The 358576-nt window shown below is 34.6% G+C and carries 322 protein-coding genes, 6 tRNA genes, 1 rRNA gene and 2 riboswitches (2 of these 331 cut by a window edge); of the genes, 207 read left to right on the top strand and 122 right to left on the bottom strand.

Annotation, left to right across the window (positions count from 1 at the left end; all coding sequences use genetic code 11):
* Together ACRASX_RS06545 and ACRASX_RS06550 are read left to right on the top strand one after the other, a co-directional pair.
* On the top strand, positions 1-1792 hold the 3' portion of the coding sequence (locus ACRASX_RS06545) for a carboxy terminal-processing peptidase (protein ID WP_432222829.1). Its footprint begins 398 nt before the window's first position; only the last 1792 of its 2190 coding nucleotides appear in the window; its start codon lies off the left edge, out of view; the stop codon is at positions 1790-1792.
* Between the two features lie 75 nt (positions 1793-1867).
* Positions 1868-2689: a DNA/RNA non-specific endonuclease gene (locus ACRASX_RS06550; RefSeq protein ID WP_432222830.1), complete on the top strand. Its 822-nt coding sequence runs from the start codon at positions 1868-1870 to the stop codon at positions 2687-2689.
* A 1-nt stretch (position 2690) separates the two neighbouring features.
* Here the strand turns inward: ACRASX_RS06550 and rodA are convergent, their stop codons facing one another.
* The 6 genes from rodA to purH form a co-directional block, all read right to left on the bottom strand.
* Positions 2691-3926, bottom strand: a complete 1236-nt coding sequence (gene rodA / locus ACRASX_RS06555) for a rod shape-determining protein RodA (protein WP_432222831.1) — start codon at positions 3924-3926, stop codon at positions 2691-2693.
* A 17-nt stretch (positions 3927-3943) separates the two neighbouring features.
* Entirely contained in the window at positions 3944-5896 is a 1953-nt protein-coding gene (mrdA, locus tag ACRASX_RS06560) for a penicillin-binding protein 2 (protein WP_432222832.1), read from the bottom strand.
* Positions 5893-6399, bottom strand: a complete 507-nt coding sequence (locus ACRASX_RS06565) for a rod shape-determining protein MreD (RefSeq protein WP_066312898.1) — start codon at positions 6397-6399, stop codon at positions 5893-5895. The genes mrdA and ACRASX_RS06565 overlap by 4 nt, the downstream gene beginning before the upstream one ends.
* On the bottom strand, positions 6392-7216 hold the full coding sequence (gene mreC, locus ACRASX_RS06570; protein WP_066312901.1) for a rod shape-determining protein MreC: 825 nt from the start codon (positions 7214-7216) through the stop codon (positions 6392-6394). Before mreC ends, ACRASX_RS06565 begins: the two co-directional genes overlap by 8 nt.
* An 84-nt stretch (positions 7217-7300) precedes the next feature.
* Positions 7301-8329, bottom strand: coding sequence for a rod shape-determining protein (locus ACRASX_RS06575; RefSeq protein WP_066312904.1), 1029 nt, complete (start codon positions 8327-8329; stop codon positions 7301-7303).
* Positions 8330-8384: 55 nt separating this feature from the next.
* Positions 8385-9911 (bottom strand): bifunctional phosphoribosylaminoimidazolecarboxamide formyltransferase/IMP cyclohydrolase, encoded by a 1527-nt coding sequence (gene purH / locus ACRASX_RS06580; RefSeq protein WP_432222833.1) that lies wholly within the window; start codon positions 9909-9911, stop codon positions 8385-8387.
* Between the two features lie 165 nt (positions 9912-10076).
* On the opposite strand from purH, the gene ACRASX_RS06585 reads away from it, so the two are divergent.
* Complete coding sequence (locus tag ACRASX_RS06585; RefSeq protein WP_066312910.1) at positions 10077-11327, top strand: ABC transporter permease; 1251 nt, start codon at positions 10077-10079, stop codon at positions 11325-11327.
* Between the two features lie 83 nt (positions 11328-11410).
* Here the strand turns inward: ACRASX_RS06585 and accD are convergent, their stop codons facing one another.
* The 3 genes from accD to ACRASX_RS06600 form a co-directional block, all read right to left on the bottom strand.
* Complete coding sequence (gene accD / locus ACRASX_RS06590) at positions 11411-12265, bottom strand: acetyl-CoA carboxylase, carboxyltransferase subunit beta (protein WP_066312913.1); 855 nt, start codon at positions 12263-12265, stop codon at positions 11411-11413.
* A 109-nt stretch (positions 12266-12374) separates the two neighbouring features.
* Positions 12375-13442 (bottom strand): class II fructose-bisphosphate aldolase, encoded by a 1068-nt coding sequence (gene fbaA / locus ACRASX_RS06595; RefSeq protein WP_066312915.1) that lies wholly within the window; start codon positions 13440-13442, stop codon positions 12375-12377.
* Positions 13443-13506: 64 nt separating this feature from the next.
* A complete protein-coding gene (locus ACRASX_RS06600; protein WP_432222834.1) occupies positions 13507-16062 on the bottom strand; it encodes a BamA/TamA family outer membrane protein in 2556 nt (851 codons plus the stop codon).
* A 37-nt stretch (positions 16063-16099) separates the two neighbouring features.
* Here ACRASX_RS06600 and ACRASX_RS06605 point away from each other — a divergent pair, with 37 nt between their 5' ends.
* Positions 16100-16828 (top strand): TrmH family RNA methyltransferase, encoded by a 729-nt coding sequence (locus ACRASX_RS06605; RefSeq protein WP_432222835.1) that lies wholly within the window; start codon positions 16100-16102, stop codon positions 16826-16828.
* 29 nt (positions 16829-16857) lie between these two features.
* On the opposite strand, the gene ACRASX_RS06610 is transcribed toward ACRASX_RS06605, so the two are convergent.
* From ACRASX_RS06610 to ACRASX_RS06655, 10 genes are all read right to left on the bottom strand, one after another.
* Complete coding sequence (locus tag ACRASX_RS06610) at positions 16858-17571, bottom strand: porin family protein (RefSeq protein ID WP_432222836.1); 714 nt, start codon at positions 17569-17571, stop codon at positions 16858-16860.
* Position 17572: 1 nt separating this feature from the next.
* Complete coding sequence (ubiE, locus tag ACRASX_RS06615) at positions 17573-18304, bottom strand: bifunctional demethylmenaquinone methyltransferase/2-methoxy-6-polyprenyl-1,4-benzoquinol methylase UbiE (RefSeq protein ID WP_432222837.1); 732 nt, start codon at positions 18302-18304, stop codon at positions 17573-17575.
* Positions 18305-18904: 600 nt separating this feature from the next.
* On the bottom strand, positions 18905-19387 hold the full coding sequence (locus tag ACRASX_RS06620; RefSeq protein ID WP_066312929.1) for a dihydrofolate reductase: 483 nt from the start codon (positions 19385-19387) through the stop codon (positions 18905-18907).
* Between the two features lie 2 nt (positions 19388-19389).
* A complete protein-coding gene (locus tag ACRASX_RS06625) occupies positions 19390-19740 on the bottom strand; it encodes a 2TM domain-containing protein (RefSeq protein WP_066312937.1) in 351 nt (116 codons plus the stop codon).
* A 317-nt stretch (positions 19741-20057) separates the two neighbouring features.
* On the bottom strand, positions 20058-20909 hold the full coding sequence (locus ACRASX_RS06630; RefSeq protein WP_066312940.1) for a thymidylate synthase: 852 nt from the start codon (positions 20907-20909) through the stop codon (positions 20058-20060).
* Between the two features lie 31 nt (positions 20910-20940).
* Entirely contained in the window at positions 20941-21570 is a 630-nt protein-coding gene (locus ACRASX_RS06635; protein ID WP_066312943.1) for a bifunctional nuclease family protein, read from the bottom strand.
* 176 nt (positions 21571-21746) lie between these two features.
* Entirely contained in the window at positions 21747-22715 is a 969-nt protein-coding gene (locus tag ACRASX_RS06640; RefSeq protein ID WP_432222838.1) for an electron transfer flavoprotein subunit alpha/FixB family protein, read from the bottom strand.
* 74 nt (positions 22716-22789) lie between these two features.
* Entirely contained in the window at positions 22790-23536 is a 747-nt protein-coding gene (locus ACRASX_RS06645; protein ID WP_066312952.1) for an electron transfer flavoprotein subunit beta/FixA family protein, read from the bottom strand.
* Between the two features lie 108 nt (positions 23537-23644).
* Positions 23645-26290, bottom strand: coding sequence for a carboxypeptidase-like regulatory domain-containing protein (locus ACRASX_RS06650; protein WP_432222839.1), 2646 nt, complete (start codon positions 26288-26290; stop codon positions 23645-23647).
* On the bottom strand, positions 26290-26976 hold the full coding sequence (locus ACRASX_RS06655) for a GLPGLI family protein (RefSeq protein WP_432222840.1): 687 nt from the start codon (positions 26974-26976) through the stop codon (positions 26290-26292). The genes ACRASX_RS06650 and ACRASX_RS06655 overlap by 1 nt, the downstream gene beginning before the upstream one ends.
* A gap of 468 nt (positions 26977-27444) precedes the next feature.
* Here ACRASX_RS06655 and ACRASX_RS06660 point away from each other — a divergent pair, with 468 nt between their 5' ends.
* The 4 genes from ACRASX_RS06660 (at position 27445) to ACRASX_RS06675 (ending at position 34332) form a co-directional block, all read left to right on the top strand.
* Positions 27445-28422: a pyruvate dehydrogenase complex E1 component subunit beta gene (locus tag ACRASX_RS06660; protein WP_432222841.1), complete on the top strand. Its 978-nt coding sequence runs from the start codon at positions 27445-27447 to the stop codon at positions 28420-28422.
* A 65-nt stretch (positions 28423-28487) separates the two neighbouring features.
* Complete coding sequence (locus tag ACRASX_RS06665; RefSeq protein ID WP_432222842.1) at positions 28488-30992, top strand: DUF5686 family protein; 2505 nt, start codon at positions 28488-28490, stop codon at positions 30990-30992.
* 142 nt (positions 30993-31134) lie between these two features.
* Positions 31135-31665, top strand: a complete 531-nt coding sequence (locus tag ACRASX_RS06670) for an inorganic diphosphatase (protein ID WP_066312968.1) — start codon at positions 31135-31137, stop codon at positions 31663-31665.
* 105 nt (positions 31666-31770) lie between these two features.
* A complete protein-coding gene (locus ACRASX_RS06675) occupies positions 31771-34332 on the top strand; it encodes a sodium-translocating pyrophosphatase (protein ID WP_432222843.1) in 2562 nt (853 codons plus the stop codon).
* 72 nt (positions 34333-34404) lie between these two features.
* Here the strand turns inward: ACRASX_RS06675 and ACRASX_RS06680 are convergent, their stop codons facing one another.
* The 4 genes from ACRASX_RS06680 to metK all read right to left on the bottom strand — a co-directional run bounded on the left by ACRASX_RS06680 (position 34405) and on the right by metK (position 39076).
* A complete protein-coding gene (locus ACRASX_RS06680; RefSeq protein WP_066312974.1) occupies positions 34405-35019 on the bottom strand; it encodes a deoxynucleoside kinase in 615 nt (204 codons plus the stop codon).
* Positions 35019-35819, bottom strand: coding sequence for a hypothetical protein (locus ACRASX_RS06685; RefSeq protein ID WP_432222844.1), 801 nt, complete (start codon positions 35817-35819; stop codon positions 35019-35021). Before ACRASX_RS06685 ends, ACRASX_RS06680 begins: the two co-directional genes overlap by 1 nt.
* Positions 35820-35905: 86 nt before the next feature.
* On the bottom strand, positions 35906-37684 hold the full coding sequence (locus ACRASX_RS06690; RefSeq protein WP_432222845.1) for a DUF4153 domain-containing protein: 1779 nt from the start codon (positions 37682-37684) through the stop codon (positions 35906-35908).
* 141 nt (positions 37685-37825) lie between these two features.
* Positions 37826-39076 (bottom strand): methionine adenosyltransferase, encoded by a 1251-nt coding sequence (gene metK / locus ACRASX_RS06695; protein ID WP_432222846.1) that lies wholly within the window; start codon positions 39074-39076, stop codon positions 37826-37828.
* Between the two features lie 852 nt (positions 39077-39928).
* Here metK and ACRASX_RS06700 point away from each other — a divergent pair.
* The 9 genes from ACRASX_RS06700 to ACRASX_RS06740 all read left to right on the top strand — a co-directional run bounded on the left by ACRASX_RS06700 (position 39929) and on the right by ACRASX_RS06740 (position 50092).
* Positions 39929-41203, top strand: a complete 1275-nt coding sequence (locus ACRASX_RS06700) for an O-acetylhomoserine aminocarboxypropyltransferase/cysteine synthase family protein (RefSeq protein WP_432222847.1) — start codon at positions 39929-39931, stop codon at positions 41201-41203.
* Between the two features lie 594 nt (positions 41204-41797).
* Entirely contained in the window at positions 41798-42001 is a 204-nt protein-coding gene (locus tag ACRASX_RS06705) for a hypothetical protein (RefSeq protein WP_432222848.1), read from the top strand.
* Positions 42002-42179: 178 nt separating this feature from the next.
* Positions 42180-42287: riboswitch (SAM riboswitch) on the top strand.
* An 80-nt stretch (positions 42288-42367) separates the two neighbouring features.
* Complete coding sequence (locus tag ACRASX_RS06710) at positions 42368-43330, top strand: alpha/beta fold hydrolase (RefSeq protein ID WP_432222849.1); 963 nt, start codon at positions 42368-42370, stop codon at positions 43328-43330.
* A 21-nt stretch (positions 43331-43351) separates the two neighbouring features.
* Positions 43352-45766 carry a bifunctional aspartate kinase/homoserine dehydrogenase I gene (thrA, locus tag ACRASX_RS06715; RefSeq protein WP_432222850.1) on the top strand — a complete coding sequence of 805 codons (2415 nt, stop codon included), beginning with the start codon at positions 43352-43354 and terminating at the stop codon, positions 45764-45766.
* Positions 45767-45893: 127 nt separating this feature from the next.
* Positions 45894-46454, top strand: a complete 561-nt coding sequence (locus ACRASX_RS06720; RefSeq protein ID WP_432222851.1) for a hypothetical protein — start codon at positions 45894-45896, stop codon at positions 46452-46454.
* A 4-nt stretch (positions 46455-46458) separates the two neighbouring features.
* On the top strand, positions 46459-47832 hold the full coding sequence (locus tag ACRASX_RS06725) for an ankyrin repeat domain-containing protein (protein WP_432222852.1): 1374 nt from the start codon (positions 46459-46461) through the stop codon (positions 47830-47832).
* 84 nt (positions 47833-47916) lie between these two features.
* Entirely contained in the window at positions 47917-48348 is a 432-nt protein-coding gene (locus ACRASX_RS06730; protein WP_066313002.1) for an OsmC family protein, read from the top strand.
* A 7-nt stretch (positions 48349-48355) separates the two neighbouring features.
* Positions 48356-49528, top strand: coding sequence for a trans-sulfuration enzyme family protein (locus tag ACRASX_RS06735; RefSeq protein WP_066313005.1), 1173 nt, complete (start codon positions 48356-48358; stop codon positions 49526-49528).
* A 153-nt stretch (positions 49529-49681) separates the two neighbouring features.
* Positions 49682-50092, top strand: coding sequence for an RrF2 family transcriptional regulator (locus ACRASX_RS06740; RefSeq protein ID WP_066313007.1), 411 nt, complete (start codon positions 49682-49684; stop codon positions 50090-50092).
* 42 nt (positions 50093-50134) lie between these two features.
* On the opposite strand, the gene ACRASX_RS06745 is transcribed toward ACRASX_RS06740, so the two are convergent.
* Positions 50135-50917, bottom strand: coding sequence for a sulfite exporter TauE/SafE family protein (locus tag ACRASX_RS06745; RefSeq protein ID WP_432222853.1), 783 nt, complete (start codon positions 50915-50917; stop codon positions 50135-50137).
* Between the two features lie 304 nt (positions 50918-51221).
* Between ACRASX_RS06745 and ACRASX_RS06750 the strand changes: the two genes are divergently transcribed.
* The 11 genes from ACRASX_RS06750 to ACRASX_RS06800 all read left to right on the top strand — a co-directional run bounded on the left by ACRASX_RS06750 (position 51222) and on the right by ACRASX_RS06800 (position 66057).
* A complete protein-coding gene (locus ACRASX_RS06750; RefSeq protein ID WP_432222854.1) occupies positions 51222-51923 on the top strand; it encodes a phosphoadenylyl-sulfate reductase in 702 nt (233 codons plus the stop codon).
* A 96-nt stretch (positions 51924-52019) separates the two neighbouring features.
* Positions 52020-52919 carry a sulfate adenylyltransferase subunit CysD gene (cysD, locus tag ACRASX_RS06755; protein ID WP_066313017.1) on the top strand — a complete coding sequence of 300 codons (900 nt, stop codon included), beginning with the start codon at positions 52020-52022 and terminating at the stop codon, positions 52917-52919.
* A gap of 87 nt (positions 52920-53006) precedes the next feature.
* Positions 53007-54251 carry a sulfate adenylyltransferase subunit 1 gene (locus ACRASX_RS06760; RefSeq protein WP_432222855.1) on the top strand — a complete coding sequence of 415 codons (1245 nt, stop codon included), beginning with the start codon at positions 53007-53009 and terminating at the stop codon, positions 54249-54251.
* Positions 54252-54347: 96 nt separating this feature from the next.
* Positions 54348-56438 (top strand): HEPN domain-containing protein, encoded by a 2091-nt coding sequence (locus tag ACRASX_RS06765; RefSeq protein WP_432222856.1) that lies wholly within the window; start codon positions 54348-54350, stop codon positions 56436-56438.
* Positions 56431-57213 (top strand): uroporphyrinogen-III C-methyltransferase, encoded by a 783-nt coding sequence (cobA, locus tag ACRASX_RS06770; RefSeq protein ID WP_432222857.1) that lies wholly within the window; start codon positions 56431-56433, stop codon positions 57211-57213. Before ACRASX_RS06765 ends, cobA begins: the two co-directional genes overlap by 8 nt.
* Positions 57210-57815, top strand: coding sequence for a precorrin-2 dehydrogenase/sirohydrochlorin ferrochelatase family protein (locus tag ACRASX_RS06775; protein WP_432222858.1), 606 nt, complete (start codon positions 57210-57212; stop codon positions 57813-57815). Before cobA ends, ACRASX_RS06775 begins: the two co-directional genes overlap by 4 nt.
* Before the next feature lie 98 nt (positions 57816-57913).
* Positions 57914-58966 (top strand): NAD(P)/FAD-dependent oxidoreductase, encoded by a 1053-nt coding sequence (locus tag ACRASX_RS06780; RefSeq protein WP_066313036.1) that lies wholly within the window; start codon positions 57914-57916, stop codon positions 58964-58966.
* 166 nt (positions 58967-59132) lie between these two features.
* Positions 59133-59247, top strand: a riboswitch (SAM riboswitch).
* Positions 59248-59548: 301 nt separating this feature from the next.
* Positions 59549-60550, top strand: a complete 1002-nt coding sequence (locus ACRASX_RS06785) for a homocysteine S-methyltransferase family protein (protein WP_066313039.1) — start codon at positions 59549-59551, stop codon at positions 60548-60550.
* A gap of 366 nt (positions 60551-60916) precedes the next feature.
* Positions 60917-63598, top strand: a complete 2682-nt coding sequence (gene metH / locus ACRASX_RS06790; RefSeq protein WP_082706676.1) for a methionine synthase — start codon at positions 60917-60919, stop codon at positions 63596-63598.
* Between the two features lie 104 nt (positions 63599-63702).
* The gene (gene metF, locus ACRASX_RS06795; RefSeq protein WP_066313041.1) at positions 63703-64659 is read left to right on the top strand and encodes a methylenetetrahydrofolate reductase [NAD(P)H]; all 957 of its coding nucleotides are present in this window, start codon (positions 63703-63705) and stop codon (positions 64657-64659) included.
* 738 nt (positions 64660-65397) lie between these two features.
* Entirely contained in the window at positions 65398-66057 is a 660-nt protein-coding gene (locus ACRASX_RS06800) for a hypothetical protein (RefSeq protein WP_432222859.1), read from the top strand.
* A 15-nt stretch (positions 66058-66072) separates the two neighbouring features.
* Here the strand turns inward: ACRASX_RS06800 and gldA are convergent, their stop codons facing one another.
* Positions 66073-66969, bottom strand: coding sequence for a gliding motility-associated ABC transporter ATP-binding subunit GldA (gldA, locus tag ACRASX_RS06805; RefSeq protein WP_432222860.1), 897 nt, complete (start codon positions 66967-66969; stop codon positions 66073-66075).
* Between the two features lie 193 nt (positions 66970-67162).
* Entirely contained in the window at positions 67163-67681 is a 519-nt protein-coding gene (locus ACRASX_RS06810; protein ID WP_432222861.1) for a hypothetical protein, read from the bottom strand.
* Between the two features lie 325 nt (positions 67682-68006).
* On the opposite strand from ACRASX_RS06810, the gene ACRASX_RS06815 reads away from it, so the two are divergent.
* A complete protein-coding gene (locus ACRASX_RS06815; RefSeq protein ID WP_432222862.1) occupies positions 68007-69353 on the top strand; it encodes a deoxyguanosinetriphosphate triphosphohydrolase in 1347 nt (448 codons plus the stop codon).
* On the opposite strand, the gene ACRASX_RS06820 is transcribed toward ACRASX_RS06815, so the two are convergent.
* Positions 69354-70388 carry a DUF3078 domain-containing protein gene (locus tag ACRASX_RS06820; RefSeq protein ID WP_231739706.1) on the bottom strand — a complete coding sequence of 345 codons (1035 nt, stop codon included), beginning with the start codon at positions 70386-70388 and terminating at the stop codon, positions 69354-69356.
* A 40-nt stretch (positions 70389-70428) separates the two neighbouring features.
* Complete coding sequence (locus tag ACRASX_RS06825) at positions 70429-72207, bottom strand: 1-deoxy-D-xylulose-5-phosphate synthase (RefSeq protein WP_432222863.1); 1779 nt, start codon at positions 72205-72207, stop codon at positions 70429-70431.
* A 38-nt stretch (positions 72208-72245) separates the two neighbouring features.
* On the opposite strand from ACRASX_RS06825, the gene ACRASX_RS06830 reads away from it, so the two are divergent.
* From ACRASX_RS06830 to pbpC, 3 genes are all read left to right on the top strand, one after another.
* Positions 72246-72689 (top strand): nucleoside deaminase, encoded by a 444-nt coding sequence (locus ACRASX_RS06830; RefSeq protein WP_066313055.1) that lies wholly within the window; start codon positions 72246-72248, stop codon positions 72687-72689.
* A 270-nt stretch (positions 72690-72959) separates the two neighbouring features.
* On the top strand, positions 72960-78647 hold the full coding sequence (locus tag ACRASX_RS06835) for an alpha-2-macroglobulin family protein (RefSeq protein WP_432222864.1): 5688 nt from the start codon (positions 72960-72962) through the stop codon (positions 78645-78647).
* A 19-nt stretch (positions 78648-78666) separates the two neighbouring features.
* Positions 78667-81042, top strand: coding sequence for a penicillin-binding protein 1C (pbpC, locus tag ACRASX_RS06840; RefSeq protein ID WP_432222865.1), 2376 nt, complete (start codon positions 78667-78669; stop codon positions 81040-81042).
* Positions 81043-81199: 157 nt separating this feature from the next.
* Here the strand turns inward: pbpC and ACRASX_RS06845 are convergent, their stop codons facing one another.
* Together ACRASX_RS06845 and ACRASX_RS06850 are read right to left on the bottom strand one after the other, a co-directional pair.
* Positions 81200-82744 carry an Rne/Rng family ribonuclease gene (locus ACRASX_RS06845; RefSeq protein WP_432222866.1) on the bottom strand — a complete coding sequence of 515 codons (1545 nt, stop codon included), beginning with the start codon at positions 82742-82744 and terminating at the stop codon, positions 81200-81202.
* Positions 82745-83128: 384 nt separating this feature from the next.
* Entirely contained in the window at positions 83129-83419 is a 291-nt protein-coding gene (locus ACRASX_RS06850; RefSeq protein WP_066313067.1) for an HU family DNA-binding protein, read from the bottom strand.
* A gap of 134 nt (positions 83420-83553) precedes the next feature.
* Between ACRASX_RS06850 and mutY the strand changes: the two genes are divergently transcribed.
* The 7 genes from mutY (at position 83554) to gldD (ending at position 91030) form a co-directional block, all read left to right on the top strand.
* The gene (mutY, locus tag ACRASX_RS06855; protein WP_432222867.1) at positions 83554-84594 is read left to right on the top strand and encodes an A/G-specific adenine glycosylase; all 1041 of its coding nucleotides are present in this window, start codon (positions 83554-83556) and stop codon (positions 84592-84594) included.
* Positions 84595-85068: 474 nt separating this feature from the next.
* Positions 85069-85854: a GLPGLI family protein gene (locus tag ACRASX_RS06860; RefSeq protein WP_432222868.1), complete on the top strand. Its 786-nt coding sequence runs from the start codon at positions 85069-85071 to the stop codon at positions 85852-85854.
* A 12-nt stretch (positions 85855-85866) separates the two neighbouring features.
* Positions 85867-87876 (top strand): hypothetical protein, encoded by a 2010-nt coding sequence (locus tag ACRASX_RS06865; RefSeq protein WP_432222869.1) that lies wholly within the window; start codon positions 85867-85869, stop codon positions 87874-87876.
* The gene (locus tag ACRASX_RS06870) at positions 87860-88516 is read left to right on the top strand and encodes a hypothetical protein (protein WP_432222870.1); all 657 of its coding nucleotides are present in this window, start codon (positions 87860-87862) and stop codon (positions 88514-88516) included. Before ACRASX_RS06865 ends, ACRASX_RS06870 begins: the two co-directional genes overlap by 17 nt.
* 185 nt (positions 88517-88701) lie before the next feature.
* Complete coding sequence (locus ACRASX_RS06875) at positions 88702-89142, top strand: single-stranded DNA-binding protein (protein WP_066313079.1); 441 nt, start codon at positions 88702-88704, stop codon at positions 89140-89142.
* Between the two features lie 23 nt (positions 89143-89165).
* The gene (locus ACRASX_RS06880) at positions 89166-90461 is read left to right on the top strand and encodes a gliding motility-associated protein GldE (protein WP_432222871.1); all 1296 of its coding nucleotides are present in this window, start codon (positions 89166-89168) and stop codon (positions 90459-90461) included.
* Positions 90461-91030 (top strand): gliding motility lipoprotein GldD, encoded by a 570-nt coding sequence (gene gldD / locus ACRASX_RS06885; protein ID WP_157492748.1) that lies wholly within the window; start codon positions 90461-90463, stop codon positions 91028-91030. Before ACRASX_RS06880 ends, gldD begins: the two co-directional genes overlap by 1 nt.
* Before the next feature lie 51 nt (positions 91031-91081).
* Here the strand turns inward: gldD and ACRASX_RS06890 are convergent, their stop codons facing one another.
* Positions 91082-91459: a heavy-metal-associated domain-containing protein gene (locus ACRASX_RS06890; RefSeq protein ID WP_432222872.1), complete on the bottom strand. Its 378-nt coding sequence runs from the start codon at positions 91457-91459 to the stop codon at positions 91082-91084.
* Positions 91460-91562: 103 nt separating this feature from the next.
* Between ACRASX_RS06890 and ACRASX_RS06895 the strand changes: the two genes are divergently transcribed.
* Positions 91563-92429: a DMT family transporter gene (locus tag ACRASX_RS06895; RefSeq protein ID WP_432222873.1), complete on the top strand. Its 867-nt coding sequence runs from the start codon at positions 91563-91565 to the stop codon at positions 92427-92429.
* Between the two features lie 92 nt (positions 92430-92521).
* On the opposite strand, the gene ACRASX_RS06900 is transcribed toward ACRASX_RS06895, so the two are convergent.
* Together ACRASX_RS06900 and ACRASX_RS06905 are read right to left on the bottom strand one after the other, a co-directional pair.
* Entirely contained in the window at positions 92522-94570 is a 2049-nt protein-coding gene (locus ACRASX_RS06900) for a M16 family metallopeptidase (RefSeq protein ID WP_432222874.1), read from the bottom strand.
* A 10-nt stretch (positions 94571-94580) separates the two neighbouring features.
* Positions 94581-95906 (bottom strand): M16 family metallopeptidase, encoded by a 1326-nt coding sequence (locus ACRASX_RS06905; RefSeq protein WP_066313090.1) that lies wholly within the window; start codon positions 95904-95906, stop codon positions 94581-94583.
* A 262-nt stretch (positions 95907-96168) separates the two neighbouring features.
* On the opposite strand from ACRASX_RS06905, the gene rplU reads away from it, so the two are divergent.
* Together rplU and rpmA are read left to right on the top strand one after the other, a co-directional pair.
* On the top strand, positions 96169-96603 hold the full coding sequence (gene rplU / locus ACRASX_RS06910; RefSeq protein ID WP_066313093.1) for a 50S ribosomal protein L21: 435 nt from the start codon (positions 96169-96171) through the stop codon (positions 96601-96603).
* Between the two features lie 24 nt (positions 96604-96627).
* Positions 96628-96888: a 50S ribosomal protein L27 gene (gene rpmA, locus ACRASX_RS06915; protein WP_066313094.1), complete on the top strand. Its 261-nt coding sequence runs from the start codon at positions 96628-96630 to the stop codon at positions 96886-96888.
* A gap of 514 nt (positions 96889-97402) precedes the next feature.
* Here the strand turns inward: rpmA and ACRASX_RS06920 are convergent.
* The 9 genes from ACRASX_RS06920 to ACRASX_RS06960 form a co-directional block, all read right to left on the bottom strand.
* On the bottom strand, positions 97403-99538 hold the full coding sequence (locus ACRASX_RS06920) for a cation:proton antiporter (RefSeq protein ID WP_432223074.1): 2136 nt from the start codon (positions 99536-99538) through the stop codon (positions 97403-97405).
* A gap of 580 nt (positions 99539-100118) precedes the next feature.
* Positions 100119-100193 (bottom strand) — tRNA-Val (locus ACRASX_RS06925).
* 234 nt (positions 100194-100427) lie between these two features.
* A complete protein-coding gene (locus ACRASX_RS06930) occupies positions 100428-101654 on the bottom strand; it encodes a bifunctional folylpolyglutamate synthase/dihydrofolate synthase (RefSeq protein WP_432222875.1) in 1227 nt (408 codons plus the stop codon).
* Between the two features lie 58 nt (positions 101655-101712).
* Complete coding sequence (locus ACRASX_RS06935) at positions 101713-102510, bottom strand: energy transducer TonB (RefSeq protein ID WP_066313097.1); 798 nt, start codon at positions 102508-102510, stop codon at positions 101713-101715.
* A 30-nt stretch (positions 102511-102540) separates the two neighbouring features.
* Positions 102541-102933, bottom strand: coding sequence for an ExbD/TolR family protein (locus tag ACRASX_RS06940; RefSeq protein ID WP_066313098.1), 393 nt, complete (start codon positions 102931-102933; stop codon positions 102541-102543).
* A 2-nt stretch (positions 102934-102935) separates the two neighbouring features.
* A complete protein-coding gene (locus ACRASX_RS06945; RefSeq protein WP_066313104.1) occupies positions 102936-103640 on the bottom strand; it encodes a MotA/TolQ/ExbB proton channel family protein in 705 nt (234 codons plus the stop codon).
* 119 nt (positions 103641-103759) lie between these two features.
* Positions 103760-104986 carry a Glu/Leu/Phe/Val dehydrogenase dimerization domain-containing protein gene (locus tag ACRASX_RS06950; protein WP_432222876.1) on the bottom strand — a complete coding sequence of 409 codons (1227 nt, stop codon included), beginning with the start codon at positions 104984-104986 and terminating at the stop codon, positions 103760-103762.
* Between the two features lie 143 nt (positions 104987-105129).
* Positions 105130-105717 (bottom strand): chalcone isomerase family protein, encoded by a 588-nt coding sequence (locus tag ACRASX_RS06955; protein ID WP_066313112.1) that lies wholly within the window; start codon positions 105715-105717, stop codon positions 105130-105132.
* Between the two features lie 152 nt (positions 105718-105869).
* A complete protein-coding gene (locus tag ACRASX_RS06960; protein WP_432222877.1) occupies positions 105870-106943 on the bottom strand; it encodes an anhydro-N-acetylmuramic acid kinase in 1074 nt (357 codons plus the stop codon).
* Positions 106944-107120: 177 nt separating this feature from the next.
* Here ACRASX_RS06960 and ACRASX_RS06965 point away from each other — a divergent pair, with 177 nt between their 5' ends.
* The 4 genes from ACRASX_RS06965 to ACRASX_RS06980 all read left to right on the top strand — a co-directional run bounded on the left by ACRASX_RS06965 (position 107121) and on the right by ACRASX_RS06980 (position 110862).
* Entirely contained in the window at positions 107121-108263 is a 1143-nt protein-coding gene (locus ACRASX_RS06965) for an acyl-CoA dehydrogenase family protein (protein ID WP_066313114.1), read from the top strand.
* 192 nt (positions 108264-108455) lie between these two features.
* A complete protein-coding gene (locus tag ACRASX_RS06970) occupies positions 108456-109454 on the top strand; it encodes a M20/M25/M40 family metallo-hydrolase (protein WP_432222878.1) in 999 nt (332 codons plus the stop codon).
* Positions 109455-109487: 33 nt separating this feature from the next.
* Complete coding sequence (locus ACRASX_RS06975) at positions 109488-110165, top strand: SDR family NAD(P)-dependent oxidoreductase (protein WP_432222879.1); 678 nt, start codon at positions 109488-109490, stop codon at positions 110163-110165.
* Between the two features lie 94 nt (positions 110166-110259).
* Entirely contained in the window at positions 110260-110862 is a 603-nt protein-coding gene (locus ACRASX_RS06980) for a SprT-like domain-containing protein (RefSeq protein ID WP_432222880.1), read from the top strand.
* Between the two features lie 288 nt (positions 110863-111150).
* Here ACRASX_RS06980 and ACRASX_RS06985 read toward each other — a convergent pair whose 3' ends face one another.
* From ACRASX_RS06985 to gcvP, 6 genes are all read right to left on the bottom strand, one after another.
* A complete protein-coding gene (locus ACRASX_RS06985; RefSeq protein WP_066313129.1) occupies positions 111151-111912 on the bottom strand; it encodes an ABC transporter ATP-binding protein in 762 nt (253 codons plus the stop codon).
* Positions 111909-112658, bottom strand: coding sequence for an MlaE family ABC transporter permease (locus ACRASX_RS06990; protein WP_432222881.1), 750 nt, complete (start codon positions 112656-112658; stop codon positions 111909-111911). The genes ACRASX_RS06985 and ACRASX_RS06990 overlap by 4 nt, the downstream gene beginning before the upstream one ends.
* 80 nt (positions 112659-112738) lie before the next feature.
* Positions 112739-113587 (bottom strand): glycosyltransferase, encoded by an 849-nt coding sequence (locus ACRASX_RS06995; protein WP_432222882.1) that lies wholly within the window; start codon positions 113585-113587, stop codon positions 112739-112741.
* A 74-nt stretch (positions 113588-113661) separates the two neighbouring features.
* Positions 113662-114183 (bottom strand): methyltransferase, encoded by a 522-nt coding sequence (locus ACRASX_RS07000; RefSeq protein WP_432222883.1) that lies wholly within the window; start codon positions 114181-114183, stop codon positions 113662-113664.
* 213 nt (positions 114184-114396) lie between these two features.
* Positions 114397-115455 carry a 3-oxoacyl-ACP synthase III family protein gene (locus ACRASX_RS07005; protein ID WP_066313144.1) on the bottom strand — a complete coding sequence of 353 codons (1059 nt, stop codon included), beginning with the start codon at positions 115453-115455 and terminating at the stop codon, positions 114397-114399.
* 265 nt (positions 115456-115720) lie between these two features.
* Entirely contained in the window at positions 115721-118570 is a 2850-nt protein-coding gene (gene gcvP / locus ACRASX_RS07010) for an aminomethyl-transferring glycine dehydrogenase (RefSeq protein ID WP_432222884.1), read from the bottom strand.
* 135 nt (positions 118571-118705) lie between these two features.
* Here gcvP and ACRASX_RS07015 point away from each other — a divergent pair, with 135 nt between their 5' ends.
* Entirely contained in the window at positions 118706-119539 is an 834-nt protein-coding gene (locus ACRASX_RS07015; RefSeq protein ID WP_432222885.1) for a hypothetical protein, read from the top strand.
* A gap of 54 nt (positions 119540-119593) precedes the next feature.
* Here the strand turns inward: ACRASX_RS07015 and ACRASX_RS07020 are convergent, their stop codons facing one another.
* A complete protein-coding gene (locus ACRASX_RS07020; RefSeq protein ID WP_432222886.1) occupies positions 119594-121621 on the bottom strand; it encodes a M3 family metallopeptidase in 2028 nt (675 codons plus the stop codon).
* Positions 121622-121819: 198 nt separating this feature from the next.
* Here ACRASX_RS07020 and ACRASX_RS07025 point away from each other — a divergent pair, with 198 nt between their 5' ends.
* Positions 121820-122491, top strand: coding sequence for a hypothetical protein (locus ACRASX_RS07025; protein WP_432222887.1), 672 nt, complete (start codon positions 121820-121822; stop codon positions 122489-122491).
* 139 nt (positions 122492-122630) lie between these two features.
* On the opposite strand, the gene purE is transcribed toward ACRASX_RS07025, so the two are convergent.
* The 5 genes from purE to ACRASX_RS07050 all read right to left on the bottom strand — a co-directional run bounded on the left by purE (position 122631) and on the right by ACRASX_RS07050 (position 128526).
* On the bottom strand, positions 122631-123116 hold the full coding sequence (purE, locus tag ACRASX_RS07030; protein ID WP_432222888.1) for a 5-(carboxyamino)imidazole ribonucleotide mutase: 486 nt from the start codon (positions 123114-123116) through the stop codon (positions 122631-122633).
* Between the two features lie 83 nt (positions 123117-123199).
* The gene (locus tag ACRASX_RS07035) at positions 123200-124360 is read right to left on the bottom strand and encodes a 5-(carboxyamino)imidazole ribonucleotide synthase (RefSeq protein WP_432222889.1); all 1161 of its coding nucleotides are present in this window, start codon (positions 124358-124360) and stop codon (positions 123200-123202) included.
* Between the two features lie 54 nt (positions 124361-124414).
* Complete coding sequence (locus ACRASX_RS07040; protein ID WP_432222890.1) at positions 124415-124861, bottom strand: hypothetical protein; 447 nt, start codon at positions 124859-124861, stop codon at positions 124415-124417.
* 126 nt (positions 124862-124987) lie between these two features.
* A complete protein-coding gene (locus tag ACRASX_RS07045) occupies positions 124988-127078 on the bottom strand; it encodes a TonB-dependent receptor (RefSeq protein ID WP_432222891.1) in 2091 nt (696 codons plus the stop codon).
* A gap of 173 nt (positions 127079-127251) precedes the next feature.
* Positions 127252-128526 carry a PQQ-dependent sugar dehydrogenase gene (locus tag ACRASX_RS07050; RefSeq protein ID WP_432222892.1) on the bottom strand — a complete coding sequence of 425 codons (1275 nt, stop codon included), beginning with the start codon at positions 128524-128526 and terminating at the stop codon, positions 127252-127254.
* 182 nt (positions 128527-128708) lie between these two features.
* On the opposite strand from ACRASX_RS07050, the gene hpt reads away from it, so the two are divergent.
* From hpt to ACRASX_RS07100, 10 genes are all read left to right on the top strand, one after another.
* Entirely contained in the window at positions 128709-129239 is a 531-nt protein-coding gene (gene hpt / locus ACRASX_RS07055; protein ID WP_066313172.1) for a hypoxanthine phosphoribosyltransferase, read from the top strand.
* Between the two features lie 105 nt (positions 129240-129344).
* A complete protein-coding gene (locus ACRASX_RS07060) occupies positions 129345-129917 on the top strand; it encodes an adenylate kinase (protein ID WP_432222893.1) in 573 nt (190 codons plus the stop codon).
* Positions 129918-130114: 197 nt separating this feature from the next.
* Entirely contained in the window at positions 130115-131395 is a 1281-nt protein-coding gene (locus ACRASX_RS07065; RefSeq protein ID WP_432222894.1) for a hemolysin family protein, read from the top strand.
* Positions 131396-131548: 153 nt separating this feature from the next.
* Positions 131549-132550, top strand: coding sequence for a GTPase ObgE (gene obgE / locus ACRASX_RS07070; protein WP_066313175.1), 1002 nt, complete (start codon positions 131549-131551; stop codon positions 132548-132550).
* Positions 132551-132726: 176 nt separating this feature from the next.
* On the top strand, positions 132727-134871 hold the full coding sequence (locus tag ACRASX_RS07075; protein ID WP_432222895.1) for a S46 family peptidase: 2145 nt from the start codon (positions 132727-132729) through the stop codon (positions 134869-134871).
* Between the two features lie 131 nt (positions 134872-135002).
* A complete protein-coding gene (locus ACRASX_RS07080; protein ID WP_432222896.1) occupies positions 135003-135701 on the top strand; it encodes a tetratricopeptide repeat protein in 699 nt (232 codons plus the stop codon).
* 23 nt (positions 135702-135724) lie between these two features.
* The gene (locus ACRASX_RS07085; protein WP_432222897.1) at positions 135725-137080 is read left to right on the top strand and encodes a UDP-N-acetylmuramate--L-alanine ligase; all 1356 of its coding nucleotides are present in this window, start codon (positions 135725-135727) and stop codon (positions 137078-137080) included.
* 128 nt (positions 137081-137208) lie between these two features.
* The gene (radC, locus tag ACRASX_RS07090; RefSeq protein WP_432222898.1) at positions 137209-137901 is read left to right on the top strand and encodes a RadC family protein; all 693 of its coding nucleotides are present in this window, start codon (positions 137209-137211) and stop codon (positions 137899-137901) included.
* Positions 137902-137903: 2 nt separating this feature from the next.
* Positions 137904-138590: a YjjG family noncanonical pyrimidine nucleotidase gene (locus ACRASX_RS07095; protein ID WP_432222899.1), complete on the top strand. Its 687-nt coding sequence runs from the start codon at positions 137904-137906 to the stop codon at positions 138588-138590.
* A gap of 2 nt (positions 138591-138592) precedes the next feature.
* A complete protein-coding gene (locus tag ACRASX_RS07100) occupies positions 138593-139372 on the top strand; it encodes a hypothetical protein (RefSeq protein WP_432222900.1) in 780 nt (259 codons plus the stop codon).
* Positions 139373-139380: 8 nt separating this feature from the next.
* On the opposite strand, the gene ACRASX_RS07105 is transcribed toward ACRASX_RS07100, so the two are convergent.
* Positions 139381-140658 carry a replication-associated recombination protein A gene (locus ACRASX_RS07105; protein WP_432223075.1) on the bottom strand — a complete coding sequence of 426 codons (1278 nt, stop codon included), beginning with the start codon at positions 140656-140658 and terminating at the stop codon, positions 139381-139383.
* A gap of 198 nt (positions 140659-140856) precedes the next feature.
* Here ACRASX_RS07105 and ACRASX_RS07110 point away from each other — a divergent pair, with 198 nt between their 5' ends.
* Positions 140857-141618, top strand: a complete 762-nt coding sequence (locus tag ACRASX_RS07110; protein ID WP_432222901.1) for a rhomboid family intramembrane serine protease — start codon at positions 140857-140859, stop codon at positions 141616-141618.
* A gap of 152 nt (positions 141619-141770) precedes the next feature.
* Here ACRASX_RS07110 and rlmB read toward each other — a convergent pair whose 3' ends face one another.
* The 6 genes from rlmB to ACRASX_RS07140 form a co-directional block, all read right to left on the bottom strand.
* Positions 141771-142505 (bottom strand): 23S rRNA (guanosine(2251)-2'-O)-methyltransferase RlmB, encoded by a 735-nt coding sequence (gene rlmB / locus ACRASX_RS07115; protein WP_066313202.1) that lies wholly within the window; start codon positions 142503-142505, stop codon positions 141771-141773.
* Positions 142506-142571: 66 nt separating this feature from the next.
* On the bottom strand, positions 142572-143945 hold the full coding sequence (locus tag ACRASX_RS07120; protein WP_432222902.1) for a SusD/RagB family nutrient-binding outer membrane lipoprotein: 1374 nt from the start codon (positions 143943-143945) through the stop codon (positions 142572-142574).
* 16 nt (positions 143946-143961) lie between these two features.
* Positions 143962-147012 (bottom strand): SusC/RagA family TonB-linked outer membrane protein, encoded by a 3051-nt coding sequence (locus ACRASX_RS07125; protein ID WP_432222903.1) that lies wholly within the window; start codon positions 147010-147012, stop codon positions 143962-143964.
* A gap of 479 nt (positions 147013-147491) precedes the next feature.
* Positions 147492-149075, bottom strand: coding sequence for a SusD/RagB family nutrient-binding outer membrane lipoprotein (locus tag ACRASX_RS07130; protein WP_432222904.1), 1584 nt, complete (start codon positions 149073-149075; stop codon positions 147492-147494).
* A 12-nt stretch (positions 149076-149087) separates the two neighbouring features.
* Entirely contained in the window at positions 149088-152219 is a 3132-nt protein-coding gene (locus ACRASX_RS07135) for a SusC/RagA family TonB-linked outer membrane protein (RefSeq protein ID WP_432222905.1), read from the bottom strand.
* Positions 152220-152303: 84 nt separating this feature from the next.
* Positions 152304-153998 (bottom strand): hypothetical protein, encoded by a 1695-nt coding sequence (locus ACRASX_RS07140; protein ID WP_432222906.1) that lies wholly within the window; start codon positions 153996-153998, stop codon positions 152304-152306.
* A 179-nt stretch (positions 153999-154177) separates the two neighbouring features.
* Between ACRASX_RS07140 and rpsL the strand changes: the two genes are divergently transcribed.
* The 37 genes from rpsL to ctlX all read left to right on the top strand — a co-directional run bounded on the left by rpsL (position 154178) and on the right by ctlX (position 177497).
* The gene (gene rpsL / locus ACRASX_RS07145) at positions 154178-154561 is read left to right on the top strand and encodes a 30S ribosomal protein S12 (RefSeq protein ID WP_066313210.1); all 384 of its coding nucleotides are present in this window, start codon (positions 154178-154180) and stop codon (positions 154559-154561) included.
* 71 nt (positions 154562-154632) lie between these two features.
* Entirely contained in the window at positions 154633-155109 is a 477-nt protein-coding gene (rpsG, locus tag ACRASX_RS07150; protein ID WP_007803600.1) for a 30S ribosomal protein S7, read from the top strand.
* Positions 155110-155114: 5 nt separating this feature from the next.
* Positions 155115-157271, top strand: a complete 2157-nt coding sequence (fusA, locus tag ACRASX_RS07155; RefSeq protein ID WP_066313217.1) for an elongation factor G — start codon at positions 155115-155117, stop codon at positions 157269-157271.
* A gap of 10 nt (positions 157272-157281) precedes the next feature.
* Positions 157282-157587: a 30S ribosomal protein S10 gene (gene rpsJ, locus ACRASX_RS07160; protein WP_007803605.1), complete on the top strand. Its 306-nt coding sequence runs from the start codon at positions 157282-157284 to the stop codon at positions 157585-157587.
* 157 nt (positions 157588-157744) lie between these two features.
* Positions 157745-158362 (top strand): 50S ribosomal protein L3, encoded by a 618-nt coding sequence (rplC, locus tag ACRASX_RS07165; protein ID WP_066313221.1) that lies wholly within the window; start codon positions 157745-157747, stop codon positions 158360-158362.
* On the top strand, positions 158362-158991 hold the full coding sequence (gene rplD, locus ACRASX_RS07170; protein WP_432222907.1) for a 50S ribosomal protein L4: 630 nt from the start codon (positions 158362-158364) through the stop codon (positions 158989-158991). The genes rplC and rplD overlap by 1 nt, the downstream gene beginning before the upstream one ends.
* Before the next feature lie 7 nt (positions 158992-158998).
* Positions 158999-159289: a 50S ribosomal protein L23 gene (gene rplW / locus ACRASX_RS07175; protein WP_066313225.1), complete on the top strand. Its 291-nt coding sequence runs from the start codon at positions 158999-159001 to the stop codon at positions 159287-159289.
* A gap of 9 nt (positions 159290-159298) precedes the next feature.
* A complete protein-coding gene (gene rplB, locus ACRASX_RS07180) occupies positions 159299-160123 on the top strand; it encodes a 50S ribosomal protein L2 (protein WP_066313226.1) in 825 nt (274 codons plus the stop codon).
* Positions 160124-160129: 6 nt separating this feature from the next.
* Positions 160130-160408 (top strand): 30S ribosomal protein S19, encoded by a 279-nt coding sequence (rpsS, locus tag ACRASX_RS07185; RefSeq protein ID WP_007136562.1) that lies wholly within the window; start codon positions 160130-160132, stop codon positions 160406-160408.
* 6 nt (positions 160409-160414) lie between these two features.
* Complete coding sequence (gene rplV, locus ACRASX_RS07190; RefSeq protein WP_432222908.1) at positions 160415-160828, top strand: 50S ribosomal protein L22; 414 nt, start codon at positions 160415-160417, stop codon at positions 160826-160828.
* A 5-nt stretch (positions 160829-160833) separates the two neighbouring features.
* Positions 160834-161583, top strand: a complete 750-nt coding sequence (gene rpsC, locus ACRASX_RS07195) for a 30S ribosomal protein S3 (RefSeq protein WP_066313231.1) — start codon at positions 160834-160836, stop codon at positions 161581-161583.
* Between the two features lie 18 nt (positions 161584-161601).
* Positions 161602-162027, top strand: coding sequence for a 50S ribosomal protein L16 (gene rplP, locus ACRASX_RS07200; protein WP_066313233.1), 426 nt, complete (start codon positions 161602-161604; stop codon positions 162025-162027).
* 13 nt (positions 162028-162040) lie between these two features.
* Entirely contained in the window at positions 162041-162232 is a 192-nt protein-coding gene (gene rpmC / locus ACRASX_RS07205; RefSeq protein WP_007803639.1) for a 50S ribosomal protein L29, read from the top strand.
* A 17-nt stretch (positions 162233-162249) separates the two neighbouring features.
* Positions 162250-162510, top strand: coding sequence for a 30S ribosomal protein S17 (rpsQ, locus tag ACRASX_RS07210; RefSeq protein WP_026706247.1), 261 nt, complete (start codon positions 162250-162252; stop codon positions 162508-162510).
* 2 nt (positions 162511-162512) lie between these two features.
* On the top strand, positions 162513-162881 hold the full coding sequence (rplN, locus tag ACRASX_RS07215) for a 50S ribosomal protein L14 (protein ID WP_066313234.1): 369 nt from the start codon (positions 162513-162515) through the stop codon (positions 162879-162881).
* A gap of 11 nt (positions 162882-162892) precedes the next feature.
* A complete protein-coding gene (gene rplX / locus ACRASX_RS07220) occupies positions 162893-163207 on the top strand; it encodes a 50S ribosomal protein L24 (protein WP_066313237.1) in 315 nt (104 codons plus the stop codon).
* Positions 163208-163209: 2 nt separating this feature from the next.
* Complete coding sequence (gene rplE / locus ACRASX_RS07225) at positions 163210-163761, top strand: 50S ribosomal protein L5 (protein WP_066313239.1); 552 nt, start codon at positions 163210-163212, stop codon at positions 163759-163761.
* 3 nt (positions 163762-163764) lie between these two features.
* Positions 163765-164034 (top strand): 30S ribosomal protein S14, encoded by a 270-nt coding sequence (gene rpsN, locus ACRASX_RS07230; RefSeq protein ID WP_066313241.1) that lies wholly within the window; start codon positions 163765-163767, stop codon positions 164032-164034.
* 75 nt (positions 164035-164109) lie between these two features.
* Positions 164110-164508 carry a 30S ribosomal protein S8 gene (gene rpsH, locus ACRASX_RS07235; RefSeq protein ID WP_066313243.1) on the top strand — a complete coding sequence of 133 codons (399 nt, stop codon included), beginning with the start codon at positions 164110-164112 and terminating at the stop codon, positions 164506-164508.
* Positions 164509-164526: 18 nt separating this feature from the next.
* Positions 164527-165069, top strand: a complete 543-nt coding sequence (gene rplF / locus ACRASX_RS07240; protein WP_066313244.1) for a 50S ribosomal protein L6 — start codon at positions 164527-164529, stop codon at positions 165067-165069.
* A gap of 11 nt (positions 165070-165080) precedes the next feature.
* Complete coding sequence (gene rplR / locus ACRASX_RS07245) at positions 165081-165431, top strand: 50S ribosomal protein L18 (RefSeq protein ID WP_066313247.1); 351 nt, start codon at positions 165081-165083, stop codon at positions 165429-165431.
* A gap of 3 nt (positions 165432-165434) precedes the next feature.
* The gene (rpsE, locus tag ACRASX_RS07250; RefSeq protein ID WP_157492750.1) at positions 165435-165959 is read left to right on the top strand and encodes a 30S ribosomal protein S5; all 525 of its coding nucleotides are present in this window, start codon (positions 165435-165437) and stop codon (positions 165957-165959) included.
* A gap of 12 nt (positions 165960-165971) precedes the next feature.
* The gene (rpmD, locus tag ACRASX_RS07255; protein ID WP_026707002.1) at positions 165972-166154 is read left to right on the top strand and encodes a 50S ribosomal protein L30; all 183 of its coding nucleotides are present in this window, start codon (positions 165972-165974) and stop codon (positions 166152-166154) included.
* Between the two features lie 11 nt (positions 166155-166165).
* The gene (rplO, locus tag ACRASX_RS07260; protein WP_066313251.1) at positions 166166-166618 is read left to right on the top strand and encodes a 50S ribosomal protein L15; all 453 of its coding nucleotides are present in this window, start codon (positions 166166-166168) and stop codon (positions 166616-166618) included.
* Positions 166619-166631: 13 nt separating this feature from the next.
* Positions 166632-167978, top strand: a complete 1347-nt coding sequence (gene secY, locus ACRASX_RS07265) for a preprotein translocase subunit SecY (RefSeq protein ID WP_066313254.1) — start codon at positions 166632-166634, stop codon at positions 167976-167978.
* A 4-nt stretch (positions 167979-167982) separates the two neighbouring features.
* Positions 167983-168198, top strand: coding sequence for a translation initiation factor IF-1 (gene infA / locus ACRASX_RS07270; protein WP_007136545.1), 216 nt, complete (start codon positions 167983-167985; stop codon positions 168196-168198).
* Positions 168199-168210: 12 nt separating this feature from the next.
* The gene (rpmJ, locus tag ACRASX_RS07275) at positions 168211-168327 is read left to right on the top strand and encodes a 50S ribosomal protein L36 (protein ID WP_082706679.1); all 117 of its coding nucleotides are present in this window, start codon (positions 168211-168213) and stop codon (positions 168325-168327) included.
* Positions 168328-168329: 2 nt separating this feature from the next.
* Positions 168330-168704: a 30S ribosomal protein S13 gene (rpsM, locus tag ACRASX_RS07280; protein WP_066313256.1), complete on the top strand. Its 375-nt coding sequence runs from the start codon at positions 168330-168332 to the stop codon at positions 168702-168704.
* Between the two features lie 8 nt (positions 168705-168712).
* Positions 168713-169096, top strand: coding sequence for a 30S ribosomal protein S11 (rpsK, locus tag ACRASX_RS07285; protein WP_024981527.1), 384 nt, complete (start codon positions 168713-168715; stop codon positions 169094-169096).
* Between the two features lie 91 nt (positions 169097-169187).
* A complete protein-coding gene (gene rpsD, locus ACRASX_RS07290; RefSeq protein WP_066313259.1) occupies positions 169188-169793 on the top strand; it encodes a 30S ribosomal protein S4 in 606 nt (201 codons plus the stop codon).
* A 21-nt stretch (positions 169794-169814) separates the two neighbouring features.
* Positions 169815-170807, top strand: a complete 993-nt coding sequence (locus tag ACRASX_RS07295) for a DNA-directed RNA polymerase subunit alpha (protein ID WP_026706997.1) — start codon at positions 169815-169817, stop codon at positions 170805-170807.
* A 63-nt stretch (positions 170808-170870) separates the two neighbouring features.
* Positions 170871-171365 (top strand): 50S ribosomal protein L17, encoded by a 495-nt coding sequence (gene rplQ / locus ACRASX_RS07300; protein ID WP_432222909.1) that lies wholly within the window; start codon positions 170871-170873, stop codon positions 171363-171365.
* 251 nt (positions 171366-171616) lie between these two features.
* On the top strand, positions 171617-172720 hold the full coding sequence (gene carA / locus ACRASX_RS07305; RefSeq protein ID WP_432222910.1) for a glutamine-hydrolyzing carbamoyl-phosphate synthase small subunit: 1104 nt from the start codon (positions 171617-171619) through the stop codon (positions 172718-172720).
* A 116-nt stretch (positions 172721-172836) separates the two neighbouring features.
* Positions 172837-174129, top strand: coding sequence for a phosphopyruvate hydratase (gene eno / locus ACRASX_RS07310; protein ID WP_432222911.1), 1293 nt, complete (start codon positions 172837-172839; stop codon positions 174127-174129).
* A gap of 157 nt (positions 174130-174286) precedes the next feature.
* Entirely contained in the window at positions 174287-175564 is a 1278-nt protein-coding gene (locus ACRASX_RS07315) for a citrate synthase (RefSeq protein ID WP_066313269.1), read from the top strand.
* Between the two features lie 70 nt (positions 175565-175634).
* A complete protein-coding gene (locus ACRASX_RS07320) occupies positions 175635-176549 on the top strand; it encodes a dimethylarginine dimethylaminohydrolase family protein (protein WP_066313277.1) in 915 nt (304 codons plus the stop codon).
* Positions 176550-176561: 12 nt separating this feature from the next.
* The gene (ctlX, locus tag ACRASX_RS07325) at positions 176562-177497 is read left to right on the top strand and encodes a citrulline utilization hydrolase CtlX (RefSeq protein WP_432222912.1); all 936 of its coding nucleotides are present in this window, start codon (positions 176562-176564) and stop codon (positions 177495-177497) included.
* Positions 177498-177556: 59 nt separating this feature from the next.
* On the opposite strand, the gene ACRASX_RS07330 is transcribed toward ctlX, so the two are convergent.
* The gene (locus ACRASX_RS07330; protein WP_066313286.1) at positions 177557-178186 is read right to left on the bottom strand and encodes a MarC family NAAT transporter; all 630 of its coding nucleotides are present in this window, start codon (positions 178184-178186) and stop codon (positions 177557-177559) included.
* 153 nt (positions 178187-178339) lie between these two features.
* Between ACRASX_RS07330 and ACRASX_RS07335 the strand changes: the two genes are divergently transcribed.
* The 40 genes from ACRASX_RS07335 (at position 178340) to ACRASX_RS07530 (ending at position 222506) form a co-directional block, all read left to right on the top strand.
* Positions 178340-178705, top strand: a complete 366-nt coding sequence (locus ACRASX_RS07335) for a CoA-binding protein (protein ID WP_432222913.1) — start codon at positions 178340-178342, stop codon at positions 178703-178705.
* A 174-nt stretch (positions 178706-178879) separates the two neighbouring features.
* Complete coding sequence (gene recR / locus ACRASX_RS07340) at positions 178880-179500, top strand: recombination mediator RecR (RefSeq protein WP_432222914.1); 621 nt, start codon at positions 178880-178882, stop codon at positions 179498-179500.
* 72 nt (positions 179501-179572) lie between these two features.
* Positions 179573-180370, top strand: a complete 798-nt coding sequence (locus tag ACRASX_RS07345; RefSeq protein ID WP_432222915.1) for a polysaccharide biosynthesis/export family protein — start codon at positions 179573-179575, stop codon at positions 180368-180370.
* Positions 180371-180380: 10 nt separating this feature from the next.
* The gene (locus tag ACRASX_RS07350; protein WP_432222916.1) at positions 180381-182834 is read left to right on the top strand and encodes a GumC family protein; all 2454 of its coding nucleotides are present in this window, start codon (positions 180381-180383) and stop codon (positions 182832-182834) included.
* A gap of 4 nt (positions 182835-182838) precedes the next feature.
* The gene (locus tag ACRASX_RS07355) at positions 182839-183822 is read left to right on the top strand and encodes an SDR family oxidoreductase (protein ID WP_432222917.1); all 984 of its coding nucleotides are present in this window, start codon (positions 182839-182841) and stop codon (positions 183820-183822) included.
* 48 nt (positions 183823-183870) lie between these two features.
* Positions 183871-185265: a UDP-glucose 6-dehydrogenase gene (locus tag ACRASX_RS07360; protein WP_432222918.1), complete on the top strand. Its 1395-nt coding sequence runs from the start codon at positions 183871-183873 to the stop codon at positions 185263-185265.
* Positions 185266-185449: 184 nt separating this feature from the next.
* On the top strand, positions 185450-185914 hold the full coding sequence (locus tag ACRASX_RS07365) for a UpxY family transcription antiterminator (protein ID WP_066313300.1): 465 nt from the start codon (positions 185450-185452) through the stop codon (positions 185912-185914).
* 272 nt (positions 185915-186186) lie between these two features.
* The gene (locus tag ACRASX_RS07370) at positions 186187-187470 is read left to right on the top strand and encodes a nucleotide sugar dehydrogenase (protein WP_432222919.1); all 1284 of its coding nucleotides are present in this window, start codon (positions 186187-186189) and stop codon (positions 187468-187470) included.
* A 16-nt stretch (positions 187471-187486) separates the two neighbouring features.
* On the top strand, positions 187487-188485 hold the full coding sequence (locus ACRASX_RS07375; RefSeq protein ID WP_432222920.1) for a mannose-1-phosphate guanylyltransferase: 999 nt from the start codon (positions 187487-187489) through the stop codon (positions 188483-188485).
* Positions 188486-189535, top strand: a complete 1050-nt coding sequence (rfbB, locus tag ACRASX_RS07380; RefSeq protein ID WP_432222921.1) for a dTDP-glucose 4,6-dehydratase — start codon at positions 188486-188488, stop codon at positions 189533-189535.
* Positions 189536-189604: 69 nt separating this feature from the next.
* Positions 189605-192022 (top strand): SLBB domain-containing protein, encoded by a 2418-nt coding sequence (locus ACRASX_RS07385; RefSeq protein ID WP_432222922.1) that lies wholly within the window; start codon positions 189605-189607, stop codon positions 192020-192022.
* A 147-nt stretch (positions 192023-192169) separates the two neighbouring features.
* Complete coding sequence (locus tag ACRASX_RS07390) at positions 192170-193228, top strand: Wzz/FepE/Etk N-terminal domain-containing protein (protein ID WP_432222923.1); 1059 nt, start codon at positions 192170-192172, stop codon at positions 193226-193228.
* Between the two features lie 239 nt (positions 193229-193467).
* Positions 193468-194418, top strand: coding sequence for a GDP-L-fucose synthase family protein (locus tag ACRASX_RS07395; RefSeq protein ID WP_432222924.1), 951 nt, complete (start codon positions 193468-193470; stop codon positions 194416-194418).
* 70 nt (positions 194419-194488) lie between these two features.
* Positions 194489-195562: a GDP-mannose 4,6-dehydratase gene (gene gmd / locus ACRASX_RS07400; protein WP_432222925.1), complete on the top strand. Its 1074-nt coding sequence runs from the start codon at positions 194489-194491 to the stop codon at positions 195560-195562.
* Positions 195563-195814: 252 nt separating this feature from the next.
* Positions 195815-196825, top strand: a complete 1011-nt coding sequence (gene pseB / locus ACRASX_RS07405) for a UDP-N-acetylglucosamine 4,6-dehydratase (inverting) (RefSeq protein WP_432222926.1) — start codon at positions 195815-195817, stop codon at positions 196823-196825.
* A complete protein-coding gene (pseC, locus tag ACRASX_RS07410) occupies positions 196825-197982 on the top strand; it encodes a UDP-4-amino-4,6-dideoxy-N-acetyl-beta-L-altrosamine transaminase (protein ID WP_432222927.1) in 1158 nt (385 codons plus the stop codon). Before pseB ends, pseC begins: the two co-directional genes overlap by 1 nt.
* Positions 197966-198808 carry an aldo/keto reductase gene (locus ACRASX_RS07415; protein WP_432222928.1) on the top strand — a complete coding sequence of 281 codons (843 nt, stop codon included), beginning with the start codon at positions 197966-197968 and terminating at the stop codon, positions 198806-198808. The genes pseC and ACRASX_RS07415 overlap by 17 nt, the downstream gene beginning before the upstream one ends.
* A 2-nt stretch (positions 198809-198810) precedes the next feature.
* Positions 198811-199593, top strand: coding sequence for an SDR family oxidoreductase (locus ACRASX_RS07420; protein ID WP_432222929.1), 783 nt, complete (start codon positions 198811-198813; stop codon positions 199591-199593).
* Positions 199571-200425 (top strand): cytidylyltransferase domain-containing protein, encoded by an 855-nt coding sequence (locus tag ACRASX_RS07425; RefSeq protein WP_432222930.1) that lies wholly within the window; start codon positions 199571-199573, stop codon positions 200423-200425. Before ACRASX_RS07420 ends, ACRASX_RS07425 begins: the two co-directional genes overlap by 23 nt.
* On the top strand, positions 200412-201404 hold the full coding sequence (locus ACRASX_RS07430; protein ID WP_432222931.1) for a GNAT family N-acetyltransferase: 993 nt from the start codon (positions 200412-200414) through the stop codon (positions 201402-201404). Before ACRASX_RS07425 ends, ACRASX_RS07430 begins: the two co-directional genes overlap by 14 nt.
* Positions 201405-202088: a formyltransferase family protein gene (locus ACRASX_RS07435; RefSeq protein ID WP_432222932.1), complete on the top strand. Its 684-nt coding sequence runs from the start codon at positions 201405-201407 to the stop codon at positions 202086-202088.
* Positions 202066-202776, top strand: coding sequence for a PIG-L deacetylase family protein (locus tag ACRASX_RS07440; protein WP_432222933.1), 711 nt, complete (start codon positions 202066-202068; stop codon positions 202774-202776). Before ACRASX_RS07435 ends, ACRASX_RS07440 begins: the two co-directional genes overlap by 23 nt.
* Positions 202777-202781: 5 nt before the next feature.
* A complete protein-coding gene (gene pseI, locus ACRASX_RS07445) occupies positions 202782-203819 on the top strand; it encodes a pseudaminic acid synthase (protein ID WP_432222934.1) in 1038 nt (345 codons plus the stop codon).
* 4 nt (positions 203820-203823) lie between these two features.
* Positions 203824-204849 (top strand): sialidase family protein, encoded by a 1026-nt coding sequence (locus ACRASX_RS07450; protein ID WP_432222935.1) that lies wholly within the window; start codon positions 203824-203826, stop codon positions 204847-204849.
* 26 nt (positions 204850-204875) lie between these two features.
* Positions 204876-206258 carry a hypothetical protein gene (locus tag ACRASX_RS07455; protein WP_432222936.1) on the top strand — a complete coding sequence of 461 codons (1383 nt, stop codon included), beginning with the start codon at positions 204876-204878 and terminating at the stop codon, positions 206256-206258.
* Between the two features lie 13 nt (positions 206259-206271).
* On the top strand, positions 206272-207696 hold the full coding sequence (locus ACRASX_RS07460; protein ID WP_432222937.1) for an oligosaccharide flippase family protein: 1425 nt from the start codon (positions 206272-206274) through the stop codon (positions 207694-207696).
* A 5-nt stretch (positions 207697-207701) separates the two neighbouring features.
* Positions 207702-208787, top strand: a complete 1086-nt coding sequence (locus tag ACRASX_RS07465) for a glycosyltransferase WbsX family protein (protein ID WP_432222938.1) — start codon at positions 207702-207704, stop codon at positions 208785-208787.
* Between the two features lies 1 nt (position 208788).
* Complete coding sequence (locus ACRASX_RS07470; RefSeq protein WP_432222939.1) at positions 208789-209640, top strand: glycosyltransferase family 2 protein; 852 nt, start codon at positions 208789-208791, stop codon at positions 209638-209640.
* A 25-nt stretch (positions 209641-209665) separates the two neighbouring features.
* Positions 209666-210514 (top strand): hypothetical protein, encoded by an 849-nt coding sequence (locus ACRASX_RS07475; RefSeq protein ID WP_432222940.1) that lies wholly within the window; start codon positions 209666-209668, stop codon positions 210512-210514.
* A gap of 122 nt (positions 210515-210636) precedes the next feature.
* Positions 210637-211869 carry an O-antigen polymerase gene (locus ACRASX_RS07480; RefSeq protein ID WP_432223076.1) on the top strand — a complete coding sequence of 411 codons (1233 nt, stop codon included), beginning with the start codon at positions 210637-210639 and terminating at the stop codon, positions 211867-211869.
* On the top strand, positions 211866-212582 hold the full coding sequence (locus tag ACRASX_RS07485; RefSeq protein WP_432222941.1) for a glycosyltransferase family 2 protein: 717 nt from the start codon (positions 211866-211868) through the stop codon (positions 212580-212582). The genes ACRASX_RS07480 and ACRASX_RS07485 overlap by 4 nt, the downstream gene beginning before the upstream one ends.
* Positions 212583-212611: 29 nt before the next feature.
* On the top strand, positions 212612-213355 hold the full coding sequence (locus ACRASX_RS07490) for a glycosyltransferase family 2 protein (RefSeq protein WP_432222942.1): 744 nt from the start codon (positions 212612-212614) through the stop codon (positions 213353-213355).
* The gene (locus tag ACRASX_RS07495) at positions 213325-214248 is read left to right on the top strand and encodes an NAD-dependent epimerase/dehydratase family protein (protein ID WP_432222943.1); all 924 of its coding nucleotides are present in this window, start codon (positions 213325-213327) and stop codon (positions 214246-214248) included. Before ACRASX_RS07490 ends, ACRASX_RS07495 begins: the two co-directional genes overlap by 31 nt.
* A 362-nt stretch (positions 214249-214610) precedes the next feature.
* Positions 214611-215513 (top strand): hypothetical protein, encoded by a 903-nt coding sequence (locus tag ACRASX_RS07500; RefSeq protein WP_432222944.1) that lies wholly within the window; start codon positions 214611-214613, stop codon positions 215511-215513.
* A 97-nt stretch (positions 215514-215610) separates the two neighbouring features.
* Positions 215611-216159, top strand: coding sequence for a dTDP-4-dehydrorhamnose 3,5-epimerase (gene rfbC, locus ACRASX_RS07505; RefSeq protein ID WP_432222945.1), 549 nt, complete (start codon positions 215611-215613; stop codon positions 216157-216159).
* Positions 216160-216260: 101 nt separating this feature from the next.
* Entirely contained in the window at positions 216261-217124 is an 864-nt protein-coding gene (gene rfbD, locus ACRASX_RS07510; protein ID WP_432222946.1) for a dTDP-4-dehydrorhamnose reductase, read from the top strand.
* A gap of 37 nt (positions 217125-217161) precedes the next feature.
* Positions 217162-218031, top strand: a complete 870-nt coding sequence (gene rfbA, locus ACRASX_RS07515) for a glucose-1-phosphate thymidylyltransferase RfbA (RefSeq protein ID WP_432222947.1) — start codon at positions 217162-217164, stop codon at positions 218029-218031.
* 330 nt (positions 218032-218361) lie between these two features.
* Positions 218362-219306 carry an MraY family glycosyltransferase gene (locus ACRASX_RS07520; RefSeq protein WP_432222948.1) on the top strand — a complete coding sequence of 315 codons (945 nt, stop codon included), beginning with the start codon at positions 218362-218364 and terminating at the stop codon, positions 219304-219306.
* Between the two features lie 16 nt (positions 219307-219322).
* Positions 219323-220450: a DegT/DnrJ/EryC1/StrS family aminotransferase gene (locus tag ACRASX_RS07525; protein WP_432222949.1), complete on the top strand. Its 1128-nt coding sequence runs from the start codon at positions 219323-219325 to the stop codon at positions 220448-220450.
* Between the two features lie 208 nt (positions 220451-220658).
* Positions 220659-222506 carry a polysaccharide biosynthesis protein gene (locus ACRASX_RS07530; protein ID WP_231739715.1) on the top strand — a complete coding sequence of 616 codons (1848 nt, stop codon included), beginning with the start codon at positions 220659-220661 and terminating at the stop codon, positions 222504-222506.
* A 204-nt stretch (positions 222507-222710) separates the two neighbouring features.
* On the opposite strand, the gene ACRASX_RS07535 is transcribed toward ACRASX_RS07530, so the two are convergent.
* Both ACRASX_RS07535 and ACRASX_RS07540 read right to left on the bottom strand, forming a co-directional pair.
* On the bottom strand, positions 222711-223022 hold the full coding sequence (locus tag ACRASX_RS07535; protein WP_432222950.1) for a hypothetical protein: 312 nt from the start codon (positions 223020-223022) through the stop codon (positions 222711-222713).
* 381 nt (positions 223023-223403) lie between these two features.
* A complete protein-coding gene (locus tag ACRASX_RS07540; RefSeq protein WP_432222951.1) occupies positions 223404-223586 on the bottom strand; it encodes a hypothetical protein in 183 nt (60 codons plus the stop codon).
* A gap of 223 nt (positions 223587-223809) precedes the next feature.
* Between ACRASX_RS07540 and ACRASX_RS07545 the strand changes: the two genes are divergently transcribed.
* The 4 genes from ACRASX_RS07545 to ACRASX_RS07560 all read left to right on the top strand — a co-directional run bounded on the left by ACRASX_RS07545 (position 223810) and on the right by ACRASX_RS07560 (position 227680).
* Positions 223810-224193: a hypothetical protein gene (locus tag ACRASX_RS07545; RefSeq protein ID WP_432222952.1), complete on the top strand. Its 384-nt coding sequence runs from the start codon at positions 223810-223812 to the stop codon at positions 224191-224193.
* A gap of 89 nt (positions 224194-224282) precedes the next feature.
* Entirely contained in the window at positions 224283-225170 is an 888-nt protein-coding gene (locus tag ACRASX_RS07550) for a helix-turn-helix domain-containing protein (RefSeq protein ID WP_432222953.1), read from the top strand.
* Positions 225171-225783: 613 nt separating this feature from the next.
* Entirely contained in the window at positions 225784-227310 is a 1527-nt protein-coding gene (locus tag ACRASX_RS07555; RefSeq protein WP_432222954.1) for a MauE/DoxX family redox-associated membrane protein, read from the top strand.
* Between the two features lie 88 nt (positions 227311-227398).
* Positions 227399-227680, top strand: a complete 282-nt coding sequence (locus ACRASX_RS07560; RefSeq protein WP_066313376.1) for a hypothetical protein — start codon at positions 227399-227401, stop codon at positions 227678-227680.
* 68 nt (positions 227681-227748) lie between these two features.
* On the opposite strand, the gene ACRASX_RS07565 is transcribed toward ACRASX_RS07560, so the two are convergent.
* The 3 genes from ACRASX_RS07565 to ACRASX_RS07575 form a co-directional block, all read right to left on the bottom strand.
* Positions 227749-230403, bottom strand: coding sequence for a prolyl oligopeptidase family serine peptidase (locus ACRASX_RS07565; protein WP_432222955.1), 2655 nt, complete (start codon positions 230401-230403; stop codon positions 227749-227751).
* Entirely contained in the window at positions 230390-231709 is a 1320-nt protein-coding gene (locus ACRASX_RS07570; RefSeq protein WP_432222956.1) for a RagB/SusD family nutrient uptake outer membrane protein, read from the bottom strand. Before ACRASX_RS07570 ends, ACRASX_RS07565 begins: the two co-directional genes overlap by 14 nt.
* Positions 231710-231820: 111 nt before the next feature.
* A complete protein-coding gene (locus ACRASX_RS07575; RefSeq protein ID WP_432222957.1) occupies positions 231821-234853 on the bottom strand; it encodes a SusC/RagA family TonB-linked outer membrane protein in 3033 nt (1010 codons plus the stop codon).
* Positions 234854-235615: 762 nt separating this feature from the next.
* On the opposite strand from ACRASX_RS07575, the gene ACRASX_RS07580 reads away from it, so the two are divergent.
* Positions 235616-235927, top strand: a complete 312-nt coding sequence (locus tag ACRASX_RS07580; protein ID WP_432222958.1) for a hypothetical protein — start codon at positions 235616-235618, stop codon at positions 235925-235927.
* A gap of 430 nt (positions 235928-236357) precedes the next feature.
* On the opposite strand, the gene ACRASX_RS07585 is transcribed toward ACRASX_RS07580, so the two are convergent.
* Positions 236358-236618, bottom strand: coding sequence for a hypothetical protein (locus tag ACRASX_RS07585; protein ID WP_432222959.1), 261 nt, complete (start codon positions 236616-236618; stop codon positions 236358-236360).
* A gap of 167 nt (positions 236619-236785) precedes the next feature.
* Positions 236786-237340, bottom strand: a complete 555-nt coding sequence (locus ACRASX_RS07590) for an REP-associated tyrosine transposase (RefSeq protein WP_432222960.1) — start codon at positions 237338-237340, stop codon at positions 236786-236788.
* A 401-nt stretch (positions 237341-237741) separates the two neighbouring features.
* On the opposite strand from ACRASX_RS07590, the gene ACRASX_RS07595 reads away from it, so the two are divergent.
* Entirely contained in the window at positions 237742-237864 is a 123-nt protein-coding gene (locus ACRASX_RS07595) for a hypothetical protein (protein ID WP_432222961.1), read from the top strand.
* 708 nt (positions 237865-238572) lie between these two features.
* Here ACRASX_RS07595 and ACRASX_RS07600 read toward each other — a convergent pair.
* Genes ACRASX_RS07600 through ACRASX_RS07610 form a run of 3 tightly spaced genes read right to left on the bottom strand, consistent with a single transcriptional unit; the run spans position 238573 to position 239982 of the window.
* The gene (locus ACRASX_RS07600) at positions 238573-238800 is read right to left on the bottom strand and encodes a hypothetical protein (RefSeq protein ID WP_432222962.1); all 228 of its coding nucleotides are present in this window, start codon (positions 238798-238800) and stop codon (positions 238573-238575) included.
* Between the two features lie 12 nt (positions 238801-238812).
* Complete coding sequence (locus tag ACRASX_RS07605; RefSeq protein ID WP_066306529.1) at positions 238813-239226, bottom strand: DUF5675 family protein; 414 nt, start codon at positions 239224-239226, stop codon at positions 238813-238815.
* A complete protein-coding gene (locus tag ACRASX_RS07610) occupies positions 239227-239982 on the bottom strand; it encodes a hypothetical protein (protein ID WP_066306531.1) in 756 nt (251 codons plus the stop codon).
* A 1531-nt stretch (positions 239983-241513) separates the two neighbouring features.
* Between ACRASX_RS07610 and ACRASX_RS07615 the strand changes: the two genes are divergently transcribed.
* The 28 genes from ACRASX_RS07615 to ACRASX_RS07750 all read left to right on the top strand — a co-directional run bounded on the left by ACRASX_RS07615 (position 241514) and on the right by ACRASX_RS07750 (position 271487).
* Positions 241514-242281, top strand: coding sequence for a hypothetical protein (locus ACRASX_RS07615; protein WP_432222963.1), 768 nt, complete (start codon positions 241514-241516; stop codon positions 242279-242281).
* Between the two features lie 155 nt (positions 242282-242436).
* The gene (locus ACRASX_RS07620; protein ID WP_432222964.1) at positions 242437-243306 is read left to right on the top strand and encodes an ABC transporter permease; all 870 of its coding nucleotides are present in this window, start codon (positions 242437-242439) and stop codon (positions 243304-243306) included.
* Between the two features lie 159 nt (positions 243307-243465).
* A complete protein-coding gene (locus ACRASX_RS07625) occupies positions 243466-244758 on the top strand; it encodes an ABC transporter ATP-binding protein (protein WP_432222965.1) in 1293 nt (430 codons plus the stop codon).
* A 7-nt stretch (positions 244759-244765) separates the two neighbouring features.
* Positions 244766-245638, top strand: a complete 873-nt coding sequence (locus ACRASX_RS07630; protein ID WP_432222966.1) for an FkbM family methyltransferase — start codon at positions 244766-244768, stop codon at positions 245636-245638.
* A 35-nt stretch (positions 245639-245673) separates the two neighbouring features.
* Complete coding sequence (locus ACRASX_RS07635; protein ID WP_432222967.1) at positions 245674-246459, top strand: glycosyltransferase family 2 protein; 786 nt, start codon at positions 245674-245676, stop codon at positions 246457-246459.
* Between the two features lie 96 nt (positions 246460-246555).
* Positions 246556-247371 (top strand): glycosyltransferase, encoded by an 816-nt coding sequence (locus ACRASX_RS07640; RefSeq protein WP_432222968.1) that lies wholly within the window; start codon positions 246556-246558, stop codon positions 247369-247371.
* A 3-nt stretch (positions 247372-247374) separates the two neighbouring features.
* Complete coding sequence (locus tag ACRASX_RS07645; protein WP_432222969.1) at positions 247375-247704, top strand: glycosyltransferase family A protein; 330 nt, start codon at positions 247375-247377, stop codon at positions 247702-247704.
* Between the two features lie 230 nt (positions 247705-247934).
* The gene (locus ACRASX_RS07650; protein WP_432222970.1) at positions 247935-248879 is read left to right on the top strand and encodes a glycosyltransferase family 2 protein; all 945 of its coding nucleotides are present in this window, start codon (positions 247935-247937) and stop codon (positions 248877-248879) included.
* Positions 248858-249724 (top strand): glycosyltransferase family 2 protein, encoded by an 867-nt coding sequence (locus tag ACRASX_RS07655; protein ID WP_432222971.1) that lies wholly within the window; start codon positions 248858-248860, stop codon positions 249722-249724. The genes ACRASX_RS07650 and ACRASX_RS07655 overlap by 22 nt, the downstream gene beginning before the upstream one ends.
* 26 nt (positions 249725-249750) lie before the next feature.
* Entirely contained in the window at positions 249751-250539 is a 789-nt protein-coding gene (locus ACRASX_RS07660) for a glycosyltransferase family 2 protein (protein WP_432222972.1), read from the top strand.
* A gap of 6 nt (positions 250540-250545) precedes the next feature.
* Positions 250546-251577, top strand: a complete 1032-nt coding sequence (locus ACRASX_RS07665; protein WP_432222973.1) for a glycosyltransferase family A protein — start codon at positions 250546-250548, stop codon at positions 251575-251577.
* Positions 251578-251681: 104 nt separating this feature from the next.
* Positions 251682-252803, top strand: a complete 1122-nt coding sequence (wecB, locus tag ACRASX_RS07670; protein WP_432222974.1) for a non-hydrolyzing UDP-N-acetylglucosamine 2-epimerase — start codon at positions 251682-251684, stop codon at positions 252801-252803.
* A gap of 28 nt (positions 252804-252831) precedes the next feature.
* Positions 252832-254052 carry a glycosyltransferase gene (locus ACRASX_RS07675; protein WP_432222975.1) on the top strand — a complete coding sequence of 407 codons (1221 nt, stop codon included), beginning with the start codon at positions 252832-252834 and terminating at the stop codon, positions 254050-254052.
* 3 nt (positions 254053-254055) lie between these two features.
* A complete protein-coding gene (locus tag ACRASX_RS07680) occupies positions 254056-255147 on the top strand; it encodes a glycosyltransferase family 4 protein (RefSeq protein WP_432222976.1) in 1092 nt (363 codons plus the stop codon).
* Between the two features lies 1 nt (position 255148).
* Positions 255149-255805: a cytidylyltransferase domain-containing protein gene (locus ACRASX_RS07685; protein WP_432222977.1), complete on the top strand. Its 657-nt coding sequence runs from the start codon at positions 255149-255151 to the stop codon at positions 255803-255805.
* Between the two features lie 6 nt (positions 255806-255811).
* The gene (locus ACRASX_RS07690) at positions 255812-256744 is read left to right on the top strand and encodes an acyltransferase family protein (protein WP_432222978.1); all 933 of its coding nucleotides are present in this window, start codon (positions 255812-255814) and stop codon (positions 256742-256744) included.
* A gap of 177 nt (positions 256745-256921) precedes the next feature.
* Positions 256922-257989: an N-acetylneuraminate synthase family protein gene (locus ACRASX_RS07695; RefSeq protein WP_432222979.1), complete on the top strand. Its 1068-nt coding sequence runs from the start codon at positions 256922-256924 to the stop codon at positions 257987-257989.
* A gap of 259 nt (positions 257990-258248) precedes the next feature.
* Entirely contained in the window at positions 258249-259373 is a 1125-nt protein-coding gene (gene neuC, locus ACRASX_RS07700) for a UDP-N-acetylglucosamine 2-epimerase (RefSeq protein ID WP_432222980.1), read from the top strand.
* Positions 259370-260785 carry a UDP-glycosyltransferase gene (locus ACRASX_RS07705; protein ID WP_432222981.1) on the top strand — a complete coding sequence of 472 codons (1416 nt, stop codon included), beginning with the start codon at positions 259370-259372 and terminating at the stop codon, positions 260783-260785. The genes neuC and ACRASX_RS07705 overlap by 4 nt, the downstream gene beginning before the upstream one ends.
* Before the next feature lie 30 nt (positions 260786-260815).
* Positions 260816-261976, top strand: coding sequence for a glycosyltransferase family 4 protein (locus ACRASX_RS07710; protein ID WP_432222982.1), 1161 nt, complete (start codon positions 260816-260818; stop codon positions 261974-261976).
* Positions 261977-262353: 377 nt separating this feature from the next.
* A complete protein-coding gene (locus tag ACRASX_RS07715) occupies positions 262354-262692 on the top strand; it encodes a GIY-YIG nuclease family protein (RefSeq protein WP_432222983.1) in 339 nt (112 codons plus the stop codon).
* Positions 262693-262932: 240 nt separating this feature from the next.
* Complete coding sequence (locus ACRASX_RS07720) at positions 262933-264471, top strand: glycosyltransferase family 2 protein (protein WP_432222984.1); 1539 nt, start codon at positions 262933-262935, stop codon at positions 264469-264471.
* Entirely contained in the window at positions 264471-265472 is a 1002-nt protein-coding gene (locus tag ACRASX_RS07725) for a glycosyltransferase family 2 protein (protein WP_432222985.1), read from the top strand. The genes ACRASX_RS07720 and ACRASX_RS07725 overlap by 1 nt, the downstream gene beginning before the upstream one ends.
* Complete coding sequence (locus ACRASX_RS07730) at positions 265465-266472, top strand: glycosyltransferase (protein WP_432222986.1); 1008 nt, start codon at positions 265465-265467, stop codon at positions 266470-266472. Before ACRASX_RS07725 ends, ACRASX_RS07730 begins: the two co-directional genes overlap by 8 nt.
* The gene (locus ACRASX_RS07735; RefSeq protein ID WP_432222987.1) at positions 266469-267587 is read left to right on the top strand and encodes a glycosyltransferase; all 1119 of its coding nucleotides are present in this window, start codon (positions 266469-266471) and stop codon (positions 267585-267587) included. Before ACRASX_RS07730 ends, ACRASX_RS07735 begins: the two co-directional genes overlap by 4 nt.
* Positions 267584-268669 (top strand): glycosyltransferase, encoded by a 1086-nt coding sequence (locus ACRASX_RS07740; RefSeq protein WP_432222988.1) that lies wholly within the window; start codon positions 267584-267586, stop codon positions 268667-268669. Before ACRASX_RS07735 ends, ACRASX_RS07740 begins: the two co-directional genes overlap by 4 nt.
* Complete coding sequence (locus ACRASX_RS07745; RefSeq protein WP_432222989.1) at positions 268662-270032, top strand: O-antigen ligase family protein; 1371 nt, start codon at positions 268662-268664, stop codon at positions 270030-270032. The genes ACRASX_RS07740 and ACRASX_RS07745 overlap by 8 nt, the downstream gene beginning before the upstream one ends.
* 84 nt (positions 270033-270116) lie before the next feature.
* A complete protein-coding gene (locus ACRASX_RS07750; RefSeq protein WP_432222990.1) occupies positions 270117-271487 on the top strand; it encodes an exopolysaccharide biosynthesis polyprenyl glycosylphosphotransferase in 1371 nt (456 codons plus the stop codon).
* 100 nt (positions 271488-271587) lie between these two features.
* Here ACRASX_RS07750 and ACRASX_RS07755 read toward each other — a convergent pair whose 3' ends face one another.
* Positions 271588-272679 (bottom strand): DUF4105 domain-containing protein, encoded by a 1092-nt coding sequence (locus ACRASX_RS07755; protein WP_432222991.1) that lies wholly within the window; start codon positions 272677-272679, stop codon positions 271588-271590.
* Between the two features lie 69 nt (positions 272680-272748).
* The gene (locus ACRASX_RS07760) at positions 272749-273735 is read right to left on the bottom strand and encodes a PorV/PorQ family protein (RefSeq protein ID WP_432223077.1); all 987 of its coding nucleotides are present in this window, start codon (positions 273733-273735) and stop codon (positions 272749-272751) included.
* Between the two features lie 268 nt (positions 273736-274003).
* Between ACRASX_RS07760 and ACRASX_RS07765 the strand changes: the two genes are divergently transcribed.
* Complete coding sequence (locus ACRASX_RS07765; RefSeq protein WP_066306610.1) at positions 274004-274720, top strand: CDP-alcohol phosphatidyltransferase family protein; 717 nt, start codon at positions 274004-274006, stop codon at positions 274718-274720.
* Between the two features lie 7 nt (positions 274721-274727).
* Positions 274728-275579, top strand: a complete 852-nt coding sequence (locus ACRASX_RS07770) for a glycoside hydrolase family 25 protein (RefSeq protein ID WP_432222992.1) — start codon at positions 274728-274730, stop codon at positions 275577-275579.
* 254 nt (positions 275580-275833) lie between these two features.
* On the opposite strand, the gene ACRASX_RS07775 is transcribed toward ACRASX_RS07770, so the two are convergent.
* From ACRASX_RS07775 to ACRASX_RS07795, 5 genes are all read right to left on the bottom strand, one after another.
* Positions 275834-276055, bottom strand: a complete 222-nt coding sequence (locus ACRASX_RS07775) for a DUF5808 domain-containing protein (protein WP_432222993.1) — start codon at positions 276053-276055, stop codon at positions 275834-275836.
* A gap of 74 nt (positions 276056-276129) precedes the next feature.
* On the bottom strand, positions 276130-276870 hold the full coding sequence (gene lptB, locus ACRASX_RS07780; protein WP_432222994.1) for an LPS export ABC transporter ATP-binding protein: 741 nt from the start codon (positions 276868-276870) through the stop codon (positions 276130-276132).
* Between the two features lie 143 nt (positions 276871-277013).
* On the bottom strand, positions 277014-277364 hold the full coding sequence (locus ACRASX_RS07785) for a carboxymuconolactone decarboxylase family protein (RefSeq protein WP_432222995.1): 351 nt from the start codon (positions 277362-277364) through the stop codon (positions 277014-277016).
* A gap of 1 nt (position 277365) precedes the next feature.
* Positions 277366-278169 (bottom strand): twin-arginine translocase subunit TatC, encoded by an 804-nt coding sequence (gene tatC, locus ACRASX_RS07790; RefSeq protein ID WP_066306622.1) that lies wholly within the window; start codon positions 278167-278169, stop codon positions 277366-277368.
* The gene (locus ACRASX_RS07795; protein WP_432222996.1) at positions 278169-279134 is read right to left on the bottom strand and encodes a KpsF/GutQ family sugar-phosphate isomerase; all 966 of its coding nucleotides are present in this window, start codon (positions 279132-279134) and stop codon (positions 278169-278171) included. Before ACRASX_RS07795 ends, tatC begins: the two co-directional genes overlap by 1 nt.
* A gap of 85 nt (positions 279135-279219) precedes the next feature.
* On the opposite strand from ACRASX_RS07795, the gene recQ reads away from it, so the two are divergent.
* Positions 279220-281415 (top strand): DNA helicase RecQ, encoded by a 2196-nt coding sequence (gene recQ / locus ACRASX_RS07800; protein ID WP_432222997.1) that lies wholly within the window; start codon positions 279220-279222, stop codon positions 281413-281415.
* Positions 281416-281492: 77 nt separating this feature from the next.
* On the opposite strand, the gene ACRASX_RS07805 is transcribed toward recQ, so the two are convergent.
* A complete protein-coding gene (locus ACRASX_RS07805) occupies positions 281493-281732 on the bottom strand; it encodes a hypothetical protein (protein ID WP_066306625.1) in 240 nt (79 codons plus the stop codon).
* A gap of 80 nt (positions 281733-281812) precedes the next feature.
* Between ACRASX_RS07805 and ACRASX_RS07810 the strand changes: the two genes are divergently transcribed.
* A complete protein-coding gene (locus ACRASX_RS07810) occupies positions 281813-282877 on the top strand; it encodes a DUF2891 domain-containing protein (RefSeq protein WP_432222998.1) in 1065 nt (354 codons plus the stop codon).
* Between the two features lie 9 nt (positions 282878-282886).
* Here the strand turns inward: ACRASX_RS07810 and ACRASX_RS07815 are convergent, their stop codons facing one another.
* A complete protein-coding gene (locus ACRASX_RS07815) occupies positions 282887-283822 on the bottom strand; it encodes an alpha/beta hydrolase (protein WP_432222999.1) in 936 nt (311 codons plus the stop codon).
* A 316-nt stretch (positions 283823-284138) separates the two neighbouring features.
* Here ACRASX_RS07815 and ACRASX_RS07820 point away from each other — a divergent pair, with 316 nt between their 5' ends.
* Entirely contained in the window at positions 284139-285707 is a 1569-nt protein-coding gene (locus ACRASX_RS07820; protein WP_432223000.1) for an NAD(P)/FAD-dependent oxidoreductase, read from the top strand.
* Between the two features lie 54 nt (positions 285708-285761).
* Here the strand turns inward: ACRASX_RS07820 and msrA are convergent, their stop codons facing one another.
* Complete coding sequence (msrA, locus tag ACRASX_RS07825) at positions 285762-286391, bottom strand: peptide-methionine (S)-S-oxide reductase MsrA (RefSeq protein WP_432223001.1); 630 nt, start codon at positions 286389-286391, stop codon at positions 285762-285764.
* A 7-nt stretch (positions 286392-286398) separates the two neighbouring features.
* Positions 286399-286947 (bottom strand): peptide-methionine (R)-S-oxide reductase MsrB, encoded by a 549-nt coding sequence (gene msrB, locus ACRASX_RS07830; RefSeq protein ID WP_432223002.1) that lies wholly within the window; start codon positions 286945-286947, stop codon positions 286399-286401.
* Positions 286948-287237: 290 nt separating this feature from the next.
* Between msrB and idi the strand changes: the two genes are divergently transcribed.
* From idi to ACRASX_RS07860, 6 genes are all read left to right on the top strand, one after another.
* Complete coding sequence (idi, locus tag ACRASX_RS07835) at positions 287238-287765, top strand: isopentenyl-diphosphate Delta-isomerase (RefSeq protein WP_066306639.1); 528 nt, start codon at positions 287238-287240, stop codon at positions 287763-287765.
* A gap of 9 nt (positions 287766-287774) precedes the next feature.
* Positions 287775-288185 carry a 6-carboxytetrahydropterin synthase gene (locus tag ACRASX_RS07840; RefSeq protein WP_432223003.1) on the top strand — a complete coding sequence of 137 codons (411 nt, stop codon included), beginning with the start codon at positions 287775-287777 and terminating at the stop codon, positions 288183-288185.
* Positions 288186-288644 (top strand): peroxiredoxin, encoded by a 459-nt coding sequence (locus ACRASX_RS07845; RefSeq protein ID WP_066306644.1) that lies wholly within the window; start codon positions 288186-288188, stop codon positions 288642-288644. It abuts the gene before it with no gap.
* 62 nt (positions 288645-288706) lie between these two features.
* Complete coding sequence (locus tag ACRASX_RS07850; protein WP_432223004.1) at positions 288707-289675, top strand: type I phosphomannose isomerase catalytic subunit; 969 nt, start codon at positions 288707-288709, stop codon at positions 289673-289675.
* Positions 289676-289730: 55 nt separating this feature from the next.
* Entirely contained in the window at positions 289731-289997 is a 267-nt protein-coding gene (locus ACRASX_RS07855) for a hypothetical protein (protein WP_066306648.1), read from the top strand.
* Positions 289998-290075: 78 nt separating this feature from the next.
* Positions 290076-290149: transfer RNA gene (locus tag ACRASX_RS07860), tRNA-Thr, on the top strand.
* Positions 290150-290276: 127 nt separating this feature from the next.
* Here ACRASX_RS07860 and ACRASX_RS07865 read toward each other — a convergent pair.
* The 7 genes from ACRASX_RS07865 to htpG form a co-directional block, all read right to left on the bottom strand.
* Positions 290277-290987, bottom strand: a complete 711-nt coding sequence (locus ACRASX_RS07865) for a DUF4369 domain-containing protein (protein ID WP_066306651.1) — start codon at positions 290985-290987, stop codon at positions 290277-290279.
* 122 nt (positions 290988-291109) lie between these two features.
* The gene (locus ACRASX_RS07870) at positions 291110-292972 is read right to left on the bottom strand and encodes a peptidase M61 (protein ID WP_066306654.1); all 1863 of its coding nucleotides are present in this window, start codon (positions 292970-292972) and stop codon (positions 291110-291112) included.
* A gap of 102 nt (positions 292973-293074) precedes the next feature.
* Positions 293075-293353 carry a DUF2805 domain-containing protein gene (locus ACRASX_RS07875; protein ID WP_066306656.1) on the bottom strand — a complete coding sequence of 93 codons (279 nt, stop codon included), beginning with the start codon at positions 293351-293353 and terminating at the stop codon, positions 293075-293077.
* Between the two features lie 110 nt (positions 293354-293463).
* Positions 293464-294300: a sterol desaturase family protein gene (locus tag ACRASX_RS07880; RefSeq protein ID WP_432223005.1), complete on the bottom strand. Its 837-nt coding sequence runs from the start codon at positions 294298-294300 to the stop codon at positions 293464-293466.
* 68 nt (positions 294301-294368) lie between these two features.
* Positions 294369-294722 carry a DoxX family protein gene (locus tag ACRASX_RS07885; protein ID WP_066306660.1) on the bottom strand — a complete coding sequence of 118 codons (354 nt, stop codon included), beginning with the start codon at positions 294720-294722 and terminating at the stop codon, positions 294369-294371.
* 86 nt (positions 294723-294808) lie between these two features.
* Positions 294809-295702, bottom strand: a complete 894-nt coding sequence (locus ACRASX_RS07890) for an EamA family transporter (protein WP_432223006.1) — start codon at positions 295700-295702, stop codon at positions 294809-294811.
* Positions 295703-295871: 169 nt separating this feature from the next.
* A complete protein-coding gene (htpG, locus tag ACRASX_RS07895; RefSeq protein ID WP_432223007.1) occupies positions 295872-297755 on the bottom strand; it encodes a molecular chaperone HtpG in 1884 nt (627 codons plus the stop codon).
* Positions 297756-297936: 181 nt separating this feature from the next.
* Between htpG and ACRASX_RS07900 the strand changes: the two genes are divergently transcribed.
* The 3 genes from ACRASX_RS07900 (at position 297937) to ACRASX_RS07910 (ending at position 300191) form a co-directional block, all read left to right on the top strand.
* Entirely contained in the window at positions 297937-298416 is a 480-nt protein-coding gene (locus ACRASX_RS07900) for a hypothetical protein (protein ID WP_432223008.1), read from the top strand.
* Between the two features lie 17 nt (positions 298417-298433).
* Positions 298434-299129, top strand: coding sequence for an OmpA family protein (locus tag ACRASX_RS07905; RefSeq protein WP_066306669.1), 696 nt, complete (start codon positions 298434-298436; stop codon positions 299127-299129).
* A 111-nt stretch (positions 299130-299240) separates the two neighbouring features.
* Positions 299241-300191, top strand: a complete 951-nt coding sequence (locus tag ACRASX_RS07910; RefSeq protein ID WP_432223009.1) for an ABC transporter ATP-binding protein — start codon at positions 299241-299243, stop codon at positions 300189-300191.
* Between the two features lie 61 nt (positions 300192-300252).
* Here the strand turns inward: ACRASX_RS07910 and ACRASX_RS07915 are convergent, their stop codons facing one another.
* Positions 300253-302664 carry a prolyl oligopeptidase family serine peptidase gene (locus ACRASX_RS07915; protein WP_432223010.1) on the bottom strand — a complete coding sequence of 804 codons (2412 nt, stop codon included), beginning with the start codon at positions 302662-302664 and terminating at the stop codon, positions 300253-300255.
* 264 nt (positions 302665-302928) lie between these two features.
* On the opposite strand from ACRASX_RS07915, the gene ACRASX_RS07920 reads away from it, so the two are divergent.
* Both ACRASX_RS07920 and ACRASX_RS07925 read left to right on the top strand, forming a co-directional pair.
* The gene (locus tag ACRASX_RS07920) at positions 302929-303936 is read left to right on the top strand and encodes a 3-oxoacyl-ACP synthase III family protein (RefSeq protein WP_432223011.1); all 1008 of its coding nucleotides are present in this window, start codon (positions 302929-302931) and stop codon (positions 303934-303936) included.
* 89 nt (positions 303937-304025) lie between these two features.
* The gene (locus ACRASX_RS07925) at positions 304026-304700 is read left to right on the top strand and encodes a copper homeostasis protein CutC (protein ID WP_432223012.1); all 675 of its coding nucleotides are present in this window, start codon (positions 304026-304028) and stop codon (positions 304698-304700) included.
* A gap of 100 nt (positions 304701-304800) precedes the next feature.
* Here ACRASX_RS07925 and ACRASX_RS07930 read toward each other — a convergent pair whose 3' ends face one another.
* Positions 304801-307215: a TonB-dependent receptor domain-containing protein gene (locus tag ACRASX_RS07930; protein WP_432223013.1), complete on the bottom strand. Its 2415-nt coding sequence runs from the start codon at positions 307213-307215 to the stop codon at positions 304801-304803.
* A gap of 183 nt (positions 307216-307398) precedes the next feature.
* On the opposite strand from ACRASX_RS07930, the gene argS reads away from it, so the two are divergent.
* From argS to ACRASX_RS07945, 3 genes are all read left to right on the top strand, one after another.
* Positions 307399-309180, top strand: coding sequence for an arginine--tRNA ligase (gene argS, locus ACRASX_RS07935; protein WP_432223014.1), 1782 nt, complete (start codon positions 307399-307401; stop codon positions 309178-309180).
* A 280-nt stretch (positions 309181-309460) separates the two neighbouring features.
* A complete protein-coding gene (gene ffh / locus ACRASX_RS07940; RefSeq protein WP_432223015.1) occupies positions 309461-310831 on the top strand; it encodes a signal recognition particle protein in 1371 nt (456 codons plus the stop codon).
* Positions 310832-310962: 131 nt separating this feature from the next.
* Positions 310963-311844, top strand: a complete 882-nt coding sequence (locus ACRASX_RS07945) for a bifunctional 5,10-methylenetetrahydrofolate dehydrogenase/5,10-methenyltetrahydrofolate cyclohydrolase (protein WP_432223016.1) — start codon at positions 310963-310965, stop codon at positions 311842-311844.
* Positions 311845-311991: 147 nt separating this feature from the next.
* Here the strand turns inward: ACRASX_RS07945 and ACRASX_RS07950 are convergent, their stop codons facing one another.
* Both ACRASX_RS07950 and ACRASX_RS07955 read right to left on the bottom strand, forming a co-directional pair.
* Entirely contained in the window at positions 311992-313293 is a 1302-nt protein-coding gene (locus ACRASX_RS07950) for a hypothetical protein (protein ID WP_432223017.1), read from the bottom strand.
* A 32-nt stretch (positions 313294-313325) separates the two neighbouring features.
* Entirely contained in the window at positions 313326-315773 is a 2448-nt protein-coding gene (locus ACRASX_RS07955) for a TonB-dependent receptor (RefSeq protein WP_432223018.1), read from the bottom strand.
* 152 nt (positions 315774-315925) lie between these two features.
* Here ACRASX_RS07955 and ACRASX_RS07960 point away from each other — a divergent pair, with 152 nt between their 5' ends.
* On the top strand, positions 315926-316957 hold the full coding sequence (locus ACRASX_RS07960; protein ID WP_432223019.1) for a helix-turn-helix transcriptional regulator: 1032 nt from the start codon (positions 315926-315928) through the stop codon (positions 316955-316957).
* A gap of 45 nt (positions 316958-317002) precedes the next feature.
* Here the strand turns inward: ACRASX_RS07960 and rluF are convergent, their stop codons facing one another.
* The 4 genes from rluF to ACRASX_RS07980 all read right to left on the bottom strand — a co-directional run bounded on the left by rluF (position 317003) and on the right by ACRASX_RS07980 (position 320771).
* Entirely contained in the window at positions 317003-317818 is an 816-nt protein-coding gene (rluF, locus tag ACRASX_RS07965; RefSeq protein ID WP_066306707.1) for a 23S rRNA pseudouridine(2604) synthase RluF, read from the bottom strand.
* Between the two features lie 170 nt (positions 317819-317988).
* Positions 317989-318837, bottom strand: a complete 849-nt coding sequence (locus ACRASX_RS07970) for an alpha/beta fold hydrolase (RefSeq protein ID WP_432223020.1) — start codon at positions 318835-318837, stop codon at positions 317989-317991.
* A 56-nt stretch (positions 318838-318893) separates the two neighbouring features.
* Positions 318894-319673, bottom strand: a complete 780-nt coding sequence (locus tag ACRASX_RS07975) for a zinc ribbon domain-containing protein (RefSeq protein ID WP_066306709.1) — start codon at positions 319671-319673, stop codon at positions 318894-318896.
* 3 nt (positions 319674-319676) lie between these two features.
* Positions 319677-320771, bottom strand: coding sequence for a Nif3-like dinuclear metal center hexameric protein (locus ACRASX_RS07980; RefSeq protein ID WP_432223021.1), 1095 nt, complete (start codon positions 320769-320771; stop codon positions 319677-319679).
* 92 nt (positions 320772-320863) lie between these two features.
* On the opposite strand from ACRASX_RS07980, the gene lpxK reads away from it, so the two are divergent.
* The 5 genes from lpxK (at position 320864) to ACRASX_RS08005 (ending at position 326168) form a co-directional block, all read left to right on the top strand.
* Positions 320864-321904, top strand: coding sequence for a tetraacyldisaccharide 4'-kinase (lpxK, locus tag ACRASX_RS07985; RefSeq protein WP_432223022.1), 1041 nt, complete (start codon positions 320864-320866; stop codon positions 321902-321904).
* A complete protein-coding gene (locus tag ACRASX_RS07990; RefSeq protein WP_432223023.1) occupies positions 321861-322673 on the top strand; it encodes a purine-nucleoside phosphorylase in 813 nt (270 codons plus the stop codon). The genes lpxK and ACRASX_RS07990 overlap by 44 nt, the downstream gene beginning before the upstream one ends.
* Positions 322674-322802: 129 nt before the next feature.
* Complete coding sequence (locus ACRASX_RS07995) at positions 322803-323171, top strand: hypothetical protein (protein WP_432223024.1); 369 nt, start codon at positions 322803-322805, stop codon at positions 323169-323171.
* A 103-nt stretch (positions 323172-323274) separates the two neighbouring features.
* Complete coding sequence (locus ACRASX_RS08000) at positions 323275-324120, top strand: hypothetical protein (protein ID WP_432223025.1); 846 nt, start codon at positions 323275-323277, stop codon at positions 324118-324120.
* Between the two features lie 59 nt (positions 324121-324179).
* Positions 324180-326168, top strand: coding sequence for a TonB-dependent receptor plug domain-containing protein (locus ACRASX_RS08005; RefSeq protein ID WP_432223026.1), 1989 nt, complete (start codon positions 324180-324182; stop codon positions 326166-326168).
* A 3-nt stretch (positions 326169-326171) separates the two neighbouring features.
* Here ACRASX_RS08005 and ACRASX_RS08010 read toward each other — a convergent pair whose 3' ends face one another.
* The 12 genes from ACRASX_RS08010 to recF all read right to left on the bottom strand — a co-directional run bounded on the left by ACRASX_RS08010 (position 326172) and on the right by recF (position 338515).
* The gene (locus ACRASX_RS08010) at positions 326172-328349 is read right to left on the bottom strand and encodes an ATP-binding protein (RefSeq protein ID WP_432223027.1); all 2178 of its coding nucleotides are present in this window, start codon (positions 328347-328349) and stop codon (positions 326172-326174) included.
* Between the two features lie 19 nt (positions 328350-328368).
* Positions 328369-329373, bottom strand: coding sequence for a type I glyceraldehyde-3-phosphate dehydrogenase (gene gap, locus ACRASX_RS08015; RefSeq protein WP_432223028.1), 1005 nt, complete (start codon positions 329371-329373; stop codon positions 328369-328371).
* 59 nt (positions 329374-329432) lie between these two features.
* Positions 329433-330302 (bottom strand): lipoyl synthase, encoded by an 870-nt coding sequence (gene lipA, locus ACRASX_RS08020; RefSeq protein WP_066306729.1) that lies wholly within the window; start codon positions 330300-330302, stop codon positions 329433-329435.
* Between the two features lie 148 nt (positions 330303-330450).
* The gene (locus ACRASX_RS08025) at positions 330451-331281 is read right to left on the bottom strand and encodes an energy transducer TonB (RefSeq protein ID WP_432223029.1); all 831 of its coding nucleotides are present in this window, start codon (positions 331279-331281) and stop codon (positions 330451-330453) included.
* Positions 331282-331432: 151 nt separating this feature from the next.
* Entirely contained in the window at positions 331433-331984 is a 552-nt protein-coding gene (locus tag ACRASX_RS08030; protein WP_066306736.1) for an RNA polymerase sigma factor, read from the bottom strand.
* Complete coding sequence (locus ACRASX_RS08035) at positions 331975-333081, bottom strand: glycosyltransferase (protein ID WP_432223030.1); 1107 nt, start codon at positions 333079-333081, stop codon at positions 331975-331977. The genes ACRASX_RS08030 and ACRASX_RS08035 overlap by 10 nt, the downstream gene beginning before the upstream one ends.
* Before the next feature lie 82 nt (positions 333082-333163).
* Entirely contained in the window at positions 333164-333778 is a 615-nt protein-coding gene (locus tag ACRASX_RS08040; protein ID WP_066306739.1) for an FMN-binding negative transcriptional regulator, read from the bottom strand.
* 10 nt (positions 333779-333788) lie between these two features.
* Positions 333789-334802, bottom strand: coding sequence for a UDP-N-acetylmuramate dehydrogenase (murB, locus tag ACRASX_RS08045; RefSeq protein ID WP_432223031.1), 1014 nt, complete (start codon positions 334800-334802; stop codon positions 333789-333791).
* Between the two features lie 104 nt (positions 334803-334906).
* Positions 334907-335962, bottom strand: a complete 1056-nt coding sequence (locus ACRASX_RS08050) for a glycosyltransferase (RefSeq protein WP_432223032.1) — start codon at positions 335960-335962, stop codon at positions 334907-334909.
* A 4-nt stretch (positions 335963-335966) separates the two neighbouring features.
* Positions 335967-336644 carry a DUF2461 domain-containing protein gene (locus ACRASX_RS08055; RefSeq protein ID WP_066306742.1) on the bottom strand — a complete coding sequence of 226 codons (678 nt, stop codon included), beginning with the start codon at positions 336642-336644 and terminating at the stop codon, positions 335967-335969.
* Positions 336610-337353 carry a thioredoxin domain-containing protein gene (locus ACRASX_RS08060; protein WP_432223033.1) on the bottom strand — a complete coding sequence of 248 codons (744 nt, stop codon included), beginning with the start codon at positions 337351-337353 and terminating at the stop codon, positions 336610-336612. The genes ACRASX_RS08055 and ACRASX_RS08060 overlap by 35 nt, the downstream gene beginning before the upstream one ends.
* A gap of 82 nt (positions 337354-337435) precedes the next feature.
* Positions 337436-338515, bottom strand: coding sequence for a DNA replication/repair protein RecF (gene recF / locus ACRASX_RS08065; RefSeq protein ID WP_066306744.1), 1080 nt, complete (start codon positions 338513-338515; stop codon positions 337436-337438).
* Between the two features lie 247 nt (positions 338516-338762).
* Here recF and ACRASX_RS08070 point away from each other — a divergent pair, with 247 nt between their 5' ends.
* From ACRASX_RS08070 to ACRASX_RS08095, 6 genes are all read left to right on the top strand, one after another.
* Entirely contained in the window at positions 338763-339536 is a 774-nt protein-coding gene (locus ACRASX_RS08070) for a tetratricopeptide repeat protein (protein ID WP_066306746.1), read from the top strand.
* 110 nt (positions 339537-339646) lie between these two features.
* A complete protein-coding gene (gene ribH / locus ACRASX_RS08075) occupies positions 339647-340219 on the top strand; it encodes a 6,7-dimethyl-8-ribityllumazine synthase (protein ID WP_432223034.1) in 573 nt (190 codons plus the stop codon).
* A 160-nt stretch (positions 340220-340379) separates the two neighbouring features.
* The gene (gene mutL / locus ACRASX_RS08080; protein ID WP_432223035.1) at positions 340380-342248 is read left to right on the top strand and encodes a DNA mismatch repair endonuclease MutL; all 1869 of its coding nucleotides are present in this window, start codon (positions 340380-340382) and stop codon (positions 342246-342248) included.
* Positions 342245-342994, top strand: a complete 750-nt coding sequence (locus tag ACRASX_RS08085; RefSeq protein WP_432223036.1) for a rhomboid family intramembrane serine protease — start codon at positions 342245-342247, stop codon at positions 342992-342994. The genes mutL and ACRASX_RS08085 overlap by 4 nt, the downstream gene beginning before the upstream one ends.
* Before the next feature lie 43 nt (positions 342995-343037).
* Positions 343038-343907 (top strand): rhomboid family intramembrane serine protease, encoded by an 870-nt coding sequence (locus ACRASX_RS08090; protein ID WP_432223037.1) that lies wholly within the window; start codon positions 343038-343040, stop codon positions 343905-343907.
* Positions 343908-343923: 16 nt separating this feature from the next.
* Complete coding sequence (locus tag ACRASX_RS08095; RefSeq protein WP_432223038.1) at positions 343924-344970, top strand: endonuclease/exonuclease/phosphatase family protein; 1047 nt, start codon at positions 343924-343926, stop codon at positions 344968-344970.
* Here the strand turns inward: ACRASX_RS08095 and ACRASX_RS08100 are convergent, their stop codons facing one another.
* The 6 genes from ACRASX_RS08100 to ACRASX_RS08125 all read right to left on the bottom strand — a co-directional run bounded on the left by ACRASX_RS08100 (position 344971) and on the right by ACRASX_RS08125 (position 350277).
* Positions 344971-345588, bottom strand: coding sequence for a WbqC family protein (locus ACRASX_RS08100; RefSeq protein WP_432223039.1), 618 nt, complete (start codon positions 345586-345588; stop codon positions 344971-344973).
* A 104-nt stretch (positions 345589-345692) separates the two neighbouring features.
* A complete protein-coding gene (gene lepB, locus ACRASX_RS08105) occupies positions 345693-347246 on the bottom strand; it encodes a signal peptidase I (protein ID WP_432223040.1) in 1554 nt (517 codons plus the stop codon).
* A 52-nt stretch (positions 347247-347298) separates the two neighbouring features.
* A complete protein-coding gene (gene dapB / locus ACRASX_RS08110) occupies positions 347299-348000 on the bottom strand; it encodes a 4-hydroxy-tetrahydrodipicolinate reductase (RefSeq protein WP_432223041.1) in 702 nt (233 codons plus the stop codon).
* A 38-nt stretch (positions 348001-348038) separates the two neighbouring features.
* The gene (locus ACRASX_RS08115) at positions 348039-348602 is read right to left on the bottom strand and encodes a DUF5683 domain-containing protein (RefSeq protein WP_432223042.1); all 564 of its coding nucleotides are present in this window, start codon (positions 348600-348602) and stop codon (positions 348039-348041) included.
* A complete protein-coding gene (locus ACRASX_RS08120; RefSeq protein WP_066306761.1) occupies positions 348602-349504 on the bottom strand; it encodes a ParB/RepB/Spo0J family partition protein in 903 nt (300 codons plus the stop codon). The genes ACRASX_RS08115 and ACRASX_RS08120 overlap by 1 nt, the downstream gene beginning before the upstream one ends.
* A gap of 5 nt (positions 349505-349509) precedes the next feature.
* Positions 349510-350277, bottom strand: a complete 768-nt coding sequence (locus tag ACRASX_RS08125) for a ParA family protein (RefSeq protein ID WP_066306762.1) — start codon at positions 350275-350277, stop codon at positions 349510-349512.
* A gap of 364 nt (positions 350278-350641) precedes the next feature.
* On the opposite strand from ACRASX_RS08125, the gene ACRASX_RS08130 reads away from it, so the two are divergent.
* Positions 350642-351316 (top strand): TIGR02117 family protein, encoded by a 675-nt coding sequence (locus ACRASX_RS08130; protein WP_066306763.1) that lies wholly within the window; start codon positions 350642-350644, stop codon positions 351314-351316.
* Between the two features lie 13 nt (positions 351317-351329).
* Positions 351330-351722, top strand: coding sequence for an inner membrane protein YiaA (gene yiaA, locus ACRASX_RS08135; RefSeq protein ID WP_066306764.1), 393 nt, complete (start codon positions 351330-351332; stop codon positions 351720-351722).
* A 532-nt stretch (positions 351723-352254) separates the two neighbouring features.
* Here yiaA and ACRASX_RS08140 read toward each other — a convergent pair.
* The 3 genes from ACRASX_RS08140 to ACRASX_RS08150 form a co-directional block, all read right to left on the bottom strand.
* Positions 352255-352337: transfer RNA gene (locus ACRASX_RS08140), tRNA-Leu, on the bottom strand.
* Between the two features lie 42 nt (positions 352338-352379).
* A tRNA-Lys gene (locus ACRASX_RS08145) sits at positions 352380-352452 on the bottom strand.
* 39 nt (positions 352453-352491) lie between these two features.
* Positions 352492-352564: transfer RNA gene (locus tag ACRASX_RS08150), tRNA-Lys, on the bottom strand.
* A 128-nt stretch (positions 352565-352692) separates the two neighbouring features.
* Here ACRASX_RS08150 and ACRASX_RS08155 point away from each other — a divergent pair.
* Positions 352693-353211: a shikimate kinase gene (locus tag ACRASX_RS08155; protein ID WP_432223043.1), complete on the top strand. Its 519-nt coding sequence runs from the start codon at positions 352693-352695 to the stop codon at positions 353209-353211.
* Here the strand turns inward: ACRASX_RS08155 and ACRASX_RS08160 are convergent.
* From ACRASX_RS08160 to ACRASX_RS08170, 3 genes are read right to left on the bottom strand one after another with little or no spacing between them, the layout of a single operon-like run.
* Positions 353203-353700 carry a phosphoribosyltransferase family protein gene (locus tag ACRASX_RS08160; RefSeq protein ID WP_432223044.1) on the bottom strand — a complete coding sequence of 166 codons (498 nt, stop codon included), beginning with the start codon at positions 353698-353700 and terminating at the stop codon, positions 353203-353205. The genes ACRASX_RS08155 and ACRASX_RS08160 overlap by 9 nt on opposite strands.
* Before the next feature lie 5 nt (positions 353701-353705).
* Positions 353706-354287, bottom strand: a complete 582-nt coding sequence (locus ACRASX_RS08165) for a methyltransferase domain-containing protein (RefSeq protein WP_432223045.1) — start codon at positions 354285-354287, stop codon at positions 353706-353708.
* Positions 354274-354666: an RNA-binding S4 domain-containing protein gene (locus ACRASX_RS08170; RefSeq protein ID WP_066306783.1), complete on the bottom strand. Its 393-nt coding sequence runs from the start codon at positions 354664-354666 to the stop codon at positions 354274-354276. Before ACRASX_RS08170 ends, ACRASX_RS08165 begins: the two co-directional genes overlap by 14 nt.
* A gap of 80 nt (positions 354667-354746) precedes the next feature.
* Between ACRASX_RS08170 and ACRASX_RS08175 the strand changes: the two genes are divergently transcribed.
* The 3 genes from ACRASX_RS08175 to ACRASX_RS08185 all read left to right on the top strand — a co-directional run.
* Positions 354747-355745, top strand: a complete 999-nt coding sequence (locus tag ACRASX_RS08175; protein ID WP_432223046.1) for an FKBP-type peptidyl-prolyl cis-trans isomerase — start codon at positions 354747-354749, stop codon at positions 355743-355745.
* Between the two features lie 1060 nt (positions 355746-356805).
* Positions 356806-358321 (top strand): 16S ribosomal RNA (locus tag ACRASX_RS08180).
* 216 nt (positions 358322-358537) lie between these two features.
* Positions 358538-358576, top strand: a tRNA-Ile gene (locus ACRASX_RS08185) (it continues 35 nt past the right edge of the window).

Raw genomic sequence — 358576 nt, forward strand, 5'->3', positions numbered from 1 at the left:
CAAAGCAGTATTAGCGACCCCTTTCGATTATAAAACAAGTGAAAGTTTTAATACTGATTATGAGCATACTCCCTATGCGAAAACGAGCGCCGAACTGAATGAAAAATGGAGAAAGCAAGTTAAATTATCGACACTTTCTTCGTTAGTTACTAAAGAGAAAATTGAAGAAGATAAAAAAGCAAAAGACGCCACGTATCAAGTAAAATCATTTGCAGTCTTAGAGAAAGAAACTAGAGATAACTCTTTAAAATCTTTAGATGAATATTTTGACTTTATTGACGATTTGAATCGCAAAGATTGGTTTTCAGTGTATGTAAATTCAATTATGTCTCGTTTTGATCCACATACTAGTTATTTAGCTCCAGAAGATAAAGAGCGTTTTGATGTAAATATTAGCGGTAAATTAGAAGGAATTGGTGCACGTTTGCAAAAGAAAAACGATTATACCGAAATTTCAGAATTGATTTCTGGCGGACCAGCGTGGAGAGGAAAACAATTGCAAGCCGGAGATTTAATATTAAAAGTAGCTCAAGGCAACGCCGAAGCTGTTGATGTAGTTGGTATGCGCTTGGACGATGTGGTAAAGAAGATCAAAGGTCATAAAGGAACTGAAGTTAAACTAACTGTTAAAAAGGTAGATGGAACGATTGAGGTAATTTCAATAATTCGTGATATTGTGGAAATTGAAGAGACCTATGCGAAATCAAGTATCGTGACTAAGGATGGTTTGAAATACGGTGTTATTTACTTGCCTAAATTTTATATAGATTTTGAAAATAAAGACAGCCGTGATGCTGGAAAAGACATTGCGTTGGAAGTGGAGCGCTTGAAAGCAGAAAACGTAAGTGGAATAATTTTGGACGTTCGTGATGATGGTGGAGGCTCGCTATCGACGGTAGTTGATATTGCTGGATTATTTATCGAACAAGGTCCTATCGTGCAAATTAAATCGGCTGGCCGTAAAAAAGAAGTGCTATACGACAAGGACAAAAGAATTGAATGGGCTGGGCCTTTAGTAATTATGGTCAATGGTTTTTCTGCGTCTGCATCGGAAATTTTAGCCGCTGCAATTCAAGATTATCGTCGAGGTATTATTTTAGGAAGTAAGCAAACGTACGGAAAAGGAACAGTTCAAAACGTAATCGATTTGAATCAGTTTGTGCGTAGTAATGATATTGGAGATTTGGGTGCTTTAAAAACGACTACTCAAAAGTTTTATAGAATTAATGGTGGTTCAACACAACTAGAAGGAGTGCACAGTGATATTGTTGTTCCAGATCGTTATGCCTATTTAAAGATGGGTGAACGTGATATTGACAATGCAATGCCGTGGGATAAAATTGATCCTGCCGAATATACATTATGGGGAAAAGCGAATAACTTTAATCAAGCCATTGCAAATAGTAGATTGAGAATTGCCGCTAATCCGCAGTTTAGATTAGTGGAAGAAAATGCACGTTGGATTGACACTAGGAGCAAAGAGAATTCTTATAGCTTAAATATAGATGATTTTAAACGCACACAAAGTGAGTTAGAAACAGAAGCTAAAAAGTACAAACCAATTTCTGAGTATAAGAATAATCTTGTTTTTGCTTCGTTACCTTATGAAATTGCAGAAATTAAAAAGGACAGTTCATTAAGAGAAAAACGGGAAGCTTGGCATGAAGCATTGTCTAAGGATATTTACGTAGAGGAAGCGTTGAATGTTTTAGATGACTTGCAAGCAAAAGGATTGACTGGAAAGACATTATCTATTAAGTCAAAAAAAGATAAATTAGTAAATAAGTCATAACTTAAATTTTGATTTTTTTAAAGCTCCAAAAGTTTAGTACTTTTGGAGCTTTTTATTTTTAATAAATGATGTAGTATGAAATCGATGTCTATTTTATTTGGGTTTGCGTTTAGTCTATTACTTTTTATGGCTTGCAAGGAGAGTTGTGAAGTGCAACAGAATGTTTGGAAAGAATCTGTTTTTCAGGAGAAAGGGCAGTCAAATACTGCTTCTAAAAAGGATTTAGACTTTATGCCGACTTCTACAACGAATCAAATTGTAAAACATACCTATTACACGTTGTCTTACAATGAAAAGCATGAGCAGGCAGAGTGGGTCTTTTATAATTTAAAGAAAGAGTATTTGAAGAGTAATAATTTTAAACGACCGTATTTTATTCAAGATTCCAAAGTCACTACTGGGTCTGCAGATTGGCGTAATTATAAAAATTCGGGCTATGACAAAGGACATCTGTGTCCTGCTGGTGATATGGATTTTGATCAGCAGGCGTATGAAGATACTTTTTTCACGTCAAATATTTCGCCGCAAAATCATGAATTCAATAGTGGAATTTGGAATAGATTAGAACAAAAAACTAGGTATTGGGCCGCGCAATTTGAGGGTTTGTATGTGGTCACTGGAGGTGTGCTAAAGGATTATAGTAAAACTATAGGTTCAGAAAAAGTGGTTGTTCCAAATTCTTTTTACAAGATTTTGTTTCATCATTCTAGAGGAAATTATAAAATGATTGCTTTCTTAATTCCAAATAAAAAGTCAGATAGACCACTTTACGATTATGTGATCGCTGTTGATGAATTAGAAACAATAACAGGTATCGATTTCTTTCACAATTTGGAAGATGCTATCGAAAATAAATTAGAGAAAAGAGCTGATTATGAATCGTGGATTAAAAATTAATCTACCACTCATTTACTTTGTTGGCATCCATTTTTAAGAAGATAAACAGCAAGATAGTAAAGCCCCATAATCCAGATCCACCATAAGAAAAGAAGGGAAGTGGTACTCCAATTGTTGGAAAGACGCCTATAACCATCGCAATATTAACAAAGAAGTGCGTAAATAATATTCCTGCAACACAATAACCGTAAACGCGGCTAAATTTGGTTTTCTGACGCTCTGCTAAATAGATAACGCGCAAAAATAATCCAACAAATAAAGCTATCACAACAAAAGAGCCGAGAAATCCCCATTCTTCTCCAACCGTTGTAAAAATGTAGTCGGTATGTTGTTCGGGTACAAATCCGCCTTTAGTTTGTGTTCCTTCAAGAAATCCCTTTCCCATCCAGCCGCCAGAACCAATTGCAATTTCAGATTGATTGGTATTGTAACCGACACCTTTTAGATCGACAGTTTTTCCGAGTAAAATATTAAAACGGTCGCGGTGGTGTTGTTTAAAAATATTGTCAAAAACATAATCTACTGAAAGTATAAATCCGGTAATTAACGTAAAAATTATACCACTGGCCAAAATATTACGATCGACCAATCTGCTTTTAAAATAAACAGCTACTATCACCAATAAGGCTATTAGTATAACGTATTCAGGCTCTAATACTAATGTTAAAACAAATAGTAAAACGGCAATAAATCCAGTCCATACGTACCAGGAAGGGAGTCCTTCTCTAAAAAGGACAATTATAAAAATACTGTAAATAAGTGCACTTCCAGGATCGGGCTGTGGTAATATTAAAAGCACCGGTAGAAATACAATAGCTAATGCTTGAATTTGCCTGTTGACGTCTTTTAAATTGATTTGCGAGTCACTAAGATACTTTGCTAGCGCCAAAGCTGTTGCTGCCTTTGCGAACTCAGAAGGCTGTAAGGTAAAGCTTCCTATGGCATACCAACAACGCTGTCCAGCAATTGTTTTTCCGAAGGCGAATAAACCGAGTAAAGAGAGTAAAGAAATAGAGTAAATAATACTTGCATATTTTTCGTAAAATTTTCCATCAACAAACAGAACGATAAAAATCAACGGAATGGTTAATACAATAAATATAAGTTGCTTTTCGTAAGTGCCATCAGTAGACGATAGGGAAGAAGAATAAATATTCAACCAGCCCAAGCTCACTAAAAAAATGTAGATGATTACACTTATCCAATCAATATTATTTTTTACGCTTTGATTTTTCATTTAAAATGAATGCAATTTTAGTTTTGTTTCGTTGTGTCAACCTTTACTGGCTTCTGTACAGGTGGCGTGGTTGCTATTATTTTTGCTTGTAATCTTGGGTCTTTTGGTGTGCTTTCTACTGCACTTCCTGCTTCCATTCCACCCAAAATGGCATATCTTGGCTTTAAATTGCTATTTAATATGCGCGTTTCTAAGTCTGTTCTCGTAATTCTCTTACGCAAATACTGTTCAATCATTAAGCTCGCAATTGGTCCCGCGATTGCTGCTCCGTATCCCCCATTTTCTACCATAACTGCAATTGCTATTTTAGGATTGTCTTTTGGTGCAAACGCAACAAATATAGAGTGGTCTTCTAACTGAGTTCTCTTGCCATTAATTTTTGCGAAATTTTCTGCTGTTCCTGTTTTTCCACAAATTTCAATACCAGAAACTTTTAAAGACCTTCCTGTTCCAAAATTGAACACATCATACAAACCTTGAATTACCGGTGGGAAATATTTTTTATCAATGGACGTTTCGTGTCTTGTTGTATATTTCTTGTCTATTTTTTCACCTTCAATTTTTTTGATGATATGAGGTGTATAATAATGCCCTTGGTTAGCAATTGTTGCCATCATATTAGCTAATTGAATCGGGGTCATTAGTACTTCACCTTGTCCAATTGAATTGGAAACGATGGTCGTACTTCTCCAGCCTCCGCTAGGGTAGATTTTATCATATGTTTTTGAAGTCGGAATATTTCCTCTTTTACCGGTTGGTAAGTCGTAGCCCATAAAAGTGCCAAGTCCAAAACTCTTCAAGTGATTGGACCAAACATCCACTGCTTTTCCTGGATTTTTGTACTTGTTAATTGTCAGCATATACGTCTGTGCAAAGTACGTATTGCAAGAATTATAGATACCATTATTTAGCTGCTGGCTTGCAGGATGACTGTGGCATTTCATAAAACGACCTCTACCATAACTGAAACCATGATGACACACAAAAGTCGTTTTCTCATCAATAACTCCTTCTTGCAAGCCAATCAGTCCCGTTAAAATTTTAAAGGGAGATCCTGGAGGATATTCTGCTAGCAGACCTCTGTCGTACAACGGTTTTGCAATTGAGTCGTGGTATAATAAGGTATAGTTTTTAGAACGTTGGCGTCCTACTAAAATACCCGGATCATACGAAGGCGCTGTTACCAAAGCAAGTATTTCTCCTGTTTTAGGTTCAATTGCGACAATTCCACCGCGTTTGTTAATCATTAATTGTTCGCCATAGCGTTGCAGTTCAGCATCTATAGACAAGTTAATGTCTTCTCCTTGTACGGCGATCGTATCATATTTGCCCTCTTTGTAGGAACCGATTTCTCGATTGTATTTATCTTTTTGAATGTATTTTACTCCTTTTACACCTCGTAGAACTTCTTCGTAACTTTCCTCAACACCTTGACGACCAATTAAATCACCGCTATTGTAATATGGATTTTTTTTGAGTTGGCTTTCGTTTACTTGGGTGATCGATCCAAAAATATTCGCGCCATAGTCTACTTCGTAATCACGTAACGAACGCTTTTGAACATAGAAACCTTCAAATTTTCGAATTTTCTCTTGAAAAGCAGCAAATTCTGATTTGTTTAATTGTGAAACAAAAACACTAGGTAATCGTGGACTGTAAATTTTAGCTTTGGCTACCTTTTTAATAAAATCTTCTTTGGTAACGTTGAGTAGTTGGCAAAACTCCAAAGTGTCTAGATTTTTAATTTCTCTAGGAACAACCATGATGTCATAAGAAGGTTGGTTGGCAACTAAAAGCTTACCAAAACGATCGTACATGTATCCTCTTTCCGGATAGTCATATTTGATTTTTATTGCGTTGTTTTCCGATTTTAATTTAAAAGAATCATCAATGACCTGTAAAAAGAATATGCGCGTTAGAAGCACGACAGCTGCTAAAATTATTAAGGCTGGCAGCAAAACTTTTCTCATCTTTTATTGGGCTTGATTAAATAAATTAAAATAATACAAATTAGTATTGTAAATACGGTACTTGCTAAGGTACGAAGTAAGACATCCAAAACGAAATTAAATTGAAAGGCTTCAATTATAAACAATGTAAAATGATGAATAATTACCGATACTAAAATAAACGAAAATCGCTCTGGTGTTAGGTTGTCATTGATTCTAATAGTCTGATATTCGTAGCTTAAGCCGAAGGCAAATTTAAAAATATAAGGTCTGAAATAAGCGAGCATTAAACACGCTGTTGCATGAATTCCACCTGAATTTGAGAATAAGTCCATTACTATTCCTAATAAAAAACTACTGATAAGTAAGCCAGATTTGTTTCCGTTCACGGGATACAACATAATGAACAAAATATACGGGTACGGTGTAATGTAACCTAAAAAGTTCATGTTGTTGAATATGACTACTTGTATTGCCAGTAGCAATAAGAATCGAAAAACATTCATTAACAAAGCACTATTCATCTTTTCCTTTGTTTTCTAAATTAATAAGTTCTTCGCGGTCTTTACTCTTAATTACGTACACGTGCCCTAGATTAGTCATGTCATTAAATAAGCGAATCTTCAACGTGTAATAGTTTGTTTTTTTATCGATGTATACCTTATCGATGGTTCCAATGTTGATGTTCTCTGGGAAAATCACCGATTGTCCACCCGTAACAATTGTGTCGCCTTTTCTTACTGAAGCCAGACGTGGGACATCAGTCAATTGAACAAAACCAGTACTCTTTCCGTCCCAACTTAGAGAGCCAAAATGATTGGATTTCTTAATTTTTGCGTTGATTCTCGATTTCATGTTCAAGATACTTATAACAGTAGAATATCGAGGTGAAGTATCGTCAATAATTCCAATAATACCTTGGCTATTGATAACACCCATGTCGGGTTTGATGCCTTGTTTAGTACCTGCATTTAACGTAATAAAGTTTTCATGCACATTGTACGAATTGTGAATTACCTTAGTCACAATAATATCAGATGGATTGACCCCTTTTATAGAATCAAGATTTGGAATTTTAAGAGTGTCTTCAATATTGAAAACTAAACTCTTCAATCGCGCATTTTCTAATGCTAATTGTTCGTTTTGGGTACGTAAGTTTAAATATTCATTAACGTCACTAATTTTTTCATAAACATTTCCTGTAAAAAAATTAGCAGAAGTAATTACTCTACTTTTATGGAAAGCATGTGATTGAATAGTTAGCGCTAGCGATAATCCCAAAAGCAGCAAAAACAGTATTCGGTAACTGTTTCTTATAAAGAAATTAAAAATTTGCTGCATTTTTTTTATTTAAAATTATATAATTCAATTACTAAATCCCAATTTTGAGATAGTTAAAATCGGGATATAGTTTTTCTGAATTTGTTATTTTATAAGAATACTTTTAAATTTTGCAATGTTTTTTAATGCCATTCCAGTTCCACGAACTACCGCTCTTAAAGGATCTTCTGCTATATAAACCGGAAGATCTGTTTTTTGAGAAATACGTTTGTCTAAACCTCTTAGCATTGATCCACCACCAGCAAGATAAATACCAGTGTTGTAAATATCAGCTGCTAATTCTGGAGGGGTTTGAGATAAAGTTTCCATTACGGCATCTTCTATACGTTGAATTGATTTGTCCAATGCTTTAGCGATTTCGCGGTAAGAAACTTCTACTTGTTTTGGTTTACCTGTAAGTAAGTCACGTCCTTGAACAGACATGTCTTCTGGAGCAGATTCTAAGTCTTCAATGGCAGCTCCAATTTGAATTTTTATTTTTTCTGCAGTACTTTCACCAACAAAAAGGTTGTGTTGCGTACGCATATAATATACAATATCATTAGTGAAAACGTCACCAGCAATTTTCACCGATTTATCGCATACAATTCCGCCTAACGCAATTACTGCAATTTCGGTTGTTCCACCACCAATATCTACAATCATGTTTCCTTTAGGTTGCATAATATCGATACCAATACCAATTGCCGCAGCCATTGGTTCGTGAATTAAATATACTTCTTTGCCGTTTACACGTTCACACGATTCTTTTACCGCGCGCATTTCAACCTCTGTAATTCCAGAAGGAATACAAACAATCATACGTAAGGCAGGTGTGAACATTTTTTTCTTTAATGCAGGAATACTTTTAATGAACATATTGATCATTTTTTCAGAAGCATCAAAGTCAGCAATTACACCGTCTTTTAAAGGCCTTATGGTCTTGATGTTTTCATGAGTTTTACCTTGCATCATGTTGGCTTCTTTACCAACGGCAATGATTTTACCTGAGATCCTGTCTCGGGCAACAATCGATGGGCTATCAATAACAACTTTATCATTGTGAATGATTAAAGTGTTTGCGGTACCAAGGTCTATCGCAATATCCTCGGTCATGAAATCAAAAAATCCCATAAGTTTTTTAGGGGTTTAAAAAGTTATAAATTAGTAACGAACAAAGTTAAACAAATTAATGTTTAAAATGACGCGTACCTGTAAATACCATTGCCAAATTATTTTCGTTGCAATAATCAATGCTTAACTGATCTTTAATCGATCCGCCAGGCTGAATTACTGCCGTTATTCCTGCGTTTTTTGCTAACTCAACACAGTCAGGAAAAGGGAAAAAAGCATCACTTGCCATAGAGGCTCCTGTTAAATCAAAATTGAAGGCTTTTGCCTTTTGAACTGCTTGCAGTAATGCATCAACTCTTGAGGTTTGACCTGTTCCCGATGAAATTAAAGTGCCGTTTTTAGCAAATACAATGGTATTGGATTTGGTGTTTTTACAGATTTTTGAAGCAAATATTAAATCTTCTACTTCTTGTTCGGTAGGCGCTTTAGTGGTAACGGTTTTTAAGTCGGCTTTATTGTCGGTTATATTATTTCTTTCCTGAATTAACAATCCGTTAAGACACGTACGAACTTGTTTATTTGGTAATTCAACATTGTTCTGAATCAGGATAATTCTATTTTTCTTTTCTTCTAATATAACAAGTGCTTCATCATCGTAAGAAGGAGCAATTACTACTTCGCAAAATAATTTATTAATTTCTTGTGCTGTAGCAACGTCAATTTGTGTGTTTGCAATTAAAACGCCGCCAAAAGCTGAAGTTGGATCGCAAGCTAGAGCGGCCACATATGCATCGCTAATCTTTTCTCTTGAAGCTAAACCGCAAGCATTATTGTGTTTTAAAATAGCGAAAGTGGGTCCGTCGTTTTTAAACTCATTAATTAAATTTACAGCTGCATCAACATCCAATAAGTTGTTGTATGATAATTCTTTTCCGTGTACTTTGTTAAACATTTTGTCAAATTCTCCAAAGAAAAATCCTTTTTGATGTGGGTTTTCTCCGTATCGAAGGGTTTGACCCTCAGCAATACTTTCTTTGTAAAATGTTTCGTCTGTATTAAAATAATTAAAAATAGCGCCATCATAATGTGATGAAACGTGAAATGCTTTAGTCGCTAATAATTTTCTGTTTTCTAAAGTAGTTGTTCCTTTTTGCTCGGTAATTAAATCCAACAGCAAACCGTACTCGTTCATCGAAGCAACAATTACAGTGTCTTTGAAATTTTTGGCAGCAGCACGAATCAATGAAATTCCACCAATGTCAATTTTTTCTATAATATCTTCTTCACTTGCACCTGAAGCAACTGTTTTTTCAAAAGGATACAAATCAACAATCACTAAATCTAGCTGAGGAATATCAAATTCCTTCATTTGTTGCACATCACTTTCGTTGTCTTGACGATTCAAAATTCCGCCAAAAACTTTTGGATGTAATGTTTTTACTCTTCCACCTAAAATAGAAGGATAAGAGGTTACATCTTCAACAGGAACTACGGGAATTCCTAAATTTTTGATAAAATCTTCAGTGCCTCCAGTCGAGTAAATGGTCACATTTTGTTCGTGTAATTTTTTAACGATTGGTTCAAGTCCATCTTTCGAAAAGACTGAAATTAAGGCAGATTGAATAGTTTTTGTTGTGCTCATGTGTAGTTAAAATTATAAAATGCAAAAGTAGTTTTTTTTTAATTATATCAGACAAGGAATTTATGTAACATTTTCACAAAAAAAGGTACTTATTAGTAGCCTTGTTTTTATTAGGTTTTTTATCAAAATTTGTTGAATTTTACTTCAACCTAAACACGAATACTTATGTTACTTTACCTTCGCTTGTTAAAAGAAAGTTTTGGGTTTGCCATAAATGCCTTACGAAATAATAAATTAAGGACTTTGCTTTCTTTGTTAGGAGTAACGATTGGTATATTTTCGATCATCGCCGTATTAGCTGCAGTAGATTCTTTAGATCGAAAAATTTCTAAAGATTTAAGTAATTTAGATAAAAACACGATTTATTTAATGAAGTTTTCATTTGGTCCCTCTGAAATTCCACAATGGAAAAGAGAACAATTCCCGAATGTAAAATACGATGAATACACCGCTTTAAAAAATTCTTTGACCAATACAGATGCTGTGTGCTACCAGCTTTTTGTAGCCAGAGAAAGCATTAAGTACGACTCTAAAACAGTTGCTGCCGTAAAGGTTATGCCCGCTTCTTATGAATTTATAAATGTGCAAGGACTGGAATTTGATGAAGGTCGTTTTTACAACGAGTCTGAATCTAACTCTGGAGCCGCGGTAGTTGTTTTAGGACACGATATAGCCGAAGGACTTTTTGGTACTGCAAACCCAATTGGCAAAAACGTTCGTTTGTATGGCCAACGTTTTACAGTAATTGGAACTATTAAAAAAGAAGGTGCAGGTTTATTTGGTGATAGTAATGATACGTCCATTTATATTCCGGTAAATTTTATGCGTCGTATGTACGGAGATAATAATGATGCCCTGACACCTGTAATTGTTTTGAAGCCGACTAAGAGTGTGGACATGGAAGCCTATAAGGCAGAAGTTGCCTATAAGTTGAGAGCGATTCGTGGGATGAAAGCAGGGGAGATGGATAATTTCTTCATCAATGTTTTTTCTGGATTTACCGATTTTATTGACGGCATTATCGGTCAGATGAATGTAGTAGGCTGGATTATTAGTGGATTTTCGCTATTGGTAGGTGGATTTGGAATCGCTAATATCATGTTCGTTTCGGTAAAAGAACGAACAAACTTAATTGGAATTCAGAAATCGTTAGGAGCTAAGAACAGGTTCATTTTGTTTCAATTTTTGTTCGAGGCGATTATCCTTTCTGTAATTGGTGGTTTAATTGGTTTATTGTTGGTTTGGATCATTGCATTTATCTTATCTAATGCATTTGATTTTGATTTTGTGCTTGGTATGGGTAATGTTTTATTAGGAACTGGTCTTGCTGCGCTGATAGGTTTAATATCGGGTATCTTACCTGCAATTTCAGCAGCAAAATTAGATCCAGTAGAAGCAATTAGAACAGGAATGTAATAATCGTAAGATTTTAAAATCTAAGCAATAAAAAAAGGCGCAAATTGTAAAATTTGCGCCTTTTTATTTTTGGATATTTTGAATTATCTAATTTCATTATTCTGAATCAAATCAATATATAGATTGATTTTGTCTTTTAACTCTTTTCGTGGTGTTATAAAGTCAAGGAAACCGTGTTCTAACAAAAATTCAGCAGTTTGAAAACCTTCTGGCAAATCTTTTCCAGTAGTATCACGAACCACGCGTGGACCAGCAAAACCAATTAATGCGCCTGGCTCAGAGATATTAATATCTCCTAACATCGCGTAAGAGGCAGTTGTTCCGCCCGTTGTTGGATCAGTACATAAAGAGATGTAAGGTAATTTTGCCTCAGCCAACTGTACTAGTTTTACAGATGTTTTAGCTAATTGCATCAGCGAGTAAGCAGCTTCCATCATGCGCGCGCCACCAGATTTAGAAATCATGATAAAAGGCGTTTTGTTTTTGATAGCGTGGTCAATTCCTCTTGCGATTTTTTCACCAACAACCGCTCCCATAGATCCACCAATAAAGGCGAAGTCCATACAGCAAATAACAACTTCTTTTCCTTTTGATTTTCCGACTCCAGTACGAACTGCGTCTTTAAGTTGTGTTTTCTCCATAACGTCTTTCAAACGCTCTGCATATTTTTTTGTATCAACAAATTGCAGAGGGTCTTTTGAAGTCATGTTTTTATCTAATTCAACAAATTCGTTGTTGTCAAATAAAATCTCAAAGTAGGTTGCGCTTCCAATTCTAACATGAAAATCATCTTCTGGACTTACAAATAAGTTGCGAGCCAATTCATCAGCATCGATAATTTTTCCTGTCGGAGATTTGTACCACAATCCTTTCGGCACGTCCATTTTGTCTTCTGTCGCGGTCGTAATCCCTTTTTGTTGTCTTTTAAACCAAGCCATTTGTCAAGTATTCAGTGTTCAGTAATCAAATATTCGGTTTAGCGTTCAGTTTTTTAAGATGTGATTGTTGGTAATCAAGCCTTAAAAAACTGAAAACAAAACACTTTTTTTATAATGTATTTACATTGTTCAAGTCAGCAAAAGCTTGCTCTAATCTTGTGTTGAATGTAACTTCGCTTTCACGAATCCATTTTCTTGGATCGTAATATTTTTTGTTAGGAATGTCTGATCCGTCTGGATTACCAATTTGTGTTTTTAAGTAATCGATATTTTTAACCATGTAGTCACGAATACCTTCTGTGTATGCAAATTGCAAGTCAGTGTCAATATTCATTTTGATTACTCCGTATCCAATCGCTTCTCTAATTTCTTCTAAAGTTGAACCTGAACCTCCGTGAAACACAAAATCAACTGGGTTAGCTTCGGTGTTGAATTTCTTTTGAACGAAATCTTGAGAATTTTTTAAGATTTTTGGAGTCAATTTTACATTACCTGGTTTGTAAACACCGTGAACGTTTCCAAAAGCAGCAGCAATTGTAAACTTCGGACTTACTTTAGATAATTCTTCGTAAGCGTATGCTACTTCTTCTGGTTGTGTGTATAATTTAGAGCTGTCAACATCAGAGTTGTCTACACCATCTTCTTCGCCACCAGTAATTCCTAATTCGATTTCTAATGTCATTCCCATTTTGCTCATACGAGCTAAATACTCTTTACAGATTTCGATGTTTTCTTCAATTGGCTCTTCAGATAAGTCAATCATATGAGAACTGAATAATGGCTTTCCTGTTTCAGCAAAATGTTTTTCAGATGCATCTAACAAACCATCAATCCAAGGCAATAATTTTTTTGCGCAGTGATCAGTATGTAAAATTACAGTCGCGCCGTAAGCTTCTGCCAATGCGTGAATGTGTTTTGCTCCAGCGATTCCACCAGCGATAGCTGATTTTTCTCCAGCATTAGAGAGACCTTTACCTGCATTAAATTGTGCTCCTCCGTTAGAAAATTGAATAATAACGGGTGCATTTAATTTAGCAGCAGTTTCTAAAACACCATTTATAGTACTTGAACCGGTAACATTTACTGCAGGAAGTGCAAAGCCTTTTTCTTTTGCATAGTTAAAAATCTCTTGTACTTGATCTCCTGTCGCTACTCCGGGTTTAATGTTGTGTGCCATTGTAATTCTTTTTTAGTTTTTAGTTTTTTAGTGTCAAGATTGCAAAAATAAGAATTAATTAGCATTAGAACGGATAATTTATTCCAAAATTTAAAACCGAGCTTCCTAAGTTGAAATCTTTTAGCCATCTTCTTCCCGTTTCATTTGCAGGATTATAGACTTTAAAGCCTAAGTCAAGGCGAATTACAAAGAAGTTTAAATCATATCGAAAACCGTATCCTGTGCCAAGTGCTAATTCTTTTAAATCTTTTAAACTATCAAATTTCGCATCTGGATCTGTAACTATATCAGCGATATTCCAAATGTTTCCAGCATCTACAAATAAAGCTCCTTTTAAATCCCCTAAAACTTTAAAACGATATTCGGCACTTAACGATATTTTCATGTTAGCTTCGTTAAAATCATTTAAGGCGTTCGTGCTTCCTGGCCCTAACGAGTACGGTTGCCAACCTCTATTATCGTTTGATCCGCCGGCGTAATAACTGCGAGAAAAGGGAATATAATTTGCGTTTCCAAACGGAATCGCGATTCCGAAGAAGCTCCTTACCGCTAATACATTTTCTCGTGAAAAATCCCAGTGTTTGATGTAGTCAAATTCGGTTTTTATGTATTCTGAATATTCAAGATTGAAAATTTGATAATTACCATTTTCGTTTCTCTTTAAATTTCCGACGTCAGAAATTAAAGAAAGTAATGTTCCCGCTGATTCTATTTTAGCTTTAAATACGTAGAAATTATTGTCTAGTAAGTTTCGCTTGGTCGTTGTTGTAAACGTGTAGCTTGTGGCAAAAATAAAATCATTTTCTGTTAAACGCATTCTACGCTCTTCAATGCTTTCGACAGTTTGATAGGCTTTATCGGTTGATCGCAACGCAGTTCTATCTGCCAAAACATCATCAATAAAGGCTTGTGTGCCAGTGTTTATTATTAAATTTTGATCTCCATCGATGTTCGAAATATCGGTGTTGTATAACTTTCCAATTTCATTTAAAGACTTATATGACGAATTGTAAACATTAAAATAATTGCTTGGATTTAGATTTCGAACGTATTGCGAGTTAAACAAGTCAAAGCGTGCTGTATTATTTCTTTTTGGAGTCCAATTGTAGGTAAAAGCAGTGCTGAAGTTTTCTTTGTCCAAACCGATATTGTTCTGTTTAGAAAAGCCTATCGATGCTGCAGTCGACGGAATCATACTTTTAGGTATGATTTTCTCCGTTCCAAAGGGGAGTAATATTCTTGGAAAATTTAAACTCATGTCCACTCCATACTCAGAGGCATTGAAAAATATATTTCTGGGGTTTGCAAAATCTTTTGAGGAACCAATATTTCCTCTAGCAGAGATTTGTAGTGTTTCTGCACCGTTAAATACATTTCGGATCGTTTGAGTGATCGTCATTCCTATTCCGAAATCCTGAATGTTAGAGTGTGTAAAATCCAAAGAACTTCCAAAACTGAATTTCTTTCGTGGCGTCAAATAAATTTTTGCTATGAGTGAACGTCGTGTCGAATCTCGTTTATCTACTTCATATTGCACCGACGGATAATTAAAAATCTTCAAATTATTAAAATACCGAGAGGTCAAAATGGTATTATTGTCTGCAAAGTAATCTCCTTTATTAATAAAAACGGCATCAGCAATAGCGCGCGGTTTGTATTTTAATTTTTCATAACTGTATAAATGTACATTGTTGTAGGTCGCACTATCTCTAATAACTCCTTTTGCTTTTGCAGCAGTATAATCAGTATAGACATGAACGTCACTTATTTTATATAATTTAAAAGGCTCTGTTCTAGTTGAATCTCCGTCTTGATACGAGTAATCATTAATGATCATATTTATGTCTAACTTTTTGCCTTTTTCGATCGTATCTATGTCAAAAGAAATGTAATTGGGCTGAAAGTTATAGGCGCCGTGATTTCTAAAATAGGTTGTGATTCTGTTTTTTTCTTCTTCAAAATCGGTAGTCTTGTACTGTTTTCCAGGAACTAATAAACTAGTTCTTCTGGTCGTTTTAAGTAATGAGTCTAATGCAGGTGTTGTTATGGTAGCGCGAACAGAATCTATAATGTAAGCGCTTCCTGTATTTATTTTATAATCTATTCTGGCTTTTTTTCGTCCAGTGCTATCAATGTCATAATCTGTTTTAACATCAAAAAAGCCTTCGTTAAAATAATAGTATCGCAAGCGAAGCATTGATTTCTGTATCTTGGTCGTGTCAATAATTACAGGAGCTTCTCCAGTGCTTTTTAAGAAATCGTTGATGCCAGAATATAAAAAAGATTTGCCTAAACGATCTACTTGTTTAGCTGAATATATTTTGGATAAACGCTCATACCGACCTGGATTTTGGTCAAATTTTGCCTGAAAAGTAGAGTCAGGATTTAGGTTTGCTAAATTGTACAGATTCAGCCTTAATCGAAAACCTAAGAGCTTTCCATTTGGCTTTTGATACAATTGATTGTACGCATTTTCATCCTTTACTGATTTATCATTTACAAAAATTGAGTTTTTGGTCAGTAAATTTTTGTTTTCAGGAACTCGTTTTACACTATCACAGGCAGATATAATAATCCCTATTAAGATAAATAAAGCTATTTTTGTGGTAATATTTTTCAAGTGATTTACTAAATTTAATTCAAAAGTACATTATTTTATGGTTAGTAAAAACCAAATAAAACTTATATCGAGTTTACATCAAAAAAAATACCGGTTTGCCAATCAATTATTTTTTGCTGAAGGCGTAAAAGTAATTCAAGAGCTTTTGGACTCTGATCTTGAGCTCGAACATCTGTTCACTACTCAAAACGATTTTGAAACGGTTTCATTGCATAAGAGGTCAGAAATATCAGAGAGTGATCTAAAAAAAATCAGCGCGCTAACGACACCTAATTCTTGCTTGGCCGTTTTTAAAATTCCTGTCGAAAAATCTTTGACGCAATCGGGACTAATTGTCGCGCTAGACGACGTTCGCGATCCGGGAAATTTAGGAACAATTTTGCGTTTGTGCGATTGGTTTGGTATCGAGCAACTAGTGTGCTCGGTTGGAACAGTAGATTTGTATAATCCGAAAGTGGTACAAGCTACAATGGGCTCTATTACTAGGGTTAATGTAGTGTATACTGATTTAGGAAAATTTATTTCAGAAAGTAATTTGCCTGTTTATGGTACATTTATGGATGGGGAATCAATCTATAATTCAAAATTACCTTCAGAAGGAATTATTGTTATGGGAAATGAAGCGAATGGAATCTCTGGTTCGATTGAAAATAAGGTGTCGAAGCGAATTGCAATTCCTCGTTTTGGAGACATTCAAAAGACAGAAAGTTTAAATGTTGCTACAGCGACAGCTATCATTTTAAGTGAATTTAAAAGGAATTCATAAATTTAGAATTCCTTTTAAAGTAAAATATTTTAATGAAAAGTGAAATTAACCAATAACGCTCTTGATTTCATAGAATCTATGTTCCCGGTCCAAGGACTATTTGGGTTGTTGTCGCGAATAAGCTCGTCTCCAATTCCGAATTGACCTCTAACCGAAGGAGAGAAGATGAAGTATTCCGTAAAAATATCAATTCCAAATCCGATCTCATAATTGAATGTCCACGGCTTAACTCTAAATTTTTGATCGTAATTATCGTCTATAGACTTGTTATTAGCCGATAAATTTAAAGTTGTTGATGCTCCTCCTAACAAATAGGGACGAACATTTCCAGCACGCAAAGCAGAAAATTTTAGTAAAAGCGGAAAATTAATATACGTACTACTTACTTCTCTTAAATAATCTAACTCTTGATCAAATCCTGGATAATATAAATCACGTTTGGTGTAGTACAATCCTGGTTCAAAACGAAGATTAAAGTATTCGTGTAAACGTAAATCGGCTACTACTCCAACATTAAATCCAATAGTTTTTTTTACCTGAATATCTGTGCCTTCTGGCACGAAATTCTTGTAATCAAATTTTAAATCGTAGCTGTTAAATCCTAAATAATAACCAAAATAGAGCCGTTGCTTTTGCCACGTTTCTAAATTGATAATAGGATCCTTGCTAAAAATGCTTTTAGTAAATTGAGAATTTGCATGAATGGCAAACAGAAGCAGGAAAACAACAATTAATTTTCTCATATTATTTTTTAGAAGCTGAATATATAGTAGCCACACCAAAAGTTTGCGGCATAGCTACAACATCTATAAACCCAATTTTTCTCAAAATATTGTTAAAGGCTTCTCCAAAAGGAAATGCAGCTGCAGATTCAGATAAATAACCATAAGCACTATTGTCTTTGGAAAACAATTTACCGATTAGTGGTAATATATTTTTAGAGTAAAAAGTATAGCCTTGTTTATAAGGTGCTTTGGTTGGCACTGAAGTTTCTAGTATCACAAAAACACCACCCGGTTTTAAGACACGAAGTATTTCAGAAAGTCCAGTTTCTAAATTCTCAAAGTTTCGCACACCAAAAGCAACCGTAATAGCATCAAAAGTATTGTCATCAAAAGGGATTTTTTCTGAATCGGCTAAAACCATTTCAATACGCTTAGAAAGATCTTTAGCATTAATTTTCATTTCGCCAACCTTTAACATTCCTGCCGAAATGTCCAATCCAATAATTTTTTCGGCTTTGGTCTCAGCCATCAATATCGCTAAGTCGCCAGTTCCTGTAGCAATGTCAAGTATTGTTTTGGGTGCTTTATCAGCGACAATTTTTAAGACTTTTTTACGCCATTTCACATCGATACCAAACGAGATAACACGATTTAAATTATCGTAATCACCCGAAATGTTATCAAACATTTGCGCTACTTGTTCTTTTTTGCCTAGAGCCGAATCTTTATATGGAGTTATTTTCTGAGTCATTTTTTTTGTTTGTACAAATATAACACAAACCCGATAAACAGTAGTGTTGTTTTTTAAATTCTGCGTTTCTTGTATTTTATGTTTTTTTGATTGTTTTTTAAATTATTTTGGTTTAAAAGATGCAGTATGTTTTGGTTTTTAATGATTTTATTAAATATCACTAAAAGTGGGTATTGTGCGATGCGTAGAAATTTATGAATTTAGCCAATGTAAAATAGTATTATTTTTCAATGACCAATAGAGAATCAATGACCGACATCAAATGGATAGTGCTTGCGCTTGTTATCTCGTTTGTTCTAGTAAGCTGTTTTGAGGGTGTTGTTTTTGAGGGCAACACTATGTTTAAAGCGCAAAATACGTTCTTAGGATTAAATTTGTTTTTGGAAATTTTAATTTTCTTTGTCTTTAGTACCTTCGTGGTATTTGGTATTAAAGGCTTTTTTGAGATGTACTCTCAGAAACTATCAAATATTATTATATTCATTTCTGGTGTACTTTTAATATTTGTAATTTTTATTTTATGTTATCAAATACTCTTTCTAGAGTAGGTTGTAACTTTAAAGGTCAAAAAAAACATCCCAATCGGGATGTTTTTTTATTTTATAGCTTATCGTAAGTTTCGTAAGTGTAATCGTAGGCATGTCGTTCATCTTTAGCATTGAACTCCGATTCAATTAATTTCCATTCTTCAGGTTGTATTGTCGGAAAAAAAGCATCTCCTTCAAATTCTCCGTGAACCCTTGTAATTTCGAGGCAGTTCGCAAATGGTAACGCAAGTTTATAAATTTCCCCTCCACCAATTATGTAACTATCTTGATCATTAGGGCAAAGTTGCAACGCTTTTTCGATACTGTCAACAATTAAACAACCCTCTGCTTGATAGTCTAATTGTCTGGTAATTATTATATGAGTTCGATTAGGCAATGGTTTTGGGAAACTCTCAAAGGTTTTTCTTCCCATTACAATATGATGACCTGTTGTTAGTTTTTTAAACCGCTGAAAGTCGTTAGGTAAATGCCAAACTAATTCATTGTTTTTCCCTAAAGTGTTATTTTCGGCTACAGCCGCAATCATAATAATCATAATTATAAGGTATGTGTGTCCGTTTCTTCGACAAGATCGTTTTGTAATTGCGTGATTCGCTTTTGCTGTAGCGATACTAAGCGCTCAATTTGAGCTTTTTCCCAATTTTTATTCATAAAGCGATCAGTGATGTATACTTTGATAAAGTGTAAGATGAAAATAAAGAACCAACATGTTATTGCCCAAACAGCCCAATTTGTAGTAGTGCTAATGTCTAGAAATCGGTTGGCGACGAACATAAATAAACTTCCAAGTAAAAAGAGGACGAAGTGAAAGTAAAGGTTTTTTTTCTGCTTAATTCTTTTTCTAGCGTATTCGTATTGTTCAAATTGTTCGTGCACTTCTTTTTCCATGTTATTTGAATTAGATTATAAAGTTAAAATTTATTTTGAATTCATCATACAGCGCTGCTAATAATTTATTTTGAAAACGATTTCGATTATTGGAATCGCAATATGTAGGTTGACTTTCAACAGGTAATTTAAAGTTTACAATTGTGTAAATCTCTTAGTAAGACGATGAATCAAGTGTTCGGGCGTTTGTCGAATCGGATAGGAATTACCTTCACTTTTGAAAATTATTAGAATTTCTTTACTAGAAGCTAGCAAAAATTTTGTTTAAGTAAAGTTTTATTTTAGACCTAAAAAAATCCGCAATTGCGGATTCTATTTTATACAGCTACGCTGCCTTTAATACCAGCATGCGGTTCATAATCTAGTAAAGTGAAATCATCGAAAGTGAAATCGAATATGTTTTTTATTTCTGAGTTCAAAATCATTTTTGGTAATGCTTTCGGTTCACGAGAAAGCTGCAACTCTAATTGTTCGACATGATTGTTATAAATGTGCGCATCTCCAAAAGTATGAATAAATTCTCCAAGTTCTAAATCGCAAACTTGAGCGATCATCATGGTAAAAAGAGCATAAGAAGCGATGTTAAAAGGAACTCCTAAAAAAATATCTGCCGAACGTTGGTACAATTGGCAAGATAATTTGCCTTTTGTTTCACCTTTAGTTTGATCGGGACTTGCAACATAAAATTGAAAAAAAGCATGACAAGGTGGAAGTGCTGCTTTATTATCGGCTACGTTTTCTTCAAATGATTTCTTTGTATCTGGCAGAACCGAAGGGTTCCACGCCGAAACTAACATTCGTCTGCTGTTTGGGTTCGACTTTAATTCTGTGATTAATTCTGCAATTTGGTCAATTTCTTCGCTGTTCCAATTGCGCCATTGGTGTCCGTAAACGGGTCCAAGATCGCCGTTAGAGTCTGCCCAAGCATCCCATATTTTTACCCCGTTTTCTTGAAGGTATTTAATATTGGTGTCGCCTTTTAAAAACCAAAGTAATTCGTAAATGATTGATTTTAAATGTAGTTTTTTGGTTGTAACCATCGGAAAACCCTCGTTTAGATCGAAACGCATTTGGTAACCAAAAACACTTTTTGTTCCTGTTCCTGTGCGGTCTCCTTTTTGGCAACCATTTTCTAATACATGTTGAACCAAATCTAAATACTGCTTCATTTTTTGGATTTTATATAATAAAAAATAGGTTTTATTCTCTTTTAGAAATTTCGTCTCTTATTTTGGCTGCTTTTTCGTAATCTTCATTTTCAACTGCTTGCTCTAATAATTCGTTAAGTTCTGAAGTCGTGTGCGAGCTGTACTGATCACCAGATTTATTGCTTTCTTCGTTGTTCCCAAAAGTGTCAGGATTTGAAAGTACATCGTCTAAGTCTTGCGAACCTTGATGTGGATCTGAAATCGGATTCGACTTTAAATAAATCCCAGCTTTGTCTAAAATATTTTTATAAGTAAAAATTGGAGCTGCAAAACGCAATGCTAAAGCGATAGCATCAGAGGTTCGAGCGTCTATAATTTCTTCAATTTTATCTCTTTCGCAAATTAAACTGGAGTAAAAAACGCCATCAACCAATTTGTGAATTATGACTTGTTTGACTACGATGTCAAATCGTTCAGCAAAATTTTTAAACAAGTCGTGCGTTAAGGGGCGAGGAGGTTTTATTTCTTTTTCTAACGCAATGGCAATCGATTGAGCTTCAAAAGCACCAATAACTATCGGTAATTTTCGTTCGCCATCAACCTCATTCAATATCAAGGCATAAGCGCCATTTTGAGTTTGACTGTATGAAATTCCTTTTATAGATAATTTGACTAAGCTCATAAGATGCAGAAGTAAAAGGTTTTATAACCTTATTTTAAATGTTGTTTTGTGTGTAATTTGAAGGTGCAATTTTAATCAAAAACTAAGAAATAAAAAAGCCGACTAAAAGCAAAGATACGATTATCTAGTTTTTAGTCGGCACATTTGTTGAGTTTCTATTTTTTAGATTTCTAAAGCTACGATTGTTGCGCTTTAAAAGCTTTTAATTTTTCGATTAATTGAGGTACAATTTCGAACGCATCACCTACAACTCCGTAGTCTGCCACTTTAAAGAATGGAGCTTCTGGATCATTATTGATAACAACTTTTACTTTAGATGAGTTGATTCCGGCAATGTGCTGAATTGCTCCTGAAATTCCGATGGCGATGTATAAATTGGTTGCAACTGGTTTTCCTGTTTGTCCAACGTGCTCTCCGTGAGGTCTCCAGCCTAAGTCAGAAACGGGTTTAGAACAAGCTGTCGCTGCTCCAAGTACAGAAGCCAACTCTTCGATCATTCCCCAGTTTTCTGGACCTTTTAGTCCACGACCACCAGACACAACGATGTCTGCATCAGCAATCGAAACTTTTCCAGACACTTTTTCTACCGATTCAACTTTAACGCTAAAATCGTTGTCTCCGATTGTTGGGTTAAAATCTTGCTCCGTTAAAGTAGAAGCGCTTTCGTGAATTCCGTAGGTGTTTTTTGCTAAAGCCAATACTTTTACATCCGTATTGATTTCTGTAATAGTAAAAGCTTTGTTTGAAAAAGCAGTTCTTTTAACCTGAAAAGGCGAAGTACTTACCGGAAGGCCTACAACGTTTGATGCGTATCCAGCCTCTAAAGCAACTGCTAAAAGAGAAGATAAATAAATACTATCTGTTGTTGATGATAATAAAATTAATTTAGATGATTCTTGTTGTGCCGCCTGTTTGATTACATCAGCGTAAGCTTTTGCAGTAAAGCCCGAAAGTTTATCGTTGGCTACTTTTAGCACTTTATCTACTCCGTATTTGGCCAATTCGCTAACATCCGAAGTGTTGATTGTTACTGCCGTTACTGTTGTACCTAATGATTCGGCTACCTTTTTTGCGTAGGATGCCAACTCAAAAGCTACTTTTTTAAATTTTCCTTCTGCAGATTCTGCATATATTAATATTGACATGAGATTTGTGATTTTAGATTAAAGAATTTTGGTTTCAAATTTTAAATCGAAACACTAAAAACTAAATGAGATTACTAGATTACCTTCGCTTCGTTATGTAATAAACTGACTAATTCATCCAAATTATCTGGAGAAACTAGTTTCACAGCCGATTTTGCAGCAGGCTTTTCAAATTTAACTGCTTTGGTATTTGTCGAAGCATCAATTGGTTCAACAATAGTCAACGCTTTAGAGCGAGCAGTCATAATTCCTCTCATATTCGGAATACGTAAATCTTTTTCTTCAACTAATCCTTTTTGACCACCGATAATTAACGGGAGTGAAGTGCTTACTGTCTCTTTTCCGCCATCAATTTCACGAACGGCCGTTACGTTTGTTCCTTCAACCGTTACACTTGTACACGAGTTTAAGAAGTTATAACTCAAAATTCCGGCAATCATTCCAGGAACCATTCCACCATTATAATCTAAAGATTCTTTTCCAGCAATTACTAAATCGTAATTTCCGTTTTTAATAACTTCTGCTAATTGTTTTGCAACAAAGAAACCATCAGTTGGTGTTGCGTTGACACGAATCGCTTCGTTTGCACCAATTGCCAATGCTTTTCTTAAGGTCGGCTCCGTATCTGGTCCGCCAACATTTACAACAGTAACCGTTGCTCCTTGTTTTTCTTGAAACCAAATTGCTCTTGTTAAACCAAACTCATCATTTGGGTTAATCACGTACTGTACTCCGTTGGTATCAAATTCAGAATCACCATTTGTAAAGTTAATTTTTGAAGTAGTATCAGGCACATGGCTGATGCAAACTAATATTTTCATAAGTATATTTTTTATAAATTTTGATATCGTTTTACAAATTTAAAGCTTTAATTTGAATATTTTACTATGCACGCATAATATTTTAGTAAAACTATTTCGATTTCGTTATCAGAGTTTAATTTTAGCAGAGACCATGTAATATCCTGCTAATGTTTGCGATGTTTTCTCTTGATTGTAGTTGGCGAATCTCAAAATTTTGATTTCTTCGTTGTTCTTAATGTTGAAAATATTACTGCCGAAAGCACTTAGTTCAATTTTTGATTTTGGAATTTTGTATCTGATCTTTGGACTAAAATTATAAATCGTATTTTGAGCAGTGGTAGATTTAAAATTTTCAACACTAAAGGAACTACTAAAGGACAGTTGTTGTGTTAGCTGTATGCTGGTGTTGAAATTTGGGCTTAGTACCGTAAGTAAGTTTTTAGAGAAATTGTCGGTATAGATTTCTTTAGAATATTGTATGCCGGTTTCAAACTGTATATTTTTATTCTTTAACCTTGATACCAATGCGATAAATCCAGTAGCTGTTTCCGAATGTAGAGAATTTTTTAAATTCTCGTAGAAAATGTGTTTTACATTGGCCGAATATGAAATGCTGCCTTTTACTGAAAAGGGAAAATTTGTAAATTGTTTTTCTGAAAACACAAACGAATCAAAGTAGTTTTCGTACGGTGTAATTTTATAAAGGATTAAATTCGAGTTTTGAGACGCAAACGAATTAGTAGTGATTGGATTTTTAGAACGTAAGGAAGAGACTCTTGATAAAATATTAAATTTTCTTTTAAAATTATTATAATAATATTCAGCAGTAGCTTGGCTGCTTTTATTAATAGTATTATATCTAACATCATCATTTCCGTATTGAGTTCTGTAATCAGTACTAATTTGATTTTGAATGGTGTTTTCTGATGCAACCAACTTGGTGTTTAATGCATAATTGAATTTGATGTAATGCTGTTTGCTAAAATTAGTCTTCATTGTAAAACTGGGTGTAAATAATGATTTATTCGTCTCGTTGTAACGTGTCTGAAGTTTAAGTGAAGTATGCGCTAGTGAAGTAGTAAATTTTGTTTTAGAAGTTAGATTAAATTGAGAGACAAGACCTATCGTGTGGATGCGGTTTTGTATATATTCACTATTGTTAAAAGAGCTAAAGTTGGTCTCGAAGCTGTCAAATTGATCTTTTTTTTGAGTCAGTTCTGTAAGTAAAGTTAATGGTAGTTTATGGATGTTAAAATCATAAGAGGCATTTAAACTTATAGTCTTTTTTATCGATTGGGTATTTTGATTGATTTGATAAGTGCCTGACGGAAAATTTAAGTTTAAAAAAGGTTGATTCGCTGTGATTTGTAAGTCATTTAATTTGTTGCTTATATCTTGAGCTGCTCTAATTTTTATGTTTTTATTGTTTTTCAAGGATGTTGTGTATTCTAAACTATGGCTGAAGTTAAAATCAACAGCGTGGTTTTCTGATTCATTTGAACTGTTAGTATTCGAAAGAAATAGTAGGTTGTTTTTCTTAAAGCTTGACACTGAAGAACTATAATTTACTATGGATTTTTCGTTGCTTTTATAAGTTGCATCAATCGCAGTTGTGTTAAAAAATGATTTCTCAGAGTCTTTTCTAGTTTCTCTATTTAAAAAACTGCTAGTGCTAGTATAGAATTCTTCTTTAATTAGTTGTTCTTCTATTTGTGTGCTAGTGTTGAAAAGAGAAAATGCATTGACTTGAACTTTTTGGGACGAAAAATATTTTAAATTTAAGCCAGTAAAGTAAGAGTCTCTGTTCTTGACATTATTTCCCAATGTTAAAAAACGAGGTAAATCTTCATTTCTCGAAAATGTAACTTCGCCAGCGTTGAGGTCATTTTTTTTATTAACGAAAGTTTGATAGTCATTTACAGTAATCGATAGTTCGCCAGTAGTATTAGAATCACTAATAAGACTGATAAATATTTTTTTTCCAAAATTAAACAGTGTTGCATGTAAATTAAATTTGTTTTCACCAACACCAGCTAACAAATTTCCTGTTACTCTGTTTTTATACTGTTCTTTAATTGAAACATTAATGGCTGTTAATCCTGATTCTTCATTCTTTTTAATTTTTTTAAAATCAGTATAATTTTTAATAATCGCAATATTTTTTACCATTTCAGCATTAATATTATCTGTCGCTATTTTATGTTGGTCTGTAAAAAATTCTTGACCATCTATTAATAATCGGTCCACTGTTTTTCCGTGCACTTTTATTTTTCCTTGATTGTCAACATTTAGTCCCGGTAATTTATTTAAAATATCTTTAAGGTTTTCTTCGGTACCATTCATGAATTTTTCGATGCGATAGTGTAAAGTATCTCCAACTTCAGTCATCCCAGAACTTTCTTTTTCAATAAGAATCTCTTTTAATTCTATAGAAGACTCTTCTAAAATAATGTTTTTTAAATCGAGTAACGAGCTGGTTATATTAATTTCTTTTATACTAGTTTTAAATCCTAAAGCGGTAATTCTAAGGTGATAATTTCCTTTCTTATTTATATTTAGGTTAAAAACACCTATGTTGTTTGATTGTCCAAAAGCAATAGTTTGTTCGTCTTTACTTAATTTTATTTGTACGCTGGCATTACTAACTGTCTTGTTTGTTTGAGATACAATTTTTCCTGTCACCATATTTTGCGAATAAATACCACTTGAAAGGAACAAAAAAAAGCAGATGAACTGCTTTTCTATATTTTTTCTAGTTTTTAAAATCTTCATTACCGATTTTTTTGAGCAGAAAACTCTTTATAGCTTAAATCTGCTGCATTGTTTTTAGGTTCCTCTATGGATGTATTCTCTTTAGATACTTGCAATTTTTCAAATGTTTCAATGACGCTGTCATCTAACTCTATTTGCATGATAAAACCAGGTAAACCTGAATAATGCGTCGGCCCTCCATCTATTGGAATATCTTCGCAATACCATGCAATAACTTTTTGGTTACTGTTAAAATAGGTGTTTGTAGTGGTTGCTTTTTTGCAGTTGTATCCGCTGATTATTTGGTTTTCAGATTCTAATTTCCAATTAAATTTTGGTAAAGGCTCTTTTATAGTAACGTCGTTGCTCTCTTTTGTATACAGTACTTTGTATATTTTACTTTCTTCGTTTTTAAAATAAGTGACAGAAGACGCTGTTTTGTAGGTTCTTGTTGTCTGAAAAGCATGGTCATCTTTGTTTATGGAGGCGGTATCTACAGTGGTTCTTTCATCAGAAATCAATTTTTGAATTGACTTCTTATTTGAATACAGATAACTATAGATTTTTGGCTTTTTAGCTCTTTCCGACAGTTCTGTATGGTCTCCAACTCCTTTTAATGATTTAGAAATTAGAATGGCTTTAAGCGTTTGAGAGTAGCAAAAAGAAGTTAGTAGAAATGCAATTAATAATAGTAGATTTTTTTTCATTGGATTTTAAAATCGTTGATTAAGTATAAGTGCTGTCAATTAGAATTCTAAGTGTTCAAGAATTAAAAATCGAACCTAGACAAAATTGTGTATTTCTGGAATTTGCTGTCCCTATTTTATAAACTATTTTCACTTTGCTGATTGTATTAATTAGAGGAATGATAGTCCCTACGATTACTTGTAATTTTTAGGGGTTAAATAAATAGAAATAAAATGAACTTTGCAAGAATTTACTGCAGAAGATTGCTGTGGCTTTTGAAAGATAATTGGGTTAGATATTTAAATAATTAATGTGCAATTGCATATTAATTATTTGCTTTGTTGCCAGCTAAGATGCATTTTTGTGAAATCTGTTGGAATTGCCACATCAAAGGCATCGAATATGTTTATTTTAAACTAACATTATGCTTTTTAATGAGATAAAATAATTAATTTTGCAGTTCGAAAATTACATCAACAATAATAAATATGAGAACAATACAATTTAGAGAGGCCATTTGCGAAGCGATGAGTGAAGAAATGCGTCGCGATGAATCCATATATTTAATGGGAGAAGAAGTTGCTGAGTATAATGGAGCTTACAAAGCATCAAAAGGAATGCTTGATGAGTTTGGTGCAAAAAGAGTAATCGACACACCAATCGCAGAGTTAGGTTTTACGGGTATTGCAGTAGGTTCTGCTATGAACGGTTGCCGTCCTATTGTAGAGTACATGACGTTCAACTTCTGTTTAGTAGGTATTGATCAAATTATTAATAATGCAGCAAAAATGCGTCAAATGACAGGTGGGCAATTTAATGTGCCAATCGTTTTTCGTGGACCAACTGCTTCGGCAGGACAATTGGGAGCAACGCATTCACAAGCTTTAGAAAACTGGTTTGCAAATACACCAGGTCTTAAAGTGATCGTTCCTTCTACTCCTTATGATGCAAAAGGATTATTAAAAGCAGCTATTCGCGATCACGACCCGGTTATTTTTATGGAATCGGAGCAGATGTATGGTGACAAAGGAGAAGTTCCTGACGGAGAATACGTATTGCCTATTGGCGTGGCTGATATTAAAAGAGAAGGTACGGATGTAACAATTGTTTCTTTCGGAAAAATTATAAAAGAAGCTTATGTTGCTGCTGATGAATTGGCTAAAGAAGGGATCTCTTGTGAGATTATTGACTTAAGAACCGTTCGTCCAATGGATAAAGATGCGATTATCAAATCGGTTAAAAAGACAAATCGATTGGTTATTCTAGAAGAAGCTTGGCCGTTTGCTAGTATTTCTTCTGAAATCACGTACTTAGTTCAAGAGCAAGCATTCGACTTTTTAGATGCGCCAATACAACGTATTACAACTGCAGATACACCAGCGCCTTATTCACCAGTTTTGTTAAAAGAATGGTTGCCAAATTCTGGTGACGTGATCAAAGCAGTGAAAAAAGTATTGTACAAATAATAAAAACAGCATACTACTTAAGCTTCATCATTTAGTTATATTTGATGAAGCTTTTTTTGTAAATTATGAAAAAATCAATTTTTATCTGCGTTAATTTTCTCGTTGCTTTTGCTAGTTGCGTTTTTGCACAAACTAAAGTGAGCGGAGTTGTTTTTGATGCGTCTAACTCGCTACCGATTCCGTATGCGAACGTTGTTTTTCAGGGTTCTAAAATTGGAACAGTCTCAAATGAAGACGGTCGTTTTTATTTAGAAACAGAGCAAGATTTTGACGCACTTATTGTCAGTTCGGTTGGATTTTCAGATAAAATACTGTCTTTAGATAAAGCGGTGAGCTACAACTTGAAAATTTTTCTAAAAGAACCGCAGGCGTTAAGCGAGGTAATGATTTTTACCGGAAAAACGTCCAAAAAAGACAATCCTGCGCTTGAAATCCTAAGAAAGATTTGGGCTCATAAACGTAAAAATGGGTTGTATCTTTTCAATCAATACCAAATGGAAAAGTACGAAAAAGTCGAATTTGACATGAACACTATTGATAGTGCATCCATGAAAAATAAGCTTTTTAAAGGAATGGAGTTTATCTTTAATCACGTAGACACTTCTAGCGTTACGGGTAAGACTTATTTACCAATTTTTATAAATGAATCATTGTACGATGTTTACGGCGATAATACGCTTAAAAAAACAAAAGAAAATTTAAAAGCAAGTAAAACGTCTGGTTTTGAAGGAAATCAGCAAATTTTAGCGTTTGTAAAAGACTTGTATTCTGATTATAATATATACGACAACCATCTTAAGTTTTTCGATAAAAGTTTTACTAGTCCATTATCGACTACAGGAATTGATGTGTACAATTATATTTTACGCGACAGTACTTTTATAGGTAACAAATGGTGCTACAATATTGTTTTTTATCCGAGAAGAAAAAATGAACTGACTTTTAAAGGTGATTTCTGGGTAAATGACACCACTTTTGCCATCAAAAAAATTAATATGGCCGTAACGAAAAGTGCTAATATTAACTGGGTAAAAGACATTTATATTGAACAAGAATTTGACGTAGAGAACGATTCAGTGTTTTTGCTAACGCGAGATTATATGATGTCTGATTTTGCTTTGAATAAAAAAGAAGAATCAAAAGGAATGTATGGTAAACGTACCACGCTTTTTAGAGATCATCAATTTAATGTAGAGAAACCATCTGAGTTTTATAAAGAAAAAGTAAACTATATCGACAACGAAGTTTACAATAAATCTGAAGAGTTTTGGACGGAGAATCGTTTTGAGAAATTAAACAAAGACGAGCAAGGTATTTATAAAATGTTGGATACGTTACAAACGGTCAAAAAGTTCAATCAATTGTATAGTCTCTTTACTATTTTAGGTAGTGGTTATGTAGCATTTCCTAATATTGATTTTGGACCTATTCTTTCGACAATTGGGTATAATGAAGTTGAAGGGTTTCGTTTGCGAGTTGGTGGTCGAACGTATTTTGGACGCAATGACTTATGGCGTCTTCAAGCGTACACCGCGTACGGATTTACAGATAACAAATTTAAATACGGCGTTTCTGGAAAATGGATGGTTGACACCAAAAACCGAATTATTCTATCGGCAGGAAATCGTCGCGATGTAGAACAAATTGGAGCTAGTTTAACGTCAACGAGTGATGTTTTAGGTCGAAGTGTCGCATCTTCTTCTTTGTTTACAGTTGGCGGAAATGGAAAATTAACCAACATCAATTTGTCCAGTGTCGCCGCAGAAATAGAGCCAGCTAAGAACTTAACTGTTGCCTTAGCATTTTCGTATAGAACTTTAGCATCGGCATCGAAAACATTTAGTTTAGATTATTATACCGCATTGCCAAACACTTTAAATCCCGCAGGTGTAGTAGAAAGTAATGTGAAACAATCGGAGGCGAGCATAGAAATCGAATTCACTCCAAAGAGAAAAACAATTGGTTACGGTGTAGAACGAAGTGATGTTGATAGTCCATACAGTCGCTTTTTTGTAAATTACAGCCACGGTTTTAAAGGTGTTTTAGACAGTGATTTTATGTACGATAAAATTCAGTTATTCTATAAACAACCGATAATTATTGGACCTTTAGGTCGATCTGATATCATTTTAGAAACTGGTAAGACGTTTGGAACTGTTCCTTTGGGTTTACTGAGTATTATTCCAGGAAATCAAAGCTATTTTACCATTAAAAACACGTTTAATAATTTAAGTTATTATGAGTTTGTATCCGATGAATATGCCACTTTAAAATGGGAACACAATTTTGGAGGCAGACTTTTTGGAAGAATCCCGATGATGCGTAAATTGAATTGGCGCGAAATTATTGGTGTTAAATCGGTTTACGGACACATATCAGAAAACAATAGAGCGATCAATGCTTCTGGTTTAGTGTACAAAGCACCAGAAGATGTATATTGGGAGTACAGCGCTGGAATAGGGAATATTTTTAAAGTATTCCGTTTGGATTTTTCTTGGAGAGGAAATTATCGAGATATGCCAGATGCAAATAAATTTGCATTAATAGGCTCTTTCGGTTTTTATTTTTAAGAAAAAGGCTCAAAATCAAATATTGTTGCCACTCAAGCGATCTCATTGAGCATTAATACAGATATAACTGTAAAAAGCTTTTGAGAAAGAGGATTCTTTGCCTATTTTTGCAACCGAAATTAAAAGACTAATAAAAAATAAAATGACCGCAGACAAAATAACTACTTTCGATGTTTTAATCGAAATACCAAGAGGAAGCAGAAATAAATACGAGTACGATTTTGAAATCAAAAGAATGCGTTTTGATAGAATGTTGTTTTCGTCGATGATGTATCCTGCAGATTACGGATTTATTCCTGAAACTCTAGCATTGGATGGAGATCCATTAGATGTACTCGTTTTGGTAACCGAACCAACTTTTCCTGGTTGTGTTATGGAAGTGAAGCCAATCGGTGTTTTTCATATGGCAGATGATAAAGGACCAGATGAAAAAATTATTTGTGTACCGATGTCAGATCCAATCTGGAATTCATTAAATGACTTGTCTGATATGAATCCGCATTTGGTTAAAGAAATCGAGCATTTCTTCCAAGTGTATAAAGATCTTGAGAACAAAAAAGTTGATGTTGGTGGCTGGGGAGACGTAAAAGAGGCATACTCTATTATTGCAGAATGTACCGAGCGTTTTAATGCAATTCCAAATAAACCAGAAGGATTATTTAGTATTAAATAAAGGCATATTAAAATTTTATAAAAAAAGCAACACTCCGTTAAGAGTGTTGCTTTTTTGTTTAAATTCGTTTAGTAACAGACTATTAACCAAAACCAAAAACCAATTATGAATGCATTTATGATTTATTTGCCAATAGTTATGGCCATTTTAGGATTACTTTTTATGGGAATAAAAAGGAGTTGGGTGTTAAAGCAAGATCCTGGAGATGGTAAAATGAAAACCATTTCTGATCATATTTACGAGGGAGCACTCGCTTTCTTAAAAGCAGAATATAAATTATTAGCCATATTTGTCGTTTTAGCTAGTATTGTTTTAGCTGGAATTACTTTCATTCCAGGAGTTCAAACCCATTTACTTATTGTCATCGCTTTTGTTTTTGGAGCTTTTTTCTCCGCCTTGGCAGGAAATATGGGAATGAAGATTGCAACCAAAACCAATGTTAGAACTACACAAGCGGCAAGAACAAGTTTGCCACAAGCTTTAAAAGTTTCGTTTGGCGGAGGAACCGTTATGGGACTAGGAGTTGCCGGTTTAGCTGTTTTAGGTTTAACCGGTTTTTTTATTCTTTTCTTTCAAATTTTTATGGATGGCGCTTGGACTTCTACTGATGACATGACCAAGGTTTTAGAAACATTAGCAGGATTTTCGTTAGGTGCGGAGTCTATTGCTCTTTTTGCCAGAGTAGGAGGCGGAATTTACACCAAAGCTGCTGATGTGGGAGCCGATTTAGTGGGAAAAATAGAAGCTGGTATTCCAGAAGATGATCCAAGAAATCCCGCTACAATTGCGGATAATGTAGGTGACAATGTAGGTGATGTAGCCGGAATGGGAGCCGACTTGTTTGGTTCGTATGTTGCAACCGTTTTGGCTGCAATGGTTTTAGGAAATTACGTCATCAAGGACATGGGCGGTAATTTACAAGATGCTTTTGGCGGAATTGGTCCTATTTTATTGCCAATGGCCATTGCTGGTTTCGGAATTCTATTTTCTATTATAGGAACCATGTTGGTAAAGATATCAGATGAAAATGCTAAAGAAGCACAAGTACAAAAAGCATTAAATGTAGGAAATTGGATTTCTATCGCCTTAACTGCCCTTTGTTGTTTCTTTTTGGTACAATATATGTTGCCCGAAACCATGCAAATGAACTTTTTTGGAGAAGGAATAAAAGATATATCTTCCATGCGTGTATTTTACGCAACAATTGTCGGACTTATTGTTGGTGGAGCTATCTCTTCAGTAACCGAATATTATACGGGTTTAGGAACAAGACCTGTTATGGCTATTGTTCAGAAGTCTGCTACAGGAGCAGGTACAAATGTAATTGCCGGTTTAGCCACCGGAATGATTTCTACGTTTCCAACGGTGCTTTTATTTGCCGCAGCTATTTGGTCTTCTTACGCCTTAGCGGGGTTTTACGGAGTAGCTTTGGCTGCTTCAGCAATGATGGCGACTACGGCGATGCAATTGGCAATTGATGCTTTCGGACCAATTTCTGATAATGCAGGAGGAATTGCAGAAATGAGCGAATTGCCAAAAGAGGTACGTATGCGGACTGATATTTTGGATTCAGTAGGAAACACCACAGCGGCAACAGGAAAAGGATTTGCAATTGCTTCGGCAGCGCTTACTTCATTGGCTTTGTTTGCTGCTTATGTCACTTTCACTGGCATTGACGGAATTAATATTTTTAAAGCGCCTGTTTTAGCCATGTTATTTATTGGAGGAATGGTTCCCGTAGTTTTTTCTGCTTTGGCAATGAATTCTGTAGGTAAAGCAGCCATGGATATGGTCTACGAAGTGCGCCGTCAATTTAGAGAAATTCCCGGTATAATGGAAGGTACAGGAAAACCAGAATATGGTAAATGCGTGGAGATTTCTACAAAGGCTGCTTTGCGCGAAATGATGTTGCCAGGAGTGTTAACCATTGGCTTTCCTATAGCAATTGTATTGTTAGGAAAGTTGGTTTACGGAAGCAACAATCAGTTGATAGCGGAAATGTTAGGAGGATATATGGCAGGTGTGACTGTTTCAGGCGTGCTTTGGGCCGTTTTTCAAAACAATGCTGGTGGTGCGTGGGATAATGCTAAAAAATCTTTTGAAGCTGGAGTTTTAATTAACGGAGAAATGACTTTTAAAGGTTCTGAGGCGCACAAAGCAGCAGTAACGGGAGATACAGTTGGGGATCCTTTTAAGGACACTTCTGGTCCTTCTATGAATATTTTAATCAAATTAACTTGTTTAATTGGTTTGGTGATTGCGCCGATTTTAGGAGATGGACACAGTTCTCAAACGAGTATGAGTTCTAATGCGTGCTGTTCTGAAATGGAAATGCAGATGGGAAACAACATGCACAATAGCTCGGCAAAAATGGTACAAATGAGTAAAGAAGAATGCATGCAAATGTGTAAAGAGGAAGGCCATACTGAGGAAGAAATGAAAAAATGTATGGCTAGTCATAATGCTGCAAATGAAAAGGGCAAATTCCAAAAAACTGATTGTTTTGATACCACTAAATATAGTAAAAACAGTGTTGAGGTTAATTTGTCTACTGAAAATGGAGTCACGGTGGGAACGTTAACTAAAACCGAAAATGGTAAAGCCACGACTAGAATTTTTGAAGGGACAGAGGCAGAAGTAAAAGCAAAAATTGACGCGGTACATTAAATGCTATAATTACTTTTAAATATAAAATGCCTCGTTTATAGCGAGGCATTTGGTTTATAATTTTTTGTAGATTTAAAAAAGACCGTTGATTTCGGCGTCAATTCTATTAATGATGTTTCCTAAATCTTCAGGATTGTCAACAAAATTGATGTTGTCTACATCGATAATCAAAAGTTTTCCTTTGTTGTAGGTTTGTACCCAAGCTTCATATCTTTCGTTCAATCGGCTTAAATATTCGATCGAGATTGAGTTTTCGTAGTCACGTCCTCGTTTATGAATTTGCCCTACCAAGTTTGGAATCGAACTTCTCAAATAAATCAACAAATCGGGTGGCTTTACTAACGATTCCATTAATTCAAATAATGAAGTGTAATTTTCAAAATCACGACTCGTCATTAAACCCATTGCGTACAAGTTGGGAGCAAAAATATAAGCATCTTCATAAATTGTTCGATCCTGAATTACTTTTTTACCTGTTTCTCTTATTTGTTGCACTTGGCGAAAACGGCTGTTTAAGAAATAAATCTGCAAATTAAACGACCAACGCTCCATTTGATGGTAAAAATCATCCAAATACGGATTGTCAACAACGTCTTCATAATGAGGTTCCCACTTAAAGTGCTTCGCTAATAACTTGGTTAAAGTAGTTTTTCCTGCGCCTATATTTCCTGCTATTGCTATATGCATTACGGTAGTATGAGTTTATAATTTGTCTTCTCAGCAGATGTAAAAATAGATAAAATTTGGTCTTTGTAGTAGAAATTTTCAAAGGTTTTTTCTGAAAGTAAAATGGGCATTTTTACGGAATTTTTCTGATCGATAATTTCAGTAAAAAACAAGAGATTATCCTTCATATAAATAAATTGGGAATCATTTAAAAGCTGAATTCGATCAAAAAGAGGAGCTTTTGCCAGTAGGATAATTTTTCCGAATGGATCGCAACTGTACCAATTTTGGTCTGTATCAATCCAATAGAAATTATTGAAATCTGTCTGATAATAGATAAAATTACTTTTTAAAGGAATTGATATGTTTTTATATTCATTATTCAAATAATTGTAAAGCCCAATTTGCTGCGTTAAACTATTGTAGACCCACAATTGATTTTGAGAAGCCATTCCGACAGCGGTCGCCATAATAGCATTAGATTTCTCCGAAAAATGGATCACAGTAGTTTCGTTGAGCTGATTGTCGATCAACGCGACACTATTAAAACCTTCGTAAAATACGGCAATTCGTAGCGGATTGATTAAATCGACTGTAGTGATTTTTCCTAAATAAATATTCTTATACGTAAACGTTTGATTTTTATCTGATTTAAAGAGTGTGTTATCTTTGATTTTATACAAATAATCAAAGGAATCTACTCCAACAAACAGAACTTTATCAATAGTTTGAGTCGAAAGATATGACGCTGATAAAGTTGGTACTTGAGCCACAACTGCGCTAAGTTGTAAAATCAAAAACAGCAGAACTATTTTTTTCATAATGGGTTAAAATGCTAAAATACAAAAATTAGCGGTACAACAGCTTTTGATTAATGAGGCTTAGTACCTGCTGTTCTCGCTCTAAATTACTTTTTAACCTTTACCAATATTCTCAAAGAATAAGTATTTATAGACTTTTTAGTACTATTTCTAGTTCCGTTTAAATTTATGTACTGAATTGAAATTTGATATTTTGAATGGTCAACCACCTGCGTTATTCTTTTCTTATCAGATCTCTCTTGATCAAACACGAGATTGTTATTTATAAACTCAAATATCTTTAAAGGAATTACATCATTATTTAAATGTAAATCAAGTCCATACTTGCTTTTCGTTGATTTGATTGAGTAGTTTATTTTGTTAATTGCTATACAATCTGTACAATTAAATTCAGAATAATTAGTAACAGTAAGAGCCATGTCGTAACCGCTTATGTTTTCTACAGTACTATCTGAATTTTCGTAAAAAGAGTAATAAAAATTATTTCTAACATCGTTTTCTGTCGCATATTCAGAATGGTATTCTAAACCTAAAGCCTCCATTATTTCAGTTGAACTGGGATTTTTATTCTTTTGAAATAAATTAGTTAGTTTGTCTTTTGTTTGCGGAATGATGAGGATGTTTGCATCATAATTTTTATCTAAAAAATTCACAATGCTACTTAAGTCTTTCTCTTGATTAAAATTTAATTTCTCTTTTTCTGTTTTTTTAATGTATGATTCATAGCGATTCAATTGACTGTTTTTAGAAACGCTGCTGGCACTTTGTGGGCCAATAATCGAAAGAAGTCCTGCAATACACATACTGATAGGTATGAATTTTATTTTAGGTTCTTTTTGAATTAAAAGATAAGCCACCACAAACGCTAGCCAGATGGAAAGTAATAAAACATAAAAGCGTTCAGGAGTAACTCCGTAAAGGCTGATGCGATAAATAATGGCCCAGAAAAGTAAGCCTAATAAAGGAATTAATAGAAAATAAAACCATCGGTTAAAAGTGCGCATCCAAAGATTTCCTACGTTTGAAGCTATAGGGTACACTAGTAGAAAAGATAGAATTCCGAAAATTGCAAATATCAAAACCAAATAGGAAACCCATCCAATTGGCAGAGAGAACGTCAGAATTATTTGTACTTCATAACCAATTAAAATAATTAGGTATAAACTAATCAATGGTAGCAAAATGAACTGCGTAAAATTTTTAAGTCCGTTCGGATACTTTAATTGCAGCGGTTCTGTGTCATTTTTTATGAGTGGAATGCCGTTTAAAAAGAAGATTGAATTGAAAATTCCTGCAATCACATAAAACAGATAAGCAAAAATTTCGTTTGGAAAAGGAACTTGGAATAATTCTTTAACAGCAAATAGGGCTAATGCTAGTCCAGAATAAAGAACAATACTATACAATGATGCCGTTAAAATTCTAAGGAAAAGTTGCTTATTAAATTCCCAAAACTCATTTTGATTGTATTTTTTCGGTAAAAAAGCGGCAAAAGAAACCAGTAAATGCAAGCAAATACTGAGGACCAAGAATTGTTGTGTTTGTAAAGTTGTTATTTGTTCATCAAAATTAAAAACAAAAGCTACTAAGAGTGCTCCTAAAAGTAAGCTAGTAGCAAAGCGAAGCAAACTATTTTTTTGAGAAGTTACAAAGTATAAACTAACAGATATAAATAATACAAAGCATAAAGAACTGCTTAGGATGGCTTTAATAAAAAGTTCTTTTAATGGGTTGTCGTATTCAGCATTATCAAGTAAAATAGCAAAAATTGTCCCTAAGATAGCTGCAGTAACTTCCAACGGAAATCTTAAAACTGTTTTGAAAGTGGCTTTTAAGACGTTTTTTATGGAGGGAAATTTCGACATTTTTTAATAGTTTGTTAAAAGCACAGAAAAATAGCACAAGTTACAAAAGTAGCTTTTTAAGGATATTTTCTTCTACAGATTTACAAAAAAAACCGCAATTAGTTACAATTGCGGTTTTTGATGTATTTATAATTTAAATTTTTACAATCCAAAAGCGGTTTTAATTTGGTCAACAAAATCAAGTTTTTCCCAAGTAAATAATTCAACGGTAACTGTTTTTTCATGACCACCAGGAGCCGAAAAAGTTTTTGTTACTGTTTCTGGTGTACGTCCCATGTGTCCGTAAGCAGCAGTTTCACTGTAAATAGGATTTCTTAATTTTAAACGTTGCTCAATAAAGTACGGACGCATGTCGAAAATTTCAGAAACTTTTTTAGCAATTTCGCCATTAGTTAATTTTAATTTTGAAGTTCCGTAAGTATCAATAAAAATTCCCATTGGTTCAGCAACTCCAATGGCATAGGATACTTGTACTAAAATTTCATCTGCAACACCAGCAGCTACCAGGTTTTTAGCAATGTGACGTGTAGCGTAAGCTGCACTTCTGTCTACTTTACTTGGGTCTTTACCAGAGAAAGCACCACCACCATGAGCACCTTTACCACCGTAAGTATCTACAATAATTTTTCTTCCCGTTAATCCAGTATCTCCGTGAGGACCTCCGATTACGAATTTACCTGTTGGATTAATGTGGTATTTAATGGTATCGTTAAATAAATGGGCACTTTGTGGATTTTTAGCAACAATTCTCGGAATTAAAATTTCGATGATGTCTTTCTTGATTTTAGCCAACATTTCTGGCTCACTATCAAAATCGTCATGCTGTGTCGAAATAACAATTGCCTCAATACGAGTAGGTTTGTTGTCGTCGCTATATTCTAAAGTTACTTGCGATTTTGCATCAGGTCGTAGATAAGTGATTTCCTTATTTTCTCTTCTCAAAATTGCTAATTCTTGTAATAACTTGTGTGACAAGTCCAAAGCCAAAGGCATAAAGTTCTCGGTTTCGTTGGTTGCGTAACCAAACATCATTCCTTGATCTCCTGCACCTTGCTCTTCTTTGCTAGAACGATCAACACCTTGATTAATATCAGCAGATTGTTCGTGAATTGCAGATAAAATTCCGCAAGAATTTGCTTCGAACATGTATTCGCTTTTTGTGTAACCAATTTTCTTGATTACATCACGAGCAATTTGTTGTACATCGAGGTAGGTATTCGATTTTACTTCACCAGCCAAAATTACTTGTCCGGTAGTAACAAGAGTTTCGCAGGCTACTTTAGAGTCGGCATCGAAAGCCAAAAAGTTATCAATTAATGCATCCGAAATTTGATCTGCAACTTTATCAGGATGTCCTTCGCTAACAGATTCTGACGTAAATAAATAAGCCATAATAATTGTAAATTAAAATTAATTAAGAGGAGAATTTAATTGCGGAAAATGCTAAAGGAGAGTTCCTGCTTTAGCATTTTTTACTATCGAAATATTTTTTCAATAGTCATAACGAATCGTTTCATTATGAAGAGGTTGCAATCAGTTCAAATTTTTCCTCTGTATTTGATTGCAAAGGTATGAAACGATTTTGATTTGCAAATTAAAGTTTATGTTTTTTTATTTAAAACAAAAGTTAAATATAGCATCGCACCATTGCCTGAAATTATTTGCACATAAACTTGCATATGTAAAAAACTCTTCGCAGTTTTGTCTTTCTAAAAATAGAAAAAATGAATTTAATGATGGTCAACATGTTTTGCATGAAGTCGAATATATCGGCAGAGCGCTTTATTGACTAAATTTTAATTTTTAAAATATACCGATAAAACCTCTGCCCACAGCAGAGGTTTTTTTGTTTACATAGAAATATACTAAAAGATGATTCAGATACTATTACATAAAATGATAAAGTGCAACACGAAGTTTATGTCCGTGCCCGTCTGTTATTGCCAAAAGCGAAAGAGTTAACTCTTTTTATAGTTCACTATAAGCCCTTTTGGTCACATTCCAAAAGGGCTTTTTTTATAATCTTAAAGTTAAAAAAATCATGAAAACACACTATATATTTAAAATAATTTATTTTTTATTCCATATCAAAAAAGAGGGCTACCTTTTGCACAAAAATAGATTCAAAGGTTTGCTACATAGTGATGAATCACAGTCGCTGCATTCGCAATTGTATTTGCAAGAAGAAGAATCTCTTTTTATTTGAACCATTAAACTATTAACCTTAAAATAAAATTTACAATTATGAACACGCAACAATTTGAAACTAATGCATTGCATGCTGGACACGATGTTACCAAAACCGAAGGAACAAGAGCGGTGCCTATTTATCAAACCTCTTCTTATGTTTTTAAAAATTCAGAACATGCTGCCAATCTATTTGGATTAACAGAGCCAGGCTATATTTATACACGTTTAAACAACCCTACCAATGATATTTTAGAACAACGTTTGGCTGCCTTAGAAGGTGGAATAGGAGCAGTAGTAACTGCTTCGGGAACTGCGGCAATTACAACAGCCTTATTAGTTTTATTAAAAGCAGGCGATCATATTGTAGCGTCTAGCAGTTTGTATGGCGGAACATTTAATTTATTTAATGTTACGTTGCCAAGATTAGGCATTACAACCACTTTTGTGGATCCTGCTGATCCTGAAAATTTCGCAAACGCAATTAAAGATAATACTAGAACTATTTTTGTGGAGTCTTTAGGGAATCCAAAACTAGATATTTTAGATCTAAAAGCAATTTCTGTTGTGGCCAAGAAATTCGAAATTCCTTTTATTGTAGATAATACGGTTGCCTCTTCTTATTTATTGCAGCCCATTGAGCATGGAGCAGATATTGTAATTCACTCATTGACTAAATATATTGCTGGAAACGGAACTTCTTTGGGAGGAGCTATAATTGATGCTGGAACCTTTGATTGGAGTAGCGGAAAATTCCCAGAATTTACGACTCCATCAGCTGGATATCACGGATTAATTTATCATGAAGCGCTAGGTAAAGCCGCGTTTATTGCTAAAGCGAGAATTGAAGGGCTGCGTGATTTCGGCGCTGCTTTGAGTCCGTTTAACGCTTTTCAAATTATACAAGGATTAGAAACGCTTCCGCTTCGTGTACAAAAACACAGTGAAAATGGTTTAGCATTGGCTCAATGGCTAGAAGAGCAAGAAGAAGTGGCTTGGGTAAATTATCCCGGACTTCCGTCGAGCAAATACTACGACTTAGCAAAGAAATATTTTCCTAAAGGACAAAACGGACTGTTGACTTTTGGTTTGAAAGGTGGTTTTGAAGCAGCTAAAAAAGTAGTAGATAATACTAAATTATTCTCCCTATTAGCAAATATTGGAGATACGAAATCGTTGATTATTCACCCAGCAAGTACAACGCATCAGCAATTATCGACTGATGACCAAGCGGCCTCTGGCGTTTTTGCTGATTTGATTCGCCTTTCAGTTGGAATTGAAGCTATTGAAGATCTGAAAACAGATCTAAAAAATGCTTTTGGTGCTATATAATTGTAGAGATGTTTCTGCTTTCTAGTATTTAGTTTTTGTAAGAATTTTGAATTTAGTACGCATGCATAGTGTTTAGAGCTGTTTTTTTGCTAACCTATTTGTTTGTAAATGATAAGCCTCAATGGTTATCGAAATTTTCTTTGTAAAATCACTAAGAAAACATTGTAAATTATTAGGAAAAATTAAATATATTTTGCACTTTTGTAAAACCCAAAGAAAACCAGAATGAAATTTAATATTTGTAACCTAAATATCGTCCGTTCGGAAAAAAATTCCGGGTTGTGATTGCTTTAAAGTAAAGACTTTTTATATAGCAAAAGCCTCCCGTTTATTCAGGAGGCTTTTTGTGTTTACAAATAGAATATTCAAAATTAAATACTATGAATAGTAATTTTTCAAATAAAAAAAACCTTTTCTCTCTTGTCACCATTCGGTTTCAAGTGCAGGTCAGTTGATATCATAAGATTTAAGTTATAGCGCTTAAACCCTTTTGGTATTACAAATTCCAAAAGGGTTTTTTTATTAAAAAAAAGTACGTAACAATAAGATAAAATTAAAATAAACATATACTAACACGCATCTAAAAATAAAAACATGGAAACTAAAAATTACTTCGCAAGAACCTTCGGTTACTTAAGAACTTTTAGAACAAGAAGAAACGCAACAGCAAAAGTTGTAAATGAATTAATTCATTTAAGATTAGGATTTAATACTACAGCCAAAAAAGACGGTGCAGACACGGCCGACTGTTTAACATTTTTAATGTATTCAAAAGACAATGAAAACCTTTTCATCTAGTAGTGAAAGGTGATCTGTCTTAATTAGCAATCGTTTAGTACTGGATATATGTTATATTCAGCGATTGCTTGCGTCTATATGTTATATTTTTGTGAGAGTTGTAAATGAAAAATTTTAAATTTGTTTGTTTAAAAAATTAGTAGTTAATTTGCGTTAATAAGTTCACATACGTATTGAAATGTTATAAAGAAAGGACGAGGGATTAGACCCGGCGAATCCTTAGCAACCCTTCGGTAAATCGAAGAAGGTGCTGCATTCTACCACGCTCAACGTGGAAAGATAACAACAAGAATATCTCTAGTTCAATTCTAGTTTTTTCTTTTTAATATTTCCAGATACAAATCAAAAATAACAAAAGATTTGAAATTGGAAAATATAATCAACCCAATCCTGTTACAAAATTTTACTACCGAAAGTGGTGCTGTTTATTCTGAGTTACCCTTAAGCTATGCGCTATTTGGCCAACCTTTGCATACTGCTCCGATAGTTTTGGTTAATCATGCCTTGACAGGAAATGCGCAAGTTATTGGCGAAAATGGCTGGTGGAACGATTTGATTGGTGCAGAGAAAACAATCGACATTAATAAATACACCATTTTAGCATTTAATGTTCCAGGAAACGGAGTAGATTCTTTTTTAATTGAAAATCATCAAGATTTTACAGCAAGAGATGTTGCTCGTTTGTTCTTAAAAGGAATTGAAGACTTAAATATTAGTAAGTTACATACTGTGATTGGCGGTTCGGTTGGTGGAGGAATTGCCTGGGAAATGTTGGCTTTGTCTCCAAAAATTACCGAAAATTTAATTCCGATTGCAACCGACTGGAAGTCAACTGATTGGTTGATTGCCAATTGCTATTTGCAGGAGCAAATTTTAAAAAACTCCTCTCAGCCCATCGAAGATGCGCGCATTCATGCGATGTTGTGCTACCGTTCGCCCGAATCGTTTAAAGAGAAATTCAATAGAACGATTAATGAAAATTTAGCAGTTTTTAATGTCGAAAGTTGGTTGCAACATCACGGCACAAAATTACAGGAACGCTATCAATTGGCTTCTTATAAAATGATGAATCAATTATTAAAGACAATTGATATTACGCGGAATTCAGATGATTTTGAAACATTACTTTCAAAAACGGATGCTAACATTCATATTGTGGCGATCAATTCGGATTTGTTTTTTACACCCAGAGAAAATTTAGAAACGTATACTGACTTAAAAAAGTTCAAAGAAAATGTTTTTTACAAAGAAATAGATTCTGTTCACGGACATGATGCTTTTTTGATCGAGTACAAACAATTAGATAATTTGCTTAAATCTATTTTTTAAGCCAAAAAACCATACAATACAATGAAAATATTAAAATTTGGAGGTAGGTCATTATCAAATGGAGAAGGCCTTCAGAAGGTAATTTCGATTATAACTGATAAAGTAAACAACGGAGAGCAAATTGCTGTAGTAGTTTCGGCAAGAGGAAAAGCAACCGATGAATTGGAAGAAATTCTAGAAGTTGCTGCAAAGAATGGCGATTACAAAATACTTTTAGAGCAATTTAAAAAATACCAATTAGCAGATTTTTTAAATATTGATTTTTCGGAGGAATTTCAAGTTTTAGATAAATTATTTGAAGGAGTTAGTTTGATCGGTGATTATAGCACTAAAATTAAAGATCAAATTTTATCAAAGGGAGAAATTCTTGCGGCTAAATTGTTGACTGCTGTTTTAAAAGAAAAAGGAATTAACGCTCGTTTTACTGATTCGAGAGAGTTGTTAAAAACGGACTCCAAGTTTGGTGACGCGCAACCTTTGGAACAATTGTCAAAGAAAAATGTGATTCATTATTTTAAAGAAAACAATGGATCGACAGTAAATATTGTTACCGGTTTTATTGGTTCGAACAACAATAATGACACGACTACTTTAGGAAGAAATGGCAGTAATTATACAGCGTCGTTATTGGCGAATTATTTAGATGCCGAAGAATTACAAAACTTTACGCACGTAGATGGAATCTATACGGCAAATCCTGATTTGGTAGGCGACGCCAAAAAAATTGATCATTTGTCTTTTAATGAAGCGAATGAGTTGGCTAATTTTGGTGCAACAATTTTGCACGCTAAAACGATTATTCCATTATTGGAAAAAAATATTCCACTTCGAATTTTAAATACCTTCAATCACGAAAACCAAGGCACTTTAATCACATCGGATTCGACTCAAGAAGGAATTAAAACCCTTTCTGTTTTAGAGAATGTGTCTTTGGTGAATTTGGAAGGTCGCGGATTATTGGGTAAAACGGGAGTCGATGCTCGAATTTTCAGAGTAATGGGCGATAATGATATTAGTGTGAGCATTATTTCGCAAGGTTCTTCAGAAAGAGGAATTGGTTTGGTAGTTGCAGCAGACAAAGCAACTACGGCGATGATTGAATTGGAAAAAGAGTTTGAAAATGACTTTTATTCTAAAGATGTCAATCGCATTTCGGTGACCGATGATGTGTCGGTAATTTCGATAATTGGTCAAGATTTAAGTACTTTTCACAAACCATACACGGCATTGATCAAGAATAAGATTATTCCAATTTTATTCAACAATACGGTAACGGGTAAAAACGTGAGTTTAGTTGTAAAAAAATCGGAATTAAACAAAGCGTTAAATGTTATTCACGGAGAGATTTTTGGAGTTTCAAAAAAGATAAATATTGCTGTTTTTGGCCACGGATTAGTAGGTGGAACATTAATTGATCAAATTTTAGCTTCGGCCAAAGCCATTGAAAAAAGAAAGGGAATTAAACTGAATGTTTTTGCAATTGCGAATTCTAGAAAAGTTCTTTTTAATAAAAATGGAGTAGGAACAGATTGGAAAAAAGATTTGGAAAACGAAGGGGTTGCTTATACAATTGATGAGGTAATTGCGTACGCGAATGCCAATCATCTTGAAAACTTAATTGCAGTGGACAACACGGCAAGTAAAGACTTTGTTCAAAATTATATCTCGCTAGCAGAAAGCAGTTTCGACTTAATTTCTTCGAATAAAGTAGCCAATACATTGAGTTATGGCTTTTACAAAGAATTGAGAAAGGTTTTAGAAGAAAATCAAAAAAACTATTTATACGAAACTAATGTAGGTGCTGGTTTACCACTTATTGATACCATAAAATTACTGCACCTTTCGGGTGAAAATATAACGAAGATAAAAGGTGTTTTTTCGGGGACGTTGAGTTATTTGTTTAATAAATTCTCTGCCAATAATGAGCCTTTCAGCGCTGTTTTGAAAGAAGCAATTGACAATGGATATACAGAACCAGACCCGCGTGAAGATTTATGCGGAAATGATGTAGGTCGCAAATTATTGATTTTGGCTAGAGAATTGGATTTGCAAAATGAATTTGAAGAGGTAAACATTCAGAACTTAATTCCAGAGCATTTACGTGAAGGAAATGTTGCTGATTTCTTGACTAAATTAAAAGAATTCGATCCTATTTATGATAAAATAAAAGCCGATCAAAAACCAAATCATGTGTTGCGATATATTGGTGAATTGTCGGGAGATTTGCAACATGACAAAGGAGTTCTGGAAGTTAAATTGGTTTCGGTGCCAAGCGATACGGCATTGGGGGGTCTTAAAGGATCTGATTCTTTCTTCGAAATTTACACCGAATCGTATGGCGATCGCCCAATTGTAATTCAAGGAGCAGGAGCAGGATCGGCAGTTACTGCAAGAGGTGTATTTGGCGATATTTTGAGATTGTCGGATAAAGGATAGTAATGGTCTTTCGAAAGAAAATAAAATTAGTTAAGATGAAAACAATACAGCAATTCTTAAGATATCGGGTACGCATTTTAAAATAGTAAAATCTTTATTTTCTTTAAAAATTAAAAAAACTCAAACCATGAAGCAAATTATAATTTTATTGTTGTTTTCGAATGTGATGTTGGCTCAGATTTCAAACGTGCACAGAAATAAAGAAAGCTACACGCAAGATGTGTTTCCTTATAAAGGGGTGAGAGCAATTCAAATTGATGAAGTCAACTTTGTAGATAAAGAAGATAATGTTTTTATTTTTTCGAAAATAGAGAAAAATGCTAATCCTGATAAAATGTATTTTCAGCGATTTACAAAGGATCAAAACGGTTGGATTTTAAAATCCTTTGTGGAAATTAGTTATGATGGCATAATTTCTTCATGGGGAAGCAGAAAGGCATTTGCAGATTATGATGGTGATCAAAGTGTCGATGCGCTTTTTATTTACGGTTTGTATGATGCAAACTTTATACAAAAATCAGTGCATTTAATTTATTCTTCAAATGAGCAATTCTATACTATCGAAGCTTCTGTTTCAGATGGCTTCAAAAAAGATAAATTTTCAGCTAATTTTAATAATTTGGATAGCCGCTCGAAAAAACAAATCTTGGAGTATTGGAATAATTTAGATAAAGTAGACCAATCATAATCTGATGAAAACAATAGTTAACTATCTCTTTTTAATAAGCGTCGCTTGTCTTTTATGGCAGTGTAAGTCAGAAAATAAAGAGGAAAATAAAGGTGAATCTAAAGCTAAAATTATTTTTGAAACTGCATCAGATCAAATGATCGACGCTATTGTAAAAGATGATGTTAAAAGAGTGACTTTATATCTTGATCAAGGCGAAAGCGTGGATGGCAGAGCTAAGGGGTATTGGAGAGGTGGCAGGCAAGAAGGTGAAAATGATAAATCTGATCAGGATTGGACCCTTTTAATGTTAGCGATTTATAACAATAACGCCAACATTGCCCAATTGCTTTTGGATCGAAAAGCTGCTGTTAATTTAGTAAATGCAGCGGGACACAGTGCATTGTTTATCGCGTGTGCCAACAGAAGCGAAGAAATGGCTTTATTGCTATTAAAAAACAATGCCGACGTAAAAAATTCGGGTTCTGATATAAGTGGAATGTCGGCATTGCAATGGGCGCTCGCTTATGAGTGGAATGAGGTAGCGCTAAAAATGATTCGATTGGATGCTAATGTAAATTCGAGTTCTTCAGAGACGGGACATACGGTTTTGTTAGAAGCGTTGTCTGGAGATAGTATACAGGCTGAAGTGGTTCATTTAATCATCGATTCAGGTGCAGCAGTTAATAAAGTCAACTCAAAATACAAAACGACACCGCTGATGTTGGCTTGCCAGCGCAATGATATTGTCAGTGTTAAAAAAATAATTGCTCAAAAAGTAGATGTCAATGTAGAAGATGAAAATGGCAGTACTGCTTTGTGTTATGCATCCAGAAATGATGCCGATGATTTGATTGTTTTAAAATTTTTAGTTGCCAATGGAGCAAACGTAAATATTAAAAATTCCTACGGAAGAAATGCATTGATAGAAGCGGTGAGTAGTAAGAGTATAAAAAAAGCCAAATATCTAATAGACAAAGGCGCAGAAATCAATAGAAAAAGTGACGGTTTTGGTGGTGTAAATGCAATTGGTGACGCGGTTTCAAATGGCGATTTGGAGATGGTTAAACTTTTAATAGAAAGTGGTGCAGACGTTACAAGTGAATCTAGTAATGACGAAACAGTATTGTTGAGAGCAATTGTGAGTGAGGGTAGTAGTGAACCCATTGTGAGGTTGCTGATTGCTAATAATGCTGATGTAAATAGTGCAAATAATGACAAACACACGCCTTTAATGAAGGCTGCACAATACAATATGTATAGCGTTTGTAAATTATTATTACAGGCAGGAGCTGTAAAAGAAGGCAAGGACTTTTTTGGTAAAACGGCCAAAGATTATGCTGAAGAAACTGCCAGTAGAACTGGAGACAATGCTATTTTGTCGCTTTTGAATAATTAGATGGAGCGTAAACTGAATGCTGGTTAAAATTGGCCTTCAAAGATTCTTATAAATTCAATTTTTAGTAATACAAAAAACATAAAAATGAAAATTACATTAAATAGAGTAAACGATGATTACCATTTTCGATTGAAAAATGAACGTGGACATGTGGTAGATGTTGATAACCGTTCTGAATTTGGAGGACACGATTTAGGTGCGAGTCCTATGGAGTTGGTTTTGATGGGCGTGGCAGGATGCAGTGCTATTGATATGATTTCTATTTTGAAGAAGCAGCGTCAAGAAATTACGTCTTTTAATGCAGAAGTGGAAGGACTTAGAGTACAGGTGGACGAAGCAAAACCTTTTAAGGAAATTGCAGTAGTCTTTGTATTAGAAGGAAATATTGCAGTAGACAAAGCAGCACGAGCAGCACAACTTTCTTTTGAGAAATACTGCTCAGTTTCTAAAACTTTGGAGCCCACTGCAACGGTAACGTATAAAGTAATTTTAAACGGAGAAGAATTAGCTAAATAATAATAAAATGGAAGAACAAGATTTTGGTTTTGAAACCCAAGCCATCCGCACACATTTAGAAAGATCACAATTTCAAGAACATTCGACACCTTTGTATTTATCGTCAAGCTTCGTATTTGAAGACGCGGAGGATATGAGAGCTTCGTTTTCTGAAGAAAAAGACAGGAATATATATTCGAGATTTAGCAATCCAAATACCACAGAATTTGTAGATAAGGTTTGCGCTATGGAAGGTGCTGAAGCCGGTTTTGCATTTGCGACCGGAATGGCAGCAATTTACTCCACATTCGCAGCCTTACTTGTTTCGGGTGATCATATTGTTTCTGCCGGAAGTATCTTCGGTTCGACTCATAGTTTGTTTATGAATTATTTTCCAAAATGGCACATTACTACTTCGTACTTTGATATTAATAAGCCAGAAACGATTGAAAGTTTAATAAAACCAGAGACAAAAATTTTATACGCCGAAACGCCTACCAATCCAGGAGTTGACGTAGTAGATATGGAGTTATTAGGTCAAATTGCTAAAAAGCATAATTTGATTTTAATTATCGACAACTGTTTTGCAACACCTTACATTCAACAGCCAATAAAATACGGAGCACATTTAGTAATCCATTCGGCGACTAAGTTAATGGACGGTCAAGGTCGTGTTTTGGGCGGAGTAACGGTTGGAGAATCAGAATTGATTCGTAAAATATTTCTGTTTTCAAGAAATACGGGACCGGCAATGTCACCTTTTAATGCTTGGGTTTTATCCAAAAGTTTAGAGACTTTAGCCGTACGCGTCGACAGGCATTGCGAAAATGCGATGATCGTTGCAGAGTTTTTAGAAGCACATCCGAATGTTAATACGGTTAAATATCCATTTCTGAAATCGCATCCAAAATATGAAATTGCCAAAAAACAAATGCTTTTAGGCGGAAATATAATTGCTTTCGAAATTAAAGGCGGAATTGAAGCAGGGCGTAAATTTTTAGATAAAATAAAAATGTGTTCGCTTTCTGCTAATATTGGAGATGTAAAAACAATAGTTACACATCCTGCATCAACGACACACAGTAAATTATCTGTAGAAGAAAAGTTAGCAGTCGGAATTTCTGAAGGTTTAGTGCGTGTTTCTGTTGGTTTAGAAACGGTAAAAGATGTAATTGCCGATTTAAATCAGGCGCTTTCGTAAAGATTAAACGATTTTGGGATAACGGTTTTTGTTTGTGGAGTTACTCGTAGTGTTTTTTAAAAGCTACGGTTGTTCTAAAAACAGAAATCGTTATTTTTTTGTTTTAAATCAATCTAAAAATAGTAGTTTTGATTCGTAAATCAAAGAGTAAAAATGCTTTCAAAAAAGACAAAATACGGAATAAAAGCGTTGACGTACTTGGCTCGCCGAGAAGATCAAACACCTGTAGCTATTGCAGATATTGCAAAGAGCGAGAATATTTCGATTAAATTTTTGGAAAGTATATTGTTGTTACTGCGCAATTCTGGTTTTTTAGGAGCTAAAAAGGGCAAAGGTGGTGGCTATTATTTAATTAAAGATCCTGCAGAAATAAGTATGGCAAAGGTATACCGCATACTTGAAGGTCCGATTGCTTTACTGCCGTGTGCTAGCCACAATTTTTACGAAAAATGTGATGATTGCAAAGATGAATCTAGTTGTGCTGCGCGCCGTTTAATGATGCAAGTTCGTGACAATACGCTTAAAATTCTAGAAAGTAATTCACTTGCCGATATCGCGTTTTAAGCAGTTTGTTTTTTTTATATTTGGGAAGCTAGTTCAATATGTTTAAAAAACCAGTTTATAACCGACCATAAATAACATTACAGCAATAGCGTTTCGTAAAAATGAATCAGGAACTTTTCCGCTTAACATACTTCCCACATAAATACCAGGTAGCGATCCAATTAATAGTTGACCTAGTAGACCTAAATCCAAATTTCCCATAGTGGCGTGCCCTAAACCAGCAACCAAAGTCAAAGGAACTGCGTGCGCAATTTCTGTTCCAACCAATTTTGGAGTTGGCAAGAGGGGATATAAAAAGAACAAAGTGACAGTTCCTAAAGCACCAGCACCAATCGAGGTAAGTGTTACTACGGCACCTAGCATCACTCCAATTGCTATAGTCAATAGATTTTGAGTATTACTTTCGTGAAGAAATTTATCACCGGCATGTTTCTGAGATAAAACCAATAATTTCTTTTTGAACAGAACTGCGATCGAAGTGAAGAGTAATGCCCAACCTAAACTGTATCGTATAATGGCATTCATTGCAGTGATGTCTGCTGTACAATTATCTAAGATCCACAAAGTAAGTAATGCGGCAGGAACACTTCCTAAAGAAAGCCAACCTGTAATTTTCCAGTTGATGTTTCGTTTTCGATGATGCACAACCACTCCACCCATTTTAGTGAAAGCCGCATATAATAAATCGGTTCCAACTGCCGTAGTTGGAGGAATTCCAAACCAAAGTAAAATAGGAGTCATTAATGAACCACCACCAACGCCAGTCATTCCTACTACAAATCCAACGAATAAACCAGCTACTACAAGTCCAATATGAAAGTCCATAATTAAAAATTTTTGACAAAAGTAAAACGTAATTAGTTATAATCCTATCGATTTAGTCGAGTTAAGATTTTTATTTTTGACGAGTTAATTTTAAGTAGTTGTAATAGAGCGGTTTGAAATTAATTATAATCAGTGCTTACTTCTGTTTTATCCGGTTTATAGCTTTTTATAACGAATTTTAATTCAATTGTTAGATGCTGCTAAAAACAATAGATATTGTTTTGAATTTTAGAATTTATTACTATTTTTGCAGAGTAATCTAGTAAACCGATAGGGTAATAGGTTTTAAAAAAATTAGAAATAAATGAATACATCGATAGTAGCTCCTTTATTAGAAAGAACAAAAAATTTTTCGTTAGAAGAGACGTTAACATTTCTAGCAACAGCCTATCCTGGTAAAGTTGTTTTTTCGACTTCATTTGGACAAGAAGATCAAGTAATTACAGATTATATTTTTAGAAATAATAATGCAATTACAGTTTTTACATTAGATACGGGGCGCTTGTTTCAAGAGACGTACGATGTATTTCATAAAACGATTAAAAAGTACAAAAAGCAAATTGCTGTTTGTTTTCCAGAAGCTGCAGCAGTCGAAAATTTATTGCAGACCAAAGGACCAAACAGTTTTTACGAATCGGTTGAAAACAGAAAAGAATGTTGCTTCATTCGTAAAGTTGCTCCTCTTAGAAAAGCTTTAGCGGGAAACGAGGTTTGGATTACGGGTTTACGAGCAGAGCAATCGGAAAACCGTCAAAATTTAGATTTATTTGAATACGATAATCACTTTAAAATAATCAAATTTAATCCATTGTTAAAATGGAGTTTGCAAGAAGTGGAAAATTATTTAATCGAAAACAATGTTCCGCAAAACACATTGCATAAAAAAGGCTTCGTAAGTATTGGTTGTGCGCCTTGTACCAGAGCAATAATGCCAGACGAAGACATAAGAGCTGGAAGATGGTGGTGGGAATCTAGTCATAAAGAATGTGGCTTGCATCAGAAATAAGTAATACTAAAGAAAAAAAATAAAGAGAAAAGAGCAAAAGATTGTCCAGTAATGCATCTTTTAATCATTCAATTATTTACTATTTAAATTAAAAAAATGAGTTCAATATTAAAAACAAATGCGTTAGAAGCAGAAGCGATATATATATTTAGAGAAGTAGTTTCTCAATTTGAAAAACCAGTACTACTTTTCTCAGGAGGAAAAGATTCGATAACGTTAGTTCGTTTGGCTCAAAAAGCATTTTTTCCTGCAAAGATTCCGTTTCCTTTATTGCATGTTGATACAGGACATAATTTCCCTGAAACCATTGTTTTTAGAGATAAATTAGTAGAAGAATTGGGGCTGGAGTTGATTGTAAGAAATGTACAAGATGCTATCGATACCGGTAAAGTAATTGAGGAGTCGGGTAAATATTCTAGTCGAAATAGCCTGCAAACCACTACACTTTTAGACGCGATTGAAGAATTTAAATTTGATGCTTGTATTGGTGGCGCGCGTCGTGACGAAGAAAAAGCCAGAGCTAAGGAACGAATTTTTTCAGTTCGCGATGATTTCGGTCAGTGGGATGAGAAAAACCAACGTCCAGAACTGTTTGATATTTTAAATGGTAAAATTGAAAATGGACAAAACGTTCGGGTGTTCCCAATTTCAAACTGGACTGAATTGGATGTTTGGAGTTATATCGAACAAGAACACATCGAAATTCCATCCATTTACTTTTCGCACAAGCGTAAAGTTTTCTTAAGAGACGGCTTAATCTGGTCACATTCTCCTTATGTATATCAAGAAGAAGACGAGCAAATTGTAGAAAAAATTGTTCGTTTTAGAACAGTTGGTGATATGAGTTGTACTGCTGCAGTAGAATCTTACGCCGAAACAATTGCTGAGGTAGTAGGGGAAATTAGAGAGTCTACTATTTCTGAAAGAGGTGCTCGTATCGACGACAAACGTTCGGAAGCTGCGATGGAGAAAAGAAAACAACAAGGATATTTTTAAGAAGTAAGTCATAAGGAGTAAGTCGTTGACTGATCCCCTTTAATACTTAAGCCTTAATACTTAAACCTTAATACTTATAAAATAAAAATGGAAGTTTTAAAAATAGCAACAGCAGGAAGTGTAGATGACGGAAAGAGTACTTTAATCGGACGTTTATTATACGATACCAAATCATTGACTACCGATAAATTGGAGGCAATTGAAAAAAGCAGCAAGCAAAAAGGATATGATTATTTAGATTTTTCGTTAGCAACCGATGGTTTAGTTGCCGAGAGAGAACAAGGAATTACTATTGATGTGGCGCATATTTATTTTTCGACTGCGAAAAAGAGTTACATAATTGCCGATACGCCAGGTCACGTAGAATATACCAGAAACATGGTTACTGGAGCATCGACTTCGCAAGTTTCAATTATTTTAATTGATGCTAGAAAAGGAGTAATCGAGCAAACCTACCGTCACTTTTTTATCAACAATTTATTGCGAGTTAAAGAGGTAATTGTAGCCATTAACAAAATGGACTTAGTTGATTACTCAGAAGAGATATACAATAAAATCAAAGCGGACTTTGAAACGCTAAATGCTAAAAGTTCATTTAAAGAACAAAACGTAAGTTATATTCCCATTTCTGCATTAACAGGTGGAAATGTAGCACAACGTGCTGCCGAAATGCCGTGGTATGATGGGCAAAGTGTATTAGAGCATTTAGAAGGTTTAGAGCCTGCTGATGTTTACGAAGCCGAACAAGCCCGTTTTCCGGTGCAAACCGTTATTCGGCCAAAAACCCAACAATACCATGATTTTAGAGGATATGCGGGTAAATTATATGGTAGCGCTTTAAAAGTTGGAGATGCTGTAACGGTTTTGCCATCTTTGACAGAGTCTAAAATTTCTAAAATTCACTTTTTTGATAAAGAGTTTAATGAAGCGCCTGCTGGATCTTCTATTACCATTGAGCTAGAAAATGACATTAATGTGACCCGTGGAGATATGATTGTAAAATCGGCAGAACTTCCCAAAATAGAAAAAGAAATCAACACTACTATTTGTTGGATGGATTCGAAGAAGTTGGTGGCTGGAACAAAGTATTTAATTCAGCACAACACCAATCGCATATTAGCTAAAGTCGACCGCGTTAAAAATGTAGTAGCGACCGATTATTCAGGTACAAAAGAGGCTGACCAATTAGCGATCAATGAGATAGGCGAAGTAAGTATTAAATTAAGTAAAGCTATTTATTTTGATGCTTACAACAGTAATAAATCAAACGGTGCATTTATTTTAATAGACACTAATACCAACACCACTGCAGGAGTTGGGTTTATAAATTAAATTTTAGCATTTGGCTTTTAGCCTTATAAGTAGTACGATAAAATATAACAGTAAGCGCTAATAGCTAAAAGCTAGAAGCCAAAAGCAAAATAAAAAATGAAAACTTTTAGATCAGAAATTGAAAATCCAGTAGTTCAAAAAGAAATCATTGAATTAGAGAAAAGAATTCATGCATTTCGTGGCGGAACAATGGATGGCGAGCGTTTTCGTAGCCTTCGTTTGGCACGTGGTATTTACGGACAACGTCAAGAGGGTGTACAAATGATTCGTATTAAGTTGCCTTACGGGAAAGTAACGAGTGAGCAATTAAGCAGAATTATTGCTGTGTCTAACGAATATTCTACCGGACGTTTGCACATTACAACCCGACAAGACATACAAATTCACTTTGTTAGTTTAGACCGAACGCCTGAACTATGGTCGCAATTGGCTAAAGACGATATTACATTAAGAGAAGCTTGTGGAAATACGGTACGAAATATTACTGCTAGTGAATTAGCGGGAGTTGATGTTAATGAACCTTTTGATGTCACGCCTTATGCACATGGAATGTTTCAGTATTTATTGAGAAATCCAATTTGTCAAGAAATGGGACGTAAATTTAAAATTTCGTTTTCTTCTTCTGATGAAGATACTGCATTGAGTTATTTGCACGATTTTGGACTAATTGCAAAAATTGTTGATGGAGTTCACGGATTTAAAGCGGTTATTGGTGGTGGTTTAGGATCTCAACCTGCGCATGCAGAATTGCTGAGCGAATTTATTCCAGCCAATCAAATTGTCCCAACTGTTGAGGGAATCATTCGAGTTTTTGATCGTCACGGCGAACGTACCAAAAGAATGAAAGCGCGTATGAAATTCTTAATTAAAGATTTAGGAAGAGATGCGTTTTTAGAATTGGTTGAAAAAGAGAAAAAAGCAATTGCTTTTGAAACCTATGAAATTGATTCTAGTGGCTACAATGGTGCGATTCCAGAAACACTATTGGAAGTGCCAAAAGTTACAGTCGAAGATACTACTGCTTATGAAGCTTGGAGAGAATCGAACGTTATTGCGCAGAAACAAAAAGGCTATTATGCTATTGGAATAAAAGTATTGTTAGGTGATTTTTATACGGATAAAGCACAAATTTTAGCAGACTTAATTAAAAATTATGGAGCTAATGAGTTGCGTTTTTCACTGCGTCAAAATATTGTTTTACGTAATATAAAAGAAGAAAACTTACCGTTCTTTTATCAAGAATTAGCCAAATTAGATATGGTGGCTTTGGGTTACAATTCAACTGCTGATATTACAGCTTGTCCAGGAACCGATACGTGTAATTTAGGAATTGCAAGTAGTACCGGAATCGCAGCGGAATTAGAGAAAGTAATTCATGCAGAATACCCACAATATCTTAAAAATAATGAGATAGAAATTAAAATTAGTGGTTGTATGAACGCTTGTGGACAACACAATATGTCTGCCATTGGTTTTCAAGGAATGTCTATTAACGCAGGTAAATTAGTAGCGCCGGCGTTGCAAGTTTTATTAGGAGGTGGACGCTTAGGTAACGGTCAAGGTCGTTTTGCAGATAAAGTAATTAAAATTCCGAGTAAAAGAGGACCAGAAGCGTTGCGTACTGTTTTAAATGATTTTAATGCCCACGCTAACGGACGATCATTTTTAAATTACTACGATGAAAAAGGGGAGAAATATTTCTACGAAATTTTAAAACCACTTGCTGATGTAACTAATCTTGCTGAAGCCGATTATATCGATTGGGGAAATGCAGACAACTATGTAAAAGCAGTTGGTGTAGGAGAATGTGCGGGTGTTGTAATTGATTTAGTGGCTACTTTATTGCTAGAAGCCAAAGACAAACTAACGAATGCAAAAGAATCTCTAGAAGAAAATAAATATGCAGATGCCATTTACCATGCTTATGCTGGTTTTGTAAATGGAGCAAAAGCATTATTAATTTCAGAGGATCAAAAAACAAACACACATTTTGGTATCATTGAATCTTTTGATAAAGTGTTTGTAGCAACAGGGAAAGTGGATTTTAAAACTTCTTTCAGTGCTACTGTTTACCAAATCAACTCAAGTGAGCCAACCCAAGAATTTGCCATACAATACCTTAACGAAGCCATAGCGTTTTTTAATACAATTGAAGCTTTTAGAGCTCAAGAACTAGCCAATGTTTAAAAGAAACCCCAAAGTAACTTTAGTAGGAGCAGGTCCGGGTGATCCCGAATTGTTAACTGTAAAAGGAGCAAAAGCACTAGCCGAAGCCAATGTAGTTTTGTACGATGCTTTAGCGTGTGAAGCTATTTTAGATTACGCTCCAAAAAATGCAATCAAAATTTTTGTTGGAAAAAGAATTGGTAATCATTCCTATACGCAAGACCAAATCAATCAATTAATTGTTGACAATGCTTTGACTTATGGTAATGTGGTTCGCTTAAAAGGTGGTGATCCATTTGTGTTTGGAAGAGGAAGTGAAGAAATTGACTTTATCGCAAGTTTCGGAATAGAAACGGCGGTTATACCAGGAATCTCTTCGGTTATTGCCGTACCAGCTTCACAAGGAATATCCATTACCAAAAGAGGAGTTTCTGAAAGTTTTTGGGCCATAACAGGTACAACTTCCGACAGAAAATTATCAAACGATGTCGCTTTAGCAGCAAAATCATCAGCTACCGTTGTCATTTTAATGGGAATGAGTAAATTGCCACAAATTATTTCTTTGTTTCAAAAAGAAGGAAAAGGCAATCAAGCCGTTGCTATTATTCAAAACGGTACCACACCTCAAGAAAAAGTTGGAACAGGTACGATAGATACGATTACTGAAATTGTAAAAGAACAAAAATTGGGTTCTCCAGCAATTATAATAATTGGAGAAGTAGTACGAGAAAGCACCAAATTAAAAGGAATTTATCAAGAATTCGCCGCTAATAAATACAGTTTACAAGCACGATGAACACAGTAACAACAAGCAATTTAGAACGAAACGAATTGTATCCCGTTTTTTTAAAACTTCATAATCTGAATGTTTTAATTGTAGGCGGAGGAAATGTGGGTTTAGAAAAATTGTTTTTCATGTTAAAGTCAAGTCCTAATGCTAATGTAGAGGTGGTGGCTCCTTTTTTCTTGCCAGAATTGGTAGAATTAGCCGCTAAACATCCAACAGTTTCTTTGACAAACTTGAAGTATAAAAAGCAAATGTTAAAAAAAAGGCATTTGGTTATTGCTTGTACCGACAAAATAAAAGTGAACGAGAAAATTTTTAAGCAAGCTAGAAAGAGATATTTAATGTGCAATATCGCAGATACACCTGATTTTTGCGATTATTATTTGGGAGGAATAGTGACCAAAGGGCATGTAAAAGTTGCTATTTCAACTAACGGTAAATCGCCTACAACTGCCAAAAGACTTCGCGAATTTTTTGAAGAAATTATTCCAGAAGATATCAATGAAATGGTTCAAAATTTAAATGAATACCGTAAAACGTTAAAGGGCGATTTTGAAGACAAAGTAAAGAAGATGAACGAAATAACGTTGGCATTAAAAAACAAAGAATAAAACAATCTTACAAAGAAGATATTGATAATTGTCATTGCACACTTTTGCTTTTATTTGTTTCTTTGTAGTTATTAAGAATTATTATAAATAATTACACAATGATTAAGACAGACATACTCATAATCGGAGCCGGACCCACTGGCTTATTTGCAGTGTTCGAAGCAGGTTTATTAAAATTAAAATGCCATATATTAGATGCTCTCCCACAAGCGGGTGGTCAACTATCAGAATTGTATCCTAAGAAGCCTATTTACGATATTCCGGGTTTTCCAGAAGTGTTAGCAGGTGATTTAGTAGACGGATTAATGGAGCAAATTAAGCAGTTCGAGCCCGGTTTTACATTAGGCGAACGTGCTGAAACCATTGCAAAACAAGAAGACGGTAGCTTTATTGTTACGACGAATAAAGGCAAGCAATTTAACGCTCCAGTTATTGCTATAGCAGGAGGTTTAGGAAGTTTTGAACCGCGCAAACCACTTATTGATGGAATTAATTTTTATGAAGATAAAGGAGTTAAATACTTTATTAAGAATCCAGAAAAATTTAGAGATAAAAAAGTTGTCATCGCTGGTGGAGGAGATTCTGCTTTAGACTGGAGCATCTTTTTGGCCGATATCGCTTCAGAAGTAACCTTGGTTCACCGAAGAAACGAATTTAGAGGCGCTTTAGATTCGGTTGATAAAGTACAAGAATTAAAAACAGCGGGTAAGATAAAATTAATCACTCCAGCTGAGGTTGTGGGTATTAATGGAGCGGAGCACATCGAATCTGTAGATTTAGATGAGAATGGCGCACACCGTAGTGTGGCATGCGATTACTTTATTCCACTTTTCGGGCTGACACCAAAATTAGGACCAATTGGAGATTGGGGATTAGAGATTGAAAAAAATGCCATCAAAGTAAACAATGCCTTGGATTACCAAACTAATATTCCGGGAATTTTTGCAATTGGAGATGTAAATACGTATCCAGGCAAATTGAAGTTGATTTTATGTGGTTTCCACGAAGCAACTTTAATGTGTCAAGCAGCGTATCAAATTATCAATCCTGGTAAAAAATACGTTTTAAAATATACAACCGTATCAGGCGTAGATGGTTTCGACGGAACGCGCAAAGAAGCACCAAAAGCAGTTGTAAAGGCAATTGTTTAAAAAAGAGAATAAGATAGTAAGGTTCTGAGTTGCTGAGTTTTTTACTTGCTAACTCAGGGCCTTTTCACTTAGTAGCTTGCTCCCTTAGATCCCTTGAAACTTTAAAGAAAAAATTTGCAAGTCGCAGGCCTATTGCTTACCTTTGCACTGTTCTTAATTTTATTGAAAGTTATCACGAAAGGCGGAGGGAAAGACCCGATGAAACCTTAGCAACCCTTTACTATAAAGAAGGTGCTACATTCTACTTTAAACTGGTACTCAGTACAAAAGATAGATAACATAAATACATCACGTATTCTTCAAAACTTTTCATGAAACTTTATCGATATAACAACAGTAAGCTGTAGTAGAAGCACTAACATTGGCGCTTTTTTAGCAACAAGGTTCCTGTTTTTCGCTGTATCTTTTTTGCTGAACCCCAGCAAAAAAGGATGCCGCTGCACCCAGGGCTAGAGGCTTACAATAGTGAATTTTTAGAAACAATCCATTTGGATGCAAATAGCTTTGCGCGGTAGCGTCTTAGCAAGAAATTGAATAAAAAAAAGGCAACGTGAGTTTACACTTTGCGAGAAATATAATAGTATGGCAACAATTCAAGAGGCGATAAAGGAAAGAATACTAGTGCTCGATGGAGCAATGGGAACGATGTTACAACGCTACAATTTTTCGGAAGAAGATTTTCGTGGCGAACAGTTCAAAGATTTTCCCTATTCTGTAAAAGGCAATAACGATTTACTATCGCTTACCCAACCGCAAGCGATAAAAGACGTGCACACTTTATATTTTGAAGCAGGCGCAGACATAATCGAAACAAATACATTTTCAAGTACAACAATTGGTATGGCCGATTACCATCTCGAAGATGCGGTTTACGAATTGAACTACCAATCGGCAAAAATCGCTAAAGAAGTAGCCCAAATTTTTACAGCAAAAGATCCATCAAAACCACGTTTTGTAGCAGGTTCAATTGGACCAACAAATCGTACGGCAAGTATGTCGCCCGATGTAAATGATCCCGGATACAGAGCCGTAACTTTTGATGATTTACGAATTGCCTACAAACAGCAAGTCGAAGCCCTGTTAGACGGTGGCTGTGACTTATTATTGGTAGAAACAATTTTTGATACTTTAAATGCCAAAGCAGCACTTTTTGCTATCGAACAAGTAAAAGAAGAACGCAATATCGATGTGCCAATCATGGTTTCAGGAACGATTACCGATGCATCCGGACGAACACTTTCGGGACAAACTGTAGAGGCATTTTTAACCTCTGTTTCGCATATTCCGCTATTGAGTGTTGGTTTCAATTGTGCTTTGGGAGCTGATTTGCTAAAACCGTATTTAAAAACACTATCGCAACGCACTTCTTTTAATGTTTCAGCGCATCCAAACGCAGGTTTGCCCAATGCTTTCGGTCAATACGACGAAACGCCAGAACAAACGCAAGCCTTTATTCGCGAATATTTAGAAGATGGTTTAGTAAATATTATTGGTGGTTGTTGCGGTACCACTCCAAATCACATCCGATTGATAGCAGAAGCTGCAGCAGAATATAAGCCGCGCGTTTCAACAGCGACGATGTAAATAAAAGATTAAAAGATTTTATAACCTTTTAAATAGTAAACATGTTGTCGTTTTTTTGTCAATCCGACAAATGAGAAATAGTCACAAGTGAATTGTCTATCGGAGATTCGTTCTTCGTCGGAAGCGCAAGATTATCGATTACTGTAATTTTAGAGAAATTACAATAATCGATTTAAATTACAAAACCGCGTGAGGGATAGTAGTGGAACTCTTTTTTGTTGGTTTTTTACCAAGAAAAAAAGTGGGAGCGAATAGCCCGACCCTTTAGGGACACGCCCAACTAATAAAATGAATTGCTTTGAAAAGAGCAAACAATATAAACTTAGAACCTAAGCAACTTAGTGTCTCAGTAATTCAAAAAAAGAAATGGCAGAAGTAGAAAAGAGAAGAAACCTTGTTTTATCGGGATTAGAACCGTTAATCATTACACCCGAAAGTGTTTTTGTTAATATTGGTGAACGGACCAATGTAACTGGTTCGCGAAAATTTCTTCGACTAATTAAAGAAGAGAAATTTGAAGAAGCATTGAGCATTGCCAAAGAGCAAGTGGAAGGTGGGGCGCAAATTATCGATATTAATATGGATGAAGGAATGCTCGATGGTGTTGAGGCAATGACCAAATTCTTAAATTTAATTGCTTCGGAGCCTGATATTTCGCGCGTGCCTATTATGATTGACAGTTCGAAATGGGAAATCATTGAAGCGGGATTGAAAGTGGTTCAAGGAAAAAGTGTCGTAAACTCTATTTCATTAAAGGAAGGAGAAGAAGCTTTTATTCATCATGCCAAATTGATAAAGCGCTACGGAGCTGCTGCGATTATTATGGCTTTTGATGAAGTAGGTCAAGCCGATAATTACGAACGACGCGTTGAAATTTGTCAGCGCTCGTATGATATTTTAGTCGATAAAGTAGGTTTTCCTCCGCAAGACATTATTTTCGATTTAAATATTTTTCCCGTAGCGACAGGAATGGACGAGCATCGCTTGAACGCTTTAGATTTCTTTAGAGGGACTAAGTGGGTTCGCGAAAATTTGCCACACGCACACATTAGTGGTGGAGTAAGTAACGTCTCATTTTCGTTTAGAGGAAATGATGCAGTTCGGGAAGCAATGCATTCGGTTTTTTTGTACCACGCCATTAAAAACGGAATGACAATGGGTATTGTTAACCCAGAGATGTTGACTATTTATGATGATATTCCGAAAGATTTATTAGAACATGTTGAAGATGTTATTTTAAACCGTCGCGACGATGCCACAGAACGTTTGTTGGATTTTGCTGAAAATGTAAAAGGAGATGTGAAAAGCAATGAGAAAGCAATTCAAGAATGGCGTTCTGGTTCTATTCAAGATCGAATTTCACATGCGTTGGTAAAAGGAATTGATCAATTTATTGTTGAAGATGTAGAGGAAGCGCGTTTAGCAGCAACCAAACCAATCGAAGTGATCGAAATTAATTTGATGACGGGAATGAACGTGGTGGGTGATTTATTTGGTAGCGGAAAAATGTTCCTGCCACAAGTAGTAAAATCAGCACGTGTAATGAAAAAGGCCGTAGCTTATTTGTTGCCATTTATCGAGGCAAGCAAGCAAGCAGGCGACAAGCAAGGAAACGGAAAAATATTAATGGCAACCGTAAAAGGTGATGTACATGATATTGGTAAAAATATAGTTGCGGTAGTTTTGGCGTGTAACAATTACGAGATTGTAGATCTTGGAGTAATGGTGCCTCCCGAAAAAATTATTGCAGCGGCTATTGAACACGAAGTCGATATTATTGGTCTGAGTGGTTTAATTACACCTTCGCTAGACGAAATGGTGTACGTAGCCAAAGAATTAGACAAACGCGGACTAAAAATCCCAGTAATGATTGGTGGAGCAACCACTTCGCGCGCGCACACTGCCGTGAAAATTGCACCTCAATACAGAGAAACGATCATTCACGTAAACGATGCGTCTAGAGCGGTAACGGTTGCTGGAAATTTATTGGATAAGAATAAAAAAGTCTATGCGAGCGATATTCGTGCGGAATACGATGCGTTTAGAGAAACGTTTTTAAGCCGTTCGAGAGATAAAAATTATCTAACAATCGAACAAGCGCGAAAAAACAAATTGCAATTGGATTGGGAGGCTTACGACTTTGTAAAGCCTAAAAAGATTGGTGCGCAAGTGGTCGACATTGAGTTGGATGTTTTGGTTCCCTATATCGACTGGACGCCGTTTTTTAGAACTTGGGAATTGCATGGCAAATATCCAGCAATTCTTACCGATGAGGTCGTTGGTGAGCAAGCGCAAGCGGTATTTAAAGATGCGCAGGAAATGTTAGACTTAATTTTGAAAGAAAAGAAATTTACCGCCAAAGGTATTTTTGGAATTTTCCCTGCCAATCAAGTTGATGACGATGACATTCAATTGTACGATGAAAACGGAAAAGCAATCGAAAAATTCTTAACGCTTCGCCAGCAATCACAAAAAACAAAAGGAGCACCAAACATTGCTTTGGCTGACTTTATTGCGCCAAAAGATTCTGGCAAAACCGATTATATGGGTGCATTCTGTGTAACCACCGGATTTGGAGTTGAGGAATGGGCTGATGAATTTCGTGCCAATTTAGACGACTACAACTCGATCATGGTTAAGTCACTAGCGGACCGTTTAGCAGAAGCTTTTGCCGAATACTTGCACGAAAAAGTACGTAAAGAATATTGGGGTTATGCGTCTGATGAAGTGTTAAGTACCGAAGCTTTAATTGAAGAAAACTATAAAGGTATTCGTCCTGCGCCTGGATATCCAGCTTGTCCAGACCATTTAGAAAAACCAACTATTTGGAAATTACTAAATGTAGAAGAGGCAATTGGAGTAACCTTGACCGAAAGTATGGCCATGTGGCCTTCTGCGGCAGTATCGGGTTATTATTTCGCAAACCCAGATAGTAAGTATTTCGGCTTAGGTAAAATGAAAGAAGATCAAATTGTAGACTATGCCAAGCGTCGCAGCACATCAACCGACAATGCGACCAAATGGTTGAGTCCTAATATAGCAGATTAATCCCCACCCCACCTCCCCAAAAGGGAGGAGTAGGAAATTAAGAATTTGTAATAATCCTGGTGCCCTCTCAGGAATGCCCCCTTAGGGGGTTAGAGGGATGACTTATGAAAGTAACCGAACACATAACCGAAGCCAAGGGGAAAACCTTATTCTCTTTTGAAATTATTCCGCCTCAAAAAGGTAAAAACATCCAAGAGTTGTACGACAACATCGATCCGTTGATGGAGTTTAAACCACCATTTATCGACGTGACTACTTCTCGCGAAGAGTATATTTATATCGATAAAGGCAACGGACTTTTAGATAAAAAGTTAACGCGGATGCGTCCGGGAACATTGGGAATTTGTGCTTCTATCAAGCATAAATACAATGTCGACACCGTTCCGCATTTACTTTGTGGTGGGTTTACCAAAGAAGAAACGGAATATATGTTGGTCGATTGCCATTATTTAGGGATCAATAACGTGATGGCGTTGCGTGGTGATGCCATGAAAGACGAGCAATCGTTTATTCCTAAAGCAGGTGGAAATTGTTTTGCCACTGATTTGGTGAAACAAATTGATGATTTGAACAAAGGAAGATATTTGCATGAAATGATGGATATCGATAATAAAGCAAACTTCTGTATTGGAGTAGCGGGTTATCCAGAGAAACATTTAGAGTCGCCTTCGTTGATTTCGGACTTAAAACGTCTGAAAGAAAAAGTAGATGCTGGTGCTGATTATGTAGTAACTCAGATGTTTTTTGACAATTCAAAATACTTTGAATTCGTAAATAAAGCGCGCGAAATTGGAATCACGATTCCAATTATTCCAGGAATTAAACCGATTGCCGTACACCGTCACTTGCAAGTTTTGCCACAAATTTTCCGTATTGATCTGCCTGAAGATTTAATCGATGCGGTGGAAAAATGCAAAAATAATGCAGACATCAGACAAGTCGGTATCGAATGGGCCATTCAACAATCGAAAGAATTAAAAGAAGCGGGAGTTCCTGTTTTACACTATTATTCAATGGGTAAATCAGAAAATATTCGTCAGATCGCCAGTACGATTTTTTAAACCAATTGCGGCATATCTACAAAAAAGGAACCTCTATTTGAAATAATTTTCGATGCAGGTTCCTTTTTTTATTATACTATCTTTCAGGAGCTAATCCGGCTGTCCACTGTATCTTTTTTGTCTTCAAAAAATACAAAAAAGGATGTCGCTCCCATCCGGGCTAGTAGAGTAGTAATTGTTCGCAATTTTATTTCACTAAGAAGTATAGTTTTACAAACATATTTCTTTACGGATACGATGCTAAAACAAAACCAATGCGATTTAGAAAACATTCTGTAAATGTTTAAAAATAAAGGACTTCTTTTTTTTCAAACCTTACCAACAACTATTAGTGGCTTATGTCAAAAATGGAATACAAGAATGATTAGAGCATAGTATCAGATGGCTCGTTTACTTACTGATTTTATACAGGAAAGTTCTTATTTTTGAATTATTAGTACCCACTATCTTGAATAATGTTTGCTTTACTTTAAAAGGGTAAAAAAATTAAACCAGAGTTTCGGAATAGCTAAAAAACTAAATCATATTGATCAATTTTTAATGCCACCAAAGCTGTATCAAGCGAAATACGCAATTTAACCTTCAATTTTGAACTGGAGAACTATCCAAAAAGACGTTCAAATTGTCAGTGAAGCGAAGACTTTTACCGCAAATAATAAAAGCAGCTATTAAAAAAGCCATTTGGGAGCGTCGCATTAAAATGTTATATTTGAATTTAATACCATAGATTTTCTCCAGATGAAACCCATTTATTATACTTTTTTAGCGGCGGCACTTGTACTTGTTTCTTGTAAAAACAATGCAGAAGAAACCTCAAAAGCAGATCCGAGATTAATTACTCCGTTTACCCAACAAACTACAGACGCGCTACAAACGCAAACTTCGCAAGAGCCCGCAGCACAACAACATAATTTATTTCACGAAACTTCAGCAACTGGAACGCCTTCGATGGCAGCAGGCATTAATCCTGCGCATGGACAACCCAATCACCGTTGCGACATTGCTGTTGGAGCACCATTAAATAGTCAAGCAAACGGAGCAACTACTGCAACGCAAGCGCAAACTACACAAGCGCAAACACAGCCGCAAATGCAAACAGTAATGCAAACAGCGAAAACTGCAAAAGGAATGAATCCGCCGCATGGCGAAAAAGGACATCGTTGCGACATTTCTGTTGGAGCACCTTTAAACTCCAAGGCCACTACAACAACTACAGCAGCTACACCCTCTACAGCTTCGGGAGAAGTTACCAATAGTTTTACCGTTCAGCCTCCTGTGCCAACATTATTATCGACTAGTTCTGCAAACACAGAAACTGCCGTTGGAATGAATCCGCCACACGGACAAGAGGGGCACCGTTGTGATGTTTCTGTTGGAGCACCATTGCCAAAAAGCTAGGTATACGAAAATTAATTATTTGGTCATTTCTCTAAAAACAGCTTCTAAGTTCTTGTTTTTAGTATTTAACTGTAATGTTTTTAATCCGTTTTCGGTTGCGAAATCAAAGATTGCAGAACGCATATCCTTATCTGATAAAAAAGTCAATTCCCAAGTCATATCATGGGTGTTTATGTAGGCGGTAATGTTTTCGATACGTGCAATTAATTGTTCTTCTATTTTATAATCAAATTCCACTTCAATCACTTGTTCTTTATCAGCAGATATTAAGTGTTCTAGTTTTTTATCAGCAACAATTTTTCCGTTATTGATAATAATGACACGATCGCAAATGGCTTCAACTTCTTGCATAATATGCGTAGAAAGAAAAACGGTTTTGTCTTTTCCCACGTTTTTAATCACATTTCTAATCTCAACCAGTTGGTTCGGATCTAAACCTGTTGTAGGCTCATCTAAAATTAAAACATCAGGATTGTGCAGCAACGCATTCGCTAAACCCACGCGCTGACGATATCCTTTAGACAATTGCCCAATTTTTTTGTGACTTTCTTTATTCAATCCCGTAAGAGTAAGTACTTCTTCAATACGCGATTTGGCAACTTTATAAACGTCGGCGTTAAACGATAAATACTCTCGTACATACAAATCTAAGTACAACGGATTGTGTTCGGGCAAATAGCCGATGGACAATTGTACATTTTTCGGATTGATTGTAACGTCAAATTCGTTAACAGTAGCCGTACCTGAATCTGCTTCTAAATACGTAGTTAAGATTTTCATCAAAGTTGACTTTCCCGCACCATTCGGACCTAGGAAACCTACAATTTCCCCTTTTTGTATGGAAAATGAAACAGAATCTAATGCTTTTTGTACGCCGTAACTTTTTGAAAGATTGTTTACTACTATTGACATAACGTAATTTATTTACAGGCAAAAGTACTCAGAAAAAACGATGTATTAAAAAGAATATTTTGTGCATTACCAAGATTTTGTAATGCACAAATTGTCGACTATTGAGAATATCGGTAACACGAATAGCATTTTTGTCATGGGAGAAATTAAACACAGCACCGCGTTGCCATTTGAAGTATAATTTTCTTTGGCGTTAGTTTCTCGATTTTTTAAAGAGATGTTGCGTTTTTGAACTTGATCCGCCTGCAAACATCATAATCATTCCGGTGTGTTCGCTGTAGTTGTTGATAACAAGTAAGTTGTCTTTAGAGATGCTTAATCGGATTCGTTCAATATGCGTAACCCAGTAAAAGGGTGGTAGAATGATTTGATTTCTTTCAAAGAAAATTTGGTAATAATGTTTTTTAAATTTCCCTTTAAGTACGATCGATTTTCGTTCTCCCTTATGATTGTCATAGTCAATTTGTAGTTCTCCATTGTTTTGAATCGCTAATTTTACTTCAGAAATTGTATCGGTAGCCTCTATTTTAAGTAGCTGAAGAAGTGAAGTTTGACTTTTAAATGAACCTTCTTTGATTGCCCTATTTTCATAAGATGCTGAAAAGTTAGGATCTAAAGAAGACAAGTTGTGATAGCTTATGTTTTTTGAGGTTTTGCAGGAGGTAAGTAATAATCCTAAAATTAGGATGTACAGTAAGTGTTTAGCATTCATTATTTATCTATTTAAAAATCTTTTCAATATCGAATCTCAAAGGAATTATTAGTCGACTAAAATATAAGATTAAATTTTAGATTATCGTAAGAAATGTGCCACGGTAAATTTTTTAAATTTAAATGAAAGTAGGAGTGACATCCAAGGATTTTAGCGAGATATTGATTTTTTTGTCAAAACTCAAATGGTATAGCACTTATTTTAGGTCTCAATCGGCTTAAACCAACAGTTCCTCTGAAAAAGTTTTAAAATAAAACGTATTTTTGATTTTTTAAAATTCGAAATAAGTCTTAATTATTATTTAGGACGATAATCTACAATCACAATGAACTGGGAACAACTTTTATCTCTAAAGCGTCAAGGCGACACCAACAAACGATTACGCTCCGAACAAGATGATACGCGTTTGGGTTTTGAAGTTGATTATGACCGAATTATTTTTTCGGCTGCTTTTAGAAGTTTGCAAGATAAAACACAAGTAATTCCGCTTTCAAAGACCGATTTTGTACATACGAGATTGACGCATAGTTTAGAGGTTTCGGTAGTAGGTCGTTCTTTGGGCCGTTTGGTTGGAAAGAAAATTATCGAAAAATATCCCTATTTAAAAGAAGTTCATGGCTATCACATGAATGATTTTGGAGCAATTGTAGCGGCAGCATCCTTAGCGCATGATATCGGGAATCCGCCTTTTGGACATTCGGGCGAAAAAGCGATTGGCGAGTATTTTTCTATTGGAAACGGACAACGATATAAAGAGCAACTTTCTGAAAAAGAATGGCAAGATTTAATTGATTTTGAAGGAAATGCGAATGGGTTTTCAGTATTAACAGCTAGTCGTCCCGGTATTGAAGGTGGATTGCGAATTTCGTATGCCACTTTGGGAGCTTTTATGAAATATCCAAAAGAAAGTTTGCCTAAAAAACCAACTAAAAATGTTTCAGATAAAAAGTACGGTTTTTTTCAAACGGATAAAAGATTCTTCGAAAAAGTTGCGGAAGACATGGGAATGTTGCCCAATAAATCTGCTAATGATATTGGTTTTGAAAGACATCCGTTAGCTTATTTAGTAGAAGCTGCCGATGATATTTGCTACACCATCATCGACTTTGAAGACGGTATAAATTTAGGTCTGGTTTCAGAAGACTATGCTTTAGAATATTTGATTAAATTGGTAAAAGACAGTATCGGAGTATCAAAATACAAAACCTTAACAACCAAAGAAGATCGTATAAGTTATTTGCGCGCCTTGGCAATTGGTAGCTTAATTAATGACGCCGTACAAGTCTTTATAGAAAATGAAGAAGCAATATTAAAGGGGAAATTTCCTTTTGCTTTAATGGATAAAAGTAAGTACAAACCACAAATGGATGATATAATCAGATTGAGTGTGGCTAATATTTATCAGAGTCGTGAAGTAATCGAAAAGGAAATCGTAGGATATCAAATTATTCAAACGCTGTTGGATAAATTCAGCACAGCTTATAATAATAAATTCAACGATAAGGCGTCAAATTATGACAACCTTATTTTAAAAATGTTACCCGAAAAACACCAGATCGAAAAAGACAGCTTATATGAGCGATTGCTTCATATTTGCCACTATGTTTCGTTATTAACTGATGGAAATGCATTGGAGCTTTTTGAAACCATAAATGGTCGAAAAAGAGAATAATTATTGAAAGGCGTAGACAACACCAACTCCTAAAACTTGTCTTAATTGTGCTTTTGGTCCTTCGGTGATTTGTTTGCCTTCTACTTCTATTTTATTTTTGATATCGTCATCATAAATTAAATGAAAGCCAATATTTGCTCGCACATATTCATTTACAACCAAGTCAAGTTTGGTCTCATAATCGACATCAATATTACCAAATTTGTTTAAGTAGTCTGTATATAAACTCAGACGGTTTTCAAAGACCATATTTTTAAAAATTTCTTTTTTCAAATAGGCAGTTCCTAAAATACCAAATTCTGCTTTTACTTTTTCTCCTGGAGAAATCAAGTTTCCATTAACATCATAGATGGCTTTCTTAACCCCAAATGATCCTTGATTGGCTAAATACTGGTCTAAAACTAAGGTAGTTTTAAGTGTAATTGGAGAGAAGTAGAATACGCGATTTCGATCTTTTGATGCATTTTCAGCTCCAGCTCCTAAAAATATATACGCTGGCGCAAAAGGGCTAGAGATTGGTGTATCCTTATTTGGGTATTTGTAACCGTTCGTAAATTGAGTATTAAAATTAAATTTCCCAGAGTAGAACCAGTTTGAAGTTGAATCAGATCGGAAGCCGTAGGTGGAGTTAAGCACTAGTGCATCATCTGTTTTACGCAATTCTGTACCATCTTGTTTGTTAAGTCCATATTTCACCAAAAGTTCGTTTGCCCATTTGTGATTTCCATTAATGTAAACGCGTGTAAATTCACTTTTAAAAAGTCCCGAAATAGAACTCGTTCCACCAGCACTCCAGTTGACAAAAGCAATTTCGGAAATATCAAAACCCAGTTTATTCTTTTTTGTCCAATTCGAAACGCTGTCATGCAATTGTGTCTGAATGATCAAACCTTGCGGACTGCTCATTTTGTTTTTAAAAGACCAAATAGAACTAGTACTTTCTGGTAATTTAGTACGGATGATGACTTCTTGCGACCAAATGATCGTGCAAAATAATAGAGAAAGAACTAAAAGGGAGTAACGTACTAGTTTCATTAAAAAGGTTTTAGTTTTTGGTTGTGCAAAATAATTATTTTTAGTCAGCTGCAAAACGTTTTACTAAACTTTTAACGTCAATTTTACAAATTTGTTGCAATTCTGATACCGTACCATGTGTGATAAATTCATCGGGAACTCCTAAAACATCTAGGTTTCCTACAAAATTTAACTGCGCTGCAATTTCTGCAATCGACGATCCAAAGCCACCAATAACCGTACCATCTTCTATGGTTAATATGGTTTTATATTTTAAAAATATTTCTTGTAGTAATTTTACATCTAAAGGCTTTACAAATGGAAAGTCATAATGCGAAATATTTTTATTTTGACTCTGGTGTAGTGCTTGCGTCACATTATTACCGATAGTTCCTGTAGATAAAATTGCAGTCTGAGTTCCTTGCTGTAAGCAATACGCTTTGCCAAGTTTTATTTGTTGGTACTTTGCAAAATAATCAGTTTTCCAATTGCTAAATTGACCTCTACCTCGTGGATAGCGGATGGCAATTGGTGCGTCTAATCCTAATTGTGCGGTGTACAATATATTTTGTAAATCGATTTCATTTCGAGGAGCGTAAATCATGAGATTAGGAATACATCGCAAATAAGCGATGTCAAAAACGCCGTGATGCGTGGCGCCATCTTCGCCAACCAATCCCGCTCTGTCCAAACAAAAAATAATCGGTAAATGCTGCAAAGCAACATCGTGAATAATTTGGTCGTAAGCACGTTGCAAAAAAGTGGAGTAAATGTTGCAATACACAACCATGCCTTGCGTTGCCATGCCTGCAGCCAAAGTTACGGCGTGCTGTTCTGCTATGCCTACATCAAAAGCGCGTTCTGGAATTTCGTCCATCATAAACTTCAAAGAACTTCCTGAGGGCATTGCAGGTGTAATACCGATAATTTTTTCGTTCTTTTTAGCTAAATCTAAAATGGTCAGTCCAAAAACATCTTGATATTTAGGAGGAAGGTTTTCTTCTGATTTTATAGTTAATTCACCAGTTGCTGCATCAAACTTTCCTGGTGCGTGGTATTTTACCTGATTTTCTTCTGCTTTTTGCAAGCCTTTCCCTTTGGTAGTAATTAAATGAAGAAATTTTGGACCTTTGATTTTCTTTAATCTTTGCAATTCTCTAATCACAGCAAAAATATCATGTCCATCAATTGGCCCCGAATAATCAAAATTCAAGGATTTGATCATGTTGTTTTGCTTCGGATTTTTACCATTTTTAACTGCTGTCAAATAATTTTTTAAAGCACCAACGCTTGGATCGATTCCGATGGCATTGTCGTTTAAAATTACTAATAAATTGGCATCTGTCACGCCTGCGTGGTTTAATCCTTCAAACGCCATTCCCGAGGCTATGGATGCGTCGCCAACAACTGCAATGTGGTGTTTTTCGACATCCTTTTTTAGGTTGGACGCTAAAGCCATTCCCAAAGCGGCAGATATCGCTGTAGACGAATGTCCAACCCCAAAAGTGTCGTAAATACTTTCGCTGCGTTTTGGAAAACCCGAAATGCCTCCAAGTTGTCGATTGGTATTAAAAATGTTCTTTCTTTCCGTTAAAATTTTATGCCCGTATGCTTGATGGCCTACATCCCAAACCAATAAATCTTCGGGAGTATTAAAAACGTAATGCAATGCAATAGTAAGTTCAATGACGCCAAGACTTGCTCCCAAATGTCCTTCCTTTACCGATACGATATCAATAATGAAATTGCGCAATTCTTGTGCTAATTGTGGAAGCTGTGCCTCATCAAGTTGACGTAAATCTGCAGGACTATTGATGTTAGAAAGTAATTGTGTTGACATCTCACAAATGTACAAATTGAATTCTTATTTTTGTAGCTATGATAAATCCTTTCACCGACGAATATTTTATGAAAAAAGCTTTGCAGGAAGCTGAGATAGCTTTTGATAGAGGCGAAATTCCTGTTGGAGCTGTCATCGTCATTGCAGATAAAGTTATTGCACGAGGTCATAATGCGACCGAAATGTTAAACGATGTGACAGCCCATGCCGAAATGCAGTCCATCACTGCAGCAGCAAATTTTTTGGGAGGCAAATATTTAAAAGATTGTACACTATATGTGACTTTAGAACCTTGCCAAATGTGTGCGGGCGCTTTGTATTGGAGTCAGATTTCTAAAATTGTTTATGGTGCCCGTGACGAACAACGAGGTTTTATCACAATGGGAACCAAATTGCATCCTAAGACAACGGTAGTTTCGGGTATTATGGCGACTGAAGCCGCCGATCTAATGAAGCGCTTTTTCGTAGAAAGAAGAAAATAAGTGAAATCCATTTGTCTGATTAATCATTTTGTTATTCTTACACGATAACCGTTGTGTCAAAATTAAAACTATTTAAAATCGATCGTTTACACTTTTTGTAGTGCTATCGACCTACTTTATTTGCCATCTCATTTTATAGGATTACTGATCTAAGCGAATTTTCTTCTTAAAAATAACAAAAATTACCTAGTTTTACATTTCTTTAATTTGAACAGCATTAAATAGAAGTGTATGCTGTTCTGTTATTTTTAATAATTAATCCTACTTAAATTGAAAGCAAAAAAATTAGTTTATATATTCGTCATTTTCTTCATTTTTCAGGCGTGCGGTAAAAAATCGGGTCTTGATTTTAATTCTGATTTCTCCTTATTCAGACCGTATATTTCTAGCTTTACAGGAGGCATTGTTCCTTCTCAGTCGGACATTCGCGTCGTTTTAGCTTTTGACAAAAAAGAGTGGAAAATAAACGAAGTTTTAGACAATAATTTATTTGATATTTCGCCAAGCGTTGACGGAAAAGTTGTAGCTCTGTCTAGTAATACCATCGCGTTTATTCCGGAAAAGAAACTAAAATCAGGGACAGAATATCAGGTTACTCTAAGGTTAGATAAATTAATTGTACTTCCGAAGGAAGAAGAAAAAACACTGTCTAAATTTAATTTTACGGTTAAAACAATCAAGCAAGATTTTGTAATTAATCCGGCAGACATTCAGTCGCACAGCAAAGAATTTCAGTATTTAAATTGCGTGTTGAAAACGGCAGATGATATTGATTTAGAGACTGCTCAAAAATTAGTTTTAGCGAGTCAGAAAGGAAACGATCTTAAAATTAAATTTGATACTTCTACGAAATCGGGTAAGGAGTTTAAATTTACAATTGATAATATCCAGCGTTTTGCAGAACCAAGTGAACTGGAAATCGCTTATGATGGTAGTAAGTTTGATATTGATCAGAAAGGGACGATTACTTTTCCGATTTCAGGAATCAATGAGTTCAAAGTTGTTAATGTTGTAGTACCAGATGAAGACACACAGTCGGTTTTAATTAATTTTTCGGAACCGCTTGAAAAAGGCCAAGATTTTAAAGGTTTGGTTGCGATTGAAAATACAAACAATTTAAAATTTTCGACTCAAGGAAATCTTTTAAAAGTTTATTTTTCTAATGAAAAAGCGACTTCAAGAATAGTGCATGAAGTGGTTGTTGCTGATCCAATAGAAACAGTAGAATCAGACTCGACTGCTGTCGTTGTTGACAGCGTTGCGATTGCTGTGGCAGAAGTAGCTGAAGAACCAGTTGCCGAAGAAGTAGTTGAAGAAAGTAGTGCAGAAGAAAATATTACAGGCGAATTGTTGCTCGAAGTCTTTCAAGGAATTGAAAGTCAATACGGCAAGAAAATGAACGAAAGTTACTCACAGAAAATATCTTTTGACCAGATAAAACCGAATGTGCGCTTTGTGAAAAATGGGACAATCTTGCCAAGTTCTAATAACTTGAAACTGAATTTTGAAACTGCAAATTTGGGTAAAGTTGATGTAAAAGTCTATAAGATTTATAAAAATAATATTTTGCAGTTTTTGCAAGACAATCAATTAAATGGTTCGCAAAACTTAAAGCGCGTATCACAACCCGTGGCAAAAACAACTATAAATCTCAAAGAAAATAGTTTAGTTAATTTGCATAAATGGAACACTTTTGCGCTCGATTTGTCTACCATTATTAAGCCAGAACCGGGTGCAATTTACCGAGTAGAGTTTTCGTATAAAAAGAAATATTCCATATATAAATGTGACTCTTCCGAAAAAGATTCAGAAGAAAACGAAGAGGAGGATGAAGTAGATGAAAACGATGTTAATTATAGTGATAATTCGTACGATGATTACTATTATTACGACGATTATAGCTGGAGAGAAAGTGAAGATGCTTGCAGTGGATCGTATTTTTACAATGCCCGAATTGCGACTAATATTTTGGCATCAGATTTAGGTGTTATCGCAAAAAGAGGCGAAAACAAATCGTATTTATTTGCGGTAAATAATATTCTTACAACGGAGCCTGTTTCAAAAGCGACAGTTGATTTGTATACGTATCAACAACAAAAAATAACTACAGCAACAACAGATAGTGATGGACTTGTTTCCTTTCAGCTTGATAAATTTGCCTATTTTGCCATTGTTACTTTAGGAGAACAATCTACTTACGTTAAATTGGATGATGGAAATTCATTATCTGTCAGTAATTTTGACGTGGCTGGTGAAACGCTTCAAAAGGGATTGAAAGGATTTATTTATGGAGAACGAGGCGTTTGGCGTCCCGGCGATAATCTCTATTTATCGTTTATTTTAAATGATGCTTCGAATAAACTACCCAATGCACATCCAATAAAATTTAGACTAACCGACCCCAATGGGAAAGTCGCTTACCAAACTGTACAAAGAACCAATGCACTAAATCACTATGCGTTTGTTGTGCCAACAGATCAAGATGCGCCAACAGGAAGTTGGGAGGCAATGGTAAGTGTTGGTGGCGCGAAGTATTATAAGAATATTAAAATTGAAACGATTAAACCCAATCGGTTAAAAATTAAAAATACGTTTCAAAGAGGCGTATTGTCCTCGTCGTATCCAAATTCAAGCAATTTAGAAGTGACCTGGTTGCATGGTGCTATTGCAAAGAATTTGAATGTAGAAATGCAAGCTAAATTCTCGCAACAACAAACTACTTTTAAAGGATATGAAAAGTACAATTTTGATGATTTAGTGCGTAAGTTTAGCACTGAAGAAGTAAATGTTTTTTCTGGAAAATTAGATCACGAAGGAAAAGCTTCGGTGCCTATTAATCCGAAATTGCAAGGGCAAGCACCTGGAATGCTGCGCGCTTCGTTTATTACAAAAGTGTATGAAGAAGGTGGGGATTTTAGTATGGATGCCATGGCCAACACCTATTCTCCTTATAAAACCTATGTTGGTGTAAAATCTCCTGAATTAAATAAATACGGAATGTTAGAAACTCGAACCAACAATCGATTTGATGTTGTGACAGTCGATGAAAACGGGCGACCAAAAGCAGTACGTAATCTTGAAGTTAAAGTATATAAAGTTGAATGGCGTTGGTGGTGGGATGCTGCCAATGATAATTTATCAAATTATAATTCATCGGAAGCAACAACTTCTTATAAAACATTTACCATAAGTACTAATGCCAGCGGAAAAGGAAGTGTGCAATTTGCATTGAGTGATGAAGAATGGGGTCGCTACTTAATTCGAGTTTCAGATAAAACCAATGGTCATGCGACGGCGCTGACCGTAAATATTGACTGGCCAATTTGGTCAGGAAAGACTAGAAATAACGATGTTTCATCTGCTAATATGCTTGTTTTTTCTACGGATAAAAAAGACTATGCGGTGGGAGAAAATGCATTGATTTCTTTCCCTTCTAGTGAAGGTGGTAGAGCTTTAGTCTCTATTGAAAACGGATCAAAAGTGGTGCAAACGCTTTGGGTACAAACGCAAAAAGGGGAAACAAAAGTCGAAGTGCCAATAACGGCTGCAATGGCTCCCAATGTTTATTTTAATATTACCTTATTACAACCACACGCCACTACAAAAAATGATTCCCCAATTCGTATGTATGGAATTGTGCCAATTGGTGTGGTGGATAAAAACACTAAACTTGAACCACAAGTTATAATGGCAGATGTCTTGAGACCAGAACAATCATTCCCAATAAAAGTGAGTGAAAAATCGGGTAAAGAAATGACCTATACTATTGCTGTTGTGGATGAAGGTTTGCTAGATTTAACGCGTTTTAAAACTCCAAATGCTTGGGATGCCTTTTATATTCGCGAAGCTTTGGGTGTAAAGACTTGGGACGTGTATGATGATGTTATTGGCGCTTATGGCGGAAAAGTAAATCAAATTTTTAGTATCGGTGGAGATCAGGACTTAGGCGGAGGAAAGGCGAAAAAAGCCAACCGATTTAAGCCTGTTGTTATTTATTTAGGTCCATTTAAATTAGAGAAAGGACAAGCTAGAACGCATCAAGTTACTTTGCCAAAATATATTGGTTCGGTACGAACAATGGTTGTGGCTGGTGATGCGACAACGAGTGCTTATGGAAGTATAGAAAAAGCGACCGCCGTTCGCAGTCCATTAATGGTTTTGGCTACTTTACCGCGAAAAATTTCACCGTCAGAGAAAGTAACGATTCCGGTAACGGTTTTTGCGACAGAAAAAAACATTAAAAATGTAAAAGTTCAGATTAAAACCAGTAATGGATTACGAGTGGTTGGAAGTGCAATTCAAAATGTTAGTTTCGAACAGCCTGATGAAAAAATGGCTTATTTTAATCTTGCCGTAGGAAGTTTGACAGGAATTGCGAAAGTGCAGATTATTGCGACTTCAGGAGCTGAGAAATCATCATATGACGTAGAGATTGATATGACGAATCCAAATCCGGTAACGAATACCTACACCGATGTGATTTTAGAACCGAATAGCACAAAAACAATTTCTTGGAAAACCTTTGGTGTAGCAGGAAGTAACAAAGCAAAATTAGAAGTGTCTTCTATGCCGACTATTAATTTAAATGGCAGATTACAATTTTTGATTCAGTATCCGCACGGCTGTGTAGAGCAAACCACTTCAGCTGTTTTTCCGCAATTGTTTTTAAATGACGTAGCCGATATCGATGCGAATCGCCAACAGTTGATTCAGAAAAATGTAACGGCTGGAATTACAAGATTAGGAAGTTTTCAATTAGCAAACGGCGGATTGCCGTACTGGCAAGGAAATGCGATTGCAGACGATTGGGGAACTTCTTACGCAGGACATTTTTTAATTGAAGCAGAAAAAAAAGGATATGTTTTGCCAATTAATTTCAAATCAAAATGGCTTTCCTATCAGAAGAAAGAAGCTAAAAAATGGCGTTTTGAGCCTCGATATGGAAATGATTTAGCGCAAGCCTACAGATTATACACGATGGCCTTAGCAGGTTCTTCTGATTTGTCTTCGATGAATAGATTGCGAGAAACAAAAGGAATATCAAACGAAACAAAATTACGATTGGCAGCGGCCTATGTTTTAGCAGGACAAAAAAGTGCGGCGACATCGTTACTTTTAAGTAGTAAAATTGATGATGATTCAAGTAGTTATCAACATTACTATTACGGCTCAAGTGATCGAAACAGAGCGATGGCGTTAGAAACTTTACTATTGTTAGATCTCAAACAAAAAGCGTTTGAAATGGCGACAAAACTAGCTAAGAGCATGGCAAGTGATCAGTGGATGAGTACGCAAACTACTGCGTATTCGCTATATGCAATGTCAAAATTTGCACTGAATAATGGACCTAAAGGAATCGATTTGCAATTTAGTAAAGAGGGTAAAGCGCAAACGATAAAAACAGGGAAATCAATGGCCGATCGTACCTTGGCGGTAAAATATGGTGCCAACAGTCTGACTTTAAAAAACAACAAAAAGAACACTATTTACATACGAGTGTTAAATACGGGTATTTTACCGATTGGTCAAGAAAATGTGATTCAGAGTAATCTTGCTGCAGCAATTGTTTTCAAAAACAGAAAGGGCAGCGTTATTGATGTTTCGAAAATTGCACAAGGAACCGAGTTTATTGCTGAAGTTAAAGTGAGAAATCAAAGTAATGAGCGTTTAGAAAATGTAGCTCTAACCCAAATCTTACCTTCTGGTTTTGAAATTGTAAACACTCGCTTTACCGACTATGGTGAAGCAACGAACAATACGGCAGATTATATCGATATTCGTGATGATCGAACTAATTTTTACTTCGGATTAAAAGCAGGCGAGGCTAAAACCTTTACGATATTGCTCAATGCTTCGTATTTAGGGAATTATTATATGCCTGGATTGCAATGTGAAGCAATGTACGATCATACGTTTTTGGCAAGAACAAAAGGATTTTGGGTTGAAGTAGTAAAGTAATAGTTTTGAATTATAGATTTTGAAAAACCACCTAAAAACGTTTTTACAGCGACTGATCAATTGGGTACAAAGAAATAAGATAAAATCACTAATAGTATTTGTGCTGTTAGTGATTTATTATTTCTCGCTACCATCAACCTTGTTTAAGGAGCCCTATTCTACAGTAATTGAAAGTAGAGAAGGAGAATTGCTTGGCGCTAAGATTGCTGGAGACGGTCAATGGCGTTTTCCGGCACACGATAGCGTTCCAGATAAGTTTAAACAATGTATCGTTTATTTTGAGGATGAGTATTTCTATACACATCCTGGGTTTAATCCCGTGGCAATGGTCAATGCGATGCAACAAAACAGCAAAGCAGGCAAAGTGGTTCGTGGGGGGAGTACATTAACGCAGCAGGTGATTCGATTGTCTAGAAAAGGCAAACGAAGATCTTATTTTGAAAAAGTTATAGAACTTATTCTGGCCACTCGATTGGAATTGGGTTATTCTAAAAATAACATTCTCGAACTGTACGCGGCTCATGCTCCTTTTGGAGGTAATGTGGTCGGCTTAGAAATGGCTGCTTGGCGTTATTTTGGTGTTCAATCGAACCAATTGTCTTGGGCTGAAAGCGCAACTTTAGCGGTTTTACCAAATGCACCAAGTTTAATTTATCCAGGTAAAAATCAAATTAAACTAGTAGCAAAACGCAATAGACTTTTACTGAAGTTAAAAAGCGAAAGTATTATTGATGAGCAAACGTATGAATTGGCTATAGAGGAACCTTTGCCGCAAAAACCTTTTGATTTGCCTCAGATCGCACCACACTTATTAGAACGTGTGGCAAAAAATGCAAAAGGAACACGAGTAGAAACTACAGTCAATTTTGAGTTACAAAACAGAGTCAATCAAATTGCTAAGTATTACTACAATCAATACCAGCAAAATGAGGTTCATAATTTGGCGATATTAGTGATTGATGTTCAAAATAGAGATATTATAAGTTATGTGGGCAATGCTCCAACAGATCGTGATCATCAAAAAGATGTAGATATTATTGAGGCAGCCAGAAGCACAGGAAGTATTTTAAAACCTTTTTTATATGCTGCGATGCTCGATGATGGCGAGATTTTGCCAAACACTTTAATTGCCGATGTTCCTACTCAAATAGCGGGTTATACACCACAGAATTACAATTTAACTTTCGATGGAGCGGTTCCTGCGCATCGGGCATTGTCTCGTTCATTAAATATTCCGTCTGTCTTAATGTTGCAAGATTTTGGCGTACATAAGTTTTATGAAGAGTTGCAGAAATTCAAGTTGCGTAATATCAATAAATCGGCGGATCATTATGGATTGTCACTTATTTTAGGTGGCGCCGAAAGTAATTTATGGGATTTATGCCGATCGTACGCAGGCTTGTCGTCCACGTTAAATTATTTTACTAAAAATGATGGAAAGTATCGTACGCATGAATTTGCGGAACTAAATTACAATACTGCTTTTAAGACCGATTTTGGAGAAGAATCGAGTCAAAAGAATATTGTGGGAGCCGGATCAATTTGGATGACTTATAATGCCATGGAGGAAGTAAATAGACCAGAAGGTGATGAGTCTTGGAAATTTTATGACAGCTCTTTAAAAATTGCTTGGAAAACAGGAACCAGTTTTGGAAACAGAGACGCATGGGCAATAGGAACCAATTCGAGATATGTAGTGGGTGTCTGGGTCGGAAATGCAACTGGCGAAGGACGACCAACTTTAACAGGAGTCACTAGTGCAGCGCCTATTTTGTTTGATGTATTTAATTTGCTGCCAAGACAAAGATGGTTTGAAACACCTTACAAAGATTTAGCTGAAGTAGAAGTTTGCAAATTAAGTGGTTATTTGGCGAAAGACGGATGTCCCAAAATCAAACAATGGGTTTCGAAAAAGGGAAAATCGACTGCAGTTTGTCCGTATCATAAAATGATCCATTTAGATAAAGCGCAGCAGTTTCAGGTTAATAGTAGTTGCGAAAGTGTCGAAAATATGATAGTGAAGAATTGGTTTATCTTGCCGCCCGTTATGGCTTGGTATTATAAAAGTAAACATATTGAATATGTGTCTTTGCCGCCTTTTAAAGACGATTGTATTGGAACACAAACCGGTGCTATGGACTTTATTTATCCAAAATCGGGTAGTAAAATATACCTAACAAAGAATTTTAATAGTGAGGTGCAACCAGTAATTTTTAAAGTTGCTTATTCTGATCGAGAGAAACAATTATTTTGGTATGTAGATCAAATATATAAAGGTGCAACTGCAGTTTTTCACGAAAAGCCAATTTTGATGGGTGCTGGGTTTCATTACATTACTGTAGTGGACGAACTGGGAAATGAAATTAGCCGAAAAGTTGAGGTAGTTAGTGATTAATAATTTGAGCACTAAATCCTAGCCCTGATAGAAGCGGCATCCTTTTTTGCCTTTCTTTAAGGCGAAAAAGATACAGCGAACAGCAGGAAATAGCTCCTTCAAATTTTCAAAAAAGACACAAAAAAACCGCCAATCTTTCGAGAGGCGGTTTTATTATTTATTCTTTGATAACATTTCCTTGTTTGTCGTAGAAATGATATTCTAAGTACGTGTAAGCGTCACGTGGTATGATTTTTACCCATTTTTTGTGTTCAAAAAACCATTTTGAACGCAATGATGGAAAACCTTGACTGAGGTATGCAGCCACAAACGGGTGTACATTAAGTACGACGTTTTTGTGGATTTTTAAAATTCGTTCTAGATCAAGAGCGATTTTATCAATGATTTGAATTGGTGCTTCAATTTCACCATTTTCATTGTTTGGATCTTCTTCTCTAGTTTTAATGTTTACTTCGGGTCTTACTCTCTGTCGAGTAATTTGAACAAGTCCAAATTTACTAGGAGGCAAGATTTTATGCTTGGCTTTATCGTCGCTCATTTCTTCTCGCAAGAAGTCGAACAGAACTTTCCTGTTTTCTGGATTAGACATATCGATAAAATCAATCACTATGATTCCGCCCATATCACGCAAACGCAATTGTCTGGCAATTTCGGCAGCTGCAATCATATTTACTTCAAGAGCTGTGTCTTCTTGGTTGGTGGCTTTGTTTGATCGGTTACCACTGTTGACGTCAATGACGTGCAAGGCTTCGGTATGTTCGATGATCAAATAAGCTCCTTTACTCATAGAAACCGTACGGCCAAATGAAGTTTTGATTTGTCTCTCAATGTTGTATTTCTCGAAAATTGGAGTGTCGTTTGATTGATAAAACTTTACAATCGATTGTTTGGAAGGTGCAATTTCTTGCAAATATTCCTTCGTTTGATGGTACAACTCTTCGTCATCTATCTGAATACCACTGAAGGTATCGTTGAAAACATCTCTTAATATTGAAGACGCTCTATTGAGTTCTCCTAATACTTTGGATGGATGATGAGCAGTAGGTAATTTTTTACACATTGCAGTCCATCTGCCTAGCAGGTTCTGCAAATCTTTTTCTAATTCTACTGTACTTTTGCCTTCGGCTACTGTGCGAACAATAACACCAAATCCTTTTGGTTTGACTGATAGAACAAGTTTTTTAAGACGGTCTTTTTCTTTTTTGTCTTCTATTTTTTGTGAAATAGAAACACGGTCAGAAAATGGAACTAACACAATAAAACGTCCGGCAAGAGAAAGCTCAGCGCTAATTCTTGGTCCTTTGGTTGATATTGGTTCTTTGACAACTTGAACTAAAACAGATTGATTGGCACTTAAGATATCAGTTATGATACCGTCTTTGTCAATTTCTTTTTCAAACTGAAAAGCTTTTAGGGAGAAATCTTTTAATTTACCTGCGCTTACAAGTTTTATGAATTTCAGTTGGGAAGCTAAGTTAGGACCTAGATCGTGATAATGTAAAAAGGCATCTTTTTCGAAGCCTACATTTACAAAAGCAGCATTAAGTCCGGCAACTGGTTTTCGTATTTTGGCGATAAAAATATCACCAACTTGAAAGTTGCTTTTCTCTTCTTCCTTGTGTAATTCAATTAGTTTTCCATCTTTTAATAAGGCAAAATCTACGGCTTCAGAACTAGATCTAATGATTAATTCTTTATTCACACTGTAAATTTTTATCCGAACTTTTTAGTTTTCAGTTTTAGGTTTTAGTTTTCAGTTTTACAACTCATAACTCCTAACTTATAACTCGTGACTGAATTGTAAGGATGGATTAAACAATATTTTAACAGGTATTGAACCCGGGGAAAATTAGCTTGCAACAAACAGTTTAAAGTGATCAGCGAACTGAAGACTTATTACTGACGGGCGAATACTAACTTTCGATTTCAATGAACGTTTAAAAAGAAAAAAGTAGTTTAAAACTACTTTTTCTTTTTGTGACGGTTAGCTCTCGCTCTTTTCTTTCTTTTGTGCGTAGCTACCTTATGTCTCTTTCTTTTTTTACCACTTGGCATATCGTATCGATTTTATGATTAATTAATAGTGTTATTTTGCTTCGTTATTTATTTTTACTCCTTCTACAAAAACTTTTGCAGGTTTAAACGCAGGAATGTTGTGAGCAGGGATTTTGATCGTGGTATTTTTAGAAATATTTCTTCCTGTTTTTTCAGCTCTTGTTTTTACGATGAAACTACCGAAGCCTCTTAAATAAACATTGTCTCCAGTTTCTAAAGAAGATTTAACCTCTTCCATAAATGTTTCAACTGTTGCTTGAACATCTCCTTTTTCAAGTCCTAATCTCTCTGAAATTTTCGCTACGATATCTGCTTTCGTCATTTTCTTTCGTATTTATAAATGGTGTACTATTTTTTTTGAGTGTGCAAATATAACAATTAAAAAAACAATAATTCAAGCTAAATCGTTAAATTTTAATAACATAAACTTTTACTTTTGTGGTCTAATAATTAATAATGAATTTTTCTAAATTGCTTATAAAGTGGTATTTACAAAACAAACGTGATTTGCCATGGCGAAATACCACCAATCCTTATCCTATTTGGCTCTCCGAAATTATGTTGCAGCAAACGCGTGTAGCGCAAGGAATGCCTTATTTCATGTCATTTACAACCGCTTTCCCAACCATTTTTGACTTGGCTGCTGCAGAGGAGCAGCAAGTACTTAAGTTGTGGCAAGGCTTAGGTTATTATTCTAGAGCGCGCAATTTGCATTACACCGCAAAATATATAGCAACCGAGTTAAATGGAGTTTTTCCGGCAACTTATAAAGAACTCTTGCAATTGAAGGGAGTAGGAGAGTACACGGCGGCAGCCGTTGCTTCTTTCGCCTATAATGAAGTTGTTCCTGTGGTTGACGGAAACGTGTTCCGGGTTTTATCGCGTTATTTTGATATAGAAACCGATATTGCCAATGCTGGTGCTAAAAAGGAATTTGCCGCATTGGCTTTTGAATTGATGCCCAAAGATAATCCCGCAATTTTTAATCAGGCGATAATGGAGTTTGGTGCGTTACAATGCGTACCTAAAAGTCCAAATTGTTCCATTTGTGTTTTTAACTCGAGCTGTTTGGCTTTGCAAAAAAATAAAGTGGGTGTGCTTCCTGTAAAATTAAAGAAGGTGAAAGTGACCAATCGGTTCTTTAATTATTTTATTTTAGAAGATACGCTTGGCAATACGATTTTGCAACAAAGAACAGCCAAAGGCATTTGGCACAATTTATACGAGTTTCCGCTTTTGGAAACTGAGGAGGAAAAGGAATTTGAGTTTGTTGCTACAGTGCTTACAAATGAATTCTTTAGTCATTATACTATTACAGGTATAGAAGAATTGAATACTAAAGCGATTATGCATAAATTATCACATCAGCATCTTAATATTAAATTCTGGAAAATTCGCGTTGGTCAATCAATTGAAAATGGTATTTCGATCGCAGAAGCTAAAAAATTTCCGTTCCCGATTGTGATTCATAATTTTTTAGAAACGCTTTTCGTATAGCTTAGGCGAACTGTTTTTAGGTGAAGAATTCTTTTTTGTATTTAATTTGTAAGATTTTTATCTTTATAATTATTATTGTCGTATTTTCGCCACGGTATACCAAAATAATTAACCTTTAATTTTTAAATCACGTAAAAAGAACCATTTTTTTATTTGCATTTTATCTGTTTCTTTATTTGCTAGTGCAAATGAGGTAGGAACAAAAACTTTAATTCCCAATCAAATTAAAGAAATTAACACGAAAGAAGTTAGCTTATCTGAAGAAGACGGAGATTCAGAACTTTTAGTTGATTTCTGTATTACTCGTACAAATTATTGGTTTGTTGAATCGGGTTATGATATGCAAGGTTATCATGAAATATATGATGTAGAAACTACAACAACTTGTTATTAAATCTGCTACTTAATTTTTTAAACTAAACCAAAAAGCAAATTGTTTTTTAGAAACAATTTGCTTTTAATAATAAAAATAAAATGAAAATAAAACATTTAGTATTTTTCTTCTTCCTGTCTTTAATAGGATATTCTCAAGCAGTTACAGTGAATTATTCGGAAAAAAGAATTATCAGTAAAGAAAAGCTGGAAGCTACACCGGAATTTGCTAGAAAGCATATTTTAGCATCGTATAATTATACTTTAAAATATCAGAATGGAATTTCGCTTTATGAAAATAGTTCCCAAACGAAAAATACCGAAAATTCAGTAAATGAAATTGCGAATGAAACAAATGATGGAGGGGGAGTTCATAAAAATACTGCTACTTATAGAATAACAGACAAAACAAAGGAGAAATACTACTATAAAGATATAGCTGGTAATGAACTACTCTTTAAGTTTTTTAATGGCAATAAAGATTTCTTTGGTAAAGATCATTTACTAAATTGGAATTGGCAAATCACCAATGAAACTAAAGAAATGAATGGTTTCACTTGTAAAAAAGCTACATCTGATGCGTTTGGTTATTTTTTTACAGCTTGGTTTACTGAAGATATTGCGATAAGTGCAGGTCCGGAAAAATTTGATGGACTTCCGGGGCTCATATTATATCTAAGCACAGGAGGAATTGAGTTTGTAGCCACTAGTGTGAAAATTGATGAAAATCCAATAATAATAGTAAAACCCGAAACACCAAAAGAAACCGTTACCATGGCGGAAGTAGAGAGTTTCGTAAAAGAGAAAGTAAGTAAATTGAAATCGAGTTCTACAACTACAGTAAATGGAAATACAACCACTACCAGATCTACGATTATTATAAAATAGGCTATACCATTTATGCGAATCATATTGTTTTTTTTTATTTTTTCATTTCTCCAAATTCAAAGTCAAACCACTATTAAAGGAACAATAAAAGATTCATTGCAAAATCCAGTGTCACTTGTAAATGTACGATTGTATAATAAACTGGATAATGTACTTATTGATTTCAAACAGTCCAATAATTTGGGACAATTTGAATTGGTTTGTCCTGATGCTGAAACTAAAATTTTTCTACTCAAGGCAAGTTTTTTGGGATATAAGCCAGTTGTTTTTGAATTTAGCACTGATGGCAATCGTTCAATTATTGAGAAAAACATTATTTTAAAAAATGAGGTTGTAGCCATGAAAGAGGTTGTGATCAAAGCTGATTTTCGTGATGTTAATGAAAAGAACGATACAATAACTTTTAATCTCAAAAGATTGCTCAATGGGTCCGAGCAGAAACTAAAAGATGTAATAAAGAAATTACCTGGACTCAGTATCGATAAAAATGGTAAGATAAGATATCAAGGAAAAAAAATTGATGATGTGTTGATTGATGGCCATGAGTTTTTTGGAACTCAACATCAACTAGCTACAGAAAATCTTAAATCGGAAATGATTGAAAAGATTGAAATCCTTAAGAATTTTAAAAATTTATCTTCTATTACAGGATTTGACAATAATAAGCGAACAGCACTAAACCTTTCTCTAAAGAATCAGTATAAAAACACTATTAAAGGTGATGTTAGCCAAGAATATGGTTATAAGAAAAGTTACAGACAGCACAACACTATCTATAATTTTGGTGGTAAAATAAAGGTGAATGTTATTACAGATGTCAATAACACAAACAATCCGGCTTTTACAGTAACTGACTACTTAGAGCTTAAAAAAGGGATTCAAAATGAGTTGTTTAGTGAGAACTCATCCAGTTCTATAACTGTTGACGAAGACGTGCCTTCTTTTTTGTTTGCTACTGATAATGTTAATGCTAAAGACATTCAGTTTTATTCTGTCAATTTTAGTGACAAAATTTCTAAAACGAGCAAGGTCAAGTATTCTTCAATGTTAAATTATATTAAGCAATCGGAGTTTCTGCAAGCCAAGCAAAACTTTTTTTCTACTACTGATATTATAATTGATAAAAATTCAAGTATTGCTGGTAAATCCCTCTTTAGTACAAATAAAATCAGTTATGAGTATAAGCCAAATGAAAATAATTATTTTAATTACGTCTTAGCTGTAAATTACAGCGCGAATAAGCGAATTAATCTTGTTCGTACGATATTAGCTACTAACCAGGCCAATTTTGATGATAGTAAAAATAACGTTGATACGGGTGTTGGTCAATTTTTTTCGCACAAAATTAAATTGAATGACAAATTTCTTTTCGAGTATAATTTGTTTGCCGACTTCACGAGTTTTACCAAACATTTAAATATTACTGCTAATCAGCCTTTTTTTAATTTAAAATTTAATGAAGATTTCTTAATCAATCAAAGAACTGATGGTTACAATAATTCTTTAGGAGTGAACTCTAAGTTGCGAATAAAGAATGAATTTGGAACTTTAATTTTAAATGCGGGTTCTTCACTTAAAAACGATTCTTTTAATAATTTTATAGATGACTTGAATCCGCAATTTAGTACTGAGCTAAATTTGGTAAGAACCAACAATTATTTGGGCGTTAATTTTAGTAAAAAGAAAATTTATAAATTTAATTATGCTCTAGGTGCTCGCTTAGAGTATGTTCAGTTTGAACACAATTCTAAAAGAGCCGATAACTTGGTATTTTTGCCATCTGCTAATTTTTCTTATGAAGTTTCAAATGAAATAAATATTAATTTAAACTATAAAAGAGATTTTTCAAACGTGACTATAGATAAAGTTATAACAGGTATGCTGATAGAAGACTATAGAACGGTTTTTAGAAGTAAGAATGTGTTTTATAATTCAATTTTACCTAAAAACACAATTACATTAAACGGTTCGTATTCTAGTTCACGTACTGGCATAAGGTCGTTTTTTGGTTTATACGGATAAAATAACAGATGTTGGTTTTAATACTTTTAATTCTGAAAACATAAGCATTAGAGAATATGATTATATCGATTTGGATAATTCAAAATATTTGTTTTTCACAATCGAAAAAAAATTAAAAAGTATTCCTTGGTCGGCTAAATTAGAAACACTACAATCTTTTTCGAAAAGAGAATCCTTTATTAATTCTAACGCGACAACTTTCGGTACGAATCAAACTAAACTGGATGTTACTCTTTTGTCTTATTTTAAGTCCAATGACTTTAATGTCAGTTTAGGTGTAGAATACCTTGTGAATTCTTCCGTAAATGATTCGAATAAAGAAAAAAGTCAACTAAACACAGTAGCTGCTTTATTCGCATTCAATGGTGTGGTTTTTAAAGATAAATTAAATTGGGATTTAGAAAGTAAAATTATTCATTTTGATTCCGCTAATTCAAAGCAGAAAGATGTTTTTGAATTGAATCCAAGCATTACTTATTCAATTAAAGATTGGAAATTTATGTTAAGAGGCGTGAACATATTAAATATTAGAGATAATAATACCCGCTTACGAGTAAATAATAGTGATTTTTATTTTGAAGCACAACAGTACAGTTCTCTTGCAGGATTTGTTACCACGGGTTTTTCGTATTCATTTTAATTTTCAAAAGAGAAGAAAACTACACCCGTGTACTCTACTAGCAATAAATTTTCACTTCAATATTTGCTCCTTTATTTTAAAAATTTTAAAAAAAATTCCGTTCCCGATTGTCATTCATAATTTTTTGGAAACGCTTTACTATTGTTTTTAAAAAAATGTATCTTTGGTAAAACACCTTAAATACCATGAGCGGAACGTTAAACAAAGTAATGTTGATAGGCCATTTAGGCGAGGATATAAAAATGCATTATTTTGAAGGAGGCAATTGCATTGGACGGTTTCAGTTGGCAACCAATGAAGTGTATATTAATAAATCAACTAGCGAAAAGATAACGTCGACCGAGTGGCACAATTTGGTGGTTCGCAATAAGGCTGCCGAAATTTGTGAAAAATATTTGTCTAAAGGAGATAAAATTTATGTAGAAGGTCGAATTAAATCGCGTCAGTGGCAAGGTGAAGATGGTGTGACTAGAAATACGGTTGAAATTCAGGTTACAGAATTTACTTTTTTGTCTACCAAAAAAGAGAATGAAAGCAATAAGCAAAATCAAGTTACAGAATTGCCAAAAAACACTAACTTTGACGCTTCAAATAATGGTTTGCCTATTAACGATTTGCCATTTTAATTGTTTAACTAATCTTTTTTAATTTGGACCCAGAGCCCAGTTTGTACCTTGCAACAATTGTAGATCCTAATATTGTCATTGGATTTGTCGGAATAGTTATTTTACTATTTTTTTCGGCTTTGGTTTCTGGTGCCGAAGTCGCGCTTTTTTCGCTTTCGCAGAAAGATATCGAGGAAGCAACACAAGAAAATCAATCTAAAGGAAAAATTATTGCCAATCTTTTAGAAAAACCCAAAAAATTACTCGCTACGCTTTTAGTTTCCAACAATTTTATCAATATTGCAATTGTGATTTTGTTCTCTTTTGTGGGAAAAAATATCTTTAGCGCCATCGAGTCGCCAATTCTTAAATTTATATTAGAAGTAATTTTAGTTACTTTTTTAATCTTGTTGTTTGGTGAGGTTTTACCAAAAGTATACGCAAGTCGTAATAATATTAAATTTGCTAAACAAGTCGCTTACCCAATGGCTTTTTTGGATAAAATTTTGTCGCCTTTAAGTATTCCAATGCGTTGGACGACCATTTATTTGCACAACAAACTGGGGAAACAGAAATCTAATTTTTCGATCGATCAATTGTCTCAAGCTTTAGAATTAACTGATTCTGATGAAACATCAACCGAAGAACAAAAGATTTTAGAAGGAATTGTCTCTTTTGGAAATACAGATACCAAACAAGTAATGAGTCCGCGAATTGATATTTTTGCGTTGGATATCGAAGAAACTTTTGGGGAGATTTATCATAAAATTATTGATAAAACCTATTCGCGTATTCCAGTTTATAAAGATAATATCGATCAAATTGAAGGCGTATTGTTTGTCAAAGATTTATTGCCACATATTGATAAAAAAGATTTTGAATGGCAAACTTTAATTCGACCTCCCTTTTTTGTTCCTGAAAATAAAAAATTAGACAATTTGCTTAAAGATTTTCAGAGCATGAAAAGTCACTTGGCAATTGTAGTTGATGAATACGGAGGAACCTCAGGCTTAGTTTCTTTAGAAGATGTTATAGAAGAAATTGTGGGTGATATTAGCGATGAATTTGACGATGAGAGCATTAACTTTTCACAGATTGATGAGAAAAACTTTTTATTTGAAGGAAAAATAAACCTAAAAGATTTTTATCGAATTATAGATGTAAACGAAGATATTTTTGAGGATAAAAAAGGCGAAGCCGAAACTTTGGCTGGTTTTATTTTAGAAATTATTGGAAATTTTCCGAAGAAAGGTCAAAAAATCGCCTACGAGAACTGTCTCTTTACGATAGAAACAGTAGATAAAAAAAGAGTAAAACAAATTAAAGTAACGATTGACTAATGAAATTGATTAAAAACAGCTTTTTGATTCTTGCTTTTTTGGGATTAGTAACCACTGTTTCTAGTTGCAAAGATGATGTTTTGCCAAAACCAGCAAGTTATTTGCGACTGGATTATCCTGTTGCCAAATACGTTTCGTTTGAAAATCAATGTCCTTTTAGTTTTGAAATGAATAACGATGCTATTATTAAGGGGGAAAAAGATTGTGGTTTTGCAATTACGTATCCAAAGATGAAGGCGACTATTTATCTAACGTATAAGCCCGTTTCTGGAAATATAGACAAACTACTTCGCGATGCTCAAAAGCTTACCTTTGAGCACGTGATAAAAGCAGATGATATTTTAGAGCAACCTTATCTTAATCCAAGTAAAAAAGTGTATGGTATGTTTTACCAAGTGGATGGAAATGCCGCTACCAATTCGCAATTTTACGTAACTGATAGTACCAAACATTTTATAACAGGTTCAGTTTATTTTTACGCAAAGCCCAATTTCGATTCAATCATGCCTGCAGCAAGTTACATTCAAAACGACATGAAGCGTTTAATGGAAACTTTAAAGTGGAAGTAAAAAAAGATATTCGCATTTAGCGGATATTTTTATATAATAGTGTAAGTCAAATTACGATTTTAAGTTTGAAACTTTATACGTTTTTCCATCTGCGCTTGCTTGAACTGCTTTAGTTAAGCTTTCTGGGTTTTGAAGATTTTTATCAAAACTTACGGTAGCGGTTTTGGTATCAAAATCAACTGTCGCTTCTTGAATTCCTTCCATTGCAACTAATTCTTTTTCTATAGTTCTGGCACAACCCACAGCGCAAGTCATTCCTTCGATTTCAAAACTAGCAGTTTGTAAGTTTTCGGGAGCTACTGCTTTTTTAATTATTGCTGCTTCTGTAACTTCTTTTTTAGGACTTATTTTTTCAGACTCGTTCTTTTTGCAATCGATAAAAAAAATACTCATTATAGCTAAAGCCGCAAGTGATTTAATGTTTTTCATGATTTATTTAGATTAATTTTTTGATGTTACTCACTAGCAAAAATATGCAAAAATTAGAGCTAAATCACAAAAATTATTACACTTTTGCAGCAAATTAAACAGGATGAATGCGAAACAATTAAAATGGGTCTATCTTTTTATACTTTCCTTAATTTGGGGAAGCTCCTTTATATTAATAAAAAAAGGGTTAGTTGGTTTGTCGGCGTTGCAAGTTGGTTCACTACGAATTATTTTTGCAGCTTTATTTTTGCTTTTAATTGGATTTAGAAGTTTAGCTAAAATTCAGCGCATACAGTGGAAATATATTGCTATTACTTCTGTGCTAGGTACTTTTTTGCCAGCTTATCTTTTTGCGATTGCCGAAACAGAGATCGATAGTTCGACTACAGGAATTTTAAATTCGCTTACGCCACTTATTACTTTAGTGCTTGGCGTATTAGTGTTTGGAATAATGGCGCAACGACGACAAATAATAGGCGTTTTTATTGGTTTAATTGGTAGTGGTTTATTAGTTTTTAGCGGAGCAATGAATCATCCTGACCAAAATTACTACTACACTTTATTGGTGTTAATTGCCTGTTTTTGCTATGCGTTAAATGTAAATTTAATTAAGAAATACTTATCTGATTTGAATTCATTGAGCATCACAACTGGAAATTTTACAATTTTGGTAGTGCCAGCTTCTATTGTTCTTTTAACCACAAATTTCAGCGAAGTTGTTGACGTAGCAGAAGTGCAACATTCGTTGTTTTTTATTTTAATACTTGGTATTGTGGGAACAGGAATTGCGAACATTATCTTTTTTAAATTGATACAAATGTCATCACCGGTTTTTGCTACTTCAGTAACCTATCTTATCCCAATTGTTGCTTGTTTTTGGGGATTTTTTGATGGAGAATTATTGTCGCCATATCAATTGCTTGGTGCTCTTGTCGTTTTACTTGGTGTGTTTTTGTCTGCACGAAAATAATCGTGCGTTCGGATTTTTTTAATCATTTTCAGAAACAATACGAAATAAAAAAAGCTGTCCGAAGACAGCTTTTTTTGTACCATTGCACATGCTTATTTAAAATCGGCATCCGCCACATCTTCATTTACTTTTACTTCTTTCATTTTAATGTCTAATTCAAAACCAACATTCTGAATCATATTAAAAGGTAATTTAACGCCTTTGACTTCTTTGTAATCACCAAAATTGGTGGTTACGGGAACTTCTTTTCCGCCTTGGTCAATCAATTTTGTTTCAGCAACTTTTAAACCAGTTGTAGTGCTGTAAAAATAAGTTGACTTTCCGTTCTGTATTACGTAAGCATCAGCATTGTTAACTGCTTCTATTCGGTCTACCTTTAAGTCTGTTCTTTTAGCAAGATTTAACTCCTCAAAAGGCTTAGCACTATTTTGCATGTCTTTTAAAACCGCACCTTCAAAATTCATGCGCTGTCCTTGTTGCATCACGTACGCTTCTTTTTCATTTACCACTTGCTTCATCACGTTCATTGTTCCCATATTCAATTCTACCATCGATTTTCCTTTTGCGTCAATTTTTGAGGTAAAATCTAATGGAGATGGCGCTTGCGGAATAGTAGTTGTTCCAAACATCGCAATCGTTTTTACTTTTACAATGTTTTTTTCGCCACCAATAGCATTAATGTATTTTTCAAAAATACTTTTAGCTGTTACTCCTTGGGGTACTTCTTTTGTAGCTACCTTCTTTTCGGTAGGATTTGCATATTTGTCGTAATATTTAATCGGGATGTTTAGTTTTTCTAAACCTGGTAAAACCTCACTTCCTTTTCCAGCAATAACAATACGCATATTGTCCATCAAAAAGTATTTGTTGGCAACGCGCAAAATATCATCGGCTGTAACGGCATTGATGGTCTGAATGTATTTCTCGTAGAAATCTGCTGGTAAATCTTCTGTTTCAATGTTCAATGCATAACGGGCAACTGTTTGTGGCTTTTCAACTTGCATTACAAATCGACCGATATAACCTGCTTTTACATTTTTAAGATTGGTTTCGTCAACTTTCTCTGTTCTAATTTTTTTAATTTCCTTCATGAATTCAACGACAGCGCTATCCGTTACTGCATTTCTAACAGCCGACTTTGCGATGAATTTTGAATCGTATTTGCTACTTCCAATAGAAGAACTTGCGCCATAAGTCCACGCGTTGGCTTCTCTCAAGTTCATATTTAAGTAACTATTAAAATCTCCTCCTAAAATTTGATTCGCAATTACAATTGCAAAAAAGTCAGGATCGTTCATTTTTAATTTAACCGTGTTCACTACAGCAATTTCAGATTGAACGGCGTTAGGAACATCGACAAAGTTAATTTCTAGTTTTGCAACATTTGCTGGACTTGCATAAGTTTGAGTTGGAATAGTTGATTTTTTCCAAGCGCCAAAAAGTTTTTCTACTTCAACCTTTACATCTTTATATTTTACATCTCCAATTATAATTAAATAAGCGTTTTCTGGAGCAAAATAAGTCGCGTAATTATTTTGAACGTCGGCAAGAGTAACATTGTTAATCGTTGCTGCAGAAATAAATTCGCCAAACGGATGATGTAAGCCGTAAGCCAATGCATCAGTTACTCTATTGGAGATTGCTGGAACACTTTTCTCGTCGGCTTTTAAGCTTTCGATAATTTTATTTTTTTCTTTATCAAATTCTTCTTGAGTGAATTTTGGTTGTAAAGTACCTTCAGCAAGTAGCTCTAAAACCCTTTTACTGTATTTTGATAAAGCATTGGCATTGGCTCCTTGCGAATTAAAGTTGATACTTGCTCCTAAAAAGTCGATCTCTTCGTTAAAAGTGTCTTTGTCAGTTTTTTGAGTTCCGTCGCCAATCATGGCGCTCGTTAATTCGGCAACTCCTTTTTTATTTCCTTCTACAAAAGGAGGATTGTCAATCGTTAAATTAAAAGTTACTCGCGGTAATTTATGATTTTCAACAACCATGACTTTCATGCCATTTGCCATCGTAAAACTTTCTGGTTTTTTGATATTTACTTTTGGCGAAGGTCCTGGTTTAGGTTGTGTTCTGTCTTGTGCTTGCATCATTCCTGTAATAGTCAGTGCTAATATTAATAGTGTTATTTTTTTCATGTTTCGAAGCTTAGTTTTGTGTTTTTGCTGTTGCTGGTACATAATCTAAAACCAATCGTTGATTTGGATTCAAGTATTTTTGGGCTACTTCTCTTATTTCCTCTCTCGTAATCGAATGAATCATATCAATTTCGGTATTGATCAAATTAACGTCACCGTACAAAAGGTAATAACTCGCTAAGTTTTCTGCAATTCCTTCTACACTAGAATTGGCGTTTACGTAATTGTTGTCGAATTTATTTTGTAATTTTTGAAAATCTTTTTCAGAAATTAAATCCGTTTGAATTTTTGCAATCTCGCCGTCAATTTCGCTCAAGAGTTCTTTTGAAGTCGTTTTTCCCATCGGAATTCCGTACAAAATATACATACTATAATCTTCTTGATTGTATCCGAAAGCTCCAATTTGTAACGCTTTTTTCTCTTGATCTACAATTTTTTTGTACAATTTAGAGCTTTTTCCATCACTTAAATACGAAGAGATAAGATCTAGAACTCGAGCATCTCTTGTTTTCATAGAAGGGGTACGATAAGCAGTCACTAACATCGGAAGCTGTATGTTTGGATCTTCGTATGTAGCTGTAATAGTTTCGGTAATTGGCTTTTCTTCATATGTTTTCTTAACTATGTTTTCGCCACGCGGAATTACGCCAAAGTATTTTTTGACCCATTCTTTAGTTTTTTTAGTGTCAAAATCTCCAGCGATTACTAAAACTGCATTATTAGGAGTATAGAATTTTTTATTAAAAGCTTTAAACTCTTCCAAGGTGGCAGCGTCTAAATGTTCCATCGAACCAATAGTGGTCCAGCGGTACGGGTGTACTTCGAACATTTTTTCTTTGACCACAGTAAAAATATTACCATACGGTCTATTGTCGTATCGAGATCTTTTTTCTTCTTTAACGACTTCATTTTGGGTATCGACACCAATTTGATTGATTACAGGGTGTAATAGACGTTCTGATTCCATCCATAATCCCAACTCTAGGTTGTTAGAAGGAAAAACTTCGTAATAGTAGGTTCTGTCGTCTGAAGTATTGGCATTGTTAACTCCGCCATTTGCAGTTACAATTTTAAACCATTCTCCTCTTTGAATGTTTTTGGTTCCTTCGAATAATAAATGTTCAAAAAAATGAGCCACTCCAGTGCGATCTGGATTTTCATCTTTAGATCCCACATGATACATAACTGATGTAATAACTACGGGAGCTGATGGATCGTTGTGCAAAATAACATGCATTCCGTTATCTAAATCGTATTCCTCAAAAGCAACCTTTTGAGCCGAAGCGATTCCGCCAAGTAGAAGTGATGCGCCTAAAACCATTATTGTTTTTTTCATAGAAGGTTAATAAAATTAGTTTTAACTTAATTAGTACTTAATAGTGCTTTAATGTTACCTCAAAAGTAGTTTTTTTTGTTTTGAAACTTAATTTTTCGGTGTTTTTTCCGATATTTTTAACATGTGTTTCGTAAAACAGTTTTAATGTAATGAGCTGTTTTTCATCGGTGTTGTAAGTTTTCTAATTATTTTGTAATTAGCGATTGTATCATAAATTTTTAATTGTATATTTGCAACCTTAAAATTATTAAAACAATTTGATATGTATGCAATCGTAGAGATAGCAGGGCAACAATTTAAAGTAAGCAAAGACTTAAAGGTTTATGTGAACCGTTTGATTGACAAAGAAGGAGATGCAATTTCATTTGCAAAAGTTCTTTTGTTAGATGATAACGGAACCATAACTTTAGGCGCCCCAGCTATAGAAGGTGCTTCTGTAGAAGCTAAAGTGTTACAACACTTAAAAGGTGATAAAGTAATTATTTTCAAAAAGAAAAGAAGAAAAGGTTACAAAAAGAAAAATGGACACCGTCAGTACTTGACGCAAATCCAAATTTCTGGTATTACCACTGGTGGAACTAAAAAAGCAGCTACAAAGAAAGAAGCAGCTGAACCAGTAGCTAAAGATGAAGCAGCTCCAGCTCCAAAGGCTAAAAAAGCAGCTCCAAAAGCTAAAAAAGAAGATACTAAAGAATAATAACAATATTAAAACTAAAACATCATGGCTCACAAGAAAGGTGTCGGTAGTTCGAAGAATGGTAGAGAATCAGAATCAAAACGCTTAGGTGTTAAGATTTTTGGTGGTCAAGCTGCTATTGCTGGGAACATCATCGTAAGACAAAGAGGTTCTAAACATAACCCAGGTGAAAACGTTTACATTAGTAAAGATCATACTTTACATGCAAGAGTTCCTGGTATTGTTAAGTTCCAAAAGAAAAGAGACAATAAATCATACGTTTCTATCCTTCCATTCGAAGCATAATAACTGCGATTATATTTTATAAAGCCCGTTCTGTAAAGTTCGGGCTTTTTTATTGTTAAATTTTTAACTACCCTGTGGTTCGATTTAAGGGGGAAAGTAGAAAGTTATTATCGTCGGAATAAATAATTTAATGCTGTTAGAGAAATCGATTTGTTTCTGCGTTGCTGTGTCAAATCTGCTTGGAGCGACATTGTGCTTCTTAGTTGTGAATTGGCTTTAAAGCGCTTGCCAAGACCTGGTGATCACTCGATTTGGTTACTAAAGTAATTTTTAAATTGTTTTTTGAAAGAGATAGTGTTTTTTTTTCAATTAAAACTGTATTGCTGCGTATTGCGCTTGTCTGACCGTTCAATATTAACGCTGATGCTAACGTCATTTCGTTTTCTGACTAAACATTAAGATATTATTTCAGGAAAAATTAGAATACAATTTTTAATTGCAACAACTGAAGCACTTTTATATGAATGAATGATTCAGTTATTCAGTTGATTTTACTGGTTTACTTTTTTTGAATTTACTTCTTAAAAATATTTCCAAATTCTTTTCCCAACTTTTGTATCGTCTCAATTCCTTTAGATAGCGGTTCTGAGGAAATATTTTCATATCGTTCTCGTATTAAATTACGATTGAATTGCTGGGGATACACTACAATTTTATTATTGAAAGGGAAGTGTTTTTCGAGTTTATTGGGTAAATTTTCTAATACTGATAGGTGAGAGGTCGCTCCTCTATGGGCCGAAATCAATACAAACAAATCGTCTTCTCGCACGTTTCTTGCTAGAATAAGAAAATCATCCCAGTCGCTAAACGGATTAAAAACGATTGATGCACTTAATTTTGCTGACTTTAGTACCTTGGCAATGGCTCTCTCAGTCGCTTCGTTGCAAAACAGTTGAATTGATATGCTTAATTCTTGCGCTAAAATGGCGATTTTAGTTAACCAATGCTCGAAGCCATTTTCATGTTCGGCTAAAGGCGGAACGGCTATAATAATTCTTTTATGAGTTACTAAAGGTTTTTCAAGATCGCATACAAAAGTTGTCTTGTCTGTATTGCTCAAAACGCCTTCTACTTTGTCGCCAATTAATTTGTCGATAAATCCAATTTTTCTAGGCCATCCGAGAATAATAATGTCGGCCATAATTTCTCTAGAAATACGTGAAATACCACTTGTCGGGTTGTGATCAATGGTTGTAATTATGTTGACATTTGTTTCGGATGCAGAAGCTTGCTTTACAAATTCTTCAAGTTTATTTCTGGCTTTTAAAATATTTATTTCTGCTTCATCATTATTAGAAACAACCGAAAGAATTGAAATTGGATTTGGTGATTTTTTATCTTTGATGAAAATAGAAAATTCCAATAATTTTTCAATACTATCCACATTTGCTATTGGTAATAATACGTGCTCGTTGTGGCTAACTATTAAATCAGTATTATCATGTTCACTTTCAATTAGGATTTTTTTAGCTGCTTTTTCGGTAACAAACGAAGCTACAATACAGGTCACCAAAATAAGTATAATGGTTCCGTTTAATATATTCTCATCTAGAATTCCAGCTTTATAGCCTACTAAAATTACCGCAAGTGTTGCCGCGGCATGTGCGCTGCTTAAACCAAATATAAGTTGACGTTGTGCGGTTGAGTATTTAAAAATTTGCTGCGTAAACAATGCGGCAAACCATTTTCCAAATAAAGCGACAACAGTTAGGGTTGCGGCTACAATAAGTGCTACTGGACCACTTAAAATAACGCTAATATCAACAAGCATTCCTACGCTTATTAAGAAAAACGGAATGAATAAAGAGTTGCCGATAAACTCTATTCGGTTCATTAATGCAGAAGAATGAGGAATTAGTTTGTTTAAAGCTAGTCCAGCAACGAATGCTCCAATGATTGGTTCTACGCCGGCTACTTCTGCTAAAAACGCTGCAAAGAAAACTACGGCCAATACAAATATATAATGTGAGTGCTTTTCACTTTCAAGTTTTCGGAAAAACCATTTTGCAATTCTCGGAATGATGAGAAACATAATAGCTGAGAAAATGGCAAGTGAAACGGTTAACTTAATCCAAAAGGCTTGATTTAGGTTTCCTTGACTATTGCTCATTATCACCGCTAAGATGATTAATACAGCGGTGTCGGTTAAAATGGTACCTCCAACAGTGACGGCGACTGCTTGGTTTTTTGAGACACCGAGTTTACTAACTATCGGATAGGCTACAAGTGTATGTGTGGCAAACATGCTCGCGGTTAGTAAGCTTGCGTTAAAATCATATTCTAGAAAGTAAAAGCAAACCGGAAAGCCTAATCCTAAAGGGACGATAAAGGTAAATAGTCCGAATAACAGGCTTTTATTTCGATTGGATTTAAATTCATTCATGTCAAGTTCAAGACCTGCAATAAACATGATGTACAATAATCCAATTGTTGAGAACAGATCAACTGCTGAGTTTTTTTCCAGAATGTTCAGTCCGTAAGGACCGATCACAACTCCGGAAATAATTAATCCTATAATGCCAGGAATATTTAGTCTTTTAAGTAGAATGGGAGATAAAAGAATAATGAAAAGTATTAATGAAAAAATTAGCACAGGATTATCAAGTGGTAATTTAAATTCGTGTAATAGGTGGCTAAAAAAGTCGGTCATATTATATGCTCTTTGTTCGTTTATTGTATTGTATTGTAAAAGATGTGCCACAAGCGGTGCTGAAATTAAAGTAAATTTGGTACTTATTTAAACGTTGCATGTTTGTAGAATAATAAATTTGAATTACTATTTCGATCAGATCTTTTTTGAAAACGTAAATTTTATAAATTTGTCCCGTTAGGAATTAGTTTAAGTGTTTGATTTTAAGGGGATCAATATGCTGAAAGCGCTTTATTATGGAGGTAATTTTATTTCTAGTTTTGTTAGTACTTGTTAAATTGCGCAAATAATTTACATATTGAAATTAGCAACTAAAGTAGTATTTTTTTTAGATCTATCAGCAGTTTTTTAAATTTTAAAAAGACTTAAAATCAAGGGTTGAAAGGGCTGTTCGTAGGGGGTCGTAGGGTTTTAAGCTTGCGAACTATAAGTGCTAAAATTTACTGAATTAGATAATAAAATTAAGCTTGCTGCCGTGGGGGTTTTTATCCTAAAAATAGTTGAAGTGCTACAGGAGTAATTGTATTTTGTTTCAAAAAAAAACCTCTAAAATCAAATGACTTTAGAGGTTGTAATTCTGTGGGCGATGAGGGGTTCGAACCCCCGACCCCCTCGGTGTAAACGAGGTGCTCTGAACCAGCTGAGCTAATCGCCCTATTTTACTAGGTTGCTATCATTTTGTGATTGCGAGTGCAAATATAAGGCAGTTTTATTGATATGCAAAACATTTTTAAATAAAAATTAAAATTATTTTTTAGTGCCTTGACAACTAGATTTTTACTCCTTTGTTTTTTGTGCTTTTTAATTGAATTTAATATTTAATCCTATTTTATGAAACAAAAACATAATAGTGTGGTTATGCTGTGTTGAGTTTTTTGGATAAGCAGCATTACAAATTCGGTATTTCGGCAATTACAAAATTACTTCCTCCAATAAAAATGAAATCAGCTGTCGAAGCCGCTTTAACGGCGCTTTGATAAGCAACTGCAACTGATTCGTATGTTACGCCCTTTAAACCATGAGAAAGAGCTTTGTTTTGAAGTGTTTCGGTGTCTAGCCCTCTAAAATTATTCGGTTTGCAAAAATAATACTGGGCTTCAGTTGGAAATAAAGGTAAAATGCTAGCCAAATCCTTATCGTTTACGACTCCTAAAACAATGTGAAGCTTTTTAAAATTTTGTTTCTGAACTTGATTCATTACAATTTGCAGTCCATTTTTATTGTGCGCAGTGTCACAAATAATTTTTGGCGAAGTGCCTAATTGCTGCCATCTTCCTAGAAGATGTGTGTTTTTTACGACTTTCAAAAGTCCGTTTCTTATTTGTTCTTCAGAAATAGTAAAACCGCTATATTGATTAAGTACCGCAATAGTTTGCTGAACCGTTTTTTTATTGTGTTGTTGATAATCGCCCAGCAAGTCTGAAGGAAATGCCTCTTCAACACGTTCTGAAGCAAAATAAATTTCGCTTTCTAATTCTTTCGCTCTAGCTAAAAAAACAGGTTTGGTTTCTGCAGTGTATTCGCCTATGACAACTGGAGTTTGGTATTTAATTATTCCTGCTTTTTCAGTAGCAACCGATTCTACTGTATTTCCTAAAAATTGAGTGTGATCTAAATCGATATTAGTAATTACTGAAATAAGTGGTTTAATGATATTAGTGGCGTCCAATCTGCCGCCCATTCCTACTTCAATAATGGCAATATCCACTTTCTCTGCAGCAAAATAATCAAAAGCCAAGCCTACTGACATTTCGAAAAAACTTAAGGATTCTTTCTCAAAAAACGACTGGTGTTTCTTTACAAATTCACAGACGAAATTTTCTGAAATATCATCGCCATTGATTTTAATGCGCTCTCTGAAGTCTTTTAAGTGGGGAGAAGTATAAAGTCCGACTTTGTAGCCGGCCTCTTGTAAAACAGAAGCAAGCATGTGCGAGGTAGATCCTTTTCCGTTGGTTCCTGCAACGTGAATGCATTTAAGCTTTTCTTGTGGATTGCCAAGATAATTGCACAATAGTACAATGTTGGTTAAATCTTCTTTGTAAGCACTTGCGCCTTGAGTTTGGTACATTGGAAGTTGATTGAACATCCAATGGGTAGTTTCTTGGTAATTCATGTAGTCTATAAATAATAAAAACCCAAAGATACTTGAGTTTTTATTATTTTAGTTATGATTATTCTCCCAATTTAAAATTGACAGTTATGAAGCCAACTTGCGTTTCGGGTGCATTAGAATCGGGTTGCCATTTGTATTTTTTAGCTGTGGCTATAGCCGGCTCAACCAAACATGGGTTGGTATTTGTGGTTCCCTTTGTGTATTTTGCTGCAATTACATTTCCGCTTCTATTTACTGTAATTTGAACGACCACAGTCCCGAATTCATTGCATTTTTGAACTTCTTTTCCTGTTGCGCTTAATTTTCTACCGTTTAATCCCCAGCCTCTTCCGCCTCCAGTTCCTCCACCAGAACCATAATAACTGTTAGCATATGGATCACCGTTTGGATTTCCTTTGTCTCCAGCTAAATTGTCGTTGCCTTCGCCACCGCTTGCTTTTCCGTCAGATTTTGGTCCGTTTAGTAAACTCGATAAAGCATCAGAGGTACTTTTGGATGGTTTCGGGCTTTCGACAGCCTTCGGTTTAACTTCTTCTTTTGCAGTGCTTTTAGTTGGTTTTTCTTTTTTGGTCTCTTTCATAACCACTGCCTCTTCAATGTCTTGCGACATAACTTCATCATCGCTTGCTGCTGCAGGTTGCGCGGTGGTAGGCTGTGGAGCAGATTGAATGGCTTCGGTTGGCTGAATGTCTCCCATGCCTACATCGGTGGTCCCAAAATTGATGGCTATTCCATTTTCCGGAGGTGGGTCCAAAGAGGTTAGTCCTAAAAAGAAAAACAGCAAAAACATAATTACAAACAAGACGCTTGTAATAGCAAATGATTTTCTTTCTTCTTCTGTTTCTAAATATTTCATAAGGAATACTTCTTGCGCTTCTGCACAGAATTATTTGGGTCTAACGGCTAAAACTACTTTAATCTGATTGCGGTTGGCGATATCTAAAACACTAACAGCTTTCTCTATCGGCACGCCTTCTTCGGCTCTTAGAATAATTGCTTTGGTTTTATCACTTCCAAAAATAGAAAGCAATTTTGGCTCTAAATCAGTTTCAGAGATTTTTTCTTTGTCAATATAAAATTGCAAATCTTTGTCGATACTTACCGCAATATTTTTATTGCTGTCGGTTTTTCCTTTTGCTTTTGGCAATACTAAATCTAAAGCATTAGTGGTAACCATTGTTGATGTAAGCATAAAAAATATCAATAGTAAGAATACAATATCAGTCATGGATGACATATTGAATTCGGGACTTACTTTATTTCTTCCTCTAAGGTTCATAATTAAGATGGGTCATTTAATAGGTCTAGAAAATCAACAGCATTAGCTTCCATCATGTGAACAACTTTATCTGTTTTTACCACTAAGTGATTGTAACCAACATAAGCAATAATTCCAACAACTAATCCAACTACAGTTGTTGTCATTGCCGTGTAAATTCCTTCAGAAAGTGCACCAACTTCAATTTGTCCGCCAGAACTTGCCATTTTGTGAAACGCAAGAATCATTCCGACAACCGTTCCAAGAAAACCAGTCATCGGTCCAGCTCCAGAAATAGTCGCTAGCATGCTTACGTTTTTTTCTAATTTGTAAATTTCAAGTTTTCCAGCATTTTCGATCGCAGTGTTAATGTCATCTAAAGGCTTACCAATACGAGAAATTCCTTTTTCAATTAAACGAGCAACTGGTGAAGTAGAGTGAGCACAAAGCATTTTAGCGTTATCGATGCGTCCGTTTCTAATATTTTCGCGAATTTGATTCATGAAATTACTGTCTATTTGTGTAGCTTTTTTGATAGCCATTAAGCGTTCAAAATACAAATATAGGGCAGCGAAAAACATTAAAAATAAAGCGAACATTATGATTTGACCTCCTATTCCTCCGCTAGTTAGGAGTTCGATAATAGATAGTGTTTTTTCAACAGGAACGGCGTCCGCCATAGTTTCTTGTGCAACAGATAAACTATCTGTTTGAAGCAGTATACTCATAAAAAATTTTCTTTGTTATTGAAACGCTAATATATTACAAAAATTGTTAGTTTTTCTTCAAATATGGGAAAGTCCAAAGATGTTAAGAAAAAATTAGCGTTTCAATACAAAGGTTCTTTTTATACTAATTGTTTGAGTGCAATCTCGAATGCAGTTGCACTTATATTAGTTTTTGATGGATTCAAAGCATGTGCTTTTTCAATAGCCTTTCTGATGGTTTCAGAGGTGTCTTCAAAAATAGCTTCATCGGTCATCTCGACTTTTTTCTCCATGAAATAAGCAAAAACACGCGCCATACCACAATTTGAAATAAAATCGGGAATTAAGCTCACTTTATGATCAACCTCTTCCATTATTGGACCAAAGAAAATAGCCGTGTCTGCAAAAGGCACATTAGCACCACAAGACACCACTTCTAATCCGTTGGCAATTAAGCGCTCCATTTGGTTTTGCGTAACTAATCTTGAAGCGGCGCAAGGAGTGAAGATTTCTGCACCGATGGTCCAGATTTGTTCGTTAATTTCGTCAAAAGGAATCATGTTTTTGGCAACTAATTTATTGCCATCTTTTGCCAAATAGAATGTTCTGATTTCTTCGAAAGTAAACCCTTCTTTATTAATTATACCACCGTCTCTATCGATGATTCCGATAATTTTAACGCCCATAGCAGCAAGGTAAAATGCGGCAGCAGAACCGACATTTCCAAAACCTTGCACAATGGCTTTCTTGCCCTTAACATTCCCGCCGTAAATAGCGTAATAATGACGAACGGCTTGAACGACACCATAACCAGTAATCATATCTGCAATGGTGAGTTTCTTATTGACGTCTGGAGAAAAAGCGGGGTTTTCGATTACTTTGATAACGCCCTGACGCAACTGGCCGATTCTATTAATTTTGTCTGCTTCGGTCGGTTTAAAGTGACCATTAAAAACACCTTCTTGCGGATGCCAAATTCCACACTCTTCGGTCATTGGTATAACTTCGTGAATTTCATCAACATTCATGTCGCCACCTGTTCCGTAATAACTTTTCAGTAAAGGGTAAACGGCTTTATACCAGCGTTGCAAAACTCCTTTTTTTCGTGGATCAGTAGGGTCAAAGTTAATTCCAGATTTAGCACCTCCAATCGCAGGGCCAGATACCGAAAACTTAACTTCCATGGTTTTGGCCAAAGACAGTACTTCGTTCATGTCTAGGCCTTTTCTCATTCGAGTTCCACCGCCAGCAGCGCCACCTCTAAGCGAGTTTATTACGGTCCAACCTTCAGCTTCTGTTTCTGAGTCTTTCCAATTAAAAACTATCTCGGGTTCTTTATTTTCAAATTTCTTTAATAAATCTTTCATTTAATTGCGATTAGTTTAATTTTTGCAAATATAACGAATGTAATAATGTGAAATATTTATTTTAAAGTTAAAACGAAAAAAACCCGATAGAAAAATTTATTTTAAATTTTTCTATCGGGTTAAGTATAGATAAAACGTTGTTTTTACTTGTATCTGCCTAGTAAATCTTCTTTTAAGATTTTATCAACCGGGTCTTCTGATAGCCAAATTCCGAAGAATGCTTTTTTAAATTCAAAACCATCAATTTTACCTTCGTAACGATCATTTTTATAAATTAATAGAGCACTGTCCATTGGACTGTATATTAAATTAAAAGCATCTCCTTTTTTGGTTTCCTCTTTTCCAATAAGTCTTTCCAATTGCAGCAACTTATCAGTAAGCTTTACGAAGCCTTTAGGTCCAACCGATCTTTCAACTCCTTTTTCTAAGGCTTTAGATAATTTTTTTGAAGAGACTAATCCAGAAGTAACTTGAATTCTAATAGCCATTTCTGTATCACTGTCGATAATAAATGCAGCATCTTGAGACAATTGCGATAGGTACAATGCTTGCACGTACAGCTCAGTAAACATTTTTGAACGCTGACCTACGCCATTTAAAGACAATTCTCTACTTTTAAATTCTAATGTTCTTGGTACAATTACACCATTTACATTAAATTCTTTTTGTGCCATTACATTCGATAATGGTAAAATTAAAAGTAAGCTTAAAAGAGGTAATAATTTTTTCATATTTTTGTGGCTATTTATTTTTTTTGCAAAAGTAGCTGAAAATTATAGCTTTACGCGTTTTTTATACGGTCTTTTTGCTTGAAAATGGCCGCAAATGCATAATTATGAAAATGATAGGGAATTAGTGAAAAAATATATTATCTCTAATATATTTAACCAATTTTATAAAAAATACTTCCAGAACTGTGGTCTTTTTTAGCTCCCGTAACACTTGATAAGCAATTATTCTCATTTAGCAGTCTTAAAATTCCTAATAAAGCAAAGATTAGCGCTTCTTTATATTCTAAAATTTTATTGTCAGGAATGACAATAGTCATCTTTGGTAGTGTTTCCTGTATTGCTTCTATTAAAAAATCGTTGTAAGCTCCACCACCAGTTATCAATATTTTTTGCTCAATTACTGGAAGCGCGTTTTTGGTTTGAATGGCAATGTGCTTCGTAAACGTGTGCATTTTATCTTCTATACTAATTGGATACGATTCTAATAGGGGTAAAACAATTTGATTTACAAACTCGACACCCAAAGATTTGGGGAAAGAAAGTTGGTAGTAATCCAACTGATTGAGGTCTTCTAACAAAGCAGTATTAAGTTGCCCTTTACGTGCAATCGCACCTTTGTCGTCGTAAGGTAAATTTAATTGATTGGCATAGAAATTTAATACTGTGTTAACCGGACTAATATCGAAAGCAATTCGCTTTTGATTCGCTTCGAAGGAAATATTCGAAAATCCACCTAAATTCATACAATAGTAGTACTCACTAAATAAAAGGCGGTCACCAATTGGTACTAGTGGAGCGCCTTGACCGCCCAATGCTACATCTTGTATTCTAAAATCGCAAACGACAGTTTCATTAATGAGTGTAGCAATTTTCGAAAGATTTCCAATTTGTAACGTAATTCCTTTTTCGGGTTGATGTAAAATTGTATGACCGTGTGAGCAAACGGCATCTAGATTTTTAATTTCGTTTTTTTGTATAAAAGTTAAAATACAATTTGCCAGTAAATCTGTGTAGTTTTCGTTCAGTTGCTCTAGTTCATCGTTCGAATAATTGACGGCAGTTTTTAACTGTTTCAGCCAGGCTGCGTTATAAGGAATTGTCTCCGCTTCTAAAATCGAAAATTCCCACTGTTCCTCTTTTTTAGACAAATGAATATGAGCCAAATCAATTCCGTCGAGCGATGTTCCAGACATAACTCCGATAACGTTATAGTAATTTTCTTTCATAGGTCAAAATTACAAATGATTATTGAAAAATTAATAATTAAAAAAGTATATTTGGAGACAAATTTTAGCTAATAGCCAAACAAATTTTAACAACGTATAATTATTTTTCATGTCAGTTGAAGCAGCTCAGTAAGTTGTTTTGGTGATTTTCGGATGAAGAATTTAATTTTTAATAGTATGGATTTTAATCTTACGGAAGAACATTTGATGATTCAAAAAGCAGCAAGAGATTTTGCTCAAAATGAATTGTTGCCAGGTGTTATAGAAAGAGACGATAAACAGATTTTCCCAACAGAACAAATAAAAAAAATGGGAGAATTAGGTTTTATGGGAATGATGGTGGACCCGAAATATGGCGGAAGTGGTTTAGATGCAATTTCGTATGTGATTGCAATGGAAGAAATTTCTAAGGTTGATGCTTCGGCGTCGGTAGTTATGTCTGTTAATAATTCGCTAGTTTGCTGGGGTCTTCAAGAATTTGGAACTGAGGAGCAAAAGGAAAAATATTTACCACAATTAGCATCAGGTCAAATTCACGGTGCTTTTTGTTTGAGTGAGCCAGAAGCCGGTAGTGATGCTACTTCGCAACAAACTTCAGCTATTGATATGGGCGATCATTATTTGGTAAACGGTACGAAAAACTGGATTACTAACGGAAACACGGCTTCGGTTTATTTGGTAATCGCACAAACGCATGCTGAGAAGAAACACAAAGGGATTAATGCTTTGATTATGACCAAAGACATGCCTGGTTTTTCAATTGGTCCAAAAGAACAAAAGATGGGAATTCGCGGTTCGGATACACACTCTTTAATGTTTACCGATGTAAAAGTACCTAAAGAGAATAGAATTGGTGAAGATGGTTTCGGATTTAAATTTGCGATGAAAACTTTGGCAGGTGGACGAATTGGAATCGCATCGCAAGCGTTAGGAATTGCATCTGGTGCTTACGAGTTGGCCTTGCAATATTCTAAAGTTCGTAAAGCTTTTGGAACCGAAATTTGCAACCACCAAGCTATTGCGTTTAAATTGGCAGACATGGCTGTTAACATTGAAGCTGCACGTCATTTATGTATGAAAGCTGCTTGGGACAAAGACCAACATAATAATTATGACGTAAGTGGTGCTATGGCAAAATTATTTGCTTCGCAAGTTGCTATGGATACAACTGTTGAAGCAGTTCAAATTCATGGTGGAAATGGTTACGTTAGAGAATATCATGTAGAACGTATGATGCGAGATGCAAAGATTACTCAAATTTATGAAGGAACTTCAGAGATTCAAAAAATCGTAATCTCGAGAGCTGTTATCGCAGGATAATTTTTTTTAGAACTATATTAATTGCCCTTTCGATTTAATGTTCGGAAGGGTTTTTTATTTGTTTTTTTGTTTTTTCCTTAGCTTGTTCCAATTGTGTGAGATCAAAATCTTGTCGAACTTGGTTTTTATATAAATTTGAAATAGTTGTATATTGCAGCTATTTACTTTCGATATAACTTTACAAATAATAGTATGAGATATCTTTACCTATTAATTCCGTTTTTATTTATTAGCTGTAAAACAACTTCTCCGCAACAAAAGGCAGAGACAGAGATGGCGAGCAAGCCTTCAAAATCATTAAAGCCAATTGAAGTTACCTATAAAGTAAATCCAGACGAAGTAAGTTTTTTTCTTAAAAAATTGGCATCGGATGAAATGGAAGGACGCGAAACTGGAGAAATCGGAATGGTAAAAGCAGCCGACTTTTTAATTGATTTTTTAAAGAAAAATAATGTAAAGCCTTATTTTAAGTATTACCAAGATACGCTAGTGCGATTTAAAGGACCTGCTTATAATGTGGTTGGATTTATAGAAGGCTCCGATCCAGAATTGAAAAATGAATTTATTCTTTTAAGCGCACACTATGATCATATTGGTGTAGAAAAAAATACGCCGAACGCCGATAAAATTAACAATGGTGCAAATGATGACGCTTCGGGAGTAACTGCTGTTGCTGAAATGGCAAAGTATTTTAGCGAAACTAAATCGAATAAACGCAGTGTTTTAATTGTGTTTTTTACTGGAGAAGAAAAAGGATTACTAGGCTCTAAGCATTTGGCTAAGAAATTATTTAATCAAAAATTTAATCTATACGCACAACTAAATGTTGAAATGATTGGAGTACCAATGAAAAGAGATTATTTAGCCTATATAACGGGTTTTGAATTATCGACTATGGCTAAAAAAATAAATGAATATACGGGAAAAAGCACGGTTGGTTTTTTACCAAAAGCAAATGAATATCAATTGTTTAAGCGATCGGATAATTATTCGTTTTACCAGCAATTTAAAGTGCCTTGCCAGTCGGTGAGTACTTTTGATTTTGAAAATTTTAAATATTACCATCATGTAAAAGATGAGTTTGAATTAATGGATACCGCACACTTGACTACTTTTATTCAAGACTTTTTACCAGCAGTCACTGCAATGACAACATCAGCGAAGAGAGAAATTAAAATGAATACAAAATAAATTGCTTTATAGCGATTTGCTTATTTTTACGAAATGAAAAATATTATTGTTACAGGAACAAGTAGAGGAATTGGTTACGAATTGGCTTTGCAATTTGCAAATGCAAACCATCAGGTTTTGGCTATTTCGCGTAAAGTTCCGAAACAGCTATTAGAACATCCTAATATTACTTGTTTGTCTGTTGATTTGGCTAATGAATCTGATTTAAATAAAGTAACAGATTTTTTGAAATCAACATGGAAAACGGTAGATGGATTAGTACACAATGCGGGCAGTATTGTTTGCAAACCATTTGAAGAATTGACACAGCTTGACTTTGAAAATGTTTTTAAAGTAAATGTTTTTGGTGTAGCCAATTTAACGCGTCTTGCTTTGCCCTTTATGCACAAAGGGAGTCATGTTGTTACCATCAGTTCTATTGGTGGTGTCCGCGGCAGTCTTAAATTTCCGGGTTTAGCAGCGTACAGTGCGAGCAAAGGCGCTGTGATTACGTTGTCTGAATTATTGGCAGAAGAATACAAAGAGCAGGGTATTTCGTTTAATGTCTTGGCATTAGGAGCCGTTCAGACCGAAATGTTAGAGGAAGCTTTTCCAGGTTATCAGGCGCCTATTTCAGCAAAGGGGATAGCTGATTATATTTATGATTTTACCTTGAATGGGAATAAATATTACAATGGTAAAGTGCTGGAAGTATCAACTACAAATCCTTAATGTGAATTGCTTTTGGACAATCATTGCACCTTTAATTATTTTCTCAGCGAAAGACATTTAACTCATACTTTATAATTCACAATTAACTCAAATTTTGAACGATACTTTATCCAAATATTTACCTGAACATGCTGTGAAGCCTGTGTTCGATTTAATTGTAACGCATCGTGTTCATCTTAAAATTGTTAACGAAAGGCAAACGCGTCACGGTGATTATAGAAAAGGATTGAGTGGTAAACATGAAATTACAGTCAATTCGAGTTTAAATAAGTATAAATTTCTTATTACGCTGGTGCACGAAATTGGTCATTTAGTTGCTTTTGAAAAGTACGGGAGAAATATAAAACCGCACGGAAAGGAGTGGAAGCATACTTTTCAGCAATTGATGATTCCATATATTCGACCAGAGATTTTTCCAGGGCATTTGTTACCATTACTAGCGCGTCATTTTAAGAATCCAAGTGCAAGTAGTGACACGGACACCACTTTGTCGTTAGCCTTAAAACAATTTGATGCAGCAAATGATAAAAATTATATTTTTGAAATTCCTTATGGAACCGTATTCCGGATTCAAAACGGGAAAATTTTTAAAAAAATAGCGGTACGTACGAAACGATTTGAGTGTTTAGAAATTAGTTCAGGCAAGACGTATCTTTTCAATCCGAATGCCGAGGTCGAGGTTTTGTCAAGTTACTAGATTCTAGTTGTTGAAAAATTTTTATTTGAACATTCGTCTGGTGTCGCAAGGATAATACTAGCATGAAGTGACCGGCAATTCAAATCGAGAATGTTTAGTAAATTTATAGCTGACAGTACTCTTGTTTTTTGACGAAGAAAGTATTGGCTAATTTTTACTCTTTGTACTTTGTGGCTTAAATAGTCATTTTTTATGTGAATATAAATGTATAGCAAAAGTAAAACCCCAATTTCCAGTGTAGTAAACAATTGGAATTTGGGGTTTTTTCTAGTAGAACTTCTATGAATTTTATCCTTTTAAATATGCTTCTCTAACTTTTCTAAATAAGTTAGAAGAATAAACGAAGTCAACTACGGCTTCATTATCGGTAATAAAAATTTCTTCTTTGGTCCCTTGCCAAGCTTTCAAGCCATTTTTTAGGAATACAATATTATCACCAATCTCCATAACCGAGTTCATATCGTGGGTATTAATAACCGTCGTGATATCGTATTCTTCGGTAATTTCCTTAATTAAATTATCGATCAAGGTAGACGTATTTGGATCTAAACCAGAATTTGGCTCGTCGCAAAATAAATATTTAGGACGGTTCACAATTGCGCGCGCAATGGCAACTCTTTTTTGCATTCCACCCGAAATTTCGGAGGGTAGTTTTTTATGTGCATCTACAAGATTTACTCTTTTAAGAACAAACTCTACTCGTTCTGCAATATCAGCACGATTCAGTTTTGTAAACATGCGTAACGGGAAAGCCACATTTTCTGCAACAGTCATCGAGTCGAATAATGCACTTCCTTGAAAAACCATTCCAATTTCAGTTCTCAAGTCTCGTTTTTCAGAGGCGTCTAAATTCGAGTAAATTCTGCCATCAAACTCTATCGTTCCAACTTCGGGATGATGAATTCCGAGTAGACTTTTTAATAAAACAGTTTTTCCAGAACCACTTTGTCCAATGATTAAGTTGGTTTTTCCTGTTTCAAAAACAGTCGAAATTCCTTTAAGAACCTTATTGTCTCCAAACGATTTTTCTATGTTTTTTACTTCTATCATGATCCTAGTAACAATTGAGTTAATATGTAATTGAAAAGAATAATCGAAACTGCTGTCCATACAAAGGCAACTGTACTTGCTTTACCAACTTCTAGCGCACCACCTTTCATATAATACCCGTGAAACGAAGGAATAGTTGCTAATAACATGGCAAATATCATGGTTTTAATAAATGCGTAGGCAATGTGAAACGGAATAAAATCCATTTGTGCTCCTTGAATAAAAGCTTCGCTGGTTGTAAATCCACCGTAGGCACTAGCTAACCATCCACCAAAAATTCCTAAAAACATTGCGATACCAATAACAAATGGATACAATAGCAATGCAATAATTTTTGGAAAAACTAAATAATTTACAGAATTTACTCCCATTACTTCCAACGCATCAATCTGCTCAGTAACTCTCATGGTCCCAATACTTGATGTAATATAAGATCCCATTTTACCGGCCATAATTACCGAAATAAATGTAGGTGCAAATTCTAATATAACCGATTGTCTCGTGGCAAAACCAATTAAATATTGAGGAATAAGTGGGTTAGTCAAGTTTAAAGCAGTTTGAATGGCAACAACTCCACCAATAAAGAAAGAGATGAAACATACAATTCCTAATGAATCAATAATTAAATCATCGATTTCCTTAAATATCAAACGGCGCATTACCGGCCATTTGGTTTGCTTGGTAAAGATTTCTTTGAGCATCAAAAAGTATCTTCCGACTTGTGATAAATAGCGAACGAGCATCATAATTTTACAAATATGGGCTAAGTTAAAAAGAACTTATGAGTTATGGCGTATGCGTACAGTTTTTTAGACTATTTTATGAATCAAATTAACTTTTGTTTCATTTTTTGTAATCTGTATTTTCGAACAAATTTCGCTTGCTCCTCGGTTACTAGCATCGTCTTGTTTTCGCGTTTTGCTTTCCAAAAACCTTTAATGTAATCGATAAATAACAAAGGTTTCCCTTTTCTTAGTGCTAATTTTAAAGAAGCAATAGAGGTAATTACAAAACCGTAACCTAAAGTGTAAAACGCTTCGCCTTGTTTGTACCGCGCTGCTTTATTGTAGCTCGCACCAGTCGGTTTGAGGTGTTTTACGTGCAAACTTTCATCGGTAACCACTTTCCAATGGTAGAATTTGCACAGCAATTCGTCTGCAGTGTCCCAACCCATTTGTGGTTTGAGACCGCCAATTTGCTTGAATGCTTCTTTTCGGTATGCTTTTAAGGCACCGCGTATGTGATCTTTATCGGTAAGGTTTTCTAGAACCCAATCGTTGTTCTTCTTGATGTAACAAAATCCGCCAACCATACCAATAGTAGTATCTGATTTAAAATGCTTGATAATGGTTTCAAAATAATTAGAAGGGAAAATTAGGTCAGCATCTACTTTGACAATAATATCGTAGTGGTTGTCAATGTTTTTTTCACCTTCTTGAAAAGCTTGAATGACTTTGCTTCCTGGTAAATGTATAGCAGCTGAAACCTTGTTCACTAAAGAAATAAATGGATATTTTTGACTGAATTGAGTTATAATTTGTGGGGTACTGTCGGTAGAACTGTCGTTGACGACAATTATTTTTGAAGGTAAAACGGTTTGCTCGACCAAGGATTGCAGTGTTTCAGCCATAAAGGCTTCTTCGTTGTATGCTGGAATTATTATATAATATTTCATTGGCAGAATTGTAAATTATAAATTATTAGTTATTAATGGAAATCAGTATATATAATTTTCAATTTTTTAATAATTTAAATCCGCTCGGCATACACTATATAATACCTGTTGGTGAAATAGCGCAATAAAGGTCTGATTCCGAATTTTTTTACTGGATTGGTCCATTGTTGGCGGTCGACAATTTTCCAGCCTGTTTTTTCTAAAAGCCAGTCGAGTTGCCAGTCTTCAAATTCGTGGTAATGTCTGTCCCACATATCGGTTTTGCTTCGGTATGCCGGAGAAAACCACAAACGAAGTGGAATAGATATAATTAATTTGTTTGCTTTAATCTGGTTTAGAACGACAAACGGGTTGAGTAAATGTTCGAAAATTTCTAAAGCAGTGACTACTGTTTCTTGAGATTGTTGTAATGAATTTTGATTGAAATCTAGATCTTCTCCCGTTGTGTTGGTAACAGCATATCCTGCTTCTTTCATGATTTTAGAAAAAGGATTTTCTACGCCAAGGTCTAAAATTGTTTCGGAAGGTTTGATGTGCTTTTGTAGAAATTCTAAGGTAAGTTTGAATCTTTTATTGGGAAATGTTTTTTCGTACATTGATTTTTTTGTTTGAAACAAGAGTGCAAATGTACAAAGATATCTGTTTATTTTTTTGATTTTTAGCCCAGATGGAAATGAAAAGCCCACGACAACAAAAAGATAGTTTTTTTTGGACTAAAAAAGCGACCAGCGGAAGCTCTTTTTGGGCTTTAAAAAAACATTTTTTTGTAACGTGGGCTTGCAATGAACAGCTGGATTAGCTGCAAATAGTTAATATCTGTACACAAATGCATTGATGTTCATGCCTGCACCAACAGATGCAAAAATTAGGACATCACCTTTGTTTATTTCGTGGTTTTCAATTTTTCCTTGAATTAATAAATCAAATAAGGTTGGAACGGTAGCTACACTACTATTTCCTAAATCATGAATGCTCATTGGCATTACGTCTTCGGGCACGGCTCTGTCGTATAGTTTGTAAAAACGATTGATGATCGCTTCGTCCATTTTTTCGTTGGCTTGGTGTATCAATATTTTTTTGACATCATCGATGCCTAAACCACTTTGATCCAGACAGCTCTTCATAGCCGTTGGAACGTTGTTTAATGCAAATTCGTAAATTTTACGACCGTGCATTTTGATGTATTTGGTGTCTGAAACTATTTCGGGATTGTATGATTTTCCGTAAAACAAATAATTAGCTTCATCCATGGCGTAGGTCGCATTTTCATAAGATAACATTCCGCTTTCGTCATCAGAAGCTTCGATAATTGAGGCACCAGCACCATCGGAATAGATCATAGAATCGCGATCGTGATCATCGACTACTCTAGATAACGTTTCGGCACCAATAACCAAACAGCGTTTTGCCATGCCTGATTTAATGAAAGCGTTGGCTTGTAATACACCTTCGATCCAGCCTGGACAGCCAAAAAGAATGTCAAAAGCGACACATTTTGGATTGTGTATTTGTAATTTGTTTTTAACACGCGTTGCTAAACTTGGTAAAATATCGGTTTGTGAAGTGCCGAATTTTACGTCGCCAAAATTGTGTGCAAATATAATGTAATCTATAGTTTCAGGATCGATTTGTGCATTCTCTATGGCTCTTTGAGAAGCAAAAAAAGCTAAGTCTGATGAAGTGAGATGATCTTCGGCATAGCGACGATTTTCAATTCCGGTTATGCTTTTAAATTTCTTAATAACAACTTCATTATTGTAACCAAAAGGAGAGCCGTCTTCGTTTAAAAATGTATGATTATTAAAATCGGTATTGCTTACGCTTTTCTCTGGAATATAGCTACCTATTCCTGTTATTTTTATGTTCATTGGTGTATATCTTTCTCAAAATTTAAGCTAAAGTAAATATTATAAATTAAATCACATCATAATTTTTAGTATGCATGCATATAATTATGGTAAAATTATATTTTAGATAAAATTCTGAATTATTGCTATAAATTTAGCTAATTTACTGAATCTAATTATATGATTTTTATCATATTCCGATTTACTTCTGTTGAAATTCGGTAAAATTGTTATAAAAAAATGCCTCGCAAAAACGAGGCATTTAAAGTATAGGATTTTGTTAATTTTAGCTTTCCATATAGGCCTCGATTGGAGCACAGCTGCAAATTAAATTACGATCTCCGTAAGCATCATCGGCTCTTCGAACAGAAGGCCAGAATTTGTTTTCGGCAATGTATTCTAAAGGAAAAGCGGCTTGTTCTCTCGTGTACGGAAATTCCCAATTCTCAACCGTTAGCATCGCTAAAGTATGTGGAGAATTTTTCAAAACATTATTTTTGTCATCGATGTTTGCGGCTTCGATTTCTTTTCTGATAGCAATCATAGCGTCACAAAAACGATCTAATTCTTCTAAATTTTCACTTTCTGTTGGTTCGATCATTAAAGTTCCAGCAACTGGAAATGAAACTGTTGGCGCATGAAAACCATAATCCATTAAACGTTTTGCAATATCGGTAACTTCGATTCCTTTTTGTTTAAAAGGACGGCATTCTAGAATCATTTCATGAGCAGCACGACCCATTTCTCCACTGTATAACGTTTCGTAATGTCCGCTCAATTTTTCTTTGATGTAATTCGCGTTCAAAATAGCATGTTCTGTAGAACTTTTTAATCCTTCTGCACCTAACATGCAGATGTATCCGTAAGAAATTAAACAAACCAATGCAGAACCCCAAGGCGCGGCCGAAATAGCGGTTATTGCTTTTTCGCCTCCTGTTGGAATCACCGGATTAGTTGGTAAAAAAGGAACTAGTTGTGGAGCTACACAAATTGGCCCTACTCCAGGACCTCCGCCACCGTGAGGAATAGCGAAAGTTTTGTGTAAATTTAAGTGACAAACGTCTGCGCCAATTGTAGCAGGATTGGTCAATCCAACTTGCGCATTCATATTGGCACCATCCATGTACACTTGACCACCGTTATCGTGAATCAATTGGGTGATTTCTTTAATAGCGCTTTCGTAAACACCGTGAGTTGAAGGATAGGTAACCATGATACAAGACAAATTGTCTTTGTGTAAAATAGCTTTTTCACGTAAATCATCTACATCAATATTTCCGTTTTCTAATGTTTTAGTAACGACTACTTTCATTCCAGCCATGGCGGCAGAAGCAGGATTCGTTCCGTGTGCTGATGATGGAATTAAAGCAATATTTCTGTGGTGATCGCCACGAGATTGGTGGTAGGCACGAATAACCATTAATCCAGCATATTCTCCTTGCGCTCCTGAATTAGGTTGTAATGTAGTACCTGCGAAACCAGTAATTACATTTAATTGCTGCTCTAGTTTACGCAACATTTCTTGGTATCCTTGTGCTTGTTCTAGTGGAGCAAATGGATGAATATTATTCCAATTGGCGTTACTTAAAGGTAACATCTCTGAAGCAGCATTCAATTTCATCGTACAAGAACCCAATGAAATCATCGAATGGTTCAATGCTAAATCTTTGCGCTCTAGCATTTTGATGTAACGCATTAAAGCCGTTTCCGAATGGTATTTATTGAAAACTTCGTGTGTCAAAAACGTTGAAGTTCTACTTAAATTTTCAGGATAATGAGTAGCAGTTGTAAAAGAGTCAATTTTTGCAGCGTCTTTTCCGAGAGCTGTAGCAAAAATAGAAATGATTTTATTTATTTCATTAATTCCAACAGTTTCATTTAAAGAGATCGCGATGTTTTTTGCATCGACATAGTAAAAGTTTACTTCGCGTTCTTCCGCAACTGCTTTTACTTTATCACTATCCGCTTGTACCACGATTGTATCAAAAAAGGCTGTATTGGTTTGTTGAACGCCCAATTTCGCCAACTCATTTGTTAGTGTTGCTGCTGCCGCGTGCACTTTGTCTGCAATGTATCCTAAACCTTTTGGTCCATGATAGACAGCGTACATTCCTGCCATAACAGAGAGTAAAACTTGAGCCGTACAGATATTTGAAGTTGCTTTATCGCGTTTAATATGTTGCTCGCGCGTTTGCAATGCCATACGCAAAGCACGGTTGCCATTGGTGTCAATTGATACACCAATAATACGACCTGGCATACTTCTTTTATATTCGTCTTTTGTCGCAAAATAAGCAGCGTGCGGACCACCATAACCTAACGGAATTCCAAAACGTTGCGTCGTACCAACAACAACAGCAGCTCCCATTTCTCCTGGAGGCGTTAATTTTGCTAAACTCAAAATGTCAGCAGCAACAGCTACTTTTATTTCTTGTGCGTTTGCTTTTGAAATAAAAGCACTATAATCGTTCACTTGACCGTATTTTCCTGGATACTGTAAAATAGCTCCAAAAAATTCAGTCGAGAAATCAAAGGTCTCATGGTTTCCAATTACTAATTCCACACCAATTGGAGTGGCACGAGTTTGTAAAACAGATAGAGTTTGAGGTAAAATTTCTTCTGAAACGAAGAATTTATTAGTGTTCTTCTTCTTTTGGTCTCTCGTTCTAACATCAAACAACAATGCCATAGCTTCAGCAGCAGCAGTTGCTTCATCTAATAAAGAAGCATTTGCAATTTCCATTCCTGTCAACTCAATAACAGTAGTTTGAAAGTTTAAAATTGCTTCTAAACGACCTTGAGCTATTTCTGCTTGATACGGTGTATAAGCAGTGTACCATCCTGGATTTTCGAAAATATTGCGTTGAATTACAGCCGGAACAATAGCTTGATTGTAACCCAAACCAATATATGACTGAAAAACCTTATTTTTGTTTCCTAACTGCTGAATATGATTTGCAAATTCGTATTCGGTCATTGCAGGTTCAAGATCCAGTGGAGCTTTTAGACGAATATCGTCTGGGAGAGTTTCATATACGAGTTGATCAATTGATTCTACTCCAATGGTTTTCAACATGTGTTGAAGGTCGGTGTCTCTTGGACCGATGTGTCTTAAAGCAAATGCATCTGTTTTCATATGGAACTAAAAGTGTTGTTTTTTTGTCGCGCAAAATTAAGTATTATTAATAATTTAATACCAAATAAGACTCTTAAATTTTGTGAATTTTACAATTAAAGGGTTGATTTGTTAGTAATTGATTAGATTTATCTTATGAAAATAGGCTCTGCGCTTTTAAATTTTTATATTAACGGCAGTATTCACGTGGCTTTGTCGTGTTACGCTTTAGTGCATTTAACGTTTCACATGTTTCAAATTCCGGGAGATGAAAGCAGCGCATTATTTGTCTTCTTTGGTACAATAGTCGGCTATAATTTTGTAAAATACGATGCCTTAGTACGAGTGCAACGTATTGCGATGCGTATTCAGTTAAAATTTATCGCTGCACTGAGTCTTTTTGCTTTTGTAATGGTGGGTTATTATTTTTTTCAACTGCAACGAATCACTCAAGTTCTTTCGATAATAATTTTAGCATTTACCCTGTTGTACACTTTGCCTTTTTTTCCGAATAAAAAAAATGCGCGCAATTGGGCAGGAGTGAAAATTTATATTGTTTCCTTATGCTGGGTCGGCGCTACTGTAGTGTTACCAGTAATAAATGCAGAAATCCCCATCACAACTGACTTTTTCTTGAAATGCTTACAGCGTTTTATATTGGTTTTTGTTTTGATTTTGATTTTCGAAATTATTGATGTCGAAAATGATGATCCTCATTTGCAAACCGTTCCACAGCAAATTGGTGTGAAACGCACAAAAATATTAGGATTATTGTTGTTGCTGCCTTTTTATTGCTTCGAATTTTTAAAGATTAATTTTGATAAAAACCAGCTCATTGTCAATTTGATTATGGTGAGCGTGCTATCGCTTTTTATAATTTACGCCAAAGCCAATCGTTCCAGATATTACAGTTCATTTTTTGTAGAAGCTGTGCCAATTTTTTGGTGGCTTTTAGTGGTTTTTTTTGATTTACGGATGATACAATTATAAAAAAAACCGAAGTAGAAATACTTCGGTTTTTAAAATATATAATGATTGATACTCCTATAAAAGTCCAGCTCTTTTCAACAATGCATCTGGACTTGGTTCTTGTCCTCTAAAACGTTTGTACAGTTCCATTGGTAATTCGGTTCCACCTTTTGACAGAATGTTGTCTTTGAATTTTGTTGCCACTTCTTTATTAAAAATTCCTTTCTCTTGAAAATAGGCAAAAGCATCTGCATCCAAGACCTCAGCCCATTTGTAACTATAATATCCAGAAGAATATCCGCCTTGAAAAATATGCGAAAATGAAACCGACATGCAATTTTCGGCTACATCAGGATATAAAGTAGTGCCTTCAAATGTTGCTTTTTCAAACGCTTTGATGTCATTTATTGCAGTGGGGTTGTTGCTGTGAAATGCCATATCCAAAAGTCCAAAACTAATTTGTCTCAAAGTTGCCATACCTTCTTGAAAACTCGCACTTTCTTTGATTTTTTCTACATATTCTTGCGGAATAATTTCGCCAGTTTCATAATGTTTGGCGAACAATGCCAAAGCTTCAGGTTCGTAACACCAGTTTTCCATTACTTGACTTGGCAATTCTACAAAGTCCCAATAAACGGAGGTTCCAGACAAACTTGGATAAGTGGTATTGGCCAACATTCCGTGCAATCCGTGACCAAATTCATGAAACAAAGTTGTTACTTCATTAAATGTCAAAAGCGAAGGTTTGGTTTCTGTGGGTTTGGTAAAATTACAAACGTTAGAAATATGGGGGCGCTCATTTACACCATCTTTAATGGATTGTGATTTGAAAGAAGTCATCCAAGCACCATTTCGCTTTCCTTTTCTTGGAAAGAAATCTGCGTAAAATATGGAAACCAGTTCGCCAAATTCATCTTTCACTTCATAAATCATCACTTCTTCGTGGTATTTATCAATGTCAAAAACCTCGGTAAAAGTCAATCCGAATAATTTTCCAGCGATGGTAAAAGCGCCGTTTAGAACATTTTCTAATTGAAAATAAGGTTTTAATTTTTCATCGTCTAAATTGAATAATTTCTGCTTCAATTTCTCCGAATAATAAGCGGCATCCCATTTCTCCAATTTGTCAATACCGTCTAACTCTTTCGCGAAAGCGGTTAATTCGGCAAACTCTCTTTGAGCAGCAGGTCTTGCTTTGGCTAATAAATCATTTAAGAACGATTTTACTTTATCTGGGTTTTGAGCCATTCTTTCTTCCAAAACAAAATGAGAATGCGTTTCATAGCCTAATAAATTGGCTCTTTCAAAACGAAGTTTGGCAATTTTTAAAGTGATTGCTTTGTTGTCGAATACGTTGTCTTGAAACGCTTTTTTACCAGCAGCAATGGCCATTTCTTTGCGCAGTTCGCGATTGTCGGCATACGTTACAAACGGAATATAACTAGGGTAATCCAACGTAAAAATCCAGCCTTCTAATTCCTTGCTTTTTGCTAAAGATTTTGCGGCTTCTATAGTTCCGTCTGGTAAACCTGCCAAATCGCTTTCGTTCGTAATGTGCAATTGATAACTGTTGGTTTCGGCCAATACATTTTCTCCAAAAGTCAATTTTAATTTGGCCAATTCGGTATCAATTTCACGCAATTTTGATTTTTTATCTTCCGAAAGTAAAGCGCCATTTCTAGAAAAGCTTTTGAATTTTTTATCCAATAAAGTGGCTTGTTCAGCAGATAAATTCAAACTATCTTTTTGCTCGTAAACTGTTTTTATTCTCTTAAATAAATCTTCGTTTAAAGTAATGTCGTTGCTGAACTCTGTTAGCAAAGGCGAAACTTCTTGGGCGATTTTTTGCATTTCGTCACTCGTTTCTGCCGAATTCATATTGAAGAATATAGACGACAATCGGTCCAAGGCATTTCCTGAAAAATCCAAAGCCTCAATTGTATTTTCAAAAGTTGGAGCTGCTGAATTGTTAATTATAGCATCTATTTCAGCTTTTGCGGCAGCGATATTTGCTATAAAAGCGGGTTTGTAATCGTCCATTTTAATTTGAGAAAATGGCGCTGTATCGTATTTGGTATTGAATTTCTGAGTAAGTAGTGTCATTATGGAGTTGTTAATTATGATTTTATGAAACCTAATTTTTCGAATGGTAAATATAACGATTTATAAAAACAAGAATGCCTTCGGCTGTTTTGATTACTGTTAAACTTGACAAAAGGCTGTGTGGCAGTGGGCAATAAAAAGGTATCTTGTAGGTTAGCTTCTGCTTCAAGAAGTTCATAAGCAAATAATATAGTAAAGATGAATTATAAAATAGAAATAAAGCGCGTTGATACGGTTGATGAATTGGAAGGATATTGGTCTAATGATGATTTGATTCAATTGTTAGAAAAGTTCAATTATCCAGATGGCGCAACCGCAGATAAAAGTAGTTTGTTTGAGTTATTACAAATGGCGATTTCTGACTACGAGCCAAGTGGGGCCGCAGAAATTGCACTTGCCCACAAATTGTCTGAAGAACTCAATGAAGGACAAATTCAGCAAATTGCACACAACATGTTGATCGATAAAGTGTGTGAAGAATATCCTGAAATCCCTTTGCAGGGGCGATTGTATCATGTCAATCAGTTGCTTTTTAAGGCCTATAATGGAACGTTTCCTAATGCTAAAGCTTCGGTTGTTTATTTTTCAATGACAGCAGAAGAAGCGGATGCAGCAAAGATATTAACAAGAGAGAATGTGTTGAAATTATTGAATACTGGTTTGTCGGATCGAAATTTAATCAAGCGATTATTTGACGACCAAATGACACAGAATATTCCGTTTCCAGAAGCAGAAGGAATTATTTGGGAATTAATTACAGAAGACAATGTTAATTATACTTTGGTAACTTCTGAAAACTGGATTAATAGAGAGGATTTTACCGATTTTCAATTTGAAAGTGAGCTGGAAGAAATAGCGGAAGAGGCATAAATACTTTGCTTGAATATTTTAGATGAAAAAGGCTTCCAGTTCATAGGAAGCCTTTTTATTTGTCTGTTTTTTTGAACACGGATTTCACGCATTAGCACAAATTAATTTTCTAAACTTTGTCTGGTTTATGGTGTGATTATTATTTTTTCAAACTTTCAGAAGCTTTGATTACGGCTTCTTTCAGTTCTAATTTATAAGCAATTATGCGGTCTAAAACGTCTTTATTGCTGCTTCCAATAATTTGCGCCGCTAAAATTCCAGCATTTTTAGCACCATTTAGTGCAACAGTTGCAACAGGAACGCCGCCTGGCATTTGCAAAATAGACAAAACAGAATCCCAACCGTCAATTGAATTGCTTGATTTTACAGGAACTCCAATTATAGGAAGAGGAGACATCGAAGCTACCATTCCTGGTAAGTGTGCCGCTCCGCCAGCTCCCGCAATAATTACTGAAATTCCGCGGGTGTGTGCGTTTTGACTGAAATCAAATAATTTCTCGGGCGTTCTGTGCGCTGAAACGATATCTACTTCAGTTTCGATATTAAATTGTTTCAAGATGTCTATGGCTTCTTGCATGACTGGCATGTCTGAGATGCTTCCCATTACTATGGCTACTTTGCTCATTTTTTTTATTTTGATTGTGGGATTGAAGAAATTAAAAAAATAGTTTGATAATTTTTTAATCTTTCATTCTTTAAATTTTTTAATTATTTCGAAATCACTCGAATCGTGTTCTTCACATCTTCAGCAATTCGCCTGGCTTCAGCCATATTTTCGTTCACGATGGTTACATGTCCCATTTTTCTAAAAGGGCGGGTTTGTTTTTTTCCGTAAATATGTGGTGTCACGCCATTCCAGCCTAAAATGGTTTCTATGTTTTCATAAACAACATCTCCAGAAAACCCTTCTTCACCTACCAAATTCACCATAATTCCAGCTACTTTACTTTCAGAATTTCCTAAAGGTAAATCTAAAATAGCACGCAAATGATTTTCGAATTGTGAAGTAAAACTTCCTTCAATACTATAATGACCAGAATTGTGTGGGCGAGGAGCAACCTCATTCACGATAATTTCGTCATCAACGGTTTGAAACATTTCTACTGCCAAAAGTCCAACATGATTGAATTTTTCGGAAACATTCAATGCAATTGCTCTTGCTTTCTCAGCCACCGTTGCATCAATACGGGCAGGGCAAATTACATACTCGACTTGATTTGCTTCTGGGTGAAATTCCATTTCAACCACAGGATACGTTTTTATTTCTCCTGATGGATTGCGACAAACAATCACAGCCAATTCGTTTTTAAACGGAATCATTTGTTCCACAATACATTCTACATTAGGAAGACTATCTAAATCAGCGATTTGGCGAATCACTTTTACACCATTTCCATCGTATCCAAATTCGGTACATTTCCATACAAAAGGCAATTCAATCGCTACTTGTTGCTTACTCATTTCTAACTTCAGATTTTCTAAATTAGAAAATCTTTGATATGCCGCAGTTGGAATATTATGTTGGGTATAAAAATCTTTTTGAGTGCCTTTATTCTGAATTTTTCGTAATGTTTTAGGAGAAGGATATACTTTTAAGCCTTCGCTTTCTAATTTTTCTAAAGCTTCCAAGTTGACCAATTCAATCTCAAAAGTCAAAACATCAACTTGTTTTCCGAAATTATAAACGGTGTCGAAATCCATCAAATCACCTTTGAAGAATTTATTGCAAGCAATTTTACTTGGAGCTTCATCGCTTGGGTCCAAAATGTAAGTTTGTATGTCGAACTTTCGAGTGTCAAACAAGAGCATTTTTCCTAATTGTCCGCCGCCTAAAATGCCTAATTTAAAATCAGAAGAAAAGTAATTCATCGTTGTGTGTTTGTGATTGGCAAAGATACTTTATAATGCGTAAATACTAAAACGCTATTTTATTTTCTTCAAAACTTCTCTTGCCACTGCTTGATAAGCATAAGAATGAGCCGCATAATCTTTAGTCAGTATGATTTGCAGTTCAGGATGAATCCAATCGTAATACTTTCCTAAAATATACAAAGTACGCATGCAATACGCTTTGGTGGCTACTTTAATGTCGTTTATAAGCCAGTCAAAAGAAGTTTCAATACAGTCTTGTAGATTTTTTTCAGAAATAAAAATGCCGTTCTCCGATTTTTTATAATGTGCTTGTATCAAAAGCTGTGTCACTTTTGCAATGGGCCGAATCGAACTTTCGTTTTTTAAAACTTTCAAATGAGAGCAAAAAAAATCCAGCTGCGGTTGCAACCAAATTAATTTTTCATAAGCGACAAACTCTAAAATATAGCAGGCTTTGTGGTTGTTTTTATCAGTCGGAGAAAAACAAATTTCAACCAATTCTTCAAATAATTGTTTGTTTTCAAGAACTTCCTGCGCATATTTTAAGCGACTTTCTCTGTACGCAGTAACAAGCTCTAATTTCCGTTGTAATTCAGACTGTATTATTTGGTTGATTTTGATCGTCTAAAATAAGTAATTTAAAGCAACGGAACCATAATAATTTACAGGCAAACCAGGATAGTAATATCGCGGCAACGCCTTCCCGAAAGCAACAGCATTAGGCAGAATTAAAGTTGCGTACTTTTCGTTGGTTGCGTTATTTACGCCCGCTGCAAGGTGCGCATTCCACTTTGGAAGGATTTCAAAACGATAACCTGTTTTTACGTTTAGTACACGATACGAATTTGCGTAAACTGAATTAGCGTCATTTAGCGGAATATCATCAATGTACTGAAAATCGCCACTCAGGTAAATGCCTAAAGTGGTATTAATGAGCACACCAACATTCGCTTTGCTTGCAGGAACTCCAGTTAATTTATTTCCAGAAAAATCAGTTCCATTGTCATCGAATTCTTTAAATTTATAATTGCCTACTGAAGCAGATACATGCGATTGAATGTCCAAAAAGGAATTTATTTTCCAATTGTAATTGGCTAATATTTCGACACCTTCGTGCAATGTTTTGCCCGCATTGGCACCAACATATTGATCATCGCCTACACGTTTGGCAACTAATAAATCTTTAATTTCCATGCGATACAAACTAACCTCTGTGTACAATTTTCTACTAAAAAAGTAGAATTTTCCGCCCATTTCAAAATTATAGCCATTCTCGGGTTTGATGCCTGTATTGATAGTCCCTGTACTGCTGAGCGTTTCCTCGGTTGCTGGTAATGAAAAACCGCGGCTTGCCGATAAATAAATGGTTCGTTCGGTACTTGGGTTGAATAACAATGACAATTGTGGCGAAAAAATACCGCCGTAACTGTATTTTTCAGTTGATTTTAAATTGTAATTTTCTATTTCAAATTGTGTCGCATTGTAATTTATTCCTGCTTGCACTTCAAATTGCTCAGCAAGTAAAGTTCTAATTTGCGAAAACACATTGTAAAACTGCCTTTTTTGACCTGTTTCGGTAAGTGAATTGCCTTGTAAACTGCCTTGATTGTTATTTTGCTTGTATAAGTTTTCGAAAGTATTGCCTTTGTAGGTATCTTGAAAATATTCGATGCCAGTTATAAAATGATTGGCAACATTTTTAATCTTAAACTTTCCTGAAAATTGTGTTCGTGCACCACTTGCAAACGTATATTGTTTTAAAATGTCAAAAGGTCTGGCTTCGTTGTTGTCTTTGTAATTGACGAAAATTGAAGTTGAATTTTGTAAATTATCGTTGAGTTGAAAATCATAAGCCAATCCTGCCAATGTCGATTTGTATTCTTTATATCCTTTGGAAGCAACCCAAGTAGCTGCTCCAGATTTTGGATTATTTTCGAACAAATCTTTGCTAATTGAACTCGGAATGAAAGCTTTTAAATACGTGTAATTTGAAAAATAAGTCAGTTTGCTATTTGCTTTTTTTAGCAACTCAACGGCTAAGGTTATTCCTTCTCTATTGTAGGCGCTATTTTCTCGCCAACCGTCTGTTTCTAGCTTATGGTAGCTTAAATTTACACTTGCTTTTTCTTTGTTTAAATTATAGTTGAACGTATTCTTCAATAAACTATTGGAACCAACAACGGTGCTGATGCTGGCGCTTTGACCAATGGTAGTTGACAACTTCGGAGAAATTAAAATTGCTCCGCCTAAACCAGCGCCGTAAACGCTAGACAATGGTCCTTTTATAATTTCAATTTGGTTTAAAGTTTCCAAATCAATATCATCGATAACTGTTTCACTATTGCCAGAAGTCAACGGAATACTTCCGTAAAAAGCCCTGATTTTATTGGTTCCATAAGGTGTTCTCGCACCAATACCTCGAATTGAAATTCGGCTTGTCGTAAAATTTGCTGATTGCATGAACACGCCAGGAATGATATTTAGCACTGTACTAATATCTGTGCTGTTGTTTTGTGCTAAATCGGCTTGAGATAAAATTCCGATAGATGCGGGTGCATTTTGTAATTTAGTATTAATGTGCAGCGGACTGATAATTACTTCTTGCAGCTTTTCTGTTGTAAGCGTGTCAATTTTTTTGCTGCTTTTATTTTGAGCACTTATATTTACAAAACACAAGAGCAAAAAATTAAGAAAGTAGTATTTTTTTGGAATCATAATCCGTTGAGTGAAATTATTAAACACATAGAAACATAGGAATTTGAATTGCGCTACAGAACTTTATTTCAAAATTTTGGAGCCACATTTCTTCGTGTTGCATTTAAAATTGAATTCACGTCTGCTTGCCTAAAAAAATATGTTTCTATGTGTTTAAAAAATTTATAGATAGTCTATTTGTTTGCTGTTACTTTCCAGATAACATTCCCGGTATCGTCATTTACCAATAGTGAACCGTCATTCATAACGGTAACCGCAACAGGACGACCGTAAACTTCTGCTTTAGATTGATCAGCTATAAAACCAGTCAAAAAATCTTCGGGCTTACCAGACGGATTTCCGTCAGCAAACGGAACAAATACCACCTTATATCCTGCAATATTCGCGCGATTCCAAGAGCCGTGTTGGCCTACAAAAATTCCGTTTTTGTATTTTGAAGGAAAAGCATCTTTGTTGTAGAAAGTCAAGCCTAGCGAAGCAGTATGTGCTCCAACAGAAACATCTGGAATAATCGCTTTTGCAGCTAAATCTTTGCCTTCGCCCTTCAATCTAGGATCCAAAATATTTCCGTAATACGAATATGGCCATCCATAAAACCCATCTCTTTTTACGCTAGTAATATAATCGGGTACCAAGTTGTCTCCCAATTCGTCTCTTTCATTAACTGCTGTCCAGAGTTCGCCATTAACTGGATTAAAATCCATTCCCACTGGGTTTCTTAAGCCAGCGGCATAAATTTTTTCACCCGTTCCATCAGGATTAATTTCTAAGATATTGGCACGACGAATTTCTTCTTTCATGCCATTTTCGCCAACATTACTGCCTGATCCAACCGATATGTAAATTTTTGTCCCTTCGGTATTGGCAATTATATTTCTTGTCCAGTGGTTGTTGTAACCTCCCGCAGGAAGATCAAGAATTTTTTCGCCTTTAGTTTCTAATTTTAGCGGATTATTTTTATACGGATAACGGTACAAGCCATCGGTGTCTGCAATGTAAAAAAAGTCTTTCAGCACTAACATACCAAATGGTTTGTTGAGGTTCGAAATAAAAACATTTCGCGTTTCAAATGTTCCATCTTTGTTGGCATCTCTAAAAACCGTGATCTGGTTTTTTGAAGTTCTCGTTCCGCTTTCCACTACAAAAATATCAGCATTGGGAGCAATGTAGGTCCAACGCGGGTTTTCTAATCCGTCAGCAAATTTAGAAACCGTAAAACCTTCGGGTGCTTGCGGCAGTTTGCCTTCAGGCCAATTGACCATTCGGCTGCCTTTTGCAACAGATTCTGTGGCATAGGGCGGCGGCAATACCAAGTCGCCAACCGCTGTTTTTACTGTAACTTCTGGCTGCTGTGCCAACTTTTCTTTGGTTGCTTCTTTTACTTGTCCGTTGCAGGCCGTCAAAAGAAGTATTAGGGATGTAGAAAATACTTTGGTTATGGTTTTCATTTCAATTTCAGATTAAATTTATAGCACAACAATTTACCTAATTTAAAAGAATTTTATAGGAAATATTTGTAAAAATTAAGTGATATTTAACTTTTTCAAAATAATAAATCAGCCTTATATTTTCACGTTTAGTTTTATTTGTAATTCTGTATCTTTGCAGCTTATTTAAAAAGTAAGAATTAATGATCCAACTTCACGATAAACAATTTGTTCCGTTTATTTCTGCTAAAGAAATTGAAATTGCAATTGCAAAAATGGTGGTAAAAGTAGAAGCAGATACAGCTAATGAAACTCCAATTTTCATCGGAGTACTTAATGGCTCTTTTATGGTGGTTGCTGATTTTGTGAAAAAATACAGTTATCCGTGCGAAGTTTCTTTTGTGAAATTAAACTCATACGAAGGGACGGAGACGACCAATGAAGTGAAAGAACTTATTGGGATTAACGAAGATTTAACTGGGCGAACAGTAGTGATTTTAGAAGATATCATTGACACTGGAAACACATTGGTAACATTAAAAGAAATGTTTGCCAATCAAAACTTGAAAAGCTTGAAAATTGCCACTCTTTTTTTTAAACCTGAAGCGTACAAAAAAGACATTACAATAGATTATGTTGGAATTAGAATTCCAAATAAATTTATTGTTGGCTACGGTTTAGACTACGATGGTTTGGGACGCAACTTGCCCGAAGTTTATCAGGTTCAAGAGTAAAAAGAATTAACTGAAACTATAAATACATAACTACACAACTAGAAATATTTTAGAAAGAAAAATACAACTTTTCATTTTTAAATGTTTCAACTTTTAAATTACATTATGATCAACATTGTTTTATTTGGAAAACCTGGAGCAGGAAAAGGAACTCAAGCTGAATTTTTAAAAGGAAAATACAATCTAACACATCTTTCAACCGGAGATATTTTTAGATATAATATTAAAAATGAAACCGAACTAGGGAAATTAGCCAAAACCTATATGGATAAAGGCGACTTAGTTCCAGATGAAGTAACGATCCAGATGTTGCAAAGTGAAGTAGAAAGTAATCAAGATTCAGCAGGATTTTTATTTGATGGTTTTCCAAGAACAATTGCGCAAGCAGAAGCACTAGATGCTTTTTTAGTTTCTAAAGGAGAAAAAATCACCGCAACCGTTGCATTAGAAGCTAATGATGAAATTTTAGTAGCGCGTTTGTTAGAAAGAGGAAAAACTAGCGGAAGACCAGACGATCAAGACGAGGAAAAAATTCGCAACAGATACCAAGAATACAACGAGAAAACTGCACCATTAATGGGTTATTATAAAGAGCAGGATAAGTTTTACGCTGTAAACGGAATTGGTTCTGTCGCAGAAATTACTGAGCGTTTAGGCGCTGTGATTGATAGTTTGTAATTCAAATAAATAGAAACAGTTTGAGGTTTAATCACCATACAATTCAAACTGCACAAAATAATTTTCCGCTAAGAAATTGAGGCGATTGACGTTCAATGAAACTTAATTTCTTAGTGGTTTTTTTTAAATTAAAAAGGGTTTGTTGGCTAACAAATCTTTTGTTGTTTAACGTAAAGTGTAACTCTTTTTCAAAATATATGGCACTATTTATTATTTTCTTATTGATTCTGCTCAATGGCTTTTTTTCGATGTCAGAAATTGCATTGATTTCTGCTCGTAAAAGTAGATTAGAGACTTCAGCAAAAAAAGGAAATAAAAGTGCTAAAATTGCATTAGAGCTGGCCAATTCGCCAAATAAATTTTTATCGACTGTTCAAATCGGAATTACGTTAATCGGAATTTTAACCGGGATTTACAGTGGAGATAAAATTACTGCCGATGTGCAGGTTTTTATTGGAGAATTTGCTGTATTGCGTCCGTATGCAGATTCTATTGGTGTGGGAATTGTCGTGGTTGTTTTAACTTTTTTCTCGTTGGTTTTGGGAGAGTTGCTACCGAAACGAATTGGATTAAATTTTCCGGAAACCATTGCAAAAACATCCGCGATGCCAATGAAATTTGTTTCGATAATTACAGCGCCATTTATTTGGTTATTGACCCATTCGACTGATTTTTTACTGAACGTTTTACAAATTAAACCTTCAGCAGACGGCAAGATAACCGAAGAAGAAATTAAGGCCATTATAAAAGAAGGAACAGAAGGTGGCGAAGTACAGGAAATTGAGCAAGACATTGTAGAACGCGTTTTTCATATCGGTGATCGAAAAGTGAATTCGTTAATGACACACCGCAAATCGGTAGACATGCTAGTTTTAGATTGGGATGCCGCCGCAGTAAAAAAAGCAGTTTTAGAAGATTTACATACTACTTATCCCGTTTACAAAGACAATTTTGACGATATCGTTGGTATTGTTACACTTAAAAATATTTTTGCAACTATTGAAAAAGAAGATTTTAGTTTGGCTAAAATTATGACCACGCCTTCTTTCATTATGGAACATACTACTGCATACAGAGCGTTAGAGAGTTTTAAATTAACTGGCGTACATCATGCTTTAGTAGCAGATGAGTATGGCATTTTTCAAGGAATAATTACGCTGAATGATATATTGGAAGCGTTAGTTGGTAATGTATCGGATTTTTATAAAGAAGAATTTCAGTTATTAGAAAGAGAAGATGGTACTTGGTTGGTTGATGGACATTATTCGTTGCATGATTTTTTAACCTATTTTGAGTTGGATGATTTAATAAACGATTATGATGTTACAACGGTCAGCGGAATGATAATGACAGAGTTATCAAGAATACCGAAACAAGGCGATAAGTTAAATTGGAATAATTTTCAATTGGAAATTATCGATATGGATGGTATTAAAATTGACAAAGTTTTGATTAAAAGAAGAAAAGAAAAAGAATAGAAATAGTTTTTATATTTAGAGGAGAATCTACAATTTCTCGGAATTCTAGATTTTAAAAGCTAAGGTTGACAACAAGAATAGAAGACTAAAAGTAAGAAGAAAAGCAGCTAAGGGCTGATTTGCTTTTTATTTCGGTCAAAATAAAAAAAAGTTATGACAGAAGGGAATTTTGTAGATTACGTAAAAATATTTGTTTCTTCGGGAAAAGGAGGAAAAGGTTCTACACATTTACATAGAGAGAAATTTATTGAGAAAGGTGGTCCAGATGGTGGAGATGGTGGACGTGGTGGGCACGTAACTTTAATTGGAAATAAAGGACTTTGGACATTATTTCACTTAAAATTTGCGCGCCATATTAAAGCAGGGAATGGTGGAGATGGAAGTGGTGACCGAAGTACAGGTGCCGATGGAGAGGATAAATTTATCGAAGTACCATTAGGAACCGTTGTTAAGGATAAAGAAACTGGAGAAATTCTTTTTGAAATTACGGAGGATGGCGAACGTCAAATTTTGTCAAGAGGAGGAAAAGGTGGATTAGGAAACTGGCATTTTAGAAGTTCAACAAACCAAACTCCAAGATATGCACAACCGGGTTTACCTGGAATAGAGATGGATATTATTTTGGAATTGAAAGTACTGGCCGATGTAGGTTTAGTAGGTTTTCCTAATGCTGGAAAATCAACTTTGCTTTCAGTATTAACATCTGCAAAACCAAAAATTGCTGATTATCCGTTTACGACTTTAAAACCTAATTTAGGAATTGTAGCCTACCGCGATTATCAATCGTTTGTAATTGCCGATATTCCAGGAATTATTGAAGGTGCTGCCGAAGGAAAAGGATTGGGTCATTATTTCTTACGTCACATTGAAAGAAATTCTACCTTACTGTTTTTAGTTCCTGCAGACGCCAAAGACATTAAAACAGAATATGATATTTTGGTGAATGAATTGACCAAGTACAATCCTGAAATGTTAGACAAAGAACGTTTGTTGGTAATCTCTAAATGCGACATGCTCGACGATGAGTTGCAAGTAGAGCTAAAAGCAGAACTAGATGAACAATTAAAAGGAGTTCCTTTTATGTTTATTTCATCTGTGGCTCAGCAAGGTCTGACCGAATTAAAAGATAGACTTTGGAAAATGCTTAACGACTAAGTTAGTTTCCAATCAAAATACAGGCGTTCTAGAGATAGAGCGCCTTTTTTTAAGGTTTAAATTGCTAGTATCGTAAAAAAACATGCTTTTTATAGCTGTTTTCTACACATTTATGATTTTCAAGTGGATGTAATTTCGAAAATGACTTATCTTCGCAAAACTAATTCAATTATTATATGAAAAAAATAATCTTATTTGTATCGATGTGCCTAATGGCATTTCCTGTAAGGGCCGATGAAGGAATGTGGTTCTTAATGTTTCTAGACAGACTCAACCATAGAGATATGGAAAAAATGGGTTTGCAACTGACTGCTGAAGAAATTTACAGCATTAACAATCACAGTTTAAAGGATGCAATTGTGCAGTTTAACGGTGGTTGTACAGCAGAAATGGTCTCTAAAAGTGGTCTTGTTTTAACGAATCACCATTGTGGATACGATGCCATTGCAGAACTTTCTAGCGCTGAACAAAATTATCTAAAAGATGGGTTTTGGGCTAAAAGTCGTGCCGAAGAAATGAAGCCAAAATCACTATACGTTCGTTTCTTTGTTCGTATGGATGATGTTTCAAAACGAATTTTATCAAAAGTGGATGATAAAATGAGTGAAACCGATCGCAACAAAGCAATTCAGCAAGAAATGGCTTTGATCGAAAAAGAGAACAGTGAGAACGGAAAATATGTAGTGTCTGTTCGACCTTTTTTTCAAGGAAATGAATATTACTATTTTGTCTACCAAGATTATAAAGATGTACGTTTAGTAGGAACGCCACCAGAAAGTATTGGAAAATTTGGAGGAGATACGGATAACTGGGAATGGCCACGTCAAACGGGAGATTTCTCTATGTTTAGAGTGTATGCTGATAAAGACGGAAATCCGGCAGAATATTCTAAAGACAATGTGCCTTTGCAACCTAAACACCACTTACCTGTAAGTTTAAAAGGTGTTAAAGAAAATGATTTTGCTATGATTTTGGGATATCCAGGTAGAACCAATCGTTGGATGCCAGCGGGCGGAATTGAGCAAAATGTAAAGTATGCTTATCCGGCTTGGGTTGAAGGTGCAAAAACTGGAATGGACCAAATGAAAAAGTATATGGACAAAGATGCAACGGTTCGTTTGCAATATGCGTCAAAATATGCTTCTACAGCCAATTACTGGAAAAACCGTCAAGGTATGATTGATGCGTTGACGAAAGCAGGAACAGCCGCTACAAAAGCAGAACAAGAAGATAAGTTCTACGAATGGGCAATGAAGCCAGCGAATAAAGAAAAGTACGAAAACGTAATTCCGACTATTAATGAGTATTACAGAATAACAAATGTAAAAGCAGCTCACGATAGTTATTTAATGCAACTTTTACGTACGTCAAGTTATGCAACGGGACCAGCCAATTTAGGAAACTCTTTGATTGCTTACTACAAAGAAAACGATGCTAAAAAAGCAGAAATGCTACCTAAGATTACTGCATTAATCGATAATATTTATGGAGAGTTTTATGCACCGCTTGAAAAAGATGTGTTGGCTGCTCAATTAAATCTATATGCTTCTAAAGGTACTGAATACGGTTTGCCAGCGCAAATTGCTAAGATGAAAGCAGAGAATAACGGTAACTTTACAGCTGATGTTGCAAAAGCAACGGAAGTAAGTTATTTTACATCTAAAGAAAAAGTGCTTGCGTTTATGGCAGATCCTAAACCATTGGCAATTGTACACGATCCTTTGTATATTATTTCTAACGATTTATTGACAAAATACCGTGCTAAGAGTGATTACCAAGCCATATCTGATGATGGATTTGCAATTGCTTACCGCAAATTAGTAGAAGGTTTAAGAGAATCAAAATTAAATACGATTCAATATCCAGATGCTAACTCTACTTTACGATTATCTTACGGAAAAGTACGCGCCTTGCCTGAAGACAAACGCAATGACGTTAAAATCAACAATTATACAACCATGGAAAGTATGGTTAAAAAGTATAAAGCTGGTGATGCTGAATTTGATTTGCCAAAAAGATTGTTGCAATTAAATAAAAAGAAAGATTTTGGTCAATATGCCGACAAAGAAGGGTATATGCCAGTTAACTTTTTAACCGACAATGATATTACAGGAGGAAACTCAGGTTCACCGGTGATTAATGGCAAAGGAGAATTAGTTGGTATTGCATTTGATGGAAATATCGAAGCAATGGCTGGAGATGTTATTTTTGATCCAAACTTGCAAAGAACAATTAACGTTGATATTCGTTATGTGCTTTGGGTGATTGATAAGTACGCTGGAGCTAAAAATATTATTGACGAATTGACTATAGTGAAATAGTTTAATTTTGACTGTAAAGATTTAAACCACCATGACCTTGTTATGGTGGTTTTTTTTTGTACAAAACAGTATGAAATACAATTATTTCCCAAAAGTAAATGCAGCACAATTTATTTACTTATTTTTGAGCTATGAAGCAACTTGTAATATTCTTTCTTTTGGTAACCAATTGTATGTGGGCTCAATCTGATTTTGAAAAGGGAGAAAAGCTTTTTCAGAAGAAACAATATGCGCCAGCGAGAACTGCGTTTGAAAGTGTTGTAAAAACTACTCCAAATAATTTAAAAGCAATTGAATATTTAGGAGATATTGCGGGGGCAGAAAAAAAATGGGATACCGCATTAGTATACTATAAAAAGTTAAAGCTGACTAAGCCATCAGAAGCTGATTATTTTTATAAATACGGTGGAGCTCTCGGTATGAAAGCACTAACTGTTAATAAATTTAAAGCTTTAGGAATGATTGATGAAGTGAAAGGATCATTTGAAAAGTCGATTCAGTTAGATTCTAAACACATTCCTGCACGTTGGGCATTAATCGAATTGTATCTGCAATTACCTGCAATTGTTGGCGGAAGCGAATCTAAGGCAGTCGCATATTCGGATCAATTGCAAAGAATTTCTGCAGTCGATGGTTATTTGTCACAAGGCCGAATTGATGAATATTTTAAAAGATATAAAATGGCAGAAGAACAGTATAAAAAAGCTGTTACTGTTGGAGGAACAAAAATTTGCTATCAAAAATTAGCCGATTTATATCAGAATAAAATGGAGCAACCAGATAAAGCCAAGATCGTTTTAGAAGAATACAAAAAGAAAATATCAAATTAATTGACCAACAATTCGAATACAATATGAAGACACATTTTATTGCCATTGGCGGAAGTGCAATGCATAATTTAGCTTTGGCGCTACACAATAAAGGATATAAAGTAACGGGCAGTGACGATGCTATTTTTGAACCATCAAAATCACGCTTAGAAAAAAAAGGAATTTTACCTGAAGAAATGGGTTGGTTTCCTGATAAAATTACCGCTGATTTGGATGCGATCATTTTAGGAATGCATGCCAAAGCTGATAATCCAGAACTACTGAAAGCGCAAGAATTAGGTCTAAAGATATATTCATATCCTGAATTCTTATATGAACAATCCAAAAATAAAACGCGTGTTGTTATTGGAGGTTCGCACGGTAAAACAACTATTACTTCTATGATTTTGCATGTCATGCATTATCATGCTATTGAAGTTGATTATATGGTTGGTGCACAATTAGAAGGTTTTGATACGATGGTGCATCTTACAGAAGAAAATGATTTTATTGTTTTAGAAGGTGATGAGTATTTGTCTTCACCGATTGATCGAAGACCAAAATTCCACCTATACCAACCTAATATTGCTTTAATTTCCGGAATTGCTTGGGATCATATTAATGTTTTTCCAACCTACGAAAACTACGTCGAGCAATTCGAAATTTTTATTGAAAAGATTTCCCGTGGAGGAATATTAATTTATAATGAAAATGATTCAGAAGTAAAACGTGTGGCCGAAGCCGCTACAAACCCAATTCGTAAATTACCCTATTCAACGCCCAATTATAAAGTTGAAAATGGAAAAACGTTATTAGAGACGCCCGAAGGTTTAATGCCAATTGAAGTATTTGGTGCGCATAATCTAAATAATTTGGCTGGAGCAAAGTGGATCTGTCAAAATATGGGTGTTGATGAAGCCGATTTTTACGAAGCCATTGCTAGTTTTAAAGGCGCTTCAAAAAGATTAGAGAAAATTGCAGAAGGACATGGTAAGGTCGCCTATAAAGACTTTGCACATTCACCAAGTAAAGTAGCTGCGACCACAAAAGCAGTAAAAGAACAATATCCAGATCGAACACTTATTGCGTGTTTAGAACTGCATACCTATAGTAGTTTAAATGCGGAATTTTTGAAAGAGTATGAAGGTGCTTTGGAATTTGCAGATACCGCAGTGGTTTTTTACTCGCCAGATGCAGTAAAAATAAAACAATTAGAAGAAGTGACTTACGAGCAGATCGCGAATGCTTTCAATAGAAAAGACCTCGTTATTTACACAAATCCAAGTGAATTTAAAGACTATCTTTTTAATATAAATCTAGAAAATTCGGCATTATTACTAATGAGTTCAGGTAATTATGGTGGACTTGATTTTGATGAAGTGAAACGTTTAATAGAATAATTTTAGAATAATTAGATTAGAAGCCAATTAGCAATCGTTAATTGGCTTTTTTATTTCTGCTCACTTCAGATTTTATTGAAAGATTTTTCTTGTATATTAGTAAGTTTTAATTGTAATTTTTCAAGAATATGGAACAAACAAATTTTCCCATTACACACTGGTCAGAAGATGATAGGCCTCGAGAGAAATTAATGTTGAAAGGGAAAAGTGCGTTAAGCGATGCCGAGCTAATTGCTATTTTGATTGGATCTGGAAGTCGAAATGAATCGGCGGTCGATCTCAGTAAAAGAATTTTAGCAAGTGTAGCTAATAACTTGAATGCTCTAGGAAAAGTATCTTTATCGCAATTAATTAGTTTTAAAGGAATAGGAGAGGCAAAGGCGATCACAATTATTGCTGCACTAGAGTTAGGACGCAGAAGAAGAGCGGAGGAGGCTGTAGAACTTACCAAAATCACATCGAGCAAAGTTGTTTTTGAGATTATGCAACCAATAATAGGCGAGTTGCCTCACGAGGAATTTTGGATTTTATATTTGAATAATTCCAATAAAGTGCTTTCTAAAGCGCAGCAAAGCAAAGGCGGTATTACAGGAACGATGGTTGATGTTCGTTTGGTTTTTAAAGCAGCACTCGAATTAGGGGCAACCGCAATAATTTTGTGTCACAATCATCCATCTGGTGCTTTAGTTCCCAGTGAAGCAGACAAGCACATTACAAAAAAATTAAAGTTGGCTGGTGAGAGTTTAGATGTTAAAGTTTTAGATCATCTTATCGTTACTGAAACAAAATATTATAGTTTTGTAGATGAAGGAATATTTTAAAAATGAAAAATACTATAACAGATGTCTTTTTTGACTTAGATCACACACTTTGGGATTTTGACAAAAACTCAGAGCTCGCTTTTGATATGATTTTTAAAGAAGCACATCCCACTGTTTCAACGACTGCTTTTATCGAAAAATATGTACCAATCAATCAAGCGTGTTGGCAATTGTATCAAAACGATAAAATTACACATCACGAATTGCGGTACAATAGGCTCAAGCATTCTTTTGATGCCATAAATTATAGTATGTCTGATGAACAAATTCATCAGATGGCAAAGGATTATATTGAATATTTACCACTGTACAACCATCTCTTCGACGGAACGATAGAAATATTAGAATACCTGCAGTCAAAGTATACCTTGCATATTATTACAAATGGTTTTGCGGAAGTACAATACAAGAAAATGACAAGCTCAGCAATCATACAGTATTTTGAAACAATTACTAATTCTGAAATGGCAGGTGTTAAGAAACCCAATCCAATTATTTTTGACTACGCAGTCTCTTCGGCGAAAGCCAATAAAGAAACATCGTTGATGATTGGAGATTCATTAGAAGCCGACGTTCTTGGCGCTATAAATGCAGGAATGCACGCTATTTTTTTTAACGAAAAAAGCATACAAGTAAATCAAGATATTAAACAAATAAATCATTTATTAGAACTTAAAAACTATTTATAATTATGAAAACCAAATTCCTCTTTGCGTTTGTTTTATTTTCAACTTATTGTTTTTCGCAATCAATCAATGATTATAAAGCCGTTATTGTGCCTCTAAAATTTGATTTTATTAAAACGGATAATCAATATCGTTTGGCTACGTTGACTAAATTTAATCTTGAAAAAGCAGGTTTCACTGCTTTTTACGCTAACGAAGAGTTACCGCAACAATATACGGCGCAACGTTGCGATTTATTAAATGTAAATGTCGTTCGTGATAATGCTTTTTTAATAACTAAATTATACGTAGAATTTAAAGATTGCTATGGTAAAGTAGTGTATACTTCTGAAATTGGAAAAAGTAAAACCAAAGAATATGAACCGGCTTACAAAGAAGCTTTAGATGGCGCTTTCGTTTCTGTAAATGAATTAAATTATGCGTACAATGGTACGGTAAACAAGAGTGAAGTTGGAAAAAAGCAAACAACTGTGCAAGCCACAGCAATTGCAGCAACTGCTGTAACGAGTGCAAAAGCGGTTGAAAGTTCAGTTCCTATGAGTACGATTAACTCCAATACAAATAGTGTTGATGTTTTATATGCGCAGCCCACAGAAACGGGCTATCAACTTATTGATAAAACGCCAAAACTGGTCATGAAGTTAATGAAAACATCGCAACCTGACTCATTTATTGCAATTAAAGATGGCGTTCAAGGTTCACTAATAAATAAGAACAACCAGTGGTTTTTTGAATATTATAAGGATGATAAATTGGTTTCAGAGCCAATTTCAGTAAAATTTTAGTAGATCAACTAATACTTGTACTTTCCTTTCCAACGGTTCTTTAAAAATTCACGGTTGCTATTCTCTCTAGAATTGTTGCCGGGATTATAAAGAACCGTTTCTTTTATAGCATCGGGTAAAAATTCTTGTTCAGCAAAATTATTAGCATAATCATGCGAGTATTTGTAAGTGTCTCCATATCCTAATTCTTTCATTAATTTGGTTGGCGCATTTCTCAAATGAATGGGAACGGCTAAGTCTCCTGTTTGTTTTACCAATTGCTGTGCGGTGCCAATTGCTACATACGAAGCATTGCTTTTTGGGGAAGTAGCCAAGTAAATGGCACATTGACTTAGAATGATGCGACTTTCGGGATAGCCAATAATGGCTACTGCTTGAAATGTACTATTGGCCATTATAAAAGCCGTTGGGTTGGCATTTCCGATATCTTCGCTTGATAAGATCAACATTCTACGCGCAATAAATTTCACATCTTCACCACCTTCTATCATGCGCGCTAACCAATATACAGCCCCATTAGGGTCACTTCCACGGATGGATTTAATAAAAGCCGAAACAATATCATAATGTTGTTCGCCGGTTTTATCGTACAGTACGGTGTTTTGCTGTACTAATTCAAATACCCGATCGTTGGTAATTACCACTGTGTCTTCAGAAGAAGCGTTGATGACCAACTCAAAAATATTAAGTAATTTTCTACCATCTCCGCCAGACAAGCGGAGTAAGGCCTCTGTTTCTTTTAATTCAATTTTTTTAGAAGCTAATTCTTTGTCAGTTTTAATCGCACGATGCAACAAAGCTTCCAAATCAGACTTGCTAAACGCATTTAAGATATATACTTGACAGCGTGATAATAGTGCAGGAATCACCTCAAAACTTGGGTTTTCGGTCGTTGCTCCAATCAAAGTGATCCAACCTTTTTCTACCGCAGCCAAAAGCGAATCTTGTTGTGATTTGCTAAAGCGGTGAATTTCATCTATAAATAAAATCGGATTTTTAGTTGTAAATAATCCGCCACTTTGTTTGGCTTTTTCAATGACATCACGAATGTCTTTTACACCCGAATTAATGGCACTCAAAATATAAAAGGGTCGTTTGGACTCTTGAGCAATAATCTGCGCTAAAGTCGTTTTTCCAGTTCCGGGTGGTCCCCAAAAAATTAAAGACGGAATTATTCCTTTGGCAATTTGCTGAGTCAAAGATCCGTTTGGTCCAACTAAATGTGATTGGCTAATGTATTCTTCTAAAGTTTGAGGTCGAATTCGTTCTGCAAGTGGTGCTTCCATCATACAAAACTACTATTTTTTTGGAGCATTTTCCAGCTGTCCATTGTATCTTTTTTAGTCTTCGAAAAAGAAGACTAAAAAAGGATGCCATTTCCATCTGGGCTAGTCACTTTTCAAAATCAGGTTTTCTGCTGTCAATACGTCGCATTTCTTTTTTGGACTTGTTTTTGTTATCTTGATGACACATTTGTTTGTATTATGAACGACGATCAATTTAAGTTTTCCAATTCAGTTATTGCCTTACCACTTTTTTTTGTGCTCGTACTTTGGGTAGTGTACTGGTTGCAAATTCGATTCGATTTTGATTTTTTCGATAACGGAATTTACCCAAGAACGTTGTCTGGTTTTCAAGGTGTTTTGTTTAGTCCGTTTATTCACTCCGACTTAAACCATTTATACAATAACTCGATTCCGCTTCTGGTCTTGCTCGCGGCCCTTCGTTATTTTTATCCCAAACAAACTTTTTCGGTAGTTGTCTTTGGCATTTTACTATCAGGAGTTTTAACATGGTTAATTGGTAGAACTAGTTACCACATTGGTGCCAGTGGATTAATCTATGTGTTGGTTAGTTTTATTTTTTTTAAAGGAATTCAAACGCGCTATTACCGATTGGTTGCCTTATCATTATCGGTTATCGTGCTGTATGGAGGAATGATTTGGTATGTTTTTCCGGAAATAGACAATTCTATTTCTTGGGAAGGTCATCTTTCTGGCTTTGTTGTAGGCTTGGCGCTGTCGTTGCTTTATGAGTTGCCTGAATATAAAAAAGCAGTCGTTTACGAATGGCAAAAGCCAGATTTCAATCCAGAGGCAGATGTTTTTATGCGTCAGTTTGATGAAGACGGTAATTTTGCCAATCTACCAAGTCCAGAAGAAGATCTAAGAGTGGAGGAGAAGCCCAAAACCTATTTTGTTTCCAATTACCAAACTAATTACGAAATAACTAAAAAAAAGTTATAGTCTCTATTTCAATCAATAAAAAAGCACGAACTTATAGTTCGTGCTTTTTGCTAATTTATTTTTAAGAATTATTTTTCACAAATTTTTATTCGTGATAATTTTCATTTTAAATACACATTTATTGCAATTATGAAATGAAAGAATTGATCCTATTATTTTCTTTGTCTAACTGCTTCATATAAAAATGCACCACAAGCAACAGAAACATTTAGAGAACCTATTGTTCCAAACATTGGTAATTTTGCTTTTTCATCTACAATTTTAAGTACCGAAGGATTGATTCCACGATCTTCAGACCCCATTATAATGGCAACTCCTTCAGTTAAATCAATGTCGTAAATACTGTCTTCCGTTCTTTCAGTAGCTGCAACAGTTTTTATTCCAGAACCCTGTAAATAAAAAACAGCATCTTTAATATGTTCTACTTTACAGATAGGAACATTAAATACGGCTCCAGCTGATGTTTTTACCGTATCACCATTTACAGGTGCAGAACCCGTTTTTTGAACGATAATTCCATTTACCCCAGTACATTCTGCAGTTCTAATGATTGCACCAAAATTACGTGCATCCGAAAGCTGATCTAATATAAGAAAAAGTGGTTTTTTATTCGCTTCTAAAGTAGATTCTACTAAATCCTCTAAACTTATAAATCCAATAGGAGAAATAGTTGCTACTGCACCTTGATGGTTATTTGGAGTTAAACGATTTAGTTTTTCTACAGGAACATAAGAAAAATTAACGCTTGCACGTTTCATCACTTTCATTAAGTCTTTCATCAATTCGCCAGAAGCTTCTTTCTGAATGAATACTTTATCTACGTCTTTTCCAGCCTGAATCGCTTCAATGATCGCTCTGATTCCAAATATTTGATGTTCTTTTTCCATGGTGCAAATATATAAAAAAAACCACCAGCTTTTAACTGGTGGTTTTAGTATTATAGTTGGAGACGATTATTTATCCCACCATAAAGGACTAGTTACGTTACTTACTACAGTTGCGTTACTATTGTACTGTCTTTCTTCAACAGGCGTTGGAAGTCTAACTGGAATAACTTTTGTATTCGATGACTGGTTGGGTACCAAGGAAGGGAATCCAGTTCTTCGGTAGTCGTTAAATGGCTCCATTGTTAAGAAAAGCGCGATATATTTTTGTTGCATAATAGTAGCTAAATTAACAGTAGCAGTAGCAGCTGTTAAAAAGGCTGGTGTGGCATCTGTTCCTGTAATTTTTAAAACTGAAGCAGTAACAGCTTGCTCTAATGATTGCTTAGCATTTTGACCCAGTCTAAATTTAGCTTCAGCTTCAATAAACTTAGCTTCTGAATACGATACAATTCCTATTGCTGAAGTTGGAGCTGCATAAGCAGAGCCAATATAAGAAGTTGTTGTGGTGCTTTGATTGTCTGCAGCATTACCAACATAATTACCAGCACCATTTTTAGCGATAGAAAATGCTAATCTTGGATCGCTACTAGTAGTAAGGTAGTCAACAAAATATTTACCGGTTTTTAAATAGTTTGTACGATCTTCGTTGAAAGCATACCATTGGTTAAGACCATTTGCAGTGCCGGGAAAAAATGTATTTGCGTCATCATCGTTAGAGCTTATACCTGACATTGTGATGTAGTCTAACGCTTTTTGAGCTGCATTTGTATCCACTTGAGAGAGTCGTAAGGCATATCTTGCTTTTAAAACGTAAGCAATTTTAATCCACTTTTGCGTATCACCACCAAAAATAAAATCTTCATCACCTGGAACTGATGTATTGCTTGCTGCAGGTTTCTTTAGATTAAGTATAGCTGCATCTAAAGTTGACTGTAATCGCTGATAGATTTCTTCTTGAGTATTATATTTTGGTGCTTTGATGCCTTCTTCTGCTCTAAATGCTTCGTCGTAAGGAACATCACCCCACATGTCAGTAGCATATCCTAGGTTTAACGCAGTTAGAACTTGTCCAATTCCATTATAATGTGGGTAATTTTCAGCAAAATCGCGTGACAAAATATGTCCGCTAATTAATGTTGTTCCAAAAATAGCGTTCCATTCGTTAGTTACATCATTTTCTGTAATTACATACTCTGCTATTGGCCCCATCTGTCCAACATCTGTTCCAGCCAACTGTTGTGTGAAAATGTTAGCATTTCGAATTAAACCACTTGTATGTGTGGCAAAAGTCGAAACTTCCATAGCAGACAAAAGTAAAGATGGAGTTGTAGTTGTCGGTGAATTTGGATTTTCGTTAAAATTATCTAATTCTGTTTGACAGCTTGCAAGTAGTCCAATGCCAAGCACTGCTACAAGCATACTTTTTATATGTTTTTTCATTTTTATATATTTTAGTTTAAAAACCTACTTTTAGGCTCATGATGAATGATTTGCTACCTGGGTTGTTAAAGTAATCTAGTCCGTTGATTCTTGAACCAGCACCAGTTAAGCTAGTTTCTGGGTCAACACCTTTGTAATTTGTGTCCAAAAACAAGTTTCTTCCTGTAAATGCTATTTGTGCATTATTAATTGCTGGAAATCTTTTAACATTGAAATCGTAGCTCAAGGTAACATCACGTAATCTAACCCAATTAACATCAGTAACTGCTTCTTCTGCAGCTCCTCCACCATCTCCCAAATATTTTCTAAAATAGTCTTTTGCACTTATAGCAATATCATTAGGACTTCCATCTGCTTTAACGCCTTCAATAATGTAGGTACGCTCTCTATCGGCAGATTGTTCTGAAATACCGAAGTTATGTAACCTCGCTAATGTTCCGTTATAAACTGCTCCGCCACGCCTAACATCTATAAATGCAGACAATGTAATACCTTTGTAAGCAAATGTATTTCTAAATCCACCGGTCCAGTTTGGAGCAGAGTTTCCTAAGTTACCAGTTTCATCTGCAATAACAGCTAGACCGTTAGAACCTATTATTTTTTGACCATTATCGTCGCGTGCCCATTTTGTGCCGTAGAAGCTACCTAGTGGCTGACCTTTCACCGCATAGTATCCGATTGACGCAAAAGCTGATTCAACAGAAACCTCTGTTAATCCTCCAGAAATATCGATAACCTTGTTCTCGTTTTTAGCCCAATTTAAATTAATGTTCCACTGAAACGGATTCGATTTTTGAAAAATATCGTAGCCAAGTTCAACTTCAATACCTTTATTTACTAATTCTGCAGCATTTCTATAATCTGTTCCAAATCCAGATGATTGTGGTAGAGGAACATTAATCAATAGATCTTTGGAAGTTTTATGGTACAAACTAATATCTGCGGACAATCTATTGTCAATAAATTTTGTACTCAAACCAAGATCATGACCCAATACTCTTTCGGGCTTTAGGTTTTGATTTCCTAATGTACCTGAAACAGTCATTCCGTTTATTCCATCGTATGGAAAACTTAAGCCGTCGGTAAAACCGTCTGTCATAAATGGCTGAGAATAGGTACTAATTGTAGCATAAGCTCTTGGTGCAATACCTACTTCACCGTAACCATAGCTTAGCTTTACATAATTGTTAAGATCAAATGTGTTAGAAGCTATCCAAGCTGCTGTTCCAGAAGGAAATATAGCACTGTTTACGTTTGTTCCATAAGTGGAAGACCACTCTTTACGAACAGTACCCGCTAGAAAAATTTGATCCTTGATATCAAATTCTACCTGAGCAAATACAGCTCTTGATATCGTATTAGCTTCATAATTGGAGGCATAAAGTTCTGTAGCGTTGCTTAAATTGTACAGTCCTCTTACAGCAAGATCTCTACCTCTAGAATATAAACTAAGATACTGAGATGAACGTAAATTAAGACCAGCAGTATAGTTGATTTGTAGCCATTCTGTTTTAAGTGGTATCAAACCAGTTGCTAATAAATCTCCGTAAAATTCTTTATTGTTGATACTGTTAAATGAAACCTCGCCAATTCCTCCTGCATTGTTCGCAGATACTGCAAATATTTGCTTGCGTGCGTCAGAATACGCATCAATACCACCTTTTGCAGTTAGAGCCAACCACTGAGCATGCTTGTATGTAAGGTAAATGTTGCCTAAGACACGGTTAACATCACTTGTTGCAGGATTTTCATTTACAGTGAAATACGGGTTATCATAAGAGCTAAAATAGTTTTTATTATTTCCTTCTTCATCAATGTAATCTCTTAAATCGTAGTTTGGGACAGATCTAAGCAAACTTAACATGACACCAGATACGTTACTTCCGTTTTGAACCAAAGTATTTGTTGTACGTGTATATTGCATACTAGCTCCAGCTTTCCAACTGTCACTTAAGTTTAAGTCTCCAACGAGTCTAATTGTATTGCGTTTTAATCCTGTTTCCGGTACCATTCCTGTTTGAGACAAGTTTCCGTAAGAAGTTCTAAATGTCGCTTTCTCATTACCACCATAGAAAGCAATATTATTATTGTGTGTAATACCTTCTTGAAAAAAATTTCCGACGTTGTCATATACAGGTATTCCTAAAGCAGCAGCAGTAGGACCCCAACTTTGAGGAGTACTTGGTGCTATCGCAGTAGCAGTTGCACTGGTGCCCTGAACGTATTTTGATTGTCTTGCAGGTAATTGACTTACTTTGTCAATAGCTAAAGATGTGCTAAAGTCAATTCCTAAGCCTCTTTGTGCTCTACCTTTTTTTGTTGTGTAAATAACTACGCCATTTCCTGCTCTTGCGCCATACAAAGCAGCGGCAGCTGGTCCTTTCAGAATTGTTACACTTTCAATATCGTTTGGATTGATGTCCAAAGCTCTGTTAGAGTTGTTAATCCCAGATAAGTTTGCGTTAAACGGATTGTCACCTGCAGATGTTTGATCAGTACTATTATCAATTGGTATTCCATCGACTACAATTAGAGGATCAGTTGATCCTGTAATTGTGTTTAGGCCTCTTATAATAATTTTACTAGAGGCGCCTGGAGTTCCACCAGAACCTACAATTTGCACACCAGCAGCTTTTCCTGCTAATGCTTGAATAAGATTTTGTTCACCTGATTTCGTAATTTCGTCTCCGCTTACTTTTGATACTGCGTATCCAAGTTTTTTCTCGTCTTTTTTAATTCCGAGAGCCGTCACCACAACTCCTTCAAGCTCTACTGACTCATCCTTTAGACTGACATTTAAATTAGTTGAATTGGCCATTATTTCCTGGCTTTTCATCCCAATATAGCTAAATATCAAGATTTGGCTTGATGTTGCTTTAATGGAAAATTTTCCATCAAAGTCAGTTTGTGATCCAGTTTTAGTTCCTTTTACTAATACACTCACGCCTGGTAATGGCATTCCTGAATTATCGGAAACATTTCCTGAAACAACTCTTTCTTGCGCAAAAGCAACTTGCGTCAAAAGTGCCAATAGTAGCACTAAGAATCCATTGAACTTTAGTTTCATTTTTAAATTTTTTGAATTAGTTCTTATAAATGTCATAATAATTTCTTAACAGACCTAATTTTATACAAATTTTAACAAGTATAATGGTGTTTTCATTTCGTTGTTACTAAAAAACGCACTGTTTTTGACACTTTATAACTTATTACTAAAACTGTAAAAAGTGTTCTGATAAATTAAATCACATCGTTAATTAACTGCATTTTTGAGGTAAAAATTAAAATTGAAAAATCATTACTGGATGAAATAAATTATTTATTTGCTTTTGCTATGTTAGGAAATTTTAATGTTGGAGGAATTTGAAATGAATTGGAGATCATAACACAAGAGATAATGAAAGTCCATAATCTGTATTTAAACAGTCAGTTGGCTTTAGTTTTTGCAATTTCAATGGCAAAGAGCTGTTGTTTTATTGTAAATAGTTGTATAAAAAAAACCACCAGCTTTCGCTGGTGGTTTCTAAATATAATTTGTGAATTAAATTAGTTTTTATCCCAAATTAACTTTGTATCTAATTTGTCACCACCAATAGCGGCAGCAGCAGCAGTTACATTTTCACCATTAATTTGCTCTAAATTTACTGGGTAAGTAAATCTTGCTGGGATAGCTGTCAATTTGCTTAAGGCTTCAAATGTGTACGTAGTCACTCCGTCAATAGGTGTGTTCAGTTTGTATGTTCCTCCTGGTTGAAGAAGAGTGTTTGGATATCCAGTTCTTCTGTACTCTGCATATGCTTCATAAGGTTGCATGAATAAAGCGATGTATTTTTGAGTAAGTACATTCTCCTTATTAGCTATTGCTAAACTTGCAACGTAAGAAGTAATTTTAGCTGCATCTACTCCCCAACGTTCCATAGAAGCTGTAACACCTTTTTTGTAGTTAGCAATGTTCCAATTGTCATTTTCAGATAACAAGAACTCTACTTCAGCATATTCCATCAAGATCTCTGTGTAATCTTGTTTCAAAACGTTTGAACTCCAGAATGAAGTACCAACTTTTTGACCAGCAGTTTGAGCACTAGTTATACCGTAAGGCATACCAACATACTGAGTTAAATCATCAGTTTCTAGGTAATCTTTTGTCTTAATTTTGGTAGTTGAAGCCGTTTTTGGAGCTGCAAACTTTTGCAACCTTGGATCAACTCCAAAAGATGTGCTTAAGTTTCCTTTTAATAAATCAACAAAAGTGTTCGTAATCCCAAAGTCACTTCTTTTTCCAAGGAAAAATTCATCGTAAAAAGGACTTGGATTAACGTCATTTGCTTCATATTTTAGACCAACGTTGTCAGCGTTAGAAGTCATTACTCCTTCAGCTATAGCTTCAGCAATATGTGTTTCAGCGCCTGGCACTACACCTTTAACTCTATTAGCTATACGCAATCTCAATGAATTTGCAAATTTCTTAAGCTTTCCTGGACTGTTGAATAATTGGTCTCCATTCGTAAAAACTTTATCTTCTGTAGTTACGATCATTGCTGACGCTTCTTTCAGTTCCTTCATAAGATCGGTGTAGATCTTTACTTGAGAAGCAAATTTTGGTTTTTCAAATCCTTCTATCAATTGTAAAGCTTGAAAATCAGCATCTTTATTTCCGTAAGAATAATAAGGAACGTCTCCATAAGCATCAACTAATTGTAAAAAAGTGTACGCCAACATAACTCTTGCTGCAGCAATTTGGTTATTGTTTTTTCCGTAAGCAGAATTTATATCTCTCGTAGCCGGATCTGTGTTCAGATCAATCACTGTTTTGAAATCCTTTGCTACTAAATAGTAGTCACGGTACAAATTTTGATTTGTACCCTCTCTAAATTGAAATCTATCTTCTTCAGTATAGTTTCTTTGAGCTGAATACTGTACCCACGGCAATGCCATTCTTCCAGAAGAAAAACTTCCTCTTGAATTGTCCATAAGGTAAACCGAAGCATCGTTAAAGAATGCGTAAGCGGGAATATTGTCGACAGCAGGAGCATTAGGGTTTTTATTTATTTCCTCTAATTGATCAGAACAACTTACAGTAGTTGTAAGTAATGCTGTAATTGATAATATTGATATAAGTAATTTTTTCATCTTGATTTTTTTTTAGAATTTAAATTCTACATTCATACCGTAAGTTCTGGTTGATGGTAGAGAACCTCCTTCAAGACCTTGAGTGTTACCACTACCATAAGAAGCCATCTCTGGATCCATTCCTTTCCAATCTAATCCCCATGCAAATAAATTTCTAGCAAAGAATGAGAATTTAATGTCAGTGAATAATGAACCTGTAATTTCTCTAGGGATGTTGTAACCAAGTGTAAATTCTCTTAATTTTACGTAGCTCGCATCAAAAACATTCAACGCATCAACACCACCGTAGTGATTTTTAGCGTAATCTTGACCTGCTAAAACAGTAGTGTTTTTAGTTCCGTCTGCATAAACACCATCTAAAACTATTCCGTTTTCTCTAAGATCGTTAGCAACTGATTCTTCTAACATACCAGAGTACATTCCCCACATGTGAGTAGTTGAGAAATAATTACCTCCTTTTTGAATGTCAATTAAGAACCCTAAACTTAAGTTTTTGTATTTAAATGCATTTCTAATACCCATATTGTATTCTGGAGTAATAGTACCTAATGATTTTCTTTTTGATGCGATGTAAGCACCATCTTCATCTATTATTTTGTTTCCTTTGTCGTCATAAGTAAAGTCCGTTCCGTAAATCTGGCCGTAAGGTTGTCCAGTTACTGCTAATAATGTAGCTCGGAAAGGGGCACTACCAATGATTAACTCATTAAGACCTGGAGACAATTCAAGTAATTTATTCTCATTTTTAGCAAAGTTCCAAGTAAGGTCCCATCTAAAATCTTCTGTTCTTATTGGGTTAACAGTTACTGTAGCTTCGATACCTTTATTTTGTAATTTACCAGCATTTTTTAATGCGAAAGTATAACCCACTGATGGATCAACTTGAACTGGAGTAATTAAATCAGTCGTAAGTACATCATAATAAGTAACATCTAGTCCAACTCTTCTGTTGAATAAGCTTAATTCTAGACCAACTTCTTTTGTTGTTTTTAATTCAGGAACTAAATCAGGGTTTGAAGCTGTATTTGGTTGACTGTATCTAATGTCATCTTGAAAAGGAGTGTCAGCTAAACCATCAAAAGATAATCTATATGGCGTTGTAGCATTTCCTGCTTGAGCCCATCCTCCTCTAATTTTACCATAATTTAACCAATCTACGTTAGTCAATTCAGAGAAAACGAAACTTCCAGTTACAGAAGCGTAATTAACATCTTTATTTACTGTACTAAACCAGTCATTTCTATCAGTAACTTCTAAGAATAAGAAATCATCGTATCCTAGTGAAAGAAATCCGTAAACACTATTTGTTCTCGTTTTCTCTTCGTAGTTTATAGCTTTAGCTGAATTTGCACTGTTAGATAAGTTGTAAATATTTGGAAGAACTAATCCACCAACTGTTTCTCCAGTTACTCTACTTAAATTATAGCTTCTTCTGTTAACCCCAGCAAATGTATTAACACTAAATTTGTCGAATCTTTTGTCATAATGCAAACGACCTTCATAGTTAAAATCTGTCAAAGTTCTTGCGCTAGTTGTAAAGCTAGAAGTGGCTTGTGATCCAATTGCCACTCTTTCGTTAATATTTAAAGAGTAAGTGTCTCCGTAAACGTTACCTACAGCGTAAAAGTCTGGTGTGAATTTGTACGTTATTTTTCCATTACCATACACTCTGTTTCTTGTGTCAGCAGATGTGTTCTCATTGATAATCCAGTATGGGTTATCTGAATAAGCTGGCGTTCCGTCGGTAGCAGAAATTCTATTCCATGATCTTTGTCCTCCGTTAGCTAGTTTGTAATCTTTCAGTTTGTTGAAGTCTAATTGTCTTTGACCCCACTGAAAGAATTTTTGAGCTAATCCATTATCTCCATATCCAACTTCTGGTCTGTTAAAACCTCTCGTTTGAACATAAGTCATCATCCCTTCAACTTTAAGTTTTTCTGATAGTTGCGCATTAGCATTTACAGATAAAGTATTCTTAGTTAAAGTAGAATTTGGAACTATACCTTCCGTTTTTTGGTTGGCATATGAAAATCTAACACCTGAATCTTGACTTGATTTTGTGAATGATATAGAGTTATTTCTAGTAATCCCTGTATTAAAGAATGATCTTACGTCATTTGGAGATGCTATCCAAGATGTTTCTTTAAGATAATCATTAGCAAATTCTGGATCAAACGCGTTCCAAGGAAGGTACTTTAAATTATTGTCAAATTTTGGTCCCCAGCTTTCATCAACAGAATAGTCAGCAACGTTATATATTCTTCCATTGATAGTTTCTGTTTCAAAAGTTTCTGCCGATCCACCACCATATGAATTTTGAAGTTGTGGCATAATGTAAACACTTTCAAATGTAATTCCACTATTGATTGCTATTTCAGCTTTACCACTACCTTTTTTAGCAGATTTTGTTGTGTATAGAATTGCACCATTACCAGCTCTGTTTCCGTAAAGAGCCGCTGCTGGTCCACCTTTTAACACAGTAACTGATTCGATGTCATCTGGATTAATATCAGCAGAAGCATCACCATAATCTCTACCTCCAGCACCTCTTTGAGTACTTGTAGTATTATAGTTTCCGTTATCCAAAGGAATACCGTCTACTACGATTAATGGTCTGTTTTCTCCTGTAGTTGACCCAATACCTCTTAAAATGATTCTAGTTGAACCTCCCATTGTAGAAGGTGAAGTAACTTGCAAACCTGCAACATTTCCAGAAAGAGCTGAAACCGCATTGTTTGTTCCTCCTTCACTAAGAACGTCTCCTTTTAGATCTTGCGCAGCATATCCAAGAGATTTTTTCTCTCTTTTAATACCTAATGCTGTTGTTACTACTACGCTTTCAAGTTCCATTGCATCTGGTGCAAGAACTACGTTAGCTGTAGTAGCAGAAGCAGCTACTTCTTTAGTTTTCATTCCAATGTAAGTAAATACCAATACTTGACTTGGGGTTGCTTTAATGGAATATTTTCCATCAAAATCTGATTGAGTCCCGGTTTGCGTTCCTTTAATTAACACACTTACACCTGGTAAAGGCATTCCTGTGTCGTCAGAAACAATTCCCGAAACAATTCTTTCTTGCGCAAAAGTAATTTGCGTCATTAGCGCCAATAGGAGCACTAATAGTCCTTTGAACTTTAGTTTCATTTTTAAATATTTTGAATTAGTTCCACAAAACTCACAATTATCTGTTAAGTAACCTAATTTTTAAAAAGCTTTTTTTTTATTAACTCAAAATTTAACATTATAACAGATGTTTAAGATTGTGTTATATAATTCAATTTTCTCGTTGCCGCTGCTGCCATTCGCTAAAGATATTTTTACGATATTACTTTTAGTTTTTAAATTAATTTCGATGCCAAAACTTTTTAGAGTTTTCTGATTTCCTCTACTCATATTTACGGTTCTATCTTCGTAAACACCGAAGTCTAGTACTGAATTCAGATAAAGGTTTGAGTTTACAATATATAAATATTCCGTAGTTATGTACGATACATAGTTTGCTTGAATACTGTTTTCTGAAAATCCTCTTATGGATTTTACACCCCCAAAGCGATAGAGTTCATTTGTTAAATAATTGTTACTTATTAACAAATAATTTAAATTTCTAAGTCCAAAGTAGTTTTTGGGATTAATTGTAAAAGTGTACGAAAAATCAGTTTTAAAGTTTTTTTGCGTACTTTTTGATTTGTTTGTTGTCCTGACGCCGTAGCCAACGTCTAAGTCTAGACTCGTATTGTTGTTTAAAAAGGAATCGTTATCTCTTTGCTTGATGTACGTATAATTTAACGAATTGAATTTGCTTTGATAGTCCTTGATTATGCTCGAGTTTATGTTTTGTATGTTGCTCGACTGCGTTGTTTGATGCTGTAGTTTTATTTTGGAGTCGAGATTTATAATATAACCTACAGTTGCGGCTATTTTAGTGGTTTGAAAGGTGCTGTCTTGTGTAAAAATGTTCAATACTCCTTTGATGAGAAATGGAGTTCCGAAAACAAAAGGAATTTCCAATTGAGTGTCAAAAGTTTTCCGTTCTTTCCCATCGTTTTTCCAATACAGTGAAAACTCCTCTCCGGCGTGCATGATGTTCTCCAGTTGAATATCCAAGTAGCCATTCAAGCGGAGTTTTTTATTTTCGTCTGTGTTAAATCCAATGTAACCATCGAAGTTGCTTGAATTTTGTTTTTCTAGGTAGGTGTATATTAGTGTTGAATCTTTTTTGAATAAAGCTTCTGGATGTTTTGTACTTGTGACGAAGCTTATTGCACTAAGTGTTTTGTTTATTTTTTCAATATTTTTTTTGGTATATTCTCTTCCGACAAATTTCTTAGATATAAATTTTTGGTACGCTTTAGGGAGTGTATTTGATTTTTGTGGATCTGAAAAATTGTAAGTTATAGCATTTATAATTCTTGTCTGCTCTGATTTAATTATCAATTCGGCTATGAGATAATTTTTTCTCTGCTGTATATTCTCTAGTTTAATTTTTGTAAATGGTTTTCCCAGAGCGGCCAACTCGTTGTACTTTAATTGCAAATATTGATCAATTTTTGGATACGGAATAAGTACAGTGTCGTTGATGCCTTTAGTAAACAGTAATTTTATTTCCTCTTTATTTCGGCCAATGTATATGTGTATATTTTTTATTTGATTATTAAGGTTGATTTTGTAATATAAAGTGTCTTTGGTCGAGGTGGGATTAAATGAGATCTCATTGTTTATGTAGCCAAGTTGAAGTAATTTGTTCGTTAATGCTGTAACTTCTTTTGTTGCCGTTTGCGCGTTGAATTGAATTTTACTGTATTGTAATGAGTCAATAATTTTAGTTTCTTCCGCTGTTTTGCCAGAAACAGTTAAAATGATGCTTTGAGCTGAAATCGGAGCAGTCAGCAGGAATATAATTAAGGTTTTGAGGATTGTTTTCAAGTTCCATTTTAATTTCAATAAAAGTAGTATTTTTTTTATTTCTACTGAAATAAATAGGAATATCAAATAATTGTATTGAAAATTAATGTTTTAACGTTTGTCAAGTAAAAAATATTTTCTACATTTGCAACCCCGTAAAAAGCGGGAATTAAATATCATAATAATTTTTAGTATTAATTATGCCAACAATTCAACAATTAGTAAGAACAGGAAGAACTCAGATGACTAAGAAGAGTAAATCGGTTGCTTTAGATTCTTGTCCTCAAAGAAGAGGGGTTTGTACGCGTGTTTACACTACTACACCAAAAAAACCAAACTCTGCAATGCGTAAAGTAGCGCGTGTACGTTTGACAAATGGTAATGAAGTGAATGCTTACATCCCTGGAGAAGGACACAATCTACAAGAGCACTCGATAGTATTAGTTAGGGGTGGAAGGGTAAAAGATTTACCAGGAGTTAGATATCACATCGTTCGTGGTGCGCTTGATACATCAGGTGTAGCAGGAAGAACGCAAAGGAGATCTAAGTATGGTGCAAAACGCCCAAAAGAAGTAAAAAAGTAATTTAAAGTTTGCATCATAGAAACACGATATATTGTGAGTTTATAGATGTTTAATTTTGTTAAAACAAAGACATGAGAAAAAGAGCGGCAAAGAAAAGACCACTTTTACCAGACCCAAGGTTTAATGACCAATTAGTTACACGTTTCGTGAATAACTTAATGTGGGACGGTAAGAAATCTACAGCTTTTAAAGTATTTTATGATGCAATTGACATTATAGAGTCTAAAAAGCAAGATTCAGAAAAATCATCTTTGGAAATTTGGAAAGATGCACTTACAAACGTTATGCCTCACGTAGAAGTACGTAGCCGTAGAGTTGGTGGAGCTACATTTCAAATTCCAATGCAAATTAGACCAGATCGTAAGATTTCTATGGCAATGAAGTGGTTGATACTTTATTCTAGAAGAAGAAACGAAAAATCTATGGCACAACGTTTAGCGTCTGAGTGTTTAGCTGCGGCTAAAGAAGAAGGAGCTGCGGTTAAGAAAAGAATGGATACTCACAAAATGGCAGAAGCTAACAAAGCTTTCTCTCACTTTAGATTTTAATCGAGATGGCTAGAGATTTAAAATATACAAGAAACATTGGAATTGCGGCTCACATTGATGCAGGTAAAACTACAACAACAGAGCGTATTCTTTTCTATACAGGAAAAAACCACAAACTAGGTGAGACTCACGAAGGTTCTGCAACAATGGACTGGATGGCTCAAGAGCAGGAAAGAGGTATTACAATTACTTCTGCTGCGACGACTTGTGAATGGAATTTCCCTTCAAAACAAGGTAAAGCGTTACCGGAATCTATTCCGTATCACTTTAACATTATCGATACACCAGGACACGTTGACTTTACAGTTGAAGTGAATCGTTCGTTGCGTGTACTTGATGGTTTAGTTTTCTTGTTTAGTGCAGTTGATGGTGTAGAACCTCAATCTGAAACTAACTGGAGGCTTGCAGATCAGTACCGTGTGCCGCGTATGGGATTCGTTAACAAAATGGACCGTCAAGGATCTAACTTTTTAGCTGTTTGTCAGCAAGTTAGAGATATGTTGAAGTCTAATGCAGTTGCGATTACTTTGCCTATTGGTGATGAGCAAGATTTTAGAGGAGTTGTGGATTTAGTGAAAAATCAAGCTATTGTATGGCATGATGAAAACCATGGTGCAACTTACGACATTGTTGCTATTCCTGAAGATATGATCGAAGAGGTAAAACAATACCGTTCGGCATTAATCGAAGCAGTAGCAGATTACGATGAAAATCTTTTGGATAAGTATATGGAAGATGAAACTTCTATTACTGAAGAAGAAATCAACAATGCTTTAAGAGCAGCTACTATTGATATGGCGATTATCCCAATGCTTTGTGGATCGTCGTTTAAAAATAAGGGGGTTCAGTTTTTATTAGATGCAGTTTGTAAATACTTGCCATCTCCAATGGAGAAAGAAGGTATTTGGGGAATTCATCCTGATGATGCTGAATTGCTAGAAGAAGATCAAACGAAAATTTTACGTAAACCATCGGTTACTGAACCATTCGCTGCTTTAGCTTTTAAAATTGCTACTGACCCTTTCGTAGGTCGTTTAGCATTTTTCCGTGCTTATTCAGGACGTTTGGATGCAGGTTCTTATATCTTGAACACTCGTTCAGGAAACAAAGAGCGTATTTCTCGTATTTACCAAATGCATGCTAATAAGCAAAACCCAATCGATTATATCGAGGCTGGTGATATTGGTGCGGCAGTTGGATTTAAGGACATTAAGACTGGAGATACAATGTGTGATGAAAAGCACCCAATTATTCTTGAGTCAATGAAGTTTCCTGCGCCAGTTATTGGTGTTGCAATTGAGCCTAAAACTAAGGTTGATGTAGATAAAATGGGTATGGCTTTGGCTAAATTAGCTGAAGAAGATCCTACGTTTACAGTTAGAACTGATGAGGCTTCAGGGCAAACAATTATATCAGGTATGGGTGAGCTTCACTTAGATGTGCTTATTGATCGTATGAGACGTGAGTTTAAAGTTGAAGTGAATCAAGGTGAGCCTCAAGTTGAATACAAAGAAGCATTTACAAGAGCGGCACAACATAGAGAGACGTACAAGAAACAATCTGGAGGTCGTGGTAAATTCGGTGATATCGTATTTACATTAGAACCTGCTGATGAAGTAGATGGTAAAGCTCCAGTTGGATTGCAATTTGTTAATGCGGTAAAAGGTGGTAACGTTCCTAAAGAATATATCCCATCTGTTGAAAAAGGTTTTAGAGAAGCTATGAAAACAGGTCCTTTAGCTGGATACCAAGTAGATAGTTTGAAAGTAACTTTAACAGACGGATCTTTCCACCCTGTCGATTCAGATGCATTGTCTTTTGAATTAGCTGCAAGAATGGGATACAGAGAAGTGGCTAAGGCTGCAGGTGCTGTTATTCTTGAGCCTATCATGAAGATGGAAGTTATTACACCAGAAGAAAACATGGGAGATATCGTAGGTGATATCAACCGTCGTAGAGGTCAGGTTAATGACATGGGTGACAGAAATGGTGCGAAAACAATTAAAGCAGATGTGCCTTTATCTGAAATGTTTGGTTATGTAACTACATTACGAACATTGTCATCAGGTAGAGCTACTTCTACAATGGAGTTTTCTCACTACGCAGAAACACCTTCAAATATTTCGGAAGCTGTAATTAAAAAAGCAAAAGGAAACGCTTAATCTTAAGAAAATGAGTCAAAAAATCAGAATAAAACTAAAGTCTTACGATCATATGTTGGTTGATAAATCAGCAGAGAAGATTGTAAAAACGGTAAAAACTACCGGTGCGGTTGTAACTGGACCAATTCCATTGCCAACTCACAAAAAACTGTTCACTGTTTTGCGTTCACCTCACGTAAACAAAAAAGCAAGAGAGCAGTTTGAAGTAATGTCATACAAGAGATTAATTGACATTTATTCATCTTCATCTAAAACTATCGATGCTTTAATGAAACTTGAATTGCCAAGTGGAGTTGAAGTTGAAATTAAAGTTTAAGTAAATTTAAGAGTAAAAAAAGGACGCTGCTTTTAACTAAAAAATATTTTTTTGTTTTGTGTGTAAATAAGTTATACTTTTGCACCACTAAAAAAAAATAGGATTTGGCTAAAAGCTGCGTTCTATATTTATATTTAATAATTAATAATTAATATTTATGTCTGGGTTAATTGGTAAAAAAATCGGCATGACTAGCATTTTCGACGAGAACGGGAAAAATATTCCTTGTACAGTAATCGAAGCTGGTCCTTGTGTTGTTACCCAAGTCAGAACCAAAGGTGTTGACGGGTACGAAGCGTTGCAACTTGGTTTCGATGACAAAAACGAGAAACATTCCACTAAAGCGGCTGTAGGTCACTTTAAAAAAGCTGGAACTGTAGCTAAGAAAAAAGTCATTGAATTCAAGAATTTTGCGACAGAACAAAAATTAGGAGATCTTGTAGATGTTACTATGTTTGTTGAAGGAGAATTTGTAGATATACAAGGTGTGTCTAAAGGTAAAGGTTTTCAGGGGGTTGTAAAGCGTCACGGTTTTGGTGGTGTTGGTCAAGCAACTCACGGTCAACATAACCGTTTAAGAGCACCAGGTTCTGTAGGGGCTTCATCTTATCCATCTAGAGTATTCAAAGGAATGCGTATGGCTGGACGTATGGGAGGAGTAAATGTAAACGTTCAAAACCTTAGAGTTTTAAAAGTAGTTACTGAAAAGAATCTACTTCTTGTTAAAGGATGCGTTCCTGGGCATAATAACTCTTATGTAATCATTCACAAGTAATGGAAGTAAAAGTATTAGATTTCAACGGAAAAGATACTGGCAGAAAAGTTCAACTTTCTGATTCAGTATTCGCAATTGAGCCAAACAATCACGCAGTATACCTTGATGTTAAACAATATTTAGCAAATCAAAGACAAGGAACGCACAAAGCTAAGGAAAGAGCTGAAGTTGCTGGTAGTACACGTAAGATTAAAAAGCAAAAAGGAACTGGTACTGCTCGTGCGGGTAGTATTAAAAATCCATTGTTTAAAGGTGGTGGAACAATTTTCGGACCAAGACCAAGAAGCTATTCATTCAAATTGAATAAAGGCGTAAAGAGATTGGCAAGAAAATCAGCTTTCTCAATTAAAGCAAAAGAGGCGAATATCATCGTTCTTGAAGACTTTAATTTTGATGCACCAAACACTAAAAACTTCATTAACGTTTTGAAGGCTTTAGGTTTAGAGAATAAAAAATCGCTATTTGTGTTGGGAGAGTCAAATAAAAATGTATATTTGTCCTCACGCAATTTAAAGGCGTCTAATGTTGTAAGTAGTTCAGAATTAAGTACTTATGCAATATTAAATGCTAATAACTTAGTGTTTTTAGAGGGTTCTTTAGAAGGAATTGAAGAAAATTTAAGCAAATAATAGGAATATGAGTATTATTATTAGACCTATAGTAACAGAAAAAGTAACCAAAGAAAGTGAAGTTTTGAATCGCTTCGGGTTTGTTGTTGATAGAAAAGCGAACAAAATACAAATTAAGAAAGCTATTGAAGCTGCTTATGGAGTAACTATTTTGAGTGTGAATACTATTAATGTAAGACCAGATAGATCGACAAAATACACTAAAAGTGGTTTGATCAGTGGAAAGACGAATGCAATTAAGAAAGCAATTGTTCAAGTACAAGCAGGAGAAACAATTGATTTTTACAACAATATCTAAGATAGAAAAATGTCAGTAAGAAAATTAAAACCTATTACCCCAGGTCAGCGATTTAGAGTTGTGAATGGTTATGACGCCATTACAACTGATAAGCCGGAACGCTCTTTGATAGCGCCGATAAAAAACTCTGGAGGTAGAAATAGTCAAGGAAAGATGACCATGCGTTATACGGGTGGTGGTCACAAGCAGAGATATCGTATTATTGATTTCAAAAGAACTAAGGAAGGAATTCCTGCAACTGTGAAGTCTATTGAATACGATCCAAATCGTACTGCTTTTATCGCTTTGTTGGCGTATGCTGATGGAGAGAAAACATATGTTATCGCTCAAAATGGTTTAAAAGTTGGTCAGAAATTAGTTTCTGGTCCAGAAGCACAACCTGAGATTGGTAATACATTGCCTTTAAGTAGAATCCCTTTAGGAACTGTTATCTCATGTATTGAGTTGCGTCCAGGTCAAGGAGCAGTTATTGCTCGTTCGGCAGGTACATTTGCTCAGTTAATGGCAAGAGATGGTAAATACGCTACGCTTAAAATGCCGTCGGGTGAAACAAGATTGATCTTGTTAACTTGTGCTGCTACAATTGGAGCGGTTTCTAATTCAGATCACCAATTAGTAGTATCTGGTAAAGCAGGTAGAACTAGATGGTTAGGAAGAAGACCTAGAACAAGACCTGTTGCAATGAACCCTGTTGATCACCCAATGGGTGGTGGAGAAGGACGTTCTTCTGGTGGACATCCACGTTCAAGAAATGGAATACCAGCAAAAGGTTATAGAACTCGTTCTAAGAAAAACCCGAGTAACAAGTATATCGTAGAACGTAGAAAGAAATAATAAGATATGGCACGTTCATTAAAAAAAGGACCTTTTGTTCATTATAAGTTAGACAAGAAAGTTCAAGAAAACATTGCAGGTGGAAATAAGGGAGTAGTAAAGACTTGGTCTCGTGCTTCTATGATTACTCCAGACTTTGTTGGGCAAACTATCGCAGTTCATAACGGTCGTCAATTTGTACCTGTTTACGTTACAGAAAACATGGTAGGACACAAATTAGGAGAATTTTCACCAACTAGATCTTTTAGAGGTCATGCTGGAGCAAAAAATAAAGGTAAAAAATAAGAAGCAATGGGAGTTCGTAAAAGAGAAACAGCAGATGCGAGAAAAGAGGCTAATAAGTCTATTGCTTTCGCAAAATTGAATAACTGCCCTACTTCACCTAGAAAAATGCGCTTAGTAGCGGACTTGGTAAGAGGTCAGAAGGTAGAAAGAGCACTTAACATCTTAAGATTTAGTTCAAAAGAAGCTTCAAGAAAATTAGAGAAACTAGTATTATCTGCAATCAACAACTGGGAGCAGAAAAATAGTGAAGGTAATTTAGAAGAAGCTGGATTATTTATTAAGGAGATCAGAGTAGATGGTGGAATGATGTTGAAAAGACTTCGTCCAGCTCCACAAGGTCGTGCACACAGAATAAGAAAACGTTCTAATCACGTAACAATCGTGCTTGGAGCTATCAATAACATACAAAGCAATTCTTAAGCAGCATGGGACAAAAGACAAATCCAATTGGAAATAGACTTGGTATCATCAGAGGATGGGACTCAAACTGGTATGGTGGAAATGATTACGGTGATAAATTAGCCGAAGATCACAAAATCAGAAAGTATATCCATGCTCGTTTATCAAAAGCTAGTGTATCAAAAGTAATCATCGAGAGAACTCTTAAACTTGTAACCGTTACTATCACTACTGCTAGACCTGGTATTATTATTGGAAAAGGTGGACAAGAGGTAGACAAGTTAAAAGAAGAACTTAAGAAGATTACTGACAAAGAGGTTCAGATTAACATCTTTGAAATCAAAAGACCTGAGTTAGATGCTTATCTAGTTGCGACTAGCATCGCTCGTCAAATCGAAAGCCGTATTTCTTACAGACGTGCAATCAAAATGGCTATTGCTGCTTCTATGCGTATGAACGCGGAAGGTATCAAAGTTTTGATTTCTGGTCGTTTGAATGGTGCTGAGATGGCACGTTCTGAAGGATTCAAAGAAGGTAGAATTCCTCTATCAACTTTCAGAGCTGATATTGATTATGCACTTGCTGAGGCGCATACTACTTATGGTAGAATGGGAATCAAGGTGTGGATCATGAAAGGTGAAGTTTATGGAAAGAGAGATCTTTCTCCGCTTGCTGGAATGGACAAAAAACAATCTGGTGGTGGTAAAGGTGGAGATGCTAGAGGCAAATCTAACTTTAATAAAGGTGGAAAACCAGACGCTCGTAAACGAAAGTAATTTTTAAACTAAAGAAAAATGTTACAGCCTAAAAGAACAAAATACCGTAAGGTACAAAAAGGTAAAATGAAAGGGAACTCTAATAGAGGGCATGAACTTTCTAATGGAATGTTTGGAATTAAATCGGTACATGAAGATGGAATGTTCTTAACCTCTCGTCAAATCGAAGCTGCGCGTATTGCTGCAACTCGTTTTATGAAAAGAGAAGGACAATTATGGATCAAAATATTTCCAGACAAACCTATCACTAAGAAACCTCTTGAGGTACGTATGGGTAAAGGTAAAGGTGCAGTTGAGTATTGGGCTGCCGTTGTTAAACCCGGAAGAATTATGTTTGAAGTTGGAGGAGTACCTTTGTCAGTTGCAAAAGAGGCGTTACGTCTTGCAGCTCAAAAGCTTCCAGTAAAAACTAAGTTCGTAGTTGCTAGAGATTTCGAAGCATAATTTATATTATATTATGAAACAATCAGAAATAAAAGATCTTTCTGCAGCGGAGTTGCAAGAAAAACTTAGTCAAACTAAGAAGATATATGCTGACCTAAAAATGGCCCATGCTATTTCTCCAATTGAGAATCCGCTTCAAATTAGAAGTGTAAGACGAACAGTTGCAAGATTGGCTACAGAGCTAACTAAAAGAGAGTTACAATAATTGTATTCTGCTGAAAGATGGAAGAAAAAAGAAATTTAAGAAAAGAAAGAATTGGTGTGGTTACGTCTAACAAAATGGATAAATCTATTGTTGTTGCACAAGTAACTAAAGTAAAACACCCATTATACGGTAAGTTCGTGTTGAAAACAAAGAAATTTGTAGCACATGACGAAACAAACGACTGTAACATTGGAGATACTGTGAGAATTAGCGAAACGCGTCCTTTAAGTAAATCAAAATGTTGGAGATTAGTTGAAATCCTAGAAAGAGCTAAATAATTATGGTACAACAAGAATCAAGACTTAAAGTAGCAGATAACACGGGAGCAAAGGAAGTTTTAACTATCCGTGTTTTAGGAGGTACCAAAAGAAGGTATGCTTCTGTTGGTGATAAGATTGTAGTTTCTATCAAAGATGCAACTCCGAACGGGAACGTAAAAAAAGGAGCTGTTTCAACTGCAGTTGTTGTACGTACCAAAAAAGAAGTGAGAAGAGCCGATGGTTCTTATATCCGTTTCGATGACAATGCATGTGTTCTTTTGAATGCTGCAGGGGAAATGAGAGGAACTCGTGTTTTTGGTCCGGTAGCAAGAGAACTTCGTGAAAGACAATTCATGAAAATTGTATCATTAGCACCAGAAGTGCTTTAATTCGTTTTAAGATGATAAAGCTAAAAATAAAATCAGGAGACATTGTAAGAGTAATTGCTGGAGACCATAAAGGTTCTGAAGGTAAAGTTTTACGTGTGTACCGTGAAAAAAACAAAGCGATAGTTGAAGGTGTAAACATGGTTTCGAAACATACAAAACCAAGTGCAAAAAGCCCTCAAGGTGGTATCGTTAAGAAAGAAGCTTCTATACAAATTTCAAATATCTCTTTAATTGACCCTAAGTCAAAAGAGACTACAAGAGTTGGAATTAGAGTAGAAGGAGATAAGAAAGTAAGATTTTCAAAAAAATCTAATCAAGTACTATAGTAATGGCATATATACCTAGACTAAAAGAAGAATATAAGAGTAGAGTTATCTCTGCTCTTAAAGAGGAATTCGGTTACACAAACGTGATGCAAGTTCCAAAGCTTGAAAAAATCGTTTTGAGTAAAGGAGTTGGTGCAGCTGTATCTGATAAAAAACTGATTGACTATGCAGTTGATGAGTTAACAAAGATCACTGGACAAAGAGCGGTCTCTACTATCTCAAAGAAAGACGTTGCGTCTTTTAAATTGAGAAAAGGGATGCCGATTGGAGCAAAAGTTACTTTGCGTGGAGAAAGAATGTATGAGTTTTTAGATAGACTTATTACTTCAGCTTTACCACGTGTAAGAGATTTTGGTGGTATTAAAGCTACTGGATTTGATGGTAGAGGTAACTACAACCTTGGAGTTTTAGAGCAAATCATTTTCCCAGAAATTGATATTGATAAAGTTAACAAAATTTCAGGAATGGATATTACTTTTGTTACTACTGCTCAAACAGACAAAGAAGCAAAGTCGTTATTGACTGAATTAGGTTTACCTTTTAAAAAGAATTAAGACATGGCTAAAGAATCAATGAAAGCCCGCGAGGTGAAGAGAGAAAAAACGGTAGCGAAGTTTGCTGAGAAAAGAAAAGCTTTGAAAGAAGCTGGAGATTTCGAAGGTTTACAAAAATTACCAAAAAATGCTTCACCAGTTCGTTTACACAATCGTTGTAAATTAACGGGTAGACCAAGAGGTTATATGCGTCAGTTTGGTCTTTCGCGTGTAACTTTCCGTGAAATGGCTAACAACGGTTTAATACCAGGAGTTAAAAAAGCCAGCTGGTAGAATAAGAATTATAAATTGGTCTAAGGTTCGGTAGAAATAGTTTTTACCGAAAACCAAGATCGTAAATTAATACAAATGTATACAGATCCAATTGCAGATTATTTGACGAGAGTTCGTAACGCTGTGGCTGCAAACCACAAAGTTGTTGAAATTCCGGCATCTAATCTAAAAAAAGAAATAACTAAGATCTTATTTGATCAAGGTTATATTTTAAGTTACAAATTTGAAGACAACGCTGTTCAGGGTTCAATCAAAATCGCTTTAAAGTACGATAAAGATACTAAAGAGCCAGTAATTAAAGATATCCAAAGAATTAGTAAACCAGGTTTGCGTAAGTATGCAGGTGCTACTAAATTACCTCGTATCCTTAACGGATTAGGTATTGCTATTGTTTCTACGTCAAAAGGTTTGATGACTGGAAAACAAGCTAAGCAATTACATGTTGGTGGTGAAGTAATTTGTTACGTATACTAATCATAAAGACTATATAAGATGTCAAGAATAGGTAAAAATCCAATTGTAATCCCTGCTGGAGTAACTGTAGAAGTTAAGGAAGGTATCATTACAGTAAAAGGAAAATTGGGTCAACTGACACAGGAGTTTTCGGACAGTACTGTAGTAGTTGAAGGTGATCAAGTGCAAGTAAGCAGATCATCTGATCATAAAGACCAAAGAGCAAAACACGGACTTTACAGATCATTAATCAATAACATGATTATTGGTGTAAACGAAGGGTTCACTAAATCGTTAGAATTGGTTGGAGTTGGATATAGAGCTTCAAATCAAGGTCAAAAGTTAGATTTAGCTCTTGGATATTCTCACAATATTATTTTAGAGATTGCTCAAGAGGTAACTTTAGAAACAATATCTGAAAAAGGTAAAAACCCTATCGTAAAACTAACATCTTACGATAAACAACTTTTAGGTCAAGTAGCTGCGAAAATTAGAGGTTTCCGTAAGCCAGAACCGTACAAAGGTAAAGGGGTTAAGTTTGTGGGTGAAGTATTAAGAAGAAAAGCAGGTAAATCAGCTTAAAAAATAAGATTATGTCATTAACAAAATCTGATAGAAGACAGAGAATTAAATTCAGAATTAGAAAAACGATTAGCGGTTCTGCTGCTAAACCAAGACTATCTGTATTTAGAAGTAATAAAGAAATTTACGCACAACTTATTGATGATGTAAATGGAATTACTATATTAGCTGCCTCTTCAAGAGAAAAAGAAATTGGAAAAGGTACGAATGTTGAAATTGCAGCTGCTGTTGGAAAACTAGTTGCAGAAAAAGCATTAAAAGCTGGGGTTGAAACGGTAACTTTCGATAGAGGAGGATACTTATACCACGGTCGTATTAAATCATTAGCAGACGGCGCAAGAGCAGCTGGACTTAAATTCTAATATATTATGTCTAAATACAAAAATGTAGAATTGGTAAAACCTAGCGGTCTTGAACTTAAAGATCGTCTGGTAAGTGTGAATCGTGTTACTAAAGTTACAAAAGGGGGTAGAGCTTTCGGTTTTTCTGCTATTGTAGTTGTAGGTGATGAAAACGGTGTTGTTGGACATGGATTAGGAAAATCTAAAGATGTTTCTGAAGCAATTGCGAAAGCAGTAGAAGATGCTAAGAAAAATTTAGTTAGAATTCCTTTGAATGGACATTCAGTTCCTCACGAACAAAAAGGTAAATTTAGTGGAGCGCGTGTATTTTTAATTCCTGCGTCTCACGGTACAGGAGTTATTGCTGGTGGATCTGTTCGTGCAGTTCTTGAATCAGTAGGGATACACGACGTATTGTCTAAATCTCAAGGATCATCAAATCCTCATAACGTAGTAAAAGCAACTTTTGATGCTTTGTTACAAATGAGAAGTGCTTACACTGTTGCAAAACAAAGAGGCGTTTCTTTAGAAAAAGTTTTTAAAGGTTAATTCAAGGAAATTATGGCTAAATTATTAGTAAAACAAGTTAGAAGTAAAATCAACTGTCCACTTGATCAAAAAAGAGGATTAGAAGCTTTAGGTCTACGCAAAATGGGTCAGGTTGTAGAACATGATTCAAACCCTGCAATCCTTGGGATGATAAACAAAGTTAAACACTTAGTTTCTGTAGAAGAAGCTAAATAACAAATACTGGTATGAATTTAAGTAACTTACAACCAGCTGAAGGATCTACACACAATCAAAATAAGAGGTTAGGTAGAGGAGAAGGTTCTGGAAAAGGTGGTACTTCTGCAAGAGGACACAAAGGAGCAAAATCTCGTTCTGGTTATTCTAAAAAGATTGGATTTGAAGGAGGGCAAATGCCACTTCAAAGACGTGTGCCTAAGTTTGGTTTCACAAACATCAATCGTAAAGAATACGAGGGTGTCAATTTGGACACGCTTCAATTATTAGTAGACAATGGTGTGATTACAGATGCTGTCAACATGACAGATTATGTATCAAATCGTCTAGCTACCAAAAATGAGATCGTTAAGATTTTAGGTAGAGGAGAGTTGAAAGCAAAATTAAAAGTAACTGCTCACAAATTTACTGCTACTGCAAAAGCTGCTATTGAAGCTGCTGGTGGAGAAGCTGTAACAATATAATTTTTCTATTAGGATGAAGAAATTTATTGAATCGATAAGTAATGTTTGGAAAATCGAAGAACTAAGGAATAGAATCCTAATTACTTTAGGGTTGCTTTTAGTATATCGTTTTGGTGCACACGTTACGCTTCCTGGAATTGATGCAACGCAATTGACCGGTTTAGCGGGACAAACAAAAAATGGTTTAGGGTCTATCCTAGACATGTTTACCGGAGGAGCATTCTCTAAAGCATCTGTTTTTGCTTTAGGAATTATGCCTTATATTTCTGCGTCTATTGTAGTTCAGTTAATGGGGATTGCGATTCCATATTTGCAAAAACTTCAAAGTGATGGAGAAAGTGGTAGAAAAAAAATCAACCAAATTACTCGTTGGTTAACAATAGGTATTACATTGGTTCAAGGACCAACTTACATCTATAACTTATACAGAACATTGCCTAGTAGTGCTTTTCTACTAGGTTTTAATTCTTTCGAATTTTTGTTCTCTGCTGTAGTGATCTTAGTTACTGGCACAATATTTGCTATGTGGTTAGGAGAAAAAATTACAGACAAAGGTATTGGTAATGGTATTTCATTGTTGATTATGGTAGGTATTTTAGCTCGCTTTCCGCAGGCTTTTATACAAGAGTTTACTACCAGAGTTACCAATAACAATGGAGGGCCGATGTTGTTAGTTATAGAAATTATTATTTGGTTATTGGTAATCATTGCTTGTGTCATGTTAATTATGGCAGTACGTAAGATTCCAGTTCAGTACGCTCGTCGTACTACATCTGGAAGTTACGAACAAGATTCAATGGGTGGTAATAGACAGTGGATTCCACTTAAGCTTAATGCTTCAGGTGTAATGCCTATTATTTTTGCGCAAGCAATTATGTTTATTCCTGCAGCTGTAGCTGGATTATCTACATCAGATGCGTCACAATCTGTTGTTGGAGCTTTTAGTGATATGTTCGGATTTTGGTATAATTTAGTTTTTGCATTGCTTATTATTGTATTTACTTTCTTTTATACTGCTATAACCGTTCCTACCAATAAAATGTCTGATGACTTAAAGAGAAGTGGTGGTTTTATTCCTGGGATTCGTCCAGGTGTAGAAACTTCTGATTTTTTAGATAAAGTGATGTCTTTAATAACTTTCCCAGGATCTTTATTTCTTGCTTTAATAGCTGTGTTTCCAGCCATTGTTGTAAGTTTTATGGATGTACAACAATCTTGGGCAATGTTTTTTGGTGGTACTTCATTGATCATTATGGTTGGTGTGGCAATAGATACCATCCAACAGGTTAATTCATATTTGTTGAATAAGCATTATGATGGTTTAATGAAAACTGGTAAAAACAGAAAGGCGGTAGCTTAATTTTATGGCAAAACAATCAGCAATAGAACAAGACGGATCAATAATTGAAGCATTATCAAATGCTATGTTCCGTGTAGAATTAGAAAATGGACATATTGTAATTGCTCATATCTCTGGTAAAATGCGTATGCATTACATCAAATTATTACCTGGTGATAAGGTGAAACTAGAAATGAGTCCATACGATCTGTCAAAAGCAAGAATTACTTATAGATATTAAAGGATATTCACAATGAAAGTTAGAGCATCAGTAAAAAAGAGAAGTCCCGAGTGCGTTATCGTGCGTAGAAAAGGGATATTGTACGTAATAAACAAAAAGAATCCTAGATTTAAACAAAGACAAGGATAATTATGGCAAGAATAGCAGGGGTAGATATCCCAAAAAACAAGAGAGGTGTTATTGCACTTACCTATATCTTTGGATTAGGAAAAAGTAGAGCAATTGAGATTTTAGAAAAAGCTCAAGTAAGCCAAGATAAAAAAGTTCAAGATTGGAATGATGACGAGATCGGAGCAATTCGTGAAGCTGTTGGAACTTTCAAAATTGAAGGAGAATTACGTTCTGAAGTTTCTTTGAACATCAAACGTTTAATGGATATTGGTTGTTATAGAGGTATCCGTCATAGATCAGGTCTTCCATTAAGAGGGCAAAGAACTAAAAACAACTCTAGAACAAGAAAAGGTAAAAGAAAAACTGTTGCTAACAAGAAAAAAGCAACTAAATAATAAGTAATATGGCTAAAGCAACTGCAAAAAAGCGTAAAGTTATCGTTGAATCAACGGGTGAGGCTCATATTTCTGCCACTTTCAACAATATTATCATTTCTTTGACTAATAAGAAAGGTGAAGTTATTTCATGGTCTTCAGCTGGTAAAATGGGCTTTAGAGGTTCTAAAAAGAACACTCCATACGCGGCTCAAATGGCAGCAGAAGATTGTAGTAAAGTAGCACTTGAAGCAGGATTGAAAAAAGTTAAGGTTTATGTTAAAGGACCAGGAAACGGACGTGAGTCTGCTATTCGTTCTTTACATAACGGTGGAATTGAAGTAACAGAAATCATTGACGTTACTCCTATGCCTCACAACGGATGTCGTCCTCCTAAAAGACGTAGAGTATAATATTAATAATTTAAGTATAACCAAGGTAGAACTTACGATTATCGAAGGATATGACCTGAATTCATAATCTCTACCTTAATTAATTTTTGAAATGGCAAGATATACTGGTCCTAAAACTAGAATTGCTCGTAAATTTGGCGAAGCAATCTTCGGAGATGACAAATCTTTCGAAAGAAGAAATTACCCACCTGGACAACACGGGATGGCTAAAAAAAGAGGTAAAAAATCTGAGTATGCAATCCAGTTGATGGAAAAGCAAAAAGCTAAATATTCTTATGGAATTTTAGAAAAACAATTCAGAGGTTTATTTAAAAAAGCAGCAGCTACTAAAGGTGTTACTGGTGAAGTTTTGTTACAATTATGTGAAGCAAGATTAGATAATGTTGTTTTTAGAATGGGTATCGCTCCTTCTAGAAGAGGTGCTAGACAATTAGTATCTCATAGACACATTACTGTAAATGGAGAAGTGGTGAACATTCCTTCGTACCACTTGAAACCTAGTGACAAAGTTGCAGTTCGTGAAAAATCTAAATCTTTAGATGCTATCGAGCGTTCTTTATCTAATTCAAGTCATGTTTATGAGTGGATTACTTGGAACTCTGATCTTAAAGAAGGAACTTTTGTTTCTGTGCCTGCAAGACTTCAGATCCCAGAAAATATTAAAGAACAATTAATCGTAGAGTTGTACAACAAATAATAATTGACTTAGTCGAAATTTATGGCAATATTTAATTTTCAAAAGCCCGATAAAGTTATCATGATCGATTCAACCGATTTTGAAGGTAAATTCGAATTTAGACCTTTAGAACCTGGTTATGGATTGACTGTTGGTAATGCACTTAGAAGAGTTTTGCTTTCAGCATTAGAAGGTTATGCAATTACATCCGTTCGTATAGAAGGTGTAGATCATGAGTTTTCTACTATCTCAGGTGTTGTTGAAGATGTTACCGAAATTATCCTTAATCTTAAACAAGTTCGTTTTAAACGTCAAATTGAAGATATCGATAACGAAGCAGTTACTATTTCTGTTTCTGGTAAAGATCAACTAACAGCAGGAGATTTTCAAAAATTTATTTCAGGTTTTCAAGTTTTGAATCCAGAGCTGGTTATCTGTAATTTAGATAGTAAAATCAAACTGAATTTCGATTTAACAATTGAGAAAGGTAGAGGATACGTTCCTGCTGAAGAAAACAAAAAACAGAATGCTGCAATTGGAACTATATTTACAGATTCAATTTTTACGCCAGTAAAAAATGTAAAATATGCTATCGAAAACTTCCGTGTAGAGCAAAAGACAGATTACGAAAAATTAGTTTTTGAAATTAAAACTGATGGCTCGATCAATCCTAAAGACGCTCTTACTGAAGCTGCAAAAGTTTTAATTCACCACTTCATGTTATTCTCTGATGAAAGAATTACACTCGAGGCTGACGAAATTGCACAAACAGAATCATATGATGAAGAGTCATTGCATATGAGACAATTGCTTAAAACTAAGCTTGTTGATATGGATTTATCTGTTAGAGCATTAAATTGCTTGAAAGCGGCTGAAGTTGATACACTTGGTGATTTAGTATCGTTCAATAAAAATGACCTAATGAAATTCCGTAATTTTGGTAAAAAATCTTTAACAGAACTAGATGAACTAGTAGCTGTTAAAAATTTAACTTTCGGAATGGATCTAGCGAAATACAAATTAGATAAAGAATAAATTACTTCATATTTTGATCTCCAAAATGGATAGCATCAAGATGAAAGTATAAAAAAACACGTCATGAGACACGGAAAAAAATTCAACCACTTAAGCAGACAGACTGGACATAGGAAAGCTATGTTAGCTAATATGGCTTGTTCTCTTATTGAGCACAAACGTATTAATACAACTGTTGCTAAAGCGAAAGCGCTTAAACAATTCGTTGAGCCTTTAATCACAAAATCAAAAGATGATACGACTCATAATCGTCGTATTGTTTTTGCATACTTACGTAGCAAATATGCTGTAACTGACTTGTTCAGGGATGTAGCTGCTAAAGTAGGAGATCGTCCGGGTGGATACACTCGTATTATTAAAGTTGGTAATCGTTTAGGAGATAACGCTGATATGGCGATGATCGAATTGGTAGATTTTAACGAGCTTTATAACGGTGGTAAAAAAGAAGTTAAAAAAGCAAAAAGCCGTCGTGGTGGTAAAGCAAAAAAAGCGGATGATTCTACTGAAGAATCTCCAGTTGCTGAGTCAGACAAAACTTCAACTGATGCTGCTGAATAATTATGAAAATAATAATTCAATAAAAATTAAGGATAAGCTATTTATAGTTTATCCTTTTTTTTTGATGTTTTCATTTCTATTTATATTTTTATAACTTTTTGCAGCTAAGAGGTTTTATTTTTATAATTGAATTTTTGAAAAATGTTTGCAACCACTCGATTAATCGAGTAAATTTGCAAAATAGTTGAAGATGGCAAGTAAATTTGATTTTTGTCGAGTACAATTACTAAAAAAACAACACAAATTAACAGATGAAATATACAACAAGACATAAGGCGATCCTTTTATTAAGTGATGGTACGATCTTTCACGGTAAATCTATTGGGATAAGCGGTACTACGTTTGGCGAAGTTTGTTTTAATACTGGGATGACTGGTTATCAAGAGATATTTACAGATCCTTCGTATTTCGGACAGCTTATGGTGGCTACCAATGCGCACATTGGTAATTACGGAGTGAACGACTCAGAAGTTGAATCTGCTTCTATTAAAATTTCCGGTCTTATTTGTAAAAACTTTAGTTTTAATTATTCTAGAGAAGATGCTTCTGGAAGTTTAGAAGATTATTTCATAAAAGAAAACTTAATTTGCATCTCGGATGTAGATACACGCGCACTGGTGAGTTACATAAGAGATAATGGGGCCATGAACGCTGTGATTTGTACAGATGATACATCTATTGAAGAGTTGAAAATAGCACTTCAAAATGTTCCAAATATGGAAGGCTTAGAGCTGGCTTCAAAAGTGTCTACAAAAGAGCCATATTTTTACGGAGATAAAAATGCTAAGTATAAAATTTCTGTTTTAGATTTAGGAATTAAAATGAATATTTTGCGTAATCTCGCGAAGAGAGATTGCTACGTTAAAGTATTTCCATATGATGCAACCTATGCCGATTTAGCAGAATTTAATCCAGATGGATTTTTCTTATCCAATGGTCCTGGTGATCCCGATCCACTTTTTGGCGCAATCGAATTGGCTAAACAGATTTTAGCTGAGGATAAACCACTATTTGGTATTTGTCTAGGACACCAAGTTATCGCTTTAGCGAATGGAGTTTCAACTTATAAAATGTTTAATGGACACCGTGGGATTAATCATCCAGTTAAAAATGTAGTAACAGGAAAAGGAGAAATTACCTCACAGAACCATGGTTTTGCGGTTAATAAAGAAGAGCTTGAAGCAAATTCTGACTTAGAGATTACTCATTTGCATTTAAATGATGGTACAGTTGCTGGAATGAGAATGAAAAACAAGAATTGTTTTTCTGTACAATATCATCCTGAAGCGAGTCCTGGACCACACGATTCTTCTTATTTGTTTGATCAATTTATCGAGAACATTAATAAAAAGTAACGCTACATCGTTTTAGTTAATAAGTAAAGATTTTTTATTGAGTAAGTGTTCAAATGATATGAAATATTTTTATAATTTCGAAAAAGATTTATAATTTAATAAAAATAAAATAAATAATGAGTATTATAATTAAAATTCACGCAAGACAAATTTTTGATTCTAGAGGTAATCCTACAATTGAAGTTGATGTAATTACAGAAAATGGTGTTTTAGGTAGAGCCGCTGTTCCTTCGGGAGCTTCAACAGGAGAACATGAGGCTGTTGAGTTACGTGATGGTGGTAAAGCCTTCTTAGGAAAAGGAGTTTTGAACGCTGTGAAAAATGTTAATACTCTTATTGCTGAAGAGTTAGTTGGGGTTTCGGTTTTCGAGCAAAATACAATCGATCAGTTGATGATTGATTTAGATGGTACTCCAAATAAATCTAAATTGGGCGCTAATGCAATTTTAGGAGTTTCGATGGCTGCTGCAAAAGCGGCTGCAAACGAATTAGGATTGCCTTTGTATCGTTATATTGGTGGAGTTTCTGCTAATACGTTACCAGTTCCAATGATGAACATCATCAACGGTGGGTCGCACTCTGATGCGCCGATCGCTTTTCAAGAATTTATGATTTTTCCTGTAAAAGCAACTTCTTTTACGCATGCAATGCAAATGGGAACTGAGATTTTCCATAGTTTGAAAAAAGTATTACATGACAGAGGTTTAAGTACAGCTGTTGGTGATGAAGGTGGTTTTGCTCCAAACTTGCCAGGTGGTACTGAAGATGCTTTGGATACAATTAAATTAGCGGTTGAAAATGCTGGATATACTTTTGGTGAAGAGATTATGATTGCTTTAGACTGTGCAGCTGCAGAGTTTTATGTAAATGGTAAATATGATTATTCTAAGTTTGAAGGTGAAACTGGAAAAGTAAGATCTTCAGCGGAACAAGTAGAGTATTTGGCTGAATTAGTGGATAAATACCCAATTATTTCAGTTGAAGATGGTATGGATGAAAATGACTGGGACGGTTGGAAATTATTGACTGAGAAAATTGGTGATAAAGTACAATTAGTTGGTGATGATTTATTTGTAACTAATGTAGAGCGTTTGTCTACTGGTATTGAAAAAGGAATTGCTAATTCTATTCTTATTAAAGTAAACCAAATCGGAACTTTAACTGAGACGATTGCAGCGGTTAATATGGCTAAAAACGCAGGCTATACTACTGTAATGTCACATCGTTCTGGTGAAACGGAAGACAATACAATTGCTGACTTAGCGGTTGCATTGAATTGTGGTCAAATCAAGACTGGATCAGCGTCTCGTTCTGATCGTATGGCAAAATACAATCAATTGTTAAGAATTGAAGAAGAATTAAGTTCTACGGCTTATTTTCCTGGTTTAAATGCCTTTAAAATAAAGTAATTCTTTTACACCTATATTTACAGACCACTCTTTGATTAAAAAGAGTGGTTTTTTTTTGGTTTTTTTGTAAATTCATATACCGATTATCTTTTTATTTAATCTTAAATTCCTTAGATTTGGTAAATTATTATTTATAGAATTATTTCCAAATTATATTATGTCAAAAATAGCTACACTAGAATTAGATGGTAAGAAAATTGAGCTTCCGATCGTCACTGGAACCGAAAATGAGTCTGCTATCGATATTAACAAATTACGTGATTTAACGGGAGTAATAACGCTTGATCCCGGGTACAAAAATTCAGGTTCGTGTAAAAGCGAAATTACCTTTTTAGATGGTGAAGAAGGAATTTTACGATACAGAGGATATTCGATAGAACAATTGGCAGAAAGTGCTCATTTCTTAGAAGTGTCTTTTCTTTTGATATTTGGTGAATTACCGACAACAGCAGAATTAGAAAAATTTGAAAATGATATTAAAAAGCATTCGTTGGTAAACGAAGAAATGAAAAGTATCATAGATGGCTTTCCTAAAACGGCTCACCCTATGGGAGTTTTAGCTTCTTTAACAAGTGCTTTAACAGCTTTCAATCCTAAGTCAGTAAATGCTGAGAATGAAAAGGAAATGTATGAAGCAGTTTGTAAGACTATCGCAAAATTTTTAGTTATTGCAACGTGGACGTATAGAAAAACAATGGGTTATCCATTAAATTACTATGACAACACGCAAGGGTATGTAGAGAATTTTATGCAGATGATGTTTAGATTGCCAACACAGCCTTACCAGCCTAGCAAAACAGTGATCAGTGCATTAGATAAATTGTTCATTCTTCATGCAGATCACGAGCAAAATTGTTCTACATCAACAGTACGCATGGTAGGTTCTTCTCATGCTGGTTTATTTGCGTCTATTTCTGCGGGTGTATCTGCACTTTGGGGACCACTGCACGGTGGAGCAAATCAAGCAGTTTTAGAAATGCTTGAAGAAATACACAGAGACGGCGGAGATACAGAAAAGTTTATGTCAAAAGCAAAAGACAAAAGCGATCCATTCCGTTTGATGGGATTTGGACATAGAGTGTATAAAAACTTTGATCCAAGAGCTAGAATTATAAAAAAGGCTGCTGATGAAGTGTTAGAAACTTTAGGAGTAGATGATCCTATTTTAGAAATTGCAAAAAAATTAGAAGCTGCAGCTTTAGATGACGAATATTTTAAATCGAGAAATTTATATCCAAACGTAGATTTTTACTCAGGAATTATTTACAGAGCATTAGGTATTCCTACCGATATGTTTACGGTAATGTTTGCTATTGGTAGACTTCCAGGTTGGATTGCGCAGTGGAAAGAAATGCGTGAGAATAAAGAGCCAATAGGTCGTCCGAGACAAATTTATACAGGACACCCACTTCGCGAATATAAAGCGAACAAATAATAAATCATTTGAAAAGCTTCACGTAACTGTGAAGCTTTTTTTTATCTTTGCTTAACAAAAAGCAAAAAAAATGTTACAAATTAATATACATAACGAAACATCAAGATTAAGGGCTGTGGTTTTAGGAACTGCCGAAAGTAATGGTCCGACACCTGCAATTGATGAAGCTTATGATCCTAAATCACTGGAACATATAAAAGCAGGAACATATCCTGTGGAGAAAGACATGCTTAAAGAGATTAATGCGATTGATGCTGTTTTTCAAAAGTATGATGTCAAGGTATATCGTCCGAATTTAATTGAAAATTGCAATCAAATTTTTACTCGTGATATCGGTTTTGTGATTGGAGACACTTTTGTAAAATCAAATATTTTGCCCGATCGGGAACTAGAATTGGAGGCAATTCAATACGTATTAGATGAAATGAATCCTTTAAAAGTTGTTCGTCCGCCAGAAGAAGTTCATATTGAAGGTGGAGATGTGATGCTTTGGAACGACTATATTTTTGTTGGTACTTATAAAGGTGGAGACTACAAAGATTATATTACAGCGAGAACCAATCTACAAGGAGTCGCTTATCTAAAAGAAACTTTCCCTAATAAAATTGTAAAGGAGTTTGACTTGGTGAAGTCAAAAATAGAGGCACGTGACAATGCCTTGCATTTAGATTGTTGTTTTCAACCTGTCGGAAAAAATAAAGGAATAATTTATAAAAATGGTTTCAGAGAAGAAGCAGATTACGAGTTTTTAGTTGGTCTTTTCGGAAAAGAAAATTTATTTCATATTGAAAGAGAGGAAATGTATCATATGTTTTCTAATGTTTTTTCTATTGATGACAATGTGGTCGTTTCAGAAAGAAATTTTACCAGATTAAACAATTGGCTACGAGATAATGGATTTATTGTGGAAGAAGTTCCATACGCAGAGATTGCCAAACAAGAAGGGCTTTTACGTTGTTCTACTTTGCCTTTAATTAGAGATTAAATTATATTAAATATGAAACAAACTACTAATTCTATTTTGATGATTCGTCCTGTTGCTTTTCGTATGAACGAGCAAACAGCGGTAAATAATTACTACCAAAAAGTCCTAGATGGACTTTTACCTACTACAGTAAACGCTAAAGCGCAACAAGAATTTGATGCTTTTGTTGAGAAGTTAAAAGCGGTTGGAGTTGATGTTACGGTTGTTGACGACACGTTAGAGACAGATACTCCAGACAGTATTTTTCCAAACAATTGGATTTCTTTTCACGAAAATGGAGATGTTGCCTTGTACCCGATGTTTGCAGAGAATCGCAGATTTGAACGTCGTGAAGATATTTTAGACATTCTAGAAGAAAAAGGTTTTGTGATTACTAATATTATGGATTACACTTCTGCAGAAGAAGATTCATTTTTCTTAGAAGGTACAGGAAGTCTCCTTTTAGACAGAGCTAATGGCAAAGCATATTGTGCATTGTCGCCAAGAGCCGATGAGGAATTGTTTATCGAGTTTTGCGAAGATTTTGATAAAGCACCAATCATTTTTGAAGCTTTTCAAACAGTTGGTAAGCAACGGGAGTTAATTTACCACACGAACGTAATGATGTGTTTAGGAGAAACTTTTGCCGTTATTTGCGCCGATTGTATTGATGATAAAAAGGAGCGAAAAATGGTGTTGGATAGTCTTAAAGTAGATAAAAAAGAAATTATTTTAATCACAGAGGAGCAAGTGAATAGTTTTGCAGGAAACATGCTTGAAGTTCGCGGTGCAGCTGATAAAAAATATGTAGTAATGAGTACGTCGGCGCATCAAAGTTTGACTCCGAAACAAATTAGTCAATTAGAGAATCATGCTGAGATTTTAAGCTCAAGTTTAGATACAATTGAAGCTTGTGGAGGTGGAAGTGCCCGTTGCATGATGGCAGAAATTTTTCTTCCTAAAAAATAAAATTTTTAATATTTACTAAAAAAAGGGATGAAGCGCAGTTTGTTTTCATCCCTTTCTCTTTACATCAAATTCCCTTTAATTATATTAATAATCGAGCTTACGATATATTGAACTCCAATTGCGATAACAATAAAGCCGATGATTCTCGAGATTGCTACAATTCCAGACGCTCCTAAAAACCGAGCTAAGTAATGTGCACTTCTTAAAATTAAAAATATTAAAAATGCAGTGGTTAAAATTGCTAAAACTGCAACAATTATATCAGAAGTTGAATGGTGCTCTTGGTAAAATGCTATTAGTAAAGAAATTGACCCTGGACCTGCTAACATGGGTATGGCTAAAGGAGTTAATGCAATATCGTTTCTTTTTTGGGCATCATTTTCTACTTTTTTATTGATGCCTCTTCTTTTATTCATTTGACCAGATAACAATGAAAAACCAGAATTTGCAATCACCAATCCACCAGCAATACGAAGTGCATCGATACTAATTCCAAAAAAAGTGAGCACATATTGTCCGATGAAAAAAGAAACAATCAAAATAATAAAAACATTAATCGCTGTCCACAATGAAATTCTAGAGCGCTCTGCCTTGGAGTCGTCTTGGGTAAGTCCGACAAAAATAGGAACGGTACCGATTGGGTTAATTACAGAGAACAGCGCAGCAATTAAATAAATGAATAAATCCATGAAGTTTTGTTTGTTTGCTCAAAAATACTATTAATAATGTAATTTTTGAATGCCTAATGTTACTATTGTGTTTATTTTTTAGTTTAAATATAAGTTTTCTACCTACGAATGACCAACTTATTTTTGTTTACTTTTGTGTTATATATTAAAAACATGAAAAGTAAAAGAACTTTAGTGCTTGGAGCGAGCACAAAAACAGATAGATACGCTTATAAAGCAATTACGATGCTTGTGGAAAAAGGACATCCAGTGTTAGCAATTGGCCAAAGAGCTGGTGAAGTAGCGGGAATAAAAATTCATACCAAAGCAATTCCAGTAAAAAGTATCGATACGATAACACTCTATCTTAATCCAATGCGTCAGCGTGATTACTATAATTATATTATAGAAGCCCAGCCCAAACGAGTAATCTTTAATCCAGGTACCGAAAATCCAGAGTTTTATCAATTATTAGAGCTTAATAATATTAAAGCTGAAGTTGCTTGTACGTTGGTTTTATTGAGTACCAGTCAGTATTAAGTTTTTAATTTGTAGCTAATCCAGCTATACGCTATATCTTTTGTGTTGGTCCAATAAAATATTGGCTCAACGCAAAAGGATGTCGCTGCTATCTGGGCTAAAATAGTGTAGTATTGCAATCAGGTACTTGTTTAAAATTGCAAGTTTTCTAATAAAAAACAGTATTTCTTTAGTATGGAATTCTCATCAAAATTAATTGAAAAAGCCGTAAATGAAATGTCACAATTGCCAGGCATTGGCAAGCGTACGGCATTGCGTTTGGTTTTGCATTTGTTGAAACAGCCTAAAGAACAAACTGCCTTTTTAGCCGAAGCGTTAAATACGATGCGAAACGATATTCGTTTTTGTGAATCCTGTCATAATATTTCAGATACCGATTTGTGTGAAATATGTGCTAATACTTCCCGAAATCACCAAACTATTTGTGTAGTCGAAGACATTCGTGACGTTATGGCTATTGAAAACACTGGTCAATACAAAGGCATATATCATGTGCTTGGCGGTAAAATATCTCCTATTGAAGGAGTTGGCCCCAGTCAATTACACATTGGTTCCTTGGTTGATAAAGTAAAGTCAGGAAAAGTGGTCGAAATAATTTTTGCCTTGAGTTCGACTATGGAAGGAGATACGACTAATTTTTACATCTACAAGCAAATCGCCGAGATTTCCATTATTATTTCGACTATTGCCAGAGGTATTGCAGTTGGTGATGAACTAGAGTATGCAGACGAAGTTACCTTGGGTCGCAGTATTTTGCATCGTGTGCCTTTTGAGAAAAGTTTTAAAAGTAATTAATTTAGTCTTTTAAAATTCGATAGTATTCAAATAAAAAACGAAATCCTATATTTGCGTTTCAAAACTTAAAAAATGACTAAAAACAGTCTTTGTCTCTTGCTTTTATTGAGCGTCTTTGTAACGTCATGCATCCCGTTAAATGATCTTGTGTATCTGCAAGATAAAGATAAAAACGGAATTGAAAGAGCAGTTTCCGCGGTAGAATCTAAACCGTACCGCTTGCAAACTAATGATGTTATCAGTATCAACATAAAAGCGATTGATCCAAAGCTGGTGTCTATTTTTAATACTACAAATAGTGAAAGTGGATCCGCACAAGGTCGTTCAGAAACCGCTTTGTATTTTGATGGATTTACAGTTGACGATCATGGAAATATTCGTATTCCAGTTTTAGGTGAAATAAATGTTCTCGGATTTACATTAGAAGAGGTTCGCTTAAAAATTGAGAATACTCTTTTAGATACTTATTTTAAAGCAGAAGCCAATATATTTGTTACGGTAAAATTAGCAGGATTTCGCTATACGATTAATGGCGAAGTAGGTAGTACCGGAACTAAAGTTTTATATAAGGATAATGTAAATGTTCTGGAAGCTATTGCTAATGCTGGAGATATTACAATAACAGGGAATCGAAAAGCAGTAACAATTATTAGGCAGTTACCAACCGGTATAGAAATGCGTACTATTGATTTAACGGATATTAATGTGATTCATTCGCCGTATTATCATTTACAACCGAACGATTACATTTACGTTAAACCATTAAAACAAAAAACTTGGGGAACTGGTAGAACCGGTATAGAGTCAATAGGTACAATAATTACTATTTTATCTCTGGCTACGACAACGTATGTTCTCTTAAAAATATAAATCAAAACGAATGTTAGATATAAAAGATTTTTCAATTTTTGACAATCAGCCTAGTTTTGATTTTAAAGGCCTACTTCTTAAAATTTTAGGATACTGGAAGTGGTTTGTAATTTGTATTGCCCTTGGACTTATTATTGCGTATCAAATCAATATTCGTAAGGAGAAGATTTATGCCATGCAAACCATGATTTCGATTAAAGAAGAAAGTAATCCATTTTTTACTTCTAATACAAGTTTAGTTTTTAATTGGGGCGGAACTTCAGATCAAGTGAGTAGTACTTCTACTATTTTACAATCGAGATCTCATAATGAGCTAGTTGTAGATAAATTGCAGTTTTACATTGACTATCTTTCTCAAGGAAAATATAAGATGGTTGATGCTTATGGATCAGTTCCGTTTTCTATTTCGATAGATAAAAGCAAAGGACAACTCGTCAATCAAGTGATCGGAATTAAATTTATAAATGCGTCTGAATATGAAATTCGAATTCCGTTTGAAGGCAATTCTGTTTCGCTAGTTCATTATACTGATAATTCGTATAGTAATACCGCAGTTGCAGTCGGTGATTTTGTTAAGAGATACAAAGTAGGTGAACGCGTTTCCCTGCCATTTTTAGATTGGAAATTACAAATCAATGATAAGCCTGGTTTTTATACAGGCAATGAATATTATGTGCGTTTAAATGATTTTGACGGCACGGTTTCTCGTTATCGAAACATTAATGTAAATGTTGATGCAAAGGCTGGTTCTATTTTGACATTGAGCCTTCAGGGAACGAATAAAGCGCGAATGGTGGAATATTTGAATGCCACTGTAAAAATGTTGATTAAAAATCAGTTGGATTCTAAAAACCAATTCGCAACCAATACGATTAGCTTTATTGATAGCACCTTAGTGGCTATGGAAAAGCAGCTAAAAACTACAGGCAACGAATTAAAAGCATTCCGAAAGGATAAAAATATTTTCGACATCGAAGAAGGAGGCGCTAAATTCTCTGATAAGATGTTGGATTTTGATGTAGAACGAGATCAGATTACTCGAAAGGTTGCCTATTACAACTCCCTTAAATCGTATTTAAAAAACAGTGTTGATTATTCTAAGTTGCCGGCTCCGTCAGTGGCTGGAATTGAAGACCCTAATATTGCTGCCAATGTTTCTAAATTAATTGCGCTTTCAACGCAGCGTTCAGAAATGGCTTACGCCGTAAAGAGTGATAAGATATTTAAAGATTTTGACAATCAAATGGCGGCGGTCAAAAATGTACTTTTAGAAAATATTAATTCTGCAAAAGGCTCGTTACAATATGACTTGGCGTTAATCAATGGTAAAATTGGTCAAGCGGAGAGTACTATAAAAAGACTGCCAGATGAACAACAAGAACTGCTAAAAATTAAAAGGAAATACGATTTAAGCGATAATATCTATAATACTTTTTTGCAAAAAAGGAGTGAGGCTGATATCGTTAAAGCGGCGAATCTTTCTGATATTCACTTTATAGATCCTGCAAAAGATATTGGCGGAGGTCTGATTGGTCCAAAAACATCTGTAAATTATGTGTTGGCTATTTTCTTAGGAATTTTGATTCCTTTACTTTTTGTGTTTATTATATTTTTTATTAATAATTCTATTCAGAACACCGAAGACATAAATAAATTAACTCAAATCCCATTAATTGGTGTCATTGGCTTAAATGAAGAAAAAACAACATTAGCTGTTTTTGAAAAGCCGAAATCGGCGATGTCTGAATCATTTCGTGCGATACGTTCGTCGCTGCAATTTTTATATAAAAAGAAGCAGTTGGATGGTGCGAAGACGTTAATGATAACGTCGTCTGTGAGTGGAGAAGGTAAAACATTTTGTTCTATTAATATAGCAACTGTTTTCGCGTTGAGCGAAAAGAAAACGGTTATATTAGGTCTAGACTTAAGAAAACCAAGACTTGCGGAAGAGTTTGGAATAGAAAATAAAGATGGTATTGTTAATTATTTAATTAAGCAAAAGTCACTTCAAGAAATAACTAACAAAACCGTTATTCCGCATTTAGATGTTATCTTATCTGGCCCTGTTCCTCCAAATCCTTCAGAACTCATTATTAGTGAAGGAATGAATGAGTTAATGGAAGAGTTGAAAAAAAAGTACGATTATATTATTTTAGATACGCCACCTGTTGGTTTAGTTTCAGATTCTTTAGAATTAGTGCAATTTGCAGATACAACTATTTATGTGGTGAGACAGAATTATACTAAAAAGGATATGATTATGTTATTAAATACTAGAATACGACGCGGTGAACTTGAAAATGTTAGTATACTACTAAATGGGTTTGAGAACAAAGCAAAATATGGTTCAGCATATGGTTCGGCATATGGATACGGTTACGGTACTTATGGTTATTCATATAACGATAATCAAGAAGTCAAAAGTACCATTACCGACCGTTTAAAAAAAATATTTAAAAAGTAGAGAAATGCAAGATCAAACAAGTTTTACCGTATTAATAACTGGTGGCGCCGGATTTATAGGTTCTAATCTATGTGAATATTTTTTAAATTTGGGTAACAAAGTAATTTGTCTCGATAATTTTTCTACTGGCCATCGACACAATATCGTTGCTTTTTTAGACAATAAAAATTTTACATTAATTGAAGGTGATATTCGAAATCTTGAAGACTGTAATACAGCAGTAAAGGGAGTCGATTATGTTTTGCATGAAGCTGCGTTGGGTTCAGTTCCGCGCTCGATTAATGATCCAATTACAACTAATGATGTTAATGTTTCCGGTTTTTTGAATATGCTAGTTGCATCAAGAGATGCGAAAGTGAAGCGATTTATATACGCTGCAAGTTCTTCGACTTATGGAGATTCAAAAGAATTGCCTAAAGTAGAAGACGTGATAGGAAAGCCACTTTCTCCGTATGCAATTACAAAGTACGTCAATGAATTATACGCTGATATCTTCAGTAAAACTTACGGATTGGAAACCATTGGATTGCGTTATTTTAATGTATTTGGTAGAAGACAAGATCCTGAGGGTGCTTATGCCGCGGTTATTCCTAAATTTGTCAAACAATTAATGAATTTGGAAAGTCCTTTAATTAATGGTGATGGAAATTACTCTCGTGATTTTACTTACATTGACAATGTGATTCAGATGAATGCGTTGGCAATTAAGGTGACTGATTCAGAAGTTATAAATACTGTTTACAATACGGCTTACGGAGAACGCAATACGCTTAATGATTTGGTTCGCACCTTAAAACAAATTTTATCAGCATACGATTCGAAAATTGCTGCTGTTGAAATTTTGTATCAGTCGAACCGAGCAGGAGATATACCTCACAGCTTAGCAAGCATCGACAAAGCGAAAAATAATTTAGGATATGATCCAAAATTTTCATTAGAACAAGGCTTGCAAGAAGCCATTCAGTGGTACTGGGAAAATTTAAAATAACGATCCTACTGATAAAAGTAGAAAAGAATTGCATTTAAATTGATATAGATGAATATTAAAAAAATATGCTGTATTGGAGCAGGTTACGTAGGAGGGCCAACCATGACAGTCATTGCTCAAAAATGCCCGCACATTGAAGTTACTGTTGTTGATTTGAATGCGGAGCGTATTTTAGCATGGAATGATGAAAATGTGGAAAATATTCCAATTTACGAACCGGGATTGTCTTCGATTGTAGCAGAAGCTAGAGGGCGCAACTTATTCTTTTCTACTGATGTTGAGAAGGCAATTGATGAAGCAGATATTATTTTTATTTCGGTAAATACGCCTACAAAAACGTACGGAAAAGGAAAAAATATGGCAGCTGATTTAAAATACATTGAATTGTGTGCCCGACAGATTGCTAAGGTAGCTAAAAGTGATAAAATTGTTGTAGAAAAATCTACTTTGCCTGTGCGAACTGCAGAAGCTATAAAAAGTATTTTAGATCATACTGGAAATGGCGTACAATTTCAAATCTTGTCCAATCCAGAATTTTTAGCGGAAGGAACTGCAGTGGAAGATTTGCTGCATCCAGATCGTATTTTAATTGGAGGCGATAGGACGCCAGAAGGTCAAGAGGCCATTGCAGCTTTGGTGGCTGTTTATGCGAATTGGGTAGATCGTGACAAGATTTTAACCACGAATGTATGGTCTTCGGAATTGTCAAAGCTAACCGCTAATGCTTTTTTAGCGCAACGCATTTCATCTATAAATGCTATGTCAGAACTGTGTGAAAAAACAGGTGCTGATGTCAACGAAGTTGCGAGAGCGATTGGAATGGATAGTCGAATTGGAAACAAGTTTTTGAAAGCTTCTGTTGGCTTTGGAGGCTCCTGCTTTCAAAAAGATATTTTAAATCTAGTGTATATAGCCAAATCCTATGGCTTGCATGAAGTCGCTGATTATTGGGAGCAGGTTATCATTATGAATGATCATCAAAAAAGACGCTTTTCAAATAAAATTGTTCAAACACTGTATAACACGGTTGCTGATAAAAAAATTGCTTTTTTAGGGTGGGCATTTAAGAAAGATACGAATGATACGAGAGAATCGGCGGCAATTTACGTAGCCGATGCTCTAATCAATGAGCAGGCAAAAATTGCGGTTTTTGATCCGAAAGTCTCTGAAAGTAAAGTGCTAAGTGACTTGAATTACTTACAATCACGTAGTTCAGATGAAAATAAGGATGCGATTAGTTCTTTAGATTCAGCTTACAGTGCATGTAAAAATGCGCATGCGGTTGCTGTACTGACAGAATGGGACGAGTTTAAAGAATATGATTGGACAAAAATATATGAGAGTATGCAAAAACCAGCTTTTATTTTTGATGGTCGTAATATTTTAGATAAACAAATTCTAGAAAAAATTGGTTTCGTATACTGTGGAATTGGAGTTTTGTAATGCAACCTCTCGACTGTTTTCTCTGTGACACTGTCGTTTATGGTGCATCTCGACTGCGCTCGATGTGACACTTTGGTATATGTGGTGTGCCTCGATTGCTTTCAATGTGATAGTTTGGTTTGTCTGGTCGAGCGCAGTCGAGGCCTTTTTAGAATTAAGTAAATGCCTTAAAAATATATAGTAAATGAATTGGTATGTAGTTTATACAAAGCCGAAGTGGGAAAAGAAGGTGGCAGAACAACTCAATCAATTAGGTGTAACCTGCTATTGTCCGTTACTTACACAAGTCAGGCAATGGGCTGACAGAAAGAAAAAAGTAGTTGTTCCGTTATTTAATTCGTATGTCTTTGTGCAACTGGAAGAAGCGCAACGGAATGCTGTTTTTGGAGCTTCGGGTGTTGTGCGCTATTTATTTTGGTTGGGCAAGCCCGCTATTGTTAAAGATGAAGAAATAGCTATTATTAAAAAAAGTTTGGAATCGACTGTTATTTCGGAAATACTGGTAGAATCTTATAAAAAAGGAGATCGAATAACCGTTGAAGCAGGCGTTTTTAAAAATCAAGTTGGCGTTGTTCAAGAAGTTTCGAATACGGAGTGTGTTTTGATTTTGGAATCATTGGGTTGTGTATTGCGCATTAAATACAAGTAATATCTTATACTATCGCTCGAATTTTAATTGAATTTTACTCACTAAATCTAGTGATATTTTAGTATAGTGGTGTTGTTCTGATCGCTGATCGTTAGAAAGTTGAGAATTTAAGTACATTTATTTATAAGTAACGGGTCATTCCTGTTCGTTTTCCTGTTGAATTTACGGACTTAATATGTTATATTTGCGGAAATTTAGTTTTCGAAACTCTCGTTATTTATGTGACTGAGGGTAGCGAAGCTGTGCAAAAAATCATTTGATTTTATACTAAAATGCTTAAAAAAAAGAAAATAGCTGTAATTGGTTTAGGTTATGTAGGTTTGCCCCTGGCTCGTCTATTTGCTACTCAATACGCTGTTGTTGGTTTTGATATCAATCAAGAACGAATTAAAGAATTGGAATCCGGTTTCGATGCTACTTTGGAAGTGGAAAATAGTGCATTACAATCGGTTTTAAAAATTGAGAATTCATTAGCGAATGGCTTGTTTTGTAGTTCAGCTGTCAATGAAATTCAAGATTGTTCAGTTTACATTGTTACTGTTCCAACTCCTGTAGATAAAAACAACAGACCCGATCTAACTCCGCTGTATAAAGCCAGTGAAACTGTTGGGGCTGTTTTGAAAAAAGGAGATATTGTCGTTTATGAATCGACCGTATATCCTGGCGTTACTGAAGACGAATGTGTTCCGGTTTTGGAGCGGGTTTCTACACTCCAATTTAACGTTGATTTTTTTGCGGGTTATTCACCTGAACGTATCAATCCGGGAGACAAAGAGCATACTGTTGATAAGATATTAAAAGTAACATCGGGTTCGACACCTGAAATAGGGGAAGAAGTGGATGCCTTGTACCGTTCTGTAATTACAGCGGGGACCCATTTGGCTCCAACGATTAAAGTAGCTGAGGCTGCCAAAGTTATAGAAAACTCACAACGTGACATCAATATTGCTTTTGTAAATGAGTTAGCAAAAATATTCAATTTAATGGATATTGATACGCAAGCTGTATTGGAAGCAGCTGGTACAAAATGGAACTTTTTACCTTTTAAGCCCGGTTTAGTTGGTGGTCATTGTATTGGTGTTGATCCTTATTATCTTGCGCAACGCGCACAAGAATTTGGGTACCATCCTGAAATAATATTGGCAGGAAGACGTTTAAATGATAGCATGGGACAGTATGTGGCTTCTAGCGTAGTGAAATTGATGATTAAAAAAGGCATTAACGTTACTCATTCTAAGTTGTTGCTAATGGGAATAACATTTAAGGAAAATTGTCCGGATGTTCGCAACACTAAAATTGTAGATGTTGTTCGCGCTTTCGAAGAATATGGTATCGCAGTCACCGTTTTTGATCCTGTTGCAAATCCTGCTCAAGTGGAGAAAGAATACGGAATTTCAATTTGTACTGAAAAACCTTCTTCAAAATTTGAAGCTATTGTTTTAGGAGTAGCTCATAACGAATTCTTGCAGATGGACTTAAGTTTGTTCCGTAGCTCAAAAAGTATTTTGTATGACGTGAAAGGGGTTTTAGGTCAAAATGTCGATGGTCGATTATAAACTTATAAAGTAAAAGATGAGTTCAATTGTACATGTTTTATTAACAGGCGGGATTGGTAGTCGTTTGTGGCCACTGTCTCGCAAAAGTCAGCCTAAGCAGTATTTAGAATTGTTTAATGGCGAGTCTTTATTCGAAAAAACAATTATTCGCAATCGAAATTTTGCAGATCGGTTGTTGGTAGTAGGAAATGTAGATAACTGTCATTTGAGTCAGAAAATCTTGCTGAAGAAAGACATCTCCTATGTCGATATTGTTGAATCAACTCCTAGAAATACAGCAGCAGCAATCGCTTTTGCCGCCTTTGCAGTTGATCCAGAAGATGTGTTATTAGTAACTCCTAGTGATCATATTATTGAAAATGAAGAAGCGTACGAAGTCGCATTGAAAGAAGCCATTGGTAAGGCAGAGGAAGGCTATCTCGTTACTTTCGGTGTGCAACCGACCAAGCCGGAGACTGGCTATGGCTACATCGAATTTAAAAATGACACGGTACTTTCTTTTCGTGAAAAGCCGAATGCAGTTACTGCTAAGCAGTTTATCGCTACAGGTAATTTTTTATGGAATAGTGGAATGTTTTGCTTTAAAGCGGGTGTTTTTTTAGAAGAACTTCATAAATATCAACCTGAAGTATTTGAAAAAGCACGAGCAACTTGGGATTCTAATATCCAAGGAAAATTAGATCTGGAGTTGTCCTCGGTGATTCCCTCTATTAGCGTAGATTATGCGGTTATGGAGCGCAGTAAAAAAATCAAGGTAGTTCCGGCTGCTTTTGAATGGTCGGATTTGGGTTCGTTTGAGTCGGTTTATGATTACCTATTAAGTACCGGAGAGATCGTCGATGCTAATGGCAATATGACTATTGGCTGCGAACTGCCCACTCATTTTTTAGGACTCAAAAATGTTATCTTTGTGCACACTCCGACAGCTAATTTAATACTACAAAAAGAGCATTCTCAGGATGTTAAAGATATTTACAATCAATTGGAAAAAGAGGAATCAAAATTATTAGACTAAATGAAAAAGATATTAATTACTGGTGGAGCGGGTTTTATTGGATCTCATGTGGTGAGACGATTTGTTACTAAATATCCAAACTATCAAATTTATAATTTAGATGCGTTAACGTACGCGGGTAATTTAGAAAATATAAAGGATATTGAAGCTGCCCCTAATTATACTTTTGTAAAGGGTGATATCGTCGATGCCGATTTTATCAATTCTCTATTTGCTATTCATAATTTTGATGGAGTTTTACATTTGGCTGCTGAATCTCATGTCGATCGTTCGATTAGTGATCCACTAGCATTTGTGCGTACTAATGTTATTGGTACCATGAATTTACTTAATGCGGCTAAGAATCAATGGAAAAATGATTTTACGGATAAGCTCTTTTATCACATTAGTACGGATGAGGTTTATGGTTCCTTAGGAGCAGAAGGTTTGTTTACAGAAACAACGGCTTACGATCCAAATTCTCCTTACTCAGCTTCCAAGGCTAGTTCAGACCATTTTGTTCGTGCCTACGGTGAAACCTACGGCTTGCCTTATGTACTTACAAATTGCTCTAATAATTATGGCTCTTATCATTTTCCAGAGAAATTAATTCCTCTTTTTATTAATAATATTATTCATAATAGGCCTCTTCCAGTATATGGCGATGGAAATTATACCCGTGATTGGCTTTTTGTTGAAGATCATGCTGTGGCTATTGATTTGGTTTTTCACGAAGGTAAGAATCACGAGACCTATAATATTGGTGGTTTCAACGAATGGAAGAACATCGACTTAGTAAAGTTGCTGTGTCAGCTTATGGATCAGAAGTTAGGGAGAACGGAAGGGACCTGTGCAAAATTGATTACGTATGTAAAAGACCGTCCGGGGCATGATTTGCGCTATGCAATCGATGCTTCTAAAATTAATACAGAATTGGGTTGGAAGCCGTCTGTCACATTTGAAGAAGGACTGGAGCGTACCATTAGTTGGTATTTAGATAATACCGAATGGTTGGATAATATTACATCTGGCGCTTATCAGTCGTATTATAAAGATCAATATTCCGTTTAATACTACAGTTACTGTTGGTAAATAGTACGCTAGCAATTCTTTTGCTTTTACGTTTTAAGGTTTAGTTTTATGAAAAAAATAGTTTGGTTTTTTGTTTTTTCCGTTTCTTTTTTAGTGTCATCTGCGGCTTTTGCGCAGGACATTTTAAAAGGAAAAGATTTGAGTACGGTTCAAGTTGATTATATGTCTGACGCTGATGTACTAAAGGTTAAAAGTCAGTTAGACGCTAATAAGATGAGTATTGAGCAAGCTGAAGGTCTCGTGATTGGAAAAGGAATGCCTCCGAGTGAATTTGCTAAGTTGAAACAACGAGTGAAGCAGTTGGAGACGAAGAATGCCGCGGTGCCAACTCTTCAAACAGCAAACAAGAAGAACGATTTTGGGCGTGAACAAGAAAAAATAAATAACAATAAAGTTAAAGATTCTACGAATGCGTTAGTATTTGGATCGGAATTGTTTGATACGCCTACTTTGAATTTTGAGCCCGATTTAAAACTGGCTACTCCAGTAAATTATGTTTTGGGGCCAGGGGACGAGTTGCAAATTAGTGTGTATGGCGTTCAACAATTTAGTGAAAGTACTACTGTAAGTCTAGAAGGAAAAGTTAGTATTCAGTACGTAGGAGAATTGGCTGTATCCGGAATGACTATTGAAGCCGCGACTCAAAAAATAAAAAATTCAATCGCCCGTGTTTACAGTACGGTTGGTTCGGGTCAATCACAAGTTAGTGTCACTTTAAGCGGTATACGAACGATACGCGTTACTTTAATTGGTAGCAGACAGCCGGGTAATTATTCGGTTTCGTCCTTGGCTACCGTGTATAATGCGTTGTTTTTAGGTGGTGGGCCAAGCAAAAATGGAAGCTATCGAAATATTGAATTGATTCGAAATAACAAAGTGTATAAAAACATCGATATTTATCGTTTTTTGACGAAAGGAGATCAGTCTGATAATGTTAGTCTAAAAGATAATGATGTCATTCGAATCCCGAGTTACAGTGCGCGTGTTACTGTAGAAGGGGAAGTGAAGCGAGCAGGTATTTTTGAAATGAAAAAAGGCGAAACTTTTTCGGATTTGTTACTATTTGCGTCTGGTTTTACGGACTTGGCTTATACTGCTTCTGTCAATGTATTGCAGAAGACCGGTAAAGAGTTTAAAGTACAAGATATTAAAGCTACTGAATTTGGTGTTTATCAGCCACAGTCTGGTGATGTGTTTCGCGTTTCTAAGATTTTAAATCGTTTTGAAAATCGAATTACTATAGAAGGTGCTGTTTTTAGACCTAACATTTATTCCTTTTATGAGGGCATGCGTATTTCTGATTTAATTAAGCAAGCAGAGGGATTGAAAGAAGATGCTTACAGTAAGCGAGTTCGTATTATTCGATTGAAATCGGATTTGACTACTGAAATCATCAATGCCAATTTGGAGAAAGCTTTGTCGGGAGATTTGGTTTCCGATATTGCTTTGCAAAGAGAAGATATTGTGACGGTATATTCGGTTTTAGATTTTAGAGAGGAATATGAAGTCACTATTGACGGAGAAGTTAAAAATCCAGGTACGTATCCCTATTTCGAAAATTTAACCCTCAATGATTTAGTTGCGCAAGTGGGCGGATTTACTGGAACTGCATCCAAAAGAGTAGAGGTTGCACGTCTAGTAAAGTCAGAAGTGGTTGATGGTAGTACGAAACGCATCGAACTCATTAATTTGGAAATTTCAGCTCAAAATAATGAACAATTAAAAAACTTTGTTTTAGAACCGTTCGATGTTATTAACATTCGACGAATCGTTACGTACGAACGGCCAGAATTAGTTGTTGTTTCTGGTGCTGTTTTATATCCAGGAAAATATGCTTTAGCAACAAAAAAAGAAACCGTTTACAGTGTGATTCAAAGAGCGGGTGGTTTGAACGCTGTTGCAAATGCTGAAGGAATGAAAATTCATAGACCGATTAAGCAAGATCAAATCGATCAATTGGAAAGTATCGATTTAAGGTTAGATTCAAAAGATTCGACCACTACTAAATTGTCTAAAAAATTAAAAGAAGAATTGAAATTTGCTACTATTCCTGTCAATTGGGATAAAATTGCTAAAGATCAATCTCATTATTCGAATGTTACGTTGTTTCCGGGCGATGAAATAATTATTGCAGAGATGAATGAAGGAGTTAAAGTTACTGGTAATGTTTTATTGACTTCGGAAATTCCTTATCGTAAAGGCAAGGGTTTTCGATATTATCTGGATGCTGTTGGTGGTGAAAATGCGAAAGGTTGGAAAAAGAAAGCTTATATCATTTATCCGAATGGCAAAGCTGATGTTACGAGTTCCTTTTTATTTTTCAGAAATTATCCCAAAGTGGAACCCGATTCTCAAATCGTTGTTCCTGAAAAACCAGAAACTACCAAAATGAGCACTGGGGAATGGGTCAGTATTGGTAGTGTGATCACTAGCTTGGCTTTGTTGATTGTGACTGCTTTTAGATAAGTGAATAGGTGAGATATAAATAGTGAATAAAAATAGGTAATGGATATTCAGTTATGAGTATTTTTATGATGTTAAGTAAGTCAAAATTTTTTGATTTTACCAGATTTGATTTAAAATTCTAATGAAATTATGTAGCTTCGATAATATATGACTGAACAAACCCCAAACGACGAAATATCGTTAAAGGAATTAATAGAAAAAGGAAAAGAATGGTTCAACTACCTTTTATCACAATGGAAAATAATCCTATTAGCTGGAATTATTGGTGCAGCTTTGGGCTTAACCTACTCCTTTACTAAAAAACCAATTTACACAGCTTCATTATCTTTTGCCTTGGAAGACGAAAAAGGTGGAGGTGGTGGCCTTGGTAGTTTGGCAAGTTCTTTTGGATTTGATTTAGGCGGTGGCGGTGGTAGTGTTTTTACAGGGTCTAATTTAACTGAGTTGTTTAAATCCCGTTCTATGGTAGAACAGACTTTATTAACTCCTGTAGTCTATAAAGACAAGCGCATCTCATTGGCCGAAATGTACATCCAAGAAAATAAATGGCGAGAAAGCTGGGCATCTAGACCCCAACTAAAATCAATACAATTTTTACCAGAGACCAAACGCAAGTCTTTTACAAGAATACATGACAGTATCTTAGGTGTGATTTATAATGATCTATCTAAAACAGGATTGTCTGTAGGGCAAAAGGATAAAAAAATCGCAATTACTACGATAGATGTAAATTCTACAAATGAACTGTTCGCTAAATATTTCACGGAGGCTTTGGTCAAAAACGTATCTGATTTTTATATCGATACAAAAAGCAAAAAGGCACGAGAAAATATGGCAATCCTACAAAGACAAACGGATTCGGTTCGAGGGGAACTTAATGGAGCTATAACTGGTGTAGCAGTGGCAAATGATAACACTTTTATGCTAAATCCGGCACTTAACGTACGTCGTACACCTTCTGCAAGGAGGCAAGTTGATGTGCAGGCAAATACAGCTATTTTAACGGAATTAGTAAAGCAAAACGAAATGGCTAAAGTAGCTCTACGAAAAGAGACTCCATTAATTCAGATTATAGATCAGCCTATTCTGCCTTTGAAAAAAGAAAAATTTGGAAAAGCAAAGGGGATTGTTATTGGAGGTGTTTTGGCTGGGTTTTTAGTAGTGATATGTTTGGTCAGTAGAAGAATTTTAAAACAATTGCTGTAAAAATGTAATAGAATATTATTCTAGTTGAAATGTTTCTAGTGCGTGTTATTTTTTAAATAATGCGCATATAAAAGAAGACAAATTACCTGTGATTATCATCTTGTCGCATTGCTAGCATATTCTACGATTAAATCGTTATACATTTTCGGAAATTTCATAAATTAAGATTAACTTAAAAATTATTTTCCTTCAAGCTACATATTCAACAATAAGCAGAAACAGTATTATTTATATTACTAATGAAAACAGAATCAAAAATTTATATCGCAGGTCACAAGGGAATGGTTGGGCGCTCTATTTGGAGAGTATTAGAAAGTAAAGGCTATACAAATTTAGTTGGGGCGTCTAGCGGCGAATTAGATCTCAGAAACCAACAGGCAGTTCGAGATTTTTTTGCCAATGAAAAGCCGCAGGTTGTTATTGATGCAGCCGCTAAAGTAGGAGGGATTTTAGCGAATAATAATTTTCCATTTCAATTCCTGATGGAGAACATGCAAATTCAAAATAACTTGATTGATACTGCATTGAAAGCTGATGTTGATAAATTTATTTTTTTAGGTAGTTCTTGTATCTATCCCAAATTTGCTCCTCAACCTATGAAAGAAGAGTATTTACTAACAGATTCTTTGGAACCAACCAATGTGTGGTATGCTGTTGCAAAAATTACTGGAGTAAAAGCCTGTGAAGCGATACGCAATCAGTTTGGAAAAGATTACGTAAGTTTAATGCCTACAAATTTGTATGGAACACATGACAATTTTGATTTAAATTCATCACATGTTTTGCCTGCCATGATCCGTAAGTTTCATGAGGCAAAAGTAAATAATAATAGTACCGTTGAGCTTTGGGGAAGTGGAACGCCAATGAGAGAATTCCTGTTTGTGGATGATATGGCAGAAGCTGTAGTTTTTGCATTGGAAAATAAATTACCTGAATATCTATATAATGTCGGTACAGGGGAGGATTTGACAATTAAGCAATTAGCAGAAACAATTCAGAAAATCATCGGACATCAAGGGAAAATTATTTGGGATAATACTAAACCAGATGGGACACCAAGAAAATTAATGGATGTTTCGAAAATGAGCCATTTAGGCTGGAAACATCAGGTGAACTTGGAGAGAGGTATTCAAAGGACTTACAATTGGTTTGTAGAAAATATCGAGAATTATAAAGAACTTAAATTGTAAACTTGTATCCATTGATTTAAGTAGTTTCATCCTTAAAGTCTTAATTTAAAAAGCATTAATAGAACATTAAATGAAAGTAGCATTAGTAACAGGAGTCACAGGTCAAGATGGGTCTTATTTGGCTGAATTATTATTAGAAAAAGGATATGAAGTACATGGGATTAAACGGCGTGCTTCCTCCTTTAATACTCAACGTATTGATCATATTTACCAAGACCAACATGAAGTACATGTGAATTTCAAATTGCATTATGGTGACTTGACTGATTCCACTAATATTATACGAATAATTCAGGAAGTACAGCCCGATGAAATTTATAATTTAGGAGCCATGTCTCACGTAAAAGTATCTTTTGATTCTCCTGAATATGTTGCCAATGTAGATGGAATAGGCACCTTAAGAATACTTGAGGCTGTCAGAATTTTAGGTTTAGAAAAGAAAACTAGAATTTATCAAGCATCAACTTCAGAGTTATATGGTGGTTTAGCAGAAAATAAAAATGAAAAAGGGTTCTATGATGAAAACTCTTCATTTTATCCACGTTCTCCTTATGGAGTTGCAAAAATATATGCCTATTGGATTACAAAAAATTACCGCGAAGCATACAATATATTTGCTTGTAATGGTATTTTATTTAACCATGAATCGCCAAGACGTGGCGAAACTTTTGTAACTCGTAAAATTACGATGGCAACTGCAGCTATTGCTAAAGGAAAACAGGACTGTTTGTATCTTGGAAACTTAAATTCACAAAGAGATTGGGGTCATGCAAAAGATTATGTTGAAGCCATGTGGAGAATTTTACAACAAGATGTAGCTGAAGATTATGTAATTGCAACTGGTGTAACAACTTATATTAGAGATTTCGTAACAATGGCTTTTGCTGAAATTGGTGTTGAACTAATTTTTGAGGGTGAAAACGAAAGTGAAATTGCTAAAATAGCAGTTTGTAATAATCCATTGTATCAATTAGAAATTGGTAAAGTTGTTGTTCGTGTAGATCCAGAATATTACCGACCTACAGAGGTTGATTTGCTAATAGGTGATCCTACCAAATCTAAAACTCAGTTGGGATGGAAACCACAATATGATTTAGCAGGATTAGTTAAAGAAATGGTTGCAAGTGATTTAAAATTATTTTAAAAACTTGATACCATTACATTAGCCTAATTTTTTGATCAAATGAATAAAAAAAATTATTGATATTTTAATTTTTAAAATATTTAATTGTTTTTAAAAATCTAACTAAAGCTAACTTCAAGTGACAAGTAACTTAAGTTATAATGACATCCGATTTATTTCATTTAAACATAATTAAATAAAAATCTAAAAATTTATAAAGATTTAGTTAGATATAGAGATAACAAACAATTTAAATTTTAACAAATAAGAAACATGTTAAATAACAAAATAATTCTCATTACAGGTGGTACTGGATCTTTAGGGAAAGCGTTAACAACACATATATTTGCAACTTATCCTTCCGTGAAGAAGTTAATTGTTCTTTCTAGAGATGAGCAGAAGCAATTTCAAATGGCTCAAGAATTCCCTACTAGCAAATACCCTCAAATCCGTTTTCTCTTAGGAGATGTTAGAGACGAACAGAGGTTGATAAGAGCTTTTCAAGGAGTAGATTATGTAATTCATGCTGCCGCTATGAAGCACGTTCATTTAGCTGAATATAATCCCGACGAATGTATAAAGACAAATATTGGTGGTGCGCAAAATGTAATTCATGCAGCTATGCAGACTAGCGTGCAAAATGTAGTAGCGTTATCAACAGATAAGGCATGTGCACCAATTAATTTATATGGAGCAACTAAACTTACTTCTGATAAATTATTTGTTGCTGCTAATAATATTAAAGGATCTAACCCTATAAAATTTTCAGTTGTACGTTACGGGAATGTTATGGGCTCTAATGGCTCTGTAATTCCTTTCTTTTTAAATAAAAAGAAAGAAGGAAAATTACCAATTACTGATGTTTCGATGACCCGTTTCAATATTTCGCTTCAAGGAGGCGTAGATATGGTTATGCATGCTATGGAACATGCTTGGGGAGGAGAAATATTTATACCAAAAATACCGTCATATAAAATTACTGATGTCGCTGAAGCTGTAGCTCCTGACTGTTCTTTAGATGTAGTAGGAATTAGACCAGGTGAAAAAATTCACGAAGAAATGATTACTGCTTCTGATTCATTTTACACCTATGATTTAGGTAAATATTATACTATTTTGCCTTCTGTTCCTAATTTTAAATTAAACGACTATTTAGATCATTTTAACGCAAAATTAGTACAGCAAGGATTTAATTATAATTCGGGAACCAATGATGATTGGGAATCAGTCGAGTCTTTGAGAGATTTAATTAAAGAACATGTGGACGCTAATTTTGAAGTGTAATGGTAAATAAAATTATTCCTTACGGACGACAAGATATCACTCAAGATGATATTAATGCTGTAATAGAAACGTTGCAATCTGATTTTTTAACTCAAGGGCCTAAAATTAAGGAGTTTGAAGAAAAATTTGCTCAATATGTAGGTGCGACATATGCAGTAGCCGTTAATAATGCCACAGCAGGACTTCATATTGGAGTTATGGCACTTGGTTTAAAAGAAGGTGAAAGAGTAATTACTACTCCTATTACTTTTGCTGCATCTGCAAATTGCGTGCGATTTGTTGGAGGAGAAGTTTGGTTTGCAGATATTGATAGAGAAACTTATTTATTATCTCTTGAAAAAACAAAGGAACTTATTGAAAGTAAACCGAGAGGTTTTTTTAAAGGAATTATTCCTGTCGATTTTGCTGGCTTGCCAGTAGATTTAGAAGCTTTTAGAGAATTAACAATTGAACATGGATTGTGGCTATTAGAAGATGCTTGCCATGCACCAGGTGGTTGGTTTTTAGATTCTAAAAAGGAGAAGCAATTTTGTGGAAATGGTGTATATGCAGATGCCGCTGTTTTTTCATTTCATCCAGTTAAACACATTGCTTGTGGAGAAGGAGGAATGGTAACCACTAATTCTGAAGATGTTTACCAAAAGTTATTGCTTTTGCGTTCGCACGGAATAACAAAAGAAAATATGTCTGAGAATCATGGTGGTTGGTTCTACGAAATGCAAACTTTAGGGTTTAATTACAGACTTACTGATTTTCAAGCTGCTTTGGGAATCTCACAATTATCAAGAAACGAGCAAGGTGTTGCAAGAAGAAATGAAATTGCAAAGCAATATAAAGATGCTTTTGATGGTAAAATTAAATTTCAGGCCTTAAACGATAATAGTTTAAATGCACATCATTTATTTGTGATAGAAGTAGAAGACAGAAAAGGATTATATGATTATTTACATAAAAATAATATAAATGCTCAAATTCATTATATCCCTGTACATCAATTGCCTTATTATAAAGGTATCGGTTATAATGATTCAGATTTAAAATACGCAGAGAATTATTATTCGAAGTGTATCAGTTTGCCGATGTATCCGACATTAAGTAACGAAGAACAGGAATTTGTTATTTCATCGGTATTTGAATTCTATGACGGAATTATCTAAAATAGGAATTGGTTCGGTTCAGTTTGGTTTGCCTTACGGAATTTCAAATACTACGGGACAAACTTCTGAGGAAGAAGTATCTAAAATTTTTAAAGTAGCTTTCACTAATGGTATAACTATCATAGATACAGCTACATCTTATGGTAATTCTGAAAGCGTTATTGGAAAAAATGGAGGTGAAAAATTTGATATTGTTACAAAGTTTATGCCTTCTTCATATGGTATCTCTGTTATAGATCAATTCGAGCAAAGTCTTATAGGTTTAGGTATTAGTGAATTGTATGGTTATTTAGCTCACCGTCCATTAGAGTTGATTTCTAATAAAAATGATTGGAGAGTAATCCAAGATCTTAAAATAGAAAAAAAAATAAATAAAGTAGGGTTTTCATTAAACGATCCGAAAGAATATTATCAACTGATAGAAGCTGAAATTTTTCCCGATATTATTCAAGTTCCTTTTAATTATTTTGATTCTCGTTTTAAAGAAATTTTGATAGAGTTAAAAGAAAATGGTTGTGAAATACATACTCGTTCCACTTTTATGCAGGGATTATTTTTTATGAATAAAAATAATCTTTCTGATTTTTTCAAACCATTATTTACTGAATTAGATTATATTCAAAGTATAAGTAAAAATGAATTGAGCTCTTCTCTGTTAAAATATGTTTTAGAACAACCTTTTATTGATAAAGTTATTTTAGGAATTGAAAATGCTAATCAATTGGAAGATAATATTAAAGGTTTATCATTTGCAATAGATTTAAAACCGATTTCAAAACGTTTTTCAGACGAGTTATTAATGCCTATGTATTGGCCAAAAATATAGTTATGGTTTATACTTTTGATTTAAAGAAAAAAATAATTTTGATTACTGGTGGTTATGGATATTTAGGTAAAGCTATTACTGAAAGTCTGTTGTTTCATAAAGCTACCGTTTATGTTTTAGGGAGAAATGAAGTAAAATTTGATGTAGCCTTTGAGAATAATGAGTTCCATTCTCAACTTTTTTTTGTTAACTGTGATATATCGGATTCGGATTCTATTTCTTTTGCTTTTAAAAAAATTTTTGAAAAAGAAGGTAAGATCGATGTAATCATTAATAACGCATTTTATAGTAAAGGACAATCTCCTGAATTGATGACAGATAATGAGTGGGAAATCGGAATTGATGGAACATTAAATAGTGTATTTAAAAGTATTAGAAACATTATCCCCTATTTTAAAGAATCTAATGGAGGTAAAATAATTAATGTTTCTTCGATGTACGGTATTGTAGCTCCTCAATTTGATGTTTATAATGATTTCCCAGAGTTTTTAAATCCCCCACATTATGGGGCTGCAAAAGCTGGGGTTATTCACATGACTAAATATTATGCTTCCTATTTAGGGAAATATAATATCAAAGTAAATGCAGTAAGTCCTGGACCGTTTCCTTCTAATAATGTTCAAAAAGTAACAGGTTTTATAAAGGCTTTAGAGTCCAAAACTTGTTTAAATACAGTTGGGAAACCTGAAGATTTAGCAGGTGCTTTTGTTTTTTTAGCTTCTGATGCTTCCAATTATATAACCGGTCAAAATATTATAGTCGATGGTGGATGGACTTCAAAATAAGAAAATAGCCTTTATTATTCAGGCTCGAATGCAATCTACTCGGTTACCGGGCAAAATCTTGTTACCTATGCCAATAGGTAGTGATTTTTGCTTGTTAGACCAAATTATTATAAGTTTAAAGTCATCAAAAAGAGATGCGAGTATTTATATAGCTACTTCTGAAAATGTAGAAAATGATGTATTAGAAAAAATAGCAATTGTTAATGAAGTTAACTATTTCAGAGGTTCAGAAAATGATGTGTTAAGTCGTTTTATTTCTATTATTGAGCAGAATTTTATTGATGTTGTGGTTCGATTGACAGCTGATAATCCTGTAGTTGATGTAAGTTTATTGGACGAAACTATTGATTTTCATATTAAAAATAAAAAGGAATATACAAATACGGTTGGATTGCCTTTAGGTATGAATTTTGAAGTTATTGATGCTAATGCTTTATTGTCCTTAAAAAATAAAAATCTTACGAGCCAAGATAAAGAACATGTGACTTTGTATATTAAAAATTCGAGCGAGTTTACTTGCGAATCATTCAAAATTGGATTGCAAGACAAGTATAATAATGTTCGCGTTACTATTGATTATCCTTCTGATTATTTAGTAGTGTCGAGTCTTTTCTCATTGTATTCGATCACCAAAATTCCTTTAGGATTAAGAATGATTGAGTATGTTGTTGATAGGTTTCCTTTCTTGTTTGAGTGCAATCAGTCTAATATTCAAAAAGATAGCTGTAAAACATTAGAAGAAGAAATTGATTTTGCTATTCCTATTTTAGAAAAATTAGAATTAACTAGGCTTGTGAATGTTTTTAAATCTAAAATTCATGAAGGAATATAAAATATTAAATAGACAGCGATTTGCTGATGGAATTTACTCTATTTTGCCATTAAGGTTTGAGGATCGGATGCTTATAATGAAGTGGCGGAATGAACAAATATATCATTTGAGACAGAATGAGCTACTTACTTTAAAAGATCAAAATGATTATTTTGCTACAGTAGTCGCAAAACTTTTTGAACAAAATGAACCAAATCAAATTTTATTTTCTTTTTTAGAAAATGATGTCTGTATTGGCTATGGTGGTTTAGTTCATATCAACTGGACTGATAAAAATGCGGAGATTTCTTTTGTTATGAATACCAGTTTAGAAAAAGATTTTTTTCAATTTCATTGGAAAAATTATCTGAGACTAATTCAGAAAGTTGCTTTCGAAGAATTAAAGTTTCATAAAATATTTACTTATGCTTTTGATCTCAGACCGCATTTATATAGAGCTTTAGAATCTGCAGGCTTCTCTAAAGAGGCAGTTTTAAAAGAGCATTGTTTTTTTGATGGCGAATATCGCGATGTAATCATTCATTCTAAAAAAAAGAATGATAGTATAGAATTATGTTTGGCAACATTTGATGATGCGCAATTATTATTTGATTGGGCAAACGATAAGTTGGTACGACATAACTCATTAAATGTTGAACCTATATTGTTGGATAGTCATTTAAGATGGTTAAGTCATAAATTGAATTCTCAATCCAAAATTTATTTATTGCGTTTTAATAAAACTTCAGTTGGGCAAATTAGATTTGATTTTATAGATGATTTTTGGTTTATTGATTATTCTATAGATGAAAAATATAGAGGTAAAGGTTTTGGAAAGATTCTAATTGAGTTAGGTATGCTAAACTTCAGACAGGGAGATGCTTTTAAAGCTGTTGTCAAAAAAGAAAATATATCTTCTTTAAGAATTTTTCAGAAATTAGGTTTTGAAGGTCTTGAGACAGATTCTAATATTATTACTTTTGTAAAAAAAATAAATTAAATGAACCGATTTATAGTTTTATCTGAGAAGAAATGGCATGAAGAAGCATTTTTTAATCTAAAGAAAGAATTTTCTGAAGCAAATTGGATTCATATTTTTAAAAAAGAAGATTTTAATTATGAGAATTTACAATTGATTAATCCTACAAAGATATTCATACCACATTGGTCATATATTATCCCTAGTGAAATTTATGATAATTTTGATTGCATTGTTTTTCACATGACTGATTTGCCTTATGGTAGAGGAGGTAGTCCTCTACAAAATCTAATTGTAAGAGGCCATAAATCAACTAAAATATCTGCTATAAAGGTTCAAAAAGGTATTGATACAGGTGATATTTATATAAAGGATGAGTTGAGTTTAATAGGTAGTGCACAAGATATTTTTAAGAGATCTTCTGAGGTAGTATATGTAATGATTGAAAAAATTATAAAAAATAATATCATTCCGATTCCACAGGTTGGTGAAGCTGTTGAATTTAAAAGGAGAAAACCTGAAGAGAGTAATTTAGAATTCTTAGAATCGTTAGAAAATGTCTTTGATTATATCCGAATGTTAGATGCTGATGGTTATCCTAATGCTTTTCTGGAAACAGAATTTTTAAAATTTGAATTTTTTAATGCGGAATTAGATAATAAACAAAAAAGTATAGATGCCCATGTTAGAATTTCTAAGAAATAAAAAAATATTAATTGTAGTTGCCCACCCTGATGACGAATTATTAGGATTAGGTGCTACAATGAATAAATTAGTAAATGAATACAATGTTAAAACTCATGTTATTATTTTGGGCGAGGGGATAACTTCACGATCAGATTCAAGAGATTTGATTAAATGGGAGGAACAATTACTAACTCATAAGATGAATATTGATAATGCTAGAAAAGCTATTGGATATCATTCTGTAAAAGCATATGATTTTCCAGACAATAGATTTGATTCTGTTGCATTGTTGGATATTGTTAAAGTAATTGAAAAGGAAAAAGAGAGTTTTATACCAGATATTATTTTTACACACCATGGAGGTGATTTAAATATTGATCACCAAAGAACTTTTGAGGCTGTCATGACTGCATGCAGACCCATGTCTCATGAAACTGTAAAAACCATAATAACATTTGAAACACCATCTGGAACAGAATGGCGTGCTAACACAGATCCTCGTCATTTTTTGCCTAATTTTTTTATAGCAGTGAGTTCGGATAATTTAGAAGCGAAAATAAAAGGAATGGAAAGCTATGAATTTGAAAGTAGAACTTTTCCTCATCCTAGATCTCCGGAAGCACTAAGAATTCAAGCACAACGTTGGGGCATAGCTGTGGGAATGAGCTACGTAGAAGCATTTAATATTGTTAGATCAATAAATTAATTATTATGAAAATTGGAAATTTTAAATTCAATAAAAATTCAGAAGTCTTTATAATTGCTGAATTATCAGCTAATCATAACGGTAGTATCGACACTGCAATTGAGACTATAAGAGCTGCGAAAAGAGCTGGTGCAAATTGTATTAAATTGCAAACTTACACTGCAGACACTATGACCATTGAGTGTGATAAAGAAGACTTTATTATTAAAGGAACTATCTGGGAAGGCGCCAATTTACATAAATTATATCAAGAAGCTTACACTCCTTGGGAATGGCATAAGCAATTGTTTGAAGTTGCTGATGAAGAAGGCTTGGTTTGTTTTTCTTCGCCTTTTGATAAAACAGCAGTAGATTACTTAGAAGTACTCAATGTTCCAGCTTATAAAATAGCGTCTTTTGAAATTACCGATATTCCATTAATAGAATATGTCGCTTCGAAAGGGAAGCCAGTAATTTTATCTACAGGAATAGCAACAATTGAAGATATTGAATTGGCTTTAGATGCTTGTCATAGAATGGGTAATCATGATATTGCCTTATTGAAATGTACTTCTAGTTACCCAGCTCCAATTGAAGAAGCCAATATGTGTATGGTTAAAGATTTGGCAGAACGTTTTAATGTTATAAGTGGATTGTCTGATCATACATTGGGAGCTACTGTTCCTGTTGTTGCCACTTGTTTTGGGGCAAAAATTATTGAAAAACATTTTATTTTAGATCGTTCTATTGGTGGCCCAGACGCTTCATTTTCAATGAATGAGCAAGAATTTACGGAAATGGTAAAGGCGGTTCGCGAAGCAGAAAGTGCGATTGGAGTAGTTGATTATAAGTTGACAGAGAAACAAGAGAAGGGTAAAGATTTTTCCAGATCATTATACATTGTGGAGGATATAAAGGCAGGTGAAATAATTACGGAGAAAAATGTAAGATCTATTAGACCAGGTTTTGGAATGCACCCAAAATATTATCAGAAAATATTGGGAAAAAAAGTCACTTCTGATCTGGAAAAGGGTGACGCAGTAAAATGGGACTATATAAACTAACATTATGAAAAGAATATTAGTAAGTCTGATTTTCGGCTTTCTTTTTTGTACTTCTTGTACTTCACAAGATGAGGATGATAAACAATCAATTCCAGTTCAAAAGATAACAAATGGTAATGGTAAACATCAGGCTTTTACAGATTTAACATTCTTTGAAAATCATTTTTATTTAGTTTTTAGAGAGTCAGATTCACATGTCTTCGGTGCAGATGGAATTATTAAATTACTGAGGAGTTCCGATGGTAAAAATTGGAAAGTAGTTAAAGAGTTTAATGTTTTAGGAGTTGATCTAAGAGATCCAAAGCTGAGCATTAATGATAAAAAATTAATGTTATATATACATGGAGCGACTTACGAGAATAATAAAAATATTAGTTCGTTTGATTATGTATCCTATTACTCTAATAGCAGCTGGCAAGATTTAAAAAGTGTCACGCTAAATAGTGCAGGAATCTCCACTACAAAAATTCAAGGAAATGAAGCTTGGCCATGGCGAATTACATGGTTTAATAGTAAAGCTTATTCAGCTGGGTATAATTTGAATGGGATTTTTAATTTGTACGTTAGCGAGGATGGAGAGTCTTTTACGAAAAAAAATGTTATTAGACAAAGACCTAATGTTCCAAATGAAGCCACGATTCGTGTAAGTAGTGAGGGAGAATTTTTTATGCTTGCACGAACATTCGGGAGTGCACAATTAGCAAGATCAAAAAATCCAGAGTTGACCTGGGAATGGTTTGGGGAGATTAATATCGATAGTTTTGGAGGCCCGAATTTTTTATTAGTGAAAGACAATAAAATGTTAATTTCGGGAAGAGAGGGTGAAAGATTAATCTTAGGGGTTTACGATTTAGAGTCAAATAGGTTTAAAAAGCTTGTGGAACTTCCAAGTGGAGGTGATTGCTCCTATCCAGGAATGCTAATTAAAGACAAAACGCTTATGATCAGTTATTATTCATCTCATGGCGATAAAAAAGGATCATCAATTTATTTTGCTAAAATTAAGTTAGAAGATTTAAAAATAGACTAGTATAAACTTAAAGCAAGAAGTTAATAATGTTTTTAAATAAAGAAGAAAATTCTAAACTTGAATTTTATGAAAATTTTTTCGAGTTTGAAAACACGTATAAAGTATTTGATTTAAATACAGAGAGAGGATTTCCATTTTGGGATATCTTAAGGTATAATATTTTTTTAGAACTACTTTATGGTGATAAAATTAATGTTTTTGAGAAAAGATCTGTACTTAGTAAATTAAAAGGACGCATAAAAATTTCAGTAAAGCTTTTATCATCCCTCTGTAAGCTTTTCGTATTACAGTATCAAGATTTTTTCTTGTCAGAATCGAGAATAAAAGATGACAAAGAACTTCAATTTGATAGTTACTTCGACCAAGTTTCATCGCTTATTGGAAAAAATATTTATTATGAACTAAATTCCCCTACTCTAAAATATAAATATTACGAACGAAGAGTTTTTGATGTTAGAGTTATATTTCGAAAACTTGGAATTTTTACAGCTGCAATTTCAGACCAGGAAAAGAAAAATTTAAATACAATAGTAAATGATATTGAATCTTATTTTAATCAAAAAATTGATTGCAAGAAATACAAGTTATTATATGAGGACTTCTTATTTGATTATAATTTCTATCATTTTATATTGAAATTTAAAAAGATAAAGAGAGTTTTTATAGTTCAAAGAGGTTTACAAAAAGCTCTTTTTCTCGCGGCAAAAGATTTAAATATTCCAACTTTTGAATTTCAACACGGTGACATTGTTAAGTCTACACTGTTGTATAACTATTCCTCATTACAGAACATAAATCTAAATAGTATTTCATTTTCAAGATACTTGCTAACTTTCTCAAAATTGTGGACCGATAATAAAAATATACCATCCAAATGTATAGAAATAGGAAACGAAGAATTATCAAAAACAGTAAAAAAAAGCGTATGTAATAAAAATATAGTAATAATTTCTTCTCCTCAGTATTCTCATATTCTAAAAACTCTTGCTATCGATATTTCACTAAAGTATCCAGATAATAGAATTTTATTTAAATTGCACCCAATGGAATATATATTATTTGACAAATATCTAAATATATTTAAAAATTATACTAATATTAATTTAATAGCAGATCAGTCAAATATGTTAGATTTGATGCGAATTTGTAATAATTTCGTTGCAGTTTATTCTACAGCTGTATATGAACTTATCCAAAATAACAAAAACATCCATATATACAAAAAAATGGATTATAGAAAGTTCGAGCATACAACTGATATTCCAAATATTTTCTTATTTGAAAATATAAATGATTTCTCATTACAAAAGGAATTAAAATTAGAAACAAATCGCACTCATAAATATCCTGTTTTTTTCAAAAAATTTGATGTGGAGAGTTTTCTAAATGTAATTAGTAATCAAAAATAACCCTACGTTAAAGGTGCAAGAAAGCAAACAATTAGTTAAAAATACCACTATATACGCTTTGGGAGATATTATACCAAGGCTATTGGGTTTTATTTCTTTTCCTATTTTAACATCTTACTTAACACCTGCTGATTATGGTGTAGTAAATTACGTAAATACATTAACAACTTTTATGTTAGTGTGTTCTTTTTTGTGCACTAATACTTATTATTTGGTTTTTTTTTACCGATGTGAAAATGAAATTGCTCAGAAGAAATTATTAGGTAATCTTTCTACTTTTGTTATTGGATTCAATATATTAATTGTCCTATTCTTTTTACTGTTTGGGGAATATTTGTTTGGTTTTTATGAAAGCAATATTCCATTTTATCCTTATATTATTATAGGTGTATTAACTAATTTTTTTGCGATCTTCTCTATCTTACCTTCTGCATTGTATAGGTTATTAGAAAGACCTATGTTTTTGACTGTTTTAAATGTATCTAGAGGACTTATTTCTTTAGTTTTAACTATTGTTTTAGTAGTTTGTTTTGGTTATTCCGCGTTAGGTGTACTCTATGCTAATTTAGTTGTAAATGCTGTTTATGCAGTTGTGTTTTTATACACTACGCGCAATTATATTATTTGGAATTTTAATATAAAACAGCTGAAAACTGTTTTAATTTTTTCACTGCCACTTGTACCTGGTTCACTAGCTTATTATGTTACGACTATTTCAGATCGTGTTTTAATTGATAAATATTTAAATCTAAATGATTTAGGGATTTATAGTACGGCAGCAACGTTAGCGCTTATATTAAATGTTTTTTCATACGGGGCATATAAAGCATTTGAACCTTTCATATTTAAAAGTTGGGGCGGTGAGAATTTTTTAAATATTTTTGAAAAAATAAGAAATAATTTTGTTTATATTTTATTATTGGGTGCGGTAAGTTTGTCAATATTTTCAAAAGAATTTTTTCAGGTAATGTCAGGCGTTAAATTTCATGGTGCGTATTTTTATGTACCAATGATTATAATAGGAGTTTACTGCTCATCAATAAAAATGCTATACGGTACTGTAGTTACCGCAAAAGGTAAAACTAAGGTCAATTCGTTAATCAGCATAATTGGAGCCGTAATAAGTATTGTATTAAACGTTCAATTGCTGCCAAGGTTTGGATTAATTTCTGCAGCTTTAGTCTCTAGTTTAGCCTTAACGACAGAATGTTTAATATTAATTTGGTATGCAAAATTAGAAATTGAGAGAATTAGACCTGTTTTAGGTTTTATTTTAGGAGTACTGACAATATTCTTATTTGTTTATCTTATAGATATTGATAATTTCTTTGCATCAATTTTTATTAAAATAATTGTCCTATCAAGCACAGTGTTTTTACTGTCAAAGATATTAGCAGTGAATCCATTTAAAATGATAAAAGGATTAGTCAAAAAATAAAGTACATGAATACAAAAGCCAGAGTAATAGCATTTTATTTGCCACAATATCATCCAATACCTGAAAATGATGTATGGTGGGGAAAGGGATTTACAGAGTGGACAAATGTAGGTAAAGCTAAAGCATTATTTAAAGGACATTATCAGCCAAGAGTACCTGCAGATTTAGGTTATTATGATTTACGTGTGGCCGAAACTCGTAAAGCACAGGCTGATATGGCTAGAGAGCACGGAGTTGAAGGGTTTTGTTACTGGCATTACTGGTTTGGTAATGGGAAGAGATTGATTGAACGACCATTTAATGAAGTTTTAAGTTCTGGAGAGCCCGATTATCCATTTTGTTTAGCATGGGCAAACGAAACTTGGAAAGGTTTTGCTCATGGTATGAATAATAGAAATGTTTTAATCGAGCAGTTTTATCCTGGCATCGATGACTATACAGCTCATTTTTACGAAGTTTTACCAGCTTTCAAAGACAAAAGGTATATTGAGATACAAGGCAGACCTGTGTTTATGATATATAAGCCGCTTGCTAGCAGTGAAGTTTCGATATTTATTGCGACATGGAGAAAATTAGCTATTGAAAATGGATTGAATGGTATTTATTTTATTGGCCATTGTAATAATTTAGAAATAACTGCAAAACAGCTTTTGACATTAGATCTTGATGCTGTAAATACGGTAAGGCTTGATAATTATTTAGTCAATTATAGATCTTTTACAGAAAAAGTAATTTCGAAAGTAAAAAAAATGTTCAACGGAGTTCCATTGACATATTCTTATAAAAAAATGTCCAAAAGATTTTTAAAACCTGAAGAGGATCAGTTAGATAATGTTTTTCCAAGTATTATACCTGGTTGGGATCATACTGCAAGAAGTGGTAAAGAGGGATTAGTAATAACAAATTCAACTCCCGAAAACTTTAAGGTTCATGTGAAGCAAGTTATTGAAATGGTATCTCATAAAAAGAATGAAAATAAAATAGTCTTTATTAAATCTTGGAATGAATGGGCGGAAGGAAATTATATGGAACCTGATTTAAAGTACGGTAAAAAATATTTAGAAGCTTTAAAAGATATTTTAGCACAGTGATATGATGAATTCCTTTTTTCCAACTGTTTCACTTATTATTCCTTGTTATAATAATGAGAAATATATCAAAAAAACACTAACTTCGGTCAAAGAACAAACATATAGTTCTTGGGAGTGTATCATTATAAACGATGGCTCGACAGATAACTCTGAAGAAACGATTTTAAACTATATTGAAGGTGATCCGAGATTCACTTATAAATATCAAGAGAATCAAGGTGTTTGTACGGCAAGAAATTCTGCCATAAAAAATTTTTCCAAAGGGAAATATATTTTGTGCTTAGATGGAGATGATCTTATTTCAAAAAATTTCATTGATGAAACTGTAGAAATATTGGAAAGCAATACGAATGTTATAATTGCAACCTCAAAAATACAGTTCTTTGGGAGAAGCAGAGGCAACTTTAAGGTGGCTTCTTATGACATGGCTACATTACTTGCTGAAAATCAATTGGTAATAACGTCGTTATTTCGAAAAGATGATTTTGACAAAGTTGGTGGATTTAACAACAATATGAGTGAAGGGCTTGAAGATTGGGATTTTTGGATTTCCATTCTCAAAAACAATCCTTCAGGCCAAATTAAAAATGCTCCTAATGCATGTTTTTACTACAGACTTTTAAATGTATCAAGAAATAATCAAATAACGGAAGATAAAGAAAAGAGATTGAGATACCAGCTATGGGAAAATCATAAAGAGCTTTTCTCACTCTATTTTGTTGATCCAACTAAAAGTTTTGAGTTCAGAAAATATTCAAATTCTATTGAATATAAATTGGGAAAAATAATTTTGGCACCTGTCAGAAAGTTGAAATTTCACTTCGTTTCTTTTAATGAATTTCTATTTAATTGAACTAAATAAATATGTTTGTACAAGAATGAATGATAAGGGTATATATATAGTTATAGTTCTATATAAGACAAAACTGGAAGAATCAAAAACAATAATTTCTTTACAGGAATGTTTAGTAGGGAATATTTCAATATTGGTATTTGATAATAGTCCAAAGTCGCAATATGAAAGTAACAATTTTGTATTTAATAAATTTAACATTCTTTATCATCATGATTCAACTAATCCTGGACTAAGTGGTGCATATAATTATGCATTGTTTTTAGCAAAAAACACAAAAAGCAGATGGTTGATGTTATTAGATCAGGATACAATAATAACAAAGGATTATATTAATGAAATTGAAAATTTAAATTTTAATGAAATATCAAATAGGGTTGTTGCAATAATTCCAACAGTTGTTTCTTTGTCGCACAATAAAATTATAGCCCCTGTGAAGGTTTTAATTGGCGGCATTTTTAGACCAGTCACGCTTTCAAGCGGAGAAGTTAAGGATAAAATTAGCGGTATTAATTCTGGTACACTTTTGAGAACTTCCTACCTGGATTCTATTGGTGGATTTTCGAAGAACTATACTTTGGATATGTTAGATCATTGGTATTTTAGAAAGATTTTTAAAGATAAAAAAAGCATCTATTTATTAAGAAGCAATATTCTTCAAAATTTATCTATTGATAGCGGTTTTGAAGAAAATGTTTCGTTCAATAGATATAAGCAAATGTTAAAAGCTGAAAAATTATTTGTCCAGGAAGATGGCTTATTGAGCAGGTTCGTCTATAAAGCAAGGTTAATTTTTAGGTTATTGAAACAGATTACATATCGAAATAAAGATTATTTCAAGTTGACATTAAAACACGTTTTTATAACACAATAAATTTCTTCTAAGAAAGTTTAAGCTTTTAATAATCAAAGTAAAAAATGAAAAAATTTCCAGCTTTTATAAAACAAATATTTTTTTGTTTGCTGATAGGTTTGCTTTTAGTTTATAGATACACAATGATTGGAATCCAGAACGACCAAATAATAAATTTTTCTATTTATTATTGTTATGCTAGTTTTGCATTAGTACTTTCAAATATTAGATATAAAGCAATTATTAATCCAATTTCAATTTTTGTACCTTTCTTATACTTGCTCTCTTATAGTTTTTTACAATTATCATCAGAACAGTTCAGTTATTCGCCAAAAACATTTTTAATAATTAACTGCTCTATAATTTTATATTTATTTTTTGCAACATTAAATTATAATTCGGTTCCTGTTAAGATTTTTACATTCAATAATGATATAAGGCAAAAACTACTGTGCTTTATTTGTTTAATGGCATTATTTACTTTTGCAGTAGAATGTTACGTGTTTGGCTTTATTCCTATTTTAAATATTACTAATGCGGATCTTTATGGAGAGACAAATGAAAAATTGGTTCCCTTTCTGCACTATTTTATTCTTTTAAATCCTTTGCTTCCGACTTGGGCATATATTTTTCTTAAAGAAAAAATTATTTCAAAAAAAGAATTCAAATTCATTTTGTTTATTTCCTTATTCATTTTACTCAATTATCTTAGTAAGCAATTGTATTTATTGTTTGGAATCTCTTTTTTTGTTACTTATACTTTTTATAATAGTATAAATGTAAAAAGTCTGGTAAAGGCGTTAGGAGTTATGGTCTTAGTCCTAGGTGCAGTTGGATTTGTACGTTTAGATTCTGAACTTACTATGTCTGCGAATGAATTTTATCGTGCGATTGCTGGAATTGATAATGAAAATATTTCTATTTTGGAAGCCGTATTTGTAGAGTATAGTTCTAAACGTTTTTCGGTTTTAGATCAAATGGTGGAGTATAGTGATTATATTTCTTTTTTAGGTTATGGGATCTATACGTTCAGACCTTTTACTTCCTTTTTTTTATTAGAAAAAATTGGTATAATTCAAAGAGTAGTCGAGTTGAATTCAGAATCAAGGGTAGGGACATTTTTAATTGATCCTTATTTAGATTTTGGAATTATTGGAGTGGTATTGCTAAATGCCTTCTACGGTTATCTAGCAGTTCGTTATTACAATCAGTTTAGAAAGAAGTATCCCGAAGCTGCAGTAAAATTTGCCATTATTATATTCTGTATATTAATGGGTATGTTTGTTAATTATTTTAACTCAATGTTAATTTGGTTAGGGCTCATTATCAATAAAATTATATTAGGAAGTCTTAGTCCAAAAAAAACAATTATATGATTTCAGTATGTATGGCTACTTATAATGGAGAAAAATTTATAAAAGAGCAATTAAAATCCATTCTACAACAATTAGGAGATAAAGATGAAGTGATAGTTAGCGATGACGGTTCTTCAGATAAAACATTAGAAATAATTAAATCATTTAATGATGACAGAGTAATCATATTCAAAAACGCATTTAAAAATTTGGTTTTAAATTTTGAGTTTGCATTAATGCAGGCGAAAGGTGATTATATATTTTTATCAGATCAAGATGATGTCTGGTTACCCAATAAAATTAAGGTTTGTACAGAGAATTTAAGATCTTTTTCACTTGTAGTTTCAAATTGTAAAGTAGTAGATCAGGATTTGCAAATTATTAATAATTCTTTTTTTGAATTAAATAATTCGAAAAAAGGATTACTTTCTAATGTATTTAAAAATTCTTATTTAGGGTGTTGTCTCGCTTTTAGAAATGAAGTTTTGCAAACTGCTTTGCCTTTTCCTAAGTCAATTCCTATGCATGATATTTGGCTTGGTTTCGTTGCTGAACTTTATTTTAAATCAAAATTCATTGAAGAGCCTCTTTTGTTATACAGAAGACATGGTAAAAATGAGTCACCAACTGCTGAAAATTCGCCATATAGTTTATTTCAAAAATTTAAATTTCGATTTGATATTATTAAAAATTTGCCAATTCTTTTAAAAAGAAGGACTCAATCTCATCATTAAAGAATTTTCAGTTCGTTAAAAAATTATAAATGAAAATTACAATAATTACCGTTTGTTACAATAGTGCCAGAACTATTGAGAAAACAATTCTGTCCGTTGCAAATCAAACATACAAAAATATTGAATACATTATTGTTGATGGAAGTTCAAAAGATAAAACTGTAGACATAATAGAAAAATATCATACTGTTATTTCTAAGTGGATTTCAGAATCAGATAGAGGACTTTATGACGCAATGAATAAAGGCATTGCAATGGCGACTGGTGATTTGATTGGTATTCTAAATTCTGATGATGTTTTTAATAATGAGTTTGTTCTTGAAGAAATGGCTAATTTTCATCAAAAAAACACAATAGATGCTTCAGTTGGAAATATTCTTCAGCATAAGGAGAATGGTAAAATTATAAGATTTTATTCTTCGAAATATTGGATTCCAGAAAAGTTAAAAATTGGTTTTATGCCGCCTCATCCCTCTATTTTTTTAAAAAAAGAGCTCTTTAACACATTGGGTAATTATGATTTAGGATTTAGAATTGGTGCTGACTATGAGCTTATTACTAGATTCTTTTTGAAAAACAATATTACATGGAAATATTCGGGAATTACTACAACTGCAATGCTTGTGGGTGGATTGAGCAGTTCTGGCTCAGACTCATATTCTTTAATTACCAAGGAAATTCAAAAAGCGCTTAGCATGAACGGTCTAAAATTTTCGCCATTGAAAATACAATGTCGGTTTTTATGGAAAATAATTGGATTTTTGAAGAAATGAAAATAACAATTACAGGAGCGACAGGTTTTGTTGGGTCTAATCTTCAAAGTTATCTTAAAGAGAATTATCAAACTAAATCATTAAGTGCACGATACATTCCAAATCAAACATTCAATATAGATGGGGATGCAATTATTCACTTAGCAGGCAAAGCTCACGATTTACAGAAAGTGTCGGATCCAGCAACATATTACGATGCCAATTTTGAGTTGACCAAACAATTGTTTGATTGTTTTTTAGTTTCGGATTCATCGATTTTTATTTTTATGAGTACTGTAAAAGCGGTGGCTGATAGAGTAGCTGGAATCTTAACGGAAAATGAAATTCCAACCCCTAAAACACATTACGGTATTGCCAAACGACAAGCAGAGGCTTATATTTTATCCAAAGAATTACCAAAAGATAAAAGAGTTTACATTCTAAGACCTTGCATGATTCATGGGCCAGGAAATAAGGGAAATCTAAACTTATTGTATAAATTGGTTTGCAAAGGAATGCCTTGGCCGTTAGGAGATTTTGAAAATAAGCGCTCTTTTCTAAGCATAGAAAATCTTTGTTTTGTTGTCAATGAGTTATTGGATAACGAAAACATTGAATCTGGTATTTATAATGTCTCAGACGATGAAGCGCTCTCAACAAATGAATTGATAGCTATTGTAGCTCAAAGCATCGGAAAAAAACACATGATTTTAAACATTAAATCAACTTGGATCAAAAGAGTAGCGAAAATTGGAGATACTTTTCGATTGCCACTTACTTCCGAGCGACTGCAAAAGCTTACTGAAAATTATCTTGTGAGTAACGATAAAATTGTAAAAGCAATGGGCAAAAATTTACCAATAAATAGCCGTCAAGGTCTTATAAATACATTTAAGTCATTCAAAAGCATATAATAATGCATTACAATTGTATTTTTTTCAAGTAGAATAAATGATAGTTAATTCTACTAAAGTCAAATATTGTTTTGAAGTTATGTTTATAGTAGCTGCTATTGCCTATGCTTTTTGCAATTTTATTCTTCTAAAATAATGGGTGCAATTGACGATGGAGCTGGGCATAAAGAAATTCAAATTTTAACTTCGAGTCGTATATTGGTACATATAACTTTATTTTTACTGCTTTTTTTTATAAGATGATTACACTATTGTTATTATTATTACTTACCTATTTGAGCTTTTATTTTGCTTGCTTAGCAAATCCTAGTGCTAAAATGAGGTTCATTTACGCAGGTTTATTTGTCATAATCTCATTCTTGTTGAGAGCAATAATAGATATCGAATTGAGTAATGACTATTTCCTATACTATAATTTCGAAATTTTTCATCAACCTAGCGGTTTTCTTTCTTATTTAATAAACGAGCCATATCTATTTGCAGTTTATTCATTTTTTAATTGCTTACTAGAGGACAAAACAGATGTTTTTAGTGCAATGTTCTGGTTTAATTTTCTGCTAAGTACTGCATTCTTTGTATGGTTAATCTTTAGAAATGATATCGAAGCATGGAAGAAAATACTTCTATTTGTAGTACATTATTTTTTGTTTGGCTATGTTTTACTTCGAAATGGACCTTCTTACCTATTATTTGCTGTATTTTTTTATTATACTTTTAGAGATCAAAAATTCAATTGGATTTTATTGACCCCATTTATGCATATTAGTTCTAGTTTAATGTTAATCACTTATTTTCATAAATGGAAGCATTATTTTAAAATGCTGCTGGCGGTGCCAATTATCGCTTTCTTATTCTATTTAATTTTAAAATATTTGTTATCAGAAATTATAGCATTTGATTCGATTAGGTCTAAAATTGAAATATATTCACAAGGAATGCCGTTAATTGGGTACATGCACATACTCTTTTTTTTATGCATTGCCGGTTTGGTTGGTTTAGGTTATATAATTTACAAACGTAAAATGCTTCATCCAATATTGGTAACAACCTTTCTTTTTTACTGCGTAACTTTTTTTATTAATCCTATTGTAGCGCATCGTTTTTCGCCCTACCTACTTTTTGCGCTATTATTATTTCCATTCGATAAAATTAAAAATGATAAAGCTGTTTTGACTATCAATCGACTTAGTGTTTTGCTTTTTCCTATGTTTGTCTATTTTTTATACCAGACACATCGTGTAACAATTTTTGAAGATTTTCTTTAAAAACAATCAAGCGATTTACCGAAAAGATCACTTTTATCTAATTCCATTTTCGGATTAAAAACAATAAATAATTATTAAAAATAATATCTAATATAAAATGACTGTAGAAAAAACCCCAATCCAAGATTTAGTTATTATAAGCCCAAATGTATTCAACGACGACCGCGGATACTTTTTCGAAGCTTACAATAAAGCAAAATTTAATGAGAATGGAATTATGTATAATTTTATTCAGGACAATCAATCTTTTTCTACTAAAGGCGTAATTCGTGGTTTGCACTTGCAAATAAATCCTTTTGCACAAGCCAAATTAGTCCGCGTGCTGCAGGGAGAAATTCTCGATGTTGCCGTAGACTTACGTAAAAATTCGCCAACTTACGGGCAGCATTTTAGTGTTGTTTTGAGTGCCGAGAATAAAAAACAATTGATGGTGCCGCATGGTTTTGCACATGGCTTCTCCGTGTTAAGTGAAACGGCATCGGTACTGTACAAAGTCGATCAGCTTTATGATAAGGAAAGTGAAAGAGGCATTAGGTACGATGATCCTACATTAGCTATTGACTGGAAAGTGGAATCGTCAAAGGTTATTGTTTCTGAAAAAGATATAATTTTGCCTGGTTTTGATGCTATTGATTGGGAGTTTTAATTAGTAACAAGTGAGGCGTTACTGTGAGTGGCGCATTATAGTTATGCTTGGCTGCGAATACTGAGTGGTTAAGAGTTATGTGAAATGAAAAATTTATAATTGTGAAAAAAATATTAATTACCGGAGCCAATGGTCAATTGGGATCCGAATTGAAAGTCTTAGCGGAAAAATACCCGGAATATGAGTGGATTTATACCGATAGAGAAGAATTGGATTTATGTAATTTAACAAAGCTGGAAACAGAATTGGATGATATAAATCCGCAAATTATTATCAATTGTGCTGCGCATACAGCAGTTGATAGAGCAGAATCTGAACTTGAATTGTCAGATATTTTAAATCATAAATGTGTCGAAATTTTAGCAAAGTGGAGCGCGGCGAATGGCTGTCAATTTATTCATGTGTCAACCGATTACGTTTTCGATGGAACATCAGCGATTGCTTTGACTGAAGAAGCAGCTGTTAATCCTATCAATGTTTATGGAAAAACAAAATTAGCGGGGGAAAACGCATGTCTAGAGAACAATCCAGATGCCATCGTCATTCGTACGTCTTGGGTTTATTCAAGCTACGGTGCTAATTTTGTTAAAACGATGTCGCGACTAATGCAAGAGCGAGATGCGCTAAGTATTGTAAATGACCAGATCGGAAGCCCTACCTACGCAGCTGACTTAGCACAAGCAATTATGGTAATTCTTACCAGCTCAAATTGGAAACCTGGAATTTATAATTTCTCCAACGAGGGCGAAATTAGTTGGTATGAATTTGCATTAGCCATTCAGGAAATAGGTGGATTTAAATGCGGAATTAGTGGCATTCCGAGTTCGGCTTATCCTACGCCCGCTACAAGACCAGCCTATTCGTTGCTAGATAAATCTAAGATTAAAAATGTATATGAAGTAGCTGTACCATATTATAAAGACAGTTTGAAAAAATGCATGCAATTGTTAAATAATGTCACTTAGTAAAACATTTTAATATATTTAATTTAAAATAAAAAAAATGAAAGGAATAATATTAGCAGGTGGCTCAGGAACAAGATTACACCCATTAACCTTAGCAGTTAGCAAACAGTTAATGCCTGTATACGATAAACCCATGATTTATTATCCATTATCAACTTTATTAATGGCAGGTATTCATGAGATATTAATAATTTCAACGCCACACGATTTGCCTCATTTTAAGAAATTATTAGGGGACGGTAGTGCTATAGGATGCCAATTCAGTTATGCTGAACAACCCAATCCTAATGGCTTAGCGCAAGCATTTGTAATTGGAGAAGAATTTATAGGAAACGATAACGTCGCTTTAGTTTTAGGAGACAATATTTTCTTTGGAACCAATATGCAACAACTGTTAAAAGAGAATTCAAATCCAGAAGGCGGAGTTGTTTTTGCTTATCACGTTTCTGACCCGGAGCGTTATGGTGTCGTAGAATTTGATGACAGTAAAAAAGCGATTTCTATTGAAGAAAAACCTATAGAACCCAAATCAAATTATGCGGTACCCGGATTGTATTTTTATGATAATTCTGTGGTTGAAATTGCTAAGAATATTAAGCCAAGCGCTAGAGGAGAATATGAAATTACGGATGTAAATAAAGTCTATCTAGAGCAAGGGAAACTAAAAGTTGGTATTTTAAGTCGCGGCACCGCTTGGCTGGATACGGGGACTTTTAATAGTTTAATGCAAGCAGGACAATTTGTTCAGGTTTTAGAAGAACGTCAAGGTTTAAAAGTGGGTTGTATTGAAGAAATTGCTTGGAGACAAGGTTTTATCACTTCAGACCAACTACGCGCTTTAGCTGAACCCTTAAAAAAATCTGGCTATGGGGAATATTTAATCAATTTGTTGAAGTATAGAATTTAGGGGGAATGAAGTAAGTGTTAATTATTAATTATTAAGTGTTAATTATTAAGTAGTGAGTAGTAAGTGTTAATTATTAATTATTAAGTAGTGAGTAGTGAGTATTAATTATTAAGTATTAATTAGTGAGTAGTAGTTAATTAGTTTTGAATAGTTAGTATTAATTATTAAGTGTGAGTAGTAGTTGGTAACTCCTATATCACTTTGCATTGCTAGTTCGCGGCTTACAAGGCTTCTATCTCGAACAATCCAAGTTTTAGATCTCATTTATAGTTCAAAATTCAATTTTTACAAAGTTCACGGTTGATAATTCAAACAATTTATAATTTTAAAATGCAGTATTTTTTTTTATTCTTTCTTTTTCTGGGTATTGAGTTGCTTTACTTTAGACTTGCAGATCACTATAATATAATAGACAAGCCTAATAGTCGTTCTTCTCATACTTCTATTACTTTGAGAGGGGGCGGAATTATCTTTCCAATTGCCATGATAGTCGCCTGTTTTATGGGATATTGTTCGTGGTATTTTGCGCTGGCAGTTGTACTGGTTGGTGCTGTTAGCTTTATAGATGATATTAAACCCATTTCTCAATTGCCCCGTTTTGCCTTTCATTGTATTGCTATTTTATTAGTTATTTACGATTTAGACTTGTTTCATGAACCTATTTGGTTGTTGGTTTTGCTTTTTATTTTGGTGATTGGATGGGTGAATGCTTTTAATTTTATGGATGGAATTAACGGTATTACTGTTTTATATGCTTTAGTGGCTATTGGCTCTTTTGCTTGCTTACCGATTAATTTTGTTCATTTATCGTTACTTTCTACTATGGCTATTGCAGCTGCGGTTTTTGGAATCTTTAATGTTCGAAAAAAAGCAAAAACTTTTGCTGGAGACGTGGGTAGCATTAGTATGGCCGTTTTTCTGGGCTATTTTATGATTTTTACTATTTTAGAAACAGGTCAATTTGGGTACATTTTGTTTTTTGCAGTATACGGAATTGATGCTGTGGTGACTATTTTTACTCGTTTACTTAAGAAAGAAAATATTTTTGAAGCGCATCGCTCTCATTTGTATCAATATTTAGCCAATGAGATGCAATTTTCTCATTTACAAGTTGCCTTTTTATATGCTTTTTTACAAATTATTATAAACCTACTTTTAATATTTTTAGATAAAAACGATATGCTAACCTTCTTAGTTAGCTTAGGAATTTTAGTCGTTCTAAGTTTTGCTTATTTGTTTATGAGAAGAGCAGTGGTGAAGAAAATTGCTATTTAATGAATTTTTTTAAAGGGTGAAAAATTCAAAAATTTGGTTGTCTGTTCCACACATGGGCGGTGCCGAGCAAATCTTTATTAAAGATGCATTTGAGTCCAACTGGATTACGAGCGGTGGAGAAAATGTGGATGCATTTGAAGAATCTTTAGAAAATTATCTAGGCGGTTATCATATCGCAGCTGTAAATTCGGGCACTTCGGCTTTGCATCTCGCTTTAATTTTACTAGGAGTAGCAAAGGACGATCTCGTTTTATGTCAGACCTTGACTTTTACTGCATCTGCCAATCCAATTTTGTATTTAGGTGCTGAGCCTATTTTTATTGATAGTGAAACAGTCACTTGGAACATGTGTCCTATAGCATTAGAAGAAGCAATTATAGAAAATATTAGTAAAGGGCAGAAGCCAAAATGCATTATTATAGTCACTTTATATGGAATGCCTTTTCAGGTAGAAAAAATTCAGGCCATTTCAAATAAATATAATATTCCAATTCTTGAAGACAGTGCTGAGGCGCTTGGAAGTCGTTATAACGGCAAACTCTGCGGTACTTTTGGCGAAATTGGGATATTTTCTTTTAATGGTAGCAAAATCATTACCACTTCAGCAGGAGGTGCCTTAGTATGCAAAAGCTTAGAAATAAAGCAAAAAGCAATTTTTCTATCCACACAAGCTAAGGACGCAGCTCCCCATTACCAGCACAGCGCGTTGGGCTATAATTACCGAATGAGTAATATTTGTGCTGCAATTGGTCGCGGACAAATGCAAATTTTAGAAGAGCATCTGCTATTGAGAAAGTCTATTCACGAATTTTATAGTACACTTTTTCAATCCTATGATAACATCCAATTATTTGAAAATCCGGATGACAATTATGATTCGAACTTCTGGCTGAATGCCGTTATTTTTTCATCTTATGCAGCGCGAGAGAATTTCAGACTGGCGCTAGAACAAGATAATATCGAAACTAGACCTTTGTGGAAACCACTTCATTTACAACCATTATATCAAAAATATCAGTATTACGGAAAGCAAGTTGCTGAAAATCTTTTTAATACAGGATTGTGTTTACCTTCAAGTTCTAATATGACCGCTTTAGAATCTGAACGAATAGCAACGATTTTTGAGACGATTTTAAAATCATAAATTATTATGGTATGTAGAAAAAATCTTTATTAAATGTTTAAATTTGTGGAGATTGTTTCTTGTTTTTAAACAAATAAAAAGACAACAATCTAAAATATTTAGAAATAAAATTATCCTTACTACTTTGACTGAAAAACCATTTTCCAGAAAAAATTTGAAATTTGAGATTCATAATCTTGGTTATTTGCCACGTTGGATTATTGTTATCATGGACGTTCTGGTACTGTTGTTCTCTTTTACTTTTACTTTTTTGCTTTTCAAAGGTATGGGGCTGAAGTACCTCATTGCACCACATAATTTTTTGCTAGTAATGTGCTTGCTAGGAGTAAATGTATTTTTTTTCTGGTTGTTTCGTACCTACTCTGGAATTATAAGACATTCGTCTTATATTGATGCAGTAAAATTGTTTTTTTCTCAGCTGTCTGTGCTAATCTTTTTTCTTTTTTTTAATACCGCCTATGATCTTTATATCGGAAGCAAAGTATTTTTAAACACCGCACTGTTTATTAATATTGTACTCTCTTTTTGTGGTTTGTTTTTGTACCGTGTGGTCGTTAAACAAACTTTTGAACTGTATTTTTCAGAGAATAGTTCAAGTAAATTAATTCGCGCTGTAATTTACGGAACAGATGCCAACGCCATATCTGTAGCCAATGCATTGAAATTTGAAACTCCTTCACGATTTAAGATTGTTGGTTTCGTAGATAAAAATAGTCAAAACGCGTCCAAGCGTATGTTGGATTTGCCTATTTTAATTCAGAAGAAGCGATTGCCAGCACTTATGCGTTCTGTAGCTGCGGAAGGGGTAATTATTGCTGACAAAAGCTTAACTAAAGAAGAGCGATTGATTATTGTGGATCACTGTTTAGAATTTAATTACAGAGTGTACACTGTTCCTTTGATTACTGACTGGGAAAATCAAAAGGAGATTTCTAGAAAGGTAAAAAACATACAGATTGAGGATTTATTAGAACGCAAACCAATAGTTTTAGACGGTAAATCAATTTCCAAACAATTGAAAGATAAAACCGTTTTAATTACTGGTGCGGCAGGGTCTATCGGTAGCGAGATTGTGAGACAAGTTCTGACCTTTAATCCTAAAAAGATCATTATTTTAGATCAGGCGGAAACTCCTTTACACTCTTTATGTATTGAAATTGATAAATTTGAGAATGATGTCAAAATTGTTCCAGCTATTGTAGATGTCCGCAACAAAAAGGCATTAGAGCGTATTTTTGAGCAATATAAACCTCAGGTTGTTTTTCATGCTGCGGCGTATAAGCATGTTCCATTGATGGAAGAAAATCCGTCGCAAGCGGTGATCACTAATGTAGAAGGAACCAAAAATCTAGCCGATTTATCGTGTGTTTATAATGTTAAGAAATTCGTGATGGTCTCCACAGATAAAGCGGTAAATCCGAGTAATGTAATGGGCGCCAGTAAACGTATCGCTGAAAAATACGTACAATCACTGTCACTTAAAAATAAAGAGAGCGAAGCTTTTTCTACGAAATTTATTACTACCCGTTTTGGAAATGTACTGGGCTCCAATGGTTCTGTTGTGCCTTTATTTACACAGCAAATTGAAAACGGAGGACCGTTAACGATAACTCATCCCGATATTATTCGATATTTTATGACTATTCCCGAAGCTTGTCAATTGGTTTTAGAAGCGGGTGCAATGGGTAAAGGGGGTGAAATTTATATCTTTGATATGGGTAAGCCTGTTAAGATTATTGACTTGGCTAAGAAAATGATTAAACTCGCTGGATTTATTCCTGATAAAGATATTATGATTAAAATTGTAGGCTTGCGACCAGGTGAAAAACTGTACGAGGAGTTGCTCAATGATAATTCGAAAACTTTACCGACGTATCATAATAAAATTATGATTGCACAAGAATTATTGGAAGAATATGAGAATTTACATGCAGATATTAGCGAATTGATTTTAACTGCCAATAGTTTTGCGAATGATGCGATTGTTAGTAAAATGAAACATATTGTTCCTGAGTTTAAGAGTATGAATTCTGCTTTTGAAGTATTAGACAATTAAAAATACTATGTAAAGTATTTTAAAAAAGGCCTCCTAGTGAGGCCTTTTTTTTGTTTAGTTTTGAATGAGAAGTGATTGGTGAATTGTAAGTAGTAAACAGTAAATAGTGCGTTGTGATTAGTGAATACTGAGGGATGAGTAGTAATAGCGTCGTGTCCCTGGGGAGCAGTTCATAAATGTGTTATTGCAAATTGTAGTTGCTAGTCATGGAATCATTGTTTCCTCTTCGGAAAAATTGAATAGCAAAACGGAACTTCCTTTGAATGGATTGAAAGTGGGTTCGTACTTTATGTAGCCCTTGTCGTTGAGTTCGCGCATGCATTTGTGGTACGTAGCTCGAGAACCTATTTTACTCACGAGCATGATTTCTTCTCGCGTTATGGTAATGGGATTTTGAAATCGATTGATGTTCCAGTACTGAAAGAGGCTGAAGTATAAGCTGATGTGGGTGGGCTTCATGGTTCGGTCTTCTGTGAAGCGATCAAATAAACGCGAAAGGTGCTTGTTGGGTTGCATTTTTTAGTAGGGTTTGAGGTTAGATTTGGAGTGAGTAGTGAGTAGTGGGTTGTGAATAGTGAGTTGTGAGTTGTGAGTTGTGAGTTGTGGGTTGTTAATAGTGAGTTGTGAGTTGTGAGAAGTGAGAAGTGAGTTTGGGTTTTGAGAAGTGAGTAGTGGGTTGTGAATAGTGGGTTGTGAATAGTGAGTAGTGAGTAGTGAGTAGTGGGTTTGGGTTTTGAGTAGTGAGTATTGGGTTGTGAATAGTGAGTAGTGACTTTGGGTTTTGAGTAGTGAGTAGTGGGTTTGGGTTGCTATTTGAGTCGGAGCTAGCAGGGGCTCTTCTTTTTATTAATTTCATTGGCTTTGAGGGCACGGATTGCAAATCCGCGCTAACTAATTTCAAATACGAGCTACCTGATAACCTGTTGTTCCAAAATGAAACCTTATTTTTTCTTTTACCGTACTTGTTCTTCGATCTAAATTTGCATCTTCTGCATAAAGTTGTACTACTCCCTCTTTTTTCGCAGCTGCGACTACTTCGTTCACTGTGTCCATAAAATTATTGTGCTTTATTTTTGCCATTTTCTTCTTGATTTTAGTTTGTTTGTTTGTAATTTCTCTATAAAAGTGTACAAAATAAATGAAAGAATTTTCATCCGATAGCGTACTATTCCCAAAATGACAACTAAGATTCCTGTATTGACAAGTTATTGTGTGATTTGCAACATATACTGCCGAATGCACAATTTAATTTGAAGTAATTATCGTTAATTTTGTTAATTAACACTATTTGAATGAGCAGGTTATGACAGAGTCACCCGATTGTTACGAGAATCAATATGCACGCTTTTGGATTGCTGACGGTATTCTTTTTTTTGTATACAAAGAAAATGTTTGTATCGATCGAGCAGCCGCTCAACAAATCGTTTCGGATCGAATTCATTTTCAAAATGAAAAAAGCTATCCGATTTTATGCGACATTCGAACCATTAGTTGTGCTGACAAAGTAGGTAGAGATTATCTGGCACAGTCTGGTTCTGTATTTACCAAGGCAGTGGCCCTACTGACGAATCAACAAGTTTCACTGACGATTAGCAGTTTTTATCTTGAAATTAGTAAACCTGCGGTGCCCACGCAAGTTTTCATCGTACAACAAGAGGCGATTGCCTTTCTCCAGAACTATGTTTAGTTTCTAATCACTATTATAGCAGACAAGATCGTATGGATAAACTTCACAATCAACAAAGACTTCAAGCGGTACGCCTCATGTTATTTGAGATGGCAAAAGGTAATTTTAACATCCGTATTCCTTCCAGTGCTCTCGATGACGAGCTAGAAGCATTGGTTGTGCTTCTTAACATGGTATCCGAAGAGATGAATGAAGCTATTTTTCAATGGGGATATGTCAACACCCACAAATCACATCATTTTAGTACGCAGTTTAGCTTAGTCTTAGATTCTAATTTATGCATCACCAATTTAACTACTGCTGCTGTTGCACTATTGGGTTATGGAAGCAGCGAATTAGTGAACAAGCCTTTATCCGTTTTTTTAACTGCCGAATCGATCGAAAAAGTAAGAGCTGCGCATCAATTGCTCCATCCTAGCAGTTGCAATCAAACCCATGCCACCCTTCACTTTGTGACCAAAGACAACCTTTTTTTACTGGTAAATTGTACGTTACTCTCTCTTTGTCACGATTCGGCTATCCTCTTGAATGGTGTGAATTCACTACCCGAAACAGCGGTATTCGATCTTTTAGTAACCGATCAAGAGCCTGAAAATGCAAAGCAAATCAAGTCCCGACAATTAGATGCTGTACTCCTACAGCGACTCTACGACTATATACTGCATCATCTGGACGAACCGTTGCCTCCCTTGAAAGCTCTTTCTAAATTATTTTCGACCAATGAATACAAATTGAAAGATGGTTTTAGGTATTTTTTCAACACGAGTATTTACCAATTTTACAATGAAGAACGTTTGAAACGATCGCATCTGATGGTCACAGAATCCAGCATTCCTTTGAAAAACATTGCTTATCTGAATGGCTTTAGTGATTATTCTAATTTTTCTAAGTCTTTTAAAAAGCGTTTTGGGTATTCGCCTAATGAACTGAAAAGGAGTAAACCTGTTCGTTATCTGCCTTTGAGGGGCAGTTGTTAATTGTTAATTATTAAATGGTAATTATTAATTATTAAATGGTAATTATTAATTATTAAATATTAATTGTTAAGTATTAAGTAGTACGTGGTAATTATTAATTGTTAAGTAGTCGTGGTAATTATTAATTGTTAAATATTAATTGTTAAATAGTAAGTAGTAAGTATTCAGTGGTAATTATTAATTGTTAATTATTAAATATTAGTTAGTAAGTATTAAGTATTAAGTAGTGCGTGGTAAGTAGTACGTGTTAAGTGGCAATTATTAATTGTTAATTTTTAAATATTAGTTAGTAGGTATTAAGTAGTGCGTGGTAAGTAGTGCGTGGTAATTATTAAGTAGGAACTAATACGTAGTACGGGGTCAGTTTGGAGTACTGAATCTTTGATGGTGGTTGGTGAGTTTTGAATTGTGGCTATTTGTTGTTTAGTGCTTTGTGAAAAAAATATTTTTCGGGCATGAATTGTAAAACGGAGCTATTACGTTTTATACCTTTTACTCAAACTACTATTCATTGTGGAATTTCTCCGCTTTAGCCAAGTTCTATTCCAGATTTTACAAGTGGAATTGTTTTGAAATTCAGAAATTTACTTCATTGAAACTAAACAATGAAGTCATGAGCGTACATGCCAAAATACGAAATTTATTTATTGAGGGAATTTGTCTCCTTTTCGTTTTACTTTTTGTTTATGCTGCCGTAAGCAAACTGCTAGACTTTGAAAATTTTAAGGTTCAGCTGGGGCAGTCGCCTTTATTGAGCAGTTTTGCGGAGTATGTATCTTGGGGAGTTCCAGTACTAGAACTCTCCATAGTTGTCCTTTTGATTGTGCCAAAATTTCGTTTTGCAGGATTGTTCGCAGCCTTTAGTTTGATGGTGATGTTTACAACTTATATCATTATTATTTTGAATTACAGTTCTTTCGTACCTTGTTCTTGTGGGGGCATACTGGAGAAAATGAGTTGGAAAGAGCATCTTATTTTTAATTTCTGTTTTCTTCTTCTAGCTGTAGTGGGCATGTTACTGTTTAAATGGAATCAACAGAATGCTTTCTGCTCTTTCAATTCAAAATTGGAAGTAGGTGTCTTTTGTACTTCTACTTTTTGTAGTATTTCATTAGTTGTAGTGCTGTTCCTGCTTTCGGAAAATAATATGCACTATCGTAATGATTTTATAAGACGCTTTCCACATTTTCCCGCAGTGAAAGCAAAAGTAGCAAACCTTCCATTCAATTCTTTTTATATCGCGGGGATTGCTGACGATAAACTTTACTTGGGTAGTACAAGTGCGCAATTGTTACTGACCGTACTGGACTCTAATTTGCAAAAAAAAGAAGAATATCATATCGAATTGGACCACAAAGAGCTTCCTTTTAGGGCGCTCACTGTACAAGTAGATTCTCCTTATTTTTATGTTTCAGACGGAACTGTTCCCTGTGTGTTTAAAGGAAAAATAGGTGATTGGAAAGCTCATCTAGTAAATACTGGCAACGCGTATTTTACGCTTTCCGTACCTATAGATTCTACAGCACTGATTGTACGTGCTCTGCAACGAGGCACTGCCAAAAGTATAATCGGCAGGATGAATCTTCTAGAGAATTCGGAAACGTTGTTCAATTCTCAAATTTTGGAAGAACAAATTGACGGACTTTTTGATACCGATGGCCATCTTGTATACAGTAAAAAGATGAAACGGTTTATTTATCTCTATGCGTATCGCAATCAATTTACTGTTGTAGACCGTAATCTTATGATAGACTTTAGAGGGAAAACTATAGACAGCATAGGTCATGCTAAGCTCGAGGTAGTTACTATCCCTAGCCATGGTGTAAGAAAATTGCGGAAGCCGGCATTAGTTGTAAACAAAGCTTGTGCGGTTTTTGATAATCTGTTGTTTGTTAACTCAGAAATAATGGGACGTTACGAAAGTATTAAAATGTGGAAGAGTGCAAGTATTATAGATCTATATAATCTTTCAGACAATAGTTACTTGCTTAGTTTCTACCTCTACGACGAAGAAGGAAAGAAAATGAAAAGTTTTGCAGTACAAAATAATCAGTTGTATGCTTTAATAGGAAATCAGATTGTACGTTATACTATGGGAGCGGCGATTACAGCTCATTATAGTACAACTACTAAAAAGTAAATTACATTAAAATCTATTGGCCAAGTAGCAGGAATTTGATCGAAAACCTGTAAAAAAGAGTAGATCATAATTTATAAATAGAATTATTATGAGAACTAAAATCTTTGATTTAGCAGCTCCGATTGCAGTACTTGCATTTGGATTTTTAGGTGCACTTCAGGCTGATGCAACGAGCAAGGCTGAAAGTAAAACGGCACCTGAGTGGGGTTATAAACATGTCAATGCTCCTCAGAATTGTGAGCGGGTTCAGATGTGCGACAATACGGGAAATTTTATTTGTACGTCAGACATTGATGGATCTACTCTTTATGAATTAGATGCAGAGAATCCAACCTCTTGTCCAAATGTGCTTAAAAGAAGTGTCCAATAATAAAAAGATGAGTTGTAGAATGCCGTTTGGAATTTTCCAAACGGCATTTTTAAACTATGACTACCATTTTATGGATTATTTGCATCCATCCATTTTTTTCTTTTTTCGCTTTTAAGATAATACCCAAACCATTCACTGATACGTTCAGTTAAATCTTTTTGATTATGTTCGTTCACTACTGCGTGATCTTCATTGGGGTAAATTAATAGTAGATGCTTTTTTTTAAGTGTTCTTAATGCCAGATAAAATTCAATACTTTGGTGATAACTAATCGTACGATCTTTTTGACCGGACCAAGCTAGTAAAGGAGTTGTGATCTGTTCCGCATTCAATATCGGAGAATTCCTGATATAGCTAGACATGTCTTCAAAGAATGACTTTCCAATACGCAATTGATGCTCCTCAAACCTCCAAAATTCTGGTTTTAAATAGCTTTCTCCGATGGAAAAATAAGTGCTCACCAAGTCGGTCCATGCTGCTCCCGAAACTGCTGCAGCGAATTTATTAGTTTTTGTGAGAATAAAATCAGTTTCATAACCTCCGAAGGAATGCCCAATTAAGCCAATTCTCAATGAATCTACCAGTCCTCTGTTTATGATTTCGTTAGTTGCTGCGATTGTGCAAATTTTAGCTGACTCTCCAGGATCTCCAAATTTATAATTGATATCCGGTAACAAAACGAAATATCCTTGTGTTGTAAAATTAGTTATGTTAAATCCTCCTTGCTCATAAACAGAGGGGTTTACGTAATCGTTTACATAGTGTGATTGGCGCTCATAAATTTGTACTATCATAGGATACTTTTGTTCTTTTTTATATTTTGCTGGGTAATAGAGCGCAGCTCTTATTATTTCGCCATTTACCTCATAATTTACTAGCTCGGATTTACCCCAATTAAAGTTTTTTTGTTGCGGATTACTTTTCACTAGCACTTTTGGTTTTACCATACTGTTGGCTTGAAAAACGAGTGTGGGGGCTTGTTCATAGGTTTGCTCCATGTAAACAAAAGCTTCACTTTTAGCCGTTTTCATGAAATGAGATCTTTTCCCGTTGAGGGGTACTACGACTTTTTCTCCTATTTTCCGCTTCCATACGTAATAGCCAACCGTTTCTGTGCGTTTATCATAGGCTTCCAACAGTAGTTTCTCTTGGCTGCAAAAGCTACGCGTATTAAAGTCAAGTAAGCTTTCGGCAAATTGTTTTTCGGGACTTAGCGGGACGACTCTAAAGCGCAAGTGCTTTTCTCTACCGTGGGTCAATCGACTAGCTGAGGTTCCGTCGGGGGTTATTTCCCAGATGTCAAATTGGTCGTATACATACACCGTTTTATCATTTTCCGTCCAACCGATGTTACCGTACATTTGAGCTTCTCCAGGGGTGTTGTTGTCTTCTCTAAAAAAGTTCACCCCTATGTTGCGGGTAATATTGGTATGAGTGCCATTGCTTATTTTATAGATCCACCAATCCCCATTTTTAGTATAAGAAATAAATTTGCCATTTGGAGACATCAGTACGGTCAGGATGTTACCGGAATGTTTTTCGAGAAGTATTTTTTGGCTTCCATTCGAAAGATCCGTAATATAAATGTCTCGGTCGCTGTTAAATTTAGCTTGAGGCTCGTATGCTAAAGGGTCAAAAGTAAGTGCATATTTGTAATTTCCATTGAGCATCGCTGAGGGCCGTTCTTTTGTTGTTATCTGCAACATGCAATTATCCTTTGGCCACCATACCGCAAGCTTGTCTCTCAAGGGTGTGAACCCGTTCTTTTTTTTATTGCTGTACAGTTGTTTGTCTTCTGTGTTCCATATTTGCACGGATGTTTCATCACTATTACTATCATTATTTTTTTCCTTTATCAAGAAGAATACGCGCCGGCCATCTTTGGATAGTGTGAGCGATCCGTAGGAATCAGAAATTCTACTATCGGCAGGAAAATCGTCATGCTCTTCAGGATCGTAACGAAATAATCTTTTAGTAGTGTTGTTGAAGCAGAATAACTTGGTACTAGTTTTGCCTTTTTGGGTAAATGCAATTGTATTTTCGCGAAAGACAAGGTTTTGGAAATCTACTTCGTTATCCACTACTATAGATTCTTTACTTAATTGTTTTCCAAACTTAATTAGTTCCACGTTATATTGCCCATTACGATCATTACAATAGACAATAGAATTACCTGAGCTATCGCTTTTCCAACTACTAATATTTGGAATTATCTCAACGACTTTTTCTTGCATGTCTTTAATAATTAATTGCTTCCTACCATCACGATCGTTCAAAAAAGTAAGTAGAAATTTACCATTTGAGTTAAAAAAGAAACTAGCTACATTTGGAGTGTACCTTGTCGTACCGCTTACTAAATTTTTTAGTACAAGCGTGTCCTTTACTAGGCATGCAAACCACTGTTCCTGATTAAATACACCGTTGCTACCGTTTGGGAAAACATACTTTTTATCGCCTTCTGTCTTTTGCACAAACAGCGTGTCTTGGTGTAATTTGTATTGTAGCGCATAGCTTACCCATTTTCCTTTGTCTGAAATTTTTTTAGGCCAAAGTTTACTCCACTGCGAATAGTCATCAGTAGACAGTTGTTTCTTTTCTTTAATTTGTGCCATGAGAGGGACAGCTTGTATTACAAAATAATAAATTGCTGCCCATAAAAAAAACAAAACAACTTTATGTAAACGATTGGGCTTTTTACGATACGGAAGTTTAATATCCTGCATTTTGAGGAGAGAGATTGTCGTTTAACAAAAGTTCAGATTCAGGTATCGGAAAAAGTCTGTCTGTCGAATTCCATCCTGTTTTTAGTGTTGTTAGAACTGGATCAAGCATTCCTGTTCTTTTGAGATCAAAGAATCGATGTCCATACTCCGTAAAAAACTCTAGTTTCCTTTCCATCCAAACCGCCTTGATGATTTCAGAAGCGGTGTAGGCTGAAGTGTCAGCTAGTCCTGCCGTATGTCTAATCCTGTTCAGGTCTTCTTTTGCTCCAATTAGATTGCCTTGGTGTGCTCGTGCTTCTGCTCGGATTAGATATTGCTCTGCAAGTCGAAACATAATGGAATATTCTTTAGAGATTCCTGTGTTTTTTGTAGCTTTATATTTGGAGGCGTGGTACCATACTTCGGCACCCTTTGTAACAGCAGTTAGCCAGTACATTTTTCGTAAATCGTTTGAGGAGAACGCTGCGTGTAGTGCAGGATTAATTGCTGATGCAGGAGGAGGGCCTTTTATAAAGCTGAAGACTGTAGCCTCTATGGTGTTGCCGCCTTGAAGTTCAGGCATTAGTTGCCAAATTGTTGTAGTAGCGTCTTTAAGAAATATATTGTTTAAGTCGTCTTCTGGCTGGTAAAGTGCTGTTTGATTAATGACTGTTGATGCAGCCTGCTCTGCTTTATCCCATTCCTCTGCGTACAAATGAACTCTTGCCAAAAATGCTTGTACCGTCCATTTGTTCGGTCTTGTCCTGTCTGAAGTCAGATATTTTTCAGGCAGTAATGACTTTGCATCAATTAAATCTGCGTTGATGTGGTTGCGAATTTCATTTTCGGACATGCGTTTTACTAGTCGATTCTGCTTATAATCTGTAGTTAGGATGTAGGGGATGTCTCCAAAAATATTAAGTAGATGGAAATGTACCAATGCCCGCACAAATAGCGCTTCTCCTTTTAATTCTTTTTTGTCCAGTTCTGTAAGTGCAGTGCTCTTATTGACTCCTTCCAAAACCGAATTCGCAGCATAAATTTGATTGTAGCTGCTGTTCCATAACTCTGCTACTTGATAATCCGATGACAGAATTGAATTGTTGTAAAAGTTTAGCTCTCCGCCGAATGCTGTAAGTTCGTCTGCGTATAATCCAAGTTGATTGGACAGTCCTGACGGATTTCCTGTAAATAGACCCTTGTTGCGGATTTTTGCATAAATGTCTATCATTGCAGCAGTTGCAGTAGCTTTGTCATTAAAAACTGATTGCGCTGGAAGTTGCGAAACGGGCAGGTCAACTTGTATGAAACTATCGCAGCTTAGCATACTATTTGAAATAATTGCAAAAAACAATACCGTAGTTAATGAAGTATTTTTATAGTTTATAAAACAGCGTAGTTGTAAGATGTTGTATTTTTTCATTTTATACGTTTTTAGTTAAAAGATAAGTTGTAAGCTGCTGGTGTAAATGCGAAGCGGAGGTAAGAATCCAGCCGTTTTAAATTCGGGGTCCGCTCCTTTGTAAGAAGTAATGGTTAGCATATTTTGGCCTTGGATACTCACTTTACATTTTATGTTTTTGGTCCATCTGTGTGGCAGGTCAAATGAAAGTGAGATATTCTTCAGCCTGATGTACGAGGCATCACTAATTCCAGCATTGCTTTGGGCATGTCTTGTATTTGCTACTTGTACGTTATACTTATTGCCACTGCTGTAGATCTGAAATGGTTCGGAGTCACCGGCGCTCTGCCAGTGTGCAATAGCTGCGGTAGGCTGGTTAATCATTAATCCTGGCATTGGCGCACTGAATGTTTGATTAAAGTTCAGTTGCTTGACAAACTGGAAAAGGAAATCGAGCTGTACAGGGCCATATTGCAATTGATTTTGTAAGCCTCCATAAAATTTAGGATTAAGATCTACACTATATTTTTTATCTGCGCCTGCAGAGATTATTTGGTCGCCGTTCACATCTTCGAACTGATATATGCCGCTTTGAGTGTCTAAGCCCAAGTATTTGTACACTTTAGTGCTATTTAGCGGTTTTCCTATTTCAAATTGGTATTTGTATGTTGAGCCTTCGAGATCTGGAAATGAAATAAGTTTGTTGCGTGGTTGGGTGAAATTGAGATTTGTAGTCCAATTGATTTTGGACGTTTTTATGTTGATCGTACGAAGACTAATTTCTAGGCCTGTATTTTCTACCGTAGCATTTAGGTTCGCCTGTACTTCGCTGAAACCTGTAGTTCCTGGTAATGGATTGCCAACCAACTGGTTAGAAGAGCGGTTTTTGTACCATCCGACAGTGCTAAAAATTCGATCGTTTAAAACACCTATTTCGAGTGCTACTTCTATTTTTTTATTGGTTTCCCATGCAAAATCAGGGTTGAATAGCCTGGTGGGAGCTAGTCCATTAATTCCTTGATAGTGACTTCCTGAGATGCTATAGGTGTCCAGGTACTGGTAGTCTCCGATTTGATCATTGCCCGTAGTACCATAACTTGTTCGTAGTTTTCCAAAACTCAAAAAAGGGAGGTTCTCTTTTATGATTTTTTCGTTTCCAAAAAGCCATGCCATACCTGCTGCGCCAAAAACAGCAAATTGTTTTCCTGGGCCAAAACGACTGGATCCATCTCTTCGGCCGGTAAGATTGATAATGTAGCGGTCTTTCCAGTTTACATTTATCCTTCCGAAAAAGGCTTGGTATTTATATACTGATTGGTTACTGTTTCTGAGTTTATACTGGTAGGCTGCTGCTGGATCATTAATCAAACTATTGCTTGCGAATCCATATCCTGAGTTTACAATCTGGTTGCTGTTTTGTTGTTGAAAGGTGGCTCCTGTAAGAATGTTGATTTTTAAATTGGTGTGTTCATAGTTGTACACTAGTTGCGGTTCAATTATCCAAGACTGCCTATTTGTTCTGTTTTTAAAAATTGACGAAGCTTCGCTACCAATTCCGTAACTCGGGTTGTACCTTGTGGAAGGTAATGTTTGTGTTTCTTCATGACGGAGGTCGTTGAATCCAAAATTAGATTTGATTGCTAGTCCTTTCAGTAGGTCGTACGACACTATTGAATTGGCTAGTAAGTCGTAAGTGTTGCTGTCGAATTTCCCAGAAAGAAGGGCCAGGGGGTTGTTGAACGTATTGTTCTCCCAATTTATTTTTCCATTTATATCATACAGAGCAGGAGCATTAGGTGGCAGTTTTATAGCCTCACGTGTAAAATCGACAGAAGGAAGGAGATTATCTTGTATTGAATAACTCGTTGTAGTATTTATCTTGAATTTTTTACTGTCTGATTGATGGTTGACATTCAAGTGAAAATTACCTTTATTGTACTTAAAATTACCAGGAAATACAGTAGTTTCTTTGCTGTAATTGCCACTAAGTATAAACTGTGTCTGAGCCGAGCCTCCCGATAAAGAAGTTTGAAGGTTTGTAAACATTGCGGTCCCCCCTGTTAATTCTTTTTGCCAATCGGTATCTCTATTTTGGCTCCAGTTTCCATTAATATCATAAGCAGCTTCGGGATAATTGGTAATTCCGTCATTTTTGTAAGCTTCTCTTCTCATTTGTAAGTACTGAGAAGTGTTCATGAGTTTAAGGAAGCGAGTAACTTGTCCAACACCGTTTGAATAGTTTGCTGTGAAATTCGTTTTGCCTTCCTTCCCTCTTTTAGTTGTAATGAGTACCACACCGTTTGCTCCTCGGGAGCCGTAAATAGCTGTAGCATCAGCATCTTTTAGTATCTCTATGCTTTGTATGTCGGCTGGATTGAGACTGTTTAGTGGGCTAGTTGATTGGGGAGTAGTACTTGATGTGAAGGAACTTCCGATTGGTTCAGAAGCGTAGGGTGCACCGTCAATAATATATAAAGGTGAATTTCCATCGAGCCTCAAGCTATTTCGGCCTCTTATTTGGATGTCAAATCCTCCGCCAGGCACACCTGTAGTTTGCGTAATATTTACCCCCGCCATTCGGCCTTGCATAGTAGCCAGAACATTAGTTACGGGTTGCGTTTCAATGTCTTTGGACGTAATTCTGGCAATGCTTCCGGTTCGTTCGCTTTCTTTAACGCTGTAGTAGCCTGCATTTATTTTTACTTCTTGCAACGAGGTAGCCTCTTCCTGTAGTTTTACGTTTATGACTTTTTGTGCATTAATGGGTATTTCCTGTGTTTTATAACCCATGAAGTAAAAGATCAGAATGTCTGTAGGACTGGCATCAATCGTATATTGGCCGTTGTAATCTGAATTGGTAGTCGTGTTTTTTCCTTTTACCATGATGCTGACTCCTGCCATGGGGGCCAGATTATCGGTAATTGTGCCGCTTACGATTATCGTTTGCTGTTGTATTGCAAGAGTCGATTTATGATTGTTGGACTTACTAGGGGCGGAGTATAGGCAGATTGTTGTTATGAGCGCATACTGGATTGCCCTTAACGCCTTGATTACTGAATTATTTTTCATAATTTTGGTTATTGGTTAAATGGAACGAGCGTTTTATTTGACTTTGACCCTCTGCTTTGTTTGCCGACAGGAATAGAGGGTCTTTTTTATGTTTTGCCGTATCGAGATACGTCGTGTAGTTAGTGTTTTTTATTGCGTCATAGGCGAGCGTTTTTGTTTGTTGTTATTTGTAAAATAACCTGCACCTTTTTGTACTAAATTCAAATTAAAGTCAAGGAGTAGTTCTGTTTATAATCCTTTTGGTGCAGGTATTTTTTAGTTATTTTAGGGCATCGATTTGCTTGACTCCCTAAGTTTTTTTAATTCTAGGAGTTAAAAATGTAGCCGGTTTGCTAGGGTGACCGAACTAATTAGAAGTAGGTTGGGGCTTTAAGGGTGTTTTTTTGTTTGACTCATAGGCATTTGGTTTTATTATTAAAACTTTTGCGAGACGACCTACAAATGAGTAAACGCTAGGAATAAAAGAGAGTAAAAAGACCAAAAAAAATGGCATGGAACTCATCTTACTGCATCAGAGGCATTGGCATACCTTAACCACAAATAAGTGAGCCCACGCCATGGTCGTGAGCATCTTAACTTATCATCTCGTGGTTATAAAACGCCAATTTTCTGATACGAGATTCAAAGCGAATGCTTCAAATGTTTTAATATGAAGAGACGCAAAATTACATTAAATAAAATGTAATTGATAGTACAAATATATAAATAATATTTACACATGTGTAATTGTATCGATGTTTTTTTATAATTCAATTTGTTTATATGGGAAAACAAGTAAAAATTGAAGAACTAACTACCGCCATTTCTAATGTTATTAAGAAACTTTATAAGGATCGTAATGGAGTAATCTTAAGTGAAAACAACGAATACTTTATAGAATTCGGTAAAAACTTAGGACTAGAAAGATATATTAGTAATCATAACGTTACATGTAGTAAGCTTTTTGCAATTTGTGATTTTTTAGAAATTTCTTTATCTGATTTCTTTAAATTAGTAGAGAATGAAGATGAAAGATTAAAATTTAGTAAGGAGGCTAAAGGAAAGCTAGTTAGAAAAGCTTACAAACAACAATAAGTATTTTATAATTATAGATAATTGAATAAGAAACAAATGAGATGCCTAGGCATCTCCATTTGTTTTATAGCACTACAAAGTACTAGTCAATTTGGGAATACTAGTTGTCAAAAAGGTAATTTCTAAGGTGCTTGTAAAGCGTCTTTTATTTGTCCGTTCTACATTTGATGTATGGAATGGTATGAGATAATAGGATTTATTGCGGTTTGGATTTTAGGTCTTTACCTGAGGGAAAAGATTTATGAGCGTAAGAGAAATTATAATTGTAGTTGGAAGACACGACATAGCTCTACCTATAAAGATTTTAAAAGATACTGAAAGGTATCTTTTTTTTATGTTTGAAGATTAAAGATAATTTGAACGTATAGAAATATGCGCTGCTGGTGTCTCCGTAGTTAAAAGCCTCTACTTTCTGTGCTTATTCTCTCTATCAGCTACGGACTCTATTGTTGGCGCTGTAGTTTATGTTAATGGAGTCTCCTTTAATTATAAGTTCTCTTCGTTTTCTACTTGCATCTTGCTCTATTTTGTTTAGTGTTCGCTTAAAATTAGCTTCTTTGGTCTCTATCTCTTTATTTATTTGCACTAATTCTTTTTCTAACAACTTTATTTTTTGATGACGAAAATAGGAGGTTATTACTACTGCAAATAGTGAAAACAAACAAATTTTTATAAGGTGTCTATTTGTCATTTTGTTTTTTTGATTTAAAATTGGTCGTATAAATATAGTATAATTAATTTTTATGAACAGTGCGTAGAGAGGAGTGAATAGTTAGCGGTGTCTTACAAAAAAAGACCCGCTCGCGCGGATTTTCAATCCGTGCTCACTACCACATTCCTTATCTGCAAAATTTAAGATTAAAACAAGTCTAGTAAAATCACTTCTATATCATTCTCCAGACCCGCATAATTTCTGGCAGAGCTGAAATAATAGTCTTCGGGTACTAGTACTATTTTGTCCTTCACAGGATTCATGTGTATATATTCGACTTTCTGTTTTATAAATGTATTGCTATACATATACTCCGCATGGTAACCATCTTGCCAGACTTTATAATGCTGAGTTCTTTTTAAATGGATGCAGGCTTTTTGAAAATAGTCCAATAGCCATTCTCTTCGGCTCTCCGGTTCCTCGATAATAGTTTGAATTATTTTTTTAGAGGTGAATTTTTTAAAATCTCTAACTACATCCGATAGGATAAAACCATGTGTTGCTCTACAAAGCAAATGGACGTGACTACTCATAATGCAATACCCGTAGATTTCTAATCCTTTGTTTTGCTGACAATGAATCAAAGCATTGATAATGCCATTTTTCTGATTTAAACGAGTAAAAACATCCACCCAGCCCACGGTGGTTAGTGTAATAAAAAATGCTTCCTCTTTTGCTGTAGCTTTGTATTTTGTTGACATGGTTTTTTTTTATGTTAGGCACGGATTGCAAATCCGCGCTATCGAGTTGCACATTCGCGCTATTATTTACTGAGAACTGCTTTTTTTTGTTGACATGTATTTATGTTTACGATGGGCACGGATTGCAAATCCGCGCTATCGTTTACTGGGAAATACTTTTTTTTTGTTGACATGCTATTTCGTTTATGTTAGGCACGGATTGCAAATCCGCGCTATCACGTTGCAAATCCGCGCTATCACGTTGCAAATCCGCGCTATCACGTTGCAGATTCGCGCTATCGTTTACTGGGAAATACTTTTTTTTTGTTGACATGTATTTATGTTTATGATGGGCACGGATTGCAAATCCGCGCTATCACGTTGCAGATCCGCGCTATCGTTTATTGGGAAATACTTTTTTTTTGGCATGTATTTATGTTTATGATGGGCACGGATTGCAAATCCGCGCTATCGAGGTGCACATTCGCGCTATTGAGTTGCACATTCGTGCTATCGAGTTGCACATTCGCGCTATCGTTTACTGAGAACTGCTTTTTTTGTTGACATTCTATTTCGTTTATGTTAGGCACGGATTGCAAATCCGCGCTATCACGTTGCAGATCCGCGCTATCGAGTTACACATTCGTGCTATCATTTACTGAGAACTGCTTTTTTTGTTGACATTCTATTTCGTTTATGTTAGGCACGGATTGCAAATCCGCGCTATCGAGTTGCACATTCGCGCTATCGAGTTGCACATTCGCGCTATCGTTTACTGGGAAATGCTTTTTTTTCACATATATTTATGTTTATGGTGGGCACGGATTGCAAATCCGCGCTATCGAGTTGCAAATCCGCGCTATCGAGTGCGAGTGTAGTCTAAATCTTTTTTAGAAAAAATGAAATATCCTATTATAAATATAAAACAAAATGTAAGATTAATCTTTTTTATTTTAATTTTTTTATTTATTTAAAATTGCTTAGGGTCACGTTTAGTGGAGTTTGTGCAACGAAAGACTTTGTTTTTAAAAAAAAAGAGTCCAGACTTAGGGTCTGGACTCTTTGCGGAAAGTTCTCGGTGGGAATAGATTTATTTTCCTGTCTTTCGAAACAGTATTTTCAGTAGTATGGAGATACCGAAACTAACTATTGCCCCTATACTAGCTAGTGCTACAGTTTTTAGAATGTCCTCTGAGTTTAAATTTGGGACTATACTTAAAAAAGTACCACTTGCCGTTGCCACGAGCGAATGGTTACTCGACTGCATTCTCCGCTGATTTTAATTCGACAGTGAGCTGGCTTACCGCAGATACCACACCACCTGCTACGGCCAAATAGCCGCCGAGTGTTATTATGGCTGTGGGCAATGCTATGGGGGCTGCAAAAACAGCACTGCCAATGGCTGCCAGCACTAAGCCAATTGCGCGAAGGGTTTTGAAAAATTTTGGTGTGGGAGCTTGTGCTCTTTTGATTGCATTCATAATTTTTGGGTTTTAATTTTCTACTTTGGATTGTGATTGAATAAGGAGTAAAACGCTCTCTTTAGCGTCGAGTTCTCGAAATACTATAGCCGTAAGTTGTTGCATTGCTAGTCGAGATTTACGACCTTGACCAGGAGCAGCAAGTTGACTGACTGGTGCTATACAACCGCGGAGTTGCAGTGCGGCATTATTTGCTGGATGGATTAAGATTAGACTTCTATTGGGTACCTCTACTAGTTCTAGATGCCAGCCAAATTTTGTGCTGTACCGCTTCACTATGAAATATTCCCCTTCAGGAATACAAGAAATTTGGGGTCGATTTGCTTTCCAAGGCAATTCGATGGTATGGCAGATGGTTTTTCCTTTATATACCAATGTTCCGTTTGTTCCTTCAGGGAAATAGATTCGGTTTAAGACTAGAATCATTTATAGTCCGCTTACAGCTACCAAGGCTAGTGGATTGTACGACCCATTTTTTAACGCATAGAACTGGCCATTGACCTCCTGAAAGAATTCTATACCCACAGCAAGAAATAGTGGTTTGGTACTGTTTGCAGTTACTGCATTGATGTGGCTGATTGCGACAGTAGGTAGCATGTTCCACGGCAAAGTGGCCGTTTCATTGTTTGCAGAAACGAATGTTTCTGCTTCAAAATCTACTTCTGTTCCTGCTGAAATAATTTTAAAATGGGTTGTTCCAGAGGGAGCAGCTATCATGTTTGCCGGTACAAATGGTGCAATGGTTATTGAAATTTCGCCTGTCACTCGGTTGATGGTTTTGGTGTATTCGGCAAATAAGGTGGATCCCAACGTACTTTTTATGTTGAATTCAAATCCCGCTAACAGTTCGGCTTCGCCGTCAATAACGTTGCGTAAACCTCTTATGCTGATGAGGTCTGCCTGAATTACTTTGATCATAGATTGTGTCAATCGGCTGACCATTCTGCTGTCTGCAGCATTTAAAAGCAAGGTGCGTATCGATGATCGCAATATTTTTCCTGCTTTACCGGCTCTGCCAAATTCAGCTCCATTTTCTCTAGTACGTTGAAAGGCTGGATCAGTAGCCATTCTTTTGGCATCGATTCCGCCTTTTTCGCGAGCTAAGTGACCGTCTTTTGTTTTGTAAAAAGTAATATCTCCGATAGTACCTCTTAATTTGATAATCCCTTTTTGTTGCGCCATAATTTCTAAGTGTTAATTTATGAAGTATAAAATGTTAGGTACATTTTTTCAAACCTGATAAAGCCAATTTCGATGCATCTAAAAGCGGATTTATAGTACAAATCTTTCGCTATTTAATTTAAAATCAAAGTGGTAGGGTTCGTAACAGACCATAAAGGACTATAATGGTCGTATTTGCCTAGTTTTGAATGAGCAGTAAGAGGTAATTGTTAATTATTAATTGTTAATTATTAATTGTTAAGTATTAAGAAGTAATTATTAATTGTTAAGTGTTAAGAAGTAATTATTAATTGTTAATTATTAAATAGTAAGTATTACGCAGTAATTGTTAATTGTTAAGGATTAACTAGTAAGGATTAAGTATTTCAATTATTGAAGTATTGAGTCTAAAGGATTAAGTAGTAAGTATTAAGAAGTTATTGTTAATTATTAACTAGTAAGTATTAAGTATTAAGTATTAAGTATTGGATTAGTGCGCAGTGAGAATTGGCAAGTAGAGTTGTTTGTTTGCTTTTATTAATACGTTTTAACTTGTTAATTTTATTATATTTGATTGGCTAATGAAATTCTTTTTTCTTTTTATAAAAGTAGAATCTTGGTCTCAGATGGACGTTTATGAAGGCAGAACTGAAGAGAGTATGTATTTACCCTAAAGATGTTCAGCGTATTACTGGTAAGAGTTATCGTTACGCGCGATTACTCTTGATTGCTATAAAAAAGAACTTGGGAAAACAAGAACATCAATTCGTAAGCATTGAAGAATTTTGTTTGTACACGGGCTTAAATTTAGAACTGGTACAGCCGCTGATTGTGGGTTAAAAAATGTGATGGTTCACCCATTACTTTTTTACACTTTATTCTAACCTGTTCAACAACTAGTTCAGTAATTGAAGGAATGTAGTTATAGTAAGAGCTCAGGGTGTTAATTTGCTTTTAATCGACTTTTATTTGAGATGTATCTTTACTTATTCTCTAGCTTCAAGATTGCTTCTTTGAAGATCCAATTTCGAGAGGCGACTTTTATTTTTTAAAAAGCACTATTAAAACTGTAAGTTTCTGTATTTGCTGTTTAGAGTGTATAGTAATTGATTGGAAGTTCTGTTTTTAAGTGGATTTCTCTTTCAACCACTCTATTAGGGCAAACGATTTATACAAAACAGAGGGTTAAAGTGGATTAATTATCTATTTTTGCCATTGCTAGTTTTTTTAGAATTCTGTATAGACTTGGCAGTAAATTAGTTAAATTTTGCTAGTTGATGTTCACTGATTAATGCTTAGAAAGTGTTGGTGGGGATGCCGTAGGCTTGTTTAATTAGTGATTATAAATAATTAGTGTGTGTTACGCACTGTAGCATGTAAATAAATAGAGCAGTGAATAGTGCGTACGTTATTTGTAGTGCGCTGCACGTATTGCTTAAGGAATACTGTTATTGAAGACTTATTACTTGCGAATTAGAGTACAGCGTTTTTAGCTCTTCATCCTGTTGAAAATAGTATTATATTAGATTTATTTTTACTTAACTTATAAAAGATGGCAAAATTAATTGGGCCTTTTAAAATTACGGGAAAGCTCGACGATTTGACTTTTTATGAGACTGCTGACGGTACTATCGTTCGTATGTGTGGTAAGACAGGAATTACGAAACAACAATTTAAGGAGAATCCTATTTTTGATCGAATTCGACAGCAAAGTACTGAATTTGGACTTTGCTCTAGGAAAGCGAAGCGCTTTAAATTACTTGTACAACCTTTTTATACTTATGCTCAAGAAGCTTCTACCTTTGGTCGCTGCATTGGATTGTTACAGGCTATTTTAAAAGAGGATGCTATAAATCCTATTGGAAGCAGGCACATATATGTTGGACTGCAAACTCCAACTGGCCTTGGTTTTTTAATTGGATTTGAAGGCAATAGTCGACGACCTTTGTCTGCTGTATTGCGAGAAGAGCTCACTTTTGATTGGAAAAGTTTGCAGTTGAATTTGAAAGTTATTAGCCCTAGTATTGCCATCGACTGGCCAGAATTGTCTACACAGGTGGAAATACAGCTCGCTGTAGCCAATTGGAATTGTTTAGGCGATACCCATGAAACACATTACAGCAATTCGATTGTCGTCTCGAATCGTACTGAAGAGGTTGTTCTGGATTTTAAAATCAATGCTCCCCAAGAACAGGATTTGTGGTTGTGCTACATTCATTTCAAATTTAGTTACACTGCGGCTTACGGCAAAGTGAAGGTCTTGCACAATAAGTTTAATACCACTTCTTTAATTGGCTGTTTGTCTTTTGGAAGGAAGTGATTGGCAATTAGTGCGAAGTGAATAGTTGTGAGCGAGTAATGAAGTGTTTTTAGGAGTTACTTGATTGCAATTTACTTGTATACCTTCTGCAGGATAATTGATTTTATTTACTGATCTCCTATATTTTTTAAAATTTAAAAAAGAATTTATTTTTTATGCCCCATAGCCCGTCTGACAATGATCCTTGGTTGTTTGAAATAACACCAAAAAACAAGTTCTTTTCTTTAAACCTGCAAGAAGTTTGGCAGTACCGCGATTTATTAATGCTTTTTGTCAAGAGAGATGTGGTGACTGTTTACAAACAAACGGTTTTGGGACCATTGTGGTATTTGATTCAGCCATTGTTTACCTCCATTACTTTTACCATTATTTTCAACAATGTTGCCGGAATTGATACTGGATCGGTACCTCCATTTTTATTTAATTTAGCCGGCATAACAGTTTGGAATTATTTCACAGCCTGCTTATCTGGCACGTCGGATACATTTCGAGCCAACGCTGGAATATTTGGAAAAGTATATTTCCCACGAATAATTACGCCACTCTCTGTGGTAATTTCCAACTTGCTGAAGTTTGGGATACAATTTTTTATATTCATCGCATTTTATATCTTTTACTACTTCAAAGGCGCAGCAATTGGCTTTAATAGTTTGACCGTATTTTTTCCTTTACTAATTGTAATGATGGGAATATTAGGACTCGGACTCGGAATGATGATTTCATCAATGGTCACAAAGTACCGCGATTTTAGTTACTTAATTGGTTTTGGTGTGCAGTTACTAATGTATCTTTCGGCAGTAATGTATCCGATGGAATTGATAAAAGAGAAACTACCCAGTTATGGTTGGTTAGTGCAATATAATCCGCTTGCGTACATTATCGAAACCGCACGGTACATGCTATTAAATGTAGGGGAAGTTTCATTGTTGGGATTGCTATATACGCTAATTATAACTTTAGTTGTATTTTTTGCGGGTTTATTGTTATTCAATAGAACTGAGAAGAGTTTTATTGATACGGTTTAATTCCTCCCCCAACCCCTCCGAAGGAGGGGAGCAGGAACGATTTGATTTAATTGGAAAAGAATATTTTAATTTGTTTGAATTAAAAAAAAAGATAAAATTACCTATACGTGTCAACTCCCCCCTCCTTCGGAGGGGGCTGAGGGAAGGACCAAAAAGCAAATGAGTAAAGACATTATATTAAAAGCTGAGAACATCTCCAAACAGTATCGTTTGGGGCAAGTAGGCACTGGAACTTTAAGTCATGACTTCAACAGATGGTGGTATAAAATTCGTGGTAAAGAAGACCCTTATCTTAAAATTGGTGAAACCAATGACCGAAGTACAAAAGGTGAAAGTGATTATGTATGGGCACTTCAAGATATTAGTTTTGAGGTGAAGCGGGGTGAAGTTTTAGGAATTATTGGTAAAAATGGTGCTGGAAAATCCACACTCTTGAAAATTTTATCCAAAGTAACCGCACCAACAACGGGAAGCATCAAGTCAAGGGGACGTATTGCTTCTTTGCTAGAAGTTGGTACTGGTTTTAATCCAGAGCTAACCGGTCGTGAGAATGTCTATCTAAACGGGGCCATACTTGGAATGACCAAGAAAGAAATCACCTCAAAACTGGAAGAAATCATTGATTTCTCGGGTTGTCAGCGTTACATAGATACTCCAGTAAAAAGATACAGTTCTGGAATGACCGTAAGACTAGCATTTGCCGTTGCGGCTTTTCTGGAACCCGAAATTTTGGTTATCGATGAGGTTTTGGCAGTTGGTGATGCCGAATTTCAAAAGAAAGCCATTGGTAAGATGCAGGATATTTCTAAAGGAGAAGGAAGAACCGTTTTGTTTGTGAGTCATAATATGGCGGCGGTTAAAAGTTTGTGTACGAGGGGGATAGTTTTGGAGAATGGAAAATTAAAGTTTGATGGGAATATAGATGAATCAATTAATTTATATCTTAATTCCGATAAGAATAATTTTGATTCCAATTTTCTGGATGAATATATAAGGGATCAAAATGATGAATATTTCAACCTAAAAAATATTAAAGTAAGACAAAAAAACGTATCTGATTGCGTTTTTTACACAAATGAGACTATATCTATTCACTTTGATTATACAATAGTTAAAGAAGTTTTGGGATTAAGAATAGGATTTGATTTAATTGACTTAAATACTGAGACAATTATTTTCAGATCTTTCCATGATGATTTAGAATGTGAGATACAATTGATTGGAAAAGGTCAGTATTGCATTACTGCAACAATTCCTGCAAACTTATTGACGAGCGGATCATTTGGAATAAAACCTGCTATCGGAATTCATAATAAACGATGGATAATATTTGATGATAATCTTATAATTAAAATTTCTGTCATGAATATAGGTGGACTTAACAGCGCATTCGCCGATTCGCGACCTGGAGTAATATCGCCGGAATTATTATGGTGTAATATTGAAAACTAAAAAAATCATGGACAATAAGATTTTCAAAAGACCTTTATATAAAATTGCGGGTAAAATATCTAAAATATTAAGAAATTTTCAGAAACGAGAAGACGATAAATTAGTAAAGCGCAAAAATGAATTATGGGATAATTTATTTAAAGACAATGTCTTTTTTGAATTTAAATTAACTAATGATGTTAAAATTAATCTTTATAAAGACAGTGTTTTATCGAAGTTAATTTACAACGGATTTGAAAAGGAGGAAACTGATTACCTATACCAGGTTTTAAATGAAGGAGATGTCTTTCTGGATATTGGAGCAAATGTTGGATTATTTGCCTTAATTGCTTCGAATCTTGTAGGTGCAAATGGAAAAGTAATTTGCTTTGAGCCATCGCCATTAACTTTTGCGAGATTAGCGGAAAATGTTAAATTAAATGATTTTAAAAATATAGAATTAAAGAATATAGGGCTTGGAGAAACCAAAGATCAATTGAACTTTTATCTTTCTGAAAACGGACACGATGCTTGGAATTCATTTGCACCAAGTCAAGATAACAAGTTGGAAAAGATTATTCAAGTTCCAGTTTCAACTTTGGATATAGAATTGCAAAATGTCGATAAAGAAAAGGTTTCATTGGTTAAAATGGATGTTGAAGGCTGGGAAAAGTTCGCATTAAAGGGAGGGCGAGAATTTTTGATAAATTTTAGTCCTATCGTAATGGTAGAATTTACAGAAGAAAATACATTTAATGCTGGATACTCAGTTCATGAAATATACGATATTATGATCACTTTTGGATATCAATGGTTTACAATAAAAAATGGTAAGTTAATTGAAGAAACTAAGAAGCTCCATTACCCATACAACAATCTCATTGCCATTAAAAAACAGTAGCGGAGCTTAAGTTATTTTTTCTAACATAGTTTACAATGAAAAAAAAGATCTCTATCATTACTATCAATTACAATAATCTTGAAGGACTGAAAAGGACTGTGCAGAGCGTTGTCAATCAAACCTGGAAAGAATTTGAGTATATCATAATTGATGGCGGTTCAAGCGATGGTAGTGCAGATTATATCGAAAGTCAAAATCATTATTTTGATTATTGGGTAAGCGAGAAAGATTCGGGTATCTATAATGCCATGAATAAAGGTATAAAAGTTGCGACTGGAGAATATTTATTGTTTTTGAATAGTGGAGACGAATTATACACGAAAACGGTATTATATGAAAATAATAGTCAAATTCATACGGAAGATCTCCTTTATTTTGATATATGCCAAGTCTTTGAAACAACTACCAATATTTATAATTTCAAAGATAAAATCAACTACAGAACTTTCCTAAATGGAACTATTGGACACCCCACAACATTTATTAAAAAAGAATTATTTCAGAAGTATGGACTATATGATGAACAATTAAAAATAGTTTCAGATTGGAAATTTTTTTTTGTAGTTGTTGCCAAGTTTAATGCCTCCAATAGAAAGGTTAATAATATTCTTTCTAAATTTTACATGGATGGATTATCAACTACTAATAAGTCACAAGTAAGCTTAGAGCGGAATAATGTTCTTAAATCTGAATTTTATGATTTTGTCAGATTAAATGATTTAGAAATCTTATTAAATAGCTTAAACAAATCTAGGACAATAAAATTTTTAAATAAATTAGGACTTTTAGAATATGTAAAAAATTACAACACTTTAAAATGATCGCATATGTAAGTAGAGGATAAAAAATTTTGTATTCTTCAACGTTTAAATTTTTTACAAAATTACAAGTTCAAAATGATAAAATTTTATACAGACATGAGAAGTAAGATAATTACGATTTTAAATTTTTTTGGAATAAAGGAAATTGCAAAAAACTTCTACATTACTTTTATTTATTATACTTCAATTAACGGCATTAAACAGTCTTTTAATTATAAAAAGATTCCTATTATAATAATTAGTTTTAATCAGTTATTCTATTTAAGAAAATTAGTGCGTTTTTTGCAAAGGAAAAAGTATCTTAATATAATAATAATCGATAATAATTCAACCTATCCTCCTTTACTAGAATACCTTAAATCTATTTCAGGACAAGCTACTGTATATATGTTAGATAAAAATTATGGTCATTTAGTATTTTGGAAAAACAGAGATATATTCAAAAAGTATATGAGAGGCTACTACGTCATTACTGATGCTGATATTGTTCCAGAATCCTATTGTCCAGATGATTTTCTGCTTGAATTTAAAAAAATATTAAATAAGAATCGCAAAGTATCAAAAGTTGGTTTTAGCTTAAAAATTGATGATCTGCCAGCAAAAAATACCAATAGAGAAAAAGTTATAAGGTGGGAATCTCAATTTTGGAAAAATATTAATATAGATGGAAATTATCAAGCTCCAATCGATACAACTTTTGCCTTGTACAAACCAGGATTTATTGAGTATAACTCTAAAGTTTTTTACAACGCTATTCGTACTAAGAATCCTTACGTAGCCATTCATGGAGGTTGGTATATTGATTCCCAAAATCCAACAGACGAGCAAAAGTATTATTTAAAAGTAGCCAGACATTCTGCTTCTTGGCTGACAGATGAAAACGGAGATTTATTAAATAAAATGTATCAATAAGTTATGTTAGCTATTGTAATTCCTTATTACAAACTTGCCTTCTTCGAAGCTACCTTACAATCACTGACTGATCAGACAGATAAGAGGTTTAAAGTCTATATTGTTGCCGATGCGAGTCCAAGTAGTCCTTCTGTACTGTTAGAAAAATTTCGCGGAAGCATCGATTTTGTTTACCATCGTTTTGAAACAAATTTAGGAAGAAGTTCGTTAACTAAACAATGGGATCGTTGTATTGCTTTATCAACTAATGAAGAATGGATAATGATTTTGGGGGATGATGATATTTTTCGAAATAATAATTTGAAGAGTTCTATAATTGCTCTGAAGAGATAAATAAAGCTGCAATATACACCTCATATTATAGGCAATAATAATAATAATAATAATAATAAGTGTCTACAAAATAAACTTAATTTCAACAATCCAGTTAGATTAAAAAGAATACAAATTAAAAATGACTTTTATATAAAGGCTATTGAAAACATTTATAATAAAGAGAAACTTTTAATATATTAATATGAAAAAAAAATATAATATTGAAGAAATAATGATAAAATAAATAGATGGCTAATGTTACAATAATAATTCCAAGCTACAACCATAGTAATTTTTTATTAGACCGATTGAAAAGTATTGCTAATCAAACCTACAGTGATTGGGAAGCTATCATCATTGATGATAAATCAACTGATTGTAGTGTCAAACTTATTACTAATTTTATTGAAGGTAATACAAATTTTAAAGTTAAGCATTTTATAATTAATGAAAAAAATTCGGGAAGCGGTTATCTCTCATGGCAAAAAGGAATTGAACTAGCAGAAACTCAATATATCTGGATTGCCGAAACGGATGACGTGTCTGATAATATTTTCTTAGAAAGTCAAATAAAACTCTTAGAAAAATTTCCTGAAGCTGCCTTAGTCTTTTCAAATTCTCAGTATATTGATGAGAATGGGCTTTTCTTGTACACTTCGGAAAAAAGAACTGAAAAATTAAAAAATTTAAATACAGATTATAACGAACTGAAAGCTTCCATATTAATCACTGATATGCCATTTGAAACATTAATCACTAATGGGAGTAGTGTTGTATTTAGAAAATCATCTGATAAAATTCCAGAATCTATATTTAATAATAAACAGTGCTCTGATATTTTTTTGTGGACTTACTTAGTCAAAGATAAAACGTTTATTTTTAATAATTTGACACTTAATTATTTTAGACGTCATGACAATTCAACAACAACTTTAAGTACAAAATATAAGTTGAAATCAATTTATATTGAAAAATTTCATTATTTAAATTACTTTTCTCAAACGGACAAAGTAAAGTTACTTTTAAAGCACTACATTCAAGATTATATTTTTCACGATAAATCTGAATGGTTTATAAATTCTATTTTTAAAGAAATTGAATCTTTAAAGAAATTTAAATTCTACTTTTATATTATATTAATTAAGGAAGTTTTAAATAAAATATATAATAAATGCCACATCAAAGCCCGTTAGTCAGCGTTATTATCACTACTTATAATAGGCCTTTGTATTTACGCTTGACCATAAATAGTGTGAAAAATCAAACTTATGAAAATATTGAAATAATTGTTGTTGATGATGGTACTGTAGGGGATGAAAATCTTAAAATATGTAATTCGTACGAGGGTATAAAGTATATAAAAACACACAATACTAAAACGCCCGCATCAGGAAGAAATCTTGGTTTTAACAATTCAAATGGTAGCTTAATTGCTTTTCTAGATGACGATGACCTTTGGATAGAAAATAAAATTGCTATACAGGTCAGTATTTTATTAGAAAATCCTGATTTTGGATTAGTGCATTCTCCTTGTAAAGTCGTGAATTCGGATGGACTTTTGCAACATGAAATTATAGGAGAAAGTTTTAAGTGGAGAAATAAACATGGTGATGTTTACATGAATATGTTAGGTAGATTCACTTTAATGATGCCAACTCCGTTACTAAGAAAAGAATTGGTAGAAAAAGTTGGTTTGTTTAATGAAATTATGTTGCCTGCAGGTGAAGATGTTGAATTTTGGACAAGGTGTTCTTTCGAAACTAAATTTTATTATTATGATCAACCATTAGCAGTATATAGAGTACATTCAAAAAATTTGTCACTTAATAAAAAAGCATACATTGATTTGCCTCTATATTTAAAAAAAATTCTAGTTAAACAAAAAGGAAAAAATCGTATCAGTTCTGAAGAGTATAATTTACTTTTGAAAATCTGTGTTAAAATGCAGTGGCAACACAAAAAAGACAATTTTTTTAGAACATTATTTAATATGTTTTTAATTGATTATTTGTTTTTTGTTAAATTTAAAAAATCATAGCGATTTCAATTTTAGATTATTATTAAATGGAAGAGATCTCAATAGTAATAAGAAATAAAAATCAAGCAACTGCTTTAGAGTTTTTACTTTCTAATCTTAGCGTAAGGTATTCTGGCGATTTTATAGAAATGATAGTGCTAGATAATCAATCTACAGATAATAGTGAAGAAATTAGTACAAAATATGGAGCGAAATTCATAACTATTGAGAATTTTAGTTATGGAGGTAGTGCAAATAGAGCTGGCATAGAAGCGAAAGGAAATATTGTAATAATTTTTAGCGCTCATGCATTTCCAATTAGTCATGATTTTTTTAAAATAATTAAAAATAGCTTTTCTGGGAGGATGGATGAATTAGCAGGAGTACGCTGTTTGCATAATCATAATGATTATCGCGCTTATTTAAATAAAACTACAGCCGAAGAAGATTATAACAAAGCAGGTTTGATATTTGCATGTTCTGCATTTAATAGACACATTTGGTTGAGAAATCCTTTTAAAGATAATATTTTGACTTTTGAGGATAAAGAGTGGACTAAAAGAATTGTCGCATTAGGTTTTAAAATTGAATTTGTACCAGCTATCTTCTGTTACCATATTGTAAGAACAAGAGCTGAAAATTATTTTAGATTTAAAAATGAAACGATTGGAAGCTATCAGTTACATCACACATCAGTTACATTTTATAAATCAATTAAATTTTTTCTTTTTTCTATTTATATCCAAACAAAATCTTATTGCTTGGATATTTTCTATTCCTGTAAAAGATTGTTATTTATGCTAAAGTTTTTATTAAATAAGCCAGAAAAATTCTAAAATAAAATGAGAGTAGGGTCTAATCCGCAAAAAGATAAAAAAATAGAGTCATCTGATTATTTTCATCAAGTTATTGTTCCCGTTTATATTCCTAATCAAGAAGGATATTTTAAAGATGGTTTAGCTATTTTACAATACTGTTTAGAATCATTGGTTAAAACAAGTCACAACAAAACTTTTATATCAATTATAAATAATGGAAGTTGCGATGTCGTTTCCGAATATCTTGAGAGACTTAGAAACGCTGGTACTATTCAAGAGCTCATTCATACAAGCAATATTGGAAAGATGAATGCCGTTTTAAAAGGGATAGTGGGACATTCGTTTGATTTGGTTACTGTTGCTGATGCCGATGTTCTTTTCTTGGAAGATTGGCAAACGTCCAGTTATAAAGTTTTTGAAGCCTTCCCCAAAGCGGGTATGGTATGTACAACTCCTTCATCAAGATCCTATAAAGTACTGACTTCAAATATATATTGGGATTATCTTTTTTCTAAAAAATTAGCTTTTAGATCGGTTAAAAATCCGGAAGCATTAAAGGCTTTTGCTCACAGTGTGGGTAATGAATCATTTTACAACCAAGAACATTTAAATAACTATTTAACAATTAAGGAAAACAATGTAACCGCTGTAGTAGGCGCTGGACATTTTGTAGCCACATACCGAGGCGGTATTTTTGAATCGGGAGTGATGCGTAATTCTTTATATAAAATGGGAGGTACCAGTGAAAGTGATTTGTTAGATGTTCCAGTCGTAAAAAAAGATTTTTGGCGCTTGTCTACCGAGGATAATTATACCTATCACATGGGAAACGTTTTGGAGGATTGGATGAAAACTATTTTAGAACATCAATCAAAATTGCCAAATACTACTTTGATTTCGTGTCCTGAGTTTAGTTTTTATGGTAATTCTAAAATAGTGTATTGGTTTAAAAGTAAGTTGTTTGGTAAAATTATATTTGACAAACCAGTTTTAAAATGGGTTTTTAGAATTAAGGGGCTTTCAAAAGAAACAGCAGATTTTTATATAAAAGGGTAAAAATGTAAACTAAGGTTATAGTGAAATTTTTGGAGCAAATAAAAATGTATAATTTTACTATTTTATCTAGATAGGAAATTATGATCAAATCATTTAAAAAATAAATGGAAAAAATTCTACTGTGTTTTGGAACTCGTCCCGAAGCAATAAAAATGGCACCATTATATCATAAGCTTAAATTAGATTTTGTCGATGTTAGAGTTTGTGTAACTGCTCAACATAGAGAGATGTTGGATCAAGTTTTGGGCTTTTTTGAAATTGTACCAGATTATGATTTGAATTTGATGAAAAAAAATCAATCATTAAATGAATTAAGTTCACGAATTTTACAAAATATTGATAAGTTGTTTGATGATTTCAAGCCAGATATTGTATTAGTTCATGGAGATACAACTACTAGTCTTATTGTTTCTTTAGCTGCTTTTTATCGACAAATAAACATCGGTCATGTAGAAGCTGGACTTAGGACTTACAATAAAAAATCTCCTTTTCCAGAGGAAATTAATCGTCAATTAACAGGACGTCTAGCAGACCTACACTTTGCACCTACAAAATGGGCTTCAGAAAATTTGATGAAGGAGGGTATTTGTCGTGAAAGTATTTTTGTGACCGGAAATACAGTAATTGATGCTTTAGGAATTGGTTTAAAAAAGATTGATGAAGGTTATTTGTCTGATGATTTAAAATTAGTTAAATCATTAATAAACCCTTCTTGTAAAATTATTTTAGTTACTGGACATAGAAGAGAAAGTTTTGGAAAAGGTTTTGAAAACTTATGTTTAGCCATTAAAGAAATTGCACAGAATAAAGATGTACAAGTAATTTACCCCCTACATTTAAATCCTAATATACAAATACCTATAATGAAAATTCTAGATGGTATTGATAATGTACATTTGATTAATCCAATTGATTATCCTTCTTTTCTTTTTTTGATGAATAAAGCGTATTTAATTATGACAGATTCTGGTGGTGTTCAAGAAGAAGCACCTTCTTTAGGGAAACCAATTTTACTTTTAAGATCAAACACAGAACGTCCAGAAGCATTATCTACGGGTAATATAAGAATGGTAGGGATGGATAAGGAAAAAATAGTTGAAAATGTAATTGAATTATTAAAAAACAGAGAATCGTATTTAAAAATGTCTCAAATTAATAATCCATATGGCGATGGTAAAGCTTCAGAACGGATAACAGAAATTTTAAAAATGAAATTGGGATATTAATTATATCTTGAAATTTAATTTTCATAATATGAATATTGGAATAGTTACTACTTGGTTTGAAAGAGGAGCATCATATGTTTCTAAAAGTTTTCGAGATGCATTGATATTAAATAATGAAAATGATGTTTTTATTTTTGTTAGAGGAGGAGAACAATATGCTATTGGAGATAAAAATTGGGATTATGAAAATGTTTTTTGGAGTAAAAGAAGAAATATCCCCTCTGTGGGTATGGTCATTGATAAAGATGATTTCAACAATTGGATTAAGGAAAACAAAATAGAACTTGTTATTTTTAATGAGCAACATTGGTTTATTCCTTTACTGTGGTGTAAGGAATTGAATGTTAAGACTATTGCTTATATAGATTATTATACGGCAGAGACAATTCCTCTTTTTGATATTTACGATGCAGTAATTTGTAACACTAAGAGACACTTTACGGCTTTTAGAAATCATAAAGAAGTTTTTTATTTGCCATGGGGTACCCAACTGGATGTATTTAAACCGACAAATTCAGATTTAGTAAATTCTGAAGTTGTTACTTTTTTTCATTCCTGTGGTAGAGATAAAAATAGAAAGGGTGCTGATTTAATTTTGAAGGTATTTGATCGAATTAATGCAGATTTTAAATTAATTATTCATACTCAAGTTGAGTTTAAAGAGTTTGAACACCTAAAGTTAATAAAGAGTTTGCAAGAAAAGAATAAGCTCGAGATAATATGCAATACAGTAACTGCTCCTGGTTTGTTTTTTTTAGGAGATATTTATGTTTACCCATCACGTCTTGAAGGTGTTGGATTGACCATTGCCGAAGCACTTGCATCAGGATTAGGCTTAGTTACTACTGATATGGCACCTATGAATGAGTTTTCTAATGAAAAAAATTCTTTGTTGGTTAATGTGCTCTACCAATATTCTAGGGCAGATGCGTATTATTGGCCAATGTGTGAAATTGATTTGGATGATCTACAAAACAAACTCGAAAGCCTCTGCCATAACAAGCAAAAAGTTGTTGAAATGAAAATGCAAGCAAGAATTTATTCAGAACAATTTTTAGATGTAAAAAAGAATTTAACAGCACTGAATGATATTGTTGGAAAAGTTCAATTTACTGTTCTTGAAGAAAAATTAAAAAATAAAATTCTGTCTTATGAAAAGAAAGGATTAAAAAAGTATTCCAGATTTTATTTACAATTCTATTGTATTTATAATTTTTTGAGAAGAATTAAACGAAAATTAGAGAAATAAGAAATGGTTAAAGTTATTTTAATATCACAAATTCAACTGCCTTTTGATAAAATTGGAAGTTGGACAACTCTGTATAAAAATTATTTAGCCAAAAGTTCGTTGATTGATTATTTGGTTTGTAAAAAACCATTAAATGAATTTCCTTCTGTTAAATATTCTTTTGTAGATTCAACATGGTTTTCAAAAATTAAAAAGAAAATTAAGAGGAATCCCTATTTAGATTATTTTGAGGCACTTTTTAAAATAATAAATTCAAATCAAAAATTCGTTATTCAAGTTGTAGACAATTTTGGTATTATCAAACCTTTACAACAAGAATTGGTTAAAAAAGGGTTAAGAGAAAATTGTTATATACAGTTTTTTTATCACGGTTATTCGCCATTTTGCAAAAATATTGAACAAAGTTGGTTTTTTGAATATATTGATGAGATGATACTTTTGACGTATTTGAGTTATGAGGAGCATAAAAAGTATTATACTGTTTTACCCACTCGCTTTTCGGTTTTGCATAATGGAATTGATACCCATAAATTCCGTACAGTAAGTCCTGTTGAAAAAGTAGCCTTGAAAGAACGCTTTAATGTATATGCTAAAACTGTTTTTGTCTGGTGTTCGCAAGACCGTCCTAAAAAAGGATTACATATTGTTTTAGATGCATGGCAGCAAGTTCACCAGCAGCAACCCAATACAGTTTTATGGGTCATTGGTTGTGAACCCAAAACGCCTCAAGAAGGAGTTGAATATTTAGGAAAAATTCCAAATGATGAATTGCCAAAGTATTTTCAAATATCAGATTGTTATTTGTTTCCAACATTATGCCATGAAGGTTTTGGAATGAGTTTAATTGAGGCTTTGCATTGCGGAAATTATTGTATTGCTTCATCCATCGGAGGTGTTCCTGAGGTTTTGCAATATGGTAAGCTGGGTAAGTTGATTGATACTCCGCATTTTGTTTCAAGTTGGGAAGATGCTATGATAACATATCTTGATAATCGACCAGAAGCTTCTACTTTACCTTCTGAATTATATTCAGCAGAAGCTTGGGCATTGGGTATGAACACCATTATAAATAATGCCGAACGATATTTTTTGTAATATGAAAACAATCGCTATTATTCCAGCAAGAGGCGGCTCAAAAAGACTGCGTGATAAAAACATATTATTGTTAGGAGGAATTCCGTTATTAGCACATAGTATTTTGTACGCTCAGGAAAATAATGATATTATAAATGATATCTATGTTTCAACAAACGATGAGTTAATCAAACAAATTGCATTGCAATTTGGAGCCAAAGTGATCGATAGACCAGATAGTATTTCGGGTGATTTAGAACCTACTGTTTCGGCGTTAAAACATGTTTTAGAAACTATAGATGAGCTTGTAGAAAATGTGGTTTTATTACAGCCCACTAATCCTTTGCGTACTAAAGAGCTGTTAAACCAAGCTTTTGAACTATATCGTACAAGGAACTATGATAGCTTATTTACGGTGACTAGAAATCATCAAAAATTTGGTAAGATTACTGATGGAAAATTTATTCCATTTAATTATGAAATTGGGCAAAGAAGCCAGGATTTACAGCCGCTCTTTTTTGAAAATGGCTTGCTTTATATAACGAAAGCAACCCTAATTTTAGAAGACATAATTATCTCAAAAAAGGCTTTTCCTTATGAAGTAAATCATATTTTTGCCAATCTCGACATCGATACTCGAGATGATTTTAATTATGCTGAATATTTATATAAGCGGTAACTCATAATGAAGGATAAAATTTATTTTCCTAATCTTAATGGTTTAAGATTCATAGCTGCTTTTATGGTGATATTTAGTCATTTAGAATTGAATAAACCCTATTTTGGTATGCCAAACTATTTTCGAGAAGTTAAACATCTGGGAAAATTGGGTGTTTCGCTATTTTTCGTATTGAGCGGATTTTTAATAACTTTTCTATTATTGATGGAAAAGGAAAACGGTTCAAAAATATTATATAGAAGTTTTTACATGCGAAGGATTTTAAGAATATGGCCTTTGTATTATTTTATTGTAATTTTATCATTGTTTGTTCTACCATATTTTGAATTGTTTAATATCACAAATTTCAAAATGAATCTGGTAAACCCTTTTGAATATTTAAAGGTTATTTTACTCTTTCTCCTTTTTTTACCAAATTTATTAATTCAGATTAAATTAGTTCCTTTTGCAACTCAAACTTGGTCTATTGGAACTGAAGAACAGTTTTATCTTATTTGGCCTTGGATAATTAATAATGGTAAAAGATTAAAATTGTTGTTTATTGCCTTAATTATTGGTTATAATCTCATTTCATATTTAGTTGAAATTAAAGATTTTCAAAACCTTCCATATTTTAATATGATAAAGGGATTTGTTCATCTACTTCAATTAGATGTCCTTACAATAGGAGCTCTAGCGGCTTATCTACTCTACAGTAAACATAAAATCTTATTCTTTTTTGCAAACACTCCTTTATTTATATTCTCCATTATTTCAACAATATTGATTATAGCATTAAATGTTAAACTTATTTTTGGAAACTCAGTATTATACGGTTTTCATTTTGCTGTAATAATTTTATGTCTTATTCATAATCCGAAATTAAAGAATCTCTTAGAAAATAGATTTTTTAATTATTTAGGAAAATTTCTTATGGTTTATATATGTATCATCAAATAATAATAGTTTTTACAATAAATGTTTTATTAAAAACAAATACAATTGATAATAAGTTACTTTATGCTTTGTCTATTATTCTTACAATACTTGTCTATAGTATTTCTTATAAATATTTAGAAGGATCTTTCTTAAATAAAAAAAGAAAATTGTCAATTTTTAATAATGAAAAATAAAAATATGAATTCATATATAGAAATTTCCGGAAGAAAAATAGGACAAGATTTTCCGCCTTTAGTAATTGCCGAAATCGGAATTAATCATGAAGGTTCTTTAGAAGTTGCTAAAGAGATGGTCGACGCAGCACATCGAGCAGGAGTTGAGGTTGTAAAGCATCAAACCCATATTGTAGCTGACGAAATGAGTGCAGCAGCCAAGAAAGTGATTCCTGGCAATGCTAATGTTTCTATTTATGAAATCATGGAACGTTGTTCTTTAAACGAAGCCGATGAATTGGAACTTAAAAATTATGTCGAAAGTAAAGGAATGATTTTTATATCGACCCCTTTTTCGCGTGCCGCTGCTGATCGTTTGCGAAAATTTGATGTTCCCGCTTACAAAATAGGTTCTGGTGAATGCAACAATTATCCTTTGTTAGAACATGTTGCCTCTTTTGGTAAACCAGTAATTTTAAGCACAGGAATGAACACGATAGAAAGTGTTCAAAAAGCAGTCGCTATTTTTGATAAACAGAAAGTTCCTGTTGCCTTATTACATACTACGAATTTATATCCAACTCCAATTCATCTCGTACGTTTTGGAGCGATGGTCGAGTTGGGTGAAGCCTTTCCAGATAAAGTTTTCGGACTAAGCGATCATACTTTAAATAATAACGCTTGTTTAGGGGCAGTAGCACTTGGCGCAAGTATTTTAGAAAGACATTTTACAGATACCATGGAACGCAGTGGACCTGATATTGTATGTAGTATGGATGAAAAAACCTGCATAGAATTAATTGTTTATAGTAAGGAAATTGCTCTAATGCGTGGTGGGAAAAAAGAGCCAGCTCCAGAAGAACAAGTTACCATTGATTTTGCTTTTGCCACTGTTTGTACAATTGCAGCTGTAAAAGAAGGAGATATTTTTACTAAAGAAAATATTTGGGTAAAACGTCCAGGAACAGGGAAAATTTTAGCAGAACATTATAATGCTATTCTTGGTAAAACAGCTACAAAAAATATTGAGAATGATGAGCAAGTATGCTGGGAGGATGTCTCGACTTCGCTCGACATGACAGTGAGTAAGTAAATTGAAAGTTTGGTTTTTTTGTCGAATCTAGCGCAGTCAAGATTGATTTTTAATTGAAAACGCTTCGTTATAGTATGGATGTCTCGCCTGCGCTTGACATGACGATGAATAGTTAATTAGAAAGTTTAGTTTTTGTCAAATCGAGCGCAGTCGGGAGTAACTTCTGAACTAGAAGAAAAAACAGAATAATATAATACTATTTAAAGTAGATTAAAGTACCATTTTATAATCTATAAATTAGCATACCGAAGTTTTAAAAATGAAAAAAATTCTCTTCTTAACAGGAACTCGTGCCGACTTCGGAAAAATAAAATCACTGATAGCCTCTATTGAAGATAATCAAGATTTTGAGGTTTTCGTTTTTGTAACTGGAATGCATTTGCAAGAAAAATACGGATACACCTTGATTGAAATTGAACGTTGTAAGTATAAAAACGTTCACACTTTTGAAAATCAGACGCACGAAACTACCATGGATTTGACTTTAGCAAAAACCATCGCAGGTTTATCCATTTATTGTAAAACAATACAACCAGATTTGATTGTAGTACATGGTGATCGGGTTGAAACCTTGGCTGGTGCTATTGTGGGTTCGTTAAATAATATTTTGGTTGCACATATTGAAGGTGGAGAACTTTCGGGAACAGTAGATGAGTTAATTCGACATAGCGTTAGCAAATTAAGTCACATTCATTTTGTCTCTAATAGTGAAGCAGCTAAACGATTAATCCAAATGGGAGAGATTGAAAAATCTATTTTTACAATCGGATCGCCCGATGTCGATATTATGTTTTCAACAAGTCTACCAAAGTTAGAGGTTGTTAAAAAATATTACGAAATTCCTTTTGAAAAATACGCCATTGTTATGTTTCATCCTGTTACGACAGAATCAAATGAAATGAAACAATATACTGCGAATTTTGTAGCTGCTTTAGAAGAAGATTTTCATAATTATATAGTTATTTTTCCTAATAACGATTTAGGAAGCCAGTATATAATCGATGCATATCAGAATCTTAATAGTAATTCTAGATTTAGAATATTTCCATCAATCCGATTTGAATATTTCTTAACATTACTAAAAAACGCACAATTCATAATTGGTAACAGTAGTGCTGGTATTAGAGAAGCACCTTATTACGGAATTCCGACTATCAATATCGGAACGAGACAACAAAACAGGTCTTTTTATAATGAAATCATTAATGTCGATTATTCGAAAGCAGAGATTATTAAAGCATTGAATCATATCGATAGCCATCAAACTAAGGTTTTAAGTGCCGATTTTGGATCAGGAAATAGTGCCGCTTTGTTTTTACAATGCTTACAAAATTCAGATATTTGGCAAATCAATCATCAAAAACAATTTCGAGATAATTTATGAGTAATAAATCAAAAGTATTTGTGCTGTTACCAGACGGAATAGGCCTTAAAAACTTCGCTTTTTCAAATTTTTTTAAAGAAGGGAAAGAACAAGGATTTGAAACTATCTATTGGAATAATACTCCATTTGATCTAGCTTCTCTTGGATTTAGTTCAGTTGATATACAAAATTCAAAATCACACCGATTGACCGAAATTTTTAAAAATGCTAGGAAGCAAATAGAGCTCAATTTATTTATAAAAAAAACAAATGATTTTGTTTACGATACGTATCGTTTCCCTTTTTCTTATGCTACATTAAAAAAATGTATTAAAAGTATATTGACTCATATAGTAGTGCAACTCCATAATAATGACAAAGGACTAGAAAGGTTAAGAGCTAAGATTAAAAGAGCTGAAAAAAACACCATATATTATAGAGAGTGCATCGCTACCTTAAGGACAGAAAAGCCAGCTCTTGTTTTTTGTACTAATCAGCGACCGATGACGGCAATAGCACCCATTTTGGCAGCACGAGTTTTAGGAATTCCTACAGCATGCTTTATTTTTTCGTGGGATAATTTACCAAAAGCGACATTGCTAATAGAAACTGACTACTATTTTGTTTGGAGTGAACACATGAAAAAAGAACTTCTCTATTATTATTCATATATCAAATGCAATCAAGTTTTTATAACTGGAACTCCTCAATTTGAAAATCATTATGATTTTTCGCTAATGAAAACAAGAAAGATGTTCTACGAAGAGCACTCATTAGATTTAAATAAAAAATACATTTGTTATTCAGGAGACGATATCACTACTTGTCCAGATGACCCAAAATATTTAGAAAATGTTGCAACAGCTGTTTATAATTTAAATAAACAAGGGTTTGCACTAGGGCTTATATTTAGAAGATGTCCAGTTGATTTTTCAAGCAGATTTGACTCAGTGTTAAAAGACTTTAATGATGTTATTGTTTCAATTAATCCTAAATGGAAAAAGATAGGCGAAAGTTGGAATGCAGTATTACCAACAGTAGAGGATACTAGTTTGCAGACAAACACTATACTTCACTCAGAAATGGTCGTTAATTTAGGTTCATCGATGGTTTTTGATTATGCAGCACATCAAAAACCTTGTGCTTTTATCAATTATGATATTTCTAAGAACGAAAAAAGCGATTGGTCGACGAAGAAAATTTATAATTATATACATTTTAAATCTATGCCGCTAAATAATTCAGTTTTGTGGTTAAATAGCGCTAATGAAATTGAATATAAAATTAAAGAATCACTGAGTAACTCTGCGCAAGTGGTCGAAAATGCTCAAAAATGGTTTGAAATCGTTGCAGGAGAAACACCAGCAAAATCTTCGGAAAAAATATGGCAAGCTATCGATCGTATTCTTTTAAAGGAGTCGATTACTGCGTAGTTTTTAACAAGACGTAAATTAGAATAAACAATGCACATTGGTTTTATCACGCCCGAATATCCACATCCCAAAGTCAGACATGCTGCAGGCTTAGGCACTAGCGTCTATAACTTGGTTAAAGCTTTGGTAAAGCAAGAAATAGTGGTTTCCGTTTTTATTTATGGACAAAATTCAGACGTTGTTTTTGAAGAAGATGGCGTTCATTTTCATTTAATTGCAGATAAAAAGTATCATTTTACCAAGTGGTTTTTTTATCGAAAACACATTCAAACTTATGTGAATAAAATTGTTTCACTTGAAAAAATAAATTTAGTAGAAGCGCCAGATTGGACCGGAATAACGGCCTTTATGAAGTTTAAAGTCCCGCTGGTAATTCGCTTTCACGGAAGTGATACTTATTTTTGCCATTTGGAACAGCGCAAACAGAAATTAAAAAATTTTTGGTTTGAAAAATTAGCTGTTAGCGGAGCGAACGCTTTTGTTGCGCCAACAGTATTTGCGGGTAATTTGTCTCAACAATTATTTAAAATAAAAAATAAAAAAATCGAGACCATTCACTACGGACTAGATTTGCTACAATTTGAAAATACAACACCCGACGAATTTGAAAATGGTTTGATTTTGTACGTGGGTACAATTATACGAAAAAAAGGAGTTTTAGAACTTTCCGAAATTTTCGCAAAAGTGCGCCAACAATGTCCAAATGCACATTTGGTTCTAATAGGAAGCGATGCGGCTGATATAAAGACGCAATCTAGTTCAACTTGGGAACTTTTGATCAAACAATTTCCTAAGGATGATTTAAATCACATTCAATACTTAGGAAAAGTAGCATATGATGAGGTGCAAAATTATATTAAAAAGGCAAATGTTTGTGTGTTTCCAACATTTGCTGAAACTTTGGGCATGGTAACTATTGAATCTATGGCGATGCAAAAAGCGGTAGTCAACAGTAATATTGGCTGGGCAAAGGAATTGATTGTAGATGAAGAAAGTGGTTATTTAGTACATCCAGAATACCATGGTTTGTATGCACAAAGAATTATTGATGTGCTAAAAAATGATTTGCTGTGTCTAGAAATAGGCAAACGCGCTAGAATTAGAGTGGAACAAAATTTTGATATTGACGCTATAGCCTTTCACAATATTAAGTATTACGAAGAAATCATTTTGTCTTTCCGCCAGAATTAGTGTGATTATTTGTCATTCCGAGGCACGAGGAATCACGCACTATTGGTTTTAGAGCGTAATTACGATTGCGATCTCTCCTTCGTCGAGATGACAGGATTGTGTATGTCATTCCGAGGTACGAGGAATCACACGCGAGAAGTTTTGAAGCGTAATTACGAGTGCGATCTCTCCTTCGTCGAGACGACAAGATTGTGAATGTCATTCCGGAGTACGAGGAATCACGCACTATTGGCTTTAGAGCGTAATTATGAGTGCGATCTCTCCTTCGTCGAGATGACAAAGTTGTGTATGTCATTCCGCGGAAATAAGAGCCAGAGAAAGTAAATCAATAAATGAGCTTTTATGAAATTTTAATTTAGTTTAAAAAATCAATCTTTATGCTAGAATTTAAGGAAGGAATTCATGTTTATCACGTATATATTATTACCAACAAACACCGCTCTACTTTTTACATTGGCGTGACGAATAATTTAAATTTAAGATTAGAACAGCATCATAAAAATATTCTTGAAGGTAATAAAACATTTGCAGCTAAGTATAATATTGAATTTTTAGTTTATTATGAGAAGCATTCTTGGATACAACTTGCTATAGCAAGAGAAAAAGAGTTGAAAGGATGGAGAAGAAGTAAAAAGCTCAATTTGATAAGGGAGTTCAATCCTACTTTTGAATTTTTAAATGATAGATTTTTGAGTAATGGAAGTGCTTTAGTTTGATTTATTCTGTCATTCCGAGGCACGAGGAATCACACACTATTGGTTTTAGAGCGTAATTACGAGTGCGATCTCTCCTTCGTCGAGATGACACGATTGTGTATGTCATTCCGAGGCACGAGGAATTTTACGCGAGAAGTTTTGACGAGTTATTACCAGTGCGATGTTTCCTTCGTCGAGGTGAAAAGATTGTGAATTGTACTCTGGTAGAAAGTGCGATAAATAATAAAATAAAAAACAATAATGATTGTAATTTATCATAATAATTTCAAGGTCTTGTCTTTAGAAACTTCTGACGACAAACTCGCTTTGGCAACAGAAAATATTGTGTCGACTTTATTTGCTGCTGCGGAGCAATACCCTGATCAATTGTTAATTTGGTGTCATATTTCCCAAAAAGAAAATCTAAATGCTAGTGCTTTAGCTGAAATTTTTCACCATCAAAAGATAGTGGCTTCGTACACTACTGACAATGCTAATTATCTGAGCGACACAATCGGCTATGTCGAAGAATCTCCTTTTATAAAAATAAATAAAGAAGTTTCTTATCCAACTTGGCAGTTGAGCACAGATGTTGGTGGCGCATATGCTGCAGTATTTCTTGCTATAAAAAGTTGTTTTCCACAAAATACAAATTTCGCATGCTTTTTACAATCTTTTGCTAAATTAGCAATGCCATTGGGCATTTTTTGCTATTCCGAACCGAAATTATTAGAAACAATCTCCACATGCATTTCCGATAAAAAGGCAGCGAAAGAAGCGGAGTTATTTAAATTTGTGAAGCAACATTACAGAACCAGATGGCTGTTATTGCTATTGTTGAATTTATTTATTTACGAGAAAAGAATACCCTTACTTGCTTTTTTAAAAGCACTATTCTATAGAAAAAGGAAAATTCCAGCGAATACTTTTGATTCTATCACAATACAGTCATCTCGAAAAGTTGTTCATAACAAAACGATTGACGTCATCATTCCGACTATAGGAAGAAAAAAATATTTGTATGATGTTCTGGTTGATTTAAAAAATCAAACTCATTTACCTCAAAATGTCATCATAATTGAACAGAATCCAGATGAAGGAAGTACCTCCGAATTAGATTATTTAAAAAATGAAATATGGCCTTTTACTATAAAACATACTTTTACGCATCAGGCAGGCGCTTGCAATGCTAGAAATTTGGCATTAGCAGAAGTAACTAGTGATTGGGTATTTTTAAATGATGATGACAATAGATTTGATGTTGATTTATTGGATAAAACGCTAGGATTATTAGCAATTTATGGAGTAAGTTGTATAAGTACTGCTTATATGCAATCTAATGAGATTAAAGATTGTAACGTTGCAAATCAAGCTGGAATATTTGGGTCTGGTAATAGTTTTTTACGAAGTAATGTACTATCACAGGTGCATTTTAATCTTGGCTATGAATTTGGTTACGGAGAAGATGCTGATTTTGGAATGCAGTTGCGAAATCGGGGAATTGATGTTATCTATGTTCCAATTCTGGAGATTTTACACTTAAAAGCTCCACTTGGTGGTTTTAGAACAAAGCCAGAATTACAATGGCACAAAGAAATGCTACAGCCCAAACCTTCACCAACTATCATGCTTTATAAATTATTACATTTGACGAAAGAGCAACGCTTGGGTTATAAAACGGTTTTGTTTTTCAAATACTACAAGCGTCAAATTATTAAAAATCCTTTTAAATATTATGTTAATTTTCGAAAGCAATGGGAAAAAAGTCTGTTTTGGGCTAATAAATTAAATGAAAAATAATGAAATTTTCTCTAATCATTTGTACGTACATGCGTCCCAAGTCCTTGCTTCAATTGTTGCAATCGGTTAAGGAGCAAAATTTATACCCGAATGAAATTTTAATTATTGATGGCTCAACGAATCAAGAAACGGAAACTATTTTAGAAGAAAATCAATTTGACCATTTGTATTATTTTTTTGTTGCGGATGAAGACAGAGGCTTGACTAAACAACGAAATTTTGGAATTTCAAAGGTTTCCGAATCTTCCGAAATAGTTTGTTTTTTAGATGATGACACTGTTTTAAAATCAGATTACTTCGAACGGTTACTCCAAACGTACAAAATTTACCCAGAAGCATTAGGGGTTGGAGGTTACATTACTAATGAAACGCAGTGGAATAATGTTGGAAAAGCATATCAGCCAAAAATAAATGAGTTTTATTTTGATGAGTGGAAAAGAGCAGATGGTAGTCGATTTGTTTTACGAAAGAAATTAGGACTTGATAGTGATTGTCCTCCAGGATATTCTTCTTTATTCTCTCATGGCAGAAGTATTGGTTTCTTGCCACCTACTGGGAAAATATATGAGGTCGAACAGTTAATGGGTGGTGTTTCGTCTTTTAGAAAAAAAGTATTTGATTCATTTCAATTTTCTACCTATTTTGAAGGTTATGGTTTATATGAAGATGCAGATTTTAGTTTAAGACTAGCGAAAACAGGAAAGTTATTCTTAAACACAGCTGCCCAATTGGTACACAACCACGAACCATCAGGTCGTCCGAACCAACATCAATATGGTAAGATGGTGGTTAGAAATGGGTGGTACGTCTGGCGCGTTAAAAACCCTAATCCTGTTATTAAAGACAAGTTTAAATGGCATACCATCACGATTCTTCTAACAGTTATACGATTTTCTAATACATTTACCACACCAAAAAAAAAAGCAGCTTTTACTGAAGCTTTAGGTCGCTTTGTAGGCTGGTGGAGTCTATTTTTTAATAAACCGTCAAGTAATGAATAGAATAGAGAAAGTTTCCATATATGGTTTGTGCAATGTTTTTTATGATTCTTTTTATTTAAAAGGTTTAGAAATGCTCTTTGGCAGAGATAGAATTTGCTTTACAACTTTGAATTTTCCAAAATTTAAGGAAAATACATTTGCGATCATTTTTGAATATAAGAATACTAAAATATTGAAGGTTGTGATAGATTCGAGAGATACAAATCTGATTTGGGAAGATGAATTGGCGTGGTGTGATATTTACGGAAAGATCAATTACGATTTTGAACTTATTTCAAAGTATTCAAATCTCAAGATCGTACCTATCGGACCTAGTTTTGGTATAAAAATATGGGGTCTGTATGAAACCCTTTTTTTTGGTTTAAAACACACTTTTAAATTTCGTAAATTTCTATTAAATAAGAGAAATTATTTGGCGAATTACTGGAGACAGTATAAAAGATTGCCACTTGAAGATTATTATCATAAGTCGGTTGCTAGCAATAATAGCGTTTTCTTCGTAAGCTCTATTTGGAAAAAGGAATTAGAGACAAATATGAATCGATTAAATTTTATCAATGCATGTAAATTAAATAATAGCATAATTTTCGAGGGGGGATTTGCGCCAAGATCAGACGGGAATAATATGGACTTCGACCGCAATTTAATTTTAAAGCGATATAATTTGAAAACATATTTATCAAAAACACAGTTATCAAAATTTGTTTTTAACACACCTGCCGTCTTATATTGTCATGGTTGGAAGTTAGGAGAGTATTTGGCACTTGGCAAAGTTATTATTTCAACAAAGCACAAAAATGAATTACCAAATCCATTAATAGATAGAGTTCATTTAATTTACGTTCGTGAAAATGTTTTAGAAGATTATTCTGTGGTACTAAATGAACTGATCAGTAATGAAGCACTTTGTAAAAAAATGGAGGCAAATGCCTTAAGCTATTTCAAAAATAATCTAGAGCCGACAGTTGTAATTAATAATCTTATAAATTTTGGAATTTGACTTATTGCATAATAACCCATGTCAATCATATTAGAGTTCAAGATGAATATTTTGCTTACGCACCGTACGTGCGGGAAATGAATATTTGGTTAAAAAATGTAGATATAGTTAGTATAGTAGCTCCCATAACTAAAATTGAATTGTCAACAATCGACCTACCGTATCAAAATGCGGCAATAGATTTTCGAGAAATTCCGGAACTATCTTTGACTTCATTATATGAAGTTATTAAAACAGTGATTAAATTCCCATTTGTTATTTGGCAGATTTATAATGCCATGCATTCCGCGGATCACATTCATTTGCGTTGTCCAGGCAATATCGGTTTATTGGGTTGTCTGGTTCAGCTATTATTTCCTAATAAAATAAAAACTGCAAAATATGCTGGAAATTGGGATCCGAAAAGTACACAACCTTGGAGTTATAGATTGCAAAAGTGGATATTAAGCAATACATTTTTGACCAAGAACATGCAAGTATTGGTTTATGGTGAATGGGAAGGACAGTCAAAAAACATAAAGCCTTTTTTTACGGCTTCCTATGCTGAGTCTGAAATAATAGCTATAAATGCGTTAGAAACAGAGAATGCAATTCGATTGCTTTATGTGGGCACTTTAGTTTCAGGTAAAAATCCGATGTATGCGATTGAAATCACTGCAGAGTTATTAAGAAATGGCAGAAATGTAAAGCTTGATGTGTATGGAGATGGTCCGTTGAAAAATGATTTAATGCAATTTGTAAAAAATAACAACTTAGCTGACGCCGTATTTTTTCATGGCAATCAAAATGCAACTGCTCTCAAAGAAGCATATCAAAACAGCCACATTTTAGTTTTGGCATCTAAAAGTGAAGGTTGGCCGAAAGCGGTTGCTGAAGCGATGTTTTGGGGCTGTATTCCAGCAGCAACCAGCGTATCTTGTGTTCCCTACATGATTGATTATGGAAACCGTGGTATTTTATTGACGTTGGATTTGGATACTGATGTGCAAGCGATTGAGCAATTGATTAGTAATAAAAATAATTTTGAAAATAAACGAATTCTGGCGGCAACTTGGTCACGAAAATATACCTTAGATTATTTTGAGGCGGAAATTCAAAAATTATTAAAGGTATGAGAATCGTCCAGCTTATTGATTCCTTGGAAGCTGGTGGAGCGGAGCGCATGGCAGTACAATATGCTAATAGTCTTGCCGACACTATTGCGTTTTCGGGTTTGGTCGCTACACGAAAAGAAGGAATTTTGAAAACTCAAATAAAAGAGCAAGTTGCCTACAGCTGCTTATTTAAAAAAAGCAGTTTAGATGTGTATGCAATTTTAAAGTTGCGAAAATTCATTAAAAGTAATCGTGTCAATATCATTCACGCGCACAGTTCTTCCTTTTTTACAGCTGTAATGTTTAAATTTTTTATGCCAAAAATGAAAATAATGTGGCACGACCATTATGGTAACAGTGATTTTTTAGAAGATCGATCAACAAAACTTTTGCGTATTTCTTCTTATTTCTTTAGCGGAATTATAGCGGTAAATCATAATTTAAAAAAATGGTCTAAGAATGTACTGCATTTCAAAAACGCAATTTATTTACCTAATTTTACTGCTTCTGAAAAAGGGACTGCTCTCACTACCTTTTTAAAAGGTAAAGACGGTAAGCGCATTGTCTGTTTGGCGAACTTACGACCACAAAAAAATCATTTGCTTTTGCTGCAAGTAGCCGAAAGATTAAAAAGTGAATATCCAGAATGGACTTTCCACTTAGTAGGAAAAGATTTTAGAGATGGGTATTCGAGTACAATAAAGGACTTTATATTGCATAAAAAGTTAGAAGATCGTGTGTTTTTATATGGTTCATGCAGCGACGTGGAGTGGGTTTTAGAACAAGCTGAAATTGCAGTTTTATCTTCGAGTTCAGAAGGACTTCCAGTTGCGCTACTTGAGTATGGTTTGAATCAAAAGCCAGTTGTGGTAACGAATGTAGGTCAAATTTCAGCTGTAGTGACTGATGGAATAAGTGGTTTTTTAGTTCCTTCAGGAAATATAGAGTTGTTTTTTAATAGCTTAGTTGCATTAATTAACGATCAGTTACTTCGAGAACGTTTGGCTACTAATTTATTTCAAAAAATAGTAAGTGAATTTTCAGCTGGATCCGTTATTCAAAAATACATCCAATGGGTAGAAGCAACGATTACAGATGAATAAATCAGAAAGACAATATATTAGTTTAGTACTGTTGCATGTGGTTATTGCAGCGGCTATTTTTTTTATTCCATTCTTATCAAAGATATATGCTGTAGTAATTGTTCTTTTTGGGTTCTACTATGTTATTTCGAACAAGAATAGAAGCAATGAAGTACTATACGTTTCGGGGTATTTAATCGGAGTGGAGGTTTTCTTGCGAATGACAGGAGGTAACCTAAATAACGAGTATATCAAAGTAGTAGTGTCACTTTTAATGTTACTTGGCTTTATTTTCAGTGGCTTTTCTAAGAGGTCCTTCGTGTACTGGCTCTATCTTTTACTTTTAATTCCAGGAGTTTTAGTGACCATGCTTTATGAAGATGCAACGCTCGAAGTACGTAAAGCAATTGTTTTCAATATTTCAGGTCCAATTTGTTTGGGTTTGTGTGCCATTTATTGTTACCAAAGAAGATTGAATTACCAACAATTGCAGAATATTATTGTCATAATCGGTTTGCCGGTGATCAGTACATTAACCTATTTAGTACTGTACAATCCCAGTGTTCAAGATGTAATTACAGGAACACAATCTAATTTTGAAACTTCTGGGGGTTTTGGTCCCAACCAAGTTTCCACTATTTTAGGACTGGGCATGTTTGTGTTTTTTTGTCAGTTGGTTTTTATGTCCAAAACTAAGTTACTAATCGCGGTTAATGGATTGTTGTTTATTGTCGTAAGTTACCGCGCCTTAGTTACTTTTTCCAGAGGAGGCGTGATGACAGGAATAGGTATGATTGCAGTAGCACTTTTTGCTGCTTATCTATTTGGAAATTCAAAAGGAAGATCGAAGTTGAAATGGATTTTTCTATTTACAATGGGATTGATTTTCAGCATTTGGAGTTATAGTATTATACAAACTGGAGGTTTAATTGTGAAACGATACGCCAATGAAGATGCAGCTGGTCGCGTTAAAAAAGATCGTTTAGGAGGTCGTGAAGAGGTAATGAACAATGAGCTCCAATTATTTTCCGACAATCCGATGTTCGGAGTTGGTGTTGGACTAGGTAAATCATATAGAGAAAAGATGATTGGTCAAGAAGTTGCCTCTCACAATGAAATTACTAGACTTTTATCGGAACAAGGTATGTTTGGAGTCGCTGTTTTGCTGATACTTTTGTTTACCCCTTTCTTATTTTACTTTAATAATTATCAAAATATTTACTTTTTTTCTTTTTTTATCTTTTGGTTGTTGACGATTAATCATGCCGCTATGCGAACGGCTGCACCTGCTTTTATTTATGCACTGTGTCTGTTACAAATTGATCTGAAGCGAAGTTCTAGCTTACATAATAAACTCGAAGAAGAAAGTAAAGCTGGGATTTAACGGTAAAACTGATTTAATTTTTATATTTGCTCAGCCAAATCAATAGAAAGCCCTCTACTAATGTCGTTAAAATCAACTACAAAAATGCACTTTGAGATCTCAGAACGCAAGATGATTCTGCGTTTGATGGATGCTGTGGTTGTTATTATAATGTTGGCCTTGGTGCAATATTTGTTTAATTACGAATATTTCAGTCTCACAGATCATAAATTTTCAAAAATTGCCTTATTGCTTATTTATCTAAGTGTTTTTGGCTCTATTTTCGAAATGTATAACTTACAAGTAGCAAGTAATCACTTTTATATTTTAAAAAGTACCTTGTTAGCAAGTACCACAACAATTTTTGTATACTTGTTTACTCCGTTTTTGACTCCAGAACTACCTAAACAGCGTTTGCCAATTCTGGTTTTTTACATCTGTATCATGGGCGGATTATTATTATGGAGGCAATTCTATGTTTATTTTTTAGCTTCGAATCGTTTTAGTCAAAATGTACTTTTGATATGTGACCAAGATCAAGTCCAAGAATTAGTTGAAGGTTTAGAAAGCGTTGATCCGCACTACAAAATAATTGGCTATGTAAATTCAGATGATTCAAATCTGGAGCAAACATCTTTCTTACAATCAGTTCCGAAGGAGGATCTCTCTTTCTTTGTGTCAAAAAATGGCATTTCAGAAATTGTAATTGCTTCTCAAAAAACGGATGGAATTACAGCCGAACTATACCAACAATTATTGAAATTATTGGAATCTGGCAAAGTAATCCGAGAATACAGTCAAGTGTACGAAAGTAAAACACAACGAATTCCCGTTCAGTTTATCGGGAGAGATTTCTATCGTTTTTTTCCGTTTAGTCGAAGTAATAACAATAAATTATACTTGTCGGTGGTGCGAATTATAGAGTATTTGCTTTCGATCGTAGGATTGATCGGTTGTTTAGTATTGATTCCTGTTATTTGGTGCGGGAACGTAATCGGAAATCGAGGCACTTTGTTCTATACACAAGAGCGGATTGGTAAAGATGGTGTCGTTTTTAAAATTTACAAATTTAGAACGATGACCCAAACCGTTCCCACTGTCCTAGCTTCTTTTGCAGAGAGCAATGACAGCCGTGTTACTACTTTTGGAAAAATGATGCGCAAGACTAGGTTAGATGAATTTCCGCAATTTTTCAATATTTTAAAGGGTGACATGGCCATAATCGGACCGAGGCCAGAACAACCTTTTTTCGTTCGCGAAATAGCACAGATTATGCCTTTTTACGAAACACGTCATATTATTAAGCCAGGACTAACGGGTTGGGCACAAGTCAATTATTCTTACGGCGAATCAATAGAGGAAAGTTTAATAAAGTTGCAATATGACTTGTACTACATTAAACACCGAAGTATTTTTCTAGACTTAAGTATAACTTTTAAAACAATTACTACCGTTATTTTTTATCGTGGTCAATAACTTTTATTAAAGTTAATGATCAAATAACTTACAAAAGCGAAGTAGTGAATTAAGATTGTTTGGTCGACTTTAGTTTTTAAAATTCCAACCCACAGAACTCTTAGATAATTATAGGAATTCTTTTTGCGTTACGAACCGCAATTCTTACTAAAATTATAAGTGTTGTTAGTAATAAAGGCAATACAATTATAAAATGAGCTTTGCTTGCGATAAATATGCCGTAAATTAAGAGTATAACAATCTGTAAAAGGACTGTTTTATAAACTAAACTTCTCTTATGAAATATTGCGAACACAATTAAAATCAATACTATTGGACTGAAAAGTAAGACATTATAATTGAAGGCCAGTTCCTGATGATCAGAGTAAAAACCCATCACTATAAAGAAAACACCTAGCAAACCCATACCTGTTAAGTACGTAAAATCAATGGCTTTTTTGTTAAGGACCAGAATTAACGCCAAAATGACCAAGTAGGTGTACCAGTTATTCCACATAGAAGTATTTACTTCCTTTTCAAAAGAGAGAAGTACTTCGGACTTTCCGGCTAATTTTTCATTCTTGTAGTTTGTTTTAGCTAAACTGCTTTTTAATTCGAATGGAAGAAAAATACGAGTCGCTTTTTCATCTACCTTCATTCCGAAAATAATGCTAGTCCCTAATCTTTCGTAAAAATGTCCTTCAAAATAAGGAAACAAAACAGAACGATACGTTGTCTCTAGATCTCCTTTTTTTACTATAACGGTGCTTCCTAGTGATTTATTGATGAGATCTACAACCATTGAAGTGCAGTTTTTATCTATAAATTTATAGGTGTAAAAACGCTCGTTAGATAGTAAAGTGTGATTTAAATTATCAAAGATTTGCTGCTTTTCTGCACTGTTTATCTCTAATTGTTGTTCGTAAACAGATCGTTTTTCGTCGGTGTAATTAGATAGGAAGTCACTGAAGGAATTGGCAATCGCAAAATATTGCAAGTTACCTTTGGCAAATTTTGCTACAAAATTGGGAGTTCTAAAATCAAAAGCACCGTAATTATAAACAACATCCAGCGCATGTATCGAATCCTGAACGCGTATGGCGGTGTGTCCAAATAAAGAATACGATTCATTTCCTGTTCCGCAAGTCAAGACACTTATTTTCGCTTGATCGGTTAATGCGATGTTCTGACTGAATCCCGAATAGAAACTCATTATAAATGAAACTATAAAAATTATTTTTTTGAAGGTTGGTGTTGTCATGTGCTTACTATAATGATTGATTTACTTTCTAAATATGCCTAAATCTACTTTTAGTGAAAAAATATTGGAATACAATGCAGCGCTCTTATTGCCTAAATCAGTCAAAGCATAATCAACTTGAATTCCGTTGTATTTAAATCCAACCCCAATATTCGGCTGAAAACCTATTTTTTCAGAATTATCAAATTGTGTAACATTCTGAAAATTTCCCACTCCCGCTCTTAAAAACACCAAATCAGTATAGCCAAATTCTAATCCTAATGCAGGATCAATACTTACAAGTTCAGAGTTAATAATGTCGTTGGTTTGGGTAAATCTCATATTTAAATTAGTCGCGGCCAAAATACTATAATCGTATTGAATGAGAAATTTTTTGGCGATTCCCAATTGTGCTTTTGGGAGAGTAATTTCAGTAGTTTCTGGTAATTCTTGATTTTGACCTGGAACGGCATCTGCTATTTTTTGATACTTTTCTTCATCAATATTCCAAACGTTATAAGTAGTGGTAATGTCGCGAAGTAATAAACCAAATTGCCAATTATTTTTTTCGAACTGAATTCCGATATCAAAACCAAACCCCCAAGAGTTTGCAAAATCTCCAATTATACGTCGAATTACTTTAGCATTTACGCCATATTGTAAACCCTGAACAGGGAGTTTTCGAGCATAAGAAAAGGTAAAACCATAATCGGCTGTAGAAAATAAACTAATTCTATTGTAGTCAATATTACCTTGCTTGTCAATTAAATCAGTAGTGTTTAAAATGTCATCGACTCCAAATCGGATCATTGAAACTCCCCATGCACTCTCCTCGTCAATTGGGCTAGCATATCCTATATAATCATATTGGGCAATATTAGCAAAATAACTAGCATGCATCAAGCCTAATTCATGGTCTTTTAAATGGGTCAGACCAGCGGGATTCCAATACACACTATTTACATCTTTAGTAGAAGCAACTGCGGTATTCGACATTCCTAATGCAGCAGCATCCACACCAATGTTCATAAACTCATTGGAGTATTTACGAGCGGTTTGAGCGTAATTTACCTTACATAAAGATAGGCAGCTTAGAAGGATGATTTTTCTCAATTGTATTTTTTTTACCAGTAAATTATAGTTTGGTAGCCTCAAAAATATAATTTTTTACCGAGCTTACTTCTTCAATAGTAGAAATAATACGAAAGATGCTGCTATTGCCAAAAATCTATAGCTTAAACACTCTACTCATTCGGTAATTATGCTAAATTTGTTCTTTTATAAAACTAAAAAACAAATGAACATCAAAAAACACATTCCAAATTTTATCACTTTATTAAATCTTTTTTGTGGCTGTATTGCGGTTGTTTTCATTTCTAAAACGGACTACGAGATGGCTTTTTATTTTGTTTGTTTAGGAATATTTTTAGATTTTTTTGATGGTTTTTTTGCTCGTCTTTTTAAAGTTGCTAGTCCGCTTGGATTGCAATTGGACTCGCTTGCAGATATGATTACTAGTGGTTTGATTCCAGGTTACGCAATGTTCAGTTTGATGAGTAATGCCCAGCATGAAATTACAGATAGTTTTCTTTTTCCGTATGTAGGTTTTATCATTACATTGGGTTCCTGCTATCGTTTGGCAAATTTTAATATTGATACGCGCCAAACTGATTCCTTTATTGGATTACCAACACCTGCCAATACGCTCTTTATTTTAAGCTTGCCCTTGGTTTTGCAGTATTCAGAGTCTTTGGTGGTACTCGAAGTTTTAACCAATCAGTGGGTTTTGGTTCTAATTACTTTGTTTAGCGCTTACATATTAAATGCCGAAATTCCGTTGTTTTCTTTAAAAATAAAGAACTTTAAAGTTAAAGATAACGCATTGCAAATCGGTTTTTTATTGCTGTCATTTTTACTCGTTCTTTTTTACGAATTTTTAGGAATTGCATTAGTGATTATCGCTTACGTGCTTTTGTCTGCGTTCAATAATAAATTTCTGAAAAAGAAGTTGTAATTGCATCATGAAAAAAACGCAAAGAAGTAAAGCTACTTATACACGCAATTCTAAGAAGAAAAATTCTTCATTTAGTCTTTTTATTAAACGGATGCTACTCCTGCTTTTTTTGGCGTGTTTTTTTACCGCTTTGTATCATTATCGTGATGGGTTAGCTTATTACTTCAGTTTTACGGCAGGAACAAAGGTAGAGACTGAAGCAAAGCGAATTTCGGATGTGCGTAATATTCAAGTGATTGAAAATCATAAAGGAAAAGCACTGGGAATTGATGTGTCTGAATTTCAGGAAAAAATAAAATGGAATTTAGTTAAAACCGTCGAGGAAGAATATCCGATTCAATATGTTTTTATTCGAGCGACTGCAGGGTACGACCGCTTAGATCGTCAATTTAAAAGAAATTGGATCGCGGCCAAAGAACAAAAATTGATACGTGGCGCTTATCATTATTACAGGCCTAACGAAAACTCCATACAACAAGCTGATTTTTTTATCAAAAATGTTCATTTAGAAAAAGGCGATTTACCACCAGTTTTAGATATTGAAAAGCTACCAAAAACGCAATCTATTGACAGTTTAAAAGTAGGTTTGCATCGCTGGTTAAATCGAGTAGAGGCACATTACAAAGTACGGCCGATTATTTATTCTGGAGAGAGTTATTACGATGATTTTTTAAAAGAAGAGTTTAGCGAATATCTTTTCTGGATTGCCAATTATAATTTTTATAGAGAAAAAATACATCCGAATTGGTTGTTTTGGCAATTTACTGAAAAGGCAGCAGTTAACGGAATTGTTCGAACTGTAGATGTAAATATATACAACGGCGATTTGCAGCAGCTACAGTTTATTACGGTAGATTAGTGGAGATAGAGAGTAGGGAATGGTGAGTAGTAATAAGTGAATAGTAATAAGTGAATAGTAATAAGTGAATAGTAATAAGTGAGTAGGGAAAAGTAGTAGTGAATAGTAATTAGTGAATGGTGTGACGAGCGTATTTTTAATCATTGTCGTAAGTCTGCGTTATGATTAAACTTTGTCATTAGCAGAAACGAGGAATCTCCGCAACTATCCCTATTAACTGTGATTTCACTATTGAAAAAAAATCTTGCGATGAATTACCGATTTAAAAGCGCGAGTGGAATTAAACATAGAATAGCTAAAAGAATAGCGAAGGAATAAGGATTAGCAAAGTTAACCGTCCATCCTAACTCTTTTATTCTTTTTGGAGGTAATAATCTATCGTCTTCTGTGTTAAAATAAAAAATACCCCAAACCCAATTGTCCGGATCATTGCTCCAATTTTCGTAATCTTGTGGAGTGGGTTTCTCTGACTTCAATTAGTCTTATTTAAAGTTTATAAAATCTATTAATTTTCCTTAGTAAATGTAAAAAAAACCGCAAAATACAGTTGTTAAAATTCCAATTTCTTTTTTCGCAACTCAAAGTTTTGACCTAAATACACTCTACGAACCATTTCATCTTCCACCAACTCTTCTGGAACTCCAGCTTTTAAAATTCCACCCTCAAACATTAAGTAGGTTTTGTCGGTAATTGCTAAAGTTTCTTGTACGTTGTGATCAGTAATTAAGATACCGATATTTTTGTTTTTTAACTGCGCTACAATTCTCTGAATGTCTTCAACCGCAACAGGATCGACTCCTGCAAAAGGCTCATCTAATAAGATGAATTTTGGATCAGTAGCTAATGCTCTTGCAATCTCGGTACGTCGACGTTCTCCACCCGAAAGTAAATCGCCTCGATTGGTACGAATGTGCTCTAAACTAAATTCAGATATAAGCTCTTCCATTTTAGCAATTTGCTCCTCTTTTGAAAGCTTGGTAAGTTGCAAAACGCTTAAAATGTTATCTTCAATACTTAATTTTCTAAATACAGAAGCCTCTTGAGCCAAATAACCAATTCCATGTTGGGCTCTTTTGTACATTGGGTAGTTGGTAATATCCATATTATCCAAGTAAATATTACCCGAATTTGGCTTTACCAATCCTACAATCATGTAAAACGAAGTTGTTTTTCCGGCACCATTTGGTCCTAAAAGTCCAACGATTTCACCTTGATTCACTTCCACAGAAATCCCTTTTACAACACTTCGTCCTTTGTAGGTTTTGATTAAATTTTCGGCTCTTAGTTTCATTTTTTAGTTGCTTAGTTACTTAGTTACTGAGTTGTTTACTTCTTCAGTATAAAGAAACGATTTCCGTTTATTTCCGGGTTGATTTAAATTTAAGTTCAGAAAGTGATCGTGCGAGCTATTTCTAGTTCGCTGAGAAATTCTGTTTACTCAGCACTTTCTTCTAAAGCTTCCCAAAACTCGTAGGCTCTTCGCAAATGCGGAATTACGATTGTTCCTCCCACCAACGTAGCAATTCCCATTGCTTCCATCATTTCTTCTTTAGTAACGCCCTCTTTATGGCTGGTTTCTAAATGGTATTTTACGCAATCGTCGCAACGTAAAACTGCGGAGGCAACTAGGCCTAAAAGTTCTTTGGTCTTTACATCTAGAGCGCCTGCTGCATAAGCATTAGTGTCTAAGTTAAAGATGCGTTTTACAATTTTATTGTTATCAGCCAAAAGTTTCTCGTTCATTTTAGAACGGTACTCATTGAATTCTTTGATAGTCTCTGCCATTTTAGTCCTTTTTATTTTTGTACACAAATTTCGAAATTAAAATACTAATCTCATAAATAATTAACATTGGTAATGCAACAATTGTCTGGCTTACTACATCTGGCGGGGTTACAATGGCGGCAATAATTAAAATTGCAATAACTGCATATTTCCAATATTTACGTAAAAGTACTGGTGTGACTAAGCCTAGTGAAGTTAAGAAATAAATAATAATAGGCAATTCGAAAAATAAACCTCCCGCTAAAACACTGGTTTTTACTAATCCTACGTATGAATTTATGGTGAATTGATTAATTACAACATCACTTATGGTAAAGGTAGCAACAAAATTTATCGACATTGGAATGATTACGTAATATCCAAAAAGTACGCCTAGAAAGAACAGTAATGACGAAACGAAAATAAAGACACGCGCATGTTTTTTTTCATTTGAATACAGTGCAGGACTGATAAATTTCCAGATTTCCCATAGAATGTAAGGGAAACTGAGTATGAAACCAGACAAAATACACATCCAAACAAAAATATTGACCTGACCTTCCATCTCAGTATTCTGAATGATGAACGATAAATCGGTGATGCAAATACTTTCTACGCCTAATTCACGAGCTAAATCACAGAAAAAGACATAAGTAAAAAACGTCGGGCGAGTAGGTCCAAAAATGATTGTATCAAATAAAAAGTCACTTATAAAGTAAGTAGCTATGGCCATAATTACAACGGCTGCACTGCTTCGAACAAGTAACCATCTTAAATCTTCTAAATGGTCCAAAAAGGACATTTGGTTAAGGTTTTTCTTTGCCATTATACAATTCCTTCTTTTAAAATATCATGCAAATGCAAAACGCCTTTGTATTCACCGTTGTCAGTTACGATTAATTGGGTAATCGAAAAATCTTCTAAGATATTTAGGGCTTCTACAGCCATAGTCTCAGAAGTTACCATTTTTGGGTTTTTTGTCATAATTTCCCTAGCGGTCAAATCGGCAATAGAATCTCTGTCGTTTAACATGCGACGAACATCTCCATCGGTTATAATTCCGATTACAATATTGTTCTCTATAACAGCCGTAACGCCCAAACGTTTTTCTGATATTTCGAAAATTGCTTTTTTAACAGAATCCTCTGGACTTACCATTGGTTTTAGAGAGTGTTCAATCATATTTTTTACACGAAGTAATAATTTTTTGCCCAAAGCACCACCCGGATGGTAAACGGCAAAATCTTCTGCTTTAAAATCACGCAGTTCCATTAAGCAAACTGCAAGTGCGTCACCCATAACGAGTTGTGCAGTTGTGCTGTTCGTTGGAGCCAAGTTGATGAGACAGGCTTCAGCATCGACAGTTGTATTTAGAACATAAGTGGAACCTTTTGCTAAAAACGAGGTCATGTTGCCAGTCATTCCGATTAAAGTATTTCCAAAACGAGTTAACAAAGGTACTAAAACTTTAATTTCGGGGCTGTTTCCACTTTTTGAAATGCAAATAATGACATCTTCTTTTTGAACCATGCCTAAATCCCCATGAATGGCTTCGGAAGCATGTAAGAAAAGTGAAGGTGTTCCAGTCGAATTAAAAGTAGCAACCATTTTTTGCGCAATGATGGCGCTTTTGCCAATTCCCGTTACAATTAAACGGCCTTTACTCTCAAAAATGGATTGTACAGCTTTGCTGAAGTTTTCGTCAAGGTAAGTGGCTAATTTTGTAATGGCTTCGCTTTCAGAGAGTATCGTCTTTTTTGCGGTCGCCAGTATATTTTCTTTTGTAATCAAAACAGAATAGTTAAAGTTTGTATGTATGAAAGAAAGTTGTATCTTTATAAGGTGCAAATTTAGACAAAATACCATACAATAAAGAATGAATTCAAACGAAATTGAAATACATAAAGAATTAAAGAAGTATTTCGGCTTTAGCCAATTTAAAGGCTTACAAGAGCAAGTTGTTAAGAGCGTTTTAGATCAAAAAAACACTTTTGTAATTATGCCGACTGGCGGAGGTAAGTCCTTATGTTATCAGCTTCCTGCGTTGATTCAAGAAGGGACTGCAATTGTTGTTTCGCCGCTGATCGCTTTGATGAAAAACCAAGTGGACGCGATACGAAGTTTGTCTTCAGAAAATGGAATTGCACACGTTTTAAATTCGTCTCTAACTAAAACAGAGATAACGCAAGTAAAAAAAGACATTACTTCTGGTTTAACCAAATTATTATACGTTGCGCCAGAATCTTTAACCAAAGAAGAGTATGTGCAATTTCTTCAAGGGGTGACCATTTCTTTTGTAGCTATTGACGAGGCACACTGTATATCGGAGTGGGGGCATGATTTTCGTCCTGAGTACCGAAATCTTAAACACATTATCAAACAGTTAGGTGATGTTCCAATTATTGGCTTAACTGCTACTGCAACTCCTAAAGTTCAAGAGGATATCTTAAAAAACCTGGACATGGTCGATGCTACTACTTTTAAAGCATCATTTAATAGACCAAATTTATATTACGAAATTCGAACAAAAACCAAGAATGTAGAGTCGGATATTATTCGTTTCATCAGTCAGCATAAAGGTAAGTCTGGAATTATATATTGTTTGAGTCGTAAAAAAGTAGAGGCTATTGCCGAAGTTTTACAAGTAAACGGAATTAGTGCCGTGCCTTATCACGCCGGTTTAGATGCGAAGACGAGAGCAAGGCATCAAGATATGTTTTTGATGGAAGATGTAGATGTAGTAGTTGCTACAATTGCATTTGGAATGGGAATTGACAAGCCCGATGTACGTTATGTAATTCACCATGATATTCCAAAATCACTCGAAAGTTACTACCAAGAAACTGGTCGTGCGGGTCGTGATGGAGGAGAAGGGCATTGTTTAGCATACTATTCCTATAAAGATGTGGAAAAGTTAGAAAAATTCATGTCTGGTAAACCAGTTGCTGAACAAGAAATTGGTTTTGCGTTATTGCAAGAAGTCGTTGCTTATGCCGAAACTTCAATGTCAAGGCGCAAATTTTTATTGCATTATTTTGGTGAAGAGTTCAGCAGTGAAACTGGAGATGGAGCTGATATGGATGATAATGTTCGCAATCCAAAAACAAAGATCGAAGCCCAAAATGAGGTGGTCAAATTACTGCAAACGGTTCGAGATACCAAGCACATCTACAAATCAAAAGAAATTGTTTTTACCTTAATTGGGCGTGTAAACGCTGTAATTAAAGCGCATAGAACTGATTCGCAATCTTTTTTTGGATCGGGTTCAAGTCATGACGAAAAATATTGGATGGCCTTGCTACGCCAAGTTTTAGTTGAAGGCTATTTATCTAAGGATATTGAAACTTATGGAATTATAAAGATCACTAAATCAGGGTTGGATTTTATTGCAAATCCGTCGTCTTTCTTGATGTCTGAAGATCATGAGTACAATGAAGCTGGTGATGATGCTATTGTAACCGCTTCAAAGACATCTGCTACAGCCGATGAAGTTTTGATGAATATGTTGCGCGAATTGCGTAAAAAAGTAGCTAAAAAATTAGGGGTACCGCCCTTTGTCGTTTTTCAAGATCCTTCTTTGGAGGATATGGCTTTAAAATATCCAATTACAATTCCAGAATTATATAATATTCATGGCGTTGGCGAAGGAAAAGCTAAGAAATATGGTGGAGATTTTGTCGCATTAATCAATCGATATGTAGAGGATAATGATATTATTCGTCCCGATGATTTGGTCGTTAAAACCACAGGCGTCAATTCGGCAAATAAATTGTATATTATTCAGAATATTGATAGAAAATTACCTTTAACTGATATTGCATCAGCCAAAGGATTGTCTATGGATACGTTGATTAAAGAAATGGAGCAAATTGTGTATTCGGGAACTAAATTGAATATTAGCTATTGGTTGGAGGATATGCTAGACGAAGACCAGCAAGAAGAAATTCATGATTATTTTATGGAGTCAGAATCTGATAAAATAAATGAAGCCTTAAAAGAATTTGATGGCGATTATGATATTGATGAATTGCGTTTGATGCGTATTAAATTCATTAGTGAAGTAGCCAATTAAATTTTAGATAAAAATATAAAAAAATCCAAATTTCAATATACTGTTTATTGAAATTTGGATTTTTTATTTGATAGCATTTATTCTTCGTACAATTCTCCTCGATGCGGTTTTAAAGCATCTCTTACCAATATCATATTTTCATCCGTTACCACCATAAACGCAATGGCGTACATGTCGTTTTTAATTTCGAAACCCGAAATATTGGGCTCTATTTCTTTGATTGCGATATATTCTTTTAGATGAATATCGTGGTGCTCGGCCGTTTTTGCTGCGGCTGGACCGCGAAAATCCCAAATTAATTTTATTTGTCTAGACATTATAATACGGTTCTAAGTTTGAAAGGAGTAAAGGTACAAAGTTTGTCTATTCTTTTTTATATTTGATAAAAATCGCCGCTATGAAAATCACCATGCCATTGCTGTTTATGTTTATTTCTACCACTTTTTTTGCTCAGCATTTAACGGTCGAAAGAGCCAATCATTTAGCAAGTCTACCAGTTAAATGTTTGCAGCAAGAATATCCGAATAAACTAAATCAACTGCTCATCGATAACACCGAAATTCTCTCGCCAAAAGTATTGCATCCTGCTTTTTATGGTTGTTTCGATTGGCATTCTTCGGTTCATGGCCATTGGAGTTTAGTGTATTTGTTAAGTAAATTTCCAGATTTGGCACAACGTGATTTTATTATTGCTCAACTAAAAGCCAATTTGTCCAAAGAAAACATTCAACAAGAAATTGCTTATTTCAATAAAGGCCACGAGAAAGCATTTGAGCGCACGTATGGCTGGACGTGGTTGTTAAAGCTGCAATTAGAATTGGAGTCAAGTACTGATATGTATGCAAAAGACTTAGCGGTAAATCTGCAACCATTGAGTGATTTAGTCGTGCAACGGTATTTAGATTTTTTGCCTAAATTAGTGTATCCCGTTCGTGCTGGTACACATACTAATACGGCTTTTGGACTTAGTTTTGCTTGGGACTATGCTGTTCATTCTAAAAATATAGAATTGCAAAAATCTATTAGTGACAACGCGATTAGACTTTTTCAGAAAGATCAAAATTGCCCTTTTAATTGGGAGCCAAGCGGTACTGATTTTTTATCTCCATGTATGGAAGAAATGGGAATCATGCAGCGTATTTTACCTGAAAAGGAATTTTTAAAATGGATGCAGTCTTTTGCACCAGCTTTATTTACTAAAGGTTTCAACTGGGAAGTTGCTAAAGTTTCAGATCGAACGGATGGACATTTGGTACATTTAGATGGATTGAACTTTAGTCGTGCTTGGAATTTGTACCGCTTAATTCAGCAATATCCGAAACAATTTAGTTATTTGAAACCATTAGCAGATCAGCATCTTAATTTTTCTTTGCCTTCGGTTGTTGATGGTAATTATGAAGGAGAACATTGGTTGGCTTCTTTTGCGTTACGTGCATTTGATGAAGCAGCTAAGGTGAAATAGAGCACTTTATTACTTGCTAAAATGATTGCTTTTTAGCCATGCTTCGCAAGCTTGTGTCCAGTATTTGCTAGTGTCTTGAACGCCTAAGCCAAAACCGTGGCCTCCTTTTTCGTATATGTGTATTTCTGCTGGAATGTTATTTTTCTTTAAAGCCAAGTAATAATTGATGCTATTTTCTACGGGAACTGCATTGTCATCTGTGGCGTGAACCAAAAATGCGGGCGGCGTGTCCTTGGTAACTTGCAACTCTCCTGAATATTTTTTCACCATTTCTTCAGAAGGCGATTTTCCTAATAGATTTACTCTGCAGCCTAAGTGCGTAGTTTCTTTATTCATAGAAATTACGGGATAAATCAAGAGCGAAAAATCAGGTCGTGCACTTATTTTGTTTGTAGTATGACAAACAGAATCAGCAAAATGAGTTGCTAAAGTGGCAGCAAGATGACCGCCAGCGGAAAAACCCACTATTCCTATTTTTTCAGGATTAAGGTGTAATTCAATAGCCTTGCTACGAATGTAACGCATGGCTTCTTGTGCATCTTGTAATGGTGCGACAGTTTTGTCAGTCATGATCACGTTACTAGGCAAACGGTATTTTAAAACAAAAGCAGTAATGCCTAAAGTATTTAACCATTCGGCCACTTTAAAACCTTCTTTGTCTATCGCTAAATGAGAGTAACCGCCACCAGGAAAAATTAGAACTGCAGTTCCATTGGCAATTTCTTGTTTGGGAATATAAATTGATAAAGTCGGAATCGACACCAATCGAGCACTTTTTAGAGTTCCGTTTTCTGATTCGTGTTTTTCTACATAATCTTTATTTTCGATGCTATTTGGAATAGCATTTTCCCATAAAGGAATTGTTTTTATTTGTGCGTTCATTGTTGAGATTGCAGTTGTTAGTAAAAGAATAAACAATACATTATAGAGGGAGAATTGTTTCATTTTTTATTTTTGGGCAAGTTAAACTATTTTTTAAAATTTATTTGCTGTGTTTTTTAAAGAAGGAGCTAGTTAGTTATTGAATGTATACTGGTTTTAAAAATGAAATTAGTACTACTTATGAAATCCTTTAGGTCGTAAAACTTTTATTTTCTTTAATGTAAAATTAAAACAGAATATTAGACTATGTCTTCTGTGTTTATAGAGCTTCATGATTTTCAATTTGCATTTGTAAAGCAATACAAAATGAAAAAGGCTTTGTTTTTACAGACTCGAAAAAACAATATGTAAATGCTTTGGTTTTTTCTAACTTTGCATCATGCCAAAAGAACTTTTATTACAGGTTTCTCCAGAAACTGCCGCCAATGAATCGATGCTTAAAGAGCAGTTGTCTAAAGAATTAAAGATAGCCGCTGCCGATATTCAACATGTTAGTATTTTAAAAAGATCTATTGATGCGCGTCAAAAAGCAGTCAAATTCAATTTAAAAGTAAGTGTTTTTATGAAAGGGGAATCATTTGTTGCGCAAACAATTGAATTACCAATTTATAAAGATGTCTCTAATGCGCAAGAAGTACTTGTTGTAGGCGCTGGGCCTGCGGGACTTTTTGCCGCTTTGCAATTAATAGAGTTAGGATTGAAACCCATATTAATTGAAAGAGGAAAAGACGTTCGTGGTCGTCGTCGCGATCTAAAAGCAATTAATCGTGATCACATCGTGAACGAAGATTCAAATTACTGTTTCGGCGAAGGAGGAGCAGGGACCTATTCGGATGGTAAACTATACACACGTTCCAAAAAGCGCGGAGATGTCACTCGAATTTTAGAGTTGTTAGTTGCTTTTGGTGCCACTCCAGATATTTTGGTAGATGCGCATCCGCACATTGGAACCAATAAATTGCCGCAAATAATTGAAGACGTTCGAGAGAAGATCAAGGAATTTGGAGGACAAGTGTTGTTTGATACTCGCGTAATAGATATTCTATTAAAAGATAATGAAGTGCAAGGAGTGCTTATTCAAGATGGAACAACTATCGCAGCCAATAAATTAATTTTGGCGACTGGACATTCAGCCCGTGATATTTTTGAATTATTAGATAGAAAGAAAATTTTAATAGAAGCAAAGGCCTTTGCTTTGGGTGTTCGTGCAGAGCATCCGCAATCGTTAATCGATCAAATACAGTACAGTTGCGATTATCGAGGAGACCATTTACCGCCAGCGCCTTACTCAATTGTAAAACAAGTGGGTGGTCGTGGTATGTATTCTTTTTGTATGTGTCCCGGCGGTGTAATTGCGCCTTGTGCGACAAGTCCAGGAGAGATAGTTACGAACGGATGGTCGCCTTCCAAACGCGATCAACCCACAGCGAATTCTGGAATTGTAATCGAATTAAAATTAGAAGATTTTAAACCATTTGAAAAACATGGGGCCTTGGCCGGAATGGAATTTCAAAAAAGCATTGAGCAAAAGGCATGGCATTTGGCTGGTGAAACCCAAAAAGCGCCCGCACAACGAATGGTTGATTTTACGCAACATAAAGTTTCAGCCGACATTCCAAAAACATCATATGTTCCAGGCACCACTTCAGTAGAAATGGGAGGAGTTTTCCCTGGGTTTTTATCTCAAATTTTAAGAGAAGGTTTTACCGAATTTGGTAAGTCTATGCGTGGGTACCTGACTAACGAAGCAATTTTACATGCGCCCGAGAGCAGAACATCTTCTCCAGTGCGAATTCCGAGAGATAATTTCACCTACGAACATCTTCAAATTAAAGGATTGTATCCTTGCGGAGAAGGGGCGGGTTATGCTGGCGGAATTATTTCGGCTGCTATCGATGGTGAAAAATGTGCCCTAATGATTGCTGAAGCACTTCGAAATAAAATTTAGTTTTAATATTATAAAAAAAGGAGTTGAAATTTTTAGTTTCAGCTCCTTTTCACTTTAAGACTTCTTCATTTTATCTTTAAAAACCTTTTCAAACTTATCTAATTTTGGCTGAATTACCATTTTACAATAGGGCTGACTTTTATTGTTTTTATAATAATCCTGATGGTAATCTTCGGCTACATAAAATTTTCCAATCGGCGCTATTTCAGTAACAATCGGATCGGAATATACTTTGGCTGCATTCAATTCAGCAATAATGCTTTCCGCTGCTTTTTTCTGGCTCGGACTGTTGTAGAAAATCACAGAACGGTATTGAGTTCCTACATCTCCGCCTTGTCTGTTCAGTGTAGTTGGATCATGAACGGTAAAAAACACTTTAAAAATTTCATTAATATTGGTTACCGTTTTGTCGTACGTAATTTGTATGACTTCGGCATGACCCGTTCTTCCTGTGCACACTTCATCGTAAGTCGGGTTTGCTTTCTGTCCTCCTGAAAAACCAGAAACCACAGATTGCACGCCATTTAATTGTTCATAAACAGCTTCGACGCACCAATAGCAGCCACCGCCAAGCGTTATTGTTTCTAAGTTCGCTCCTTTTGGACTTATTTTTAATTCTTTCGATTTTTGGCCACAAGCACTAACAGATAGCGCTAAAAGACCGAGTAAAAATAGTTTTTTCATTTTTCTTTTATTTAGTATCGGGTACAAAGTCCAAGGCAATCGAATTCATACAATATCTTTTTCCTGTTGGAGGTGGGCCATCATTAAACAAATGTCCTAAATGTCCTTCGCATCTGCCGCAAAGGGCTTCGGTTCGTTCCATACCTAAGGAATTATCTTGTTTGTAAATTACACTTTTCTTGTTTTCTTGCTCAAAGAAGCTTGGCCAGCCGCAACTACTTGCAAATTTAGCACCAGATTTAAAAAGCAAATTTCCACAAGACGCGCAATAATATGTTCCCTTTACATCTGCGTTCCAATACTTGCCCGTAAAAGGACGTTCGGTGTCAGCTTCTCGCATTACGGCATAAATGTCATCGGATAAAACTTTTTTCCATTCGGCATCAGTTACATTCAGTTTTTTGGTGTCAGTATTTGAATAATAGGGATTGTTTTGTTTCTCCATTTTATTTTCCATCATTGTTGTTTTTTTTGTCTGATTATTTTGTCCGCACGCTTGTAGTACAAAAAGCGGAATAATAAATAGAAAGTTAAAAAGGATCGATTTTGTTTTCATAATTACTAGGATTTTTTCGTTTGCGGTCGCTTATATTTTTTGGATATCATTGTAATTTGTTGGATTAACTTACAGTCCAAACAGCAAAGTTTTTATGTTTCTTTTATATACGTCAAAAAAGAAGTTTTGGTTTTTATACTATTCTTAGATCACTAAAAAACAACACTGTTTTTCAGTCATGTAAAGGTATAAATTTGAGTATTAACGCCTTAGTTAAACTTATCACAAACTTTATATAGCCTTTATAAATGGTTCTTTTTTCGTATTTTTGTTAGTAACAATTATGATCTATGACAGAAGAAAAAGTAATCCTTGTTAATACCAATGATGAACCAATCGGATTGATGCCAAAATTAGAAGCGCACGAAAAAGCAGTATTGCATCGTGCATTTTCGGTATTTATTTTGAATGATAAAAAAGAAATCATGTTGCAGCAAAGAGCCGCTCATAAGTATCATTCGCCCTTGCTTTGGACCAATACGTGTTGCAGTCATCAACGTGAAGGAGAATCCAATATCCAAGCAGGAACCAGAAGACTCGATGAAGAAATGGGTTTTACCGCCGATTTAAAAGAGTTATTTCATTTTATCTACAAAGCACCCTTTGACAATGGTTTAACCGAACATGAATTAGACCATGTAATGATTGGCTATTGCAATGAGGAACCAAAGATTAATCCAGAAGAAGTAGAGGCTTGGAAATGGATGAAAATTGAAGATATTAAATCAGATATGGTTACAAATCCGCAAAAATATACCATCTGGTTCAAGATTATTTTTGATAAATTTTATCATTTTTTAGAAGATCACACTATTTAAATCCCAGATATGAGAGTTACTATATCACGAAAAGCCCATTTTAATGCAGCACACAGACTCTATCGAAAAGATTGGTCTTTTGAGAAGAATGATGCTGTTTTTGGAAAATGTAACAATCCTAATTTTCATGGACACAATTACCAACTGACCGCTAGTGTTACCGGTGAAATTGATGTCGAAACTGGATTTGTTATAGATGTTAAAGATTTAGCGAACATAATATATGAGGAAGTCGAACTTCCTTTTGATCACAAAAATCTAAACTTAGATGTACCCGAATTTGAAAATTTGAATCCAACAGCCGAATATATTGCAGTTGTGATTTGGAATAAAATAAAAAAAAGATTACGAGCCGATTTTGATTTAGAAATCGTCTTATATGAGACAGAACGGAATTTTGTAACCTATAAAGGAGAATAGATGTCATTGAAAATAGGAGATATAATACCCAACTTTAGCGCAAAAGACAATCACGGAGATGTCTTTGAAAGTAAAAGCGTAGTGGGGCGAAAACCATTGGTAATTTATTTTTACCCTAAAGACAACACGCCAGGATGTACAACAGAAGCCTGCGGATTTAGAGATCAATACGAAGACTTTAAAGATTTAGGAGTAGAAGTAATTGGTATCAGCAGTGATAGTGCAAAGTCACATAAAAAATTTGCAAAAAAGTACGAACTGCCTTTTATTTTATTGTCTGATAAAAGTAAAGACATTCGCAAGTTATTTGGAGTTCGCGATCATTTATTCGGGTTAATTCCGGGTCGAGTGACGTATATTGTGGATAAGAATGGAGTGATTGTTATGGTATTTGATAGCATGAATGCTTCTAAACATATCGAGAAAGCTTTAGAAACACTTACCGAATTTGTATCGTAATTATAGAAAATAGTACCACATTTTTAGAATATTTTTTTTCTAATTTGTAAAAAATAAATATCATGAGCAATACCTTTTATCCCTTACAATTTCATCCCATTTTAAAAGAACGAATTTGGGGCGGAGAAAAATTAAAAACACTATTTAATAAACCAATTACTTCAAAAATTACTGGGGAAAGTTGGGAATTATCTACGGTAGAAGGAGACGTTAGTGTGGTGAAACAAGGTTCTTTTGCAGGGAAGTCATTAAGTGCTGTTATCGAAGAGTTTCCTAATGAAATTTTGGGAACTGCTGTTCATGCAAAATTCGGAAAACAATTTCCCTTATTATTTAAATTTTTAGATGCTCGAGAGGATCTTTCGATTCAAGTGCATCCAAATGATGAACTGGCAAAAAAGCGACACAACTCTTTTGGTAAAACTGAAATGTGGTACGTCATGCAAGCAGACAAAGATGCTCGTATTATTGTTGGATTTAAAGAAAATTCAAGTAAAGAAGAGTATGTCGAAAATTTAGAAAACAAGACATTGCTCTCTCTTTTAGATAGTGTAACAGTTAATGTAGGTGATGTTTTCTTTTTAGAAACAGGAACAGTTCACGCTATTGGGGCTGGTTTGGTCATTGCCGAAATTCAGCAAACTTCAGACATTACGTATCGTTTGTATGATTTTGATCGTAAAGATGCCAACGGAAATACTAGAGAATTACATGTAGAGTTGGCTTTGGATGCAATTAACTATAATAAGGTAGAAACGAAGAAAGAATACACCACCACCATTGATCAATCGAATACTATGGTTGATTGTCCTTATTTTACCACCAACTTTATTCCTTTAAAAAATAAAATCAATGTAAAAAAGGACGGAGCTTCCTTTACCGTTTATATGTGTGTCGAAGGATCTTTTGAAATAGAATTTGAAGGACAAAAGCTATCCTATAAAAAAGGGGATACCGTACTAATTCCAGCAGCTCTTAATGAGTTTGGTATCAGTGGAAATGCTTCAATTTTAGAAATTTACATTTCATAGTCAGTAATAGAAAGATTATGTGTACTTTTGCAGTCGAAATTTAATAAAGATAAAAATGGCAAACGTTAAGAATTTAAAGAAAGATATCAATTTTGTATTAGCAGATATTATTGAAGCAGTTTACTTGTTCGAAGTATCAACTTCAGGAAATCCTACTCCAGAAACGAACGCTATCATTGATGAAGCTATCGCTTCTTTTGATAGTTTGATCACAAAAGTGAATCAAAAACACGTAGAAAATAAAAAAGTTCACTTCAAACAAATCAATGTTGAATTGGAACAAACTGCAAATCAATTGATTGCTAAAATCAACGAATTGTAATTAAAAAAAACGATAAAAAAGTGTAAATTTATTTTGGAAAAACGAAATTCCCGCTTATATTTGCACCCGTAATGAGTCGCCAGCGTAGCTCAGTTGGCTAGAGCAGCTGATTTGTAATCAGCAGGTCGTGGGTTCGAGTCCCTCCGCCGGCTCAGAGTTTAAAAACCATCATAGAGATATGATGGTTTTTTTTATGCCTGATTTTTATGCCAAATTGGCCTCAAAAAAAAAGACGTATTACAACTGTAGTACGTCTTTTAAATAAGTTTTATAAAAGTATTATTCCTGCTTTTTGATCTCTTTAATATATTCGGTTAATTTTTTACCGTAAAGCGATTCTGCGACCTTTGGTGCCATTGATTTTTGAATGGTATCTAAATACTTAATGTTGATGTCGTAAATCTCAGATAAAGCAATATAAGGTGCAATTTCGTGACTGGCGTTGTTTATGGCAAAGTTTGTCGCGTATAAATATTTACGTTTAATATTTGATTGCTGTCTAGCAGTTAAGCTGTCAACTACATTTTGTCCCTGGTATTTAATCGCTTTAAACTTTTGTTCTACTAATGTCAAACTTTCGTCATTAAAACGAGAATTCATTTTCTTGTACTCTTCATATAGTTCTTGATTTTTTGAACCCGTAATTTTTGCGTTCGTTAAAAATCCATCCAAATTGGTTTCGATTTTCATTTCGCCTGGTTCAGCAAAAAACAAAAGATTATTATCCATTGAGTTAGTTACTCCTCGATCTAAAAACAAGTACAGCATTTCTGGTGATTTTAAATCAAGATTGGCTTCAAAACGAGAATCTCCATCAATTAAAATACTGTCGATGATCACTAAATTAGTATCGATTACACGTTGAATATACAACGTTCCTTTTTTTAATCCTTTAATGTCACCTGTCAAGTGCAAGTTGTCTTTTGAAGGTGTTTTGCTGCACGAAGCTAAGAGTATTACAGATACCAATGCAATAATAGTTTTTTTCATTGTCTTTTTAAATTTCGTGCAAAATAGAGAAAATTGTTGAAAAGAAACTATTTGCGCAACTGATTTTATAAAAAAAATACCGAACTATTTTTAGTTCGGTATTTTGTCAATAAGCGTTATTTTTAGCCTTTTAACCACGCCTCACGCAATGCATTTTTACTGTTATCGGTTGCTTTGTAGCTGCCGCTGTTCTCATAAGGTAATTTTACTTTTCCTTTGATCGTCTGTTCTTTTTTATTTCGAATAATTTTTACAGTAATCGGGTCGTTTTCTTTCCAAGTTTGACTGATAGTTATTAAATCATAAATATTTTCTAAAGAATAGGTAACATCATTAATTACTAAAATTTCGTCACCTCCTTTTAAATCTAAGTTCGTGAAAAAGTCATTCAGTTCGATTGCAGGAATCACCATTATTGCTTTGGTTTGCGGGTTTATAGTAATGTATGGCTTTTGGCCTTTCAAAAATACATTTCCTGGTTTCTTGATTACTGATGGAGTAACGCCGACTTTTGCAAAGTAAGTATCGTATGCAATTGGAGTTGTTCCAGAAACATGTGCCTTTAAAAATTCTCCTACTTCAGGATAGGTTAATTCTGTGATTTTTGCAAACAGATCAGCATCATTAAAGGCTTTGTGAACTCCATATTCCTTAGATAATTGATGCATCAAATCTAGAATGCCTTTTTTGCCATTACTTTTTTCTCTAATAATAAGATCAATGCACATCCCAATTAAAGCACCTTTTTGATAAACGTTTAAATATTGATCTTTATAGGGTTGCTCTAGTACATTTTTACTCATTGTGGTAAACGACATCGTGTCGTTCATTGCATTTGCTTGCTCTACTTTTTCGGCCATGCGACCGTAAAAATCATCATCGGTAATTAATCCTTGGTTGATTTGAAATAGATTTGCAAAATATTCGGTTACACCTTCGTACATCCATAAATGCTCTGACATTTTTGGAGCATTGTAATCAAAGTCATGAATTTCTTTCGAATGAATAGTTAATGGCGTTACGATATGAAAAAATTCATGCGAAACAATGTCCTTTAATGACTTTAGTAATTCTTCTTGTGGCATCATTTCGGGTAAAACAACAGTCGTCGACGTTGGGTGTTCTAAAGCGCCAAAACCTTTAGCGTCGTCTGCTTTTGTGGTCGATAAATACAATAAGACGCTGTACTTTTTTGTAGCATCAATAGAACCCAAAAAGTTTTTTTGCGCCGTCATCATTGTTTTCATTTCTGGCGTGATACTTTCCGCAGTAATTTTTCCGGTTGGAGAATACACAGCAATTTGAATATTCATTCCATTGACATCAAAAGATGTGTAATCAGGTTTCGAATACATAATTGGATTCTCTACCAAATCGGCGTATCGAGTAGTAGTAAAAACGTCAATCGTATTGCTTGCGTCTTCATCTGTCATAGATGTTGCTCCCCAAAGTGTTTCAGGGTGAGTAATTGTAACCTTATACGGATTATCCAATTTGCCTTGTAAATAGCCAATAAAGCCGTGAGTATTCACTACAAAATTTGCGTTGGCTAAAATATTGGTTCCAGCAGGAGAAAACACATCGTCTTTCCCAAAACCTTGTCCTTTTTCAGTGTCAAAAGTGTCATTTACTAGGTAAGTTATTTTAGATAAGACTTTGGCGTTTTTGATAATCCAATTGTTTTCATCTGTTTTTGTAACTCCAAGCAAATTTCCTTTAGCATCAAATGCTTTTAAATCATCAATGTATCTTCCATAGTTATCTTCAGAATAGGTTCCTGGGACTATTTTAGGGATACTGAACGTAATTTCTTCTGTCGTTATTTTTGGAGGAGTGACGGTTACGGCAACTTTATCTGCAATAACATCGTTTAAGTTGAGGTGAACCTGTACGATTTTGGAGGTTTTGCCAGCGGTAGAGACAGCAGCTGTTTTACAACTCAATAGCGATAACGAAAGGGCGAGTGTTAGAACAATTTTTTTCATAAATATAAGTTGGTTTTGCAATTGGTCTTGTAACACCGTTTTTTGTTACATCCTATTAGTTATAAAAAGAACAAAGCTCCTGAATAGGAGCTTTGTAAATTATTAGTCGAATTTGTTTTTTATATAATACTTACCATCCAAATCCTCGTCAAAATCATCAATTTTTACAGGTTTTGGTTTTGGTTTGCTTCCGAGCGCTTTTTTCTTCCACATCTCAAATTTTTCAGCGGGCATCTTCTTTTTCATAATCTCGAGAATTTCTGTGTCAGAAAGTCCAAATTGTTTTTTTATGATTTCAAATGGATTTTTCTCTTCTAGAGCTAAAGCTACTACCTTCTCTGTTTCGTCCCAATTCAATTCTTTTCGGTTACTCTTTTTCATCACGTGAAAATTAATTCAAATTTGTGTTTAATGATTAATATATTGATTTTCAATTTACATACCAATATTAATAAAAATAATAATCACTTCACAGCTTAAACACCTTTTTTTTATTCTTTTTTAATAGGTAGTGCCGTGCGTTGTTTTTTTAGCGGAATTTCTAATAACTTTCCGAGATTATTATGCTCGCTTTCTAGCATATGGGTATCTACTCCGTAAATTATTTTGTCGGTTGGTAAATAGGTAAATGTGCCAAATAATCGATCCCAAATCGAAAAAATATTTCCATAGTTACTGTCGGTATAAGGTAAGACATAATGATGGTGAATTTTGTGCATGTTGGGAGAAACGATACAGTAGCTTAATAGTTTATCTAGCTTTTTAGGCATGTTTATATTGGCATGATTAAATTGTGAAGCCACTACCGACAAAGATTGATACAAGAAAACCAACCACATCGGGCTGCCCACGATTAAGACACCTAAAGCAGTAAAGGCAAATCGAATTACACTTTCTCCGGGATGGTGTCTGTTAGCAGTCGTAGTGTCTATCCAAGTGTCCGTATGGTGAATAATGTGAAAGCGCCACAAGAATTTTATCTTATGTTCAACTAAATGAGCCAAGTAAGCACCGATTAAATCAAGAAGTAAAAGGCCGATAATGGTATAAAGTAAAAGTGACATTTCAGGAAGCCACTGTAAAATTCCGAATTGATGGGCTATCGTCCAATCGGCAGTTTGAAGTAATATAAATGCTAAAACAAAATTAATTAGAATAGTAGTAAACGTAAGAAAGAAATTGATTTTAGCGTGTTTCCATTTGTGATACTGCAGCTGAAATAAAGGAAAGTTGTTTTCGATTAACCAAAAAACAGTAATGCCACCCACTAAAATTAAGCTGCGGTGCAATGAAGAAATCGTGCTGAAATAGGATACAAGCTCATTCATACAACTACCATTTTAAGCGATTAGACAAACAAATTTGCGATAAGTGCTTCTTTAAAATAGTTTTAAAACTACGTATATAGAAACGCCCACCACATTAAAAGAACTTGCAACGGCAAACGCAACAATAAGACCCACTTAGGTAAACCAAAACTTGCTCTTTGCTCTTGAACCATAAATAGATTGGCCGGAAAAACAGCAATTAAAAGCGCTATAATTCCCCAAGCTGAATAAGTTGTAGTAGCAGGTACCGCTAACAAAATTCCTAAAATAATTTCAGCAAATCCGCTAAGACGATTTAATAATTTTGGATTGGGTAGGTACGACGGAATGATTTTTAGGTACATTCTCGGGTTTCTAAAATGATTTAATCCTGCAATTATATAAATTAGAGCCATTAAATAGAGATGCCAAGGTAAATTCATAATAAAAGGTTTACTACGAATTTAGCAAAAATAGCAACAGTATTTTACGACGGGGTTAAATTTCTTTACCTCTTGTAGCTTTAATATCAAGATGACTTTAAACGAATATTCATTAAAACAATAGCAAGAATTATTAAAACTATGCCCAGCCATTGTAAAAAGACCACTTGTTCATTTAGTAAAATGTAGGCCATCAATACCGATATTGGTAATTCTAATGCCGAAACAATACTTCCTAGCCCAATTCCGGTTAATGGAAAACCCGCATTCATTAACATTGGCGGAATAATGGTTCCGAATAAAGCTAGAATGATTCCCCATTTTGCAAAAATCTCTAAATTAAAAGGGCTGATTTGTGTAACAGCAGCAAAAGTAAAAACAATTACAGCACCACCTAATAGCATGAATAAGCTACGTTGTGCCGAAGAAATTTCGGTTGCAACTCGGTTGGCTGTAAACATAGTGGTGGTAAAAGAAGCGGCTGCAAAAATCCCGAACACTAAACCGCGCCAATCCAGAATGACTTCGTTTTGAAGAATGTTTGTCGCCAAAGCAGTTCCAATTAAAACTATGACCACGGCAAGTACTTTTTGTTTGGAAGGCAGCTTTTTATCCAAGAAATATTCTAATAAAACACCCATCCAAACCGTTTGCATTAGCATCACAATTCCGATAGAAACCGGAATGTATCGTACGGCCAAGTAGTAAAATAAACTGGTCATTCCCATTGATGTCCCTGCGAGCATCAAATGAAAAATATTTTTTGGACTTGCTTTTCGTCCTGTATTTTTATTTTTTATTTTTTGAAATAAATTGATTAGCAATAATCCAGTAATTCCTAAAACAAATTGAGCAGTCGTAACTTCGGCAGTTGTATAATTTTCATCATAAGCCATTCGTACAAAAGTTGCTAACATTCCGTAGCTTGAAGCGCCGATTGCTACAAGAAAAACTCCTTTTAAAACATTCGTTTTAGCCATTTTTTTTTATTTTAAATGCGTGCAAAGATAAGCCATTTCTACTTGTTTAACGGATTGAAATTTTTATAAAATTTTAGTTTTCTAAAATATCTTTTAGCCTACTTGATTCAAAAAAAAATCCTGTAAGATTTAATCTTACAGGATTTAATAGTGATAAAGTTGGATAAACTTATTTAATCATTTCAAAACTACGTTTTACAAAAGCAGTTAGTGCCTCTCCTTTTAGTAAGTTTTGCGATAATTTAGCCAAGTCAAGCGCTTGTTTAACTAAGTGCTCTTGGTGTGTTTTGTCTTCGGTATTTAAAATGTTTGAAGCCAAATCAGAATTGGTATTTACAACCAAATTGTACATTTCGGGCATGTTTCCCATTCCGAACATTCCGCCACCGCCAGATTGACTCATCTCTTTCATTCTACGCATAAATTCAGGTTGCGTTATGATAAAAGGAGCTGCTTGGCTGTCCATTGCTTCCAATTGCACGGTATATGCTTTTGGAATATAAGCTTCTAAAGAAGTTTTTAAATTTCCTTTTTCTTCTTCTGATAATTTAGAAATTGTTTCTTCGTCTTTTTTGATCAAGTTACCCACATGATCAGAATCAACACGAACAAAAGTAATATCTGGATTGTCGCCTTCAATTTTTTGAATTAAATGCGAGATAATCGGAGAATCTAACAACAGTACTTGGTATCCTTTGTCTTTTGCTGTTTCAATATAAGAGTGCTGTGCGTCTTTATTACCAGCATATAAAATAACAATTTTACCGTCCTTATTGGTTTGATTGTCTTTGATTTTTTCTTTTAATTCTTCTAAAGTAAAGTAGGTGTCGTCTACCGTCGGGTATAAAACGAATGCACCTGCTTTTTCGTAGAATTTATCTTCAGACAACATTCCGTATTCTAGAACTATTTTAATATCGTTCCATTTTGCTTCAAAATCAGCACGATTTTCATTGAATAACGCTTTTAGTTTATCTGCAACTTTACGAGTAATGTAGTTTGAGATTTTCTTAACCGCACCATCTGCTTGTAATCCAGAACGAGAAACGTTCAACGGAATATCTGGTGAATCAATCACTCCTTTTAACATCGTTAAAAATTCAGGTACAATTCCTTCTACATTATCAGTAACGTAAACTTGGTTTTGGTATAACTGAATTTTGTCTTTTTGAATTTGCAAATCAGAACCTAACTTAGGAAAATATAAAATTCCGGTTAAGTTAAATGGGTAATCTACATTTAGGTGAATGTGAAACAACGGATCTTCAAATTGCATTGGATACAATTCTCTATAGAATGATTTGTAATCTTCATCAGATAATTCAGTTGGTTGCTTCGTCCAAGCTGGATTTGGGTTGTTGATGAAATTGTCAATTTCAACCGTTTCATTTACGTAATCTTCAGGAGCATCTTCTGGCTTTGGAAGTGTTTCTGTTTTTGTTCCAAATTTAATCGGAATAGGCATAAACTTATTGTATTTATTCAATAAACCTGCAATTTTAGAATCTTCTAAAAAGTCCAAAGAGTCTTCGGCAACATGAAGAATAATTTCTGTTCCGCGTGAAGTTTTGTCAGCTGGTTCCAAAGTGAATTCTGGGCTACCATCGCAAGTCCAATGTGCTGCTGGCTCATCTTTGTATGATTTAGTAATGATTTCTACCTTTTCTGCAACCATAAAGGCAGAGTAGAAACCGAGTCCAAAATGGCCAATAATTCCAGAATCTTTAGCAGAATCTTTGTATTTGTCTAAGAACTCTTCGGCTCCAGAAAAAGCAACTTGATTAATGTATTTTTCAACCTCATCCGAAGTCATTCCCAAACCTTGATCGATAATGTGGATCTTTTTACCTTCTTTATCTACCTTGATTTCAATAAACGGATTTCCAAATTCTACTTTAGCTTCACCTATGCTTATAAGGTGTTTGAGCTTTAGAGTAGCATCAGTTCCATTCGAAATTAGCTCACGTAAGAAGATTTCGTGATCACTATATAAGAATTTTTTGATTAAGGGAAAGATGTTTTCTACTGAAACATTAATTTTACCTGTTGTCATATTTTTTAAAATTTAAGTTTAACTTGATGATTCTCATCTAGTCAAATAGAATACCAATGTAATTGTAAATGACAAATTGTCGGAGGTGTTAATTTTGAAACAAAAAAAAATAATTTTTAAACAAAATCAAATTATTTGCAATGTACCTTTGTAGGAGTATTAATTATAAAATACCATAACAATGAAAAAAATTATTTTTATATGCATGATAGCGCTTTCGTTATTTGCATGCAAGTCTGCAGACCCAAATGCACTTTCTACAAAATTAGATAAGTCATCTCAAGTTGCAATTAAAGGAAACTGGATTTTAACTAGTGTAAGCTTTCCTGGTTCAGAATACATTAAAGTAACTTCTTTCGATATTGCTGACTCAAAATGTTTCGTTGGAAGTAACTGGAAATTTATTTCGAATAATAATAAAGGATCGGTTAGTTTAAATGCAGCTGATTGTACTGGATACGAATCTGCAATTGTTTGGAGTATTAACAAACAAGGTTTATTTGTATTGAAAGTTTTAGATGAAGGATTAAAATCTAAAAAAGTTAAAACAGGTTACCTATTAACTGTAGCCAATCAAACAGAAAATTCTTTTCAGTTGATCGACCAAATTACCGTTGGTGGGCAAGCAAAAAGCGTAACGTACCAATTTCAAAGAAATTAATTTAAATAAAGACAAAGATGAAAAATATTAAGATATTAGGTTTAAGCGCATTAATGATTTTTAGTGGTTTATTTGTAAGTTGCGATTCAGTAAAAAATGCAAATAACACTCAAAAAGGTGCTGGAATTGGAGTTGCTGCTGGTGCGGTAATTGGTGGAATTTTGGGTAACAATCTTGGTAAAGGTGGAAACACTGCTTTGGGAGCTGCAATTGGAGCTGCTGTTGGTGGTGGAACTGGAGCGTTGATTGGTAACAAAATGGACAAACAAGCTCGTGAAATTGATCAAGCATTGCCTGGAGCTAATGTAGAAAGAGTTGGTGAAGGAATTCACTTAATTCTTAAAGAAGATGCTGTTCGTTTTGATACTAACAAATCATCTTTAACTACTCAAGCTAAAGCAAATTTAGATAAATTAATTCCTGTTTTTAAAGAATATGGTGATACTGATATTCAACTTTTTGGATACACAGATAACACTGGTAAAGCGGAATATAATTTAAACTTATCTAAACAAAGAGCTCAAGCAGTAAAAACATATTTAGTTTCTAAGGGATTATCTTCTAGTCGTTTTAAATCTGAAGGTTTAGGAATTGCTGATCCAATTGCTAGTAATGATACTGCAGATGGTAGAGGTCAAAACCGTAGAGTAGAGTTTGCTATTACAGCAAATGATAAAATGGTACAAGATGCTAAAACAGAAGCAGCGAAATAATTTTCACTGTTCCTACATTACACAAAAAGCTGTTTCTACTTATAGAAACAGCTTTTTTTATGGTCCAAAAATTAAATTAAAGATTGTAATTTTGCAATTCAAAATAGTAGCATGTTAGCAGTTAAAAATATTTCGTTCACGTACACCGATAGTCCAGTTTTAAAAAATATTTCTTTTACGATTGAAAAGGGACAAAATATTTCCATCATCGGAGAAAGTGGTTGCGGAAAAAGTACTTTATTAAAGCTTATTTATGGTTTGTATGATGTTGATGAAGGATCAATTTCTTATGATGAAAAAGCCATTTTAGGGCCTAAGTATAATTTAGTTCCAGGAATGTCGTACATGAAATATTTGGCTCAAGACTTTGACTTATCGTTGTATGAAACCGTAGCCGAAAATGTGGGTAAATTTCTTTCGAATGGTTTTGCAAATATGAAAAAATTGCGCATTCAAGAGTTATTGGAAATGGTAGAGATGGACCAGTTTGCCCATGTGCAAGCGAAGTATTTGAGTGGTGGTCAACAACAACGTGTCGCTTTGGTTAGAGTATTGGCTTTGGAGCCAGAAGTAATTTTGCTAGACGAGCCCTTCAGTCAGATTGATGCTTTCAGAAAAAACTCGTTGCGTCGTAACTTATTTCGCTACTTGAAGCAAAAACAAATTACTTGTATTATTGCTACACACGACAGCACTGATGCCTTATCATTTTCTGATGAAGCAATTGTGATGCGTCATGGAGAAGTCTTGATCAAAGGCAATCCAATAGAAATTTATGAAAATCCAACTTCAAAATATGTAGCGTCATTGTTTGGCGAAGTAAATGAAATTGCGACACACTTATTGCTTCCTTACGAAGATGAAAACCATAAAACGTTAGTGTACCCGCATCAATTTGAGATGGTTTCGGAATCTAACTTGCAAGTAAAAATTAGAAAATCCTATTTTAGAGGTAGCCATTACTTGATTGAATCATTGTATAAAAGACAACTTATTTTCTTTGAAAGTGAAATCGACTTACCAATAGACGAATCTTTTTTTATCGGATTGAATTATCTGTAAAAAAAAGAAAAGCCATAAACGCTGTAAAGTGTTTATGGCTTTTTTTAAGTGTAAGTGCAGGTTAGTTTTTTAGGTATTTTTCTAAAAATTGATCTTCTTCCCACAGTAAATGTAAAATATTGTCTTTGGCAGCGTAACCATGACTTTCTTTAGGTAAAATTACCATACGTGCTGGTGCTCCAAGTCCGTTTAAAGCTTGGAAATAACGCTCTGTTTGCAAAGTAAACGTACCAGGATTATTGTCCGCTTCACCGTGTACCAAAAGAAGTGGTGTTTTCATTTTTTCTGCATTCATAAACGGAGACATTTCGTTATAAATTGCAGGAACTTCCCAGTAATTACGTTGTTCTCTCTGAAAACCAAATGGAGTTAAGGTTCTGTTGTATGCCCCACTGCGCGCAATTCCGCAGGCAAAAAGTTTAGAATGCGTCAACAAATTAGCAGTCATAAAAGCACCATACGAGTGTCCTCCAATGGCTACTTTTTTAGTATCAATATACCCTAGCGCATCAACAGCATTAATTGCTGCCGAAGCATTGTCAACCAACTGCTCGATAAAAGTATCGTTTGGCTCTGTGGTTCCTTCTCCCACAATTGGAAAAGCAGCATCATCTAAAACAACATAACCGCGAGTGACCCAGTAAATAAAAGAGCCATAACTTGGAAAAGTAAATTCGTTTGGATTTGAAGTAACTTGGCCAGCAGAATTTTTGTCTTTATATTCTGTTGGATAAGCCCAAATTAATAAGGGTAATTTTTCTTTTTTTGCACGATCATAACCAACCGGTAAATACAAGGTTCCAGACAACTCCACACCGTCTTTTCTTTTGTATTTAATTACTTCTTTGTATACATTTTTAATACTCTCAAACGGATTTGCAAAATGAGTTATTTGCGTTAGTTTGTTTTTTTGTTTGATGTTTCTAAAGTAATAGTTTGGATAATCACTTTTAGATTGAATTTGTACCAAAACTTCTCCTTTTTTAAAATCTTCTATAGATAATAAACTTTCTTTTTTGTCAGTATAAGTTGAGGTATAGATTCGGTTTGTCTTTAAGGAATTTAAATCCAACTCATCAATAAAAGGAAATTGTCCTTTTTGCGTAAGTCCATCTCCAATTAAAAAAGCTTTGTTGTTTTCAATCGCTAATGTTTTTCTATTAAATTGATTTTTTCTAGTTTCGAAAGATCCTGGATCGGAATATACATCTTGTGAATTTCTATCCGAAATTATTTTTGGCGTTTCTCCTGGTTTCGACGGATTGATTACGTACGTTTTGGTGTTACGAGTGTCATACCAAGAATCAAACAAAATCGCATTGGTTTCGTTACCCCAAATAATTCCTGCGTAACGTTGTTGCGTTTTTACTAGTGCAGTTGGAGTGGCAGTAAAAGGAGCATCCCAAACAAATACCTCGTCTCTATATTCTGCTTTTTTAGCTGAATCACCTTCATCCAACGCTTCTACAAAATACAAAGTAGCAGGTTTGTCTGCACGCCAATTCATGTTCCTTTTTCCTTTACGTACCGAAGAAAATCCTTTCGGCATAATTTCATTTAAAGGCACTTCGTTAACGGTTTTAATTTCATTTCCGGCAATATCGTACACGCTACTAGTTTGTGGAAAACGATTTAAAGGAACGATATACGAAAACGGTTTTTTTAGCGTAGTCAACAAAACATATTTTCCGTCAGGAGAAAAGCTTTCGTCGGTATACATTGCTGCATTTTTAAACAAAGTTGACTGTCCATTTAAACTTACTTTGTACAATTCAGACGTAGCAATACTTTCAAAGTTAGCCTCATCTATTTTGTTTTTTAATAAGTCAGGATACGTTCTGTTTTGTGATTTAGCACCATCAGAATTAGAAACAATCGGTCCTTTTGGTAAATCTTTCTTATTGTCTAATAAAGAAGGTTTGTTTTTCGGCAATATCGTAACTAAAATAGATTCGTTATCAGTAAACCAATTTATCGGATTTCCTAAATTCGCGTTGACAGTTGCATCGGTCAATCGAGTTGCTTTTGCAGTAGCAACATCAATAACCCAAAGTTCAACTCCGGCCGCAGTAGTATTGGTAAAAGCAATCTTTGTCTCGTTTGGAGCCCAAGTTAAATACGTGATCTTGGGATTTTCGGGTAAACCACTTACTTGAACATCTTTTGAATCTTTTATTTTTTTGATTTTAAGATTGTTCATATACGTTACCGTGTTCGAAATATTGGTAATGGGGTTGATGCGTAAACCACCTAAACGCAATTCATCTTGACTCAAGTCTTCTAATGTTTTATAAGTGCTTCTGTAAGATAAAAGCATGTACTCTTTTTTAGAATCCATACTAGCAGACGGCGCTCTTTCGAAATCTGCGAGCGCTAGGATAGATTGCGGTGGTTTTTGATAGGTTACATTTTCTTGCGCATAGCCAGCAAAAATGGTTGTAACAAAAAACAGCAAGGTTGATTTTAATTTCATAAACAGTTGGGTTTAGCTTTTGATTATATTGGACTAAATTAGTTCAATAAAGTTTAATAGCAATTGGTAAAATAAAATTTTAATAAACGTCTTTTAATCTGCTGTTTAAGAATTGCGCAGAAAAATAATTGAAAACCAAATATATCATTTTAATAATTTTGTAAACATTAAATCTGTAATTTCGAAAAAAACACTAAATTGTGTCTTTGCTTTTTAAAAGATGTTTAAATTTGCAATCCAATTTCTTAACGAATAAAATAGAATATGTATCATTCGAAAATAGCAGGTTTAGGGTATTATGTTCCTTCCAATGTGGTAACTAATGACGATTTGTCAAAGGTAATAGACACTAATGATGAGTGGATTCAGGAGCGAACAGGCATACAAGAACGCAGGTACATTGTACGTGGAGAAGACACGACCACCTCGATGGGCGTAAAAGCAGCAGAAATTGCGATCGAACGTGCTGGAATTGCGAAAGATGATATAGATTTTGTTGTTTTTGCTACTTTAAGTCCAGATTATTATTTTCCAGGACCAGGAGTTTTGGTACAACGTGATTTAGGATTGCGCACAGTGGGAGCTTTGGACGTGAGAAATCAGTGTTCGGGTTTTATCTATGCGATTTCAGTAGCAGATCAATATATAAAGACTGGAATGTATAAAAACATTTTGGTGATTGGTTCTGAAGTTCATTCGACCGGATTAGACATGACGACTCGTGGACGTGGCGTTTCTGTTATTTTTGGTGATGGAGCAGGAGCAGCAGTTTTAAGTCGTGAAGAAGATACGACCAAAGGAATTTTGTCAACACACTTACATTCGGAAGGGCAGCATGCTGAAGAGTTGGCTTTGCAAGCTCCAGGAATGGGTGGTCGCTGGATAACTGATATTATTGCAGACAATGACCCAAATGACGAAAGTTATTATCCGTATATGAATGGACAATTTGTGTTTAAAAATGCAGTAGTTCGTTTTGCCGAGGTTATTAATGAAGCTTTAGCAGCCAATAATCTAGAAGTTTCTGATATTGACATGTTGATTCCGCATCAAGCGAATTTAAGAATATCGCAGTTCATCCAAAATAAATTCAAACTTTCTGATGATCAAGTGTACAACAACATTCAGAAATATGGTAATACTACCGCAGCCTCTATTCCTATCGCATTGACAGAAGCTTGGGAAAAAGGAAAAATTAAATCCGGAGACACTGTTGTTTTAGCTGCTTTTGGTAGTGGTTTTACTTGGGCAAGTGCCATCATAAAATGGTAGATAAAATACTATAGTAATGTTAAAACCTATTCGATCTGAATAGGTTTTTTTGTATATTGGAGTAATACCCAAACAAAAAATCTACTCAAATGAAAAAAAATCAATTAGAGATTGCTTGCTTCGGACTGTATTCTGTCGTACTTGCACAAGAAAACGGAGCAGATAGAATTGAATTGTGTTTGGATATGTCTGTTGGAGGAATTAGTCCGAGTAGTATGTTGGTTGCAGCTGCAAGAGAAATTACAACCTCAGAATTGTATGTAATGATTCGTCCACGTGGTGGAAGTTTTGTGTACAATGAAGCCGAACTTAATGAAATGAAAAAAGCCGTTCTTGATTTTAAGAATCTAAATGCAGATGGCTTTGTATTCGGAATTTTAAATGAAGACGGAACGGTAAACGAAAAACAAAATGCAGAATTGGTGCAACTAGCGAACCCACTGCCTTGTACTTTTCATCGTGCTTTTGATGATGTTCCAGACCCCCACCAGGCATTGGAACAACTTATAAAAATTGGATTTTCGTCTATTTTAACTTCAGGAGGTGCAGTTAATGCTATCGCTGGAATTGATGTTCTTGAAAATTTGATTCGTATCGCTAATACGCGAATTAAAATTATTCCAGGTGGCGGCATTCGATCCACTAATATCAATTTATTGCTAGAAAGATTAGGACCAAATATATATCATTCTTCGGCTGTTTTAGATGAAACTGATGTTCCGAGTATCGAGGAAATAATTAAGTTAAAAAAAGTGCTTTCTTAAAAGTAGAAAAGTTAAAAATCAAAAAAGCCGAAGTAGTTAAACTTCGGCTTTTTTTTACTACAAAAACTAATTCAAAAAATTAAAATTGAGTTGGTTGTCTTTAAAACATGCCGCCGCCATCTTTACTGGTGTTGTCCTCACGTTGCTTGCGTTGCAAACTTTTATTTTTTCCACCGCCAAAATTGTAATTCAAGCCAAAATAAACAGATTGGCTTTCCCAATTAAATTCACCTTTTTGCGGATAAGGATATTCGGTATCAAACGAATATTTCATTGTATCAAAAACATCATTAAAACGAACACTTATACTCATTTTATTGTTCAATAAAGTGTAACGAGCGCCAGCATCTATTTTATACATTGCTTTTCGATCGTTTTGAATTTCCTCAACGGCATTGTTGTAAAATCCGAAAAGTAAAAAACTCAACCGCTTATTCGCTTTAAAATTAGAGTTCAAACGCGTGTTCAAAGACGAAACATTAATATTTCTTGACAACGGACTAGTCTGGTTTGTGGTTGGATTGTATTTAAATACAATACCTTCTTGATTGATGCTTGAAAAATCAATAGACGGTTGAATGTCCCACCATTTGGTTATTTTGTAATTGGCAGAAACCTCAAAACCGTACGCTGTATTATGAGCGAAATTGGTGTACGTCATAATTTGTTTCTGCTGCGTCTGGTCACTTTCGTCTGGAGAAATTACACGACTAATTTGGTCATTGATGTTTCGATAGTAAACACCTGTTGTAAAACTGCCTTTGTCAAAAGTTTTAGTATAATTTATTTCTACTGAATTGGTAAATTGAGGGCGTAATTCTGGGTTTCCGTACGAAGTAATTAACGGAGTTGAAAATTCTCTGATGGGTTTAGTTTGTTCTAAACTCGGACGATCGACACGGCGACTGTAACTCAATTGCAACGTATTTTTCTCGTTCAAATTATAAGTCAAATAGGCCGACGGATATAACGTAATGTAATCATCTTCAAATTTGGCAAGGCCCTTGTTTAAATTTGCAACGACCTTATAACTTTCAAAACGGCCTCCTATTTGGTAACTAAATTTATTGAACTTTTGCCCGAACGTTACATAAGCGGAATAAATGTCGGTATCGTACGTATAATTAGACATTCTCTCGGCAGTAGGAACAGATGGGTTTCCAGTGGCGTACTCATTACTTGTTCTGGTAATTCTAGCTTCAGCTCCAGCTTCTAATGTTGTTTTTTCGTTTAATGGATTTACATAATCGATATTGACAGTGCTTAGTTTACGACTGTCTTCTAAATTATCATTGTAAATGCTTGAGTCAATTGTATTGTTTTGGTTGGTTACGCGAGTATCGAAGTTTGCCCCTTGATCTTCTTTGTAATTGCTATAATTTCCTTCGATATCTAAAGTGTGACCTTCTTTTGTGAACAAATGTTTGTAAGCAAGGTTGTAAGTTCCTGTAATATCGGTTCCGCCATAGAGTCCTTCTTGAAAGATGTTAGCGCTAGTTGGGCTAACATTTTTGTAATCAACAGTAGTTTGTACATTTGTTTTGCCTGTAAATTTATTTTGATTGGTGTAAAACGATACAGTGTTATTGTCGTCAATTAAATAATCCATTCCAATTTTGTATAAGTATGAATCGTTGTCATTCAGGATATTTAATTTTTGAGAAGTGGGAACGTCGAGGCGATTGATTTGACCTTGATTGTGTTTTAGTCCCGAATTGTTTCCGAAATTTCCAAAGAAATTTACTTTTCCTACTTTATAATTAGCATCTAGTGATTGGTTGAATTTTGCTGTTTCAGCAAAGGTAATTCCGCCACTGTAGCTTCCGTTGAAACCATTGTTGGCATTTTTATGCAAAATGATATTGATAATCCCCGACATTCCTTCTGGATTGTACTTTGCACTTGGATTGGTGATTAGTTCAATTTTTTTAATGGAAGTAGACGGAATTTGTTTTAGTAATTGTGCAGCATCAATAGTGCTCACTCTTCCGTCAATTAAAACTCTGACATTTTGATTGCCACGAAGTGAAATTTTTCCGTCTTGATCTACATTTACTGACGGTACATTACTCATAATATCCGAAGCAGTGGCGCCAGCGGTGGTTAAATCTTTTCCAACAGTAATCACTTTTCGATCGATTTTTTGTTCCATTGTAGAACGTTCGGCAATGATATTTACACCTTTTAACTCGGTTGCCGCTTCTTCTAAATTAATCTTAAAATTCGCAGTTGGATTAGCGGTTAGATTTACCGCAGCAGTATAATTTTTAAAACCGATGTATTGCACTTCTAGTATATAATTTTTTAGAGCAATGTTTTTGAAGTCAAATTCTCCATTGTCGTTGGTAACGACGCTGTTGATTGTTTTTCCGTTTTCTTTTAAAGTAACGGTAGCGTAAGAAATAGGCACGTTTGAACTGTTCTCGTTTACTTTTCCAGATACTTTTCCATTGTTTTGAGCTTCAGCCCAACCGACCATTCCTAAAAATAGTACGATAAATAATTTGATTTTCATGATTGATTATTTTTGATTGATGATTACTATTAAGACTTTTAAATCTGGATTATGTTACACTTTTTTTGATGTTTTTTTATTTTTTAACATGTAAAGTGGCCTATGGCCTGATTTTTAAACCTTTTGTATTTTCTGTATTTGGGCAATAAGAAGTATATTTGCACACTTTAAAAATACGTTTACATGTCATTATCAAAAATTCTTACTCCTTCTATACAACAAGCGATTCAAGCTTTATTTGGTGCAACTGTCGAGAAAATCGAATTTCAAACCACTCGAAAAGAGTTTGAAGGCGATATTACAATGGTTATTTTTCCGTTGTTGAAAGTGGTAAAAAGCAATCCAGTTGAATTGGGAACTAAAATCGGAAATTATTTAGTTGAAAATGTATCAGAAGTAGCTCGTTTTAATGTGGTTTCAGGATTTTTAAATATTGTAATTTCAGATTCCTATTATTTGGATTTTTTCAATACCATAAAAGACAATGCTAGTTTTGGTTTTGTAGATTCCAATGCCGATGACAAAGCAATTATGGTCGAATATTCTTCGCCAAATACCAATAAACCATTGCATTTGGGGCACGTTCGTAATAATTTATTGGGGTATTCGGTAGCTGAAATTTTAAAAGCTTCGGGTAAAAAAGTATATAAGACACAGGTGATCAATGACCGTGGAATTCATATTTGTAAATCGATGTTGGCTTGGGAACGATTCGGAAACGGAGAAACTCCAGAAAGCACGGGTTTAAAAGGAGATAAATTGGTGGGTAACTATTATGTCGCTTTTGATAAAGCCTACAAAGTAGAAATCACTCAATTAATGGCTGAAGGAAAAACCGAAGAGGAAGCCAAAAAGCAGGCACCGATTATTATAGAAGCGCAACAAATGCTTCAAAAATGGGAAGCAGGAGACGAGCAAGTTTTGTCACTTTGGAAGAAAATGAACCAATGGGTTTATGATGGTTTTGCCGTTACTTATAAAAATTTAGGAGTTGATTTTGATCAATATTATTACGAAAGCAATACCTATTTATTAGGTAAAGATGTGGTGCAAGTCGGTTTGGATAAAGGTGTTTTTGAAAAAGATCCTGACGGTTCCGTTTGGATTGATTTGACTGACGAAGGTTTGGATCGTAAAATTGTTTTGCGTTCTGACGGAACTGCGGTCTACATGACCCAAGATATTGGAACCGCGATTCAGCGTGTAAAAGACAATCCAGATGTAGGCGGAATGGTTTACACCGTTGGTAACGAACAAGATTATCACTTTAAAGTATTGTTTTTGATTCTGAAAAAGTTAGGTTTTGATTGGGCTTCGAGCTTGTATCATTTGTCATACGGAATGGTAGATTTACCTTCTGGAAAAATGAAAAGCCGTGAAGGAACAGTAGTCGATGCCGATGAATTGATGCAAGACATGACCGATACGGCTCAAAAAATCTCAGAAGAATTAGGCAAATTAGACAGTTATTCAGCAGAAGAGAAAGCGAAATTATACAGTACGATTGGTCTAGGAGCTTTAAAATATTACATTTTAAAAGTAGATCCTAAAAAACGTATTTTATTTAATCCAGAAGAGTCAGTTGACTTTGCTGGAAATACAGGGCCTTTTATTCAATATACGTATGCAAGAATTCAGTCTATTATTCGCAAAGCGGATTTTGATTTTTCTGCAGCAGTTTCATTAGATTTTGAATTGCATGAAAAAGAAAAAGAGTTAGTGAAACAAGTAGAGTTATTTGCTGAAGTAATTCAAAGTGCCGCTCAAAATCACAGTCCCGCTTTAATTGCCAATTATACCTATGATTTGGTAAAAGAGTACAATTCATTTTATCAATCGGTACATATTTTAGGTGAAGAAGATTTGGCTAAAAAAGTATTCCGTGTACAATTGTCTCAAAAAGTAGCCGAAGTGATTAAAGGTGCTTTTAAATTATTGGGAATTGAAGTTCCAGAAAGAATGTAGAACTTAAGTTGCTACTTGTTATGTTTATACAAGTACTCATTTTATAAATTTAAAAAAGGTTGTTTTCATTATTTGAAAGCAACCTTTTTCGTTTACATCTCTAATCTCAGTAAAAAACTACTGAGTCAAAATAGAATTGAAAAGAGACTGGATTTATTTCCGCCTCTTTTTTTTTGCCTTCTAAAGTAAAATATACTATTGATCTACACAACTTTGTTAATTTGGTGCTTTGAAGCTTTGCAACTTCTTACTATATTTGCAGTTCCAAAAAAACACTATTATGTTCGATAATTTAAGCGATAAATTAGATAAAGCTTTTCATATACTAAAAGGTCACGGTAAAATTACCGAAGTAAACGTTGCTGATACCTTAAAAGAAGTTCGTCGTGCGTTGCTTGATGCCGATGTTAACTTTAAAATTGCTAAAGACTTTACTGCCAAAGTAAAAGAAAAAGCAATTGGTCAAGACGTTTTAACTACGCTTCAGCCAGGACAATTATTAGTGAAGTTGGTTAAAGATGAATTAACCGAATTAATGGGTGGTGATGTTGCCGGAATTAATTTATCGGGAACACCAACGGTGATTTTGATGTCTGGTTTGCAAGGTTCTGGTAAAACAACTTTTTCTGGAAAATTAGCCAATTATCTTAAAACTAAAAAAGGAAAAAATCCGCTTTTAGTAGCTTGTGATATTTATCGTCCTGCGGCAATCAATCAGTTGCATGTAGTGGGAGACCAAATAGGTGTTGCCGTTTACTCGGAACCAGAGAATAAAAATCCAGTTGACATTGCTCAAAACGCAATTAAACACGCCAAAGCAAACGGATTCAATGTAGTAATTGTGGATACTGCTGGTCGTTTGGCGGTAGATAAAGAAATGATGGACGAGATTGCTCGTGTTCATGCTGCGATTAAACCTCAAGAAACTTTGTTTGTTGTTGATGCGATGACGGGACAAGATGCGGTAAATACGGCAAAGACATTCAACGATATTTTAAATTTCGACGGAGTTGTCTTAACCAAATTAGATGGTGACACACGCGGAGGAGCTGCTTTATCGATTAAAACGATCGTAAACAAACCGATTAAGTTTGTTGGTACAGGCGAAAAAATGGATGCATTAGATGTGTTTTATCCTATTCGTATGGCCGAACGTATCTTAGGAATGGGAGACGTTGTGTCGTTAGTAGAAAGAGCGCAAGAACAATTTGATGAAGAAGAAGCTAGAAAACTTCAGAAGAAAATTGCTAAAAATGAGTTTGGTTTTGATGACTTCTTAACTCAAATTCAACAAGTTAAAAAAATGGGTAACATGAAGGATTTGGTTGGTATGATACCAGGTGCTTCAAAAGCCATGAAAGATATAGAGATTGAAGACGATGCTTTTAAACATATTGAAGCAATTATTCATTCAATGACACCAGGAGAGAGAAGCAGACCTGCTGTGATTGATGTAAAACGTAAAGCTCGAATTGCTAAAGGTTCAGGAACAAAAGTGGAGCAAGTCAATCAATTGATGAAGCAGTTTGACCAAATGAGCAAGATGATGAAGATGATGCAAGGTCCAGGCGGAAAAAATTTAATGAAAATGATGGGCGGCATGAAAGGAATGCCAGGCGGAATGCCAGGCGGAATGCCCGGAATGAAATAAAATACTACGTAAAGTTTAAGATTCGAATCAATTAGAATCTTAAACTTTATTTTTTAATACTAATTATACAGTTTGGTTTAAGCTATTTACGAGATAATTTAAACTTTAAACTTCGTTTTAAACTAAAAGAAATGCAACTACTAGACGGCAAAAAAACAGCAGAAGATATTAAGAATGAAATTGCTGCCGAAGTGCAAGCGATTAAAGATGCGGGTGGAAAAGTTCCGCACTTAGCAGCTGTAATCGTGGGTACAGATGGTGCAAGTTTAACTTACGTAGGAAGTAAAGTAAGATCTTGCCAACAAATCGGATTTGATTCGACTTTGGTGAGTTTACCAGAAGACATTACAGAAGAAGCGCTATTAGCAAAAATTAAAGAGCTGAATGAAGATGATGATTTAGATGGTTTTATTGTACAATTGCCGTTACCGAAACACATCAACGAAGAGAAAATTTTAATGGCGGTTAATCCAGATAAAGATGTAGATGGCTTTCATCCGACAAATTTTGGAAAAATGGCTTTAGAAATGGATACTTTTATTCCTGCAACTCCATTCGGAATTATGCAATTGTTGGAGAGATATAAAGTAGAAACTTCTGGAAAGCATACGGTTGTTATTGGAAGAAGTCATATTGTAGGTCGTCCGATGAGTATTTTAATGAGCCGTAAAGGATATCCTGGAGATTCTACGGTAACTATTACGCACAGTAGAACAAAAAATATTGAAGAATATACCAAGAATGCTGATATTATAATTACGGCATTAGGAGTGCCTAATTACTTAAAAGCAAATATGGTAAAAGAAGGTGTTGTTGTGATTGATGTGGGAATTACAAGAGTTGAAGACGCATCTCATCCAAAAGGATACCTTATTACAGGTGATGTTGACTTTGCTGAGGTAAGTAAAAAAGCATCATTTATTACACCAGTTCCTGGAGGGGTAGGACCAATGACGATAGCAATGTTATTGAAAAATACATTGTTGGCGCGCAAATTAAGAAGCAGAAACTAAAAGATAATTCATAGTAAAAACCCAAGATGAGAGTCTTGGGTTTTTTGTTTACAATTGGTTTAGGATGCTGTATTTAAAATAGTAAAACAAAACAAGCTGCTTCAAATTTTTGAAGCAGCCTATTTCTCTAACTACAAAAAAATTTGTTTAGTAAACGCCTAAGTAAAAAGCATCTGTACCGGTTTTTAATTTAGCTCCAACTTTAAAACCATCTGCCGAAGTAGATGCAGGGTCAAAAATGTAAATATTTCCTTCGCCTCCAATTGGAGTTAAAGCCATGTACAATTTACCTTCAATCACACTTGCCCATTGGTATTGACGCAACCACATTGCAAATGGAATATTCATTTTTACAGCAGTCTTTTTATTGATATCAACGCGAATAAGATCCCAGTTAGAACTAGAACTTCCACCCAAATCAGTATTTAAAACTGGAACATAACCAATACCATTACCAGCATAAAACCATCCAGTGTTAGCTTCTGCTTTATAACCTAAAGCTTGAGCAATATTAAAAGTTCCATAAGAAGTATCGTAAACGCCATTTTTTATTTTGGTAATCGTTGCACTATTAGAGGTGATCAATTGTAAGATGGCGCCATCTTCATCTTTGTGCGCAACTGGTGTGCGGTACCCATTGGTAGAACCTGCCACATTATCTACATCGGTTCTAATCGTTGTAGGAGTTTTTAAAGAAGGATAATCAACAACCAACGTTTCTACGTCTTGGTATTGCATAGTTATTTTTGCTGCAGTTATCGGATCGTATTTGCTTTTGGCAGCGCCATAGTATAATTTTCCATTAGCCACAACTGGCGCATCAATACGAGAAACGTGAACACCTTGAGCAGCTTCTGCTTCCGTCCATGGAAACTCGAAAGTAGCGTTTTCTTCAACCGTCATTGTTTCCAAATTAATTCGGGCCAACTTAACTGTTGTTGCAGTTCTTTGATAAATTACACCTGTAGCATCGTATTTTTCTTCGCTAAATACGTGTTGCAACATCGCGTACTTATCGTCAATTTTTGTCCAACGCGGATACGCAGTTCCCATTACCGCTTGTATATCAGTATTTAGTAGTTGCTTGTAATTTTGTCCGCCGTTGTAGCTAAATTTAGTAACTGCACCACCGCCATAATTTAGGTTGTAAATCGTTTCTCCGTCATTTGAAGCATACACACGTGCTGTTCTAGTCGAAGGCACCTCGAATCCAAAGCCAGTAAAAGAGAAAGTTTTATTTCGGTCTTGCATTTCGGCAAGAGTAGCGCCTTGCGTATAGGTTGTAGATTCTTTTGTAGAACCTTGTCCTAAAACCAAATGGTAGGAACGAGTTGTTGTTGGGTCGGGAGTTGCTGGTGTTTCACTTTCATCATTGCTGCAAGAGGCGAGTGTTAGTGCTGCTGCTGTTGTAAAAGTCAATTTGAATATTTTGCTGAAATTTAGATTCATAGTAAAATGTATTTAGATATTAATGTTGAAATTTATAATAGTGTATAGGTCAATTTTGCGTAACAAGCTCGTCCCGGTTTTTGTAGCGCATAATTATCAAATATTTGTTGATTGAAAATGTTTTTAGCATCGATGCTCAACGTTAATTTTTTCTTCGGAAAAGTGTAAGCGATGCCGGTGTCATTAGACAATTGGGTTGGAATAATCGTTTTTCCTGCGCCACCCAAAGCGTTTCCATGTCTGAAAAATTCATGCACGTATAAAATGTTATAGTAAAAAGAGAACTTGGCTTTTTCTTGAATAAAATTATATTGGTCCAATCGCAAATTGTAATTCATAGTAAAATAAGGCGTGTTGGGCAGTCTCTCGTAAGTTGGCGTAATCGTATTGCCGCTGCTGTCGTAAGTGACATTGTAATCTCGGGCAGCAAAAACAGATGTATTTGCATTAAAGAACACGAGCTTGTTGTAATTGTAATGGAGTTCTAAGTCCAAACCTTCGGTGTAAATTTTACCGACATTAGAATTTTGGAAAAATTCTTCGGTATTACCAACGGGTAATTGCATTATCAAATCTTTGGTGTCTCGAATAAATACATTCCCTCTAACATTCAATTTATGATTGTTATAGTTAATGTTATCAAAGGAGATACCTAGATTGTAATTGTTGCTTTTTTCCGGTTTTAGGTTAATCGCAGGATTAATATTTCCAGCAACGTTTCCAAAAACTTCACCTGCTTCGGGTAAACGAACGGCTTTTTCTGCCGATCCAAAAATGGATAATTGACGGGTAATGTTGTATGAAATCGCACCTCCAAAGCCCAAATCATCCGATTTATTTTTACTTTCGATTATAGTAATGGTTGCCGAAGCGCTATTTCCTGTGCGCTGTCTAATTTTGGATAAACGATTTAAATGATACGATTTGGCAAAGACGGTTGTTCGCAAACGATTATCAAACGCTCTGTTTTCGTACGATAGCGAAAAGATATTTTTAAAATAACTTCGTTCTTCTTGCATCGCTCGCTCTATGGTTGGCAACATGCTATCGTCTGAATCTCTAGAAAAACGATTGGCTAAATAGTTAAATTGTATGCTATTTTTCGCATTTAATTTATAAGTTAAATTGGCTTTGCTATTCAGGTTAATATCCAAATCTTCTTGTAAAGTTGGATTTCCAGCTTCGGCACCAGAAGCCCAAACATCTGGATTGTTGAAATAGTTGGTAGAATACCCTAACCAACTGTATTGCGTTGCGATAGTATCAGTTATGTTTCGTGTCAATCTCGATAGTGACACAAATGCACTTGCATCTAAATTTTTTAGAATATTTTTTTTAGAAAAATCAACACTATACATTGCCGTATTTTGCTCTGCAAATCGGTTTCCATAGACGATTTCCATTGTTGCTCCATTCTGGATTTGTTGGTCCATTCTTGATAACAACATGCCAAATAGTAGCTTGTCGGCCCATTGTACATCGGTAAAACCGAATTCTGCTTTAGTTCCTTGCGAACGGTAACGGTCATGAAAACGTTTGGCTTTTACGTAAACATCAGGAGTTCCAGGAGCAAGTTGTACTGCTACTTGGTCTCCCCAAACGGTATAGTCGTTATCGGCATAATTTAAAAAAGCAGATCCTCTAAATGTTTGTCCGTTCTTTTCATTACGGTAACTTCCGGTTACATCTGTTTGAAAGGTGTTGAACGATCCACCAGACACAGAAGCGGTAAGGTTATTTTTTGCAGCATTTTTTAAAACTACATTTATGGCGCCGCCCATAGCATCATCGGCCAAATGTGCTGGAACTACACCTTTGTAAATCTCTACTCTTTCAATGAGTGCGACAGGTAAGCTATTCAATGAAAAAGAAGGCCCGTAATTTCGAATCGGAATGCCATCAATAAATATGCGAACCGAATTACCCGACATTCCGTTGATGATGTATTCGGCATTTGACCCTAAACCGCCTGAACGGCGCACGCGAACACCAGCAGTCTGATCTAATAGTTCATTTAATTGGATGGACTGTAATTCAAAATTCTTAGTGTCAATTACGTTAACGGCAAATCCTTTAGTTTCAAGTTGTTTTTTCTTGGTGTTCGATCGAATGACAACAGCGTTCAGTTCTTTAGATGCAGCTTTCTTTACGATGGTATTGCTACTGTAATGTGCTGAATTATGGTTTATTTTTTGTGTTTTTTGCTCTGATTCTAAAGATGATATTTCAATTTCATAGCGACCAAATGGAACATTTTCCATCAAATATTCCCCATCAATTCCCGTAACTGCCGTTCGTTGTATGTCATTTCCGTGCAATAAAATATTGGCACCAGGTAGTGGTTGCGCACTTCCAAGTAAAATTTTTCCAGAGACTTTTCCCATTTGAGAAAATGCGACAGTGCAGCTCAAACAAAGAAATAGTAGTAAAGTCCAGTGCAATATAGAAGTAGTAACTGGTATAATTTTTATAGTCTTCATCAAACAGTCAATTGATATTGATTTAGTAATGGTGCAAAAGTATCGCAGACCTGTAGAAAACTAGTTTCGTTTAAAGGATTACAAATTATACTTAAAGGATTATTTTTATTTAGAATAAATATAGATTAGTTTTGTCCAAAAACGTATTTGAAATGAGACTCCAAACTCGAATAAAAGAGCCCGATTTTACACTTTGCGATCAATTCCTTTTCAGTGAAAAATGTGGCTGCTTGGATTTAGCTGAAAAGCCGAGCACTTTTGAAAGTCAAGAATATGGTAGTCTGATCGAAAGTACAACAACGACTTCCCAATTTTTGATTCGTTTTTTGCAATTGGATTTGGTAAAACCAGTTACTTTTGAAATTTGCACAACCAAACCGATCATTCAATTGATTTTTTTAATGGAACGGTTTGACAATCAAATGAAGCATCAAATCCGTGAAATTAAAGAAGGAACATCGGTTTGTCCTATTTCTTTAAACGCCAGTACCGCTGAATGTTTGGCTGTCTCCATGACCGAAAAACATTTTTGCAGCTTTTTAGAAACCATAAATTGGGATAAAAAAGAAGCTTTTTCTGTAATGCAAGCGAGTCGAACAACTAATGGTTTGGCCGAGCAATGTCTGTCTACGTCGCCAGAAATTCTCAATGCAATTAGAGCCATCTGTACTTGCGATAGAAAAGGCTCTTTCAAACGTTTGTATATGGAGGCAAAAGTAACCGAATTGCTATTGCTGCAATTAGAACAATACCAAAAGAGTGCAACATTAGGCGTCAAATTTTCAAAAACAGATATAGAAAAGATGCACGAAGCACGATCGCTGATTATCAAGAATTTGACCACACCTTGCTCTTTAATCGATCTTGCCAAGAGAGTAGGAACTAACGAGTTTAAATTAAAGAAACAATTTAAGGCACTTTTTGGCACAACTGTTTTTGGGTATTTAAACGAAATTAAAATGAATAAGGCAAAGCAAATTTTGCAAGAAGGCAACTTAAACGTAACAGAGGTTGCAGAACAGCTAGGCTACAAAACAAGCAGTCATTTTGTAACTGCCTTTAAGCGTTATTTTGGATACAGTCCTGGATCAGTTTTAAAAGTTTTTTCTGCAATGCTGCTTTACATTGTTGAGGTAATTGGTAATTTTACCGCTGAAGATATTGTTCTTATAACACTATCATAAGCAAAAAGAGTTGCTGTTCAAGTGAATAGCAACTCTTTTTGTCTTTTAATACTCTCCCTTATTCTTAAATCGTGGATCGTCTTTTTTAATGAATTCCGTTTTTCTTCGTTGCGGTCTTTCGTACTCCTCTACACTTGCTTCTTCAGTTTTGCTAGAAGGTGCAATTAGTTCGTTCATTTCTTTAAATTCTGCTTCGGTAATGTCACGGTATCTTCCAACAGGAATATCTAACGAAATATTGATGATTCGAATCCGTTTAAGCGCTGTTACGTCGTAACCTAAGTATTCAGTCATTCTTCTAATCTGACGGTTCAATCCTTGCGTTAAAATGATTTTAAATACGAATTTGCTAATTTGCTCTACTTTACATTTTTTGGTAATAGTATCCAAGATGGGAATTCCATTTCCCATTCGTTGTATGAATCGGTCGGTAATTGGTTTGTTTACCGTTACCGTATATTCCTTTTCGTGATTGTTTCGAGCACGAAGAATTTTATTGACAATATCCCCATCATTAGTCATAAAAATCAGACCTTCGCTGGCTTTGTCTAAACGACCAATAGGGAAAATTCGTTTTGGATAATTAATATAATCTACAATATTGTTATGGACTTCTAAATTGGTGGTACATTCAATTCCCACTGGTTTATTAAAAGCCAGATAAACGAGTTTTTCATGTTTCTCCACAATTAATTTGCCATCAATTCGCACTTCGTCATGAGTTGAAACTTTAGTTCCCATTTCTGGTACCACTCCGTTCAGAGTAACGCGTCCTTCTTCGATTAATTTATCGGCTTCGCGACGAGAACAATAGCCTGTTTCTCCTATGAATTTATTGAGGCGTTTTAAATTTTCTTCCATAACTGCAAATATAAGCAATTTGAAAATTAGATAATGGGATTATTGTAGAATGAATAGGCTACTAAATGCAGTTTCAATAAAAGTAACGAGAAACAACTTATCTATTAATAAAAAAAAAAAACGCTGCAATTCTAAAACTTTGCAACTCTGTTTCTTTAAACCTTCGCGACTTATTCCTGTAAAAAAGCGATAACCTTTTCATACAGTTCGTCGTCGTGCATGCCGTGTCCTAATCCTTTGGTTGAAATGAACTGACTGTTTTTCCAAGTGCTTGCAATTTTTTTTCCTTCGGTAAAGGCCACAACATCATCTTCGGTATCGTGAGCAATAAATCCTTGAATGTTTATATCTTGAGCAAATTTCCTTCCAGAAAAGTCATCTATTTTAAAATTAAAATGCGTTAAAAAACGAGCTTCCATTAAAGCGTACATTTTGTGATTAAGGCTCAAGAGGTTCACATAATTTTCTAGCAACGTCTTTAAATCTGATGGAGCCCCAAGAATAACCATTTTTTGAATGGTAGTATTGGGAAATAGATGTTGGTGATACACGCAAGCAATTCCGCCGATAGAGTGGCCAATAATAATGGTAGGTTGGTGTTTTTGAACGGCCTTATTAATAAACTGTGCATAAAGCGGCACGTTAAATTCTTTGCCACTACTTTGTCCATGCGCCGGTGCATCAATAGCGATAATGGTACTGCCTGATTTTTGAAGATAAGGCAACGTTTTTTGCCAGCGAGCAGCATTGCTTTCCCAACCGTGTACTAATAAAATTTTGGTTTCGTTGCCTTGCCAAACATAGGTTTTAAAATGATGTTCGTCGTGCTGAAAAGTTTCGGTCTCGGTATGCTGTAAAATTTCAGGTAAATTTTCCTTTTGTAATTTTCCTATTCGCGGTTCGCTAAATAAAGCATACGATAACGCCAGTGCTTTTTTTGGTTTCACATAACTCAAGCAGTTAATGTAAAAACCAACCGATTTTAAGGTTACTAAACGAATTCTCTTTTTTACTTGCAAAACAAATTGCGGTATATAATAAAAAAAGCCTCGAAATTCGAGGCTTTATAAATTTGTTAGAACTTTGCAAATAATTGTTCCATTTTTTCTCTTTCTTCTTCAGCTAAACCGCTGTCAACCAAAATTCTTCCTGAATGTTCATCAGTGATGATTTTTTTTCTAGAAGCAATTTCAACTTGTGTTTGTGGTGGAATTGTAAAGAAAGAACCTGCCGAAGCACCTCTTTCGATAGAAACTACCGCCAAGCCATTACGAACACTAGTACGTATACGAGTGTAAGCAGCTAATAAACGATCTTCGATTTGAGCAGCATACTCAGCAGATTTCTCAGTCAAGAATAATTCTTCTTTTTGAGTTTCAGCCATAATAGCATCCAATTCTAGTTTCTTGTGTTTAAGGTGATTCGATTTAGCCTCTAATCTTTCCTTAAGTCCATTAACTACATCTTTTTTATGTTCGATAGAACCTTTCATTTCTTTGATTTGCTTTTCAGCCAATTGAATTTCTAATTCTTGAAATTCAACCTCTTTAGTCAAAGAATTAAATTCTCTGTTATTACGAACGGTCTCTTGTTGTTTAGTATATTTTTTGATTGAATCTTTGTGATCGTCAATAGCTATTTTTTTAGCTTTGATTTGCTCATCAATCATTTCAAGCTCTCCTTTTAATTTTTCAGTACGAGTGCTTAAACCAGCTACTTCATCTTCTAAATCTTCAACCTCCAAAGGAAGTTCTCCTCTTACATTTCTGATTTCGTCGATTCTTGAGTCAATTAACTGTAAATCGTAAATTGCTCTTAACTTGTCCTCAACACTTAACTCTTTCGTATTCGCCATATTCTATAAGTACTTAACTGGATTTGTATTTTCTTCTGATAAAATGATGGCAAAATTAAGGATTTTTTTCCGAAGAAAATCAACAATGTAATTTTTTGTATACCGTTCGCTTTCAAAATGACCAATATCTGCTAAAAGTAGTCGATTTTCGGCTTCATAAAACTGATGGTACTTTAAATCGGCAGTCAAAAACGCATCTGCTCCAGCATTAATTGCATTTTTTATGGCATAACTTCCAGAGCCACCCAAAACGGCAACTTTTTTTATCGATTTTTGCAAAAATTGAGAATGTCGAATACCATTTGCTTCCATCTTCTCTTTTACAAAAGTAAGAAAGTCAGCTTCTTGCATTTCATTTTCAAATTCACCAATCATGCCCAAACCAATATTTTGGTGTTCGTTTTTTAGATCATAAATTTCGTAAGCAACCTCTTCGTAAATATGACTCGTAAAAAGTGCTTTTAGTATTTTAGATTCCAAATGCTTTTCAAAAGTAACTTCAATTTTTATTTCAGAGGCTTCGATCAATTCATTGCGTTCACCAATAACCGGATTACTTTTAGAGTTTCCTCTGTAAGTTCCTGTTCCATTAGAAACAAAACTGCAATTTTCGTAATTGCCAATGGTTCCTGCTCCAACTTCAAAAAGTGCGCGTCGAACTTCAGCTGCATTTTCAGGAACAGTAAAAGTGATTAATTTTCGAATAAAATTTTGCTTCGGAATTAGAACTTTAGTGTTTGTAAGACCCAAAGCATCACAGAATATTTTATTCACACCATATTGATGATTGTCCAAAGCCGTATGAACTGCGTAAATGGCAATATCATTTTTTATAGCTTTTAAGAGCGACCGTTCTACGTAATTTTTGCCTGTAATCTTTTTTAGTCCCCCGAATAAAATAGGATGAAAACAAACTACCAAATTACAGTTTTTGTTAATCGCTTCATCGATTACACCTTCTAGTGCGTCATGACAGACTAAAATTCCTGTGGCTTCGGCATTTTGATCACCCAATAATAAACCAACATTGTCAAAATCTTCGGCATAAGCCAAAGGCGCCATTTGTTCGAGAGCATCAAGTATTTCTTTGATTTTCATCTGCATCAATTTTATCAAATTTTAACTTTCAACCTTTCGTATCCGAGCTGAAAAGAGAGACAAATTAACGAAAAATATTATACTTTCGTAAAATGAAATTTCTCAGAATAATTTTATTTCCCTTTGCAATTGTGTACGGATGTATTACGAGTATTCGTAACTGGATGTTTGATAACGGAATTTTTAAATCAAATTCTTTTGATTTGCCTATTATTGCTGTTGGAAATTTGAGCGTAGGAGGAACTGGTAAAACACCACAAATTGAACATTTAATTCGATTGCTTTCTCAACATTATAGAGTGGCGACCTTAAGTCGGGGTTACAAACGAAAAAGTGAAGGTTTTATTTTGGCAGATGAAACGGTTACGGCGGCCATTTTAGGAGACGAACCTTTTCAGTTTTATCAAAAATTCCCCAAGATTCAGGTGGCTGTTGATGCCGATCGAACTAACGGAATTCGGCAATTGCTTTCACAAAAGACTAAACCAGAAATAATTTTATTGGATGATGCGTACCAACACCGCAAAGTAAAAGCTGGTCTTTATATATTATTGACTTCTTACGGCGATTTGTATTCAAATGATTTTATTTTGCCTACCGGAAATTTACGCGAAAGCAGAAGTGGAGCCAAACGTGCAACTATTATTATTGTAACCAAGTGTCCTGCAAATCTTTCGGCTCCAGAGCAAGACGAAATTAAACAAAAACTAAATCTAAAGACCGATCAAGAATTATTCTTTACCTTTATTGATTACGATACTCGTGTTTACAGTGAGAGAGAGACACTTGAAGTGGCAGATGTAAAAAATCAGAAAAAATTAGTTGTAGCAGGAATTGCAAATCCCACTCCATTTTTTGATTTTATTACATCGAATCAAGATAAATGTTTAACGTTTCCCGATCATCATGATTTTAGTGAGTCGGATATTGCAGTGATTCAAGAACGCGCACAAAGACTAAAAATCATTACCACAGAAAAAGATTATGTGCGATTAATGAATACCGTTTTAGTGCCTCAATTGTATTATTTGCCTATCAAAAGTTCGTTTATTACTAATCAGAATCAGTTTGATTCTATAATTTTAGCTTATGTGGGATCAAGTTCAAGAAACCGTACAATTCATTCAATCTAAATTTAATACTGTTCCCGAATATGGAATTATATTGGGTTCAGGATTAGGAAATTTTACAGAGGATATAATCATAGAATATTCGATACCGTATTCAGAGATTCCAAATTTTCCGGTATCAACAGTTGTTGGACATCAGGGAAAGCTTATTTTTGGAAAAGTAGGAGGTAAAAATGTGGTCGCCATGCAAGGTCGTTTTCATTATTATGAAGGCTATTCGATGCAAGAAGTTACGTTCCCAGTTCGCGTGATGAAGTATTTAGGTATCCAAAAGTTGATCGTTTCTAATGCTTCTGGTGGCGTTAATCCTGATTACGAAATTGGCGGAATTATTTTAATAAAAGACCATATTAATTTTACACCCGAGCATCCTTTACGTGGTAAAAATGACGAACGTTTTGGTCCGCGCTTTGTTAATATGAGTGAACCCTATTCATTAAAAATGATAGCAAAAGCCAAAGAAATCGCTGCAGCGAATGCTATTAAAGTGCAAGATGGTATTTATTTTGGACTGCAAGGGCCGACTTTCGAAACCTTGGCTGAATACAATATGGTGTACAGAATGGGTGCCGATTGTGTCGGAATGTCAACGGTTCCAGAAGTTATAGTTGCGCGACACATGAGTTTAGAAACTTTCGGATTGTCTGTAATTACAGATATTGGTCGAGACGGGTTTCTAGAAACTATATCCCACGAAGAAGTTTTGGAAGCTGCTAAGATGGCCGAACCCAAAGTTCGTTTGCTGATCAAAAACTTAATTGAAGGGTACTAAATCTATTAAATTTTAGTGGTTTGATTGCTCTTTTAGCGACTATTTTAAATTCAAAAAAAATTCAGTTTTTACGGTACAAGTATGATTTTAATCATGTTCTTTGTGCATCTTATTCCTGAAATTTGTATTATGAGAATATTGGTGATCATACTATCGATGACGATGTTTCTAAAACCTGTTTTTCCGGTTATAGAATACATCGTTAACTATGATTACATCGTAAATGAACTTTGTGAAAACAAACAAATTCCCGATTTAAACTGCAACGGAAAATGTCATTTGATTAAAGAATTGGCTAAAGCTTCAGCTAGTGAATCAACCAATCCTACAGATAAAAAAGTAAATGTCAAAATGTACGAGTTGGTTTATTTTCAAGAATTACAATCAATAAATTTTGACTTTTCTTCCTTTTTTAATCCATCTAAAGTACTAGTTACATGGTTTAATAATTACCACTATTTGGTAAATACTGTCATATTTCATCCTCCAATAAAATAATCGGTTACAATACTATTTAATATCAGTATAGAACGTACTGATCACAAACAGTTGTCTAATAACGCTATTAGACACAACTACTTAACCTTTTATTGCAAAAAAAATGAAAACTTCAATACAATATATTGTGGCATTATTTGTCGCTGTCTTAACTTTTACTTCTTGTTCCAATAATGATGATGCTGCTGCGACTGACATCGAGAAACTGAACTTAGTTACCAAACTTGAAAATGACCTGCATACTGTTGAAATTTATTCGGAAACTGGATTTTTGCAGCAAGGTTTCAATGATATTAGTTTGCGTATTAAAGACAAAAAAACTTCAGAATATGTAAAGGATGCTGCAATTTCTTGGAAACCAATAATGCACATGAAAATGATGAGCCATTCTTGCCCATTTTCTACTATAGTTAAATCAGCAGAAAACAATTCGATTTACAAAGGATATATTGTTTTCCAAATGCCACAAAATGATTCTGAATATTGGAATTTAGAAATCAATTATAGTATTGATGGAGCGAGCTTTTCAGTACAATCTAACATTCCTGTACCGGCAGTTGCAAAAAGAAATGTAACATCCTTTACAGGTACTGATGGCGTAAAATATGTTCTTGCATTAATTGAGCCTACAAAACCCAAAGTGGCTACCAACGACATTAAGATAGGACTTTGGAAAATGGAAAACATGGATAGTTATCCTATTATGGATGGTTATACCATTAAAATTGATCCAAGAATGCCAAGTATGGGCAATCATTCTTCACCAAATAATACAAATGCCATTCAAGGCAAAGCAGGGGACTGGTACAACGGAAAACTATCATTAACAATGACTGGATATTGGAAAATTAACTTGCAATTAGCAGACAAAAACGGAACAATCATTAAGGGCGAAACCGTTTCTGAAATAATCGATTCAAGTAGTCTTTTCTTTGAAATTGAATTTTAAAGAAGAGTGTAATCATCTAAAGCTTGTTCTTCACCGACAAGCTTTATAATTCAATATTTATGAAAAAGTTAGTATCATTTTTAATGATAGTTCTTGCTGTACATGCGTATGGACAAGAGTCTGCAAAAGATAGCCTTGATGTCATGCAATTGACAGAAGTGCTTGTAGTAGGAACGAAAACGCCACTGCACGAAAAGCAATTTAAAACTCTTTCTTCTGTCGACGAGTTTTTACAAAAATCAAACAAAATTAATTTAATAAAGAGAGGCGCCTATGCTTGGGAGCCCTTGATAAACGGTATGGCTACCGAACGAACTGTAGTTACGATTGATGGGATGCGGATTTTTGGCGCTTGTACCGATAAAATGGACCCCGTAACTTCTTATGTAGAGGTGTCTAATTTATCTGAAGCAACCGTATCATCTGGACAACAAGGTTCGTGTCATGGCAATACTATTGGTGGTTCACTCGATTTAAAAAGCAATAATACTAATACAGCGGTTCAAGGTTGGGATTTTGATTTTCTAACGGGATTTGAGTATAATAATAAGCAAAAAATCGTCGGAGGTGGAGTAGATTATAAAAAAGGTCGCTTTTATATAAATACTGATGCAATGTTTAGAGATGCCGACAATTATAAAGCAGGTAATACAGAAGAAGTACAGTTTTCGCAATTTCGAAAATTAAATATTTCTGCAACTGGAGGTTATCAATTAGCAGCTGATAAAATTATGGAAGCTTCAGTAATTTTTGATCGAGCAACAAATGTCGGTTATCCATCATTACCCATGGATGTGTCGTTAGCACAAGCATTAATTACGTCTGTGAAGTTGGAGTACAAGCCAATAAATAAATGGTTGCAAAACTGGGAATCGAAACTCTATTACAATACAATCAAGCACCTAATGGACGATACCAAGCGACCGTCAGTGCCGATCCACATGGACATGCCGGGATGGAGTGATACTTTTGGTTTTTACAGCACTATAAAAGGAAGTTGGGATCAACATTCAGTTTCTGCCAATTTTAATGGTTTCTACAATCGTTCGCTAGCCGAAATGACGATGTATCCCGCAAATCCTAGCGAAAATTTAATGTTTATGTACACTTGGCCCGATGTGCGTACCGTATATTCGGGTGTTTATATTGAAGATAATTGGCATTTATCCGAGCAGTCTTCTTTAAAATTAGCGACTACTTTGGGTTTTCATTCCAATCACATCGCAAGTGAATTTGGCCTAGAAAGTTTGCAAATATTTTATCCAGAGCTAGCCGATACACGATCGCGTTTCTTGCCAAGTATTTCGACAAATTACAACTATCAAAAAAATGAATTCTCTACTGGAGCAGGATTAGCTTTTGGGGAAAGAGCTCCCTCTGTTTCTGAAGGATACGGTTTTTATTTGTATAACAGTTTTGATAATTACGATTACATTGGAAATCCGAATTTAAAAAACGAACAATCATATGAAGTGAATTTCTACTTTGGCGTCATAAAAAAAAATTGGGCTGTAAAGATCACTTCAACATATTTTTATCTGAGCAATTATATTTTAGGAATTCCAGATGAAAATGTGGCTCCGATGACCATTGGTGCTAATGGTATCAAAAGATATACTGCAATAGATTACGCTACTATTTGGTCAAATGACTTGGTTGTAAAATATAGGCTTAGTCCAAATTGGAAATGGAACGCGCAATTACAGTATTATATAGGAAGAGATGATAATAATAAAAGCTTGCCTTTTATGAGTCCGTTAGCGTATAGTACATCCCTCGAATTTTATAAATATAAATGGAACGCTATTTTTTTAGTGAAAGGAAATGCAACTCAAACAAATTTTAATGCGTTTTATGGTGAAGATAAAACGCCAGCGTACGGAATTATTGACGCGAGTGTAGGTAGAAAAGTAAATTGGCTTAAGACCAATTTGCAGTTAAATACTGGTGTTGAAAATGTTTTAGATGCTAATTATAGTACGTACACGGACTGGAATAATTTACCACGAATGGGAAGAAACTTTTTTGTAAATATTTCTTTGCGATAAAAATTAATTGGCCTCTAAATGTTCTGCAATTGTGGCATAAAATTCTTCGGGGACAAAAGGTTTCGTAATTACATCATTCATTCCGAAGGCCAATAGCGACTCCCGATTTTCTTCTAGCGAAATAGCTGTCAATGCAATGATTGGCGTATCGGTATCAAATTCTCGAATTTCTTGCGTTGCGGTAGTTCCGTTAATTCCAGGTAAATGAACGTCCATTAAAATAAGGTCGTATTTTTCAGTTTTTAAAGTTTCGATCGCCAATTCGCCATTGTCAATTATGATGCATTCCATTTCTTTGTTTTCCAACATTTTTTTGGTGATCATCTGATTGATTTTGTTGTCTTCAATCAATAGTATTCTTTTATTCTTTAAAACTTCAGCGTTGTAAGTTAGTGCTTCTTTTACAGCAATGGCTGCAAAATTAATTTCAAATTTCAAACTAAACGTAAAACTAGATCCTTTATCAACTTCACTTTTTAGTTTTATTTTTCCACCTAGAACTTCTACCAATCGTTTAACAATAGTTAAACCTAAACCAGTTCCTCCATATTTACGATTCACTTCTATAGAGCCTTGAGAAAAACTTTCAAAAACGGAGTGTAATTTATCTGCAGGAATCCCTATACCAGTATCAATGATTTCAAAATCAAGTAGTGCTATTGTTTCAGTTTCAATAGAATTTAAAGTAACGATTACTTTTACTTCGCCATTCTGAGTGAATTTTAAAGCATTATTAATCAAGTTCATTACGATCTGAGCTAATTTGGTTGGATCACCAATTAAATTGTCAGGAATGGTTGGGTCAATTATTAACTGAAAGTTGTTTTGGTTGACGTAAGCAAGTTCTTTTAAGGAACTTTTTATATTAATCATTAACTCTTTTAAATTAAAACTAATTTGCTCTACTTCTAATTTATTAGATTCGATTCTGTTAATTTCTAGAATCTCATTAATAAAAGTAGTCAAATAATTACCAGAGAATCGTAGTGATTCTAGGTAGCCAATTTGTGATTTTTTCGGATTGTCTTCAATTAACAAGTGCGCAATTCCATTAATTGCATTAAGTGGCGTTCGCAATTCATGACTGACAGTCGATAAAAATTCGGCTCTCGCCTTCGAGGCTTTTTCTGCCTTATTTTTAGCAATAATTAATTCGCGATTCTTTTCCTTTAAAACAATATTATTTTGATTCCGAATAATATTGTTTTTATATAAAGACAAGCTCAAAAGAGATAAGATAGAAATTAATCCGATAGCAAGAATACTTATTAGCTGACTGTATTTTGCTTCGTTTTGTTCTTCAATTTTTATCTTTTCGAGTTTATGGGCTTCTCCTAAAAGTTCGCTTTTTTTGTACGTCTTGTAAGCTAAAAAATCCAATTTAGCATTTTCTACTTGCTGCACATGATTTTTTAATTGAAAATGTTCTTCGAGATAGGTGTAAGCGCGGTCATAATCGTGTCTGCTTTTGTAATATTTACTAATCGCTAACAGAATTTTTGTTTTTTGCTTGAGATCGTCTCTTCTTGAGTTTAGTTCTAATGCGTCCTCGAAGTGAATAATTGCAGAATCGCTTTTAAGTTTTGTTTCAAGAATACCCAATTGAAATAAGGCTTCGGACTTCGCTTTGATAGAAGTTGCAGATTCTTCTTTATCAATGGTTTTTACTAACGCATCTTTAGCTAAGGCATATTGCTTTTTTTGTTGGTATGCAGTTGCTTTTTTAATGTTCAGACTCTCCAATGTATCTACAATTCCTAAATTTTTAAAAATAGCTTCCGATTGCAAAAAATGTTCTTCGGCTTGCTTAAAATCTTCTCTAGAAATAGTAGTTAGTCCTAAATAATAATATGCTAAACCTTTGGTGTTTTCGAGTTTAATTTTGTCAAAATAAGCAATACTTTTGCGAAAACTAGCGTCTGCAGCGGTAAAGCTTTTATTTAAATATTGAATTTTTCCTAGTTTGAAGGTTTGAAAAGCAACGTTTCTCGTTAGGTTATTTTTTTCAGAAAAAGCAATTGATTTATTAGTGTAAAAAAGTGCTTTATCAACTTTTTTCAGTGATAGGTTAAAATTAATAATTTTATTAAAGTATGAAATGCTGTCAAATGGTTTATTCGTTTGCGCAAATAAGGCAAGTTGGAAAAAACAAAAAAGTGTCAAAAGATAATTTCTTCCCATCGAATACCTATTTTAAACTTTAATTAATCGTTTTACGAATCAGTAGTATTAAATCTATTAATCGCGAAGAGTAGCCTATTTCATTGTCATACCATCCCACCACTTTTACCATTTTATCGATAACGGAGGTCAATTGCGCGTCAAATACGCAGGAATTTGTATTGCCAATTACATCCACCGATACAATTGGATCTTCAGTATACGCTAAAATGCCCTTCAAAGTGGATTGACTCGCAATTTCAAAAGCTTTATTAATTTCTTCTATAGTAACTGCTCGTTTTACATTGACTGTAATGTCTGTTAGCGAACCATCTGGAACAGGAACTCTAATGCCACAGCCACCAATTTTATTCTGCAATTTAGGGAAAATTTTTGTTAAAGCCTTAGCTGCACCTGTAGTTGTTGGTACAATTGATTGACTAGCACCTCTGGCACGACGTAAATCCTTATGTGGCTGGTCGTGAAGGCTCTGGTCTGTCGTAAAGGAGTGAATAGTAGTGATGTATGCTTGCTTGATTCCGCATAAATCATTAATGATTTGAATCATAGGCGCTGCATTATTGGTTGTGCAACTTGCATTGGAGATGATTTGCTCCGTGCCGTCTAGGATGTTTTCATTAACGCCCAAAACAACTGTTTTTATAATATCTACTTCTGACGGAGCGGATAGAATTACTCGCTTTGCACCAGATGTAATGTGTTGTTGTAATTCTTCGTGGGTTTTAAATTTACCCGTACATTCAACAACAAAATCAATTTTATTTTCTTTCCAATCTAATCCTGCAATGGCTCTCTCGTGAAAAAATAAGTAATGCTTTCCATCTACAATAATTCCTTTTTCATCTGATTCTACTGAAAAAGGTAAAACACCGTGAATGCTATCGTATTTAGTTAAATGCGCCATTGTTTTGGTGTCGGCAATATCATTTATTGCAACAACTTCAATTTCAGGATGATTTAGTAAAAGACGGAATAAATTGCGACCAATTCTTCCAAAACCATTTATTGCAATTCTTGTTTTCAAAGTTATTTTTTTAATCGTTTAATCGTTTAAAGAAATAAACGATTAAACGAATCAGCTTTTTATAAAATATGTTTTTGTGCTTTGTATGAAGAACGAACTAATGGTCCACTTTCAACATGGCGGAAACCCAATTCGAGTCCGTATTTTTCGTATTTGGCAAATTGATCGGGAGTAATAAATTCTTTTACTGGCAAATGTTTTTTACTGGGTTGTAAATATTGTCCAATAGTAACGACATCTACATTTGCGTCTCGCAAATCTCTCATCGTTTGAAAAACCTCTTCCTCCAATTCGCCCAAACCTAACATAATTCCAGATTTGGTTCTGTTGATTCCTTTTTCTTTTAAATAACGCAACACATCGAGACTGCGGTCGTATTTTGCTTGTATACGAACTTCACGTGTCAAGCGTCTAACGGTTTCCATATTATGCGAAACTACTTCCGGATTGGCAGCTATGATACGATCTATATTCCGTTCAATTCCTTGAAAATCGGGAATTAAAGTTTCTAAAGTAGTAGTGGGATTCATTCTGCGAATCGCTTTCACGGTTTCGTTCCAGATAATAGAACCTCCATCTTTTAAATCATCGCGATCCACACTAGTAACAACAGCATGCTTGATGTTCATTAATTTGATAGAACGCGCTACTTTCTCTGGTTCATCCCAATCAACGGTTTCTGGCCTTCCAGTTTTTACACCGCAAAATCCGCACGAACGAGTACAAATGTTTCCCAAAATCATAAAAGTAGCCGTTCCTTCTCCCCAGCATTCACCCATATTTGGGCAACTTCCAGAAGTACAAATGGTATTTAAACTGTATTTATCGACTAAGCTGCGAAGCTCTGTATATTTTTTTCCGATTGGTAATTTTACCTTTAGCCATTTGGGTTTTGCAACAGGTAAATTATTTTCTACAACGTTTTCCATATATAAAAATTCAAAGCACAAAGATACGGAATGTAGTTTTAAAATAGAGTTTAACAACGCGTTATCTTGTTTCTCAATTTAAGCAATAACGACTGGTTTTTATGCGACTTTAAATAAAAAAGCAGGACCGAAGACCTGCTTTTAATAATTATTGCGCTTTAATTATAATAGGTAAATTGTACGCTGTTCGTACAGGTTTAGAATTTACAATTCCAGGACTCCATTTTGTTTTTAAAGATTGCAATACTCGAATGGCTTCTTTTCCTAAGCCGAAACCAGGATCTTTTAAAATTTTAATAGCAGTCATAGTGCCATCTTTTTCGATTACGAAAGAAACATAAACGCGAAAAACTTGATCAGATTCTAAATCGGGCTGTCTAAAGGTAGTACCGACATACTTATAAAATTTGTCAATTCCGCCAGGAAAAGCCGGCATTACATCGACAGCATTGCTATTAATAATACCCGTGCCTGGATCAAGATTTCCAGTAGTCGCTGTTCCATTTTCGGTTCCAACACTCGGGATAGTACTTAGTTCAGTTCCAGATCCACTACTATCTTGGTTTACTGGAATCACATTATCACTCGCTTTTGCGATATCGGCAACAACTAAATCACTTTTTACAATTACAGGATTAACCAACTGACTTTTTATAGTGATAGGAGCAGGTGGTGTCACTTGTGTTGTGGGTAGTACTGGAGCTGCACGCTCTGGTTCTTGGTGTAAATCGACTTTTGTAACATGAATGGTCTCATCGATGATTGGAATGTCAACTGGATTTACACTAATCGGATTTTTAATTTTATTCACAAAAAACAGAACAGAAGCTACGCTAGCTACAAATAATAAACCCATTAAAAGCGCTGTAAATGAAGTTTTTAAGTTGTCATGACGCAGTTGATATGCACCATATTCCTTGTTCTTGTTTTCGAAAACAATATCAATCCAACTGTTTTCATAGATACTTGATTTTGACATAATTCATGGGGTTTAAAAGGTTAAGTAGCAGTTAAATCATAAGCAAAAACAACTTTTAAGTAAGTAAAAATGATAATACTAATATTTAGTAATATGGAAAGAATTAAGAAATAAACGTAGAATTGTTTATTCTTTTTATAAAGCTACTGAATTATCTTTTAGTTTTGATAATTTCTGCTAACAATTTTTTAGCACGTAATAACTTAATTTTCACATTGCTCAAAGGTTCACCAATTTTTTGGGCAATTTCTTGGTAAGTAAGTTCCTGAAAATAGCGCAATTGAATTACTTCTTGGTAATGTGGCTTTAATTCTTTGATGCAGCGCAGCAAACGCGAAAGATTTTGCTCCGTAATTAATTCGTCTTCAGCAGTAGGAGCAGTGTCGGCAACATTATAGGCTTGCTGATCTTCATGATCTGAAATGGGTACAAAAAGATTATACTTTTTTTTGCGTAATAAATCGATGTGAACGTTTTTGGCAATGGCAATCAACCAAGTATTGAATTGAAATTCAGAATTATAAGTGCCAATTTTATCAAATGCTTTCGAGAAAGTTTCGATGGTAATATCTTCGGCAGTGGTTTCGTTTTCGGTTCGTTTGAGTAAGAATCCGTAAACCTCATTCCAGTACCGATCTAATAAAAAAGTAAAGGCAATTTGGTCTCCTTTTTTCGCTTCTTCAATTTTAGAATTTATTTCCAATGTACTGGTTTTGAAAAAATATTAGTTATAAAGATATTGATTTGCGTGAATATAAGCACTATTTCTAATACAGGAAACCAAATTGTTAGGTCTTTTTCTTGAAATTTCTTTGCAGAGAAACCCACGACAAGCCAAGAAGCCAAATAACGAAGTAAAAATAAAGGCAACACAATCATCCACTGAAATTGAAATGCAAATAAAATAATCGCTAAAAGTAAAAATAAGAATTGCGAACAGTAAAAAATGCCCAGCTGAATTTGGTCGAACATTTTATAAAATTTTGCCGTCGAAACGTGTCTTCTCTTTTGATTGAACCACTCTTTGTACGTTTCTTTTGGTTTAGAATAAGTAAAGCTTTCTGGAGTGAAAGATATCGTTGTATTGTGAGCATTCGAAGCTTCGTTTATAAATAAATCATCGTCTCCAGAACGAACTTGAATGTGTTTTATGAATCCATTTACATTAAAAAATTCTTCTTTTTTGTAGGCTAAATTGCGACCCACACCCATATATGGATTTCCGATTTTGGCCCATGAGAAATATTGAAGTGCCGTAAGTACGGTTTCAAATCGAATAATTTTATTGATAAAAGAATGCTCTATTTTTTCGTAACCACCGTACCCCAAAATGATAGTTTTATTCATCGTAAATTGCGAAGTCATTGCGGTAATCCATTCGTTAGAGGTTGGATAGCAATCGGCATCGGTAAACAATAAATATTCTTTTTTTGCAGCTTTTATGCCAAGCGTTAATGCGTATTTTTTATTTCCCCAAAATGCTTCGTTGTTCTTTACTTTAACCAAGCGAATATTAGGATACGTTTTTTCGAATTCTTCAAAAACTTCTAAAGTTTCATCGCTTGAAGCATCGTCTATTAATACAATCTCGAAATCAGGATAATTTTGCTCGGCAAGAATTGGAATGTATTTTTTGACATTTTCCTCTTCATTTTTTGCGCAAACAATTACCGAGACAGAAATTTTTTTAGAGGTGAAGTTTTGTGGTTTCGCAAAAGAAAATTTCGCAAAAATACCAAGGTAATAAGAAAGTTGGATGACAACTATTGCAATAAAAAAGAAGAAAATAATTGTAAGCATTTGATTTATATGTCTTTTTAATTTGAAACTTGCGAGTGCAAATGTAGGTAGGAATTGCCGATTTTCAATAAAGAAAATTGATTTACTTTCTACATTTCCCCATTTCTTTAGCAACAGCAATCGCTTGCATATCTTGGGTTTTTTCTAATTCAGAAATGATGTTTTTATAATTTTTATCGTCTCTATTTTGAGATAGTTTCTTGACCGCTTGAATCTCTTCAATTTCAATTTCGAAACCAATAATACCTCTAGCTTCTTGCATTGTTTTCTCGGATAAATTCTCAATGCGAATTGGTTTCTCAGAATTGGCTTCATAGCGATCTACTAATTTTTTTAAGGATCGAAGAGCAGACTCCTGTTCTACAATTTTAATTCGACCATATATATGAACGGCACTGTAATTCCAAGTCGGAACATTTTCATGATCGTACCAAGACGAAGAAATGTAGCTGTGCGATCCCGAAAAAATGGCTAGAACTTGGTCGTTTTCTGTAAAACCTTCAGCTTGCGGATTTAGTTTAGAAATATGACTGTGTAAAATTTCGTTGCCATTATCGTCGGTGTCCAAAATCATGGGAATATGAGTAGCCCACAATTTTCCGTTGGTTTGATTCACTAAAATTCCGAACCCATTCGCTTTTAAAAAAGCACGAATTTCATCTGGATTTTCGTTTTTGTAAGTCTTAGGGATATACATTGTTCTGTGCTTAAATTACATTTACTTCTGCTTCAATTCGAATACCGAAGGTCTCAAAGACGGTATCTTGCACTTTTTTTGAAACGGCCAAAATTTCTTTACCTGTGGCATTTCCATAATTAACCAAAACGAGCGCTTGATTTTTATGAATGCCTGCGTCACCAAAACGTTTTCCTTTTAAACCAGTTTGTTCAATTAGCCAACCAGCTGGGACTTTTACTTCAGTTTCTGATACTTCATAAAATTTCATTTCAGGAAATTGCTGATGAATTTTCTCAAAATCAGATTTTAGTATAATCGGATTTTTAAAGAAGCTTCCGCTATTTCCCAATTCTTTGGGGTCTGGTAATTTACTTTGTCTGATGGTAATTACAGCATTACTCACGTCTTTTAAAGTAGGTATCGAGATATTTTGTTTGTTTAATTCACCTAAAATATCACCGTAAGACGTATTAATTTTATGCTCGTGCTTGGTCAGTTTATAAACGACTGACGTAATTATGTATTGATTTTTTACTTCATTTTTAAAAACACTTTCCCGATAACCAAAATTGCACTCGGCTTTGTTGAAGGTTTTTATTTCTTGATTCTCTATGTTCATTGCCTCGCAAGAAACAAAAGTGTCTTTTATTTCCGTTCCGTAAGCGCCAATGTTTTGTACAGGAGTCGTACCCACATTTCCTGGAATCAAGGACATGTTTTCCAATCCCCCGAAATTTTGATCGATTGTCCACAGAACAAATTCGTGCCAATTTTCGCCCGCTTGACTTTCAACAAGAACAAATTCATCATTTTCTTCAATGATTCTTTTTCCTTTCAAATCGATATGAATAACTAAGGCATCAATATTTTTGGTTAAAAGCATGTTGCTTCCGCCGCCTAAAATAAATTTTTCCTTTGTTTTGTTTTCTGCCAAAACAGCTTTCAACTCTTCAATCGTATGAACCGATATGAATTCTGATGCAAGGGCTTCGATACCAAAAGTGTTGTAATTTTTTAAAGAAAAATCAGCAGTTATTTTCATAAAAACGAACTATTTTTTGAAGAGTATTTTAAGACTTCAAAAGTAAGAATTATAATTGAGTTGTATGGAGATTGCTGAAAATATCAACGTACTGATTTGAAAGTTTATTCAGCCGAATTGCGATCGATTAATTCGTGGTATTTGTCCGAAATAATTTTCATGTTTATCTTGTAACTCGCTTTTTCTTCAACCATTTTTCTATTTTCAAAAATAGCTTTTTGACAAATAGTGTCGTTGTTTTTTGCCCAAATTAATGCTTCTGCTAATTTTTGAGCGTTATCAATTGCAACCAAATGGCCATTATTTCCTGAACTAATCCAACTTTGATTGCCTGCAATTTCAGAAACAATAGGGTAACAATTGCAAGCCATGGCTTCGAACAAAGATGCAGACACTCCTTCTGTGATAGGCATGCTAACATAAATAGTTGCTTGTTGCAGCAAGTTTGGTAATTGAGAATTTGGGATTCTTCCGGTAAAAATCACTTTATTCTCAATATGTAATTCTTTGGCTAAAGCCTTCAAATTATTTAATCTAGAGCCGTCGCCAACAATAGTCAGGGAGAAGTCAATTCCCTTTTTGTTTACGATAGAAAATGCTTTTAAAATAATATCATGTCGGTATTCTGGTTGCAAAGATCGCGTTACAATTGCTTGTATTGTATCGAATTTTTTTTGAGAAGGAGTAAAAACATCCAAGTCAATTCCTTTGGAGAGTACCAAAACTTTGTTCATGTCTACTCCAATTGCTTTCATAGAAACAGTCATTACTTCTCCCCAAGCGTGAATAAGGTGTGCTTTTTGAAACGCAAATTTCTGAATGAGTTTTTTAAAAGGCAGCAGCTTAGAATTTTCTGGCCATAAGTCGGTACGTCCTTGTTGCGCAATAGCGGTATTTTTAGAACCTGATAAAGCCGCCAAAAAACCATAACTCGTAGTTCTTTCTGCGACAACCATATCTGGTTTTTCGATTCGAATTATTTTTTTTATGGAAAAAAGAGCTGTACTATATTCGAATATACGTTTCAGTTTAGAGCTATTTGGAGTTTGAAGTTCCCATGTAATTATTTCAAAATCGCCAAATTCTTTTAATCCGTTCATCCACGTAATAGCGTCTGCGCGATAAGACTCGCCTAAGAAAAGTATTTTTCTTTTTTGCATCCGCCTAAAATTCGTCTGTTGCTAAACCACGGTTCAAGAAATCATTTAAAGGTTTTAAAGCAAGTAGCTTTGCGCTCATTTTAGTAACAAAATCAGACTTTAAAAATTCAGCTCTATCTATTTTTTGACTCGCCGTAAAGCTCTTTAATTTTAAAAAAGAAATTGCGGGGTGCTCTTTGTCATATCCTCGTGGTGGATTTTTGAGCGAATTTCTTTCGTTAACATCTAAAGTGCCAAATTCTTTCTTGAATGTTTTCTCGGCTAAAACAGTTTCTAAATCGTCATAAAAAAAGGCAATTTCTTTTCTAATTTTCTTTAAATCATCTGATTCGGGAGAATACAATCCGCCTGCAATAAAGCTAGCGTCTTTTTCGATGTGAATGTAATACCCAGATCGATTCAAACCTTTAATTCCACTAGAAATCCAGATACCTAAATGTGACTTATAAGGAGACTTATCTTTAGAAAAACGAATGTCGCGATTAATACGAAATGTACAATTTTTGACTTCTAACAGTTCTAAGGAAGGGTCTAAAGGTTTCATAGCATCCAAAAAATCACCAATCAATTGATGGTAGTCGGTTTTGAAAATTTCATACCTTTTTTTGTTTTCTAAAAACCAATCTCTATTGTTATTGTTTTTTAAATCATCTAAAAATTGGAGTGATTCTATGGTTAGCATATTTTACTATTGTATTTTTTTTCACTAAATCTTGCTCACTAATGTATCCAAAATTTCTCCATTGCTCTTCCTTCTTGTTATTATACAAGATTAATGCAGGCAATTGATCGATTTTCATTTCGGTAGCTAGGGTTTTGTTTTTGTCAACATCAATTCGAATCACAAGCACTTCACTAGCTGGATCTGTACCCATTTTAGTCAAGTACGGCTCCATCTTTTTACAAGGTCCACACCATTCTGCATAAAAGTCGACTAGTACTTTTTTATCACTGGTAATCATTTTTAGGTAGTCAGCTTTGGTCATTCCAACTACTTTGTCTAGTGGCTTGCCAAGTCCAGCAGAATTCCATTTCATAATTCCGCCTTCCAATTCATAAATGGTTGTAAAGCCCATTTCACTTAGTTTTTCCGAAGCTTTTTTACTTCTACCACCACTCAAACAATACACAAAAACAGGTTTTGATTTGTCGTATTCTGCTGCTTTAGTTTCAAAGTCACTTTGTTTCCAGTCTACATTGATTGCGTTTTCAAGGTGTTCGCCAGAAAACTCTTCTGGAGTTCGAACATCCAAAATTTGTGCATTAGCTGTTGTGTGTATTTTTTCGCTAAATGCTTTGGGCGCAAGAACTTCAATCTTTTTATCTGGTTGTCCGTTGCAAGAGGCAACAATAAAGGCCGTAATTAGTACTAAGATTTGTGAAATTTTCATGTATGTAGTATTTATTTTGTTAGAGGTCATTTTCTGTTTGTGCTAAAATAAGGATTTTTTAATTTTTGAAAACCCTATACAATCATAAATTAAATATTTTGTACGATTGATGTGTTGATTTTACAATAGTTTCGGTCCGTTCTGGATGTGTGTCTGAAATAAATAATTGTCCAAAAGTATCGGTGTTTACCATTTCTACTATTTTAGCAACACGACTTTCGTCTAATTTATCAAAAATATCATCAAAAAGTAAAATAGGTTTTACGCCACTTTGTTTTTTTAAAAATTCAAATTGAGCTAATTTCAACGCAATCAAAAATGATTTTTGTTGTCCTTGCGAGCCAAATTTTTTTATCGGATGCGCATCAATTTCGAAAAGTAAATCGTCCTTATGAATACCGACGCTTGTATATTGCAAAGCTCGATCTTTACCAATATTTTCTTGTAAAAGAGTAAGCAGTTCTTTTTCAAACAAGCTACTTTCGTAAACAACTTGAACCGTTTCATTATTTCCGGTAATGCTTTGATGGTGTTTGTTGAAAATTGGAATGAATTCGGCGATGAAGTTTTTTCTTTTTTCAAAAACCGCTTTTCCTAAAACATTCAGTTGCTCATTATATATAGATAGCGTGTCGTTGTCAAAAACATGATTGAGAGCAAAATACTTTAATAAAGCATTACGCTGCACAATTATTTTTTGATATTGAATAAGTTGCTGCAAGTATGGAGCGTCGAGTTGGCAAATCACACTGTCCATAAATTTTCTGCGAGTTTCGCTTCCTTCAACTATTAAATCCCGATCTGCAGGAGAAATAATTACTAACGGAATAAAACCAATATGATCCGAAAATTTATCGTAGGCTTTGCCGTTGCGTTTTAGTATCTTTTTCTGTCCTTTTTTTAAGCTACAAACAATTTGTTCATTGCGTTCATTCTTTTCTAATTCGGCGTCAATCACAAAAAATTCTTCGCCATGTTTGATGTTTTGTACCGCTAGAGGGTTAAAATAACTTTTTCCATAAGCCAAGTGATAAATTGCGTCGAGTACATTTGTTTTGCCAATTCCGTTTTTTCCAACGAAGCAGTTTATTTTAGAGTCAAATTGAAAGCTGGCTTCGTCAAAATTTTTATAGTTAAATAAGGCTATTTTTTTTAAATACATGTGGTAAAGTGCGCTGTGGTAATTGTTTATGTTTTTGAAGAAACTTTTTAAAAAGTCTTGCAAATTATCAAAAAATATCGAGATTCTAGTACTTTAAAGATTGGGAAATGGAATAAATTAGCACTAAAAAGACAGTAAGTTTTGCGTTCTGTAGAAAAAAATATTTAAAATAAATATAAAATCGTTTTTTATTACGTAGGTCTCAATAAAAATTTTATTTTTGCCGTTCACTAAATTAATTTTTTAAATGGCAACTTACAATAAAAGAGGATATAAAGCACCTAAGGAAAAAGAAGTTAAAGATACGGTAGAAGACGTTATCATTGATGAAAAAGACAGTACTACTGCTGAAGTGTTCTCAAAATTAGACGAAACTGCTTCTAAAACGGAAGATTTTGTTGCTAAAAATCAAAACATCATTATTGGTTTAGTAGCAGGTATTGCTATTTTAACGATTGGATATTTGGCTTACCAAAAATTTATTGCTGCTCCAAAAGAACTTGATGCTGCTAGCGAAATGTTCGTTGCACAACAAAATTTTGAAAAAGCGACAAACGGTGTAGCAAGTGATTCTTTATATAATTTAGCTTTAAACGGTTCTGAAGGTAAATTTGGATTCTTGAAAATTGCTGATGAATACTCGAGCACAGCTGCTGGAAATTTAGCAAATTATTATGCTGGTATTTCTTATTTGAACACGGGTAAATACGATCAAGCGATCGAATTTTTAGAAAACTTCAAATCAGATGATATGATCTTGGGAGCTTTGGCAAAAGGAGCAATTGGTGATGCTTACTCTCAAAAAAATCAACCAAAAGAAGCTTTAGACTATTACGTAAAAGCTTCAGATTATAATAAAAACGATTTTACAACGCCACGTTTTTTATTAAAAGCAGGAAAAACTGCTTTGTCTTTAGGGAAAAAGGATGATGCTTTGAAATATTTTAATGAAATCAAAGAAAAATACGAAGCAACTCCAGAAGGTTCTTCTGTTGATGCCTTGATTGGTTTGGCTCAGTAATACGACAATAAATTGTAGTGAAGGTTAGAAGTTATTAGAAATGTATAAATTTCTTCTCGCTTCTAACCTTTATTTTTTTAACTTTAATTTCTTAATCAAAAAGTGTAAACATGGCAACTGCAAATAAAAATTTATCAGAATACGATAAAAACAAATTACCGAAGGCAAAAAATTTCCGTTTTGGAGTAGTCGTTTCCGAATGGAATGAAAAAGTGACTGAAGGTTTATATAATGGTGCATATAATGCTTTAATTGATAATGAGGTTCACGAGCAAAATATTATTCGCTGGAATGTCCCGGGTAGTTTTGAGCTAATTTATGGAGCCAAAAAAATGTTACAAACACAGAACGTGGATGCTGTAATTGTAATTGGATGCGTAATTCAAGGAGAAACTAAGCATTTTGATTTTGTGTGCGAAGGAGTAACACAAGGCATCAAGGACTTGAATGTACAAACGGATGTGCCAGTTATATTTTGTGTCTTAACGGATAATAACGAGCAACAATCTATCGATAGAAGTGGAGGAATTCACGGTAACAAAGGTACTGAAGCTGCAATTGCAGCAATCAAAATGGCCTTTTTACGCACTCAAGCTTCTTTGATGCATGATTATAAAAATCCGATGTTGACTTCGGGCGCTATTCAAATTGATGAAGGTACTCCGTTGGAACTGAAAGAATAACACACAACGATATAAATCGTAACCCATACTGTGCTAAATAGTATGGGTTTTTTGTTTTATTTATGAGTTTATAATCCCCAAAAGACAATCAAAATTTGCTAAATTTGTGCTTCTTGGTTATTTTACCAAATTTCAAAAACACAAATCCAATTCCCTATTAATGTCGAGTATTATACAATTGCTTCCTGATCATGTTGCCAACCAAATTGCTGCTGGAGAAGTGGTTCAAAGACCGGCTTCGGTAGTCAAAGAATTACTTGAGAATGCCGTTGATGCCAAAGCAACTGATATCAAATTGATTATTAAAGATGCGGGTAAGTCATTGGTTCAAGTTATTGATAACGGACAAGGAATGACGGTTACCGACGCACGTTTATGTTTTGAGCGTCATGCAACATCTAAAATTCGCCATGCCGAAGATTTGTTTTCGTTGCACACTAAAGGTTTTCGAGGTGAAGCATTGGCTTCTATTGCTGCAATTGCACACATGGAAATGAAAACCAAGCAAGACCAGGAAGAATTAGGAACGCACATTATTATTGAAGGCAGTAAATTTGTTTCGCAAGACGCTGCAGTGTTACCAAAAGGAACCGCATTTGCAGTTAAAAATTTATTTTTCAATATTCCTGCTAGGCGTAATTTCTTGAAGTCAGACATTGTTGAGTTTCGCCATGTTATGGATGAATTTCAACGCGTGGCTTTGGCGCATCCCAATATTCATTTTACTTTTTATCATAATGGAAGCGAAATGTTCAATTTGCCTGCGGCTAGTTTCCGCCAGCGTATTGTTGGTGTCTTTGGAGGCAAAACAAACGAAAAGTTAGTTCCTGTAAATGAAGAGACTGAGATTGTAAAAGTGCAAGGATTTGTATGCAAGCCCGAATTTGCTAAAAAGAGTAGAGGAGAGCAGTTTTTCTTTGTGAATGATCGCTACATAAAAAGTGGTTATTTGCATCATGCGGTGATGGCTGCTTACGATGGAATTTTAAAAGACGGTGCACAACCGAGTTATTTTTTATTTCTTGAAGTGCCACCCAATACTATTGATATAAATATTCATCCAACAAAAACAGAAATTAAATTTGATGATGAACAAGCACTATATGCTATTTTACGCGCATCGATCAAGCATAGTTTAGGTCAATTTAATGTAGCTCCAGTATTGGATTTTGATCGTGATTCTAATTTGGATACACCTTATCATTACAAGGATTTGGATGGCGAAACGCCAACGATACAGGTCGATGGTAATTTTAATCCGTTTGAAATGGTGGAACCACCTAGAAAGCAAACGACATCGACTGCCGGTGGTAACTCGTATTCGTACAAAAAGCCAGAAGCAACAGCGAGTTGGGAAAGTTTGTATGTGGGTTTAAAGCATGATGCAGAAGAAATTGCTTCGCATTCGTTTGAAAGTGATACCATAACTTCGTCTTTATTCAATGACAATGACGTGGAGCAAGTTGTACAGAAAACCTATCAAATTCATAAAAAGTATATTGTATCGCCCATTAAATCAGGAATGGTTATTGTCGATCAGCAGCGCGCGCACCAACGCATTTTATACGAGCAATTTTTATTAAATATGACTGTTAATCAGGCATTAAGTCAGCAACTATTGTTTCCTTTAAATTTGTTTTTTTCGTCGAGCGAAATGGAATTAGTGCACGAGTTACAGCAATCATTGGTTACTACAGGTTTTGTGTTTGATGAAAATGCAGAAGACCACATCGTGATTTCTGGTATTCCAGTAAATGTTACCGAAAGTGAAGTGTCTATGGTAATTGAGCAATTGTTGTCTGATTTACAAGATGGTGTCCCCGAGAATAATTACAGTCAAAACGATACGATTGCAAAGTCAATGGCCAAAAGTTTGGCGATTAAAACAGGTTCTTACATGACCGAAAAAGAACAAGACAATTTAGTAAACGGACTGTTTGCTTGTAAAGATCCTAATATTTCTCCTTTTCAAAAACCAACTTTCATCACGATGCGTGTGGAAGATATCGATAAAAAATTTGCCTTATGATGAAAATCACTCCCGTTGTTAAACAACTATTGATCATTAATGTGATCTTTTTTATAGGCTCACAATTAGTGCCTATTTCGTATGATTTTTTTGCCATGTTTTTTCCAGAGAATCCCGAATTTAAATTCTGGCAGCCGATTAGCCACATGTTTATGCACGGAGGCTTAATGCATATTGCATTTAATATGTTTGCATTATATTCCTTTGGATCAGCTTTGGAACATTTTTGGGGGGCTAAGAAGTTTTTGTTTTTTTACGTTTCTTGTGGCTTAGGAGCAGCATTGTTGCACACTGGTGTTAACTATTACTTTTTTCAAGAAGGATTGTCAGTTTTAGCTGAACACGGTTTTGCTAAGGCAGATATTTTACAACTTTTAGATCAAGGAAAAATTGATACGAGGTGGCAAGAAATTATGACTGTTTCTAATTTTAAAAACTTTACAGGTGCTTATCTGGGCACAGTTGTCGGAGCTTCTGGAGCTATCTATGGACTTCTAGTTGCTTTTGCATATATGTTTCCTAATGCCGAGTTGGCTTTGATGTTTATCCCAGTGCCGATCAAAGCGAAGTACTTCGTGCCGGGACTTTTGGGTATCGATTTGTTTTTAGGCATTAATGGTAATTCTTTATTTGGCAGCAGTGGGCCTGGTATTGCGCATTTTGCACACGTTGGTGGTGCTGTAGCTGGATTTTTAATTATGTATTATTGGAAGAAAAATGAGTTCAATGACAATCGTTGGAATTAGGATTTAATTTTTTAATTTTAATAAAAATTATAGGAAATAGTTTATGAGTATAATTGATGATTTAAAGTTACAATACAAAGTAGGAGGCATTGCAAAAAGAGTAATTTATTGGAATGTAGGATGTTTTCTCGTTTCTCTAATTTTTTTCTACCACTTTTCAAAAGGATTTTTTATTTTTCCTAGTTGGTTGGCACTTTCTTCAAGTCCTTCTGAGTTTATTTATTATCCATGGACATTTTTAACCTATGCTTTTTTGCACGACGGTTTTCTGCATTTATTCTTTAATATGATTATACTGAATTTTTCGAGTTCATTATTTCTTACTTTTTTTACTCAAAAACAGTATTTAGGACTGTATTTATTAAGTGCTGTTTTTGCAGGCGTAGTCTTTGCTATTGCATTTTATATTTTAGGATATAATGCTTCAATCGTAGGTGCTTCCGCAGCTATTATGGCAATTTTGGTTGCTGTAACTACCTATCAGCCGTTAATGCAAATTCGAATGATATTGGTCGGCAATGTAAAATTGTGGCACATCACCGCTGTTGTTTTAGTGTTAGACTTAATGCAGTTTCGCTTGGATAATATGGGCGGACACATGTCGCACTTGGCGGGAGCTTTTTTCGGGTTCTTATATATTAAATTACTGCAAAACGGAACCGATGTAAGTACAGTTGTTTCTCGTGTAATTGATTTTTTTGCCAATATGTTTCACAGAAAACCTGCAACGCCTTTCCGAAAAGTACATAAAAATTACAGACAGCAACCGCCTGTCGAAAAAACAACCTCTAGAATTGTCACCAAAGACAAAAGACAACAACAAATTGACGAAATTTTAGATAAGATTAGTCAGTCGGGTTATGATTGTTTATCCAAAGAAGAAAAAGAATTTCTGTTTAAAGCAGGAAAATAATCCTTAACACACTGCAATGAAAAATCTCTCGTGGTTTAATAAGATCATGTTCTTTTTTAATATAGTCTTGACTGTATTAACATTCAGCGCTTATATTTTGCCGTTTTTGGCGCCCAGAGCTTTTCCATTATTGTCTGTTTTTACTTTGTTTATGCCTTTGTTTTTTGTGCTAAACGGTTTGTTTTTTTTGTATTGGGGTTTATTGCTGAAGAAGCGAATGATTCTTTCGGGTCTCGTTTTGTTGATGGGTATTACTTTTATCAATAAATTCTACAAATTTAGTGCTCCCGAATACAAATCAGATACCAAAGATTTTACGGTGATGAGTTATAATGTTCGGCTTTTAAATGTATTTAAATGGGTGCCGAGAGATGATATACCCGATAATATTTTGGAATTTATAAATGAAAAGAATCCTGATATATTATGCATTCAAGAATATTCTAATTCAGGAAATATCGATTTAAAGGTATATCCACATCGTTATATTGTAATGGAAGGCAATAAAATAAAGACAGGTCAAGCCATTTTTTCTAAATACCCGATTTTATATCAAGGAAATATTGAATTTCCCAATTCCAACAATAATGTAATTTACGCCGACATCAAACGTGGAAAGGATATTGTGCGGGTTTATAATATGCATTTGCAGTCAATTAAAATTTCTCCAGACGTCAATGAGATTTCCGAAAATATTGACGTAATCAATCAAGAGAAATCTAATTTATTACTTTCAAGGATTGGTAAAGCATTTAAACAGCAGCAGCAACAAGCGGAGATTTTTAAAGAACATAAAAAGGAGTGCAAGTATAAGATGATTATTTGCGGAGATATGAACAACAGTCCGTTTTCCTATGTATATAGAAACATCAAAGGATCTTTAAAAGACAGTTTCGAAGAAGCTGGTGAAGGTTTTGGTGCTACTTATAAGTTTAAGTATTACCCAGCAAGAATCGATTATATATTTGCGGATTATAGTATGAAAGTAAAGAAGTTTGAGAGCTTTTCTGATTTCGAAAATTCAGATCATTTCCCGATTATTGCCACACTTTCAATGGAATAATTAGAATGATAGTTGCTGAGTTCTTAAGTAGTCAGCAGCAAACTTTCCTTCATTAAAAAGTAAATCTAGTACGCTGAGATTATTTATAAATCCATGCTTATCTGCAAAAACCTGGGTATAGCTTTCAAATTTATGGTCGTCTTTTTTGCCGTTTGCTAATGCTCGGTAATCTATGCTATCAGGAACTTCTTTAAGATATTCACTCGTAGTTGAATAGTTAATTTTCATGCGTAAGCATTTGCACATAATTTCAAAAACTTCCCAATTCAAGTCCATTAAAAAAGTATATTTTCTTTCAAAAATGGGATAAATGTCATCTTCAAAAAATTCAAAAAATGGCGAGCTTCTGTAAGCTGTTTCTAATGATTTAAAGTGCTGCTTTTGCCAATCGAAATCAGGCTCTATTACTATGTCTTTGCTTTTTTGTCGACTGTCCTTAGAATGCTTAACAGGAATATTCAAAAGCTGAATTCCGTTTGGGCTATAAATATATGTTCGGTTGCGGTTGCTTTGCTTTTGAAAATTATCTTCAATCTCAAAAGTCACTGTATCCGCTTGTACAATTGCTGCAAAGTGACTGATAGAGGGGAAATAGGTGGGAAGAAGTAGTGAATCCATTTTCTTAAGTCTTGTTGTTTTTAAAAACGGAAAGTCTAAAGTCAGCACTTGCAGTGATGCAAATTACGGTACGACTTTAGACTTTAAAGTTTTATAATAGATTGTTATGCTTTATTCTCTTTTCTTTTTTTCCAAAAATAATCTCCGACGAAAAACAAAGCAAGAATAATTAAGAAATATTTAAAGTACGATTGCGGTTGTCCTTCGCCATCAACAGTGCTAAAAACTCTGTCCCAACGAATTTTATTAAATCCTTTTCCGTTCGTATCCCAACTCATCCAAATAAAAACTGGTTTTCCTACGATATGGTTTTCTGGAACATACCCCCAATAACGGCTGTCTTCAGAATTGTGTCGGTTATCTCCCATCATCCAATAATAATCTTGTTTGAACGTGTAAGATTTAGCAATTTCTCCATTAATACGAATTTCACTTCCATTGACTTTTAAATCGTTTGCTTCGTAATTACGAATGATTTCTTTATAATAAGGTAACGTTTGTAAGTTTAATGCAACTGTTTTTCCAGCTTCAGGAATATAGAGCGCACCCATATTATCCATGTTTCCTTTGCCGTTATGAGGAAAAATAGAGTTATCATCACCTTTGCTGATCATTCGAGTAACTGCAGTTATTCCTGGCGTGTTTTTTAATCGTTCTGCGCTAACTTCGGTTAGTGCACTAAAAATGATAGTATCTCTCGCTGCAGGATTTTTATAACCAGCGAAATCTGTGATGTCTAATTCTCGGGTTAAATATTCAAAATCAATTGGGGTCTTTCCGTCCAAAGCTACTTCGTAAGAGTATTGTGGTTTAGCACGTTCTGGTAGCGCTAATTGTTTTCCATTAATAAAAACAAAACCATCTTTTATAGATAAGCTATCACCAGGAACACCAACGCAACGTTTTACGTAATTTGATTTCTTATCGACCGGTTTGTCTACGTGACGACCTGATTTATCAAAAAACTGATACACGGTGTCCATTGGCCAGTTAAAAACGACAATGTCAGTTCGCTGTATTTTTTCGATAGCGGGTAATCTTAAATAGGGTAATTGTGGCCATTTTTCGTATGATTTTTGTTTGATAAAAGGAATGGAATCATGAACCATAGGTAATGCAATCGTAGTCATTGGTACACGCGGTCCATAATTTACTTTGCTAACAAATAAAAAGTCTCCAATTAAAAGTGATTTTTCTAAGGAAGAAGTTGGTATTGTGTACGGTTGCACTATGTAAGTATGCACTAGCGTTGCTACAATAATGGCAAAAAGCAACGAACTTAAAGTATCAGCTGTCTTGTTTTGGGCGTGCAAACTTCTGTTCGGAACGTATTCTAATTTCTGCGTATAGTTAACATAGTAAATGTAAAGTCCACAAGTAAAAATGCCCAATAGCGTATCTGCTGTGGTGTTTTTTCCAAAAGAACGTAGAGTTTCAACCCAAATAACTGGGAACATGATAAGGTTAATGATCGGAATGAAAAGTAAAATAGTCCACCACGTTGGTCGACCAATAATTTTCATTAAAACGATAGCGTTATAAACCGGAATGGCAGCTTCCCATTTCTTTCTTCCTGCTGCTTCGTACATTTTCCACGTTCCTAAAAAGTGAACTAGTTGCATCACTAGGAAAAATACAAACCATAAATATAGTGTCATAATTGTATTGTTTAATTTGACTAAGAAATAAAATCTCTAAGCAAAAATGATATTATTTGATGTTTAAAACGTCTTTCATTGTAAATACGCCTTGTTTTCCCGCCAACCATTCGGCAGCAATTACGGCACCAAGGGCAAAGCCTTCGCGATTGTGAGCTGTATGTTTAATTTCGATAGTGTCTACTGCAGATTGATAACTGACAGTATGAGTGCCCGGTACTTCACCCTGGCGAACTGCATCAATGTGAATTTCGTTTTCTTTTGGCGATTCCATCGTCCAATTAGTAAACGTGCTATTTTCGATTACTCCCTTAGCTAGAGAAATGGCAGTTCCGCTTGGTGCATCTAATTTATGAATGTGATGAATTTCTTCCATACTGACTTTATATGTATCTAAAGTTGCCATCATTTTGGCTAAGTATTCGTTCAGACCAAAAAAGATATTTACTCCTAAGCTAAAATTGGAGCTAGAAATGAAACCACCTTTTTTATCCGCACAAAGTGCAATAACTTCATCGTAATGCTCCAGCCATCCCGTGGTTCCAGAAACTACCGGAACTCCATTGTTAAAACAAGCAGAAATATTAGGAACTGCAGCGCTAGGAACGCTAAAGTCGATTGCAACATTTGCTGTTTCTAAGCCGTCGTAGGTATTAAATTCGTCTTTTTTAAGAACAATCTCATGTCCTCTTTGTAAAGCAATCCTTTCGATTACTTGTCCCATTTTTCCGTATCCTAAAAGTGCAATTTTCATTGTATTTTATTTTAATTTTAAGAACGCTTCTGTTCTTTTTAAAAGTTGTAGCTAAAAGTTAGTCCTACATTTGGTTTAAATGTTACATCATTTGTATAAACATCTGGACGAAGTGACAATCGATCATTTACGTTAAATTGAATGAGAGCCGCATCAACGTTTGCATCGATAATATTTAAAACATAAAAACCAACGACAAAAAGAGCGGAAAGATCTCGGTTGCGTTGGTAAAATTTTTGAGCAGAAATAAGACGACTCTTATCTTTTAAGAACTGAAAATCATCATCATCATAGCCTTCTAATCTTCGTTTGTAGGCATCTCGAACATCATGATATTTTTTGTTGTTGTCGATGTATAAGTACAAACTGGTTCCGATTGCTCCGTAAACAATCGGGATCTTCCAGTATTTTTTATTATACGCTTGCCCCAACCCTGGTAAAATCGCCGAGTAAAAAGCGGCTTTTGCAGGAGTCAATGGGTCGATGTCTAGCGAGGGCAGCGTGTCTTTTGCAACCGCAACACTATCTTTTTTTGATTGGGAAAAAACAGTTGTATTTCCTATTATAAAAAAGAGAATACTTATGAGTGCAATTTTATTCACTATCCGTTTATTAATTTCATTAATCGGCTAAAATCTTCTTCAGATTGAAAAGGAATCGTGATCTTTCCTTTGCCACTTCCAGCTACTTTTATATCTACTTTTGTTCCGAAGTAATCGTTAAAAGTATTTTTTTGAGTTTCTTTTACTACAAAAGAAGCCGCCGGTTTCGTTTTTCCCTCTGCTTTAGGCTTTAGACCTTCTTGGTAGTTTTTTACCAAAGTTTCGGTTTCACGTACTGACAAGTTCTGACTTACTATTTTTTGATAGATATCAGTCTGTTCGTCTAAATCCTCAATGCTAATGATTGCCCGACCATGTCCCATACTAATAAAACCGTCACGAATTCCGGTTTGAATAATTGGATCTAATTTTAACAAACGCAAATAATTCGCGATTGTCGAACGTTTTTTTCCAACTCGTTCACTCATTTGCTCCTGTGTCAATTGAATTTCGTCAATTAAACGTTGATAAGAAAGTGCAATTTCAATTGGATCTAAGTCATGACGTTGAATATTTTCAACCAAGGCCATCACTAATGATTCGTTGTCGTTTGCAATTCGAATGTATGCAGGAACAGTAGTTAATCCAACTAAAGTAGAGGCCCGTAAACGACGCTCTCCCGAAATTAATTGGTACTTATTGAACTCTAATTTACGAACGGTTATGGGTTGAATTACACCTAATTCTTTAATAGAAGTAGCTAATTCTCGCAATGATTCTTCGTTAAAGTTGCTTCTCGGTTGAAACGGATTGATTTCGATAGCAGTAATTTCAAGCTCAATGATGTTTCCAACAACTTTGTCTGCATTTTTATCCGAAACTGATTTAATATCGTTTTCAGGATCTTTTAATAATGCGGATAAACCTCTTCCTAATGCTTGTTTTTTAATTGCCTTTGTCATACAAACTATTTACTGTTTTTCTTTATAATTTCTTGCGCTAAATTAATGTAATTGACTGCACCTTTGCTGGTTGCGTCATAATTAATAATGCTTTCGCCAAAACTTGGCGCTTCACTTAATTTTACATTTCGTTGAATCACGGTTTCAAAAACCATATCGTTAAAATGCTTTTGAACTTCCTCTACAACTTGATTAGACAAGCGCAGTCTCGAATCATACATCGTTAACAGTAGTCCTTCGATATCTAAATCGGGGTTGTGTATTTTTTGAATACTTTTTATCGTATTTAATAATTTTCCTAATCCTTCCAAAGCAAAATATTCACATTGAATAGGAATTATAACAGAATCTGCTGCAGTCAAGGCATTTAGTGTTAATAAACCTAATGATGGCGCGCAGTCAATGATTATAAAATCATAATCGTCTTTTACGCTTTCTAATGCTTTTTTAAGCATATACTCGCGGTTTTCCTTATCAACCAATTCGATTTCGATGGCAACAAGGTCAATATGTGCCGGAATCACATCTACATTTGGAGCAGAACATTTAACAATACTTTCTCTTGGAGTGTGGCTGTGCTCTAAAATTTGGTAGGTTCCAATTTCTACATTTTCTACATCAATTCCCAGTCCTGACGTCGCATTAGCTTGAGGGTCAGCATCAATTAGTAATACTTTTTTCTCTAAAACACCCAATGAAGCGGCAAGATTTATAGATGTAGTAGTTTTTCCAACGCCTCCTTTTTGATTAGCAATCGCAATGATTTTGCCCATTTGTTTTTCTTGATTTTGAACGGTAAAAATACGATTATTTATGGTTTTTGAAAATCTATTTTGTTAACATTCCCGAAAGTCAATGTTTGAGATGTATAAACCTTACAAGGCATATTGTAATTTTAAGTACTGCTTTTCAAAAACAATAAATAGGGCAATTGGCTTTTAGAGTAGTAGCAATAAGCATAGGTTTTTTTGCTTTTATTTGGGAATTTCTTTTTTCAATTTCTTTTTATTTAAAGAAGTACTCGTGAAAAGGTTGTTAATTTATAAGATAAGATTTTTCGTTGTAATTAATTGATTATAATTTTAATGTGAAAGTATTTTAATTACTTTTGAAAATTAAATAATTTATTACTTTAAAGTGAGAAAAACAGTTAAGATTTTTGTTAAAGCGCTGCTATTAGTAACTGGTTTACTAGTTTTCTATGGTTTGATATCTTTTGCGCTTAGTGCAATAACGATCAAACAAGAAGTAGGAACTAAGGAAGAAGTAGAAATATTTATACTGACTAATGGAGTGCATACTGACATTGTAATGCCTGTGAAAAATGATCAAATGGACTGGGTGGCGAAAGTCCCTTACAACAACACTCAAGCCGCAGATTCTACGTATAAATTTATCGCATTAGGTTGGGGGGATAAAGGATTTTACTTAGAAACGCCCACTTGGTCTGATTTAAGAGCGTCTGTAGCTTTAAAAGCAGCCACCGGATTGAGTACTACTGCTATTCATGCAACCTATTATAAAAAAATGAAGCAGGGCGATGACTGTAAAGCAATAAAAATCAGCAAAGAGCAATACCAACGGCTCATAAGTTTTATAGATAAAAGTTTTCAAAAGGATAGCTTGGGAAATTTTTTAGTCATTAAGACCAATGCTAATTATGGAAAAAATGATGCTTTTTATGAAGCTACCGGAAGTTATAGTATACTTCAGACGTGCAATACTTGGGCAAATAGTGCATTAAAAACAAGCGGTCAGAGATGTTGCTTTTGGACGCCTTCCTCTTCTGCAATTTTTTCTAAATACAAATAAATATAATATAAATATGGTACAAAAAACGTCGAATGCTTTTATAGCAGCATCATGGGTGGCTCTTGCAGCCGGAACAGCAGGTTTTATAATTGGTCTCAGTAGGGCCGAAATGTTATTAAATGAAAAAGGATATTACTTTACGGTATTAATGTTTGGGCTTTTTGCAGTTGTATCTCTGCAGAAAAGTGTACGAGATCGACTAGAGAAACTTCCCGTTACAGATATGTATTATGGGATTTGTTGGTTCGGAACGCTTTTATCTATTGTGCTACTTGTTGTCGGATTATGGAATGCAACAATTTTACCTAGTGAAAAAGGATTTTATGCTTTTGCATTTCTATTAGCGATTTTTGGTGCTATCTCAGTGCAGAAAAACACGAGAGATAACATGTCTTTTTCTGAATAAAATTGAATACGGTTAAAGTTAAAATAATTTATAAAGTTTCAAAGTAAAAGAGCTGTGGTAAATCATTTTACTGCAGTTTTTTTTGCTCTTCTGCTTTTTTCGGGAGTTGCATTTGTTTGTATTTTAGATCTTAATTATATCAAGTAAAGGGCTGAAGGAAATAAGATATTTGAAGTTCGTTAGGTAGCGTATGGGTTTCTTGCTAAGAAATCCTATCTAATTGCACAAAGGATCCGAGATTGATTTCATGTTAGGTGAAGATAGTTAGAAGTGTTGTAAGAAGATAAAATTAAACACTGGGAGAAATTAACAAATAAAAAAAACAAGCTGGTAAAGATTGAGAAATGAAAAGGAGGGTTAATGTCGTGTATCTGCTATTCTTTGTGTCTTCCTGACTTTTGATCTATTCGCCGTAATTGTGCGTAAGAAGAGTGTGTCAATAGTCCGAAACACTACCGTTAAAAGTTTCAAACTTGTTGTGAAAAATAAAAAAGCCTGAAAAAATAGTTTTTCAGGCTTTTTGTCTTTGTAGTGACCACGGTGGGATTTGAACCCACACGCCCTTGCGAGCACCAGCCCCTCAAGCTGGCAAGTCTACCGTTTCTCCACGTGGCCTAAAAGCAAAAAAGGTCAAGTAAATAAATACTCAACCTTTTGTGACCCGACTGGGGCTCGAACCCAGGACCCCATCATTAAAAGTGATGTGCTCTACCAACTGAGCTATCGAGTCAATGCATTCAATTAAATTATGTGTTGATCACTTCATTTGTGACCCGACTGGGGCTCGAACCCAGGACCCCATCATTAAAAGTGATGTGCTCTACCAACTGAGCTATCGAGTCATAATTGTTTGCTTGAATGCGGGTGCAAATATAAGGAGTTTTTTTTATTATTTCCAAGCAATTTTATTATAAATTTGTCTTTTTTTAACTTTAATTTTCAATTCCTTAATTCATAGGGTTTTACTATCATGAAAAAAATAATATTATTAGGTTATATGGGCTGTGGAAAATCTACAATTGCCGAAAAGCTATCTGGCGTAACAGAAATTCCTTTTGTAGATTTGGACAAAGTAATCGAAAATAAGGCCAATTTAGAGATCAGTGAAATTTTTGGACAATTCGGAGAGATCTACTTTAGAAAACTAGAACACCAAACTTTTGTCGAATTACTGCAAGAACCCACTGAAATGATTATCGGTTTAGGAGGAGGAACACCATGTTATGCGAACAATCACGAGTTATTAGTAAGAGAGGATGTGCTTTCTATATATCTAAAAGCCTCTATAGAAACCTTGTTTAGTCGTTTATCGGTAAATAAAAGTAAAAGGCCGCTCATAGCGCAAATGAATGATGATGAATTAAAAGAGTTTATCGCAAAGCATTTATTTGATAGAAGCTATTATTACAATCAAGCGCAGCATAAAGTGGTGGTTGATGATAGAAAGATTGATGAAACAGTCCAAGATATACTGAGCTTATTAGCTTAAAAATGCACAATCACTTTCGTTGTCAAAAACAACTTGAACGTGCTCTAATAACGAAGTAGAAAGAGAAATGCCTTTAAAGTCTGCTTTTACTGGATATTTCTTATGATTTCGGTCAACTAGTACTGCAGTTTTAAATTTCTTTAAAGGAGCGTCTAGAAAATGGCGCACTGCATATATAAGTGTGGTGCCGGAGTTAAGTACATCATCAACTAAAACCAAACCACGGTCAGTGTATTCATCAACAGTTAGACTTGTTGTAATTGCAGCAGTTGGATTTTGTTTGTGTATGGTAACCTTACATAAAGAAACCTTTATTGGAGAAATATCTTCTAAAGCAGCAGCAATTTTCTCAGCAAAAACATAGCCGTTCGAGGCAATTCCAGCTATAACGATACTTTCTTCATCTACAAAAGTCTCGTAAATTTGGTAAGCAATACGTTTTATTTTGTGCTCGATTTCTTGATGATTCAAAATTATATTTTTGCTCATAGTATTTATTTTTTTTCAAAGATAAAAAACAGTTCGTTTTCTCGTCTCGGTTTAATCGAATTATATGCGGTTTCTAAACTTTTGATTCTAAAATTAGTTCTAAATAAATTTTCGTATTCTGTTTTTGAACCACCAAAAGGCGGGCCAACCTCAGTTAAGGGAAATTGAAAGAATACACCAGCAACTTTGCCGTTTGGTTTTAATAATGACTTTACTTTTTCTACATATTTCTCTCTCAAATATGGATTTAGTGCGCAGAAGAAGGTTTGTTCTAAGATCAGATCAAAGCGTCCTTCTAGTTCAAAGAAATCGGCCTGAATTAATTGTTCTGATTGGAGATGTGGAATTCTCTTTCTAATATTCTGTAAAGGTGTAGTCGCAAAATCAACAACGAATACGCTCTCAAAACCATTTTCTAGTAAGTATTCCAGTTCATAGCTATTTCCACCACCAGGAATCAGTATAGAAAGCGATTTGTCGGTCAGTTGATCTATGTATTCTTTTAACGGAGTAGAGATCGAGCCAATGTCCCAAGCAGTTTGTTGTTGTTGGTATCGATCTTCCCAATATTCTTTAGTCAGTTTCATCTTTATCTTCCTCTATTTCGTTACCATATTCATCCAGATCACGACGATCCTTTTTTGTTGGACGACCCGTTCCGCTTTTGCGATAGTGTTCTTTAGAGAGCTTTAGTAATTCTAAATGGGCGTATGCTTCAGCAGGCGTTTCATTTTTTCTATAAATATCAACCAATTTTGCGCCTACGCGACTTTCGGGAATATCAAGTACAGTAATAATTTGTGTAATTTGATCTTTTCGAAAAGTGATTTTGTCGGTAGCAAAAACTTCTCTAGAAGGCTTGGCTACTTGTCCATTTACTGTTACATGATTTTTTTTGCATGCCTCGGTGACCATGTTTCTGGTTTTGTAATAACGCACGCACCATAAGTATTTGTCTATTCGCATAATTTTTCTAAAATCGGAGTTAAATTGTTTACAAAAATAAATCAATATTGTATCTTGCGCACCTAAATTTACAAGCAATAATGAACAAAATTAAATATTCTTTTATAGTAGTACTAACAGCTCTTTCAATAATTTCATGTTCAAAGAAAGATGATGAAGTCGAAATAGTACCGCCAAAACCTTACGATGTGCAATATGCTATTGATAAAGTTGATATCCAAGAATATTTAAAAAACAATTATATTATTGTAGATGCGGAGTATAATGTAACTGTTGCTAAAATTCCTGCTGGAGGAACGCAAGCAAATATTTTATCCTATAAAGATAATGCAGCTTTTCCAAAATTGTTAAGTAGGTTAGTAAAGGTGCACGAAATAGAGTATGAATTGTATTATTTGGTAATTCGTGAAGGTACGGGCGAAAAACCGATGAATGTTGATGGTGTTTTAGCAGCTTACAGCGGAAGCTATTTAAAAACGACTATAGCTGAAGGAGTTTCTACACAAACTTCCACTCATTTTGAAACGGTGATGAATCCAGCTAGTTTTATGGATTTATTTGGAACTATAAGAGGTTGGAAAGAAATTTTTCCACAGTTTAAAACGGGAACCTATTCTTCAAACGCAGATGGTAGTGTGAAATACGATAATTATGGTGTAGGTATGATCTTTATTCCTTCTGGACTGGGATATTATTCAGGGGGTAGTAATAGTATTCCTTCTTATTCCCCTTTAGTTTTCAGTTTTAAACTCTACGAAGTAAAACGTTTAGATCATGAATATAAAATAATCAATAATCAAAGTGTGGCAGATCCTGACGGCGTTCTTTCTATGTATGAAGATATAGATGGTGATGGATACGTTTGGACAGCATCAGAACTTAATAAAGGAGTTGTGAATCCGGATGATACAGATGGTGATGGAATTCCAGATTTTTTAGATACTGATGACGATGGAGATAATTACACAACCAAATTAGAGATAAAGAATCCTGCTACGGGCAAGCCTTATCCTTTCGATCAAATTCCAACTTGTGAGTCTGGCAAGAAAAATTATTTAGATAAAACATGTCATCCATAATAATGTATAGAGTTTTAATACAAAGCGGCCATCAATTGATGGTCGTTTTTTTTGTTTCAACATCTATCGTTATATATAGGTATAGGAAGTTTTTTTAGTTTCGGGAGCTATTTCCTGTCATTCGCTGTATCTTCTATTGCTTAAAGAAAGCAAAAGAAGGATGCCGCTGCTGCCAGGGCTATGATTTAGCTATTCTTTTTAAATTTTGTGTTTCAGATCAAGCAAGTTTCTGTTACCTATATATAAGGAGTAAATACAGCAGTAAGATTAACTGAATCGAGTTCGAAGTCCTAGTATTATTGGAAAGCGATATCTAAACCTCTCAAAACCCAATAAAAACAGGGAAGTTTTAAAAGAGTTAAAAGTTAATACCCAACTTATTCTCTTAAAACCCCACCAGAAGCAAGAAAGAGGAGTAGAGTAAAAGCAAATAAGCCACGTTAATCCTAAGAAACCGATCGAAAGCGATGTAAAAGGCTAAAAAGAGAATAGTGTAAAGTGTTCACAAGATTAAGGTTTCCAAAGAGTTAAGAATTTATTAAAAAAAAGATTGAAATAATGCAATAAAAAGGGTTGTTTATGTAAATAAAGTGACTATTTTTGCACCCGCAACAGCGACACGTTCTACTTTTTACTGACTACGAATTGAGATATTACAGCGGAGATTTTCTTCAAAAATAATATCAAAATAAAGTTTGTGTACTAAGAAAAAACGTTTTACATTTGCACCCCGCTAAAGGCGCAAGTTATTTGAGATACTGACAAGGAAGAATGGTTTTAGAGTTTGTAAAAAGGCTCAAAATAAATTTCATTTTTTTCTTGTGAGATTAGAAAAGAGTTTGTACTTTTGCAGCCGCCTTGAGAGACACTTAAACAAGTGAGAATTGAGGTTTTAAAATACAGAAGAATACGTTCCTAGACATATTGAATTGACAGCCGTTTTGAGAGAGATTTCAAAACAAAGAATAAGAGTAATAGAATCGAAAGATTTTGAGAATAACCACTAGATAATTCGGAGTCAAAAATAAATAGAGATAGATTTATCTGTCTCGCACAATATACGATGAAGAGTTTGATCCTGGCTCAGGATGAACGCTAGCGGCAGGCTTAACACATGCAAGTCGAGGGGTATAAGTAGCTTGCTACTTAGAGACCGGCGCACGGGTGCGTAACGCGTATGCAATCTACCTTTTACAAAGGGATAGCCCAGAGAAATTTGGATTAATACCTTATAGTATTACGACTTGGCATCAAGATGTAATTAAAGATTTATCGGTAAAAGATGAGCATGCGTCCCATTAGCTAGTTGGTATGGTAACGGCATACCAAGGCTACGATGGGTAGGGGTCCTGAGAGGGAGATCCCCCACACTGGTACTGAGACACGGACCAGACTCCTACGGGAGGCAGCAGTGAGGAATATTGGACAATGGGCGCAAGCCTGATCCAGCCATGCCGCGTGCAGGATGACGGTCCTATGGATTGTAAACTGCTTTTATACAGGAAGAAACAACTCTACGTGTAGAGTCTTGACGGTACTGTAAGAATAAGGATCGGCTAACTCCGTGCCAGCAGCCGCGGTAATACGGAGGATCCAAGCGTTATCCGGAATCATTGGGTTTAAAGGGTCCGTAGGCGGTTTAGTAAGTCAGTGGTGAAAGCCCATCGCTCAACGGTGGAACGGCCATTGATACTGCTAGACTTGAATTATTAGGAAGTAACTAGAATATGTAGTGTAGCGGTGAAATGCTTAGAGATTACATGGAATACCAATTGCGAAGGCAGGTTACTACTAATATATTGACGCTGATGGACGAAAGCGTGGGTAGCGAACAGGATTAGATACCCTGGTAGTCCACGCCGTAAACGATGGATACTAGCTGTTGGGAGCAATCTCAGTGGCTAAGCGAAAGTGATAAGTATCCCACCTGGGGAGTACGAACGCAAGTTTGAAACTCAAAGGAATTGACGGGGGCCCGCACAAGCGGTGGAGCATGTGGTTTAATTCGATGATACGCGAGGAACCTTACCAAGGCTTAAATGTAGATTGACCGGTTTGGAAACAGATCTTTCGCAAGACAATTTACAAGGTGCTGCATGGTTGTCGTCAGCTCGTGCCGTGAGGTGTCAGGTTAAGTCCTATAACGAGCGCAACCCCTGTTGTTAGTTGCCAGCGAGTCATGTCGGGAACTCTAACAAGACTGCCAGTGCAAACTGTGAGGAAGGTGGGGATGACGTCAAATCATCACGGCCCTTACGCCTTGGGCTACACACGTGCTACAATGGCCGGTACAGAGAGCAGCCACTGGGTGACCAGGAGCGAATCTATAAAACCGGTCACAGTTCGGATCGGAGTCTGCAACTCGACTCCGTGAAGCTGGAATCGCTAGTAATCGGATATCAGCCATGATCCGGTGAATACGTTCCCGGGCCTTGTACACACCGCCCGTCAAGCCATGGAAGCTGGGGGTGCCTGAAGTCGGTGACCGCAAGGAGCTGCCTAGGGTAAAACTGGTAACTAGGGCTAAGTCGTAACAAGGTAGCCGTACCGGAAGGTGCGGCTGGAACACCTCCTTTCTAGAGCCTAAGTGTTAGCAATTTATTGCACTCTTGGGAAAAAGACGAAGATTTTTATTGGTTTCAAAAAGGATTTATTTTATTACTCTGCTGTTAGTTCAAATAATACAATTAAGTAAAAGGTACAGATTTATGATTGTTTAATGCTGATTTTCAGCCCTGGATTTTAGGATCTAGAGCAAAGGGAATCAAATCACTTAAATCAAAAGATCATATTGTCTCGTAGCTCAGCTGGTTAGAGTACTACACTGATAA

Source organism: Flavobacterium sp. TMP13 (assembly GCF_050847115.1).
Taxonomy (GTDB): domain Bacteria; phylum Bacteroidota; class Bacteroidia; order Flavobacteriales; family Flavobacteriaceae; genus Flavobacterium.

What these genes read in the sequence shown, in the direction of transcription:
- ACRASX_RS06550 (WP_432222830.1), top strand. Translation starts at nt 1,868, where the DNA reads ATGAAATCGATGTCTATTTTATTTGGGTTTGCGTTTAGTCTATTACTT.
- rodA (WP_432222831.1), bottom strand. Translation starts at nt 3,926, where the DNA reads ATGAAAAATCAAAGCGTAAAAAATAATATTGATTGGATAAGTGTAATC.
- mrdA (WP_432222832.1), bottom strand. Translation starts at nt 5,896, where the DNA reads ATGAGAAAAGTTTTGCTGCCAGCCTTAATAATTTTAGCAGCTGTCGTG.
- ACRASX_RS06565 (WP_066312898.1), bottom strand. Translation starts at nt 6,399, where the DNA reads ATGAATAGTGCTTTGTTAATGAATGTTTTTCGATTCTTATTGCTACTG.
- mreC (WP_066312901.1), bottom strand. Translation starts at nt 7,216, where the DNA reads ATGCAGCAAATTTTTAATTTCTTTATAAGAAACAGTTACCGAATACTG.
- ACRASX_RS06575 (WP_066312904.1), bottom strand. Translation starts at nt 8,329, where the DNA reads ATGGGATTTTTTGATTTCATGACCGAGGATATTGCGATAGACCTTGGT.
- purH (WP_432222833.1), bottom strand. Translation starts at nt 9,911, where the DNA reads ATGAGCACAACAAAAACTATTCAATCTGCCTTAATTTCAGTCTTTTCG.
- ACRASX_RS06585 (WP_066312910.1), top strand. Translation starts at nt 10,077, where the DNA reads ATGTTACTTTACCTTCGCTTGTTAAAAGAAAGTTTTGGGTTTGCCATA.
- accD (WP_066312913.1), bottom strand. Translation starts at nt 12,265, where the DNA reads ATGGCTTGGTTTAAAAGACAACAAAAAGGGATTACGACCGCGACAGAA.
- fbaA (WP_066312915.1), bottom strand. Translation starts at nt 13,442, where the DNA reads ATGGCACACAACATTAAACCCGGAGTAGCGACAGGAGATCAAGTACAA.
- ACRASX_RS06605 (WP_432222835.1), top strand. Translation starts at nt 16,100, where the DNA reads ATGGTTAGTAAAAACCAAATAAAACTTATATCGAGTTTACATCAAAAA.
- ACRASX_RS06610 (WP_432222836.1), bottom strand. Translation starts at nt 17,571, where the DNA reads ATGAGAAAATTAATTGTTGTTTTCCTGCTTCTGTTTGCCATTCATGCA.
- ubiE (WP_432222837.1), bottom strand. Translation starts at nt 18,304, where the DNA reads ATGACTCAGAAAATAACTCCATATAAAGATTCGGCTCTAGGCAAAAAA.
- ACRASX_RS06620 (WP_066312929.1), bottom strand. Translation starts at nt 19,387, where the DNA reads ATGATTATTATGATTGCGGCTGTAGCCGAAAATAACACTTTAGGGAAA.
- ACRASX_RS06625 (WP_066312937.1), bottom strand. Translation starts at nt 19,740, where the DNA reads ATGGAAAAAGAAGTGCACGAACAATTTGAACAATACGAATACGCTAGA.
- ACRASX_RS06630 (WP_066312940.1), bottom strand. Translation starts at nt 20,909, where the DNA reads ATGAAGCAGTATTTAGATTTGGTTCAACATGTATTAGAAAATGGTTGC.
- ACRASX_RS06635 (WP_066312943.1), bottom strand. Translation starts at nt 21,570, where the DNA reads ATGAGCTTAGTCAAATTATCTATAAAAGGAATTTCATACAGTCAAACT.
- ACRASX_RS06640 (WP_432222838.1), bottom strand. Translation starts at nt 22,715, where the DNA reads ATGTCAATATTAATATATGCAGAATCTGCAGAAGGAAAATTTAAAAAA.
- ACRASX_RS06645 (WP_066312952.1), bottom strand. Translation starts at nt 23,536, where the DNA reads ATGAAAATATTAGTTTGCATCAGCCATGTGCCTGATACTACTTCAAAA.
- ACRASX_RS06650 (WP_432222839.1), bottom strand. Translation starts at nt 26,290, where the DNA reads ATGAAGATTTTAAAAACTAGAAAAAATATAGAAAAGCAGTTCATCTGC.
- ACRASX_RS06655 (WP_432222840.1), bottom strand. Translation starts at nt 26,976, where the DNA reads ATGAAAAAAAATCTACTATTATTAATTGCATTTCTACTAACTTCTTTT.
- ACRASX_RS06660 (WP_432222841.1), top strand. Translation starts at nt 27,445, where the DNA reads ATGAGAACAATACAATTTAGAGAGGCCATTTGCGAAGCGATGAGTGAA.
- ACRASX_RS06665 (WP_432222842.1), top strand. Translation starts at nt 28,488, where the DNA reads ATGAAAAAATCAATTTTTATCTGCGTTAATTTTCTCGTTGCTTTTGCT.
- ACRASX_RS06670 (WP_066312968.1), top strand. Translation starts at nt 31,135, where the DNA reads ATGACCGCAGACAAAATAACTACTTTCGATGTTTTAATCGAAATACCA.
- ACRASX_RS06675 (WP_432222843.1), top strand. Translation starts at nt 31,771, where the DNA reads ATGAATGCATTTATGATTTATTTGCCAATAGTTATGGCCATTTTAGGA.
- ACRASX_RS06680 (WP_066312974.1), bottom strand. Translation starts at nt 35,019, where the DNA reads ATGCATATAGCAATAGCAGGAAATATAGGCGCAGGAAAAACTACTTTA.
- ACRASX_RS06685 (WP_432222844.1), bottom strand. Translation starts at nt 35,819, where the DNA reads ATGAAAAAAATAGTTCTGCTGTTTTTGATTTTACAACTTAGCGCAGTT.
- ACRASX_RS06690 (WP_432222845.1), bottom strand. Translation starts at nt 37,684, where the DNA reads ATGTCGAAATTTCCCTCCATAAAAAACGTCTTAAAAGCCACTTTCAAA.
- metK (WP_432222846.1), bottom strand. Translation starts at nt 39,076, where the DNA reads ATGGCTTATTTATTTACGTCAGAATCTGTTAGCGAAGGACATCCTGAT.
- ACRASX_RS06700 (WP_432222847.1), top strand. Translation starts at nt 39,929, where the DNA reads ATGAACACGCAACAATTTGAAACTAATGCATTGCATGCTGGACACGAT.
- ACRASX_RS06705 (WP_432222848.1), top strand. Translation starts at nt 41,798, where the DNA reads ATGGAAACTAAAAATTACTTCGCAAGAACCTTCGGTTACTTAAGAACT.
- thrA (WP_432222850.1), top strand. Translation starts at nt 43,352, where the DNA reads ATGAAAATATTAAAATTTGGAGGTAGGTCATTATCAAATGGAGAAGGC.
- ACRASX_RS06720 (WP_432222851.1), top strand. Translation starts at nt 45,894, where the DNA reads ATGAAGCAAATTATAATTTTATTGTTGTTTTCGAATGTGATGTTGGCT.
- ACRASX_RS06725 (WP_432222852.1), top strand. Translation starts at nt 46,459, where the DNA reads ATGAAAACAATAGTTAACTATCTCTTTTTAATAAGCGTCGCTTGTCTT.
- ACRASX_RS06730 (WP_066313002.1), top strand. Translation starts at nt 47,917, where the DNA reads ATGAAAATTACATTAAATAGAGTAAACGATGATTACCATTTTCGATTG.
- ACRASX_RS06735 (WP_066313005.1), top strand. Translation starts at nt 48,356, where the DNA reads ATGGAAGAACAAGATTTTGGTTTTGAAACCCAAGCCATCCGCACACAT.
- ACRASX_RS06740 (WP_066313007.1), top strand. Translation starts at nt 49,682, where the DNA reads ATGCTTTCAAAAAAGACAAAATACGGAATAAAAGCGTTGACGTACTTG.
- ACRASX_RS06745 (WP_432222853.1), bottom strand. Translation starts at nt 50,917, where the DNA reads ATGGACTTTCATATTGGACTTGTAGTAGCTGGTTTATTCGTTGGATTT.
- ACRASX_RS06750 (WP_432222854.1), top strand. Translation starts at nt 51,222, where the DNA reads ATGAATACATCGATAGTAGCTCCTTTATTAGAAAGAACAAAAAATTTT.
- cysD (WP_066313017.1), top strand. Translation starts at nt 52,020, where the DNA reads ATGAGTTCAATATTAAAAACAAATGCGTTAGAAGCAGAAGCGATATAT.
- ACRASX_RS06760 (WP_432222855.1), top strand. Translation starts at nt 53,007, where the DNA reads ATGGAAGTTTTAAAAATAGCAACAGCAGGAAGTGTAGATGACGGAAAG.
- ACRASX_RS06765 (WP_432222856.1), top strand. Translation starts at nt 54,348, where the DNA reads ATGAAAACTTTTAGATCAGAAATTGAAAATCCAGTAGTTCAAAAAGAA.
- cobA (WP_432222857.1), top strand. Translation starts at nt 56,431, where the DNA reads ATGTTTAAAAGAAACCCCAAAGTAACTTTAGTAGGAGCAGGTCCGGGT.
- ACRASX_RS06775 (WP_432222858.1), top strand. Translation starts at nt 57,210, where the DNA reads ATGAACACAGTAACAACAAGCAATTTAGAACGAAACGAATTGTATCCC.
- ACRASX_RS06780 (WP_066313036.1), top strand. Translation starts at nt 57,914, where the DNA reads ATGATTAAGACAGACATACTCATAATCGGAGCCGGACCCACTGGCTTA.
- ACRASX_RS06785 (WP_066313039.1), top strand. Translation starts at nt 59,549, where the DNA reads ATGGCAACAATTCAAGAGGCGATAAAGGAAAGAATACTAGTGCTCGAT.
- metH (WP_082706676.1), top strand. Translation starts at nt 60,917, where the DNA reads ATGGCAGAAGTAGAAAAGAGAAGAAACCTTGTTTTATCGGGATTAGAA.
- metF (WP_066313041.1), top strand. Translation starts at nt 63,703, where the DNA reads ATGAAAGTAACCGAACACATAACCGAAGCCAAGGGGAAAACCTTATTC.
- ACRASX_RS06800 (WP_432222859.1), top strand. Translation starts at nt 65,398, where the DNA reads ATGAAACCCATTTATTATACTTTTTTAGCGGCGGCACTTGTACTTGTT.
- gldA (WP_432222860.1), bottom strand. Translation starts at nt 66,969, where the DNA reads ATGTCAATAGTAGTAAACAATCTTTCAAAAAGTTACGGCGTACAAAAA.
- ACRASX_RS06810 (WP_432222861.1), bottom strand. Translation starts at nt 67,681, where the DNA reads ATGAATGCTAAACACTTACTGTACATCCTAATTTTAGGATTATTACTT.
- ACRASX_RS06815 (WP_432222862.1), top strand. Translation starts at nt 68,007, where the DNA reads ATGAACTGGGAACAACTTTTATCTCTAAAGCGTCAAGGCGACACCAAC.
- ACRASX_RS06820 (WP_231739706.1), bottom strand. Translation starts at nt 70,388, where the DNA reads ATGAAACTAGTACGTTACTCCCTTTTAGTTCTTTCTCTATTATTTTGC.
- ACRASX_RS06825 (WP_432222863.1), bottom strand. Translation starts at nt 72,207, where the DNA reads ATGTCAACACAATTACTTTCTAACATCAATAGTCCTGCAGATTTACGT.
- ACRASX_RS06830 (WP_066313055.1), top strand. Translation starts at nt 72,246, where the DNA reads ATGATAAATCCTTTCACCGACGAATATTTTATGAAAAAAGCTTTGCAG.
- ACRASX_RS06850 (WP_066313067.1), bottom strand. Translation starts at nt 83,419, where the DNA reads ATGACGAAAGCAGATATCGTAGCGAAAATTTCAGAGAGATTAGGACTT.
- mutY (WP_432222867.1), top strand. Translation starts at nt 83,554, where the DNA reads ATGAATTTTTCTAAATTGCTTATAAAGTGGTATTTACAAAACAAACGT.
- ACRASX_RS06860 (WP_432222868.1), top strand. Translation starts at nt 85,069, where the DNA reads ATGAAAATAAAACATTTAGTATTTTTCTTCTTCCTGTCTTTAATAGGA.
- ACRASX_RS06865 (WP_432222869.1), top strand. Translation starts at nt 85,867, where the DNA reads ATGCGAATCATATTGTTTTTTTTTATTTTTTCATTTCTCCAAATTCAA.
- ACRASX_RS06875 (WP_066313079.1), top strand. Translation starts at nt 88,702, where the DNA reads ATGAGCGGAACGTTAAACAAAGTAATGTTGATAGGCCATTTAGGCGAG.
- gldD (WP_157492748.1), top strand. Translation starts at nt 90,461, where the DNA reads ATGAAATTGATTAAAAACAGCTTTTTGATTCTTGCTTTTTTGGGATTA.
- ACRASX_RS06890 (WP_432222872.1), bottom strand. Translation starts at nt 91,459, where the DNA reads ATGAAAAACATTAAATCACTTGCGGCTTTAGCTATAATGAGTATTTTT.
- ACRASX_RS06895 (WP_432222873.1), top strand. Translation starts at nt 91,563, where the DNA reads ATGAATGCGAAACAATTAAAATGGGTCTATCTTTTTATACTTTCCTTA.
- ACRASX_RS06900 (WP_432222874.1), bottom strand. Translation starts at nt 94,570, where the DNA reads ATGAAAAAAATAACACTATTAATATTAGCACTGACTATTACAGGAATG.
- ACRASX_RS06905 (WP_066313090.1), bottom strand. Translation starts at nt 95,906, where the DNA reads ATGAAAAAAACAATAATGGTTTTAGGCGCATCACTTCTACTTGGCGGA.
- rplU (WP_066313093.1), top strand. Translation starts at nt 96,169, where the DNA reads ATGTATGCAATCGTAGAGATAGCAGGGCAACAATTTAAAGTAAGCAAA.
- rpmA (WP_066313094.1), top strand. Translation starts at nt 96,628, where the DNA reads ATGGCTCACAAGAAAGGTGTCGGTAGTTCGAAGAATGGTAGAGAATCA.
- ACRASX_RS06920 (WP_432223074.1), bottom strand. Translation starts at nt 99,538, where the DNA reads ATGACCGACTTTTTTAGCCACCTATTACACGAATTTAAATTACCACTT.
- ACRASX_RS06930 (WP_432222875.1), bottom strand. Translation starts at nt 101,654, where the DNA reads ATGAATTACCAAGAAACTACCCATTGGATGTTCAATCAACTTCCAATG.
- ACRASX_RS06935 (WP_066313097.1), bottom strand. Translation starts at nt 102,510, where the DNA reads ATGAAATATTTAGAAACAGAAGAAGAAAGAAAATCATTTGCTATTACA.
- ACRASX_RS06940 (WP_066313098.1), bottom strand. Translation starts at nt 102,933, where the DNA reads ATGAACCTTAGAGGAAGAAATAAAGTAAGTCCCGAATTCAATATGTCA.
- ACRASX_RS06945 (WP_066313104.1), bottom strand. Translation starts at nt 103,640, where the DNA reads ATGAGTATACTGCTTCAAACAGATAGTTTATCTGTTGCACAAGAAACT.
- ACRASX_RS06950 (WP_432222876.1), bottom strand. Translation starts at nt 104,986, where the DNA reads ATGAAAGATTTATTAAAGAAATTTGAAAATAAAGAACCCGAGATAGTT.
- ACRASX_RS06955 (WP_066313112.1), bottom strand. Translation starts at nt 105,717, where the DNA reads ATGAAAAAATTATTACCTCTTTTAAGCTTACTTTTAATTTTACCATTA.
- ACRASX_RS06960 (WP_432222877.1), bottom strand. Translation starts at nt 106,943, where the DNA reads ATGAAAGAAAATTACTATAACGTTATCGGAGTTATGTCTGGAACATCG.
- ACRASX_RS06965 (WP_066313114.1), top strand. Translation starts at nt 107,121, where the DNA reads ATGGATTTTAATCTTACGGAAGAACATTTGATGATTCAAAAAGCAGCA.
- ACRASX_RS06970 (WP_432222878.1), top strand. Translation starts at nt 108,456, where the DNA reads ATGAGATATCTTTACCTATTAATTCCGTTTTTATTTATTAGCTGTAAA.
- ACRASX_RS06975 (WP_432222879.1), top strand. Translation starts at nt 109,488, where the DNA reads ATGAAAAATATTATTGTTACAGGAACAAGTAGAGGAATTGGTTACGAA.
- ACRASX_RS06985 (WP_066313129.1), bottom strand. Translation starts at nt 111,912, where the DNA reads ATGATAGAAGTAAAAAACATAGAAAAATCGTTTGGAGACAATAAGGTT.
- ACRASX_RS06990 (WP_432222881.1), bottom strand. Translation starts at nt 112,658, where the DNA reads ATGATGCTCGTTCGCTATTTATCACAAGTCGGAAGATACTTTTTGATG.
- ACRASX_RS06995 (WP_432222882.1), bottom strand. Translation starts at nt 113,587, where the DNA reads ATGAAATATTATATAATAATTCCAGCATACAACGAAGAAGCCTTTATG.
- ACRASX_RS07000 (WP_432222883.1), bottom strand. Translation starts at nt 114,183, where the DNA reads ATGTACGAAAAAACATTTCCCAATAAAAGATTCAAACTTACCTTAGAA.
- ACRASX_RS07005 (WP_066313144.1), bottom strand. Translation starts at nt 115,455, where the DNA reads ATGAACATAAAAATAACAGGAATAGGTAGCTATATTCCAGAGAAAAGC.
- gcvP (WP_432222884.1), bottom strand. Translation starts at nt 118,570, where the DNA reads ATGAAAACAGATGCATTTGCTTTAAGACACATCGGTCCAAGAGACACC.
- ACRASX_RS07015 (WP_432222885.1), top strand. Translation starts at nt 118,706, where the DNA reads ATGAAAATAGGCTCTGCGCTTTTAAATTTTTATATTAACGGCAGTATT.
- ACRASX_RS07020 (WP_432222886.1), bottom strand. Translation starts at nt 121,621, where the DNA reads ATGACACTACTTACTCAGAAATTCAATACCAAATACGATACAGCGCCA.
- ACRASX_RS07025 (WP_432222887.1), top strand. Translation starts at nt 121,820, where the DNA reads ATGAATTATAAAATAGAAATAAAGCGCGTTGATACGGTTGATGAATTG.
- purE (WP_432222888.1), bottom strand. Translation starts at nt 123,116, where the DNA reads ATGAGCAAAGTAGCCATAGTAATGGGAAGCATCTCAGACATGCCAGTC.
- ACRASX_RS07035 (WP_432222889.1), bottom strand. Translation starts at nt 124,360, where the DNA reads ATGAATTACTTTTCTTCTGATTTTAAATTAGGCATTTTAGGCGGCGGA.
- ACRASX_RS07045 (WP_432222891.1), bottom strand. Translation starts at nt 127,078, where the DNA reads ATGATTCCAAAAAAATACTACTTTCTTAATTTTTTGCTCTTGTGTTTT.
- ACRASX_RS07050 (WP_432222892.1), bottom strand. Translation starts at nt 128,526, where the DNA reads ATGAAAACCATAACCAAAGTATTTTCTACATCCCTAATACTTCTTTTG.
- hpt (WP_066313172.1), top strand. Translation starts at nt 128,709, where the DNA reads ATGATCCAACTTCACGATAAACAATTTGTTCCGTTTATTTCTGCTAAA.
- ACRASX_RS07060 (WP_432222893.1), top strand. Translation starts at nt 129,345, where the DNA reads ATGATCAACATTGTTTTATTTGGAAAACCTGGAGCAGGAAAAGGAACT.
- ACRASX_RS07065 (WP_432222894.1), top strand. Translation starts at nt 130,115, where the DNA reads ATGGCACTATTTATTATTTTCTTATTGATTCTGCTCAATGGCTTTTTT.
- obgE (WP_066313175.1), top strand. Translation starts at nt 131,549, where the DNA reads ATGACAGAAGGGAATTTTGTAGATTACGTAAAAATATTTGTTTCTTCG.
- ACRASX_RS07075 (WP_432222895.1), top strand. Translation starts at nt 132,727, where the DNA reads ATGAAAAAAATAATCTTATTTGTATCGATGTGCCTAATGGCATTTCCT.
- ACRASX_RS07080 (WP_432222896.1), top strand. Translation starts at nt 135,003, where the DNA reads ATGAAGCAACTTGTAATATTCTTTCTTTTGGTAACCAATTGTATGTGG.
- ACRASX_RS07085 (WP_432222897.1), top strand. Translation starts at nt 135,725, where the DNA reads ATGAAGACACATTTTATTGCCATTGGCGGAAGTGCAATGCATAATTTA.
- radC (WP_432222898.1), top strand. Translation starts at nt 137,209, where the DNA reads ATGGAACAAACAAATTTTCCCATTACACACTGGTCAGAAGATGATAGG.
- ACRASX_RS07095 (WP_432222899.1), top strand. Translation starts at nt 137,904, where the DNA reads ATGAAAAATACTATAACAGATGTCTTTTTTGACTTAGATCACACACTT.
- ACRASX_RS07100 (WP_432222900.1), top strand. Translation starts at nt 138,593, where the DNA reads ATGAAAACCAAATTCCTCTTTGCGTTTGTTTTATTTTCAACTTATTGT.
- ACRASX_RS07105 (WP_432223075.1), bottom strand. Translation starts at nt 140,658, where the DNA reads ATGGAAGCACCACTTGCAGAACGAATTCGACCTCAAACTTTAGAAGAA.
- ACRASX_RS07110 (WP_432222901.1), top strand. Translation starts at nt 140,857, where the DNA reads ATGAACGACGATCAATTTAAGTTTTCCAATTCAGTTATTGCCTTACCA.
- rlmB (WP_066313202.1), bottom strand. Translation starts at nt 142,505, where the DNA reads ATGGAAAAAGAACATCAAATATTTGGAATCAGAGCGATCATTGAAGCG.
- ACRASX_RS07120 (WP_432222902.1), bottom strand. Translation starts at nt 143,945, where the DNA reads ATGAAAAAACATATAAAAAGTATGCTTGTAGCAGTGCTTGGCATTGGA.
- ACRASX_RS07125 (WP_432222903.1), bottom strand. Translation starts at nt 147,012, where the DNA reads ATGAAACTAAAGTTCAATGGATTCTTAGTGCTACTATTGGCACTTTTG.
- ACRASX_RS07130 (WP_432222904.1), bottom strand. Translation starts at nt 149,075, where the DNA reads ATGAAAAAATTACTTATATCAATATTATCAATTACAGCATTACTTACA.
- ACRASX_RS07135 (WP_432222905.1), bottom strand. Translation starts at nt 152,219, where the DNA reads ATGAAACTAAAGTTCAAAGGACTATTAGTGCTCCTATTGGCGCTAATG.
- rpsL (WP_066313210.1), top strand. Translation starts at nt 154,178, where the DNA reads ATGCCAACAATTCAACAATTAGTAAGAACAGGAAGAACTCAGATGACT.
- rpsG (WP_007803600.1), top strand. Translation starts at nt 154,633, where the DNA reads ATGAGAAAAAGAGCGGCAAAGAAAAGACCACTTTTACCAGACCCAAGG.
- fusA (WP_066313217.1), top strand. Translation starts at nt 155,115, where the DNA reads ATGGCTAGAGATTTAAAATATACAAGAAACATTGGAATTGCGGCTCAC.
- rpsJ (WP_007803605.1), top strand. Translation starts at nt 157,282, where the DNA reads ATGAGTCAAAAAATCAGAATAAAACTAAAGTCTTACGATCATATGTTG.
- rplC (WP_066313221.1), top strand. Translation starts at nt 157,745, where the DNA reads ATGTCTGGGTTAATTGGTAAAAAAATCGGCATGACTAGCATTTTCGAC.
- rplD (WP_432222907.1), top strand. Translation starts at nt 158,362, where the DNA reads ATGGAAGTAAAAGTATTAGATTTCAACGGAAAAGATACTGGCAGAAAA.
- rplW (WP_066313225.1), top strand. Translation starts at nt 158,999, where the DNA reads ATGAGTATTATTATTAGACCTATAGTAACAGAAAAAGTAACCAAAGAA.
- rplB (WP_066313226.1), top strand. Translation starts at nt 159,299, where the DNA reads ATGTCAGTAAGAAAATTAAAACCTATTACCCCAGGTCAGCGATTTAGA.
- rpsS (WP_007136562.1), top strand. Translation starts at nt 160,130, where the DNA reads ATGGCACGTTCATTAAAAAAAGGACCTTTTGTTCATTATAAGTTAGAC.
- rplV (WP_432222908.1), top strand. Translation starts at nt 160,415, where the DNA reads ATGGGAGTTCGTAAAAGAGAAACAGCAGATGCGAGAAAAGAGGCTAAT.
- rpsC (WP_066313231.1), top strand. Translation starts at nt 160,834, where the DNA reads ATGGGACAAAAGACAAATCCAATTGGAAATAGACTTGGTATCATCAGA.
- rplP (WP_066313233.1), top strand. Translation starts at nt 161,602, where the DNA reads ATGTTACAGCCTAAAAGAACAAAATACCGTAAGGTACAAAAAGGTAAA.
- rpmC (WP_007803639.1), top strand. Translation starts at nt 162,041, where the DNA reads ATGAAACAATCAGAAATAAAAGATCTTTCTGCAGCGGAGTTGCAAGAA.
- rpsQ (WP_026706247.1), top strand. Translation starts at nt 162,250, where the DNA reads ATGGAAGAAAAAAGAAATTTAAGAAAAGAAAGAATTGGTGTGGTTACG.
- rplN (WP_066313234.1), top strand. Translation starts at nt 162,513, where the DNA reads ATGGTACAACAAGAATCAAGACTTAAAGTAGCAGATAACACGGGAGCA.
- rplX (WP_066313237.1), top strand. Translation starts at nt 162,893, where the DNA reads ATGATAAAGCTAAAAATAAAATCAGGAGACATTGTAAGAGTAATTGCT.
- rplE (WP_066313239.1), top strand. Translation starts at nt 163,210, where the DNA reads ATGGCATATATACCTAGACTAAAAGAAGAATATAAGAGTAGAGTTATC.
- rpsN (WP_066313241.1), top strand. Translation starts at nt 163,765, where the DNA reads ATGGCTAAAGAATCAATGAAAGCCCGCGAGGTGAAGAGAGAAAAAACG.
- rpsH (WP_066313243.1), top strand. Translation starts at nt 164,110, where the DNA reads ATGTATACAGATCCAATTGCAGATTATTTGACGAGAGTTCGTAACGCT.
- rplF (WP_066313244.1), top strand. Translation starts at nt 164,527, where the DNA reads ATGTCAAGAATAGGTAAAAATCCAATTGTAATCCCTGCTGGAGTAACT.
- rplR (WP_066313247.1), top strand. Translation starts at nt 165,081, where the DNA reads ATGTCATTAACAAAATCTGATAGAAGACAGAGAATTAAATTCAGAATT.
- rpmD (WP_026707002.1), top strand. Translation starts at nt 165,972, where the DNA reads ATGGCTAAATTATTAGTAAAACAAGTTAGAAGTAAAATCAACTGTCCA.
- rplO (WP_066313251.1), top strand. Translation starts at nt 166,166, where the DNA reads ATGAATTTAAGTAACTTACAACCAGCTGAAGGATCTACACACAATCAA.
- secY (WP_066313254.1), top strand. Translation starts at nt 166,632, where the DNA reads ATGAAGAAATTTATTGAATCGATAAGTAATGTTTGGAAAATCGAAGAA.
- infA (WP_007136545.1), top strand. Translation starts at nt 167,983, where the DNA reads ATGGCAAAACAATCAGCAATAGAACAAGACGGATCAATAATTGAAGCA.
- rpmJ (WP_082706679.1), top strand. Translation starts at nt 168,211, where the DNA reads ATGAAAGTTAGAGCATCAGTAAAAAAGAGAAGTCCCGAGTGCGTTATC.
- rpsM (WP_066313256.1), top strand. Translation starts at nt 168,330, where the DNA reads ATGGCAAGAATAGCAGGGGTAGATATCCCAAAAAACAAGAGAGGTGTT.
- rpsK (WP_024981527.1), top strand. Translation starts at nt 168,713, where the DNA reads ATGGCTAAAGCAACTGCAAAAAAGCGTAAAGTTATCGTTGAATCAACG.
- rpsD (WP_066313259.1), top strand. Translation starts at nt 169,188, where the DNA reads ATGGCAAGATATACTGGTCCTAAAACTAGAATTGCTCGTAAATTTGGC.
- ACRASX_RS07295 (WP_026706997.1), top strand. Translation starts at nt 169,815, where the DNA reads ATGGCAATATTTAATTTTCAAAAGCCCGATAAAGTTATCATGATCGAT.
- rplQ (WP_432222909.1), top strand. Translation starts at nt 170,871, where the DNA reads ATGAGACACGGAAAAAAATTCAACCACTTAAGCAGACAGACTGGACAT.
- carA (WP_432222910.1), top strand. Translation starts at nt 171,617, where the DNA reads ATGAAATATACAACAAGACATAAGGCGATCCTTTTATTAAGTGATGGT.
- eno (WP_432222911.1), top strand. Translation starts at nt 172,837, where the DNA reads ATGAGTATTATAATTAAAATTCACGCAAGACAAATTTTTGATTCTAGA.
- ACRASX_RS07315 (WP_066313269.1), top strand. Translation starts at nt 174,287, where the DNA reads ATGTCAAAAATAGCTACACTAGAATTAGATGGTAAGAAAATTGAGCTT.
- ACRASX_RS07320 (WP_066313277.1), top strand. Translation starts at nt 175,635, where the DNA reads ATGTTACAAATTAATATACATAACGAAACATCAAGATTAAGGGCTGTG.
- ctlX (WP_432222912.1), top strand. Translation starts at nt 176,562, where the DNA reads ATGAAACAAACTACTAATTCTATTTTGATGATTCGTCCTGTTGCTTTT.
- ACRASX_RS07330 (WP_066313286.1), bottom strand. Translation starts at nt 178,186, where the DNA reads ATGGATTTATTCATTTATTTAATTGCTGCGCTGTTCTCTGTAATTAAC.
- ACRASX_RS07335 (WP_432222913.1), top strand. Translation starts at nt 178,340, where the DNA reads ATGAAAAGTAAAAGAACTTTAGTGCTTGGAGCGAGCACAAAAACAGAT.
- recR (WP_432222914.1), top strand. Translation starts at nt 178,880, where the DNA reads ATGGAATTCTCATCAAAATTAATTGAAAAAGCCGTAAATGAAATGTCA.
- ACRASX_RS07345 (WP_432222915.1), top strand. Translation starts at nt 179,573, where the DNA reads ATGACTAAAAACAGTCTTTGTCTCTTGCTTTTATTGAGCGTCTTTGTA.
- ACRASX_RS07350 (WP_432222916.1), top strand. Translation starts at nt 180,381, where the DNA reads ATGTTAGATATAAAAGATTTTTCAATTTTTGACAATCAGCCTAGTTTT.
- ACRASX_RS07355 (WP_432222917.1), top strand. Translation starts at nt 182,839, where the DNA reads ATGCAAGATCAAACAAGTTTTACCGTATTAATAACTGGTGGCGCCGGA.
- ACRASX_RS07360 (WP_432222918.1), top strand. Translation starts at nt 183,871, where the DNA reads ATGAATATTAAAAAAATATGCTGTATTGGAGCAGGTTACGTAGGAGGG.
- ACRASX_RS07365 (WP_066313300.1), top strand. Translation starts at nt 185,450, where the DNA reads ATGAATTGGTATGTAGTTTATACAAAGCCGAAGTGGGAAAAGAAGGTG.
- ACRASX_RS07370 (WP_432222919.1), top strand. Translation starts at nt 186,187, where the DNA reads ATGCTTAAAAAAAAGAAAATAGCTGTAATTGGTTTAGGTTATGTAGGT.
- ACRASX_RS07375 (WP_432222920.1), top strand. Translation starts at nt 187,487, where the DNA reads ATGAGTTCAATTGTACATGTTTTATTAACAGGCGGGATTGGTAGTCGT.
- rfbB (WP_432222921.1), top strand. Translation starts at nt 188,486, where the DNA reads ATGAAAAAGATATTAATTACTGGTGGAGCGGGTTTTATTGGATCTCAT.
- ACRASX_RS07385 (WP_432222922.1), top strand. Translation starts at nt 189,605, where the DNA reads ATGAAAAAAATAGTTTGGTTTTTTGTTTTTTCCGTTTCTTTTTTAGTG.
- ACRASX_RS07390 (WP_432222923.1), top strand. Translation starts at nt 192,170, where the DNA reads ATGACTGAACAAACCCCAAACGACGAAATATCGTTAAAGGAATTAATA.
- ACRASX_RS07395 (WP_432222924.1), top strand. Translation starts at nt 193,468, where the DNA reads ATGAAAACAGAATCAAAAATTTATATCGCAGGTCACAAGGGAATGGTT.
- gmd (WP_432222925.1), top strand. Translation starts at nt 194,489, where the DNA reads ATGAAAGTAGCATTAGTAACAGGAGTCACAGGTCAAGATGGGTCTTAT.
- pseB (WP_432222926.1), top strand. Translation starts at nt 195,815, where the DNA reads ATGTTAAATAACAAAATAATTCTCATTACAGGTGGTACTGGATCTTTA.
- pseC (WP_432222927.1), top strand. Translation starts at nt 196,825, where the DNA reads ATGGTAAATAAAATTATTCCTTACGGACGACAAGATATCACTCAAGAT.
- ACRASX_RS07415 (WP_432222928.1), top strand. Translation starts at nt 197,966, where the DNA reads ATGACGGAATTATCTAAAATAGGAATTGGTTCGGTTCAGTTTGGTTTG.
- ACRASX_RS07420 (WP_432222929.1), top strand. Translation starts at nt 198,811, where the DNA reads ATGGTTTATACTTTTGATTTAAAGAAAAAAATAATTTTGATTACTGGT.
- ACRASX_RS07425 (WP_432222930.1), top strand. Translation starts at nt 199,571, where the DNA reads ATGGTGGATGGACTTCAAAATAAGAAAATAGCCTTTATTATTCAGGCT.
- ACRASX_RS07430 (WP_432222931.1), top strand. Translation starts at nt 200,412, where the DNA reads ATGAAGGAATATAAAATATTAAATAGACAGCGATTTGCTGATGGAATT.
- ACRASX_RS07435 (WP_432222932.1), top strand. Translation starts at nt 201,405, where the DNA reads ATGAACCGATTTATAGTTTTATCTGAGAAGAAATGGCATGAAGAAGCA.
- ACRASX_RS07440 (WP_432222933.1), top strand. Translation starts at nt 202,066, where the DNA reads ATGTTAGAATTTCTAAGAAATAAAAAAATATTAATTGTAGTTGCCCAC.
- pseI (WP_432222934.1), top strand. Translation starts at nt 202,782, where the DNA reads ATGAAAATTGGAAATTTTAAATTCAATAAAAATTCAGAAGTCTTTATA.
- ACRASX_RS07450 (WP_432222935.1), top strand. Translation starts at nt 203,824, where the DNA reads ATGAAAAGAATATTAGTAAGTCTGATTTTCGGCTTTCTTTTTTGTACT.
- ACRASX_RS07455 (WP_432222936.1), top strand. Translation starts at nt 204,876, where the DNA reads ATGTTTTTAAATAAAGAAGAAAATTCTAAACTTGAATTTTATGAAAAT.
- ACRASX_RS07465 (WP_432222938.1), top strand. Translation starts at nt 207,702, where the DNA reads ATGAATACAAAAGCCAGAGTAATAGCATTTTATTTGCCACAATATCAT.
- ACRASX_RS07470 (WP_432222939.1), top strand. Translation starts at nt 208,789, where the DNA reads ATGATGAATTCCTTTTTTCCAACTGTTTCACTTATTATTCCTTGTTAT.
- ACRASX_RS07475 (WP_432222940.1), top strand. Translation starts at nt 209,666, where the DNA reads ATGAATGATAAGGGTATATATATAGTTATAGTTCTATATAAGACAAAA.
- ACRASX_RS07480 (WP_432223076.1), top strand. Translation starts at nt 210,637, where the DNA reads ATGATTGGAATCCAGAACGACCAAATAATAAATTTTTCTATTTATTAT.
- ACRASX_RS07485 (WP_432222941.1), top strand. Translation starts at nt 211,866, where the DNA reads ATGATTTCAGTATGTATGGCTACTTATAATGGAGAAAAATTTATAAAA.
- ACRASX_RS07490 (WP_432222942.1), top strand. Translation starts at nt 212,612, where the DNA reads ATGAAAATTACAATAATTACCGTTTGTTACAATAGTGCCAGAACTATT.
- ACRASX_RS07495 (WP_432222943.1), top strand. Translation starts at nt 213,325, where the DNA reads ATGGAAAATAATTGGATTTTTGAAGAAATGAAAATAACAATTACAGGA.
- rfbC (WP_432222945.1), top strand. Translation starts at nt 215,611, where the DNA reads ATGACTGTAGAAAAAACCCCAATCCAAGATTTAGTTATTATAAGCCCA.
- rfbA (WP_432222947.1), top strand. Translation starts at nt 217,162, where the DNA reads ATGAAAGGAATAATATTAGCAGGTGGCTCAGGAACAAGATTACACCCA.
- ACRASX_RS07520 (WP_432222948.1), top strand. Translation starts at nt 218,362, where the DNA reads ATGCAGTATTTTTTTTTATTCTTTCTTTTTCTGGGTATTGAGTTGCTT.
- ACRASX_RS07530 (WP_231739715.1), top strand. Translation starts at nt 220,659, where the DNA reads ATGGACGTTCTGGTACTGTTGTTCTCTTTTACTTTTACTTTTTTGCTT.
- ACRASX_RS07535 (WP_432222950.1), bottom strand. Translation starts at nt 223,022, where the DNA reads ATGCAACCCAACAAGCACCTTTCGCGTTTATTTGATCGCTTCACAGAA.
- ACRASX_RS07540 (WP_432222951.1), bottom strand. Translation starts at nt 223,586, where the DNA reads ATGGCAAAAATAAAGCACAATAATTTTATGGACACAGTGAACGAAGTA.
- ACRASX_RS07545 (WP_432222952.1), top strand. Translation starts at nt 223,810, where the DNA reads ATGACAGAGTCACCCGATTGTTACGAGAATCAATATGCACGCTTTTGG.
- ACRASX_RS07550 (WP_432222953.1), top strand. Translation starts at nt 224,283, where the DNA reads ATGGCAAAAGGTAATTTTAACATCCGTATTCCTTCCAGTGCTCTCGAT.
- ACRASX_RS07555 (WP_432222954.1), top strand. Translation starts at nt 225,784, where the DNA reads ATGAGCGTACATGCCAAAATACGAAATTTATTTATTGAGGGAATTTGT.
- ACRASX_RS07560 (WP_066313376.1), top strand. Translation starts at nt 227,399, where the DNA reads ATGAGAACTAAAATCTTTGATTTAGCAGCTCCGATTGCAGTACTTGCA.
- ACRASX_RS07565 (WP_432222955.1), bottom strand. Translation starts at nt 230,403, where the DNA reads ATGCAGGATATTAAACTTCCGTATCGTAAAAAGCCCAATCGTTTACAT.
- ACRASX_RS07570 (WP_432222956.1), bottom strand. Translation starts at nt 231,709, where the DNA reads ATGCTAAGCTGCGATAGTTTCATACAAGTTGACCTGCCCGTTTCGCAA.
- ACRASX_RS07575 (WP_432222957.1), bottom strand. Translation starts at nt 234,853, where the DNA reads ATGAAAAATAATTCAGTAATCAAGGCGTTAAGGGCAATCCAGTATGCG.
- ACRASX_RS07580 (WP_432222958.1), top strand. Translation starts at nt 235,616, where the DNA reads ATGGGAAAACAAGTAAAAATTGAAGAACTAACTACCGCCATTTCTAAT.
- ACRASX_RS07585 (WP_432222959.1), bottom strand. Translation starts at nt 236,618, where the DNA reads ATGACAAATAGACACCTTATAAAAATTTGTTTGTTTTCACTATTTGCA.
- ACRASX_RS07590 (WP_432222960.1), bottom strand. Translation starts at nt 237,340, where the DNA reads ATGTCAACAAAATACAAAGCTACAGCAAAAGAGGAAGCATTTTTTATT.
- ACRASX_RS07600 (WP_432222962.1), bottom strand. Translation starts at nt 238,800, where the DNA reads ATGAATGCAATCAAAAGAGCACAAGCTCCCACACCAAAATTTTTCAAA.
- ACRASX_RS07605 (WP_066306529.1), bottom strand. Translation starts at nt 239,226, where the DNA reads ATGATTCTAGTCTTAAACCGAATCTATTTCCCTGAAGGAACAAACGGA.
- ACRASX_RS07610 (WP_066306531.1), bottom strand. Translation starts at nt 239,982, where the DNA reads ATGGCGCAACAAAAAGGGATTATCAAATTAAGAGGTACTATCGGAGAT.
- ACRASX_RS07615 (WP_432222963.1), top strand. Translation starts at nt 241,514, where the DNA reads ATGGCAAAATTAATTGGGCCTTTTAAAATTACGGGAAAGCTCGACGAT.
- ACRASX_RS07620 (WP_432222964.1), top strand. Translation starts at nt 242,437, where the DNA reads ATGCCCCATAGCCCGTCTGACAATGATCCTTGGTTGTTTGAAATAACA.
- ACRASX_RS07625 (WP_432222965.1), top strand. Translation starts at nt 243,466, where the DNA reads ATGAGTAAAGACATTATATTAAAAGCTGAGAACATCTCCAAACAGTAT.
- ACRASX_RS07630 (WP_432222966.1), top strand. Translation starts at nt 244,766, where the DNA reads ATGGACAATAAGATTTTCAAAAGACCTTTATATAAAATTGCGGGTAAA.
- ACRASX_RS07635 (WP_432222967.1), top strand. Translation starts at nt 245,674, where the DNA reads ATGAAAAAAAAGATCTCTATCATTACTATCAATTACAATAATCTTGAA.
- ACRASX_RS07640 (WP_432222968.1), top strand. Translation starts at nt 246,556, where the DNA reads ATGAGAAGTAAGATAATTACGATTTTAAATTTTTTTGGAATAAAGGAA.
- ACRASX_RS07645 (WP_432222969.1), top strand. Translation starts at nt 247,375, where the DNA reads ATGTTAGCTATTGTAATTCCTTATTACAAACTTGCCTTCTTCGAAGCT.
- ACRASX_RS07650 (WP_432222970.1), top strand. Translation starts at nt 247,935, where the DNA reads ATGGCTAATGTTACAATAATAATTCCAAGCTACAACCATAGTAATTTT.
- ACRASX_RS07655 (WP_432222971.1), top strand. Translation starts at nt 248,858, where the DNA reads ATGCCACATCAAAGCCCGTTAGTCAGCGTTATTATCACTACTTATAAT.
- ACRASX_RS07660 (WP_432222972.1), top strand. Translation starts at nt 249,751, where the DNA reads ATGGAAGAGATCTCAATAGTAATAAGAAATAAAAATCAAGCAACTGCT.
- ACRASX_RS07665 (WP_432222973.1), top strand. Translation starts at nt 250,546, where the DNA reads ATGAGAGTAGGGTCTAATCCGCAAAAAGATAAAAAAATAGAGTCATCT.
- wecB (WP_432222974.1), top strand. Translation starts at nt 251,682, where the DNA reads ATGGAAAAAATTCTACTGTGTTTTGGAACTCGTCCCGAAGCAATAAAA.
- ACRASX_RS07675 (WP_432222975.1), top strand. Translation starts at nt 252,832, where the DNA reads ATGAATATTGGAATAGTTACTACTTGGTTTGAAAGAGGAGCATCATAT.
- ACRASX_RS07680 (WP_432222976.1), top strand. Translation starts at nt 254,056, where the DNA reads ATGGTTAAAGTTATTTTAATATCACAAATTCAACTGCCTTTTGATAAA.
- ACRASX_RS07685 (WP_432222977.1), top strand. Translation starts at nt 255,149, where the DNA reads ATGAAAACAATCGCTATTATTCCAGCAAGAGGCGGCTCAAAAAGACTG.
- ACRASX_RS07690 (WP_432222978.1), top strand. Translation starts at nt 255,812, where the DNA reads ATGAAGGATAAAATTTATTTTCCTAATCTTAATGGTTTAAGATTCATA.
- ACRASX_RS07695 (WP_432222979.1), top strand. Translation starts at nt 256,922, where the DNA reads ATGAATTCATATATAGAAATTTCCGGAAGAAAAATAGGACAAGATTTT.
- neuC (WP_432222980.1), top strand. Translation starts at nt 258,249, where the DNA reads ATGAAAAAAATTCTCTTCTTAACAGGAACTCGTGCCGACTTCGGAAAA.
- ACRASX_RS07705 (WP_432222981.1), top strand. Translation starts at nt 259,370, where the DNA reads ATGAGTAATAAATCAAAAGTATTTGTGCTGTTACCAGACGGAATAGGC.
- ACRASX_RS07710 (WP_432222982.1), top strand. Translation starts at nt 260,816, where the DNA reads ATGCACATTGGTTTTATCACGCCCGAATATCCACATCCCAAAGTCAGA.
- ACRASX_RS07715 (WP_432222983.1), top strand. Translation starts at nt 262,354, where the DNA reads ATGCTAGAATTTAAGGAAGGAATTCATGTTTATCACGTATATATTATT.
- ACRASX_RS07720 (WP_432222984.1), top strand. Translation starts at nt 262,933, where the DNA reads ATGATTGTAATTTATCATAATAATTTCAAGGTCTTGTCTTTAGAAACT.
- ACRASX_RS07725 (WP_432222985.1), top strand. Translation starts at nt 264,471, where the DNA reads ATGAAATTTTCTCTAATCATTTGTACGTACATGCGTCCCAAGTCCTTG.
- ACRASX_RS07730 (WP_432222986.1), top strand. Translation starts at nt 265,465, where the DNA reads ATGAATAGAATAGAGAAAGTTTCCATATATGGTTTGTGCAATGTTTTT.
- ACRASX_RS07740 (WP_432222988.1), top strand. Translation starts at nt 267,584, where the DNA reads ATGAGAATCGTCCAGCTTATTGATTCCTTGGAAGCTGGTGGAGCGGAG.
- ACRASX_RS07745 (WP_432222989.1), top strand. Translation starts at nt 268,662, where the DNA reads ATGAATAAATCAGAAAGACAATATATTAGTTTAGTACTGTTGCATGTG.
- ACRASX_RS07750 (WP_432222990.1), top strand. Translation starts at nt 270,117, where the DNA reads ATGCACTTTGAGATCTCAGAACGCAAGATGATTCTGCGTTTGATGGAT.
- ACRASX_RS07755 (WP_432222991.1), bottom strand. Translation starts at nt 272,679, where the DNA reads ATGAGTTTCTATTCGGGATTCAGTCAGAACATCGCATTAACCGATCAA.
- ACRASX_RS07760 (WP_432223077.1), bottom strand. Translation starts at nt 273,735, where the DNA reads ATGAACATTGGTGTGGATGCTGCTGCATTAGGAATGTCGAATACCGCA.
- ACRASX_RS07765 (WP_066306610.1), top strand. Translation starts at nt 274,004, where the DNA reads ATGAACATCAAAAAACACATTCCAAATTTTATCACTTTATTAAATCTT.
- ACRASX_RS07770 (WP_432222992.1), top strand. Translation starts at nt 274,728, where the DNA reads ATGAAAAAAACGCAAAGAAGTAAAGCTACTTATACACGCAATTCTAAG.
- lptB (WP_432222994.1), bottom strand. Translation starts at nt 276,870, where the DNA reads ATGAAACTAAGAGCCGAAAATTTAATCAAAACCTACAAAGGACGAAGT.
- ACRASX_RS07785 (WP_432222995.1), bottom strand. Translation starts at nt 277,364, where the DNA reads ATGGCAGAGACTATCAAAGAATTCAATGAGTACCGTTCTAAAATGAAC.
- tatC (WP_066306622.1), bottom strand. Translation starts at nt 278,169, where the DNA reads ATGGCAAAGAAAAACCTTAACCAAATGTCCTTTTTGGACCATTTAGAA.
- recQ (WP_432222997.1), top strand. Translation starts at nt 279,220, where the DNA reads ATGAATTCAAACGAAATTGAAATACATAAAGAATTAAAGAAGTATTTC.
- ACRASX_RS07805 (WP_066306625.1), bottom strand. Translation starts at nt 281,732, where the DNA reads ATGTCTAGACAAATAAAATTAATTTGGGATTTTCGCGGTCCAGCCGCA.
- ACRASX_RS07810 (WP_432222998.1), top strand. Translation starts at nt 281,813, where the DNA reads ATGAAAATCACCATGCCATTGCTGTTTATGTTTATTTCTACCACTTTT.
- ACRASX_RS07815 (WP_432222999.1), bottom strand. Translation starts at nt 283,822, where the DNA reads ATGAAACAATTCTCCCTCTATAATGTATTGTTTATTCTTTTACTAACA.
- ACRASX_RS07820 (WP_432223000.1), top strand. Translation starts at nt 284,139, where the DNA reads ATGCCAAAAGAACTTTTATTACAGGTTTCTCCAGAAACTGCCGCCAAT.
- msrA (WP_432223001.1), bottom strand. Translation starts at nt 286,391, where the DNA reads ATGAAAAAACTATTTTTACTCGGTCTTTTAGCGCTATCTGTTAGTGCT.
- msrB (WP_432223002.1), bottom strand. Translation starts at nt 286,947, where the DNA reads ATGAAAACAAAATCGATCCTTTTTAACTTTCTATTTATTATTCCGCTT.
- idi (WP_066306639.1), top strand. Translation starts at nt 287,238, where the DNA reads ATGACAGAAGAAAAAGTAATCCTTGTTAATACCAATGATGAACCAATC.
- ACRASX_RS07840 (WP_432223003.1), top strand. Translation starts at nt 287,775, where the DNA reads ATGAGAGTTACTATATCACGAAAAGCCCATTTTAATGCAGCACACAGA.
- ACRASX_RS07845 (WP_066306644.1), top strand. Translation starts at nt 288,186, where the DNA reads ATGTCATTGAAAATAGGAGATATAATACCCAACTTTAGCGCAAAAGAC.
- ACRASX_RS07850 (WP_432223004.1), top strand. Translation starts at nt 288,707, where the DNA reads ATGAGCAATACCTTTTATCCCTTACAATTTCATCCCATTTTAAAAGAA.
- ACRASX_RS07855 (WP_066306648.1), top strand. Translation starts at nt 289,731, where the DNA reads ATGGCAAACGTTAAGAATTTAAAGAAAGATATCAATTTTGTATTAGCA.
- ACRASX_RS07865 (WP_066306651.1), bottom strand. Translation starts at nt 290,987, where the DNA reads ATGAAAAAAACTATTATTGCATTGGTATCTGTAATACTCTTAGCTTCG.
- ACRASX_RS07870 (WP_066306654.1), bottom strand. Translation starts at nt 292,972, where the DNA reads ATGAAAAAAATTGTTCTAACACTCGCCCTTTCGTTATCGCTATTGAGT.
- ACRASX_RS07875 (WP_066306656.1), bottom strand. Translation starts at nt 293,353, where the DNA reads ATGAAAAAGAGTAACCGAAAAGAATTGAATTGGGACGAAACAGAGAAG.
- ACRASX_RS07880 (WP_432223005.1), bottom strand. Translation starts at nt 294,300, where the DNA reads ATGAATGAGCTTGTATCCTATTTCAGCACGATTTCTTCATTGCACCGC.
- ACRASX_RS07885 (WP_066306660.1), bottom strand. Translation starts at nt 294,722, where the DNA reads ATGAATTTACCTTGGCATCTCTATTTAATGGCTCTAATTTATATAATT.
- ACRASX_RS07890 (WP_432223006.1), bottom strand. Translation starts at nt 295,702, where the DNA reads ATGGCTAAAACGAATGTTTTAAAAGGAGTTTTTCTTGTAGCAATCGGC.
- htpG (WP_432223007.1), bottom strand. Translation starts at nt 297,755, where the DNA reads ATGACAACAGGTAAAATTAATGTTTCAGTAGAAAACATCTTTCCCTTA.
- ACRASX_RS07900 (WP_432223008.1), top strand. Translation starts at nt 297,937, where the DNA reads ATGAAAAAAATTATTTTTATATGCATGATAGCGCTTTCGTTATTTGCA.
- ACRASX_RS07905 (WP_066306669.1), top strand. Translation starts at nt 298,434, where the DNA reads ATGAAAAATATTAAGATATTAGGTTTAAGCGCATTAATGATTTTTAGT.
- ACRASX_RS07910 (WP_432223009.1), top strand. Translation starts at nt 299,241, where the DNA reads ATGTTAGCAGTTAAAAATATTTCGTTCACGTACACCGATAGTCCAGTT.
- ACRASX_RS07915 (WP_432223010.1), bottom strand. Translation starts at nt 302,664, where the DNA reads ATGAAATTAAAATCAACCTTGCTGTTTTTTGTTACAACCATTTTTGCT.
- ACRASX_RS07920 (WP_432223011.1), top strand. Translation starts at nt 302,929, where the DNA reads ATGTATCATTCGAAAATAGCAGGTTTAGGGTATTATGTTCCTTCCAAT.
- ACRASX_RS07925 (WP_432223012.1), top strand. Translation starts at nt 304,026, where the DNA reads ATGAAAAAAAATCAATTAGAGATTGCTTGCTTCGGACTGTATTCTGTC.
- ACRASX_RS07930 (WP_432223013.1), bottom strand. Translation starts at nt 307,215, where the DNA reads ATGAAAATCAAATTATTTATCGTACTATTTTTAGGAATGGTCGGTTGG.
- argS (WP_432223014.1), top strand. Translation starts at nt 307,399, where the DNA reads ATGTCATTATCAAAAATTCTTACTCCTTCTATACAACAAGCGATTCAA.
- ffh (WP_432223015.1), top strand. Translation starts at nt 309,461, where the DNA reads ATGTTCGATAATTTAAGCGATAAATTAGATAAAGCTTTTCATATACTA.
- ACRASX_RS07945 (WP_432223016.1), top strand. Translation starts at nt 310,963, where the DNA reads ATGCAACTACTAGACGGCAAAAAAACAGCAGAAGATATTAAGAATGAA.
- ACRASX_RS07950 (WP_432223017.1), bottom strand. Translation starts at nt 313,293, where the DNA reads ATGAATCTAAATTTCAGCAAAATATTCAAATTGACTTTTACAACAGCA.
- ACRASX_RS07955 (WP_432223018.1), bottom strand. Translation starts at nt 315,773, where the DNA reads ATGAAGACTATAAAAATTATACCAGTTACTACTTCTATATTGCACTGG.
- ACRASX_RS07960 (WP_432223019.1), top strand. Translation starts at nt 315,926, where the DNA reads ATGAGACTCCAAACTCGAATAAAAGAGCCCGATTTTACACTTTGCGAT.
- rluF (WP_066306707.1), bottom strand. Translation starts at nt 317,818, where the DNA reads ATGGAAGAAAATTTAAAACGCCTCAATAAATTCATAGGAGAAACAGGC.
- ACRASX_RS07975 (WP_066306709.1), bottom strand. Translation starts at nt 319,673, where the DNA reads ATGGCGAATACGAAAGAGTTAAGTGTTGAGGACAAGTTAAGAGCAATT.
- ACRASX_RS07980 (WP_432223021.1), bottom strand. Translation starts at nt 320,771, where the DNA reads ATGAAAATCAAAGAAATACTTGATGCTCTCGAACAAATGGCGCCTTTG.
- lpxK (WP_432223022.1), top strand. Translation starts at nt 320,864, where the DNA reads ATGAAATTTCTCAGAATAATTTTATTTCCCTTTGCAATTGTGTACGGA.
- ACRASX_RS07990 (WP_432223023.1), top strand. Translation starts at nt 321,861, where the DNA reads ATGTGGGATCAAGTTCAAGAAACCGTACAATTCATTCAATCTAAATTT.
- ACRASX_RS07995 (WP_432223024.1), top strand. Translation starts at nt 322,803, where the DNA reads ATGAGAATATTGGTGATCATACTATCGATGACGATGTTTCTAAAACCT.
- ACRASX_RS08000 (WP_432223025.1), top strand. Translation starts at nt 323,275, where the DNA reads ATGAAAACTTCAATACAATATATTGTGGCATTATTTGTCGCTGTCTTA.
- ACRASX_RS08005 (WP_432223026.1), top strand. Translation starts at nt 324,180, where the DNA reads ATGAAAAAGTTAGTATCATTTTTAATGATAGTTCTTGCTGTACATGCG.
- ACRASX_RS08010 (WP_432223027.1), bottom strand. Translation starts at nt 328,349, where the DNA reads ATGGGAAGAAATTATCTTTTGACACTTTTTTGTTTTTTCCAACTTGCC.
- lipA (WP_066306729.1), bottom strand. Translation starts at nt 330,302, where the DNA reads ATGGAAAACGTTGTAGAAAATAATTTACCTGTTGCAAAACCCAAATGG.
- ACRASX_RS08025 (WP_432223029.1), bottom strand. Translation starts at nt 331,281, where the DNA reads ATGTCAAAATCAAGTATCTATGAAAACAGTTGGATTGATATTGTTTTC.
- ACRASX_RS08035 (WP_432223030.1), bottom strand. Translation starts at nt 333,081, where the DNA reads ATGCTTACAATTATTTTCTTCTTTTTTATTGCAATAGTTGTCATCCAA.
- ACRASX_RS08040 (WP_066306739.1), bottom strand. Translation starts at nt 333,778, where the DNA reads ATGTATATCCCTAAGACTTACAAAAACGAAAATCCAGATGAAATTCGT.
- murB (WP_432223031.1), bottom strand. Translation starts at nt 334,802, where the DNA reads ATGAAAATAACTGCTGATTTTTCTTTAAAAAATTACAACACTTTTGGT.
- ACRASX_RS08050 (WP_432223032.1), bottom strand. Translation starts at nt 335,962, where the DNA reads ATGCAAAAAAGAAAAATACTTTTCTTAGGCGAGTCTTATCGCGCAGAC.
- ACRASX_RS08055 (WP_066306742.1), bottom strand. Translation starts at nt 336,644, where the DNA reads ATGCTAACCATAGAATCACTCCAATTTTTAGATGATTTAAAAAACAAT.
- ACRASX_RS08060 (WP_432223033.1), bottom strand. Translation starts at nt 337,353, where the DNA reads ATGAAAATTTCACAAATCTTAGTACTAATTACGGCCTTTATTGTTGCC.
- recF (WP_066306744.1), bottom strand. Translation starts at nt 338,515, where the DNA reads ATGTATTTAAAAAAAATAGCCTTATTTAACTATAAAAATTTTGACGAA.
- ACRASX_RS08070 (WP_066306746.1), top strand. Translation starts at nt 338,763, where the DNA reads ATGGCAACTTACAATAAAAGAGGATATAAAGCACCTAAGGAAAAAGAA.
- ribH (WP_432223034.1), top strand. Translation starts at nt 339,647, where the DNA reads ATGGCAACTGCAAATAAAAATTTATCAGAATACGATAAAAACAAATTA.
- mutL (WP_432223035.1), top strand. Translation starts at nt 340,380, where the DNA reads ATGTCGAGTATTATACAATTGCTTCCTGATCATGTTGCCAACCAAATT.
- ACRASX_RS08085 (WP_432223036.1), top strand. Translation starts at nt 342,245, where the DNA reads ATGATGAAAATCACTCCCGTTGTTAAACAACTATTGATCATTAATGTG.
- ACRASX_RS08090 (WP_432223037.1), top strand. Translation starts at nt 343,038, where the DNA reads ATGAGTATAATTGATGATTTAAAGTTACAATACAAAGTAGGAGGCATT.
- ACRASX_RS08095 (WP_432223038.1), top strand. Translation starts at nt 343,924, where the DNA reads ATGAAAAATCTCTCGTGGTTTAATAAGATCATGTTCTTTTTTAATATA.
- ACRASX_RS08100 (WP_432223039.1), bottom strand. Translation starts at nt 345,588, where the DNA reads ATGGATTCACTACTTCTTCCCACCTATTTCCCCTCTATCAGTCACTTT.
- lepB (WP_432223040.1), bottom strand. Translation starts at nt 347,246, where the DNA reads ATGACACTATATTTATGGTTTGTATTTTTCCTAGTGATGCAACTAGTT.
- dapB (WP_432223041.1), bottom strand. Translation starts at nt 348,000, where the DNA reads ATGAAAATTGCACTTTTAGGATACGGAAAAATGGGACAAGTAATCGAA.
- ACRASX_RS08120 (WP_066306761.1), bottom strand. Translation starts at nt 349,504, where the DNA reads ATGACAAAGGCAATTAAAAAACAAGCATTAGGAAGAGGTTTATCCGCA.
- ACRASX_RS08125 (WP_066306762.1), bottom strand. Translation starts at nt 350,277, where the DNA reads ATGGGCAAAATCATTGCGATTGCTAATCAAAAAGGAGGCGTTGGAAAA.
- yiaA (WP_066306764.1), top strand. Translation starts at nt 351,330, where the DNA reads ATGGTACAAAAAACGTCGAATGCTTTTATAGCAGCATCATGGGTGGCT.
- ACRASX_RS08155 (WP_432223043.1), top strand. Translation starts at nt 352,693, where the DNA reads ATGAAAAAAATAATATTATTAGGTTATATGGGCTGTGGAAAATCTACA.
- ACRASX_RS08160 (WP_432223044.1), bottom strand. Translation starts at nt 353,700, where the DNA reads ATGAGCAAAAATATAATTTTGAATCATCAAGAAATCGAGCACAAAATA.
- ACRASX_RS08165 (WP_432223045.1), bottom strand. Translation starts at nt 354,287, where the DNA reads ATGAAACTGACTAAAGAATATTGGGAAGATCGATACCAACAACAACAA.
- ACRASX_RS08170 (WP_066306783.1), bottom strand. Translation starts at nt 354,666, where the DNA reads ATGCGAATAGACAAATACTTATGGTGCGTGCGTTATTACAAAACCAGA.
- ACRASX_RS08175 (WP_432223046.1), top strand. Translation starts at nt 354,747, where the DNA reads ATGAACAAAATTAAATATTCTTTTATAGTAGTACTAACAGCTCTTTCA.